The 461,373-nt window shown below is 40.3% G+C and carries 406 protein-coding genes, 7 tRNA genes, 1 other RNA gene, 5 pseudogenes and 1 riboswitch (2 of these 420 only partly in view); of the genes and pseudogenes, 255 read left to right on the top strand and 164 right to left on the bottom strand.

The window, feature by feature from the left end; all coding sequences use genetic code 11:
* A protein-coding gene (locus MP622_RS11125; protein ID WP_243793518.1) for a metallophosphoesterase crosses the window boundary here: on the top strand, positions 1-593 show its 3' portion. It extends 418 nt beyond the left edge of the window; only the last 593 of its 1,011 coding nucleotides appear in the window; the start codon falls outside the window, past its left edge; its stop codon occupies positions 591-593.
* A gap of 106 nt (positions 594-699) precedes the next feature.
* Here the strand turns inward: MP622_RS11125 and MP622_RS11120 are convergent, their stop codons facing one another.
* Positions 700-2,010 carry an MFS transporter gene (locus MP622_RS11120; protein ID WP_243790996.1) on the bottom strand — a complete coding sequence of 437 codons (1,311 nt, stop codon included), beginning with the start codon at positions 2,008-2,010 and terminating at the stop codon, positions 700-702.
* A gap of 144 nt (positions 2,011-2,154) precedes the next feature.
* Positions 2,155-2,796 (bottom strand): hemolysin III family protein, encoded by a 642-nt coding sequence (locus MP622_RS11115; RefSeq protein ID WP_016165394.1) that lies wholly within the window; start codon positions 2,794-2,796, stop codon positions 2,155-2,157.
* 102 nt (positions 2,797-2,898) lie between these two features.
* On the opposite strand from MP622_RS11115, the gene MP622_RS11110 reads away from it, so the two are divergent.
* Positions 2,899-4,122, top strand: coding sequence for an SAM-dependent methyltransferase (locus tag MP622_RS11110; RefSeq protein WP_243790994.1), 1,224 nt, complete (start codon positions 2,899-2,901; stop codon positions 4,120-4,122).
* A 26-nt stretch (positions 4,123-4,148) separates the two neighbouring features.
* Positions 4,149-4,580 carry a GNAT family N-acetyltransferase gene (locus tag MP622_RS11105; protein ID WP_243790992.1) on the top strand — a complete coding sequence of 144 codons (432 nt, stop codon included), beginning with the start codon at positions 4,149-4,151 and terminating at the stop codon, positions 4,578-4,580.
* Positions 4,581-4,636: 56 nt separating this feature from the next.
* Here the strand turns inward: MP622_RS11105 and MP622_RS11100 are convergent, their stop codons facing one another.
* From MP622_RS11100 to MP622_RS11085, 4 genes are all read right to left on the bottom strand, one after another.
* Positions 4,637-4,915: a hypothetical protein gene (locus tag MP622_RS11100; protein ID WP_016165391.1), complete on the bottom strand. Its 279-nt coding sequence runs from the start codon at positions 4,913-4,915 to the stop codon at positions 4,637-4,639.
* A gap of 172 nt (positions 4,916-5,087) precedes the next feature.
* Entirely contained in the window at positions 5,088-7,223 is a 2,136-nt protein-coding gene (locus tag MP622_RS11095; protein WP_243790991.1) for a 3-hydroxyacyl-CoA dehydrogenase NAD-binding domain-containing protein, read from the bottom strand.
* A gap of 20 nt (positions 7,224-7,243) precedes the next feature.
* Positions 7,244-8,449 carry an acetyl-CoA C-acetyltransferase gene (locus MP622_RS11090; RefSeq protein WP_243790989.1) on the bottom strand — a complete coding sequence of 402 codons (1,206 nt, stop codon included), beginning with the start codon at positions 8,447-8,449 and terminating at the stop codon, positions 7,244-7,246.
* 242 nt (positions 8,450-8,691) lie between these two features.
* The gene (locus MP622_RS11085) at positions 8,692-9,702 is read right to left on the bottom strand and encodes an AraC family transcriptional regulator (protein WP_016165386.1); all 1,011 of its coding nucleotides are present in this window, start codon (positions 9,700-9,702) and stop codon (positions 8,692-8,694) included.
* Positions 9,703-9,912: 210 nt separating this feature from the next.
* Here MP622_RS11085 and MP622_RS11080 point away from each other — a divergent pair, with 210 nt between their 5' ends.
* The 5 genes and pseudogenes from MP622_RS11080 to MP622_RS11060 all read left to right on the top strand — a co-directional run bounded on the left by MP622_RS11080 (position 9,913) and on the right by MP622_RS11060 (position 17,324).
* On the top strand, positions 9,913-11,031 hold the full coding sequence (locus MP622_RS11080) for a CaiB/BaiF CoA-transferase family protein (RefSeq protein WP_243790987.1): 1,119 nt from the start codon (positions 9,913-9,915) through the stop codon (positions 11,029-11,031).
* Between the two features lie 169 nt (positions 11,032-11,200).
* A pseudogene (locus tag MP622_RS11075) lies at positions 11,201-12,397 on the top strand (carbohydrate porin).
* 130 nt (positions 12,398-12,527) lie between these two features.
* A complete protein-coding gene (locus MP622_RS11070) occupies positions 12,528-14,918 on the top strand; it encodes a glucose/quinate/shikimate family membrane-bound PQQ-dependent dehydrogenase (protein ID WP_243790985.1) in 2,391 nt (796 codons plus the stop codon).
* Between the two features lie 284 nt (positions 14,919-15,202).
* The gene (locus MP622_RS11065) at positions 15,203-16,846 is read left to right on the top strand and encodes a nitrite/sulfite reductase (RefSeq protein ID WP_243790984.1); all 1,644 of its coding nucleotides are present in this window, start codon (positions 15,203-15,205) and stop codon (positions 16,844-16,846) included.
* On the top strand, positions 16,839-17,324 hold the full coding sequence (locus tag MP622_RS11060; RefSeq protein WP_243790982.1) for a DUF934 domain-containing protein: 486 nt from the start codon (positions 16,839-16,841) through the stop codon (positions 17,322-17,324). Before MP622_RS11065 ends, MP622_RS11060 begins: the two co-directional genes overlap by 8 nt.
* A gap of 67 nt (positions 17,325-17,391) precedes the next feature.
* Here MP622_RS11060 and MP622_RS11055 read toward each other — a convergent pair whose 3' ends face one another.
* From MP622_RS11055 to MP622_RS11040, 4 genes are all read right to left on the bottom strand, one after another.
* Positions 17,392-18,009 carry a rhomboid family intramembrane serine protease gene (locus MP622_RS11055; RefSeq protein ID WP_016165380.1) on the bottom strand — a complete coding sequence of 206 codons (618 nt, stop codon included), beginning with the start codon at positions 18,007-18,009 and terminating at the stop codon, positions 17,392-17,394.
* 102 nt (positions 18,010-18,111) lie between these two features.
* Positions 18,112-18,558: a VOC family protein gene (locus tag MP622_RS11050; protein WP_016165379.1), complete on the bottom strand. Its 447-nt coding sequence runs from the start codon at positions 18,556-18,558 to the stop codon at positions 18,112-18,114.
* A gap of 142 nt (positions 18,559-18,700) precedes the next feature.
* Positions 18,701-19,876 (bottom strand): thiolase family protein, encoded by a 1,176-nt coding sequence (locus MP622_RS11045; protein ID WP_243790980.1) that lies wholly within the window; start codon positions 19,874-19,876, stop codon positions 18,701-18,703.
* A gap of 101 nt (positions 19,877-19,977) precedes the next feature.
* The gene (locus MP622_RS11040) at positions 19,978-20,496 is read right to left on the bottom strand and encodes a GspH/FimT family pseudopilin (RefSeq protein WP_016165377.1); all 519 of its coding nucleotides are present in this window, start codon (positions 20,494-20,496) and stop codon (positions 19,978-19,980) included.
* Positions 20,497-20,873: 377 nt separating this feature from the next.
* On the opposite strand from MP622_RS11040, the gene omp38 reads away from it, so the two are divergent.
* Complete coding sequence (omp38, locus tag MP622_RS11035) at positions 20,874-21,890, top strand: outer membrane protein Omp38 (RefSeq protein WP_044739262.1); 1,017 nt, start codon at positions 20,874-20,876, stop codon at positions 21,888-21,890.
* A 142-nt stretch (positions 21,891-22,032) separates the two neighbouring features.
* Here the strand turns inward: omp38 and MP622_RS11030 are convergent, their stop codons facing one another.
* On the bottom strand, positions 22,033-23,151 hold the full coding sequence (locus MP622_RS11030) for a PilT/PilU family type 4a pilus ATPase (protein ID WP_044739263.1): 1,119 nt from the start codon (positions 23,149-23,151) through the stop codon (positions 22,033-22,035).
* A gap of 29 nt (positions 23,152-23,180) precedes the next feature.
* The gene (locus MP622_RS11025) at positions 23,181-24,218 is read right to left on the bottom strand and encodes a type IV pilus twitching motility protein PilT (protein WP_016165374.1); all 1,038 of its coding nucleotides are present in this window, start codon (positions 24,216-24,218) and stop codon (positions 23,181-23,183) included.
* A 123-nt stretch (positions 24,219-24,341) separates the two neighbouring features.
* On the opposite strand from MP622_RS11025, the gene MP622_RS11020 reads away from it, so the two are divergent.
* Positions 24,342-25,028 carry a YggS family pyridoxal phosphate-dependent enzyme gene (locus tag MP622_RS11020; RefSeq protein ID WP_016165373.1) on the top strand — a complete coding sequence of 229 codons (687 nt, stop codon included), beginning with the start codon at positions 24,342-24,344 and terminating at the stop codon, positions 25,026-25,028.
* Between the two features lie 392 nt (positions 25,029-25,420).
* Here MP622_RS11020 and MP622_RS11015 read toward each other — a convergent pair whose 3' ends face one another.
* The 3 genes from MP622_RS11015 to MP622_RS11005 form a co-directional block, all read right to left on the bottom strand.
* Complete coding sequence (locus tag MP622_RS11015) at positions 25,421-26,884, bottom strand: amino acid permease (RefSeq protein ID WP_243790978.1); 1,464 nt, start codon at positions 26,882-26,884, stop codon at positions 25,421-25,423.
* Between the two features lie 9 nt (positions 26,885-26,893).
* Complete coding sequence (locus tag MP622_RS11010) at positions 26,894-27,919, bottom strand: class I SAM-dependent methyltransferase (RefSeq protein WP_016165371.1); 1,026 nt, start codon at positions 27,917-27,919, stop codon at positions 26,894-26,896.
* Between the two features lie 67 nt (positions 27,920-27,986).
* On the bottom strand, positions 27,987-29,357 hold the full coding sequence (locus tag MP622_RS11005; RefSeq protein ID WP_044739266.1) for a uracil-xanthine permease family protein: 1,371 nt from the start codon (positions 29,355-29,357) through the stop codon (positions 27,987-27,989).
* Positions 29,358-29,529: 172 nt separating this feature from the next.
* Between MP622_RS11005 and typA the strand changes: the two genes are divergently transcribed.
* The 3 genes from typA (at position 29,530) to MP622_RS10990 (ending at position 32,446) form a co-directional block, all read left to right on the top strand.
* The gene (gene typA / locus MP622_RS11000) at positions 29,530-31,365 is read left to right on the top strand and encodes a translational GTPase TypA (RefSeq protein ID WP_016165369.1); all 1,836 of its coding nucleotides are present in this window, start codon (positions 29,530-29,532) and stop codon (positions 31,363-31,365) included.
* A gap of 182 nt (positions 31,366-31,547) precedes the next feature.
* Positions 31,548-31,982, top strand: a complete 435-nt coding sequence (gene mscL, locus MP622_RS10995) for a large conductance mechanosensitive channel protein MscL (RefSeq protein WP_243790976.1) — start codon at positions 31,548-31,550, stop codon at positions 31,980-31,982.
* 134 nt (positions 31,983-32,116) lie between these two features.
* On the top strand, positions 32,117-32,446 hold the full coding sequence (locus MP622_RS10990; protein WP_243790974.1) for a gamma-glutamylcyclotransferase family protein: 330 nt from the start codon (positions 32,117-32,119) through the stop codon (positions 32,444-32,446).
* A 57-nt stretch (positions 32,447-32,503) separates the two neighbouring features.
* Here MP622_RS10990 and MP622_RS10985 read toward each other — a convergent pair whose 3' ends face one another.
* Both MP622_RS10985 and mutM read right to left on the bottom strand, forming a co-directional pair.
* On the bottom strand, positions 32,504-32,788 hold the full coding sequence (locus MP622_RS10985) for a peptidylprolyl isomerase (protein WP_044739267.1): 285 nt from the start codon (positions 32,786-32,788) through the stop codon (positions 32,504-32,506).
* Positions 32,785-33,636: a bifunctional DNA-formamidopyrimidine glycosylase/DNA-(apurinic or apyrimidinic site) lyase gene (gene mutM, locus MP622_RS10980; RefSeq protein ID WP_243790972.1), complete on the bottom strand. Its 852-nt coding sequence runs from the start codon at positions 33,634-33,636 to the stop codon at positions 32,785-32,787. The genes MP622_RS10985 and mutM overlap by 4 nt, the downstream gene beginning before the upstream one ends.
* A gap of 192 nt (positions 33,637-33,828) precedes the next feature.
* Between mutM and MP622_RS10975 the strand changes: the two genes are divergently transcribed.
* Entirely contained in the window at positions 33,829-34,938 is a 1,110-nt protein-coding gene (locus MP622_RS10975) for an NADH:flavin oxidoreductase/NADH oxidase (protein ID WP_243790970.1), read from the top strand.
* 114 nt (positions 34,939-35,052) lie between these two features.
* Positions 35,053-35,979, top strand: coding sequence for an AEC family transporter (locus MP622_RS10970; RefSeq protein ID WP_243790969.1), 927 nt, complete (start codon positions 35,053-35,055; stop codon positions 35,977-35,979).
* A 77-nt stretch (positions 35,980-36,056) separates the two neighbouring features.
* On the opposite strand, the gene MP622_RS10965 is transcribed toward MP622_RS10970, so the two are convergent.
* Positions 36,057-36,875, bottom strand: a complete 819-nt coding sequence (locus MP622_RS10965; RefSeq protein WP_243790967.1) for a tetratricopeptide repeat protein — start codon at positions 36,873-36,875, stop codon at positions 36,057-36,059.
* Positions 36,876-37,125: 250 nt separating this feature from the next.
* Positions 37,126-37,320 (bottom strand): hypothetical protein, encoded by a 195-nt coding sequence (locus MP622_RS10960; RefSeq protein WP_044739272.1) that lies wholly within the window; start codon positions 37,318-37,320, stop codon positions 37,126-37,128.
* A gap of 468 nt (positions 37,321-37,788) precedes the next feature.
* Here MP622_RS10960 and sbmA point away from each other — a divergent pair, with 468 nt between their 5' ends.
* The 3 genes from sbmA to MP622_RS10945 all read left to right on the top strand — a co-directional run bounded on the left by sbmA (position 37,789) and on the right by MP622_RS10945 (position 41,464).
* Entirely contained in the window at positions 37,789-38,982 is a 1,194-nt protein-coding gene (gene sbmA / locus MP622_RS10955) for a peptide antibiotic transporter SbmA (protein ID WP_243790965.1), read from the top strand.
* Between the two features lie 134 nt (positions 38,983-39,116).
* Complete coding sequence (locus MP622_RS10950; protein WP_243790964.1) at positions 39,117-40,199, top strand: DUF1176 domain-containing protein; 1,083 nt, start codon at positions 39,117-39,119, stop codon at positions 40,197-40,199.
* A 290-nt stretch (positions 40,200-40,489) separates the two neighbouring features.
* The gene (locus tag MP622_RS10945) at positions 40,490-41,464 is read left to right on the top strand and encodes a hypothetical protein (protein ID WP_243790962.1); all 975 of its coding nucleotides are present in this window, start codon (positions 40,490-40,492) and stop codon (positions 41,462-41,464) included.
* 342 nt (positions 41,465-41,806) lie between these two features.
* On the opposite strand, the gene MP622_RS10940 is transcribed toward MP622_RS10945, so the two are convergent.
* A complete protein-coding gene (locus tag MP622_RS10940; RefSeq protein WP_016165357.1) occupies positions 41,807-42,385 on the bottom strand; it encodes a DJ-1/PfpI family protein in 579 nt (192 codons plus the stop codon).
* 222 nt (positions 42,386-42,607) lie between these two features.
* Between MP622_RS10940 and MP622_RS10935 the strand changes: the two genes are divergently transcribed.
* On the top strand, positions 42,608-43,090 hold the full coding sequence (locus tag MP622_RS10935) for a hypothetical protein (protein ID WP_243790960.1): 483 nt from the start codon (positions 42,608-42,610) through the stop codon (positions 43,088-43,090).
* Between the two features lie 112 nt (positions 43,091-43,202).
* Here MP622_RS10935 and MP622_RS10930 read toward each other — a convergent pair whose 3' ends face one another.
* A complete protein-coding gene (locus MP622_RS10930; protein WP_243790958.1) occupies positions 43,203-43,718 on the bottom strand; it encodes a chromate transporter in 516 nt (171 codons plus the stop codon).
* Entirely contained in the window at positions 43,715-44,290 is a 576-nt protein-coding gene (locus MP622_RS10925) for a chromate transporter (protein WP_243790957.1), read from the bottom strand. Before MP622_RS10925 ends, MP622_RS10930 begins: the two co-directional genes overlap by 4 nt.
* Before the next feature lie 114 nt (positions 44,291-44,404).
* On the opposite strand from MP622_RS10925, the gene MP622_RS10920 reads away from it, so the two are divergent.
* A complete protein-coding gene (locus MP622_RS10920; RefSeq protein ID WP_243790955.1) occupies positions 44,405-45,289 on the top strand; it encodes a LysR family transcriptional regulator in 885 nt (294 codons plus the stop codon).
* Positions 45,290-45,370: 81 nt separating this feature from the next.
* Entirely contained in the window at positions 45,371-45,886 is a 516-nt protein-coding gene (locus tag MP622_RS10915) for a hypothetical protein (RefSeq protein WP_243790953.1), read from the top strand.
* Between the two features lie 55 nt (positions 45,887-45,941).
* Here MP622_RS10915 and MP622_RS10910 read toward each other — a convergent pair whose 3' ends face one another.
* On the bottom strand, positions 45,942-46,412 hold the full coding sequence (locus MP622_RS10910; protein ID WP_243790951.1) for a hypothetical protein: 471 nt from the start codon (positions 46,410-46,412) through the stop codon (positions 45,942-45,944).
* A 295-nt stretch (positions 46,413-46,707) separates the two neighbouring features.
* Between MP622_RS10910 and MP622_RS10905 the strand changes: the two genes are divergently transcribed.
* Complete coding sequence (locus MP622_RS10905) at positions 46,708-47,628, top strand: restriction endonuclease (RefSeq protein WP_243790950.1); 921 nt, start codon at positions 46,708-46,710, stop codon at positions 47,626-47,628.
* A gap of 47 nt (positions 47,629-47,675) precedes the next feature.
* Here the strand turns inward: MP622_RS10905 and gatB are convergent, their stop codons facing one another.
* Genes gatB through gatC form a run of 3 tightly spaced genes read right to left on the bottom strand, consistent with a single transcriptional unit; the run spans position 47,676 to position 50,988 of the window.
* Entirely contained in the window at positions 47,676-49,142 is a 1,467-nt protein-coding gene (gene gatB, locus MP622_RS10900) for an Asp-tRNA(Asn)/Glu-tRNA(Gln) amidotransferase subunit GatB (RefSeq protein ID WP_243790948.1), read from the bottom strand.
* Complete coding sequence (gene gatA, locus MP622_RS10895) at positions 49,142-50,620, bottom strand: Asp-tRNA(Asn)/Glu-tRNA(Gln) amidotransferase subunit GatA (protein ID WP_243790946.1); 1,479 nt, start codon at positions 50,618-50,620, stop codon at positions 49,142-49,144. Before gatA ends, gatB begins: the two co-directional genes overlap by 1 nt.
* A gap of 53 nt (positions 50,621-50,673) precedes the next feature.
* Positions 50,674-50,988 (bottom strand): Asp-tRNA(Asn)/Glu-tRNA(Gln) amidotransferase subunit GatC, encoded by a 315-nt coding sequence (gene gatC / locus MP622_RS10890; protein WP_016165349.1) that lies wholly within the window; start codon positions 50,986-50,988, stop codon positions 50,674-50,676.
* A gap of 132 nt (positions 50,989-51,120) precedes the next feature.
* Here gatC and MP622_RS10885 point away from each other — a divergent pair, with 132 nt between their 5' ends.
* From MP622_RS10885 to MP622_RS10860, 6 genes are all read left to right on the top strand, one after another.
* The gene (locus MP622_RS10885; protein WP_016165348.1) at positions 51,121-52,167 is read left to right on the top strand and encodes a rod shape-determining protein; all 1,047 of its coding nucleotides are present in this window, start codon (positions 51,121-51,123) and stop codon (positions 52,165-52,167) included.
* A 14-nt stretch (positions 52,168-52,181) separates the two neighbouring features.
* A complete protein-coding gene (gene mreC / locus MP622_RS10880; protein ID WP_016165347.1) occupies positions 52,182-53,039 on the top strand; it encodes a rod shape-determining protein MreC in 858 nt (285 codons plus the stop codon).
* Positions 53,026-53,517, top strand: a complete 492-nt coding sequence (gene mreD, locus MP622_RS10875; protein ID WP_016165346.1) for a rod shape-determining protein MreD — start codon at positions 53,026-53,028, stop codon at positions 53,515-53,517. The genes mreC and mreD overlap by 14 nt, the downstream gene beginning before the upstream one ends.
* Positions 53,505-54,071 (top strand): Maf family nucleotide pyrophosphatase, encoded by a 567-nt coding sequence (locus MP622_RS10870; protein ID WP_044739283.1) that lies wholly within the window; start codon positions 53,505-53,507, stop codon positions 54,069-54,071. The genes mreD and MP622_RS10870 overlap by 13 nt, the downstream gene beginning before the upstream one ends.
* A 39-nt stretch (positions 54,072-54,110) precedes the next feature.
* Positions 54,111-55,565 carry a ribonuclease G gene (gene rng, locus MP622_RS10865; protein ID WP_044739284.1) on the top strand — a complete coding sequence of 485 codons (1,455 nt, stop codon included), beginning with the start codon at positions 54,111-54,113 and terminating at the stop codon, positions 55,563-55,565.
* A 140-nt stretch (positions 55,566-55,705) separates the two neighbouring features.
* A complete protein-coding gene (locus MP622_RS10860) occupies positions 55,706-55,879 on the top strand; it encodes a PA1571 family protein (RefSeq protein WP_016165343.1) in 174 nt (57 codons plus the stop codon).
* Positions 55,880-55,938: 59 nt separating this feature from the next.
* On the opposite strand, the gene MP622_RS10855 is transcribed toward MP622_RS10860, so the two are convergent.
* Both MP622_RS10855 and MP622_RS10850 read right to left on the bottom strand, forming a co-directional pair.
* Positions 55,939-57,318 (bottom strand): wax ester/triacylglycerol synthase family O-acyltransferase, encoded by a 1,380-nt coding sequence (locus tag MP622_RS10855; protein WP_044739285.1) that lies wholly within the window; start codon positions 57,316-57,318, stop codon positions 55,939-55,941.
* A gap of 173 nt (positions 57,319-57,491) precedes the next feature.
* On the bottom strand, positions 57,492-58,226 hold the full coding sequence (locus MP622_RS10850; protein WP_016165341.1) for a phosphoadenylyl-sulfate reductase: 735 nt from the start codon (positions 58,224-58,226) through the stop codon (positions 57,492-57,494).
* A 201-nt stretch (positions 58,227-58,427) separates the two neighbouring features.
* On the opposite strand from MP622_RS10850, the gene thrH reads away from it, so the two are divergent.
* The gene (thrH, locus tag MP622_RS10845; RefSeq protein WP_243790944.1) at positions 58,428-59,045 is read left to right on the top strand and encodes a bifunctional phosphoserine phosphatase/homoserine phosphotransferase ThrH; all 618 of its coding nucleotides are present in this window, start codon (positions 58,428-58,430) and stop codon (positions 59,043-59,045) included.
* Between the two features lie 59 nt (positions 59,046-59,104).
* Here thrH and MP622_RS10840 read toward each other — a convergent pair whose 3' ends face one another.
* The 4 genes from MP622_RS10840 to MP622_RS10825 all read right to left on the bottom strand — a co-directional run bounded on the left by MP622_RS10840 (position 59,105) and on the right by MP622_RS10825 (position 63,731).
* Positions 59,105-60,286: an outer membrane protein transport protein gene (locus MP622_RS10840; protein ID WP_151505016.1), complete on the bottom strand. Its 1,182-nt coding sequence runs from the start codon at positions 60,284-60,286 to the stop codon at positions 59,105-59,107.
* 336 nt (positions 60,287-60,622) lie between these two features.
* Positions 60,623-61,906, bottom strand: a complete 1,284-nt coding sequence (locus tag MP622_RS10835; protein ID WP_151505015.1) for an outer membrane protein transport protein — start codon at positions 61,904-61,906, stop codon at positions 60,623-60,625.
* Between the two features lie 450 nt (positions 61,907-62,356).
* On the bottom strand, positions 62,357-63,082 hold the full coding sequence (locus tag MP622_RS10830) for a folate-binding Fe/S cluster repair protein (RefSeq protein ID WP_151505014.1): 726 nt from the start codon (positions 63,080-63,082) through the stop codon (positions 62,357-62,359).
* A gap of 241 nt (positions 63,083-63,323) precedes the next feature.
* Positions 63,324-63,731 (bottom strand): DUF962 domain-containing protein, encoded by a 408-nt coding sequence (locus tag MP622_RS10825; RefSeq protein WP_243790942.1) that lies wholly within the window; start codon positions 63,729-63,731, stop codon positions 63,324-63,326.
* Between the two features lie 67 nt (positions 63,732-63,798).
* Here MP622_RS10825 and MP622_RS10820 point away from each other — a divergent pair, with 67 nt between their 5' ends.
* The 15 genes from MP622_RS10820 to MP622_RS10750 all read left to right on the top strand — a co-directional run bounded on the left by MP622_RS10820 (position 63,799) and on the right by MP622_RS10750 (position 73,292).
* Positions 63,799-64,623 carry an AraC family transcriptional regulator gene (locus tag MP622_RS10820; RefSeq protein ID WP_243790940.1) on the top strand — a complete coding sequence of 275 codons (825 nt, stop codon included), beginning with the start codon at positions 63,799-63,801 and terminating at the stop codon, positions 64,621-64,623.
* A gap of 91 nt (positions 64,624-64,714) precedes the next feature.
* Positions 64,715-65,602, top strand: a complete 888-nt coding sequence (locus tag MP622_RS10815) for a DMT family transporter (RefSeq protein WP_044739290.1) — start codon at positions 64,715-64,717, stop codon at positions 65,600-65,602.
* 557 nt (positions 65,603-66,159) lie between these two features.
* Complete coding sequence (locus MP622_RS10810; protein WP_243790939.1) at positions 66,160-66,723, top strand: DUF4256 domain-containing protein; 564 nt, start codon at positions 66,160-66,162, stop codon at positions 66,721-66,723.
* Positions 66,724-66,765: 42 nt separating this feature from the next.
* Positions 66,766-67,008, top strand: a complete 243-nt coding sequence (locus tag MP622_RS10805) for a DUF6868 family protein (protein ID WP_243790937.1) — start codon at positions 66,766-66,768, stop codon at positions 67,006-67,008.
* 93 nt (positions 67,009-67,101) lie between these two features.
* Positions 67,102-67,800: a DUF1003 domain-containing protein gene (locus MP622_RS10800; RefSeq protein WP_104441071.1), complete on the top strand. Its 699-nt coding sequence runs from the start codon at positions 67,102-67,104 to the stop codon at positions 67,798-67,800.
* 126 nt (positions 67,801-67,926) lie between these two features.
* A complete protein-coding gene (locus tag MP622_RS10795) occupies positions 67,927-68,592 on the top strand; it encodes an RluA family pseudouridine synthase (RefSeq protein WP_243790935.1) in 666 nt (221 codons plus the stop codon).
* 83 nt (positions 68,593-68,675) lie between these two features.
* Positions 68,676-69,044 carry a ribonuclease E inhibitor RraB gene (locus tag MP622_RS10790; RefSeq protein ID WP_016165331.1) on the top strand — a complete coding sequence of 123 codons (369 nt, stop codon included), beginning with the start codon at positions 68,676-68,678 and terminating at the stop codon, positions 69,042-69,044.
* Positions 69,045-69,154: 110 nt separating this feature from the next.
* A complete protein-coding gene (locus MP622_RS10785) occupies positions 69,155-69,601 on the top strand; it encodes an SRPBCC family protein (RefSeq protein WP_243790933.1) in 447 nt (148 codons plus the stop codon).
* Between the two features lie 14 nt (positions 69,602-69,615).
* Positions 69,616-69,960, top strand: coding sequence for a DUF2004 domain-containing protein (locus MP622_RS10780; protein WP_016165329.1), 345 nt, complete (start codon positions 69,616-69,618; stop codon positions 69,958-69,960).
* A 35-nt stretch (positions 69,961-69,995) separates the two neighbouring features.
* Complete coding sequence (locus MP622_RS10775) at positions 69,996-70,358, top strand: DUF488 family protein (protein WP_016165328.1); 363 nt, start codon at positions 69,996-69,998, stop codon at positions 70,356-70,358.
* 60 nt (positions 70,359-70,418) lie between these two features.
* The gene (locus MP622_RS10770; protein ID WP_104441068.1) at positions 70,419-71,036 is read left to right on the top strand and encodes a class I SAM-dependent methyltransferase; all 618 of its coding nucleotides are present in this window, start codon (positions 70,419-70,421) and stop codon (positions 71,034-71,036) included.
* 84 nt (positions 71,037-71,120) lie between these two features.
* On the top strand, positions 71,121-71,465 hold the full coding sequence (locus MP622_RS10765; protein WP_044739298.1) for a zinc ribbon domain-containing protein YjdM: 345 nt from the start codon (positions 71,121-71,123) through the stop codon (positions 71,463-71,465).
* A 115-nt stretch (positions 71,466-71,580) separates the two neighbouring features.
* The gene (locus MP622_RS10760) at positions 71,581-71,958 is read left to right on the top strand and encodes a 5-carboxymethyl-2-hydroxymuconate isomerase (RefSeq protein ID WP_044739299.1); all 378 of its coding nucleotides are present in this window, start codon (positions 71,581-71,583) and stop codon (positions 71,956-71,958) included.
* Between the two features lie 220 nt (positions 71,959-72,178).
* Positions 72,179-72,514, top strand: a complete 336-nt coding sequence (locus MP622_RS10755) for a YegP family protein (RefSeq protein ID WP_044739300.1) — start codon at positions 72,179-72,181, stop codon at positions 72,512-72,514.
* A 331-nt stretch (positions 72,515-72,845) separates the two neighbouring features.
* Positions 72,846-73,292 (top strand): nuclear transport factor 2 family protein, encoded by a 447-nt coding sequence (locus MP622_RS10750; RefSeq protein ID WP_243790931.1) that lies wholly within the window; start codon positions 72,846-72,848, stop codon positions 73,290-73,292.
* A 60-nt stretch (positions 73,293-73,352) separates the two neighbouring features.
* On the opposite strand, the gene MP622_RS10745 is transcribed toward MP622_RS10750, so the two are convergent.
* Positions 73,353-74,288 carry a tRNA-dihydrouridine synthase gene (locus MP622_RS10745; protein WP_243790929.1) on the bottom strand — a complete coding sequence of 312 codons (936 nt, stop codon included), beginning with the start codon at positions 74,286-74,288 and terminating at the stop codon, positions 73,353-73,355.
* Positions 74,289-74,523: 235 nt separating this feature from the next.
* Here MP622_RS10745 and MP622_RS10740 point away from each other — a divergent pair, with 235 nt between their 5' ends.
* Together MP622_RS10740 and MP622_RS10735 are read left to right on the top strand one after the other, a co-directional pair.
* Positions 74,524-75,045, top strand: coding sequence for an SRPBCC domain-containing protein (locus MP622_RS10740; RefSeq protein ID WP_243790928.1), 522 nt, complete (start codon positions 74,524-74,526; stop codon positions 75,043-75,045).
* Between the two features lie 22 nt (positions 75,046-75,067).
* Positions 75,068-75,490 (top strand): MerR family transcriptional regulator, encoded by a 423-nt coding sequence (locus tag MP622_RS10735; protein ID WP_243790926.1) that lies wholly within the window; start codon positions 75,068-75,070, stop codon positions 75,488-75,490.
* A 657-nt stretch (positions 75,491-76,147) separates the two neighbouring features.
* Here MP622_RS10735 and MP622_RS10730 read toward each other — a convergent pair.
* The gene (locus MP622_RS10730) at positions 76,148-76,618 is read right to left on the bottom strand and encodes a helix-turn-helix domain-containing protein (RefSeq protein ID WP_243790924.1); all 471 of its coding nucleotides are present in this window, start codon (positions 76,616-76,618) and stop codon (positions 76,148-76,150) included.
* 62 nt (positions 76,619-76,680) lie between these two features.
* On the opposite strand from MP622_RS10730, the gene MP622_RS10725 reads away from it, so the two are divergent.
* The 3 genes and pseudogenes from MP622_RS10725 (at position 76,681) to blaMCA (ending at position 79,049) form a co-directional block, all read left to right on the top strand.
* Positions 76,681-76,911 carry a tautomerase family protein gene (locus tag MP622_RS10725; protein WP_016165318.1) on the top strand — a complete coding sequence of 77 codons (231 nt, stop codon included), beginning with the start codon at positions 76,681-76,683 and terminating at the stop codon, positions 76,909-76,911.
* Positions 76,912-77,080: 169 nt separating this feature from the next.
* Positions 77,081-77,782 (top strand): annotated as a pseudogene (locus MP622_RS10720) (transposase).
* Between the two features lie 94 nt (positions 77,783-77,876).
* Positions 77,877-79,049: an MCA family class C beta-lactamase gene (gene blaMCA, locus MP622_RS10715; RefSeq protein WP_243790922.1), complete on the top strand. Its 1,173-nt coding sequence runs from the start codon at positions 77,877-77,879 to the stop codon at positions 79,047-79,049.
* Between the two features lie 187 nt (positions 79,050-79,236).
* Here the strand turns inward: blaMCA and ccsA are convergent, their stop codons facing one another.
* On the bottom strand, positions 79,237-80,046 hold the full coding sequence (gene ccsA, locus MP622_RS10710; protein ID WP_016165316.1) for a cytochrome c biogenesis protein CcsA: 810 nt from the start codon (positions 80,044-80,046) through the stop codon (positions 79,237-79,239).
* Between the two features lie 138 nt (positions 80,047-80,184).
* On the opposite strand from ccsA, the gene ffh reads away from it, so the two are divergent.
* Together ffh and MP622_RS10700 are read left to right on the top strand one after the other, a co-directional pair.
* Entirely contained in the window at positions 80,185-81,594 is a 1,410-nt protein-coding gene (gene ffh, locus MP622_RS10705) for a signal recognition particle protein (protein ID WP_016165315.1), read from the top strand.
* A 144-nt stretch (positions 81,595-81,738) separates the two neighbouring features.
* The gene (locus MP622_RS10700; RefSeq protein ID WP_243790920.1) at positions 81,739-82,317 is read left to right on the top strand and encodes an alpha/beta hydrolase; all 579 of its coding nucleotides are present in this window, start codon (positions 81,739-81,741) and stop codon (positions 82,315-82,317) included.
* Here MP622_RS10700 and MP622_RS10695 read toward each other — a convergent pair.
* Both MP622_RS10695 and MP622_RS10690 read right to left on the bottom strand, forming a co-directional pair.
* The gene (locus MP622_RS10695) at positions 82,293-83,039 is read right to left on the bottom strand and encodes a type III pantothenate kinase (RefSeq protein ID WP_243790918.1); all 747 of its coding nucleotides are present in this window, start codon (positions 83,037-83,039) and stop codon (positions 82,293-82,295) included. The genes MP622_RS10700 and MP622_RS10695 overlap by 25 nt on opposite strands.
* A 9-nt stretch (positions 83,040-83,048) precedes the next feature.
* Positions 83,049-83,807, bottom strand: coding sequence for a biotin--[acetyl-CoA-carboxylase] ligase (locus tag MP622_RS10690; protein ID WP_243790916.1), 759 nt, complete (start codon positions 83,805-83,807; stop codon positions 83,049-83,051).
* 28 nt (positions 83,808-83,835) lie between these two features.
* Here MP622_RS10690 and MP622_RS10685 point away from each other — a divergent pair, with 28 nt between their 5' ends.
* The 5 genes from MP622_RS10685 to ligA all read left to right on the top strand — a co-directional run bounded on the left by MP622_RS10685 (position 83,836) and on the right by ligA (position 92,030).
* The gene (locus MP622_RS10685; RefSeq protein WP_016165311.1) at positions 83,836-84,645 is read left to right on the top strand and encodes a sulfite exporter TauE/SafE family protein; all 810 of its coding nucleotides are present in this window, start codon (positions 83,836-83,838) and stop codon (positions 84,643-84,645) included.
* 155 nt (positions 84,646-84,800) lie between these two features.
* On the top strand, positions 84,801-85,496 hold the full coding sequence (locus MP622_RS10680; RefSeq protein ID WP_243790914.1) for a GntR family transcriptional regulator: 696 nt from the start codon (positions 84,801-84,803) through the stop codon (positions 85,494-85,496).
* 9 nt (positions 85,497-85,505) lie between these two features.
* Complete coding sequence (gene smc, locus MP622_RS10675; RefSeq protein WP_243790912.1) at positions 85,506-88,958, top strand: chromosome segregation protein SMC; 3,453 nt, start codon at positions 85,506-85,508, stop codon at positions 88,956-88,958.
* Between the two features lies 1 nt (position 88,959).
* The gene (locus tag MP622_RS10670) at positions 88,960-89,901 is read left to right on the top strand and encodes a cell division protein ZipA C-terminal FtsZ-binding domain-containing protein (RefSeq protein ID WP_104441063.1); all 942 of its coding nucleotides are present in this window, start codon (positions 88,960-88,962) and stop codon (positions 89,899-89,901) included.
* Positions 89,902-89,990: 89 nt separating this feature from the next.
* Complete coding sequence (gene ligA, locus MP622_RS10665; RefSeq protein WP_104441062.1) at positions 89,991-92,030, top strand: NAD-dependent DNA ligase LigA; 2,040 nt, start codon at positions 89,991-89,993, stop codon at positions 92,028-92,030.
* A 359-nt stretch (positions 92,031-92,389) separates the two neighbouring features.
* On the opposite strand, the gene MP622_RS10660 is transcribed toward ligA, so the two are convergent.
* Positions 92,390-93,457 (bottom strand): aldehyde reductase, encoded by a 1,068-nt coding sequence (locus MP622_RS10660; RefSeq protein WP_104441061.1) that lies wholly within the window; start codon positions 93,455-93,457, stop codon positions 92,390-92,392.
* Between the two features lie 572 nt (positions 93,458-94,029).
* On the opposite strand from MP622_RS10660, the gene bfr reads away from it, so the two are divergent.
* On the top strand, positions 94,030-94,494 hold the full coding sequence (bfr, locus tag MP622_RS10655) for a bacterioferritin (protein ID WP_026441177.1): 465 nt from the start codon (positions 94,030-94,032) through the stop codon (positions 94,492-94,494).
* A 73-nt stretch (positions 94,495-94,567) separates the two neighbouring features.
* Here the strand turns inward: bfr and MP622_RS10650 are convergent, their stop codons facing one another.
* On the bottom strand, positions 94,568-95,077 hold the full coding sequence (locus tag MP622_RS10650) for a hypothetical protein (protein WP_044739315.1): 510 nt from the start codon (positions 95,075-95,077) through the stop codon (positions 94,568-94,570).
* A 6-nt stretch (positions 95,078-95,083) separates the two neighbouring features.
* Positions 95,084-95,653 carry a peroxiredoxin gene (locus MP622_RS10645; protein ID WP_104441059.1) on the bottom strand — a complete coding sequence of 190 codons (570 nt, stop codon included), beginning with the start codon at positions 95,651-95,653 and terminating at the stop codon, positions 95,084-95,086.
* 247 nt (positions 95,654-95,900) lie between these two features.
* Between MP622_RS10645 and MP622_RS10640 the strand changes: the two genes are divergently transcribed.
* From MP622_RS10640 to bioD, 5 genes are all read left to right on the top strand, one after another.
* Entirely contained in the window at positions 95,901-96,632 is a 732-nt protein-coding gene (locus MP622_RS10640; RefSeq protein ID WP_104441058.1) for an alpha/beta fold hydrolase, read from the top strand.
* Positions 96,633-96,720: 88 nt separating this feature from the next.
* On the top strand, positions 96,721-98,004 hold the full coding sequence (gene bioA, locus MP622_RS10635) for an adenosylmethionine--8-amino-7-oxononanoate transaminase (protein ID WP_243790910.1): 1,284 nt from the start codon (positions 96,721-96,723) through the stop codon (positions 98,002-98,004).
* Positions 98,001-99,158, top strand: coding sequence for an 8-amino-7-oxononanoate synthase (locus MP622_RS10630; RefSeq protein ID WP_243790909.1), 1,158 nt, complete (start codon positions 98,001-98,003; stop codon positions 99,156-99,158). The genes bioA and MP622_RS10630 overlap by 4 nt, the downstream gene beginning before the upstream one ends.
* Before the next feature lie 9 nt (positions 99,159-99,167).
* A complete protein-coding gene (gene bioC / locus MP622_RS10625) occupies positions 99,168-99,947 on the top strand; it encodes a malonyl-ACP O-methyltransferase BioC (protein ID WP_243790907.1) in 780 nt (259 codons plus the stop codon).
* On the top strand, positions 99,944-100,585 hold the full coding sequence (bioD, locus tag MP622_RS10620) for a dethiobiotin synthase (RefSeq protein WP_243790905.1): 642 nt from the start codon (positions 99,944-99,946) through the stop codon (positions 100,583-100,585). The genes bioC and bioD overlap by 4 nt, the downstream gene beginning before the upstream one ends.
* A gap of 54 nt (positions 100,586-100,639) precedes the next feature.
* On the opposite strand, the gene MP622_RS10615 is transcribed toward bioD, so the two are convergent.
* From MP622_RS10615 to MP622_RS10590, 6 genes are all read right to left on the bottom strand, one after another.
* On the bottom strand, positions 100,640-101,770 hold the full coding sequence (locus MP622_RS10615) for a hypothetical protein (RefSeq protein ID WP_243790903.1): 1,131 nt from the start codon (positions 101,768-101,770) through the stop codon (positions 100,640-100,642).
* A 266-nt stretch (positions 101,771-102,036) separates the two neighbouring features.
* Complete coding sequence (locus tag MP622_RS10610) at positions 102,037-102,459, bottom strand: biopolymer transporter ExbD (protein ID WP_243790901.1); 423 nt, start codon at positions 102,457-102,459, stop codon at positions 102,037-102,039.
* 21 nt (positions 102,460-102,480) lie between these two features.
* Positions 102,481-102,906 carry a biopolymer transporter ExbD gene (locus tag MP622_RS10605; protein ID WP_243790899.1) on the bottom strand — a complete coding sequence of 142 codons (426 nt, stop codon included), beginning with the start codon at positions 102,904-102,906 and terminating at the stop codon, positions 102,481-102,483.
* Positions 102,907-102,921: 15 nt separating this feature from the next.
* Positions 102,922-103,791, bottom strand: a complete 870-nt coding sequence (locus MP622_RS10600) for a MotA/TolQ/ExbB proton channel family protein (protein WP_243790897.1) — start codon at positions 103,789-103,791, stop codon at positions 102,922-102,924.
* Positions 103,792-103,819: 28 nt separating this feature from the next.
* Positions 103,820-104,530 carry an energy transducer TonB gene (locus MP622_RS10595; protein WP_243790895.1) on the bottom strand — a complete coding sequence of 237 codons (711 nt, stop codon included), beginning with the start codon at positions 104,528-104,530 and terminating at the stop codon, positions 103,820-103,822.
* Between the two features lie 163 nt (positions 104,531-104,693).
* A complete protein-coding gene (locus tag MP622_RS10590; RefSeq protein WP_243790893.1) occupies positions 104,694-107,378 on the bottom strand; it encodes a TonB-dependent receptor in 2,685 nt (894 codons plus the stop codon).
* 727 nt (positions 107,379-108,105) lie between these two features.
* Between MP622_RS10590 and MP622_RS10585 the strand changes: the two genes are divergently transcribed.
* The 6 genes from MP622_RS10585 to MP622_RS10560 are packed head-to-tail and all read left to right on the top strand — an operon-like array spanning position 108,106 to position 117,584.
* Positions 108,106-109,887: an ABC transporter substrate-binding protein gene (locus MP622_RS10585; RefSeq protein WP_243790892.1), complete on the top strand. Its 1,782-nt coding sequence runs from the start codon at positions 108,106-108,108 to the stop codon at positions 109,885-109,887.
* Positions 109,888-109,900: 13 nt separating this feature from the next.
* Complete coding sequence (locus MP622_RS10580) at positions 109,901-111,709, top strand: ABC transporter substrate-binding protein (protein ID WP_243790890.1); 1,809 nt, start codon at positions 109,901-109,903, stop codon at positions 111,707-111,709.
* 24 nt (positions 111,710-111,733) lie between these two features.
* A complete protein-coding gene (locus MP622_RS10575) occupies positions 111,734-113,749 on the top strand; it encodes a M3 family metallopeptidase (protein WP_243790888.1) in 2,016 nt (671 codons plus the stop codon).
* A gap of 11 nt (positions 113,750-113,760) precedes the next feature.
* Complete coding sequence (locus tag MP622_RS10570; protein ID WP_243790886.1) at positions 113,761-114,699, top strand: ABC transporter permease; 939 nt, start codon at positions 113,761-113,763, stop codon at positions 114,697-114,699.
* 7 nt (positions 114,700-114,706) lie between these two features.
* Entirely contained in the window at positions 114,707-115,849 is a 1,143-nt protein-coding gene (locus tag MP622_RS10565; protein ID WP_243790884.1) for an ABC transporter permease, read from the top strand.
* A 13-nt stretch (positions 115,850-115,862) separates the two neighbouring features.
* On the top strand, positions 115,863-117,584 hold the full coding sequence (locus MP622_RS10560) for an ABC transporter ATP-binding protein (RefSeq protein ID WP_243790882.1): 1,722 nt from the start codon (positions 115,863-115,865) through the stop codon (positions 117,582-117,584).
* A 357-nt stretch (positions 117,585-117,941) separates the two neighbouring features.
* Here the strand turns inward: MP622_RS10560 and rluB are convergent.
* From rluB to MP622_RS10535, 5 genes and pseudogenes are all read right to left on the bottom strand, one after another.
* Positions 117,942-118,793, bottom strand: a pseudogene (rluB, locus tag MP622_RS10555) (23S rRNA pseudouridine(2605) synthase RluB); the annotation flags it as partial.
* 41 nt (positions 118,794-118,834) lie between these two features.
* A complete protein-coding gene (gene scpB / locus MP622_RS10550) occupies positions 118,835-119,419 on the bottom strand; it encodes an SMC-Scp complex subunit ScpB (protein WP_016166064.1) in 585 nt (194 codons plus the stop codon).
* On the bottom strand, positions 119,416-120,207 hold the full coding sequence (locus MP622_RS10545) for a segregation/condensation protein A (RefSeq protein WP_016166063.1): 792 nt from the start codon (positions 120,205-120,207) through the stop codon (positions 119,416-119,418). Before MP622_RS10545 ends, scpB begins: the two co-directional genes overlap by 4 nt.
* Positions 120,208-120,549: 342 nt before the next feature.
* Positions 120,550-121,167, bottom strand: coding sequence for an L-threonylcarbamoyladenylate synthase (locus MP622_RS10540; protein WP_016166062.1), 618 nt, complete (start codon positions 121,165-121,167; stop codon positions 120,550-120,552).
* A gap of 77 nt (positions 121,168-121,244) precedes the next feature.
* The gene (locus MP622_RS10535) at positions 121,245-121,907 is read right to left on the bottom strand and encodes an elongation factor P hydroxylase (RefSeq protein WP_151505282.1); all 663 of its coding nucleotides are present in this window, start codon (positions 121,905-121,907) and stop codon (positions 121,245-121,247) included.
* Between the two features lie 97 nt (positions 121,908-122,004).
* Between MP622_RS10535 and MP622_RS10530 the strand changes: the two genes are divergently transcribed.
* The 10 genes from MP622_RS10530 (at position 122,005) to MP622_RS10485 (ending at position 143,779) form a co-directional block, all read left to right on the top strand.
* Positions 122,005-122,562 (top strand): YceD family protein, encoded by a 558-nt coding sequence (locus tag MP622_RS10530; RefSeq protein WP_016166060.1) that lies wholly within the window; start codon positions 122,005-122,007, stop codon positions 122,560-122,562.
* 77 nt (positions 122,563-122,639) lie between these two features.
* The gene (gene rpmF / locus MP622_RS10525) at positions 122,640-122,822 is read left to right on the top strand and encodes a 50S ribosomal protein L32 (RefSeq protein ID WP_004279227.1); all 183 of its coding nucleotides are present in this window, start codon (positions 122,640-122,642) and stop codon (positions 122,820-122,822) included.
* A gap of 161 nt (positions 122,823-122,983) precedes the next feature.
* On the top strand, positions 122,984-123,970 hold the full coding sequence (gene fabD, locus MP622_RS10520) for an ACP S-malonyltransferase (RefSeq protein ID WP_044739334.1): 987 nt from the start codon (positions 122,984-122,986) through the stop codon (positions 123,968-123,970).
* Positions 123,967-124,701, top strand: coding sequence for a 3-oxoacyl-ACP reductase FabG (gene fabG / locus MP622_RS10515; RefSeq protein ID WP_016166058.1), 735 nt, complete (start codon positions 123,967-123,969; stop codon positions 124,699-124,701). The genes fabD and fabG overlap by 4 nt, the downstream gene beginning before the upstream one ends.
* A gap of 87 nt (positions 124,702-124,788) precedes the next feature.
* Positions 124,789-125,025 carry an acyl carrier protein gene (acpP, locus tag MP622_RS10510; protein ID WP_016166057.1) on the top strand — a complete coding sequence of 79 codons (237 nt, stop codon included), beginning with the start codon at positions 124,789-124,791 and terminating at the stop codon, positions 125,023-125,025.
* 626 nt (positions 125,026-125,651) lie between these two features.
* Positions 125,652-126,908, top strand: coding sequence for a TolC family protein (locus MP622_RS10505; protein WP_243790880.1), 1,257 nt, complete (start codon positions 125,652-125,654; stop codon positions 126,906-126,908).
* Positions 126,909-126,995: 87 nt separating this feature from the next.
* Positions 126,996-129,281, top strand: coding sequence for a type I secretion system permease/ATPase (locus MP622_RS10500; RefSeq protein ID WP_243790878.1), 2,286 nt, complete (start codon positions 126,996-126,998; stop codon positions 129,279-129,281).
* A gap of 38 nt (positions 129,282-129,319) precedes the next feature.
* On the top strand, positions 129,320-130,558 hold the full coding sequence (locus tag MP622_RS10495; protein ID WP_243790876.1) for an HlyD family type I secretion periplasmic adaptor subunit: 1,239 nt from the start codon (positions 129,320-129,322) through the stop codon (positions 130,556-130,558).
* Between the two features lie 419 nt (positions 130,559-130,977).
* The gene (locus MP622_RS10490) at positions 130,978-131,925 is read left to right on the top strand and encodes an OmpA family protein (RefSeq protein ID WP_243790875.1); all 948 of its coding nucleotides are present in this window, start codon (positions 130,978-130,980) and stop codon (positions 131,923-131,925) included.
* A 61-nt stretch (positions 131,926-131,986) separates the two neighbouring features.
* Positions 131,987-143,779, top strand: coding sequence for an Ig-like domain-containing protein (locus MP622_RS10485; protein WP_243790873.1), 11,793 nt, complete (start codon positions 131,987-131,989; stop codon positions 143,777-143,779).
* A gap of 149 nt (positions 143,780-143,928) precedes the next feature.
* On the opposite strand, the gene MP622_RS10480 is transcribed toward MP622_RS10485, so the two are convergent.
* From MP622_RS10480 to MP622_RS10465, 4 genes are all read right to left on the bottom strand, one after another.
* Complete coding sequence (locus tag MP622_RS10480; protein WP_016166035.1) at positions 143,929-145,212, bottom strand: ribonucleotide-diphosphate reductase subunit beta; 1,284 nt, start codon at positions 145,210-145,212, stop codon at positions 143,929-143,931.
* Between the two features lie 143 nt (positions 145,213-145,355).
* Complete coding sequence (locus MP622_RS10475; protein ID WP_243790871.1) at positions 145,356-145,484, bottom strand: preprotein translocase subunit YajC; 129 nt, start codon at positions 145,482-145,484, stop codon at positions 145,356-145,358.
* Positions 145,485-145,507: 23 nt separating this feature from the next.
* Complete coding sequence (locus MP622_RS10470; RefSeq protein WP_243790870.1) at positions 145,508-145,774, bottom strand: hypothetical protein; 267 nt, start codon at positions 145,772-145,774, stop codon at positions 145,508-145,510.
* 356 nt (positions 145,775-146,130) lie between these two features.
* Complete coding sequence (locus MP622_RS10465) at positions 146,131-148,962, bottom strand: ribonucleoside-diphosphate reductase subunit alpha (protein WP_243790868.1); 2,832 nt, start codon at positions 148,960-148,962, stop codon at positions 146,131-146,133.
* 587 nt (positions 148,963-149,549) lie between these two features.
* On the opposite strand from MP622_RS10465, the gene bfmR reads away from it, so the two are divergent.
* Both bfmR and bfmS read left to right on the top strand, forming a co-directional pair.
* Complete coding sequence (gene bfmR / locus MP622_RS10460; RefSeq protein WP_016166031.1) at positions 149,550-150,266, top strand: response regulator transcription factor BfmR; 717 nt, start codon at positions 149,550-149,552, stop codon at positions 150,264-150,266.
* Positions 150,267-150,300: 34 nt separating this feature from the next.
* On the top strand, positions 150,301-151,959 hold the full coding sequence (gene bfmS, locus MP622_RS10455) for a sensor histidine kinase BfmS (protein WP_243790866.1): 1,659 nt from the start codon (positions 150,301-150,303) through the stop codon (positions 151,957-151,959).
* Positions 151,960-152,044: 85 nt separating this feature from the next.
* Here bfmS and MP622_RS10450 read toward each other — a convergent pair whose 3' ends face one another.
* Positions 152,045-152,401, bottom strand: coding sequence for a hypothetical protein (locus MP622_RS10450; RefSeq protein WP_104441043.1), 357 nt, complete (start codon positions 152,399-152,401; stop codon positions 152,045-152,047).
* A gap of 530 nt (positions 152,402-152,931) precedes the next feature.
* Between MP622_RS10450 and ndhC the strand changes: the two genes are divergently transcribed.
* The 16 genes from ndhC to MP622_RS10370 all read left to right on the top strand — a co-directional run bounded on the left by ndhC (position 152,932) and on the right by MP622_RS10370 (position 169,982).
* The gene (gene ndhC / locus MP622_RS10445) at positions 152,932-153,480 is read left to right on the top strand and encodes an NADH-quinone oxidoreductase subunit A (RefSeq protein ID WP_016166028.1); all 549 of its coding nucleotides are present in this window, start codon (positions 152,932-152,934) and stop codon (positions 153,478-153,480) included.
* Positions 153,481-153,486: 6 nt separating this feature from the next.
* Complete coding sequence (locus MP622_RS10440; RefSeq protein ID WP_016166027.1) at positions 153,487-154,164, top strand: NADH-quinone oxidoreductase subunit B; 678 nt, start codon at positions 153,487-153,489, stop codon at positions 154,162-154,164.
* 87 nt (positions 154,165-154,251) lie between these two features.
* Positions 154,252-156,039 (top strand): NADH-quinone oxidoreductase subunit C/D, encoded by a 1,788-nt coding sequence (gene nuoC, locus MP622_RS10435; protein ID WP_016166026.1) that lies wholly within the window; start codon positions 154,252-154,254, stop codon positions 156,037-156,039.
* Positions 156,040-156,052: 13 nt separating this feature from the next.
* On the top strand, positions 156,053-156,562 hold the full coding sequence (gene nuoE, locus MP622_RS10430) for an NADH-quinone oxidoreductase subunit NuoE (protein WP_016166025.1): 510 nt from the start codon (positions 156,053-156,055) through the stop codon (positions 156,560-156,562).
* Positions 156,559-157,890, top strand: coding sequence for an NADH-quinone oxidoreductase subunit NuoF (nuoF, locus tag MP622_RS10425; protein WP_016166024.1), 1,332 nt, complete (start codon positions 156,559-156,561; stop codon positions 157,888-157,890). The genes nuoE and nuoF overlap by 4 nt, the downstream gene beginning before the upstream one ends.
* A gap of 11 nt (positions 157,891-157,901) precedes the next feature.
* Positions 157,902-160,583, top strand: coding sequence for an NADH-quinone oxidoreductase subunit NuoG (nuoG, locus tag MP622_RS10420; RefSeq protein WP_243790865.1), 2,682 nt, complete (start codon positions 157,902-157,904; stop codon positions 160,581-160,583).
* Positions 160,584-160,586: 3 nt separating this feature from the next.
* Positions 160,587-161,603, top strand: coding sequence for an NADH-quinone oxidoreductase subunit NuoH (gene nuoH, locus MP622_RS10415; RefSeq protein WP_243790863.1), 1,017 nt, complete (start codon positions 160,587-160,589; stop codon positions 161,601-161,603).
* Between the two features lie 18 nt (positions 161,604-161,621).
* Positions 161,622-162,164, top strand: coding sequence for an NADH-quinone oxidoreductase subunit NuoI (gene nuoI, locus MP622_RS10410; RefSeq protein ID WP_016166021.1), 543 nt, complete (start codon positions 161,622-161,624; stop codon positions 162,162-162,164).
* Positions 162,164-162,682: an NADH-quinone oxidoreductase subunit J gene (nuoJ, locus tag MP622_RS10405; protein ID WP_171069570.1), complete on the top strand. Its 519-nt coding sequence runs from the start codon at positions 162,164-162,166 to the stop codon at positions 162,680-162,682. The genes nuoI and nuoJ overlap by 1 nt, the downstream gene beginning before the upstream one ends.
* Complete coding sequence (gene nuoK / locus MP622_RS10400) at positions 162,682-162,990, top strand: NADH-quinone oxidoreductase subunit NuoK (protein WP_044740950.1); 309 nt, start codon at positions 162,682-162,684, stop codon at positions 162,988-162,990. The genes nuoJ and nuoK overlap by 1 nt, the downstream gene beginning before the upstream one ends.
* Positions 162,987-164,876 carry an NADH-quinone oxidoreductase subunit L gene (nuoL, locus tag MP622_RS10395; protein ID WP_243790861.1) on the top strand — a complete coding sequence of 630 codons (1,890 nt, stop codon included), beginning with the start codon at positions 162,987-162,989 and terminating at the stop codon, positions 164,874-164,876. Before nuoK ends, nuoL begins: the two co-directional genes overlap by 4 nt.
* Before the next feature lie 7 nt (positions 164,877-164,883).
* Entirely contained in the window at positions 164,884-166,491 is a 1,608-nt protein-coding gene (nuoM, locus tag MP622_RS10390; RefSeq protein ID WP_026441079.1) for an NADH-quinone oxidoreductase subunit M, read from the top strand.
* Between the two features lie 3 nt (positions 166,492-166,494).
* Positions 166,495-167,988, top strand: a complete 1,494-nt coding sequence (gene nuoN / locus MP622_RS10385; protein WP_243790859.1) for an NADH-quinone oxidoreductase subunit NuoN — start codon at positions 166,495-166,497, stop codon at positions 167,986-167,988.
* 121 nt (positions 167,989-168,109) lie between these two features.
* The gene (gene upp / locus MP622_RS10380) at positions 168,110-168,745 is read left to right on the top strand and encodes a uracil phosphoribosyltransferase (RefSeq protein WP_243790857.1); all 636 of its coding nucleotides are present in this window, start codon (positions 168,110-168,112) and stop codon (positions 168,743-168,745) included.
* A gap of 85 nt (positions 168,746-168,830) precedes the next feature.
* Complete coding sequence (locus MP622_RS10375; protein ID WP_243790855.1) at positions 168,831-169,124, top strand: cold shock domain-containing protein; 294 nt, start codon at positions 168,831-168,833, stop codon at positions 169,122-169,124.
* A 102-nt stretch (positions 169,125-169,226) separates the two neighbouring features.
* Positions 169,227-169,982 (top strand): cold shock domain-containing protein, encoded by a 756-nt coding sequence (locus tag MP622_RS10370; RefSeq protein WP_243790853.1) that lies wholly within the window; start codon positions 169,227-169,229, stop codon positions 169,980-169,982.
* Positions 169,983-170,032: 50 nt separating this feature from the next.
* Here MP622_RS10370 and gigC read toward each other — a convergent pair whose 3' ends face one another.
* Positions 170,033-170,911: a LysR family transcriptional regulator GigC gene (gene gigC / locus MP622_RS10365; protein ID WP_016166013.1), complete on the bottom strand. Its 879-nt coding sequence runs from the start codon at positions 170,909-170,911 to the stop codon at positions 170,033-170,035.
* Between the two features lie 85 nt (positions 170,912-170,996).
* Here gigC and MP622_RS10360 point away from each other — a divergent pair, with 85 nt between their 5' ends.
* The gene (locus MP622_RS10360; protein WP_044740944.1) at positions 170,997-171,758 is read left to right on the top strand and encodes a ferredoxin--NADP reductase; all 762 of its coding nucleotides are present in this window, start codon (positions 170,997-170,999) and stop codon (positions 171,756-171,758) included.
* A gap of 80 nt (positions 171,759-171,838) precedes the next feature.
* Here the strand turns inward: MP622_RS10360 and MP622_RS10355 are convergent, their stop codons facing one another.
* Positions 171,839-172,261: a hypothetical protein gene (locus MP622_RS10355; RefSeq protein ID WP_016166011.1), complete on the bottom strand. Its 423-nt coding sequence runs from the start codon at positions 172,259-172,261 to the stop codon at positions 171,839-171,841.
* 242 nt (positions 172,262-172,503) lie between these two features.
* On the opposite strand from MP622_RS10355, the gene eat reads away from it, so the two are divergent.
* The 6 genes from eat to MP622_RS10325 all read left to right on the top strand — a co-directional run bounded on the left by eat (position 172,504) and on the right by MP622_RS10325 (position 178,984).
* Positions 172,504-173,949 carry an ethanolamine permease gene (eat, locus tag MP622_RS10350; RefSeq protein WP_243790851.1) on the top strand — a complete coding sequence of 482 codons (1,446 nt, stop codon included), beginning with the start codon at positions 172,504-172,506 and terminating at the stop codon, positions 173,947-173,949.
* A 12-nt stretch (positions 173,950-173,961) separates the two neighbouring features.
* Positions 173,962-175,347, top strand: coding sequence for an ethanolamine ammonia-lyase subunit EutB (locus tag MP622_RS10345; protein WP_243790850.1), 1,386 nt, complete (start codon positions 173,962-173,964; stop codon positions 175,345-175,347).
* Positions 175,348-175,362: 15 nt separating this feature from the next.
* Complete coding sequence (eutC, locus tag MP622_RS10340) at positions 175,363-176,178, top strand: ethanolamine ammonia-lyase subunit EutC (protein WP_044740941.1); 816 nt, start codon at positions 175,363-175,365, stop codon at positions 176,176-176,178.
* A gap of 618 nt (positions 176,179-176,796) precedes the next feature.
* Positions 176,797-178,476: a mechanosensitive ion channel gene (locus tag MP622_RS10335; RefSeq protein ID WP_243790848.1), complete on the top strand. Its 1,680-nt coding sequence runs from the start codon at positions 176,797-176,799 to the stop codon at positions 178,474-178,476.
* Positions 178,477-178,540: 64 nt separating this feature from the next.
* Complete coding sequence (locus MP622_RS10330) at positions 178,541-178,696, top strand: hypothetical protein (RefSeq protein ID WP_243790847.1); 156 nt, start codon at positions 178,541-178,543, stop codon at positions 178,694-178,696.
* Positions 178,697-178,840: 144 nt separating this feature from the next.
* Positions 178,841-178,984 carry a hypothetical protein gene (locus tag MP622_RS10325; RefSeq protein ID WP_243790845.1) on the top strand — a complete coding sequence of 48 codons (144 nt, stop codon included), beginning with the start codon at positions 178,841-178,843 and terminating at the stop codon, positions 178,982-178,984.
* A gap of 89 nt (positions 178,985-179,073) precedes the next feature.
* On the opposite strand, the gene MP622_RS10320 is transcribed toward MP622_RS10325, so the two are convergent.
* The 5 genes from MP622_RS10320 to MP622_RS10300 all read right to left on the bottom strand — a co-directional run bounded on the left by MP622_RS10320 (position 179,074) and on the right by MP622_RS10300 (position 184,672).
* Entirely contained in the window at positions 179,074-180,273 is a 1,200-nt protein-coding gene (locus MP622_RS10320) for an NAD(P)/FAD-dependent oxidoreductase (protein ID WP_044740939.1), read from the bottom strand.
* A 64-nt stretch (positions 180,274-180,337) separates the two neighbouring features.
* Complete coding sequence (locus tag MP622_RS10315) at positions 180,338-181,207, bottom strand: pyridoxal-phosphate dependent enzyme (protein WP_243790844.1); 870 nt, start codon at positions 181,205-181,207, stop codon at positions 180,338-180,340.
* A 63-nt stretch (positions 181,208-181,270) separates the two neighbouring features.
* Positions 181,271-182,428 carry an HlyD family secretion protein gene (locus MP622_RS10310; protein WP_243790842.1) on the bottom strand — a complete coding sequence of 386 codons (1,158 nt, stop codon included), beginning with the start codon at positions 182,426-182,428 and terminating at the stop codon, positions 181,271-181,273.
* Positions 182,429-182,461: 33 nt separating this feature from the next.
* Positions 182,462-184,111, bottom strand: a complete 1,650-nt coding sequence (locus MP622_RS10305; protein WP_243790840.1) for an MFS transporter — start codon at positions 184,109-184,111, stop codon at positions 182,462-182,464.
* Between the two features lie 12 nt (positions 184,112-184,123).
* Positions 184,124-184,672, bottom strand: coding sequence for a TetR/AcrR family transcriptional regulator (locus tag MP622_RS10300; protein ID WP_243790838.1), 549 nt, complete (start codon positions 184,670-184,672; stop codon positions 184,124-184,126).
* Between the two features lie 279 nt (positions 184,673-184,951).
* Between MP622_RS10300 and MP622_RS10295 the strand changes: the two genes are divergently transcribed.
* Positions 184,952-185,143 carry an NF038215 family lipoprotein gene (locus MP622_RS10295; protein WP_243790837.1) on the top strand — a complete coding sequence of 64 codons (192 nt, stop codon included), beginning with the start codon at positions 184,952-184,954 and terminating at the stop codon, positions 185,141-185,143.
* 127 nt (positions 185,144-185,270) lie between these two features.
* Here the strand turns inward: MP622_RS10295 and MP622_RS10290 are convergent, their stop codons facing one another.
* Positions 185,271-186,884: an oleate hydratase gene (locus MP622_RS10290; protein ID WP_243790835.1), complete on the bottom strand. Its 1,614-nt coding sequence runs from the start codon at positions 186,882-186,884 to the stop codon at positions 185,271-185,273.
* Positions 186,885-187,347: 463 nt separating this feature from the next.
* Here MP622_RS10290 and MP622_RS10285 point away from each other — a divergent pair, with 463 nt between their 5' ends.
* Positions 187,348-187,929: a LysE family translocator gene (locus MP622_RS10285; RefSeq protein ID WP_171069569.1), complete on the top strand. Its 582-nt coding sequence runs from the start codon at positions 187,348-187,350 to the stop codon at positions 187,927-187,929.
* 53 nt (positions 187,930-187,982) lie between these two features.
* Here MP622_RS10285 and MP622_RS10280 read toward each other — a convergent pair whose 3' ends face one another.
* Complete coding sequence (locus MP622_RS10280; RefSeq protein ID WP_243790833.1) at positions 187,983-188,951, bottom strand: MBL fold metallo-hydrolase; 969 nt, start codon at positions 188,949-188,951, stop codon at positions 187,983-187,985.
* Between the two features lie 474 nt (positions 188,952-189,425).
* Here MP622_RS10280 and MP622_RS10275 point away from each other — a divergent pair, with 474 nt between their 5' ends.
* The 6 genes from MP622_RS10275 to MP622_RS10250 all read left to right on the top strand — a co-directional run bounded on the left by MP622_RS10275 (position 189,426) and on the right by MP622_RS10250 (position 198,566).
* A complete protein-coding gene (locus MP622_RS10275) occupies positions 189,426-190,202 on the top strand; it encodes a class II aldolase/adducin family protein (protein ID WP_151504288.1) in 777 nt (258 codons plus the stop codon).
* A gap of 618 nt (positions 190,203-190,820) precedes the next feature.
* Positions 190,821-192,518, top strand: a complete 1,698-nt coding sequence (gene kdpA, locus MP622_RS10270; protein WP_243790831.1) for a potassium-transporting ATPase subunit KdpA — start codon at positions 190,821-190,823, stop codon at positions 192,516-192,518.
* Between the two features lie 16 nt (positions 192,519-192,534).
* On the top strand, positions 192,535-194,547 hold the full coding sequence (kdpB, locus tag MP622_RS10265) for a potassium-transporting ATPase subunit KdpB (RefSeq protein ID WP_243790829.1): 2,013 nt from the start codon (positions 192,535-192,537) through the stop codon (positions 194,545-194,547).
* A gap of 9 nt (positions 194,548-194,556) precedes the next feature.
* The gene (kdpC, locus tag MP622_RS10260) at positions 194,557-195,192 is read left to right on the top strand and encodes a potassium-transporting ATPase subunit KdpC (RefSeq protein WP_243790828.1); all 636 of its coding nucleotides are present in this window, start codon (positions 194,557-194,559) and stop codon (positions 195,190-195,192) included.
* Positions 195,193-195,205: 13 nt separating this feature from the next.
* Positions 195,206-197,851, top strand: a complete 2,646-nt coding sequence (locus tag MP622_RS10255; protein WP_243790826.1) for a sensor histidine kinase KdpD — start codon at positions 195,206-195,208, stop codon at positions 197,849-197,851.
* Between the two features lie 10 nt (positions 197,852-197,861).
* A complete protein-coding gene (locus MP622_RS10250) occupies positions 197,862-198,566 on the top strand; it encodes a response regulator transcription factor (RefSeq protein ID WP_243790825.1) in 705 nt (234 codons plus the stop codon).
* A 95-nt stretch (positions 198,567-198,661) separates the two neighbouring features.
* Here the strand turns inward: MP622_RS10250 and chrA (MP622_RS10245) are convergent, their stop codons facing one another.
* Together chrA (MP622_RS10245) and MP622_RS10240 are read right to left on the bottom strand one after the other, a co-directional pair.
* Positions 198,662-200,014 (bottom strand): chromate efflux transporter, encoded by a 1,353-nt coding sequence (gene chrA, locus MP622_RS10245; RefSeq protein ID WP_243790823.1) that lies wholly within the window; start codon positions 200,012-200,014, stop codon positions 198,662-198,664.
* A gap of 2 nt (positions 200,015-200,016) precedes the next feature.
* Positions 200,017-200,937, bottom strand: coding sequence for a chromate resistance protein ChrB domain-containing protein (locus MP622_RS10240; protein WP_243790821.1), 921 nt, complete (start codon positions 200,935-200,937; stop codon positions 200,017-200,019).
* A gap of 977 nt (positions 200,938-201,914) precedes the next feature.
* Here MP622_RS10240 and MP622_RS10235 point away from each other — a divergent pair.
* The 3 genes from MP622_RS10235 (at position 201,915) to MP622_RS10225 (ending at position 206,263) form a co-directional block, all read left to right on the top strand.
* Positions 201,915-204,143 (top strand): hypothetical protein, encoded by a 2,229-nt coding sequence (locus MP622_RS10235; RefSeq protein WP_243790819.1) that lies wholly within the window; start codon positions 201,915-201,917, stop codon positions 204,141-204,143.
* A 241-nt stretch (positions 204,144-204,384) separates the two neighbouring features.
* Entirely contained in the window at positions 204,385-205,326 is a 942-nt protein-coding gene (locus MP622_RS10230; RefSeq protein ID WP_243790818.1) for an inovirus-type Gp2 protein, read from the top strand.
* A gap of 70 nt (positions 205,327-205,396) precedes the next feature.
* Positions 205,397-206,263 carry a hypothetical protein gene (locus MP622_RS10225; protein WP_243790816.1) on the top strand — a complete coding sequence of 289 codons (867 nt, stop codon included), beginning with the start codon at positions 205,397-205,399 and terminating at the stop codon, positions 206,261-206,263.
* A 107-nt stretch (positions 206,264-206,370) separates the two neighbouring features.
* Here MP622_RS10225 and MP622_RS10220 read toward each other — a convergent pair whose 3' ends face one another.
* Together MP622_RS10220 and MP622_RS10215 are read right to left on the bottom strand one after the other, a co-directional pair.
* The gene (locus tag MP622_RS10220) at positions 206,371-206,892 is read right to left on the bottom strand and encodes a hypothetical protein (RefSeq protein WP_016167135.1); all 522 of its coding nucleotides are present in this window, start codon (positions 206,890-206,892) and stop codon (positions 206,371-206,373) included.
* A gap of 106 nt (positions 206,893-206,998) precedes the next feature.
* Positions 206,999-208,117 (bottom strand): hypothetical protein, encoded by a 1,119-nt coding sequence (locus tag MP622_RS10215; RefSeq protein ID WP_243790815.1) that lies wholly within the window; start codon positions 208,115-208,117, stop codon positions 206,999-207,001.
* A gap of 814 nt (positions 208,118-208,931) precedes the next feature.
* Between MP622_RS10215 and MP622_RS10210 the strand changes: the two genes are divergently transcribed.
* From MP622_RS10210 to MP622_RS10190, 5 genes are all read left to right on the top strand, one after another.
* A complete protein-coding gene (locus MP622_RS10210; protein WP_243790813.1) occupies positions 208,932-209,249 on the top strand; it encodes a hypothetical protein in 318 nt (105 codons plus the stop codon).
* Positions 209,250-209,296: 47 nt separating this feature from the next.
* Positions 209,297-210,349: a DUF932 domain-containing protein gene (locus tag MP622_RS10205; RefSeq protein WP_243790811.1), complete on the top strand. Its 1,053-nt coding sequence runs from the start codon at positions 209,297-209,299 to the stop codon at positions 210,347-210,349.
* 149 nt (positions 210,350-210,498) lie between these two features.
* A complete protein-coding gene (locus MP622_RS10200) occupies positions 210,499-211,542 on the top strand; it encodes a lambda-exonuclease family protein (protein WP_243790809.1) in 1,044 nt (347 codons plus the stop codon).
* Between the two features lie 120 nt (positions 211,543-211,662).
* Positions 211,663-212,592: a hydrolase or metal-binding protein gene (locus MP622_RS10195; protein WP_243790807.1), complete on the top strand. Its 930-nt coding sequence runs from the start codon at positions 211,663-211,665 to the stop codon at positions 212,590-212,592.
* A gap of 68 nt (positions 212,593-212,660) precedes the next feature.
* A complete protein-coding gene (locus tag MP622_RS10190) occupies positions 212,661-212,888 on the top strand; it encodes an AlpA family transcriptional regulator (RefSeq protein WP_243790806.1) in 228 nt (75 codons plus the stop codon).
* Between the two features lie 341 nt (positions 212,889-213,229).
* Here MP622_RS10190 and MP622_RS10185 read toward each other — a convergent pair whose 3' ends face one another.
* Both MP622_RS10185 and MP622_RS10180 read right to left on the bottom strand, forming a co-directional pair.
* A complete protein-coding gene (locus tag MP622_RS10185) occupies positions 213,230-214,639 on the bottom strand; it encodes a heavy metal sensor histidine kinase (protein ID WP_243790804.1) in 1,410 nt (469 codons plus the stop codon).
* Positions 214,629-215,312, bottom strand: coding sequence for a heavy metal response regulator transcription factor (locus MP622_RS10180; RefSeq protein WP_243790802.1), 684 nt, complete (start codon positions 215,310-215,312; stop codon positions 214,629-214,631). Before MP622_RS10180 ends, MP622_RS10185 begins: the two co-directional genes overlap by 11 nt.
* A gap of 144 nt (positions 215,313-215,456) precedes the next feature.
* Here MP622_RS10180 and MP622_RS10175 point away from each other — a divergent pair, with 144 nt between their 5' ends.
* The 12 genes from MP622_RS10175 to MP622_RS17425 all read left to right on the top strand — a co-directional run bounded on the left by MP622_RS10175 (position 215,457) and on the right by MP622_RS17425 (position 227,367).
* A complete protein-coding gene (locus tag MP622_RS10175; protein ID WP_243790801.1) occupies positions 215,457-215,726 on the top strand; it encodes a hypothetical protein in 270 nt (89 codons plus the stop codon).
* A 123-nt stretch (positions 215,727-215,849) separates the two neighbouring features.
* The gene (gene hisD / locus MP622_RS10170; protein WP_243790799.1) at positions 215,850-217,142 is read left to right on the top strand and encodes a histidinol dehydrogenase; all 1,293 of its coding nucleotides are present in this window, start codon (positions 215,850-215,852) and stop codon (positions 217,140-217,142) included.
* 113 nt (positions 217,143-217,255) lie between these two features.
* Entirely contained in the window at positions 217,256-217,705 is a 450-nt protein-coding gene (locus MP622_RS10165) for a hypothetical protein (RefSeq protein ID WP_243790797.1), read from the top strand.
* Between the two features lie 47 nt (positions 217,706-217,752).
* The gene (locus MP622_RS10160) at positions 217,753-218,952 is read left to right on the top strand and encodes a TolC family protein (protein WP_243790795.1); all 1,200 of its coding nucleotides are present in this window, start codon (positions 217,753-217,755) and stop codon (positions 218,950-218,952) included.
* 12 nt (positions 218,953-218,964) lie between these two features.
* The gene (locus tag MP622_RS10155) at positions 218,965-220,443 is read left to right on the top strand and encodes an efflux RND transporter periplasmic adaptor subunit (RefSeq protein ID WP_243790793.1); all 1,479 of its coding nucleotides are present in this window, start codon (positions 218,965-218,967) and stop codon (positions 220,441-220,443) included.
* Between the two features lie 12 nt (positions 220,444-220,455).
* Positions 220,456-223,587: a CusA/CzcA family heavy metal efflux RND transporter gene (locus tag MP622_RS10150; RefSeq protein ID WP_243790791.1), complete on the top strand. Its 3,132-nt coding sequence runs from the start codon at positions 220,456-220,458 to the stop codon at positions 223,585-223,587.
* Between the two features lie 50 nt (positions 223,588-223,637).
* Complete coding sequence (locus MP622_RS10145; RefSeq protein ID WP_243790789.1) at positions 223,638-223,946, top strand: hypothetical protein; 309 nt, start codon at positions 223,638-223,640, stop codon at positions 223,944-223,946.
* Between the two features lie 30 nt (positions 223,947-223,976).
* Positions 223,977-224,690 carry a HupE/UreJ family protein gene (locus MP622_RS10140; RefSeq protein WP_243790787.1) on the top strand — a complete coding sequence of 238 codons (714 nt, stop codon included), beginning with the start codon at positions 223,977-223,979 and terminating at the stop codon, positions 224,688-224,690.
* Between the two features lie 12 nt (positions 224,691-224,702).
* Positions 224,703-225,347 (top strand): transmembrane anchor protein, encoded by a 645-nt coding sequence (locus MP622_RS10135; RefSeq protein WP_243790785.1) that lies wholly within the window; start codon positions 224,703-224,705, stop codon positions 225,345-225,347.
* A gap of 79 nt (positions 225,348-225,426) precedes the next feature.
* Positions 225,427-226,734, top strand: a complete 1,308-nt coding sequence (locus tag MP622_RS10130; protein WP_243790784.1) for an MFS transporter — start codon at positions 225,427-225,429, stop codon at positions 226,732-226,734.
* Positions 226,735-227,163, top strand: a complete 429-nt coding sequence (locus tag MP622_RS10125) for a YqaA family protein (protein WP_243790782.1) — start codon at positions 226,735-226,737, stop codon at positions 227,161-227,163.
* A gap of 78 nt (positions 227,164-227,241) precedes the next feature.
* Complete coding sequence (locus MP622_RS17425; RefSeq protein WP_347881051.1) at positions 227,242-227,367, top strand: YHYH domain-containing protein; 126 nt, start codon at positions 227,242-227,244, stop codon at positions 227,365-227,367.
* 55 nt (positions 227,368-227,422) lie between these two features.
* Here the strand turns inward: MP622_RS17425 and MP622_RS10120 are convergent, their stop codons facing one another.
* Positions 227,423-227,689: a metal/formaldehyde-sensitive transcriptional repressor gene (locus tag MP622_RS10120; RefSeq protein ID WP_243790780.1), complete on the bottom strand. Its 267-nt coding sequence runs from the start codon at positions 227,687-227,689 to the stop codon at positions 227,423-227,425.
* 57 nt (positions 227,690-227,746) lie between these two features.
* On the opposite strand from MP622_RS10120, the gene dmeF reads away from it, so the two are divergent.
* Positions 227,747-228,715, top strand: a complete 969-nt coding sequence (gene dmeF, locus MP622_RS10115; RefSeq protein WP_243790779.1) for a CDF family Co(II)/Ni(II) efflux transporter DmeF — start codon at positions 227,747-227,749, stop codon at positions 228,713-228,715.
* Positions 228,716-228,758: 43 nt separating this feature from the next.
* On the opposite strand, the gene chrA (MP622_RS10110) is transcribed toward dmeF, so the two are convergent.
* The 5 genes from chrA (MP622_RS10110) to MP622_RS10090 form a co-directional block, all read right to left on the bottom strand.
* A complete protein-coding gene (chrA, locus tag MP622_RS10110) occupies positions 228,759-230,111 on the bottom strand; it encodes a chromate efflux transporter (protein ID WP_243790777.1) in 1,353 nt (450 codons plus the stop codon).
* A 2-nt stretch (positions 230,112-230,113) separates the two neighbouring features.
* Positions 230,114-231,034, bottom strand: a complete 921-nt coding sequence (locus MP622_RS10105; RefSeq protein ID WP_243790776.1) for a chromate resistance protein ChrB domain-containing protein — start codon at positions 231,032-231,034, stop codon at positions 230,114-230,116.
* Positions 231,035-231,232: 198 nt separating this feature from the next.
* The gene (locus MP622_RS10100; protein ID WP_243790774.1) at positions 231,233-232,444 is read right to left on the bottom strand and encodes an integrase arm-type DNA-binding domain-containing protein; all 1,212 of its coding nucleotides are present in this window, start codon (positions 232,442-232,444) and stop codon (positions 231,233-231,235) included.
* Positions 232,445-232,618: 174 nt separating this feature from the next.
* Positions 232,619-232,694, bottom strand: a tRNA-Arg gene (locus MP622_RS10095).
* 83 nt (positions 232,695-232,777) lie between these two features.
* Complete coding sequence (locus tag MP622_RS10090) at positions 232,778-234,133, bottom strand: amino acid permease (protein WP_243790772.1); 1,356 nt, start codon at positions 234,131-234,133, stop codon at positions 232,778-232,780.
* Positions 234,134-234,450: 317 nt separating this feature from the next.
* On the opposite strand from MP622_RS10090, the gene prpF reads away from it, so the two are divergent.
* From prpF to MP622_RS10075, 3 genes are all read left to right on the top strand, one after another.
* Positions 234,451-235,641: a 2-methylaconitate cis-trans isomerase PrpF gene (gene prpF, locus MP622_RS10085; RefSeq protein WP_243790770.1), complete on the top strand. Its 1,191-nt coding sequence runs from the start codon at positions 234,451-234,453 to the stop codon at positions 235,639-235,641.
* A 198-nt stretch (positions 235,642-235,839) separates the two neighbouring features.
* Complete coding sequence (locus MP622_RS10080) at positions 235,840-236,811, top strand: GGDEF domain-containing protein (RefSeq protein WP_243790769.1); 972 nt, start codon at positions 235,840-235,842, stop codon at positions 236,809-236,811.
* Between the two features lie 249 nt (positions 236,812-237,060).
* Entirely contained in the window at positions 237,061-237,969 is a 909-nt protein-coding gene (locus tag MP622_RS10075; RefSeq protein ID WP_044740959.1) for a farnesyl diphosphate synthase, read from the top strand.
* 86 nt (positions 237,970-238,055) lie between these two features.
* Here the strand turns inward: MP622_RS10075 and putP are convergent, their stop codons facing one another.
* The 5 genes from putP to MP622_RS10050 all read right to left on the bottom strand — a co-directional run bounded on the left by putP (position 238,056) and on the right by MP622_RS10050 (position 242,806).
* Positions 238,056-239,546 carry a sodium/proline symporter PutP gene (gene putP / locus MP622_RS10070; protein WP_104441036.1) on the bottom strand — a complete coding sequence of 497 codons (1,491 nt, stop codon included), beginning with the start codon at positions 239,544-239,546 and terminating at the stop codon, positions 238,056-238,058.
* A 204-nt stretch (positions 239,547-239,750) separates the two neighbouring features.
* On the bottom strand, positions 239,751-240,605 hold the full coding sequence (locus MP622_RS10065; RefSeq protein ID WP_243790767.1) for an SPFH domain-containing protein: 855 nt from the start codon (positions 240,603-240,605) through the stop codon (positions 239,751-239,753).
* A gap of 14 nt (positions 240,606-240,619) precedes the next feature.
* Positions 240,620-241,093: an NfeD family protein gene (locus MP622_RS10060; protein WP_104441034.1), complete on the bottom strand. Its 474-nt coding sequence runs from the start codon at positions 241,091-241,093 to the stop codon at positions 240,620-240,622.
* 99 nt (positions 241,094-241,192) lie between these two features.
* Positions 241,193-242,119: a patatin-like phospholipase family protein gene (locus MP622_RS10055; RefSeq protein ID WP_243790766.1), complete on the bottom strand. Its 927-nt coding sequence runs from the start codon at positions 242,117-242,119 to the stop codon at positions 241,193-241,195.
* A gap of 60 nt (positions 242,120-242,179) precedes the next feature.
* Positions 242,180-242,806: a 1-acyl-sn-glycerol-3-phosphate acyltransferase gene (locus MP622_RS10050; protein WP_044740919.1), complete on the bottom strand. Its 627-nt coding sequence runs from the start codon at positions 242,804-242,806 to the stop codon at positions 242,180-242,182.
* Positions 242,807-242,948: 142 nt separating this feature from the next.
* On the opposite strand from MP622_RS10050, the gene MP622_RS10045 reads away from it, so the two are divergent.
* The 5 genes from MP622_RS10045 (at position 242,949) to MP622_RS10025 (ending at position 249,296) form a co-directional block, all read left to right on the top strand.
* Positions 242,949-244,196 carry an MFS transporter gene (locus MP622_RS10045; protein WP_243793517.1) on the top strand — a complete coding sequence of 416 codons (1,248 nt, stop codon included), beginning with the start codon at positions 242,949-242,951 and terminating at the stop codon, positions 244,194-244,196.
* Positions 244,197-244,331: 135 nt separating this feature from the next.
* Entirely contained in the window at positions 244,332-245,453 is a 1,122-nt protein-coding gene (locus tag MP622_RS10040) for a porin (RefSeq protein ID WP_151504261.1), read from the top strand.
* 117 nt (positions 245,454-245,570) lie between these two features.
* The gene (locus MP622_RS10035; protein WP_243790764.1) at positions 245,571-247,247 is read left to right on the top strand and encodes a phosphoethanolamine--lipid A transferase; all 1,677 of its coding nucleotides are present in this window, start codon (positions 245,571-245,573) and stop codon (positions 247,245-247,247) included.
* 15 nt (positions 247,248-247,262) lie between these two features.
* Complete coding sequence (locus MP622_RS10030; protein WP_243790762.1) at positions 247,263-247,940, top strand: response regulator; 678 nt, start codon at positions 247,263-247,265, stop codon at positions 247,938-247,940.
* Between the two features lie 24 nt (positions 247,941-247,964).
* Complete coding sequence (locus tag MP622_RS10025; RefSeq protein ID WP_243793515.1) at positions 247,965-249,296, top strand: ATP-binding protein; 1,332 nt, start codon at positions 247,965-247,967, stop codon at positions 249,294-249,296.
* Between the two features lie 221 nt (positions 249,297-249,517).
* Here MP622_RS10025 and MP622_RS10020 read toward each other — a convergent pair whose 3' ends face one another.
* The gene (locus MP622_RS10020; protein ID WP_243790761.1) at positions 249,518-250,261 is read right to left on the bottom strand and encodes a phosphatase PAP2 family protein; all 744 of its coding nucleotides are present in this window, start codon (positions 250,259-250,261) and stop codon (positions 249,518-249,520) included.
* A 190-nt stretch (positions 250,262-250,451) separates the two neighbouring features.
* Between MP622_RS10020 and MP622_RS10015 the strand changes: the two genes are divergently transcribed.
* Complete coding sequence (locus MP622_RS10015) at positions 250,452-251,147, top strand: HAD family hydrolase (protein ID WP_243790759.1); 696 nt, start codon at positions 250,452-250,454, stop codon at positions 251,145-251,147.
* 64 nt (positions 251,148-251,211) lie between these two features.
* Here MP622_RS10015 and MP622_RS10010 read toward each other — a convergent pair whose 3' ends face one another.
* The 5 genes from MP622_RS10010 to MP622_RS09990 form a co-directional block, all read right to left on the bottom strand.
* The gene (locus tag MP622_RS10010) at positions 251,212-252,399 is read right to left on the bottom strand and encodes an ammonium transporter (protein WP_243790758.1); all 1,188 of its coding nucleotides are present in this window, start codon (positions 252,397-252,399) and stop codon (positions 251,212-251,214) included.
* A gap of 410 nt (positions 252,400-252,809) precedes the next feature.
* Complete coding sequence (locus MP622_RS10005; protein ID WP_243793513.1) at positions 252,810-253,535, bottom strand: amino acid ABC transporter ATP-binding protein; 726 nt, start codon at positions 253,533-253,535, stop codon at positions 252,810-252,812.
* 14 nt (positions 253,536-253,549) lie between these two features.
* Positions 253,550-254,233, bottom strand: a complete 684-nt coding sequence (locus tag MP622_RS10000; RefSeq protein ID WP_016165751.1) for an ABC transporter permease subunit — start codon at positions 254,231-254,233, stop codon at positions 253,550-253,552.
* The gene (locus MP622_RS09995; protein WP_243790756.1) at positions 254,233-254,976 is read right to left on the bottom strand and encodes an amino acid ABC transporter permease; all 744 of its coding nucleotides are present in this window, start codon (positions 254,974-254,976) and stop codon (positions 254,233-254,235) included. The genes MP622_RS10000 and MP622_RS09995 overlap by 1 nt, the downstream gene beginning before the upstream one ends.
* A gap of 72 nt (positions 254,977-255,048) precedes the next feature.
* A complete protein-coding gene (locus MP622_RS09990) occupies positions 255,049-255,990 on the bottom strand; it encodes a transporter substrate-binding domain-containing protein (protein ID WP_243790754.1) in 942 nt (313 codons plus the stop codon).
* A gap of 641 nt (positions 255,991-256,631) precedes the next feature.
* On the opposite strand from MP622_RS09990, the gene MP622_RS09985 reads away from it, so the two are divergent.
* Both MP622_RS09985 and MP622_RS09980 read left to right on the top strand, forming a co-directional pair.
* The gene (locus MP622_RS09985) at positions 256,632-257,654 is read left to right on the top strand and encodes a molecular chaperone DnaJ (protein ID WP_243790752.1); all 1,023 of its coding nucleotides are present in this window, start codon (positions 256,632-256,634) and stop codon (positions 257,652-257,654) included.
* 93 nt (positions 257,655-257,747) lie between these two features.
* The gene (locus MP622_RS09980) at positions 257,748-260,582 is read left to right on the top strand and encodes an ATP-binding protein (protein WP_243790750.1); all 2,835 of its coding nucleotides are present in this window, start codon (positions 257,748-257,750) and stop codon (positions 260,580-260,582) included.
* Positions 260,583-260,631: 49 nt separating this feature from the next.
* Here the strand turns inward: MP622_RS09980 and MP622_RS09975 are convergent, their stop codons facing one another.
* Positions 260,632-263,532, bottom strand: coding sequence for a valine--tRNA ligase (locus MP622_RS09975; RefSeq protein WP_243793512.1), 2,901 nt, complete (start codon positions 263,530-263,532; stop codon positions 260,632-260,634).
* A gap of 176 nt (positions 263,533-263,708) precedes the next feature.
* Between MP622_RS09975 and MP622_RS09970 the strand changes: the two genes are divergently transcribed.
* A complete protein-coding gene (locus MP622_RS09970) occupies positions 263,709-264,371 on the top strand; it encodes a hypothetical protein (RefSeq protein WP_243790748.1) in 663 nt (220 codons plus the stop codon).
* A gap of 33 nt (positions 264,372-264,404) precedes the next feature.
* Positions 264,405-265,211 carry an SDR family NAD(P)-dependent oxidoreductase gene (locus MP622_RS09965; RefSeq protein ID WP_104441023.1) on the top strand — a complete coding sequence of 269 codons (807 nt, stop codon included), beginning with the start codon at positions 264,405-264,407 and terminating at the stop codon, positions 265,209-265,211.
* Between the two features lie 70 nt (positions 265,212-265,281).
* Here the strand turns inward: MP622_RS09965 and MP622_RS09960 are convergent, their stop codons facing one another.
* The 9 genes from MP622_RS09960 to sdsA form a co-directional block, all read right to left on the bottom strand.
* Complete coding sequence (locus tag MP622_RS09960) at positions 265,282-266,316, bottom strand: agmatine deiminase family protein (RefSeq protein WP_243790746.1); 1,035 nt, start codon at positions 266,314-266,316, stop codon at positions 265,282-265,284.
* Positions 266,317-266,490: 174 nt separating this feature from the next.
* Entirely contained in the window at positions 266,491-266,928 is a 438-nt protein-coding gene (locus MP622_RS09955) for a heavy metal-binding domain-containing protein (protein ID WP_243790745.1), read from the bottom strand.
* A gap of 3 nt (positions 266,929-266,931) precedes the next feature.
* Positions 266,932-267,288 (bottom strand): YbjQ family protein, encoded by a 357-nt coding sequence (locus MP622_RS09950; RefSeq protein ID WP_016165763.1) that lies wholly within the window; start codon positions 267,286-267,288, stop codon positions 266,932-266,934.
* A 103-nt stretch (positions 267,289-267,391) separates the two neighbouring features.
* Positions 267,392-268,849: a multidrug efflux RND transporter AdeIJK outer membrane channel subunit AdeK gene (gene adeK, locus MP622_RS09945; RefSeq protein WP_044740900.1), complete on the bottom strand. Its 1,458-nt coding sequence runs from the start codon at positions 268,847-268,849 to the stop codon at positions 267,392-267,394.
* Positions 268,849-272,025 carry a multidrug efflux RND transporter permease subunit AdeJ gene (gene adeJ, locus MP622_RS09940; RefSeq protein WP_104441020.1) on the bottom strand — a complete coding sequence of 1,059 codons (3,177 nt, stop codon included), beginning with the start codon at positions 272,023-272,025 and terminating at the stop codon, positions 268,849-268,851. Before adeJ ends, adeK begins: the two co-directional genes overlap by 1 nt.
* 12 nt (positions 272,026-272,037) lie before the next feature.
* The gene (locus MP622_RS09935) at positions 272,038-273,294 is read right to left on the bottom strand and encodes an efflux RND transporter periplasmic adaptor subunit (RefSeq protein WP_243790743.1); all 1,257 of its coding nucleotides are present in this window, start codon (positions 273,292-273,294) and stop codon (positions 272,038-272,040) included.
* A gap of 37 nt (positions 273,295-273,331) precedes the next feature.
* Positions 273,332-273,931: a phosphatase PAP2 family protein gene (locus MP622_RS09930; RefSeq protein ID WP_243790741.1), complete on the bottom strand. Its 600-nt coding sequence runs from the start codon at positions 273,929-273,931 to the stop codon at positions 273,332-273,334.
* Positions 273,932-274,065: 134 nt separating this feature from the next.
* Positions 274,066-276,117: a site-specific recombinase gene (locus MP622_RS09925; protein ID WP_243790739.1), complete on the bottom strand. Its 2,052-nt coding sequence runs from the start codon at positions 276,115-276,117 to the stop codon at positions 274,066-274,068.
* Between the two features lie 21 nt (positions 276,118-276,138).
* Positions 276,139-277,116 carry an All-trans-nonaprenyl-diphosphate synthase gene (gene sdsA / locus MP622_RS09920; RefSeq protein WP_016165769.1) on the bottom strand — a complete coding sequence of 326 codons (978 nt, stop codon included), beginning with the start codon at positions 277,114-277,116 and terminating at the stop codon, positions 276,139-276,141.
* 438 nt (positions 277,117-277,554) lie between these two features.
* Here sdsA and rplU point away from each other — a divergent pair, with 438 nt between their 5' ends.
* From rplU to MP622_RS09880, 8 genes are all read left to right on the top strand, one after another.
* On the top strand, positions 277,555-277,866 hold the full coding sequence (gene rplU, locus MP622_RS09915; RefSeq protein ID WP_016165770.1) for a 50S ribosomal protein L21: 312 nt from the start codon (positions 277,555-277,557) through the stop codon (positions 277,864-277,866).
* Between the two features lie 19 nt (positions 277,867-277,885).
* On the top strand, positions 277,886-278,143 hold the full coding sequence (gene rpmA, locus MP622_RS09910; RefSeq protein WP_044740894.1) for a 50S ribosomal protein L27: 258 nt from the start codon (positions 277,886-277,888) through the stop codon (positions 278,141-278,143).
* 228 nt (positions 278,144-278,371) lie between these two features.
* On the top strand, positions 278,372-280,087 hold the full coding sequence (locus MP622_RS17405) for a YadA C-terminal domain-containing protein (protein WP_279577663.1): 1,716 nt from the start codon (positions 278,372-278,374) through the stop codon (positions 280,085-280,087).
* A 220-nt stretch (positions 280,088-280,307) separates the two neighbouring features.
* On the top strand, positions 280,308-281,006 hold the full coding sequence (lolA, locus tag MP622_RS09900) for an outer membrane lipoprotein chaperone LolA (protein ID WP_044737328.1): 699 nt from the start codon (positions 280,308-280,310) through the stop codon (positions 281,004-281,006).
* Positions 281,007-281,214: 208 nt separating this feature from the next.
* Positions 281,215-282,012, top strand: coding sequence for an RsiV family protein (locus MP622_RS09895; protein ID WP_243790738.1), 798 nt, complete (start codon positions 281,215-281,217; stop codon positions 282,010-282,012).
* 129 nt (positions 282,013-282,141) lie between these two features.
* Positions 282,142-283,413: a serine--tRNA ligase gene (serS, locus tag MP622_RS09890; protein ID WP_016165776.1), complete on the top strand. Its 1,272-nt coding sequence runs from the start codon at positions 282,142-282,144 to the stop codon at positions 283,411-283,413.
* A 75-nt stretch (positions 283,414-283,488) separates the two neighbouring features.
* Positions 283,489-284,862, top strand: coding sequence for a siroheme synthase CysG (gene cysG, locus MP622_RS09885; protein ID WP_243790736.1), 1,374 nt, complete (start codon positions 283,489-283,491; stop codon positions 284,860-284,862).
* A gap of 106 nt (positions 284,863-284,968) precedes the next feature.
* On the top strand, positions 284,969-285,451 hold the full coding sequence (locus tag MP622_RS09880; RefSeq protein WP_243790734.1) for a tRNA (cytidine(34)-2'-O)-methyltransferase: 483 nt from the start codon (positions 284,969-284,971) through the stop codon (positions 285,449-285,451).
* 27 nt (positions 285,452-285,478) lie between these two features.
* Here the strand turns inward: MP622_RS09880 and MP622_RS09875 are convergent, their stop codons facing one another.
* Positions 285,479-285,865, bottom strand: coding sequence for a helix-turn-helix domain-containing protein (locus tag MP622_RS09875; RefSeq protein ID WP_243790732.1), 387 nt, complete (start codon positions 285,863-285,865; stop codon positions 285,479-285,481).
* 179 nt (positions 285,866-286,044) lie between these two features.
* Here MP622_RS09875 and MP622_RS09870 point away from each other — a divergent pair, with 179 nt between their 5' ends.
* Positions 286,045-286,761 (top strand): SDR family NAD(P)-dependent oxidoreductase, encoded by a 717-nt coding sequence (locus MP622_RS09870; RefSeq protein WP_243793503.1) that lies wholly within the window; start codon positions 286,045-286,047, stop codon positions 286,759-286,761.
* A gap of 69 nt (positions 286,762-286,830) precedes the next feature.
* Positions 286,831-287,385, top strand: coding sequence for a flavodoxin family protein (locus MP622_RS09865; RefSeq protein ID WP_243790730.1), 555 nt, complete (start codon positions 286,831-286,833; stop codon positions 287,383-287,385).
* Between the two features lie 45 nt (positions 287,386-287,430).
* On the opposite strand, the gene MP622_RS09860 is transcribed toward MP622_RS09865, so the two are convergent.
* The 6 genes from MP622_RS09860 to rpoD form a co-directional block, all read right to left on the bottom strand.
* On the bottom strand, positions 287,431-288,828 hold the full coding sequence (locus MP622_RS09860) for an APC family permease (protein WP_016165782.1): 1,398 nt from the start codon (positions 288,826-288,828) through the stop codon (positions 287,431-287,433).
* Positions 288,829-289,070: 242 nt separating this feature from the next.
* The gene (locus MP622_RS09855) at positions 289,071-290,255 is read right to left on the bottom strand and encodes an iron-containing alcohol dehydrogenase (protein ID WP_243790729.1); all 1,185 of its coding nucleotides are present in this window, start codon (positions 290,253-290,255) and stop codon (positions 289,071-289,073) included.
* A gap of 1 nt (position 290,256) precedes the next feature.
* Complete coding sequence (locus MP622_RS09850) at positions 290,257-290,790, bottom strand: hypothetical protein (protein ID WP_044737322.1); 534 nt, start codon at positions 290,788-290,790, stop codon at positions 290,257-290,259.
* Between the two features lie 81 nt (positions 290,791-290,871).
* Positions 290,872-291,534, bottom strand: a complete 663-nt coding sequence (gene lipB / locus MP622_RS09845; protein WP_016165785.1) for a lipoyl(octanoyl) transferase LipB — start codon at positions 291,532-291,534, stop codon at positions 290,872-290,874.
* Positions 291,535-291,667: 133 nt separating this feature from the next.
* Positions 291,668-291,955 (bottom strand): DUF493 domain-containing protein, encoded by a 288-nt coding sequence (locus MP622_RS09840; RefSeq protein WP_243793501.1) that lies wholly within the window; start codon positions 291,953-291,955, stop codon positions 291,668-291,670.
* Between the two features lie 124 nt (positions 291,956-292,079).
* A complete protein-coding gene (gene rpoD, locus MP622_RS09835; RefSeq protein ID WP_016165787.1) occupies positions 292,080-293,969 on the bottom strand; it encodes an RNA polymerase sigma factor RpoD in 1,890 nt (629 codons plus the stop codon).
* A 420-nt stretch (positions 293,970-294,389) separates the two neighbouring features.
* On the opposite strand from rpoD, the gene MP622_RS09830 reads away from it, so the two are divergent.
* Both MP622_RS09830 and MP622_RS09825 read left to right on the top strand, forming a co-directional pair.
* The gene (locus MP622_RS09830) at positions 294,390-294,599 is read left to right on the top strand and encodes a hypothetical protein (protein ID WP_016165788.1); all 210 of its coding nucleotides are present in this window, start codon (positions 294,390-294,392) and stop codon (positions 294,597-294,599) included.
* Between the two features lie 68 nt (positions 294,600-294,667).
* The gene (locus MP622_RS09825; protein WP_044737323.1) at positions 294,668-295,192 is read left to right on the top strand and encodes a YecA family protein; all 525 of its coding nucleotides are present in this window, start codon (positions 294,668-294,670) and stop codon (positions 295,190-295,192) included.
* Positions 295,193-295,315: 123 nt separating this feature from the next.
* Here MP622_RS09825 and MP622_RS09820 read toward each other — a convergent pair whose 3' ends face one another.
* Positions 295,316-295,918: a LysE family transporter gene (locus tag MP622_RS09820; RefSeq protein ID WP_243790727.1), complete on the bottom strand. Its 603-nt coding sequence runs from the start codon at positions 295,916-295,918 to the stop codon at positions 295,316-295,318.
* Between the two features lie 103 nt (positions 295,919-296,021).
* On the opposite strand from MP622_RS09820, the pseudogene MP622_RS09815 reads away from it, so the two are divergent.
* A pseudogene (locus tag MP622_RS09815) lies at positions 296,022-296,921 on the top strand (LysR family transcriptional regulator).
* Between the two features lie 12 nt (positions 296,922-296,933).
* Here MP622_RS09815 and MP622_RS09810 read toward each other — a convergent pair.
* Positions 296,934-297,347 (bottom strand): ABZJ_00895 family protein, encoded by a 414-nt coding sequence (locus MP622_RS09810; RefSeq protein WP_243790725.1) that lies wholly within the window; start codon positions 297,345-297,347, stop codon positions 296,934-296,936.
* 23 nt (positions 297,348-297,370) lie between these two features.
* Entirely contained in the window at positions 297,371-297,994 is a 624-nt protein-coding gene (locus tag MP622_RS09805; RefSeq protein ID WP_243790723.1) for a DedA family protein, read from the bottom strand.
* 333 nt (positions 297,995-298,327) lie between these two features.
* Here MP622_RS09805 and MP622_RS09800 point away from each other — a divergent pair, with 333 nt between their 5' ends.
* Positions 298,328-299,458, top strand: a complete 1,131-nt coding sequence (locus MP622_RS09800) for a hypothetical protein (protein ID WP_243790721.1) — start codon at positions 298,328-298,330, stop codon at positions 299,456-299,458.
* Positions 299,459-299,528: 70 nt separating this feature from the next.
* On the opposite strand, the gene MP622_RS09795 is transcribed toward MP622_RS09800, so the two are convergent.
* A complete protein-coding gene (locus MP622_RS09795) occupies positions 299,529-300,461 on the bottom strand; it encodes a rhodanese-related sulfurtransferase (protein WP_044741219.1) in 933 nt (310 codons plus the stop codon).
* Positions 300,462-300,664: 203 nt separating this feature from the next.
* Here MP622_RS09795 and MP622_RS09790 point away from each other — a divergent pair, with 203 nt between their 5' ends.
* Complete coding sequence (locus MP622_RS09790; RefSeq protein WP_044741220.1) at positions 300,665-301,150, top strand: DUF1289 domain-containing protein; 486 nt, start codon at positions 300,665-300,667, stop codon at positions 301,148-301,150.
* Positions 301,151-301,194: 44 nt separating this feature from the next.
* Positions 301,195-301,806 carry a LysE family translocator gene (locus tag MP622_RS09785; protein ID WP_151504240.1) on the top strand — a complete coding sequence of 204 codons (612 nt, stop codon included), beginning with the start codon at positions 301,195-301,197 and terminating at the stop codon, positions 301,804-301,806.
* 54 nt (positions 301,807-301,860) lie between these two features.
* On the opposite strand, the gene ribB is transcribed toward MP622_RS09785, so the two are convergent.
* The 12 genes from ribB to MP622_RS09725 form a co-directional block, all read right to left on the bottom strand.
* Positions 301,861-302,520, bottom strand: coding sequence for a 3,4-dihydroxy-2-butanone-4-phosphate synthase (gene ribB, locus MP622_RS09780; RefSeq protein ID WP_243790719.1), 660 nt, complete (start codon positions 302,518-302,520; stop codon positions 301,861-301,863).
* 111 nt (positions 302,521-302,631) lie between these two features.
* A riboswitch (FMN riboswitch) is annotated at positions 302,632-302,787 on the bottom strand.
* 193 nt (positions 302,788-302,980) lie between these two features.
* Positions 302,981-303,361: an aspartate 1-decarboxylase gene (gene panD, locus MP622_RS09775; RefSeq protein ID WP_016165796.1), complete on the bottom strand. Its 381-nt coding sequence runs from the start codon at positions 303,359-303,361 to the stop codon at positions 302,981-302,983.
* 144 nt (positions 303,362-303,505) lie between these two features.
* Positions 303,506-304,087: an aminoacyl-tRNA hydrolase gene (pth, locus tag MP622_RS09770; RefSeq protein ID WP_243790718.1), complete on the bottom strand. Its 582-nt coding sequence runs from the start codon at positions 304,085-304,087 to the stop codon at positions 303,506-303,508.
* Between the two features lie 19 nt (positions 304,088-304,106).
* On the bottom strand, positions 304,107-304,403 hold the full coding sequence (rplY, locus tag MP622_RS09765) for a 50S ribosomal protein L25 (protein ID WP_016165798.1): 297 nt from the start codon (positions 304,401-304,403) through the stop codon (positions 304,107-304,109).
* Positions 304,404-304,503: 100 nt separating this feature from the next.
* Positions 304,504-305,457, bottom strand: coding sequence for a ribose-phosphate pyrophosphokinase (locus MP622_RS09760; protein WP_016165799.1), 954 nt, complete (start codon positions 305,455-305,457; stop codon positions 304,504-304,506).
* 36 nt (positions 305,458-305,493) lie between these two features.
* A tRNA-Gln gene (locus tag MP622_RS09755) sits at positions 305,494-305,568 on the bottom strand.
* Between the two features lie 92 nt (positions 305,569-305,660).
* Positions 305,661-305,735: transfer RNA gene (locus MP622_RS09750), tRNA-Gln, on the bottom strand.
* Positions 305,736-305,753: 18 nt separating this feature from the next.
* Positions 305,754-305,828, bottom strand: a tRNA-Gln gene (locus tag MP622_RS09745).
* 24 nt (positions 305,829-305,852) lie between these two features.
* Positions 305,853-305,927: transfer RNA gene (locus MP622_RS09740), tRNA-Gln, on the bottom strand.
* Positions 305,926-306,756, bottom strand: coding sequence for a 4-(cytidine 5'-diphospho)-2-C-methyl-D-erythritol kinase (ispE, locus tag MP622_RS09735; protein ID WP_243790716.1), 831 nt, complete (start codon positions 306,754-306,756; stop codon positions 305,926-305,928). Before ispE ends, MP622_RS09740 begins: the two co-directional genes overlap by 2 nt.
* Positions 306,757-306,768: 12 nt before the next feature.
* Positions 306,769-307,350, bottom strand: coding sequence for a lipoprotein insertase outer membrane protein LolB (gene lolB, locus MP622_RS09730; protein WP_243790714.1), 582 nt, complete (start codon positions 307,348-307,350; stop codon positions 306,769-306,771).
* A gap of 9 nt (positions 307,351-307,359) precedes the next feature.
* Positions 307,360-309,072, bottom strand: a complete 1,713-nt coding sequence (locus MP622_RS09725; RefSeq protein WP_243790712.1) for a tetratricopeptide repeat protein — start codon at positions 309,070-309,072, stop codon at positions 307,360-307,362.
* Between the two features lie 79 nt (positions 309,073-309,151).
* Here MP622_RS09725 and hemA point away from each other — a divergent pair, with 79 nt between their 5' ends.
* Entirely contained in the window at positions 309,152-310,435 is a 1,284-nt protein-coding gene (gene hemA / locus MP622_RS09720) for a glutamyl-tRNA reductase (RefSeq protein WP_016165803.1), read from the top strand.
* A gap of 16 nt (positions 310,436-310,451) precedes the next feature.
* Here the strand turns inward: hemA and MP622_RS09715 are convergent, their stop codons facing one another.
* Both MP622_RS09715 and MP622_RS09710 read right to left on the bottom strand, forming a co-directional pair.
* Positions 310,452-312,335, bottom strand: coding sequence for a CHC2 zinc finger domain-containing protein (locus MP622_RS09715; RefSeq protein WP_243790711.1), 1,884 nt, complete (start codon positions 312,333-312,335; stop codon positions 310,452-310,454).
* 185 nt (positions 312,336-312,520) lie between these two features.
* Positions 312,521-313,510, bottom strand: coding sequence for an outer membrane protein assembly factor BamD (locus MP622_RS09710; RefSeq protein ID WP_243790709.1), 990 nt, complete (start codon positions 313,508-313,510; stop codon positions 312,521-312,523).
* Between the two features lie 71 nt (positions 313,511-313,581).
* Here MP622_RS09710 and rluD point away from each other — a divergent pair, with 71 nt between their 5' ends.
* The 3 genes from rluD (at position 313,582) to MP622_RS09695 (ending at position 316,131) form a co-directional block, all read left to right on the top strand.
* Positions 313,582-314,634, top strand: a complete 1,053-nt coding sequence (gene rluD / locus MP622_RS09705) for a 23S rRNA pseudouridine(1911/1915/1917) synthase RluD (protein ID WP_044741218.1) — start codon at positions 313,582-313,584, stop codon at positions 314,632-314,634.
* An 82-nt stretch (positions 314,635-314,716) separates the two neighbouring features.
* The gene (pgeF, locus tag MP622_RS09700) at positions 314,717-315,457 is read left to right on the top strand and encodes a peptidoglycan editing factor PgeF (RefSeq protein ID WP_044741215.1); all 741 of its coding nucleotides are present in this window, start codon (positions 314,717-314,719) and stop codon (positions 315,455-315,457) included.
* Between the two features lie 107 nt (positions 315,458-315,564).
* Positions 315,565-316,131, top strand: a complete 567-nt coding sequence (locus MP622_RS09695) for a flavodoxin family protein (RefSeq protein WP_044741216.1) — start codon at positions 315,565-315,567, stop codon at positions 316,129-316,131.
* 42 nt (positions 316,132-316,173) lie between these two features.
* On the opposite strand, the gene smpB is transcribed toward MP622_RS09695, so the two are convergent.
* A complete protein-coding gene (gene smpB / locus MP622_RS09690) occupies positions 316,174-316,650 on the bottom strand; it encodes an SsrA-binding protein SmpB (RefSeq protein WP_016165809.1) in 477 nt (158 codons plus the stop codon).
* Positions 316,651-316,902: 252 nt separating this feature from the next.
* Here smpB and coaD point away from each other — a divergent pair, with 252 nt between their 5' ends.
* From coaD to MP622_RS09665, 5 genes are all read left to right on the top strand, one after another.
* Positions 316,903-317,394 (top strand): pantetheine-phosphate adenylyltransferase, encoded by a 492-nt coding sequence (gene coaD / locus MP622_RS09685; protein WP_016165810.1) that lies wholly within the window; start codon positions 316,903-316,905, stop codon positions 317,392-317,394.
* Between the two features lies 1 nt (position 317,395).
* Positions 317,396-317,659: a YfhL family 4Fe-4S dicluster ferredoxin gene (locus tag MP622_RS09680; RefSeq protein WP_016165811.1), complete on the top strand. Its 264-nt coding sequence runs from the start codon at positions 317,396-317,398 to the stop codon at positions 317,657-317,659.
* Positions 317,660-317,685: 26 nt separating this feature from the next.
* Positions 317,686-318,063: RNase P RNA component class A (rnpB, locus tag MP622_RS09675), an RNA gene on the top strand.
* Between the two features lie 73 nt (positions 318,064-318,136).
* Positions 318,137-318,213: transfer RNA gene (locus MP622_RS09670), tRNA-Met, on the top strand.
* A gap of 463 nt (positions 318,214-318,676) precedes the next feature.
* Positions 318,677-318,753: transfer RNA gene (locus tag MP622_RS09665), tRNA-Met, on the top strand.
* A gap of 118 nt (positions 318,754-318,871) precedes the next feature.
* Here the strand turns inward: MP622_RS09665 and MP622_RS09660 are convergent.
* On the bottom strand, positions 318,872-320,497 hold the full coding sequence (locus MP622_RS09660) for an NAD+ synthase (RefSeq protein WP_243790707.1): 1,626 nt from the start codon (positions 320,495-320,497) through the stop codon (positions 318,872-318,874).
* A gap of 239 nt (positions 320,498-320,736) precedes the next feature.
* Here MP622_RS09660 and MP622_RS09655 point away from each other — a divergent pair, with 239 nt between their 5' ends.
* From MP622_RS09655 to MP622_RS09640, 4 genes are all read left to right on the top strand, one after another.
* On the top strand, positions 320,737-321,222 hold the full coding sequence (locus MP622_RS09655) for a type IV secretion protein Rhs (RefSeq protein ID WP_243790705.1): 486 nt from the start codon (positions 320,737-320,739) through the stop codon (positions 321,220-321,222).
* 195 nt (positions 321,223-321,417) lie between these two features.
* Positions 321,418-322,374, top strand: coding sequence for a metal-dependent hydrolase (locus tag MP622_RS09650; RefSeq protein ID WP_243790703.1), 957 nt, complete (start codon positions 321,418-321,420; stop codon positions 322,372-322,374).
* An 18-nt stretch (positions 322,375-322,392) separates the two neighbouring features.
* On the top strand, positions 322,393-323,238 hold the full coding sequence (locus MP622_RS09645; RefSeq protein WP_243790702.1) for an SDR family NAD(P)-dependent oxidoreductase: 846 nt from the start codon (positions 322,393-322,395) through the stop codon (positions 323,236-323,238).
* Between the two features lie 16 nt (positions 323,239-323,254).
* The gene (locus MP622_RS09640) at positions 323,255-324,853 is read left to right on the top strand and encodes an NAD(P)/FAD-dependent oxidoreductase (protein ID WP_243790700.1); all 1,599 of its coding nucleotides are present in this window, start codon (positions 323,255-323,257) and stop codon (positions 324,851-324,853) included.
* A gap of 72 nt (positions 324,854-324,925) precedes the next feature.
* On the opposite strand, the gene gltA is transcribed toward MP622_RS09640, so the two are convergent.
* Positions 324,926-326,203 (bottom strand): citrate synthase, encoded by a 1,278-nt coding sequence (gene gltA, locus MP622_RS09635; protein WP_016165817.1) that lies wholly within the window; start codon positions 326,201-326,203, stop codon positions 324,926-324,928.
* 996 nt (positions 326,204-327,199) lie between these two features.
* Here gltA and sdhC point away from each other — a divergent pair.
* The 13 genes from sdhC to MP622_RS09570 all read left to right on the top strand — a co-directional run bounded on the left by sdhC (position 327,200) and on the right by MP622_RS09570 (position 343,817).
* Positions 327,200-327,598: a succinate dehydrogenase, cytochrome b556 subunit gene (sdhC, locus tag MP622_RS09630; RefSeq protein WP_026441307.1), complete on the top strand. Its 399-nt coding sequence runs from the start codon at positions 327,200-327,202 to the stop codon at positions 327,596-327,598.
* Entirely contained in the window at positions 327,598-327,963 is a 366-nt protein-coding gene (gene sdhD / locus MP622_RS09625; RefSeq protein WP_004695554.1) for a succinate dehydrogenase, hydrophobic membrane anchor protein, read from the top strand. The genes sdhC and sdhD overlap by 1 nt, the downstream gene beginning before the upstream one ends.
* Positions 327,964-327,975: 12 nt before the next feature.
* Positions 327,976-329,874 carry an FAD-binding protein gene (locus MP622_RS09620; RefSeq protein ID WP_016165819.1) on the top strand — a complete coding sequence of 633 codons (1,899 nt, stop codon included), beginning with the start codon at positions 327,976-327,978 and terminating at the stop codon, positions 329,872-329,874.
* 14 nt (positions 329,875-329,888) lie between these two features.
* Positions 329,889-330,599 (top strand): succinate dehydrogenase iron-sulfur subunit, encoded by a 711-nt coding sequence (locus tag MP622_RS09615; protein ID WP_016165820.1) that lies wholly within the window; start codon positions 329,889-329,891, stop codon positions 330,597-330,599.
* Positions 330,600-331,342: 743 nt separating this feature from the next.
* Entirely contained in the window at positions 331,343-334,183 is a 2,841-nt protein-coding gene (locus MP622_RS09610; RefSeq protein WP_016165821.1) for a 2-oxoglutarate dehydrogenase E1 component, read from the top strand.
* Positions 334,183-335,400, top strand: coding sequence for a 2-oxoglutarate dehydrogenase complex dihydrolipoyllysine-residue succinyltransferase (gene odhB / locus MP622_RS09605; RefSeq protein WP_044740220.1), 1,218 nt, complete (start codon positions 334,183-334,185; stop codon positions 335,398-335,400). Before MP622_RS09610 ends, odhB begins: the two co-directional genes overlap by 1 nt.
* Before the next feature lie 59 nt (positions 335,401-335,459).
* Positions 335,460-336,893, top strand: a complete 1,434-nt coding sequence (lpdA, locus tag MP622_RS09600; protein WP_044740219.1) for a dihydrolipoyl dehydrogenase — start codon at positions 335,460-335,462, stop codon at positions 336,891-336,893.
* Between the two features lie 174 nt (positions 336,894-337,067).
* Positions 337,068-338,234: an ADP-forming succinate--CoA ligase subunit beta gene (sucC, locus tag MP622_RS09595; RefSeq protein WP_243790698.1), complete on the top strand. Its 1,167-nt coding sequence runs from the start codon at positions 337,068-337,070 to the stop codon at positions 338,232-338,234.
* Between the two features lie 11 nt (positions 338,235-338,245).
* Positions 338,246-339,136, top strand: coding sequence for a succinate--CoA ligase subunit alpha (sucD, locus tag MP622_RS09590; RefSeq protein ID WP_243790696.1), 891 nt, complete (start codon positions 338,246-338,248; stop codon positions 339,134-339,136).
* A gap of 130 nt (positions 339,137-339,266) precedes the next feature.
* Positions 339,267-339,941 (top strand): helix-turn-helix transcriptional regulator, encoded by a 675-nt coding sequence (locus MP622_RS09585; RefSeq protein ID WP_243790694.1) that lies wholly within the window; start codon positions 339,267-339,269, stop codon positions 339,939-339,941.
* A gap of 130 nt (positions 339,942-340,071) precedes the next feature.
* Positions 340,072-342,372: a primary-amine oxidase gene (tynA, locus tag MP622_RS09580; protein ID WP_243790692.1), complete on the top strand. Its 2,301-nt coding sequence runs from the start codon at positions 340,072-340,074 to the stop codon at positions 342,370-342,372.
* A gap of 70 nt (positions 342,373-342,442) precedes the next feature.
* On the top strand, positions 342,443-343,204 hold the full coding sequence (locus MP622_RS09575) for a TorF family putative porin (RefSeq protein ID WP_243790691.1): 762 nt from the start codon (positions 342,443-342,445) through the stop codon (positions 343,202-343,204).
* 250 nt (positions 343,205-343,454) lie between these two features.
* Positions 343,455-343,817: a hypothetical protein gene (locus tag MP622_RS09570; protein WP_243790689.1), complete on the top strand. Its 363-nt coding sequence runs from the start codon at positions 343,455-343,457 to the stop codon at positions 343,815-343,817.
* Positions 343,818-343,834: 17 nt separating this feature from the next.
* On the opposite strand, the gene MP622_RS09565 is transcribed toward MP622_RS09570, so the two are convergent.
* The 4 genes from MP622_RS09565 to trpS all read right to left on the bottom strand — a co-directional run bounded on the left by MP622_RS09565 (position 343,835) and on the right by trpS (position 348,556).
* Positions 343,835-344,644, bottom strand: a complete 810-nt coding sequence (locus MP622_RS09565; RefSeq protein WP_158654325.1) for a VOC family protein — start codon at positions 344,642-344,644, stop codon at positions 343,835-343,837.
* A gap of 143 nt (positions 344,645-344,787) precedes the next feature.
* On the bottom strand, positions 344,788-346,497 hold the full coding sequence (locus MP622_RS09560; protein WP_016165831.1) for a flotillin domain-containing protein: 1,710 nt from the start codon (positions 346,495-346,497) through the stop codon (positions 344,788-344,790).
* Between the two features lie 24 nt (positions 346,498-346,521).
* Complete coding sequence (locus MP622_RS09555) at positions 346,522-347,163, bottom strand: YqiJ family protein (protein ID WP_016165832.1); 642 nt, start codon at positions 347,161-347,163, stop codon at positions 346,522-346,524.
* Positions 347,164-347,542: 379 nt separating this feature from the next.
* On the bottom strand, positions 347,543-348,556 hold the full coding sequence (gene trpS / locus MP622_RS09550; protein ID WP_016165833.1) for a tryptophan--tRNA ligase: 1,014 nt from the start codon (positions 348,554-348,556) through the stop codon (positions 347,543-347,545).
* 198 nt (positions 348,557-348,754) lie between these two features.
* Here trpS and MP622_RS09545 point away from each other — a divergent pair, with 198 nt between their 5' ends.
* The 12 genes and pseudogenes from MP622_RS09545 to MP622_RS09490 all read left to right on the top strand — a co-directional run bounded on the left by MP622_RS09545 (position 348,755) and on the right by MP622_RS09490 (position 362,198).
* A complete protein-coding gene (locus MP622_RS09545; protein WP_044740211.1) occupies positions 348,755-349,681 on the top strand; it encodes a DUF808 domain-containing protein in 927 nt (308 codons plus the stop codon).
* 39 nt (positions 349,682-349,720) lie between these two features.
* Positions 349,721-350,632, top strand: a complete 912-nt coding sequence (locus tag MP622_RS09540) for a neutral zinc metallopeptidase (protein WP_243790687.1) — start codon at positions 349,721-349,723, stop codon at positions 350,630-350,632.
* Positions 350,633-351,278: 646 nt separating this feature from the next.
* Positions 351,279-352,613: a DcaP family trimeric outer membrane transporter gene (locus tag MP622_RS09535; RefSeq protein ID WP_243790685.1), complete on the top strand. Its 1,335-nt coding sequence runs from the start codon at positions 351,279-351,281 to the stop codon at positions 352,611-352,613.
* Positions 352,614-353,181: 568 nt separating this feature from the next.
* Positions 353,182-353,441 (top strand): annotated as a pseudogene (locus MP622_RS09530) (DcaP-like protein); the annotation flags it as partial.
* Between the two features lie 142 nt (positions 353,442-353,583).
* Positions 353,584-354,825 (top strand): sodium/glutamate symporter, encoded by a 1,242-nt coding sequence (gene gltS / locus MP622_RS09525; RefSeq protein ID WP_243790683.1) that lies wholly within the window; start codon positions 353,584-353,586, stop codon positions 354,823-354,825.
* A gap of 78 nt (positions 354,826-354,903) precedes the next feature.
* Positions 354,904-356,382, top strand: a complete 1,479-nt coding sequence (locus MP622_RS09520; RefSeq protein ID WP_243790681.1) for an alanine/glycine:cation symporter family protein — start codon at positions 354,904-354,906, stop codon at positions 356,380-356,382.
* A gap of 323 nt (positions 356,383-356,705) precedes the next feature.
* Positions 356,706-357,635: a patatin-like phospholipase family protein gene (locus MP622_RS09515; RefSeq protein WP_228155323.1), complete on the top strand. Its 930-nt coding sequence runs from the start codon at positions 356,706-356,708 to the stop codon at positions 357,633-357,635.
* Between the two features lie 477 nt (positions 357,636-358,112).
* On the top strand, positions 358,113-358,637 hold the full coding sequence (locus MP622_RS09510) for an acyl-CoA thioesterase (protein ID WP_016165841.1): 525 nt from the start codon (positions 358,113-358,115) through the stop codon (positions 358,635-358,637).
* A 153-nt stretch (positions 358,638-358,790) separates the two neighbouring features.
* Positions 358,791-359,372: a TetR/AcrR family transcriptional regulator gene (locus MP622_RS09505; protein WP_016165842.1), complete on the top strand. Its 582-nt coding sequence runs from the start codon at positions 358,791-358,793 to the stop codon at positions 359,370-359,372.
* Positions 359,373-360,578 (top strand): MFS transporter, encoded by a 1,206-nt coding sequence (locus tag MP622_RS09500; RefSeq protein ID WP_243790679.1) that lies wholly within the window; start codon positions 359,373-359,375, stop codon positions 360,576-360,578.
* Positions 360,578-361,471, top strand: coding sequence for a LysR substrate-binding domain-containing protein (locus MP622_RS09495; protein WP_016165844.1), 894 nt, complete (start codon positions 360,578-360,580; stop codon positions 361,469-361,471). Before MP622_RS09500 ends, MP622_RS09495 begins: the two co-directional genes overlap by 1 nt.
* Before the next feature lie 115 nt (positions 361,472-361,586).
* Positions 361,587-362,198, top strand: coding sequence for a glutathione S-transferase (locus MP622_RS09490; RefSeq protein ID WP_243793500.1), 612 nt, complete (start codon positions 361,587-361,589; stop codon positions 362,196-362,198).
* Between the two features lie 76 nt (positions 362,199-362,274).
* Here MP622_RS09490 and MP622_RS09485 read toward each other — a convergent pair whose 3' ends face one another.
* Positions 362,275-363,888 carry a bifunctional 3-(3-hydroxy-phenyl)propionate/3-hydroxycinnamic acid hydroxylase gene (locus MP622_RS09485; RefSeq protein ID WP_228155322.1) on the bottom strand — a complete coding sequence of 538 codons (1,614 nt, stop codon included), beginning with the start codon at positions 363,886-363,888 and terminating at the stop codon, positions 362,275-362,277.
* 340 nt (positions 363,889-364,228) lie between these two features.
* Positions 364,229-364,438 (bottom strand): hypothetical protein, encoded by a 210-nt coding sequence (locus MP622_RS09480; protein ID WP_016165847.1) that lies wholly within the window; start codon positions 364,436-364,438, stop codon positions 364,229-364,231.
* 636 nt (positions 364,439-365,074) lie between these two features.
* Between MP622_RS09480 and MP622_RS09475 the strand changes: the two genes are divergently transcribed.
* Both MP622_RS09475 and MP622_RS09470 read left to right on the top strand, forming a co-directional pair.
* Positions 365,075-365,374 (top strand): hypothetical protein, encoded by a 300-nt coding sequence (locus MP622_RS09475; protein WP_243790677.1) that lies wholly within the window; start codon positions 365,075-365,077, stop codon positions 365,372-365,374.
* Between the two features lie 268 nt (positions 365,375-365,642).
* Positions 365,643-365,852 (top strand): hypothetical protein, encoded by a 210-nt coding sequence (locus MP622_RS09470; RefSeq protein WP_044740202.1) that lies wholly within the window; start codon positions 365,643-365,645, stop codon positions 365,850-365,852.
* 128 nt (positions 365,853-365,980) lie between these two features.
* Here the strand turns inward: MP622_RS09470 and rsmD are convergent, their stop codons facing one another.
* A complete protein-coding gene (gene rsmD / locus MP622_RS09465) occupies positions 365,981-366,535 on the bottom strand; it encodes a 16S rRNA (guanine(966)-N(2))-methyltransferase RsmD (protein WP_104440998.1) in 555 nt (184 codons plus the stop codon).
* The gene (gene mrdA, locus MP622_RS09460) at positions 366,535-368,580 is read right to left on the bottom strand and encodes a penicillin-binding protein 2 (RefSeq protein WP_243790675.1); all 2,046 of its coding nucleotides are present in this window, start codon (positions 368,578-368,580) and stop codon (positions 366,535-366,537) included. Before mrdA ends, rsmD begins: the two co-directional genes overlap by 1 nt.
* Before the next feature lie 251 nt (positions 368,581-368,831).
* Here mrdA and MP622_RS09455 point away from each other — a divergent pair, with 251 nt between their 5' ends.
* From MP622_RS09455 to MP622_RS09440, 4 genes are all read left to right on the top strand, one after another.
* Positions 368,832-369,359 (top strand): hypothetical protein, encoded by a 528-nt coding sequence (locus MP622_RS09455; RefSeq protein WP_243790674.1) that lies wholly within the window; start codon positions 368,832-368,834, stop codon positions 369,357-369,359.
* 59 nt (positions 369,360-369,418) lie between these two features.
* Positions 369,419-370,735, top strand: a complete 1,317-nt coding sequence (locus MP622_RS09450) for a hypothetical protein (RefSeq protein WP_016165853.1) — start codon at positions 369,419-369,421, stop codon at positions 370,733-370,735.
* Between the two features lie 85 nt (positions 370,736-370,820).
* On the top strand, positions 370,821-371,480 hold the full coding sequence (gene adk, locus MP622_RS09445) for an adenylate kinase (RefSeq protein WP_044740200.1): 660 nt from the start codon (positions 370,821-370,823) through the stop codon (positions 371,478-371,480).
* Positions 371,481-371,565: 85 nt separating this feature from the next.
* Positions 371,566-371,748 carry a hypothetical protein gene (locus MP622_RS09440; protein WP_151504211.1) on the top strand — a complete coding sequence of 61 codons (183 nt, stop codon included), beginning with the start codon at positions 371,566-371,568 and terminating at the stop codon, positions 371,746-371,748.
* Between the two features lie 51 nt (positions 371,749-371,799).
* On the opposite strand, the gene nth is transcribed toward MP622_RS09440, so the two are convergent.
* Both nth and MP622_RS09430 read right to left on the bottom strand, forming a co-directional pair.
* On the bottom strand, positions 371,800-372,498 hold the full coding sequence (gene nth / locus MP622_RS09435) for an endonuclease III (RefSeq protein WP_243790672.1): 699 nt from the start codon (positions 372,496-372,498) through the stop codon (positions 371,800-371,802).
* 2 nt (positions 372,499-372,500) lie between these two features.
* On the bottom strand, positions 372,501-373,292 hold the full coding sequence (locus MP622_RS09430) for an RnfABCDGE type electron transport complex subunit B (RefSeq protein ID WP_243790670.1): 792 nt from the start codon (positions 373,290-373,292) through the stop codon (positions 372,501-372,503).
* A gap of 342 nt (positions 373,293-373,634) precedes the next feature.
* Between MP622_RS09430 and gdhA the strand changes: the two genes are divergently transcribed.
* Positions 373,635-374,978, top strand: coding sequence for an NADP-specific glutamate dehydrogenase (gdhA, locus tag MP622_RS09425; RefSeq protein ID WP_026441301.1), 1,344 nt, complete (start codon positions 373,635-373,637; stop codon positions 374,976-374,978).
* Between the two features lie 65 nt (positions 374,979-375,043).
* On the opposite strand, the gene MP622_RS09420 is transcribed toward gdhA, so the two are convergent.
* The 3 genes from MP622_RS09420 to rlmH all read right to left on the bottom strand — a co-directional run bounded on the left by MP622_RS09420 (position 375,044) and on the right by rlmH (position 377,303).
* Positions 375,044-375,814, bottom strand: coding sequence for an META and DUF4377 domain-containing protein (locus MP622_RS09420; RefSeq protein ID WP_243790669.1), 771 nt, complete (start codon positions 375,812-375,814; stop codon positions 375,044-375,046).
* Positions 375,815-375,929: 115 nt separating this feature from the next.
* On the bottom strand, positions 375,930-376,706 hold the full coding sequence (locus MP622_RS09415) for a class III extradiol ring-cleavage dioxygenase (RefSeq protein ID WP_243790667.1): 777 nt from the start codon (positions 376,704-376,706) through the stop codon (positions 375,930-375,932).
* 114 nt (positions 376,707-376,820) lie between these two features.
* Positions 376,821-377,303, bottom strand: coding sequence for a 23S rRNA (pseudouridine(1915)-N(3))-methyltransferase RlmH (rlmH, locus tag MP622_RS09410; protein WP_026441300.1), 483 nt, complete (start codon positions 377,301-377,303; stop codon positions 376,821-376,823).
* A gap of 198 nt (positions 377,304-377,501) precedes the next feature.
* On the opposite strand from rlmH, the gene MP622_RS09405 reads away from it, so the two are divergent.
* The gene (locus MP622_RS09405; protein WP_228155356.1) at positions 377,502-378,395 is read left to right on the top strand and encodes a M20/M25/M40 family metallo-hydrolase; all 894 of its coding nucleotides are present in this window, start codon (positions 377,502-377,504) and stop codon (positions 378,393-378,395) included.
* 282 nt (positions 378,396-378,677) lie between these two features.
* Here the strand turns inward: MP622_RS09405 and MP622_RS09400 are convergent, their stop codons facing one another.
* The 4 genes from MP622_RS09400 to MP622_RS09385 all read right to left on the bottom strand — a co-directional run bounded on the left by MP622_RS09400 (position 378,678) and on the right by MP622_RS09385 (position 382,825).
* Entirely contained in the window at positions 378,678-379,058 is a 381-nt protein-coding gene (locus tag MP622_RS09400) for a VOC family protein (RefSeq protein ID WP_151504205.1), read from the bottom strand.
* Positions 379,059-379,189: 131 nt separating this feature from the next.
* Positions 379,190-381,619 carry an endopeptidase La gene (gene lon, locus MP622_RS09395; protein WP_243790666.1) on the bottom strand — a complete coding sequence of 810 codons (2,430 nt, stop codon included), beginning with the start codon at positions 381,617-381,619 and terminating at the stop codon, positions 379,190-379,192.
* Between the two features lie 148 nt (positions 381,620-381,767).
* The gene (locus tag MP622_RS09390) at positions 381,768-382,358 is read right to left on the bottom strand and encodes a 5-formyltetrahydrofolate cyclo-ligase (protein WP_243790664.1); all 591 of its coding nucleotides are present in this window, start codon (positions 382,356-382,358) and stop codon (positions 381,768-381,770) included.
* A 71-nt stretch (positions 382,359-382,429) separates the two neighbouring features.
* The gene (locus MP622_RS09385) at positions 382,430-382,825 is read right to left on the bottom strand and encodes a MerR family transcriptional regulator (protein WP_016165866.1); all 396 of its coding nucleotides are present in this window, start codon (positions 382,823-382,825) and stop codon (positions 382,430-382,432) included.
* Positions 382,826-382,907: 82 nt separating this feature from the next.
* Between MP622_RS09385 and MP622_RS09380 the strand changes: the two genes are divergently transcribed.
* From MP622_RS09380 to MP622_RS09345, 8 genes are all read left to right on the top strand, one after another.
* Positions 382,908-385,883 (top strand): heavy metal translocating P-type ATPase, encoded by a 2,976-nt coding sequence (locus tag MP622_RS09380; protein WP_243790662.1) that lies wholly within the window; start codon positions 382,908-382,910, stop codon positions 385,881-385,883.
* 430 nt (positions 385,884-386,313) lie between these two features.
* Positions 386,314-386,997: a GntR family transcriptional regulator gene (locus MP622_RS09375; protein WP_104440997.1), complete on the top strand. Its 684-nt coding sequence runs from the start codon at positions 386,314-386,316 to the stop codon at positions 386,995-386,997.
* Positions 386,998-387,020: 23 nt separating this feature from the next.
* Positions 387,021-387,905: a methylisocitrate lyase gene (prpB, locus tag MP622_RS09370; RefSeq protein WP_243790660.1), complete on the top strand. Its 885-nt coding sequence runs from the start codon at positions 387,021-387,023 to the stop codon at positions 387,903-387,905.
* A gap of 96 nt (positions 387,906-388,001) precedes the next feature.
* Positions 388,002-389,153 (top strand): 2-methylcitrate synthase, encoded by a 1,152-nt coding sequence (gene prpC / locus MP622_RS09365; protein WP_243790658.1) that lies wholly within the window; start codon positions 388,002-388,004, stop codon positions 389,151-389,153.
* Positions 389,153-391,777, top strand: a complete 2,625-nt coding sequence (gene acnD, locus MP622_RS09360; RefSeq protein ID WP_243790656.1) for a Fe/S-dependent 2-methylisocitrate dehydratase AcnD — start codon at positions 389,153-389,155, stop codon at positions 391,775-391,777. The genes prpC and acnD overlap by 1 nt, the downstream gene beginning before the upstream one ends.
* 121 nt (positions 391,778-391,898) lie before the next feature.
* Complete coding sequence (locus MP622_RS09355) at positions 391,899-392,759, top strand: hypothetical protein (protein WP_243790654.1); 861 nt, start codon at positions 391,899-391,901, stop codon at positions 392,757-392,759.
* Positions 392,760-392,934: 175 nt separating this feature from the next.
* Positions 392,935-393,078 (top strand): zinc ribbon-containing protein, encoded by a 144-nt coding sequence (locus MP622_RS09350; RefSeq protein WP_213064793.1) that lies wholly within the window; start codon positions 392,935-392,937, stop codon positions 393,076-393,078.
* 377 nt (positions 393,079-393,455) lie between these two features.
* Positions 393,456-393,590, top strand: a complete 135-nt coding sequence (locus MP622_RS09345) for a zinc ribbon-containing protein (RefSeq protein WP_016165874.1) — start codon at positions 393,456-393,458, stop codon at positions 393,588-393,590.
* 135 nt (positions 393,591-393,725) lie between these two features.
* Here MP622_RS09345 and MP622_RS09340 read toward each other — a convergent pair whose 3' ends face one another.
* Genes MP622_RS09340 through tssH form a run of 6 tightly spaced genes read right to left on the bottom strand, consistent with a single transcriptional unit; the run spans position 393,726 to position 401,288 of the window.
* Positions 393,726-394,694 (bottom strand): M15 family metallopeptidase, encoded by a 969-nt coding sequence (locus MP622_RS09340; protein ID WP_243790652.1) that lies wholly within the window; start codon positions 394,692-394,694, stop codon positions 393,726-393,728.
* 7 nt (positions 394,695-394,701) lie between these two features.
* Positions 394,702-395,280, bottom strand: a complete 579-nt coding sequence (locus tag MP622_RS09335) for a hypothetical protein (protein ID WP_243790651.1) — start codon at positions 395,278-395,280, stop codon at positions 394,702-394,704.
* A gap of 14 nt (positions 395,281-395,294) precedes the next feature.
* Positions 395,295-396,098 carry a type IVB secretion system protein IcmH/DotU gene (icmH, locus tag MP622_RS09330; RefSeq protein ID WP_243790649.1) on the bottom strand — a complete coding sequence of 268 codons (804 nt, stop codon included), beginning with the start codon at positions 396,096-396,098 and terminating at the stop codon, positions 395,295-395,297.
* A 12-nt stretch (positions 396,099-396,110) separates the two neighbouring features.
* Positions 396,111-397,475, bottom strand: coding sequence for a type VI secretion system baseplate subunit TssK (tssK, locus tag MP622_RS09325; protein WP_243790647.1), 1,365 nt, complete (start codon positions 397,473-397,475; stop codon positions 396,111-396,113).
* Between the two features lie 5 nt (positions 397,476-397,480).
* Positions 397,481-398,593 carry a type VI secretion system protein TssA gene (gene tssA / locus MP622_RS09320; protein WP_243790645.1) on the bottom strand — a complete coding sequence of 371 codons (1,113 nt, stop codon included), beginning with the start codon at positions 398,591-398,593 and terminating at the stop codon, positions 397,481-397,483.
* Positions 398,594-398,618: 25 nt separating this feature from the next.
* The gene (tssH, locus tag MP622_RS09315) at positions 398,619-401,288 is read right to left on the bottom strand and encodes a type VI secretion system ATPase TssH (RefSeq protein WP_243793498.1); all 2,670 of its coding nucleotides are present in this window, start codon (positions 401,286-401,288) and stop codon (positions 398,619-398,621) included.
* A gap of 355 nt (positions 401,289-401,643) precedes the next feature.
* On the opposite strand from tssH, the gene MP622_RS09310 reads away from it, so the two are divergent.
* The 13 genes from MP622_RS09310 to yddG all read left to right on the top strand — a co-directional run bounded on the left by MP622_RS09310 (position 401,644) and on the right by yddG (position 416,596).
* Entirely contained in the window at positions 401,644-402,318 is a 675-nt protein-coding gene (locus tag MP622_RS09310; protein WP_052662108.1) for a hypothetical protein, read from the top strand.
* A 26-nt stretch (positions 402,319-402,344) separates the two neighbouring features.
* A complete protein-coding gene (gene tssB, locus MP622_RS09305) occupies positions 402,345-402,854 on the top strand; it encodes a type VI secretion system contractile sheath small subunit (protein WP_016165882.1) in 510 nt (169 codons plus the stop codon).
* Positions 402,847-404,328 (top strand): type VI secretion system contractile sheath large subunit, encoded by a 1,482-nt coding sequence (tssC, locus tag MP622_RS09300; protein WP_243790643.1) that lies wholly within the window; start codon positions 402,847-402,849, stop codon positions 404,326-404,328. Before tssB ends, tssC begins: the two co-directional genes overlap by 8 nt.
* 48 nt (positions 404,329-404,376) lie before the next feature.
* Positions 404,377-404,880 carry a type VI secretion system tube protein Hcp gene (locus tag MP622_RS09295; protein ID WP_016165884.1) on the top strand — a complete coding sequence of 168 codons (504 nt, stop codon included), beginning with the start codon at positions 404,377-404,379 and terminating at the stop codon, positions 404,878-404,880.
* An 83-nt stretch (positions 404,881-404,963) separates the two neighbouring features.
* Positions 404,964-405,437, top strand: a complete 474-nt coding sequence (gene tssE / locus MP622_RS09290; protein ID WP_243790641.1) for a type VI secretion system baseplate subunit TssE — start codon at positions 404,964-404,966, stop codon at positions 405,435-405,437.
* A 17-nt stretch (positions 405,438-405,454) separates the two neighbouring features.
* Entirely contained in the window at positions 405,455-407,263 is a 1,809-nt protein-coding gene (tssF, locus tag MP622_RS09285; RefSeq protein WP_243790639.1) for a type VI secretion system baseplate subunit TssF, read from the top strand.
* Positions 407,227-408,219, top strand: coding sequence for a type VI secretion system baseplate subunit TssG (tssG, locus tag MP622_RS09280; protein ID WP_243790637.1), 993 nt, complete (start codon positions 407,227-407,229; stop codon positions 408,217-408,219). Before tssF ends, tssG begins: the two co-directional genes overlap by 37 nt.
* A 1-nt stretch (position 408,220) precedes the next feature.
* Positions 408,221-409,627, top strand: a complete 1,407-nt coding sequence (locus MP622_RS09275) for a hypothetical protein (RefSeq protein ID WP_243790635.1) — start codon at positions 408,221-408,223, stop codon at positions 409,625-409,627.
* Positions 409,628-409,652: 25 nt separating this feature from the next.
* The gene (gene tssM / locus MP622_RS09270) at positions 409,653-413,477 is read left to right on the top strand and encodes a type VI secretion system membrane subunit TssM (RefSeq protein ID WP_243790633.1); all 3,825 of its coding nucleotides are present in this window, start codon (positions 409,653-409,655) and stop codon (positions 413,475-413,477) included.
* A gap of 37 nt (positions 413,478-413,514) precedes the next feature.
* Complete coding sequence (gene tagF / locus MP622_RS09265; RefSeq protein ID WP_044740172.1) at positions 413,515-414,474, top strand: type VI secretion system-associated protein TagF; 960 nt, start codon at positions 413,515-413,517, stop codon at positions 414,472-414,474.
* Between the two features lie 8 nt (positions 414,475-414,482).
* Entirely contained in the window at positions 414,483-415,247 is a 765-nt protein-coding gene (locus tag MP622_RS09260) for an OmpA family protein (RefSeq protein ID WP_243790632.1), read from the top strand.
* Between the two features lie 22 nt (positions 415,248-415,269).
* Positions 415,270-415,536, top strand: coding sequence for a PAAR domain-containing protein (locus MP622_RS09255; protein ID WP_044740170.1), 267 nt, complete (start codon positions 415,270-415,272; stop codon positions 415,534-415,536).
* A 172-nt stretch (positions 415,537-415,708) separates the two neighbouring features.
* The gene (yddG, locus tag MP622_RS09250) at positions 415,709-416,596 is read left to right on the top strand and encodes an aromatic amino acid DMT transporter YddG (RefSeq protein ID WP_243790630.1); all 888 of its coding nucleotides are present in this window, start codon (positions 415,709-415,711) and stop codon (positions 416,594-416,596) included.
* Positions 416,597-416,647: 51 nt separating this feature from the next.
* On the opposite strand, the gene MP622_RS09245 is transcribed toward yddG, so the two are convergent.
* Together MP622_RS09245 and MP622_RS09240 are read right to left on the bottom strand one after the other, a co-directional pair.
* A complete protein-coding gene (locus MP622_RS09245; RefSeq protein WP_243790628.1) occupies positions 416,648-417,079 on the bottom strand; it encodes a TLD domain-containing protein in 432 nt (143 codons plus the stop codon).
* On the bottom strand, positions 417,070-417,438 hold the full coding sequence (locus MP622_RS09240; protein ID WP_243790626.1) for a hypothetical protein: 369 nt from the start codon (positions 417,436-417,438) through the stop codon (positions 417,070-417,072). Before MP622_RS09240 ends, MP622_RS09245 begins: the two co-directional genes overlap by 10 nt.
* 813 nt (positions 417,439-418,251) lie before the next feature.
* Here MP622_RS09240 and glnA point away from each other — a divergent pair.
* From glnA to cysN, 8 genes are all read left to right on the top strand, one after another.
* Positions 418,252-419,667, top strand: a complete 1,416-nt coding sequence (gene glnA / locus MP622_RS09235; RefSeq protein ID WP_171069565.1) for a type I glutamate--ammonia ligase — start codon at positions 418,252-418,254, stop codon at positions 419,665-419,667.
* 88 nt (positions 419,668-419,755) lie between these two features.
* A complete protein-coding gene (locus MP622_RS09230; RefSeq protein ID WP_016165895.1) occupies positions 419,756-420,031 on the top strand; it encodes a hypothetical protein in 276 nt (91 codons plus the stop codon).
* Between the two features lie 88 nt (positions 420,032-420,119).
* Positions 420,120-420,590, top strand: coding sequence for a chorismate lyase (locus MP622_RS09225; protein ID WP_243790625.1), 471 nt, complete (start codon positions 420,120-420,122; stop codon positions 420,588-420,590).
* An 18-nt stretch (positions 420,591-420,608) separates the two neighbouring features.
* A complete protein-coding gene (gene ubiA / locus MP622_RS09220; RefSeq protein WP_243790623.1) occupies positions 420,609-421,490 on the top strand; it encodes a 4-hydroxybenzoate octaprenyltransferase in 882 nt (293 codons plus the stop codon).
* Positions 421,491-421,597: 107 nt separating this feature from the next.
* Positions 421,598-423,043, top strand: coding sequence for an alpha/beta hydrolase (locus MP622_RS09215; protein WP_243790621.1), 1,446 nt, complete (start codon positions 421,598-421,600; stop codon positions 423,041-423,043).
* A gap of 104 nt (positions 423,044-423,147) precedes the next feature.
* Positions 423,148-423,360 (top strand): hypothetical protein, encoded by a 213-nt coding sequence (locus tag MP622_RS09210; protein WP_044740164.1) that lies wholly within the window; start codon positions 423,148-423,150, stop codon positions 423,358-423,360.
* A gap of 212 nt (positions 423,361-423,572) precedes the next feature.
* Positions 423,573-424,481 carry a sulfate adenylyltransferase subunit CysD gene (gene cysD, locus MP622_RS09205; RefSeq protein WP_026441297.1) on the top strand — a complete coding sequence of 303 codons (909 nt, stop codon included), beginning with the start codon at positions 423,573-423,575 and terminating at the stop codon, positions 424,479-424,481.
* A gap of 84 nt (positions 424,482-424,565) precedes the next feature.
* Positions 424,566-426,176: a sulfate adenylyltransferase subunit CysN gene (cysN, locus tag MP622_RS09200; RefSeq protein WP_243790620.1), complete on the top strand. Its 1,611-nt coding sequence runs from the start codon at positions 424,566-424,568 to the stop codon at positions 426,174-426,176.
* A gap of 66 nt (positions 426,177-426,242) precedes the next feature.
* Here the strand turns inward: cysN and tehB are convergent, their stop codons facing one another.
* The 3 genes from tehB to radA form a co-directional block, all read right to left on the bottom strand.
* Positions 426,243-427,106: an SAM-dependent methyltransferase TehB gene (tehB, locus tag MP622_RS09195; RefSeq protein WP_243790618.1), complete on the bottom strand. Its 864-nt coding sequence runs from the start codon at positions 427,104-427,106 to the stop codon at positions 426,243-426,245.
* A 133-nt stretch (positions 427,107-427,239) separates the two neighbouring features.
* Positions 427,240-428,214: a TIM44-like domain-containing protein gene (locus MP622_RS09190; protein WP_104440986.1), complete on the bottom strand. Its 975-nt coding sequence runs from the start codon at positions 428,212-428,214 to the stop codon at positions 427,240-427,242.
* A 125-nt stretch (positions 428,215-428,339) separates the two neighbouring features.
* Complete coding sequence (gene radA, locus MP622_RS09185) at positions 428,340-429,722, bottom strand: DNA repair protein RadA (protein WP_016165904.1); 1,383 nt, start codon at positions 429,720-429,722, stop codon at positions 428,340-428,342.
* Between the two features lie 350 nt (positions 429,723-430,072).
* On the opposite strand from radA, the gene MP622_RS09180 reads away from it, so the two are divergent.
* The 8 genes from MP622_RS09180 to MP622_RS09145 all read left to right on the top strand — a co-directional run bounded on the left by MP622_RS09180 (position 430,073) and on the right by MP622_RS09145 (position 438,001).
* The gene (locus MP622_RS09180; protein ID WP_044740161.1) at positions 430,073-431,572 is read left to right on the top strand and encodes an alanine/glycine:cation symporter family protein; all 1,500 of its coding nucleotides are present in this window, start codon (positions 430,073-430,075) and stop codon (positions 431,570-431,572) included.
* Positions 431,573-431,877: 305 nt separating this feature from the next.
* A complete protein-coding gene (locus MP622_RS09175; protein WP_243790616.1) occupies positions 431,878-433,281 on the top strand; it encodes an amino acid permease in 1,404 nt (467 codons plus the stop codon).
* 133 nt (positions 433,282-433,414) lie between these two features.
* Complete coding sequence (locus MP622_RS09170; protein WP_016165907.1) at positions 433,415-433,639, top strand: lipoprotein; 225 nt, start codon at positions 433,415-433,417, stop codon at positions 433,637-433,639.
* 24 nt (positions 433,640-433,663) lie between these two features.
* On the top strand, positions 433,664-434,908 hold the full coding sequence (gene lysA / locus MP622_RS09165; RefSeq protein ID WP_243790614.1) for a diaminopimelate decarboxylase: 1,245 nt from the start codon (positions 433,664-433,666) through the stop codon (positions 434,906-434,908).
* 13 nt (positions 434,909-434,921) lie between these two features.
* The gene (gene dapF / locus MP622_RS09160; RefSeq protein ID WP_243790612.1) at positions 434,922-435,767 is read left to right on the top strand and encodes a diaminopimelate epimerase; all 846 of its coding nucleotides are present in this window, start codon (positions 434,922-434,924) and stop codon (positions 435,765-435,767) included.
* A 104-nt stretch (positions 435,768-435,871) separates the two neighbouring features.
* On the top strand, positions 435,872-436,480 hold the full coding sequence (locus tag MP622_RS09155; RefSeq protein WP_243790610.1) for an alpha/beta hydrolase: 609 nt from the start codon (positions 435,872-435,874) through the stop codon (positions 436,478-436,480).
* A 16-nt stretch (positions 436,481-436,496) separates the two neighbouring features.
* The gene (locus tag MP622_RS09150) at positions 436,497-437,420 is read left to right on the top strand and encodes a tyrosine recombinase XerC (protein WP_243790609.1); all 924 of its coding nucleotides are present in this window, start codon (positions 436,497-436,499) and stop codon (positions 437,418-437,420) included.
* A 212-nt stretch (positions 437,421-437,632) separates the two neighbouring features.
* Complete coding sequence (locus MP622_RS09145) at positions 437,633-438,001, top strand: hypothetical protein (protein ID WP_243790607.1); 369 nt, start codon at positions 437,633-437,635, stop codon at positions 437,999-438,001.
* On the opposite strand, the gene MP622_RS09140 is transcribed toward MP622_RS09145, so the two are convergent.
* Together MP622_RS09140 and MP622_RS09135 are read right to left on the bottom strand one after the other, a co-directional pair.
* Positions 437,981-438,541 carry a GNAT family N-acetyltransferase gene (locus MP622_RS09140; protein WP_243790606.1) on the bottom strand — a complete coding sequence of 187 codons (561 nt, stop codon included), beginning with the start codon at positions 438,539-438,541 and terminating at the stop codon, positions 437,981-437,983. The two genes, MP622_RS09145 and MP622_RS09140, sit on opposite strands and share 21 nt — an antisense overlap.
* A gap of 8 nt (positions 438,542-438,549) precedes the next feature.
* Positions 438,550-439,044, bottom strand: coding sequence for an Lrp/AsnC family transcriptional regulator (locus tag MP622_RS09135; RefSeq protein WP_016165914.1), 495 nt, complete (start codon positions 439,042-439,044; stop codon positions 438,550-438,552).
* Positions 439,045-439,160: 116 nt separating this feature from the next.
* Here MP622_RS09135 and MP622_RS09130 point away from each other — a divergent pair, with 116 nt between their 5' ends.
* From MP622_RS09130 to MP622_RS09110, 5 genes are all read left to right on the top strand, one after another.
* Positions 439,161-439,766, top strand: a complete 606-nt coding sequence (locus tag MP622_RS09130) for a LysE family translocator (RefSeq protein WP_243790604.1) — start codon at positions 439,161-439,163, stop codon at positions 439,764-439,766.
* Between the two features lie 505 nt (positions 439,767-440,271).
* A complete protein-coding gene (locus tag MP622_RS09125) occupies positions 440,272-441,024 on the top strand; it encodes an electron transfer flavoprotein subunit beta/FixA family protein (RefSeq protein ID WP_016165916.1) in 753 nt (250 codons plus the stop codon).
* Between the two features lie 17 nt (positions 441,025-441,041).
* Positions 441,042-441,977 (top strand): FAD-binding protein, encoded by a 936-nt coding sequence (locus tag MP622_RS09120; RefSeq protein ID WP_131263852.1) that lies wholly within the window; start codon positions 441,042-441,044, stop codon positions 441,975-441,977.
* 495 nt (positions 441,978-442,472) lie between these two features.
* Positions 442,473-445,448, top strand: a complete 2,976-nt coding sequence (gene gyrA / locus MP622_RS09115; protein ID WP_044740154.1) for a DNA gyrase subunit A — start codon at positions 442,473-442,475, stop codon at positions 445,446-445,448.
* A gap of 74 nt (positions 445,449-445,522) precedes the next feature.
* On the top strand, positions 445,523-445,960 hold the full coding sequence (locus MP622_RS09110) for a DUF3887 domain-containing protein (RefSeq protein ID WP_228130554.1): 438 nt from the start codon (positions 445,523-445,525) through the stop codon (positions 445,958-445,960).
* Between the two features lie 59 nt (positions 445,961-446,019).
* Here the strand turns inward: MP622_RS09110 and gltP are convergent, their stop codons facing one another.
* The 5 genes from gltP to MP622_RS09085 form a co-directional block, all read right to left on the bottom strand.
* The gene (gltP, locus tag MP622_RS09105; protein WP_243790602.1) at positions 446,020-447,315 is read right to left on the bottom strand and encodes a glutamate/aspartate:proton symporter GltP; all 1,296 of its coding nucleotides are present in this window, start codon (positions 447,313-447,315) and stop codon (positions 446,020-446,022) included.
* Positions 447,316-447,568: 253 nt separating this feature from the next.
* Positions 447,569-448,675: an ABC transporter permease gene (locus tag MP622_RS09100; protein ID WP_104440981.1), complete on the bottom strand. Its 1,107-nt coding sequence runs from the start codon at positions 448,673-448,675 to the stop codon at positions 447,569-447,571.
* On the bottom strand, positions 448,672-449,802 hold the full coding sequence (locus MP622_RS09095; protein WP_243790600.1) for an ABC transporter permease: 1,131 nt from the start codon (positions 449,800-449,802) through the stop codon (positions 448,672-448,674). Before MP622_RS09095 ends, MP622_RS09100 begins: the two co-directional genes overlap by 4 nt.
* Positions 449,802-450,965, bottom strand: coding sequence for an efflux RND transporter periplasmic adaptor subunit (locus MP622_RS09090; protein ID WP_243790598.1), 1,164 nt, complete (start codon positions 450,963-450,965; stop codon positions 449,802-449,804). Before MP622_RS09090 ends, MP622_RS09095 begins: the two co-directional genes overlap by 1 nt.
* 18 nt (positions 450,966-450,983) lie before the next feature.
* Positions 450,984-452,402 (bottom strand): TolC family protein, encoded by a 1,419-nt coding sequence (locus tag MP622_RS09085; protein WP_243790596.1) that lies wholly within the window; start codon positions 452,400-452,402, stop codon positions 450,984-450,986.
* A 689-nt stretch (positions 452,403-453,091) separates the two neighbouring features.
* On the opposite strand from MP622_RS09085, the gene serC reads away from it, so the two are divergent.
* Positions 453,092-454,171 carry a 3-phosphoserine/phosphohydroxythreonine transaminase gene (serC, locus tag MP622_RS09080; RefSeq protein WP_044740150.1) on the top strand — a complete coding sequence of 360 codons (1,080 nt, stop codon included), beginning with the start codon at positions 453,092-453,094 and terminating at the stop codon, positions 454,169-454,171.
* Positions 454,172-454,228: 57 nt separating this feature from the next.
* On the opposite strand, the gene MP622_RS09075 is transcribed toward serC, so the two are convergent.
* Together MP622_RS09075 and MP622_RS09070 are read right to left on the bottom strand one after the other, a co-directional pair.
* Positions 454,229-454,369 (bottom strand): hypothetical protein, encoded by a 141-nt coding sequence (locus MP622_RS09075; protein ID WP_016165926.1) that lies wholly within the window; start codon positions 454,367-454,369, stop codon positions 454,229-454,231.
* A gap of 418 nt (positions 454,370-454,787) precedes the next feature.
* Positions 454,788-455,717: a hypothetical protein gene (locus MP622_RS09070; RefSeq protein ID WP_104440979.1), complete on the bottom strand. Its 930-nt coding sequence runs from the start codon at positions 455,715-455,717 to the stop codon at positions 454,788-454,790.
* Positions 455,718-455,999: 282 nt separating this feature from the next.
* Between MP622_RS09070 and MP622_RS09065 the strand changes: the two genes are divergently transcribed.
* Positions 456,000-456,476 (top strand): YaiI/YqxD family protein, encoded by a 477-nt coding sequence (locus MP622_RS09065; RefSeq protein ID WP_016165928.1) that lies wholly within the window; start codon positions 456,000-456,002, stop codon positions 456,474-456,476.
* 12 nt (positions 456,477-456,488) lie between these two features.
* Positions 456,489-457,400 (top strand): EamA family transporter, encoded by a 912-nt coding sequence (locus MP622_RS09060; protein ID WP_243790594.1) that lies wholly within the window; start codon positions 456,489-456,491, stop codon positions 457,398-457,400.
* A 9-nt stretch (positions 457,401-457,409) separates the two neighbouring features.
* On the opposite strand, the gene MP622_RS09055 is transcribed toward MP622_RS09060, so the two are convergent.
* Entirely contained in the window at positions 457,410-457,979 is a 570-nt protein-coding gene (locus tag MP622_RS09055) for a PilZ domain-containing protein (RefSeq protein ID WP_016165930.1), read from the bottom strand.
* 25 nt (positions 457,980-458,004) lie between these two features.
* Between MP622_RS09055 and MP622_RS09050 the strand changes: the two genes are divergently transcribed.
* The 3 genes from MP622_RS09050 to MP622_RS09040 form a co-directional block, all read left to right on the top strand.
* Entirely contained in the window at positions 458,005-459,240 is a 1,236-nt protein-coding gene (locus MP622_RS09050) for a lipoprotein-releasing ABC transporter permease subunit (RefSeq protein ID WP_243790592.1), read from the top strand.
* Positions 459,233-459,916, top strand: coding sequence for a lipoprotein-releasing ABC transporter ATP-binding protein LolD (gene lolD / locus MP622_RS09045; RefSeq protein WP_104440976.1), 684 nt, complete (start codon positions 459,233-459,235; stop codon positions 459,914-459,916). Before MP622_RS09050 ends, lolD begins: the two co-directional genes overlap by 8 nt.
* 86 nt (positions 459,917-460,002) lie before the next feature.
* Positions 460,003-461,373 carry the 5' portion of a DNA internalization-related competence protein ComEC/Rec2 gene (locus tag MP622_RS09040; RefSeq protein WP_243790591.1) on the top strand. It continues 1,038 nt past the right edge of the window, so only the first 1,371 of its 2,409 coding nucleotides appear in the window; its start codon is at positions 460,003-460,005; its stop codon lies beyond the right edge, outside the window.

Genomic DNA, 461,373 nt, shown 5'->3' with positions numbered 1-461,373 from the left:
AGAAAATCAATCAGCAGCAGCCAGATTTGGTGGTGGTGGCAGGGGATTGGACATATGAACCAGAAGATACTTTGGCTGATGAATTGGCACCCTTAAAAAAAATTCAAGCTCCTGTTTATTCTGTATATGGAAATCATGATGAGCAATATCCTGGTCCGCCGATACAGGCTTTATTGAGCCATGCACTCAGTGTGAATGATGTCATTGATATTGAAGGGCAGATTGTTGAATTTGATGAATTTCGTTTAATTGGGGTGGGCGATTTGTGGGCAGGAAAAGCCGATATGCGTTATCTGCCAGATTTACCCCAAGACAAACCGTGGGTCATTCTCTCTCACAACCCAGATACAGTTGATATGGTACCCAAACTTCCGAATCGTCCTTTGATGTTGTCGGGGCATACCCATGGTGGACAAGTGGAATTACCATGGTTAACTGATTATGTGATGAAAAAAGTCTCTATTCTCGGACATAAACGAGGACTGTATAACCATGAACATGCTGATGTGTTTGTGACAGTCGGTACTGGAATGGTCGGTGTTCCATTTCGATTTCGCGTTCCACCCACCATTGATATTATTGAATTGGTTTAATTTAAGATTTTAGAAGTCATCTCTGTATTCGCATAAAAAAGCCCTCAAACTTTGTAAGGATTGAGGGCTTTTCATCATTTTAAGATTTTATCGGGTGTAATTGTGATTAAACTTGATTATTTACATCATCATTTTTAGTTTCACGAATAGCAAGGAATGCCAGCAATGAAAGAATAGAAGCCGCCGTGAGGTAGTAACCCACAGCATATAATCCATAAGTTGTTGCGAGTTTAGTGGCAATCAGTGGCGCAAAAGAAGCACCGAAAATACCCGCTAAGTTAAAGGTTAAAGCAGAGCCTGTATAGCGCACAGAAGTCGGGAAAATCTCAGACAACACAGTCCCAATTGGGCCATAAGTTAAGCCCATAATGGCTAAACCTATACACAAGAATAAGAACACGACAAAGGTATTGCCAGATTCGAGCATGCTTGAGAAAACTAAACCAAATAAGGCTGAAAGTACGCAGACTGCAATCGAAGTGGTTTTACGTCCAAATTTTTCTGCCAAAACCGCAGAAAGTGGAATAAAAGCAGCAAAACAAAGTGTTGCAATCAATTGTAATTCTAAGAATTCAGCACGTGAATAGCCAAGTTTTGTGGTTCCCCAGTTAAGTGCGAACACTGTAGTGAGATAAAACACAACGAAGGTACAAATCGCTGCAATCGTACCTAGAACCAACATTGGCAAATGTTTGGTCATGACTTCTTTAAAAGGCACGTTGACTTCTTTTTGCTTATCCAACACCTTTTGGAAAGCTGGCGTTTCGTGCAATTTAAGACGAATCCATAGACCTACAATTACCAAAATAGCACTGGCAATAAATGGAATACGCCAGCCCCATTGCATAAAGTCTTGTTCAGACATTAATGCACCGAGGGTCAAGAATGAACCTGTTGCCAAGATAAAACCGATTGGTGCACCCAACTGTGGGAACATGCCATACCATGCACGCTTGCCCTCAGGGGCATTTTCTGTTGCCAATAACACCGCACCTGACCATTCACCGCCTAAACCAAGACCTTGTCCTAAACGGCAAAGGGCTAAGAGCAATGGAGCGACAATACCAATTTGGGCATAGGTGGGTAATAAGCCGATACAGACCGTGGAAATCCCCATGGTGAGTAGGGCTGCAACCAAGGTGGCTTTCCGTCCAATACGGTCACCTAAATGACCAAACAGGGCTGCACCAATTGGACGTGCAATAAAGGCAATGGCAAAGGTCGCCAGTGACTGAATGGTGGCGGTCATCGGATCTGTATTTGCAGGGAAGAACAGATGTGGAAAAATAATGACCGCAGCAGTCGCGTAAATATAAAAATCGAAGAACTCGATAGTAGTACCCACTAGACTAGCGGTAAGTACACGAAATTTTGAATTAGTTGCTACTTCTACTGTAGCTGTAGTTGATGACGCCATGGATAACCTTACACTTACTAAAATTAAAAGAACTTAGTTTTAAAAGCGTAATCTTTTTAAAAAAGGCGTAATTTCTTAAAAAAACAACGGAAAATCGAACTCACATCTACTCTTTTAGGGTCACTAAAACGCGAGAGAAGCCGATTAAATCACGTACAGATAGATCGCGAGGAAGTGTGATCCAGCGCCTATCAGTACAAATACATGCCAGATCGCATGGGTATATCTTACCCGTTTTAAGGCATAAAACAATGCTCCGACTGTATAAGCCAGTCCCCCAAAAACCAGCCAAAAGAGCGCGTCTGAAGATAAATAACGTTGCATATCATTGACTAATAACACTGCAAGCCAACCCATAACCAAGTAGGCAATGAGCGAAACTTTCTGGAAACGATGAATGAAGATTAACTTGAAAAGTGTTCCAAGCAATGCAATCACCCAAAGTGCAATCAGTAAGTTGTGGGCCTTTTCGGTTGGAATTGCAATAGACAGAAAAGGGGTATAAGTCCCAGCAATCAAATAATAAATGGCGGTGTGATCGAGTTTTTTTAGCCAAAAACGTTTTTCGTAGGTCTGCGCCATGTGATACAGCGTGGAACCCGTAAACAGCAGAATCATACTGAAACCATAGACCCAAAGACCAATCCATTGTCCCGTACTTAAAGATGCCCCTTTAATTACCAACAGTATAGTGCCGATACAGGCAAGGATTGCGCCGAGCGCATGGCTCCACACATTAAACTGCTCTTCGGTTGGATGATAATCTTGCGTATGGGGAGCGGTCATAGCGGCTGCTTTTTATTAAAAATACAAATGTATAGTAATTCAATTTTGCTTTTCGTGTAAGACGCTTTAAAATTTAGTCGCAAATTTGATTAGGTTTATTGTATGTCTGACTCGACTTCTCCTTCTGCTCAGGAACAACAGTTTCTCGATGCTGTGCAGCAAGCACTTGAAACACAAAGTTTTGAGCGTTTAATCTTGAGCCAATACAAGGGGGAAATGCAACAGTTAGAAAAAATGACTTTCCGCCTGATTGAACTACAACAGCAACCTGTCTTGAATGTTTTATACCGGCATAAAACCCAAGATGTCACCAAAAACTACCCAATCTCAGATGCCATGCAAATCATTGCGGAGCATTTGACCTGTTGTAAGCAGGGCAATTTATTTGCATCGACTCAAGATATACAACTCAAGCGCAACAAGAAAAAAGATTTACTAACCATTACTCAGAAAACAGCAACGGCAAAAAATGAAGCCCGGGCAACCCAAGCACATGATCGAAGCAAACATCGTTTTGTGGAGCAAGAAAGTGTATTTTTGCAGCATTTAGGCATTACCGATGCTCAAAGCCAGATTATTCCAAGCATGGCGCGTAAATGGAAACAGATTAATAAATTCGTGGAAATTTTTTCAGGGGCTTTGATGCAACTTCCCAATCAAGATCAAGCGTTGCATGTGGTTGATTTTGGTTCGGGGAAAGGTTATTTGACCTTTGCCTTATATGATTATTTGGCGAAGCAACAGCAGGTTCCATTTGTAACAGGCGTTGAGTTGAATGAAAAGATGGTGCAGTTCTGTCAACATGTGGCAGAGGCTTCAGGCTTTAACCAACTGGATTTTTTCCAAGGTGACGTCCGAACTTATCAGCCTGAGCGTTTAGATGTGATGATTGCACTGCATGCTTGTGATGTGGCAACCGATTTTGCCATTCATACAGGGATTCGCTTAAATGCACAGATGATTATGTGCGCGCCGTGCTGCCATAAGGAATTACGTCCTCAACTGAAAAGTCCAGAAGTACTGAAGCCGATGTTGCACTTTGGAATTCACGCGGGGCAACAGGCAGAAATGCTGACAGATACTATTCGTGCATTGCTGTTAAAAGCCTATGGTTATGAAACTAAAGTCTTTGAATTTGTTGCTTTAGAACATACCAGCAAAAATAAAATGATCTTAGCCACCAAACGTGCCGATTTTGTTGCACCTGACGCTACAGTATTGGCGCAAATTGAAGCTTTAAAAAATATGTACGGTATTCAAAAGCATTCTTTGGAATTATTGCTCAATAACCAATGGGATCAACGTGATCTTGGGGCTAAGTGCTAAGCAGCGAGATTTAAAAGGAATTCGACATGATATTACAGACGCGTACAGGCACATGGGCTGAATTGCAGTCAGATGCAAAACCAATTCGTGAGCAAGTATTTATTCAGGAACAGCAGATTGCTGCGGTAGATGAGTGGGATGCACAGGATGAAATTTCACAGCATTTTGTAGTGTGTGACGGGGAACAGGTGATTGCGACAGCGCGCTTATTGCCAAATCATAGTATTGGGCGAGTTGCCGTATTGGCATCGCACCGTGGACAAGGGATTGGCAAGCTTTTGATGCAAGAGATTATCCAGCAAGCGCGGATCCAACAACGTCCTTTACTGCAACTTTCTTCTCAAGTGCATGCAATGTCTTTTTACCAAGCTTTAGGCTTTCAAGTCTGTGGAGAAGCGTATATGGATTGTGGCATTCCACATATTGATATGCAGATGTCTTTGCTTGCACAGGGCTAAAAATCCTAAATTTCAGGCATAAAAAAGCCATCTTCTGAGAGATGGCTTTTTATTGCTCAATGTCCGTGATGAGCTGTAGATGCTGAGGACTCCGTCATGGCAGCATGTTCTTCAGCCGTCATATTGTGTTCTTCGGCACTCATGTCCATCTGGTGTTCTACTGGTGCACTGCTGGCTTGGGCCGCACGAGCTTCGCGTTGCTTACCTGGCATATAGTCAGGTTCATGCTGCATCGCTAAATAAAAAACAACCAGAAAAATAATACTTAAAATTGTGGCAATAATCAGGGCCTTCCAACCCCATGGGGATTTTTCAGGAGAAGTATTGTCTGACATAACAAATAACCCAATGGATAAAAAGAAACTTTTAAAATTATGTAACTTTATAACATAAAATAGAGTGGATACAGACCAAATTTTATAAAAAGCTTAATTGTTCTTATTTTAGCTTATGAGATGTAGCTGATTTGGAAGAGGGTTCCCAAACCAGCGTTTATCGATAGAAGAATTATTGAATAAGTTCGTTGCGTTGAGCTTTATCTCTTAAACTTTGTGGTGGATTAAAACGTTCACCATATTTGGCAGCTAATTCTTCTGCGCGTTTTTGTGCTTTATCAGTACCATATTGATTTAGGAATTGAATTGCTCCTCCAGTCCAAGGTGCATAACCAATGCCAAAGATAGAACCGACATTGGCATCAATTACAGACTCCAATACGCCTTCTTCATAACAACGTAAAGTATCTAAGGCCTGTACAAACAGAATGCGATCAATCATATCTTGTTCAGAAATATCATGATCTTTTTGCCAACGGTTCAAGCCTTCCCAGAGATGCTTTTTACCATTTTCCGGATAGTCATAGAAACCTGCACCAGCAGCTTTACCTTTACGGTTTAACTCATGAATCATGGTGTGAACCACTTCATCTACAGAAGTTTTAGGTAAATCTTTTCCTTCAGCTTGCAGGGCTTTACGTGCTTCACTGGCAACATGCTCGGTTAAGGTTAAAGACACTTCATCTTGAATAGCGAGTGGGCCAACTGGCATACCAGCTTTCAGTGCTGCCATTTCAATACGTGCTGGGTGAACGCCCTCTGCAAGCAAGCGCATACCTTCTTGAATGAACGTACCAAACACACGACTGGTAAAGAAACCACGGCTATCATTGACAACAATCGGTGTTTTTCCAATTTGTTGTACAAAGTCGTAGGCTTTAGCAAGAGTCTCTGCGGAGGTGTTTTTACCTTTAATAATCTCAACCAACTGCATTTTGTCGACAGGGCTAAAGAAATGCAGACCGATAAAAGCTTTATCATTCTTACTTGCCTGAGCTAAACCTGTAATTGGCAGGGTTGAGGTGTTTGATGCCATCACACCGTTAGGCGCTAGATATTGCTCGGCTTCTTGAGTAACTTTCGCTTTGAGCTCTTGGTTTTCAAATACCGCTTCAATAATTAAATCACAACCTTGAAGATCTTCAGCTGACGCTGTAGCCGTAATGAGCGATAAAACCTGATCACGTTTTTCTGACGTCATGCGGCCTTGTGAAACACGCTTGTCTAGCAATTTCTGAGAATATGCTTTGCCTTTCTCAGCATTTTCAACAGATACGTCTTTAAGGATAACAGGAATGCCTTTAATGGCTGTTGAATAAGCAATGCCCGCACCCATCATGCCTGCACCCAACACACCCACTTTCGTGGCTTGCCATTTTGCAACGTCGGCAGGACGGCTAGCACCAGACTTAATTGCATTTAAACCATGCCAGAAAGTACCGATCATATTTTTAGAAATTTGACCTGTTGTAAGCTGAGTAAAGTAGCGAGACTCAATACGCAGTGCAGTATCGACATCAACTTGAGCGCCTTCAACTGCGGCAGCCATAATTGCTTCAGGGGCAGGGTAACAACCTTTGGTTTTGTCTTTTAACATGGCTGGTGCAATTGCAAGAACTTGTGCAACTGCCGGCGTTTTGGGATCGCCACCCGGAATTTTATAACCCTTCACATCAAATGGCTGCTGAGATTTTGGATTGGCCTTGATCCAAGCAATTACTTTATCTAAAAGTTCTTGTTCATTTTCGGCAGTGTCATGAATTAAGCCTAAAGATTTTGCTTTATCAACACCGAACTGTTTGCCCTCCATTAAAAATGGGAACGCATTTTGAAGCCCAAGTAGGCGTACCATACGCACAATACCGCCGCCACCCGGTAACAAACCTAAAGTAACTTCTGGTAGACCAAATTTGCTCTTCGGGTCATTGATTGCAATACGGTGATGGCAACTTAATGCGATTTCCCAACCACCGCCAAGTGCAGTGCCATTTAATGCTGCAACGACTGGAATGCCTAACGTTTCAATTGTGCGTAAATGACCTTTTAGCTTTTCAACCATATTGAAAAAGTCAGTTGCATGTTCAGGCTGAACTTGAATCAGTTCATCTAAATCACCGCCTGCAAAGAACGTTTTCTTAGCCGAGCGGAAAATAACCCCTGAAAGTTCTGTTTCTGCTTTAAGTTTCTGAGTCGCTTCATTGAGCGAGTCACGAAACTCGGCATTCATGGTGTTCGCAGATTGTCCAGTTGAATCAAGCGTTAAAATGACAATATTGTCGGCATTTTTTTCGTATTGAATTGCACTCATCTTTATATATCCCTAAATTTTTATACACGTTCAATAATGGTGGCAATACCCATCCCACCGCCAACACAGAGGGTCGCTAAACCGCGCTTTTTATCTTGTCGTTCAAGCTCATCAAGTAGTGTGCCTAAAATCATGGCACCTGTTGCACCTAATGGATGACCTAAAGCAATCGCACCACCATTTACGTTGACTTTTTCAGTAGGGACATTGAGCTCATTAATAAAACGCATAACAACTGCCGCAAATGCTTCATTGACTTCAAATAGGTCAATATCATCAATCGTAAGCCCAGCTTTTTCTAAAGCTTTACGTGCAGCAGGCGCAGGGCCAGTCAGCATAATGGTTGGGTCAGTACCAACTAATGCACTCGCCAAAACTTTAGCGCGTGGTTTTAAATTTTGTTCTTTTACCGCTTTTTCAGAAGCTAATAAAACTATAGCTGCTCCATCGACAATGCCTGATGAGTTACCTGCATGGTGAACATGATTTATTTTTTGTGCTTCTGGATATTTTTGTAAAGCAACTGCATCAAAGCCCATTTGACCCATCATTTCAAAACTTGGGTTGAGCTTCGTTAGACCTTCGAGTGTGGTATTGCCTTTAATAAATTCATCTTTCTCTAAAATCACCACACCTGCGTGATCTTTGACTGGTACGACTGATTGGTCGAAATAACCATTTGATTGAGCCGTCGCCGCTTTTTGCTGTGATTTTACAGCGAAATTATCAACATCTTCACGGCTATAGCCATCTAAGGTTGCAATGAGGTCGGCCCCAATACCTTGTGGAACAAATGATGACTTAAGGTTTGTTTCTGGGTCTAAAGCCCACGGCCCGCCATCAGAACCCATTGGAATGCGTGACATTGATTCAACGCCACCAGCAACCACTAAATCTTCCCAACCAGAGCGGACTTTCATTGCTGCCATATTGACTGCTTCTAAGCCTGATGCACAAAAGCGATTGATTTGCACCCCAGCAACATCATCGTTCCAACCTGCTGCAATCGCTGCTGTTTTAGCAATGTCTCCGCCTTGATCGCCAATTGGTGTTACGCAGCCTAAAACAATATCATCGACTTTAGAGGTATCGAGTTGATGGCGCTGCTGTAATTCATTTAATAAAGTGGTGAGTAAGGTAATGGGTTTTACTTCATAAAGAGAGCCATCTTTTTTTCCTTTTCCGCGTGGGGTGCGAATGGCATCAATAATATAAGCCTCGCTCATAGCAGTTCCTTTTTTATTGCTTAAAATTTATTTGTGTTTTGAGTGTACTGGTTTTAAGAGCGAGTGCAATGACAAGACTGGCATAGGCAGCATGATCATTTTGGTCAATTGAAGTGTGAAACCATTCTGTAGTTTGAGTATTGGTTTGAAAAGGGCGAGGGTATTCTTGTGATGATGCTTTTTAAGCCATAAAAAAGCCCAGACTGTAGAATCTGGGCATCAACTGAAAAATCAGTTAGTGGTTATAAATAACCATGTAATTGACGGTATAAACCTGGGGTTACGCCTGTCCATTTCTTAAATGCACGATGGAATGTGCTGGTTTCACTGAAACCAACCTGCTGTGCGACATCTTCCAATGTCAGGTTTGGATTGAGTAACAAGTGAATCGCAGCATCACGACGTAAAGCATCTTTCACGCCTTGGTAGCTTTTACCTTCCGCAGCCAAACGACGGCGTAAAGTTTGCGGTGAAAGATATAACATTGATGCTACATCATTCAGCGTTGGCATTTCTTCACCAATTTGACTCTTCAACACTTCACGAATACGAGAGGTGAGAGAATTGGTGTTTTTGAATTTAACCAATAGCTGTGCAGGTGCTGCTTTTAAGAATTCTTCTAAGGTTTCTTCATTTTGACGAATTGGTAAATCTAAATAATCCGCCGCAAAGGTGATTTCAGTGCGTGGCATGTCAAACTGCATCACGGGAGCGAAAAACAGGGCATCATATTCATCTGCATGGGCAGGGCGCGGGTAGCCAAAATGCACGCGCTCTAAAGGAAGGCGACGTTCAATGAGCCAAGATGCCAAGCCATGCCAAATCATCAACATACTTTCGGTAATGAAATGATTTGGATCCATCTCAGTTGGAATGAGTGGGACTAAGCGTGCTTCATGCTTATCACGTTCGAGCGAAACACACCATTCATCACCAAACAATTTATAAAACTGAGTTGATAGTTCGAGCGCATCACCTAAGGTTTTCGCATGGATGATCAGTTGGCACATAATGGCAAACGTACCCAAACGACGAGGTTGGGTATCGAAACCAATATGTTCATCCTGAGTCACCATCCATAACATTTTCACAAAACGTGTGTATTGTTCTGGAGAAATTCGAGCTTTAGGCTGACGTAACAGTTCGGCTTCTATTCCGACGTGCGAAAGTAAAGTTTCGACATCCATGCCGAGGCGTTTTACGCCAGTCAAAGCCGCATTCACAAAATGGATACTAATCGTATCGCGGCTCATGTTAAATCCTTCAGTCTCTTTTGTATTCACTTGCGTATGACCTAAATGACGCTAAAAAAGTTTTTATAGGCAATTTACAATAGGGAAATTTGCCTTTCTACATGGTAAATTGCCGAAATGATCAAGGTAAATGGCTGAACATGACATTGTTTTGTTGATTTTATATTTCTAAGATACATGAAAATACAAGAGTTCAAGAGTAAAAATAACATGCAACATGCTTTACAGGGATTGAAAGTACTGGATTTTTCAACATTGTTACCTGGTCCATTTGCCACTTTATATTTAGCAGATATGGGTGCGGAAGTGACTCATGTGGAATCTCCAACACGACCCGACTTGATTCGTCTTTTTCCACCTTATGCACATGGACAGGCGACCGCACATCTTTATTTGAATCGAAATAAACAATCCGTGGCTCTGGATTTAAAAGATCCACAGAACATTGCAACGATTAAGGAAAAGATTGGCCAATACGATATTGTCGTAGAGCAATTTCGCCCGGGTGTCATGCAACGACTGGGATTGGACTATGCCACTTTAGCAGAAATTAATCCGCGGCTGATTTATTGTTCCATTACTGGCTATGGCCAAACAGGGAGTTATAAAGATAAGGCGGGGCATGACATTAACTATTTAGCTTTATCGGGAATTGCGGGGCACAGTGGTCGTGCACAGAGTGGACCACCGCCGTTAGGTATTCAAGTTGCGGATATTGCAGGTGGTTCGTTACATGCTGTGATCGGCATTTTAACGGCTGTGATTGAGCGTCATCAGAGTGGAAAAGGACAATATATTGATATTTCCATGACCGATTGTGCGGTAGCGTTAAATAGTATGGCTGCCGCCGCCGCATTGGCAGGAAATATCACACAAGAGCCAGAATCTGGAATACTGAATGGCGCTAGCTTTTATGATTACTATGAAACGCAAGATGGGCGTTATCTGTCAATTGGCAGTTTAGAGCCACAATTTATGTCGGGTTTGGCTCAGTTGTTAGCGTTGCCACTTTTATTAGAGAAAGGAGCTTCGCTCCTTTCGGAAGATCGTGCTGAGGTTAAGCACGCTCTACAGGAAAAAATTAAAACTCGCTCATTGTTAGAGTGGCAGCAACTGTTTTCGACTCAAGATGTCTGTGTAGAACCTGTTTTAACGTTAGATGAAGCTTTGTATTCAGATTTGGCGCAACAACGGCATTGGGTAGCCCATGTTCCACTGCATGAAAATTCTACAGAGACTCAAGCGCAGTTGGCATGTCCAATCAAATTTTCTCGTTCAGCGATGCGTTATGACTTTATGGGGCAGGCATTGGGTGCAGGCACTTGGTAGCCTGTACTTTTTTAAATTAAGCCATTTTAATAACTTAACAAAAAACGACAAAAAGATTATATTTTAACCACAAAATACAGGCGTAACCTAAATATGCATTACATAATTATAAAAGGTTGCAGGTATGCAAAAACTCCGAATCTCAAGGAAATGGTTCACATTGTGTTTAATGGGCTTGATCATCAATTCTGGAACTCATGCGCAATCAGCCTTTGCCGTAGACAGCCCTTGGATGTTTGGGGATTGGAACGGAACCCGAACTGAATTACAAACTCAAGGATATAGTTTTAACTTGGGCTATACAGGGGAAATGGCCACTTTACTGGATGCGAAAAAGCATTCGAGCCACGGGACTGAATATGCCGATCAGTTCGTGTTAGGCAGTCATTTTGATTTAGACAAAATACTGGGGTGGCAAGACACCGAAGCGCAAATCATTATTACAGAACGCAACGGGCATTCTTTGTCACAAACGTCGGATGCCTTGAATGGGCATTTAAGTTCAACCCAAGAAGTTTGGGGGCGTGGGCAAACATGGCGTTTAACCAATTTTTGGATTAAGAAAAAATTTCTCAATCAACAGTTAGATCTTAAAGTTGGGCGTTTTGGCGAAGGGGAAGATTTTAATAGTTTTGATTGTGATTTTCAGAACTTAGCCTTATGCGGTTCTCAAGTTGGCAATTGGGTGGGGGATCAATGGTTTAATTGGCCCGTCAGTCAGTGGGCAGCCAGACTGAAATATCAATTTTCCCCTGAGCTCTTTAGCCAAATTGGGGTATATGAGTATAACCCTGAGAATTTAAAGCGTAGTCAGGGGTTTAATTTAAGCACTTCGGGTTCTGATGGTGTCATTGTCCCCATAGAGATGGTTTGGCAACCCAAAATTGGTACACAAGGCAAAACTGGTGAATATCGGCTGGGTTATTACTATAGCAGTGCAGATGTTGCCGAGATTCAGAATCCTAACGCCACATCTCATAAGCAAGGCATGTGGATTGTCGCAAAACAACAATTGCTGCAACATGCTCAAGATCCGCAGCGCGGACTTACAGGGTTTATAAACCTGACTGTACATGATGATAAAACCAATAATGTCGACAATATGCAAAATATTGGTTTGATCTATACAGGTGTGTTGGATATGCGCCCGCAAGATGAAATTGCCTTGGGATTTGCTCGAATCCATCTAAATGGCGACTTAAATACGGGGCAAGAGGAAGAATATAACACCGAACTGTATTATGGGTTACATGCCACCAATTGGTTAACAATTCGCCCAAATCTTTAATATATTCGACATGTGGGTGCGGATAAAAATGGCGAAAATGTTTGGGTTGGTGGGATTAAGTTTCAAACAGCATTTTAACGGTGTTAGAAAAACCATCTTTCCTAGATCAATGATTTAAATAGGAATAAGAATAGCGAAACAAACGACAAAATAATCTAGCTGTATGGCTGAGTTAACGATAAATAATAAAGTGAATGAGGTGAATAGAATGAGTAACCCATCAAATACGATGCGAACCTTTACCATTATTGTGATGCTTGCGATTGCTGCCTATCTATTGATTGGGGGTGTATGGCTCATTTTACTTGGTGGTTCAATCTATTATGTGATTGCTGGTCTGCTAATTTTGGCATCAGCATTTTTACTTAAAAGGGGGCAAGGTTCCTCTTTATGGTTGTACAGTTTCTTAATGCTAGCAACCATACTCTGGAGTTTATGGGAGGTTGGAACTGATTTTTGGGCTCTCGCACCTCGTTTGGATGTTTTGGGAGTATTAGGTTTATGGTTACTCATTCCTGCAGTCACGCGCAATATGAGTCAAGTCCAAGGCAGTAAAATAGCCCTTTCGGGTACGTTGTTGATCGCTATTGCAATCATGGTCTATGCCATTTTTAATGATCCCCAAGAAATTAATGGCGTCATTCAACAACCACAACCTGCATCGGCTCAAGCCATTGATGGGGTGGCAGAACAAGACTGGCCCGCTTATGGACGTACTCAGGGCGGGGTGCGTTATTCACCTTTAACGCAGATTAATGATCAAAATGTGAAAAATCTGAAAGTGGCTTGGACATTCCGCACAGGTGATGTCAAAACAGATAAAGATTCGGGGGAAACTACCAATCAGGTGACACCAATTAAAGTGGGTAATAACTTATATATGTGTACCACCCACCAATGGTTAATTGCCTTAGACCCAGCAACGGGCAAGGAAAAATGGCGTTTTGACCCAAAATTGAAAGCTGACCATACCTTTCAGCATCTCACCTGTCGTGGGGTAATGTATTACGATGCCAACAATACAGCCGAGTTTGCGACCAGCTTGCAAAATCGAAAATCGGTTTCTGCCGAGTGTCCACGTAAGGTGATTATTCCAGTCAATGATGGGCGTTTGGTGGCTGTGAATGCTGATACAGGTAAAGTGTGTTCTGATTTTGGTGAGCAAGGCGAAGTAAATTTACAAAAATTTATGCCTTATGCCTATCCAGGGGGCTATAACCCGACATCACCTGGGGTTATTTCGGGTACAACGGTGGTTATTGCGGGTTCAGTCACAGATAACTACTCTTCCAAAGAGCCTTCTGGCGTCATACGTGGCTATGATGTGAATACAGGTGAATTACTTTGGGTCTTTGATACAGGGGCAAAAAATCCGAATGCCATGCCGAATGAAAGTACCACTTTCGTGCATAACTCGCCAAATGCATGGGCACCTTTGGCGTATGACTCCAAATTGGATATCGTATATGTGCCAACAGGGGTGGGAACCCCCGATATTTGGGGTGGAGATCGTACTGAGTTAAAAGAGCGTTATGCCAATTCGATGTTGGCCATTAATGCCAGTACTGGCAAGTTGGTTTGGCATTTTCAAACGACCCATCATGATTTGTGGGATATGGATGTGCCAGCGCAACCTTCTTTGGCAGATATTCAAGATAGCACTGGAAAAACTGTTCCAGCGATTTATGTGTTAACCAAAACAGGGAATGTCTTTGTACTAGACCGACGCACAGGCAAAGCGATCGTGCCTATTAACGAGCGTGCAGTCCCTCAAACAGTGAAACGCGGGCCACAGACCCAAGGCGAACACTATTCTGCAACCCAACCATTTTCTGATTTAAATTTGGCACCTCAAGATAAGTTAAAAGATAAAGACATGTGGGGTGCGACCATGTTTGATCAGTTAGTTTGTCGGGTCTATTTCCACCGTTTGAATTATGACGGTATTTACACCCCACCTTCAGAAAATGGCACTTTGGTGTTTCCTGGGAATTTAGGCGTATTTGAATGGGGTGGCATGTCGGTGAATGCAGATCGTCAAGTTGCTGTGATGAATCCAATCGGATTGCCTTTTGTCAGCCGTTTAATTCCCGCAGATCCGAATCGTAAAGAAACTGCCAAAGGCGCAGGGACTGAACAAGGGGTGCAACCAATGTATGGTGTGCCTTATGGTGTAGAAATCAGTGCGTTCTTATCTCCGCTAGGTTTACCGTGTAAGCAACCAGCTTGGGGCTATGTGGCGGGTGTAGATTTAAAAACCCATCAAGTGGTTTGGAAAAAGCGGATTGGGACTATCCGTGACAGTTTGCCGAAATTGTTCCAACTGCCACCGTTAAAAATAGGAGTACCGGGTTTGGGGGGACCAATTTCAACCGCAGGTAATGTGATGTTTGTCGCTGGCACGCAGGATAATTATCTTCGTGCATTTAACGTCAGCAATGGTGAGCAGTTATGGGAAGGGCGTTTACCTGCAGGTGGTCAGGCAACACCGATGACCTATGAAAGCAATGGTAAACAATATGTGGTGATCATGGCAGGTGGACATGGTTCCTTTGGCACCAAGATGGGGGATTATTTGGTCGCCTATGCTTTGCAATAATTGACTACATCCTCCATAAAAAAGCCTGATTCGTCAGGCTTTTTGCTGTCTGAATTGGAACATGACTGTCCTATTTAGAGCGTTAGCAATAAATAAGATATAGATAGAAGAACAAAGTCCAAAACAGCTAAAAAAGTGCTTAAGCCTTATAGATTCGATCTTTTAGAAAAACAAAAAAGGCTTATCAATAAAACCGCTATTAAATATGTAAAAAACGCGTTTTGTTGATAGTTTAAATGTCGTTATGCTGTGAGCCGTTATAATGAAACTACTAGCTGTACGCCATGTATTTATATACTGATTTTGATCAGCAACTGATCAATGAACGTGTTGCACAGTTCCGTGACCAAACGGAACGTTATTTAGCGGGTAAACTCACTGAAGATGAATACCGTCCGCTACGTCTCCAAAATGGTTTATACGTACAACGCTATGCGCCGATGTTACGTATTGCCGTTCCTTATGGTTTGATGAGCTCTACGCAGTTACGCAAGGTTGCGGAATTGGCGAAAGAATATGACCGTGGTTATGCACACGTGTCAACACGTCAAAACATTCAGTTTAACTGGCCTGCACTTGAAAATGTGCCTGACATGCTTGCCGAATTGGCAACTGTGCAGATGCATGCAATTCAAACTTCAGGTAACTGTATTCGTAACACCACAACTGACCAATACGCAGGTGTAGTTGCGGGTGAAGTTGCAGACCCACGTCCAACGTGTGAATTGATTCGTCAATGGTCAACCTTCCACCCTGAATTTGCCTTCTTACCACGTAAGTTCAAAATTGCAGTGTCTGCTTTAGCAGAAGTGGATCGTGCTGCGACTTCATTCCACGATATCGGTGTATATATCGTGAAAAATGAGGCAGGCGAGATCGGTTATAAAATCAAAGTGGGTGGCGGTCTAGGTCGTACACCAATCATTGGTTCAATCATCAAAGAATGGTTGCCTCGTGAAGATTTGATTGCTTATCTTGAAGCGGTACTGCGTGTCTATAATCTACATGGTCGCCGTGACAACAAATACAAAGCCCGTATCAAAATTTTAGTCAAAGCATTAACGCCAGAAGTGTTTGCAGAAAAAGTGGAAGCAGAATTTGCTCACACAGTCCAAACATTAAAAGTAGATGCTGAAACTTTAGCGAAACTTGATGAAGAGTTTACTCCATTTGCATATCAGCAATTGGCAGATGAAGACTTTACAGCATTATTTGCTGAACATCCTAAGTTCAAACAATGGTTTAACATTAATACCAATGCTCATAAAGTGTCGGGCTATCGTATTGTCACCATTTCGCTAAAACGTGCGGGTATTGCACCAGGTGATGTGACCACTGAAGAAATGAATTTGATTGCAGACCTTGCAGACAAATATACGTTCGGTGAATTACGTACCACGCATGAACAAAATATTTCGTTGGTCGATGTACCGCAAAAAGATTTGTTTGAATTGTGGCAAACCCTTGAACAACACGACTTGGCGCGTGCGCATATCGGCTTTATTACCGATATTATTTGCTGCCCAGGCGGAGACTTCTGTTCATTGGCAAATGCGAAATCAATTCCAATTTCTGAAGCAATTTCACGTCGTTTTGATGACCTAGATACCGTTTACAATCTGGGTCATATCGACTTGAACATTTCAGGTTGTATGAATGCTTGTGGTCATCACCATGTGGGTAATATTGGTATTTTAGGTGTCGATAAAAAAGGCGCTGAATTCTATCAAATTACCTTAGGCGGTAATGCAGACCATGATGCTTCAATTGGTGACATCTTAGGACCATCATTTGCAGCAGAAGTTGTACCTGACATTATTGAAGAAATTTTGAATACTTATCTTGATTTACGTCAAGAAGGTGAAGAGTTCATCGAAACTTACCGCCGTGTTGGCATTCAACCATTTAAGGAGCGTGCTTATGCTTAATACCGCACTTCAAGTGCTCTCTAAAGATGGCACAGTCGCAGATAATAGTTACCAATTGATTGGTGAAGATGCTGTATTACCACAAGGTGATGTAGTGTTGACTGTTGATCAGTTGGATCAACTTGCCAATATTACGGGTAAAAAAGCATTATTGATTACAGTGGATGCTTCTCCTGAAGTGAATGAATTTCCTTTAGATCAGTTAGATGCAATCTTTATTGATTTTGCGGGTTTCAACGATGGTCGCGGTTATTCATTTGCTGCACTGTTGCGTCGTCAAGGTTTTCAAGGCGAATTACGTGCGACAGGTGATGTGTTTAAGGATGTCCTAAACTATATGAAGCGTTCTGGTTTCGATACTTTTGTGATTAAAGAAGGTAAAGATATTCAAGAAGCTGCGGCAGGTTTAGCTGACTTCACCCATTCATACCAAGCTTCTACAGCAGTTGCTCAAGCAAGTTATCAAACTGGAGCTTAATTTTTTTAAGCAAATATAAAAAGCTGGACTTAGGTCCAGCTTTTTATATTTGGATTGTTGATTATATTTAAAATAATGGCGTATCAATAAACTTATAAAAGAAAGCTGCACCGAGGGATGGTGCAAGCAGGAGTGGAAATAGGAAGCCATAGACAGCACCTGCAATATGAGCTCGGTGGTCAATCAACGGAGAATGCCCTGAATGAATTGCATGCATGCTGTAGCACAGATAAATTGTTCCGAAGATAATGGCAGGAATTGGGATAAAATAGATATAAATCATTCCCCAAGGATCAAATAGAATTGCACTGAAAAGTACCGCATTAACTGCACCTGATGCACCCAAACTACGGTAAGAATTTAAACTTCGATTGTGAAGATAGCTTGGGATGGCTGCCACAATAACCGCACTACAATAGAACAAGACAAAACCCAGACCATTTAAATAGTCACGAAAAAACCATTCAATACTTCTCCCAAAGAAATAAAGTGTGAACATATTAAAGAAAAGATGCACACCATCATTATGGATAAAGCCATGGGTTAGGAATCGATCATATTGACCGTGCTTAATTGCTGAAATATTAAAAATCAAACGATTCATGATATTCCGATGCTGCCAAGCTGCAATAGAAGTCAAAATCGTGATGAAAATAATAAGAATAGTATGTGTAAGACCCGTCATTATCTTGTTATAAAGTTTGTTGAAAAATATGCGATGCACTATAACCTAAATGATTACTTATCAATAGGCTATATTGCATTCTAGTAAAATAATTAAAGAAAATTACTCATCTACTAACTGACAATTGACCATCCATTTCACGCCAAACTGATCGGTAAATGCCGCATAGAGTGCACCCCAAAAGGTCTTTTCCAAGGGCATTTCAATTTGCCCATTTTGTGAGAGCGCTTCATACAAACGTTGTGCTTCAGCTTGTTCGTGCTTCTCCAAATTAATTGAAATATAGTGATTGGTGCCTTTGATAAAAGGACTATTCGCTGCACAAAACTGTTCCGTGGTATCGGAGGCCATCAGAATTGTAAATTCATTAATTGGTAAGGAAACATGCAGAATATAATTTTTTTCTGCATCGCTGAGCTGAGATTTTCCATCAGAGGGCATTTCACCATAACGTTTTAGCATGGCAAACTCACCACCGAACACAGATTTATAAAAATTAAAAGCAGCTTCGGCTTCACCTTGGAAATTGAGATAATGGTTGAATTGCATTATTGTAGGTTCCATTTTTTATTTTGAGTGTCTTAATTTAACAGTCTTGCTCAAAAAGAATAAGGAAAAAATGTAAGCATAAAAAATCCCCCGTTAAGGAGGATTTTTTACTTAAGCATAGCGAATAGTAGAGTATTGAAACTTATAAAAGTTCAATCGCGACAGCCGTTGCTTCACCGCCACCGATACATAAAGCTGCAATCCCTTTCTTACCGCCAGTACGTTTTAAGGCGTGGATGAGCGTTAAAATAATCCGCGAGCCAGTTGAGCCTACTGGATGTCCAAGAGCACAAGCACCACCATTAATATTCACTTTTGCAGGATCAAGTTTAAAGTCGTCCATTGGACACATGGTCACCATTGCAAATGCTTCATTGATTTCCCAAAGGTCAACGTCTTGTGCATCCCAACCAGTTTTCTTTAACACTTTCTCGATAGCACCAACAGGGGCGATTGTGAACTCAGAAGGGTGTTGAGAGTTTGATGCATAAGCAACAATTTTCGCTAATGGTGTTAAGCCCTTGTTTGCTGCATTGTCGGCTGAAGTTAAAACCAGTGCTGATGCGCCATCAGAGATTGAACTTGCATTTGCAGCAGTAATCGTACCGTCTTTTGCAAATGCTGGACGCAATGTAGGAATTTTGTCGATATTGGCATTAAATGGTTGCTCATCTTTATCGATCACAACATCACCTTTACGCGTTGAAACTGTGACAGGAACAATTTCATCAGCAAAGTAACCTTCGTTGACCGCAGTTTGTGCACGTTGTAATGAACGAATAGCAAATTCATCCATTTGCTCACGGGTATAGCCACGGCTATTGGCCATATCTTGTGCAAATGAACCCATTAAACGACCAGTTTCAGCATCTTCTAATCCATCAAGAAACATGTGATCTTTAACTTCGCCATGACCCATGCGGTAACCTGCACGTGCTTTGGTCAAAATATAAGGTGCATTGGTCATCGATTCCATGCCACCTGCAACCACGATTTCAGCAGAACCCGCTTTAATCATATCGGCAGCTTGCATGACCGCTTTCATGCCAGAACCACATAATTTATTGATCGTAACGGCACTTGTTGAATCTGGTAAACCCGCTTGACGCATCGCTTGGCGTGCAGGACCTTGTTTCAAACCAGCAGGTAAAACACAGCCCATAATGACTTCTTCTACATCGGTCGGTTGTAAGCCAGCACGAGCAATTGCTTCCTTGATGGTTGTTGCACCAAGCTCTGGCGCTGTTAGACCAGATAAACTTCCTTGAAAACTGCCCATTGCAGTACGTGCGCCATTTACAATTACGATATCAGTCATTGATATATCTCCGAACGAGTATAATTGGTTATTGTTCAATCCTATGCAGTATATTGAAAACAGCAAATTAGATGTTGTTTTTGCAGTTGACTCATCGGTTTTCAACAATTGCTGAGGTCAATGCTACGTGAATTGCCCATTTTATTCAGGATAATTTTCATATGTTTTACCGTTGATGAGCAGTAATAGAAACTACCATTTGAGCCAATCGGGAGACCGTGTTCAGCCATAAAATTCAGACTAGGAAAGTGCAAGGTGCCACGCCAGTTTAATGTGCCGTAGGATAAGTCAGTACGTTCTTGTGAAACTAAAATCTCATTTAAATCTAATTGTCTATTTTGATTCGAATCGAGGAATAAGATAAAGCCTTGTTCCCACATCTCTTCTTTACAGCTCTGCATATTTTCTGATGAGCACATAACAACATTGGTGTGATGTATAGCAGCATGCTGTTTTGCGAGTTGTATATTAGCTATAAGTTGCCTAAAAATTGTTCTGCGTTCTTGATTTGCTTTCATTTCGTGGTAATAAGGTAGGGCAAGCGTAACAAGTATTGACAAAACTAATATTGTAATAGCAAGTTCTGTTAATGTATAAGCCATATGTTTATTGATGTGCATATAAAATAACCTAAGTGTCTGTATTTTTTAAGTTAATAATGAATATTAATGTCTTGTTTTTTATTCATTTTATAATGAAAAATGTGTTTCTCAGCGAATAAGAAAATGCTATAGTGAAGCGCAAGTAGCAACAAAGCTATTCTTAAAAAGAAAGAGATCATAAATTTACTGAACTACAACTGAAATTGTAAGTAATTTTGTCAATAATTTACTTGATTAAAATTATCAAACACTTGGACAAACGAATTAAGTGTTTGTATTATTCAAGGTGAGTAGCTTAAAAATAAAACTGGGGTATTTAAAAAAGCCTATCTCAGGATAGCTAAAATTTTAGGCTTAGCTTGAACAACAATTGTTTATCTCTGGAGGATAAATCCATGAAAATGAGTCGTATTGCTTTAGCGATGCTCGTAGCTGCACCTTTGGCTGCTGCTAATGCAGGTGTAACTATTACTCCATTAATGCTTGGTTATACTTGGCAGGATTCTGAGCACAATAATGACAAACTAACTAGCCATGCAGAATTACAAGACGATATGTTCGTTGGTGCTGCATTGGGTGTTGAATTAACTCCATGGTTAGGCTTTGAAGCTGAATATAACCAAGTTAAGGGTGACCTTGACGGTACTGGCGTACAGGGTGCTGAATACAAACAACGCACTGTAGCTGGTAACTTCTATGCTACTTCTGATTTGTTCACTAAAAACTATGACAGCAAAATCAAGCCATACGTACTTTTAGGTGCTGGTCAGACTAAAACTGATTTTGATGGCATTTACGAAGACAAAGAAGACACAATTGGTAATGCTGGTCTAGGTGCTTTCTGGCGCTTAAACGATGCATTGTCTCTTCGTACTGAAGCTCGTGGTACTTATGACTTTGATGAAAAGTTCTGGAACTACACAGCTTTAGCTGGTCTTAACGTTGTTCTTGGTGGTCACTTGAAACCTGCTGCACCAGTAGTAGAAGTTGAGCCAGTAGCTCCAGTTGAACCAGTTCCTGAGCAATTGACTGAAGACCTTAACATGGAACTTCGTGTGTTCTTTGATACGAACAAATCAAACATCAAAGATCAATACAAGCCAGAAATTGCTAAAGTTGCTGAGAAGTTAGTTGAATATCCAAATGCTACTGCTCGCATCGAAGGCCATACAGATAACACTGGTCCACGTGCATTGAACGAACGTTTATCTTTAGCTCGTGCTAACTCTGTTAAATCTGCTCTTGTAAATGAATACAATGTAGATGCATCTCGTTTGTCTACTCAAGGTTTCGCTTGGGATCAACCGATTGCTGACAACAAAACTAAAGAAGGTCGTGCTATGAACCGTCGTGTATTCGCGACAATCACTGGTAGCCGTACTGTTACAGTACAACCTGGTCAAGCTCAATAATTAATTATTGATTTTGATTTGAAAAAGCAGCCGTAAGGCTGCTTTTTCTTTGCTGTTAAAATATGAAAAAAGGTGAGATATTTAGTTTATATAAAAAACGAGCCTATTGGCCCGTTTCCTTAAATCTAGTTTTTACGTCTATTTACTGACCATCAAAAGTAATATGCGAGCTTGCATTCAATAAACGATCAGCACCTTCCTCAGAGAGTTTGATTTGTAGGCGTAAATCATTTGGTGAATCGGCATGTTTCAGCGCATCTTTATAAGTGATCTGCTTGGCTTTATATAAATCGTAAAGTGCTTGGTCAAAGGTTTGCATACCGAGTTCACGCGAACGCTTCATTAAATCTTTAATTTCGTGAATATCGCCTTTCCGGATTAAGTCGGAAATTAATGGTGAATTAATCAAAATCTCAATTGCAGCACGGCGTGAATTACCATCAATCGTTGGAATAAGTTGCTGAGCGACCATGGCTTTCAAATTTAAGGACAAGTCCATGAATAATTGTCCATGACGGTCTGCTTCAAAGAAGTGAATGATACGATCAATCGCTTGGTTGGCATTGTTAGCATGTAGCGTTGCAAAAACCAAATGGCCTGTTTCTGCGAAAGCAATTGCGTAATCCATGGTCTCGCGTGAACGAATCTCACCAATCAGAATAACATCGGGTGCTTGACGTAAGGTATTTTTCAACGCAATTTCAAAGGAGTCGGTATCGATGCCTACTTCACGTTGAGTGATAATACAGCCTGCATGTTCGTGAATAAATTCGATCGGATCTTCAATGGTAATGATATGACCTTTAGAATTTTGATTACGATATCCAATAATTGAGGCCAAGGAAGTAGATTTACCAGTACCTGTTGCACCCACAAAAATAATGATGCCACGTTTGGTCATGGCTAAGTCTTTCAACACTGGAGGAAGCTTGAGTTCATCCATGGTTGGAATTTTAGTTTCAATGCGACGTAGAACCATGCCAGGTTGGTCACGTTGTTGAAATGCACTGACACGGAAACGTGCTGTTTTTTCACGATTCATAATCGCAAAGTTACATTCACGTGTATCTGCAAATTCTTTACGTTGTTTATCACTCATAATTGAATTTAAGAGTTGACCAACAATTTCACCTGTTAACTTGGTTTTCGCAACAGGAACAATTTGACCATTAATTTTCATAGATGGTTCAACTTCAGCTGTGACAAAAAGGTCAGATGCTTTTTGTTGAATCATGAGATTGAGTAAGTCGTTAAAGTCCATAACCTTATCCTAATTCCGTTTTGATATTCTTATAAGAATGATTCTGGTTGTTTAGCAACAGTACGTGCTGTTTGTGGACTAATGATGCCTTTAGATACGAGCGTTTTAAGGCTTTGGTCTAAGGTAGACATACCATAGTTAGCACCAGTTTGGATGGCAGAGTACATTTGTGCAACTTTGTTCTCACGAATTAAGTTACGAATTGCTGGGATACCAATCATGATTTCATGCGCAGCGACACGACCACCGCCATTTTTCTTTAAGAGTGTTTGTGAAATAACGGCCTGTAAAGATTCAGACAGCATGGCACGAACCATATCTTTTTCTTCAGCAGGGAATACGTCAATCACACGGTCAATGGTTTTTGCCGCAGAGGTCGTATGTAGTGTACCGAAAACCAAGTGACCCGTTTCCGCCGCAGTTAAGGCAAGGCGAATAGTTTCAAGGTCACGCATCTCACCAACCAAAATAATGTCAGGGTCTTCACGCAGTGCAGAACGTAATGCTTCATTAAAACCATGCGTGTCACGATGTACTTCACGTTGGTTAATTAGACATTTTTTCGATTGGTGTACAAATTCGATTGGATCTTCGACCGTTAAAATATGGTCATAACGTCGATCGTTAATATAATCTAGCATCGCGGCTAAGGTGGTGGATTTACCAGAACCAGTTGGTCCTGTAACTAATACGATGCCACGTGGGTAGTCACAAATTTCTTTAAAAATATTGCCTAGACCAAGGTCATCCATGGTGAGAACTTTGGATGGAATGGTACGGAATACGGCACCAGCACCGCGGTTTTGATTAAATGCGTTTACACGGAAACGGGCAACGCCAGGTACTTCAAAAGAGAAGTCAGTTTCCAATTGTTCTTCATAATCACGACGTTGCTTATCATTCATAATGTCGTACACTAACTTGTGCACTTCTTTATGTTCTAAAGCTGGTAAGTTAATACGACGTACTTCGCCATCAACGCGAATCATTGGTGGCATACCCGCAGATAAGTGTAAGTCAGACGCCCCGTTTTTTGCAGAAAAAGCCAATAATTCTGTAATGTCCATGAATTCCCCGAGATCATATAAGTCTTAATTATTTTGATAGAATAATAAGGCTTTCCTGCCACTTAACCAACAGTTAGAGTTGCTTGAACGTAAAAAAAGATGAATGAAATGAGAATATCGTCAATGAATAGTTTGAAAGAGTCGCGAAATCAGGTTTTAGAGCAAATTGAGGCTGCGTGTCAACGTGCAGGACGTGAGTCTAAAACTGTGCAATTGCTTGCGGTATCAAAAACTCATCCAAGTGAAGCATTGCGTGAGATGTATGCTACAGGGCAGCATAAATTTGGTGAAAACTACTTACAAGAAGCACTTGAAAAGATTGAAGCTTTGGCGGATCTAGAAATTGAGTGGCATTTTATTGGACATGTGCAACGGAATAAGACCAAACTTTTGGCTGAAAAATTTTCTTGGGTACATGGGGTTGATCGCTTAATTATTGCAGAGCGCCTATCGACCCAACGTTTAGATTCACAGCGCCCCTTGAATATTTGCTTACAAGTCAATATTGATGGACAGGACAGTAAAGATGGTTGTCAGCCAGAAGAAGCCGCTGAGTTAGTTCAACGAATTAGCCAGCTTCCACATTTAAGACTACGTGGCATTATGGTGATTCCTGCACCAAATAATGTAGCTGCGTTATTGGATGCTCAAAAGTTGTTTAAGGTAGTTAAAGCATTACATGCACATCCTGAAGATTGGGATACTTTAAGCATGGGGATGTCAGGGGATTTAGAGGAAGCGATTGCAGCAGGTTCTACGATGGTACGGATTGGAACAGCATTGTTTGGTGCGAGAGATTACTCAAAATAAAGTAAAAAATATCTGCTTTGTAGGTTTTGGCTGACAGTATTTGATCCTTTTGTCTTCTAGGTGACTGCTTGGATTATTTATATCATGGACTCATCAGGAACAGGATGTTTCATTAGAATAATAATAACAGTGTAGAACGGATGCAAAGGGTATGACAGGAGTTGTACCACAGCAAGATCAAAAAAAGCCCCGACAGGATGTCGGGGCTTTTTTAGTCTGTACGATTCCATTTCATATAATGGGATGGTCAGAGTGAAACGTTAAGAAATTCATCAATTTTCTTTGTTGATATGCGGGTTGGAGCGTTCTTTGTATTTTAGTTTGAGTTAATTGAATGTCGAATATTCAAAGAATAAAAAAACAGCCCGAAGGCTGTTTTTTTAATATAAAAATTATTCTCGGTCTGGATTCATTGGGTTCACATCCATTTCTTTGTAGGAGATCAACTTGGTTTTGTATTTCCATTTATAACCAAGCCAAATTACCAAGAATAAGAAAATACCGATATAGGTTGATAAAACAGATAACCACTCACCCGCCAGTACCGCTTGGTAATTCTGACCTAGGACAACAATTGAACATAGGATAAAGGCAAACCATGGTGCAAAAGGGAAGAATTTTGCACGATAAGCTAAATCTTCAATTTTATGTCCTTGTGCGATATACCCTTTACGGAAACGATAGTGTGAAACAGCAATGCCCAGCCAAACGATAAAACCACACATCCCTGACATGTTGAGTAACCAGTTGAATACTTGTTCTTCACCAATAAAAGTGGTTAAGAAGCACAGTGCAGCAATTACTGTTGTTGCATAAAGTGCATTCATTGGTACGCCACGCGGATCAAGTTTACCAAACAGCTTGGGTGCGCTGCCGTTCTGTGCCATGTTAAACAGCATACGGGTTGAGGTATACATGCCTGAGTTCCCTGCTGAAAGAATTGCAGTCAAAATCACGGCATTCATTGCACTCGCAGCAAAGGCAAAACCTGCTTTTTCGTAGAGTAAGGTGAAAGGGGATAACGCAATATTTTCAGACGAAGCCGCCTGTAAAAGCAAAGGATCATCGTATGAAATTAGGGTGCCGATGATGAAAATACACACGATATAAAATAACAAGATACGCCAGAAAATTTGTTTAATGGCAATAGGAATAGTCTTTTGAGGGTCTTTGGATTCTCCTGCAGCAACTCCGACCATTTCCGTTCCCTGAAAAGAGAATCCCGCAATCATGGCGACCCCAATGAGTGCAGATAGGCCACCAACAAAAGGTGCTTCACCCTTGGTCCAGTTTGCAAATGTTGAGACGCCTGAAGTCATCATGATTTTTACAATTGTGAAGATACCAATAATGATGAACACAATAATCGCAAGGACTTTAACCAATGAGAAGAAGAACTCGCTTTCACCAAAGCCTTTCACTGTAAGTGCATTAATCCCAAACACAACGGCTAGGAATAGCGCACTCCAGTAAAATCCAGGAATATCTGGAAACCAGAATTTCATGATGAATTGGACGGCAACCAATTCAAATGCAACCGTAATTGCCCAGTTGTACCAATAGTTCCAACCAAGGGCAAAACCAAAACCACCTTCAACATATTTAGTGCCATAGGTAAAAAAAGCACCTGAAGTTGGGTTATGAGTTGCGAGTTCGCCTAGGCTGGTCATAAGAAAGTAAATCATCACGCCAATTAAGCAATAGGCGAGCAATGCACCGCCAGGACCTGCATTTGCAATGGTCGCACCTGAGGCAAGGAATAAACCTGTACCAATAGAACCACCAATGGCGATCATATTCAGATGACGAGCTCCAAGCTTACGCTTGAGTTGAGCTGGTTGAGTCGTTTCGCTCATCGTTGTTCCTTAAGATTTCTTTTGCGTGCTTGCAAACAGCACTTTAAAGCCTTGTTGATCGGCTTTGGTTGTACATTGACCAAAACTTTGCTCAATAAGTAATGGATAATTTAAAAAGCGATTGGCAACAATCCACAATTCACCATCTGATTTCAGATGACGGCGAGATGTTTTGCATAAATTTTCGCTGGCATTGTAATCTGTATGAATGCCTTGATGGAATGGGGGATTACTGACGATTGCGTGTAAAAACAGAGGGGCATCTTCAATGCCTCGTACTGCTTTAATCTCAAGTTGTTCTGGTAAAAGATTATTTTTTTCAAAAGTCATTTTTGTGGATGCAAGTGCAAAGGCATCGACGTCTAAAGCAAAAATGCGATTTTTCGGATTTAACTTGGCTAAATAAGCACTGATAACGCCCGCACCACAACCAAAATCTGCAATTTTGCCCGACGTTACTTCTGATAGATATGGGAGTAAAACGGCTGTACCGACATCTAAACGGTTCTGGCTGAATACGCCTGGTAACGCGCTAATCTGTAACTCACCTTTCGGTGTTTGCACAGTGTAGTGTTGTGCCCAGTCAGCTAAAGGTTTTGCGGTTACAGTCTTTTCAGTGACCAGTTGCCACATTTGGCAATGTCGGGCGCTGTCTAATTTTAGGCTTTTACCAAAAGGTTGTAGCTGTTTCGCGGCACGTTCCACTCCGCCTTTTTTTTCACCCACTAAAAAGATAGAAGAGCCTACCGCCATACGACTGACCAGTTGGTGTAGCACATAGTTAAGTAGTTCTTTTGATTTTGGAACAAAAACAATCGCTTGTTCAAAGCTGACCTCTGGCAAATCTGTGCCAAAATGTACAGGGCTTTGTTGAGCCTCAAAATATTGTAATTCGTTAAAATTCCACGTCCAAAAATGCGGTTTAACAGTTCCTGTGAGTTCTGAATTTAATTCATCACAAGGCGCATTGACCAACAGAATTGAACCAGAAAGAAACGCTTGCTGGCGAAGAACAACTTCACTTCGTGGATCCATCTTATTTACTCCATAGTAAAAACGATGCCCAGACAATGCTGGGCAAGGTGCATACAGAAATGAAAACTTATTTCTTCGTTTCAGGAAGCACAATATTTAAAATCAGTGCGGCAATACCACCTGTCGCAACACCCGAACTAAAAATGTTACGGAATAATTCTGGCAGATGTTCCAGAATTTGAGGCACTTGTGCAACACCTAAACCCAATGCGAGAGAAATCGCAATAATCAGCAGGGCACGGCGGTCAAGATGCACGCCTGACAGAATGTTAATTCCTGATGCGGCAACAGCACCAAACATGACCATGACAGCACCACCTAATACCGCTTGCGGAACAGCTTGAATCACACCTGCAACCGCAGGAAGTAAACCCAAAATGACCAACAGCGCTGCAATCCAGATACCCACGTAACGACTAGCCACCCCAGTGAGTTGAATCACACCATTATTTTGTGCAAACACCGAGCTAGGGAATGTGTTGAAAATCCCAGCGAGGAATGAGTTTGCACCATTCACCAATACGCCACCTTTGATACGTTCCATCCATGTTGCACCATCGACAGGTTGGTTGGAAAGTTTAGAGGTCGCGGTAATGTCACCAATAGCTTCTAAAGAGGTGACCAGATAAATAAACGCCATTGGAATAAATAGACTCCAAGAGAAGTCAATTCCAAAATGCATTGGCGTTGGCACTTGAATTAAAGGAGCATCTTTCAAACCTGAAAAATCAAGATGTCCCATAAAGCCTGCAAGGACATATCCCACAACCAATGCAATCAAGATCGCCGAACTTTTCACCCATGTAATACGAATACGGTTCAATAAGATAATTAAACCCAATACTGTACACGACATAATTAAATTGTCAGCGTTGGCAAAAGTATTGTTCGACATGGCTTGATAGCCACCCCCCATGCTAATTAAGCCTTCCTTAATTAAGGTCAAACCAATTAACAGCACCACAATGCCTGTGACCAACGGGGTAATTAACATTTTTACCCAAGGTAAAATGCGTGACACACCCATCTCAATGAATGAACCTGCAATCACCACGCCAAAAATGGCTGCCATAACAGACTCTACAGGGGTGCCTGCTGCCACCATGGCAGAGCCAATCCCGATGATTGGACCAATAAAGTTAAAACTTGTACCCTGAACAATCAGTAAACCTGCCCCAAAAGGACCGACTTTTTTACATTGTAAGAAGGTCGCAATCCCAGAAATGACCAAAGACATGGATAAAATCATGTTGGTATCTTCTTTGGATACACCTAAAGCCAAGCAAATGAGTAAGCCTGGTGTAACAATCGGAACAATAATGGCAAGTAAGTGCTGAAATGCAGCGAGGAAGGCAATGATCGGCTTTGGACGGTCATTTAAACCATAGACCAAATCAAGCTGGTCTTGCGAATGGGGAGATTGATTCTGATGAGACATAAGCCAAAAGCTGTGGGCCAAGATGGCGCTATTCTAATCGAGTTACACGGCTTTACAAAACAAAATGCCGACCGCTTGTGAAAAAAAAATGAGCTTGTCAATAAACTGTCACTACTAAAATCTATTATTTTTCTGTATAATTTGCCCTCAAGTTTTAGGCTTATCGAATTCTATGTCAGATATCAAGAATCTCCGCAATATCGCAATTATTGCCCACGTCGACCACGGTAAAACCACACTTGTCGATAAATTACTTCAACAATCAGGTGCCCTCGGTGATCGCGCAGGTGAGATTGAGCGTGTCATGGACTCGAATGCACTAGAAAGTGAACGTGGTATTACCATTTTGGCAAAAAACACTGCCATCACTTGGTTAGACAAGCGTACTGATACAACTTACCGCATCAACATCGTCGACACCCCAGGACACGCAGACTTCGGTGGTGAAGTTGAACGTGTAATGTCGATGGTTGACTGTGTATTGTTATTGGTTGACTCTCAAGAAGGTCCAATGCCACAAACTCGCTTTGTAACTCAAAAAGCGTTTGCTCGTGGTTTGAAACCAATCGTAATTATCAACAAAGTTGACAAACCAAGCGCACGTTGTGACTGGGTAATCGACCAAGTATTTGACTTGTTCGACAACTTGGGTGCAACAGACGAACAGTTAGACTTCCCGATCGTTTATGCTTCAGGCTTACGTGGTGTTGCTGGTCCTTCTCCAGAAGAATTGGCTGAAGACATGACTCCGTTGTTTGAAACTGTAGTTGACATTGTTGAACCACCAGCAGTAGATGTTGATGGTCCATTCCAAATGCAGATTTCATCACTTGACTATAACAGCTTCGTAGGTGTTATCGGTGTTGGTCGTATTCAACGTGGTTCTGTAAAATTGAATACACCTGTGACTGTAATTGACAAAGAAGGCAATACACGTAACGGTCGTATCTTAAAAATTATGGGTTACCATGGTTTAGAGCGTGTAGATGTTGAATCAGCATCTGCGGGCGACATCGTATGTATTACAGGTATTGATGCATTGAACATTTCTGACACAATTTGTGATCCGAAAAATGTAGAAGCATTACCTGCATTGTCTGTAGATGAACCTACAGTATCGATGACCTTCCAAGTAAACAACTCACCGTTTGCTGGTAAAGAAGGTAAATTCGTAACTTCACGTAATATCCGTGAACGTTTAGACCGCGAATTAATTCATAACGTAGCACTTCGTGTTGAAGACACTGACAGTCCAGACCGTTTCAAAGTATCTGGCCGTGGTGAACTTCACCTTTCAGTTTTAATTGAAAACATGCGTCGTGAAGGCTTCGAAATGGGCGTATCTCGTCCACAAGTAATCATCAAAGAAATTGATGGTGAAAGACAAGAGCCTTACGAAAACGTAACGTTTGACGTTGAAGAGCAGCATCAAGGTGCTGTAATGGAACAAATGGGTCACCGTAAAGGCGAAATGACCAATATGGAAGTTGACGGTAAAGGCCGTATCCGTATTGAAGCAACTGTACCTTCACGTGGTCTAATCGGTTTCCGTTCTGAATTCTTGACCATGACTTCTGGTACAGGGATCATGACTTCAAGCTTCTCGCATTATGGCCCTGTTAAACAAGGTACTGTTGCGAAACGTCAAAACGGTGTATTGATCTCTATGGTTCAAGGTACTTGCTTGGGCTATGCATTGTTCAGTTTACAAGACCGTGGTCGTTTATTCGCTAAACCACAGTTAGAAGTTTACGAAGGTATGATCGTAGGGATTAACTCTCGTTCAGACGACATGGTAGTTAACCCAACTAAGGCGAAACAGTTAACTAACGTACGTGCTTCTGGTACTGATGATGCGTTGACTTTAACCCCTGCAATTGAATATACGCTTGAACAAGCGCTTGAATTCATTGAAGATGATGAATTAGTTGAAGTAACACCTAAGTCAATTCGTATCCGTAAGCGTTACTTGACTGAAAACGAACGTAAGCGTAACCGTGATAAATAATTGATTTTCATGTAATGCTTCTTAAAAACCGCTAATTCCGATTAGCGGTTTTTTTGTATAAGTTATTCTACAAGGCGTTGTAGATAATTTACAAAACCAAGTAAATTAGATAGAAATATATAGATTTCAATAATGTATACTGCATCACATAAATTAAAGTCAAAAAAGAACTGGAGATTCCAATGAGTATTATTCAAGAATTCCGCGAATTTGCGGTGAAAGGTAACATGATTGATTTGGCTGTCGGTGTAATCATCGGTGGGGCATTTGGCAAGATTGTTGATTCATTAGTAAAAGACATCATCATGCCCTTGATTACTGTAATCACAGGTGGCGGTGTAGATTTCACGCAAAAATTCTTTGTGTTGGGTGATAATCCGAATAACCTACAGTCCTTAGATGAATTAACTAAAGCAGGCGTGAATGTTTTAACTTATGGTAACTTCCTCACTATTTTAATTAACTTCATCATTTTGGCGTGGGTAGTATTTTTAATGGTGAAAATGATTAACCGTATGCGTCGTAAACAAGAAGAAGTTGCACTAGAACCAGCGGCAACTCCAGAAGATATCCAATTGTTACGTGAAATCCGTGATGAGTTAAAAAATAAATCTTAATTGATTTAGACTTCCTAGACGGCACTTTAAAGTGCCGTTTTTTATGTCATGGTTTGCGTATGAAAGGGCTAGTTTTTGTCCATTTTTCCGATTAAGATGCGCGCTGATTTTTTATATTGAAAGATGAAGATCCGATGAATCGCTTATTTGTCTATGGAACCTTACGTCCAAATCAGGAAAATTCGCATATTTTAGAAGGCATTGGTGGCACATGGCAGAAAGGCTATGTAAATGGCGTAGTACACATTTTGGATTGGGGACCTGATAAAGGTTTACCTGCTATTGTACTGGACCAAGCGGCTCCCAAAGTGGAAGGTTATTTTTTTAGTACTGAAAAATTGACTGAGCATTGGTCTTCTTTAGATGAATTTGAAGGGATGCAATATCAACGGGTCACGGTTCAAGTTGAATTAGAGTCGGGCGAACGAACAGATGCTTGGATATATGAGATGAAAGCGGCTTAAACCGCTATCAAAAGGGCAGTGCCTAAAATCATATAGGCGCTGCTTTATGGGGTTATTTTAGAATGCCATACGGAATTTGATTTCAACCAAATGAAAGCCAAATTGGCTTTTCACTGGACCATGCAAAACATGTTCAGCCGCAGTAAAGACCAGTTTGTCTATTACGGGTACCAATTGCCCTTTTTTCACTTCACCGAGCTCGCCGCCACGCTTAGCTGAATTACAGGTCGAGTATTGTTTGGCAATTTTGGCAAAATCGGCACCATCTAAAATCTTCTTTTTTAACTGCTCAGCTAACTCTTTATCTTTGACCAGGATATGTCGAACAATAGCTGTTTTCACTTGATTTTACCTCGCTTAATTGCTGTTGTTTTAGATACCTGTTTCAAGGGTTGGCATTGAGGGCAAAAGACACTAGCACGTTGTCCCAATTTTAAATTTTCCAATGTTGTTTCACAGTTCACACACATTTCACCCGCACGCCCATAAGCGAGTAAGGTTTGTTGAAAGTATCCATTTTCCCCCATCGCATTACTATAATCTCTTAGCGTTGATCCACCCAGTTGAATGGCGTGCTGTAAGATTCTTTTGGTTTCCTCTACCAACTTTTCAATCTGACTCATCGATAAACTTGAGGCCATTTGTGCAGGATGTATACCTAAATTGAATAAGCTTTCAGTTGCATAAATATTGCCTACACCAACCACCACATGATTATCCATCAGTGCAATTTTTATGCCGACCTGTTTATTTTTCAGTTTTTGGCTTAAATATGCTGCATTAAATGCTTCGCTGAGAGGTTCAGGCCCTAAAGGTGCGAGCAGTTTTGCTTCAGTTTCTGCATCCCACCAAAGAATACAACCAAAGCGGCGCGGGTCATGATAGCGTAATTGAATGTCATCAAATTGAAGAATTAAATGATCGTGTTTGCGTTTTTCTTCATGAGCTTCGCATAGGCGAAAACTGCCAGACATACCTAAATGCCAAAGCATACGATCTTGTTCAAATTCTGCCAAAATATACTTAGAGCGACGCGTGAGTTTGAGTAGTTTCTGTCCTTGTAAGCGGTGCAAATCATCAGGTATTGGCCAGCGTAAACGTGGCTCAAAGACTGTGACAGATTGAACACTTTGTCCAATCAACGGGAGCAAGCTGGTTTTGGTGGTTTCTACTTCAGGTAATTCAGGCATAGGCTTCAAAATGATAGTTCTTAGACAACAAGGCTAATATCGGGCTGAATAGAAGGGAATGCAAGTCTTTTCAAAATCAGATCGCTTTCTTGTGGGGCTGGACGTCAAACAATAGATAAAAAGAGTATTTGCAGCCACGTCATAATCTGTATAACGTGATAAGTCACGGAAATTAGAATGATGAGGCCTTGTATGTCCCGCTTATTTCAGTCGATCCAATATGGTTCACTCTCTGTAAAAAATCGCATTGTGATTGCACCAATGTGTCAATATTCAGCCAATGATCAAGGTGTACTGAGTTATTGGCATGAGCAACAATGGGGCAACTATGCCTTATCTGGTGCGGGCTTATGTATTATTGAAGCAACAGCAGTGCAGCCTGAAGGGCGAATCAGTTTTGCAGATTTAGGCTTGTGGAATGATGCTCAGCGCGATCAAATGCAGCAGCTATTGAAAAAAGTGCGTTCAATCTCTCCCATGCCTTTCGCGATTCAATTGGCACATGCGGGTCGTAAGGCATCTACGGATAAGCCTTGGCTGGGTAGAGGACAAATTACACCAGAAGAAAAACATGGTTGGCAAACCGTTTCTGCCAGTGAGTTAGCATTTAATCCTAAAGATATTCCACCCCATGCCTTATCAGTTGCTGAACTTAAACAAGTGCAACAAGATTTTGCCCAAGCTGCAATTCGTGCCGTGGATGCAGGATTTGATTTAATCGAGTTACATGCTGCGCATGGTTATCTGTTGCATCAATTTATGTCACCACTGGCGAACCAACGTCAGGATGAATATGGGGGTGAATTTGAGAACCGTATTCGTATGACTTTGGAAACATTCCAAGCCGTGTTCGCTGCTGTTCCTGAAGGTTATCCAATTGGTGTGCGTCTTTCGGCTCAAGACTGGTTTGATGGGGGCTGGACGGTTGAAGAGTCGGTTGAATTGTCTAAACGTCTACAGCAATTGGGTGCTGCATATATTCATGTTTCCAGTGGTGGTTTACACGTGGAGCAGGCAATTCAGATAGGGGCAAATTATCAAGTGCCGTTTGCACATGCGGTAAAACAAGCGGTCGATATTCCTGTGATCGCCGTAGGGCTTATTACCGAGGCCCAACAAGCAGAACAGGTGTTGCAACATGAGCAAGCCGATGCTATCGGCTTAGCACGTGCGATGTTGTACGACCCGCGTTGGCCTTGGCATGCCGCAGCAGAATTGGGAGAAACTCTGGAAATTGCACCGCAATATCTGCGTTGTCAGCCACATGGTGTGAAGCAATTATTTAAGCCATTTTCCGAGTAAATTGCACTTTGATGGGATATTGAAGAAAACACGGTTAGTGATCAGACCATGATCATTACGTGAGTAAGCACAACGAGGAGCTATTTTGAAAAAGCATTGCCATGGAGCGCACTTGTGGTTTTAAGTATTATTTTACCGATTATCTTGTTGGTATTGCTTGGGTTCATCTGTGTGAAAGGTGGTTTAATTCTGTCTGAACAGATTAAAGCGCTGAGTGCTTTCGTCATTAAGATCGCATTGCCTGCATTTTTATTGTATGCCTTAGCCAGTCGTAACCTATCTGAAATCTGGCATCCTAGCTATTTTATCGCTTATGGCGGTGGTTCATTACTGCTCTTCGTTTGTGCTTTTGTTTTATATGGGCATTATTTCCAACATCGCTTAACTGCTTCGGCAGTCATGGCGATGGGAGCATCGATGTCGAATACTGGTTTTATCGGTACCGCAATTTTGACCATGTTGATTGGTCAACATGCTGCAATCTATATTTCTCTGACTTTGATTATTGAAAATCTACTGATTGTCGCTTTGGTATTAATGATTGCTGAGGTGGGATTACAGCAGCAGGGGAGTTTTAAACAGGTTGCGATACCCACTTTAATTAATCTGCTGAAAAACCCAGTCATTTTAGCCATTATTTTGGGCATGGGCTGTGTGCTATTGAATCTAAAATTACCCGCTGCTATCGATCAGATTTTAGCGATGCTAGGGAAGACGGCATCACCACTGGCGCTATTTGTGATTGGTGGGAGTTTGGTGGGGATAGGTCTAAAAGCCATTGATATACAGAGCCTTGTTTTGGTTTTTTTTAAAATCATCCTCATGCCATTGACCATTTTTCTCCTATTTTCTATACTGCCGAATGTCAGTCAGGAAATGTTGTATGCAGGAACTTTATTGGCTGCATTACCGATGCCCATCGCATTTGGCATATTTGGACAGACTTATGGACTAAATGAAAAAGCACTTACGCCTTTAATGCTCAGTACAATTTTAGGGTTTGGAGTTGTGAGTAGTTTGATTGCATTTTGGTGGGGATAAGTTTCAATCTTTCGACCAAAAAGAATGCCCATCTTTTTAGATGGGCATTTTCTATATCAGCAAGTGATCGGGATAAATTAGCTTTTTTTCGCGGCTTTAGTTGAAGATGCAGTTGATGCTTTCGCCTGTTCAGCCATCATTTTCTCAACCACAGCTAATGATTCTTGAGCTTGTGGTACATTTTCTTTCGCAAGCGCCGTGAAGATTTTTTTCGCTTCAGGCAAGTTTTGCGGCACGATATTACCATTGGTAAACATGTTGCCTACCGCCATCAATGCAGGAATATAGCCTTTTTGCGCCAAGGTTTGAATACTGGCTAGACCTTGCTTGATTGGAGCTTCATCTTTGTTCTTGAAACCAGTGCTAATGTCATACAAGGCTTTCGCATGAATGGCTTGGAAATTTCCTTTTTTAACTAAAGGATCAAGCTTTTGTAATGCCAGTTTGTCTGAGGCAGGATTGTTTTCTGCAAAAAGTAAAACGGCTAGGTCGACTGTTGCATCGCTAAAACCCTTAGCAGAGGCTTTTTCAAAATATTGTTTGGCTTTTGATGTATCTTGTTTTAAACCCAAAGAACCTGCTAAATAATTTTTACCCAATACATAGTCTGCAACGGGATAACCTTTACTGGCCGATTGTTCATAAAGCCGAATAGCTTTCTTTTCATCTTTGGTTGTCCCTTGTCCAACTTGGGTTAAATAGCCTAAATTGTAGAGGGCTTGAGGATTGCCTGCTTTGCCGAGTTTTTCTAATGCTTGATAGGCACCTGTCATATTGTTGGCTTTGACCATGGCTTCAACTTCAGCAAAAGCTGGATCGACTGTCGCAGGTTTGCTTTCGGCAAATGCGAATTGTGTGGACATCGCGATTAAGCTAGCAAGAATTATTTTTTTCATCTTTCAAAAACCTTATGGGGCATTCACACAATTCCATCTGTGTGTGGGGTAGAGAAACAAATACATAATAAGTTGAATTGATCGAATGTAAATATAGCAATTGTGTTTTGCTGAAAATTATTGTTATCGATTTAGGGATATTTATCCATGCTTTAATTTGCTTAATTCAAGCTTGTAGAAATCATTACTCCATATATCTGATATGGAGCTTTACATCAGGAAGGAAAATTCATCAAACTTAAAAGAAATCTTATAGTTTACGCCAAATGATATCTTCATCATTTAAATCTACAGTAAAACTAAATTTGGCGTCATCACTCACCAATAAAGAGTTCGGTGTTTTTAATAAGACTTTAAGAATCGTACCTTCTTCAAAGACTTTTGCCGTGTGGTTTTCTTTTTCTAGGGTAATCGGTTTAATGAGTTCGATTACAAATGATTCCATATTATTCTCCTCATGAATTTAGTTAATTTTATGGCACCAGAGTAGCATTATTCCTTTTCGACATAGATTGCTCTGCATCTGAAATACAAAATATTCGATGGAATAACAATAAGAAAATGTTATTGATCTTGATAAAAATCAAAAGTCTACTCCATGCCTGTCTGATTTTTCTGTAAAAACCAGCATAAAAGCAATATAGGGTGGCTTATCCACTGAGAATAGAATAATTATGTAAAAGAATCTGGGAGCATAGTCAGAATTCTTATACTTCAGTGCGAATGTAATAAACGTGAAAAATTATAAGATAGATTTAATAGATAAGCACAGTAAATGAGAATTGTTTTCGTAAACAAGTGCTTATCATCTAAAAAGGTACAAATATCTGTAAAAGTTCGTACCATAAATTACAAAATTAGGATTAGTATTCCAAGGATATTCATTCAAACAACTCAAGGATTTTCGGGTTCAATGTTTAAATCATTTTTTCCAAATCCCAAATGGTTTTTTATTTCGGTGTTGATCTGGTCTGTGCTTAATATGACTTTATGGTACACGGGTGGAAATACATGGGGAAGTGCCATTGGATGGCCACAGGGATATACAAATGCAGAGTTACCTGTAGGCGTGAGTCGTTTTTGGTCACCTTCATTTTTATGGTTTTATGTCTGGTTCTTTATCTCAACTGCATTCTTTGCTTTGTTCTGGAAGTTTTTTTCCGACAATAAGTGGCAACGTTGGTCGATTTGGGGCTCTGCTTTCATTTTGTTTAACATCTGGTTTGGCGTACAGGTCAGTGTTGCAATCAACGCTTGGTATGGCCCATTTTGGGACTTAATCCAAAATATGTTGGGCAAAGGTGGCAATATTAAAGACCTATATATGGGCACCTTAACCTTTCTCTACATTGCGATGGTTGCAGTAACGTTTGCTGTGATTAATGCTTTCTTTACCAGTCACTATGTATTCCGTTGGCGTACAGCAATGAACGAATACTATACGGAACGTTGGGAAAAACTGCGCCAAGTTGAAGGTGCTTCGCAGCGTGTGCAGGAAGACACCATGCGTTTTGCCACCATTATGGAAGATTTGGGGGTAGAGCTGATTAAAGCCATTATGATTTTGGTCGCTTTCTTGCCTATTTTATTTGATCTGTCCAAACATGTGCCTGTATTACCGATAGTGGGAGAAGTGCAACATTCATTGGTCTGGGCATCTATTATTTGGGCGATTTTTGGTACCGTATTATTGATGGTAGTGGGGAATAAGCTGCCAGGTTTGGAATTTAATAATCAGAAAGTGGAAGCTGCATATCGTAAAGAATTGGTCTATGGAGAAGATCATGCAGATCGTGCGCAGCCTGCAACCTTAGCCGAACTTTTTAGTCGTGTGCGCAAAAACTATTTCCGTCTGTATTTTCATTATGCCTATTTCAACTTGGTGGCAACGTGGTACCGACAACTTGATATTTTATATAGCTTAGTGGTGCTATTCCCATCTATTGCAGCGGGGAAAATGACCTTAGGTTTGGTCAATCAGATTGGGAATGTTTTTGATAAAGTTCGTGAATCTTTCCAATATTTAATTATGTCTTGGAAAACCATTATTGAACTGTTGTCCATTTACAAACGTTTGAAAGCCTTTGAATCGATTTTAGATGAATAATCGAACTGTTTATCGAATGAAAAACCTGCATTTTTGCAGGTTTTTTTCACTTGGAAAGTAATGCCATTTTGTTCAAATATCTGAAAAGCGTTAAACTAAAAATAATGATGACAATAAATAACAGTGCCTTCCTGATGAAACTTATCTCTTATTATATTTCCACTACCTGTCTCGCCGCATTCAGTACAGCCATTTTGGCGCAAGATATTAAAGGGATGTCCTTTTCTCATGAAGATTGGGAACTTTATTGTAGCAATACAGGTACATGCCGTGCGGCAGGTTACCAAAATGATGATGTTAGTCAATCAGAACCCGCATCACTACTTTTGACGCGTCACGCAGGTGCGAAGCAAACGCTAACCGCAGAATTTGCTTTAGCCAGTTTTGAAGAAGACACATTGCCTGTGTCTAAGGTTCGGAATATTCATTTTTTTGTGAATAATCAGGACTTAGGCGTGGTGAATGAGGATGGCAATGAGCTTCCTTTGATGGGAACGCTGTCTAGTCAGCAAGTGAATGCCTTATTAGAAGTTGCGGGACAAAATGCCAAAATTGAATTTAAAAATCAGGATGTGCATTGGCAAATTTCTGATAGGGGCATGACTGCAACGTTGCTCAAAATGGATGATTTCCAAAAGCGGGTCAATACTGTGAGTGCTTTGGTTAAAAAGGGACGCAACAGTGAAGCTGGAGTTTTAGCAGCTGTTCCAAAATTCGTGGTGAAACAGGTGAAAACAGCGAATCAACCGTATCGGACTTTAGCACCAACTCAACCCCACTATCAGGCATTGTACAAAACCTTAATATCATCGCAGCCTAAAACAGAAGAAGTTGCTGAAGGGTTTTGTGAGGGGGTATATACGGGAGATGGACAAGAGCCACAACCGATTCAATTGTATAAACTGAGCGGACAAAAAGTATTGGCCACAACGTTGTGCTGGCGTGCTGCCTATAATGAAGGTTATGGCATGTGGGTATTAGATGCTTCACTCAAAGGTCCTGCAACTTTTATTACTGAAACTGCGTCAGATTTTTCGGAGGGTCATATTTATAGTGGGCAAAAAGGGCGAGGCATTGGTGACTGTTGGGCCATTGCAGAATGGGTGTGGAATGGGCAACAGTTTGTGCAAACGGTGGACCGTTGGACAGGAATGTGTAAAGGTTTAGCTGCGGGAGGCGTGTGGGAATTAGATAAAATTGAGGCAGTGGTCAAGTAGTTGGTCGATCATCATGTATTGAAGTTTGGGTAGGTAAGTTTATTTTTATCTAACTGATATAAAAAATATTTTTTATAAATCCATTTCCGTAGAGTCTACTTAAGAAAATTGTGTTAATTGATACAATCAAAAAGTTAAAAGTATAAATTATTTAACATTAAATATAGTTTGCTTGATCTGGTTTTCAATAAAAACAAAAAATGAATAGTAAAATCAGTAACCTATGGTTTGTTATTTTATGTAATTTACGATATTTTTAAATAATAAAATAATTTATTGAGAACGACGACGTGAATTTAAAACAATTTATTTTCATTGGGGCGATGGGAATGACTTTACAGGGATGTAACCACATCAGTAATTTCAGTACCGATTCCATCAATAAATATGCTACTCCACAAGCTTTAATTGACCAGAAAAAATTGAATGCTGCGAATGGTGGTGCGAAAGAATATGTTTATGATTGGGGACAACAACAAAAAAGCACAGAACCTCAGGCACTCTATCCACGTAAGTATTTAGGGAGTTATTGTCATGCTAAAGGTGGAAAATTTGGTTTGCTGTATAAAAGTAATTTGCATTTAGTCAAAGATCAGGCCCAAAAAAAGCGGTTGATGGCAAATGGTAATGTGAAACAGGGCATAGGTGCTTATGAGTGCGTATTGCCAGATGAACGTTGGATTGTTTCGATTGAACCGACAGCAGAAGGAAAGTTGGAAAGCAATCTTTCTGCGCGCGCTGTGAGCTTGCAAACCCGTATGTTGAGTGCAGATGAAGCTCATCAATGGTATAAAAATATAGGGCTTAATTCGACTGAGAAGAAAACAACAAAAAATGCCACAACGACAAAAAATAGTAAAACCGAAATAGCCAAAGAGCCTGACAATAAAAAAGATACTGAGAAAAAGAAAGAAAGCAAACCTACTGTGGAAGCTTCACAAACTGTAACTGCTCCAGCGGTTGAAACACCCCAACAGCAGCAGCTCAAAGCTTATGTCACTGCTCGTCGAGATTTAAGCAAAGGTACGAATAAGCTAAACGCATGTAACAGTGCACAACGTGCCTATAACTATGGAAAATTGGCAGGAACAAATGCTAGTGTATATATCGATTCAGGTATGTTGGTTGCCCGTTGTTTGACCAGTGTGCCTGCTTATAGCAGCCGTTTTTCTAACCCGAAAGGGCAAGCCAATAAAATTTTGCAAAATCTTGCGAGTAATTATAACCATGCAGGTGCAAAACGTATGTTGAAACAAGGGCAATAGGCGGTTGAAGGTTAAGCTAAAGTAGATTATTAGACTGAAGTATCATCACTGAATACAGTAAAGAAATAGTTGTTAGAATGCATAAAAAATGCTGAACAGTTAGGAAAATTCAATTTATTTTGAGGTGGCTTAATAATCGTAATTTTCCCCCTTTCTGTTAGGGAGATTGGCCATCCAACACCTTAAAAATGCATACCTTATTATAAAATCAAGAGGGCTATTTTTATTGGTGCTGGAATAAGTTCACGACTATACATCATCAGTTATTTTGGACGAAATAGCTACTTTCGCATTGTGTTCTATAGTCCGCCTAGAACACAACACTACTCGCTTGATAATTTTTTAAATCTGAATGCTTGCCCCTAAAACTTTTACAAACTGTGCCAACCAAGCAGGGTGTGCAGGCCAAGCAGGTGCTGTGACCAAATGTCCATCCGTTACTGCTTCCGTGACTGCAATATCAGCATACTTTCCGCCCGCCAGTTTTACTTCTGCTGCACACGCAGGGTAGGCAGAACAGGTACGACCTTGCAGCACATTGGCAGCGGCCAGAATCTGTGCACCGTGACATACCGCAGCAATCGGTTTCTTTGCTGTATCAAATTCTTGCACAATTTCAATTACACGGGCATTCATGCGTAAATATTCGGGTGCGCGTCCTCCTGGAACGACTAAGCCAATATAGTCTGCGGTATTCACGACATCAAAATCATGGTTGATGGCAAAGTTGTGTCCACGCTTTTCGCTGTAGGTTTGTTCCCCTTCAAAGTCATGAATCGCTGTGGCAATACTGTCGCCCGATTTTTTGTCTGGGCAGACTGCATGTACGGTATAACCCAGTCCTGTTAAAAACTGAAAAGGCACCATAGTTTCGTAATCTTCAGCATAGTCACCGACCAGCATGAGAATTTGTTTGGACATGATTTTTCTCTCTGTGTTGTTATGGTTGGAATCATTCTGCTTCACCATAGCACAGCCTGATGAGCAGTTTAAACCATGCTGTGTTGTCTTTAGTCGTAGTGCATGAAGAGTAAGAGACATAGGAAATAAAAGCGATTGAATGATAAAGATCATCAGTGGTTTTAGACTAGATCTGCATTAAAATGCTGGGCTGTCGTATAGCAATAACAAAGGAAAATAAAGATGAAGGTAAAACATTGGGTTTCAAAAGGTTTGTTGTGGGGTGCTATCAGTTTTTCTTCAATGACCATGGCCGCGGATATGGAAACTTATCGGGGAATGGGTACTATGAAACAAGATTTTCCGACATTTAAAGCGTTAAAGGTAGGTGGTTTTATTGCCAAGAAACCCGAAGTTTCCCGTTATGACTATAACGATGTGTTTAGTATCAAAAAACCACTCAAGTTTATGGGGCAAAGTGTGGTCGCGGTATCAGATGAATATATGTCTGAATATGTGGGATGTTGTGTCAGTGAAGGTTGGGGTGCTGTATTGAGCAAGACTGCGGACTTAGCCGCGCTGCAACAATTTGCTAAAAAGAATCAATGTACTTTAGTAGCTAGAGCAAAGGATGAGACTGATTATTATAGCCACAGTCTGAAAAGACGTCCGCAAGCTGAATATTATGAACTGTCTTGTCGGGAACGAGATTTAGCGCAATATTAAATCATGTTTGATCAGGTTGTAGATGTCACTCGGTGAGTTGGATTAATTCAATATCCCATCAGAAAAATGATGAAACCCGCACAATGCGGGTGGATTTGTTTTTTGCCAATTTTTATAAAAAACTAGCACCAGCAACGGCTCCAAACAACATCACCCAAAGCGGATGCACTTTCTTAAACAGACTCATCACTGTGGCAATGGCAAGGATGGTAATCAGCAAACTATTTTGTGCCGAAGCATCGGCAATAATCCACGCACTGACCAGTACCAAGCCCACCGTAATTGGTTTTAAGGCTTTTTCAAAGCGTTCGCGTAGAGGATGGTCTTTAAACTGATTCCAGAATTTGAGTGCGAATACCGTAATCACGGATGAAGGGCCAAACTTGGCGAATGAGGTGACTAAAAGTCCAGCAGGGCCTGCTACATGCCAACCGACCAAGGGCACAATCATCATATTTGGCCCAGGTGCTGCCTGTGCCATTGCAAACATGGTGCTAAATTCGGTGGCACTTAACCAATGATGTACCTCGACCACCTGATGTTGCATTTCGGGCAAAATTGCAGGACCACCACCAAAGGCCAGCAAAGACAATTGAGTAAAAACGATGGCTAAAGCAATCAGAATCATACGTTTTTTGCTCCTTTATTCAGGCTTAATACGCTCATGTTGATCGCAACCAAAATCAGTAAAGTTAGCAGCAATGGAATTTTGATCACCAACATAAATATAAAGGTCAAGGCAATGGTTAACCAAGTTAAGTAGCGTCGCATAATCGGGCGGAGCATTTTCAGCCCCATCGCAAATAGCAAGCCTGCGGCAGCGGCAGCCAGACCTTCAATCATATGTCTGACCATGGGAATAGACTGAAACTGGGCATACAGTTCATACAGCATAATTACAATGAAAGTCGGTGCCGAGATCAAACCCACCACAGCACTCACCGCACCTTTTACCCCTTGAAATTGATAGCCAATAGCGACTGACATATTGATGATGTTGCCGCCGGGCAGTAGTTGGCATACTCCGAGTAAATGTGTGAATTCCTCAATCGTCAGCCATTTGCGATCATCTACAATCATCCGATGCGCCAGAGGCATTACGCCACCAAATCCCATCAGACCAAGCTTCATAAATCCCATAAATAACTCCTGAGAATTGGGATGAATCTCTTGTTCCAATGGAATTATTTCTGTTTTCATTGCCGACCTCGCTATCTGGAATATCAAAAGTATGCGCTTGTTGCGTTATAATGAAAAATGCTATTTATGGTGTTATTTATACCTAAAAAGTATGTCTTAAAATAGAGAGATCAGATGGATATTCATAAGCTCAAAGCCTTTGTGGCTGTGGTGGAAGAAAGCAATATTTCACGTGCAGCAGTGCGTTTAAATATGCAGCAACCACCGTTGACCCGTATTATTAAAGGTCTGGAAGATGAATTAAATGCACAGTTGCTTAAACGGTTGCCACGAGGTGTCGAGACAACTGAAGCGGGCAAAGTGCTGTATCAAGAAGCCTTAACTATATTGGCACATGCACAGGCGATTCCACAGCGGGTGAAGAACATTACCCAAGGATTGGAAGGGCAGTTGAATATTGGTTTTACCAATTCAGTCGGCTTGCATCCTTTTTTACCAGCCTTGTTGCGTAATTTCCGTGAAGCCTTTCCTGCGGTATCGATTCATTTGGAAGAAGATGGTAGTAATTCACTGATTGACTCAATCAGCAATGATAAAAATGACATCGTATTTTTACGCAAACCTGCACCAATTGGTTTAGGGCTAAACAGCTTACATGTGTTGGATGAACCGTTGATTGTGGCGATGCCCAATAATCATCCTTTGGCGGAACAGCCCGATGCAATTCACTTACTCGATTTAGAAGCTCATGATTTCGTGCTGTATCGCCGTTTAGCGGGGCAGGATTTATTCGACAATATTATGGCCAGTTGTTATCAGGCGGGTTTTAGTCCGAAAATAGTGCAAGAAGCCCCGCGGTTAACTTCCAGTTTAAACTTGATTGCGGCGGGTATTGGCTTATCGATTGTGCCCGAAGCGATTCGAGATTTTTGGAATAAACAGATTGTCTATAAACCGTTAAAGGCAGATTTACCGTGTATTGCCCCAATTTATGCGGTGTATAAGCACAACCCAGAAAATGTACGTTTGCAGCATGTGTTGCAATTATTAGGCAAATAGCCTTACCAGATACAGAGTCATAACAACTAACGCGAAAGTCCTATGCTACAAAGAAGCCAATCAGTTATTGGAATTCTATGTATGTCTATTCAGCTTGAAAAAACTCAGGGGAAATGGTCGGGTCTTGGTCGTGCGGTGTTGTTGGCAGCCACAGTTTTGGGTGCAACGCAGATGAGTATGGCGAGTACCACAGTGGATCAACTGAGTGACTGTTTGGTGAAATCGACTACAGCGACCGATAAAACTGCAGTGTTGCAGTGGACGTTTGTAGCGTTATCGACCCATCCTGAGTTAAAGCAGTTTAGTCAGGTCACGGAAGATCAGAAAACTGCACTGGATAAAAACGTGGCGCAGGTGTTACAGCGTATTTTGGTTGAGCAATGTTCGGCACAGACTAAAGCCGTGATTCAGGCAGATGGTATTCAAGCCGTAGGTGAAAGTTTTCAGCAGTTGGGACAGATTACAGGCGAGGAAATTATTAAAAACCCAGAGGTAAAGCAGCAATTGAATGGTTTGTTGCGTTATGTGGATTTGAACAAGATGGTGACGACCTTTTTGACGCCTGAGATTTGGAATAAGTTGGGTGTGGTGCGTTAAGAAAGTACATAAAATCCCTCATTGATGAGGGATTTTTTATTTATTGCGCCTTAATTTATCGTAATGAACATGCTTTCCCTTCAATTTCATAACGATTAACTTTGTATTCTTGACCATCCCAGCGGAAAACGGCGAAGCAAAAACCAGAACCATTATTCATAATATCAGGCCAACCATCTTTACCTTTTGTTTCTAGGAAGGTTGGAGTACCTCTATTTTCGAAGATTAGTTTCCATGCTCCATTTTTTTGAAGGGAGATGATGTGGTAACCCACCATTTCTCGACCATAACATATTGAGTTGGCATCTGAAATGATGGCGTCTTTTAGCCCATCACCATTTAAGTCTTTATATGTGGTGATTTCACCTATATCGCAGTTGCCTTCCCAACCATACTTTGTTTTTTTGAAGCCTGCTGCTTTAAAGATTTGGCTGGCTTCTTTGGTAGGAATATTGGGTTTGGTTTCTGCGAAGGTGGTTGTGCTTAAAAGTGTAAGCGTAGCCAACGTAATAATAGATAGTTTCATTATTGTCCTAAAGTTTTTAAGTTCGTTATGGATGAAGTAATAAAATTTTTTGGAGATTTTAGCTGATTTTGGGGAATTAGTTAGGTGGTATTAGCATTCCTTAATGAAATGGTAGTTTGTATTTTTAAAGGCCTCTTTCTAACCTTCTCTTAAAGGAAAGTGGATATTCAATAAAATCTGAGAAAGCATTAGACTTGAAATGAAAGTTTCTTCTCCCTTTGTTTTTAGAGTTTTATGATTTTTATAGGTTATAATTCGATCTAAAAGGTAATCAATAAAAAGAGGCAAAATTCATATGGGGATTGCTGAACTTGAGGTTAATGCACGTTTAGTTTTACTTGTATACGAAGCACTATTAAGATCTTTTTGGAGAAAACAGACCTTAAAGAATTTTTTAAGAAATACAGGTATAAGTGAACATATAATTTCAAGTTGGGGAGAGGGTGAGTCAAAACGTGAATTTTTAGATAGGCTTTTTAATGCCTTATCAAAAAATCAAAAAGGTAAATCTGTTGTACGTCAATGGGCTCATGAATTGGCGGAGCAAAGAACTTTTCCTGATCTTCGAGGGTGGGAAGATTCAGATTTAAAAATACAGCAAGCACATAAGTCTGTTGTAGAGCTGAAATCTTATATAAATCAGAAATTAGACGATCTTAAATCAGAGCAAGAAAAGCAAAAGACAAAAGACAGCATTAAAGAAATCCAAAATGAAATTAGAAAATCACTTGTTGATAGGGAAAGTTTACAACAGCAACTTTATAGCCTATTGCCATTGGTGGGTACTCAACAAGGTGGTTATGATTTTGAAAAATGGTTTTATGAAGCCTTGGATTATTCTGATATTCAATCTAGGAGACCATATAAGGTAGATGGTCGTCAGATAGACGGTTCATTAACGATAGATGGGACTACTTATTTAGTTGAATTAAAGTTTACGAAAAATCAAACTGGGTCAGAAGCAATTGATAGTTTTAAAGCTAAAATTGATAAAATGGCTGACAACACAATGGGTATCTTTGTTTCGATGTCTGGTTATTCCTCTCAAGCTATTAAGGAAGCATCAGGCAGAAGAACAACACTCTTGCTTCTAGAGTCGAGTCACTTATTCACTTTTTTACAAGGTATAGAATCATTGAAAGATATTATAAGAAGAAGTAGGCGTCATGTTTCACAAACTGCTGAAGCCCTATTAAACACAACTTATATCGAATAAAGAAAACCCGCTCTAAAGCGGGTTTTTTTATTCTAAAATTAATCAGATCAACCAATCAATTTTTTCATTAATTCATTTACTTGCGCAGGGTTAGCTTTGCCTTTTGCAGCTTTCATCACTTGACCCACAAGACCGTTAAAGGCTTTCTCTTTACCAGACTTGTACTCTTCAACCATTTTTTCATTAGCTGCAAGCACGTCTTTAATAATCGCTTCAATCGCACCTGTATCAGTTTCTTGCTTCAAGCCTTTTTCAGCAATAATGGCATCGGCAGTTTTGCCTTCTTCCCACATAAAACCAAACACTTGCTTCGCAATCTTACCGTTAATGGTATTGTCCACAATACGTGCGATCATGCCGCCCAATTGTTCAGCCGAAACAGGAGAATCCGCCAACTCTAAGCCTGCTTTGTTTAAAGCACCCGAGAATTCGCCCATCACCCAGTTTGCAGACACTTTACCTTGAGCAGCACCGCCAGCCGCTTGAACCACGGCTTCATAAAACTCAGACATTTCACGCGTTAGCGTTAACACGTGTGCATCGTACTCAGTCACACCAAAGTCAGCTACAAAGCGCTCACGACGTGCCGCAGGTAACTCAGGCAATGCCGCGCGTGCAGCTTCAATTTGCGCATCTGGAATAATTACAGGCAACAAGTCTGGGTCTGGGAAGTAGCGGTAATCGTTCGCTTCTTCTTTCGAACGCATTGAACGCGTTTCCATCTTCACAGGGTCAAACAGACGAGTTTCTTGATCTACCGTGCCATCCCATTCCAAAATTTCCATTTGGCGTTCAATTTCAACATTGATCGCTTGCTCAATGAAACGGAATGAGTTGAGGTTTTTCAATTCACAACGTGTGCCAAAAGGCTGACCCGGACGACGTAAAGACACGTTACAGTCGGCACGGAACGAACCTTCTGCCATGTTACCGTCGGAAATGCCGAGCCAGCGCACCAGTGTATGAATGGCTTTAATGTAGGCAACGGCTTCTTCTACCGAACGCATGTCCGGCTCAGACACGATTTCAAGTAAAGGTGTACCTGCACGGTTCAAGTCGATGCCCGACATGCCTTCAAACTGGTCGTGAATTGATTTACCTGCATCTTCTTCAAGGTGGGCACGGGTAATACCAATACGTTTGGTCGAACCATCTTCAAGTTGAATGTCGATATGACCCAAGCCCACAATTGGATTGTCCATCTGGCTAATTTGGTAGCCTTTAGGTGAGTCAGGGTAGAAGTAGTTTTTACGTGCAAAAACCGATGCTTGGTCGATGTAGGCATCAATACCCAAACCAAAACGAATTGCTAAATCTACCACTTGCTTGTTTAAAACAGGCAGTACACCCGGCATCGCCAAGTCAACAAGGCTGGCTTGCGTATTTGGGTCTTGACCAAATTCAGTCGAAGAACCTGAGAAAATTTTAGACTTGGTTGCAAGCTGAGTGTGAATCTCAATCCCGATAACGACTTCCCAACCGTCAATCAATTTCAACTTTTGAGCTTCAGCCATTATGCATTCTCCTCAGCAATTGCCGCGCGTTTGGTGTGCCAATCCGTCACTTGTTGATACTGATGCACGACAGACAATAATTGTGATTCTGACCAGTAGTTACCAATCAACTGCAAGCCAACAGGGAGTTGTGCTTGATCAAAGCCAACAGGGGCATTGATTGCAGGAAGACCAGCCAAGTTCACCGCAAGCGTGTAAATGTCACCCAAATACATTTCTGTTGGGCTGAGGTTAGCACCAATTTTATATGCAGTTGTTGGTGCAGAAGGAGCAGCAATCACATCAACTTGTTCAAAAGCTTTTAAGAAGTCTTGCTGAATTAAACGACGGACTTTTTGTGCTTTCACATAATAAGCATCGTAGTAACCCGCAGATAACGCATACGTGCCAATCAGGATGCGACGTTGAACTTCGGCACCAAAACCTTCCGAACGCGAGCGTTTGTATAGGTCTAAAATGTCAGTCGGGTTTTCACAGCGGTAGCCGTAACGTACGCCATCAAAACGAGAAAGATTCGATGATGCTTCCGCAGGGGCAATCAAATAATAGGTCGGTACATAGGCTTCCGTCATGTTGAGATCAATCTCAACCAAAACTGCGCCCATGTCTTCCAGTTTTTTCAACGATTCTTCAACACGTGCTTTTACTTCGGCATCTAAACCTGCCACGTTGAAGTATTGTTTTGGAATACCAATGCGTAAGCCTTTGACTGCTGTGCCGTTCAAGTTGGCAACGTAGTCATCGACGTCTTTTTCAACAGAAGTTGAGTCTTTCGCATCGTGACCAGCCATGACATTCATGAGGTAAGCACAGTCTTCAGCCGAACGTGCCATTGGCCCGCCTTGGTCCATTGATGATGCATAAGCAATCATGCCGAAACGCGAAACACGGCCATAGGTCGGTTTTAAACCCGTTAAACCACAGAAAGATGCAGGTTGGCGAATTGAACCGCCTGTATCTGTACCTGTTGAAAACGGTGCAAGATCAGCTGCCACAACTGCCGCAGAACCACCCGAAGAGCCACCTGGCACGTGCTCTAAATTCCATGGATTTTTCGTTGCGCCATAAAAAGGGTTTTCAGAAGTTGAACCCATGGCAAACTCGTCCATGTTCACTTTACCTAAAGTCACTAAACCTGCGGCTTTGCCTTTGGCAACCACAGTTGCGTCATAAGGTGAGATAAAGTTATCCAACATTTTTGAGCCCGCAGAGGTTTTAATGCCCTGAGTACAAAAAATGTCTTTATGTGCAATCGGAACACCTGTGAGCGTACTTGCTGTGCCGGCTTTAATCGCAGCATCCGCAGCGTCTGCTTGAGCCAATGCTTGTTCAGCAGTCACAGTGATATAAGAATTTACCTGCGTATCAATTTTTTCAATACGTTTTAAATAATGTGCAGTCAGTTCGCGAGAGGAGAATTGAGCTTGTGCCAAACCCTCAGCAAGTTCACGAATCGATAAGCGGTGTAAATCGGTCATGAGAAATAATTCTTTACGTTTAATTTAAAAAAAATGGTTCAACTGAGTGAAAATTATTCAATCACACGTGGTACAAGGTACAAGCCAGCTTCGGTTGCAGGTGCAACAGCTTGATATTCTTCACGATGATTCTGTTCAGTCACCACGTCTTCACGTAACGGCTGTGGATTGTCGAAAGGGCTTTTCAATGGTTCAACACCTTCGGTGTCGATGCCTTTTAAGGTTTCCATCATGCCTAAAATTTTGTTTAGACTTTGAGCATATTCAGCAGATTGCGCATCATCTAGCGACAAACGAGCAAGATTGGCGATTGCTGAAACGGTTTGAGCATTTAAATCTGCTGAATGCTGAGCATCCGATGTAGACATAACATCACCTAATCAGTATTAAAAAATTTCAAAATATCGTGCGTTATAATAAGCGATTGACTTGTTCAAAGCATCACATTTAGTTAAAGTTGCGACCTTGCGTCCACATAAAGTTAAACTGAGAACGACCCCGTGATTCTAAAACGACTAATTGGCTTGTTTTCGCCAGACCTCGCCATTGATTTAGGTACAGCAAATACACTTATTTATGCACCAGGACGAGGCATTATATTAAATGAACCGACAGTTGTGGCTATTCGTCACAGTGGTTCACAAAAAATTGTTGCCGCTGTTGGTCTTGATGCGAAGCAAATGCTTGGTCGTACGCCTGCGAACATCTCTGCAATTCGCCCAATGAAAGACGGTGTAATTGCTGATTTTGAAGTGACTGAAACCATGCTGAACCAGTTTATTGGTAAAGTGCATGAAAAGCGTTTATTCCCACCTGCACCACGTGTTGTGGTGTGTGTTCCATGTAAATCAACTTTGGTTGAACGTCGTGCAATTCGTGAGGCTGTATTCAATGCAGGTGCACGTGATGTCCGTTTAATTGAAGAACCGATGGCTGCTGCAATTGGTGCAGGTTTACCTGTAGAACAAGCTTGCGGTTCAATGGTGGTTGATGTGGGTGGTGGTACAACTGAAATTGCGATTATTTCATTGCAAGGTTGTGTCTATGCTGACTCTTTACGTGTAGGTGGTGATGTGTTTGATGAACAAATCATTAACTATGTACGTAAAGCACATGGCTGCGTGATTGGTGAAACCACTGCAGAAAACATCAAGAAAGAAGTGGGCATGGCTTTACCAGATGAAAATGGTAAAACTTTGGAAATTGAAGTTCGTGGTCGTAACTTGGCAGAAGGTGTGCCGCGTGCCATTACAGTTACTTCAGACGAAATTACCCAAGCGATTTCAGATCCTTTACAAAGCATTGTTTCAGCAGTCAAATCTGCGTTGGAACAAACGCCACCTGAATTATCTTCAGATATTGCAGAGCGCGGCATTGTATTGACGGGTGGTGGTGCATTGCTACGTAACCTTGACAAATTATTGGCTCAGGAAACTGGTTTACCAGTCGTAGTCGCAGAAGACCCTTTAACTTGTGTCACTCGTGGTGGTGGTAAAGTTTTAGAATTCTTTGATAATCCAAATCACGACATGTTATTCGTTGGTTAATTAAGGATTTGGCTGTGCAAACAAATTTGTTTTCTAGGCAGCCCCCATCATTTCGCTCCTTTATCATTGCGGTTGTAACATGTTTGGTGGTGCTATTTTTTAACTGGCGCTTACCACATGTGATACAGCCAGCAAGAGATGTCTTGTATGCGGCATATAATCCCATTTATGCCTTAGCGAGCTATCCTGTATTGTCTAGCGAATGGTTGACACAGCAGACCAAGTCTGAGGCACAATTGCGTCGTGAAAACACGGCCATGCAGGCGGAGTTGTTACAAGCCCAAGTACGTTTGCAAAAACTATCAGAGCTTTCTGCTGAAAATACACGTTTACGTGGTTTGCTTGATACACCTTTAATTATTGATGGTCGTATGGAAATTGCTGAAGTCATTGGGACGGATGCGGATCCATTACGTCATATTATTGTGATTAACCGAGGTTCAACCAACAATTTGAAAGTTGGACAGACGGTATTAGACGATAAAGGCATCATGGGACAAATCATCAATGTGTATCCACACAGTAGTCGAGTCATGTTGCTTTCTGACAAAGATCATTCTTTATCGGTACGTTTAGAGTACACGGGGATGCGTGCTATCGTTTCGGGTACAGGTGATTTAGGACATCTGAAAATGGAATACGTTCCAACCAGTGCCAATATTAAGGTGGGTGAAAAAGTGTATAGCTCAGGTTTGGGGGCGCATTTTCCAGCAGGATATTTGGTCGGTACAGTGTCTAAAGTGAGTCGACATACAACGGGTGAGTTTGCACAAATTGATGTGGTTCCTGCGGCACAGTTAGCCAGTGGTCATCATGTTGTGGTGCTGTTTTCCGACTCATTAGCGATGGAGCAACCACATGCCAATCGCTAAGTTACGTCAAGAAAAACGTCAAGATCCATTATTCCCAATCATTTTTTCAGTAATCATTGCCTCTGTGCTAATGGTTTATCCATTGGCCTATGCTGTTTCTGGCTGGCGTCCATTGTTTATGATGATGGTGATGCTGTTTTGGGTGCTATGTCAGCCTACGTGGTGTGGTGTCTGGTTTGCCTTTGGTACAGGTATTTTTGTCGATTTACTCATGGATGCCCCACTAGGATTAAATGCATTATGTTTTGTAGTGATCAGTTTTGTTGCGCGGTTTTTGATTCGTGAACGCCGTGTACTGACTTTTGCCAATCTGTGGGTCATTGCAGCACTGGCCATTTTAGCTTACCTGTTTATGATGTGGGTGGCACAAATTATGGGGGGCATTCAGTTCTCTTTTGCCCGACATTGGCAACCATTACTCACCAGTGTTCTGGTGTGGCCATTGGTTTATTTTGTGCTGAAAAAATGGCGCGTTTAGTCCTTGCCTCTAGTTCTCCGAGACGTCGTGAGCTGCTTCAGCAGCTCGGCCTAGACTTTTCAATTTATAGCCCTGAGATTGATGAAAATGTGCTTGAGGGTGAAATTGCAGCAGATTATGTTCAACGTTTAGCGTGTGAAAAAGCAGCAGCAGTACAACAACATTTTCCAGATGCCGTTATTATTGCCGCAGACACCAGTTTAAGTGTCGATGGTGAAATTTTAGGGAAACCCGAATCTAAAGCACATGCCTTTGAAATGTGGGCAAAAATATCGGGCAGAAAACATGATGTATTTTCTGGGGTATGTGTACGCACATCAGCACAAATTTCAAGTATAGTGGTGCGTACCCAAGTCGAATTTCAAGTGCTGAGCCTAAAAGACATGGAAGCGTATTGGGCAACAGGGGAACCCGAAGGGAAAGCGGGAGCTTATGCCATACAAGGGCTGGCTTCGCGTTATATTCCCCGTATTGAAGGCAGTTATACCAATGTAGTTGGTTTGCCGTTACATGAGACAGTCGAGTTATTCAAAGCCATTAAGGTTTTAAATTAATGGTGAAACAAAAATTTTTATAATGTTTTGAGTCTTATTATGTCTGACGAGTTACTGATTAATGTCACACCGATGGAGTGTCGTGTGGCGTTAATTCAAAATGGTACAGTCAACGAGTTATATGTTGAACGTACTGTAAAACGGGGTTTGGTAGGAAATATTTATAAAGGCAAAGTCGTTCGCGTTTTGCCAGGGATGCAGGCCGCTTTTGTCGATATTGGTCTGTCCCGCACTGCTTTTTTACACATCAATGATATGGTTTGGCCACGTAATCAGCCGATTCCCAATGTTTTTGAATTATTACAGCCTGGGCAAATTCTGACAGTTCAGGTCATGAAAGATATGTTGGGAACCAAAGGTGCGCGTTTAAGTACGGATCTTTCTATTCCTTCGCGTTATTTGGTACTCATGCCTTTTGGCAATCATATTGGTGTATCCCAAAGAATTGAATCAGAAGAAGAACGCGAGCGTTTACGTTCTATTATTGAGAAAATTCAGGCCCAACACGAATTACCAGGTTCAGTCATTGTACGTACTGCTGCCGAAGGGATTGATGAAGCTTCAATTGCGCAGGATATGGCGTATTTAGCAAAGCTGTGGGAATACATCCAACGTAAACAAAAAATTATTGCGGTACCTTCTCTTATTTTTGAAGAATTACCCTTACCACAACGTATTATTCGTGATTTAGCGAATGAAAATACTGTAAAAATTTCCGTTGACTCACGTGAAATTCATGCCAAATTGCAGGAGTTTGTGGCTGAGTTTGTGCCAAATATGCAGAATCGTCTGATCCATTATCCTGGTGAACGTCCGATTTTTGACTTATATAATGTTGAAGAAGACATTCAGAAAGCATTGCAAACTCGTGTTGCCTTAAAGTCGGGTGGTTATTTAATGATTGACCAAACCGAGGCTATGACCACAATTGATGTCAATACCGGCTCTTATGTGGGCGGCAGAACACTAGAAGATACTGTGTTTAAAACCAATATGGAGGCAACGCAGGTCATCGCACGCCAGTTACGCTTACGTAACTTGGGCGGTATTATCATTATTGACTTTATTGACATGCAGGAGGCTCAACATCGTGAAGAAGTGATGAATCAGTTCGAGCGTATGTTGGAGCGAGACCATGCCAAGACTAAAATTACTCAGGTTTCGGAGTTAGGTCTGGTCGAAATGACGCGTAAGCGTACTCGAGAGTCGCTAGAACACTTGTTATGTGAATCTTGTCCGACTTGTCAGGGACGTGGTTATGTTAAAACAGCAGAGACGGTATGTTACGAAATCTTTCGAGAAATCTTACGATATACCCGAGCTTTTGAATCTCAGAGTGGCTTTACTGTTGTCGCACATCCTTCTGTAATTGATCGTTTGTTAACCGCAGAAGCACCAGCTGTGGCGGATTTAGAGCATTTTATTAATCGTGTGATTAAATTTCAGGTGGAAAATTTATATACGCAAGAGCAATACGATATCATTCTAAGCTGAAATTGTAACAGGATGTCGTTAAACACTTGTTACAACTGAAATTTTACTTTCGAGCTAGTTTTTTCAATACTACTCATACCAAGTAGCCAAACTAAATTTTCATTTTTGGGGAATTTGGTCTTAGCAAGAAGAGGTGTGAAATGGGCATGAGTGAAAAAATTATCAAACAAGGTATCAAGCACGTACTAGATAATAAAAACGTACATACGGGTTATATCGTAGACGAACAAGGCAAAGAAACTCAAATTACAACGGCCATGGTTCGTTCGGTCTGTCATCAGCTACTGAAACAGTGTCGCAGTATTAAAGCTTAAGGGGCTCTTGTGAAGCCCCTTAATTTATTCTACTTAATTTTTGTCATTAGTTTCTGCGGTTAACTCACCGCCTTCAACTTTGGGCTTTTAACCCCAACAATACTTTCAAATCGTTGAATTTCTTCTTCCAAGTGCGTTAATAAGTTTTGCATCTTCGGTAATGCGACACGACACGCCGTGAGTCCAACCTCAAGCTTATCTAAATAGCTGGTCATGGTAATATTGAGTGCTTGACCATCTAGAACAATTGATGCTGGATAAAGTGCATCGAGTTTCGCGCCATTCCAATATAAAGGTTCACGTGGACCAGGCACATTAGAAATAACCAAATTGAATGCCTGACGTTTCGGCATTAAACCAGAGGCAATATTCAAGCCTGCTGCACCATAAACAAATGCACTGTAGTTCATGATCTGGTTAGAGTTCATGCGTTTAAAACGTTCTTTTGCATTCAGAACACTACGACGAATAATCTGCAAACGTTCTAAAGGATCTTCTTTATGCGTACCTAAATTCGCCAAAATCATGGTAATTCGATTTGATACTTCTGAATCATCATCACGAATGGAAGCAGGAACCATGGCAACCAAAGGTTTCTTTGGTAGAGCATTTTGACTCAGTAAATATTCACGTAATGCACCAGAGCAAATCGCCAACACCACATCATTAATCGTGACGTTTAAAGCTGATGCAATATGACGTAGACGATCAAACTCAAAAGATTGGGCAGCAAAGCGACGTGATGAGCTAACACGTTGATTTAAAATGCTGCTTGGCGCTTGGAAGCTAGAGACATAGTCTGGATTACGCCCCATATCTTTCATGACTGTTTGGGAAAGTTCACGCATCACGATAGGCGTTGCTTCTACTTGTTGTTTCAACCCCGTAATGATTTTTTTCATACGGCTGACTTTTGCTTCTTTTAAACGTTTGGCACGAGGACCTTCGACACACCATGGTGGCACAATGCTTTTAGCGTGTGGGTCATGCGAAAGTGATTTTTCGACCAGACGCATGCCCGCAATACCATCCACCATAGCATGATGAATTTTAAAATACATGGCAAAACGATTGCCTTCGATCCCTTCAATAATGTAACACGTCCATAAAGGCTTGGCTCGATCAATCAGTGCACTATGCTCTTGAGAGATATAAGTCAGTAATTCTCGAATACGTCCGGGATGAGGTAAGGCAATATGACGAAAATGATGATCAAGATCGAATTCTTCATCTTCATCCCATAATAGGCCATTCAATTTATTGTTAAATGGTGGAACAGGAATGGATTTCGAGCTGCGAATATCTGCAACCAAATCTTGTAGAAAAGTTTCAGGTGCATGTTCAGGAATTTGAAAAAGAAATAATCCCCCAACGTGCATAGGTTGCTGCCGTTTTTCTAATGTTAAAAAGATAAAATCAATAGGGTGTAATGGGCGCATAGTGTCGATTGCCTCACTGCAATTTCTATGGTGACTCCTTTCTGAGTCACATTGTTAGAATTATAAAACTTGATTTGAGTATAGCGCCTTTTACCTAGAAAAGTTACGGCTTTATGTGTCCATCAATCTGAAAAAAAGCCACTGAATAGTTCAGTGGCTTTGGCTTGACAAAATTATTTTGCTAAATTGCCAGCATGTAATCCGCATTCTTTGTGTGTGGCTTCTTCCCACCACCAACGGCCTTCACGCTCATGCTGATTAGGTAATACAGGTCGCGTACACGGTTCACAGCCAATTGAAATAAAACCACGCTCATGTAGCGGATTATATGGAACTTCCATCATACGGATATAGCTCCATACTTCTGCACTAGACCAGTTCGCTAAAGGATTGTATTTAATTAACTGTTTGCCAGGGCCAGAAAAACCAACATCAGATTGAATGACTGGAATTTCAGTGCGTGTCCCTGGGCTTTGGTCTTTACGCTGACCTGTAATCCAACCATCCAAAGTCGCCAGTTTTTTGCGTAAAGGTTGTACCTTACGAATACCACAGCATTCTTTATGGTCATCTTGATAAAAACTGAATAACCCTTTTTCATTGACGAGCGCTTGAACTGCTTCAGATTCTGGGAAACAGATTTCGATCTTAATATTGTAATGTTTCCGCACCGTTTCAATAAATTGATAGGTTTCTGGGTGCAAACGGCCCGTGTCTAAACTAAAAACACGGAATGGTTTACCCAGATTGGCTGCCATATCAATCAGTACAACATCTTCAGCGCCAGAAAAAGAAATGGCAATTTCACCTTCTTGATTCAGTGCGAGTTCTAAAATTTCACTTGGAGATTTATCTGCATATTCAGATGCAAGCGCATCAATATGATCGATAGTAGGGATAGTAGTCATTAGAGTTCCTGGCTATAGGCTTGGAGACTTCAAAACCTATATTAAAAGATTTTGAAAATATTCTAATTGAATTGAATATTTCTACTTAGCATTAAAAAATAAATGCTTATGAAAAAAATAGATTTAAAAAACAGCAATTACTGAATCATAAGTTGATGCTATTATAGTCCAAATTTTTTTCATAGACAGTTGGGAGCATTCATGGAAGTTGTATGTCTTGATTTAGAGGGTGTGTTAGTTCCAGAAATTTGGATTAACTTTGCGAAAAAAACTGGAATTAAAGCGCTAGAAGCGACAACACGTGATATTCCTGATTACGATGTGTTAATGACACAACGTTTAGATCTTTTAAAGCAACATAATTTAGGCTTGGATGATATTCAAGAAGTCATTGCGGAAATGGGACCATTTCCAGGTGCAAAAGAATTTGTAGAATGGGTGAGTACGCATTTCCAGCTTATTATTCTTTCAGACACTTTCTATGAGTTTGCACATCCGTTGATGAAACAATTGGGTTGGCCAACTATTTTCTGTCATAAATTAGAAACAGACGAGCAGGGGATGATTTCTGATTATAAATTACGTCAACCTGACCAGAAGCGTCAGGCAGTTAAAGCACTTCATGGTTTGAACTTCCGTGTGATTGCGGCAGGTGATTCATATAATGACACCACAATGCTAGGCGAAGCAGATCATGGTTTCTTGTTTGATGCGCCAGAAAATGTGATTGCTGAGTTTCCACAATTCCCAGCAATCAACGGTTATGATGCGTTAAAAGAAGCCATTCGTAAGGCATCTGTACGTAATATTCCTGCTTAATTCTATAAAATTAAACAAAAAAAGACGGACTTAAAGTCCGTCTTTTTTTATTGCAAAGATTAGAATTTGTAGCCAAATTTCAATCCGTAAGCAATTGCTTCATTATCAGAGAAATCACCAACAACATTACCGCCAGTTTGTGCTTTGGCATCACCTAACCAGAAGTACTTAACACCAGCTTGAACAAAATAATTTTCTGCTGGGCTATATTGACCACCCAAGCCTGCGCTCCAATAGCCTTCAACTGGGCCTAAAGTTGTTACAGGGTTGCCTGCACCTGAATCCCAACCTGCTGAAACTGAGCCAGACCATTTTTTGTTGAATTTATGACCTAGACCGATAGTTGCTGAAATTTGATCATCAGAATAATCAATCAGATTTTGCGCTTTTCCTTTTGCGATCTTAGATGCAGTTGCTAAAGCTACTGGACTTACTGCAAATTGATCCCAATGCACCCAACGTACATTTGCAAAAGCTAAAGTATCTTTTGCAATGCCAGTTTGAAAGTCTAAATTCACAGACTGTGGTGTGACGACTTCAGTTTGGCTGGTGACAGAACGTAAGTCCACACCACTTGGTAAAGTTGGTAAGTAATTTGGCGGAATATAGATATTTGATGTTTCAGTAGTATTTAATTCATGTTTAATTTCAGATCGGTAGGTTACCGCTGCTTTTAGTGCAATCTCTGGAATTTGATACGCTGCACCCGCTAACCAACCATAAGCATCATCTTCTTTTAGATTGATGTCATAACCAGAAAGTAAAGAGTAAGCTGCACCACGTAAAGAGACATCACCTTTTACCGTTTGATAAACAGGACCTGCATAAAAATTCCAGTTTTCAGTTGGTTGGTAGCCCACAATAAGAGAGAGGTTGTTGGTACGAACTTTCACGCTAGTACCTTCTACACCATCACCAAAAGTGCCTGCTTCAGCAGAATATTGAGAGTCAGCCCCATAAGGTTGATCGTAAATCAAACCAAAAGAAAAATGTTCGGTTGCCTGAACTTTAAGTGCAGCCGATGGGAAATAATAGTCATCCGCCATGTCTGTTACAGCAGCCCCACTATTACTTTTACCACTTACATTCGGATCTAAAATACTGATTGAAGCTTCAGCATAATTTCCTGATTGCAAAAAAGGCAGGATAGATTGACCAGAACGATCAAGGCCTGCTGCAAATGTAGAAGTAGTAGGAATAAGACAAAGTAAAATTGCTTTTTTAAGAGCTGTAAGCTTCATGGATATTTTCCCTGATATCTCTTTGTAACTAAAAGTTAAGGGAAGGTAACACAAATTAAAAAAGAGTAAATGCACTATGCCGTTTATTAATTGAACTAACTCATACACAAAAAGTGCTTGAATAGAGTAAAAATACTAATGGTACGTCTGTATATTAATGATTTATAAATAAAAAAATAGAGTAATTAGTTTAATTGTAGAGTCATTTAAGTGAAAAATTAAATGTTTAATTTAAAAACACTTGGCTAATTTTAGTTGATATTCTGATTTAAGGAATGATACTTTTTGCCAAAAAAAAGACCATCCAAAAGGATGGTCTTTTGAGGCATGTATGAATTAGAAGCGGTAGCCGATTTTTAAACCATATGCAAGTGCATCATTGTCAGAAAAGTCTGCTACATAATTTGATGTACCAAATTGTGCGCCAGTTTGTGCTTTAGCATCACCTAACCAGAAGTATTTCACACCGCCAGCAATAAATGTTGCAGGAGTAGGGCTGTATTGAACACCTAGGCCAAGGTTCCAATAACCTTCTGTTGGGCCTAGTGTTGTTACAGGATTACCAGCACCAGAATCCCAACCTACAGATACATTACCTGCCCATTGTTCATTCAGTTTACGACCTACACCGACATTCGCAGACCATTGATCATCACTGTAAGCCACTAAGTCAAATCCATTTGGATAGCCTGGAGTTTTTCCTGCTGCCACACCAAATGCATAAGGGCGGATTGCGAAGTCTTTCCAATTTACCCAACGCACATTCGCAAAAGCTACAGTATTTGCCATAACTCCAGTTTGGAAATCAAGGTTAACAGATTGCGGTGTAGTAACATCTGTATCACCTGTAGCACTTACGCCCGCTAATGCAGGATTGTTCATAATAGCTGAAAGAGTTCCTGTACCAACAGAAGATTCTTCTATTCCGACACTATGTTCAACTTCAGAACGGTAGGTAACAGATGCTTTCAAGGCAATTTCAGGAATTTGGTAGGCAAAACCAGCTAACCATCCTGTCGCACTGTCTTCACTAATATCAGCATTATATCCTCCGAATCCTGCAGCTCCGCCATATGCTAAACCACGAAGTTTTACATGCCCTTTAATTGTTTGGTAAACACCACCACCATAAATATTAAAGTTTTCATTCGGTTGGAAGCCCACGATCATAGCAATGTTTTGGGTTTTAACTTCAACATTAGTTGACTCTTTGCCATTATGAAATAAGCCCACACCTCCTAAGGCAGCAGAGCCAGTATCTGATAGAGAATAAGTTGCATCAGCTCCAAATGGTTGGTCGTAAATTAAACCAAAAGAAAAATGATCAGTTACTTGTAATTTTAGTGCGGCATTTGGGAAATAATAATCATCTCCCATGTCTCCTAGACTTGTATTTTGTAATCCAACAACATTGGCTGATACTGCTGGGCTTGGTGTGTATCCAGAACGAACCTTTCCTGAAACGTTTGGATCAAGTGCAGAAAGGCCTGCTTCAAAATAGTTGCCTGGTTGTAAGAAGGCAGAAATTGATTGTCCTGAACGGTCAAGTGCTGCAGCAAATGCTCCAGCGGTTGGTAATGCTGCGAGAATCATTGCGGTAGTTAGAGCTTTTAATTTCATTCTTTCATCTTCCCTTGAGGTACACGATTTTTATGCATGTTGAATCATGCTTTTGTTAATTCTGGAATTTTTGGTAAGTCCGACCAAAATCATATTGTTACTCCATGTGACAAAAATAACACAATTAAAATAAGAGTAAATGCTCTAGTAGAACTGATTAGTTCAAAAAAACGGCTAAATAGAGTAAAAATTCTATATTTTTTAAATGGTTTTATTTTAAATGGCTGAAATATATAAATTTAATTTAGGGATTGTTTGATTTTTGAATAAATGTAATCGAATAAAAAATAACCAAAAATAGGGATTGTGTAATCATATTGGTTGGAATTACTTGAGAACGGCTCAGAACTTAAAATATTTATAAATATTTATTTTTTATATTATTTTTATGAGTTTTAAAAAGATCGTATATGTGATTCATATACGATCTAGAAATATATTTAAACGTAATTATTGAACTGGTCTTGCAACATCACCATTCAATTTTTCAGGCAGGTCTAAAATTTGTGCGTCTAACTCAGTAATTGCAGTTGGTTTTGCAACGACTAGTGCTTTATAGCCCTCAGGTGTCGAGATGCTATTGACTACTTCCACATCTTTGTTAAGTTGACTCGCAGGGGTTGGTGCTTCACCGTGTCCTTGAATCAAATGTAACCAATGTTTTGGTTTTGCTTTAAACCACAGGCGCGCCACAATTTCTTGACCAAGGTAGCATCCTTTATCGTAGTGAACACCTTCACGTTGATGTAAGCGTAATTCTTGGGGTTGGAATATATGTTCAGAAGCTTGGCAAATCCAAGCTTGTCCAGTTTGAATCGCTTGTAATTGCCAAGTTTGAATATCCGTTTCTGAGGTTGAAAACTCCGTATGAATATCTACAACTGTTGGAAATACGATGCCGACAGGTTCGAGTTTCATTTTCGAGAACGCGCCAAATTTTCGAATATGTTTGGCAAACTCTTCACTTTGATCGAGTGTAGTCACAATTTCGAAACTTTCATTATTTATTTTTTTCAGCCATAAGCCAAAATGAATTCGACCTTTAAGATCACAAATTGCGGTATAGCGAGTTTGGTTTTCAATTAGACGTTCTACGTGAACGGTGACTTGACCTTGTAGAAATTTTTGCGCGTCTACGCCATTAAGGGTGAAAGCCGTAAATGCAAGAGTACTCATGAAATGCTCACTTCGACAATTTATAGAAGAATTAATTCATTTGATTTTCCACTATTTTGCTTGAAATTGCACATCTGCTTTAAAGGAAAAAATCAAAAGCAAGAAATTGAAAATTTCTTGCTATTTTGTGAATAAGGGGGAGCAATGATTGGATAATCGCGCAGAGTTGCTAGTTTTAAAGATAATGTGAGAGTTGATCTGACTTATTAGACCCTTAAATAAGTCAGATCAAATTTAGTTTTTACCAGTCGACTTTGCCAACTAAAATGTCTTTATACATTTTAAAGTCACAAATTAGGCTAAAAAATGGCTGTTTAAATGTCGCTGGTTTATTGTGTTCAAAAAAGAAGTGACCGACCCAAGCAAAACCATAGCCAACCACAGGTAATGCCCATAGTAATTTGGGATTTTTTTTCATGGCTGCGGTTGCAGTAATGCCAATTACGCAAGTTGTACCTACAAAATGTAAACGTCGGCAAATCGGCTCTGCATGTTGTGAAAGATAAAATGGATAGAACTCTTTAAGCGTTTTAATACGACCATCACTTCCAACAATTTGAATCTCTTGTTTATCCGTTAGTGCAGGGACAGTATTTTTAATCAGTTCCTGAGTATTGTTTTTAATCATTTCTTGGGTATTCTGTAACATGTAACTACTCCTTTAGTGTTTACTGGAGTCATTTTCAACAAAAAACGACATCGGGTCTTGAACGATTATGCTATTTCAGCAGAAGGAATCTGGCTCAGTAGCGAAACCAGAAAAAAGCTGGTTATATGCGTGGGATGGCGTTGTTCTATATGTCACACAAGAACACTTAAATAAATCACATGCGCATTTCCCTGCATTATTGCAAATTGGTTTAGGGGCGCAATTTGCAGTGACCTTAGATCATCAGCCTCGCAGTTATCATGACATTGTTTGTATGGCGCCGAATGTCAGTCATAGCACAGATTCTGAAAACCAACCTTTTCTTGCAGTTTTAATTGATCCAGATCATGAACTTTACGGCTATGTACATGCGCTATTACAGGGGAGGTCGATGTGCTCATTGCCTGCAAGTTGTTTGCAGCCACTTAGGTGCGAGTTGGTAAAATTGATAGCTGGGACTTTAAATATTGCACAAGTAAAGCAATTATTGTTGCGTATTTTAAAAGTTTTATCTGCCCAAGAGCCTGTTCATTTACCGTGGGATGTCCGTATTTTAAAAGCTTGTGAATATATCAAGCAGCAAGTTCCACATAACATACCAACGGTCGCAAATGTTGCGACTCAGGTTGGTTTGTCTGAGTCACGTTTGATGCATTTATTTAGTGCTCAATTGGGTGGTTCCATGCGGCAATACATATTATGGTTAAAAGTGCGCTATGCCCTTCAATTATGGATTGAAGGGCATAGTTTAATTGATGTTGCTTTCGAAGCAGGCTTTTCTGATCAGGCGCATTACACGCGAACCTTACGTCGTATGGTCGATTTTGCCCCATCCATCCTGAAAGCCAATACAGTTTTTATTAGTGATACTTTCGCATTGCCCCAGAGGTAACATACATCAGTTGAGTAAATGGAAACTAAAGCTCGAAAAGTGAATTTGAAGCGAGTAAATTAACCACCGAGTTAAAGATGAAGTTAAAGCTATGGCAATTGCTTGGGTATTATTCACAATTATGGCTGCATTTATGCAGGCGTGGCGTAATGCTTTTCAAAAGCAACTCAGTAGCACAGTTGATGTGTATGGAACTACCTTAGCGCGTTTTCTCTTTTCTCCAATCTTTGCCTTAAGTTACCTTGCAATTTTATATCACCAACAACCTACCACAGCGGTTGTGAGTTTTTCGACACATTTTTGGCTATATATTGTGATTGCAGGTGTGAGTCAGATCTATGCAACTGCATTAATGGTGAAATTATTTCAACAAAAAAATTATGCGATTGGGATTGGTTTGGCAAAAAGCGAAGCCATTTTGGCAGCTTTAATTGGCGTGATGTTTTTACAAGAACACTTAACGGTTTGGGGATGGTTTGGTGTATTGATTGGAGCAATCGCCGTATTCTTTCTGAGTAAAGGGAGTAATCAGACCAAACTCTCTTTCAAAACTTTAGTGATTGGATTAGGTAGTGGATTGTGTTTTGCGATTACCTCTTTATTGGTTCGTGAAGCCAGTTTAGAACTTGCAATGCTGCCATTTTTGCACCGTGCGGCGTGGGTGTTATGTATTTTAATTAGCTTTCAATGTGTAATTTTATTGTTGTACCTTGGTTTATTTAGCAGAAAAACCTTGTACCACATGGGGCAGCGCGTCGGACTGACTTTTAAAGTTAGTTTATGTAGTTTCTTGGCATCTTTAGGTTGGTTTAGTGCCATGAGTATGCAGACCGTGGCTTTAGTGAAAACCTTAGGGCAAATTGAAATTCTATTTAGCTTATTGATTTCTGCATATTTCTTTAAAGAAAAATTAGCTCGTTCCGATCATTTGGGACTTTTTTTAGTCATTTTGGCAGCCATTATGGTGATTTGGGCATAATTTTAGATTTATTGGAGTTGGTTTGGTAAAAAAACGCAAAATATACATAAAAGTGAAATTAAAAGTTGATTGAAATTTATTAAATGGAAATTAATTCTCTATATTTCTATTATTGTGGAAAATATATTTAAAAAAAATAAAAAAAACTAGATTTTAGGAAAACAATCCCAGTTGAATCTGCCTACACTATATCTCAAGGGTGTGATGGGGATCGGAAAGAGTAGATTGCTACCAGTTGCGTACAACGTGAGTGTAGTACTTACCCAAAAGGTCTCGATTCGGCTTAGGACGCTATAAACCAAAAGTTTATAGGCACAAGGTTATGATTTACAAAGTCATGGTTGTTGAAGTAAACCACTGATGTTTTCCCTTGACACCCTAAAAATTTTTTAGAATAAAATCGAATAACAATATAATTTTAATAATATTTTAACCTCTTATTTATATTCCCTTTACTTGTTTACATCATTTACAAATTAAGACGATGTTTTTTATCTCGTTCAGTAACATGATAAGAGCAGGTTCTGAAAAATAATGTCATAAAAAGAAGAGCAGAGATGAGCTATCACAACTTAGATCAGCCATTGGATGATCAGCAACTTTTTACCCGTTTACAACAACGTTTCGAGCAGCATGTTTTAAGGCATCCCCATCTCAAATGGAGTGAAGTGTTATCCAAACTTCAAGCACAACCTAAAAAAATTCAAAGTTTGCACTGGATGGAGCAAACAGGGGGTGAGCCTGATCTTATTCAATTTGAACAAAGCAGTGATGAATATTATTTTGTCGATTGTGCGGAAGAAAGTCCCAAAGGTCGCCGTAGTTTATGTTATGACGCAGAAGCCTTGGCTGCTCGAAAACAGAATCCGCCACAAGACAGTGCGCTGCGTTTGGCTGAGGTGAAGGGCACATTACTCCTGACAGAACAGCAATATTATGAATTACAAAAATTGGGAAATTTTGACCAAAAAACATCAAGTTGGGTGAGTACACCTGAGGCTATTCGGTCTTTAGGCGGAGCATTGTTTTGTGACCGCCGCTATGGTCAGGTGTTTACTTATCATAACGGGGCTGAATCTTATTATGCTGCGAGAGGTTTTCGTGTTGGGCTAAAGCTTTAGCTTATTACATTGTGATTGAAGCTGAGTATAGGAGTGATAAACATGGATATGGAATTATTACGGCAAGTGTTGGGTTGGTCTTTAATCCTCAATTATCTTATTTTATTGATTTGGTTCTGGGTTTTTATCAATGCCCGAACATGGATGAAAAGTTTACATGGTCGTTGGTTTAATCTGAATGATCAGATTTTTGATGCAATTCATTATGCTGCGATGGCAGTCTATAAAATTCTAATTATGGTGTTTAATTTGGTTCCGTTTATTATTTTATCTTTTGTAAATTAAATGGAGCATTCTTGTTATTACAGGAGTTGTAGTTGCTTCATTTGCATAGAAAATTGTTATGATGGAGTCAAAATAGAAAACGAATTAAGAACAATGACAGATAGACAAAATCAAACGTGTGCAGTGTGTAAAAAGTCATTTCCTTATAAAGCATTGGTCTCTGGGCATATTATTCGTGATGTGATTAGCGATGAGATCAAAAAAGATTATCCTGACTGGTCGTCAGACAGTTTTATTTGTCGACCTGATTTGACCCATTATCGCATTCAATACGTACATTCGTTGTTGAAATCTGAAAAAGGCGAGCTGACCGATTTAGAGCGTGAAGTGATTAGCAGCATGCAACGGCATGAACTCATCACCAAAAACATTGAAACTGAATTTGACCAAAACTGGACATTGGGTGAGAAATTAGCAGATAAAATTGCCAGTTTTGGTGGGAGTTGGACGTTCCTGATTTGTTTTGGCATGTTTTTAGTGCTTTGGATTGTTTTAAATACAGTGGTGTTATGGGTACATCCAGTTGACCCGTATCCTTTTATTTTACTAAATTTGGTTTTGTCATGTTTGGCGGCCATACAGGCCCCGATTATTATGATGAGCCAAAATAGACAGGAAGCCAAAGACCGGTTACGTTCGCAGCATGATTACCAGATTAATCTCAAAGCGGAATTAGAAATTCGACACCTGCATGAAAAAATGGATCATTTGCTGTTGCATCAATGGGAAAGGCTGACACAAATTCAAGAAATTCAGTTAGATTTGCTGACAGAAATGAATAAGCATCGCTAAATATTTGTCGATTTTTTAATGGAGAAAGTATCACTTTTGGATAAATGAAATGACAAAAAGCAGAAAAATTGACAGCATCCTGTTGGCTTGATATTTTGCCCGCTTTATTCGTACACCAGTCCAATCATGCCTTTAAATGACCACTTTGTTTATACACCACCACAAGAGCCTTTGCATATTGTGTATGAAGATGCAGACTTGGTGATTATTAATAAACCTGCGGGTTTGCTATCGGTGCCTGGACGTTTACCTGAACATCATGATAGTGCTTATTATCGCGTTTTAGCACAATTTCCTGGTGCGAAAATTACCCATCGTTTGGATATGGCGACCTCGGGAATTTTGATGTTTGCCAAGCATCGTGATGCCGAAGTCGCGGTCAGCAAAATGTTTCAAGCACGAACGGTGACCAAACATTATCAAGCATTGGTACAGGGTCATATTCAGCAATCGGGAAGTGTAGACGTTCCTTTAATTACGGATTGGGAAAATCGTCCACGTCAGATTGTGCATTTTGAATTGGGTAAAGCTGCCAAAACCTTATTTGAGCTGATGTATTATGATTCAACACAGGATATTAGCCGTGTATTGTTGACCCCGATTACAGGGCGCTCACATCAATTACGTGTGCATATGCAATATATTGGACATCCAATTACAGGGGATAAACTCTATCATCCTGAACCTTTTCAAAGTCCTTTAAAGCGCATGGCATTACATGCCAGTCACTTGAAGTTTGTACAGCCATTCAGTGGCGAGCCTGTCGATATTCAGAGTTTACCTACTTTTTAAAAATGTCTTTTTGGGGGGCTTAAACTGTCATAAAATCATGCTAAATTATGTTTAATTAATAAACAAAAAGCAGGGATATAACCATGAGCCGCAACTATGAATTATTTCCAGATGACGATAACGGTAATGTACTGTGGCAAATGTATGAAGATGGCAATGATCTAACAGATCTACATGAGATTGAATTCTCTATAGTTTTTACCACCCAAGATCAGGCAGAAAAATGCGCTTTGCATTTATTGCATGAAGAACAAAAGATTTCGCTGTTTCAAGAAGAAGTCAAAAATGATGGCAGTGATTTATGGGTGTTGAATGTTCATGTGAATATGATTCCTGAATATCAGGATGTTCAAGATTTAGAAGAGTGGTTTGTTAAAATTGCCGAAATGTTCCAAGGTGAATACGATGGTTGGGGCTGTCTTAGCTATCTCTATGATTATGATGACGAGTAGTAAAATGCCAGAGTAGGTGGTTGCTGTATAATTTATACTCAAGTTATACATAAGCCGCCTCTGCCTGCCGTACACTATTTAAAACTAAAGAATAAAAATATAGGTGTCTCATGTCGAATACGGTTCAATTACATCGTGTGTTTAATGCACCACCAGAGCGTGTGTATCGGGCATTTACCACAGCAGATGCCTTAGTCAAATGGATGGCACCCCACGGTTTTACGGCACATGTAGATTTGCTTGAGGTTAAACCTGAGGGCAGATATCGCATGTATTTCACTAACTTTTCTACAGGTACACGTATTGGTTTTGGTGGAACATATCATGAAGTAGTTCCGAATCAGCTGTTACGCTATGTTGATCAATTCGAAGATCCAAACATGCCTGATTTAATTGAAGTCAAAGTTCAATTTAAAGCAGTCTCTGTCGGTACTGAAATTCAAATCACCCAATCAGGCATACCTGATGTAATTCCTGTAGAAGCATGTTATTTGGGCTGGCAAGAGTCTTTACAATTGCTGGCACTCCTGATTACACCTGAAATACCTGATGGATAAATGGTAAGGATATTATGCAAACATTTAATAATTTTAAGGAAAGAGAACAGAAAGCTCGGAATGCGATTTGGCAAAGCTATCTGCAAGATGTTGGGTTAGATAATCAAGTACGCTTGTATGTGGAGCATCATCTGCAAGAAATCTCTCCGCAGTATTGGCAGCATCATACTGGGCTCACACGCCCTGAAGCGAAGCAGGTGATTGAGTTATTATCGACACAGCGCTTTTTAGACTTTCATTCGGTTGAAGAAAATGATGATTCGATTGACTTTAGTCTGCCAGAGAATGTGACTGACTATGTGCTATGTGTGTCATTTGATGAAGATGGAAATGTCGAAGATATTAGTATGGAAAGTTAAATGAGTTGTTTGTTTTCTCATCGTTAAGGAAATTAATGCAGATTCAAATAAAGCGTGCCTATAGCCCTGTAACTATAGATGATGGATTAAGAATTTTAGTGGATCGTCTATGGCCAAGAGGTATTAAAAAACAAGATGCCAAGATTGATTTATGGCCAAAAGAGATTACGCCGTCCACTGTTTTAAGGCAGTCTTATCATCAAGATTTAATTGGTTGGGAGGAGTTTCGAGCAAAATATTTGCTTGAATTGAGGCAACATCCTGAAACACTCGCAGAATTACGACGTTTAGTCCAACACCATAATATTAGCTTGATTACTGCGGCAAAGAATGCAACCCAAAATCATGCTCTGGTCTTGAAGCACTATTTAGAATTCCCTGAAGATGAAAACACTTAAAATAAAATATATTTTAATATAATATAATTTATCTATGTGAATTATTGTTGGAAATAAGACATGTCAACAGAAACTCATTGGAACCGGGTTTATACAGATAAAGCCGTGACGCAAGTCAGTTGGTTTCAGTTACATGCAAGTCAATCGATACAACTGATTCAATCTTTGAAATTGGAACCTGATGCAGCAATAATTGATATTGGCGCTGGCGCATCGATACTTGCGGATGAATTACTCGATTTAGGCTATCGTCATTTAACGGTACTAGATATATCGAATATGGCATTGCGGCAGAGCCAACAGCGTTTAGGTGATCGCGCTCACTTGATTGATTGGAAGGTAGCCGACCTTTTAAGCGTGGAATTTGAACCAGAAAGCTATCAAGTTTGGCATGATCGTGCGGTATTTCATTTTTTGACCCAACCTCAAGCGCAAAAGCGTTATATACAGCAAGTGAAAACAGCTGTACAACCCTTAGGGTACGTGATTATGGCTACTTTTGCTGAAGATGGTCCTTTAAAATGCAGTGGATTAGAGGTTCAACGTTATAGCGTTGCACAATTACAGCAACAATTTGCTGAACCCGATTTCCGCTTAGTTACGAGTGTACAAAATATGCATATCACACCAAATGGACAAGTTCAGAAATTTAATTACGTTATGTTTCAAAAGCAATAATTTGCAGAAATACCCATATGAAATTTAGGGTTATTCGCAATTTTACAGTACACTAAGTTTTATTTTTTATTTTTTGAGTTTTTTATGTCTTTACCAAACTGCCCAAAATGCCAATCAGAATATACCTATCAAGATGGCGACTTATTGATTTGCCCAGAATGCTCGCACGAATGGAAAGAAGGTGAGTTGAACCAAGCAGAAGAGGTTGCTCAAATTAAGGACGCTAACGGTAACTTATTGGTTGATGGCGATACTGTAACTGTAATTAAAGATTTAAAAATTAAAGGCTCATCTTCGGTGGTTAAAGTTGGAACCAAGGTCAAGAACATTCGTTTATTGCCTGAAGCCAGCGATGGACATGATATTGATTGCAAAGTTGATGGGATTGGAGCAATCAAACTGAAATCGGAATATGTGAAAAAAGTTTAATTGAAGTGTTTTATCTCACTATGCATAGATTGAGGATGATCTCATCCTTTTTCTTGCATCAGTGAGGTATGAAAACATGGTATAACCCAGTTTTCACTGTTTGGGTTGCACTCAGATGCCGCATATTCATTTGGAATATTCTGACAATTTAAAAGACTTTCATTCCCAGCCGATTTTATTAGGTCTAAACCAAGCACTGTTTGCGACAGGCCATGTACAAGTTGCTACAGACATTAAAAGCCGAGCAATTTGTCAAAGTGATTATTTGATTGGTTTAGGTGAGTCGAATCAGGCCTATGTACATGTCAGAGTTTCTTTGCTTTCAGGGCGAGATATAGCTGCAAAAACAGAAATTTCCAATCAATTACTTTTAGCATTACAGCAGTTGCTACCTAAGCAAACGCATTTGACGGTACAACTATGTGTGGAAGTTCTTGAAATGGAAAGCGCTTTTTACGGTAAAACGGTGGTTGTACCTACATCAGCGACGTGATGCCATCTTGTATTTTTATATGGTTACTTAAGCAAAAATTGATGACCATAACCTAAAAATTGCATGGTTTTAGGGCGGCAGGAATCACAATGGTTCCTGCTGAGTGAATGTTTGATTAAAAATGCTCTTTTTTGTTGTCTAAAAGTCATTTATATTTCTTAGAACTTAAATAGTTTTAAGCAACAATAAGTAAAGTGAAAACAACAAGAGGAATAAAAATATGTCTGGATGGTTTGAGCTGAGTCAAGCAAAAGATGGGCAATATCGCTTTGTGCTTAAAGCGGGTAATGGGGAAGTAATTTTAACGAGTGAGCTTTACAAAGCAAAAGCCTCGGCGCATGTGGGAATAGAATCTGTTCATAAAAATAGTGCGGATGACAGCCGTTATGATCGTTTAACCGCCAGTAATGGTAAGCCGTATTTTAATTTAAAAGCTGCCAATCATCAGGTGATTGGTACCAGTCAATTTTACTCTTCAGAACAATCACGCGATAAGGGAATTGAGTCAGTCAAAAATAATGGCTCATCTATCACCATTAAAGATTTAACGGTGTAATGCCAAATTTATTTTGATTAAGCATGTCCATCGGCATGCTTTTTTATTGGATTGAATTTGCTAAAAGCGATGAGGAAATAAGGGGTTGGAAATCCGTTAAAATTACCGCTTTATTCTCTGAATTATTTTCGCTATAGTTTTTATAGTGTGATGAAAATCACATGTTTAAAGTTTATGAAGGCTGTAGGGAGTGCACCTTCTAAGACTGTGTATAAAAGACAAAATGGCTTTGAATGTCTTTAATTTGTCTGCAGATACGTTTAAGTCGCGATGCAGTCAAAATCAGAGCTTATGTTGATGATAAGTGAATACACTGTAAAGGAATGACACGATGAGCATAGAAATTTCGGGTGATGAGCAAAGTGCCCATGCCATCTTATTAATGCTGAAACAATGGGATGAAGCTGTAGCAAGCATGGATATACAAGCTTTAGCTGATCTTTGTGTCGAAGATGTAAGTTTAATTGATGTAAGTACCCATTTAACGGGTATAGATGCGTATAAACAATTGTGGAGGCGTTATCTTCCAGTGAAAGCTGGAAACATTCGTGTATATCGTGAAGGCATTAAACTTATTGCCCAGCCAGAACTCGCCGTATTGCACTGTTTTTCAAAGGTCGATCAAATTGATGCAATTCCCAATTTAGAAGTATTTTGGTGTCGCACCACCATCTGTTTTCAGAAAGTAGAGCAACTTTGGAAAGTGGCACATCAGCATATTTCTATGCCAATACAACTTGAAACAGGACTACCTATTTTACTGAGCGAAGTGAGTTAATCCTTTTATCTTGAAACAGCCATGAGATACGAAAAGTATCTCATGGCCTTTATTTGAAACTTAAGTCAAAGTTGCTTCTAATTTTTCTATAATTTCATGCAATTGTTTAATACGTTTTACTTCATCCCAAAGTAATTTCGCTTCAGGATAATGCTTAGACATCATGCCTAGCCATTGTTTATAACGTCCAAGCATACCTATTTCAGTTTTGGCTGGACCGTTAATAAAGCGAATTTGCAAAGCCAATAAATCATTCCAACTCAATAAAGCGGTATCTGAGTTTTGGCGGATGCATTGAGTTAAATCGGGGGTCGTTACAGCACCACGCCCTATCATTAGGTCTTCACAACCTGACTCTAAACGACATTGCTTAGCATCAGCATTGGTCCAGATTTCACCATTGGCAATCACATTAATTTTCAATGCTTCACGAATCGGTTGTAACTGATCCCAAAATGCGGGCGGGGTATAGCCATCTGCTTTGGTACGGGCATGTACCGTTACCCAAGCTGCACCCGCATCTTCAATTGCGTGAGCATTTTCCAGCATAAAGTTGCGATCCATATAGCCCAAGCGCATTTTGGCTGATACAGGAATATGCGGAGGCACTGCATCACGCACAGCTTTGACTAACTCGTGCACGACTTCAGGTTCATCTAACAATACCGAACCGCCACGATGACGATTGACAGTTTTTGCGGGGCATCCAAAGTTCATATCGATAGCGGGAGCACCAAGTGCAACAGCACGAATGGCATTGGCTGCCAGCATTTCAGGATCATTGCCTAAAAACTGCACGTGTACGGGTGTGCCAGAAGCTGTTTTCCCATCGTTCAGTAATTCAGGGCAAAACTGATGAAAAATATGATCAGGCAACACAGAGTTGGTGACACGAATAAACTCGGTTACACACCAGTCGAAGCTGCCGACGGATGTTAAGACATCACGCATAATCGGGTCAGTTAAGCCTTCCATGGGTGCAAGGATGAGTTTCACGGTTTGAGTCACCAGTTAAATTTGAAGAACGGTGTTATACGTTTTTTTGTGCAAATTGTCTAGGCGAGGGGCTTTGAAATGTTGTCGCTAGTGATGGCGGATAATGAAGGTTTTGTCACAGTGATTTTATGTTAAGAGCCAAAGCTTATAAGCATGAGCTTAAAGTTTTCCTTGATGTTGGACTATACTCCAATCTTAGAATTATTGTCTGCTTGAGTAACAAAGACATTATTTTATGGAAACAGTTTTCACTATCATTGCATTATTTTTGTTTTTTCTATTTATCTTTAGACATAAAAGAATTGAAACAAAGATCATTATAAACCAACCAATAGACCACGTTTGGCAACTCTTCACATGTACTTCATCTTACTCAGAGTGGAATACTTTATTTGGTCTCGATCAATTTCCCACATATATCGGTCAACAAATTATTGTTGATTTATATGATGAAAGCAAAAATGTGAAATTTCAAATGCAGCCAGAGGTAAAAAAACTTGATCAATATCATCTAGAATGGGAGGGTAAACTCTATATCAATGGTTTGTTTAATGGTCGGCATCAGTTTGTTTTTACTAAAATTGATGCAAATACAACTCAATTCATTCAGACAGAAGATTTTAATGGGTTACTTGTGCCTATTTTAAATTATTTTATTATTCAATCTACGCAATTAAATTTTGAGAGAATGAATGAGTCTTTCAAACAATATCTTGAAGATCATCCATTCAACAAAAACACTTTTAAAATATCCTAGATAAAGGAATCGTGGTGGTTGAGTGAATATTCGTCAATTTTCTTTAAAGTATGGTCTTTCATTAGACACTTTACGTTTTTATGAAAGGCGTAAAATATTAATTCCTGACCGACTATCAAATGGATATAGGAGTTATGGTGATCTACATGAGCAAAAAGTTAAGTTAATTATTTGTTTAAAAACCATTGGCTTTAGTTTGGAAGAGATTAAACAGTTAATCGAGCTTGAGACAAAACCTCCTTCTGAAACCTGTAATGATATTTCTAATCAACTGATTGACAACAAAATAGAGATTATTGATCAACAAATCGCGTTGTTGGAATATGGAAAAAATACGCTTCATGATGTGAAAAAATATATTGAAGATAATTCTTTCGTTAAAAATAGGGACATAATTTCAGATATGATTGAAAACTTATATAACATTACAGAAAGCACGTATTAATAAAAAAGCCCGACATCCTGTCGGGCTTTTTGGTATTGGTTCGCTTGGTATAACTCCTGTCGTACCTTGCAGTCCTTGTGCGATCTTTCTTATTTTTGTTCTTTGGAACTTCCTGTTCTCTATTTCCCCATGATAAGAAATCCACCTGAAGTCGTACAACCGCAAAGAGCGGGAATTGTTGTAAGCATATACGTACAAGTCAGGATAAAATTTGTCTTCTTTTTATCCTCTGAAATTGGAGATATTTTTTGTGTTGAACCTGCTGGAAAAGCTTTAATTGGGTTGAGAAGTAATTAGATTTATTGGACAGAAGTATCAAAATTGCGCATAAAAAAACCGACCTATTTCTAAGTCGGTTGAACGAGATCGTTCCAGAGGGTATGTAAAGAATAAGATACTGATCTTAAGGTAATCTTAAAAATCTATTTTGTATAAGCACGATTATGTTAAAGAGGAATAAGAAATCAGTGCTTTGCAAAAGAGTAAAAAAAGAATTTTCTGATAGGACGTTAATAGTTTTATTACCCTTTTAAGGTAGGAGTATTTTTTATAACTCTTTTTCATTAAAGAACGTTCTTAAGCTTTATGCAGTGGCGCCCAAAATTTAGAGCTAAGCAGAAAGTGATTGATGAAAGAAGTCTGATTAGTTTTTCTAAACTAATCTTTAGAATTAGAAACAGTTCTTAATTCCACATCATTAATACTAACCACTTGATTATTTTCATTAACAAGTTTCAATCTAAGAGCCACATCTTGATCTTTTTGGAAAATTTTAACGACAGGCTCTTCTTCTGATAAAAAATGACCACCAGATTCTAACATCGCCAGTAATACCACATTCAAACTTCTTCCCTTTGATGTGAGTAAGTATTCTTGACGTTCTCTTGTTCCCATTTCTTTGTATAAAGACAACTTTAATATATTTAATTCAACAAGATGCTTTAATCGATTGGATAGAATTTGCTTGGATATACCTGTATTTTTCATGAAATCATTGAATTTAGTCACCCCATAAAAGGCTTCTCTTAATAAGAGAATGGTCCATCTGTCATTTAGAATTTCAGCAATTTTAACAATTCCACAGGCTTCGGAAGAAAACTTGTGACTCAAAGATATTTGATTTGACATTCAGGAGAACTCCGCCTAATCTGGGTCTTTAATATAGACCTAGACTTAATTGAGATAATAATATGCCATTCATTCATGTACAAACAATAGAAGGTTTACTTGATAAAGACAGTAAAGCTGAGCTTTTTAAGCGTTTAACAGATTTATTTGTGGAAATTGAAGGTAAGGGAAGAGCAGCTTTTAGAGAGCATATTTGGATTCGGATTGATGAACATCCACCTGAACAATGGCAACTAGGTCATTTAAAACCTACAAAAGAAATGATTCAGGTTCTTAATGAAATGGATAAATAAAAATTAAGTACTTGCCCAAAACTTAGAACAATTCCAACTGACAAGTTGTGATGATTTTAATTATCACAACTTTTAGTAATTAACCTGAATCGCGGACAAGAAATTAACTTGAAAAAAAGTGGCTTAAAACTATTAGGAAGTTACCACACTACCTACGCCTTCAGCCATCATGTTCGATTTTACATATTTCTTTTGTATGATTGATGATTTTTTCAGAAATTTGAAGCAATTTATTGGACGTTTTTAAAAGACAGTAACAAGCGTTTGAGGATGCGGTCTTCTCAATTGAAACTCTCAGAAATCGTGTTCATCGCTATTTGGTATAAGTGTTCTTATTTCAATAATTTCAAAACCTTCTTCTTTTCATTAAAGCAATATCAAAGCCAACTCTTTAGATATTTACCGTGTTACCAACGAACGGTTCATCTCATCGGAGCACATCAATTGGCACTGCATGCTTTACATTTCACCTTGATGAAAGATTGTCAGTACAGCCTTATCGAATGCACATACAGCAGATATTAAAATGGTTGAACAGTTCGTCAAAGGAATGACTGCCAAACTATATGCTGATCGTGGCTATATTAGTCAAGAATTAAAAAGCAGATTAAAAAGTCAAAGTATTGATTTGATTACTTCTCATCGAAAGAATATGCAGTCTGTTCAACTCTGTGCATCAGATGAATATCACTTAAAACAGCATAATAAAATAGAAACGTTATTCAGCTTATTGAAAGGTCAATACAATTTAGTGACGAGTAAAGCACGTAGTATTCATAGATTTCTAAGTGGGATTTACGCATCGTTATGCACATATCAATTAACTCAACGAAATAAGCCAAAAACTCAAATTATGGCGTCATTGGCTTAAACAGGATTCAGGTTATTTAGAAAATAATTAATACATATGTAATATTTAGTATATGAGATTATATTTTCCATCTTTTTTAAAGAAATTTAACTTAATGGTTTTTAATCAAAAATATTTTTTTCAAGAAAGCTTCATTACCATAGTTATGGGTTTTGGTATGAATTTACATGCAAGTGAAGCCAGTCAAAATGAGCAAAATATTGAAAAAGTTGTTACCCAATCATTTAAGCCACTTATGGATGAGTACGGTGTAGCTGGTATGGCTATAGGCGTAATTTACAACGGTAAAAGTTATGAAAAATATTATGGTGTCCGATCTAAAGATACAAATGAAATCGTAAATAGTCAGACACTTTTTGAGTTAGGTTCTTTAAGTAAAACTTTTACTGCTATTTCAGGAACATATGCCAATAATCAAGGTAAAATATCGTTCAACGATCATCCTAGTAAATACGTCCCTGCTTTAAAAAATTCAGAAATTGATAAGGTAAATTTATTAGAGTTATTAACTTATACAAGTGGCAATTTGCCATTACAATTTCCCGATAATGTCAAAACTGATAAGCAAATATTAGAGTATTTCAAAAATTGGAAAGCTAAGAATCCTTCTGGTACTTATCGTGAATACTCAAACCCAAGTATAGGTCTATTTGGGTACTTAACTGCAAAATCGATGAATGTCCCTTTCTCTTCATTATTAGAGGAAATTATTTTTCCTCAACTTAATTTGAAACATACATACGTCAATGTTCCAGAAGCACAAAAAACGAACTATGCTTTTGGTTATGATGAAAATAACAAGCCAATTCAGGTTAATCCAGGCCCATTTTCGGATGAGGCATATGGCGTTAAATCAACACTCCCAGATATGCTTAAGTTTGTAAATTCGAATCTTAATGTAGATACAAATAGCCCTGTTATAAAAAAAGCTATACTAGATACACACAAAGGATATTTTAAAGTTGCTGATAGCGGTATGACACAAGCACTTGGATGGGAAATGTTTTCTTATCCCACTACTTCTGAAATTCTACAGGCTAGTAATTCAAAACAAATCTTATTGGGCTCAAATCCTGTTGTAAAAGAATTATCGCAACCAAAATCTAAAGTTTTTCATAAAACAGGTTCGACCAATGGCTTTGGGGCGTATGTTTTATTTATTCCAGAAGAAGGATTTGGATTGGTTATGTTAATGAATAAAAAGATACCAAATGTAGATCGTATTAAGGCTGCATATAATGTTTTTGAGACATTGAAAGATAATTAACTTTCTTTAAAATCAACATAATACACCTTATACGAAATGCACTATCTAAGTCATTTATAATCAATAGGTTGTTGATTAGAGAAAGCCCAGTTTATATAAACTGGGCTTTCTCTTGAGTTTTCTCGTTTAATGCTTGTTATTTAAACAATGTTCTATATCTTTAATCAGTCAAACTGAATAAATACCTTTATCTTCCTAAAATCATTTCAAGTACAAACTTAGAACCAATAAAACCAACAGCTAAAAGGAAGAAACCGATCAGGGTAAAGCGAATGGCTTTTTGCCCACGCCAACCAAACTTGTAGTGACCAATCAACAGTGAACCATAGACAAACCATGAAATAATACTGAATGCAGTTTTATGCGCTAAATGCTGAGCAAAGAAATCTTCAATGGTGAAGAAACCAAATACTAATGCTGTGGTCAGTAAAATAAAGCCTGTTTGAATTAAATCAAACAATAACGATTCCATCGCTTGAAAAGATGGAAGCAAATTAACCCAAATACGCTTCTTTTGTTTGTTTTTTAGCTCACGGTTTTGAAACCATAAAATTACCGCTTGAATGGTTGCCATCAGCAAAACGGCATAAGCCGATAAAGACAGAATAATGTGAATATCTAGACTAACCGAATGCTGTTCAATAAATTGATTAGGCTTACTAAAGGCGAAACCTAAAATCAGCCCCGTCGCAGCGACAGGAATACCAATTAAATTTAATGCCAGAATGGGGCGATAAGTACTAAAAATTAAACTCAGCAGGAGCATTAAACCTGAGGTAAAAGACATGAGCACAAAAACATCATAATTGACCCCAAGCGGCGTAATCATATCGTGGTAAAGCACTCCTGCATGCAGCAGTAGACCCAAGCCCAAAATTACGCCAATAAACCAATGGTTTGGTTCACGTTTCGACATTAAATGCAGGAATAAATACCAAAAAGAGGTGGTATAGGCAATTAAAGCCAAAATGGTATAAACCAAGGGGAGACTAATCATGTCAAACCTTTTTCAGGATGATGAATATTCATTTATATAAATTCGACTCGAACTACAGTATCCTATAGCATCTTATGCATAAATTTTCTATTTTAAGAAAGATTTTTTTGCTACTGGCTATTTTAAGCGGATTTTGCAATGTTTGATACCTTAACAGAACGACTCACGCAGAGTTTAAGAAATGTTACTGGCTCAGGGCAGCTAACCGAAGATAATATTAAAGATACGTTACGTGAAGTACGTATGGCACTTCTTGAAGCCGATGTTGCGTTACCTGTAACTCGTGAATTCATCGCGAAAGTTAAGGAAGAAGCATTAGGCCAGGAAGTGATGACACAGTTATCCCCTGGGCAAGCCTTCGTTAAAATTGTTTATAACGAATTAACCAAGATGATGGGCGAGGCCAATGAAAGCCTTGACCTCGCGGCAAAACCTCCAGTGGTTGTGCTTCTTGCAGGTTTGCAAGGTGCGGGTAAAACCACCACTGCGGCAAAATTAGCGCGTTTCTTACAAGAACGCCAAAAGAAAAAAGTGGCAATGGTCTCTGCCGATGTCTACCGTCCTGCGGCAATTAAGCAGTTACAAACGGTTGCGGGTGAAGTTGGTGCGATTTTCTTTGAATCGAATGCCAATGAAAAGCCGATTGATATTGCCAATCGTGCTATCGAACAAGCCAAAATCCAGTTTGCGGATGTCTTGATTGTCGATACTGCGGGTCGTTTACATGTCGATGATGACATGATGGACGAAATCAAAGAGCTACACGCTGCGATTAAGCCAACTGAAACCTTATTCGTGGTTGATGCCATGACTGGTCAGGATGCGGCAAATACAGCCAAAGCGTTTAACGATGCGTTACCTTTAACGGGTGTGATCCTGACCAAGACCGATGGTGATGCACGTGGTGGTGCAGCACTTTCTGTTCGTGCCATTACAGGTAAGCCAATCAAATTCTTGGGTATGGGCGAAAAGCTTGATGCCTTAGAGCCATTCCATCCAGAACGTGTTGCACAACGTATTTTGGGTATGGGTGATGTCCTTTCTTTAGTCGAAGAAGTTGAACGCAAAATCGACAAAGAAAAAGCCGAAAAAATGGCGAAAAAATTGCAAAAAGGTGGCAGCTTCAACTTTGAAGACATGCTGATGCAATTTGAGCAAATGAACAAAATGGGCGGCATGATGGGCTTCTTGGACAAGTTGCCTGGCATGAGCAATTCAGGGATTCAAGATGCAATTGCACAAGCAAACCCTGAAAAGCAAGTGAAGAAAATGGAAGCGATTATTCAATCGATGACCATTAAAGAACGCCGTAACCCAGATTTGATGAACCCAAGCCGTAAAAAACGTATCGCAGCAGGTTGTGGTATGGATGTGGTTGAGGTGAACAAGCTCATCAAACAACATGCGCAAATGGCGAAAATGATGAAGAAGTTTGCTAACCCATCGGGTATGGCAAAAATGATGCGTTCATTGGGTGGCTTGCAAAAGCAATTCGGTGGCGGTGGTGGTATGGGACCACTCTTTGGTAACAATGATCAAAAGAAATAATTGAAGAATCTTCAATAAAAAATAGGTGCTTGATGCACCTATTTTTTTATGTCTTAGATTTTTAAGGAACTACAAAACATCAATATAAAATCATAAAAGTTGTGATTAGTATTTGATCGAAAATGAATAAAAAGAAATGTAGTTATGTCGATTCAGCCCAAAACTGTTTTTATTGTGCACGGTGAAAATTCTTCGCCCGAAGATCATTGGTTTTCTTGGTTGGCACAACAGGTCAAAGCTGTGCACGGTGTAGCGAAATTGGTTTTTTTACCTGATGCTGATATCCCTGAGTTCGATCTTTGGCAACAAGCATTGGATATGCAGATGTCAAACTTGAATGAGCACAGTATTGTGATAGCACATAGTTTGGGTTGCTTAGCTGTCGCCCATTATTTGAGTCAGCATTTAAACCATCAAAAAATTGAGGCGCTTATTTGTGTGGCAGGGTTTAAATCTGTGCCGCCACATAAGCCTGAGCTTAATTCATTTATCCAGCAAACAACCTTGCAGAGTCGTGTGTTACACCGTCAAATTGCACATCGAATCGTATTGTTTTCCAATAATGATCCTGTGGTTCCACCTCCGCTTGCGCTGCAATTTGGACATTTCATGAATGCGCAATTGTTGGAAGTGAAACAGGCAGGGCACTTTACCCAGCAGGATGGTTTTAGTGAATTTGTACTCTTGCAGCAGATTCTTCAGCCTTTGATGCTTTCAGTTTGATGATGAATATAATGTTGTAAACCTTTTAAAAGTAAATCTGCTTCAACAATTGGCTGATATTGCGGTAAATGTTGGGCAAACAATTCAGCATCACCACCTGTGAGTACCAACTGTCGAGGTGAATGTTGCATGACGCGTTCAATGGTACTGAGCAAACCCAATAAAATGCCATGATGCACCGCATCAATAGTATTTCTCCCTGGGCTGAGTTCTTCAAAGGCCGCATCTGGAATTTTAATGCCTTTGGTATTTTGAATCAGGGAATCACGTTGCAAATACAAATTCGGCAGAATATAGCCGCCTAGGTGTTGTAATCCATTCGCTAAATCAATGGTTAGGGCCGTACCACAACTAATCACACAATAATTTTGATTCGCATCATTGGCAACCGCTAAGACTTGTAACCAACGGTCAATTCCTAACTGTGTAGGATCATCGTAGCCACATTTTAAGCCTGCATATTCGGTATGCACTTTGGCAAAGATTACAGGTACTCTTAAACGTTTCAGAATGCTCTGAATACGCTGATTATTATCTGGGTCTAGAACCGAGGAAACCCCGACGTGTTGAATGTTCAAGCCTTGAAAATGTTGAATTAACCCGAGAAGTAAATCGGCAGGGGATTGTAGATGTAATTCAGCAGCATGTTCCACAACTTGGTCATGTTGCGTAATCCAATATTTGAGTCGGGTATTACCAATATCAAGCCATAAACTTTTCATTACATCATCCTATTCGGTTACTGTACTGAGTCGTAAACGACCTTGGTAAAAGCTTTGAATACCTGCTTCGGTTTCAAGTAGTACCGCACCATCATCTTGAATACCGATAAAGGTTCCAGCGCAGTTCCCTGTACTATGTTCAAACTCAACGGCTTGTTGCTGAAAAGCGGCATAACGATTAAAGCGAGCAGCCAGATTATAGCTCTGGTGATCAAACCATTCTCCAGCACGGTGAATCGCCATATAAAGTTCAGCAATCAAATCAATGCGTGAAGTGCCTTGTAGTCCTAGCTCTGTGAGTGAAGTAACTTGTTGATCAATACTCACATCCGTAACAGGTGCAAGGTTGAGTCCAACACCGACAATGACTTGGTTTGGCGTAATCGGCTCAATCAGAATGCCGCCCCATTTGCCTTGTACGCTGTACAAATCATTTGGCCATTTAATTTGTAAATTCAATTGCTCTAGGCTAGGCATATGTAGAATATTCAAGGCAACTTCTAACGCCAAACGCCCATCTATTGCTGTTCGAGTATTTAGCAATGTGCTTAAATACACGTTTCCTTCGGGTGACACCCATTGGCGTTGTCGCTGACCTCGGCCTTGAGTTTGTTGGGCGCTACACACCAATGCACTTTGTATACCTTTTTGTGCAATTTCACGCACATCATCATTGGTTGATGCGGTGGTCGGTTTGAGCATCAGGACTTCAGGAAGTTGTTGAGCCGCTTGAAGTCGTTGTTGTAGTTGGCGAGTTTCTACATCCATTTGAATCTGAGTATAGTGAAAAATATTTATGGAGTTAATCATATATTTACTGATTGGTGCAATCGCAGGATTTACCGCAGGATTATTTGGTGTTGGTGGCGGTTTAATTATTGTGCCGATCCTTTATATTGTATTTACCCAACTTCATTATGATCCATCGGTCATTATGCATATGGCATTGGGAACTTCCTTGGCGACTATTATTGTGACCTCATTTAGCTCGGTGTCCGCACATCATAAGAAAGGTGCAGTGTTGTGGTCGGTGTTCCGTCACTTGGCACCTGGCTTAATTTTAGGGTCATTTTTAGGTGCAGGGATTGCAGATTTACTGCCAAGTCAGGGCTTGCAACTGATCATTGGCTTTTTTGCACTTTGGGTGGCTTATCGCATGTTCAAAGGGGCAAAAGCTCAAGTGGATACCTCGAAGCAGCTTCCTTCGACAGCAAAGCAGATGCTGGCAGGTAGTGGTATTGGAATTGCCTCAGCGATTTTTGGGATTGGAGGTGGCAGCCTAACGGTACCTTATTTAAACCGTCATGGAGTGGTCATGCAAAAGGCGGTTGCCACATCGGCAGCTTGTGGTTTACCGATTGCTGTGGCTGGTGCTTTAGGCTTTATGTGGTTTGGTGCCAAAGCACAGGTCGATGTACCGAATACCATTGGTTATATTCATGTTTATGCATTTTTAGGCATCAGTTTGATGAGTTTTGTCACAGCTAAACTTGGTGCGAAAGTTGCTCATCAATTGTCACCTGCAATGTTAAAGCGATGCTTCGCAGGCTTGCTCACCACCGTAGGTCTTTATTTTATTTACCAAGGATTTTCAAAATTATTCTAAAGATTTATGATGACTTTTGCTGTTTAAATTGGCTTTTTAGACATAATATTGTCTGACAATGACATGGCGTGGAAGGGATGAAATCAGTTAAAACTGTTCCATGAGTCATGTGATGTATTGTCGATTGCATCTTATAAAAACAAGATAGGAAAAGTATGCAACAAGAAGAAATAGAGAGCCTCTCAGAGCAAATTGCCAAGCATATTAGTGAGCAGATCATTAGTGGCGAACTGGTCGAAGGTGAGCGAATACAGGAATTAAGAATCGCCAAAGAGCTGGATGTCAGTCGGGGTTCTGTGCGTGAAGCTTTGCTGCTGTTAGAGCGCACGCATTTAATTCAGATTTTTCCGCGACGGGGGGCGATTGTTTCTGAAATGTCGGCACAACAGGTGCGGGCATTATTTGACAGTTGTGCCATGCTGTCTGGACAAATTGTGCAACGCATTGCGGAAACTTGGCGTCAGCATGAAGCAGAGCAATTTCAAAAGCTGATGGAGCAAATTCAAGAAGAATGCCGTCATGGGCATACTGAAAAGTTTTATGATTTAATTTTTCAGTATTTGGTACGACAGCAAGAGATGGTAGCAAATCCTTACTTGATGAATTTCTATCAGGAGTTGTTGCCTTCGGTACGTCGCAGCTATTTCTTAACCTTAAATACTTCGCGTAGAGAGTTACAAGAGTCGTTTGAGTTGTTTAAACTGGTGAGTGATGCAATTTTAATCCGAAAATCACAACAAGCCACTTTATTTATGGACGATTTTTGTCGACACTTGCGTAACTTGGTGTTGGAATCTCTAACACGGATGAAACAAATCGAATTAGCATGGGCGCGTCGTTCACGACGTTAACAGGACATTATGCGTTTAAGCAGTTTAAAACTTTCAGGCTTCAAATCTTTTGCCGACAGCACGACATTACAATTCAAAGCCAACCGTAGTGCGGTGGTGGGACCGAATGGCTGCGGTAAATCCAATGTGATTGACGCCATTCGTTGGGTCATGGGCGAATCCAATGCACGCCAACTGCGTGGTGGTAGTATGCAGGATGTCATTTTTACAGGGACAGCCAAGCGCAAGCCTGTAGGGATGGCCAGTGTCGAACTTCGCTTTGAAAATACTTATGGTAAATTAGGCGGTGCTTATAACGCTTATAATGAATTAGCGGTTCGCCGTCAGGTCAATCGAGATGGCAAGTCTGAATATTTCTTAAATGGCACCAAATGCCGCCGTCGGGATATTACCGATATTTTCTTGGGGACAGGCCTAGGTCCACGGTCTTATGCCATTATTGAACAAGGCATGATTAACCGTTTGGTCGATGCTAAGCCCGAAGAAATGCGCGTATTTATTGAAGAAGCGGCAGGGGTATCTCGTTATCAAGCACGTCGACGTGAAACGTTATTACATTTAGACCATACCAGCCAAAATTTATCTCGTTTAGAAGATATTGCCCAAGAGCTTAAATCGCAATTAAAAACCTTGAAGCGCCAGTCTGAAACGGCAATTCAATATAAAGAATTAGAAAAAACCATTCGTAGCATTAAAGTCGAAGTATTGTCTTTCCAATGCGAACAAAGCAGCCGTTTGCAGCAAGAATATACGGTACAAATGAATGAATTGGGTGATCAATTTAAATTAGTTCGCTCGGATTTAACTACGTTGGAGCATGATTTAAGTTCGACCAGTGAGTTATTTCAGCGTTTGATTCAACAATCGACGCCATTGCAAAATGAGTGGCAACAAGCTGAGAAAAAGCTGGCTGAACTAAAAGTAACTCTAGAGCAAAAACAATCGCTCTTTCAGCAAAATACCTCAACGTTGGCGCAACTCGAACAGCAGAAGGCACAAACCAAAGAGCGTTTGCAACTGATTGAACTACAGCTTGAAACCTTATTACAACAACAGGAAGTTCAGACTGAACAGTTGCAGCAACAAGACATTTTGAGTCAACAGCAAAGCCAACGTTATCAAGATTTAAAAGCGCAACAGCAGCAAGTGCAGCAACAGTTTGAACAAATCAAAGCTCAGGTGGAAAAGCAGCAACAGCAGAAAATGCAAATGTTGGCGCAGTCTGAGCAATTGAGTAAAAATATCGTCCGTATTGAGCAGCAACAGCAAACCTTACAACTCCAAGCCACTCAGATCCAAACTCAAGCACAATCAGAAGATATTCAACAACAGGAACAAGACAAACAATTGCTCCAGATACAGATTGAACAATCTGAGCACATGATTCAGCAGCAGCGTCAGCAGCTGGAACAGGTGCAGGAACAATCTGCGCAGCAAAAAACTCAAGTGTTGCAATTGAAATCTGAAATACAAGTATTACAGTCTGAACAGAAAAATTTGACCCAACTTTTGGTCAAGCAAAGTCCTGAGTCTCATAATGCCAATGTGCAATTGATGCAAACCTTGAAGCTGACGGAACAAGGTAAACCGCATGCGCAGTTGATCGAGAAATTTTTGGCCAAGTGGCTTTCGGCGGAAGTGTTGGATGCAGAGGCAGAATTTCAAGACAGTATTGCGCGCCAACTCAAAATGAGCGTTGGTGCTGGTAAACTGGCCTTGGCTCAGTTGCCATGTTTGGCAGACTGGATTGCCTCTACACAGCATTCATTGTGGAATCAGGTTGCTATTGCGACGACACTAAGTGAAGCTTTGTCTTATCAATCTCAGCTTCAGCACGGTCAGTCGATTTTAACTTTGGATGGTTATCATGTTGCGGCAGATTGGGTGATTGGTCTGCTTTATGATGAAAGCAGTCAAGCAGGTCAGGGGGCACTGAGCCATCGGATTCGTTTAGAAAGTATTGAAATTGAACTGAGTCATTTACAAACACAGTATGAACTGGCAGATCAGCAATTACCTAACTTGCAGCAACAGATTGAGCAACATCAGGCGCAGCTTAAACAACAGCAAGTATTACTCAAACAGCAGCAACAAACACTACAACAATTCGATGTGAGCATTGCCAAGTTACAGAGCAGTGCACAGGCTTTTGCCATTCAGCAACAACAATTGCGTGACCAGTTGCAACAGTTGGATGAACAACTTGAAGAAGATGCAATGCAAAAGGATGATCTTGAAATTGATTTGCATGCATTGACCTTAAAACTGGAACAGGTTTTACCCCGCTATAAAACCACGCAATTCCAACTCGATGAATTGACTGAACAATTAGAATTGGCACAGCAACAAAGTTTACAGTCGCAGCAAGAGTTGGAAGTATTGCGCCGTCAAAACACGCAAACCCAACAACAAATTGAACTGTTGGAAAAAGATAGCTCTTTCCTGAAAACACAAAATCTGCAAATTGGTCAGCAGATGGAACAGGCGAAAAAGTTTGTTGATCCAGTTCAATTAGAGCTTCCGAGTTTGGAATCGCAATTTGCCGAGCAATTTCAACAAACAGAAAAATTACAAAAAACGTGGAATGCGTGGCAAATTGAACTGAACAGCGTGCAACAGAAGCAGCAGCAAGTCACCGAACAACGCCATCAACAGCAGCAACAAGATGAGCGTTTACGCACGCAACTGGAAGAAAAGCGGTTGTCATGGCAAGCAGCCAAATCTGACTTTCAGCATTATTCTGAGCAGTTAAAAGCGATGGGGAGTGACTTAATTACAGGTCTTGAAATTGATTTACCTGCGCATCAAGCAAAACTAGAAAAAGCTCAACAGCAATTTGCCAAATTAGGGGCAGTCAATCTGGCGGCTTCGGAAGAATATGAAGAAGTTTCCAAGCGTTTTGATGAACTCAGCCATCAAATTGAAGACCTAGAAAACACAGTTGCACAATTGCAAGCTGCAATGAAAAGTATTGATCAAGAAACACGTAAATTGTTTATGACCACGTTTGATCAGGTCAATGCTGAGTTGCAGGAATTATTCCCGAAAGTCTTTGAAGGTGGTGAAGCAAGCTTAAGTTTGGAAGATGACTGGCAGTCTGGGGTCAAACTCATGGCACGCCCACCAGGTAAACGAAACAGCTCACTGGCATTGCTGTCGGGTGGTGAAAAAGCGCTTACCGCATTGGCATTGGTGTTTGCTATCTTCCGTTTAAATCCAGCGCCATTTTGTGTACTGGATGAAGTTGATGCGCCTTTGGATGATGCAAATGTTGGTCGTTTCTGTAATTTGGTAAAAGAGCTTTCTGAACAAGTGCAATTCATTTACATTACACATAATAAGCTAGCAATGACGATGGCAACTGACTTATTGGGAGTAACGATGCCAGAGCCCGGAACATCAAAACTTGTTAGTGTAAATTTGGAACAGGCAAAAGAATACGGTTTAGTCGCGGAGTCATAATATGGAAGTCACAACAATAGTCGGTATTGTTATTGCCGTTATCATTATTTTAGTTGGTTTACGCATGCTGTTTAAAAAACCTGCAAGTGCAACACCTTCACTTGATAGTGAATTGCAGGTGAATTCAGATAGTCAGCTTCCAATTATTCCGCGTCATGTACGCGACCAATTGCAGACCTCGACGGAAGCAACTGAACGCGTTGAGCCAACGCTGAATGATGCTGAAGTGGTTGCAGAGATCACTGAAAAGCATGACCCTAAAGTTACCGCGGAAAAACAACAAGCTACAGAGATAGCAGTCAATACAAATACCGAAACGACAATAGAAGCAGCACAAACAGAGACTGTGGTTGATGCAACGGCGGCAGCGAAAATAGAAGAAAATGCAGATGAAGGTTTACATTTAAATGCACATCATATTGAAAAAGCAGAAATTGTTGAATTTAATGAAGAAAGTAGCATTTTAGATGAGCACTTACACGAACAACAACGTGTCGATGAAGAAAGTGTTTTACAAACGGCAGAAGAATTTATTGTTTTCAATATTTATCCAGAACGTCGTGTATTGACCGGAGACAAGACTTTAAAAGTGTTGCTTAAATATGGTCTTCGTTATGGTGAAATGGCATGTTTCCATCGTTATGATGAAGAACATGAAAAGCTTTCATTTTCTGTTTTACAGATTACCGAAGAAGGGCCTGCTGGCTTTGACTTAGAAACTCTAGCCAATGAGCAAGTCAAAGGTTTAGCCTTTTTCTTGGCTTTACCACACAACGATGTTCAGAATGCATTTGACACCATGGTCAGTATTTCTAACCTGATTGCACGTGAAATTGATGGCACAATTTACGACCAGAACCAACAGGAAATGACGGCTCAATCGCGTGAATTCTGGCGTCATCAAGCAATTGACTATCGTTCAGGTCAACAGGCAACGGTATAATATCAAATTGAAAATGAGAGTCTGACTTTTATAATAGGCAGACAAGATTGTTGAAGGGCGGAGAAACCGCCCTTTTTTATGGTGAAACTATGACTCAGCAAAACACTGTTGTCGCACAAATGCGTCAACTGATTCAGATTCTGGCACAGCACAATCATGCCTACTATGTGATGGATCAGCCCACCATTGCCGACAGTGAGTATGATCAGTTATTTCACCAACTGAAGGCATTAGAACAACAATATCCAGAATGGGTTCAGGCTGATACCCCGACCAATAAAGTCGGTGCTAAGCCATTGGCAAAATTTGAATCGGTGACCCATGCTGTGCCGATGCTGTCCTTAGGCAACGTGTTTAATCAAGAAGAGCTGTTTGCTTTCGCACGACGCATTGAAGAACGTTTACCGAATCAGAAGATTGAATACGATGTCGAATTGAAGTTCGATGGTTTGGCAATTTCATTGTGGTATGAAAATGGGGTACTCGTTCGTGGCGTAACTCGTGGAGATGGTGAAACGGGTGAAGATATTACCCAGAATGTTAAAACCATCCGTAACTTACCGAAAGTTTTAACGCATGCCTCTGGGGTGGTTCCAACTTTACTGGAAGTCCGTGGCGAAGTACTCATGCCAAAGTCTGGTTTTGAAAGGTTAAATGCCGAAAATGAAGCCAAGGGTGAAAAGACTTTTGCTAACCCACGTAATGCCGCTGCGGGCAGTTTAAGACAGCTTGACCCAGCGATTGCCGCTGCACGCCCACTGGCATTTTATGCCTATGGTATTGCACAGTGTGAACCGAATCATGGCTTAGCCACCATGTCTGCAAGTCTGGACTGGTTAACAGAGTTTGGCTTTGCTGTCGGTGAGCGTCATTTCATTTGCGACAGCATCCAAGCTGTACAGCAAGCCTATGAAAAAATTAATCAGGAACGTCCAGATTTAAGTGTTGAAATTGACGGAATGGTGGTTAAGGTCAATGATTTAAAACAACAACAGCAATTGGGCTTTTTAAGTCGAGAACCCCGTTGGGCAACGGCTTATAAATTTCCTGCAGTGGCTGCGCTTACAACGGTTGAAAATATTGACTGGCAGGTGGGACGAACAGGGACTTTAACCCCAGTTGCACGTTTGAACCCAGTTGCTGTAGGAGGGGTCACGGTATCGAATGTGACCTTGCATAATATTGGGGAAATTCATCGTCTAGATGTGCGTATTGGCGATACGGTCAGTGTGTACCGTAGTGGTGATGTGATTCCGAAGGTGGAAAAAGTCTGGCCCGAATTCCGTCCAAATGATACTCAGGAAGTGCATTTACCAGAACAATGTCCTGTTTGTGAATCACCTGTAGTGATGCCTGAAGGTGAAGCTTTAGCACGTTGTTCGGGTGGCTTATATTGCGCTGCACAGCGTATTGAGGCAATTCGTCACTTTGTATCACGTAAAGCCATGGATATTGAGGGCTTGGGTGATCGATGGGTAGAGTCATTGTTACATCTAGATTTACTTCAAGATGTCGCAGACATTTACCACTTACATGAACATCGTGAAAAAATGCTCACTATTGAAAAAATGGGCGAAAAGTCGGTTCAAAATCTCTTTGATGCGATTGAAAGCAGCAAAAAGACCACGCTAGCCGCTTTTATTTATGCGCTTGGAATACGCGGAGTGGGGGAAACCACAGCACGAATGTTAGCCAATACTTTTCAAACTCTTGATGCACTGCGGGTAGCAGATATTGAGGCTTTAAAGAAAACGCCCGATGTTGGTGATATTACGGCAGAGTGGATTGTCGATTTCTTCCAAGCACCGCATAACCTTGAAGTTTTGGATCGATTGTTGGCAGCAGGTATTCACTGGGATGCACCTGTCGCTCCAACACGCCAACCTTTTAATGGTGAAAGCTGGGTGATTACGGGTACGCTCAGCCAAATGGGACGTGATGAAGCAACGCAAATGTTACAAGCATTGGGTGCGCGTGTTAGTGGCAGTGTTTCAAGCAAAACCAAATGCTTGGTCGCAGGCGAAAAAGCTGGCTCAAAACTAGAAAAAGCTGAAAAGCTCGGTATTCATGTGATGAATGAAAGTGAGTTTATTCAACTGATGCAAGATTATGGTCAGTTACAGGCTTAGATTTTTGGATTTGGATCAAAAATATACTGTTCAGATATATAGTGTTCAGTTAAAGCACGACTAAAACGACTTTTAATGATGAGGGGGCCACAGCGGAGTCTTACCGAATTAGCATCAAATGCTTGAAGTTCGTATGTTACTTTGGATTAGTCCAAAGTAACCAAAGGCTTTAGTCATAAGCAAAACTCGTTCATTGCCATCAATGAATAAAATTGTCGCAGAAACATTTTTTTTCTAATGTAGTGTTGTCTCGAACAGTTGCTGATGACATTTCGTGTCTCATATGCCCTCATCAATTTAGAAAAAGCATAATGCTCGTCAGCTATGAAATTGACGAGCATTATGCTTTTTATTTATTTTCAAGGAATATATTGTTTGATCACACCATCGTTGAGCAATTGTTGAAAATGCTCAACCAGGCTTTCTTTGACATCGCGATACTGTAAACCTAATTCTTTTTGGCTCTTGCTCGCATCAAAATAAATCGGGTAACCCATATTCAGTTCAACAAATTCACGGCTAAAACCAATGAGCGGACCAATCACTTTAAAGGCTGCTTTTGGCAGTTCGTTGCGTGGAAATGGAAATTTCCAACCAAAATGTGCTTTAAGTAATTGACCAATTTCAAGCAAACTCAAAGTATCGCCACTGACGATGTAACGACCAGCTGCTTTGGGGTTAAATGCAGCCTGTAGGTGTGCTTCAGCGACATCCTGAACATCGACCACACCATTCCACATAGGTGGAACACCCGCGAGAGTTAAGCCATTGGTAAATTGTTGTAAGACCTCAATTGATCCTGACTGCGTATTTGGGGTTAATGAACGACCAAAGACCAACGCTGGATTAATGCAAACCAATTGCCAACGGTTTTGTGCATCGGCCATTTCCCAAGCTTTACGCTCAGCCATCACTTTGGAATATGGATAAGGCTGATGGGTCTCTGAGCTGCTGGTATTCCAGTGACTTTCATCAAAAGTATTATGATCAGTTTTTAAAATATCCACGGCATCGCCATATGTCGATGCAATACTCGAAGTGAGGATGACACGTTTGACTGACTCAGTTTCATTGACGGTGTTCAAAACATTTTCTGTACCTAAAACAGCAGGTTCAATGATGTCTTTCACCGCATCTTTATAGTTAGTAACGACGAAAGGTGACGCCATATGAAACACAATTTCACAGCCTTGCATGGCTTCTTTAAATGAATTTGGTTCGAGCAAATTGGCTTTAAAGAGTTTGAGTGTTCCTGCGCTGCTTTCTGCAATTTTAGATAAATGCGCGAAGCTTTGCGTTTTGTTCAGGTCACGGACAGTGGCATGTACGGTATAGCCTTGGGTTAATAATTTTTGAATTACCCAACTGGCAATATAACCCGAGGCACCTGTGACCAGTACAGGTGCTTGTGTTGCTAAGTTTGTCATAGATCAACCGTTGTTGTTTTAAGTATTGGCATAGTGTAAGCCTGAATGTGATGAAAGTCTTTGCTTATGGGAAACAGGTTTCTAACTTATGCGTCATTTACGGAGATGTTGATGCACGTTATAAAACAAAATTGGTCGAGGTAAATACGACTTGATTAGCCCATATAGACAACGTGATCAATCAAAACTATTGGGAGGTGTATTTAACGCTTACTATCTAATAGTGGAGACTCGCTGTTCTAAATTGAGAGTAACTTTTTATTTTTAATAATAAAAAAATCATGGTGTGATAATTTTCACTTCGTGATGTTTTAAAGACGTGGTGAAATAAGGACCATTTTAAATAGTTACAAATTTTAAAATAAGCAAAATTTTGAATGAAATAGCCTTTGCCCTAAGATGCAAAATACTGCAAAGGCTTATTTTATATGCGGAAAATGGCTTAAATTGAACTGCAAATGCGTATGTTTCTCATTTTAATTTTATAAAAATCATAAGCTTACAAAATTTAACTTTTGCAATCCTTTTCAAATGTCGCCATAATATTTTAAAAAGGTATGGGGTATAACGAGATGCGCGGTAATCCAGAAGTAGTAGACTATTTAAATATGTTGATCGGTGGGGAACTTGCAGCTCGCGATCAGTATCTCATTCATTCACGTATGTACGAAGATTGGGGCTTAAGTAAAATCTTTGAGCGTATTGATCATGAAATGCAAGAAGAAGCCTCACATGCAGATGCCTTAATTCGTCGTGTACTGTTTCTAGAAGGTACACCGAATATGAACCGTGATGATATTCATGTGGGACAAGATGTGGTGACCTGTTTAAAGGCAGACTTGGCACTGGAATATCATGTACGTGAGAAATTGGCGCAAGGCGTGAAACTGGCGGAAGAAAAAGGTGATTATGTCACACGTGATATGTTGCGCCAGCAAATGTCAGATACTGAAGAAGACCATACGTATTGGTTAGAAAAGCAAATTCGTTTAATTGAATTGATTGGCTTACAAAACTATATTCAGTCGCAAATGTAAGATTCAAATAAAAAAACCCAGTAAACACTGGGTTTTTTTCTGGTTTAAATTTCTTTTGATATCAAATTACAGCTTATTCTCGATGTTCAATCGTTGGATCAAGTTGCCATGATTGTGCCAATGTTTGAATGATTCGATCTTTCTGTTTTTTTGAAAAAAGAGATAAAGAGATTCTTTCTAAAGGGTTTGGATCTACTTTACTAATTAATTGTTTAAAATAAATATCTGTTTTGTATAGCCAAAAATCTTGGAAATTTTGTTTTAATAATTTACGTTGCCATTCATATTGTCTGAATTTTTTAGGATCAATCGTGAGAAAAGGTGGTTGTTGCAATGTAGAAAGTTGAACTGTACGCTGGCGCAAAAACAGATGTGAAATGATACGTTGGTTGGTAATAATAATAGAGTCAAAAAATCTGAAAAAACTCAACAAGCATAATATAGCCAACATTATAAAATGTTTAGACTGCAACGGAAGTGCAAAAGAAACATATATTGCTATGATCATACATAGGAGAAATAGGTAAATAGAATTTATAGGCTTTGTTTTATATAAAATTTTTTCATTGTTTTGTAATTGCATTAGTGATTACCATTTTATTTTGTGAATATCTGCCAGAACCTGTTTGGCATGTGTTTGTGTGTTCACACTGCTGTAGTGATAGACAATAGTACCCTTAGGATCAATCAAGAAAGTTTCACGCTTGGCAATTTGAGCTACACCAAAATTACGGACTATGCCGAACTGACCTGCCAGTTGTTGTTTTTGATCGGCTAAAATTGGAAAAGGGAGTCCCAATTTACTGGAAAACTTTTGATGGGATTTAACATCGTCAAGGCTGACGCCCAAGACTACAGCATTTGCTTTTAAAAATTGAGGATACAGTGCTTTAAACTGGTTGGCTTCTTGAGTGCAGCCAGGAGAGTCATCTTTGGGATAAAAATACAAGACCATCCACTGACCGCGATATTGTTTGGATTCATGCCATTTGCCATTTTGATCTTGTAATTTAAAACTAGGTGCTGCCTGTCCAACCCATTGTTTTTGGCTTGCAGTGGAAGAAGAAAAAATCGAAGTTTCGGCATGAGTTAAATGATAAGTCCCGAAACTACAGGTTATCCCCATTAAGCCGACACGGAGTAATTGATTCAAAGTCATTTTCTTCTAATTTTTGATGCTAAGGAAACTTTATCTTAGCAAACTATTGCTATCACCCGTACAACAAAATTCCAGAACGACTATGTGTGGTGATTGGTGATTTGATTAAAACCTGAACCATATGTGAGATGACTTTATAAGGCGGAACTGTGTGACTTTGCAGTTTGATAATGATAGGAAATGCAGCTCAGTCGCAAAATAAAAGCAGTTATACTGCTGTGCAAAGTTTTATTTTTAGAGCAAAACGTTGAACGCAAGTATTTTACTGATTACGGGTTGGGGTGGTGGTACACAACTGTTAGAGCCTTTACAACACAAGCTACAACAACAGGGATATGTCGTTGAGCTAATTAATATTTTTAATGCTTTCGATGCTGAAATCTTGCAACACCATGTGGAACTGGCGCGTCGTTTTGATGTGATTATCGGCTGGTCATTGGGTGGACAGCTTGCCACACTGCTAGTACAGCAGCTTGAACAACAGTTTTCAGAACAAAAAATCTTGATCAGCTTGGCGTCCAATCCGTGTTTTGTTGCACAACCAAACTGGTCAACCGCAATGCCGCAAGAAACATTTAAGCAATTCAAACAGTCCTTCCAACAGGATGCTGTAGCAACCTTAAAGCGTTTTGGATTTTTGGTGTGCCAAGGAGCAGATTCTGCCAAGAAAGATTTTATCCAAATGCAAAAACTGATTAAGCCACAACCAATTTCACTATTAGAACAAGGTTTAGTGTTATTAGAGCAGTTGAATTTAGCCAAAACTTTAGCGCATTATACAGGGCAGCAATTGCATGTGTTTGCCGAGAAAGATGCTCTGGTTCCTCGCGAAATTATTCAAAATATGCAGCAATTACTTACAGAAAATGTAGAAGTTGTAAGTATTGAACATGCTTCGCATGGTTTTCCTTGCTTCCAAGTTGAGCAAACTATGCAAATTATTGAAGATTTTCTGAAGCAACCTCTTCAGGCTGTCTAGGAATGACCATTCTCGCAATGTTTTTTAGAAACTTGCAGGTTTAAGATAGCCCACATTGCAAAAAATACGACACCACAGGAGTTTATGGATGACTGATTTATTTGACCTTGAACATATCTGGCATCCTTATACCTCTATGACCAATCCGCTGCCAACTTTCAAAGTAAAGAAAGCTTATGGGGCAGTCATTGAACTAGATGATGGACGCCAACTGATTGATGGTATGTCGTCATGGTGGTGTGCGATTCATGGTTATAACCACCCAGATTTGAATCAGGCGGTGACCGATCAGTTGCAAAATATGTCGCATATTATGTTTGGTGGTTTAACCCATGATCCTGCGATTGAACTGGGCAAACTGTTATTAGACATTACACCACCCAGTTTAGACAAAATTTTCTATGCTGATTCTGGTTCAGTTGCAGTCGAAGTCGCGCTAAAAATGGCAGTGCAATATTGGACTTCGCAAGGCAATATTGAAAAGACCAATTTTGTGACGCCACGCTCGGGCTATCACGGGGATACGTGGAATGCGATGTCGGTATGTGATCCTGTAACGGGCATGCATCAGATTTTTGGCAGCAGTTTACCCAATCGTATTTTTGTTCCTGCACCGCAAGTCGGTTTTGATCAGACTTGGGACCCAGCGGATATTGCTGAACTCGCACAAACCTTGGAACAGCATCACCGCAGCATTGCAGGTCTGATTATTGAGCCGATTGTGCAGGGTGCAGGGGGAATGCGTTTCTACCATCCAGAGTATTTGCGCCAAGCTAAACTGCTCTGTGAAAAATATAACATCCTGCTCATTTTTGATGAAATCGCAACTGGTTTTGGGCGTACAGGCAAACTCTTTGCTTGGGAGCATGCACAAGTTGAACCCGATATCATGTGTATCGGCAAAGGCTTAACAGGTGGTTATATGACGCTGTCTGCAACCTTAACCTCGAAGCATGTGGCTGAAACCATCTCTAAAGGTGAAGCGGGCGTATTTATGCACGGTCCAACCTTTATGGCCAATCCATTGGCTTGTGCAGTGGCATTACGCAGCACACAGCTCTTGGTGTCTCAAGACTGGCAAAGTACCATTCAGCGTATTGGCAACCAATTGCAGCAACATCTCGCCCCATTAGCACAACTCAATTATGTGCAAGATGTGCGTGTATTGGGTGCGATTGGTGTGGTTGAGCTGAACTTTAATGTCGATATGAAAACGCTACAACAAGAATTTGTAAAACGTGGCATCTGGATCCGTCCATTTGGTAAGTTGGTCTATGTCATGCCGCCGTATGTCATTTCTGAAACGCAGTTGAATACTTTATTGACTGAACTGGTAGATGTGGTTCGCCATATGCAAGAGGAAGCCGGATGAATTTGTTAGACCATTACGCTGCACAGTTGGATGAGCTAAAACAGCAGGGCAATTTACGTCAATTTACTTCAAACTCCCAACAGGGGAAGTGGATTGAAATTCAGCAACGCCGTATGTTGAATTTAGCTTCAAATGACTATTTGGGCTTGGCTTCTAATCTGAGCTTACGCGAACAGTTTTTTGATGAAACCCCGAATGCGCATCGTCTGATGAGCTCATCTTCTTCGCGTTTATTGACAGGGAATTTTCCTGAATATGAGCAGCTCGAAGCCAGTTTAAGTCAGGCTTTTGCTGGACGTGCCGCGCTGTTATTTAACAGTGGTTACCACATGAACATTGGGATTTTACCTGCGGTCAGTGATGCCAAGACGCTTATTCTTGCAGATAAGTTAGTGCATGCCAGTATGATTGACGGGATTCGTCTTTCCTCTGCCAAATATGTGCGTTATCGCCACAACGACTTACAGCATCTGTCGCAGTTGCTACAGAAATATCATGCAGATGACGCTTTCGATCGGATTATTGTGGTGACTGAATCCATTTTCAGTATGGATGGTGATGAAACTGATTTGGCTGAATTGGTACGGATTAAATCCCAATTTGCCAAAGTCATGCTGTATGTAGATGAAGCACATGCCATTGGCGTACGTGGTGAACAAGGTTTAGGCTGCGCTGAACAATATCAAGTGATTGAGCAGATTGACTTCTTAGTAGGGACATTTGGTAAGGCGATGGCATCAGTTGGTGGTTACTTGATTTGCCATCCGATTATCCGTGAATTCCTGATTAATCGTATGCGTTCTTTGATTTTCAGTACCGCACAGCCTCCAATTTGTATGGCATGGACCAACTTTATCTTCAAAAAACAGCTTACGATGACTGCCAGTCGTCAGCATTTACAACAATTAAGCGCTTATTTACAACAAGCCGTACAAGCAAAAGGGTATGCTTGTCCGTCGACCAGCCATATTGTGCCTGTCATTATTGGTGAGTCACAAAAAACGGTCGATACTGCGGCACAGTTACAGCAGGCAGGTTTCTATATTATGCCTGTGCGTCCACCAACAGTACCTGTGCAAAGTTCGCGTTTACGTATCTGTTTAAATACCCAATTTCAGCAAGATGAACTGGATCAGTTTATCGCTTTGTTATGAGTTTTAGCGTTGAATCCATCTCAAATAGATAAGTCTCGTGTGGCGCTGCGTTTTGCACAAGCGGGACAAAGCTATACCGAACATGCCATCGCACAAAAGCAAATTTGCCAGTATCTGATGCAATTGATGCTGGATCATCTGCCGACCCAACATCAAGCACGTGTCTTGGAGATCGGTTGTGGTTCTGGCAATTTAAGTCATCTGTTATTGCAAAATTTGCAAATTGATCGCCTGATTTTAAATGATCTGTATGCCGAAGTTCAGCAGCATTTCTCGCAGCAGCAACAGCTTGAATGGCGAATTGGGGACATTGAGCAGCTTGAGTTTCCAACACAATTAAACTTAGTGACTTCCAGTTCTGCATTGCAGTGGATGACAGATTTACAGGCAGTTTTTACTAAAGTTGCGTATGCTTTAGTGCAACAAGGTTTTTTCTGTTTTTCTATTTTTGGGCAGCAGAACTTAAAAGAAATTAAAGCTTTGACCGGGCAGGGGCTTGAATATCATACCTTGTCTGAGTTGCAACAGGTATTAACGCAAACAGGTTTTGATGTGTTACATCTGAGTGAACAGATCAAGACCTTGCATTTTTCACATCCCAAGCAAGTGTTACAGCATTTGAAAGCCACAGGTGTCACGGCAACCAGTGCTTCACATCGTTGGACTAAAAAAACGTTACAACAGTTTTATCAAGATTATCAGCAGTTTTCGGAGATCGATCAGCAAGGGCAAACACAGTATGTACTCAGCTATCACCCGATTTATTGTATTGCACGGAGAATAACATGAGCGCAGACATCTATTTTATCAGTGGGATTGATACTGGCATTGGCAAGACCTATACCACAGGATATCTGGCAAAGTTATGGAATGCGCAAGGTCAGCAGGTTATCACGCAAAAATTGATTCAAACGGGTAATGTCGATGTCTCTGAAGATATTCAGCAGCACCGTGAAATTATGGGGATAGGTTGGTTGCCAGAAGATGAAAGTAAACTGACCATGCCTGAAATTTTTAGCTATCCGGCATCACCACATTTAGCCACCAAACTCGATGGTCGTGAGATTGATTTTGCTAAAATTGAAGCAGCGACACAGCAATTGGCAGAAAAATTTGAAGTAGTATTGTTGGAAGGTGCAGGTGGTTTAATGGTGCCGCTCACCACAGAGTTACTGACAATTGACTATTTGGAACAGAAAAAGTTTCCAGTGATTTTGGTTAGCTCTGGGCGTTTGGGCAGTATTAACCATACTTTGCTCAGCTTGGAAGCCTTAAAAGCACGAGGTTTGTCTTTATATGCTTTGGCGTATAACTTAAATGATGAATCGCAAGATCCATTAATTTCCAAAGATACTTCTGAATATCTTAAAGCTTATTTAGCCAAGCATTTCCCAGAAGCGCAATGGATTGATATTCCTGTGCTTTAAATGTAAAAAAGGAGTTATTTTTAAATAACTCCTTTTTTATTATTGGCTTAAAATTTAATTAATGCTTGGATAGTTATTTTTAATCTGTTGAGCAATAAACTCAAAACTGGATTTATTAAATAGCGTATAACTTCCTTTGGAATCGTAGTTGACTAATTCGCCATTAAAAATCATGCCATATTCTGGAGAAAGTATGTCGCCTTTGACATCCCATTCTCCATCATAGATTTTTCCATCTTTACTAATTGCAGGATCAGCACCAGCTTCATATAGAGGATTACCACTACTATCTACACTATATGCCACATCGAGATTAGAAACTTTACCAATCTTATAGGTATAATCTGATTGACCATAATGTTTTTGAATCCAGTCATTTAAACTAGTTGCATCTGTTACTGTAGATTCGGAAAAGTAAAATTGATAATCATCATAAACAATAGATTTAGGGACATAGACATAAGAACCAGAAGGGAATGTTGCAGTACTTGAAAGCAGGGCGGCTAAAGCATCTTTATTTCCTTTTAGAATCATGCCAATTTGATTGTGTAAGTAAATATAATCCTGAGTTTTAGGATATCCTGTGAGTATATTGGTCGGGAAAATATCTGCAATTGTTTTACCTGACAGATCAATCTTTTCAAAATTAAAATTTTGCTTTCCTGCATTTAGACTGCATTCATCATTAAATAATGCTGTTGAAACTTGTAGCCCTTGAGATGAAGAAAGGTAATAGTAAGGCCATCCACTAGATTGTTTTTGAAGTGTTTTTTGAGTATAAAGCCCCTGACTATTTAATATGTAACCTTCGTAAATTTCTTCATTTTCTGCGGTACTTTTATCTAATTCTTCTGCACTAACATTATAAATGGGTGCATAGTTCACATAGAGCATTTGCCCATTTCTTTGAATCACATCTGCATATAGTTGAGTTACATAATTTGGAGTATTGACACTACTTTTATATTCATAATCCAAATTGTATAAAGGCTCATCAAAAATAGTAGTTCCAGTAATTTGGGAATTTAAAAGAATTCCTCGATTACATGTTAACGTGGTCGATCCTCCAGAACTTGAATTTGAAGTGGATGGGGGTGTCGAGGAAGTGGAATCACCAGATCCCCCTCCACATCCGCTTAAAACTGTAATAGATATAGAGAGTGCTAAAGTTGTAAATTTCTTCATTTGTGTGACTCTAGGTTTTAAATTATTGAATTATTAAGTTTTAAAGTTAGAAATGGATTATATACAGAAAGGTCTGTATGGTGAATAATTTTTATTCTTATATATGATGACTTATAAAATGCCTCATGAGATTAATCAGAGTATTTGAATGCCGAGTGTTTTCATACTGGATTTTTATAGCTGATTGATAATTGGAGAAGTCGATTTTACAAACAAAAAAATCCGCATTTTATAGAAAATGAAATGCGGATTTTTTTTCGACAAGATTAAAGCGAAGCGTTACTCTCAATTCCAATTTTGGTGATATTTAGACGTTGTGCCATCGCCATGACCATTGCGACTTGTTTATATTCAGTCATACGGTCAGGCTGTAATTTAATTTGGTCTTGTTCGGACTTTTTTGACACCGTCATAAATAAGTTTTCTAAAGCTTGTTGATTCTCTACAGGTTGACCATTCCAAAAGATTTTTCCTTGTGTATCTAATTTGAGATTGATGATTTCAGGTGGTTTTTCATTGCTTTGTGGTGGCGGAGCACCATTCGGCAAATTAATATTGATGGCATTATTTGGAATTGGAATAGTGATAATAAACATAATAATCAACACCAACATGACATCAATTAATGGTGTCATGTTGACATCGAGTAGTACATCATCGTCATCCTTTGAGCCAACATTCATACCCATAACTTGCTCCTTCAGACCCAATTACGGTGAAACTGGGGGAGTGGTGACAAAAGCAATTTTACCAATCCCAGCTTGTTTGGTTGCATTAATCACTTGATCAATCGCATCAAAGTGAGTCTGTTGATCACCACGAATATGCACTTCGGGCTGTGGACGTTTTTGTGCCTCAGCTTGTAGGCGTGTCATTAGTGTGGCTTTGTCTCCGATATATTTTTCATTCCAGAACACATCGCCATTTTTATTGACTGCAAGTTGAATATTTTCAGGTTTATTGGCATACGGTGTATTTTTCTCTTCAGGTAATTTTACGGGTACTGTATGAATGGCAACAGGCACCGTAATAAGGAAAATAATCAGCAGAACCAACATGATATCAACCAGTGGAGTTGTATTAATGGTTCCGATTACATCGTCTTCACTGTCATCTGAACTGACCATCATGCCCATGGTGGATGTCCTCTTTTATTTATTCACGACTTTTTTATGATTTGGATTAGTGCTGATTTCTCCACTGAGTAAGACCGTGTGTAAATCAGAGCCAAAAGTACGGACATTTTCCATCACCGCTTTATTGCGACGGGTTAACCAGTTGTAGCCGAGCACCGCGGGCACTGCGACGGCCAGACCAATCGCGGTCATAATCAGAGCCTCACCAACAGGGCCCGCAACTTTATCAATCGATGCTTGACCCGACATACCAATAGCGGTGAGTGCGTGATAAATTCCCCAAACCGTCCCAAACAGACCCACAAATGGTGCTGTTGAGCCAACTGTTGCCAGAAAAGCCAGCCCACCACTTAAATGACTTTGAATTTTGTCGATGGCGCGTTGAATGGAAATGGTTACCCATGTATTAAAGTCGATACGTTCTAGTAAAGTTCCTTCGTGGTTTTTGGTCGAGTGAATGCCTTTTTCCGCAATGAAACGGAAAACACTGTCTTTGTCTAAGCTATCTGTTGCACTTTCGAGTGTGCTGGCGTCCCAGAATTCAGCATCGGCTTTACGACCCTGTCCTTTGATTTTTGATTGTTGCAGTAGTTTGGTAATCATGATGTACCACGTGCCAATCGACATCATGACTAAAATAAATAGCGTGGTTTTGGCGACCATGTCACCTTCTTTCCACATGGCTTCCAAGCCATAAGGGTTGTATGCAGGGGCTTCTGATTTGGCAGGTGGTTGCGGTGCAGTGGCGGTGTTACTCGAAGTTACTGCTGTCGTCGTTGCTGGGGCAGTATCTTCAGCAAATGCAGAATGAATCGGAAGAAGGGTACTTGCTGCAAGTAAGCCAGCAGTGGCCATTTTTTTTACAGGATTAATCATTTTATTCATCTATATGCTCCAATTTTTGTTTAATTCATTAGTCCAGTGCAAATTCATAAGGAATTTCAAACCAAGTTTCTTGCGGTTCACCATTTTTTAATGCGGGATTAAAGGTGCATAAGCTATAAGCTTTTGAGGCTGCTTTATCTAAGCTCTTCACACCGCTGGATTTTTTCACTTTGACTTGTTTGGCTTTTCCATCCGTACCGACCAGTACCGAAATGGTCACTGCACCAAATTCACCATTCATTTGTGCTTCACGCGGCATTTCTGGTTGTTTACAGCCTCCTTCACCTTGCGATGCTCCGCGAGTTACACCCGCAGGTTTAGGTGCAGGGGCAGGTATCGCTGCTGCCGTAACAGGTGTAGGGGCGGGCACTGGACTTGGTGAAGGCACTGCGGTAGGTGTCGGTGTGACAGCTTTTACAGGCTGAGTTGGGCTAACTTGCGCTGTTTTTTGTACAGGTTCGACTTTTTCAACGGGCTTTTCGGGTACAGGGTTTTTTACGACTTCTTTAACCATTTTTGGGGGTTCAGGCGGAATCTCTTTGGGTTTGGGCTTTTCAGGTTCAGGTGGTTTATCTTGAATAATCATCAATTCCACGGTTGGTTCTTCGGGCTTATGTATGGTTTTGGACAAACCCGCCATAAGGGCATAGAAAATAATAAGATGCAGAAAAATGACTGCCCCAATACCAATCAGGCGTTTGGCTGAATTGTTCTCTAATGCTGTGAAACTTGTGCCCATGGTTACTCCTGAAATTTGAGACAAACAATAAATCGTTCACGCATCACTGCTTATGAAAGATGGACCGGTTGACGGTATTTGCTGTTTGGCTAAACGAAGGATTAAAAGTTTTGTCCATACTGTATGGCTGGAGGTTCTCAAGACAGTATGGACAGAACACCAATTAGAATTTGTACGTCCCTCGCAGGTAGTAAGCGCGTCCAGTTGGGTCGCTATAGCGTGGGTCATAACCGTATTGGAAGTTATCCATCACATTCGATGCAGCTGGTTCGGCATCAAATAGGTTTTTAATGCCTGCTGTTAGCTCTAGATTTTTAAAGCCTTTATAGGTCCCTGAAACGTTATAGAGGGTGTAGTCACTGACTTTGTGATGGTCATAAGCATCATCGCCTATGGCATTTTGGTCTTTGTAGCCACGGTAGAATTCTTGCTCAAACATCATCTTCCAGTTTTCATAACTCCAGTTAATATTGGCAACGTGTTTCCAACGAAGAATTGCAGGGTCATCATAAGTTCCGACTTTGCCTTCCCAAGCACCGCCAGCTTCTTCTTGTTTGTCATATTTGATGATATAGGTGCCATCGATGCCGAAACCAAAACGACCTGTTGCGGTCATTGGCGTTAAATAGTTCAGGGTCAGGTCAATCCCTTCGGTTTTAATGCCGCCCATATTAACCAGTGTGGTATTGACGTATTTAATCCGACCTTCATTATCACGCACAAAACGGTCTGCATATTTGGTTGGATTTGCAAAAATCATGGCATCACTAATGGTGTCGATCAGACCATCAATTTCAATATTGTAGTAATCGGCTGTGAGCACTAAATTCTTGATAGGTTCGAGCACAAAACCCGCAGTATATGAGGTGGATTCTTCTGGTTGTAAATCGGGTGAACCTCCTTGCATACGCTTGAACTGCACATTACATTCAGTTTTATATTGAGCAGGAGTTGCATCTTTACCGCCCGAGCAGAGTACTGGATCATCATATTTTGCACCAGTGTAGGTTTCGCTCTGTGGGGCATTGATGTCATATAAGCTTGGTGCACGGAAACCTGTACTGTAGGAGGTACGGAACATCAGTTGTTTGAGTGGTTCCCAACGGAAAGCAATTTTGGGGTTAAAGGTATCGCCAAAGTCACTATAATCATCGTAACGCGCTGCCAGTTGGGCCTCTAAAGTTTTGGTGATTGGAATATGTAACTCACCAAAGAAGGCCGTAATATCACGGTCACCTTGGCTGAGGGGTTTATTTGGGTCGATACCACTGCCTGGAACTTGACTCACAATGTCTGAATTAACCTTAGCTTCCCATTCTTGTTTACTGAAACTGCCACCGAGTGCTAGACCAATATCACCAGCGGGTAAGGTATAAATTGGGCGACTCACGGTTAGATCGACTGTAGTGGAATCTAATGAAGCAACATTCGATTCACCTGTGACCGAAAAAGAATTCCATAAACTTGAGTCTGGACTGGCACCAAAAGGATTGATCAAGCCATCATCTAAAGCGGCTTGTAATTTACTGCGGTTTAAATAACCACTGACAAAACTGTCAGTCGCTTCACTTTTGGCATAGGTCACGCCACCGTTAATGTCCCATCCATAGGCTTCACCCTCAATGCCAACGAAAGCACGGTGCGACTCATTGACAGATTGAGAAACACGGTTGCCTGCTTGGGAGCGTAAATACAGTTGTAATGGCACACCGCTCAAACCATCCACAGATGGTGTAATGCCTTCACCAGGATAATAAGGACTGGTTTTAGGCAGGGTCACGGAACGGCTATAGACATCGGGTGCGATGGAAGTGGTGACTTCATTGTGAGAATAGATATATTCACCAATTGCATTGAAGGTGTCACTAAGTTTGAAAGTACCACGACCCATTGCCGAAATGGTTTCTGTTTCAGGTGCAATACCAATCAGTGCTTGGGTGTTGAGATAACACAGCCCACCATCTGCGACAACATTTGGAATGTTATTACAGTTACTATTGCCATAAGGATTACCTAATGTTCCTGTGGTCGGGTCATAAAAGTTGGCGGGGAAACCATTGGCTGAACTGGCATCAATGCCGAGTTCAGGTATTAATCCACCGCGTTTACTGACTTTACGATCTTTGGCCATAATGTCATTAGAACGACGGTAATCGACCACACCAAAGACGTTAAAACCTTGTTCATCTAAATCGCCGTAGCCACCAAAAATTTGGACGTCTTGTTTATCTCCGCCTGACTGCTCAGGTTGAAGAAAACCACCACTGATGCTGAATCCCTCGTAGCTTTTTTTGGTAATTAAGTTAATGACCCCTGCAATGGCATCGGCACCATACACGGCAGAAGCACCATCACGCAGAATTTCAATCCGTTCAATCATTGCCAATGGAATAATGTTTAGGTTGGTGGTGGAGGTACTAAATGCACTATAGGCCAGACGACGACCATTCAGTAGAACGAGGGTTTTGTCAGTCCCTAAGGCACGAAGGTTGGCCGATGCGCCTTCGGTATTACTTGCACCTACGTTCTGTGAGGTCGAAAAGCCCGCTTGGTTGGCACTGACCTTGGTCAATGCTTCTTCGACGGTAGTAATCCCCTGATTGGTTAAGTCTTCGCCTTTAATAATTGTAATTGGGGAGGTGCTTTGCGCGGCCACCCCTTTAATGGAAGATCCCGTTACTGTGACTTTGGCAACTTTTACGGGTTGTTCTTGTATTTCTGTGTTTTCTGTATCTTCAGCATGAGCTAAAGACAAACACATCATACTTAAACTGAGCGTACTTAATTTAAGAATTGCTTTGCTAACCGACGGCTTGACCGCCACCTTAGCATTTTTGTTCTTTATCATCGTAAAAGTAATCCTTTTTTTGTATTTAGCGAGATTGCTGGCTAGGTTTAAGCAATTCAGATGCCAATTTGTTTTTTAAAAGTTGACTAAAATTTAAATATTTGAAATTTAAATATTTTATAAAAATAAAAAGTGATTTTACTCACAACTTTTATTAGCTATATAAGTAGGCTAAGCAAAAAATAGCGTGTGGGTGAAAATGCGTCAATTTGGAACTAAAAGTCAGCGTGGATTTTCTTATTTTTTAATATTTGTATGAAAAATAAACTAAATATCGCATTTTTGTTTAAATGATAATTTATTTTTATGAAACTTATAAAAATTAAAACTGTTATAAAACAATATATTAAATATATTTATTGTTATAAAAAAATCAAAGGTGAGCTATTATGAATCATATATGTGTTTTTTTTGTGCATTATGTAAGTGTTCTTTATTAGTCTGGTTGTTGTATTTTTTGGTCAATGAGATGTAAAAAATAATTAGATAAAAATACGATAAATATCTAATAAAAAATAACTTTAAATAATGTGATTTTTTAAACACTGGCAAGTTTTTTAGGATGGCACGAAATTCGCTTTAGCCTCAAATCATTGTGGATTCATGATTTAAGCAGAGGACGGATGACATAGAATTTGCTTAAATAGAATATGGATAACAATAAACACATCAGTTTAAAAATAATGCATGACGCAGTGCTTAAGCGAGCAGCACAGGAAAGGTAAAATTGGAAGCCAAAAAATTAAGAATAGCCATTTTAACCCTGTTGATTTCATCGGGCTGTATGGTGCAAGCCAAGGCTGCTGCACAGCCCAACAAGATTTTACACGTGGCGATAGAAGCACCTGATGATGGTTTTGATATGGTCAAAACCTACAATTTTTACAGTGGAAAAATAGCTGAGGTTATTTTTGAACCTTTGCTGAAATACGATTATTTAGCTCGCCCTGTACAGTTGGTGCCGAATACGGTGCAGGGGTTGCCGCGCATCGAGCAAAATGGCAAGGTTTATATCTTTAAGATTAAGCCAGGAATTTATTTTTCTCCCGATCCTGCGTTTAAGGGGCAGCGTCGTGAACTCAAAGCACAAGATTATATTTACAGCATTCAACGTATTTTAGACCCGAAAAATCGTTCGACTACTTATTCATTCATTGATGGAAAAATTGTAGGCGGCAATCAAGCCAATGCACTGGCCAAGAAAACGGGAAAGTTTAATTACGATGCTCCAATTGCAGGTTTAAAAGCCCTTGATCCCTATACTTTACAAATTACTTTGACCCGTCCTGATTATAATTTTCAATACATTTTGGCATATGTCACCTTTGGTGCCACAGCACGTGAAGTCGTTGAATATTATGGTGATCGTATTGCACAGCATCCTGTTGGGACTGGGCCATATCAACTGAGTAAGTATGTGCCGCGGAGTAAAATTGAATTGACCGCTAACCCGTATTACCGTGGTTTTGTCTGGAATTTTAAATCGACAGGTAGTGCTTGGGATAATCGATTGGTACAAGAAATGTCAGGTAAACAGATGCCGCAAATTGGTAAAGTTGAGGTCAGCATTATTGAAGAAGAGCAGTCGCGTTGGTTGGCATTTAAAACAGGACAGCTCGACTTTGATAAATTGACTTCAAATGCTGTGCCACAAGCGCTGGATGGTCAGAAACTCAAACCTGAATTGGTCAAACAAGGGATTCAGCACTACCCCAATAAAGATCCCGAAATTACCTACACCATGTTCAACATGAAAGACCCGATTGTAGGGGGATTCAATCTCGATAAAATTGCTTTACGTCGTGCAATCACTTTGTCATTTAATCAAGACGAAGCGATTAAACAACTCTATAAGGGACAGGCGGTTCGGTCTGAAATGCTGGTTCCAGACGGTGTGCAGGGCTTCAATCCGAATTATCGCAGTAGCCTCGCCTATAATCCTATCTTGGCCAATAAACTGCTGGATCGTTTTGGCTATAAAAAAGGTGCAGATGGTTATCGGACTTTACCCAATGGCAAAGCACTCACTTTAAAGTTTATGACGGAAAATAGTTCCAGTTCCGTGGTGCAATCTGAACTGTGGAAAAAGAATCTGGATGCAATAGGTATTCGCGTTGATTTTCAGGTCAGTAATTTTGCCGACAACTTAAAAGCCGCAACCCAATGCAAATATATGCTGTGGGGAGGAGCGTGGATTGCTGATTATCCCGAAGGGGAAAATTTTGCTCAGTTGCTGTATGGGCCGAATTCAGCACAGGGCAATTTAAGTTGTTATCAATCCAAAAGTTATGATGCGCTGTATCAGCAAATGTTAGCTTTACCACCACAGCAACGCTTACCGTATTACGAAAAATTAAGCCGTCAAATCGAAGCGGATAATCCATGGATTATTCATAGTAGCCGTATTCGCAACTGGCTGTTGCATCCACAGGTTCAGGGTTTCAAAGCCCATCCAATGATGAATACCAACTGGCAATATTTAGATATACAGCCTGTAAAAAATAAATAAGCTTGGACAAAGAATGAAACAGTTGAATAAAAAAAATCGGTATTGGCTTAAAGGGGTATTGGTCGGTGGCCTTTTAATCTCAAGTTCTATGAGTTTATTGGCACAAAGCCCTGCCGACCCGCACAAAGTTTTACGTTATGTATTCCCTGTCGCTGAAACAGGGTTTGACCCCGCAGGTGTGCATGATTTGTACTCGGCACATGTCAACGGTTCAATTTTTGAAACTTTGTTTACCTACGATTATTTGGCATCGCCTGCAAAGTTGATTCCACGTACCGCTGCTGCTTTACCAGAAGTCAGCGCCGATGGTTTGACCTATACCATTCGTATCCAAAAGGGCATTTATTTTGCCGCAGATCCAGTCTTTAAAGGCAAAAAGCGTGAACTAACTTCGGCAGATTATGTGTATACCTTTAAACGCTTGCTTGATCCGAACTTGCGTTCTCCGAACAGTTGGTTACTGGATGGACGTATTTTGGGGATGGATGCAGTATTAAAACAGGCGGCTAAAACAGGCAAGTTTAATTACGATCAACCCGTTGCAGGTTTGCAAACGCCTGACCGATATACTTTGGTGATCCGTTTAACCAGTCCTGATCAAAATTTTCCGATGTTACTGGCACATCAACCTGCGGGTGCTGTGGCACGAGAAGTGATTGAGAAGTATCGAGATAAAGCAGGTTTTGTCATGGGGCACCCTGTCGGGACGGGGCCGTATCTGCTAACTCGTTGGACGCCTGGCTCCCGCATTATTTTGAAAGCTAATCCTGATTTTCGTAGTTTTGTCTGGAATTTTAAGGCTTCTACAGCAGAAGATCAGAAAATTGTCAAAGCCATGCAAGGCAAAAAAATGCCACAAATTGGCGTGATTGATATTCAGGTGATGGAAGAAGGGCAATCACGTTGGTTATCTTTTATTAAAGATGAAATTGATTTGTTTGCTTTGGATGGAGAATTAACCGTTCAAGCTTTGCAAAATGGCAAACTCAAACCTGAGCTGGCAAAAAAAGGCGTACACCTGTCGCGGATTACAGATCCTTCGATTGATTACCATTATTGGAATATGCAAAACCCGGTCGTGGGCGGTATGAGTAAAGACAAAATCGCTTTACGTCGCGCCATGGCGATGGCCTTTTCGGCAGATAACTACATCAATACTTTACAAAAAGGCGATGCACAACGCCTACAAGCTCCCATTCCGAATGGTGTGGTGGGCTATGATCCGAACTATAAAAGCAGTATTCCTTATTCTGTTAAAGCCGCCAATCTACTGTTAGACCGCTATCACTATAAAGTCGGTGCAGATGGTTGGCGTACTTTGCCGAATGGTCAACCTTTGCAAATTGATATGACGATCTCAGGTAATAGTGCGCGAAGTCAACAACAGGCAGAATTTTGGAAGAAAACGCTGGATAGTATCAAAATTAAAATGAGCACCCAGTCTTTGCCTTTTGCAGAAGCACTCAAGTTAGAAAAGCAATGCAAGACCATGTTTAAAAGTTCGGCTTGGATTGCCGATTATCCAGATGCCGACAACTTTATGCAGTTGTTCTATGGCAAAAATATCAACGTGACCAACAATGCTTGCGTAAAAATTCCTGAATATGACCGTTTGTATGAACAAACTCAAACAATGCCGCCTGGTCCAGAACGAGATGCATTGTATCGGAAAATGTCACGGTTGCTCGAAGTGTATATGCCCGTACAAATTATTGGTGCGCGTTATCGTAATGTCTTGGCACAGCCCCGCGTGATTGGTTTTAAAAAGCATCCGATTTTGCCTGCGGAATGGATGTACATCGATATTGACATGAAGAAATAGAAATTAAATAAAACTGGAGTAATGATGAATCACCCGATCTTTAAATTGACCGCACTCAGTGTTTTGACCCTCGCTGTACAGCAGTTCACTTTTGCAGACTCTTCCACGCGTCAGACCTTGCCGCAATTTCAAGCCCAAGATATTCCTGCCCTGTGTGATGCCAAAATTAAAGACATTCAAAAGCAGTTGAAAAACTTTGAAGCTAAGCCGATGTCAGCACAGAACAATGCCGCACCTATACTGGCAGAATGGGATCGTATTTTTGCTTCGTTTGAAGATTTTTATGGGCCTATTGGCTTATACAGCAATGTTTCTCCAGATGCAGCTTTGCGTAAAGCGGCTGAAGATTGTGAAATCAAGATTAGTCAGTTCCAGACCGATATTTATCAAAATCCGAAACTGTATCAACAAATTAAAAACACCCAAGCTAAGGATGCGATTGATAGCAAGTTTCGGGAAGATTTACTCAATGATTTTGAAAAAACAGGGATTCAGTTAAGTGCCGAAAAGCAAACACGTTTAAAAGTTATTTTGGCAGAATTAGCAAAGATTGAGCAGGAATATGCGCGTAATGTGCGTGATAATCCGCAAAAGCTAGAATTTACACCTGCCGAATTAAAAGGATTGCCACAAAGCTATATCGATACCTTAAAGAAAAATGACCAAGGCAATTATTTACTCGGTTTTGAATATCCAGAATATCGTCCTTTCATGGAATTAGCAGACAATGATGCTGCTCGTAAGCGTTATCAAATTGCCTATACTCGCCGTGGTGGTGAGCGTAATTTGATCTTGCTGAAACAAGCCATGGACTTGCGTTATGAACTGGCACAATTGTTTGGTAAATCCAGTTATGCCGAGTGGGCACTACATAAACGCATGGCGGAAACACCTGAAACCGTGAATAAATTCTTGTCAGAGGTACATGCGACGGTTGCACCTTTAGAACAAAAAGAAGTGAATACACTGCGCGAGTTTCAAGCGAAAACCTTAAATATCCCCTTAGCGCAAGCCAAAATAGAGCGTTGGAGTGAGGCATATTGGAGTGAAAAGCTGCGTAAAGCTAAGTATCAGATCGACCAAGAAAAAATGCGGGAATATTTCCCAACTCAAGCAGCACAGGACTGGTTATTCGCTATTTCATCCAATCTGTATGGTATTGAATTTAAACCTGTCAAAGTCGATGTCTGGCAAAACGAAGTTGAATATTACGATGTGACCGATCAGAAAACAGGACAGCTTTTGGGTGGGCTATATGTCGATAAATTCCCGCGTGAAGGCAAATACGGACATGCTGCGGTATGGGGGGTATATGGGGGTAGCAGCTTAACGGGGCGTAAACCGATTTCGGCATTGGTGACTAACTTTAACCGCAAAGGCTTAAATAGTGATGAACTGGAAACCTTTGTACATGAGTTTGGACATGCACTGCATGGCATTTTGTCGAATACACGCTATTCAGCCCAATCAGGCACATCGGTCGAACGAGACTTTGTTGAAGCCCCTTCGCAAATGTATGAGGAATGGGCAAGACGTAAAGAAACATTATCGAAAGTGGCAGATTATTGCCAACCTGCATGTCCACGAGTTGACGATAAGTTGATTGCCAAACTGAATGCAGTACACAGTTATGGTCGTGGTTTGCATTATGCCCGTCAAACTTTGTATGCCCAATATGATATGGCACTACATGGCAATAATGCTTTGAAGGTACAGCCCTTAGATGTCTGGAAGAAAATGGAAGGCTCAACTGCACTGGGCTATGTACCCAACACGGAATTTCCTGGGCAGTTTGGGCACATCATGGGCGGCTATCAAGTGGGTTATTACGGCTATATGTGGTCTGAAGTGTTGGCTTTAGACATGCTTTCTGCTTTTGGAAAGAATTTGAATAATCCTGAAGTTGGCCAGCGTTATCGCCAAACCATTTTATCTCAAGGCGGCCAGAAACCCGCAGAAGACTTGGTGAAAGATTTCTTGGGTCGAAAACCTGACAACAAAGCCTTTTTCGATGAAATTACAGGCCAACGGGTTAAATAGGGGGCATCAAGATGCTGGCATATATCATACGTCGCCTATGGCAAATGATTCCGACCATGCTCGGAGTGGTACTGCTGATTTTCTTTCTGTTTAACTGGGTGGGGGGAGATCCTGCTTATATTCTGGCAGGCAAAATGTCTAATCCAGAACAGATTGAAAATATTCGCCAACAGTTGGGCGTCGATCAACCCTACTATGTACAGTTGTGGATTTTCATCAAACAGATTTTGACCTTCGATTATGGTCTGAGCTGGAGTACGGGGGAGTCTGTTTCACAAGTTATCACCACGCGTTTAGGTCCGTCACTGACCTTACTCATTCCGCTCACGATTTTACAAACTGTGATCTCGATTATTTTGGCATTGGCGGTTTCTGCGGTGCGCGGCACGCTAACGGATCGTATGGTCATGATGATGTGTACGATTGGCATGTCGATCAGTATTTTGGTGTATATCATTGTTTTTCAGTATGTATTTGCTTATCAACTCAGTTGGTTCCCCGTGCAAGGTTGGAGTGATCGTTTTAGTGAAAACCTATTTAAATACGCCTTGCTGCCGATTTTAATCATGCTGGTGGTCAGTATTGCACCGACCTTAAGACTTTATCGCAGCTTTGTCCTTGATGAAGTGAATCAGGACTATGTGCGCACCGCACGTGCCAAAGGAGTGGGAGAACGTCGCATCCTTGGTGTGCATGTCCTGCGGAATGCCTCTATCCCGATTATTACCGATGTCATGGCGACCTTACCTGCATTGTTGATTGGGGCATTTTTGATTGAGCGCTTTTTCGGTATTCCAGGCATTGGGCGGGAAGTGATTATTGCAGTCGAACGTAGTGATTTTCCTGTGATTAAAGCCATCACGGTTTATGTGGCAGCAGCCACCATGATTTTTAACTTGATTGCCGATCTGGTGTATAAGCTGGTCGATCCTCGCGTACAGTTGAAGTAGGTGAACTATGCTAAGTGTGATATTTAAAAGAAAAACACTAGATACCGAAGAAACCGCTTCTTCTGGGCTTTGGCAACTGGCCATGCGCCGTTTAAAGGCGGATCGAATTGCCATGATCTCGTTGTTTGTGGTGCTGTGTTATTTCGTGATGTTACTGCTGTCCATGACAGGAATGATTGCCTCCAACTGGAATAAAGAAGTCGCTGTTAGCTATGCGCCACCCACCTTTATGGGCGCAGATGCTGTCCGTGATACAACCGAAAAAGTCGCTACTCAATCACAGGCTTTGCCTGAAAATCCTGTTGATCCTTTAAAAGATGTGATTCGTGAACTCAATACTGAAATTGCCAAAGAGCAAAGTACTGGTGGCGCGATAGATTATTACGGCGTGGTTGATCCCTTAGCAGAGGACATGAAAGCGATCGATCAGCAATTGGATGGGCATTTGCTTGATCAACAGGCTGAATTAAAACAAACTCTTCCTTTTGGCGCCGACAAATGGGGACAAGATGTCCTGCAAAAAACCATTAAAGGGGCAGAAACATCCATTATTGTCGGGGTTGTGGCTGCCTTATTGGCGGTGCTGATTGGGACGGTACTTGGTGCAATTTCAGGTTACTTTGGTGGCTGGGTCGATGATGTCTTGAACTGGTTTTATAACATCTTCACTTCTATTCCTTATCTGTTACTGATTTTAGCCATTGCAGCGGTACTACAGCAAAAAGGGATTGTCTCGATAGTATTGATTCTGGGTTTAACAGGTTGGACGGGGGTTTATCGTTTAATTCGTGCTGAGTATATGAAACATACCTCGCGTGAATATGTACTGGCTGCCAAAGCCATTGGGGTCAGTCATTTTAGACGTATGTTTGTCCATATTTTCCCGAATGTTAGTCATATTGCTTTGGTGCAAATCTCGATTCTTGTGGTGGCATTTATTAAGTCCGAAGTCATTCTCAGCTTCTTGGGTTTTGGGGTGCCTGTGGGCGTTGTGTCATGGGGCAGTATGCTGAATGAGGCCCAAAGTGAATTGATTTTAGGTAAATGGTGGCAATTGGCGGCAGCTTCCATCGCGATGGCCGTTTTGGTCACCGCATTTTCCATGTTTACCGATGCATTACGTGATGCACTGGACCCAAAACTAAAATAAGAGGTGTATGAACATGACTGAATCAAAACAAAATTCAATCTTATTATTAAAAGTTGAAAATCTTCGGGTCAGTTTTAAGGGAGAAAATAAACAGTATACCGAAACGGTGAAGGGAATATCATTTGAAATTCCAGCGCATACCACAGTTGCCTTAGTGGGTGAGTCGGGCAGTGGTAAATCGGTAACATCACTCGCGACTATGGGTTTACTGCCCCCAGAGCAAAGCCGTATTTCGGCAGAAAGTAAAATTGTGTTTGAAGGCGTGAATTTACTGACTTTGTCACGTGCAGAGATGCGAAAAATTTGTGGCAAAGACATCGCCATGATTTTTCAGGAACCGATGTCTTCGCTGAATCCTGTATTTACTGTGGGCGATCAAATTGCAGAAGTACTCAAACTACATTTGGCAATGGGACGTAAGCAAGCTAGAGCACGTACTTTAGAGTTACTTAAAGAAGTGGGTATTCCTTCTCCTGAAACCAAAATTGATGCTTATCCCAGTCAGCTTTCGGGTGGGCAGCAACAACGTGTGATGATTGCGATGGCAATTGCCTGTGAACCGAAGTTGTTGATTGCGGATGAACCCACCACAGCACTCGATGTGACCATTCAAAAGCAAATTTTAGATTTATTACAAGACTTACAGCAACGCCGTAATATGTCGATGCTGTTTATTACCCATGACTTGGCATTGGTGGGTGAAATTGCCGATCAAGTGATTGTAATGCGACATGGGGAAATTCGTGAGCAAGGCGCAGTAAAATCAGTCTTGGAGCAGCCACAAGATATTTATACTCGTGCTTTACTACAATGTCGTCCGCAACTGTCACAACGCCCGTTCCGCTTGCCGATGATCAGTGACTTTATGCAGCAACAAGGTCAGGATTGGATAGAAAAAGTAGTGGCTGAACAGCCTCGTGCACAGCGACAACGGGGCTTAAAGGGCAATGAAGAAATCATTCTGGATGTTCGAGACTTAAAAAAATCGTTTTATAGTCGTAAAGGGGTGTTTGGTCGAGAAGAGTATCAAGCTGTGAAAAGTGTTTCGTTTCAATTGGCGAAAGGCAAAACATTAGGCTTGGTGGGGGAGTCAGGTTCGGGTAAAACCACCATTGGGCTATTACTTATGCGGTTGCAACAAGCAACAGGGGGAACGGCTCGAATTTATGGTCAAGATATCTTGGCAATGTCAGACAAGCAGTTTGCCCAGTTTCAACGTAAAATCCAGATCATTTTCCAAAATCCTTATGCATCGCTCAACCCGCGCTTTACGGTAGGACAAATTCTACTGGAGCCGATGCAGGTGCATGGCATTGGCACCAATGATGCTGAGCGCAAAAAAATCGCCTTGGATCTGCTGGAGCGAGTCAGTTTGCCCGCCTCAGCCTACCATCGTTATCCACATGAGTTTTCGGGTGGACAGCGACAACGCATAGCGATTGCACGCTGCCTAACCTTAAAGCCTGAAATTTTGATCTGTGATGAATCAGTGTCGGCATTGGATGTTTCCGTACAAGCACAGGTCTTGAATTTGCTGCAAGATTTACAGGATGAATTTGGCTTGAGTTATATTTTTATCTCACATGATTTGTCAGTGGTGAAATATATTTCTGATCAAATCATGGTCATGAATCATGGGGATATCGTCGAAATTGCCAATTCCGATGATTTGTATCAGTCGCCACGACATGAATATACTCAACGCTTGCTCAGTGCCATACCCAAGGGTGTGTAATCAATCGTTGAGTTTGGATAACTAAAACGCGCTTATTAAACTGCATCCACATCACATATAAAAAGAGCCACTTGAAAGTGGCTCAAATTTCAACTTGAATGATTAAAACTTTTTAAAGCCTTTGTTTACGCCAAATGGCTTACGTGGAGCTGGTTCATCACGAGTATCACGTTGGCCATATGAACCTTTGTTGCCAAAGTTTTCTGGGCGGCTATCACGTTGTGCATAACCAGAGTTTTGGCGTGGTTCACGTTGAGCATAACCTGTTTGTGCATTGTCCTGACGGCGGTGCGTATGACCATTTGGGTTTTCACGACGTTCACGGTTGAATGCTGGCTTTGCTTGTTGACCTTCATCTTCATTGTCACGACGTTGCTGACGTAAGAAACCGCCACGACGTGCTGCCATCGGTTTTTCTTGCATACGTTCAGTACGGCGTTTTGCCATACCGAATAGACCTGTGCCTTGGCGTGGCTTAAGTTCAACTGATTTAGTTAAATTGTCGATGTCAGCTCTATCGAGTTCCATCCAACGGCCTGTACGTAATTCACGTGGTAAAATGACAGTGCCATAACGAGTACGTAATAGACGACTCACTTTCAAACCTTGAGATTCAAAAATACGACGAACTTCACGGTTACGTCCTTCTTTCACCACCACTTGATACCAACGGTTAATCCCATCACCACCAATTTCAGAGAATGATTCAAATTTTGCAGGGCCATCGTCTAACACCACGCCACGCAGCATGTTGTTACGGATTTGTGGAGTAACTTCGCCCATAACACGTACAGCATATTCACGCTCAATTTCATTCGATGGGTGCATTAAGCGGTTTGCAAGTTCACCATCATTTGTGAACAACAACAAGCCTGTAGAGTTAATATCTAGACGACCTACCATAACCCAACGATCATTGGTAATGCTAGGCAAGTTATCAAATACGGTTGGGCGTTGTTCAGGGTCATTACGTGAACAAATTTCACCTTCTGGCTTGTAGTAAATCAGAACACGACGACGAATTTCATCTTCAATTTGGAACTGCACTTTACGACCATCGATGCGAAGCTCATCGCCTGGCTCAATACGTTCGCCCACTTGAGCAACACGACCGTTGACACTCACACGACCAGCAGCAATGACCTCTTCCATATAACGGCGAGAGCCGAGACCAACTCGTGCGAGTACCTTTTGCAATTTTTCACTCATGACAGCATAACCTTAGAAATTATCATCAACAGTTCACCTATTTATGACTTCGGTGCTTGCGCATCGAGAGCCATAAAAGCTTCCTTGGCATCCTGTAGGGGAGGCAATTGACCAATCGATGTTAGGCCAAATGCATTTAAAAACTGTGGCGTTGTAACCAACAACGCGGGTCTTCCTGGGAGTTCCCTAAAACCAGATTCTTTAATCCAGTTCCAGTCAAATAGGGTTCTTAATATTTGACTATTATTAGAAACTCCACGAATTTGTTCAATGTCCGCACGAGTCACGGGTTGGTGGTAAGCCACCACCGCCAAGATTTCGAGCAGAGAAGGCGATAAGCGGGTTGGACGCTCAGGCCAAGTTTGACTAATAATCTGACGATACTTGGCGCGTACTTGAAAACGGAAACCTTGTGCAGTTTCTACCAGCTCAATAGAGCGACCATGTTGTAAGACCATTAATTGTTGTATCAATTGACGAAGTTCAGACTTGGAGTATTGATCTTGAAAGGCTTCTTTTAGACGTGCCAAAGAAACTGGTGCATCACTCGCAAAAATAATAGCTTCCAGTTGCATCAACACTTCATGTTGAATTTCAGATTGAGAAAATAGATCAGCTTCACTCATACGTGTGCTCCTTGGACACTAAGTGGCGCCTCTATGCCTGAACCCACAATTTGAATACGTTGTTGACGGGTCAGTTCCAGTACAGCCATAAACGTCACAACCACGCCCATACGCCCCTGACTAGGTTTGAGTAGTTCAATAAAATCGAGAACTTCACCTGCTTGCAGCTTTTCTTCAATAAATGCAATTCGCTCTTCAAGCAATACGGGTTCTTGCTCAATTTTGTGGGTTACTGGTTCTGGGCGGTTAAACACGCAAAACAAAGCATCATGCAAAAGATTGACGGAAAAGCCTTCATGACGGACTGCGACATCGCCCAGACTCACATTCGTCTCGAATGTATCACGCTCAAGCACACTCATTTGCCCCAAGCGTTCAGCTGCTTGTTTGACACGAAGATAAGTTTCTAAGCGATCAATCAACGCTTGTTTGGGGTCTTTTTCAACAGCAATACTGGTGGGTTTCGGCAGCAACAAGCGAGATTTTAAATCTGCCAATAAAGCGGCCATCACCATATAGTCAGCAGTCAGCTCAATATTTAATGACTTCATGGCATCCATATAAGAAAGATATTGGGCTGCAATGGGTGCAATGTCTAACTGTAATAAGTCGAAGCCATTTTTTTGAATCAGGTAAATTAAAAAGTCGAGTGGTCCTTCGAAATGCTCCAAGAGAATTTCAAATGCGGCAGGAGGAATATATAAATCCTCAGGGATGGAGTCTTGCCATTCATCCAGAACACGGATGTGCGGCGTTTCTTCCATAGCATTATGGACGGATTGATTCATTACAGTTATTGGCCACGCGAATTTTCAAAGGCATGATTATGTGCTTTTTGAATCAGTACTTAGGGGAGAAAGTAGAGGTGATTAAAAAATACATAATTTTAATAGGCCTTAGTGTAATGCATATTCGGTGATGAATACATTACTTGACCAATCAAATAACAAAAAAAGCGGTAAATAAATACTGAGTATTTATTTTTGTGATGAACGTCAAGGCTATCTTTTATTCGCATTGATGAGAGCAAGCTTATGAAAGAACAATAAAATAAGATAATTAGGCTTAAAACAGAATCACTCGATCAAGGGGAGAGCCTTGAGTTGAGACTCGCCACCTGATGGTTCAACTTATTCAAAAGCGCTGACATCGCCTACGCCTTTACGAATGACAACAGGACTGTCTCCAGATAAATCCACAATACTGGTGGTGCTTAAGGTACCTAAGCCGCTATCAATAAATACATCAATGCGTTTTTCCAGTTGCATCTCAATTTCATAGGGATCATCGAGCGGGTCAGCACTCCCAGGTAAGATTAAGGTACTTGTGAGTAGAGGTTCACCTAATTCTTTCAGTAGCATTTGACAAATTGGGTTGCTTGGAATGCGCAGACCAATCGTTTTCTTTTTGGGGTGCATCAAGCGTTTAGGTACTTCGCTGGTGGCTGGTAAAATGAAAGTGGTCACGGCAGGGGTATTATTTTTGAGTAAACGATACATGGCATTATCGACTTTGGCATAGGTAGCAATGTCGGATAAATCTGAACAAATAATCGCGTACTGATGCTTTGGCCCTAAGCCACGAATCTGTGAAATTCGTTCCATTGCATTCTTATTTCCGATCTGGCATCCAATCGCATAAGCAGCATCCGTTGGATAAACCACCACATCACCCGCGCGAATACGTTCCACTGCCTGACTGATTAAGCGCGGTTGTGGATTATCAGGATGTATTCTTAAGTGCAACATATTTTTCTCCTGATTTTTTAGATATTATCTGCTGAAATTACAACATGTTGTCATGTAACTTTGATGAATTTCTGTAATTAGTCCAGCATTTCGCGTTGAAACTCGTCACTTTGTAATGTTTTGCCACTTCTTGTACACGCACAGATACAGTCAATAAAGTATTTTGCATCTCGTGGTAGCGCCACTTCTCCAGAACAATAACGTTGTACTTGTGCATATACATTATCTTTAAAAGTTGAACCATCACCCCCTTCACCAGTCAGGTTATCGAGAGAGACACGGAATTTTCGACCAAAAGCTTTGGCAAACATCCATTCAATTGCTTGTGGTTTAATTTCTACTTGTTCAAATAAAGCTTGCTGTTCTTGTGTACGACCATCGGGAGCATACCAATAGCCTAAATCTGGGAGTAAGCGACGTTGTTCACCAGCAATCGTCCAATGGCTAATTTCATGTAAAGCACTATTAAAGAAACCATGGGCAAATTGAATACGTGCGGGCTGTTGCTCTGTCGCTGGAAAATATTCAGGTTCATCTTCGCCACGAATCAAATTCACATTAAGATGGGAAAACCAATAATTAAAGTGTAAGATGAGCCAGTCAACTTGTTCAGTTTCTGACTGTAAATTCGCCCATTCCAAACGTTGCACTTGGTCTGGTGAAATGTCAAAATGAACAGTTGAAAGTGTGCTAACAAGTGATTTTTTATTCACTTCTGTTTGCGGCTGCAACAGATGCATGACTGTGTTACCCAAAATGGTCTGTCTAAATAAGTACAAAATTGTATCTTAATCTTTGACAGAGTACTGATGAATTTGTAGAATTGCCGCCTTAATTATGTCAGCAAATACCTTTCCGGCACAGATTGAGCCGTTTAAATGGGCTGAACAAGGCTTTACATGGTCAGGTACCCTGCCATTGTCTCGCTTTGCTCGTATCGCTCGTGAAGCTGTTGGATCAATTGATGATCAATTGATTAACATAGACTGTAAGCTATCAATGGATGCGTATCATCGCATTGTATGGTTAGATGGTCACGTTGAAACGACTGTTCCAATGGAATGTCAGCGTTGTTTAGACGCGGTTAGTATTGAACTCGTTTCAGATTTTCATCTAGCTCTAGTGGATGATGAGTCACTGATAGAGCGCTTGGATGAGGATGCTGATTTCATCGTCTTAGGTGAAAGTGAAGCAACGACGAAAGGTAGCTATGATGCGCCTGCGACGGCTGATTTACTGTCTCTGATAGAAGATGAATTGTTATTGTTGATGCCTTTGTCTCCTAAGCATGATGCTTGTGAACATAAGCACCAACCTGCCATTGAAGAGCTTGTTGAAGAAAAACGGGATAACCCGTTTGATGTTTTGGCAAGTTTGAAGGGTAAACTTAACTAATTTTTGTGTTATACTCTTCCGTATAAGACAACTGAATTTGTTCTGATCCATATTTTTTCGATTTGTAAGGAGCCATCATGGCCGTTCAGCAAAACCGTAAAAGTCGCTCTCGCCGTGACATGCGCCGTTCACATGACGCTTTAACTGAGAATGCATTAACTGTAGACCAAGCTACTGGTGAGACTCACCGTCGTCACCACGTATCTAAAGATGGTATCTACCGTGGTCGTCAATTATTCGCTAAAGCATCTGCTGAATAATTGATGAAGCATTAAGTGATGAGCTTAATGAAAAAATTGGGAGCGTAAGCTCCCTTTTTTTTGCCTTCGATTTTTGTTGTATTTCGCAATTACCAAAAACAAAATTAAGTGTTAAATTTCCGCTCCATGAATGAGCAGTGACTACATAAAGGATTTTTTATATGTCTGCTAGACCACTCGAACAAGCAGCTCAAGCAACAAAAACTGCATTTGTGTTTCCAGGTCAAGGTTCGCAAAAAGCTGGCATGCTGGCTGAACTTGCTGAACAGTTTAGTGGTATTCGTGACACGTTCGCGGAAGCTTCTGAAGCCCTTGGTTTTGATTTATGGCATATTGCCCAAAGCGGTGAAGGTTTAGACCAAACTGAATTTACACAACCTGTATTGCTTACAGCCAGTATCGCTTTATGGCGTGTGTGGTTGGAGTTGGGTGGTGTTGCGCCTAAATACCTCGCAGGTCATTCATTGGGTGAATACAGTGCTTTGGTTGCTGCTGGTGCAATGTCATTAGGCGATGCTGTTAAGTTGGTAAACTTGCGTGGCAAGCTTATGCAAAATGCAGTGCCTCAAGGCAAAGGTGCCATGGCGGCGATTTTGGGTCTAGAAGATGCCAAAGTTCTTGAGTTGTGTGCTGAAGTCACAGCACAAGGTCAGGGTTCGGTAGAAGCTGCAAACTATAATGCACAAGGCCAAGTGGTTATTGCGGGTGAAAAAGCTGCTGTAGAAGCGGTAATGGCAATTGCAAAAGAACAATCAGGCAAAGCGATTGCACTTCCTGTGTCTGTACCATCACATTGTTCGTTGATGAAACCAGCTGCCGAGCAATTCGCACTTGCTTTGGAACAAACTGCCATTGAGCTACCTAGCATTCCTGTAATACAAAATGTCAACGCGGAAATCGCGACAGATGTGGCGCAATTACGTCAGGCATTGACTGCACAATTGTACCAATCTGTGCAATGGACCAAGACGATGCAGTCTGTGCAAGATCAGGGTATTCAATTTATTGTTGAGTGTGGTCCTGGTAATGTGCTTGCCAATCTTGCGAAACGTTTGCCAAATATAGAAAAAGCATTCCCAATCGACACGAAAGGTCGTATGGAGGATGCACTGAATGCCATTTTAGTGGCAGAAGGAAAAATTGCATGACACAAGAACGCAAAGTCGCTTTAGTGACAGGCGCAAGTCGAGGGATTGGCGCTGCCATCGCTCAACAATTAATTCAAGACGGTTATTTTGTAGTGGGTACTGCGACTTCTGAGTCGGGTGCGGAAAAATTATCAGCAGCATTTGGCGAAAATGGTGCAGGTAAAGTGCTTGACGTGCGTGATGGCACTGCAATTGATGCTTTGGTTACAGATATCGAACAAAATTATGGTCCAGTTCTTGCACTTGTAAATAATGCAGGGATTACTCGTGATAATTTATTGTTGCGTATGTCTGAAGATGACTGGGATGATATTCTGAACATTCATTTAAAAGCTGTTTACCGTTTATCAAAACGTGTTCTTAAAGGCATGACCAAAGCGCGTTTTGGACGAATTATTAATATCAGTTCTGTGGTTGCGCATTTCGCAAACCCAGGCCAGGCAAACTATTCAGCTGCTAAAGCAGGGATTGAGGCGTTCAGCCGTAGCCTTGCAAAAGAAATGGGTAGCCGCCAAATTACTGTGAATTCAGTTGCACCAGGTTTCATTGCAACAGAAATGACAGAACAGTTAAGCGAAGAAATTCGTAAAAAAATGAGCGAACAAGTGGCACTTCAGCGCTTAGGTGAACCACAAGATATCGCGAATGCTGTAAGTTTCTTGGCTTCTGAGAAGGCAAGTTATATTACAGGTACGGTTTTACACGTAAATGGTGGTTTATACATGAGCTAATTAGCTGATGGATAAACTTTCAAAAAATTAGAGTTTCAATTAAACTAACGGCATTTAAAAACGCCACAAGCAATGAGGAGAATTCCTGTGAGCGATATCGAACAACGCGTTAAACAAGCGGTTGCAGAACAATTGGGTCTTAAAGTAGAAGAGATCAAAAACGAAGCATCTTTCATGGATGACTTGGGTGCTGACTCTCTAGACCTAGTTGAACTTGTAATGTCTTTCGAAAATGATTTCGACATCACTATTCCTGATGAAGATTCTAACGAAATCACTACAGTTCAATCTGCAATTGACTATGTTTCTAAGAAACTTGGTTAATTGTTGATGTTCAGCGCTGCTGAAAAAAAAGCCACCTTTTAGGTGGCTTTTTTAATGCCTTTATATTACTGAGTTTTTTGTATGGCTATAAGAATTTTTAGTCGTGTGAAAATACCCAGAAATAGGGATAGTGTTTTTCAAAACTCAATTTTAATCTAGGAGTGAAAATAATAAATAGACTTAAAATTAGAAAAGGAATCTGCTTCATTATTAAAGTTGAGTATGATGCTTGGTTTATTTGTAACAAATAATGTGTGCTACAAAGTGTGGTTTCATACATTCGTAAGTTGTGTTTTAAAAATAAGCAAAATTGATGGTAAATAAATAAAAGTATAATTAATATACATATGTATAAAGTGATTAATAAATATTAATTTTGGTTAACTAATACACATTATTTATGCTGATTAACTTCATTTTATTAATTAAATTAATTTCAAAATTTTATTTAATCAGAAATACAGCTGTCTATTTTTTTTATTATTAATATTTGCTTAATAATTTTAATAATTTTTTTATTTTTAAATATGTAGTTAAATTGTTGAATTTAATTGCTAAAATTGTCTGTGAGATTCAAGTCACAGTGTTCTGTATTTATAAGGAATATCTAAAGTAAAAATATGAGAATGCGAAATAAACAAGTACGAAAAATGGCTTGGCATAAAAGAATTGCTTTATTGGTCACCTTATTATGTAGTACTTCGGTTTATGCAGTTCAATTAAAAACGTTGTTAAAAACAGCTTTGGAGCAAGACCCAATGATGTTGGAGGCACAAGCAAATGAAGACGCCGCATTAAGCAAGGTAAAAGAGTCTAAATCATTACATTATCCAACTTTGGCTTTAACTGCTAACCAAATTTTGGGTCAATCTCATAAGAGTCAATATGATTATGTGAGTGAGGATTTTACACCAGGGGTTAAGGGTAGTTTGAACCTATATTCATTTGGTGCAATTACTGCTCAGGTAGATCGCGATGAAAAGAAATCTGAGTATTTTGAGAAGAAAATTGATGAGACTGCAGAAGAGCTAGGCTACAACATTGGTTCTGAATATTTAAAAGCACTTAATGTCCATGAAGCACTTGCTGTACAGATGCGAAGTTTGGAACGTCATAATAAATTTACGCAAGATATCAGTGTCATTGTGCAATATGATGCGGGACGCCGCTCTGAACTCACACAAGCACGTGCTCGTCAAATGCAGGTAGAACACACGATTAGTAGTTTGCAGCGTGAATTGGGTTTTGCACTGAGTCATCTAAAAAAATATTCATCTGAAGTGATTGATCAAGACACGCTGAGTGATCCATTTGTTGGTCTGGCACCGTCTGAGTTTATATCGCGTTATCAATTGAGTGAGGTTAGACAGCATCCATCTTATTTGGCTCAGGAGGCCCAGCTTGAGAGTATTCGTTCTGAGGTGAAGTACCGTAAAGCAAAACGCTATCCGAGTGTTAACTTGGAAGGGAATGTGACCACTGAAGATCGTCAAGTGTATTTGAATATGTCGTGGGATTTGTTGAATCGGGGAGCGAAATATTCTGTCGAACAAAGTGGGCAATCTGCTGTAGCAGCAAAAGCACGACTTGATCAAATTCAACGGGATATTGAAGAGCGGGCACGTACTGCAGAAATTGATATGTTTCAGAGTCGGCAAAAAATGAATATTTCGCAGGAGCAAATTCTCGCCTCACGTAAGGTGGTCAGTGACAACGAAAAGCAATTTAAAATTGCACGTAAAAGCCTGATAGATGTGCTCAATGCCTATAACGAATTGGCTGGGGTCGAAATGGCTTATGTGACTGCACAGAATGATTATCGTATGGCAGCGTTGGCTTATTTGCGTGCTCAAGCCAACATTAGCAATTGGGCAAGGCAGTAATAATAAAGAATGCAGATCCAAAGCGGATGTGGATCATGCGTAATTGACCTAAAGGTCAAGTTATTAGAATAGGATGACATAAAGAGAATGAAATCCATAATAGAGCATATTGCTTTGGTAACCCGACTGTTGGGAAGCCCTTTACCTGTAGCTACCTTGATGGCACAGGTGACGCATGACCAAAATTTAAATGTCAACTATCCTTCTTTGATTGAAGTATTAAAAAGCCATGGTTTTGAAAATACGTTAAGTAAAAAAGCACTACATGAAATTCCTGCATTGGCTGTGCCTGTAGTTATAGTTTTGCAGCAAAATGAAGCCGCTGTTATTACTCAAATTCATGGCTGCGGGACAGATCGGGTTTATGAGTTGCAACAAATAGATGGTTTAAAGCAAAGAATTGATCATTCGCAGCTATCAGCATTGTACTTGGGATACAGTTGGTTTATTAAACCAAAACTGGCCAGCGACTTACGTTCTGAGTTACCGGAATATCACTTGCCTAAAGCATGGTTTTGGAAAGTCATTTGGCGTTTTCGAGCTTACTATTCGCAAGTGATTTTAGCGACATTTGTTATTAACTTTTTGGCATTGGTCAGTTCTCTGTATGTCATGAATGTTTATGACCGAGTTATTCCGAACAAATCTTATGAAACCCTTTGGGTGCTCAGTATTGGCGTAATCTTGGCGATTAGCTTTGAGTTTGCCGCAAAAATGATCCGTGGGCATTTGACAGATATAGCTGGTAAAAAAGCTGATTTAATTATCAGTTCGGCCATTTTTCGTCGTGTGATGAGTTTGGATTTGGCGGAGCGTCCTGTTTCATCGGGTTCTTATGCCAATAACCTGCGTGAATTTGAATCTGTCAGAGAGTTCATGACCAGTGCAAGTTTGTTGGTATTAGTCGATTTACCTTTCCTTCTGCTCTTTATTACCGTGATTTGGATGATTGGTGGAACGTTGGCAATCGTTCCTTTAATTTTAATTCCAATCGTGATGTTGGTTGGTCTGCTTTCACAAAGACCTTTAGCACGATATATCAATGAATCAATGAAAGAGTCGTCACAACGTCAAGGTTTGGCGGTAGAGGCAATTGAAGGGATTGAAACATTAAAAGCCAATAACGCAACCAGTTGGGCACAGCAAAAGTGGGATTATTACACGGCTAAGACTGCTGCTTCGAGTACTAAAACTCGAGATTTAAGTAATTTTGTGGTTAATTTTTCTGTTGCCATTCAGCAATTAAACACAGTGATATTGGTGATTGTCGGAACTTATTTAATTCATAGTCCAGACCCAAATCATAAAATTACGATGGGGGCTTTAATGGCTTCAGTGATTTTGTCGGGGCGTGCCTTGGCACCCTTGGCGCAAATCTCAAGCTTAGCCATTCGTTTTCAGCAAGCTAAAATTGGTTTACAAGGCCTGCAAAGCATTATTGAACGTAAAATTGAACGTCATCCAGATCGGCAATATATCAGCTTAGATCAAGTGAATGGCGAACTTAAATTTCAAAACGTGAGTTTTAAATATCAACAGGATATTCCTCCAGCACTTAAAGCATTGAATTTAAATATTGCACCTGGAGAAAAGGTCGGAATACTAGGGAAAATTGGCAGTGGTAAAACTACCACGTTAAAACTCGCCAGCGGTATGTTTGAACCGTTAGAAGGGAATGTTACGTTAGATGGTGTGGATTTACGTCAGTTAGATCCAAATTATTTACGCAATCAGGTCGCATTTTTAGGGCAAGCCCCGCGTCTGTTCCTAGGGACATTACGTGAAAACTTGGATTTGTCACGACAAGATGGTTTTTCTACAGATCAAGAGTTGTTATTGGCATTGAAACGATTTGGTCTGGACAGTTTAATTCAAAATCATCCGCGTGGTTTGGATATGCCTTTAGGTGAGGATGGTTTAGGACTTTCGGGTGGTCAGAAACAAATTATAGCCTTGGCTCGATTAACATTACGTTCCCCACGTGTAGTGTTATTAGATGAGCCAACCAATGGTTTAGATCAGTTAACTGAACGACAAACACTGACAGCATTGCATCAGTGGTGTAAAGACAAAACTTTGTTGGTGGTGACGCATCGGACTCAAGTTCTGAGTATTGTGAGTCGTGTTGTGGTGATTGACCAAGGTCAGGTGGTCATGGATGGCCCGCGAGATGAAGTTCTGAAGAAACTCGCTTTAAATGAGCAGGCGAAATCAGCAACAACACAAAACTCAACGGTTACGACAGGACAACCAAGTTCGACAGTAACCACGGGGCAGAAAGAAGGTCGTACCATCGTGATCAAACCAGATCATGCATCATCTGTACAAAATCATACGAATAATACGCAATTAGAAAAAATAAATGTTGAGTAGTCGTGTCAAACAAATCGACATCAACGTAAGTGAGGCATATGGAAGAATATCGAAACCCACCCACAGAACGGGTTCAGTCTAAAGACTTGGAATTGTTGAATGACTTGAATGCTGCCTTACAAACGGAAAGGCATACAGGCTTGTTTTGGACAATTGGGTTGTTATTTGTGTTTATGGTTGTGTTTGTTTTTTGGGCTTATCACAGTCATGTAGAGGAAGTGACACGTGGTCAAGGTAGTGTTATTCCAACCAGTCGTGAGCAGATTTTGCAAAGTTTAGACCCTGGAACAATCAAAGAGATGTTGGTAAAAGAAGGGGATATTGTTGAAAAAGGACAAATTTTGCTTCGGCTGGATGATACCCGAAGTTCGGCAATCTTAAGGGAAAGTGAGGCAAAAGTTGCCAATCTTGAAGCAATGTCAGCCCGTTTAAGCGCGGAATCTTATGGAACAGAAATCAAGTTTCCTGATGGAATTAGTGAATCTTTAAAACATCGTGAACGTGCAGCATATGTTGCACGTCGTCGTGCAGTAGATGACGCTGTTGCAGGACTTCAAACCAGTAAAGCCATGTTGGATCGTGAAATTTCGATTACGTCACCTATGGTCGCAGAAGGGGTAATGTCTGAAGTTGAGTTGCTACGTATGCGACGTCAATCTTCAGATTTGGCTTTGCAAATTAATGAAAAGCGCAATCAATATGCAGCGGATGCCAATAATGAATTGGTACGGGTTGAGTCAGAATTGGCACAAGCCAAAGAAAATATGGCAATGCGTGCGGATCCTGTAGATCGTTCACTCATTCGAGCACCTCTAAGGGGCATTGTTAAAAATATCAAGATTAATACGGTCGGTGGTGTGGTACAGGCTGGGCAAGATATTATGGAAATTGTACCGCTGAATGACAAATTATTAGTTGAGGCTTATATCCGACCGCAAGATGTTGCTTTTGTACATCCGGGACTTGGTGCGATTGTGAAAATTACTGCTTATGACTATGCCTTATATGGTGGTTTAGAGGGGAAGGTGACTTTAATTAGTCCCGATACTTTGAGAGATAAAACACGACCAAGTGAATTAAATCTCAATCCAGATGAAGCGTATTATCGTATTTTGGTTGAAACCAGCCAAAATTCATTGACGGATAAAAATGGTAAAACCATGCCAATTATTCCCGGCATGATTGCCAGTGTAGACGTCAAGACTGGAGAAAAAACTATATTTCAATATTTAATAAAACCAATCACTCGAATGAAGCAGGCTTTACAAGAGAGATAAAGGTATTCTTTCGGCAGAAACTCTATATTTTAATAGGGTTTTTGTTATTAGAATAAATGAACCAGAATTGGGTTAATCTTCTATTATTTTAATAAGTTAATATATATTTTAGATGTATATTATATGGTATTGATTTTTATGTCATGTTTATAAAGTTTTGTTGTCTTTTTTTTATTCAAAAATAATTAATATAAAAATATAATTCATCTATCTGAAAAATATGTGAACTGGTTCATATTATTTTAAAATTTATAATTAATGCTATTGTTTTTTTTTCTTTTTTTTATATTCTTTTAAAAAAGCATTATAAAAAATCATCACATAAACTCTTAATTTTTTTAAGGCTTTTGTGGAATAAAAATAAACCCCTTTGGTTTAAGGGCTAGGAAAATGAAGTAAAAATAACAGAGGTGGGTATTATGAGTATTAAAAGATTAATATTGGTGGTTGGGTGCTCGTTGTTCTGGATCGGATGTTCAACTGCAAATAATAAGCCGCCTTTTGAACATTGGAATCAGTTTGGTTCAAAACCTTATTTACAGCCGAAATCGATTAAAGAGAGGCATACACAGGTTGTATTTATTCGTGATAAAGATGGATTAAAAGGGCCAGCAGCAAATGTATTTATTGAAGGGCATTACTTAACGTCATTATTGCCTGGCTCATTTAAAGCATTACAGTTATGTTCACGTCCTACCCACATAAATGCAATTTATACGCAAAGTGCGTTTAACTATGCCAATGCCCGTCGATTGAATTCTACGCAATCGCTTACAGAAGGTACTACGCAATATTTCAGATTGGTTGGAGGAAACAATCAAGCAATACAAGTGCAAGAGTTAACAGAGACTCAGGCGCAAGCGTTTTTGCCAGATCTTAAAGAAGCTGTTGCTACAAAATCGCGTGTCAAAGAGAACGAAGAATGTACACAGCCTGTATCTGTTCAGGCACCTGCCAAAACTGTACTCAAAAAATACACCCTACAAGCCAGTACATTATTTAATTATGCGAAGTCTGGGTCAAATGATTTGACTGCTCAAGGCCGTAAAGATGTTGCAAAAATTGCTTCCGAAATTAACCAAGACCAAGAAGCCATTAGCCATGTTGCAGTTATTGGATATACAGACCCTGTTGGGTCGGATAATTCTAATCAACAACTTGCACAACGTAGAGCAGAAACAGTACGAGCACTGTTGGTTCAAAATGGGGCAATGAAAAAGAATATTTTGGTTGAAGGTCGTGGTGAGCAAGAACTTGTAGTAAGTGATTGTGATCAGAAATATGCCAATGATAAAGCAGCACGTGAGCAATGTGACTTACCAAACAGACGGGTAGAAATTGTGACCTATGGAATGAAAGCTGAATAACCATTGCTCAATATTTATTCACTATTTTTAAAAAACAAGTTATAAGAAAAGGATAAATAAAATGCCAAATCAAACAATCACTATAAAACTACATGATGCGAAAACCATTATTTCAGCTTTGCAAGTTACTAAATCTCATGACCAGCCTGTAATGATTCAGGCGCAAAAGGGCATTAATTATGAATTGATTGATGATGCAACTCAATTTGCGCCAGAAAATATTAAAATTCAGCGTGTGGGTAATGATTTATATATCAGTTTTGAAGATGATGGTACGAATGCGCTGGATCCTGATCTGGTTATTCAGGGTTATTACGGTACTGATGGGACGACAACCAATTTACTGATTGGTCTGCATGAAAATGGCAGTTATTACGCTTATGTACCTGAAACAGGTGCTCAGCAACATGCAGTCAGTATGCTCGCTGATCAAGTGAGTGTTGCACAAGCCTTGGGCGGTGAGCCATTAACCTCTGCATCATATGAATTTAATCCATATTGGTTGCTTGCTTTAATTCCTCTAGTCGGTTTAGCCGCTGCTGGAGGTGGCGGCGGAGGTGGAGGTGGTACACCAGCTCCATCTGCGGACAAACCTGATGTAGTGGCTTTAAATGGTGGTGTAGTTACGGTTAAACCTGGCTCAAATAATGTTAAACAAGTCATTACCTATACCGATGAATCTAATAATTCAGTGTCCTTAACAGCAACAAAAGGTTCGGATGGTAAATGGAGTCTAGATAAAACCCCAACAGGTGTAAGTATTGATTCATCAACAGGTTTGGTGACTATCGGTATGGATGCTGTGAAAGATGGTAGCACGGTGACTTCTACGGGAACCAATTCAAGTAATAATACCGCGACTGATAGCGATACGGCTAAGGTGGATGATAGTACTCCAACTTCGGCAGATGCACCGGATGTTGTTGCCTTAGCGACAGGTGCTGTTGCTATAAAGCCTGGTGCAGATAATGTTAAGCAAGTTATTACCTATACAGATGAAACCAATAATGCTGTGACTTTAACAGCAACAAAAGGGGTTGATGGTAAATGGAGTCTAGATAAAACGCCTAGCAATGTTGCAATTGACCCTGCAACGGGCTTGATTGCGCTTGGTCCAGATGCAGTCAAAGATGGCTCAATCGTTAAGTCCGTGGGTACTGATGCGTATAACAACACTGCGACAGACAGTGATACGGCCAAAGCAGATGAGACCGATCCTCAAGGTACAGATTTAATTGCAGATAAACCTGATGTATTGGCGCTGGTGGGTGGTTCTGTAACAGTCACCCCTGGTGCAGATAATATTAAAGAGGTTATTCGTTATACTGATGAATCCAATAATCCTGTGATTCTAACGGCAACTAAGGGTGCAAGTGGAGTTTGGAGTTTAGACAGTACACCAACTGGTGTGATTATTAATCCTGTGACAGGTGTTGTTACTATTGGAATGGAGGCTGTAAAAGATGGAAGTACCGTCACTTCAGTGGGTTCAGATCAATTTGACAACACTGCGAATGATAGTGATATAGCCAAAGCAGATGTTTCAAGCTACACAATAACCTTTGATTCGATTACCACCGACACTGGCAGTTCCAGCAGTGATTTTATTACCAATGATAACACTTTGTTGTTTAAAGGTACGGTAGATCTAGCTAATGGCAACAGCCTTAGTGTGAAAGTCGGTGACAAGACCTATAGCACCAGTGACCTCAATTCAAAATTAACAGTAGATGGTTCAGGTAACTGGACCCTGAATCTCACAGGCAGCGCTTTGGCAGATGGTACTTATCCTGTTGTTGCAACGGTTAAGGATACAGCGGGCAACAGCAAAAGTACCACCAGCCAAAATGTGGTGATTGACACCAAGATCGACACCGATAATGACGGTCAAACCGTGACCTTTGATTCGATCACTGATGATACAGGTACCGCAGGCGACTTCATCACCAATGACAACACCTTGCTGTTTAAAGGTACGGTCGATCTGGCTGATGGCAATGCTCTCAGTGTAACGGTCGGTGCGACCACCTACACCACTGCCGATCCACGCTTAACGGTTGATCCAACAGGGAATTGGACCCTAGACCTGACGGGTACCACCTTGGCCGATGCAACCTATGCGGTGGTGGCGACGGTCACAGATACCGCAGGGAACAGCAAAAGTACCACCAGCCAAAATGTGGTGATTGACACCAAGATCGACACCGATAATGACGGTCAAACCGTGACCTTTGATTCGATCACCGATGATACAGGTACCGCAGGCGACTTCATCACCAATGACAATACCTTGCTGTTTAAAGGCACGGTAGATCTGGCTGATGGCAATACTTTGAGTGTCAGTGTGAACGGAGTGAACTATCCAGCGACGGATTCACGCTTAACCGTGGATGGTTCAGGTAACTGGACCCTAGATTTAACGGGTACTCCTTTTATTGATGGTACCTATCCAGTGATTGCCACCGTGACCGACGCCGCGGGCAATACTGCGAGTACGACCAGTCAGAACGTGGTGATTGATACCAAGATTGACACCGATAATGACGGTCAAACCGTGACTTTTGATTCGATCACTAACGACTCAGGTACAGCAGGTGACTTGATCACCAATGACAATACCTTGTTATTTAAAGGCACGGTAGATCTGGCTGATGGTAACAGCCTCAGTGTAACGGTCGGTGCAACCACCTACACCACTGCCGATCCACGCCTCACAGTTGATGGTTCAGGTAACTGGACCCTCGACCTGACTGGCACCATCTTGGCCGATGCAACCTATGCGGTGGTGGCTACGGTCACAGATACCGCAGGGAATACCGCCAGCAGCACCAGCCAGAATGTGGTGATTGACACCAAGATCGATACCGATAATGACGGTCAAACCGTGACCTTTGATTCGATCACCGATGATACAGGTACCGCAGGCGACTTCATCACCAATGACAACACCTTGTTATTCAAAGGTACGGTGGATCTGGCTGATGGTAATACTTTGAGTGTCAGTGTGAACGGAGTGAACTATCCAGCGACGGATTCACGCTTAACCGTGGATGGCTCAGGTAACTGGACCCTAGATTTAACGGGCAGTCCTTTTATTGATGGTACCTATCCAGTGATTGCCACCGTGACCGATACAGCAGGGAATACTGCGAGTACGACCAGTCAGAACGTGGTGATTGATACCAAGATCGACACCGATAATGACGGTCAAACCGTGACCTTTGATTCGATCACCAACGACACTGGCAGTTCCAACAGCGACTTCATCACCAATGACAACACCTTGCTGTTTAAAGGTACGGTGGATCTGGCTGATGGCAACAGCCTCAGTGTAACGGTTGGTGCGACCACCTACACCACTGCCGATCCACGCTTAACGGTTGATCCAGCAGGCAATTGGACCCTAGACCTGACGGGTACCACCTTGGCCGATGCAACCTATGCGGTGGTGGCGACGGTCACAGATACCGCAGGGAACAGCAAAAGTACCACCAGTCAGAACGTGGTAATTGACACCAAGATCGACACCGACAACGACGGTCAAACCGTGACCTTTGATTCGATCACCAACGACACTGGCAGTTCCAACAGCGACTTCATCACCAATGACAACACCTTGCTGTTTAAAGGTACGGTGGATCTGGCTGATGGTAATACTTTGAGTGTCAGTGTGAACGGTATTACCTATAATACAGGCGACCCGAAACTAACTGTGGATGGCTCAGGCAACTGGACCCTAGATTTAACGGGCAGTCCTTTTATTGATGGTACCTATCCAGTGATTGCCACAGTGATCGACACCGCGGGCAATACTGCGAGCACGACCAGCCAGAACGTGGTGATTGATACAAAAGTGGATAAGGATGGTGATGGGGATATTGTAACCTTCGACTCGATCACCAATGATACTGGTAGTTCTAGCACTGACTTCATCACCAATGACAACACCTTACTGTTTAAAGGTACGGTGGATCTGGCTGATGGCAACAGCCTTAGTGTAACGGTCGGTGCAACCACCTACACCACTGCTGATCCACGCTTAACGGTTGATCCAGCAGGGAATTGGACCCTAGACCTGACGGGTACTACCTTGGCCGATGCAACCTATGCGGTGGTGGCGACGGTCACAGATACCGCAGGAAATAGCAAAAGTACCACCAGCCAGAACGTGGTGATTGACACCAAGATCGATACCGATAATGACGGTCAAACCGTGACCTTTGATTCGATCACCGATGATACAGGTACCGCAGGCGACTTCATCACCAATGACAACACCTTATTGTTTAAAGGTACGGTGGATCTGGCTGATGGCAATACTTTGAGTGTCAGTGTTAACGGTATTACCTATAATACAGGCGACCCGACACTAACTGTGGATGGCTCAGGCAACTGGACCCTAGATTTAACGGGTACTCCTTTTATTGATGGTACCTATCCAGTGATTGCCACAGTGATCGACACCGCAGGCAATACTGCGAGCACGACCAGCCAGAACGTGGTGATTGATACAAAAGTGGATAAGGATGGTGATGGGGATATTGTAACCTTCGACTCGATCACCAATGATACTGGCAGTTCTAGCACTGACTTCATCACCAATGACAACACCTTACTGTTTAAAGGTACGGTCGATCTGGCTGATGGCAATGCTCTCAGTGTAACGGTCGGTGCGACCACTTACACCACTGCCGATCCACGCCTCACAGTTGATGGTTCAGGCAACTGGACCCTAGATTTAACGGGTTCGGCATTACTCGATGGTAGCTATACCGTAGTGGCAACAGTGACCGATACAATGGGGAATACTGGTAATTCAATTAGTAGAAATGTGGTGATTGACACCAAGATCGACACCGATAACGACGGTCAAACCGTGACCTTTGATTCGATCACCAACGACTCAGGTACAGCAGGTGACTTCATCACCAATGACAACACCTTACTGTTTAAAGGTACGGTCGATCTGGCTGATGGCAACAGCCTCAGTGTAACGGTTGGTGCGACCACCTACACCACTGCCGATCCACGCTTAACGGTTGATCCAGCAGGGAATTGGACCCTAGATCTGACGGGTACCACCTTGGCCGATGCAACCTATGCGGTGGTGGCGACGGTCACAGATACCGCAGGGAACAGCAAAAGTACCACCAGTCAGAACGTGGTGATTGACACCAAGATCGACACCGACAACGACGGTCAAACCGTGACCTTTGATTCGATCACCAACGACTCAGGTACAGCAGGTGACTTCATCACCAATGACAACACCTTGCTGTTTAAAGGTACGGTCGATCTGGCTGATGGCAACAGCCTCAGTGTAACGGTTGGTGCGACCACCTACACCACTGCCGATCCACGCTTAACGGTTGATCCAACAGGCAATTGGACCCTAGATCTGACGGGTACCACCTTGGCCGATGCAACCTATGCGGTGGTGGCGACGGTCACAGATACCGCAGGGAACAGCAAAAGTACCACCAGCCAGAACGTGGTAATTGACACCAAGATCGACACCGACAACGACGGTCAAACCGTGACTTTCGATTCGATCACCAACGACACTGGCAGTTCCAACAGCGACTTCATCACCAATGACAACACCTTGCTGTTTAAAGGTACGGTCGATCTGGCTGATGGCAATACTTTGAGTGTCAGTGTTAACGGAGTGAACTATCCAGCGACGGATTCACGCTTAACGGTTGATCCAACAGGCAATTGGACCCTAGATTTAACGGGTACTCCTTTTATTGATGGTACCTATCCAGTGATTGCCACAGTGACCGACACCGCAGGCAATACTGCGAGCACCACCAGCCAGAATGTGGTAATTGACACCAAGATCGACACCGATAATGACGGTCAAACCGTGACCTTTGATTCGATCACCAACGACTCAGGTACCGCAGATGACTTCATCACCAATGACAATACCTTGTTATTTAAAGGCACGGTCGATCTGGCTGATGGCAATACTTTGAGTGTCAGTGTTAACGGTATTACCTATAATACAGGCGACCCGAAACTAACTGTGGATGGCTCAGGCAACTGGACCCTAGATTTAACGGGCAGTCCTTTTATTGATGGTACCTATCCAGTGATTGCCACAGTGACCGACACCGCAGGCAATACTGCGAGCACCACCAGCCAGAATGTGGTGATTGACACCAAGATCGACACCGACAACGACGGTCAAACCGTGACTTTCGACTCGATCACCAACGACACTGGCAGTTCCAACAGCGACTTCATTACCAATGACAACACCTTACTGTTTAAAGGTACGGTGGATCTGGCTGATGGCAACAGCCTCAGTGTAACGGTCGGTGCGACCACCTACACCACTGCTGATCCACGCTTAACGGTTGATCCAACAGGGAATTGGACCCTAGACCTGACGGGTACCACCTTGGCCGATGCAACCTATGCGGTGGTGGCGACGGTCACAGATACCGCAGGGAACAGCAAAAGTACCACCAGCCAGAACGTGGTGATTGACACCAAGATCGACACCGACAACGACGGTCAAACCGTGACCTTTGATTCGATCACCAACGACACTGGTAGTTCCAACAGCGACTTCATCACCAATGACAACACCTTACTGTTTAAAGGTACGGTCGATCTGGCTGATGGCAATACTTTGAGTGTCAGTGTTAACGGAGTGAACTATCCAGCGACGGATTCACGCTTAACGGTTGATCCAACAGGGAATTGGACCCTAGATTTAACGGGTACTCCTTTTATTGATGGTACCTATCCAGTGATTGCCACAGTGACCGACACCGCAGGCAATACTGCGAGCACCACCAGCCAGAATGTGGTAATTGACACCAAGATCGACACCGATAATGACGGTCAAACCGTGACCTTTGATTCGATCACCAACGACTCAGGTACAGCAGGTGACTTCATCACCAATGACAACACCTTGCTGTTTAAAGGTACGGTGGATCTGGCTGATGGCAACAGCCTCAGTGTAACGGTCGGTGCGACCACCTACACCACTGCTGATCCACGCTTAACGGTTGATCCAACAGGGAATTGGACCCTAGACCTGACGGGTACCACCTTGGCCGATGCAACCTATGCGGTGGTGGCGACGGTCACAGATACCGCGGGCAATACTGCGAGCACGACCAGCCAGAATGTGGTGATTGATACCAAGATCGACACCGATAACGACGGTCAAACCGTGACCTTTGATTCGATCACCAACGACACTGGTAGTTCCAACAGCGACTTCATCACCAATGACAACACCTTACTGTTTAAAGGTACGGTGGATCTGGCTGATGGCAACAGCCTCAGTGTAACGGTCGGTGCGACCACCTACACCACTGCTGATCCACGCTTAACGGTTGATCCAACAGGGAATTGGACCCTAGACCTGACGGGTACCACCTTGGCCGATGCAACCTATGCGGTGGTGGCGACGGTCACAGATACTGCGGGCAATACTGCGAGCACGACCAGCCAGAATGTGGTGATTGATACCAAGATCGACACCGATAACGACGGTCAAACCGTGACCTTTGATTCGATCACCAACGACTCAGGTACCGCAGATGACTTCATCACCAATGACAATACCTTGTTATTTAAAGGCACGGTGGATCTGGCTGATGGCAACAGCCTCAGTGTAACGGTCGGTGCGACCACCTACACCACTGCTGATCCACGCTTAACGGTTGATCCAACAGGGAATTGGATCCTAGACCTGACGGGTACCACCTTGGCCGATGCAACCTATGCGGTGGTGGCGACGGTCACAGATACCGCAGGAAATAGCAAAAGTACCACCAGCCAGAACGTGGTAATTGACACCAAGATCGACACCGACAACGACGGTCAAACCGTGACTTTCGATTCGATCACCAACGACACTGGCAGTTCCAACAGCGACTTCATCACCAATGACAACACCTTGCTGTTTAAAGGTACGGTCGATCTGGCTGATGGCAACAGCCTCAGTGTAACGGTTGGTGCGACCACCTACACCACTGCCGATCCACGCTTAACGGTTGATCCAACAGGCAATTGGACCCTAGACCTGACGGGTACCACCTTGGCCGATGCAACCTATGCGGTGGTGGCGACAGTAACTGACACTGCGGGTAATACCGCCACTAGTAATCAAGATGTGGTTATTGATACTGTAGCTGATGCACCAGATGTCATTGCAGTATTGGGCGGTTCAGTGGGTATTGTTCCTGGTGATGATAATCTTCAACAGATCATCACTTATAAGAATGAATTGGATGTTGATGTAACTTTAACTGCGACTAAAGCACCTGATGGAACTTGGAGTTTGGATACAACCCCATTGAATGTCAGTATTAATAGTACAACGGGTGTAGTCAGTATCGGGCGTGATGCAATAAAAGATGGCAGTCTTGTTACTTCCATTGGTACAGACCTTTTAGGCAATACTGCTCAGGACAGTGGTACAACATATCCAGATGATACAACACCATCGACTGCAGATGCGCCAGATGTCGTTGCATTGGATGATGGTTCTGTCACTGTAACTCCGGGTGCGGATAATGTTGAGCAGGAAATTTATTATATTGATGAAGAAAATATTCTTGTTGTCTTATCTGCATCACAAGCAGGTGATGGTACTTGGAGTTTGGCAGCAAATCCAATACCAACCCCATTGCCAACAGGGGTAAGTATCAATTCGATTACGGGTGTAGTTACGATTGCTCCAGATGCAGTTAAAGATGGGAGTGTAGTGACTGCTTATGGTTTTGATGTTTCTACAAATGTGGCCATCGATAGCGATACTGCCAAAGGCGATGTCGTGATCGTCTCTGTCTCAGAAGAAGGCTTGGCAGGTGCAAATGCTGATGCTGCCGGTAACCCTGAGGATACAACAAATTCAACAATGGTATCAGGAACTTTAAATCTTGGTAATTTAACTAATGTGGCTGTAACTGGTCCATCGGGTATCACGTCTGAGGGGCAGCCAGTGACTTGGAATGGTTCGATTACGGCAGGCGTTTATACATTAACAGGAACAGCAGGAGGAAAAGAGGTCGCGGTACTGACACTTTCAACTTCAGGGGCTTACACCTTTACCTTGAAACAGCCGATAGACCACCCAATGGCTTCACTTGAAAACATTTTAGGTCTTGGTTTTACCATTGCTTCTACTGATGGTGTTGGAACAACCAATTCAACTTTGATGATTAATGTTGAAGATGATTCGCCAATCGCTGCTTCAAATACTACATATAATGTTGATGTTCAGCCTGCTACAGTAGAGGGAGAGTTAGTCGTTAGTTATGGTGCAGATCACGGTCATGTGCAAAGTATCACGGTCGATGGTTATACCTTAAGCTATTCACCTGTAACAGATTCAGTTTCAGCTTCAGGAGCTGCAGGTTCAATTACTTATAGCTTTAATGCTGCAAATGATGAGTTAACTATCAACAAAGGCACGGGTGAAGTTCTGGTCGTAGATATGTTGACGGGGCATTATAGTTATTCCTCATTAGCAATAACGGAAACAGCTCAAGCGCCAATTGTGGGAATCAATAAATCTGCCAGCTTATTGGGTCTTGTGAATGCCGATGCTTTAGGTTTGATTGGTATTGGTACTAATCAACTTTTAACAGCAATTGATCCGAATAACGATATTAAATCGGTTGTCGTGAACGCAGGTGCTGCCATCAGTATTGGGGTCTTAAATTACTATAAATTAGATTGGTCTGTTGAGATGGCAGCAGAGTTTGGAATAAAGGTTGTAGAAGAGAATGACATTGTAAATTTACTGTTAGTTACAACCCAATCTTATTCAAAATTGACAATCACATCCTTAGATGGGGGACCAATTGATAACTTAAAATTGAATGAGTTTTTAGCAACTGTTTACGTTCATCAATATGGTATAGATCTAGTAGCATTAGGTATAGTGCCGACAATTTCTATTTCTGCAACAGATAGTCAACCCGTGACTTCTAGTACTTCTTATACCGATTTGCTTGGTGTAAGCCTATTAGATCCGAGTAATGACCCAGCAGGTGTGGTAGAGGGTACAAGCGGTATAAATACACTCAATGGAACCAATGGTGATGATCGTTTATATGGTTATGCTGGAAATGATAATTTAACAGGTAACCAAGGGAATGATTTGCTTCGCGGTGGGGCGGGTAACGATACTTTAAATGGCGGTGCTGGTAACGACATTTTAAGTGGTGGTACAGGAAATGATACTCTAACGGGTGGCTCAGGCAATGACACCTTCCTTTGGGAGAAAGGGGATCAGGGGACTGTTGTGGCACCAGCAGTAGATACCATTACTGATTTTTCTAAACAACCTGTTGCGGGTGGAGGGGATATTCTCGACTTACGCGGCTTATTAGTCGGTGAATTGGCGAAAGGGACAAGTATTGGAAACTTGGCAAATTATTTATACTTTGTCTTTGATGGTACCAATACAATTCTTTATATCAATACCGCGGGTACGCTTTCGGCTGCAACACCAACCACAACTTCTGATCAGCACATTACATTTACGAATGTAGATTTAGTGGGTAGCTATACCACCCAGCAAGAGATTATTTCGAATTTACTTAAAAATGGAAACCTCTTGGTAGATCAGGCAACCACGAACACGGATTTAAATGGTTCCTCATCTTTTGATGTGGTGATAGTAGATAATGATGGTGATACTGCTTCAACCAATATCACGTTTGACTCAACTTCACCATCTACCTCAACACAACCGAATGTAGCACCGATTGCACAAGCTGCCGATGCGACTTTACTGGGCTTAATTGGTGTAGATGCGCTTGGCATCATTGACTTGAATCAACAGGCTTTTATTGCTGTCGATCCAAACCAAAACTTGCGTTCGGTAGAAGTAAAATTTAATGGTCTACTTACAGTGAATTTGGGAAGTCTTAGTTTCTCTGCTTCAGCTCAATTAGCAGCAGATTTGGGACTCGAAATTCATATTAACAATACATCGGGGATATTGGGTGTTGTAGGAGCAACATCAACAATAACCATTACAGCGGCAGATGGTGGAAATATCGATAATTTAGCTGTGAATGAATTATTAGCCACGATTCAGCTCAATTCCGATGTAAATTTACTGAGTTTGGTTGCAGGTTTGAATGTGAGTGCCTTGGGTAGTTTTACTGTGACAGCAACTGATAGTTACGGTGCAACAGATTCAGACAGTTTCTCGTCATTGCTGAATGCTCAGGTGCTACAGAACTTGTTAGGGGCTGGAGGTAATCCTGATATTATTCAAGGAACTTCTGCAAACGATACATTAAATAATAGTGCATCAGGTACCATTCATGAGCGTCTTTATGGTTACGATGGAGATGATACGCTAAATGGTAGTTCTGGAAATGACTTAATCCGTGGTGGGGCAGGAAATGACACCTTAAATGGTGGTGACGGCAATGACCTACTGATTGATGGGAATGGTGCGGATACCTTCAATGCAGGTAATGGCAATGACGTAATCGTTATTTCAGGAACAGGTTTTGTTTCTATTGATGGTGGTGCGGGTACAGATACTTTAACGTTATTGGGTGGAATAGACTTAGATTTAACGACATCGAATAATATTACCAATATTGAGCGTATCGATTTGGGTAATGGTTCAGAAGGTTCGAAATTGACGTTGACTGCCGCTGATGTTCTGGAAGTTACTGGATCAAATACACTACAAATTTTTGGGGATTCACATGATCAGGTGCAAATGATTGGTGCGATTAAAGGTGCAGAATCTACCATTAACGGTGTAACGATGACGCAATATACGCTCGGTGCAAACACAGTATTTGTGGACAATGATATTGTAAATGGTATGGGAGTGATTGTCCTTTAGTTGATCAGTAAACCGTCTTATTTGATTTGAATCACTGCATGAACCTCTCCGATTTATCGGGGAGGTTTTTCTTTATTGAGTTGTTTTTTTGAGTTAGTACTTAATATAAAAAATCCCGCCATCTAGGCGGGATTTTTTCGGATATTTACTTACCAGCTTAACGCACCACCTGTTTGGTAGTCAGTTACGCGAGTTTCAAAGAAGTTCTTCTCTTTACGTAAGTCCATCATTTCAGACATCCACTGGAATGGGTTATTCACACCAGCAAATTGTTCAGGTAAGCCCAACTGGCTTAAACGACGGTTACAGATAAATTTCAAGTATTCTTCCATCATTGCAGCATTCATGCCCAATACACCACGTGGCATTGTGTCACGAGCATATTCGATTTCAAGCATAGTGCCTTCAAGAATCATCTGAATGATTTCTTCTTGGAATTCTGCTGTCCAAAGATGTGGGTTCTCAATCTTGATTTGGTTAATCATATCGATACCAAAGTTCAAGTGCATCGATTCATCACGCAAAATGTATTGGAATTGCTCTGCAACACCATTCATCTTGTTACGACGACCCATCGACAAAATTTGGCTGAAACCGCAGTAGAAGAAAATCCCTTCAAGTACGCAGTAGAACGCGATCAAGTTGCGCAGCAAAATTTGGTCATTTTCAGGTGTACCAGTTTTGAAAGAAGGATCACTTAAAGATTGAGTATACTTTAAGCCCCAAGCTGCTTTACGTGCTACAGATGGAACCTCACGGTACATGTTGAAGACTTCGCCTTCATCCATACCTAAAGATTCGATACAGTATTGGTAAGCATGAGTATGAATCGCTTCTTCAAAGGCTTGACGTAAGATGTATTGACGGCATTCTGGGTTGGTAATGTGACGATAAATTGCCAATACCAAGTTGTTTGCAACCAATGAATCCGCAGTCGAGAAGAAACCTAAAGAACGCATTACAATGGTACGCTCATCTTCAGTTAAGCCATTTTCAGACTTCCAAAGTGCGATGTCATGGTTCATGTTGACTTCTTGAGGCATCCAGTGGTTTGCACAACCGTCTAGATACTTCTGCCAAGCCCATTCGTATTTGAATGGTACAAGTTGGTTCAAGTCAGCACGACAGTTAATCATAGCTTTATCATCAACTTGTACACGCTGAGCACCCATCTCAAGCTCTTCAAGACCAGGGGCAACATCTAAGGTTTCTAGAGCGTTAGATGCTCTTGCCAACGGATCGGCTGGATCTGTTGATCGCACTGAACGGGTTCCAGCGGATTGTGGAGCTGCCACATTCTTCTGTGGTTGCTCTGCATCAGATACCAACGGCGCAGCAGGCGCTTTTTGCGGTTCGACGGGCGCAGACTTGTGCTCAGGTGCAGCCGGTTTTTGCGAATCATCTTCTAAATCGTCCCAACTTAGGATAGACATATCAATTCTCTCTTCGTTGCTTTATATCTTTTATGAAGACATCTCAACCAAGAAGATGTCCTACTATACGCTTAATTTGTGTAAGCAAAATTAAGTTTTGTCGATAAATGCTCTAATTTTGTTCGGTAGAGCAAGTGTCCCCACTACTTATTTTGCTTACGCTGTTGATTGCGAATGGCTACAAATGCGTAGACCATTGGCACGTAAAAGAAAACAAAGGAAAAGACCAAAACCGCGAGTCCTAACATGTAGTTATGGGTCATATGGAGCATGGTCTTTTCCTAATAATATAAAATTACATATGTTTGTTTATCCAATCCCAGACGGTTTTGCTTAACCATCCTTGATAATCTTTCGATGTTTGCATCACAAAAAGATAATCATTGTCATCAGTGTGCTTTCTAAGTCTTTCGTAGACTTGGGCGGCTGATTGATTAGAACAAACAAACCAATATGAATCCATCGCATGACACCATCCATCAAAGTTTTTTATTTCTTCGATTAATTCATCATACTTTTGACCTGATTTATTTAGGTCATAGCTTATCGAATAAACTGCCATTTATATCTCCTTAAATATCATTCATTAGAGCAGTTGTTACCCAAAAGTCCTTGACGATATTGCGAGATCAGGCGATTATTCTCCTGCTTTTAGCGAAGCAATATGTCGAAGAACTTGTTTCTTAGACTGGAAAGGGGATCTGTAGGAGGATTCCCTTTTTTTATGTCTAAATTTTTCTCATCAGCTTTGCGGTAGGAGTTGCTTCGCATCTGAGTGAGGTGACTATTTAATATAATCACTACTCTTTTCTTTCAAAACTCTTAATCTCCCTAAATCTCTCTTTAAGAAGAGGGACTTTCACACCTCAATAAGTTTGGTGTAATTCCCCTCCTTTTAGGAGGGGTTAGGGGAGGTTATTACTGACAAGCCTCACAATCAGGATTGTCAATTGAACATGCCATTGGCACTGGTGCCGCTTGTTCAAAACCTTCATCTTCTGCGACAGGTGCTGCAACTGGCTTTTCTTCCGCTACTGCTGCAACAGGCGCTGCGACTGTAGTTGCTTTAACAGCATTCAATGCACCTGTGTTAATGGTCGATTTCTCAGCCGAAGTTGCACCTAATGCACGGAGGTAATAAGTCGTTTTTAAACCACGTAACCATGCCATCTTATAGGTGATGTCAAGTTTCTTCCCATTCGCACCAGAGATGTAAAGGTTTAGAGACTGTGCCTGATCGATCCATTTTTGACGACGTGATGCAGCATCTACAATCCAACGTGGCTCAACTTCAAATGCAGTTGCGAAGATTGCTTTAAGCTCTTCTGGGATACGAGAAATTTTCTGAACTGAACCTTCAAAGTGTTTCAGATCATTGACCATTACAGAGTCCCAAAGACCACGGTCTTTCAACGCACGTACTAGGTACGGGTTGATCACAGTGAATTCACCAGAAAGGTTAGATTTCACATACAAGTTTTGGAAGGTTGGCTCAATGGATTGAGACACGCCACAAATATTCGAGATGGTTGCCGTTGGAGCAATCGCCATTACATTTGAGTTACGCATACCATCTTTTTGAACTTTGGCACGTAAAGTGTCCCAGTCCAAACGCTGTGTGCGATCAACTTCAAACATGCGCTCAGGGCGTGATTTTGCAACGAGGTCAAGCGAGTCAATTGGTAAGATACCTTGATCCCATAATGAACCTTTAAATGTTTCGTAAGTGCCGCGTTCAAGTGCAAGGTCGCTTGATGTTTGAATCGCATAGTAGCTAATGACTTCCATCGACTCATCAGCAAACTCTACTGCTGCATCAGAACCATAAGCCAGTTGCATTTCGTATAGTGCATCTTGGAAGCCCATGATACCCATACCGACAGGGCGGTGCTTTAAGTTTGAGTTGCGAGCTTGTGGAACCGCGTAGTAGTTAATGTCGATCACGTTATCGAGCATACGAACCGCAGTTTTCACGGTACGTGCAAGCTTTTCACGGTCTAACACACCACCTTGAACGTGTTGTACAAGGTTAATCGAACCTAAGTTACATACTGCAATTTCATCTTTGCTTGTGTTTAAGGTAATTTCTGTACACAAGTTAGAAGAGTGAACTACCCCCACATGTTGTTGTGGTGAACGTAAGTTACATACGTCTTTGAATGTGATCCACGGGTGACCTGTTTCAAACAACATCGACAGCATTTTGCGCCACAAATCTTTTGCACGGATTTTCTTGTGCAACATATTTGTTTCTTTTGCAATTGCTTCATAGTGTGCGTAACGCTCAGCGAATTCCGCACCCATTAAGTCATGTAGGTCTGGAGTTTCAGATGGCGTGAACAGTGTCCATTCAGCATCTTCAAACACACGTTGCATAAACAAGTCAGGAACCCAGTTTGCTGTGTTCATGTCATGGGTACGACGACGGTCATCGCCTGTGTTTTTACGTAGCTCTAGGAATTCTTCGATGTCCAAGTGCCAAGTTTCTAGGTATGCACACACGGCACCTTTACGCTTACCACCTTGGTTAACTGCAACAGCGGTATCGTTTGCTACTTTAAGGAATGGAACGACACCCTGTGACTTACCATTTGTACCTTTGATATACGAGTTCAAGGCACGAACAGGTGTCCAGTCATTACCTAAACCACCAGCCCATTTAGACAACATTGCGTTATCACGCATTGCGCCATAAATGTCATACAGGTCATCATCAATCGTGGTTAAGTAGCAGCTTGATAACTGCGGACGTAGCGTACCTGAGTTAAATAACGTTGGGGTAGACGCCATGTAATCGAAGCTTGACAATAAGTTGTAGAACTCGATTGCACGTTCTTCACGGTTTTCTTCGTTAAGGGCAAGACCCATCGAAACACGCATGAAGAATAATTGTGGTAATTCGAAACGTACGCCATCTGAATGGATGAAATAACGGTCAAATAAAGTTTGTAGACCTAAGTATGTAAATTGGTTTGAGCGTTCAGGTTGAATCGCAGCAGCCAATTTTGCAAGGTCAAAGTTAAGTAGTTCTGGTGAAAGTAGGTCGAGCTCAATACCTTTTTTAAGGAAAGTTTCTAGAGCATCACCTTCAACGGTATCTTCAGACAAGCCAAGGAAGGCTAAACCTGTTGCAACTAACTCATCACGAAGTAGGCGAGCCGTTACGTAAGTGTAGTTTGGTTCTTGCTCAATACGGGTACGCGTTGCCATCATCATCGTAGTCGAGATGTCTGATTCTTTTACACCGTTATAAAGGTTTTTAATGGTTTCATCGATAATGGCTTGCGCATCAATACCTTCTAAACCTTCAGCTGCTTTGTTGACTTTAGCTTGGAGCGCGCTCAAGTCTAATGGCTTAAGTTGGCCGTCTTGTGCAGTGATTTGCAAGGTCGGATGATGATGAGCACCTGTTTGCTGACGAGCAGATGCACGTTGTTCACGATAAATCACATAGGCACGCGCAACTTTCTGTTCGCCAGTACGCATGAGTGCCAATTCCACTTGGTCTTGGATTTCTTCAATATGAATTGTACCGCCAGAAGGTAAACGACGGTTAAAGGTATTCATCACCATTTCAGTAAGTTGTGAAATGCGGTCATGAATACGGCTAGAGTCGGCACTTTGTTGTCCTTCTACCGCTAAAAAGGCTTTACCAATTGCGACAGAAATTTTTTCGGCATCAAAAGCAGCAACATCACCAGTTCGTTTAATCACCTGAAGTTGCCCAGGGGTGGATGTGATTACGCTCATGTCAGCATAGCTCCATTGTCATCTATTGTTATGTTTATGGACCATTTGAACTGGGCAAAAAGTGTGCCACAGTGTTTGAGGAATAAACACAAGACTTAGTGGTTTAAAATTGAATTGAACACAAGATACGGGAAAATTGAGGGTAGATCAATATTGACATTTTGCTAAAAATTTTTCTGATTCCTGTCAAAAAAAATTAGCTCAAATTTCCCTATTTTTATGCTTATGGTTTAAGCCTTATTAGACAAGGGCATAGCATAGCAAAGCTCTATTTATCTGCTTATAGATAACCTTGTGGATAAGTAAAAAAGAATAAAACTGATCAGACAGTTTATGATCAATTGCCTGATTTGATTAATAATTATTCATTTTGTAATGAGATGTGTGTAATTGAGTTCAAAAAATGACAAACTGAAAAAGCCAATTAATTCAACGATTAAAAAATATTACAAAAAGCTACTTAGATGTATCAGTTTGGTGAATAGCATCTTGTTTACAATGTAAACGTGTGTATATTGCAAAATTATATTACGTCGTATCTGTCGGATTTTTAAAAGATACGCTTCATCCTATTGAAGGGGCAGTTTATGAGCCAAGAAGAAAAGTTACCGAAAATTTTAATTGTAGAAGATGATGAGCGTCTTGCACGTTTAACCCAAGAGTACCTAATCCGTAATGGATTGGAAGTTGGGGTGGAACCAGATGGTAACCGTGCCATTCGTCGTATTATTGCTGAGCAACCAGATTTAGTGGTGCTCGATGTAATGTTGCCTGGTGCAGATGGTTTAACCATTTGTCGTGAAGTGCGTCCACATTATCATCAACCAATTTTAATGCTTACCGCTCGTACTGAAGATATGGATCAGGTGCTTGGCTTGGAAATGGGTGCAGATGACTACGTGGCTAAACCTGTTCAGCCACGTGTTTTACTTGCGCGTATCCGTGCGTTATTACGTCGTACCGATAAAGCACCAGAAGATGAAGTGGCACAACGCATCGAATTTGACGATTTAGTGATTGATAACGGTGGTCGTTCTGTAACCTTAAATGGTGAATTGGTTGATTTTACCAGCGCTGAGTATGACTTGCTTTGGTTGTTGGCTTCAAATGCAGGACGTATTTTATCGCGTGAAGACATTTTTGAACGTCTACGTGGTATTGAATACGATGGTCAAGACCGTTCAATTGATGTCCGTATTTCGCGTATTCGTCCAAAAATTGGCGATGATCCAGAAAATCCGAAACGAATTAAGACTGTGCGTAGTAAAGGCTATCTTTTTGTTAAAGAAACCAACGGAATGTAATTTACATCACTCTTGATTCACACAGGACATTTTCGTGTTTAAACACAGTATATTCTTGCGCATCTATGCAGGTCTGGTTGTGCTGGTTGCAATCGTGGCACTGTTTGCTTATTTGCTGGTGCAAATTATTAATTACCAGCGTGCGCAAGAATATCGTGAGTCTTTAACTGATGGTATTTCATTTATTATCAGTGAGGGGATTGCGCGTCAGCAGACAGTCCAACAAAAGGTAGACTGGATTTCTGATGCTTCAGACTTGTTAGAATTGCCGATTTATTATGTCGATGCTAACAAGGTTGACCTTTCACGAGCTGAACAAAAACGTATTAGTCAGCAAAAGGCTGCTGTGCGTTATGATGCGCAAAACTCAATTGCTTATATTATTATCGGCTTAAAAAATGATACCAATCACTATCTATATGTAAAGGTAGATAAAATTGGTGAGCGTCAAATGAAAGCGCTACCTATTTTTATTCTGGATTATCTGGTGTACTACCCAGGACAGGAAAAAGAATATCTGGAGAAAATTCAGAAGCATTTTTCCTATCCAATTGAAATAGAGAAAGTGCAAAATCTTCCTTTAGATTCAGAGCAAATTGGGCGTTTACGCTTAGATCATAGCATTATCTTATATCGTGATAGTGCCACAGTACGCGGCACAACTATTTCGATCGTTTCTCCTATTCCAAGTACGCCATCCGAGGTTTTGGTACTGGGACCAGTGCCTTTGTTTAATTGGATGCCATTCCAATTGGCAGCGGGTATTACTTTACTCAGCTTATTTGTCTTGAGCTTGGGCGTTTATGGTCTGATATTGCCTATGCAGCGTAAGATTCGCGAAGTGAACTATGCATTGAATCGCATGAAATCGGGCGATTTGAGTCTGCGCTTACCGATTGATGGTACCGATGAAATGGCAAGTTTGGCATCAAGCTATAACAGTATGTCAGACCATATTCAGCGTTTGATTGAAGCACAGCGAGAATTAATGCGTGCAGTTTCGCATGAGCTCAGAACGCCTGTGGCGCGTATTCGGTTCGGTATGGAAATGTTGGCGGAGGAAGATGATTATGAGTATCGCATACAGCAAGTCGACATGATTGATAAAGATATTGAGGCACTAAATACTTTAATTGATGAAATCATGACTTATGCCAAGTTGGAGCAGGGCACGCCTTCACTTGATTTTGAAAAAATTGTGTTGGCTGAAGTGCTTGAGCAAGTTGCTACAGAAACGGAAGCATTAAAAACACAAAAAGAAATTATTGTAGAAGCTCCCTTACCAACTGTCGTTGCAGATGCAGAACGCCGTTACTTACATCGTGTAGTGCAAAATTTGGTTGGGAATGCGGTGCGTTACTGCGATCATAAGGTTGTGATCAGTGGTGGCATTACCGATGCGGGCATGGCTTATGTTTGCGTTGAAGATGATGGTCCTGGTATTGCCGAAGATGACCGTAAACGCATTTTTGAGGCTTTTGCTCGTTTGGATGATAGCCGTACCCGTGCCTCAGGTGGTTATGGTTTGGGGCTTTCCATTGTGAGTCGTATTGCTTATTGGTTTGGTGGGCGTATAGAAGTTGATGCGAGCCCAACTTTAAAAGGTGCCAGATTCACCATGAGTTGGCCTGCAAAGCGTTTCGCGAAGACGAATAAAAAGAAATTAGGGGCTAAAGAAAGTTTGGATAATTAAGCTCTTATTTTTAAATTGTTGATAAGCCCAGTATTGCTCTTAAAGAGATTTAACTGGGCTTTTATCTACTTGTGTTTATAGTGTTTTAATCCAAAATGCTGGCGTCTGGTTCAATAATTTGTTTACCGTTCTTGAGACTTTCTAATGCTTCTTGATTGAAATCGATTAATAACGAATTGTTTACAGTATCAATAGAGTGACCTGTAATTAATTTTTGGTCTCCGTTTAATGTTTCCACTTTATAGTCATCTACTATGTTGAATATTCCGTCTAAATTGGTCGTAGTTGAAGCGCGATCCTGACGGAATAACTCATAGACGTCACGTAGATCAAATATCGCATTGTTTGCATCAGGATGCTTTGTAATATAGTTTTCAATATGACGAATGAGCAGTTGTGCAAACAAGTAATAATTTGGTTTATGAGTGAATTCTAAATTCATATGGTTGCTCCTTATTATTTGTTTTACATGATGATATAGGAATACCATAATCATGATCTTTGCGTAATTTTAGTCGTGTAGCAGTGTTGTAAATAAAAAAAGAATTTGTTTAAAAGTGGTTCCGTCATCTTGGTAGTTTTTACTCCAAATTTATAAAACACCTAGAGTGTGATATTGGATTATTTCTGAATTACCAGTACTGTCAAAATTTGCTGTCTGGCTCGACAAATAAAGGATTTAAGCAATTCAGCTTTGCACAGAAATCCACATTAAATGAAAGCCATGTTGAAAAAAATGATGGAATTTTATTTTTTTATTCAATAAAGCGATAGTGGGGTGGGTTTCAGTGTTTTATGCGTAGAAATATAGAAAAAAGCTCAAAAAATCATCCAAAAGACTAAGACCTATAAACTAGCAAGTGAAATCATAAATCAGGTACAATTGGCGGGATTAATTTTGTGTTTGGTGTATTTGAAGGCCAATACATACATTCTTTGTTAATAAATAGGCCTGCCAGGAGTTATCCCCGCATGAGTGCCATTACTCCATACGAATGGGCAATTATTGCCTTCGTGATCGGCGTTACATTTCTTTGTGCTTTTATGCTCACAGTTCCATTACTCCTTGGGGGTAAGTCATGGGGCCGTGCTAAACAAGAGCAGTTTGAGTCAGGCGTAGTGGGTGCAGGTGGTGCACGTATTCGCTTGTCTGCAAAGTTCTATTTGGTTGCTATTTTCTTCGTGGTTTTTGACTTAGAAGCGCTTTATCTTTACGCATGGTCTACTTCTGTACGTGAAGTGGGCTGGTTTGGTTTTACAACTGTTGTAATTTTTGTGGTCGATTTATTGATTGCATTGGTTTATGCAGTTTCAGTGGGTGCGTTGAATTGGGCACCTACAGACCGTCGTAAAGCTGCTGGTAAAGTGATTAAAGTTGGCTCTCCAAATATGAATATTGCTGACATTACACGTTTTAACTCTATTGAAGAATTGGTAACAGACCCTACGGGTCATATCCCAGCTCAATCATCTGGTCGCGTGAAAGCAAAATCACCGACTGTCTCATCTGATAAGGAGTAACTCGGGATGAAATATACCTTAACCCGTGCGAATCCGAATGCTGATCAATATCCACTTCAGGAGCGTCAGATCGTTACCGATCCGCTTGAAGAAGAAGTGAATAAGAATGTGTTCATGACTCGTTTAGAAGACGTGTTACACACAGCAGTAAACTGGGGACGTAAGAACTCAGTTTGGCCGTTTAACTTTGGTACATCTTGCTGTTACGTAGAGTATGCAACGACCTTAACTGGCGTGCATGACTTATCACGTTTTGGTGCTGAGGTAATTCGTGCTTCACCACGTCAGGCAGATTTGATGATTGTGGCAGGCACATGCTTTGTTAAGATGGCGCCTGTTATTCAGCGCTTGTACGAGCAAATGTTAGAGCCTAAATGGGTAATTTCAATGGGTGCTTGTGCAAACTCAGGTGGTATGTATGACATCTACTCTGTAGTGCAAGGTGTCGATAAAATTATTCCTGTCGATGTGTACATCCCAGGTTGTCCACCACGTCCAGAAGCATTAATCCAAGCATTAATGTTGTTACAGGACCAAATTCAATTAGAGCGTCGTCCGCTATCTGCCGTGATTGGTGATGATCTTCAGCCAGTATATAAGCCAAAGATGATGCCAGAACGCGATCGTAAGAATGCACAGCGTATTGCGGTGAAAAACTTACGCTCTATGGATGAAATTAAATAATTTTAACGATGAATGTTTGATGCACCCGAGATGGGTGTAATTGTCGTTAAGGTTGACTGAATTTGTATTAAATAGGAAGCCAAGCCAATGGCTGAAACTGACATTGCTATGCCAGAATCAACAGCAGTTGATTCACGCCCAGCATTTGCAATCATAGAAGAACTTAAAACCAAATTTGGTGAGAACTTCTATGTGCAAACGACTCGTGAAGATTTTCCAACGGTCTGGGTTGAGCGCGCACGCGTACAAGAAGTTTTAATGTTCTTGCGTACAGTGTCACGTCCTTACGTGATGCTGTTTGACTTGTCTGCGGTAGATGAACGTTTACGTACTCACCGTGACGGTTTGCCTGCGTCTGACTTTACAGTGTTCTATCACTTATTGTCATTAGAGCGCAATACGGATATTCGTATTAAAGTTGCATTAAATGAGAGTGATCTCAATATTCCAACTGCAACCAATATCTGGCCAAATGCAAACTGGTACGAGCGTGAAGCTTACGATATGTTCGGCATTAATTTCGAAGGGCATCCAATGCTCCGTCGTATTTTGTTGCCAACCTATTGGGAAGGTCATCCGCTACGCAAGGAATACTCTGCACGTGCTACGGAATATACACCGTACATGCAGAACCAAGCGAAACAAGACTTCGAGCAAGAGCACTTGCGTTTTGTCCCTGAAGATTGGGGCTTAAAACGTGGGAATGCAGACGAAGACTTCATGTTCCTGAACTTAGGTCCTAACCATCCATCTGCGCACGGTGCGTTCCGTGTCATCTTGCAGTTGGATGGTGAAGAAGTAAAAGACTGTGTGCCTGATATCGGTTATCACCACCGTGGTGTGGAAAAGATGGCTGAACGTCAAACTTGGCATTCATTCATCCCGTATACAGACCGTGTTGACTACTTAGGTGGTTGTGCGCAAAACATGCCATACGTGATGGGTGTTGAGCAGCTTGCGGGCATTCAAGTGCCTGATCGTGCGCAATGTATCCGTGTCATGATGTCTGAGTTGTTCCGTATCAATAACCACTTGTTATATATCGGTACTGCAATTCAGGATGCGGGCGGTATGACCCCTGTATTCTATATGTTCGCTGACCGTCAAAAAATCTATGACGCAATTGAAGCGATCACAGGTTACCGTATGCACCCAGCATGGTTCCGTATCGGTGGTACGGCACATGATCTTCCAAACAACTGGCAGCACCTGATTCGTGAAATCCTTGAGTGGATGCCGAAACGTTTGAAGGAATACCATACAGCAGCACTTAAAAACTCTGTATTTGAAGGTCGTACACGTAATGTTGCGCAATACGATGCAAAATCTGCATTGGCTTGGGGTGTAACAGGTACAGGTCTTCGTGCAACTGGTATCGACTTTGACGTTCGTAAATACCGTCCGTACAGTGGTTATGAAAACTATGACTTCGAAGTGCCAGTAGAGTACGAAGGCGACGCATATGCGCGTGTTATCGTTCACTACCGTGAAATCGAACAGTCATTGAAAATCATCAAACAGTGCTTGGATAACATGCCATCTGGTCCATATAAAGCGGATCACCCATTGGCTGTTCCACCACCAAAAGACAAGACTTTACAAGATATTGAAACCTTGATTACGCACTTCTTAAGCGTATCTTGGGGTCCTGTAATGCCTGCTGGTGAAGCCTCTGTGATGGCTGAAGTGGTGAAAGGTGCAAGTAACTACTACTTGACTTCTGACAAGTCGACCATGAGTTACCGTACCCGTATTCGTACACCAACTTTCACCCATTTACAGCAAATGCCTTCAGTGATTAACGGCAGTCTTGTATCTGACTTGATCATTTATTTAGCGACAATTGACGTCGTAATGGCTGACGTGGATCGCTAAGGGATAACGCATTATGATGATTTTGACTGATAAAAAGCCACGTGTGAATGTTGAAGGAATTTTGACTGCGGAAGAAATTCACGATATCGAACATCACATTGATCACTATCCGTACCCACGTGCAGCCTGCCTTGACGCGCTGAAGTGTGTACAACGCCGTAATGGTTGGGTAGATGATGCGCAAATGAATGCGATTGCTCAAATGCTTAGCATGAGCGTTGCAGATCTTGAAGGTGTTGCAACATTCTATAACCGTATTTACCGTCAACCAGTAGGTCGTCACGTAATTTTGCTTTGTGACTCGATTGCTTGCTTCTTGATGGGCGCGGAAACATTGGCTGAGGCATTCCAGCGTGAGTTGGGTATTCAGTTTGGTCAAACGACTGCAGACGGTCGTTTTACTTTGTTACCAATTTGTTGCCTAGGCAACTGTGACAAGGGTCCAACACTGATGATTGATGAAGACACACACGGTCTAGTTGAAGTGACTTCAGTGAAACAGTTATTGGAGAAGTATGTATGAATACCGAACCAAAACCAATTTATGGCGACGGTAACCCAGAAACTCATCCATTAACTTGGCGTTTGAGTAAACAAGAGTTTGTTCGTAGTGCAGATGACTATGAAGCGCTTGAAGGTTATGCGGGCTTTAAAAAAGCATTAACCATGCCGCCAAAAGATGTGCTTGAAGTTATTAAAGCTGCAACCGTTAAAGGTCGTGGTGGCGCGGGCTTCCCAGCAGGGATCAAATGGTCACTGATGGCACCAAATGACAACTCAGGTCCACGTTACCTGATTTGTAATGCCGATGAAATGGAACCAGGTACCTTTAAAGACCGTTTGTTGATGGAAAAACTTCCTCATCAATTGATCGAAGGGATGTTGATTGCGGGTTATACCCTTGAAGCAACGCATGGTTATATCTTCATCCGTGGTGAATACATTGAAGCTGCTCAATACTTAAATGAAGCATTAGAGCAAATCCGTGCCAAAGGTTACTTGGGTGAAAACATCCTTGGAACTGGCTGGAACTTCGAAATGCATGTGCATACCGGTGCGGGTCGTTATATCTGCGGTGAAGAAACTGCATTGATTAACTCGCTTGAAGGTCGTCGTGCCAACCCACGAACTAAACCGCCATTCCCGCAAGTTGCAGGTGCTTGGGGTCGTCCTACGATTGTCAACAACGTAGAGACTTACAACAACTTACCAGCAATCATGCTGCGTGGTCCTGAATGGTATATCAACCTTTCTGCTGGTAAATCGAAAGATCCAGGCACCAAAATTTATGGTGCATCAGGTAAGGTTAAATTCCCTGGTTTATGGGAACTTCCATTTGGTACGACTGCACGTGAAGTGATCGAAGAGCATGCGGGTGGTATGCGTGATGGTCTTAAGTTAAAAGCTTGGTTACCAGGTGGTGCATCTACAGACTTCTTGGCTGCTGAACACATTGACCTTCCTATGGATGCGGAGAGCATCATGAAAGCAGGTTCACGTTTAGGTACATGCTTGTTGATGGTGGTTGATGAAACTCAATGTATGGTTTCTGCTACACGTAACTTAGAAGAATTCTTTGCACGTGAGTCATGTGGTTTCTGTACGCCTTGTCGTGATGGTTTACCTTGGGCGGTTAAAGCGCTTAAAGCATTGGAAGATGGCACGGGTAAGAAAGAAGATATCGATCACTTACAAGAACTGACGCGTAAGTTGTGGATTGGTAAAACTTTCTGTGCACATGCTCCAGGTGCAATGGAACCGTTAATGGGCGCACTTAAATATTTCCGTAGCGAGTTTGAAGCCAAGGTAGTAGATGCTGCCGCTCGAACTAGCAACGTAGAACAAGCTTAAGGAATTCGACTATGGCTACAATTCATGTCGATGGAAAATCGTATGAAGTCAACGGCTCTGAAAACTTGCTGCAAGCATGTTTAAGCCTTGGCATCGACATCCCATATTTTTGTTGGCATCCATCCTTAGGTTCTGTCGGTTCATGCCGTCAATGTGCTGTGACTCAATACGCGAATCCAGAAGATACGCGTGGTCGTTTGGTCATGTCATGTATGACACCTGCATCTGACAATACCTACATTTCGATTGAAGACAAAGAAGCGAAAGACTTCCGTGCGTCAATTGTTGAGTTTTTGATGACGAACCATCCACACGACTGTCCAGTCTGTGAAGAAGGTGGTCACTGTCATCTACAGGATATGACTGTAATGACTCAACATGACCGTCGTCGTTACCGTTTCACCAAGCGTACGCATTACAACCAAGAATTAGGTTCGTTTATTGCGCACGAGATGAACCGTTGTATCGCATGTTACCGTTGTGTTCGTTACTACAAAGACTATGCTGGCGGTACGGACTTCGGCGTTTATGCAAATGCATCACGCGTTTACTTTGGTCGTCCAGAATCAGGAACTTTAGAATCTGAATTCTCAGGTAACTTGACTGAAGTTTGTCCTACAGGTGTATTCACCGATAAGACTCATTCTGAACGTTACAACCGTAAATGGGATATGCAGTATGCGCCAAGCGTATGCCAAGGCTGTTCTTCAGGCTGTAACATTTCACCAGGTGAGCGTTATGGTGAATTACGTCGTGTAGAAAACCGTTTCAACGGTGAAGTAAACCAATACTTCTTGTGTGACAAAGGTCGTTTCGGTACGGGTTATGTAAACCGTGCAGATCGTCCACGTCAACCACAATTCCGTGATGGTGCTGAAGCAACTGTTGTTTCTGTAGATCAAGCATTAGATACCGTGATTGCAAATATCCAAGGCAAAAAAGTCTTAGGTATTGGTTCTCCACGTGCATCGCTCGAATCGAACTACGCACTTCGCGAATTAGTAGGTCAAGACAACTATTCAACGGGTATGTCTCAAAAAGAGCAAAATCTAGTTGAATTAGCTGCATCAATCATGCAAACCGAGGGTGTTTACAACCCGAACATGCGTGAAATTGAAAGCTATGACGCGGTGTTAATCTTAGGTGAAGATTTAACACAAACTGCACCTCGTATGGCATTGTCTGTTCGTCAAGCAGCGAAAAACAAAGCTAAAGAAATGGCCGCAGAACGTCGTACCCAAGATTGGTTGGCTGAACCTGTACAACGTATTGCACAAGATGCAAAATCTCCAATTTATATTTTGGCTGCAACTCAAACACGTTTAGCGGACGTTGCGACAGGTGAGGTAGTTGCTTCTCCAAATGATATCGCACGTTTAGGTTTTGCGATTGCAGCGGCAGTGAAAGGCGATGCAATTCTTGGTTTAGCGGATGATGCAAAAGCATTTGCACAAACAATTGCAGATACTTTAAAAGCAGCGAAGAAACCTTTAGTGATTTCGGGTACAAGCTTACAAGATCCTGCAATCATGGAAGCTGCTGCACAAGTTGCTCAAAACTTGGGTAATGCTGGCTTAACCTTGACTGTTCCAGAAGTGAACTCAATGGGCTTGGCAATCTTAGGTGGTCAAAGCTTGGAGCAAGCATTTGCACAAGATTATGACACTGTGATTGTGGTTGAAAACGATCTTTACCGTCGTTTACCTACAGCTCAGGTCGATGCAGCACTTGACAAAGCAAAAGATGTGATTGTGCTTGATCACTCTGAAACTGAAACTGTGAAGAAAGCTTCGATTGTACTTTCTGCTGCAAGCTTCGCTGAAGGTGATGGTACTGTTGTTTCGCAAGAAGGCCGTGCACAACGTTTCTACCAAGTGTATGACCCTAGTTACTACAAACCTGAATATGCAATCAAAGAATCTTGGCGTTGGTTACATGCCATTGAAACTGGCTTAAAAGGCAAAGCAATTTCTTGGACATTGCTTGATGATGTGATTGAAACTGTTGCGAAGAATGTTCCAGCATTACAAGCAATTGAAGATGTTGCACCAGATGCTGGTTTCCGTGTTCATGGTTTGAAAATCGCACGTGAACCACGTCGTTATTCAGGTCGTACTGCAATTCGTGCACCGTTATCGATTCACGAGCCAAAACAACCGACTGACATTGACTCTGCATTAACATTCTCTATGGAAGGTTATGTGGGGACTCAAACACCGTCAGCACTTGTGCCATTTGCGTGGTCAGCAGGTTGGAACTCTCCACAAGCATGGAATAAATTCCAAGACAATGTGGGTGGTCATTTAAAAGGTGGTGATTCGGGTGTTCGTTTATTCGATCGTTTACCGAAACGTCCAGCACGTACTTATGTTGCACCTTCAGCAGTTGTTGTTAACCCTGAAAGCTTCCGTCTAGTGCCGATGCATCATATTTTTGCTTCTGGTGAATTCACGGTGAAAACACCTGCTATGCAGTCTCGTATTCCTGAAGCAATGTTTGCTGTGGGTGAACAAGATGCAGCACGTTTGAATGTTCAAAATGGACAACAAATTACGGTGAAAGCAGGCGAAACGAGCATTAGCCTGCCAGTTCAAGTCATTGAATATTTACCAGCAGGCTATATCGGTTATCCAATTGGTCTTGCACCGACTGTTTCTTTAGCAGAACCAGTTTCAGTCGCGGTAGGAGTGTAATTCATGAATCAAGAAATTATACGTCAAACACCGCTCTGGGCTGAAAACTGGCCAATTGCGTACTCTGTTATTCAAGCCGTTGTCATTTTATTGGTGGTGGTTTTGATTGCAGCATTGATGTCATTTGTCGAGCGTCGTTTGCTCGGCTTATGGCAAGACCGTTACGGTCCAAACCGTGTTGGTCCTGGCGGTATGTTCCAGATTGTTGCCGACATGTTGAAAATCATGTTTAAGGAAGACTGGACACCAAAATTCGCCGACAAGTTAACCTTCCGTTTAGCGCCAGCAGTTGCGATGGCAACTGCTGTACTGTCGTTCATGGTGATTCCTGTTAGCCCATATTTGGGTGTGGCAGACATGAGCATTGGCTTATTGTTCTTTATGGCAATGGCTGGTATTGCAGTTTATGCAGTGTTATTTGGTGGTTGGGCTTCAAATAACAAATATGCATTACTAGGCGGTCTGCGTTCAGCTGCGCAAACAATTTCATACGAAGTATTCTTGGGTATTTCACTTATGGGTGTAGTCGCAATTGCAGGCTCATTCAACATGCGTGAAATTGTAGAAGCACAACGTGATGTTTGGTTTGTTATTCCTCAATTCTTAGGCTTCATGATCTTCGTGGTTGCAGGTGTTGCGGTAACTCACCGTCATCCATTTGACCAACCAGAAGCAGAACAAGAATTGGCTGAAGGTTACCACGTCGAATATGGCGGTATGAAATGGGGGATGTTCTTCGTTGCGGAATACGTCAACGTCGTTTTAATCTCTGCACTTATCGTGACTTTATTTTTCGGTGGTTGGTTAGCGCCATTCAACCTTGAGATTTCGTTCATTCCACCAGCATTCTGGTTCATTATCAAAACAGCATTCTTCGTAATGATGTTTGTATTGGCGCGTGGTTCATTAATGCGTCCACGTTATGACCAAGTGATGAACTTTGGTTGGAAAATTTGCTTGCCATTGGCATTGGTCAACTTACTTGTGACTGGTGCTGTGATTCTGATGAATCAGGCCTAAGACAGCAGGGAGAACAAAATGTTTAAGTTTCTAGCTGGAGTTGGGTCAATTGTACGTTCATTGTGGATGGTATTCAGCCACGTGACACGTAAACGTGACACGATTTTATATCCAGAAGTACCAGCTGAAGAAATCGTACCACCACGTTTCCGTGGTCGTATTGTATTAACGCGTGATCCAGATGGTGAAGAGCGTTGTGTGGCATGTAACTTATGTGCTGTTGCATGTCCAGTTGGCTGTATTTCACTACAAAAAGCTGAAAAAGAAGATGGTCGTTGGTATCCAGAATTCTTCCGTATTAACTTCTCGCGTTGTATTTTCTGCGGGATGTGTGAAGAAGCGTGTCCAACCACTGCAATTCAGATGACACCTGATTTCGAATTAAGTGAGTACGTTCGTCAAGACCTAGTTTATGAGAAAGAAAACTTACTCATTTCAGGTCCTGGTAAATATCCAGACTACAACTTCTATCGTGTTACAGGTATGGCTGTAACAGGTAAAGAAAAAGGTCAGGCGCAACGTGAAAGCGCACCTGTTGATGTACGGAGTCTATTACCATGATGTGGCCGTTTTATTTGATGGCACTCGTGGCCATCGTTTCTACGGTTCGTGTTGTTACTAACGCGAACCCTGTACATGCGTTACTTAGCTTGATCGTGTCTTTGCTTGCTGTTGCAGGGATGTTCATGATTGTGGGGGCACCATTTGCTGGTGCACTGGAAATTATCGTCTATGCTGGTGCGATCATGGTGTTATTCGTGTTCGTGGTGATGATGCTGAACCTTGGTCAACATACAGTTGATCAAGAACGCAAATGGTTAACATCATCGGCATGGGCATATCCAGCACTTATGAGCTTCCTAATGGGCTTGATTCTAGTTTGGATGTTAGGTTCAGACTACACTACAGCAGGCCCTGTGATGGGTACTGAAATCGTAGGTCCGAAAGCCGTTGGTCAAGCACTCTTTACTCACTACTTATTATTGGTAGAAGTTGCCGCGATGTTATTGCTTGCAGCACTGGTTGCAGCATTCCACTTAGGTAAACGTGAGCCAAGTGCAGAAGAGGACAAAGAATAATGGGCAACATCCCTTTAGAACATGGTTTGATCGTTGCGACCATTCTTTTTGCACTGGGTTTTTACGGTGTAATGGTTCGACGCAACCTATTATTTATGTTAATGAGCCTTGAAATTATGATGAATGCTGCTGCGTTGGCATTCGTTTTGGCGGGTAGCGCATGGGCACAACCAGATGGGCAAGTCATGTTCATTCTGATTTTGACCCTTGCTGCAGCAGAGGCTTGTATCGGTCTTGCGATCGTCCTTCAGTTTTATCATCGCTTCCATCATTTGGATGTGGATGCTGCTAGTGAGATGCGCGGATGAGTTATTTATATTTAACAGTTTTATTCCCGCTAATCGGTTTTGTCTTATTAGCGGCGGGGCGCCAGAATTTACCTGAGAAAGTTGCAGCGATTATTGGCGTTGGGTCTGTAGGTCTATCTGCTTTATTTGCCCTTATTGCGGGGATGGATTTCGTTAACAATGGTTCTGCGCCACAAGTACAACACTTGTGGACTTGGTTCCAAGTTGGTGATTTCGCACCAGGCATTAGCTTGCACCTAGATGGCTTATCATTATTGATGATGGGCATGATTACAGGTGTAGGTTTCCTGATTCATATTTTTGCGTCATGGTACATGCGTGGTGAAGAAGACTTTGCACGTTTCTTCTCTTACTTCAACCTGTTCGTTGCAAGCATGTTGTTGCTGGTTCTTGGCGATAACTTGGCATTGTTATTCTTAGGTTGGGAAGGTGTAGGTCTGTGCTCGTACTTGCTGATTGGTTACTACTACCAAAACCCAGAAAACGGTTTTGCTGCAATCAAAGCATTTACGGTTACACGTGTTGGTGATGTGTTCTTACTGATTGCATTGTTCTTAATCTACCAACAGTTCGGTACATTAAACATTGCGGAAGTGGTTGCTGCGGCACCTACAGTATTAACGCAAGGTTCATCGATGGCCATCTGGACAGCATTGATGTTGTTCCTAGGTGCTGCAGGTAAATCTGCACAGATTCCACTGCAAACATGGTTGGCAGATGCGATGGCTGGTCCTACACCAGTATCTGCATTGATCCACGCAGCGACAATGGTAACTGCGGGTGTATATCTCTGCTGCCGTATGTTCACTGTATTTGAAATGGCACCTCAAGTGATGATGTTCATTTCGATTACGGGTGCTGTGACTTTATTGGTGGCTGGTTTTGCTGCATTGGTTCAAACCGATATCAAACGTATCTTGGCTTACTCAACCATGAGTCAGTTGGGTTATATGTTTATGGCTGTCGGTGCTGAAGCATACCAAGCGGGTCTGTTCCATATGCTGACTCACGCATTCTTTAAGGCATTATTATTCTTGTCTTCTGGTGCGGTGATCTTGGCTTACCATCACGAACAAAACATTTTCAAAATGGGCGGTTTGTTCTACAAGAATAAATTCCTGTTTGCTTGCTTTGCGATTGGTGGCGGTGCGTTGGCTGCAATTCCATTCATCACGGTTGGCTTCTTCTCGAAAGATGCGATCTTGGGTGCAGTATGGATGAAAGGTCAGGCGGTTGCATTATATGACTGCTTGTACTGGACAGGTGTTGCAGGTGCTTTCTTAACTTCAATCTATACATTCCGTTTAATCTGGGTTGTATTCTTTGGTAAAGAAAATACGCCATATCACGAAATCAAAGGCGTGACTTACTGGGGTCCTTTGGCAATTTTAGCAACGCTTTCAACTTTCGTTGGTGCAGCACTTAAAGCACCTGTAGAAAGCATTTTGAATGCTGCAAAAATTCCAGCAGTGATTATTCCAGAAGCGATGGAAGCAGGTGTGCACGGTGCGGAACATATTGCCGTGGGTATCGCGCTTGCTGGTCTTGTGATTGGTGTAATCTTATTTGCTTTTGCTTACGGTGCAGTGAAAAGTTTTGCGAAAACTTCATTGGGTGCAGGTTTGGCGAATATTTGCCGCAATGCACTCGGTTTCGATACCTTGTATGACCTGATTTTCGTAAAACCATATTTACTGATTGCTAAGATTTGTGGTCGTGACCCAATTGATGGTTTATGGCTGGTATTACCTGCAATTGTGAAAGCTGGTAACGGCTTTACAAGCTCTCGTCAAACAGGTTCATTGCGTGAATACGCATCGAGCATGTCACTGGGCATTGTGGTTCTACTGATGATCTTAGTCGTGATTCAGGTAGTGGGGAAATAAGATGGAAATCACAAACAACATGGTTTTGCCCGCGCTGATCCTCGTACCGTTCATTGCAGGTTTTTTATGTTGGTTGGTCGATAAGCTCGACCAACAACTACCACGCTATATTGCGCTTGTAGGTATGCTCGTTACTTTGGGCTTAACGGTCGCTTTATGGCAAACGGGTACTTACAGCTATGAATTGGGTGCAAAAGTCCCAACATGGTCTGCAGAGTTTTTCTTGCCGTGGATTCAAACCCTCGGCATCAATATCCATTTAGCAGTTGATGGTTTATCATTATTAATGGTGGGCTTAACTGCGCTGTTGGGTATTTTGGCAGTTGGTTGTTCTTGGGGTGAGATTCAAAAGAACGTAGGCTTCTTCCATTTGAACCTGTTATGGTCATTGGGCGGCGTCATCGGTGTATTCATTTCGATTGATATGTTCTTGTTCTTCTTCTTCTGGGAGATGATGCTCGTTCCAATCTACTTCTTGATTGCACTTTGGGGACATCGTGGTGCAGATGGTAAATCACGTGTTTACGCTGCAACCAAGTTCTTCATCTATACGCAAGTTGCTGGTTTAATCATGCTCATCGGTATTCTAGGCCTAGTGGTTTATGGATACATGATGACAGGTATGATTGGCTTTGATTACAACTACTTGTTAGGTGTAGCGAATACGCTTGATGCACAGCTTCCTGCGGTAGCTTATGCCTTCATGTTGTGTTTGTTTGTGGGTTTTGCAGTAAAACTTCCTGTATTCCCATTACACGGCTGGTTACCAGATGCACATGCGCAAGCACCTACAGCAGGTTCTGTAGACTTAGCGGGTATCTTGATTAAGACAGCAGCATACGGTTTACTTCGTTTCGTTATTCCGTTCTTCCCAGCGGCTTCTGCACAGTTTGCAGACATCGCAATCATCATGGGTCTAATTGGTATTTTCTACGGTGCTTGGTGTGCTTTCCAGCAAACCGATATGAAGCGTCTGTTGGCTTATACTTCAATTTCACACATGGGCTTCATCTTACTTGCATTGTATGCAGGTAACATTTTGACCTTCCAAGGTCTGATGATCATGATGTTGGCGCATGGTTTATCTTCTGCTGCACTGTTCATTATGTGTGGTCAGGTTTATGAGCGCTTACATACACGTGACATGCGTTTAATGGGCGGTATTCGTGGTCAATTCCAATACCTTTCATTCTTCCTCATGTTCTTCGTGGCGGCGTTAGTGGGTATTCCTGGTTTAGGTAACTTCATTGGTGAGTTCCTGATCTTGATGGGTTCTTATGCCAAGTTCCCAGTATTCACGATTTTGGCTGCAATCAGCTTAGTATTCGCTGGGCTTTATGGTCTAATTTTGATTCACAAAGCTCTATTTGGTACACCAAATGAAGCACAAAAAGAGCATTATGCAAGTCCACTGAAAGATTTGAATGCGCGTGAAGTTGGTATTCTATTAATTTGTGCATTTGGTCTGCTTTGGCTTGGTCTCTACCCACAAACCTTCCTTGATATTTCAAATTCAAGCATGGCGTGGTTAGCAAACAGCTACATTCCAGTTCAAGAAGTCGTTGACGTTGTGCATCAAGCATCTGTTCAACTCGAAAATGTGGAGATGCAATAAGCCATGAACTTCACAATGTCTTTTTCTGAGCTTATGCCATTAGCTCCTGTAATGATCGTGGCGTTGACTGCGATCGTTGTGATGATTCTCACTTCGATTAAACGTAATCATAATTTAATCGCAACAGCTTCTGTGGTCGGCTTAAACCTTGCTGCGGCAAATATTTTATTGAACATGTTTGGTGGGCAATTTGCGCCATCAAACGTGATGGGTATGTTCATGGTGGATCCGTTCACCATGCTCTACCAATTGGTGATCTTGGTTGCATCGCTAGCATGTTGTACTTTGTCACATGCTTATATTGAAACTTATAAAGATAACCGTGAAGAACTGTATATCTTGATGCTGTGCTCGGTAGCGGGTGCAATGTTAATGGTAGCAAGTTCGCACTATGCGTCTTTCTTCATTAGCTTAGAGTTAATGTCGATTCCTGTTTACGGTATGTTGGCTTATACGCATCAGCGTGCAAACTCATTAGAAGCAGGTATTAAATACTTGGTTCTTTCTGCAACAGCTTCGGCAATGTTGCTGATGGGTATGGCGTACATTTATGCTTATACAGGTTCATTGTCTTTCTACGAATCTTTCCAAGCATTAATGCAAAATATTCGTCAACCAATGGTACTCCTTGGTTTAGCGCTGATTATTTTTGCAGTGGGCTTTAAGCTTTCATTGGCACCATTCCACAAATGGACGCCTGATGTTTACGCAGGTGCGCCAGCTCCGATTGCGACTTTCCTTGCAACTGCTGCAAAAGTTGCGACGATTGGTTTATTTGTACGTTACTTACTAACTTCTGGCGCAATTTTGGTTGAATCGTTAGTTACGATCATTAGTATTATTGCTGTGCTTTCGATTTTAGTGGGTAACTTCTTGGCAGTACGTCAAGTGAACTTGAAACGTATTCTGGGTTATTCATCGATTGCACACTTTGGTTATTTGTTGATTGGTTTAATCAGCATGACTTATGCAAGCTTGGGCAACGTATCAGTTTACGTGATCACTTATGTATTAACGACAATTGGTGCGTTCGGTGCAGTTGCATTAATGTCTAGCCCTTACAACAACGTTGATGAAGCAGAAAGTCTGGCTGATTACCGTGGTTTATTCTGGCGCCGTCCAGTGTTAACAGCGACATTAACAGTGATGATGTTGTCTTTAGCGGGTATTCCGTTAACAGCAGGCTTCATTGGTAAGTTCTTGGTGGTGATGGCCGCAGTAACAACCCAACACTGGTTCTTGGCTGCGATGATTGTGGTAGGTTCAGGTATCGGCTTGTACTACTACCTCCGTGTAATGGTTGTGATGTACATGACTCCACCAGATACGCCACGTATTGATGCTGTTGATCATTGGGGTCAAAAAGTGGGTGGTATTATGGTATTACTCGCAGCACTTGCAGTATTGGTTATTGGTATCTATCCAGATCCAATTATCAAAATGGCTTTACAAGCTGAGATTTTATCTCCATTGCATTTCATGTTAACGCGTCAATAATTGAAAAATTATTGTGTTAATTAAAAAGCCTCCGCCAGTCGGAGGCTTTTTTTCTTATAAGATTTATAAAAAACATTTATAATAAGATGAATTATATTTAGATCTTTTTAGGTGTACTCCCGTGGCTATTCATGAAATTCGTCATCCTCTGATTCGACATAAACTTGGTTTATTGCGTCGTGCTGATATTAGTACAAAGAATTTCCGTGAATTGGCACAGGAAGTGACCATGTTACTGACTTATGAAGCAACCAAAGATTTACCAGTAGTGGACCATGAAATTGATGGTTGGGCGGGTAAAGTCACAACACAACGTATTGCGGGTAAAAAAATTACGGTTGTACCAATTTTACGTGCAGGGATTGGCATGTTGGATGGTTTCTTAAACCTGATTCCAAGTGCGAAAGTTTCAGTATTGGGTTTAGAGCGTGATGAAGAAACTTTAGAAGCGCGTACTTACTATAAAAAATTGGTTCCAGATGTTCAAAACCGTATTGCAATGATCATTGACCCAATGTTGGCAACGGGGTCTTCACTGGTCGCGGCCATTGATGTATTGAAAGCCAGCGGTTGTAAAGATATTCGTGTCATGGTTTTGGTTGCAGCACCTGAAGGTATTAAAAAGGTGGAAACTGCGCACCCAGATGTGACGATTTTTACCGCTTCTGTCGATGACGGTTTGAATGCACAAGGCTATATCGTGCCTGGTTTAGGTGATGCTGGTGACAAAATCTTTGGCTCAGTGCAAAAAGATTAATAGTGTTATGGCTGAAAATGGGGGGCTGTAACAGCCTCTTTTTTATATACTGTATCCAGCATGTTGGCAGAATAGGTGGAAATGAATGAAATCTGAATTTCAACAAGGGAAAATTACCCAATACAACACAGATAAAGGCTATGGTTTTATTACGACGCCTGAGCAAGATATTTTCTTTCATATCTCTGATTTTCCGCTTGCAGATGGTGAGCCGAAACGCAATGAGCGTGTGAAATTTTTAGTCGTCGAGAATGGCAACAAATTCAAAGCAATTAAAATTGAACGTGTAGCAGACAATTCTGCCAAAGCGATAAAGTCTAAAGTGTCGACACACAATAAATCGATTACTTCAGCTTTATTGTCAAACTTTAGACGTTGATCACGAACTAATAGAATTATTTTTTTTGAATTTTAAAAAGAGGCTTTAGGGTCTCTTTTTTATTGATTAGAATAGAAAAAATAAAAAAGTTTAGGGCGAATTATGTTTCTTGAGGGGAAGATCAAGCACTACAATTCTACACGTGGTTTTGGTTTTATTCAGGTTGAGGATGAGCCGAAAGACATCTTTTTCCACATTAAAGATTTCCCAAGTTGGCACATTAAGCCCAATGAGGGAGAGTTGCTCAAGTTTCGCGTAACCGAGGAGCAAGGAAAATTTAAGGCATCTGATATTGTACGCTTAAATTTAAAGCCAGAAGATCAACCGCTTCTTGAGCAGCATAGTTTCAATTACAGATCAATACCGCCCGCAGAGAAAATTGTTCTGCCAAGAAAATCTGTATCACGTTTAAAATACATGGTTTTATTCGTTCTGATTGTCATTGCTGGATTAGGTTTTGTCGCCTATCAAAAAGTGCAGGATCATCGCGTAGCCAAACAATTAAAAGCAGAACAACTCATTAAAGAACAAAAGCGAATTGTGGAGCAACAGCGAGAAGCATTGGGTCATTTACCTGATCGAATTCTCTCGGTTCAGGGACGCAAAAACTTAGATACAGTTGGATATGCGGTGAATATGCAACAGAGGAATATAAGTGTATCGCCCCAATCTGAAGCTTCAAAATTAGCTATTGTACAAAAAAATGAGCCGATTGCTGATTTTAAATGTGATGGACGCACACACTGTAGTCAGATGCGATCTTATGATGAAGCCGTATTTTTCATAAGAAATTGCCCAAATACACAAATGGATGGCAATCATGATGGTGAGCCATGTGAGAAGCAGTTTAGAAGATAAATTCTGAAATAAAAAATGCTCCTGTCTAGGAGCATTTTTACAATAGCAGATTAACCTTCACAGAACTTCATAAAGGCTTTTAAACCAGGCCCTTGATACTTTTGGCGATGTACTAACATGAATAATGGTCGTGAGAGTTGCCAGAATGGTGTATTCAGTACCACTAAGTGTCCTTTTTCTTGTAAAGGTTCAATCGCGAGTTTAGAAATACAGGACATGCCCAAACCACCCGCAACAATTTTAAGAATTGCTTCGTTATGTCCAAGGGTCAGGCGGATATTGGCATCAGGCAAATCTTGCAAAATGGCATTGTCAAACACTTCACGAGTCCCCGAACCTTCTTCGCGTAGAATCCATTCGACATTATCAAAGTCAGCAGGACTGAGTTCACGATTCAAGCGTGCCAAGGGATGATTAGGGGCACAACAGACCGCCAGTTCATCATCCCGCCAATGGATACATTGGAGTTGAGGTAAGTGGCATGAACCTTCAATCAAAGCCAGATCTAACTGAAATTGGTTGACTGCCTCAATCATTTGGCGCGTATTACCCACCTGAAGTTGTAAATGTGCTTGTGGTTGAATTTGTAAAAAATCTGCCATTAAATCAGGCATTAAGTAATCACTGATGGTTAAGGTTGCCCCTAAACGCAAATCGATACTTTGTAATTCACCTTTTGCCGCTTGTTCAAAGGCTTCACAGCGTCCTAAAATTTCAAGGGCTTGTGGCAATAAGAAACGACCTAGATCATTCAATTGCAGACGCTTACCCAAACGGTCAAACAGAGGAGCCCCTAAGCCGTCTTCCAGATCTGCCAGTGCCATACTTGCAGCACTTTGAGTCAACTTCACCGCGTCGCTGGCTTTGGTGACGGTGCCTTCCTGAGCGACTGCTACAAAAACAGCCAATTGGCGTAAAGTCATGCGCATGAATGTAGCCTTAACATTTAAAAAATATTAATAAATTATATTGTCATGCTAACATGAGCGCAGTCTTTGATGCCACGTCGAAATCATGTCAATTGAAAAATTTAGCGTAGAAAAGGTTTTATCTGTTCAGCGTTGGACCAATACTTTATTTAGTTTCACCATGACACGTCCTGCACATTTTAAGTTTACCGCAGGTCAATTTGCCCGTATTGGCTTAAAAGTTGGCGATGAATTGGTGGTTCGAGCCTATTCAATTGTGTCTTCACCGTTTGATGAAACCTTAGAATTCTTTTCAATTGTAGTACCTGATGGGGCATTTACATCCAACTTGCAACACTTACAAGTGGGCGATGAACTGTATTTAGAAAAAATCCCTTACGGATTCTTAACGCTTACCCGTTATCAGTTGCCATTACCTCAGGATTTATGGCTATTGGCAACAGGCACAGGCTTAGCACCTTTTGTTTCCATGCTGCAAGACTTTGACACATGGAGCAAATATCAACATATTTATTTGATCTATAGTGTTCGTACTGCTTCCGAATTGGCTTATGTTGAGCGTATTCAAGAGATTGCGCAGACTTTTGGTGAAGGGCATACAGGTTTTAAATTTGTGCCGATTGTGACCCGTGATCCGCAAGCCGTATTGCATGATCGTTTGCCAATATTGATCGAGAATGGTGCACTTGAACAAGCTGTTGGCTACCAACTGAATCCTGCAACAAGTCATGTGATGTTGTGTGGTAATCCGCAAATGGTAGAAGATACCAAAGAGGCGTTGAAAGCTCGTGGCTTAACAATGAATCGCCGTGGTGAGGGCAATATCGCGGTAGAAAATTATTGGTAAACCCCAATTTTATTGGTTATCAGTATTTTGAATGAACATTAAAAATCCTCCATTTAGGAGGATTTTTTTGTCGCTAAAACTTAGTGCACGAACATATCCATGAAATCGCGAATTTCATAAATGGCACTGTCTAAATCTGTGCTGAGCCATGTTGGTTCAAAAAAGCCTGCATAATATTCCAGACGATCTTGTGGCACCACTAAACGGACAGGGCATTCCTCTTCCACTAAACGCCAAGGCAAAATTGGCACTTCATTATCTAAAAATGCCGCTATATTGCGAATGTCCACAATCATGGCATTCACGCATTCTGGAAAAGGCATGACTGAAAATTCTTCAGTACGACGACGGAAATATTCTAAATCACCCCATTTCAGCACATAGCTTGGCTTGGTAAATTCAATAATACCAATCAGATGCTGATCACGTGTGTAGTGTAGTGAACATTGATGTGTGACGTCGGTGTCAAGATCAAGTGTGACACTTTGTTGACTATACGCCATAAAGATTAGGAGCATTTAAAATGAGGTGCATAATTATACTCTAGTTTCGCAGTATTGCGGCAAATGGTTACATATTCTTTGACGTGCGCTGAGCTGTAACAATATCCCCCATCAAGCAAAAATGTTTATGTTCTTAAAGCAGACCATCTGCTTTTTTATAAATACAAATCAATTTGAACAAAAAGTTAAAATTGGTATGGCTTATGCATTGTTCTTTAGCATCAAGCAAATGCGAGGTGCCTATGTCAAATGTCAAAAGTATAGTTGCTGACACTCATTCAGATCATCATTCCAATACAGAATATTTTGCTCAACGCAAACTCAAGCAAGGCGCTGTCGGATGGCTATTACTGATTGGGTTAGGCGTTGCGTATGTTATTTCTGGGGACTTTGCAGGCTGGAATTTTGGCTTGGCACAAGGTGGATGGGGTGGCATGTTTATTGCCACGATTGTGGTTGCCATCATGTATTTATGTATGTGTTTAGCCATGTCAGAAATGTCGACCATGCTGCCTACGGCGGGAGGAGGTTACAGCTTTGCGCGGACTGCCTTTGGACCTTTGGGGGGCTATTTAACGGGAACCGCAATCCTGATTGAATATGCGATTGCTCCTGCTGCAATTGCTGTGTTTATTGGCGCCTATTGCGAATCTTTATTTGGGGTTGGTGGCTGGTTCGTTTATTTACTTTGTTATCTGTTTTTTATGGGCATTCACCTTAAAGGTGCGGGAGAAGCCTTAAAAATTATTTTCATTATTACTGCCGTGGCTGCCGTAGCGTTACTGGTTTTTATTGTGGCGATGTTGCCACACTTTGACAGCCAGAATTTACTCAATATTCCTGTCAAAACCGATGCAGTTGGGGCAAGTGCATTTTTGCCTTTGGGCTATTTAGGCATTTGGGCGGCTGTGCCTTATGCCATCTGGTTTTTCTTGGCGGTGGAAGGTGTGCCTTTGGCGGCAGAAGAAGCCAAGGAGCCACATAAATCTTTACCACGTGGTTTGATCGGTTCAATGCTGATTTTAGCTGTGTTTGCCTTAGCCATTTTATTTTTGGGTGCGGGTGCCGCAGGTGCTGATACCTTAAAAGAGTCTGGTGCACCATTGGTAGATGCGTTAAAAGTGGTCTATGGCGAAAATACTTGGTTAGCAGGTTTTGTTAATTTTGTGGGGTTAGCAGGCTTAATTGCGAGCTTCTTCTCAATTATTTATGCTTATTCACGCCAGATTTTTGCCCTGTCTCGCGCAGGTTATTTACCTAAGAAACTTTCATTAACAAATAAAAACCATGCGCCACATTTAGCCATCATTATTCCTGGGGTGATTGGGTTTATGCTGTCTTTATCAGGTGAAGGTGATCTACTGATTTTGATGGCAGTTTTTGGGGCCACCATTTCTTATGTATTGATGATGATGGCTTATATTAAATTGAAAATTGCTAAACCGCATCTGCCTCGTCCCTACAAAGCTCCTGGTGGAATTGTCACCGCTTCGATTGCCTTAGTTTTAGCAGCAATAGCGACGGTTGCAGGCTTTGTAGTCGATCCAAAAGTGTGGTTTATGGCAGCCGCAATTTACACGGTTTTTATCCTGTATTTCTTAATTTATAGCCGTCATCATTTGGTCGCAGGCACTCCAGAAGAAGAATTTGCCAATATTCAGGCAGCAGAACAAGAACTCAATACCTAAGGAGTCTGGGCAGTGATCTATCGGATTGATGTTGCACATCAACATTATGTTTTTTCAGATTTAAAAACACTTATGGCAAAGGCGACACCTGAACGTTCGGGTGATCAGCTTGCAGGGATTGCGGCACAGAATGCAACCGAGCGTGTAGCGGCACAAATGTGTTTGGCAGATGTACCACTCAAACAGTTTCTGAATGAAGCGCTGATTCCTTATGAACAGGATGAAGTGACCCGACTGATTATGGATGAACATGAGGCTGAAGCATTCTATCCGATTTCGCATTTTACAGTAGGTGACTTGCGAAATTGGTTATTGAGTGCCGATGCTACTACGGAAAAATTGACTGCACTACAGATGGGTTTAACGCCAGAAATGGTGGCTGCTGTAAGTAAAATTATGCGCAATCAGGATTTGATTTTAGTCGCAAAAAAATGCCGTGTGATTACCCAGTTTCGCAATACTATTGGTTTAGAAGGGCATTTGTCGACACGCTTACAACCCAATCATCCCACCGATGATGTTTTAGGGATTTCTGCGAGTATTTTGGATGGTTTGATGTACGGCAATGGTGATGCGGTGATTGGGATAAACCCTGCAACTGATAACCTGCAAAACCTGTCAGAACTATTAAAGCTGCTAGATTACATTATACAAGAATATGATATTCCGACGCAGTCTTGTGTGCTGACGCATGTAAGCTCAGGTATTCAACTGGCGAATAAAAATGTTCCAATAGATTTGATGTTTCAGTCGATTGCAGGAACAGAGCAAGCCAATAGCGCCTTTGGGATTAATTTAGCTTTACTCCAAGAAGGTTATGAGGCTGCACTCAGCTTAAAGCGAGGAACCGTAGGACAAAATGTGATGTATTTTGAAACAGGTCAGGGCAGCGCGCTTTCCAGTCAAACCCATCATGGGGTAGATCAACAAACCATCGAAGCCCGAGCTTATGCGGTAGCACGCAAGTACAAGCCATTTTTAGTCAATACTGTAGTGGGGTTTATCGGCCCTGAATATCTCTATAACGGCAAACAGATTATACGTGCGGGCTTAGAAGACCACTTCTGCGGAAAATTGCTGGGCGTCCCGATGGGCTGCGATATTTGCTACACCAACCATGCCGATGCAGATCAGGATGATATGGATATTCTGCTCACATTATTAGCCAACGCAGGTATTAACTTTATTATGGGCATTCCAGGTTCAGATGACGTGATGTTGAATTATCAAACCACATCGTTTCATGATGCTTTATACATTCGTCAGCTTTTAGGACTTGCGCCAGCACCTGAATTTAATAATTGGCTTGAACAGCAAGGCATTTTAAAACAGCAAAGTTCAAGACTGGAATGGCCTCAGCACATGCCTGAAAGATTTTCACGCTTGCTGATGTCTTAGTTTAGGGAGATATGGATGAAGTTACATTATGATGTTCAATATCCACAGCAATTTGAAAAAAATAGTTGGGAACAACTGAAACAGTTTACCGATGCTCGAATTGCCTTGGGGCGTACAGGCGGAAGTCTACCAACTCGTCCACTGTTAGAGTTTCAACTGGCTCATGCCCAAGCTAAAGATGCCGTATTAAAACCTCTTGATATTGAATTATTAAGCCAGCAATTTGAACAGCAGACCATTCCTTTTGTGCAAGTTAGTAGTTGTGCAGTCGACAAAGATACCTATTTGAAACGTCCTGATTTGGGGCGAGAACTTTCGGCGACTTCAAGGCAAATGCTTACAGCAATGCAATCAGAACAAAAACAATATGATGTATTAATTGTGGCAGGCGATGGCTTATCTGCACGTGCGATTGAAGATAATGCGGTGAGTTTTATTGCTAAAATGTTAGAGGCGTGTGCCCAACAAGGTTGGAGCATCGCCCCTATTGTTATCGCAACAGGAAGCCGAGTGGCTTTGGGGGATGAAATTGCCCAAATTTTAAATGCGCAAATGTTGGTCATGTTGATTGGAGAGCGCCCAGGCTTGAGTTCTCCAGATAGCATGGGTATTTATTATACGTGGCAAGCTCAAAAAGGCTGTCATGATGCCATGCGTAATTGTATTTCGAATGTGCGTCCAGCAGGCTTAGATGAAGTGACAGCGGTGCAACGCCTTGTTGCCCTCATGTCGAAGTCCAAACAATTACAATTTTCTGGTGTGAATTTAAAAGATGAGCATGAAATGGTCATTGAGCAGGGGCAACCCCAATTGCTACATGGAATTTTTTAAAAAAGCGAGATCCTGCTCTACAGAAATGAAAGCTAAGTTATTTTTCTATAGATAATTTACAAGCGCTCACGATCAAATAATGCTTTGTCACACAATCTTATAGTTTTTGTTGTTAGTATAAAAATTCAACAAGGGATGACTTTTGTGAGGGGAACATGGTACATGATTTCAATAAACCGCCTCATGTCACGAGTGCTGAAGAAATAAGACAAAAAAAACGCTTACCAGTGTACATGCTAATCTTAGTCGGTATCTTTTTCTTGGCACTTGTGGTCTATATGCTTTCAAGCGGAACGCCAAGTTAAGAATGTGCAACGGGGAAAGTCTTTGAAACAATGTGAGAAGACGGGGTTCGATGCAATAATTCGGGGTGGATTTGCTTGAGTTAAACAGACGATTTAACTAAATGATTTTTTATTCGATAAAAGCTCTAGCTCAATAAGCTAGGGCTTTTTTGCTATTTGAATGTGCCCTTTTGTTGTAATTCTGCATATGAGTGTTGATTAAAAAAAATACAAATTCTAAGGTTATTGAGTACCTCCATGTTTTTATGAATACAACAACAATCAAGCTCCTGATGGAGTCGGTTATGAACAGAAATAAGAAGAGGGAATAGACATGAATGAGTTTTTTGAAGGGGGAATGAGACCCCCTGAAATGAATGGAATGTATTACTGGGATCAGTTGCATCCAATTTTGTCTGCTGTTGCTATCTTGCTCATTGGTTGGGTGATTGCTTTAGTGATCGCTGCTGCAGTGAAGAAGGTGTTATCTAAATTAGGCACCAATCAAAAGCTTTCGGGTGCAACGGGACATCGTTCCAATATTGAAAACATCGTGTCTAGAATTGTCTTTTGGATTGTACTGCTGATCGCCGTGATTGGTGCATTGAATGTTTTGAATCTGACTAGCGTCAGTGGTCCATTCAGTAATATGATTCAACAATTCTTATTATTTATTCCTCAACTTTTGGCAGCCACGGCCGTTGCTTTTATTGGCTGGATTTTTGCCAACTTAGTGAAAGTTGGGCTGAAAAAATTACTGGATCGAACTCAGCTCGATGAAAAATTGAGTGAAGATGTAGGCGTCAGTCCAATCAGTCAAAATATCAGTGAGATTGTTTACTGGCTGATTCTATTGCTATTTTTACCGATTGTTCTGTCGATTTTAGGTTTAAATGGTTTGCTGTTCCCAATTCAAAATATGTTGAATGAAGCCATTTCATATCTACCAAACTTGTTTATTGCTATTGTGATTGTATTTGTCGGCTATATTTTGGCAAAAATTGTTCGAGGTATTCTGGAAGGCTTGATACAAAGTTTAGATCTACAAAAACAAGCGCAAAAAATTGGATTGTTTAAGAATTCGAATTTAGCCCATGTATTAGGCTCATTTGTATTTGCCATTATTATTATTACTGCCTTAATTATTGCATTTGAAGCCTTGGGCATTAATTCAATTTCACAACCTGCAACAGCTATGTTGTACGAAATTATGAATGCTATTCCGCAGATTATTGCGGCTGGGTTAATTTTGATTATTGCTTATGTCGTTTCACGTTTTGTGGCAAATTTGGTGGTGGATGTAGTTTCTGGGACTGGAGTGGATGATATTCCTGCCAAACTTGATCTACAGCGCTTTTTAGGCACTACGAAAATTTCATGTGTGTTGGGTTATCTGATTGTATTCTTTACCATGCTATTTGCAGTATCCGAAGCAGCCAATCGCTTGGGTTTAGAGCAAGTTAGTATACTAATTTCCATGTTTATTCAGTTTGGTGCCAATATTCTATTAGGTGCTGTCATTTTAGTGATTGGATTTTGGTTGGCCAATTTGGTGGCAAATGTTGTACAGCGTGGTGAATATCAGAGTTCGGTTTGGTTAGCCAATTTGGTCCGTGTGCTCATTATGGGGTTGGTCGTTGCCATGGGCTTAAGAGCGATGGGAATTGCAGATTCGATTGTAAATTTGGCATTTGGTTTAACTTTGGGTGCTGTCGCTGTGGCATTTGCACTGGCATTTGGCTTGGGAGGTCGTCAACCTGCGGAACGTATTTTGACTGACTTGATTGAGTGTGCGAAAAAGCAGGCGAAAGAACCTAATCCCCAACCGAAAACGTCGACACCAATGGCATCTACACAGGTCAAGCCACAAACCGCTGCAACATCACCTACAGATCAGGTTGTTCCAGATGATCTATTGGTCGACCCTGAGCATAAACCGTTGAATAACCCATATGGTTCTACGGGAGAAGCTGAAGAAGATGTCGATATTCAGCCAAAAGATGACCCGAAATAACGTGTTTAATTTTACCAAGATCGATCATGCTTAGGCAGGTCGATCTTGTAAATGAGGAAAAATGATGAAAATTAAAAGACCAAATACGATTATTGCCCCAATCATTATTGTAGGAATTACCTTCGGATTTTTAGTGAGTGCCTATAAATTTATTTTTGCCCAACAATCAACACAAGCGAATGCCACTGAAGAAGAGGATCCCTTAAAACAGGAATCTTAATACTTTATGCTGAAAGAGTCGCATTTTTAATTTGGTTGTGCTATTGATAGAAAGTGTTCAGCATCATTTAGTATTTAGTTTAATACTGCTGACATATTTCTGAATTAAATTTAGAACTAAAAATAGATAAGGAAGGGAATAACAATGTTTAAATTCTTATTAATCCGTTTAAATGCATTGACTAAAGTTGCGAATACACAAGAGAATTTAGACCAAATGCAAAAAGCCATTGAGCGTGTGCATACCAATCAACAAGTGCATTTATTGCGTACGGACTATTTAGAGTAAAGGTTGATATTTCATCTATCACTTGAAATTTGGGTCAAACAAAAACAGGCAGCAGAAATCATCTGTTGCTTGTTTTTGTTTGAGAAAGATTAAACATATTGCGAAGCAGCATGTGCTGATGACCATGCCCATTGGAAGTTGAATCCTCCCAAATGTCCTGTGACATCGAGTATTTCACCCACAAAATATAAGCCTTTTTGCTTTTTACTTTCCATGGTTTTCGATGAAACTTCAGTGGTATCTACGCCACCTAAAGTCACCTCAGCAGTACGATAACCTTCTGTTCCTGATGGTTTGACTTCAAATGCATGTAAGCGCGTTGCAATGTGTTCCAGTTTTTCATCCGACAATTGGCCAATCGCAGTTTCAGCCAGTTCAGGCCAAATGAGGTTTTGTAGTTCAACCACCACGCTTTTAGGGAAATGCTCACCCAGTAAAGTACGCAGTAGGGCTTTAGGTTGACTCTGTTTTTTCGCTTTTAAGTAATCTTGCAAATCTATGCTTGGCAAGAAATCAATTTTGAAGCTTTGCCCAATATCCCAATAATTTGAAAGCTGTAGCGAGCTTGGCCCACTGAGTCCTCGATGGGTAAATAAAAGAGCTTCAGTGAAAGCGTTTAAATCATTCGATAAAGTTGCATCTACAGCGTTGCCACTTAAGCGAGTGGTCACTTCTTTAAAACTATCCGAGAAGGTGAAAGGCACTAAACCTGCACGAGTCGGATAAACATGATGACCAAATTGTTTCGCAATTTCATAACCAATGCCTGACCCTCCCAAGGTTGGAATAGACAAGCCACCCGATGCAACCACGACAGATTCAGCTTCAAAATAACCCAGTGTTGTGGCAATTTGAAAACCTTGTTCATCAAGTGCAGTGATGGCTTTCACTTCACAGTTGGTTTTAATATCGACCAAACCTGTTTTTTCACACTCACTTAATAGCATGGCTAAAATCTCTTTAGCACCATTGAGGGTGAAGAGTTGACCATGTTTACGTTCTTCATATTCAATGCCGTACTCACAAACTAAGCCAATAAAATCCCAATTGGTATAGCGGGTCAGGGCTGAAATTACAAAGTGCGGATTATGTGAAATAAAGTTGCTTGGTTCGACATAGAGGTTGGTAAAGTTACATTTACCACCACCCGACATGAGAATTTTTTTACCGACTTTATTGGCTTTTTCTACCACCACGACTTTACGTCCGCGTTGAGCTGCCATATAGGCTGTCATTAAGCCAGATGCACCAGCACCTAAAACTAAGACATCATATTGATTTGTGGACATGACACACTCACGGGAGAATAAAGCAGGGCATTATAGACCATCTTTTTTGCTTTTTCAGGACTATCTAAAGCGCAGCTAAACGGCCTTGAAGCCCGCCAGAATGAATCACTAAAATGCGATGATCTACTGGAAATTCACCTTGTTGAATTAAATCGGTTAAGCCCAACAGCATTTTGCCTGTGTAAATCTGTTCCAGTGGAATCTGATAGCGCTGCTCAAAGTCTTGAATAAATTGCAGTAGTTCAGGCGTAGTTTTGGCATAACCGCCACAACAATATTGATCGGTAATTTGCCAATTATTTTTTTGGGTGAGTTGCTGCACTTCTGCTGTAAGAAAATCGCCTTTGAGCGCGGAGAAGCCCAAAATTTGCTGTTGTGAAGTACTAGCTTCAATGAGGCCTGCAATGGTGCCCCCAGTACCGACTGCACAACAAATCAGGTCGTAATTTTGTCGATCTTCATCAGAGAGAATTTCTGTACAGCCCTGAATGGCAAGCGGATTCGTTCCCCCTTCCGGAATCACATAATAGTCAGGGTAATCTTGTTGTAACTGTGCTAAGTAGGCTGAGCTTTGCTTTTGTCGATAGGTTTCTCGCGTTACAAACTGCAACTGCATACCAAATTGTTGCGCCGTATGTAGAGTTGGGTTTAAGGGTTTACTGACTAGCTCTTGACCTCGAATAATGCCTAGACTTTCAAATCCAAATAACTGTGTTGCATAGGCCGTCGCAGCAATATGATTGGAATAAGCCCCACCAAAGGTCAGCAGTTTTTTATAGCCTTGTTGCTGTGCCGCTAACAGGTTGTATTTGAGTTTAAAAAATTTATTGCCTGAAATATGTGGATGAACTAAGTCCAAACGTTTGATGCTAATTTCAAATCCTTCGACAGTAATTTGCTGATAGGGAATGGTTTGGGCAATTTGGTCAAACATAGAATTTTTATCAACTTGGCTCAGAGCATAGTGTAAATGAAAATGAATTTTTTCTGCACAAGATTAACGTTGTGCAGAGTGGGTATCGACTGAACTAATCACTGACATGCCAGGACGTAAGTTTTCAATACCCGCTTGATTCGGGTCAATTGCAATCCGTACTGCAATCCGTTGTACCACTTTGGTAAAGTTACCTGTCGCGTTATCGGCTTTAAGCACACTGAATTCTGAACCAGCCGCAGGGGAAATTTGCTCGACATGACCTGTAAATTTTTGATGATTTAAGGCATCCACCGTAAACCATGCTTTTTGCCCAATTTTCATGTTGGCAATTTGAGTCTCTTTAAAGTTCGCAGTGACCCAAGTTTGTTGTGGAATCAGATAGAGCAACTGTGTCCCTGCTGCCACATATTGTCCTACACGTGGGTTCGCTTCACCGAGTTGTCCATCCATTGGGGCAATAATACTGCTGTAATTTTTGGTGGTTTGAGCTTGATCCAGTTGTGCCGCAGCATTGGTGACTTGTGCCTTCAAACCTGTTTCGGCCACCTGTGCGGTTTTGAGCGCTTCTTTTGCCACCAAGACATTGGCTTGCGCCTGCTGTAATAGGGCTAAATTATTTTGTGTATCTGCAATGGCTTTGTCTTGTTCTGATTTAGACGCTGCGCCAGAGTCTCCCAGCTGTTGATAGCGCTGCTGTTGTGCCAATGACAGTTGGTACGCTGCTCGCGCTTGTTCGACTTTGGCTTCTGCTGCGACAATATCGGCTTTACGCTGAGCTATACTTTGCGTTTGATTGGATAGGTTGTTTTTAGCTTGATCTACTCCAGCTTCCGCCTGCGTCACTTTCTGATCATAAGTCGTAGCATCAATGTGCATCAATACTTGGCCTTTTTTGACGTGATCAAAATCACTGACCAATACATCTTTGACGTAGCCGTTAATTTGAGACGATAACACCGTGGTTTTGCCTTTGATGTAGCTGTTGTCAGTAGACTCAACTGCACTGTCAAAAGGTCCAATTTTCCACGCCCATAAGATGATGCCAATACCGATGATCAGTACTAAAAACATCAAAATCAAGGTACGTTTCGCTGTTGGAATGAGTTTGCTGGATGGCGGCGTAGTGGGTGCTGTCACCGTTGGCTGTTCAGCCTCAGGCGTATTTTCAGAAGTTACATTTGTTTCAGCGGGAGCTACTGGTTTTTGATCATCAGACATAACAATTTCTCAAATAAATAGGGAGCGGTGGCATTAGGTTTGACCGATTTTCGCTTGTTGCTGCTGTTGGTATTGATTCCGTGCAATCAGGAATGTCCCCCATAGCAACAGCAGCATGGCGACAATGCCATTGAAGCTAATCACATCGTTATAGGCACGTACTTGGGCCTCTCGAGTCACCACTTGATTTAAGTTTTTTAAGGCTTGTTGTTGTTCCAATTGCTGATCGAGTGTGTAACGTTGTGAGCTTTGCTGATAGGTTAAAATTCGTTGAGCAATTAAAGGGTTGGTTTCTGGGAGCTGCTGAATGATTTCGGCACGGTAGTTTTGGGTTCGAACCTGTTGATAGGTAGAATAAAAGGATGAACCGACTAAGCCACCAAAAGTTTGGGTTGCTGAAAAAAGTACAATAAACGTGACAATATGGGTGGGGCCTTTTTGCATGGCACTTAAAATTCCTGTAACCAGCAATGGACCAATAAATACGCCACTGGCAAAGCCGACCAAAAATTGGCTGCCATAAAAGTTGGAAGGACGAACATCGCTAGTGAGATGGAAATCCAGTCCGCAAGCAACCAATACCAAAGCTTCAGCTAACAGTAGGTGCCAAATAATCCGTTCACGTGAAAAGGTGATCGCACTAAATAAGGTTCCAGACACAATGCCTAAAAAGATCACCACATAGAGCGGAACAAATTGATCGGGTCCCATGCCCATTGTTTTGAGAAAACTTACCGCAGCATAACTTTGCTCTGACATTAAGAAGCGAATTGCAAAGGCACCAATGATAAAACGCACCGTGGATAATGTACCCAGCCAACGGGTCATAATCAGTGGATTGACCCGATAATGCTCATAGACCAAACCAAGCACAATTAGGCTGAATCCAGCAATTAACAGGTAAGCCAGCCATTTCACTTCAAACCACCACAAGATTGGTCCTTGGGTTAACACGATACACAAAAAGGCAAAACCAGGCGCAAGCAAGGCAAAGGTGAAAAAGTCCTGTTTTTCAAAAACAGCTACTCTTAAACTGCGGGGTAATTTAAGAGACACCACCATTGCGAAACAGCACAGAGCTAAACCAATTTCAAAGGTGTATAAGACATTCCAATTATTCACATCAATGAGGTATGGAGAAATGATCCATGCCAAGGGAATACCGAGCTGTTGGAAGCCTAAAGCCAAATAGATACTGCGACCAAAATCTTCCCGCTTAAAGGCCTGCATAATGTAATACATACCTAAAGAGCTGAGAGGTGCTGCAACCATGCCGCTAATAAAACGTACCAACACTGCCATTTCAAAGGTATGCACAAAGACGTGTAAAACCAAAACCACAATAAAAATGAGTAGACCAATTTCAGAAAATAGACGTAAACCGTATTGTTGGCGGGCTTTAAACAAAATTAGGTTAGAACTGACGTTTGCCATGACATAAGCCGCAGGAATCCAAGCCACTTCAGAAGGAGTGAGCCCATATTCACCCTGAATTAAGGGCAAATTCGCGGTAATAAAACCATTACTCAGACTCGCAGACAGTGCGATAAACAAGCCGATACAAAAATATAGAATACGTTTGGTATTGGAGTGAGCAATTACGGCTGGGGAACCAGGTAGGGTTGGCTTTTCTTCGGGCGTCCAGTTTGGCGCAGGTTCGAGGAGGCGTGGGGGCTGTGTCATGAGTGGAGCCCTTTATGATCGAATACCATTGAGGAGTAGTTCAATCGCACGTTGCGCAAGTTGTTGTTGCTCTTTATCAGTCAGTCCTTGAAATGAAGTCCTTAAAATAGCCGTAATCATGGCGTAATCTTGGGTGGTCAAATCGGGACGACATACGCCGTGGCGAATGGCTTGATCAATCAAAGGCTGTAAAATTGCATCGCGACGTGCGTAAATATCGACCATGATGGGATCATTACGATCAATCACCCGCCAATATTCCATCAGTGCAGTTAAATAAGGTAAGTTGTAGACATGGTTTTCAATTAAACGAATAAAGCCATCGTCATACTGAGAAAATGCTTCAGCACGGAGTGCAAGCCGTTCCAAAGCTTGTTCCATAAGTGCAATCACCAACGCACGACGGTCTTCAAAATTACGATAAAAAGTTGCTCGTCCGACGTTGGCTGCATCAATGACCATTTGCAGCGGTGCATTTATCCCATGAGTGCGAAAAACCTGAATCGCGGCTTCTAGTAATTCTTCACGGTTTTGTGCAGCACGCTGTTGACGACTGGTCATGGTGATTATTTCATTTGATTTGGGAGTACTAATATTTAACGGACAAAAATGTCCGTTGTAAATATTCAGTCCTGTAAGATTTTGTAAATGACTTTATAGGTTTCTAATTTAATTTACTTATATTATTGTTTTTACTATATATAATTAATATTTTTAAAAGAAATAAAATGCCTTAAAACTGCTCATGTCGAAGGATAAAAGTTGTAACAAAGTTAATAGGATTGGAAAAATAAAAGTGCTATGCTGAATAAACAATAAGAAAGAAAAAAAGGGGATGTGATGAACAAAATATCCTTGATACTGATCTGTATTATGGCAGGGTTGCTCACAGCTTGTGATGCAAAGGATGATCTGAATAAACCTCAAACGATGGTTAGAACCATGGTCATTGGGGGCGTACCTGTGGCTGATCATGATTATAAGTCGATGGCTCGTGATCGAACATCCGATGTCGATCATTCACAACCTTAGTATTTTTCATTCTGGATGAATTTGACTTGATTTTAGTTGCCAATACGAAGGCAAAAATTGGACTGATTCAAAACAGATTAAATAAAAAAGAGCATCTGAATGATGCTCTTTTTTTTAATTCAAGTCATTAGTGGAAAACTGCTTCTAAAGCCTTTAATCCAACTTTAGGATCGAGTAAACCATTATAAATCTCTGGGATTTTACGTTCGACCCCAAAGAATTCATAGATGGCAAACATTGCTCCACGAACTGAATATTCGACGGTAAAGACCACATCATCTTCAATTTCTACAAATTGCCCCAAGAATGCGAAATTCTGTGATCCTTTTGGAATCACGAAAGGACGATCTCCAGATTTACGGCAAGCAAATAGGGCTGACGCATACGGCATCATGACTGTTGTGACCTCAGTGTTAGCAAGTACGTGTTCTAAGATGTCCTCGAAACCTAATTGATGAATTAATTCAGTCAAAATTTCTTTGCCTGTACATGCGCTCATAGGTTTAGCGATGTAGTCACCTTGATGATCTATTTGGAAACCATAACCCCATAAAGTAAAAGTCCCTTGTGGCAAATTGGCAAAGTGGGGCTGTGCGGGAACCACAATCGACAAATGCCACCCTGATTCAAACCATGTCATTAACGCACCTGTACCAGGTTGATTGCCTGTATAGTCAATAATCCGTTTAAGCAGTACATCATCTTTCATGGTTAGCGTGAATGACTCCCACTTGTGTTCATCTACATTGCCATAAAAACTCATAGGGCGTCCAAAATCAGGTGCTTTTTTGGAAAGCGTTTCCCATAAACTCCAACCATGATCTTGGCGATCTCGAATTAATGCGGGAACATCATCATTACTGCCATAACGTGTGTCGGCAGTGATTGAACCCAAGGTAAAAATGGCAAGATCATGCTGCTTTAGCTCTATTTCTTCTTTGCCTTCGGGTAATGTGACATAAAGTTTGGTCGCACGACGCTCTTGTGTGGTTTCATCCGTACTAAAATCAGCATCGGTGACATAATTGCCAAAGCGCACATCAACGCCTTGTTCAACTAACCAACGCTGTAAAGGCAGAATCATCGAATCATATTGATTATATTTGGTTCTTTTTACGCCAGCCAAAGTATGAATGCGAGGCAGTTCTTGAATAAAGCGTAAGAAGTAACGTCTTAATTCAGCCGCACTATGCCATTTTTGAAAGGCAAAAGTGGTTCGCCACATGCGCCAAAAATTACTTTGAAAAAAAGAGTCATCAAAAAACTCATCAATACGACGACTGCCAATTTTTTCTTCTTTTGATGCTAATAAGCGTAGCATTTGGGCTCGATGCAAATTGCTTAAACCTAATTTTTCCGCATCTAAAATATTATGCTTGGCGTCAATTAATCGTGCATTGGCGTGGGTTTTCACTTGCTCATTAAACTCACGACATTCTTCACGTACAGAAATGTCTGGGTTTTCTAAAGAGGGAATACTCGAAAATAAATCCCATAAACATAAATAGGTTTCATCAGTCAGCATCCGTCCACCACGTGTAACCCATGCATGTGCAGCTTCAGGAGTTTGACCACCATCCATCGAGCCACCCGAAAGGTTTAATTCTTCTAGTATATGAATGTTTTGGGCAGGGACTTGTGCATCACGAATGGCAAAGGCTGCTGCGGCCATACCTGCAATGCCACCCCCCACGATCCAGAGATGTGTGTGTTTAGCGTCGAATGTTTTTTTATTCGGCATGATCAACCCTCTTGTGTCATTTTTATCAGAAAGTAAAATAAAACCATATTTTTAGTATGTGATTGTTGGTGTAAGAATACTATGAAAGAAATGTGAAAATTTAATGTGAAATTTTGATTAAAAAAATGGTTTTATGGAGAAAAAAGTAATTAAGTTAAAATGTAAAATTTCTGTGTTATAATTTTAAGCATATGATAATAAATATTATATTGAATAATTACTCTAATTGAGTTCATTGTTTTGGCATTAATAAATACTTTACATGTGTATTTAAATAACAATATTAAAGGGAATAGAGTCGCTTGGGATAATATGATTTACAGTGTTTTTTATTTCGCTAAACACATTTTTTGATAGGTTTTGGTGCAAATTTTGTCTAAAATAATGCACCCATTTTTATCCCAATGCATCGAGGTGCGCTTTGGAATCGCTCATTATATTAGGTTCAATTACCTTAGCTTTAATGTTAGGCGCAATTAGCCCTGGGCCGACCTTTATTTATGTGGCGAAAAACTCAATTGCGATTTCGCGTAAACACGGTTTGTTTACTGCATTGGGTACAGGAACAGGTGCAGCGTTGTTCGGTTTATTGGCGGTAATGGGTTTACAAGCCATTCTATTAGCAGTGCCTTCGGCATATCTCGCTTTAAAAATCTGTGGTGGTTTATATTTACTTTGGCTGGCATTTAAAATTATTAAGCATGCTAAGGAGCCAATGGAAACTACGAATGGTGAAACAGCTCCAATGAGCTATAAACAAGCGTACCGATTGGGCTTAATTACACAGATGAGTAACCCGAAAATTGCGATTGTGTTGGCCAGTATTTTCACCGCTTTATTACCGAAAGACATTCCGACCTATTTTTATGTCGTATTACCTATGCTGTGTTTCTTTATTGATGCAGGTTGGTATTCATTGGTGGCAGTTGCTTTGTCAGCAGAAGGTCCACGTAAAGTTTATTTAAAATCGAAAGCGATTTTTGACCGTGTAGCGGGTGGGGTTATGACTTTACTTGGGCTAAAACTGATTTTTGGAATGAAGTAACAGTTTTACATCGTTGACCCTCTCCTAAACGGAGAGGGTGGTTCAGTTATAGACTAGTCCTTAAAATGCACAGGAATCCACTGATAGCTTTTTCCATCTACTGAATAGATGTGTCCAATTCCTGGGAATGGTAAATGTGGTGCAGCAATGGTTTCCCCATTTTTTGCATATCCAGCAAACTGCTTTAAGCGGGTCACAACGGCCTGTTTAGGATCAATATCGTATTCAATAGCGGTTTCAGGTTTATCGAATTGCACAGTATGTGAATGCACAATATCACCAATAAATACCACCGTTTCATCTTTCGTTTTTAATGCATAACTGTAGTGTCCTGGGGTATGCCCAGCAGTATTTATTACATCAAATCCTTGAATCTTATCGCCAAGTTTGTAAGTTTTAAAACGCTGTTTAGCTTGATAAGGGGCTATAGCTTGCTGAATTTTTTCTACAGTTCCTAAGTAGCCTGCTTGTTTCTCTTTCGGTAGTTTTTCGACTTGCTTTGGATTGAGCCAGAAATTGGCTTCATCATTTGATACGTAAACTGTGGCATTGGGGAAGTTGGCAACACCATTTTTGCTGATCCCACAAACATGGTCTGGGTGTAAATGCGTAAGTAAAATGGTATCAACTTGTTCTGGTTTATAGCCAGAAGCCTTTAAGTTGTTTACGACTGAACCTAAATGTGAACCAAAACAGCTCGCAGCTCCGCTATCCACCAAAACCAGTGAATTGCCTGTATTGACTAAAAAGGCATTGATCGAGGTTTGTATGCCTTTAGCTTGGTCGGCATAGTATTTCTTTAAAATATCATGGACTTCTTTTTCAGGCAGATTCTTAAAAAGAGTCGGTGACATAAAGTTTGTACCATCAAGAAGAGCAGTGATTTGCACATCACCCGTTTGATATTGGTAATAACCAGCGATTTGTTTTTGCTGTTGAATTGGAGCGGGTGGAGAAGTGGCAAATGCAGCATGACTAATCACACTTGCGCAGATGAAAGTTGCAGCAATATATTTATTCATTGGGATTCATATATAAAATTATAAAGTCCTTTATTTTTAACATGTAAATGATTTCACAGCAATTTAATGACTCTGTTTTAGGCATTAGATTTTCAAGTTTAAAGGCGGATGTTTTATTTTGCTATTGAGGGATAAAGGGCAATTTATATTCACATAAAAGTAATACGCATCATGTCCACAGTAAAAGAATACGAATGACGATGCCAATTCAAAGACAATAAGATTAAAAAATAGCAGAATCGTTCAAGACTCAAACAACGCTATGATAAAGAATGTTTTTAAGCATGGATTGTTACTGCGATAGCTCATTAAAGTGTCGATGGACAGATGCAGAATGGCTAAGAAGCGAAAGATTCATTTGAAGGTTCGGTCAGTGAAAGCATAAAGAACTAACTTTATTTGAAATAATGGGTTGATGCTATTTTTTCTAATTCACTCAAGTATGAGTCAGCGATATAAAACAGGGATTAAGGGATGACAAGTTTACAAACAATGAAAAGTCTAAAAGATGTCGTATCTGAAACGGAATGGGAAGCACGTTGCCAGCTTGCTGGCTTATACCGTTTAATTGCACATTTCCGTATGACAGATTTAATTGATACACATATCAGTTTGCGTGTACCTGATGAAGATGGTCATTTCCTCATTAATCAATATGGTATTCCATTTGAAAAAATGACGGCTTCGCATTTGGTTAAGATTGATTATGACGGTAATACTGTCGCAGATTATGACCAAGGTAAAATGGTGAATACGGCTGGCTTTGTGATTCATTCAGCCATCCATCATGCACGTAAAGATGTGCATTGCGTCATTCATACTCACACCGCAGATGGTATTGCGGTTTCCGCTCAGAAACATGGTTTATTACCACTTTCTCAACATGCCCTAAAATTTTATAACAAAGTGAGTTATCACGAATATGAAGGCGTGGCATTGTGTACAGAGGAACGTGAGCGTTTGGTAAAAGATTTGGGGCAAAATCGTGCCATGATTTTACGTAATCATGGATTATTAACCACAGGTGATAGCATTCAGCGTGCTTTCCATGAAATCTATTTTTTAGAGCGTGCGTGTCAGGCACAAATTAAAGCCATGGCAGGTGGAGCAGAGTTACATGTTCCGTCAGAAGCGGTACGTCAACATACTGCACAACAATTTGAGGCGGACATTATTGAGATGGTAATGCTGAAAGCATGGAATGCTGCGCTTTCTCTGATTGAAAATCAGCGTGATGAATACTGTTCCTAAATCATAAAAATATTGAACGCTTTGAGCAAACTTGATTCATGTTCTGGTATTTTAGACATGAATTTAGTTTGCTCTAAACGGATGAACCTATATTCGAGTAAGTAATTTATATAAATAATTTTTTATCATTTGGTTTGCCCTCCATTCTGCTTAAGTCAGTATTCATTTCAAGCGAATGCTTGGTTTCAAATTCAAACATGAAGAATGTGTCATTATTCGATTAATTTTAAACAGATGTAATATGTGATTTTGATGCGACTAAGCAGATGCAGAAGTTATTCAAGTAAAATCTTGGGTAAAAACTGTAATATAGATATTTTCAATGATGCAGAACAGATTAGAGCGTATTTTTTAACATTGAAATTTTGATGTTTAGCTTTCCACCCCTTTGTTCTAACATTTTGTTGGTGATGAGTAATAACCGATGTGCCGATTGTAGACATTCTCTGCGCTAGTTCACTGATGATTTTTCCCTTCTTATTTCAAGTCAATTTTTTATCCCTAATCTGAATCATTTAAAAATTTACGCGAAATTTACGCAGCTGACTTTTTTCAATATAGAGAATTTACGCCCTCAATTTCCATACTAATGATGACCTATTTTAAATGGCATTTGCTATGTGGGAATTTATTACTGTATTTGTCTTTTCATTGTTGCTGGCTTATCCGCTTGGTGCTTATCTTGCGGATGTGATGCAAGCCAAGCCAATGAAAAGTGACCGTTTTTTTAAATGGATTGAGCAACCGATTTATGCGGTACTCGGCGTCAAGCGCAGTGGGATGAACTGGCGACAATATTTGGGTGCTTTTGTTCTGAGCAATATTTTATTGCTGGGGGCAAGTGTCGCTATTTTAATGACTCAAGCTTGGTTACCCTTAAACCCAGATCATATTCCTAATATGAATTGGGACTTGGCTTTACACACCACAATTTCCTTCCTGACCAATACCAACCAACAGCATTATTCTGGGCAGGCACAATTGTCTTATCTATCACAAATGACTGTGATTGTAGGATTGCAATATTTGTCGCCGATTGTGGGGCTTGCCTTATTGGTGGCTATGTTAAGAGCATTATTTTTACAATCCGCTCAAGCAGAAGACTCAGAACAAAACAAATGGAATCGTATTAATCTGGGCAATTATTGGATGGATATCATCCGTCCCTTATTTCGATTCTTCATTCCACTAGGATTTATTTTTTCTTTGCTGCTCACTTTTCAAGGTGTCCCTGCAACATTATCTGCGGGTCCAACAGCGCAAGTTTTAGAGCAAAGCACAGAAGTCAGAACTCAACATATTCCATTGGGTCCCGTTGCCCCGATGGTGGCGATTAAACAACTGGGTAGTAATGGTGGTGGTTGGTATGGGCCAAACAGTACTGTGCCTTTAGAAAATCCAACCCCATTGTCCAATGTGATTGAGATGATAGCGATTTTACTGATTCCACTTTCTGCGGTGTTTATGGTGGGACGCTTTATTCAACGTAAAAAACTCATGTGGATGATTTTTGGCAGCATGTTGTTGATGTCTCTGTCTTCAACACTATTCACCCTGTGGACAGAAAAATCCTCATTAATTCCAAATACGGCATGGATGGAAGGCAAGGAAACCCGTTTTGGTGCTGAGGCATCCGCACTGTGGGGAAGCTTGACTACACAAGTCAATAACGGCTCAGTCAATATGATGCATGACTCGGCTTCACCACTCACGGGATTGGTTGAACTGTGCAATATGCTGATTAATGCCATTTGGGGCGGGATTGGTTGTGGTCTATTACAGTTCTTTATTTATCTGTTTCTGGCAGTATTTATTGCAGGCTTGATGACAGGACGTACTCCTGAACTATTTGGTCGAAAAATTGAAGTCACTGAAATTAAGTTATTAGCGTTGGTGATTCTATTACAGCCTGTGGTGATTCTGAGTTTGACGGCCATCGCCATTGCCTTTCCATCCATGACAGGGACTTCAAATCCAGCTTTTCATGGCATTAGCCAAGTGTTTTATGAGTATGTTTCTGCCTATGCCAATAATGGTTCAGGTTTTGAAGGTTTAGGCGATAACACTTTATGGTGGAACCTGAGTGCCAGTGTGGCGTTATTGGCAGGGCGTTATAGCGTGTTGATTATCCCTGTTTTGATTGCAGTGAGTTTAGCAACCAAACCGCAAGCAGCCGAAAGCAAAGGTTCTTTACAGATCGAATCTCCAACCTTTGCCCTGACTTTAATCGGGATCGTGTTGATTCTGACCTTGTTGCAATTCATGCCAGTGTTGGTGATTGGGCCAATTGCTGACTATTTGTCGATAAAAGTTTAAGCGTGGAGCAAGCACAATGAAACATTCAAATGCGACACAACAGATGGATATCTTGAATAAAGAAATTATTCAGCAAACTTTCCATAAATTGCTGCCTCAACACGCGTTTAAAAATCCAGTGATGGCATGTGTGTGGGTCGGAACAGTTTTAACCCTTGTTGCCACTTTGATGGGAAGTACCAGTTTAGGTTTTGGTTTAGTCCTAAGCTTGATTTTATTGGTCACGGTCTTATTTGCCAATTATGCCGAGGCGGTTGCTGAAGCCAAGGGACGTGGACAAGCTGCATCTTTACGTCAGGCGCGTGAAAACTTAACCGCAAATCGAATTGCCGATCTGAATGCCGTACCGACAGTGATTTCTGCAAATTTACTGAAAAAGGATGATTTAGTTGTCGTCAAAGCTGGTGAAATTGTTCCTGCGGATGGTGAGATTATTCAGGGTTTTGCCACGATTAATGAATCAGCCGTTACAGGTGAATCTGCGCCCGTACTGCGTGAAGCCAATACTGACCGTTCAGGTGTGATTGGTGGAACTAAGGTTTTGTCAGATGAAATTATTATTCGAGTCAGTAATGAGGCAGGGCATAGCTTCCTAGACCGTATGATTGCCCTAGTTGAAGGTGCTAATCGTCAAAAAACACCGAATGAGATCGCACTGAGTATCTTACTCAATATTATGACCATCACCTTTATTGTAGTGGTGGCAACCTTACCTTTTATTGGTCCAATGGTTGGGATCAAAATCAGTATGGTTTTGCTGATTGCATTGTTGGTCTGTTTAATTCCAACCACGATTGGCGGCTTGCTGCCTGCAATTGGGATTGCAGGGATGAACCGTGCTTTAAAAGCCAATGTCTTAGCCAAATCGGGCAAAGCGGTTGAAGTTGCGGGTGATATTGATGTGTTGCTGTTGGATAAAACAGGCACGATCACCTATGGAGATCGCCAAGCGACTGCTTTTTATCCATTGGCAGGTGTGACACCCAGTGAGTTACGCCAAGCAGCGATGCTGACCTCTTTTGCCGATCCAACGCCTGAAGGGAAGTCGGTCATCAGCCTTGGGAAAGAATTAGGTGAAAGTATCCAAGAGCCGAAAGATGCCGAATTCATTCAGTTTAGTGCATCAACTCGTCTTTCAGGAATAAATCTAGCAACTGGACAAACGATTCGTAAAGGTGCTGTCGATGCCATTCTTAACTTTACCCATCAAAATATTCAAGACAACATTGAGCTTAAAACTCGTGTAGAGCAAGTGGCTTCTAAAGGTGCAACACCACTCGTAGTGGCTTCGAATCACAATATTTTGGGTGTGATTGAACTGTCGGATGTGATCAAACAAGGCATTAAAGAACGTTTTGCACTGTTACGTGAGATGGGCATCAAAACCATTATGGTCACAGGAGACAATCCATTGACTGCGGCTGCAATTGCGGCCGAAGCTGGGGTGGATGACTATATTGCAGAAGCGAGACCTGAGGATAAATTGGCTTGTATTCGTAACGAACAAGCAGCAGGAAAATTAGTCGCAATGGTGGGTGATGGCACCAACGATGCACCAGCCTTGGCACAGGCAGATATTGGTTTAGCTATGAACTCAGGTACTCAAGCAGCCAAAGAAGCGGGCAATATGGTGGATTTAGATTCTGATCCAACCAAATTGCTAGATGTGGTCGAAATTGGTAAGCAACAATTGATTACTCGTGGAGCATTAACCACTTTTTCTTTGGCAAATGATGTATCTAAGTACTTTGTCATTTTACCTGCATTGTTTGCGGTGGCAATTCCACAACTTGGGGTATTGAATATTTTGCAGCTTAGTAGTCCAAGCAGTGCAGTGATTTCCGCTTTGATCTTTAATGCCTTGATTATTCCAATGCTCATTCCATTGGCACTCAAAGGCGTTCAATTCAAACCTGCCAGTGCGCTGCAATTGTTACGCCGTAATATGCTGATTTACGGTGTAGGTGGTGTGATCTTTCCATTTATTGTGATCAAGCTCATTGACCTTATTGTGTCATTGTGGATTTAGGAGTGAGATATGAATACTTTATTGAAGCATGAGCAATTGAACCAACAAAATCTTCAATTATCGAATCCTGTTCATTCGGTTTTACGCCCAAGCCTCGGTTTGGTTACGGTTGGTTTCTTGATTGCAGGCATGTTGTACGCTACAGCAAGCGTCTCTATTGCACAGTTGATCTTTCCCAAACAAGCCAATGGCAGTGTCATTGAACTGAATGGTAAAGTGGTGGGGTCAAGTTTGGTAGGACAAAACTTTGTTAGTGAACCATATTTCCATGGACGACCGAGTGCGGTAAGTTACAGTGTTGATGGGATGGCGGGCAGTAATTTGGCAGTTTCCAATCCTGACTTACAAAAACAAATTAAGGAAAGAACGGTGCAATTTGCTCAAGACAATCATATTTTAGAGCAGAAGGTACCGAACGATATGGTTACGGCATCAGGCAGTGGGATTGACCCTGATATATCACCTGAAAGTGCTTTTTTACAAGTGAAACGAGTGGCACAGCAACGTCATTTACCTGAGCAACAAGTTCGTGATTTGGTACAACAACAAATTCAGCCTGCACAGTTCGGCGTATATGGGCAAGCGCGAGTGAATGTGTTGCAGTTAAATTTAGCCTTAGAGCAATTGTCATCGACCATACGTTGATAGAGCAGACCTTATGCAGATCGACCGAAACAATAAAGCAGATGCATGGTTGGCACATAGTCAACGTGAACAATCTGGACGTTTAACCATTTTCTTGGGTGCAGCACCTGGGGTTGGGAAAACCTATGCCATGCTGACCCGAGCGCATGAATTGATGCAACAAGGGCAGCATGTGGTGGTCGGAGTGGTGGAAACTCACGGTCGATCTGATACAGAACGTCTGATTCAAGGGCTAAATGTTATTCCAAGAAAGTCTGTGGAATATCAAGGGCGAATGTTGGAAGAGATGGATCTCGACCAAATTCTTAAATTAAAGCCTCAAATTGTGCTTGTTGATGAGTTGGCCCATCGGAATGTACCCAATAGTCGGCATGAATATCGTTGGCAAGATGTTAATGAGTTGTTGGATGCAGGCATTGATGTCTATAGCACTTTAAATATTCAGCATTTGGAAAGCCTCAATGATGTGGTTTACCAAATTACGGGGATTCGGGTAACTGAAACTGTCCCCGATGCACTACTGAAACGTTTGAAAGACATTCGACTGGTTGATTTACCTGTTCCCGAATTATTAGAACGGATGAATCATGGCAAGATTTATTTCGCTGATGTTGCACCCCATGCATTACAAGGTTTTTTTAAAGCTGCGAATTTGACAGCATTACGTGATCTGGCAATTCAAACTGTTGCAGGGCAGGTCGATATTGATTATCGAGAAAAATTTGTTGCGCAAGGGCAGATTATTCCGATTCAAAATCACGTCCTGTTGGCGATAGATGGTTCTGAGTTTTCAGAAGATTTGGTACGCCGTGCCCATCGGATTGCGGAAAGACGCAATGCCACATGGAGCGTCATTTCGATTCAAAAAAGTAAAGCCGAAACGACGCAAATTTTTACGGTGACGAAGGCTTTTAACCTAGCGCGTAAGCTCGGTGCAGATACCTATTTGCTGTATAGCAATCATATTGCATCGACCATTTTACAGGCGGCTTATGATTATGGTGCATCCAATATTTTACTTGGCAAGAGCCCTCAAAAATCGCTATGGCAACGCTTATTTTCAGATCATATTGCTGACCAACTTTTAGAAAAACAACATCCTTTTGAAATCACTTTTGTTCAACCTTTAAAAGCTCAAAATAATCAGACCAGCCCGAACGATACAGCTCATTCATCTTGGCGAGAACAAGGCTTGGCTTTTAATCGACGCGAAGTATTCGAAAGTACTCTCATTGTATTGCTAGGACTGATTGTGGCGGCAATCAGTGATCATTTTATTGGGTATAGTGACTTAGCTTTGATTTTTATTGTGACTGTATTATTGGTTGCGATACGGGCTCGCATGTTGATTACAATTATCAGCGTATTCATCTGTTTTTTACTCTATAACTACTTTTTTATTGAACCTCGCTTTACCTTTATGATCAGTGCTGAACGCGGTGTGATTACCATTATCACGTTTATTATTTCAGCCTTACTGGTCGGGCGTTTAGCCAATCAATTACGTGCTCAGGTGCTGAGTTTACGCGCAGCAAATTCAGTCTCGTTACAATTACAAGAATTAGAGCGCAAGCTATCGACCTGTGTAGATATTGAACAGGTGTTAAATGTCGCCAAACAACATTTAGAAACTTCATTAAATGCCACGGTTTGGTTAAAAGTTGAAAATCAGTCTTTAGGTGATGTCTCTGCTTTAAATGAAAAAGATCAGATTGCCGCAGATTGGACACAAAAGAATGCGAAACCCTGTGGACGTTTTACCAATACCCTGACCAATTCTGATTGGTGGTTTATTCCGTTAAATTTGGTGAAAGAATATGGGGTGATTGCAATTCGGTTTCATCAAAACGCTCAAAGCATCAGTTTTGAATTGCAACGTTTAACTGAGTTGATGATTGAAGACATTGCGCAAACTGTTGCTCGGGTTCAGCTCTCTTTACAGTTAGAAAATTCTCGTGTGGTGGCTGAAACGGAAAAGCTCCGCTCCGCCTTACTTTCTTCGGTCTCGCATGATTTACGTTCACCCTTAGCCGCGATGATTGGTTCAGCAGATACGCTTAAATATTATGGTGAACAAATGCCTGAAAGCGATCGGCATGAATTATTAGATACCATTCATATCGAGGGCGAACGACTTGATCGTTATATTCAAAACCTGTTGGATATGACTCGATTAGGTCATCAAGGGTTGACTTTGAGTCGTGCTTGGATCGGTGTGGATGAGCTGATTGGCTCGGCAACTCAACGACTGAAACGCTATCAGCCTGAGGTGAAAATCGAAGTTGTTTTGGCGGAAGAACTTCCGCAATTGTATGTGCATCCTGCTTTGATTGAACAAGCCATTTTTAATGTCTTGGAAAATGCCGCCAAGTTCTCACCAGAGAATGTTCCGATTGAATTGAAAATTCAGCAAGAGCAACAATTTCTGCAAATTGACATTATCGATCAGGGGATCGGCATTCCTGAAGATGAACGTGAACAAATTTTTGATATGTTCTATACCATGCAGCGTGGTGATCGTGGGAAAACGGGGACAGGTTTAGGGCTGGCGATTGTCAGAGCCATTATTGGCGCTCATATGGGCAGTATCGAAGCTTTTGGCGGAACAGATGGTCAAGGCACCTTAATTCGCATACGATTACCGTTACATCAGGACTAAAAACATTTTTATGCCACAAACAATTCATCCCAATGCATCAATTCTGATTATTGATGATGAGCCTCAAATCCGAAAATTTTTGGACATTGCCTTACGCGCACAAGGCTATCAGGTGCATGTCGCTGAAAATGGCATGCAAGGCTTAGAAATTTTGGCAACCCGTGGTGCGGATTTACTGATTTTAGATTTGGGCTTACCTGATATGGAGGGACAGCAGGTATTGACCGAGATGAGACTCTGGTCGGACATTCCTGTGATTGTGTTATCTGCACGCCCTGATGAAAATCAAAAAATTAAATTGCTCGATGCAGGTGCAAACGATTATGTCACCAAACCGTTTAGCATTCAGGAATTATGTGCGCGTATTCGAGTGATGTTTCGTAATAAACCACAGCAATCTGGACTGAACATTGTCTTTGATGATGGTCAATTATCCGTCGATGTGGCTGAGCATGTCGTGAAATTAGCCCATGAAGAAATTATTCTCACCAAAAAAGAATTTCAACTGTTGGCACTGCTGATTCGTCATCAAGGTAAGATCGTGACTCAAAAACAAATCATGACGGAGTTATGGGGCATCACGCATGAAGAAGATACCCATTATCTTCGAATCCTGCTGAAAAAACTCCGAACTAAAATCGGAGACTCAGCGATGAACCCAAAGTATATTTTTACTATTGCAGGGGTCGGGTTGCGTTTTTTGGGTGAATCTTAAGGATCAACTTCAAGAGAACACAAGGGACTTAAAATTAGTGTGGGATTGATTCAATCAAATCCCACAAAACAATAAATTCATTTAATTTATGTGCATTAGAGAAAGCTAAAACAAAGTAAGCCGATTAACGCAGAAGCAGCAAGGACATACATGACTTTCAACTCAAAATAGAACAGTCCAATTAGGGCTGCAAGTGCGATTGAAGCAGCAACGATATCAAAAGAGCCACCAAATCCTGTTGGCCAAAGCACGTGATAACTAAAAAATAGTGCAAGGTTAAGAATCACGCCGACAACTGCTGCTGTAATAGCGGTTAGGGGGGCTGTAAATTTGAGCTCATTATGTGTCGATTCTATAATCGGTGCACCAGCCAAGATAAAAATAAAGGAAAATAGGAAGGTAAACCAAGTCACGATTGTTGCTCCAATCGCACCTGCCAAGAATAGATGATCTGGACCTAAGAGAGCTTGGTTAAATGCGCCCAAAAAACCAACGAAAGCAACCACCATAATTAAAGGCCCAGGCGTGCTTTCGCCTAATGCCAAGCCATCGATCATTTGAGTTGGGCTTAACCAACCGTAATAGTTAACCGCACCTTGATAAACATAAGGTAATACGGCATAGGCACCGCCAAAGGTGAGCAGGGCCGCTTTAGTAAAGAACCAAGCCATTTGCGTATAGGCGTGATTCCACCCAAGCGTTAAGCTTAGACTTAGGATCGGAAGAAACCACAGTAGCCCTCCCATCAGTAAAATACTGCCCAAACGTTTCCAGTTAAATATGGCATGTTCGGGCGTAGGCGTATCATCATCAATGAACGCACGCCCATAATCTTTTTTACTCTGCTGATGCGTATTTCCGCTAGAAAATAAGGTGGGATATTTTTTACTGGTCAGATATCCAATGATCGCAGCAGAGAAAACGATTAAAGGAAAGGGTAAATTGAAGAAAAAAATCGCAATAAATGAAAGTGCTGCAATCAACCATAAGAATTTATTTTTGAGTGATCGACTCCCAATTCGATGTGTTGCATGAAAAACAATAGCAACGACTGCGGGTTTGATACCGTAAAACAGTCCAGCAATAATAGGAACATCACCAAATTTGACATAGACCCATGAAAGGCCAATTAAAATAAAAAGTGATGGTAGTACAAAAAAAATGCCTGCAACTAAACCCCCAACGGTTCTATGCATTAACCAACCAATATAAGTCGCTAACTGTTGTGCTTCAGGGCCTGGTAAGAGCATGCAATAGTTCAGTGCATGTAAAAAACGTTTCTCGGAAATCCAACGCTTTTGTTCTACCAGTTCTTGGTGCATGACCGCGATTTGACCTGCGGGACCACCAAAACTAATAAACCCTAATTTAAGCCAAAACAGAAAGGCTTGCCAAAATGAAACAGCTTGTATTTCTGCTTCGGGGGGGGTAATCCGTTCTTGTTCCATGATTATTCTCTGGATAGGTTGGCATAGAGGCCATCAAAAATATGATTGGATAATTCAAATAATTGTTCATCATTGCTTATTTGGCTTCGAAGACCTTGCATGACTTTTTCAATCCCTATTGCTTCTGGTGGTTCAATCCCGCCGACATCAAGGTAATGCACAATTTCAGCAACTTTCTTGAGTGCTGGTGTTTCTAAATTAAAACTATGTAAAAGAACTTCAAAAGTGACCCAGTGATTGACGTGGCTGAACCTCGCGCCATCAAAATCGAAACCTAAGGCTTCTTCGGGGCAATCAGTGGGGGTTTCTAACCACATAAAGGTCGGTGTGGCATCGATAAAAGTCTTAATCAGCCATGCAGAAGCTAGCCGATCTATCCAAGGTCTTTTTCGAGTTGCCCAAATTTGGTTTTGATAATCTGTTTTGTCTAAAAGTTGAATATGAGTTTGTATTGCTTGGGGTTCGTTAACTTCACCGAGTCGGGCAATAGCGCGTTCCAATAATGAAAGTTCGTTTAGCACTTGTGCCTGAGTTTCGTCAGGATAATAGTCAATTTCTACAAGTGCATCGATACTTTTTCGGAGTTTACGAACTTGCTTGAGTAGCTCTTTCTTTTGATTTTGAGTCAGGTGGTCTCGTAATACAGTAAGTTGTTTATAAAGAGCATCGTATTCTTCTCTTCGACTGAAAATACTCGAAAGATCAAGATTTGAAAGGGACTCTGTATGGAATATATAAGCAGTTCCTTGCTCAGAAATGACATCATGAGCAATAGCATCAAATTTCTCACTATGTGTAAGCGGGAGTACATAGACTCCATCTCTAAGGGTTGCCGCACCACTTGCCTTGAGAGATCTCCATACTCGCATACGAGTGGTTGTGTTTTGTGTGGGAAGTGAAGATATGAGTAAAGATATTTTCATGTTATATACTAAACATATTTTGTTAAGTATATTTTATTTCTACAATCAGTAGATCATATTTTCTGCAAAGAATATATACAAAATAGATATGAACCTAATCGTTAACAAAGCTTATTTCTGATTTGTTTTAGAAACAGAGATGAGCAATTGATTTGAAAACTTTTAGAATAATTTAAAGATTGCTGTATCTAAGCTTATTGTATGGCAAAAATTATGACTTAATGATGTCAAATGGTCATTTGATTTCATCTATATAAAATTGTCCTGAATAGACTTTTTTTCTATTTTTTAAGTATTGAATGTGGTTAAGGGAGCAGGTTTGTTGGATTGGCTAAAAATATAAAGTATATTTTCCGTTTATATTTAATTTAGAGCGTTAAAGACTAAAATCCACCATAAAATGGTGCGCCCTGCGGGACTCGAACTTACAATATATATTATTGAAAAACAAAAATAATAATTTCGGGTGGAATTATTTTACCGCAAAATATACCGTAAAAAATAAAACTGCCCTCTCGTATTATTTTATTTGTCTGTTAAGTTAATGGGTATTTTCTAGCCACTTTATCGTACTTTCAATTATATACAGCTTCTAATTAACCGTGATAGTTGATATATAGAAATTAGCCTTGCAATAAAATTTATAAACATTCAATCACTTTCAAATTAAAGAAATTAACTGTCGATCTTTTATTGAAAAATTAAATTTAATTAGTTTTGTAGAATACGATATGTCAACTAATACTTAAGTATATTTCATAGGATTGATGATTTATATTCTAAAAAAAGGTGACTATTGTAATTTTATTATGTGATTTATATGATTATAAGTTTGGTTTTTATTCTTTGTTTATGTTAAATTAAACATATAATTTAATAACTTATAATTTATTATGCATTCAGATCATCTCTTTTCGTTGCTTAAGCTACGTGTACTTGATTCAGTTGATTCTTTATCAGTTGAGGAGCGAGCTAAAGTGACTTTTTTTAAGGAGTCTGTTGATGTCTTAGAACATTATTCAAAGTTTTTTGAAGATGTGAAAACAGAGAAAAATTCTGTAATTCAGAGATTTTTAAAATCTGAGGTTGAAGCGGGTATATTTGATCAAGATACATATTTGTATTTCAGTAAATTGTTGACCAATACATCTATTTTTACAGATGGCGGATATGTCTTTAGTCAAATGAAATCATCTGCAGAGTTGCAGGAATTTATTAGAAACATACACAATAGTATTAAACATTTTTCAAATTTAAATAGGAATGAAGCATATTCGAATTTATCATTAGATTTAAAAGAAAAATTTGATAACTTGAAAAATGATCCGTTTACTTTAAATCAAATAAAATATTTAAAGAATTGGGTGGAAGATAATCACGCCAGTATTTGTTGGAATTTAGAATACGAAAGCCGTAAGAGCCGTTTAGAGCACATTAATAGGTGTTCTTATTTCGAGCAAATAATATCATTTTATTTAGAAATTAATGTTTTATGTCTTGATATAAATCTTAAGAATCCTTTTGGTAGTCCTGAACAGGATTTTCGACGTATGAATTTTAGTTATGGTGAAAAGGTAGAAAAGTATTTAAACAATTTTTCAAACTTTCTAAGCGGTTTTTTTAAGTGGGAAAATGATCACCATCATGGCTTAAATTTGCATTGCATTTTATTTTTTGATGGAAAAGAAAAATTTAGTTCTAAGAAGGTGATAGATCAGCTTACTAAAAATATTAGTCAGGATAAGTTTGATTCAGGCATAACGATAACGAATTGGCTCAACAAGTCCAAAAAGATCACTAAGCAAGATTTCTCAAAAATTTCATATCAACAAACAGAGCTGATTAGCCAATTCAAGTATTGGATTTTGGGGTACTACGATTATATAGATCAATTGATGAGGCTAAAATATGAAAATAATAGTGGTGATCCACTTCCTGTAAATGGTGAGTTTTTAAGATTTAAAAATGCTTTATTTGCTGACCCTTTAGTAATTCGTAAAGATAATATTGAGTTCTGGAAAAAAACAATAGGAGGTAAGGATCCTCAAAAAACTTGGCAATATCACAATCTATCCAAGCCCATGATTGAGCGAATTGAGGTAGCAAAGCTTATTTACGCTGAATACGCGAATATGGATACTAACTTTAGCGATTTAGCTGAAGTCGCTTTACGTTTGGAAATTTTTTTAGAAAATTTATTAGCATCGAGAGGAGTATTTTTTGATTATCCTAGAGAATTAAAGGAAGGTTATTCTTTTACTAGTGATGAATGGACTTACTCCATTACACTTAGCTGTCGTCAATATTTCAATTTAATTCAAGATCATACAAAGGTACAACGTCTTTTAAAGTTTGCGGAAAGTAATAGATTAAGTCCTCTGATCTGTGTGGTAAATTTTGCTTTAATTCGTTTTTTTTCTAAAATTGATATTGAAGAAATATTCAATCTTAATTTGCAAAAAACCATTGAGTTGAATAAAGCTGTATCAATACTAAGTGATAGGTATTTGGGTAACTCAGTGAACCAACGCTGGTTGAGGAACCGAATAAATTCGAATTATCTAGAGATGAACAAGCAACTGGCAATTGAAGAGCAACACAAAATCTGTGCTAGGCGTTATGAAATTGCTGTTGATTATTTAAATGCTATTTTTACGCAAGATATAGTGATCTATAGGATTCAATTCTCGTTGGATTTAAAAACGTGGGGACGTATTCCACAAGCAGAATTTTCCAAGTTGTTTACAAGTTTCATTCGTTTTGGCAAAAGAGCTCAACCCCTATCAAAATGTACGGGCTATTTGGGATGCTGGAGCCTTACTGAAGGTAAACAAACTATTGCTGATGCTCTGTTTTTTTTCCCTCGTGATGCATTTACCAAATTAGATGATATACCAGCTTTGGTTATTAATTATTGGAACCAATTTTTAACAAAACATTTTGACTCTAAAAGCAAAAGTGACTTTCAGGATGTTTCTGATGAAACTAAATCTATAGGATTGTTTCTATCACAACCAGAGTTTGATTCAAAATATGTCGTAATTTCTGCAAAGGATAAAAATAAGCAAAATTTGCTTAAACAAACAGTTGTTAGATACCTTTGCTACTTGGAGGCTTTTCAGCCAAGGCCAGTCGATCCTATCAGAAAAGTATTAATCAAGGGTTCAACTGCTAAAGTTGCAAAAGCTAGTAACCAGAAAAATTAACTTTAGCTTCACTCTGTTAGGTTAACTCATGTGTTCTATGCTCAGTCGGTCTAACCAATTCGTTGTTAAGCCATAGATGGAGCTTAGCGGGTTATTAAAGTTATTATATCTATTATTAATTATATACTTATCAATATCTTATTTTATTGTTGATTGATTCTTTGCTCATATATATGGGTGAATAAGTAAAAGATTACAGACAGGGCTGTGATATGAATCCTAACATGATGAGTATCACAACATGAATTTAACAACACCGATCTGGAATGAATCTAATCTTTGTACTGCGATAGAAGACTTTGTTTATAAGGTCTGTTTTGAACAGATGAATGAGCAACAATTCAAACAGTCACTCAGCACATTATATGAAGCCTTTCATTACTTCTATTCAGCACAGCTTCACTACGCTGAATCCATTCAATATTTTATTCAGTGTAAGTATTGGATTGATCATTTTCTAAATGGTCAATCAGCATCACACATCTTAAATTTTAATACTCAGCAAGTTCAAACCCTATGCTGTATACTCTATCAATATCAAAATGAATACTGGAAAGAACAAGCCCGTTTCATCCAACAAGAACAGCAGAATCGAAATTCATTGTATCAGTATCTAACTAAACTCATTACACATTATTCTGAACTTTTATTTGTTCGTGTCGATTTGGGTTATCTCGAAGAACAACAGGTCTATATAGGCATTCAAGATGTTCAACAGCATATGGATATTTTAAGAAGTCGTATAGCTAATCAAGATGGATGTTTCATGGGGTTACAGGGCTATGCATGGGCATTAGAGCAGGGTGCAAAAAAAGGCTATCATTGCCATTTATTGCTAATTTATGATCCATCTAAACGTCTGAGTGACTGGTATCTCGCTGATCAGGTTGGGAAATTATGGCAAAGTATTACAGGTAATCTGGGATGGTACTTTAATTGTAATACCACGGATCATAAGCAGCAGTTTAAGGAACTTAATCGATTAGGAGTAGGACATATCCAGTGCAATGTTGCATTGGAAATCAGTAATGCATTGAATGCTGCTATGTATCTGGTCAATCCTGAAAAGTATGCACAGCATTTACGCGCAAAGATACCGTATATGCGTAGCTTTGGAACAGGCCAATTTGAAGTGCATTGGCGTAGAGGTGTTGCCCAAACCTTACAGCAATGTGGATTCTAGGTTAGATCACCATTAAAAAGTTACGGCACTCCTAAGTCTATGAAATAAATAGCTTAGGATGTGTTTTACCATGACGACTTACAATGAATCTCAAACATTTTGTGAAATTGAAAACTTTATTCAAGCAATCTTAGCCAATCAAATCAGTGTTGAACAATTCAAACAGCAGATCATTCCCTTGATTAAGAAATCCAGACGTTTCTTTGTGGACGGGAATAATTACATCGCTGCCATTATTGTGTTTAAGTATCTTGAGCAAATCATCTTTAAAGCCAATGCGTTTAAGTTCTACGATTCTATTCAAGACTTACCTGATCATGTGGTGGAAGGTTTTATCAAATACGTACATGATCAAGCTGGGTTGATTGAAGCGGATTATCAAGCCGATCAGAAGCAGCATAAGGCTGAGGTGAAGAAGGCTGAACGCTTCCTATCAGAATGTATACAACAACAAGATCAATTAACCATCTTTCCAATTTATTTAGGTACTCAACCTGAAGCGCTATCAGTGATTCGCTTATATGATCTAGATCTTTACCTCAGTGCTTTCCTAAAGTTAATTCGCTCCAGAGATACTGAGCTGTTTCGTTCCATTCATTCGGTGCTGTGGCAAATCAAACATGATCCAGAGCAGGGCTACTATGTTCAGTTATTCTGTATCTATGCTGGACAGGCACAAACTGTCACTCTAGCGGATCATGCGCGCAGAATTGGTGAACAATGGTTGGACGTAACCAATGGTTATGGAGCAGTTTCATTTGAAGAACACGATTTGAAAGGTATCCCAGTAAATTGTTTGGATGACAAGCAGATTCAACGTGCTTTGCAAGCTGTAAAAACTCGCATGAACAACCATTCTCGAAATCATTATTTAAGAGTGACAAGGCATCGTAGAAAAACCTTTGATTGTCAGCGTATTGGCCTAAGTTTGATTTAAAGACAAAGGAACATGTTGTTCTTACATGTATTGATCAACAGTCTAATGGGAATAAATTTATTCCCATTAACACAGGAGCGAAAACAAAGCTGCCTTATGATTCATGACTAAAAATTATAGGTATAGGTCAATCCGCTGTTGGTGGTAATGGTCACCTCACGCACATTTTCAGCAGCACAACCGAGATAGACTTGGGCCACTGAGCCATAGCGCATATTTTGATAATCATAAAAACCTTTGGTTCTACAATTACCGCGGTTGATTGATACGTTGGTTAAACTGGTTGGATCATTATTCAGGGACATGATATTGAGTTTATCAACATAGCCTGTCATGGAATATTGTGATTCATCACGACGAACTCGGACTTCGAATTCTTCTTGTAATGGCGGTTCCTGTGACAGTTCTTGTGCTTGCTCAGCATCGGCACCATTTTCTAAAAATGATTTATCAACGACAAAATCATCCTCGGATTTATTGGTCATCTCAGACTGAGCAGAAGTGCTAGTCTCAGCAGCGCTTGTTTGAGTTTGGGTATCTTTAGGCTTTGGCGCATCATTGCCTGAATTACAGGCCGTTAAAGTCAGCAACAGCACACTAGATAAAAAAATAGATGGAATAAAATTCATTATAAATACCTGTCCTTAATCAAATATGGTGATCTAAGGGGGAATCCCACTTTTGTATATTTAATGGTTAATAAAATCAATGTCTTGATCTTGATAAGTTTGAGAATTACTCACCGATCTTTTTAAATACATTCTCAATCGGCGTGTAGTTATCCAAAGTAAAATCAAAGTTAATTGGCTTTTTTAATGGGACGTCAAACTTCTTTAATCGAGCATTTTCTATACCGTTGAAATGTTTGCGTTGAAAAGACATCGTGCTCGGTTCAAGTATTGCGATAGGCTCATTTGCTGAACCAGTTTGAGTATTGTTAGTTTGATAAATGACTAAGCTATCTAACTCCAATTTGTTCTTATTAAAGGTAAAAATGTAACCGACATACTTTTGTCCACCAGCCGTAATAATTTTTTGTGCTAACTCTGGTGTGGATGGGGCTGTGAAATTGACGATAAGATCAGATGAAAAATTCATGTCCTCAAAATGTAACTTTTTCGAATCAGCATCATAGTAAACAAAGTTATCAATTGGGCCACTTGGTCGATCATTCGGTGTATAGCTGCTTGTCATGAACAAACTTTGTGAAGAAGTGGCATTTAAACTGATTTCTAGAAGCTTCAAGTCATAATTTAAATTGGCATTTTTAGTATCTAGCTCATTTTGAAGTGTCTGGATACGTTGTTGATATTGTTCTGTACTTTCAAATTGATCTTTTTGCGGTGGAATCACCTGCATCGTCGATCTTATATAATTGATTGCTGTGTCATGCGCTGCACGCAAGGAATAATCGTCACCCAAAGCAAAGGTGAATGCAGGAAATTGTTGACCTGTATGCCCGATCACCAGAACTTGATTGTTTTTTAAAGCCAGAACACTTCTTAAATCATTGAGAATCGTCTGGAAATTCACGCAATTTGCACAATAGTCTGCTGTATCCGAATTTTCAAAAAACATCTGTAACCCAGATATCGTTTCATATGGAGGGTAAAATGAAAAATACCCCTCATCTTTTATTAATTCCTGAAAGTCTTTTGCTGTCTTTGTCAGCGGAGGGGTAATTTGATTTCGAGCGATAATCAAAGGAGAAGAAACAGTTTGTACAGGGGCATCATCATTCAATGACTTTTTTTCAATACTTTGAGTAAGTTCTTCATTCTTTACATCATTTTGTGGTTTTGAACAGCCGACCAAAGCTAGGCTGGTAAGCAGTGCAATTGAAATGTATTTCATCCTATTATTTCCCCATCAAATATTTTTAAAATTTTAAAAATTAATTATGAAATTGACTGTAATTTCAAATACATTTTGCGTGGCTGTCACAGGCCCTAGGTATGTTGTTACTGAGCACAATAATGACCACTTAAATCAGCTGTGCGATCAATTTCATAATGTAGTTCCAGCACAAAGCAGCCCCTGAATTAAAAAACTCAGTGGTTGATCAGTGCGGTGAAATCAATCAGTACACAGGGCAAGACAATAAAGTTGGAATCGGAATGAAATGCTGAAGTTTGAGATGATGTAAAAATGAAGCGAGTGCAGGGGAAGTACTCAAATTAAATAGCGTCATAGATGACTCCTAGATGTATAGAAGTTCTACCAAATTACTGCTAAATAATGGTGGCAGAACGAAAAGGGGTTAGCAGACTGGACATCTAGAACCAGCACGCGCGAACGCGTCCCCCTCCCGTTCTACCGCAAAGGGGGACGAGAAGGTTTTACGCACGTAGAGAATACTCAGAAGAATAAACCCTGATGCGCTAGATGAACGGTCTGCTAAAACCGACTGGCAATGTAGGCCAGCCCTTGCATCATAATCGCTGATAAAAATCAGGTCAATTGATCCCTATGTCAAGTCATTAAAATTGATCTAAAAAACATCGATTAAAATCACATTCTAAAAAAATACAGATACATATCATCTGAATGAGAAGCATGTGGCTCCTTCAAAACAGCCCTATGCAATAACCCGATTCACGTTTTGCCTGCTTTCCCCCAAAGCAGGCTTTTTTTATTTCACTCATTTTTTATTACAGGAATTATTCAGATGAGTTTGCCATGTCCTTATTGCCAGTCCCGAGACACGGTACTGCTGGAATCCCCACAACATTTAGTGATTAACAGTCATTCACCCTCAGCGCAAAACAATGTGATGTCACCTCTAGCACTGGCGACGTTGGGCATCAGTGTTTCTAAAAGTTTAAACATCCCCCCGATTGCAGGTGCCTTAGTAGGGGTGCTGATCGGTGGCATTTGGATGCTGGTAACGGAGGATGAAGTTCAAAACAGTTCGCATCCTGTTTATACCCGACATTATTACTGCAATGACTGTGACCGCGATTTTAGTCCAAGCATCCGTAATTAACTTTTTCAGCTTTTACAGCAATTCAACTTTTTACAGGAATTAAAACCATGGCACATCAACTTGAACAAATGGCTTATGTCGGTGAAACCCCTTGGCATGGTTTAGGTAATCAACTGACCCAAAACCAACCGATAGAAGTCTGGGCACAACAAGCGGGTATGGATTGGCGCATTGAATCCTCTGATGTCAGTTACATGGCCCAAAACCAACGGGGTCAAAGCATCATCATGCCCTATGAGGAACAACGAGTACTGTATCGCTCTGATACCCATGCCCCGTTATCTGTGGTCAGCCAGCGCTATCAGGAAGTGCAACCGAAACAGATTTTAGAATTCTATCGTGATTTAACAGAGCAATCAGGCTTTGAACTGGAAACCGCAGGTGTACTGAAAGGAGGTAAGAAGTTCTGGGCATTAGCCAAAACTGGGCAAACTTCTGCTTTAAAAGGTAAGGATGTCAGTAATGGTTACATCCTCTTGGCTACGGCGTGTGACGGGACCCTTGCAACCACAGCACAATTCACCAGTATTCGTGTGGTCTGTAACAACACTTTAGCCATTGCTCTGAAAGGGCAAAACAGCAGTGCAGGCGTGGTCAAAGTGCCACACAGCACCAAGTTCGATGCGCAGAAGATCAAACAGCAACTCGGTATTTCAGTGCGTGCATGGGAGGATCACATGTATGAAATGAAACAACTCAGCCAACGAAAAGTCACGCAGACCGAAGTGGCAGCTTACTTTGATGCGGTGTTTAATAATACTAGCCTAAGCCCAATCGAGCAGGATGAAGGTATTATTCAGTTCTATCGCAATGTCGCCACACAGAACCAAACTATTAATACAGCTAAAGCCGAGAATAAAACTGAACCAAATGGACGTGCGATGTCTAAAGTCATGACCATGTTTAATGGGCATGGTCGTGGGGCTGAACTCAGCTCAGCCAAAGACACCGCTTATGGTTTGTTATGCTCAATTACCGAGTTCTGCGACCATGAACGTCGTGCCATGAGTCAGGATCACCGTCTCGATTCAGCATGGTTTGGGGCTGGTGCAGGTCTCAAGCAACGTGGACTCGAACAAGCTTTACGCATGTTGGCCTAATTTCAAAGCTTCTATTGATTAGCCTAAGCCGACTCATCGCCATACTGAAACGCTCAACCTAACAAATGTCTTAACTCTTTTTATTCAAAGCTGTGTCTACGGACACGGCTTTTTTTATACCCAAAATTCAACAATGACAGGAAATCGCTATGAACTCAGCCGTAATTCATCCAAAAAATGCAACACTAAATATACATGCTAACCGTCCGAAACTGTTTACAGCAAAACGTTTCGTAGAGACTAAAAATATGACGCAAGCCGAATGGCTAGAAGTACGTAGAAAAGGCATAGGCAGTAGTGACTGTGCCGCAGCTTGTGGACTCAATCCGTATATGTCGATGTTGGAACTGTGGATGATCAAGACAGGACGGATTCAACAAAACATTGAAGAGGACAGCGAAGGCCATGCACCTTTATATTGGGGTAAACGCCTTGAACCATTGGTGGCTGAATATTACAGCATGCATACCAATTACAAAGTGCGTCGAGTCAATGCGGTATTACAACACCCTGATCCAGACAAACATTTCATGTTGGCTAATCTGGATTACTCCGTGGTAGGGGATGCCGATGTACAAATACTGGAGTGTAAAACCGCAGGGGAGTATGGCGCCAAGCTGTGGCGAGATGGTGTGCCTTTATATGTCTTGTGTCAGGTGCAACATCAATTGGCGGTGACAGGCAAACAGGCTGCTCATATTTGTGTGTTGCTGTGTGGACATGAAACACGCATTTTTAAAGTGACCCGTTCAGAATCGGTGATTCAACATATCGTCAATGCCGAGCGTTACTTCTGGGAATGCGTGGAAAAGGATACACCACCAGAAGCGGATGCCAGTGAATCGGCAGCCAAAGCTTTACAACTTTTATATCCAGAACATGTACCGCTTAGTACCACAGACTTATCTGAAGATGAGCAAGCCAATCAGCAGTTTGAACAACTGATCCGAGTACGCAATCAAGTTGAAAAACACCAAGAGCAATTTGACCTACTTAAACATCAGCTACAAGCCAAAATGCAAGAGGCTGAACGTGCCACCTTTAAAACAGGTTCAGTTACATGGAAAAAATCGAAGGACTCGATCAGCTTAGATGCAAAGGCCTTACTAGATTCACACCCTGAATATTTAAATCAGTATCCGCAACATAAGTTAGGGACACGGCGTTTTCAGATTTATGCCAACGGTGGATAAGTCAGATTTTATCCACATCAGCATCAAACCATTAATTCAATCACACAAGCTCATATCAGCCCATGCTCACAGCATGGGCTTTTTTATGCCTATTCAATTAATACAAAAGAGGAAATCAACATGATCAAAGGTTTAGCAATTACACCGCCAATACTCGGACGGATCAGTATCGGTAAGATGGTCGAGAAAAATGGTAAACGCGTCCCCGAAAAGGATGATCAATTCACCATTACAAGCCAAATCCAAAATAAAGAGGGCTGGGTGAAACATCCACTGGATGAGCAGCTTCGAGCTAAAGCACCCAATCAAAAACTGCGAAGCATTCCAGTACGGATGATCTTTAATGATCCTGAACTGAACCTACGAGCAGAGTACAGTTTATTTGACAAACAAACAGGTCGCCCCGTGTGTGTAGGTAATGGTGAAACTTGTCAGCGACTGACCAATCAAGGGGTAGAACTTCATCCATGTCCATCACCTGATCTATGCTCATTAGCACTAGGTGGACTTTGTAAGCCTTATGGTCGTTTGTATGTCAATTTAGATGAATCCGATGAACTTGGCACATTCATCTTTAGAACCACAGGTTTTAATAGTATTCGTACTTTGGCCGCTCGACTCAGCTATTACCATGCAGCATCGAATGGTTTGTTGTCATGTTTACCTCTGCAATTGAGCTTGAGAGGCAAGAGCACCACGCAAAGCTATCGTACGCCTGTGTATTACGTGGATTTAACTTTACGTGATGGCATTCATTTACAAGAGGCAATTCAAACCGCTAAGGAGATTGATCAGAAAAGTAAGTTGTGTGGTTTTAATCAAGTTGCTTTAGATCAGGTAGCTCGGCAGGGTTATGGCAATGCACGATTTGAGGTGGATGGGGAGGAAGGGTTGGATTTGGTTGAGGAGTTCTATGCGGAAGAATCTTCTGAAGTCGAGCAAAAGCCTATTGATTCGAGATCCAAGACTAAACCTAAGCCCAATCAGGATGATGGATTTGTACAGGATATACAGAAAGGGTTGCAGGGGAGTGTGAGGGCAGTGAATTAGTTAATTTTTTACAGACCTCCTGATTATTTGAGCAGTAACGCTCGCATTATTGATTTGGAGTGAATTTCATGAATGCGTTTGTTGGACAAACTTTTCAAATGAATCAAATAATTAACTTGAAGGAAGTTATTCAGTTCACGGGTCTAAGTCGTGCAACGATTTATAACATTGTTAATGAAAAACATAAGCAATACGATCCAACTTTTCCCAAACAAGTACATTTAACTGTGGGGAGAGTTGGCTGGTCTGCTTGGGAAATTCATCAGTGGATTGAGTCTAAGTTGGCTAAACGTTGATACACGGGGAGCTTAAGCTCCCTTATTTTTTTGAATAAAATAGTTAAATGACAAGATTGTCATTTTCTAGTCACTATTGTGTTGGATTGGCTTGTATATATTTAAACTAATATAAATCGAGAGATGTGACATCATGAAGCTTTGTACAACTGTATTATTAAAGGTTTTATTAGCGTTTTCTATTAGCTCGGTGGTTAGTCTGAGTTATGCTGACGGAGGTTTAAGATTCCTTGAAAAGAATCAAGAAAAACAGCAAACTTTGAATTGCTCGGATCAGAAAAAATCTTAAATTTTAAACAATATTAGTAATATACGTTGATTAAAGGTTATGTACCCTATCTTTAATCAACAAAACCGTTTGACATTCGTTTGTAAAAAATAATCCTGAAAATAATAGTATCATTTTCTAAAAATACATTAATTTTAGCCTTGTGCATCTCAATAATGGATTTTGTGATTGCAAGCCCTAGACCAGTTCCATCCTCTATACGTTGTCTAGATGAATCGAGTCGATAGAAACGATCAAAAAAGCGAGAAAGTTGTGTTTGTGTTAATGCCTGCATTTCATGTGGAATTTTATTTTTCACTTGTATCATTGACTCATGGCTATCCTCACTGAGCTCAATGATTAATTCTGAATCAGACCTACCGTATTTGATTGCATTAGAAATTAAGTTGCTAAATGCTCGGCTTATCATTGCGGGATCTACTTTTGCGGTGGCATGACCTATTTGTTTCATCTCAATATTTTTTTCTGCTGCAAAAGCATCATAAAATTCAAAAAGTTTTGAAACCTCATCTTCTAGACACGTAGTTTTTAAATTTTGTAGGTTGATACCATGTTCTGCTTTAGCTAAAAACAATATGTTTGAGACCATTTTTGCTAAACGTTCATATTCCTCAAGATTTGAGAAAAGGACTTCTTGGTATTCTGTAATATCTCTTTGCTTTGTTATACACACTTGGGTTTGCATCATGAGATTATTAATTGGGGTTCTAATTTCATGAGCTAAGTCACTTGAAAATGCGGAGAGTTTTTCAACTGAAATTTCTAAACGATCTAGCATTTCATTAAATGCAGTTGCAAGGGGAATTAGTTCAATGGGGGGATTTTTGAGTTCTAAGCGATCTGAAAGATTATTAGCATTAATGCTCTTAGAAATATTTGCCATGCTGCGGACTGGTCTTAGTCCTTGCCAAGTGGCTAACCATCCAAGAAACATTAGACAAATTGTGCCTACAATTCCGATCAATACGAGTTTTTGTTTAAAGAAATGAATAAATTCAAAATTTTCTGTAATCTCAATACCCGCAATGATTTGAACTGTTTGAACCTTATTCGCCCAAAGGATGTCTTTGTTTAAAATAATACCTTGGTAACTATGTGAATTGTTTTGCCAAGTCACCCATTTAGATGGAGTATTGTTTTTTGTATTTAGTGCATTAGAGTCAATTGACAGCTTTTTTGTTTGATAGAGGATTTTGCCATCAGGAAGCGTAATTTGAATTGAAAGATTTTCATGACCAACTAACGCTTCATCTAAATTTTTTTGAAAATTATGAGGATTTTGTTGGAGCAAATTATTTATAAGTTGAATTTTACCTTCTAATTGCCTTTTATTCTGTTCTGAAAAATGCCTAATCACATGATGATTAATGGCTAGTCCCATAATGACTAGAACTAAAATTGTAAAAAAGGTCGAGATGAAGCTAATCTTAAAACTAATAGATTGGAAAAGTTTATTGCTCATTTTCGATCTCTAAAACGTAGCCCATGCCTCGAATGTTTTGAATCAGTTTGGGCGTAAAGTTAGCATCAATTTTGTTACGAAGCCTTCTAATAGCAACTTCTACAACATTTGTATCACTATCAAAATTCATGTCCCATACCAGCGAAGCAATTAAAGACTTCGGCAACACCTCTCCCTGTCGTCGCATGAATAGTTCCAGTAGAGCAAATTCTTTAGCTGTTAAATCTATGCGTTGCCCTGAGCGAATAACCCGTCGCTTGATTAGATCCACATGTAAATCTGCAATTGTGTAAAAAGTGGGTTCTTCTTTAATTTGACCTCTTCGTAAAAGAGTCTTAATTCTTGCAATGAGTTCAGCAAATGCAAATGGCTTGATTAAATAATCGTCAGCACCAAGATCAAGCCCTTTTACACGGTCTTCAATTTGATCTTTAGCAGTCAAAAATAAAACAGGAAGAGTCGCATGAGTTTTACGAATTTCAGTCAGTATTTTCCAGCCATCCAATTTGGGTAACATGATATCTAGAATAATTAGGTCATAGGTTTCAGTAATTGCATGGTGTAATCCTGTAACACCATCTTGAACCCAGTCGGTAATATAGCCCGTTTCTCTCAGGCCTTTTTGCAGGTAATCACCTGTTTTCTGTTCATCTTCAACAAGTAGAATACGCATCAGTAAACCTTCCAAAAATGAATAAAATAATTTTACCTTTAAATGTGGTGAAAATTGGGTAAATGACAAAATTGTAATTTTGAGGTCAGCAATATGTCTAAACCATTGGTATAGAGTTTTAGTACTCTAGTGTTGGAATGACTTATGTATATTTTACATGACCTTGCAAAGTTGCTAATATCCATTGCAATGATAGTGTTTTCGATTTCAGCATTTGCTCAAAATATTGATTCAGAACAAAAGGATAGCAAGAAAGTTACGAATCAATCTAATCAGCAGATGAATGACAAACGTAAAAATGAGTCAATATTGAATCAATCTAAAGAACAAATGGTTAAGACTGACGTAGTGCTAAGTGACGAGCAAATTAAAGCCTACAGAGATTCTATTCGTGTACTTTTAGAATCAAGGTAGTAATTTTCATTTTACTGAAGCACATAGATACACGTGTTGAAAAAAGCTGATTTATCAGCATATATAGAGTATGTGTGTAAATTGCCCAAGAAATTTTCCCATCATTGTAGATGAGGTTTTTAAATGCGAATTCTAAATACCCTTGAAATTGAATTTGAAGAAAATTTTAAGCGCTTACTGAGCTTTGAAACGGTTAATGAATCTGAATTAGTAAAAACGGTTGATCAAATTATTAGTGACGTGAGACATGGTGGTGATGAGTGTTTATTGAAATTGACACAGGAGTTTGATCAACATCCTGCTCAAAAGTTTGAAGATTTATGTTTAGATCAATTGGTATTAAGGACGGCGTTCGAAAACCTTGAAATTGAAGTCAAAACAGCACTTGAGTTTTCTTCTAAACGAATCTGGAATTTTCACAAAGCCCAAGTGCAAGAGGGATGGACATTTGAGGATGAATTCGGAAATGTATTAGGTCAGAAAATTACACCATTAGATCGTGTCGGTATCTATGTACCGGGTGGTCTAGCATCTTATCCATCATCTGTATTAATGAATGCAATTCCAGCAAAAGTTGCGGGTGTAAATGAAATTATCATGATGGTTCCTGCACCTAGAGGAGAGTTAAATCCACTTGTATTGGCTGCTGCATATTTAGCAGGTGTTGATCGGGTGTTTACAATTGGTGGTGCTCAAGCAGTAGCAGCATTGGCGTATGGAACTGGGGCAATTCCCCAAGTTGATAAAATTACAGGGCCGGGCAATAAATATGTTGCTGCTGCAAAAAAGGCAGTATTTGGTCAGGTAGGAATAGATATGATTGCTGGGCCTTCAGAAATTGTTATCTATGCTGAATCTGGTACAGATCCTGATTGGCTTGCGATGGATTTATTATCACAAGCAGAGCATGACCCTATTGCACAAGCAATTTTTATTACACCTGAACCAGATCTTGCTCAGGCTGTACATGATGCTTTGCATAAACATTTAGACGATTTGCCTAAACAAGATATTGCCAGAGCCTCAATTGAAGCGAGAGGAGCAATTATACTTGTTGAAAATCGAGAGAAAGGGGTAGAAGTCATTAATCGAATTGCTCCTGAACATCTTCAGCTATGTGTTGATCAGGTTGTTGCAGAAGAAATGACAGTGAAAATTCGCCATGCTGGGGCAATCTTTATGGGGAGATTTACAGTTGAAGCATTTGGAGACTATTGTGCAGGCCCAAACCATGTACTACCAACTTCTGGCACTGCGAGATTTTCATCACCTTTAGGTGTTTATGATTTCCAAAAAAGATCGAGTTTAATTATGTGTTCTGAACTGGGCGCTAAACCTCTAGCCCAAGCGGCTGATGTACTTGCCCAATGTGAAAACTTAGATGCACACGCACGTTCAGCAAGATATCGGATTTAACAAAGTGTATGGCGAAATCGGTTGATTTTGCCTATTTGAAATTCATTGGTGAACGATTTACTTTTTAAATTTGATTCAGTATTCTTTGCCAATCATAAAATGATGTGATCAATATGCCGTTTAATAAGTTTACAAAACTTATTCTCGTATCAGTCCTGTTTTTGTTCGCGATAACAACGACGGGGATTTATACGTGGGCGCCTGTAATAGCAAAAAATCTAGATCACCATCATGAATTGAGTATTTCTGTACAAACAGAAGATTCTAGCCAATGGTCATTAATTCATCACGATGAAATTCTAAATACTGCTGACCAAGATACAAAAAATCATAACTGGACAAGTTATGATGAACCCGCATTTCATCACTCAGTAAAGCCAATTCAGGCTGATGATCATTTTTCAATTGATCCAGTCTTTTTCCTCAGTTTTGCTTTACCTTTAATCCTCTTATTTTTAGGTTTATTTGAACGTCCAATTCGGTCTTTTAAACTTAGGAAAAGGATTAGCTTTCTCTGTAATTCCTACGCATTTACTAAAACTCTTATCGTTCTAAGAAATTGATTTAACTATACAAAAAATATTTTTCATTTTTTTGTATAGGTATAGTCATGTCTAAAAAATATCAGGTAATACTTACCTGTGGGTTAGTAGCAACGGCATCGCAATTGTTTGCAGAAACAAATTATGTACAGCTACAACAACAGGTAATCTCAAATGATTCACTCTTGAAAAGTTTGCAACAATCACAGCAGGCTTATGATGTAAATCAAAAATATGCAGGACGGTTCAATAATCCGACTTTTAATATTGAGTTGGATAATCTTGGCAATTCAAAACTGAAAGACCTAGATGGGCCAACGACAATGCTTGGTTTATCACAGGATATTCCACTGAATAACAAACTTGCTTTGCGTAAGCAATTAGCTAGTTTTCAGGGAAATAATAATCAGTTTGAAATTGTGAAAAGACAGGCTGACTTAAAAGCTGATTTACGTCTTTGTATGTCAAATTGGTATGCTGCTTCGCAACGTGCTGGAATTTTTGCTGCTGAAAGTAAGTTAAATGCACGCCAAGCGAATGTATTAAATGAGAAATTAAAATTTGGACGGGTGATTCCATCAGATGTGCAACTGAGCTCAGCTTTATCCTCTGAGGCTAGATTACGTCACCAAAATGAACTTAAAAAAGTTCAATTCCAAAAAAATCTCTGTGGAAAATTTGTCACGGCACTTCCTGAAGCTGCAATAGAAGTTCCTTTGAGTATTAATTTTTCAGATCGAGTCAGTTTATCTGAGCAAGAAGCATCGCTTAAAAAGCAATTAGCCCAGACGCAATTTGAACTCGCGAAAAAAGAAGCTGTGCCAGACATCACATTGGGGGTAGGTGTACGTAACTATCAAGAAACCAGCGACAAAGTATTTTTGGTCTCAACATCTATTCCATTATCGGTTTTTAATCGTAATAAGGGAAACATCGCACTTGCTCTGGCAGAACGAACAAATGCTGAAGCACGTTCTGAATTGGTCACGCGTAACTCTAAAATTGATTTAGATAACAAAGCTATAGAAATCTCTAATTTGATTGATTCAATTAAACAATTTGATCAAACCGTTTTACCTGCCACCAAAGAAAGCTTACGTATCGCTGAAATGGGTTATCAAGCAGGGAAAATTTCATTATTGGAATTTAACAGCATTAAACAGATCTGGTTGGACAAACATCTTGCTCGTTTTGATTTGTGGTTAGCTTTGCAAAATCAAATTGCAGAAGTTGAACGAAATTATGTGACCAATTTAAATCAAGAATAAGGGTGAATGATGATGAACAAACCAACAAATAAAATTGTGGCTACAGGTGCAATAGCTTTACTGATCGTACTGTGTGCATTGGCTTGGTATAAAACAAGTAATAAATCACAATCTTCATCAGCACATGGGGAAGCAACTGAAGAGAAAGTTGCAGTCGCTGGTGATGAAAAAGGACCACATGGTGGCCGTTTATACCGTGATGGTGATTTCTCTGCTGAAGTGAAGATTTTTGAGGAAGGTGTTGAACCACATTTACGTGTTTATGGCTATTTTAAAGATAAACCATTAAAACCAAATGAAATTAATGCCAATATTTTTATTAAGCGTTTAGATGCAGAACAAACTATCACTTTTAAGCCTGAAAGCGATTACTTGATTGGCAATGAAATTGTGTATGAGCCACATTCATTCCTGATGGTCATTAATGTTGATTATCAAGGTAAAAAGCATAGTTGGAAGTGGGATACAAAAGAGGGCCGTGTCACCATGCTTGATAGCAGTATCAAGAGTAGTGGCTTAGAGCTTCTTAAAGTTGAACCAATGATGTTTGAAAATGCACTTGAGCTCAAAGGCGAGCTTAAATTTCCCGATAATTTTGAAAGTTTTATTACACCTAAAGCAAGTGGAACACTAATCAAAACTTATCGAACGATTGGTGATAAAGTGAGTCAAGGTGATCTTTTGGCTACAGTACAAAGCCAAGATTTGATCCGCTTAAACGCTGAACGTTCTATTGCGATGGATAACTTGCAATTTACACGTCAGAAAATGGAGCAAGAGCGCGTATTATTCCAAAAACGCGTTTCGCCTGAAATTGATTATATCAATGCCAAACGAGAGTTTGATGATGCTCAGACTCGTGCCAATGAATTGAATAGCTTAATTAGTTCTTATGGAGGTTCAGGAAGCGGCACGATTGAAGTGCGAGCGGCAATGTCTGGCACGATTTTACAGGTACTTGGTGCTGTAGGTTCAAATGTCACACCAGCTTCGCCATTATTCAAAATTGCCAATACCTCACAGTTGCTTGCAGTGGTCAATGTGCCAGCAGATAAATTGAATGTGATTAATCCAAATGCAAAAGTAACGGTTAAACCTCAAGTGCAGGAAAGTACTGAGGAAGCACTGGGTAAGATTAGATACATTAGTGATGTGATTGATCCTAAAACACGTACTGCTCAAGTCTTCATTGAAATTGCTAACCAATTCAAATGGCGTTCAGGTCAGTTAATCACGGCTAAGATCTTTGAAAACCAAAGTATGAAAGCCATGGTTGTACGTGAAGATGCATTACAAAACTTCCGTGATTGGGATGTCGTGTTTATCCGTGTAGGCAATGATTTTGAGGCACGCCCATTAGAGTTAGGTGAAAAATATAATGGCTTTGTTGAGGTTAAATCGGGCTTAAAAGAAGGTCAGGTTTATGCAGCAGGTAATTCATATCTATTAAAAGCAGAGCTAGGTAAATCTGGCGCTACTCATGATCACTAAGGAGTAGTCACCATGTTTGACCAAATTGTTAAGCTCTCGATTAAGAGTCGCTGGCTGGTACTTATAGTCTTTCTAGCTGTAGCAGCATTGGGTGTTTATAACTATTTTAAACTACCTATTGATGCTGTCCCTGACATTACAAACGTACAAGTTCAAATCAACAGTGAAGCGCAAGGCTTATCTCCAATGGAGATGGAGTCTCAAGTTACCTATCCAATTGAAACAGCTTTGGCAGGTATTCCTAATCTTGAATACACACGTTCTGTTTCAAGATATGGCTTGTCTCAGGTCACAGCCATTTTTAAGGAAGGAACGGATATCTATTTTGCCCGTCAACTTGTGAATGAAAAGTTGCAAGGGGTGACACCAACACTACCAAGTGGCATATCGACTTCAATGGGGCCTGTTTCAACTGGGCTTGGTGAAATCTTTATGTACACCGTTGAGAATGCAAAAAATAATCCAAATCCATTATCACCAACTGAATTAAGAACCCTGCAAGACTGGGTAATTAAGCCACAGCTTCGAAATGTTGAAGGTGTGAATGAAATCAATACGATTGGCGGTTATTTAAAACAATTTGTAGTTCAGCCTGACTATGCATATTTACGTAGCATTGGATTAGATCAGCAAGCTATCTTGGATGCTATTTCTAAAAATAGCATGAACAAAGGATCAGGTTATATTGAGAAAAATGGCGAACAGTATTTGATTCGCTCTGATTCTCAAATCAGCTCGATTGAACAAATCCAAAATATTCCGATTACCACCAGTAATGGTTATATCCTCAGACTGAAAGATGTGGCAAAAATATCGATTGGCCATGAGTTGCGTACTGGTGCAGCAACTAAAGATGGACAAGAAATTGTCCTTGGTACTGCATTCATGCTGATTGGTGAAAACTCACGAAATGTTGCTCATGCGGTAGATCAAAAGCTACAGAAAGTTCAAGAGTCTTTGCCAGAAGGTGTTGAGGCAAAAGCGGTATACAACCGAACTACTTTGGTTGATGCAACCATTCAAACTGTGAAGAAGAATTTACTTGAAGGTGCAATTCTTGTCATCGTAGTTCTATTCTTGTTCCTAGGGCATTTCCGCGCGGCATTAATTACCGCAATGGTTATTCCATTGTCTATGTTGATGACCATTACAGGTATGGTGAATCAAAAAATCAGTGCAAACTTGATGAGTTTAGGGGCACTGGATTTCGGGATTATTGTTGATGGTGCTGTCGTAATTGTTGAAGCATCTCTGGCGAAATTAGCCATGAGACAAAAAGAGTTGGGTCGCATACTCACTCGAAGTGAACGCTTTACTACGGTATTTGAAGCGACTAAAGAATCACGTAAGGCTATTTTGTATGGTCAGTTGATTATTATTGTGGTGTATCTACCTGTTATGACCTTAACAGGTGTAGAAGGTAAAATGTTTACGCCGATGGCTGCAACAGTAGTTATGGCTCTTGTGGCTGCGATGATTCTTTCGATCACTTTTGTCCCTGCAATGGTGGCATTGGTGACGACAGGTGAAGTTAAAGAAGAAGAATCTAAAATTGTTCATGGCATTAAGAAACTTTATAACCCAATTCTTGAATGGTCTCTGAGTCATCGATATTCATTAATTGCATTTGTTGCAGTGTTCTTTGTGTTTAGTGCCAGTCTTTCAACTCGTTTAGGTTCTGAATTTATTCCATCCTTAGACGAAGGTGATGTGGCATTACATGCACTTCGAATTCCGGGTACATCTTTAACACAAGCTGTTGAAATGCAATATGCACTTGAAAAAGAAATCGTCAAAATTCCTGAAGTTAAAACGATGTTTGCCAAAGTTGGTACAGCAGAAATTGCAACTGATCCAGTCCCACCTAACGTGGCAGATAATTTTGTCATGTTAAAACCCCGCAGTGAATGGCCAAATCCGAAAAAACCCAAAGCTGAAGTGGTTGCTGATATTGAGCGAGTGGCTAAAGGGGTTTATGGCAATAACTATGAGTTCACTCAGCCGATTCAAATGCGTTTCAATGAATTGATTTCAGGTGTTCGTACTGATGTTGCTGTAAAAATTTACGGTGACGATATGGATCAGTTACTCGAATCAGCAAATGCTGCCGCCAAGATTCTTGGTGGTGTGAATGGTACAGCTGATTTGAAAGTGGAACAGATGTCGGGTTTACCAATGGTATCTGTTGAACTCAAAAAGGACATGATCGCTAACTACGGTTTAGATGCTGAGGATGTACAGAAACAGGTTTCAAGCCTGATTACAGGACAAACAGCGGGTAAGGTTTTCGAGGGCGATCGTAAATTCGATATTGTAGTTCGAATGGATCAAAACTCGGTTACCGACTTGGAAAAACTCTATCAAGTCCCAGTGAATTTACCAGATGGTTCAAGCGTACTTTTATCTGAATTGATTGAATTAAAAAATGTTCAAGGACCAAACCAAATATCTCGTGAAAATGGTAAACGTCGTGTTGTTATCACCGCTAACGTCCGTGGGACAGATATTGGTAGTTATATTGCAGAAGCACAGTCTAAGCTAAATGCTGAATTCAAATTACCTGAAGGCTACTGGCTGACTTGGGGTGGTACTTTTGAACAAATGGAATCTGCTTCAAACCGTCTGATGGTTGTTGTTCCGATCGCTTTAATACTGATTTTTGCAATGATCTTTATGGCTTTAGGTAATGTAAGAAATAGTATTTTAGTATTTACAGGAGTTCCATTTGCACTAACAGGAGGTGTGATTGCTTTAGCTTTGAGAGATATCCCACTCTCAATTTCTGCTGCTGTTGGGTTTATTGCACTTTCTGGCGTTGCAGTGCTGAATGGTTTAGTCCTTGTTTCAGCAATTCAAAGACTCAGAAACCAAGGTGAAAGTGTAGTTGATGCTGTCAGACATGGAGCACTAGAACGACTTCGACCTGTATTGATCACAGCTTTAGTTGCTTCACTTGGTTTCATCCCTATGGCACTTAACGTGGGGATTGGTTCAGAAGTACAGCGCCCGATTGCAACAGTTGTTATTGGTGGAATCATTTCTTCGACATTACTGACTTTGATTATTTTGCCAACGTTATATGTTTGGTTTAACCAAAGTCGTAAAAAAGAAGCTGATGATTTTACTGAGCAACAAGAAGTATAAGTCATAGAACAATGATTGGCATGGTGAGAGATACGAGGTTGAGGTTTAAGATGATGTGGCTAGTCTGCATTGTCAGCCTCTCGCTGTGCCTACATTTTAATGCACATAACGCTGAAATTCGTTATCAGGATCATCCTGCTTATGCAGCTGAACTTGTGCATTCTCACGATATACAGCAGAAACAAAGTCATATCCATCATGATAATTTTCATGAACATTTTGGGGATTATGAGTCTAGTCATCCAATAGGCTTATTATTCATCCTCGTAGGTATATTGATGGTTGATTGGGTAAAAGCCTATCTTTATCTCATCATCAGCCGCATTTTCAAACCACCAAAGGCAGCGATCAATTTTTAATTTTTGATTTAACTTTGGAGTTTGATTTACATGCAATTTATTGATTCACATTGGGTGAAACTAAAAACATATTTAAAGATATTTATTGCTTTAAGTACTGTTCTGATAAGTCCTGTACTTTTCGCACATGGTGTTGCGGAAGGTGATAAGGGATATATACAAGAAATTTACGGCGTCCACATTATCCCCTTTATTTATTTAGGGGCGAAGCACATGGTCACTGGTTATGACCATCTGTTGTTTCTAGTAGGGATTATCTTCTTTTTATATCGCATGAAAGATATAGGACTATATGTCAGTCTTTTTGCGATTGGTCACTCTGTCACAATGTTGGTTGGGGTGTATTACAACATTTCCATGAATGCTTACATTATTGACGCAATCATTGGTTTTTCTATTGTTTATAAGGCCTTAGATAATTTAGGAGCGTATCAGCGTTGGTTTGGGTTTCAACCAAATACCAAAATTGCCACTTTGATTTTTGGCTTAATTCATGGTTTTGGCTTGGCTGTAAAAATTCAAGAATACGAAGTACCAGAAGATGGTTTATTAGCGAATTTGATCTCCTTCAATATCGGTGTTGAATTGGGTCAATTTATGGCTTTAGCGATGATTTTGCTGTTAATGACAATCTGGCGTAAAACGCCTTATTTCTTCAAAACAGCTTATCAAAGTAACGTCTTTTTAATGTTCCTCGGCTTTTTACTTGTGGGCTTTCAGCTTACTGGCTTCGTCACTCAATAAGGATTTTTAAATATGTACAACGCTCAAATTCCACAAGATGTTGAATTACCCTCTGCAAAGAAACTTGTTAAATCGACCATGATTGCTGCAATAAGTGCTGTAGTGGTATTAGTCACAGTAGTTATGCCTGCTGAATACAATATTGATCCAACTGGCATGGGTAAAGTTTTAGGCTTAACCACGATGGGTGAGATTAAGCAATCCTTAGCTGAAGAATCTGAAAATAATGCGAAAATATCAGCTGTTGAAACTACAGTAGATAAATCGGCTGATCCACATATTCAGTCTTCAACACCAATTGGTGAAGCAGATAAAATGTCAATGCCTGCAATTCAAAAGAAGAGTATGACGATTGAGTTGAAACCAGGGCAGGCAACAGAGATTAAGTTAGCAATGCCTCAAAGTGCCAGCGTAAATTTTACATGGACAACGTCAGGTGGTGGGTTAAATTATGACACGCATGGTGATCCTGTTAGTGCTCCGAAAGGTTTCTATCATGGCTATGGCAAAGGGCGTAACGAAACTCAGCAGCAAGGAGTTTTAAAAGCGGCTTTTGATGGTAAGCATGGTTGGTTCTGGCGTAACCGTACTGAAAATCCAGTTTCTGTGACATTGGAAGTCGAAGGCCAATTTAGTGATATGAAGAAAGTCTTTTAAGCTTGAGATAATCTCCTTGGAATAAACTCCAAGGAGATTTATTTGGCATAAATATTAGGTTCTAAAAGGAGTCCCTAAAATGCTAGAAGTTTTAAAAAATACAACGTATAGGCATTTGTTTTTAGCCCAAGTCATCGCATTGATTGGGACAGGGCTGATTACCATTGCTTTGGCTCTACAAGCGTATGACATTGCTAAGGATCAAGCCGCCCAAGTACTGGGAATTGCTCTGGCAATTAAAATGATTGCTTATATTGGTGTTGCTCCTATAGCTTCTGCATTTGCAGAAAGACTTCCCCGTAAAAAAGTTTTAGTGACTTTAGATATCCTGAGAGCTTTAACAGCTTTGTGCTTACCTTTTGTCACTCAGATTTGGCAAATTTACATTTTAATTTTTATTTTGCAATCTGCCTCAGCTGCCTTTACCCCAACATTTCAGGCGATGATTCCTGATGTGTTGCCTGAAGAAAAAGACTATACCAATGCCTTATCACTTTCTCGATTGGCGTATGACTTAGAAAATATCATTAGCCCAATCTTGGCTGGGTTTCTTCTTACTTTTATTAGCTATCATAATTTGTTTTTAGGTACGGTGATTGGCTTTATTGGTTCTGCGTTATTTGTTGTTAGTGCTAAATTGCCTATTGCGAAAGTTCCCGAATTTAAAGGGGTGTATAGCCGTATCAAACAAGGGGCGAAGATTTATTTTAATACCCCGCGGCTAAAGGCACTTTTGGCATTGAACCTTGCTATTGCATCGGCGAGTGCCGTTGTTATTGTCAATACCGTTGTATTGGTTCAATCCACATTCAAATTAAATGAACATGCAACAACTTGGGCATTTGGGTTATTTGGTTTAGGTTCAATGCTTGCAGCATTTTTATTGCCTAAAATCTTGGACCAGTTTAATGATCGTTCTGTCATGTTAACTGGAACAGCTATATTAGTAGTTGGTTTATTCTGCGGATATTTTGTAGCGTCGTACAATTGGTTATTGGCCTTATGGTTCATTTTAGGGATTGGCTATTCAGTTTCTCAAACGCCTACAGGTCGTTTAATCCGAAAATCAGCATCTAGTGAAAATAGAACTTCATTATTTGCAGCACAATTCGCGTTTTCACATGCTTGTTGGTTGATTACTTATCCATTGGTGGGTTGGTTAAGTACCAATTGGGGTACATTATTCACGTTTGTCCCTATGGCAGTGATTGCTTTGGTGGCGATGTCTTTTGCTTATGTAATTTGGCCGAAACAAGATGATTCAATATTGGCACATTCTCATGATGATTTACCTGTTGATCATGAGCATTTGGTCAATCATCACCATGATGGCAAACATGCACATGAATATGTGATTGATGAACATCATCAGAAATGGCCTAAATAGATGATTGCGTATTTATTCTTGTTTTTGAGTGCCTTTGGAGCTGCTACGTTACTACCTTTACAGTCTGAATCTGTTTTAACGGGCTTATTGGTGCTTAGTGAAAATTCTGTTGTTTTACTCATCCTAGTTGCTACAGTGGGGAATGTCCTTGGCTCTTGTCTTAATTGGTGGCTAGGTAGCAAGCTAGAAGACTATAAGAATAAGAGATGGTTTCCTGTTTCTGGAAAACAGTTGATGAAAGCACAAACGATGTATGCCAAATATGGTTCATCAATTTTATTACTGAGTTGGGTTCCAATTATTGGTGATCCAATTACCTTGGTTAGTGGCGTTTTAAAAGAAAAGTTTATTAAGTTTTTATCCATTGTTACTTGTGCAAAGTTATTAAGATATGTCTTTATTTATTTGCTTTATCTAGGAATTTTTTAATGAAATTTTGAATATTTGTTTAAATATTATACAGTTTAGTCTCTTTATATTTTTAACATTGATTTTAAAGAGGGTGTTATGAACAAAATTGTATTTTTTTCTTTATTGATACTTACGGTAACAAATGTAAATGCCCATTCGGGTGGTACAAATTCACAGGGTTGCCATACCAACAGTAAAACAGGTGATCATCACTGTCATTAATACGGGGTGAAATAAGCACAGTATTAAGCGATATCAAATACTGTGCTTTTATCTATTAGGTATAACGTTTGATTAATGCTAAAAAATCACTCAAATCCTCTTCATTAATTTTCTCTAAATCACCCAGTACGTGCTCTCTAAGATGAAGTTCTATGAGTTCATTCATTAGTCCTGTTATAGCCCCTTTAACGGCTGCGACTTGCTGTAAAACCTCAATACAAGAAATATTCTCTGCTAGTAAATTTTGTTCAATAGCATTGGCTTGACCTTGTATTCGTTTTATACGATTCATGATTTTTTTATTTTGGTTTAAGTGAGACATGGTTTTTACTCATAAAAAATATATACTGTAGGGGAGTATTAGTCTTGGCACATCAAAATGCAATATCCCAGCAATGTAAAAAGTAATCATACACATCAATTTGATGAGGGGAATCCTCTGGCACAAAAGAAAATCTTGATAGCAACTGTATTAACAGGTGTCATGATGGTTTTTGAAATTTTTGGAGGATGGTTTTTCAACTCGATGGCGTTGTTAGCTGATGGATGGCATATGAGTTCACATATGCTGGCATTAGGCCTCGCGTATTTTGCTTATAGAATGGCGAGAAAATATGCGCAAGATCAGCGTTTTTGCTTTGGCACATGGAAAATTGAAATTTTAGCGGGTTACTCAAGTGCCATTTTATTGATGGTCGTTGCTGTGTTTATGGGGATTCAATCGGTGCAGCGTTTAATGAATCCAGTCAATATTCACTACAACGAGGCGATTGCAATTGCTGTGATTGGATTGGTCGTAAATTTTGTATGTGCATGGTTGCTTCATGAAAGTGGTCATCACCATCATCACGGTCATGAGCATGATGACCATCATCATGAACACACTCACCAACATGAAGAGCATGATTTAAATCAAAAGGCTGCATTCTTACATGTTGTGGCAGATGCAGTAACTTCTGTATTGGCAATTATTGCGTTGTTTGCAGGTAAGTTTTTTGGTTGGGACTTTTTAGATGCTGTATTGGGTATTGTTGGTGCCTTCTTAGTTGCACATTGGTCATGGGGGTTAATTCGTGAAACAGGTAAGACTTTGCTTGACGCTGAAATGGAACATCCTGTAGTGGGTGAAATTATTGAAGTCATTGAAGAATTAGATTCACAGGCAGTGATTACTGATCTTCATGTGTGGAAAGTAGGCAAAGGAAAATTCTCATGTATTCTTTCATTAGATTCCGATAGCTCTAAATTGACGGCAGATAGTGTCAGAAAAGGGCTTTCTATACACGAAGAAATTGTTCATGTTTCTGTAGAAATTAATAGTAGATCTAGACTTCAAGTCGCAGTATAAACAATTTGGATATATGAGCAGGTCAATGACCTGCTCATATTTTTTATAGACTTAATTGAATCACTAATCCTAAAACTGCAGCAGCTCCGATTACTCTCAATACACTTTGATTGAATTTAAAGAGTGCAACACAGGCAAGTAGGGTAATCACTGCCGCTATGTAGTCAAACTGCCCATTAAAACCTTTAGGCCATAATACATGGTACGCAAAGAAGAGTGCTAAGTTCAGAATGACGCCGACTACAGCTGCTGTAATGGCAGTGAGAGGCGCAGTAAACTTAATTTGATTATGTGTAGATTCAATAATCGGAGCGCCAGCCAAGATAAAAATAAAGGAAAATAGAAAAGTAAACCAAGTGACGATTGTTGCGCCTATCGCACCTGCCAAGAATAGATGCTCTGAACCTAATAATGCATGATTATATCCACCTAAGAATCCAACAAATGCCACCACCATAATGAGTGGCCCAGGGGTACTTTCACCCAGTGCAAGACCATCAATCATTTGTGTCGGGCTTAACCAACCGTAATAGTTTACCGCCCCTTGATAAACATAAGGCAATACAGCATAAGCCCCCCCAAAGGTCAGCAGTGCGGCTTTGGTAAAAAACCACGCCATTTGTGTATAGGCGTGATCCCATCCCAGTGTTAGGCTGAGACTAAGGATAGGAAGAAACCACAGTAGACCACCAATGAGAATAATTCTGCCCAAACGTTTCCAGCTAAAGATCGCATGCGCTGGTGTAGGAGTATCATCATCAATTAATGCAGGTCCATAATCTTTTTTACTCTGCTGATGAGCATTCCCACCAGAAAAGAGGCTTGGATATTTTTTACTGGTTAGATAGCCAATGATCGCAGCAGAGAGGACAATTAAAGGGAAGGGTAAATTCAAGAAAAAAATCGCAATAAATGAAAGCGCTGCTATTAGCCATAAGAATTTATTTTTGAGTGATCGACTTCCAATTCGATGTGTTGCATGAAAAACAATGGCAACAACAGCAGGTTTAATACCGTAAAAAATTCCTGCGATGATGGGTACATCACCAAATTTTACATAGACCCATGATAGGCCGATTAAAATAAATAACGATGGTAGTACAAAGAGAATTCCTGCAACTAATCCTCCAGTCGTTCTATGCATCAACCAACCGATATAGGTGGCTAATTGTTGAGCTTCAGGGCCCGGTAAGAGCATGCAATAGTTCAGTGCATGTAAGAAACGTTTCTCGGAAATCCAGCGCTTCTGTTCAACCAGTTCTTGGTGCATAACCGCGATTTGACCTGCGGGTCCACCAAAGCTAATAAAGCCTAATTTAAGCCAAAACAGAAAAGCCTGCCAAAATGAAATAGGGAGTACTTCTGCCTCGGGTGGTGTAATCAGTTCTTGTTCCATGATTATTCTCTTGAGAAGTTGGCATATAGCCCATCAAAAATATGATTGGATAATTCAAATAATTGATCATCATTGTTTATTTGGCTGCGAAGTCCTTGAATGACTTTTTCAATACCGATGGCTTCAGGAGGTTCAATCCCCCCAACATCAAGGTAATGCACAATTTCAGCGATTTTCTTTAATGCAGGTGTTTCTAAATTAAAACTGTATAAAAGTACTTCAAAGGTGACCCAATGGTTGATGTGGCTGAACCTTGCATCATCAAAATCAAAGCCTAAGGCTTCTTTAGGGCAATCAGTTGGTGTGTCTAACCAAATAAATGTAGGTGTGGAATCAATAAAGGTCTTAATTAGCCATGCAGAGGCTAAGCGATCAATCCATGGTTTTTTTCGCGTTGCCCAAAGCTGATTTTGATAATCTACTTTGTCTAAAACCTGAATGTGAGCTTGTATTGCGTTGGGCTCATTGGCTTCATCAAGACGTGCAATAGATAGCTCTAATAGCGCGAGTTCATTTAAAACCTGTGCTTGGGTTTCATCAGGGTAATAGTCAATTTCTACAAGTGCATTGATGCTTTTGCGTAGTCTACGAATTTGCTTAAGCAGTTCTTTCTTTTCATCCTTAGTCTGACGGTCTCTTAGCTCAGTAAGTTGTTTATAAAAAGCATCGTATTCTTCTTTCCGACTAAAAATGCTTTTAAGCTCAAGATTTACAGGGGACTCTGCATAAAATACATAAGCAGCACCGTGCTCAGAAATAACATCATTGGCAATGGGATCAAACTTCTCAGCATGTGCAATGGGCAGCAAATAAACGCCATCTCTAAGGGTTGCTGCGCCACTTGCTTTCAGAGAGCGCCATACCCTCATACGAGTGGTTGTGTTTTGCGTAGGAAGTGACGATATGAGTAAAGATACTTTCATGTTATATACTCAACATATTTTGTTAAGTATATTTTATTTTTTAAGAATTAAAATATTAATTTATGCAAAGAATATATAGGAAATGCATAAAGAGCTTTTAATTAAGCGTAAAAACCTATTTCGATTAGGCTCTGTAATGATTTTCTGATGCCAAAACTTTTAAATAATTAGGTAGCTAAGCTAACATTTAGAAATGGTTTACTTATTTTTCAATTCATCACAATAATCTGCCCACTTCTGCATCATGATTTTTCTCTTTTCTAAATGCTTGGTACGGTTATAAGCACGACCATGCATATCTTTTACTTGATGAGCTAACTGTTGCTCAATCAGTTCGATTGGAAATTCTAAAACCTCTTCTAATATTGTACGTGCTGAAGCACGGAAACCATGTCCACATGCTTGTTCACTCGTATAGCCTAGTCGACGTAAAGCCTGATTAACTGTATTTTCCGACATGGGTTTTAAATTGGATGTTGTTGCAGGAAACACATATTCACTTTTATATTGAGTAATTTGAGCTAGTTCAGATAGTAAATGAATCACTTGAGTAGATAATGGAACTATATGTTGTACACCTGTTTTAGATTTTGTCTTAGGTGGTATGTAGCTCCATAAACCTTGTTCAAGATCAATATCCTTCCATTTAGCATGTCTGAGTTCTCCGGGGCGAACGAAGACTAAAGGAGCAATACGTAGAGCATATCGGGTGACTGCTGCACCCTCATAATGATCAATGTCTTGTAAAAGCAATGCAAAATCTTTTGGTTCTACCAAAGCAGCCATGTGTTTGACTTTAGGGGGGGAGATTGCACCTCTTAAATCTTGAGTGACATCACGCTCACAAAGTCCAATAGAAACCGCATAACGAAGAACTTGGCTGCATTTAACTTTGACTTTTTTAGCTGTTTCTAATTTATCTTCTTTTTCGTAAATTCGACAAACTTTCAGTATGTCCATAGCTTTAATTTCATGGACTGGAATTTTTCCAATATGCTGATTAATCACTTCCAGTAAGCGTTGTTGTCCTTTAATTGTTGATTCAGCAAAGTCTTGTTTTGCCACCCATTCATTTGCAATATTTTTGAAAATATTATTATTCGCATTTAGAATCTCATTCTCAATTCTAACCTTTTCAACATGCGGATCGACATTTTGAGAGAGAAGGGTGCGGGCTTCGTCTCTTCTAATACGAGCTTCTGCGAGGCTAGTTGTTGGATAGATACCAAAACTAATGGTATTGCGTTTTTTTGTGTATGGGCGACTGTAGTCAAACTTCCAATATTTATAGCCATTTTTGTGAATGAATAGGTAAAGCCCAAAACCATCTGAAATTCGTTGGTGCTTATTGGGATCAGCTTTAAGGCTTTTGATCTTACTATCAGTAAGGCTTTTAACTATTTTTGGCATTTTTACAGTACATGATTTTGCGTATAAAAGTTTGTACTGTATTTTATACTGTAAAAAATATTAGTCTACAAGAGATTTTATTAGACCATCTTGGATCTTATTTATTTATATTATTGAATATATTGCATTTTTTTATTTGGCTTGGAATATTCTAGACCAAAATATACTGCAAAATGGTGCGCCCTGCGGGACTCGAACCCACGTCGGTCGCTTAGGAGGCAACTGCTCTATCCAGTTAAGCTAAGGGCGCAAAACGAAAACAATGTAACTGATTTTTAAGCATAAAAAAAGTTATTGCCGAAACAATAACTTTTTAATCCAGTCAAAAGCTATTTAGCTCTTGGTTGGTTTGATCATTTTAAAGAAGATCGCCATCAGTACAATCCACATAGGAATCATCAGTACAGATTCTTTAAAGCCTTGTGTCCACATAATGTATAGCACAGTCGCAATAAAGATCAGGACTAAATAGTTGCTTACTGGAGACCAAAGTGATGGGAATTTGGTTTGAGTTGAAGAAGCTTTCATGGCTTGACGGAATTTTAAATGCGTCAAACTAATCATTGCCCAGTTCAATACCAATGCACCCACAACTACATACATTAAGTGGCCAAGTGCATCTTCAGGTACAAAGTAATTCAACAATACGCAACCGAAAATGAGTAATGCAGAGAATAATACTGCTGGAATAGGTACCCCTTGCTTGTTCACTTTCAAGAAAACTTTTGGCGCATTTCCTTGTTCCGCTAAACCAAACAACATACGGCTATTTGCATACATCCCACTGTTATATACAGACAATGCAGCAGTCAAAATAATGAAATTCAGTAAATGTGCAGCCCATTGAATACCCATTTGGCTGAAAATCATCACGAATGGACTTTTGTCTAAACCACCTAAATCTAATTGATTCCAAGGCACTAAAGACAACAGAATGGTTAACGAGCCCACATAGAAAATGAGGATACGGAAGACCACTTGATTGATGGCTTTAGGAATAGTTTTTTCAGGATCTTTAGCTTCTGCCGCTGCCATCCCAATCAGTTCAATCCCACCGAAGGCGAACATTAAGAAAGCCAACATATAGAATAGACCTTCAAAGCCATTCGGGAAGAATCCACCATGTGTCCAAAGGTTGCTAAATGAAGCAGTCGAGTTTGCATCTGCAGTAAGTAATAGATACAAACCGAAAACGATCATGGAAATTACGGCAGCAACTTTAATAATTGCTAACCAGAATTCCGACTCTCCATAGAACTTTACATTACCCAAGTTAATAAGGGTAATGACAACGAAGAAGAACAGCACTGACGCCCATGCAGGAATAAAAGGCCACCAGTAATTGATATATTTAGCGACCGCAGTAAGCTCAGTCATAGCCACTAAAATATACAGAATCCAGTAATTCCAACCAGCTAGGAAGCCAGGGAACTTACCCCAGTATCGATAAGCAAAATGACTAAATGAACCAGCAACAGGTTCATGGACAATCATTTCTCCCAACTGACGCATAATTAAAAAAGCAATTAAACCACCAATGGCATAACCTAAAATGATGGATGGACCTGCAGATTGGATAACCTGTGCGGAACCTAAGAATAAGCCTGTACCAATTGCGCCACCCATGGCGATAAGTTGGATGTGACGGTTCTTTAAGCCACGCTGAAGTTGTGAAGAGTTATTGTTCAAAGTTCTCAGCCCGACGATGAATGTATAGGGATTGTAAAGGATTGATTACACTTAGCCTAGTAGATGAACGATTGGTCAAATGATTTAACTAGAAGTATTTTACCTTTTGTATATAAAATTGAATGATGAATCAATTATTTAGATTTATTTAAAAAATGACTCTATCGTTCTGCTTGGTTTTAAAAATAATGATCAAGCGTTGCTTTTTTATACTTAAGTCATGCACGGCAAATTTTTTTCTTAAAAAGCAGTATGATGGATGAGGTTAAAATTTTTAGCATGTGTCAAAACAACGGTTCAGCAAGGATTAAAAAACAATGAGTTTCGCTCCTCAAATTAAAATTCCAGCGACTTATATGCGCGGTGGCACCAGTAAAGGCGTATTTTTTAAACAAGATGATTTACCAGAAGCTGCACAGATCGCAGGTAAAATTCGCGATCAAATCTTGCTTCGCGTCATTGGTAGTCCAGATCCTTATGCAAAACAAATTGATGGAATGGGCGGAGCAACATCTAGTACCAGTAAAACCGTGATTTTAGCGAAAAGTACACAAGCCGAGCATGATGTTGATTATTTGTTTGGGCAAGTATCTATCGACCAGCCTTTTGTAGATTGGAGTGGAAACTGCGGTAATTTAACGGCAGCCGTTGGTTCATTTGCTATTTCAAATGGATTGGTCGATGCAGCACGGATTCCTGAAAATGGCATTTGTACAGTACGAATCTGGCAGGTCAATATTCAAAAAACGATTATTGCCCATGTTCCTATTACCAATGGACAAGTCCAAGAAACAGGTGATTTTGAACTTGATGGCGTGACTTTTCCTGCGGCGGAAGTCCAGATTGAATTTTTAGACCCTGCCGATGATGGTGAAGATGGTGGTGCCATGTTCCCAACAGGAAATGTTGTGGATACCTTGGACGTACCTGAGATAGGCTCTTTTCCTGCGACATTTATCAATGCGGGTATTCCGACTATTTTCTTAAATGCTGAAGATATTGGCTATACAGGGACAGAACTCCAAGAAGCGATCAACAGTGATATTGAAGCCTTGAAGCGTTTTGAAACTATTCGTGCATATGGTGCAAAACAAATGGGGCTGATTAAAGACATCTCAGAAGCTGCTACACGTCAACATACCCCGAAAATAGCTTTTGTTTCCAAACCGAAAGCCTACGTATCTTCGAGTGGTAAAGCCATTACCGAAGCTGATAGCGATTTACTGGTTCGTGCATTATCTATGGGTAAACTGCATCATGCCATGATGGGGACAGCTGCAGTTGCGATTGGTACAGCGGCTGCCATTCCAGGGACATTGGTGAACTTGGCAGCAGGTGGTGGGGAACGTGAAGCAGTTCGTTTTGGTCATCCTTCAGGGACATTACGAGTGGGTGCACAAGCGGTGCTGGAAAACGGACAGTGGCAAGTGAAAAAAGCCATTATGAGCCGTAGTGCTCGTGTGCTCATGGAAGGCTGGGTGCGTGTGCCTGAAGATTGTCTAAAATAAGTTATATCTAACTGTTATTTAAAAGCCCTTATCTTTGGATAAGGGCTTTTTTTATTCTTTATTTCTTAAAAATGAATAAGTAAATCTTAAATTTATATATCTTATATTTTTATAAGCTATTCATTTTATATTCGAATGAGGAATAGCTATTTTTTGGTAGCATTTTGCATAGCTTTAACCTAAAAAAATGTATGTATTATGGATGCACATTCTCTTCAAAATAGTTTGAATATTAACACCCATGAAGTGTTAGATTCTTTGCCTTTGGCAACCGCATTGTTTTCTCCAACTGGGGACATTTTATTTACCAATCAGTTTTTTGCCAGCAGCTTTGATCTTTCTGTTGAGCAGATGCATTTGCAAAATCTTGCACAATTTTCTGAAGAATGTTTTCAGGTGTTTAGCCAAAATGTGTTGCGATTTAGACAAGGGATTTCAGTTGAACCTTTTGAGTATCAAGTCTTTGGTCGCTATTACTGGGTTATCTTAAAACCGAATTATAGTATTAATGGCGAGCTGCAATCTGTTCTATTATGTAGCTCAGATATTTCTAATTTAATGCATAAAAAAATTCAGTTTGAGGCGAGCAATTTAGAATTTCGGCGTGGTAATGAAAAGGATCATCTAACTGGATTAGCCAACCGTCGTGCCTTTGATTTGAAATTAAAACATTATTTGCATGCTATGACACAACATGAAGCATCCGAACTGAGCCTATTGTTGGTTGATGTAGATAACTTTAAAAAAATGAATGATCTTTATGGGCAGAGTTTGGGAGACAATGTGCTTAAAGCTTTGGCTCGAACTTTATCGAATGTGAGCCCGATTGAAGTTTCACAGCATATTTATCGGGTGGGTGGGGAGGAGTTTGCGATTTTGTTGCCGAACTTTTCTTTACAGCAAGGTTGTGAGCAGGCAGAAATTTATCGAAGTGCAGTTGAGATTTTAGGACAGCATTTCCGAGGTCAAATTTTGCATGAATTATCGATTTCAGTGGGGGTGGTAAGTACTCGGGAATTTATGTTTGCTCAGTCATTTTATGAACTAGCGAATAAAGCCTTATCTTGTGCTAAAAAAGGACTTAAAAATTGTGTTTATTATACCAACCATAATGGATGTTATTCCTATCCTAAACATCAGCGATGTCAGAAAGGTGAGTGTTGTATATAAGTGATAAAGAAGAATTTCATGTAGAGAAACACGTCGACTTAGATAAATTTAAATGCAAAATGTTTTTAAGTTGCTTGGCTTGGATGAAAAATATGACCTATAGCATCGTTATTTATAAGATTAACTTGTATCAAATCTAGATCAAGGTGTATGGCAGGCTTCGCATTTAGCGTACAATCACAAGCAATCCGAACTTTGATGGTCATGCAGCATCTTTGGCGCTGTATAGCAAAAATACTCGAGGCAAATGTGTCATCTTTAACTGACGTACAAAATAATACGTTGCATCAAGCGCAACAGCAGATTCAGCAAGATCTTCTTGCAGCATTACAGGCTTTTTCTTTGCCAGAGCCTTTAAAAAGTGCAGTGCATCATGCCGTGATGTTGGGTGGGAAACGAGTACGACCAGCTTTATGCTACGCAACAGCGGCGATTCGTCCGAATCAAAACAGAGCAGCAGTACGTCGTGCAGCCGTAGCGGTAGAATTGATTCATTGCTATTCCTTGGCACATGATGATTTACCTTGCATGGACAATGATCAGTTGCGCCGTGGCCAGCCAACTTGTCATGTCGCTTATGGAGAAGATACTGCGCTTTTAGCAGGTGACATTTTACAATCCATGGCATTCGAAATTTTGGGCAGTCGTTTGTTTGACCAAGGTGAAGCGGTTGATCAGTCGGTGATTCTTAAGCAAATGCAAATTCTAGCGACAGCTTCGTCCAAAATGGTCTGTGGGCAAGTGTTAGACTTACAAGCTGAAGGCAAGCAAATTGATCAGCAAGCTTTAGAAACCATTCATCGGAATAAAACGGGTGCCTTAATTACTGCGGCAATTATGATGGCGGCTGTGACAATTTTTCAGGGTACGGACCCTGCAATTCCGCAATTACGTCAGTATGGACAAAATATCGGTCTGGCTTTTCAAGTTCAGGATGACATTTTAGATATTATCGCCAATACAGAACAGCTCGGTAAGACTGCGGGTAAAGATGAGCAAGTCGAAAAGTCGACCTATCCTGCATTAATGGGCCTAGAGCAAGCCAAAGCTTATGCGCAAAATTTACATGATCAAGCTTTTGCCGCTTTGCAGTTTTTTGAAGGACAAGCACAAGAATTAGAACAAATTTCTCAGTTCTTATTGGCAAGACAGTTTTAATGACATGTATTAAAACATAAGTTTTAAAGACATTTGAAATGTAAAAACGCTATATCTTTGAAGATATAGCGTTTTTTTTACAGCAATTATTTAGATGCTTTGTAAAGCTCATCAGCTTGTTCAAATCGATCAGTAATGTCTTTTTCAGGTGCTTTACTGAACAGACTGAACACAATGATTGCGATGGTGGCAGAAATGAAACCAGGAATAATTTCATAAATACCAGTCGCACCGAAGGCATTCTTCCAAACTATAACCATGATTGCACCCGTAATCATACCTGCCAGTGCACCTGTTAAAGTCATACGTTTCCAGAATAAAGAGAGTATGATGAGTGGACCAAACGCTGCACCAAAACCAGCCCAAGCGTATGCCACAAGCCCAAGGACTTTAGCGTCAGGATTCCCAGCCATCCAAATGGCAAGGACAGAAACCAATAGAACCATCAAGCGACCAACCCAAACCAATTCTTTTTGCGAAGCATTTTTACGTAGAAATGCTTTGTAGAAGTCTTCAGTTAAGGTGCTAGAACATACCAATAATTGGCAGCTTAAAGTACTCATCACAGCTGCCAAAATTGCTGCAAGTACAATCCCTGCAATCCATGGATTAAACAGAACCTTGGTTAATTCCATGAATACGGTTTCAGGGTTAGCACTGACAACAGCAGCATATTCAGGGTGTTGTTGGAAGTAAGCAATCCCAAAGAAGCCCGCAGCCACAGCCCCGCCTAAACAGAAGGTCATCCATGCCATACCAATACGACGAGCATTTGGAATTGATTTCACAGAATCTGCTGCCATAAAGCGTACTAAAATGTGCGGCTGCCCAAAGTAGCCTAGCCCCCAAGCCATTAACGAAATGATAGCTACCATACTCAAGTCACCGAACAGGTTCATGGCTTGTGGACGTGCCGCTTCAAGCGCTATGGTCAGTTGTTGTGTATCAGTAAAGCTCAGTACAGCAACAATAGGTGTGAGCACGAGGGCAAAAATCATTAAAGTGGCTTGAATGGTATCTGTCCAACTTACAGCAAGGAAACCCCCAATAAATACATAGCTGATGGTTGCAATCGCGCTGACCCAAAGTGCAGTTGTATAAGACATACTAAACATGTTTTCGAATAATCGTGCACCAGCCACCATGCCAGAAGCACAATAAATCGCGAAGAAAATTAAAATCACACAGGCAGAGACAATACGCAGGACTTTTTTATGATCATTAAAACGATTGGAAAAATAGTCTGGGAGGGTTAATGCGTTGTATTGTACTTCGGTATGTACACGTAAACGTCCTGCGACCAATAACCAGTTGAGCCAAGCACCAATAATTAAACCAATACCAATCCACATTTCAGATAAACCTGATAAATAGATTGCGCCAGGTAGGCCCATGAGCAACCAACCACTCATGTCGGATGCACCCGCCGAAAGTGCAGTCACAAAACTTCCTAGACTACGACCACCCAAGATGTAATCATCAAAGTTATTGGTCGCACGGTAAGCCATCAAGCCAATAAAAACCATGGCAATGATATAAAAGAAAAAAGTGATTAAGGTCGGATTCAGTGAACTCATACGCTTATCCTTGGGAGTTAAATCACAAACTGGGATTCCGCTTTTTGTTTAAATTGTTACAAAAAGCAAACAATATCCTGAAAATAAGCGCGGGATTTAAACATAAATTCACAAAGTTTTCTGTTTTTTTTGTAATGAAAAAAAGAATAGGCAGTCACAAACTGCCTATTTCTTTGAAACACCAAAGGATATTATTGGTCTGAATTAATTGTTACGACCCATGACACCACGAATGGTATTGAGGACATCCGCAGGTAAAACTACCGTCTTGGCATTATTGGATTTTGCCATCTCTTGCATGGCTTTCACATACTGTTCACCTAATAAATAGGCGACAGGAATTTCTTTATCGCCCACAGCTGAACTGACCATTTCAATCGCACGTTGTGAGGCTTCTGCAAGTACCACCTGCGCTTCTGCATCACGACGTGACGCTTCAAGGCGACCATCGGCTTCCAAAATTGCGGCTTGTTTTTCACCATCTGCTTTGGTTACTGTTGCACGACGTTGACGCTCAGCAGCAGCTTGTGCTTCCATCGCTGACTGCATGGTCTGTGAAGGTTGAATATCTTGAATTTCAACGGTTTTTAAAGTAATCCCCCAATCTGAAATATCATCAGAAATGGCTGCTTTGAGTTTAGCTTTAATGTGGTCACGCGAAGAGAGTGCATCATCTAAATCCATTTCGCCTACGATAGAGCGAAGCGAGGTTTGCACCAAGTTTTGAATCGCCCATGTGTAGTTTTCAATCCCGTAGACTGCTTTTTCAGGGGTGGTTAAATTAATGTATGCTACCGCGTTCATGACCAATACAGCATTATCACGGGTAATTACTTCTTGAGATGGGATATCTAAAACAATATCTTTGGTGGTGACTTTGTAAGACACTTCATCCACATATGGAATGACAAAGTTTAGACCAGGACTTAATGTCGTATGGTATTTACCTAGACGCTGTACAATCCATTTGTAGCCTTGGGGAACAATGCGAACCCCCTTAAAAATCGTGATGCCGACAAAAGCCAACAACGCAATAACAATAATAGATCCCGCTGACATAGTTTTACTCGCTTTTATTGATTGTCATGATTTGGACGATGTGGCTGTACCACAAGATCATTCCCCAGAATATCGACTACACGTACCCGATCACCAACATTCACACTTGTGAGAGTGCGACAGTTCCATTCATCTGAGCCTAAAACGGGCATTGGAAACCTAACGCGGATTTGTTCATGTTCCATATTGACTTGAATGACCATTCCGATCTGACCAATGGTTGCTTCGCGTGAAAGGCCAGCTTTGGTTTTATCGATGGAGAGTGGTTTGATGAATCTAAACCATGCGACGGTGCAAAGGATGGACAGAATCATCCACAGTACTAATTGTACTGTTGAGTCGAGGGCAGGAAAAATCCACAATAAAATACCCACCAAAATGGCGCTAATCCCAAACCACAACGCTGCGAAAGCGGGAATGATTAATTCGGACAGCATTAATAAAACACCGAGGACAAACCAGTGCCACGGTTCAAAAACAAATTCCATACATCTACTCGTGTATTGTGTTAGTGAATAGTGCTTATAAAGGTATCATTATTCACTGTAACAGATGTCTAAGATGATGAATATTAAAAAAGTGTTTATTTAGAATTTTACCTTCGGTGCAGGTTTAAATGCAGCTGGGGACTTCTTAAAATTGCTAATTGCGGCTTGAATGGCGGTGATTTTCAGTTGTGCTGCTTTTTCACCTTCAAGGATGGATTGATTGCTGGCTTTTAAGTCTAAAGTTCCGACATGCCCAACTTTAGGTTGAATGACTATACTGGCTTGATTCAACTCGGTATTAATACTTTGTTGCCCCATAATATTGATGGTTTGGTCGAGTAAACCCCACATATTCAGCGGTTTATTGCCAACGGGACGGGCAGAAATGTCGACCGCAATGACAATATCTGCACCCATCGCTTTCGCAGTAGTCACAGGAATCGGGCTGACTAAACCACCATCGACATATTTACTCCCCCGAATAGTTGTAGGGACAAAGACATTTGGAATGCTACAGGATGCACGAACAGCTTGACCTGCATTACCTGAAATAAAGTCAGCTTTTTTGCCATTGTCTAAGCGAGTTGCAACCGCAGCAAAGCGGATCGGAAATTTTTCGATGGGCTGATTGCCGACATTTTTATTGACATAGTTCTGTAGTTTTTGCCCCAATACAATGCCTTGGCTGTTTAAAGTCAAGTCACGTAGATCGGACTCTTGTAATTGCAGCGCGAGCTGTTGCAGTTGGTAAGGGCTTTTGCCACTGGCATAGATGCTGCCGACAAAACTTCCCGCACTGGTACCAGTGACAATTTTAGGTTTAATCCCATGCGATTCGAGCACTTTAAGTACGCCAATATGTGCAAAACCCTTGGCACCACCACCACCGAGAGCAATCGCAATAACGGGTTCACGTGCCTTGATTGGGGTGGTTACAGGTGGTTTGGTTGCTATTTTATCACAACCAGCAAGGGTAAAGCCGAGTAAGCCAATCAGGCCATATTGAATAAAGCGTAGGTGAGACATTGCACTCTAAATAGGAGAAAAATTGCGCATATCAGATCAAATTTTGACACATATTTCCAGTCACTTTTTGACGAGAGTTTGTAACGGCTTTGCCAACCACTCTGGATTTCTTGCGGAGAATCGTCCTGCATAGCAGGCTAAGATCTTGGGTAAATCCTGATCAAAATCCCCACTGGGATGGAATACGCCTAAACAGCGAATGGTTTTGTGATCATAATCAAAGGCAAACATGACAATTGGAATATGTGCTCCAACTGCAATTCGGTAAAATCCACTTTTAATAGTGCTGGCACTTTTTCGGGTGCCTTCAGGTGCCATACCCACCCAAATTTTATCTTTATCCTGAATAATCTGAATGATTTGCTGTGTGAGTCCATGCGGGCTAGCGCGATTCACAGGAATAACACCGATCCAGTCCAATAAGGGCTTTAGCGGTGTTTTAAACAGCGTATGTTTGCCGAATACGGTAATTTGAATGCCTAAACCCAATAGTGCAGTAAAGCCATGCCAAGCATCAATATTGGAGGTGTGGGGAGAAATAATCGCAACGGCTTTTGCCAAGTCGGGAAATTCACCAGAAAAAGACCAGCCTTGCGCCAGAAACAATCGACGGAAAAGCTGTTTAGAAAAGGCGTTACCTCGCGCGGGCACGTGCGGCGGCAAAATAGGAAAATGCTGCATAGACATAGCCTTGTCATCCTGACAAATATTCTTGGTTTTTCTTGATATTACGCTTTCAGAAATCGTGCTTCATTGGCAAAATGTGCGCTTGGATGTGCAGAAATGCTCACCAATGAGCACCATGTCCAACATCATAGGATTGCCAGATATGCCAATCGCACAGAACGTTTATTTATTGCTGTTTTCATTGTACTGGGCGCAAGGTTTACCTGTGGGGTTTATGACACATGCGCTGCCTGTCATTCTCCGAGCAGAAGGGGTGTCATTGGCGCATATTGGTGGTTTTGGCTTATTAATGTTGCCATGGTCAATCAAAATTTTATGGGCACCTTGGGTAGATCGAGTCGGTAATTCGCAGCGCGGACATTATCGGAGCTGGATTATTCCAATGCAGTTGTTCAGCGTTGTGGTATTAGTCGTGCTGTCATTTTTACCTATTCATGCTTTGAATGAACCTCAATATTTATTCTTATTTTTTATTGTGTTACTAAGTTTGAACTTTGTAGGTGCGACGCAGGATATTGCAACAGATGGACTGGCGGTTCGTATTTTAAAATCTGAACAGCAGCACTGGGGTAACACCTTTCAAGTAATTGGTTCTCGCTTAGGGTTTATTGTTGGCGGCGGAGCGATGCTCTGGATGCTAGATGGGTTTGAATGGCAAACAACTTTTTTACTGTTGGCGGGATTGGCCTTACTGAATACATTGCCCGTATGGTTGTATCGGGAGTCCACACCAGTACAGGCGGTGCATCAGCCTTCAACTTCATGGCGACAGAAAAGCAAAGCAATTGCTCAATATTTAAAGTATTACCGCAGCAGTCCCGTGTTATGGCGGTGGTTTTGGGTGTTATTGACCTTTAAAGTGGCAGATGGACTAACAGGAGCTCTGCTTAAACCGTTGATGGTCGATTTGGGTTTGAGTTTTACTCAAATAGGCGTATATGTCACCATGTTAGGCGCATTTGCCGCTTTATTGGGGGCGGGTTTTGCTGGCGCATTACTTAAAATCATGCGCCGCTCTCAGGCCCTGTGCTTATTCTCAGGATTAAAAATTATCTGTTTAGCAACTTACACTTGGTTGGCTTATCAATATGAACAGCAACAAGTCATAGCTCCAGTTGTGATTTATGTGATTAATGCTGCGGAAGATGCGATTTCCGCCATGCTGTTGGTCGTCATGTTAACCTTAGTCATGCAATACAGCCGTTTAGAATATGCAGCAACCGATTTCACCTTTCAGGTCGCTGTAATGGCAACAGTAAGTGGTGTGTTATATAGCTTGAGCGGTTTGATTGCTGACGTTTTAGGCTATACAAATTATCTATTTTTGATTGTTTTTATAGCGTTTTTCTGCATTGTTACAATTTTCCGATGGATGAAATTTGAAAAATAATATTAAAATTCAATTGTTTGCTTGTTGTTAGCCTAAAGTATTAAAACATATATATAAATAAAAATTTAATCCTTTTGTAATATGTGACTGCAATGTAATATTTGTAACAAAATTAACACCAGGGAAAATGATTTAATGAAAACCAAAATTGCAGCAGCGATTGCTTTAAGTTTGTTAGCGGGTTCAACTTTTGCGGCACCAACGTTTTATGGTGAAATTGATGCGAGTGTGGACTATTTACCAGAAGACAATAAGTCAGGCACTCCAGATAAAGATGTTGTAGAAGTCAGTTCAAATAGTTCTTACCTTGGTGTCAAAGGTGACGAAAAATTAAATGACCGTTTAAGTGCTGTTTATTTAGCTGAATGGGCATTTAACGCTGATGGCGAAGGATCAGATTGGTCTGCACGTAACCGTTATGTCGGTTTAAAAGATGCAAAATTAGGTACGGTGAAAGTGGGTGCGCATGATACACCGCTGAAGCAACTCTCAAGTGTTGTAGATACTTTCAATAACTATGTAAACAATAAAGCGGACATCACAGGCATTATGACGGGTGAAACTCGTCTTGCAAACGTTGTGGTCTATGAATCTCCAGCGCTTACATTGCCTACAGGTGCAATCAAATTAAATGCATTGCTTGCGACTGGTGAAGACAGCGGTATTGCAAAAGGCAATGGTGCTTCTAAATCGGCTGGTCGTGGTTTAGGCGATACTTGGTCTGCATCTTTGGTGTATGACAGCCCAGTTTTTGTGGCGGGTGTAGCATATGATAAAGCGGTTCCAACGACGTTTGCAGGTCGTGGTATTACAAATGCATCTGCGCCAGAAGTGACGGGTGGTGTTGCTGGTACTGCATTTGCAGCTGCGAATACTCTACGTGCGATTGGTCGTTTAAATGTGCTCGACAATAGCTTGGCTTTAAAAGCGCTTTATCAAACTTCTGAAGTAGAAGAAGCGAATGGCAATGAAGCCGCAGCTGCCAATATTGATGATTCACAAGGTTGGTTAGTAGGTGCGGAATATAACATTCCATCTGCAAAAGCATGGACGATCAAAGCACAATACAGTGCGAACACGACTAGCTTTAAAGACAACTCAGATGATTATGATGCTGACCAAATTATTGCTGGCGTAGATTATGCGTTTAGCAAACAAGTGAAAGCATACGGTTACGGTGGTTACTTAAAACTAGAGCGTGGTGATTTTGAAACTAAACAGCCAGTTGTTGGAACTGGCTTAGAATTCAAATTCTAATTTTTAAAAAAATCATACAAAAGGACGATACAAAAGTAGCGTCCTTTTTTATTTTAAGTCAGCTTTAAGTTTCAAATCATAAATTAATAAAAAATATTGATCATCGAACCGCCCAAAATGAATTTGTCTCGCCTTGAACGCTTGAAACAGTTTTTCCCCCCGTTGGCTTTACATCAATTTAATTTGTTACTTGCACTTTGGTTAGGTGTTGCCCTGAATTTTGCATTTTATAAGAAAATTCAATTACTCACGCCTTATCAAGGTTTTAAAGCCTATGCATTTTTATCTGCAACGGTCTTGGTTGTGGTCGCGCTCTATAACCTGATATTGCAGTTATTCCAGTGGAAATGGAATGCTAAAATTTTGGCGTTATTTTTAGTTTTTGTAGGCGGATTAACAGCTTATTTTGTGAATAGTTTGGGTGTTGTTATTTCACCTGGGCAAGTCCAAAACATGATGCAAACTGATACCAAAGAGGCATTGGATTTGTTTTCCATGCAGTTTGTGGTGTGGAGCATGTTTATGGTAGTGCTGCCAATGGTGTTGATTGCACTGATTCGAATTGAAAGCAAACCGCTATCGAAACAACTCTTGAGCAAGGGCTTGCACGTTGTGGGTTCAATGGCTGTTATAGGTGGGTTGCTGTTTGTATTCTATGTCGATTTTGCTGCGATTTTCCGTGAACATCGTGATTTAAAAGGCATGATTTCACCACAAAATACTATTGCTTCGACTTTATCCTATTACCGTAAACAGAAGCCTAAAGAAAATTTACCTTTGGTGACATATGGTACAGATGCTCACCGAGTGGTGAATACCAGTGCAGATGGAATGCCTAAACTCATGATTTTGGTGGTGGGTGAAACAGCTCGTGCAGAAAGTTTTTCTTTGAATGGTTATGCGAAGAATACCAATCCAGAATTGTCTAAACAAAATGTCATTAACTTTAGCCAAGTGAGTTCTTGCGGGACAGCGACCGCAGTATCAGTGCCATGTATGTTCTCTGGAATGCCGCGTGAAGATTATGATGAACAGTTGGCAGGTCATCGAGAAGGTTTACTCGATATTGCACAACGCGCAGGCTATAAAGTGACATGGATTGATAATAACTCAGGCTGTAAAGGTGCTTGTGATCGCGTGCATAAGTTTGAAATTCCAGCTGCATTAAAACAAAAATGGTGTGATGCTGAAGGCGAATGTATGGATGAAGTTTTGGTGGATAGCTTGAAGTCTTATTTGGCAAGCATTCCAACGGAAGATAAAACACCTCAACTGATCGTGCTACACCAAATGGGAAGCCACGGACCTGCTTATTACAAACGTTCGACAGAGCAGTTCCAACCTTTTAAACCAATGTGTGCGACCAATGCCATTCAGGGTTGTAGCCGAGATGAATTGTTGAATAGCTATGACAACTCGATTGTGTATACAGACCATATTCTAAATCAGGTGATTCAGACCATTAAAGAGGTACCAAATCATCAAACGGGCTTCTGGTATTTATCGGATCATGGTGAGTCGACGGGTGAAAGTGGGATGTATTTACATGGCGCGCCTTATGCAATTGCACCAACTCAGCAAACCCATGTGCCAATGATTATGTGGTTCTCACCAACATGGCAACAGCACAATGCAAGCCAAGTTAGTTGCTTGCAGCAGCAAAAACAAGCTATACGCAGTCAGGATAATTTATTTCCAACTTTATTGTCCTTATTGGATGTGAAAACCCAAGTGATTGATGATAAAAATGATATGTTAAAACAATGTGCAACGAATCCAACAGGAAAGGCTTAAGTTAAGATGAGCAGAATGACCAAAATCTTAATGATCGAAGATGATTTCATGATTGCCGAATCTAGCAAAAAGTTATTGGAATTGCATGATTTTCAGGTGGAATGGGTAAATAATGGGCTTGATGCTTTAAAGCTCTTACAACAGCAAAGTTTTGATGTGGTGTTGTTGGATTTGGGCTTGCCGATGATGGATGGCATGCAGGTGTTGACAAAAATCCGTCAAAGTTTTCCGAATTTACCTGTTTTGATTATTTCTGCACGAGATCAGGTGCAGAATCGGGTAGACGGTTTGAATCAGGGCGCGGATGATTATCTGGTTAAACCTTATGAATTTGTAGAACTATTGGCGCGTATTCAAGCTTTATTGCGTCGAAGCATGCAAGAAATGCCATTGAAGGAAACTACAATATTGCGTTACGGCGATTTGGAGTTAGATGTTGAACAACATATCGCGTTATTGCATGGGCAAGAGGTGGAACTTTCCAATCGTGAATGGGCAATTCTTGTGCCATTGGTCAGTTATCCCAATAAAATTTTTTCAAAAGCCAATTTGGAAGATAAGCTGTATGATTTCGATAGTGAAGTGAATAGCAACACTATTGAGGTTTATGTCCATCATTTGCGTGCAAAGTTGGGTAAAGATTTTATTCGTACCATTCGTGGTATGGGCTATCGCTTAGGTAAATTGGATTAAGCTTTTATGCAGCAACTGCACGCAATGCCAACACAAACATCGTTAAAGAAACGATTACTGATCTTTGTTTCGGGGTTTAGTTTACTGTTGGGTGGCGTGCTGATTGCAACAGCATACTGGATTTCATTGGGGGAACTGGATGAAATTCTTGATGCCCAAATGCAGAACCTTGCGGAACGTGTAGCGGCACATGACCCTGCACCCATCAAAAGTCATTTTGATATTCATAAGCGCTATCATGAAGAAGACTTATTTATCGATGTATGGGAAAAGCAAGAACATCCGCAGCATCAGTTTGATTTATTATTACATGGTGTAAATCAGGCTGGGTTTTATGATCGCTCCACCTCGCAAGGGGTGTGGCGCATGTATGTGCTGCCCACCGAAAAGTATCAAATTCAAGTTAGCCAACCTTTTTCAGCGCGAAGTCATTTAGCCTTAGAACTCGCCACCAGTATGTTTGTGCCCTATCTGGTGATGATTCCGTTTATTTTATGGGGTTTAGGCTGGGTAATTTTACGTAGTCTAAGACCTATGGATGAATTTAGACAAGAAATTGCCCGCCGTGATCTAGATGAATTAACGCCCATTAAGTTGAATCGCTATCCTGTTGAGTTAATACCCACAATTCAAGAAATGAATTATTTATTTGAACGGATTGAGTCAGCACAACAAGAACAGCGCCAGTTTATTGCCGATGCAGCGCATGAGCTCAGAACACCGATTACTGCACTGAATTTACAGATGCAGATTCTATTGCGTGAGTTTCCAGAAAACATCGCATTAGAAAATTTGAGCCAAGGTTTAATTCGTATTCAGCATTTAATTAGCCAGTTACTCGATTTAGCCAAGCAAGATGCAAGTGGCTTGCATATCATGCAACAACAGCCATTTTACTTAAATCAAGTGGCAGTAAATTGTGTAGAACAACTGATTCACGTGGCTTTGCAGAAAGAGATTGATTTAGGCATGGAGCGCCAAGAAGAAGTCGTGGTGAATGGTTTAGAATCTGCTGCACGATCTATTATTTATAATTTGATTGATAATGCAATTAAATACACACCTAAAAATGGCGTAATCAATGTCTCAATTTTTTCACAAGGCAATGATGCGGTGATTCAGGTTGAGGATAGTGGTCCAGGAATTGATCCTGCTTTGTATGAACAGATCATGAAACGCTTTTATCGCATTCATCATCACTTAGAGATGGGAAGTGGGCTAGGTCTTTCGATTGTGCAAAAAGCAGCGGAACATTTAGGTGGAAAAATCCAGTTTGGAAAAAGCCAGACTTTAGGTGGCTTATTTGTTCAAGTACAGTTTCCTCGACAAATGAAATCAGTACAGCCATCTCTTTAAGCTGGAATGAGCTGAATTAAAGTAAAGGTTAACTTAGATCACTTTTGCTAGATTCTGTCTTTTAGCAAATGTCCAATGTTATGCTGTTGTTTTAGAATTAGGCACTCACCAAAGTATGGTAAGTGCTAAAAGAAATGCATATCGGCTAGAGTTGAATAACCGAGATACAGTGTAGATTCACCCATCATTATCTTACTTATAACTGTGGCTTATCTAAGGTATTAAGCGGCTTCTTGAGTGTTTTCCGTAGTAGGTTGTTGAATAAAAGCAGGGGGCTGTTCCATGTCTAAGGTTTGAACTGGAACAAGTCGTTTATAGAAAAATGGATAAAGTGCAACGTTACAGCACCAAATGACCCAAGCAGTCCAGAGGTTATGGCTGAGGAAGTGTGCCCCACGCATCATTTGCGCCCATCCCATAGCAAAGCCCAATATCAAGCCTGCAACAAGATAGAAATAAGCACGTTTAGGCGCAGTCTTCCTAAAAGCAAAGAAGCCTGTCATTAAGGCAAAACCGGTTGCTGCATGTCCGCCAGGGAAGCAATGCCCATGACTAAGGTTAAAGTTCCATAAAAAACCAGTCGTTGTCGCTTGGGTCATATTCCAAGGGCAGGCATGTCCCGATTGTGATTTAAGAATCCCCACCACACTGGTACTCAAAATTAAAATCCAGAACAGATAAGCATATTGCCAGCGCTTTGCTGCCAAACGTTCGATTTTAAAACTCACAAGCCAAAGGCTCACAAAACTGATATCACAAAGGATGAGCAGGTTTTTAACATATTTATGATTGAGAGTTTCTAAAAACCAGTCATAACGCCATGGGAATTGTCCATGAGTGCCTGTCCAAGGCTGGATCAACATCAGGTCAAGTTGACCCGCAACAGGAAAAAGCAGTTGCAGTAGAACAAAACTGAACAGCAAAATCAGTCCTTGTTTGAGGCTAAAACGTTGTAATTCAGACATGGTCGTACAAACGAGATTTGGAGGACTTTGATTAGAGCAAAGCAAACTTAAATCGGACTTAATTGAATCTTAAAAGCAGATAGAGGAACTGATGTATTTAACAGATTTGATGTAGAACTTAGCAGATAATCTGTAATGCAAACATGGTTTAAAATGCTAGATTAAAAGGCAAAAGTCGCCTGAGAATGTTATGCCTATTCGTGCAGTATTATTTGATTTGGACAATACTTTAACCCATCGTGACCAAAGTATTCGGCGCTATAGTGAGTTTTTGCTAGAACAGTTTCAGTCATACATACTTGCACCTGATCTGGAAAAAATACAGCAAATTATCCGCCGAATTGATAATGGCGGATATCCTAAGAAAGAACAACTGACTCATTCGACCATTGGGGCATCGGTTGCATTTGCTTTATTGCAAGAGTTGGCGTGGAAAACTGAGGTAGATTTTCAAAACTTAACCGATTTCTGGTTTCAGTATTTTGGACAGTGTGCTGTTGCTATGTCTGGAGCATTAGAGTTGTTACAAAGCTTGAAACAACAAGATTATGCATTGGCAGTGGTGTCAAACGGTGGACATGCGACTCGTTTGAATATTTTAACTGGACTTGGCTTCAAGAATTATTTTGATGTGATCGTGAGTTCCGAACAAGCAGGGATGAGTAAGCCTCATCCACAGATTTTTCTGCATACTGCGGAAAACTTAGGGGTACATCCTTCAGAATGTTTGTTCATTGGTGATCATCCCGTGAATGATATTTGGGGTGCACAACAAGCAGGAATGCAGGCCATCTGGTTACAAGGTTTTCACCCTGAAGGTGAACGTTTACAAGTTCCTCGTATCCAGACCTTACAAGAGCTATATACCTATTTAGAGCAAGCATAAAATTGATAGCATAAAAAAAGCGATTCCTGAGAATCGCTTCGTAACATGCGGAAATTGAGAAAACTTAAAACATACTGTCGTCTGAATTTGCTGAAATTTTGTGAATGGATAAATCAGCACCACGGAACTCATCTTCTTGCGATAAACGAATACCAATGCAAGCTTTTAAACCACCATACACCGCAAATCCACCCACAAGTGCAACCACAATCGCGAATAGTGTGCCAATGATTTGTGACATTATGGATACGCCACCAATACCGCCTAACCATTGTTGACCGAAAATACCGACTGCAAGTCCACCAAAGGCACCACAAATTCCGTGTAATGGCCATACACCCAATACATCATCCACTTTGAGCTTGTTTTGGGTATAGGTGAAGAACTTCACAAAAATAATTCCAGCAATGGCACCAATCACAAGCGCACCAAAAGGATGCACAATATCAGAGCCTGCACAGATAGCAACTAAGCCAGCAAGCGGACCATTATGTAAGAAACCGGGGTCATTTTTACCAATCATATTGGCAGTCACAGTACCACCGACCATCGCCATCAATGAGTTAATAGCAACCATGCCTGAAATCGCGTCTAAACGCTGTGCACTCATGACATTGAAGCCAAACCAACCTACAATCAGAATCCATGAGCCTAGAGCTAGGAAGGGAATGGATGAAGGTGGGTGTGCACTGACACGGCCATCCTTCTTGTAACGACCATGGCGTGCACCCAGTAAAATGACAGCGGCCAAAGCAATCCAGCCTCCCATGGCATGCACAACCACCGAGCCTGCAAAGTCATGAAAGGGTGCACCAAATGTGTGCTCTAACCATGTTTGAATGCCAAAATTACCATTCCATACAATGCCTTCAAAAAATGGATATACCAATGCAACTAAGAGTAGCGTTGCTAATGCTTGAGAACGCATTTTGGCACGTTCCGCAATGCCACCAGAAATAATCGCAGGAATAGCAGCAGCGAAAGTTAGCAAAAAGAAGCAGCGCATCAGGTTATAGCCATGATCTGCCGCCAAAGTTGCTCCCATATGGAAGAAATGATGTCCATAGGCAATGTAGTAACCTACGAAAAAGTAAGCGATTGCTGAAAGCGCAAAGTCTGTCAGAATTTTACTTAAGGCATTCACCTGATTTTTATGTCGAACTGTGCCTAGTTCTAAAAATGCGAAACCAGCATGCATGGCCAGTACCAGCACTGCTCCTAGTAGTAGAAAAAGTAAATCGATATCTTGCATAGTTTGCTCGAAAAAAGTGCTAAATACGACTTTAGGTACAAATTTTGGAAGAGGATTTGCACCAAAATAGTTTAGTAAATCTAAAAATTGGAGTTCAGCAACCGAACACTCCGTTCATGCAAATAATTAAGCAAAAAATGCACCAATTCAGATAAAAATAAGAATTATTTGATGAAAAATAGTGCATATCGGCTTAAAAGAGTGCTCTATGTTGCAATTTAAAATAACGTAAAATTTTAGTTTCTATTTAATTAAATTAAAAATCATAGATATAAATTGAATAATTGTTCAGATTTTTAATATTACTCAAATTTTCCAGATCAGCAGATTGAAGTGAATTTTTATTGATCGAATATCAGAATAAAACTTCATCAAGTGGGCTAAGCCCGACTTGATGAATATGTTCGTAATTAATGTAAGATATTTTCGAGGAATTGTTGTGCTCGTGCACTACGAGGTGTGGTAAAAAATTCCTCTTTGGAGCAGTCTTCGACAATTTTGCCTTGATCCATAAAGATAATTCGATTTGCCACTTGGCGTGCAAAGCCCATTTCATGAGTAACACACATCATGGTCATGCCTTCTTTCGCCAGACCGACCATCACTTCAAGTACTTCATTAATCATTTCGGGGTCAAGTGCAGAAGTAGGCTCATCAAATAACATCGCAATCGGGTCCATACTCAATGCACGTGCAATCGCGACACGTTGCTGTTGCCCGCCAGAAAGCTGGGCAGGGAATTTATCGGCTTGCGAACTTAATCCGACGCGGTCTAGATAAGCCAGTCCTTTTTTCTTCGCCTCATCAGCACTACGCCCTAAAACTTTGATTTGGGCGATAGTTAAATTTTCAGTCACACTTAAATGTGGAAATAATTCAAAGTGTTGAAACACCATGCCTACGCGGCTACGCAATTTATTTAAATCGGTTTTTGGGTCTGCAATAGGGACGCCATCCACAAAAATTTGCCCCTTTTGAAAGGGTTCTAAACCATTGACGGTTTTAATGAGGGTCGATTTACCTGAACCTGAAGGTCCACAAACCACCACCACTTCACCTTGGCAAATTTGTGTGGTGCAATCGGTCAGGACTTGAAATTGTTGATACCATTTACTGACGTTTTGGAGATCAATCATTATTTTTTGGTCACTCATACTTTTAATCTCCTTTGTATTCTTTTCACAATAAATGTTGCTAATGCACTGATGCTAAAGTAGACCAGACCTGCAAATAGAATGTACTGGGTCAATAATGACATCAGGTCGCCACGGACATAGTTGGTTCGGAAAAAATCCAGTAAGCCAATTGCATAGACCATGGTTGAATCTTGGAACAGAATAATGGTTTGTTGGAGTAGCAATGGCGTCATTTTTCGAAAGGCTTGCGGCAGAATAATCAGACGCATGGATTGACCATAGCTCATGCCTAGTGCATATGCTGCGGCGTTTTGCCCTTTGGGAATAGACTGAATTCCAGCGCGGACAATTTCAGAAAAATAGGCCGCTTCAAACAGCATGAAGGCAACAATACTCGAAACCAAAGCCGTATCGATAGTTAAATAATTACCCGTAATTGCGGTATAGAAAAATGGTACCGCAAAGTAAAACCACATTAGTACCAACAGTAGCGGAATAGAGCGGAATAAATTGACATAGGCTTGTGCGATTAGATTCAGTATCCGAATAGAAGATAGACGCATTAAAGCCAACAATGTGCCAATAAAAATACCGCCTACGGTCGCTATGCACACAACTTTTAAGGTAATGCTGAGGCCATGCCATAGGGCTGGCGCAGAGAGTTGTAAATCTTGAATAAATGCAGTGAGCCAGTCCATTATTTATCTCCTGCAATTGTGCCCGGAATACGCAAGCGTTTTTCCAGAAAACTCATAAATTGAATTAAGCAGATGTTAATCACAATAAAAATAATGGTGACGTAGGTATAAATCTCGATGGTATTTTGTGTGTACTCACTGATCGTTTTCATCTGCGAAATAATTTCAGCCACACCAACCAGCGAAGCAACAGACGTGTTTTTTACGCAGTTGGTTAGTTCAGAACTGAGCGGAGGTAAAATGGTACGGAAAGACTGTGGCAAAATTATGTAACGGTACAATTGTGCCGTACTGAACCCCATGGCATAGCCTGCATTAATTTGTCCTTTGGGTAAGGCTTCAATTCCTGTACGGACTTGTTCACAAACCCGTGCAGCAGTAAATAAACCCAAACCAATACTGGCAGAAATAAGAGCACTGGTATTGGCACTTAAATCGTTCACCCACCAATCTTTCAGCCCTGTGGGTAAAAAATTGGGTACCACATAAAACCAAATAAACAGTTGTATTAATAAAGGGATATTGCGAAATATGGTCACATAGGCTGTGCCAATCGCACGTGCAGTTTTATTTGGAAGCGTACGCATAATACCGAGCATACTGCCCAAGACAAATGCGATAGACCATGCCACGATGGCAATAAACAGTAACCAACCTAAGCCGATTAAAATCCAGTTGAAATAGCTACTGTCACCGACACCGGTAGATTGAAATAGTACGCCCCAGTTCCAGCTATAGTTCATAGGAGCTCCAGATTCTTAATCAGGTAGGCAAAAGCACTACCTGATAATCATTGAGAGAATGGTCAGCATAGATTACTGATCACGGTCATGTGGTGACGCAATAAGGGCTTTTAATTGTTCCGACATTGGGAAGTTCAGGTTAATATTTTTAGGTGGAATTGGTTGTTCGAACCATTTTTTATACATGTTGTTAATTTCACCTGAGCTATAGACTGCTTTAATTGCATCATCCACCACTTGTTTAAATTCAGGGTCACCTTTTCTGAGCATACAGCCATAAATTTCATGGATAGGTGCAGTACCTACAATCACCCATTGATTTGGATCTTTTGCTTTCGATTTTTCACCTGCAAGTAAAATATCATCCATCATAAATGCGGCAGCACGTCCGTTTTGTAGCATCAGGAACGATTCAGCATGGTCTTTGGCAGAAATAATTTCACCAATTCCCAGTTCTTTTTCATGTTGGCGAATATAACGTTCTGAGGTAGTTCCCGCGGTGGTTACCAGTTTTTTGCCCTTTAAGTCGGCAAAGTCTTTCACGCCAGAGTCTTTCGCGGTGAGTAAACGCGAACCCACTTCAAAATACCCCACGGAAAAAGCGACTTGTTGCTGGCGTTCTTTGTTGTTGGTGGTTGAGCCACATTCTAAGTCAACGGTACCATTAGAAACCAATGGAATACGGTTTTGACTAGTGACCAAGTTATAGCGAATTTTTAAATCGGGCATATTTAGTTTTTGTTTCACAGCATCTACAACTTTTAGTTGTAAATCATGTGCATAGCCCACAGGTTGATTAGGATTATCGGCAATATAAGAAAATGGAATGGAAGAGTCACGATAACCCAACACGATGGTTCCTGACTGTTTAATTTTTTCTAGCGTTCCCGATGCAGAGCCTTCTTTACCCGCAGAATCATTACTACTTGGTGTTTTGTCGCCACTACAGGCACTTAAACCGAATACCAACGTGCTGGCACAGAGTAGGGAAGTCAGGGGCCGTTTGAATAACATAGGTAAACTCCTTGTGTTTTGTTTTCATCTTTCACTTTATTTATTGACTGAATTTCCATCAGTTTATTTGTTTTTGCATTATTGACTGCTTGTTTAATAAACAGATTTAACTTCATCTTAGCGCGAGTTTTAATCAGTTGCGCAGGTCAGATTGTTGATGCTTTGTTAACGATAAATCTTTAAGTTTTAAACAGATTTAAAGCCAATAAATAAAATTTAGAGTGAACAAAGCAGAATCTATGCCTGAATAGCATTACATAATTTAATAAAATACTGTGTTTAATAAAAATAAACAATTCGTTGTCAGAGTATTCCAAATTGATAAATCGACAGTAAACTTTTTATTTTAATTTAAATATATGATTTTAGGTTTTTTTTAAAAAAAATCAGGGTTGCTTACACACGTATATATGCATTATTCATGGTTCAGTTAAAAATAGATTGGAAAATATGCAAACACTGACCTCGCCGTGATGTTGCAAGAGTGCTATTTGAATGTTGTACCTTGTAAGGCACTGTGATTGTGCGTTTATTTCTGTTGAAGTGAATCAACGATTTAGATTGGGCGATATCGGTCATGGACGTTCTATCATCGGGGTAATCTTGTTATAGTGCTTTTATTTTGCAATGTATGGATGAGTATGTCCTTTGATCTTAAAATCAGCTTAGAGCACAGGGCTGAGCAGTCTCCACAGCAGAAAAAATTAAATCGCTTAATTGACCAGATTGAACAACAAAAACAAGAACTGGCGACATGGAAAAATGCGCAAGCCGACATTCAAAATTATACGCGCAGCAAGCTTTTACCCGTTTATACAGAGTTACATACAGTTTTATTTGAACAGCTCGATACTCTATGGAATCACTTAGTCAGCGATGCCTTTAGCAAAGCAGATTTGGCACAGATCGACACCAAAATAGCCGCTTTAGCCAAGATGCTAAAAAAATCACAGAGGCTAACTTCCGCGCAACAAGAACTGGTAGAGAAAATTGACACTTTCTATATGCAGCATGCAGAGCATATACGCGGGAAGAAAGCCAAAGCAAACTCAATACAAAATCATGATCTCGCTGAAAAGGTAGAACAAAACGTGGATGTAGACTGGGAAAATTATGAATATGATTCTGCCCAGTATGAAGCAGAGCGAGAACGTGCCAAGCAGTTAAAACAACAAGAAAAGCGTGAGCAGGCTGCCAAAATGGCAGTGCAGTCGCTGAAAACCGTGTATTTAAAAATTACCGCGATGATTCACCCTGACCGCGAACCTGATGAAGCGAAGAAGTTAGATAAGACCGAACTTTTGCAGAAGGTAAACGAAGCTTATGCAGAGCAGGATTTATTTTATTTATTGAAACTCCAGTTACAGTTAGAAACCAATAAAGGCTTAAGCTCAAAAGCTTTAAGTTCTGAGCAAGTGAAGTTTTATCAGTTGTCTTTGGAAGCACAGAGTCAGAACTTGCAAAGCCAGTTAGAGGAGATCTTTGCGTCTTTCCACTTGAGCAGTCATGTTAATACCAAACAGCTCAAAATGAGTGATGTGTATAAGGTGATTGATAAGGATGCTGCTGAGTTAAAACAGCAGTTAAAGTGGGAAAAAGAACGTTTAAAGCATATGAAAAAGGTGAGTGGGGTAGTGATGTTGTTAGGGCATGGGGTTCTATAGTTTTTATAAATAAGAAGAAATTTTTCGCAAAAAAAGTTTTTTTAAATTTATGATAATATTGATAAAAATATTATATCTATTTGTGAGGGTTAAATGGGGACATATTCAAATATCACGATTGAAAATGATCAATTCTATAGCTTAGAAAAACATTTTGAAGTAGCATGCAATCGCCATCCCCATTTGAAACTTCTTGAATCCCAATGGAGGTTTGATCAAGAGCTTATCAGTAAAGCATTACAAAATATAAATACAATTTTTCCACATTATAGCCGTCACGATGCTTCGCATTCGAAACAAATTATTGTGAATATTGAAAGAATGTTAGGCGATAAAATTAAATTTTTAAGTGCAACTGATACATGGTTACTCCTTGAGTCAGCTTACAACCATGACATAGGAATGGTGATCACTCAAAAACAAATAGAAGATATGAATTCTCAAGAGTTCGAAGAATTTGTAGTAAGTTTAAAAGAAGATAAAGATAATGAATTACAGTCCTTTGCTAAAAGATGGTTAAAAGAAAAAGCAGTCCTTCCTAAAAATGCTAAAGCGCATTCATTTTTCCATAATTACATACAATTACTAGCTGAATGGTATCGAAGAAAACATCCTCAGAATTCTGCAAATATTGTACGAAATCCATTACAGGAAATTGGAATGGATTCACCCAGAAATGAACTGCTACCGAGTAGGCTTTTCCGTGTTGTAGCTGATATTTGTAAAGCACATGGTGATAATTTTGATGATGTTATGAAATTGCCACATGCAGAAGCAGGTATGGCTTCAGAAGACTGTCATCCAAGATATGTGGCTTGTTTGATTAGAATGGGCGATCTATTAGATGTAGATGATAATCGGTTTTGCCCAGTAATGATGAATATGTGCGGTAATAATATGCCTCATTTAAGTCATATTCATAATGAGAAGCACCAGTCTATTAGACATTTACGAATAGATTCAGAAAGAGTTGAAGTCGATTCTGTTTGTCCTAATCCAGATGCGTATGAAGTAACACATGATTGGTTTTCATGGTTACAGCAGGAATATCATAATCAAACACAAAGCTGGGATAAAATTGTACCCAATAAAGAATTAGGTCGCTTACCGACTTTGACTACTCCAAGGGTTGATATAGAAGAGCCTTATTTAATTTTAGAAAAGGGCAAGAAACCTAACTTTAAAATTAACCATGATGCCGTTTTAGGGATATTGAGAAGTACAGGGCTTTATACGTCGAAAGTAGATAGCATTCGCGAAATTCTACAAAATGGTGTAGATGCAACATTACAAAGAATTTGGTTAGAAGATTCGAAAATTGTAGATGAAGCCGAAAGTCCTTTAGATGAATCTATTCAAAGTCTGTATAGGCAATATCCTATTGAAGTAAAATTTCAACAAAAAAAAGATGATATATGGACTTTAGAGATTACAGATCATGGGACTGGTATCGATTTTGATACTTTGAAATTTATGCTTGAGGTTGGTGGTTCAAGAAAGAATAAAAATAAAATAAAAACTATTAAAGCTATGCCTAAATGGTTTAGACCATCAGGTATGTTTGGTATAGGTCTTCAAAGTGCATATTTACTTAATGATAAATTTTCAATAATTACAAAATCTATAATTAATAATGAAACATTAAAAATAAAGTTTAATAAAAATAGAGGTAGTGTAGTCATAAAAAAAGTTAATCAAAACATATTATCTGATTATGGAACACGTTTCCTTATTGATATGAAAATTAAAGATTTCCCACAAAGAATTTCTTTGCCTTTTGGAGAGCGTGAAATATCTACAAAGCTTAATGGTTATGATTTTACTAAATCTGGATCAAATTTACGTGATTATGAGGTTTTAAGTATAAAAAATAGTTTTATAAATTTTTTCATGGAAAGTCCTATTGGTAGTAATTTATTAAGTAAAAAAAATAATCAAGAATCATATTACTATGATAAAGAAACAGGTATCCTAATTTCAAAAATTAGATTTGGTGATTTTAATTATGGTAATTTTAATACATTTTTTAGAGGGCAAGCTTTTAAAGACTTAAATCTATATAATGATTTGAGCTTCTGTAGTTCGGTTATTGATTTTTATGGGGAAAGAGCTGATAAATTTTTGACATATAATCGAGAGAAAATTTTAAATGAAGCAAAAGGTAAGGCAAGAAATAAGGTGAAAATAGCTGTTAGAAATTATATTCAAACAAAATATGAAGAAATTTTGGATGATGAAAAACCCTATGCAGTGGCTTGTTTTACAGGGCTTTATAATTTTGAAAAAATAAGTGACATAATGCTTTCTGATTTAAATAATTTAAAAATATTAATAAATCATGACGCATTTACCTTGGGGGCTTTAATTGGAAAAATAAAAGAGAATGAAATATCTGAATTATCATTAGTTGAAGTTCAGAAAGAAGAAGTCTCAGGGCATCAGATTATAAAAAATAAATCAAATAGAGATATTTTAGATTTGATACTTTTTATAATAACAAAAGAAAATATATATTATCAAATTGATTTGGTAGAATCTTCTTTGAGTGAATATAGCTTCTCAAAGGAAGATATTCAGCCAATTTCAAATAATTACTTAAAAAAATTACTAGAACTGAAAATAGGTTCAGGTTTTCATGAAATAGGATGTAGAAAAATTTTCCCTGCTTGGGGCGATTTCAGAAAGTTAAGTTTTAGTGCTAAAATTCAATGGCCAGACCGTTTTCATTATCAAGATAGCCGAGGTGATGTATTAGTTTTACCTTATTTATTTAACCAAAATGTAGAACTTATAGACCGTTTTGATAATAGTGAAGAATTTTTACAATGGATTTATGAAAATAGAAAATATGAATATGTAACTATTGATGAAATCCGTGACCTTAATTTTAAGTTAATTGAATTTTTAAAAAATATTGTTATTAACTAAATATAAAAATCCCCTCACCAAGAGGGGATTTTTATATCAAACTACAGCATCAAAGCGCTGCAATTTGCTCCATATTCGCTTTAATCTTCGCTAACTGGTCAGCAAACTCAGCCAATTTCGCTTTTTCACCTTCAACCACAGCCGCAGGTGCTTTCGCCACAAAACCTTCATTACCGAGTTTAGTCGCAATTTGGTCATGCTGCTTTTGCACTTTGTCTAAGTCTTTCTGTAAACGACCCAATTCCGCTTTCGGGTCAATTAAGCCCTTCATCGGAACAAATACAGACACGTGACCAACAACGCTTGATGAAGACAATGGCGGTTGCTCAGCATCAGCCAAGAAGGTAATGCTTTCCACTTTCGCCAAGGCTTTAAACAACGCTTCAATACGCGTGATTTGTGCTTTTTCAGCTTCCGTCGTGTTTTGTAGAAGCACAGGTAATAAACGCGCATTACCTAAGCCCATTTCACCACGAATGTTACGTACCGCACCAATCAAACCTTGAAGCCATTGCATGTCTGCTTCAGCCTGTTCGTTTACACGCTCAGGGTTGGCCACAGGGTATTGCGCGAGCATGATGGTTTCGCCAGCAATACCAAGTTTCGGTGCAAGCGTCTGCCAGATTTCTTCAGTCAAATACGGCATAAGCGGATGTGCAAGACGTAAAGATGCTTCCATTACCGCAAGGAGTACACGACGAACTTCAGCTTTACGCTCAACCGATACGTTTTCATCGTTCAGAACAGGTTTTGTCAGTTCGACATACCAGTCACAGTATTCATTCCAAATGAACTCATAAATCGCTTGTGCAGCCAAGTCTAAACGGTAAGTCGCGAAAGCTTGTTGTACCGCAGCTTCTGCTTTTTGCAGACGGCTCACGATCCACTGTTCAGGTAATTCCCAAAGGTCTTGACGAACTTCGCTACCAATTTCTTGATTTTCACAGTTCATCATCACGAAACGGGTTGCGTTCCAGATTTTGTTAGCAAAGTTACGGTAGCCTTCAACACGTTTCATATCGAACTTAATGTCACGACCTGTGTTGGCAAGCGCACAGAAGGTGAAACGCACTGCGTCCGTACCATAGGCTTGAATGCCTTCTGGGAACTCTTTACGGGTTGATTTTTCAATCTTCGCTGCTTGTTTCGGGTTCATCAGACCTGTAGTACGTTTTTGTACCAAAGTCTCAAGGTCTACACCGTCAATCAAATCTAATGGGTCAAGTACGTTGCCCTTCGACTTCGACATTTTTTGACCTTCGCCATCACGAACTAAACCGTGAACATAGACCGTTTTAAACGGCACTTGTGGCGTACCATCTTCATTCTTCATGAAGTGCATCGTAAACATAATCATACGAGCAACCCAGAAGAAGATGATGTCAAAACCAGTCACTAACACATCAGTTGGGTGGAAGGTATTGAGGAAATAGTTTTCTGCATCTTTCTTGGCATCACCAGTCCAACCAAGGGTTGAGAACGTCCAAAGTGCAGAAGAGAACCACGTATCCAGTACGTCTTCATCTTGGTTAAGCACAACATCAGCAGGGATGTTGTTTTTGGCACGTACTTCAGCTTCGTTACGACCTACATAAATGTTGCCTTCAGCATCGTACCAAGCTGGAATACGGTGACCCCACCAAAGTTGACGAGAGATACACCAGTCTTGAATGTTGTTCATCCACGCCATGTACATGTTGCTGTACTGCTCAGGAACAAACTTGATGCGACCGTCTTGAACCGCTTCAATGGCAGGTTGCGCCAATGGTGCAATTTTCACATACCATTGATCCGTCAATAATGGCTCAACGATCACACCTGAACGGTCACCGCGAGGTGGTTTAAGTGTGTACGGTTGGATCTGATCTAACCAACCTTCAGCTTCCGCTTGTTCAACCAGTTTTTTACGCGCTTCAAAACGCTCTAAACCAATATAGTCCGCAGGAGCAGGGATGGTTTTAGAAATTTGCTCGCCCGCTTTCGCGATATATTCAAACTCAGCCAACACTTCTGCATTTTTATTAAAGATGTTGATGATTGGGAGTTCACAACGCTTACCGACTTCATAGTCGTTAAAGTCGTGCGCAGGGGTGATTTTCACACAGCCTGTACCGAATTCTTTATCAACATATTCATCTTTCACGATTGGAACTGCACGGCCTGTAATTGGCAGAATGATGTTCTGACCCACAAGGTGTGTATAGCGTTCATCATCTAGTGCAACAGCAACCGCTGTATCACCGAGCAATGTTTCAGGACGCGTCGTTGCAACAACGATGTGGTCTTTACCATCGTGGGTACGTAGGTTTTTATCTTCAAAGAAGTATTTGAAGTGCCACAATGAACCTGCTTCTTCTTTATCCGACTCAACTTCGAGGTCAGAAAGCGCAGTTTGTAATTTTGGATCCCAGTTTACCAAACGTTTGCCACGGTAGATCAAGCCGTCTTCGTGTAATTTCACGAACACTTCTTTTACTGCATTGGATAAACCTTCATCCATGGTGAAGCGTTCACGAGACCAATCTACAGATGAACCTAAACGACGGATTTGACGGGTAATGGTGTTGCCTGATTGCTCTTTCCATTCCCAGATTTTTTCGATGAATTTTTCACGGCCAAGGTCATGACGGCTTACACCTTGAGCGCCCAACTGACGTTCAACCACCATTTGTGTGGCAATACCCGCATGGTCTGTACCCGGTTGCCACAAGGTGTTTTTGCCTGACATACGGTTGTAGCGCGTTAAGGCATCCATAATGGCATTGTTAAAACCATGACCCATATGCAAACTGCCAGTGACGTTTGGTGGCGGAATCATGATACAGAATGATTCACCTTGTTGAGATGGTTTGAAATAGCCACGCTCTTCCCAAGTTTGGTACCATTTTTTCTCGATCTCAGTCGGATCGTAAGTCGTAGCAATATTTTGCGCAGAATCAGTCATAGTCAGAACAGATAAAAAGTGAATAAAAAATTGCACCTAGTGTAGCAAAAAAATAACGGCTTTGGGATGTTCGTCAAATGCTTTGTTTCTGCAATTGTCACGGCAAGTGAGAGGTTTTATGATGAAGTCTGTATAACGACTGCGCATAAGATCGTAGAACTTGATAAAAAGGAAAAAATAGAATGAGTTATGTTATTTCACTTAAGTTGAAATCAGAAACCCATCAACGTTTTCAGGATATTCATCAACAACTTAATCAAGGTCAAACCGAGAGTTTAGCCAAGGCATTGGGTGATGTGCTGGCAGACATTTCTTATGAGGTGATTGATCAGGTTTTTGGTGAGATTATCCGTGTTTCGCATTCGGGAGATAATGAATCTGCCAAAGTAATCCAGCATATTATGGAAACCACGCGTAAATATATGCCATGGTCGGTGTCATTTTTTGGTAATGAGCGTTTGCTGCCGATGGTGAATTATCTGCACGAACTGATGTATCAAAAAGAGGGTGAATTTTATTTGTCCTATCCAGTCGATGAAGACAGTGTTCAAGCGTTGCTCAGTTCTGCTGAAGAAATGCAACAAGGTAATAATGCTGCAGTGATTCCTGCTTTACAGGCATTTACTCAAATTGTGGATCAGGGCGTGACGCATTTAATTCGGGTTCCGAAAACAATGCTGAAATTTAATGTAGTGGTGGATAAGACTCTAAATGGGGTTATTCATGTCACCACTCAAATGGGCTATAAGCGTTTTGATAAATTGGGTATGCAATATGATGCTAAAACCATGAGTCATTATTTCAATCATTTTCTTGTTTTTTTAGAAAATTCAACCAACAATTAGGCAATTGCCGTAATCGAATCAGGGTAGACAATAATGGCCAAGCTAGACAGTTTAGAAAATAAGGTGGTATGGATTACTGGGGCATCTTCAGGTTTAGGTAAAGCCTTGGCACAAGAGTGTGCATTACAAGGTGCACAAGTGGTGCTGACTGCCCGTCGCATCGATGAATTGGAAAAGGTGCGTGTTGGATTGTTAAATCCAGATTTACATCTTTCAATTTGTGCAGATATTACCAATGAAGCTCAAGTCTTACATGCGTATGAACAAGTCTTGGCTGCCAAAGGACGTATTGACTGGCTGATTAATAATGCAGGTTTAAGTCAGCGTGCCCTGATTACTGAAACGACCATGCAAACTGAACGTACCATTATGGAAGTTGATTACTTTTCGCAGGTATTTTTAACCAAAACTGTTTTACCTACACTTTTAAAACAAAAGTCAGGTCGAGTGGTTTTTGTTTCGAGTATTGCAGGATTATTAGGGACGCAATATCGTGCTTCCTATTCTGCGGCAAAAGCAGCCATACATATGTGGGCAAACAGTCTAAGAGCAGAAGTGGCTGAAGATGGGGTAGATGTTTCGGTAGTTTTTCCAGGTTTTGTAAAAACCAACGTTTCCATTAATGCTTTAAATGGAGCGGGTCAGGCACAAGGCTTTGATAATGAAGCAACAGCTAATGGCCTAGAAGCAGATGAATTTGCACAATATACGGTTAAATCATTAATGCAAGGTGATGAATATATTGTGATTGGTGGGCGTAAAGAAAAATTAGGCGTACTGGTTTCACGTTTATCACCAAGTGCTCTGTATCGAATGATTCGTAAAGCGAAAGTCAAGTAAATTGGGAAGCCTGGGGGGAAAGCCATGCTTTCTTCCTTTTTGATTAAAGCTACATAAATTGATGAATGATCTATTGGCTGATTTTGTTTAAATAATTTAAGAATAATTCTGCATTTTTGCTACGAACTTGCCAAGACATACAACGTACGCCACCGCCCATATGGCAGACTTTTGAGGACTGTACGGGAATGACAGTCCGTTTAGTTATACTCCGAATTTGTTTTAAGGCGATAGCATCTTCTTTAATTCCAAACTGTGGAAAATAAATCCGTTCAGGGGTGACCAGCATAGTGGTGTACAAGCCGCAAGCTGAACCAAATTTTTCATCGTAAATTTCGCTGCCATCATATGGTGTAATGATTTCATGAATTTTCACATTGGGAATACCGCGTTTTAAATCTACCATGAGTCGCTTGGCATAGTCCGGATCTTCAGGGTAGGAGTTAATCACCAAGGTATTTTGATCGACAAAACTGACCACACCATCGGCATGTTCTAAGCCGCCTTGTTCATCGGCTTCAATAAATGCAATTTGTTTGGCATTTGTTAAGGCTATCAGTTTTTTCCGAGCCTCGCTTTCAGTTAGCTTATTATCAGTTAAAAATTTGGTGCTGAGCACGACATTGCCATAACCATCTTCAACCCAGTTACCACCATCATTCAACAGCTTACTTTGAGTAAACTGTAAACCTGCCTTCTGGCTATAATATTTAAATTCGTCTTGCACTTGATCTGAAATGGCTTGCCCTTTCTTTCCTCCACCTTGACCCGCGGCGGTATAGCGGAACATCACAGGTTGCGCAGGATTGGCGCTGGTAAAGTCACGCATCCAAATATCCTGCATCGGGGTGATCGCCACATGCTTTTTGTCCAATGCTTTAACGTACTCGGGGTAAAGATATTGGTCTGTTAAAATAACGACATTGTCTCCATTTTTAATAATTTTTTTCGCATAATCTATATGAAAATCAAAAATATCATCGATTACTTTTGCATAGTAGGCATCATGACTTTGCGGAGATGCTAAGACAATTAATTCGGCTTGAGTTGTAAATGGAATCATGGTGAGCGCAGCTATGCTTATTTTAGATGCTAAAGATTTCATATCTCTCGATGCTTTTAAGTCAGTGAACCATGTGGGTATTTATTGTGAACAGTGTAGGGGGCGCTGCTTTAGTGAGCTATCTTCACTAAAGCATGTCTCAGAACAGCAAAAGCTTACAAGACTTTTCAGACGGTCTGGGTTACTTGTCAGTCATTCTAGCGGGGAGTTGAAAAATTAGGGTTTTAAAATAGCTGTGCCATAAGCAAAAACCTCAACCATGCCACCTTGCATCCCCATTTCGGTGGTCGATAGTCTTATGCAGGCGATATGCGTTGCACCGTATTTTTCTGCTTCAAGTTTGAGTCGGACAACCGCTTCACGACGCGCACGATCCACGACACTTTCATAGCTGGTAAGTCTACCCCCAAAAAAGTTTTGCACGGTGGCCAGTACATATTTGAAATAATCATGTGAAATTACAACATTGCTGCTGATCATGTGCCCAGACTGCTCAAAACTCACTTTACGCAAATTCCCTACGGTGATGTAGGCGAGGCGTCTTTCATTGTGTTCAAGCTCTGCCAGATGTTTGCGTTCGTTATAATGGCCAAAGCCAAAACCAACACTGAATAGCACCACAAAGATGAGTAACTGGAAAATTAAACTTTCCATTGTTTAAACCTGTGTAGGAAATGGATCGGGGAGATGATTATTTAACGGGGTAACACGGACCGCGGTACCATAAACAAATAATTCTGAAGCACCTTGAGCAATATTTGAGGTTGAAAAACGAATTCCTACGATGGCGTTGGCCCCTAAAGCTTGAGCTTTTGCAATCATACGACTCATGGCTTCTTGACGTGATTCTTCTAAAAGCTCGGTATATGCCGTAAGTTCACCGCCAACAATATTTTTTAAACCCGCCAGAAAGTCACGCCCCACATGTTTACTCCGAACGGTACTGCCGTAGACCACATCCAGTTGCTGGGAAATCGTATGTCCTGGAACGGACTCAAGGTTACTTAAAAGCATAATATTCAATTTTTAAATGATTTGATTCTCTTTGAAGATAGGAAAAAGCCTGTAAAAAAGCAATAAAAAAGCCCACCGAAGTGAGCTTTTCATGTTGCAAGGTTTATTTTGCAGTTTTGTTATATTTTAAATCTGAAGAAGAGGGTTGTTTCACCACTTGATCAGAAGTATTGGCTTTTACCCCGCCACCGAGGGTTTTATATACTTCTACTTGGTTGTTTAAATTTGCTTGTTCAAGCAATAGCAGACCTTGTTCTGCAGAGTATGATGTACGTTGTGCATCCAGTACTGTTAAGTAGTTGTCGATGCCAGCGCGGAAGCGGGCAGTAGACAGTTTATATGTGGTATTGGTGGCTTCTACAAGGCGACGCTGCGCCGCTAGACGATCACCAATATTTTCACGTACAGCCAAAGCATCATTTACTTCACGGAATGCAGTTTGGATCGTCTTTTCATAGTCTGACAATGCAATTTTTTGGTCAGTTTCTGAAATCTTGACATTGGCACGACGTGTACCCCAGTCAAAGATTGGGATGTCCAAGCTTGGACCGAGTGACCAAACAAAAGCGCCAGATTTAAACAAGTCGCTTAAATCTGTTGATGCATAACCTGCTGAGCCCGTTAAGCTGATGGTTGGATACAACTTTGCTTTTGCCGCGCCAATATTGGCGCCCGCAGCAGACAATTGGTATTCCGCAGCACGGACATCTGGACGGTTATTTAACAAATCACTTGGCAAGCCCGCTGTCAACGCCGTACTTTGGGTAATGCGTTTAACAGGTTGTGAAGCCAATAAGTTTGCAGGTACAGGTTGACCCACCAGCAGGTTCAACAGGTTCTGTGCCTGTGCAACTTGGGTTTTGTAGTTAGCAACATCGTTACGTGCAGTTTCAACCGAAATTTGTGCTTGACGTACAGGGACTTCGCTATCGATACCGACATCAAAACGCTTTTTATTCAGATTGTAAGACTCAAGCTGTGCTTTAAGCGTTTGATCGGCCAGTTTTAAGTTGGCATTGGCAAACGAATAGCTCAGCCAAGCTTGTGCAACCTGACCAATCAATGAAATTTGCGTTGCATCACGTGCACTTTGAGTCGCTAAATAGCTATCTAAGGCATTGTCTTTTAGGCTACGAACACGACCCCAAAAATCTAACTCATAAGCAGTCACACCGAGGCCAACATTATAAGTTGTCATCGGTTTGTTGCTGCTCAGGGTATCTTGACGAAGCACACTGCCACTTGCACCAATGGTTGGTAATTGGTTGTTTTCGCTAATCTGATACGTTTGCTGCGCACGTTGAATATTCAAGGTTGCAGTACGTAAATCACGGTTATTCGCTAAAGCCATTTCAATGACTTGTACTAATCGTGGATCAGCAAAAAAGTCTTTATAGCCTTGTTCAGCAACAGAAGGACCTGTTGTTGAACCAATATATCCTGTTGGAATATCCGCTTGAGCGACGGGTTCTGGACCACGCATGCTTTGACATGCAGTCAAAGCAAGCGCAAGTGCAGATACCGCAATGCTACGACCTGAAATAGACCATACTTTTTGCATCACGATGTTTGCTCCTGATTATTTTGTTTCTTAGGTTTGTATTTAAAGATACTACGAATCCAAACGAAGAATACTGGAATAAAGAAAATACCCAAAAGTGTAGAACTAATCACACCACCAAGTACACCAAAACCTACTGAATGCTGACTTCCTGCACCCGCACCTGTAGAAAGTGCAAGCGGAAGTACACCAAAACCAAAGGCAAGGGTAGTCATGATAATTGGGCGTAAACGCATTTTTGCAGCATGCAAAGTTGCATCAAATAAATCTTCACCTTTTTCTTGCAATTCTTTCGCAAATTCTACGATCAAGATCGCATTTTTTGCAGAAAGACCAATAACGGCAACAATTGCAACTTGGAAATAGATGTTAAATGACAGGTTCGGATCGCCTTTAATGATCATACCTAACCATGTCAAAGTAAAGGCACCGATAATACCTAGAGGTACAACCAGTAATACTGAAACAGGGATAGACCAGCTTTCATATAATGCGGCAAGACATAAGAACACGATTAACATTGAAAGAACCAGTAAAGGACCTGTTTGGCTACCTGAATCACGTTCTTCTAAAGATAAACCTGTCCATTCATAGTCAAAGCCTTGTAAGCCCATAGATGGTAGTTTGCCAATGATTTCTTCCATTGCGAGCATCGCATCACCCGAACTTACACCAGGTGCAGGAGTACCTTGAATGTTCACCGAAGATACACCGTTATAACGCTCTAAACGTGGTGAACCATACGTCCATTTCCCAGTTGCAAATGCTGAGAATGGAACCATCGTACCGACGTTATTGCGCACGTACCATTTGTTTAGGTCTTCAGGCATCATGCGTGTATTTGCTTCGCCTTGTACATAAACTTTTTTCACACGACCACGGTCAACGAAGTCATTGATATAAGAACCACCCCAAGCCATACCCATTGTCGAGTTAATATCGGCAATACTGACACCCATTGCACCTGCTTGCGCTTGGTCAACAGTAATTTGATATTGAGGTGTATCTTCTTGACCATTTGGGCGTACGCCTGCAAGACGTTTATCTTGTGCAGCCATACCCAAAATAGCGTTTCGCGCAGCAATCAGTTTGTCATGTCCTTGACCACTTGCGTCTTTCAACTGAATATCAAAACCTGATGCTACACCTAATTCAGGCATTGCTGGTAATTGCAATGGCATGATGTAAGAGGCATCTTTGATCATATTCAATGACATACCGCGTTGAATAATTGCACCAATCTGAGATTCTGGAGAAGTACGTTCATCCCAGTCTTTGAGTTTAATAAAGGCAAGACCTGCGTTTTGACCTACACCAGTGAATGAGAAACCAGAAACGGTAAAGATTGAATCTACATTCTCTTTTTCTTTATTCAAGAAGTAGTCTGTCATGGTAGTGATGACTTTGTCGGTACGTTCGAGGCTTGCACTTGGTGGAAGCTGAACTAGAGTCATCACCACGCCTTGGTCTTCATCTGGTAAGAACGAAGAAGGTAAGACTTTGTAAAGGCCAACTAAACCAGCAATGACCAGAATATAAACGACACCAGAGAATACTTTGTGATGGGTCATACGGTTGACACCACCTTGGTATTTTACTGACAGTTTTTCAAAGCTGCTGTTAAACCAACGGAAGAAACGAGCAAAAATATTGTTACTTTCTGCTTTATTTGGATCATGTTGTTTTAACAGGGTCGCACACAGGGCCGGAGTAAATGTTAATGCCACAATCAATGACAAAATCATTGCGGTTACAAGGGTAATGGAGAACTGACGGTAAATTACCCCAGTCGTACCACCAAAAAAGGCCATTGGAACGAATACAGCAGTTAATACGCTAGTAATACCAACCAATGCACCAGAGATCTGTTGCATCGACTTTTCAGTCGCGGCTACAGGGTCCAAATGATCTTCCTGCATGACACGTTCAACGTTCTCGACCACGACAATTGCATCGTCGACCAGAAGACCAATGGCTAATACCATCGCAAACATGGTGAGCGTGTTGATTGAGAAACCAAAAATATTAATGACTGCAAATGTACCTAATACAACAACAGGCACCGCAAGCGTAGGAATAATCGTTGCACGCCAGTTCTGTAAGAACAGGAACATGACAATAAATACCAAGAATACGGCTTCAATTAAAGTATGAACTACACTTTCAATCGAAAGCTTAATGAATGGCGTCGTATCATACGCCAGTTGATCTTTTAAACCATCTGGGTAGTTTTTACGAAGTTCACTTAAGCGTTCTTCAACGGCTGCCGCAGTATCGAGTGCGTTGGCACCTGTTGCAAGTTTAATCGCAACACCACCAGCAGCTTTACCATTAAATTTAGAGTCGAATTGATAGTTATCTGAACCGAGTTCAACACGAGCAACATCACCTAAGCGAACTTGAGCACCTGAGGCCGTATTTTTCAGAAAGATATTTCTAAACTGCTCAGGTGTTTGCAACATACTTTGAGCATTTACTGTTGCGTTCAGTACTTGACCTTTTACAGCTGGTGCACCACCCAACTGGCCTACTGCCACTTGCGAGTTTTGAGCATTAATTGCAGCAGCAACATCACTTGGCGTGACTTGTAAACTGGTCATTTTGGCAGGGTCTAACCAAATGCGCATGGCATAAGAACCACCAAAAACTTGGATTTCGCCCACACCTGCGACACGGCTCAGCGGTTCAGAAATGTTAGAGTTTACATAGTCTTTAATGTCGGCAGCAGATAAGCTTCCATCAGGAGAGTAAAATGCAAGAACCTGCATAAAACTCGCACCAGACTTAGTGACTTTTACCCCTTGACGTTGTACATCTTCAGGTAAAAGCGCTGTTGCCGATTGTAATTTGTTTTGTACTTGAACTTGTGCAATGTCTGGGTCAATCCCTTGCTCAAAGTTCAAGTTGATTGATGCTTGACCATTACCTGCACTGTTAGATGAAATATAACGCAAACCATCCAAACCATTCATTTGTTGTTCAATGATTTGAGTGACTGTATTTTCTACAGTTTGTGCAGATGCACCAGGATAAGTCGCAGAAATTGTCACCGTTGGTGGTGCAATTGTAGGATATTGAGCAACAGGCATTTTGGTGAGAGTTAGAATACCCGCCAGCATAATGACCAGTGCAATCACCCACGCAAAAATGGGGCGATGAATAAAAAATTGAGCCATTCAGTCTACCCCTTATGCGTGTGAAGTAGCTTTTTGTTCAGTGTTAGATTCAGCTTGTTGTGCTTTTGGTTTTTCAGCAGAAGCTGGCGCCGATGCTTTTGGTGTTTCAGTTTGAGGTTGATATGGTTTTGCAGAAACGGTTTGTCCTGCTTTTACTTTCGCAATACCATCCACCACAATTTTTTCACCCGTTTTAATACCTTCAGTCACGATCCAATTCTGCCCCTGAACACCCACTGTGGTTACAGGACGTGCCTCAATTGCCCCTTTCGCATCCACAATCATGGCCATTGCTTGACCAGTTGGGGTACGCGTAATTGCCGCTTGAGGAATTAAAATTGCATTAGGTATCACGCCTTGTACAATTTGCGCATTGGCAAACATACCTGGTAATAACAAGTGATTCGGATTTGGGAATACTGCACGAATTGTGACGGTCCCTGTTTCTGTATTTACACTGGCATCTGAGAATGCTAAGCGACCTTCAATTGGGTAGTAGCTACCATCTTCAAGTTTAAGTTTCACACGTGTGTTATTGCTGCTGTCCAAACTGCCTTTGCTGAGCTGCTGGCGTAGGCGTAACAATTCGGTGCTAGACTGGTTAATATCCACATAAATTGGATCTAAACGTTGAATCGTTACTAATGGATCTGCCTGATTCGCCGTTACAAGTGCACCTACCGTTACTGTTGAACGGTTAGTTTGACCAGAAATTGGAGAGCGAATGGTTGAATAACCTAAGTCTACTTCGGCATTTTTGACTTGTGCACGCGCAGCTGCAACTTGAGCATCAGCCACTCTAACTTGACCGACTAAATCATCATATTCTTGCTTCGAAACTGCATTGCTTGAAACCAGTTGTTGATAGCGATTGAGTTTTGTTTTCAGAGAGCTTAGGTTGGCTTCTTGTTGTAAGAGGGCAGCTTTTGCATTATCAAGTGCAGCTCGGTTTGTACGAGAATCTAACTCATAAAGTGCTTGACCTTCACGGACATAACTACCTTCGGCAAATAAGCGTTTCAGAATAATACCACTGGTTTGTGGGCGAACTTCTGATACTTCAAATGCTGTGGTTCTACCAGATAACTCTACAGACTGTTCGACGCTTTGCGGTTGCGCAACAATGATACCAACTTCTGTTGGCGGCATTTGTTGAGATGCACCAGCTTGCTGCGCATCTTTTTGATCTTTGCTACAACCAACAAGTGCAATACTTGTTGCTAATGCGCAAGCGGTGAGGGCCGGAGCCCAAAGCTTTGCAGACATCATTGTTTCACCTCGGTTAGATTATTATCTAAAAATTAATTTATTTTTGCTTCATAGAGTGTTGTAACACTATGTATAGCAGGGTAATCCAAATAAAACTTATGCCCCAACCTGCAAGAACATCAGAAGGAAAATGTACGCCCAAATATATTCTTGAGCACCCCATTAAAATGAACCATATAACTGCAAAACAATAAATATATGAGTATTTGGAGTGTTCACGGTATAAATAAATAACTAAACCACTTAAAGCAGCAGCATAAACACTGTGCGCACTTGGAAAAGAAGCACCATAACTTTGAACCAAATGAAATATTTCAGGTGGGCGTGGTCTTGCAATCCAGTATTTAAGTAGCCAAGCAACGGCTCCGCTTCCAACAAGTCCTAAACAAATTAGCAAAATATATGTGTATTTTTTATACCAAGTTAGATGGAAACACCATAAAGTGGTAAAAAAAAGTACAGCTGGCATCCCCCCAATTGCTGATAGTAGCGTTGTTATTTGGTTTAAACTTTCAGTACGATGATGACTTGCCCATTCGACAATAGCCAGATCAAATGAAAGCAAACTGGGAGTGTTTAAAATCAAGACACTGAAAAATAACAAAAAACAACCAATAATAAGCAACAAGTACGGCATGCATTAACCTCTTGTTCGTTTAACCGGACTCCCCCAGTTAACATTTGGGTCAAAGTGTACTTGTCAGTACACTTTTTTTCAAGCCTGTGTGAACTCGATTAAATTTCTCTATAGTAGAGTTGAAATATAACAAATCATTTACTTAAAGTTTTGTGAGTATTTGTAGTTTCGTCAACGACTAAAGGTGATTTTGGTGGCCAAAAGAAATCACTTGGACGTGTTAAAAAATGGGTCAGTACTAACTTTGCTAACGGTTTCCATTGCTCAAAACGAACGCGACGTGCCCTCAAAGCAACAATAATCGTGAGGGTGAAACTTACAAATAAGTTGGTTAAACCAATTAAAAGTACGCCTAAAAAAGATACAATAATTAGGCCAATATCAGGGCTATCATTAATATTCATGAGACCTTGTATAAAGTTGGCTGAGGCAAAGGCAATATGTCGAATATCTAAAGGGAGACCTAAAATAAAACCTAGAGTGCCCATGCTGCCGAGCATGATCCCAAAAATAAAATTACCCGCAAGCGCACCTAAATTTCGTTCTACATACTCTGCAAGCTTATTTAAGCGTTCTTGCCCTATATATAATTTCAATTTTTGATGTGCTTTAAGTCTAGGGCCAACTTTTCGGTAAACTGCCATATTATCGAAATATCCAGCAATTAACCCTGATAAGAACAGACATACCCCTGCAATGGCTGCATGTGGAATTGCTAAAGAGGTAAATGGATTTAAATCATGTAATGTTTTTGCCGCTTTGACATGATTCATTAACGGTTCATGTAGTCCTGTTTGCCATAGCCAAGCAATCAATGCCGCTGTTGGAATGGCTATAGAAATATTGCCAATAATTGCGATGAACTGGGTGCGAATAATATTAATAATTAAAGCGGCTAATTCAGCAATTTGAGCTGTCTTAGAGCCTTTGCGATGCTGTACGGTCGATGCAAGTGCGGCAGCGGTCATGGCCGGCTGTTTTGTTGCAACGGTACAATGTACAATATGAATAAGCATGAAACCAAAAGCATAATTCATGCTATACACAAACGCTTGCATAATCGGTGCCATGACTACACGAGAGGCTAAAGTTTTTAGGGTCGCCATGATGGCAATAATTACCCCAGCACCTGCAGCAGAGCGGTACATAGACCAAAAACTTTTTTTATCCGTACTTACATAGTGTTCACCCGTTTTACTTGCATTTTCAGTGACTTGTAATGCAATAAGTTCGCTATTGTTTGCCAACAAGGCTCGAACACTACGTTCATTGTAAATCGCTTGGCTAATATCGGTGAGCAGGCTTCCTATCGCGTGGTAACGAAGCTCATCTTCTTCAACAATGATTTGCAAAAGGAGTTCAACCCGATCAAGACATTGCTCTAATAATGAGAGCAAATAGGTGAGGCTGATACTCACCCCAATCCTTTTGGTGGCACGTCGAATTTTTAAAACGACTTCTCGACATTGATCAATCATGACCAAGGCTTGTGAAGCATCGGGTGGTGCAATGACCGCAAATTCATCCCGATTTTGATGCAATTTTTTATAATGTTGAATAAATTCAATAATCTCACGATTTTGTTCTAAAAATGGAGATTCGTATTCAGTCAGTTCAGGTTGAGCGTTAATAAATTCAGGGTATAAGCCAATGCCACTAATTCGATATGAAATTACGGTAATTGCTTTAATCAGCTCACTTTTAATTTTGAGCTTTTCTTTCTGATTGCTATGCCCTTGATTTAAAAGTTGAAATAGCTGCTGCCAATTTTTTTCAGAAATTTGATCTAGCCAGTATTGGTCATTCGGCTGATGAAACACTCGTCGAACCAGTTCTTGAAGTTGGGTTCCATCATGGATTAAGGGTAAAAAGTGAGCACCTACACGCTGAGCCAACTGATTCCAAAAACCATCAAGAGATAAAATGCCTGTATCGGCAAATAAACTGGTTTGTTTGTATTGATTGATTAGGCGTAGAAGAAAACTTTGTAAGGTAATTGCAGCATGGGGTGTAAGTAAAAGGATTTGAATAAATTGCTGAAATTTTTGTTCTATTTCATCTATGTTCTTACTGTCACTGGGTCGAATTTGATTGACCAGTTCAATCAGCAAAACATCATCAACAGCCTGAGAAAGCTCAAGCTGTTGCTGCATGTTTCGCAATACATCATTAAATTGTATATGCATAAGCAAATAAGTAAGTCTACTTTATTGAATTCGGTGTAAAGCCAATTGTGCCAAATTAGATAATGCTTGACGATATTGTGTATCAGGCAAGGCCATAAGTGCTGCTAAAGCAGCTTCCGTTTCTTCTGTGGCGCGTTTTCGGCAATAATCTAATGCGCCAGACTGTTGTACGATGTCGATGACTTGATCGAGTTGTGCTGTACCACCAGTTGCAATACTCTTACGAATAATTTGGTGGTGTTCACCTGTAGTAAGTTGTAGTGCTGAGATGAGAGGCAAAGTGGGTTTACCTTCCATTAAATCATCGCCAATATTTTTACCAAGCGTTTCAGCATCAGATGTGTAATCTAAAATGTCATCAATAATTTGGAAGGCATTGCCAAAATGGCCTGCAAATTTTCTGAGGGGTTCACGGTATTCTGGTGTACCTGTAAGGATAGCAGCCCCTTCAGTTGCTAACTCAAATAAACGTGAAGTTTTACCGTGGATAATATCTAAATACGTTTGTTCATTGGTATCAGGTTGATGTTGAGCTTGTAGCTGTAATACTTCACCTTCAGCAATTTCACAGGTTCCTGTAGAAAAGTCTTTTAATAACATCATATTGTTCAAATCGACCAGTAAATCGAAAGAACGTGAGATCAGAAAATCACCGACTAAAACTGCTGTTTGATTATTCCATGTTGCATTTGCGGTTGGACGACCACGACGTAAACCAGACTCATCGACAACATCATCATGCACAAGCGTTGCAGTGTGCAACATCTCAATAATGGCAGCTAATTTTCGTTGTTGTGCTAAATCTTCAGCACCACAGGCTTTGGCTGCGAGTAAGCACATAATCGGGCGCATGCGTTTTCCGCCTGCTTCAACCACGTGTTTACTGACTGCCATCACTAATGCCACTTTAGAGGTAATTCCTTCATTAATAAATGTATCCATCTCAGCAAAGTCTTGAGCTACAGGGGCGAGAATATCTTGCTTAAAATCGATGGCCATAGGAATAGAAACCTCTATTGGTTAAGTGATGTTTGCAAAGGTAGCGTCATTATCTATAGTGTAATCAAAAATTAGAATCAAAAAATGACACAGTAAACAGGATTACTGATGTTCGATAATTTAGACAGGTTGATTACCATAAATACGTAAACGATGTTTTGGATGACATCAAAAATGTATCTGCTGACTATAGTAGCGAATTGATTTTAAAAATCTATTCTTTATTACACAGTCGTATGTGTTTCATTCTATTTTAATTTAACATGTTAGCGCTGCAAAACAAACTTAGGGCTAAGTTTAGGTTTTTTTGTGTAAGTGGCTTGTTGTTTATGCAATAATCACTTAAAATCTGTCCCCTTGTATAACCCCAGTGGCGGTCGTTTTAAGATCGATATATCCCTTTATCGGCACGGCGACACGGGCAAGTTGGAGTACATTATGTACGCAGTAATCCAAAGCGGTGGTAAACAGCACCGTGTAGTTGAGGGTGAAACCCTTAAAGTTGAATTATTGAAAGCTGAAACTGGCGCGACTATTACGTTTGATGACGTATTAATGGTTGTTAATGGTGACAGCATTCAAATCGGTGCTCCAGTTGTAGCTGGCGCGAAAGTAACTGCAGAAGTGGTTGGTCATGGTCGTCACGACAAAATCCGTATCGTTAAGTTACGTCGTCGTAAACACTACCGTAAGCAAACTGGTCACCGTCAATGGTTTACCGAGTTAAAAATTACTGGTATCGCAGGCTAATCGCTAGGAGTATATAGACATGGCATCTAAAAAAGCCGGTGGCTCGACTAAGAACGGTCGTGACTCAAATCCTAAGATGTTAGGTGTTAAAATGTACGGTGGTCAAACTGTGACTGCTGGTAACATTATTGTTCGTCAACGTGGTACAGAATTCCACGCTGGTGCAAATGTTGGTATGGGTCGTGACCATACTTTATTTGCTACTGCTGACGGCGTAGTTAAATTTGAAGTGAAAGGTCAATTTGGCCGTCGCTATGTAACTGTTGAAACTGCATAAGTTTTAAAAGTTCAGAAAAACCCGCATTTTATGCGGGTTTTTTTATATTTTTTAGGTGGGTTTATTTTCAAAATGATTTAAGTTAAGCGCTGAACGGCAGCATTATTCTTCAAAACACTTTTCTTTACTAAGATATCTATAGTCACAAAATACCAAAAAATAGTGATGTACGTCACATTTATTTGAGCGTGTAATAGATGAAATAGGAGAAGGATAAGGAAGAAGGACATGAAAAAATTAAATCAAAATGTCTTCGGTGTTCCGAATAGTCAGATGACGAAAGCCTTAGAAAATAAGTTACAAAAAGAACAAAACCATATTAGTACTGCAGTATCTGCTGCCATGAATCTACAAGCACTTGAGCCAAATCATTATGTTCGTAAACAAAAGTTTGCTGTGCAAGTACTTCTTTTAAGTGCAATTTTAATGACAGCGAATACAAATGTTTTTGCAACCTCATGTAATTCTAATCAAGACACAGGGAGTTGTCCTGAGAGTGGAATACCAGGACCGACTGGTCCTACTGGTCCCGCTGGGGCTGATGGTTTAAGTGCATATGAAGTTGCTGTTGATAGTGGTTTTGTAGGTACTGAAGAACAATGGTTGGCATCACTTGTCGGAGCCACAGGCGCGACGGGTGCTACAGGGGCAACTGGTGAAACGGGTGCTACAGGCGCGACGGGAGCCACAGGTGCAACGGGAGCCACAGGTGAAACGGGTGCGACGGGTGCTACAGGCGCGACGGGAGCCACAGGCGCAACAGGAGCTACAGGTGCTCAGGGTATCCAAGGTGTAAAAGGTGATACTGGTGCGACGGGAGCCACAGGTGAAACGGGTGCTACAGGTGCGACGGGTGCTACAGGCGCGACGGGAGCCACAGGCGCAACAGGAGCTACAGGTGCTCAGGGTATCCAAGGTGTAAAAGGTGATACTGGTGCGACGGGAGCCACAGGTGCAACGGGAGCCACAGGCGCGACAGGTGCTACAGGAGCCACTGGTGCTACAGGTGCAACAGGAGCTACAGGTGCTCAGGGTATCCAAGGTGTAAAAGGTGATACTGGTGCAACGGGAGCCACTGGTGCTACAGGTGCAACGGGAGCCACTGGTGCTACAGGAGCTACAGGAGCTACAGGAGCTACAGGTGCTCAAGGTATCCAAGGTGTAAAAGGTGATACTGGTGCAACGGGAGCCACTGGTGCTACAGGTGCTCAGGGTATCCAAGGTGTAAAAGGTGATACTGGTGCAACAGGAGCCACTGGTGCTACAGGTGCTCAGGGTATCCAAGGTGTAAAAGGTGATACTGGGGCAACAGGTGCAACTGGAGCCACAGGTGCAATCGGTGCACAAGGGTTAAATGCTTATCAACAAGCTGTGGAAAATGGTTTTGATGGTACAGTGGTTGAGTGGTTGGCAAGCCTTAAAGGAGCCAATGGTACTACAGGAGCCAATGGTATTAGTGCTTATCAGTTAGCAGTAAACAATGGTTATGCTGGAACTATTACCCAATGGTTGGCAAGTCTGAAAGGTGCAAATGGAGCTGATGGTACAAATGGCATTACTCCAGAGGAAATGGCTGCTGCGGATACCACCATATTGAATCAAGCCAAAACTTATATAAACCAAGTTGGTCAGCAAACATTGAATGATGCAAAAGCTTATACTGATAGTCGAGTGAATGCATTGAATCGAGACCTGCGAGATTTGGAAGATCGGACATATGCTGCTGTAGCTTCTAGTATCGCAATTGCTTCTTTACCACAACCGACTGAAGCAGGTATGAGCATGGTGAGTGGCGGTGTTGGGTTCTGGGAAGGTGAGCAAGGTTATGCCTTCGGTGTAAGTGGTGTGACTGAAAATAATAAATATGTCTATAAAGTTGCGTTAACAGGTAATAGTCAAGGTGACTTCGGTGGCGGTGCATCTGTAGGCTACCAATGGAAATAAGTGTGAATTGATCTTAGTAGCTCAAGCAAAAAAGCTCCTGAACTTCAGGGGCTTTTTTGCATATGAGCTAAAAAAAGGTCTTCATCATGATGGATGTAGCACTACATTAAACATTAATATTTATACAAATCTTCTTATTTTCTCAATTATTAGCCGCTGGATTTGGTTTAAGATGGGGCTTTCAATAGATTGCGACATAGCAAATAAAAAAGGTGATGACATGAACATGCTTCGTAAAACCATGTGTGCTGTAGCATTGGGTGCAGTGACACTAGCGCCGATGATCAGTACTACTGTTTTTGCAGCACCTGTAGCGGCATCGGAGCAACAAGCAACTGCAAATTTGGTCAAGCAGTTAAGTGGTATTCAAAGTTTATCGGCTAATTTTGAGCAGACAACAAAGGCCTCAAGTGGTGCTAACAAGGCGCAAAAAAAAGGCTTAGCTGCGCAACATATGAACCAAACTTTTAAAGGGACGATGAAAGTTGCACGCCCAGGGAAATTCTATTGGGAGACAACCACACCAGCAAAACAAACCATCGTAACTTCAGGTAAAACAGTGTGGATTTACGACCCAGACCTACAACAGGCAGTTCGTCAAAGTCTAGATGAACAAGTCGCCAATACACCAGCGTTGTTATTATCGGGTAATACCAACCAGATTATGCAATCTTACCGCGTGACTCAACCGAATAAAGGAAAAACTTATTACACCCTTTATCCAAAGCGTGATGATGGTGCTTTCCAAAGTTTAACCATTAGTTTTGGTGGCAACAAAGCTCCGAATTTGATGATTTTACAAGACTCATTAGGTCAGACTACCTATGTGAAATTTAATAATGTTAAGGTGAATGCTGCAATTCCAGCATCGACTTTTAATTTTACTCCGCCAAAGGGTACAGATATTATTGATCAATAAATCTGAAAATCTATATCAAATGATGATTGATAAAAATGCAGCCTAAGTGCTGCATTTTTTACATTAATAATTCAATAAATGCTTCTGATTGAAATATTCATTTGAATAAGAAGTCCATACGTCGAGCTACATTTTGTAATTTCATCTTAAAGTTAGAGTTTGTATAGTGAAATACAACACTTGAGGATACTGAATATAAGGTTTATTTATGAATACTTACCAATTAAAACAACGAAATTTAGTTTTACCGCTGTTGTGTTCAGTGGTTTTATTTACAGGTTGTCAGCCGAAAGATGCTTCACAGAAATCTGTGGAAGCCAAAACTACAGCCACCGAAGCATCGGCTACGCAAGTCATTCCAGCAATTCAGGCAAAAGTCGTACCTGTTAAATTGGCTAAATCTGAAGCGTGTGAAACGGAAGGATGTACGCAATACGATATTCAAACGGTTGAAACCAATTTTAAATGGATTGATCAGTATTTTATGGATCGGATTAAAAAAGCCGACCCAATAGCATTTTCAGATCAACCTAACCAAAAAGTACGTATTGAGGAAGGTACACAGCCGGGTTTAAATCAAAGTTCGACTTATGTGCGTTATGTAGGGCAAAACGATAATTTCGCAACTTTTGCAATGCAAAGTTATAGCTATTCGGCTGGTGCGGCACATGGAATGTATCATCAAGAATTCATAAATTTTGATCTGAGCAAGAAAAAACGTTTAGCACTACAAGATGTTTTAATTAAAGGCGTTGATGCACAAGTTTTAGATGCACTGTATGACAATAACCAAAATTGGTTGCAAGAACACAATATAGAAAAGGCAAAGCTACAGCTTAGTGATAATTTTTATTATGGTGCAAATGGTTTGGTATTTGTGTATCCGCTTTATGAGCTAGCCTCTTATGCTGAAGGCATGAGTGAGTTGACATTGCCGTACTACACATTGAAAAAATTTGTACGCCCTGAATATTTACCAAGTTTGCCGCAATATCCTGAGCATTAAAATACGCATGAATAAGCCTAATTGATGGATTATTGCCTGAATGTGGTGATGCTAGAACGTTGCTGACTGTATTTTTTGGCATGAACAGCTTACACTATAGCCAGTTTTTTTCTTTAGTAAAGACTGGCTATGATCGACCCGAAATTAATCAGAACAAATATTGAGGCTGTAAATTTAGCCTTGGCAAAACGTGGCATTCAATTGGATGTAGCAGAGTGGGCATCATTAGAAGCTCGCCGTAAAGATTTACAATCTAAAACTGAAGCGTTACAAGCTGAGCGTAATGCGGGCGCAAAACAAGTTGGTCAAATTAAAAAATCTGGTGGCGATGCATCGGAAATCATGGCACGTATGGGTGCTATTGGTGATGAAATTAAAGCCGCTGAAGTTGCTTTAGCAGAATTACAAGCGGAACTTGAAGCAAAACTTCTTTCAATTCCGAATATGCCACATGAGTCTGTACCGGAAGGTAAAGACGAGAGTGATAATGTTGAAGTGTATACATGGGGTACACCACGTAGCTTTGATTTTGAGATTAAAGATCACACCGACCTTGGTGAATGGATGGGTGGTTTAGAGTTTGAAACTGCTACTAAATTAACGGGTTCTCGTTTTAGCGTCCTCAAAGGACCTTTAGCACGTTTACAGCGTGCTTTAACTCAATTTATGCTCGATACGCATACCTTGAAAAATGGTTATACTGAAGCCTATGTGCCATATTTAGTAAATGCTGATTCCTTACGTGGTACTGGACAACTTCCTAAATTTGAAGAAGATTTATTCAAATTACAGGGCGAAAAAGAATACTACTTAATTCCAACGGCTGAAGTGCCAGTCACCAACTTTGTCCGTGATGAAATTATTGATGCTGATCGTTTGCCATTAAAATATGCAGCGCACACGCCATGTTTCCGTAGCGAAGCTGGTTCTTATGGTCGTGATACGCGTGGTTTAATTCGTCAGCACCAATTTGACAAAGTTGAGATGGTACAAATTGTAAAACCAGAAGATTCTATGCAAGCCTTAGAAGAATTAACAGGTCATGCAGAAGGTATTTTGCAAGCGTTAGGCTTACCTTACCGTAAAATCACGTTATGTGGCGGAGATATGGGCTTTGGTGCAGCAAAAACTTACGACCTTGAAGTTTGGGTACCAAGCCAAAATACTTATCGTGAAATTTCTTCGTGCTCAAATATGTGGGATTTCCAAGCCCGTCGTATGAAAGCTCGTTACCGTGCCGATCAGAAGAAGACAGAATTTGTACATACTTTGAACGGTTCTGGATTGGCGGTAGGACGTACTTTATTGGCAGTGATGGAAAACTATCAACGTGCTGATGGATCGATTGAAATTCCAGCAGTATTGCGTCCATATATGGGTGGTGCTGAATACATCGATTAATTAATTATTCGATGGGTGTACATTTGTGCACGAAAATTGCTTTAGATGATCAGATGTAAATATTAGAGGTATTCCGTGGAGATATTTCCAATCTCTTTAAAGCTGCAACAGCAACCTTGTCTGATTGTCGGCGGTGGGCGTATCGCTTACCGCAAAGCGGTTTTATTGGCCAAAGCAGGGGCAATTCTGCATGTGATTGCACCTGTAATTGAACCAGATTTACTGACTTTGGTACAACAGACCCAAGGTCAGTATATTGCTACTGCTTTTAAAACACAGGTGAATGTACGTGATTATCGCCTTGTGATCGCTGCAACGAATGATGCTGTTGTCAATCAGCAGGTGTTTGAAGCATGTGAAGCGGAAAAGGTTCTTGTTAATAGTGTAGATGACCCTCCACATTGTCGCTTTATGGTTCCTGCCATTATTGATCGTTCACCATTGATTATTTCTGTGGCAAGCAATGGCACATCTCCTGTTTTATCTCGCCAAATTCGGACGCAGTTAGAAACCTTAATTCCGCATGGGATGGGTAAACTGGCGGAGTTTTCGGGTAAATGGCGTACGACAGTAAAGCAAAAAATTACCAATCCTGATGAGCGTCGCATTTTTTGGGAAGATTTGTATGCAAGTCCACTCAAAGAGAGGGTGTTTAATGGCAATGAGGCTGAAGCCGATCAACTAATTCAACAGGCATTACAAGAATGGAAAACTCCGAAAGGGGAAGTCTATTTGGTCGGTGCTGGACCTGGCGATCCTGAACTCTTGACCTTAAAAGCATTACGCTTAATGCAACAAGCAGATGTAGTCATTTATGACCGTTTGGTATCACAGCCGATTATGGATTTATGTCGTCGTGATGCAGAAAAAATATATGTAGGCAAAGCTCGTTCTAATCACTCAGTACCTCAAGAAGGTATTAATGCGTTATTGGTCAAATATGCGAGTCAAGGCAAACGTGTTTGTCGGCTAAAAGGTGGTGATCCATTTATTTTTGGTCGCGGTGGCGAAGAAATTCAAGAGTTGTTTGATGCAGGCATTACCTTCCAAGTGGTGCCAGGGATTACTGCGGCATCAGGCTGTTCAGCGTATGCAGGTATTCCACTGACGCATCGTGATTATGCGCAAAGTGTCCGTTTCTTAACAGGGCATCTCAAAGAAGGTTCGCCTGAGTTACCTTGGGATGAGCTGGTCTACGAGAATCAAACCTTGGTGTTATACATGGGCTTGGTCGGCTTGGAAAATACCTGTCAGCAACTGATTGCACATGGACAACGTCCTAATATGCCTGTTGCCTTGATTTCTAAAGGTACAACACCAGAGCAAAAAGTGGTTGTTGGTACTTTGGCGGATATCGCGAGTAAAGTGAGCGAACATCATATTCAAGCACCGACTTTAACCATCATTGGTGAGGTGGTGAGTTTACGTGAACAATTGAAATGGCAGTAACACGATTGCCATTGTTTCATTCCATCTGCTATTTATCTAAGATTGAATTGTTCTGATATGAACTGCTCATCGAAGATAGGGCAAAATTATTAAGTTGAGAAATGTTGTGATCCATGTTGTTTTATACGAGCCTGAAATTCCTGCCAACACAGGAAATATCATTCGTTTATGTGCCAATACTGGAGCGCAGCTACATTTGGTCAAACCTTTAGGTTTTGAGTTGGATGATAAAAAATTAAAGCGTGCTGGTTTGGATTATCATGAATGGGCACGCATGCAAATTTGGGACAATATTGAACAATGTCTTGAATTTCTAGCAGCACAAGGTGTGGATAAAGATGCTGTCTATCCTTTAACGACTAAAGGAACTGAAACACCACATACTTCTGATTTGAATCGACCAGTTGCATTATTAATGGGACCAGAAACACGTGGTTTACCTGAACATGTTCGTTTAGTGTTTCCACAGCAACATTGGATTCGTTTACCAATGGCAGCGAATTCTCGCAGTTTGAATTTATCTAATGCCACTGCGGTAATCGTCTATGAAGCATGGCGTCAGCAAGGTTTTAAGCAACTAGCAGAATAATAAAGTAACAAAAATAGCAGAGTCGATTTAAACCGACTCTGCTTGCTCTTGGCGCTGATCAAAACCCTGTCTTGATTTTAAGACTTTCCCCATATTGGCTTCGACCCAATCTTTCATTTGATAGGCATTTTGCACAAAATCTTTGCCTATTTCAGTCAGTGCATATTCAACACGAATGACATTGTCTTCATGAATGGTACGCGTTAAAAATCCATCACGTTCTAATATTTTTAATTTTTGTGAGAGTACTTTAGGTGAAATCCCTAGAATATTCTTTTTCAATTCATTGAAATGCTGAGATTCCTGATCTAGCGTATATACAATTAATAAGATCCATTTATCTGCAAATTTTTCAAAAAAAAGTCGTGCAGGACAGTCTGGGTGAAAAATATTAAATTTCAATGGTTTATTCATAAGTTACAAACCTCATCGATTGCATTTCGCCACTTAAATATCAATTTTTAGACCAGTTACCTTGTGGTAACTAATTGATACTAGGTTTCATAAGTGTATCATAAATGAATCAAGATTGCGCTACTGTTATCAATAAGGGCTGTATTGCAATCACCAATCATTATTTGGATGGTTATGCAATGAAAGTTACAGATGCTGTTGTTTTTGTTACAGGTGCTAATCGCGGACTAGGTTTAGCAATTGCACGTGAAGCACGTAAACAAGGTGCAAAAAAAGTCTATGTTGCCATGCGCCAAGTTGCAGGGTTTCAAGAAGAAGGTTTAATTCCTGTGCAACTTGATGTGAATGATGAGCAATCGATCCAGCGCGCAGCGCAAACCTGTGCTGATACGAATATATTGATCAATAATGCAGGCATTGCACTGTTAAATACGCATCCAGTAGACACCAATATTATTGATACAACCCATAAAATTTTAGAAACCAATTTGTTTGGCATGATGCGGGTTACGCAAATATTTTCGCCTATTTTGCAGCAGAAACAACAAGGTTATGTGGTGAATATTTTGTCGGATGTCTCTTGGGAGCCGAGTACCTCATTAACAGGTTATGCAATTTCTAAAGCTGCTGCATGGTCTTATACCAACTCATGTCGTCAATGGTTATCTCAGTTTCATATTCAGGTGATGGGTGTTCATGTTGGATTTATTGATACAGATTTAACCCGATCATTACCTCTTACTAAGTTTAGCCCTGAGTTTGTTGCGGAACAGATTTTTGAAGGGATTCAACAAAATGCTTATGAAGTGCTGATAGGTGAGAGAACCCAAAGTTTAAAACAAGGCTTGAGTGACGTCGTGGCAAGTTACGTCAAACTCAAACCCGATCAGATTTAAAGAAAAATCATGTGATTGCATGATTGTATTGAAGTTTAAAAATGTTTGATTTAAATAGAGGAAAACAAGATGTCTAATATTTCAGTGGTTTATTTTTCTGGTTATGGTCATACCAAAGTGATTGCACAAACCTTTGCTCAGGAAATTTCAGGAAATTTAATTGAAATTGATGCAAATGGTGATATTCAGGAACAGGATTGGGCGACACTTGATCAATCAGATGCGATTGTGTTTGGTGCACCTACCTATATGGGAACTGCCCCTTGGCAATTTAAAAAGTTTGCTGATGCAACATCGAAAAAATGGTTCACGAGCGAATGGCAAGACAAAATTTTTGGTGGATTTACCAATAGTGCCAGTTTAAATGGTGATAAACAGGTCACGTTAATTCAGTTACAAACTCTTGCTTCTCAGCATGGCGGAATTTGGGTGAGTTTGGGCTTATTGCCTGCAAATAGTAAATCAGCAACCCGTGAAGATGTAAATAATTTAGGTGGTTCGGTTGGCTTATTGGTCCAAACACCTTCAGATGCGAGTGTTGATGAAATTCCTGTAGGCGACCTCAAAACTGCTAAAGCTTATGCACAGCGTATTGCCAAGATTACTAACAAGTTTTTGGCATAAACCAACATAAAAAAAAGACGCATCAAGCGTCTTTTTTTACGAGAATTAATGATGATGATCATCAAATTCATTATGTTGCGGAGCTGGTTGTTTGAACCCTTTGGTTTTATAACCTAAGTATAAGATCCCAAACATTGCCCACCACAAACCATATTTCAAAGCAGTTTCTTCAATTTCAAGCCACATGGCAAAAATACTTAAGAAACCTAGCATTGGAATAACCACAAAATTAATAATTTCTTTGGCAGATTTTGTACGGCCATCACGTAGTGCATAACGTGAAATCACCGATAAATTCACAAAAGTAAATGCAGTTAAAGCACCAAAACTAATCATTGAAATTACAATATCAAGGTCCATAAAGCCTGCTGTTAAAGCAACTAAACCGACAATCAAAATATTGTAAGATGGTGTATATGTTCTTGGGCTGATATGACCAAATACTTTTTTATTGATGACGCCATCACGACCCATCACATACATCAAGCGTGATACGCCCGCATGTGCAGAAATACCTGATGCCATAACCGTCACAATTGCAAAATACAATACGGCTGTTTTGAAGGCTACACCGCCCACAGCTTGTAAGATATCTGGCTGAGTTGCTGCGACATCTTCAAAGTAAGTTTTAGGATCATTCGGGAAGTAAATTTGCATGAAATAAGTGCTGATGATGAAAATCACACCTGCAAATAATGCCGTCATGAAAATAGCTTTAGGTAGCGTTTTTTCAGTATCTTTGGTTTCTTCTGCTAAAGAACTTAAAGAGTCAAATCCTGTGAAAGAGAAGCAGAGTAAAGTTGCACCTGTAATTAATGCACCAACAGTGGTCATCTCGTTCCAAAATGGTTCAAGGCTCCAGAGCTGATATTTAGCATTAACCAAAGTGCCATCTGCATTCACGCCACCAGCCAGTAATTGATACACCATCCATGTAAAGTATGCAATTACACCCAACTGAACGAAAACAATCAGACTGTTAAAGTTGGCAACAAAACGCGCACCACGTAAGTTTACCCCTGTCATCAGTGCAGTAAGACCCACAACCCAAACCCAATGATTCACATCTGGAAATAACGCTTCTAAATAAATCACCGCCAGAACGATATTCACCATTGGCGATAATAAATAGTCTAACCATGATGACCAACCCACCATAAAACCGACATTAGGATGAATAGATTTTTGGGCGTAGGTATAGGCAGAACCAGAAGAAGGGTAGCGACGGATCATGTGCCCGTAACTTACTGAAGTAAATAGAATTGCAACCAAGGCAATAATATAAGAGGTCGGAACATGATAATGGCTTTCTTCAGATACTAACCCGAAAGTATCAAACAAGGTCATTGGCTGAATATATGCTAAGCCAATAATGACGATGTGCCAAAATCCAAGCGTTTTTTGCAGTTTAGCTGCCGATTGAGTCCCAGAGTTATTTGTCAACGGCGTTATCCTCTTAATCGTTGATCAAGGATCAGTCATGTTTATAAGGATCGTTTGAGACGAACGATCCCCCCTACGAATAAAATAAAGTGCGCCAATCTATCCTAAATTGATGTCACTTGTCAGTAATTTTGTAGAATTTTTAGCAAATTCTCTGCCAAATAGGTAAAAATTAGATGACTCATGTGTCATTTATAAAAAAGCCCGATGTTGGAACATCAGGCTTTTAATTTATTGAATTTCTACCATGCTTTTTGAAGGATAGATCTTAAATCTTCAAAGGATGCTTCTTTTGGATTATAGATGATGGAACCATCGTTTAAGGCTTTTTCAGCCACTTCATCTAATTGAGCTTCGGTGACTTTACCCGTTTCTTGTAGCGTTCTTGGTAGTTTAGTCAGGCTGAACAAGCGGTCACGCATGGTTTGAATGGTCGTGATGGCTTTATCTGCACGTAAATGTGCTGGGGTTTGTGCATAAATATCTGCTCCTGCAAGAGGAAGGAGTAGATCTGCGATTTTGTCGCCATTCACTTCTTTGTTGTATTCGAGTACATAAGGCAAGAATAGATTCATGCATAGGCCGTGGGGGAGGTGAGCAACAGCACCGAGCGCATGGCCTAAAGAATGAACCAGACCGACCATAGAATTAGAGAAAGCAATGCCTGCCATTGTAGATGCTTGCGCCAGTTCTAAACGACCTTGTGAATCATTAAGGTTATCTAAAACATTAAATAAATTAGTGCTAATTTTCTTAATCGCAGCCGTTGCATAAGCATCACTGATCGGGTTGGCTGCCATGCACGTGTAGGCCTCAATTGCATGAGTAAGTGCATCCATTGCCGTCATCGCAGTTAAATGCGGTGGCAAAGTAAGCGTCATGCGTGGATCAAGAATTGCAGCATGCGGCATAAGGTAGTATGAAGCAAATGCCATTTTTACATTCTTGGCTGTGTCGGATACAACTGCAACCATGGTCACTTCAGAACCTGTGCCTGATGTGGTTGGAATTACAAAGAAAGGTTTTAAAGGCTTAGGTAAGTTGTGTGCACCTGAATATTGCAGTAAATCATCACCGCCTTCACTGACTAAAATATTAGTGGCTTTCGATGTATCAATCACAGAGCCACCACCAACGGCAATAATCGCATCACATTGGTTTTCACGATATAAAGCAGCGGCACGACGCACAGTATCTAAACTTGAATCTGGGGGTACATCATCAAAAATACAGCCAATCACTGCATCGGTCGATTCAAAAGCAGCTTCAATAGGGGCTAATAATTTGTTACCACGTACGCCTTTGTCGGTAATGATCATAGGGCGTTTGGCGCCTAAAGTCGCAAGTTCAAAAGGAATATGCTCTAATGCAGCATTACCTGCAATAACTTTAACTGGGCAAAAAAATTCATAATAAGGCTTTGCCATGTTATGCACTCCGTTTGAAATATGATTGAGCCACTTTAAGATAAATATTGGCTGCACCAGTCAGCTTTTCTTTTAGGCTAAGTTCGTGTGGGTATTGTTTAACAGCAAGTTCAGCCAGTAATTTTGGTAAAATCAACGCTTCCATTTTATTCAAGCAACGAACTAAACGAATAGCATAAGATAAATCGCCATCGGCAATCATTCGGTCATTGGCAAATGCTTGAGCGGTACTTTCCTGAAAAGAAAAGACTAAAAAGGCATGACTGAGATGCTTGAAGGTAATAGTGAGGTCTGGTTTTTGCTCAGTGTCATTCAATAATAACAATTGATGATCATCGGTGACTTTGGCAATAAAAGCGGGACCATGCGGGAATACTTTCATGGACAATACGAAATTTGCAGGGAATTTTGCAACTTCCTGCCGAACTTCATCATCTACCTGACTTGCCATAACCAATCCTCTGCCAATCACATCCATCATGAGTTTGACATAGGCGAGCTGTAAAGCAGGTTTTACTGATTTGTTTAAAATCACTTGCTTATCCCTTAGTTTTAGAGTCTTTTATTTTATTTAGAGTAAATACTCTAATTTATTTTACTACGTAAAGTAAAGTGCTTATTGTTGAACAATTTGAACTTTATTAAAGTACCCGCTGTTTTCTAAAGTTTCAATGATATCGACGCATAAGTTTTCAAAACTTGGTGGGTTTTGTTGAATTAAGTCATGAATGCGTACCATTTCTAAGCCTGCATAACCACATGGATTAATGGTGTGAAAACCGGCCAAATCACAATTAATATTGAGTGCTAGTCCGTGATAACTGCGCCCACGACGAATTTTAAACCCCAAAGAGCCTATTTTACGCTCATTTACATACACGCCAGGTGCATCGGGTTTGGCATAGGCTTCAATCCCGTATTTTTTCAACAACTCAATCATCAAGTTTTCTGCATACGACACCAGCGTTCGCACATTCCAACCAAGACGATTTAAATCGAACATGAAGTAAGCCACCAATTGGCCTGGGCCATGCCATGTTACTTGCCCCCCTCGATCTGTTTGTACTACAGGAATGTTTGAAGGAATTAAAATGTGTTCTGGTTTGCCTGCTTGACCTTGGGTGAGTACATCGGGATGTTGTAATAACCATAGTTCGTCAGGCGTTTCAGCATCGCGCTGTTCGGTCAATTGTTTCATGTCCTGAAAGCGATCGGCATAAGGGGTAAGCTGAGTAAATTGACGAATGATTAAAGTCGGTTTGAGTACAGCATCAGTCACGTCGACAGCATCCTTAACAAGATTTGAATGTGAACTAAATTATAAGCTGAGCAGAGTCGGATAGGGAGATATATCTGAAATGGAATAAAAATTGATATAAAAAAAACACGCAGTTCGCGTGTTTTTTTAGTACTTAAAGTGCAGTTTTAATTAACGGGCAAGCCGCAAGATCTGCATATAACTGATGAACTTGTTCTAGTTCTTCAAAGCGTAATTGCGCAGTGAGAGAGTGATATTTACCTGTCCGTGATGGTTGTACTTGGATCGATTCACCATCAAATTCAGGGAAATGTTTTACTAAAATTTCAACGACTGCTACATGTAACTCAGTGCCAGCAAGACCAATGAGTTTAATCGGGTAGTCCATTGGGAACACCCAAAGATGTTCTTGTAATTCACGAGATGGTGTGCGGTCTAACATAGTCATGAGCGTCAGTCCCCCTTTTATTTCAAACGCCTGCGAGAGTGCAGGCGTTAGGTGTTGCTCTTAAATACATAATGGAGACAAGTGATAAAATTTCAAGCCTCCATCGTATCTTTACAAATTAGTCATTTTCTAGGAATGAACGTAAATGTTCAGAACGAGAAGGATGACGTAACTTACGAAGTGCTTTAGCTTCAATCTGACGAATACGTTCACGTGTTACATCAAACTGTTTGCCCACTTCTTCCAATGTATGGTCGGTTGGCATATCAATACCAAAACGCATTTTCAAGACTTTCGCTTCACGTTCAGTCAAGTTTTCAAGCACTTCACGGGTTGCTTCTTTAAGACCTTCTGAAGTTGCAGCATCGACTGGAGAGGTGATGTTGCTGTCTTCAATAAAGTCTCCTAAATGCGAATCTTCGTCATCACCAATTGGCGTTTCCATAGAAATCGGTTCTTTGGCAATTTTGAGGACTTTACGAACTTTAACTTCGTCCATTTCCAAACGTTCACCGAGTTCTTCAGGTGTAGGCTCACGCCCCATTTCTTGAAGAAGCTGACGAGATACACGGTTGATCTTGTTGATGGTTTCGATCATGTGTACAGGGATACGGATGGTACGTGCTTGGTCGGCAATCGAACGAGTAATCGCCTGACGAATCCACCACGTTGCATAGGTCGAGAATTTATAACCACGACGGTATTCAAACTTATCTACTGCTTTCATCAAGCCGATGTTACCTTCTTGAATCAAGTCCAAGAATTGTAAGCCACGGTTGGTATATTTTTTGGCAATCGAAATAACCAAACGAAGGTTGGCCTCAACCATTTCCTTTTTCGCACGACGTGCTTTCGCTTCACCAACTGCCATTCGTTTAGAAATGTCTTTAATGTCTTTAACATTCAAGCCCAAATCTTTTTCGATATCGGCAATTTTTTGTTGGAAAGCAAGCACATCAGGACGAACTTTTTCCAAATGGGCTTTATGTTCAGCAGGGGCTTTGGCAATTTGTTCATCTAACCAAGCAAAGTTAGATTCTTGACCTGGGAATGATGTACGGAATTGAGTACGATCCATACGACCACGACGAACCGCATAGCGCATCACTTCACGTTCCGAGGTACGAATTTGGTCATGGGTGCCACGGATCATTTCTGAAATGATATCAAATAGACGCGGAGTAAATTTGAACATCATGAACACAGTTGCAAGGGCTTCAAGTGCCGCTTTAGCTTCGTCGCTATTACGACCATGTTTAGCAATTACCGTTTTGGTTTGTTCCCAAGCATTTGAAAGTTCTGCAAAGCGCACTTTCGCAACTTCAGGATCTGGACCTGAATCACCTTCAGAATCGTCATCACCTTCAGACTCTTCATCTTCGTCATCGTCATCCAGTTTTACGTCTTTAGTTGACTTGGTTGAAGCCTCTTCTTCATCTTCAATTTCTTCAGCTTCATCTTCTAAGACTTCTGGAATGTCATCATCGGTTTCAGGGTCTAAATAGCCTGATAAAATATCTGCAAGGCGACGTTCGCCTTCTAGAAAATCATTATATTCTTGTAAAACGACTTCAACTGCATTTGGCCAGTAAGCAATAGAATGCAGAACATCACGAATACCTTCTTCGATACGTTTCGCGATGCTAATTTCACCCTCACGGGTTAAAAGCTCAACCGTACCCATTTCACGCATATACATACGTACAGGGTCAGTGGTACGACCAGGTTCGTTTTCTACAGAGGCAAGAACGGCAGCAGCTTCTTCTTCTGCAACTTCATCGGCAGCTTCTGCATTGTCTTCGAACATTGTATCGTCAGATTCGGGTGCACGTTCGTGTACAGGAATACCAACGTCTTGAAGCATCTGAATAATGTCTTCAATCTGTTCGCTTTCAGTAATCGAGTCTGGGAGATGATCGTTAACCTCGGCATAAGTTAAGTAACCTTGTTCTTTGCCTCGGCTAATCAGAGCCGCTACTTGCGAAGTAGGGGAAGTCATATCGCTCATCTTTGCTCACTCTTGGTTGAATCTGTGACTGTGAAAAACCGTGCTGGATAGCTCAGTTTGCTTCATAAAATTATCTATAAACTGCAATCTATCTCATCAGGAATAATCAGCCAATAAAGCCGCCTGATAAAATATTCAATATAAATTTAAGGATAAAGATGGGGGTGAAATTGTTATTTTCAAGTTCATCCCCTGCGCTTGTCAGTTCAAAATTCAAAACGTAGAATCAAAATTCATTTTGAATTTAATGTCAAAAAACTAAAAGACGCAGGGTGGATTATATCATGCCATAAAAACTGGTTAAAAAGAAAGGCTAAAACTCCAATTAAATGCAATAAATTTAAATAAAACTTGACAAGGTTTCGGAAGAACGATAAATAGCGCCTAGACCCATTATATTTTTATTCTGAGGTAGTTTGAGTGTCTTCAACAGATTTTGAATTAGATGATAACTACGGTGATGATGACGTCAATTTTGACGAGGCATCAGGCAAGATTAGCGCAAAAGAGTCGCTGGAAAAACGTCGATTAATTGATGACCTACTCGCACAACGCCGTTTAGAGCGCGAGTTAAAAGATTTTGATTATGATATAGACGATGACGACGATTTCGATGATGAGGATGATTAAAACTCACGATGAGAATCGCGTGTTGAAAATGTTATGCTACGTCTTACAATTTTAAGCTTGGATATAAAATGAGTGCTTTAGATTTAGACCTATTGAGTGAATATCTAGATGGTGACCAAAATGAGCATGGTCTAGATTTCGCAGCGACTCATGGTTTTTTATGTGCAATTGCTGTTGGTCCGCAATTTGATCGCTGGTTGGATGAACTTTTTGAAGGTAATCAGAAAAAAGTTCCTGCTGAGATTATTGCACAAGTTAAATCTTGGCTAGACAGTATTCGTCAAAATTTGGCGAATGAGGAAGGAATTGAATTTCCTTTTGAAATTGAAGAAGCTGACGTAGAGTCAAGCTTAGGGGACTGGAGTGTCGGCTTTGTCGATGCGATGTTCTTAAATGAAGAAGCATGGTTTGCACCAGAATACGAAGAACAATTGGTTGATTTAACTTTACCAATCATGGTGTTCAGTGGTATCGACGAAGAAGATCCGCAAATGGAATCATTCCGTCGTAATGGTCAATTGATGGATGAGTTAGCGGAAGAAATTCCAGATAATTTGAACGAATTATATTTGATGTATCATACACCAGCCTAATACATCATGATGTTCGACTGTTCGTGAAATATTTGATTTATCGTAAGATAAAAAACGTCCCTAGTGGACGTTTTTTTATTTCAAAATTTTATAATTGAGCTTCTCTAGCTCAATCATTTTGGATTAGTGAACAAGCAATAAACCCAGACCTAAACAACTCAGGATACTGCCAATTAAACGGTTAATAGCTATTTGTTGCTGTAAGATTTTATTTCTAATAGTAGGCGTGGAGCAAAATAAGGAAATGAGCATAAACCAAAAGAGGTGGCTAACGGAGATGAAAACTCCGTATCCAATTAAGGTTGACATATGATTTTGGTTTGAAAGTAGTTGTGTGAAGATGCTCATTACAAACAAGGTGGTTTTGGGATTTAAGCTATTGGTGAAAAAATCTTGTCTGAATGCTTGCCAGCGCTGAGCTGCGTTCGATGCTGTCAGTTCAACAATAGGACGTTGTGTAAAGGTTTTATAGCCGATATACATCAAATAAAGCGCACCGACATATTGAATAACATCAAGAAGATTAGGCATATGATGTTTTAGAAAACTCAGACTTAACAGGCTATACCCGATGTGTATCCATACAGCGCAGGCGATACCATAAGCTGAATAGATGCCACTTTGGCGACCATATAAATAACTATTACGGCTAACGAGAGCAAAGTCAGCCCCAGGGCTGATGACGGCTAGTAATGTGATGATCGAAATCGCTATTATTTCATTCACTCATAGATCCTTATTTGAATTGAACTAAAGGATTTATATATTTTTCATATATTTGATATATTTAAAATTGACTTTATTTCGTATAAATGGATGAGTTTTTGGAATGATTGAGCGATGGTCATTGAATTCCCTTAAGTTTTTTTATTATATCGCACGCTATGAGAGTGTAACCGTTGCTGCGGAAAAGTTATGAGTGACGCAAAGTGCTGTGAGTAAACAATTAAAAAACTTAGAAGAAACTCTAGGTTGTGATTTATTTATTCGAGAAGGAAAAAAGTTACACCTAACGACAGAAGGAAGAACATTACTGATATGTTGCGAGCAAGTTTTCCCGCAAATTGATCAATGTTTGCAACAGCTTCAAAAGCAGGATCAGTTTGAGAAAACTTTAATTTTGTCTTGTGAACCGACTATAGCGATGAAATGGCTTATTCCGCGTTTGGTTCAGTTTAAACAGCGTTATCCTGAAATTGATATTAGTCTATTAACAGGTGGTGGCAATCCTAATTTTAAAACACAGAACATTGATTTGGCTCTTAGGCGGAATGATTTTGATTGGGGGAAAGCAATATATAGTGAAAAGATTGCAGATGAGTACATGGTGTGTATTTCTAGCCAAAACCAGATTGAATCCATTCAACAATTACAATTGTTTGTTTCTGGTTCTCGAGAAAAAATGTGGTCTCAATTGCACGACCATTTTAAAGTTCAGTTACAAGAATATGAAAAAGTATTTTTGGGAGCACTTTTATCTTTTATAGAAGCTTGTTTGGCGGGTTTAGGGGCAACTATCGCATCAGTATATATGATTGAAAAAGAATTTGACTTTCAAATACTTAAAATGCTTTGCCCTGTGATTAAAGATGGTTCTGCTTATTATTTGCTTTCTTCATCACCATTTGAAGATGATCCTCGTAAAATTATTTTTAAGCAATGGCTTATTGAAGAAATGCAAATGACTCAATCTAAATTTAGTATGCAAAAAGTAGGCAAGGGTTCGTAATTAGAAGGGAAATTATTGTATTTTTCTTAAAAAATAAGCAGCATACCAACCATAGGCAAAATGGAAAATGATGCCATGTACTGCGATTAAACACAGCATGATGAGTGCTGAAATACCTAGACCTGCTTCATCGGCAGCTTTTAAAATTTGCTCTGCATTGGGGTTCATTAGTACCAAGAAAAATACAAAGAAACTCGTGATGATAATAGCAATCGCACTACAGCCCCAAACCAATTGAATTTTTTCATCACTGCTGGGCAGGCGTTGTTCTTTTTTGACAAAATGACTTGCGCTTAATAAGGCGGAAGCAATCAAAGCTGGAATTAGGGTGATTACACCTAAATGTAAACCAAAAATCAGAATAGCTACAAGAATCACTAAAGCGATACTATAAATTGCAGCAAAATGTTTTAAATAATGCTTCATGTAAATCCTTAAATTAAATCAATTTAGTCTTTAAAATGTTGTTTTTTTCTTTGATGTCGGCGATATAAAATCCATGAAATGGTTAACAAGGCAAGACTAAGCATCACATAGCCTACTTGGCTAAAAATTTGATGCATCAGAGCTTGGTTTTCACCAAAATAAAAACCTACACAGGCTAAGAAACTGGTCCAAATAATGGTGCCTAAGCTGCTGTAGAACATGAATTTCCAGAATGGCATCCGACTCATGCCAGCAGGAATACTAATAAGCGAGCGAACAGCAGGAACCATACGACCAAAAAAGACGATGCGGTGTCCATAATGTTCGAACCAGTCTAGGGCAGTTTTAACATCGGTTGATTTAACAAAGAAATATTTGCCATATCGGTCAACGAAGCGAAAGATAGTTGCATGATTAAATTTATAACCAATCCAATATAGAACTGCTGCGGCTACTAGAGAGCCAATACAACCCGCAATAATCACACCAATGAGTCGTAGCTCACCCTGTGAGGCGGTATAGCCAGCAGAAGGCATAATAATTTCAGATGGTACAGGGGGGAACACATTGTCCAAAAACATCAGCAGGGCAATACCGAGATAGCCTAGTTGCTCCATAATGGATAAGACCCAATCTTTAAGTCCCATAGTGTTTTTTAATATAATCTATATGTTGATGCTTAGAATAATTGTTGTTTAAATAAATCGCAATGACTTATTAGTTAATGAGCCTTTGTATTGCAAATTTAGATTTTAGTAGTTGTATGCATGTATAGAAGTAAGAGTTAAGAATTATAATTAAGGAATAGTTAACTCAATTTAATTGGTTCATATTAATTTAAATTTAGTCATTTTGTGGACGTAAGACCTATCTTATTTATTATTGTTATGTGGAATTATAAATAGAAAGGTCTGTATAATTACTGCCCCAACTTGCGCATATTTGCAATAGTGGATAAAAATATTTAATAGAGTGATCTCATGCATTTTAATAAAAAAACAACACCTAAACTTAGTTTATTATTCTCATTATTTTTACTTACTGCTTGTGGAAGTAATAATGATTCATCAACGGAGGCGGGTGTAAAACAATCTAATCAGACCGATAAAATCACATACAGTACAGTGTCAGGTACAGCATTTGCGGCATCTGCTTTAAAAGATGCAGCGGTGACTGCAATCTGTAAGGATGGTGTCGGTTTTAAAAATACAGTGATGGTTGACGCGGAGGGTAAGTGGCAAGGGGAAGTTGATAGTCGTAAATTTCCATGTCGTTTAGAAGTTAAGGCGAACGGAGAAAGTTACCATAGTTATGTTGGTCAAGAGGGTAGTGTAAACATTAATCCCTTTACGGATATAGCGATTACCTATGCAAGTACTCAAATGCCTGCCATATGGTATCAGTCTGGTGAAGTAATAGTCGATCAATTGAAATTAGCGAATTCAGCTTTAGTCAAAGAGTTGATAAAAAAAGAATATGCTCTTGATGGTGAAGTTGATGTCTTTAATACGATCATTGCAACAGATAATCCTATTCACCAAGCCATTCAATCACTATTAGAAGCAATTCAGAGTGGTAAAAGTATTCAGGATTACAATGCATTATTAACTTTAGTTAAGGATGGTAATTTATCTTTATTACCGAAGAGTGCTACGATAATAGAAAATAAGCCTCCAATCATCTTTAAGTTTAATACGAGTGCATGTCAATTGTTACCAGCAGTAGATAATATGCAAAATTATAATAAGTGTTCAGACAAGGTTATTGATGATTTTACAGAAAATAATTTAGTTGATGTGAATTCAGATGAGAAATGTATACTTGCCAAACAAAATGGTATTGTGACCTTAACGAAAGGTAGTCAGGTCGTATCCGCATTACTTGATCAAGAGCAAGAGGATGGTTTGGGACTTTATTTTGATGAAGATGGTTTGGTTCTTTCTGATTTAATGGTAAACACTGGACCATATACAGATATTAATACATATTCTCAAGTGGGATTAAGTTTCGATGAGGATTTGAAATTAAGATCTGTAGCAGCAAAATCTCCAACAGTTCCTACAATAAACTGTGTGAGCGTGGAATTTAAAAAGCAGATGAATCTTAATTAGGTTACTGCAGTTAAATTTGGGTTAAACTGAAAAAAATAAGGTCATCAATAAGATGACCTTATTTTTTAAATTAAAGGCGTTTACGTTTTGCCGCTGCAATTTGAGATTGACGCATACGGAAACCGTCTTTCTGCTTATCCGTGGTTTTATCTACGCAATATTTGCAAGACACGCCATGTTCATAACTTGGCTCTTCAACCTCAGTCGGTAATAAAGGCCAACCACATGCATGACATTTAATATTTTGACCTTCTTCAACGCCGTGAGTCACCGCTGTACGACCGTCAAATACAAAACATTCGCCTTCCCACATACTTTCTTCAGCTGGGGTTTCTTCCAAATATTTTAAAATACCACCTTTCAGGTGATATACCTCTTCAAAGCCTTCTTGTAAAAGCAAAGAAGTAGATTTTTCACAACGAATACCGCCTGTACAGAACATCGCAATTTTTTTGTCTTTATGCTGTTCAAGGTTTTTCTTTACGTATTCGGGAAATTCACGGAAAGTTTCAGTTTGAGGATCAATCGCACCTTTAAAAGTACCCGCTTTATATTCGTAATCATTACGAGTATCGATTAAAATCACGTCATCACGTGCGATCAGTTCGTTCCATTCTTTAGGATCTAGATAGTGACCAACTAAATCACGTGGCTTAACTTCTACGCCCAGAGTGACAATTTCTTTTTTGAGTTTGATTTTCATTTTACGGAATGGCTTTTCAGAGCTGGTCGACTCTTTATATTCCATTGCGTTGAAGCCTTCATCTAAAAGAAATTGATGAACAGCATCAATTGCCGCACGGTCACCTGCAACGGTACCGTTAATTCCTTCGTCTGCAACAATGAGAGTACCACAGAGGTTGATAGAATTTACCAAGTCTAAAAGACGCTGTTGTAAATCAGCAGAATCTTGAACTTCTTTGAATTGATAAAGTGCGGCAACCACCCAACCAGAGGTCGCTTGCTGTTCTACAGGTGCAAGCTGTTCTACAGTAGCGTTCATGGAGTACTCCAAATATAAACGAAGGATAAAATTTAAGGCGCGTATTTTAGCGCGATTTGTGAGAATAAGCGAGAAAACCCATTAAGAATTATGGTTTTTTAATGCGCTTAGAAAAGGTATTATGCTTGAGCAGTTTTTAATAGGTGTTAAAAACTTCGAATATTATTTTTACGATAGTATCTTGCTGATTTTAGGAGTTTATTTTGAGTAATGATCGTCGGATCGCTTCACTCACGCCATGTGCAGGGCGTTGTTCTACGGTCTTTGGTGATGCAGTTTGTCGGGGATGTCGTCGTTTTAATCATGAAGTGATTAAGTGGAATACATATTCAGCAGCACAGCAAAATGCAGTTTGGGTTCGATTAGATGCTCAACTTGATCAGATTTTAGTTCCTATGTTGCCTTTGGCAGATTTACGCCACGTAGAAGGTTTTGTTTTGTCCAAGCGTGTACGTTTACGACCAGAAGCTTCAAAAGGACGTAAATTATATCATGCCTTGAAACTCTGTGAAAAAAACAAAAATTTCACCCCAGAAAGTGGTTTAGGTATTGCTGAACAGCAAGTGAAAGGCCTGTGGCAAGAATTTGAACGTCGTGTATTAGCATTGGCAACAGCAAGTTATGATCTGGCATTTTTACGTGCTGATGGAATTAGTCATAGCTTATTACGTGGTGACGAAGAAGATTAAAACGCGCACTTTATTTTAATGTGTATAAAAGAAAGTAATGACTTGTGAATTATATTGAATATTTTTTATATTGTTTTGCCGTTGTGATTATGATCGCTACACCTGGTCCAGTCATGCTATTGGTCGCAAGTGCAGGTCTAAAAGGAGGTTACCGTAGGGCTTTACAGACCATTTTTGGTACTAATTTGGCTTCTCTGGTACTGATTGCTGCTTCGATTGCGATTCTAAAAGGTTTTCTCACGATTAGTGAGCAATGGTTTAATGTAGTTAAGGTTTTAGGTTGCCTGTATATTGTTTATTTGGGTATCCAGATTTTAAGAGAAGTTTGGCAGGGTGACGTTGGCACAGAGAGTGCTTCAGGTACTGTTGCAAATGGTGGATTTAAGCAGGGTTTCCTTGTGGCCATTTCAAACCCTAAAGATATTATTTTCTTTGCTTCTTTCTTCCCTCAATTTGTGCAGATTACGCCAAATTTGAATTTGAGTTTGGGTATTCTGACCGTAAGTTGGATTGCACTTGATTTTGCGACACTCTCTTGTGTGTATTTGATGTTTAATCGCTTTTCACGCTCTAAGATGTATCAGCATTTGTTAGCTTGTTGTGGTGTAATTTTAATAGTTGTTGCACTTTATGGTATTTATGCCACATTGTTTTGAACACGATTTTGAATCAGACAAAAAGTCCCAGCATGAAGACTGGGACTCTGCAATTTATACGTGATGGGCTAAGCGATATTGCACTAGTTCCTCAATAGTAATAACTGTAAGCTGGTGTGTTTCTGCATACGCCAAAACTTGAATACCAGAAGCCATACTACCATCCGAATTGGTCAATTCACATAAAACACCAGAAGGTTTAAGTCCCGCCAGACGAGCAAGGTCAATTGTACCTTCAGTATGTCCACGACGGCTAAGTACGCCACCATCACGTGCGCGTAATGGGAACACATGACCTGGACGGTTTAAATCACTGGCAACTGCACCTGTACGGGTAGCTGCTTGAATAGTGGTTACACGGTCTTGCGCTGAAACCCCAGTTGTTACCCCTTGAGCAGCTTCAATAGTCACGGTAAAGGCGGTTTTAAATTGGCTAGAGTTATCACTCACCATAGGTGGTAGTTCTAAATGGTCTGCGAGTTCGTTGGTGATGCAAAGGCAGACAATACCAGAACCATCACGAATCATTCGTGCCATGGTTTCAACGGTTAATGTTTCTGTTGCAATGATTAAATCGGCTTCATTTTCACGATCAAAATCATCCATTACCAAAACAGGTTTACCTTGGCGAATATCAGCTAAAGCTTGCTGGATACGTTGTTCAGCTGGAGGAAGGGCTGAAAAGAAAATTTCGGGTTGAATTAAACTAGACATTGAAACGCTCGCGTAAGTTGAAAATACGGTTGAACATTTCAGGACATGTGAAAATAGGCTCGTAGCAAAACCATCTTACTGTTCTTTAGGCAATAAGAAGGGTGTTGATGACGTCGTCTTCTTTCATCCGGACTATACCGTCGGCTTTGGCATTGAACCAAATCTGCATGCAGTTTTAAGGCTACATGCTCGTGGGCTAAATCGGCACCTTAAATATTGTGCTGAAATTACCACCGGTGGGGAATTACACCCCGCCCTGAAGCGATGTGGCTCTATTATAGTCCGATTTATATAAAATGTGATATTTTATCTAACTTTAGCGTCATCATTATTTTTGAGAAGGTTTACAGAAAAATTGCTAATACCACGCGATACAAGAAAAAATAATTAGAAAATTAGGAGAATCTGGTAATTTTACAGCAATAAAAAAAGCCCGCATTATGCGAGCTTTTCCTACATCTTAAGCCACTTGTACAGGAATACAGTTTGCAGTGTGGTTGACTGTGTTGTCTGGGTTAGCATAGACCAAACGTGGTTTGTGTGCATTGGCCTCAGCTTCGGTAAAGGCGCCGAAAGTTGCAATGATCACAAGATCACCAACATCCGCTTGGTGAGCAGCACCACCATTCACAGAAATAATGCCTGAATTGTCTTCACCGCGAATCGCATAAGTCGCGAAACGTTTACCATTAGTTACGTTCCAAACATGGATTTCTTCGTATTCGCGAATACCAGCCAAATCCATTAACACACCATCAATTGCACATGAACCTTCGTAATGAAGTTCAGCATGGGTAACTACAGCGCGGTGAATTTTGCATTTAAGTAAACGAGATAGCATGGTGAGCGTCTCCTGAGTGGACCTAAGACCGTTATCTTTTGTTTGATTAATCCGCTTCTTACTGGTTCAGTAATGGGCAAAAAACGCATTTTGCTCTGAAATGGACAGTATGGCAAGAAAGATTGTTCAACAATTCAAATAAATTCAGTTGGGTTTATAAGCATTGATTTGATTCATTGCTTGTTGGATATCACCATTCACGAGTAACTTGAGCCGTGACAGTGCATGGTCGATTGCGTCATCCATTAAACCTTGTTCACTGCTTGGCGCTTTGCTGAGTACATGTCCAGAGACACGTTCTTTAGAACCAGGATGACCAATACCAATACGCAAACGATGAAAATTTGGACCAAGATGTGGAACAATGTCACGCAGTCCATTATGACCACCATGACCACCGCCCGTTTTGAGGCGAATAATACCAGGGTTCATATCAAGCTCATCATGGGCAATTAACATTGCTTCAGGCGCAACTTGATAAAATTTGCAGAAGGGAACAACACTTTTACCTGAAAGGTTCATAAAGGTTGTAGGTAAAAGCAGACGAACGTCTTGACCTTCGATATTACCACGACCACTTATTCCAAAGAATTTAGGATCGGCTTTTAATGTAATGCCATATTTCTCTGCAATGCGTTCTACAAACCAGAAGCCTGCATTATGGCGGGTTTGGGCATATTCCTTTCCAGGATTACCCAAACCAACAATTAGCGATATATTAGCCACTAATTTACACCATTAACACTTATGCGCGTTTGAAGTCAGCGTGCATAGGTGTGTTTTTAGCTGGGTGACGTTGTAACGCTTGGATTTTAACGTTTTCAACTTTGTCGCCAACTTTGATTTCAACAACTTCTTCAAAGAACGCATTGTTTTCTAAAGCTTTAACAAGCTCACGAAGTTCTAAAGTAACAGCTACAGGTTCAGCGTTACCACCGTAGATGATAGCTGGAACTTGCGCAGCGTGACGAAGGCGGCGGCTCGCACCTTTCCCTTGGTTAGCTGCTTCACGTGCTTGTGCATTGAATACGAAGTTTGCCATGGTAGACATCCTTAATTTAAGTTTAAATAAACTAGATCTGCGACCGATCTAGTGAGACAAAGCCCTGCACTGGGCAGGGCTTTGGAATTTCAGCGCTGTATTATAGATAACTATCGAACATTGCGCTAATAGATTCTTCGTTGTTAATACGACGAATTGTTTCAGCAACCATACTGGCAACTGAAACTTGGCGAATCTTACCAAGCTGTTGTGCTTCTTCAGAAAGCGGAATTGTATCTGTAACAACGAGTTCATCGATGACAGAGTTTTTCAAATTCTCAATAGCTTTGCCTGAAAGTACAGGGTGAGTAGCATAGGCAACAACACGACGAGCACCAAATGTTTTAAGCGCATCAGCAGCTTTACATAAAGTGCCTGCTGTATCTACCATGTCATCAACAATGACACAGTCACGACCTTTTACATCACCAATCAAATGCATCACTTGTGATTCATTCGCTTTTTGACGACGTTTATCGATAATCGCAAGATCAATATCGCCCATTTGTTTTGCAACAGCACGAGCACGAACTACACCACCAACGTCTGGAGAAACAACCATAAGGTTGTCATGAGACTGTTGGCGTAAGTCTGCAAGTAATGCAGGCGTACCGTAAATGTTGTCAACAGGGATATCGAAGAAACCTTGGATTTGGTCTGCATGCAAGTCGATCATTACAACACGGTCAATCCCTACAGTGGTCAGCATATCTGCGACAACTTTTGCAGTGATTGGAACACGTGATGAACGAGGACGACGGTCTTGACGTGCATAACCGAAGTAAGGAATGACAGCCGTTATACGACCAGCACTTGCACGACGTAAGGCATCTGCCATCACTAAGATTTCCATGAGGTTATCATTAGTTGGCGCACAAGTAGGTTGTACGATAAATACGTCTTTACCACGAACATTTTCAGTGATTTCAACAGCAATCTCACCATCAGAGAAGGTAGAAACTGAAGCAGCACCTAAAGGAATGTGCAAATGGCTTACGACTTTTTGAGCGAATTGTGGATGAGCAGTTCCACTAAAAACGACAAGATTGGGCATGAAGCACCCTTGGCGGTTGGTGTGTTTGAAATTAGATGGCAGGGGCGGCTGGATTCGAACCAACGGATGGCGAGATCAAAACCCGCTGCCTTACCACTTGGCGACGCCCCTAATGCGGCAGAACTTTAATATTTTTGCGTGTTCATGTCAAGGTAAATTAACAAGAAGATGCAAAGTGTTGTTCTGTCTTTTAAACTTGAAATTGGCAGGGGCGGCTGGATTCGAACCAACGGATGGCGAGATCAAAACCCGCTGCCTTACCACTTGGCGACGCCCCTAAGTTTGATGTGTGTATATGGCAGGGGCGGCTGGATTCGAACCAACGGATGGCGAGATCAAAACCCGCTGCCTTACCACTTGGCGACGCCCCTAATACATACATCTACAGGTGAAATTGGCAGGGGCGGCTGGATTCGAACCAACGGATGGCGAGATCAAAACCCGCTGCCTTACCACTTGGCGACGCCCCTATTGAACTTTAAAATGACGTAATGGAGATTCATTTAAACTGTTCACCAAGTAAGATTTACAAGGTGCATGTTTAAGAATTTCATTGACATGCATTTCAGCAGTTACTTCAGTAAAAACACAAGCACCTGTACCTGTAAGTTTTGCAACACCGAACTGATCTAAATATTGCATCGCTTCATTGACTTCAGGATATAGACTTCTTGCCAAAGGTTCAAAGTTATTTCCAAAGTCAGATGGCTTTATCTGATAGGCGCAAAATTTAGATGGCTTCGAGTTTCTTGTCAACGTTTTTTGTGAAAAAAGCAGTTGAGTGCTGATAAAACAATCAGGTTTCAGCACTATGTACTGTTTTTGATCTAAGTTGATGAATGTTAAGTGTTCACCAATGCCTTCTGCCCATGCATTTTGCCCATGTACAAAAATAGGAACGTCTGCACCAAGTTTCACACCCAGCTCTGCCAATTGTTCAGTGTTTAATCCACATTGCCAGAGTTGGTTCACAACAATGAGGGTGGTCGCAGCATTAGATGATCCACCACCGAGTCCTGCACCCATTGGAATATTTTTCTCAATGTTTATTTTTAAGCCAGTGAGATGTTTGGCCAAAGGCTTTAACATTTGTGTGGCTTTGTAAATTAAATTCTGTTCTAGATCGACGGTATTTAAGCCTTCGATCTGAATGTCATTTTGTTGAGTAGGTTCAAATTCCAACCAATCGCATAAGTCTATAAGCTGAAAAATAGTTTGCAGCTCGTGATATCCATTTTCACGACGTCCAGTGATGTGTAAAAACAGATTGAGTTTTGCAGGAGAAGGTACGCGAATCATAGCTAGCCAGAATTAACGGTTTTGGATAAGCATTGTAATACGATTTTCTTTACCAGATTCAAGTTCTTGTTTCAGAACCAATTTATTTGGTAGTTGAGCAGTATCGTTATAACTAAGATCGACTTTCCAGCCATCTTCAATAATTTGTTGCGGACGATTCGCTGCATCTTTACTAATTTGTGCTTGCAGTGTTGCTGGTCGAGCCTGTACCCAATCAATTAAATGAGTAATAGGCGCTTGCCAACCTGTTGCCTGTTCTAGCAATTCTTCTGGCGTAGCGGCTTGAATTAAACCTGTTTTAGCACTATTGAGGCTTACAGCACCGGGTTTTCCAGTAATTTGAGTTTTACCGACACCAAGAATACCACTGAGTTCGATATCAAATTCTTGCTGTTGTTGCTGCCATGCAAAAAAGGCGCTACCCGATTGTTGTGGGGTACGAACACCTATTTTACCTTGTAAATTAAAATGATTCTGTTCAGCAGCATTTGGGCCTTCAGCAGGAATTTGCGGTTTGGTAAATTGCTGACAACCAGTTAGAAATAAAACACTACTGGCAAATACGGTCAGACCGACTTTTGAAAATACACGCATCAAAATCAATTAGCTCTTTTTCATTTGTTGAGGTAACAGTAACGAACTCAGTTGTTCCAATTGAGGATCATTTGGATGTTTTTGTTTTAATTGTTGTAACACAGTACTAAATTCGGTAATTTTTCCTTGCATATATAGTGCCTTAGCGTATCGAACACCTATTGAAATGCTATTGCTTAGAGTGTAAGCCCGTCCAAGCACTTGTGCCGAAGTCTCAAAGTCATTCTGTAAATAGGTGATATAGCCTAATGTATCTAAAATAGATGCCTGATCTGGGGTGTATTCTAGTGCGAGTTCAACATAATGCCGTGCATCGTCTAAACGTCGATTTTGTAAAGCAAGTGTATAGGCGTAGGCATTTAAATAGGTTGGGCTATTCGGTTCAATTTCCAATAAGCGATTGAGGAGTTGTTCTAACTTAACACGGTCTTGAAATGGATCGAGTAATAATACTTCGGCATAAATCAAGTCAGGATCGTCTGGCAGATTTTTGATGGCTTCATCTAATAAACGACGGGCCGCCTTACTATTGTTCATGCGTTTTAAAATATCGGCTTGCGCCTGATAGAGGAAACTGGCATGTTGCGGATAATTCACTCGTTCTTGAGTTAAAAAGCGCAAGGCATCTTGTAGCTTGTTTTGCTGTGCAAAAATATTAATCATACTGCGTCTAGACACAGGATAGAGGTTACCATCGACCAAGCGGTAGTAGGCTTTGGCTGTTTCAAAGTGCTGCTTGCGTTCAGCATTGACGGCCAAATAGTAGTAGGCATCATTTTGATATTGAGCTGAATATCTTAGTTCGACCAAAAATTTTTCTGCATCTTCATATTGTTTTAAGTCAATACTGGTCAGACCTGCTAAAAAGAGAGCCTCTTCTTGCTTGGGCCATTTTTTTAAGATGCTTTCGAGCTTTTTAAGCGCAGTCTCGGACTGATTTAATTTAATTAAGTATTTGGCTTCTGCAAGTCGAACTTCTAAATTGTCACGATGTTTACGACTAGATTTATCATACCATTTCAAGGTTTCTTGCTCATCACCCAATACAGTCAGCAAGTTGGCTTTCATGAGAATAAAGCCAGTGACTTTTGGACGCTTGCGCAGAGCACGGTTAATGGTACTTAATGCATGATCAAATTGACCATTTTGCGCTTCTAAACCAGCGATCAGTACCAAAATGGATGGATTGTCCTTTTCTTTACTGGCAGATAAGGTCTTGAGTAGGACTTCACGGTCAGTTTGTGATTCAGGCGAAATACCCGCCAAAATTTGCTCTAAATCCGCATTGGGATCAATCATTAAGATTTTATCGAGCGTTTCTGCTGCCAGCTCGTATTCATGAGCTTTTAAGGCGATATGCGATAAATAAAATAGCGCGGGTACATCTTCTGGTTCTTGTACCACCCAGTGTGTCGCAATATCGAGTGCTGCTTTTAAATCATCTTGTTCCAGCGCAATATTGAGTGCGCGTTGTTTCACCAGCGTGGAATTGCTACGAATAGCCAGAACGGTGTAGTTGTGTAAAGCAGTTGGAATATCATGATAAGCCAAAGCGAATTCGGCAATCATGCTTTGTTTTATGGCATTATTATTTGAATTTGCATGATAAACAACCTCTGATGCTCTTACATGAGTACCAGAAGCCATGCTACCAAGCAGTAAGAATGTGGTAGAATACTGTTTTACCGTCGTGCCGTTTATACGGCTGTTTGTTTGACGCAATTTTTTCTTGATCCAAGTAATGCTTTTTATGACACCGATGTTGCACAATAGCATAAATTTAGTGAATTGATGATTTGATATGTCTTTCTTTGCATTGGGGGTCAACCATCAAACCGCGTCAGTAGCGTTGCGTGAGCAAATCGCATTTAATGCTGAAAAGCTTAGTGTATTGCTTGCTCAGCAAAGTCACAACACTGAATTAAATGATTTGGTGGTCGTGTCGACGTGTAACCGCACCGAGGTTTATGCCATATCTGAAAATGCGGATATGGTACTCAATTGGCTCGCCCAAGCAAATGATCTAGATGTAAAGCAATTGGTCAATCATGTTTACCGTTATGAAGATGCACAAGCAGTGACGCATTTAATGCGCGTAGCTAGTGGGCTAGATTCTTTGATGCTCGGTGAACCGCAAATTTTAGGGCAGGTAAAATCTGCACTGTCTTTAGCCAAAGATGCGCATACAGTTTCAGGTAATTTAAATCGAATTTTCGAATATGCTTTTTATGCGGCAAAACGCGTTCGTTCAGAAACTGCGGTCGGTAGTCATGCCGTTTCAATGGGGTATGCCGTTGCGCAGCTAGCCTTACAAGTTTTTAGCCAACCTGAAAAAATGACCGTGCTGATTGTTGCGGCAGGTGAAATGAATAGCTTGGTAGCAAAACATTTGGCGGAAATGGGGGTTGGCAAAGTACTGATTTGTAACCGCACCCGTGAACGTGCCGAATTGTTAGCTCAAGAAATTGCCCATCAGGTCGAAGTTGAAATTCTTGAGTTTGCCGATTTAGCTGAAAATTTACATCGTGCGGATGTGATTTCAAGCTGTACTGGAAGCTTGCATCAGGTTATTTCTTATCAAGATGTAAAGCGTGCCTTGAAGAAGCGCCGTTATCAGCAAATGCTTTTGGTTGATCTTGCTGTACCGCGTGATATAGAGCCTAAAGTTGAATCTTTGGATGGCGTTTATCTTTACGGTGTAGATGATTTACAGTCGGTCATTGATGAAAATCTTGCGCAGCGCCGTCAGGCAGCAGTTGAAGCGGAAGTGATGGTGAATCAATTAGCTATTGAGCTAATTACCCATGAACGAGTCAATGAAGCGGGCGAAACTATTCATCAATATCGTCAACATGGACATGAATTACAACAAGAAGAATTACAGTTGGCCCTATCTCGTTTAGCCAAAGGCGAAAATGCTGCGCAAATTATGCAAGATTTTGCTCATCGTCTAACGCAGAAATTGCTACATCCAACCTCTATTGTGTTGCGTGATGCAGCCAAAGCAGAAGATCCTGCTTATTTTGAACAATTACAGCAAAGTTTAGCCAACGTTGCAGCACATCGACGTAAAGCTAAAAAATAAATATGGTTTGATAGACTTAAGATAATAGACGCAGCCCAATTTTCTTGGTTAGTTCGTTCAATTGCTGACGTAAATTACGTGATTCGAGTAATGAATTCGGGTCTTTTAATTTCTGCCGTAAATATTTTTCTTGTAATCCCAACGCGTATTCGGTTGCCAGTTTATCCGCCATTTCTGGTGCATGGGTCAGCACTTCAATATTGGTACGTCGCATAATATCAGCAATTTCTAAACTGAAAGTGCTACAAGCACCCAATACATAATAGGTTGCTAGCTCTTGGTCATCAGGCAAGTTATCAAAAATTCGATTGAGAATGTTGAGGATATGCGAGAGTAATTCATGACTTGGAACAAAGGCCCGTAAAGTTTCAAAATGAATATATAAGAATGGATGATGCATCAGAATTGCAATTGCAAAGTCTTCATCTTTGGTGCGAATGTTAAATGATAAAGAAGCATCATTACTGAGTTGAGGTGTCCAACGCTTACCAAACCCCAATTTTTCTTTAAAGGATTGGTTTAAAAGATAACGAAAAGAACCCGTTTTCGGCAATAGTTCAGTCAATTGACGCAGTTCGGCCATCACAAGACTTTTACCTTCGGGGCTGCTGATATCTTGATTTTGGGTTAAATGTGCAAATACAAAATCGGACAGTAATGGTGCTTGCTGTAATAAGCGTTGGAAATTTTCTAAGCCTTCTCGACGAATTAGCGAGTCTGGATCATGGTCATTCGGGAGTACAAAAAACTTCAGTTCGCGGCCATCATTTAATAAAGGCAAGGCAATTTCTAAGGTACGTCGTGCCGCTTTTTGACCTGCGGCATCACCATCAAAGGCAATGGTGATCCGATTATTCTGTTTGAATAGAATATTTAAGTGCTCTGTATTACTTGCAGTTCCCAATGTTGCAACTGCGCCATAAATGCCATTTTGTTGTAGCGCGATGACATCCATGTAGCCTTCAACCATAAGCCAGTCTTGGGCTTTTTGTTTACGACCTTCATAAAGTCCATACAGTAACTGGTTCTTATGGAAAACTTCGGAATCTGGCGAGTTGATATATTTCGGTTTAATTTCATCATTCAAGGCACGACCACCAAAGCCGACCACACGACCTTTGGCATCGCGAATCGGGAAAATCACCCGATCACGTAGCAAGTCGAAATCGCGTCCCTTGTCACTGGTGCGGATTAAACCCAGTAATTTTAAGCCTTGAACATCTTGCGGAAAAGCCTTTTCCAGATGTTGCCAATCTTCTGGTGCATAACCTAAACGCCAGAATTGAATGGTTTCTACGCCTAAGCCACGGTGTCTAAAGTATTGTTGTGCGCTTTGACTCTGTGGTAACTGTCGTTCGTAAAACTGCGCTACATTTTCGAGCAAGTCGTATAGATTACCCTCTTGCGCTGGGGCTTCATTGAATGTTTGGAACGGTTCAAACTGGGCAAAAGGATCATCGACATTACGAAATTCTTCAAAAGGATCGTGATCAATTTGCAGCTCAGTTGTAGGGGGCGATTGAACAGGAGTAACAGGTGTTGTTTTGGGTGGCTCTGCAACCGTTTTCGCTTCGCGTTTATAAGACAGACGTTTGGAGTCTTGATTGTCTTTGGGTAATTCAATACCTGTTTGACTGGACAAGTCTTTCATTACATCGACAAAGTTGCGATTGTCGATGTCCATTAAAAAGCGAATAGCATTACCATTGGCCTGACAGCCAAAGCAGTGATAATACTGTTTATCACGATAGACATGGAAAGAGGGCGACTTTTCCTGATGAAACGGGCAGCAACCTGAGTATGTGCGTCCCGTTTTTTTAAGTTTCACGCGTTGACCAATTAAATCGACAATATCAGTTCGATCGAGAATTTGATCTATCGTGTGCTGAGGAATGGCCATAGTCGTTATCGTGATATATGCAGCAAAATGAAAATGCAAAGCCAGATTTGCTTGAACCCAACTTTTGCAAAAGAAAACTATTTATTTGTATATGGTTTGATCAGTCCGATCAAGCGATATGCAAAATATAAAAGGGCAAGTATGATAACTTGCCTTTAATCAAATTGCACGATGTGTTGTGGTTTTTATTCAGCAGAAGTGCTCGATGCGGGTGTTTCTGTCGAAGTTGCAGGACGATCAAGCAAACCAAACGTCATACGGTTAGTCAGGCTGCGTTGCTCAGCAGGTGCCGCAGTTTTTGGTGTTTCTACAGTACTTTGTTCTTCACGACCAAAGACGCCTAAAGTTGCACGGTTGAGCCAACTGCCTTCTTTGCGTGCAGCACGTAAATTTACGCTACCATCAGACTTCACAAGATTTGGATAGTTCAATTTTAGAACATCGATATACTGTTGTGCTGTGGTTTTGTCCCCCAATTGTTCATAACCATAGGCAACTGTTGCCAATGCTTCTGGAATTTGTGGGGTTTGAGGGTAATGTTCAATCACCCATTGTGAACGCTCTACAGCAGCGAGCCACGCTTTACGTTTAATGTTAAAACGCGCGACATTCATTTCACTTTCAGCCAACTCATTGCCAATATATTTCATTCGTTGGGCCGCATCTACTGCATATGTGCTTGATGGATAGCGACGAATGAAATCGACAAAATTTTGGTAAGCCAGTTTTAAATAACTGGTATCACGATGTGACTGTTTTAATGACGTATAACGCATTAAACCATCATAGTTTTGTTCCATATTCGCTACACCGCGAACATAATAAGCATAATCTACATTTGGATGTTGCGGGTTTAAGCGAATAAAACGTTCTGCAAGGCTAATGGTGCCTTCATAATCTTTTTGCTGGAATTTCGTGTACAACAATTCAAGCTGAGCTTGCTGTGCATAATCGCCAGTTGGGTAGTAAGTATCAATCGCTTCTAGGTACTTGGCTGCATCAGTATATTGACCATTATCTAGCGCTTTCTCAGCTTTTTGTATATACACTTGCTCACTTAATTGTGGGCCTGTATCCACCACTTCTTTTTTTGGATTACTGCTACAGCCCACCATTGCAGATGCAATGCCTAAAGAAAGAGCGAGCATTGTAATTTTATAACGTGGTAGCGACATAAAAATTCCTCTGTTAATACGGGCAATGAGCTACAATTGCGCTATTAAACCACTTTTGTTTGAATGATCAAATGACCCAAGCACAATCTACTAATACAAATTTTGCAGAAACTGATTTCAATTTACTTGAAGATACAGACGAAGCAGATAACCATACTTCTGATGCAACTGCAACACGTTTATCGTTGCAATTTCAATTGGATGAAAGCTATATCGGTCAACGTATTGATCAGGTTGCAGCGAATGTTTGGAGCGATTTTTCACGCGAAAAACTTAAGCAGTGGCTGAAGGATGGGCATTTGTTGGTAAATGGTAACATTGTTAAGCCAAAGTACAAATGTGAAGGATTTGAGCAACTGACTCTAGATGTTGAGCTAGAAGCACAAACCACCAGTCAGCCTGAAAACATTCCACTCAATATTGTTTATGAAGATGATGACATCATTGTGATTAACAAACCTGTTGGAATGGTGGTGCATCCTGGCGCTGGAAATAGCACAGGGACTTTGGTGAATGCCTTACTTTATCATTATCCAAAGTCGGCTGAACTGTCGCGAGCAGGTTTGGTGCATCGTATTGATAAAGACACAAGTGGCTTATTGGTTGTAGCGAAAAACCTAGAAGCTCAGTTTGCATTAAGTAAGCAACTGGCAGATAAGTCAGTCTATCGTGTCTATGATTTAATCGTATATGGCAACATGATTGCAGGCGGCACTATTGATGAGCCAATTAAACGTCACCCTGTTGATCGCGTTAAAATGACTGTTCTACCAGGTGGTAAAGATGCTGTAACGCATTACAATGTAAAAGAACGTTTTCAGCACTTTACTCGTGTACAAGCTCGCTTAGAGACTGGGCGCACGCACCAAATTCGTGTGCATTTTGCATATATTGGTTATGGTTTGGTTGGCGATCCAGTCTATATGCCACGTGTACGTGTTCCTGCAGGGGCATCTGAATTATTGAATGATACTTTACGTGGTTTTAGACGTCAGGCATTACATGCTGTGCAATTGGGTTTAGTTCACCCGCGTACGGGTAAAGACATGATGTTTGAAGCGCCGTGGTCAGAAGATTTTGCAACATTAGTCGATGTATTGCGTAGTGAAAATGCAGCTTATTAAAAGCAGTTGAAAATGTAATCTTTGCGAAGTTTCCTGACAGGGAATAACGCAAAGATGATTTAAGTTAAAGAAGGGATTTAACATGCAATTTGTTCAAGGCTTTCCAGAAGGTGTTTTTGTCGGACAAACGCGTGTGCAACATGAGCATACTCTCGCATCGGATAAACCAGAACTAGATGGTTTCAATTTGGCTTTACATGTTCAGGATAATACCCATCGAGTCCAGCAACATCGTATGCAGCTACTCGAAGAGTTCTCTGCTTTTGGCGTGAAAAAAATAACTTGGATGACACAGACCCATAGCACGATTTGTCACACTGTGAATGAACAGATCTGTTTCGAAGCGCTAGAAGGCGATGGTTTAGTGACTCAACAGAAGCAGCATGCCTTAATGATGATGACTGCGGATTGTTTACCTATTGTCCTTGGGGATGCCGATGCGGTTGAGGTGGCAAACCTACATGCAGGTTGGCGTGGATTGGCGAATGGTATTGTGGAAAACACCATTGCAGCGATGCAACATCCTCCCGCTTGGGCATGGTTAGGGGCAGCCATTAGTCAACCGTGCTTTGAAGTAGGGGCTGAAGTAAAACAAATCTTCTGTGGCAAATATCCTGCATTGGCCTCAGCCTTCGAACCATCGAAAGAACAGGGAAAATACTTTGCTGATTTATATGCCATTGCACGTTATATTTTGCAGCAACATGGTATCACCAAGATTTTAGGTGGTGACCAGTGTACTTATAGACAAACTGAAGAATATTATTCTTATCGTCGTAATGCTAAAACTGGAAGAATGGCAACTTTTGTTTTTTTAAAATAAGCATGACCGTGTGATTGGTGCAACAATTTTTACATTGTGCTATGCACTCGCCTCAGGCGATCGAAAAGTGTTAAACTTGACTTAATTATTTGGTTTTAAAAGTTTCCATGTCTGTCACTGATCTCGTTTCTTCTGCTCCTGTTCATGTCTGTGTGGTTTATCATAGTCCTTATGGGCATACAGCTAAAGTGGCTCAATATATTGCGCAAGGTGCAGAACAGGCAGGTGCAGATGTGCATTTGATTTCTGTGGCAGCAGTTCAGTGGGAGCTTTTAGATCAAGCAGATATTATTATTATGGGCTGCCCAACATATATGGGGAGCCTGACTTCTGCACTGAAACAGTTTATGGAAGACTCCTCTAAGCGTTGGTTAGCCCGTGCTTGGCAAGGTAAGTTGGCCGCAGGATTTACCAATGGTGGTGGCTTAAGTGGCGATAAATTGGCTGTTCTGCAACAGATCAATTTATTTGCCATGCAACACGGTATGTTATGGGCAGGTTTACCGTTTATGCCAACTGGCCGTAGTCAACAAGATATTAACCGTATGTCGAGCTTTTTAGGGTTAATGACCCAGTCCGATAATGCCAGTGTGGAAGTGACGCCACCAGAAGGCGACTTAGAAACAGCACGCAAGTTTGGTAAGTATTTGGTCGAGCTAAAAGCAGATTATTGACAGTCCGAAAAATAAAAAACCTCCCAATCGGAGGTTTTTTTATTATTTGTGGAACAGGCGGGCTTTGTCACGCTGCCAGTCACGATCTTTTTCAGTCGCACGTTTATCGTGTAATTGTTTACCTTTTACCAAAGCAATCTCAAGCTTGACCAGAGGGCCTTTCCAATAGCAGGCTAAAGGTACACAAGAGAATCCTTTTTGATTCACAGCACCAAGTAACTTGGCAATTTCATTGCGATTTAACAATAATTTACGCGTGCGAGTAGCTTCAGGCACTACATGTGTAGAAGCTGACAACAAAGGTTGAATCTGTGCACCAAATAAATAGGCTTCCCCATTTTTAAACAGGATATAACTTTCCGTGAGGGTCATACGCCCAGCACGCAATGATTTAACTTCCCAGCCTTGTAGAGACAGTCCCGCTTCAAATTTTTCTTCAATAAAATAATCATGACGGGCACGCTTATTTTGGGCAATCGTACCGCCATTATGTTTTTTAACTACAGTTGCTTTCGCCATAATCAGTTACTTCCAAAGTTATGACTATTGTGCCCCAACATGAACCTACTGACAATTCTTAAATAAGATCGGAAAGATTTAATCTAAATCAAATACGCAACAAAATTGGCATACCCTTATTTTTCTTAAGGGAATTTGCTGAGTCGTTTTGGCACAAATAGTGAAGATTTTTCAAATTTATGCAGTTTCTTCACCAAAAAAACAAGATTTTGTTAAAATACATTCCAATAAAATAAATCAGAGTACAAATGGATGTCTAAAACTCGCGTAATCTATCCAGGAACATTTGATCCAATTACCAATGGGCATGTCGACCTTGTGACGCGTGCATCAAAAATGTTTGATGAGGTTGTGGTTGCAATCGCGATTGGGCATCATAAGAATCCATTGTTCAAGTTAGAAGAGCGCGTGGCATTGGCGCAGGCTTCTCTGAGTCATTTGCCTAATGTCGAGTTTGTAGGATTTGACGGTTTATTGGTAAACTTTTTCCGAGAACAGAATGCCACAGCCGTTTTACGCGGTTTACGTGCAGTTTCGGACTTTGAATATGAGTTTCAATTGGCAAATATGAACCGTCAACTCGATTCACGCTTTGAAGCCGTGTTTCTTACACCGTCTGAACAATATTCATTTATTTCTTCCACGTTAATTCGTGAAATTGCTCGTTTGAAAGGTGATGTCACCAAATTCGTTCCTGAAGCGGTGGTCAAAGCTTTTGAGCAAAAGCATCAACAAGGTTGGTAGAGTGTCTTTATATATAACTGATGAATGCATCAATTGTGATGTTTGTGAACCTGTTTGTCCTAATGAAGCAATTTTTATGGGCGAATTGATTTACGAAATTAACCCAGATTTATGTACCGAATGTGTCGGACATCACGATCAACCGCAGTGTCAGCTTTTTTGTCCTGTAGATTGTATTCCACTTGATCCAAACCATGCGGAGACGCAAGAACAGTTGTTGGATAAGTATCAACGTTTAATTGCTCAAAAAAGCACAAGCAATTAGTTTTTAAATTTGGTAAGATGCGCCTCGAAGTGAGCCAGACGATCGCTGCTGTGGAGGTCTCCGTGACTAAAGCAGGGGAGGAAAGTCCGGGCTTCAACGGGCAAGGTGCCAGGTAACGCCTGGGCGGCGTGAGCCGACGGAAAGTGCAGCAGAGAGTAGACCGCCTTCATTATGGTTTCAAGCAATTGAGATCGGAGGTAAGGGTGAAAGGGTGCGGTAAGAGCGCACCGCATGACTGGTAACAGTTCATGGCATGGTAAACCCCACCAGAAGCAAGACCAAATAGGGATCCTTTAGGCATGGCCCATGCTGGATCCGGGTAGGTCGCTGGAGCGTATGAGTGATTGTACGCCTAGAGGAATGATCGTTCACGACAGAACCCGGCTTATCGGCTCACTTCACCAAATTTTGATCAATTAAGCGCATTAGGTACTTGACGTACTGTAAATAAAACAACATAATGCGCGCACAGTTTACGGCTATGTAGCTCAGTTGGTTAGAGCACCGCACTCATAATGCGGGGGTCACAAGTTCAAGTCTCGTCATAGCCACCATTTTATAAATCACGTTCCTATAACGTGATTTTTTTTGTCTAAAATTTAGTATGACGCTATTTACTGCACGGTTATTTATCGGAATGACTTGCTAAGCAGTATGGTCGAACTATAAGAAATAACGCGAAAAAGTTCTTGGATAATTTTCATTAAGATGAGTGTTGTCTAGTCCTAACTAAATCCAAAAAATAAATTGATATAAGAAGTGATTTGGAGTTTATTTTTTGAGTGCCGAAATTGAGTAGGATAGAACAACACATTAGAATTTTGATCGAAAATAAATAGAGACTGGAAAATATGCAGTCTATGATTTTTTGTATTTTTAATAGATAACATGATGAAAAATATACAGTTATGGGGTGTTTTTGCCTTGAGAAAGATTGGTTGTATAAACTCTGAGCATTTGGGTGTAAAAACGCTTGACGCATAGACATGAAATTTAGATAATGCGCACACAGTTTACGGCTATGTAGCTCAGTTGGTTAGAGCACCGCACTCATAATGCGGGGGTCACAAGTTCAAGTCTCGTCATAGCCACCATTTTTATAGACCAAGCTCTCAGCTTGGTCTCTTTTTTTGTGCGTCAAAAAGATAAGAAAATATATAACGTATAAAAAAGCCCAAACAAAAGTTTGGGCTTCCATGTTGCTATTTGCGGTTATACGCCAGCTTTCCAACCATTGATAATTGGATAACGACGTTCACGACTAAAGGCACGCGAGCTAATGCGCGGTCCAATAGAGCCTTGGCGACGTTTATATTCATTAAAGTCGACGAGGCGAATCACTTTTTTCACAACCTCTGCATCAAAGCCTTTGGCAATAATGTCGTCTTGACTCATGTCTTCTTCGATGTAGGCATATAGAATCGCATCGAGGACGTCATAAGCAGGCAATGAGTCTTGGTCAGTTTGGTCTGGACGGAGTTCTGCTGAAGGCGGACGAGTAATCACGCGTTCTGGAATTACAGGAGTTTCAGAGATACTGTTACGGTATTTCGCCAATTCAAACACAATGGTCTTATACACATCTTTCAGAACAGCAAAGCCACCGACCATGTCGCCATATAGCGTGCAGTAGCCGACAGAAAGTTCTGATTTATTGCCTGTTGAAAGAACCAGATTGCCAAATTTATTGGATAAGCCCATCAACAGCGTACCGCGTGTACGAGCTTGTAGATTTTCTTCTGTGGCATCAGCAGGGGCATTACCAAAGAATGGATAAAGTGTCTGCATGAAGCTGTTTACGATTGGATTAATTTCCGCGATACCAAAAGTAATGCCCATATTCTTCGCTTGTGCCGCTGCATCTTCTACACTGATTTGCGAAGTATAAGTATAAGGCATCATTACGGCTTGCACTTTGTCAGCACCAATTGCGTCTACAGCAATTGCAAGGGTTAATGCTGAGTCAATTCCACCAGAAAGACCCAGAATCACACCTGGGAAGCCTGAGCGTTGAACGTAGTCACGCGTTGACATCACCAAGGCTTGATAAATTTCGGCCATAGTGTCAAGAGTTGGAGTGCTTTCGGCCACTTGGTAGCTTTGTTGTTCAGCAAGATAGTCTGAATAGAACAGGGCTTGCTGAAAGCTCGGTGCTTGTAGAGCAACTGCGCCGTCTTTATTGATGACAAAGCTGGTGCCATCAAAAATTAAATCGTCCTGACCACCGACTTGGTTAGCATAAACCAAATGAATATTTAATTGTTTTGCAAGTTCTTGCATGGTGTTGATACGGTGCTGAGGTTTACCTACTTCATACGGTGAAGCATTGAGTACAAGCACAGTTTCAACATTTAATTGAGCTAATTGCTGTACGGTATTCAGTGACCAGATATCTTCACAAATCAGTACGCCAAATTTATGCCCGAGGTATTCAAATACTAAATGCTGATGCCCTTCGTTAAAATAACGTTTTTCATCAAAAACACCATAGTTTGGCAAGTTTTGCTTATTATAAATCCCTAGGATCTTACCGTCTTTCATGACAGCGGCAGAGTTATAGCGTTGACCATCTTCGGTTTGATTGACGAAACCAAAGACCATGACAATGTCTTTCACTTTGCTAAGCTGTTCAAACGCTTGTTGTGTGCGTTTAGATAGGCTTGGGCGCAATAGTAAGTCTTCGGCAGGGTAACCAATAGTTGATAATTCAGGGAAGATAATTAAATCTGATTTTTGCGCTTTGGCTTCGTTTGCCAATTGTTGCATTTTTTCAGCATTTGCTTCGATATTACCAATATGCGGAGAGAATTGTGCTATGGCAATTTTAAAACTTTTCATTCCAACTTAATCCTAAAGCTATAGGGATGTGTACACATATGGCTGAGTTTTTTATCGTTATCGGTTCAGTACTGTGTAATCAACGACAAAACAATGAATAAATAATTTGCGTTGATACTATATACGAATTGCGACAAATGTAGTGTATAAATCCAAAAAAAATTCTTATTTGCATTTAGAAAAATTATTCATAATTGTACCTGAGCCGTTATTAATATTTCACTGAAAAGGTTAAAGATATGTCACGATATTTATCAGCATTGATACAGAATATTCGAAGCTTTGGCATTTTGTCGCGACGACCTTTGACCGAAGGTGAAAAATCATTGGTACGCTGGATTTTCGCGGATGCGATTCAGTTGGATCAAGTACAAATTATTGCACATAAGGCAGTTCTCAAAAATCATGCCATCAGTCCAAATGGACATATCTATTTTCATGCACAAAATTACTGTCATGACTTTTCAAAATGTTCGGTTGCTTTACAGTCATGGTTTATTCATGAAATGACACATGTTTGGCAGTATCAACAAGGCATTGCGGTGGTTCGTAAGGCATTGTTTGATCGTCGTTACCACTATGTAATCCAGCAAGGAAAACTATTTTTAAGTTATGGAATCGAGCAGCAGGCGCAAATGGTGCAAGATTATTTTATAAAAAAAACACAAGGCCAGAATTGCGATGCTTATGAACAATGCATTCCTTTTTTGGCACCCAAAGCATGATTTTGTCCCATGCAGATAATTTTGTCGGAAAACTGTCGGACAAGCATGAGGAAAGGCAGAAATTGCAAATGAAATGACCTGAATTGCTAGTGGCAAGCCGTATAGGCTCACTTAATTTTTTACTGTAGCTACATGCTTAAGCAGTATGCGCAATACCACAAAGTTGCACTTACAGTAGAAAAATAAGGAATGGTCATGCAATTCATTACACCCCTTAAAAATACATTGAATCATGTATTTTCTGGTTCTCGTTTTAATACTTTGAAGCAGTCCCCGATGATTCCGATTCGGCATATGCGGTTTGACTTTGACCCGAAAGAAATTGATCCTAAATTTTATCTCAATGCAGAATTGGCGAGTGCATATTTCGCATCACTTTCCATTTTTCTAACATTTGGAGAGGATTTGGTGATAGATACGGCACGCTATCATCGTGAACTGGTAAAAGATCCACTGCTGAAACAGCGTGTGACGGCTTTGATTGGCCAAGAGGCGATTCATTCTAAAATGCATAATGAGTTAAATGATGCGTTTCGAGAAGCGGATTATCCTGTGCAGTTGTTTCGTACGTGGGCGGGTTGGGTATTTGACTATGGATTTAACCGTTTACCACAACCCATGAAATTATCGCTCATGGCGGGTATTGAGCATTTCACTGCTGTATTGGCTGAATACATGATGAAGCATGAGGAAATTTTCTTCCGTTCTCGAGATGAAAAGCAGCGTGCCATCTGGATGTGGCATATGCTTGAAGAGTCTGAGCATAAAGACATTGCTTATGATGTATTTCAAGCTTTATCCAATAATTATGCACTGCGTATTGCAGGCTTTTTCCCTGCGCTCATCACGATTCTTATTTTAATTTCAGTTGCCTCACTTATGGTGCCATTCTACCGAGAACCGAAGAATTTAATTCGTTGGAGCTACTGGAAGGAACTACCTTACAGTTTTAGCCTAATTTTTGGTTTAAAGGATGGTGTCTATGGCAGCACCATGCAGCATATTTTTGATTATTTGCGTCCTGATTTTCATCCCAATGATCATGATACTTCTGCTTATTTAAGCTATTACAAAGAAAAGCTATTAAACCCTGAACACGGCATTTTAACGCCTTATTTTACGCGTGAATATACCCCTAGTTTACGTTCATAACAAAGTGGGAATTTTAAAATGACATTTTTTAATAAAAAAAGTAAACCAAGCAAGCATGCTTATGCCGTGGTAACAGGTGCGGGGAGTGGTATTGGGCGGAGTTTTGCGCTGGAGCTTGCTCAGCGCGGAGGGGTGGTGGTTTGTGTAGATATTGATCTCAATGCTGCTAAAGAAACCGTGAGTTTGATTCAAAATCAATATCAAATAGATGCTTTTGCTGTGCAATGTGATGTGGGGTGTGCTGAGCAAGTGAAAGCATTAGCAGAGCAAGCTGAACAATTAATGGGGCATGCGACCACTCTCATTGTTAACAATGCGGGGGTTGGTTTGGGTGGAAAGTTTGATGAAGTCAGCCTAGAAGATTGGCAATGGTGTATGCATGTCAATTTATGGGGAGTGATTCATGGATGCCATTATTTTGTGCCGCAATTTAAACAGCAAGGCCATGGTGCGATTATTAATGTAGCCTCTGCCGCAGGGTTTACTGCTGCACCCGAAATGACAGCATATAACGTCACCAAATCGAGCGTTTTAGCATTGTCTGAAACGCTGTCCGCAGAACTTCGCAGTGCCAATATTCGTGTCAATGTGCTATGTCCAACGCTGGTGCCTACTAACATTATGAAAAATGGCCGTTTGCCACAACGTTACTCTGGTTTGGCTGATCATTTGCTGATGAATCATGCTTTTATTAATAGCGATCAAGTCGCAATTAAAACCTTGGATCGGCTAGATGCGAATGAGCTGTATACCATTCCACAGCCAGATGCCAAGTTATTTTGGTGGTTAAAACGAGCTGCCCCAAGTCTGTATGCCAAGTTACTTGGAATCGGTTATCCATTGTTGCAAAAATATGTGAAATAACAATAAGAGACTCAACATGACAGAGAATATTTTACTGGAAAATTCAGATCAGAAAATTGAATCCGCCTTAGAAGAAGGTGCTAAATCTATTGGGTTGGAGGAAAACGAAACTTCCGTGCCTCAACAAAAAAACAAAATACGAACTAAAGCAAAACAACCACAGCCAACGCGTGTATATGATTGTATTGTGATTGGTGCAGGAATATCTGGTATAGCAGCTGCTTATAAGATGATACAAGCAGGCTATACTGACTTTTTAGTGTTTGAAAAAGCAGATCGCGTCGGTGGAACATGGCGTGACAACACTTATCCTGGCTGTGGTTGTGACGTACCATCTGCATTGTATTCTTTTTCATTTGCGCCAAGTCATGCTTGGAGTCATCTCTTTGCTAAGCAAACAGAAATTTTGGCCTATTTAGAGCAGGTCACGAAGCAATTCAATTTGAATGACAAAATCAAATTTAAGCATGAGCTTTTGTCTGCCAAATGGAATGAAGCGCAGCAACAATGGGTTTTAGAAACATCACAGGGGAAATTTCTCGCTAAGACAGTGGTTTTTTCTACTGGCCCGATTACAGAACCTTCTGTGCCTCAAGTTAAGGGGATTGATACCTTCCAGGGGGAAATGTTTCATTCGGCACGTTGGAAACATGACTACGATTTAACAGATAAACGGGTTGCGGTAATTGGCACAGGTGCATCTGCAATCCAGTTTATTCCTCAAATTCAACCTGATGTTAAAGAGTTGATTGTTTTTCAACGTACTGCACCTTGGGTATTACCTAAAGCAGATCTCGCCTTGAATGATGCTGTTAAAGGCATCATTGCAAAATATCCTGTAATTCAACAGTTGTGGCGTGGAGGTGTTGCGCAAATTTTAAATGGGATTAACTTTGGATTGCGTCATCCTCAAATATTAGAACCGATTAATCTGCTGAGCAAACAGCTATTAAAATTACAAATTCAAGATCATACATTACGTAAAAATGTGACACCTAATTTCTCAATTGGTTGTAAACGACTTTTATTTGCCAATAATTATTATCCTGCCTTACAACAAGAAAATGTACAGCTTGTGCCAGAGGGGTTGATTGAAATACAAGGGAATAAATTGATTGCTGCGAATGGTGAACAGTACGAGGCCGATGTGATTATCTGGGGGACAGGCTTTGAAGTTTCACACCCGCCTATAGGTAAGCGGGTTTATGATACGAATGAGCAACTCTTGGCTGAGCGTTGGAAAGAAAGCTCTCCAGAGGCATTTTTAGGTGCAAGCTTGGAACATGTACCTAATGCCTTTTTGGTGTTGGGTCCAAATATTCTGGTCTATGATTCATTTATTGGAATTGCTGAAGCGCAACTGGATTACATTATGAGCGGTTTACTGCAAATGCGAGATCAGGGCATTAAGCGCATAGAAATTAAGCCTAAAGTACTTCATGAACATAATGTTGCGGTACAAAAGAACTTGCAGAAGACTGTTTTTAATCGTGGTGGTTGTAAATCTTATTATTTAGATCAAAATGGGCGAAATTTTGCTGCATGGCCGTGGTCGTTAAAGCAATTAAAACAACAACTAAAAAAATTGGATTTGGCTGATTATGATATTGCTTGATATTTAGTTTTATTCCACGCGAAATAAAAAAACCACCCGAAGGGTGGTTTTTTAATCATCAATTCTTTCGAATTAACGACCTTGGATGTCACGTTGAACTTCACCAGTGTAAAGCTGACGTGGACGACCAATTTTGTAAGGTCCGCTGTGCATTTCTAACCAGTGGCTGATCCAACCAACAGTACGTGCAAGCGCGAAGATTACAGTAAACATTTCTGTTGGGATACCAATCGCTTTAAGGATGATACCTGAGTAGAAGTCTACGTTCGGGTAAAGGTTACGCTTGATGAAGTATTCATCAGATAACGCGATACGCTCAAGTTCCATAGCAAGTTCAAGCTGTGGATCATTGATACCAAGTGCACCAAGAACTTCGTCGCAAGTCTCTTTCATTACTTTAGCGCGTGGGTCAAAGTTCTTATAAACGCGGTGACCGAAGCCCATGAGCTTAACTTCTTTAGTCTTCACTTTTTCCATGAAGCCAGCAACGTTCTCTACAGTGCCGATTTCATCAAGCATCTTAAGAACAGCTTCGTTCGCACCACCGTGAGCAGGACCCCAAAGTGCAGAGATACCAGCAGCGATACATGCATACGGGTTAGCACCAGTAGAACCAGCTAAACGAACAGTAGAAGTAGACGCGTTTTGTTCGTGGTCAGCATGAAGTGTGAAGATACGATCCATTGCTTTCGCAAGAATTGGGTTTACTTTGTAATCGCGGTCTGCTGGAGTAGCAAACATCATATGCAAGAAGTTTTCTGCATAGCTTAAGTCATTACGTGGGTAAACAAATGGTTGACCTACAGTGTACTTGTAGCTCCAAGCTGCAAGAGTAGGAACTTTCGCGATTAAGCGAATAGCAGTGATTTCACGGTGGTTAACATCTTCAATGTCTAAACCGTTGTGATAGAACGCAGAAAGCGCACCTACTACACCCACCATGATTGCCATAGGGTGAGCGTCACGACGGAAACCATTGAAGAAACGGCTTACTTGGTCGTGAACCATAGTGTGGTTACGTACTTTAGCGTCAAATTCAACTTTTTGCTCAGCAGTAGGAAGCTCACCATTTAATAATAGGTAGCAAGTTTCTAAGTAGTCTGCTTTAGTTGCAAGTTGGTCAATTGGGTAACCACGGTGTAAAAGTACACCTTTGTTACCATCAATGAAGGTAATTTTTGATTCGCAAGCTGCTGTAGCCATAAAACCAGGATCAAAAGTAAAGTGACCTGCGGCCAACACATCCTTAACGTCGATTACATCTGGGCCCAATGTGCCGCTGTAAATTGGTAATTCAATTTCTTTGCCATCAAGCTGTAATACGGCTTTTTTGCCAGTTGCTTCAGACATTCAATAGATCTCCTGTCCCGGTGAATGTTTAATCTGACTCGTAATACGAATCTTTTAATGCGCGAATCAGACGGATCAAAAATTTGCTAATTAGATTAGAGAGTACTGAAATTTTGTCAATTATACTTATGGATAAAAACTGACGCCCTCACAGAGGTTTAGTCAAATCCTTCCTTAGAGCAATGAGTAAAATCACAGCACCGCCGCGCTATGATATGTCAAAATATTCTTGAGGTGCAGAAAAAAAATAGTGCTCCATCTGAATTGTAAATATTTATAAAAAATATGAGGAGAGTATTTTTGAACAAATGGTGGGGTCAAACTGAATCGAAATTCATCTAATTTTCATAACTTACATTCATTTTTGTTCATATTTTATTTCATTTTTTAGCTAAATTTGGCATTAAGTTCTAATCCTAAAGTTTGATTCAATTGATCAAAAAATAACTCATTGAATTTTGAATTTTGATTAAAAAATAGGCTTTAGACGTAATTTTTTGCAATTTCTGAGCAATTTAAACCCTTAAAATTTATAAGTAGTTTGTATTTAATTATGGCTAAGTCATTATTTAATCACGTTATATCATAAAATTATTGTTCTAAATAAATAGTGAACATTTTGATAGGAAATGCAAGTCTTTCCATATAAAGGAAAGGATTATCAAATAGAGCAAATATCTTGCTTATCTTTAGTCTAAAGATACAAAAATATCGAATTAGGGTTAGAAAGGTCAGAACTGAGAGGATAAATGATAAAAACCAATAGCATAGCAATGAATTTGAGCTAAATTATTGGTTTTTATAGAATGTTAATTTTGTTAATGATTCTTATTTAAAGGTTTTTTGTTAAAAAACCAGTCTTTGATTGTTTGTATTTTGACTTTTCGCGTTTTATAATTCGGTGTCGTTTTGAGTTTAGGCATTTGCTTGCCTGACAATGCCAGCTTTCCTTCGAATTAATTCCAACAAACTCCGGATGGAGTTTTTACTTACAGGATGCCCGCTGTGAAAAGCAACAGACCTGTCAATTTGTCCATGGGTCAAGTTTTAGAAGTAAACTTAAAATCCCCTGTGGCTATTGCATCAATTTTACACCGTCTATCTGGTGTCATCGTATTTTTACTCGTACCGGTACTTTTATGGATTTTAGACAAGTCATTGTCTTCTCCTGAAGGTTTTGCGCAAGTACAAGCTATTTTTAATAGTTTTATCGTGCGTTTTATCGTATGGGTATTTGTAGCCGGCTTAATTTTCCACTTTATTGCGGGTGTTAAGCATTTACTTGCGGATCTAGGTATTGCTGAAGAACTGCAAAGTGGTCGTGTCGCAGCTACTATTTCATTGATCTTGTCTGCAATCGGTATCATTGCGGCATTTGTATGGATTGTTATCTAATGAAAAGTGCTACTGGTTTAACGGGTTCAGGTTCTCGCGATTGGTTTATCCAGCGCGTAAGTGCTGTCGTATTAGCAGTTTATACTGTTGTTGTTTTAGGTTGGATCCTATGCAATGGTGGTTTTAGCTACGAACAGTGGTACGGCTTTATGATGACAGCTCCAATGAAGATCTTATCTTTATTAGCAGTCTTATCTCTTGTTGCACATGCATGGATTGGTATGTGGCAAGTATTCACTGACTATGTGACTACTCGTCAAATGGGGCCTTCGGCTTCAGGTTTACGCCTTGTACTGACTTCAGCAGTAATTATTGCTGTATTTGCATATGCGATCTGGGCAATCCAGATTTTTTGGGCGAATTGATAGGAAGAGATCATGGGCGCTATAACCCCTAAAGAAGATTACACAAATATTCCACACGAAACTTTCGATGCTGTCATCGTTGGTGGTGGTGGTTCTGGTATGCGCGCGTCTTACCAACTTGCTCAAGCTGGTTTAAAAGTTGCGGTTCTGACTAAAGTATTCCCAACACGTTCACATACAGTTGCAGCGCAGGGCGGTATTGGTGCATCTCTTGGTAACATGCAAGAAGATAACTGGCACTACCACTTCTATGACACTGTAAAAGGTTCAGACTGGTTAGGTGATCAAGACGCAATCGAATTCATGACGCGTGAAGCACCACAAGTTGTTTATGAATTAGAACACTTGGGTATGCCATTTGACCGTAATGCAGACGGTACGATTTACCAACGTCCATTCGGTGGTCACTCTGCAAACTATGGTGAAAAAGCCGTTCCACGTGCTTGTGCTGCTGCTGACCGTACAGGTCACGCACTTCTTCACACGCTTTATCAAAGCAACGTGAAAATGGGTACTCAATTCTTTGTTGAATGGATTGCACTTGACCTTATCCGTAATGAAGCGGGTGATGTACTTGGTGTAACTGCATACGATCAAGAAACAGGTAAAATTGCAGTATTCCAAGCGAAAGCGACATTGTTTGCTACAGGTGGTGCAGGTCGTGTTTACCGTGCATCTACTAACGCATATATCAATACTGGTGATGGTCTTGGTATGGCGGCTCGTGCAGGTATTCCATTACAAGATATGGAATTCTGGCAGTTCCACCCTACAGGTGTTGCGGGCGCGGGTGTATTGTTGACAGAAGGCTGTCGTGGTGAAGGTGCGATCCTTCGTAACGACGCTGGTGAGCCGTTCATGGAACGCTATGCACCAACTTTAAAAGACTTGGCGCCACGTGACTTTGTATCACGTTCGATGGACCAAGAAATTAAAGAAGGTCGCGGTTGTGGTCCTAAGAAAGACTACATCTTGCTTGATATGACGCACTTGGGTGCTGAAACAATCATGAAACGTCTTCCATCTGTATTTGAGATTGGTAAGAAATTCGCGAACGTTGACATCACTAAAGAACCAATTCCTGTAGTACCGACAATCCATTACCAAATGGGTGGTATTCCTACAAACATTCATGGTCAAGTTGTAGTGCCAGAAAGCCGTGAAACTTCACCGCTTGAAGCAAACTACAATAAAGAGACTGATGTTTATTCTACCAATGCAGGTGAACGTAACTTCACTAAACCAGTAAAAGGTTTCTATGCAATTGGTGAATGTTCTTGCGTATCTGTACATGGCGCAAACCGTTTGGGTACGAACTCACTGCTTGACCTGGTTGTATTTGGTAAAGCTGCTGGTGAACACATCATCGACTACGTGACTAAACACCATGGTGATGAATACCAACCGCTTCCTACAACTGTACTTGAGCAAACTGTTGCACGTATCCGTAAATTGGATGAGTCAACAACAGGTGAAAATGCACAAGAAGTTGCTGATGCCATTCGTGACATCGTACAAGACCATGCTGGTGTATTCCGTACACAAGCGTTGCTTGACAAAGGTGTGAAAGAAATTCTTGCGATTGAATCACGTGTTCGTAACATTCATTTGAAAGACAAATCTAAGGTATTCAACACTGCGCGTATTGAAGCTCTAGAAGTTGAAAACTTGTATGAAGTTGCTAAAGCGACCTTGATTTCTGCTGCTGCACGTAAAGAATGTCGTGGTGCACACACAGTTGTAGATTTTGAAGAGTCTCCAGATCATCCAGAATACCCATATGGTCGTCGTGATGATGAGTGGATGAAGCACACATTATGGTTCTCTGCTGACAATCGTCTAGAGTACAAACCAGTGCGTTACAAGCCGTTATCTGTCGCTGCTATTCCACCTAAACCACGTACATTCTAATTAGGAGAAGTAAGATGAGTAGAGGTACTCGTACATTTAATATCTACCGCTACGATCCTGATAAGGATGCAGCACCGTACATGCAGACTTTTAAGCTTGAATTGACAGATAAGCACCGTATGTTGCTTGATGCACTTCTTGCATTGAAAGTACAGGATGAGTCGTTAACGTTCCGTCGTTCGTGCCGCGAAGGTATTTGTGGTTCTGATGGCGTAAACATCAATGGTAAAAATGGTTTAGCATGTCTTTGGAATCTCAATGATTTGCCAGATGTGATTACTGTTCGTCCGCTTCCAGGTCTTCCTGTTGTGAAAGACTTGGTTGTAGACATGAATCAGTTCTACGATCAGTACAATAAAATCCATCCATTCTTGATTAACAATCAACCTGCGCCACCGAAAGAGCGTTTACAGTCTCCTGAAGAGCGTGAACACTTAGATGGTCTTTATGAATGTATTTTGTGTGCATGCTGTTCAACTTCATGCCCATCATTCTGGTGGAACCCAGACAAATTCTTGGGTCCATCTGCATTGTTAAACGCGTATCGTTTCATTATCGATTCACGTGATACAGCGACTCAAGAGCGTTTGGCTCGTCTTGATGACCCATTCTCATTGTTCCGTTGTAAAGGCATCATGAACTGTGTATCAGTATGTCCTAAGGGCTTAAACCCAACTAAAGCAATCGGTCATATCCGTAATATGCTTTTAGATATGGCTGGCTAATCTTTAAAGATTAATGAGACTTAAAAAAGCACACTTTCGGGTGTGCTTTTTTATGAAATGCAAGAATAGTTAGTTATACAGTTTTACACTTTCGGTGAAAGCACATAGACATAATTTGTGCGATTCGTGTAAAACGAAGGGATTATTTATGCTGAAAAGCGGTTGTTGCGTAGAATAAATGCTATTATATAACGTTAGAAAAGGGCAGTTTGTAAGAAGGTGCTCTTTTTTGCTATTTGAAAAACTTAAATAGAACTTTGGTCTAGATTGCATCTTAATTGATGATAAATCACCATAGTTTACAGCATAAAATGTGGAGTGTATTTCGCTGATTTATGGATGGTATGTGTCAAAAAAATCAATTGGTGAAAGTGGAACATGTTACGATTTAATGCATCGTTATATTGAAAAAACCATGGTTAATTATTACCCGTTTTTTGATATAAATTGAGTGCTTACCTATTTTCTAAGTGGTTTTAGAAAAGCTAAATCGAGAATTTATCTTTTCTAAAACGATTTTGCAAAAAATTGCTCGGTTTCGGTCGAGTATATATGGATGAGTGATGATGCCATTGAGGGTGTTGTTGTTCATTTTTCACATCAGGATACTCCTAATGTGGTGATAACGCCCTGAGGCTGATGTCTGCTGGGGACTAATGTCATGTTACCAATTTGACATTATCAATCATGGGGTTGCTTAAAAGGCACCTAAAATATTTTTGCAATAGGAAATGGGTCCACAAATGCAAGAAGTTGCTGACGCTTTGCGTCTTGACACTGAACTTTCCGCTGATAGTGCAGCGTATATTGAAGAACTTTATGAGCAGTATTTGACGTCACCGGAATCAGTTGGTGCTGATTGGCGCGAATACTTCGATAAATTCCCGAAAGGTGATCAACCACACAGCAATGTACGTGAGCAATTCCTCTTATTAGGCCGCAATTCAAGCCGTGTTCAGGCGGTGGTGCAAAGCACAGTTAGTACTGAACATGAGCGTCGTCAAATTGGCGTATTACAACTTATTGCAGCGTATCGTAACCGTGGTCATCAGAAAGCGAAGCTTGATCCTTTAGGTTTGGCAAAACGTGAAATCGTGCCTGATCTTGATCTTGCAGCACATGGCTTAACTCAATCGGATTTAGACACTGTATTTAATACAGGTAATCTGTTGATTGGTAAAGATGAAGCAACTTTAGGTGAAATGGTTCAAGCCATGGAAGCAACGTATTGTGCTTCGATTGGTGCAGAATACATGCACATTGTTGATACCAAAGAAAAACGCTGGATTCAACAACGTCTTGAAGGTGCTCGTGGCCAATTCAATTTTACAGCAGAACAGAAAAAACACGTATTAGAGCGTTTAACTGCTGCTGAAGGTCTTGAAAAATTCCTTGGTAATAAATACGTCGGTGCAAAACGTTTTGGTGTTGAAGGTGGTGAATCTTTCATTCCAATGGTTGATGCTTTGATTCAACGTGCAGGTTCTGTAGGTTGTAAAGAAGTTGTCATTGGTATGCCACACCGTGGTCGTTTAAACCTTTTGGTTAACATCATGGGTAAAAACCCAGCAGACCTATTTGGTGAGTTTGAAGGTAAGAGCTTACATAAAAAAGGTTCTGGTGACGTTAAATACCACCAAGGTTTCTCTTCAAATGTAATGACTCCAGGTGGCGAAGTTCACTTGGCATTGGCATTTAACCCATCACATTTAGAAATCGTTGGACCAGTAGTAGAAGGTTCGGTACGTGCACGTCAAGTTCGTCGTAAAGACATTGGCGGTGATGATGTATTGCCAGTGATTGTTCATGGTGATGCGGCATTTGCTGGACAAGGTGTTAACCAAGAAACCTTCCAAATGTCACAAACACGTGGCTATACAGTAGGTGGTACGGTTCACATTGTTGTGAATAACCAAGTAGGTTTCACTACTTCTGATCCACGTGATGCGCGTTCTACAGAATACTGTACAGACATTGCAAAAATGATCCAAGCACCGATTTTCCATGTGAACGGTGATGATCCTGAATCAGTATTGTTTGTTGCTCAATTGGCACATGACTTCCGTCATACATTCCGTAAAGACGTTGTAATTGACATGTTCTGTTACCGTCGTCGTGGTCATAACGAAGCGGATGAGCCAGCTGCAACTCAGCCAATGATGTACCAAGTCATCAATAAGAAAACGACGACTCGTGCATTGTATGCAGACCAATTGGTTCAGCAAAATGTGTTAGATCGTGCTGCTGCTGACCAAATGGTAGAAGATTACCGTTCTGATCTAGAAGCGGGCAAGCATGTTGCTAACGCATTGGTATTAGAGCCAAATACAAAAATGTTTGTAGATTGGACGCCATACCTAGGCCATGAATACACAGACATTTGGGATACAACTTTCTCTGAAGATCGCTTAAAAGAACTTGGTCGCAAAATGCGTGAGCTTCCTGAAGGCTTCGTAATGCAGCGTCAGGTTGCAAAAGTGATTGATGATCGCCTGAAAATGCAAACTGGTGAAATGCCATTGAACTGGGGTGCTGCTGAAACTTTAGCTTATGCATCACTTTTGGATGAAGGTTTCCTTGTTCGTTTAACAGGTGAAGACGTTGGTCGTGGTACATTCTCACACCGTCATGCGAAGTTGCATAACCAAGTAGATGGTTCAACTTACATCCCACTTTGCCACATCAAAGAAAATCAACCACGTACAGCAATTTATGACTCATTATTGTCAGAAATGGCGGTGTTAGGTTTTGAGTATGGTTATGCAACCACGCTTCCTAAGAGCTTGGTGATTTGGGAAGCGCAATTTGGTGACTTCGCAAACTGTGCACAGGTTGTAATCGATCAGTTTATCGCTTCAGGTGAAACGAAGTGGGAACGTGTTTGTGGTTTAACTTTACTTCTTCCGCATGGTTTTGAAGGTCAAGGTCCAGAGCACTCATCTGCACGTTTAGAACGTTTCTTACAGCTATGTGCTGAAGACAACATGCAAGTGATGACACCGACTACACCTGCACAGATTTTCCATGCTTTACGTCGTCAAGCGATTCGCCCAATTCGTAAGCCAATGATCATCATGTCGCCGAAGTCTTTGCTTCGTCACAAACTTGCAACGTCTACTTTAAGTGAGCTTGCAAACGGCACATTCCAGACAGTGATTGATGAGATCGATAACATCAACAAAGCAGACGTAACCCGTTTGGTACTTTGTGGTGGTAAGGTTTACTACGATTTACTTGAGAAACGTCGTGAGCAAGAGTTAAATAACACTGCAATCATTCGTATTGAACAATTGTATCCATACCCAGAACAACGTATTGCTGAAGTCCTTGCTCAATATCCAAACGTAAAAGAAATTGTTTGGACGCAAGAAGAGCCGAAGAACCAAGGTGCTTGGTTATTTATCGCACCACGTTTATACGATGATGTGATGAAATCAGGTAAACAAGTACGTATCAGTTATGCAGGTCGTGAAGCTTCTGCTGCACCGGCTTGTGGTTCACCATATTTGCATGCAAAACAACAAGCTCAGCTGGTTAATGACGCTTTAGCGATCGTAGCTGAACAATCAGGAGATTCTAAGTAATGGCAACCGAAATTAAAGCACCGGTATTCCCAGAGTCAGTTGCAGACGGTACGATTGCAACTTGGCACAAACAACCAGGTGAGGCAGTATCACGTGATGAAGTGATCTGTGACATTGAAACAGACAAAGTTGTTTTAGAAGTCGTTGCTCCTGCTGACGGTACAATCGTTACAATTATTAAAAATGAAGGCGACACAGTGCTTTCAGCTGAAGTGATTGCTCAGTTTGAAGAAGGTGCGGTTTCTGGTGCTGCTGCAACTGAAGCAGTTCAAGATGAAGCGAAAGTTGAACAAGCTGCTGCAAACACTCAAGCAGGTGCTGCACCAGTTGTTGAACGTGCTCAACAAGTTCAAGATCAAGCTCCTGCTGTTCGTAAAGCATTAACTGAGTCTGGTATTCCTGCTGCTGATGTTGCTGGTACAGGCCGTGGTGGTCGTATCACTAAAGAAGATGTGGCAAATCATCAAACTAAACCTGCAGCGCCAGCTGCTGCACCTTTAAGCGTTGCAGTAGGTGAGCGTATTGAAAAACGTGTTCCAATGACACGTCTTCGTAAGCGTGTTGCTGAACGTTTACTTGCAGCGACTCAAGAAACTGCAATGTTAACGACGTTCAACGAAGTGAACATGAAGCCAATCATGGAAATGCGTGCACAATACAAAGATGCATTTGAAAAGCGTCATGGTGCACGTCTTGGCTTTATGTCTTTCTTTGTTAAAGCGGCAACTGAAGCGCTTAAACGCTATCCAGCGGTTAATGCATCAATTGATGGCGACGACATTGTTTACCATGGTTATTATGACATCGGTGTAGCCGTATCTTCTGACCGTGGTTTAGTTGTACCAGTGCTTCGTGATACAGACCGTATGAACTATGCTGAAGTTGAAAACGGTATCCGTGACTACGCTTACAAAGCGCGTGATGGTAAATTAGGTATCGAAGACATGACTGGCGGTACGTTCACCATTACTAACGGTGGTACTTTCGGTTCATTGCTTTCTACGCCAATTTTGAACACACCACAAACTGCAATTTTGGGTATGCACAAAATCCAAGAGCGTCCTATGGCAGTGAATGGTCAAGTAGAAATCTTGCCAATGATGTATTTAGCGCTTTCTTATGACCACCGTTTAATCGATGGTAAAGAAGCAGTAGGTTTCCTTGTAACAATTAAAGAATTGTTAGAAGAACCAGCTAAATTGATCCTTGACCTTTAATTCTAAAGAATAAAACATGGGCTTAGAGTGATCCTCTAAGCCCATTTTTGGAGATAAAAATGTCTCAACAATTTGATCTTGTTGTAATTGGCGGTGGCCCAGGTGGTTACGAAGCAGCAATTCGTGCAGCACAGCTTGGTTTTAAAGTTGCTTGTATCGAAAAACGTATTCACAAAGGCAAGCCATCTTTAGGTGGTACTTGCTTAAATGTGGGTTGTATTCCTTCTAAAGCTTTACTTGATTCTTCTCACCGCTACGAAGATACAGTTCATCATTTAGATGATCACGGTATTACAACAGGTGAAGTGAAGTTTGACTTGGCTAAAATGCTTGATCGCAAGGATAAAATCGTAAACCAATTAACTATGGGTGTCGACGGCCTTCTTAAAGGTAATGGTATCGAATGGTTAAAAGGGACTGGTAAATTACTTGCTGGTAAAAAAGTTGAGTTTGTTTCTCATGAAGGTGAAACTCAAATTTTAGAGCCAAAATATGTGATTCTTGCATCTGGTTCTGTGCCTGTAAATATTCCTGTAGCTCCTGTTGATCAAGACATTATTGTTGATTCAACTGGTGCTTTAGAATTCCAAGAAGTTCCTAAGCGTTTAGGTGTTATTGGTGCGGGTGTAATTGGTTTAGAACTTGGTTCAGTATGGCGTCGTCTAGGTGCTGAAGTTGTTGTATTTGAAGCAATGGATGCATTCTTACCAATGGCTGATAAAGCATTGGCTAAAGACTACCAAAAAGTATTGACTAAACAAGGTTTAGACATTCGCGTAGGCGCTAAAGTTGCAGGCACTGAAGTTAACGGTCGTGAAGTGACAGTTAAGTACACGCAAGGTGGCGAAGACAAGACTCAAACTTTCGATAAATTAATCGTTTGTGTTGGTCGTCGTGCTTATGCAGAAGGTTTATTGGCTGATGATTCAGGTATTAAACTCACTGAACGTGGTTTAGTTGAAGTGAACGATTGGTGTGCAACTTCTGTTGAAGGTGTATATGCGATTGGTGACTTGGTACGTGGTCCAATGCTTGCACATAAAGCAATGGAAGAAGGCGTAATGGCTGTTGAACGAATTCACGGTCATGCTGCACAAGTCAACTATGACACAATCATTTCTGTAATCTATACACACCCAGAAGCGGCGTGGGTAGGTTTAACAGAAGAGCAAGCGAAAGAAAAAGGCCATGAAGTTAAAACTGGTCAATTCGGTTTCGCTGCAAATGGTCGTGCAATGGCTGCTGGTGAAAATGCAGGTTTCGTGAAGTTCGTTGCGGATGCAAAAACTGACCGTTTATTGGGTATGCACGTAATTGGACCTGCTGCGTCTGATATCGTACACCAAGGGATGATCGCACTTGAGTTTGTATCTTCTGTTGAAGATCTACAGTTGATGACTTTTGGTCACCCAACATTCTCTGAAGTTGTTCATGAAGCTGCATTGGCTGTCGATGGCCGAGCAATTCACGCAATTCAGCGTAAACGTAAATAAGACAAGAAAAGAGCGGTTTTAACCGCTCTTTTTTTTGATTAAAGGTTGTTTTTACCAGAACAATCTACTACAAATAAGAAAGAAAAAATGTAATAAGGACTAATACCAAATAAGACGTGAGTCTAGGAATTAGTCGGTCCATAACAAAGCAAAGAAGTAGTAAAAGGTTAGTCAATGAATCTACATGAGTATCAAGCCAAAGCGTTATTAAAAAAATATGGTATGCCTGTTCAAGAAGGTGTATTGGCAACTAATGCTGAAGAAGCAGTGAAAGCCTTTGAGCAGCTTGGCGGAAAATTCGCAGTCATGAAAGCGCAGGTGCACGCTGGTGGTCGAGGTAAGGCTGGTGGCGTTAAAGTCGTCAAATCCAGCATTGAAGCGGCAGATTACGCAAACCATATCATCGGTACTCGTTTAGTTACTTATCAAACTGATGTCAATGGTCAGCCTGTGAATAGTGTTTTGGTTTGTGAAGATGTCTATCCAGTAGAACGTGAGTTATATCTTGGAGCAGTCGTCGATCGTTCAAGTCGACGTGTAACTTTTATGGCATCGACCGAAGGTGGCGTTGAAATTGAGAAAGTTGCAGAAGAAACTCCAGAAAAAATTATCAAAGTAGAAGTAGATCCTTTGGTGGGTTTACAGCCTTTCCAAGCACGTGAAGTCGCATTTGCTTTGAAATTAAAAGATGCTCAGATTGCACAATTTGTCAAAATTATGACGGCTGCATATCAGGCATTTATTGAAAATGATTTTGCTTTATTCGAGATTAATCCATTATCTGTTCGTGAAAATGGTGAAATTTTATGTGTTGATGCCAAAGTTGGTATTGATTCGAATGCCTTATATCGTTTGCCAGAAGTTTCTGCACTTCGTGACAAGTCACAAGAAAATGAACGTGAGCTAAAAGCATCGGAATTTGATCTGAACTACGTTGCACTTGAAGGCAATATTGGCTGTATGGTCAATGGTGCAGGTTTGGCAATGGCTACTATGGACATCATTAAACTTTATGGTGGGCAACCTGCAAACTTTTTAGATGTTGGTGGTGGTGCAACCAAAGAACGCGTCATTGAAGCATTCAAATTGATTTTGGCAGATACTTCTGTACAGGGTGTATTGATTAATATTTTTGGTGGTATTGTTCGTTGTGACATGATTGCGGAAGCCATTATTGCTGCAGTGCAGGAAGTACATGTGAGTGTTCCTGTCGTGGTTCGTTTAGAAGGCAACAATGCAGAATTGGGTGCAAAAATTCTAGATGAATCAGGTTTGAAATTAACTTCTGCAAACGGCTTGGCTGATGCAGCAGAAAAAATTGTTGCAGCAGTAAAAGCATAAGGAGTGCCATCATGAGCGTATTAATTAATAAAAACACAAAAGTATTGGTACAAGGCTTCACAGGTAAGAATGGTACGTTTCATTCTGCACAAGCTCTCGATTATGGAACCAAAGTCGTGGGTGGTGTGACCCCAGGTAAAGGTGGAACCACACATTTAGATTTGCCTGTATTTAACACCATGAAAGATGCTGTGCGTGAAACACAAGCTGATGCATCTGTGATTTATGTGCCAGCGCCTTATGTCCTTGACTCAATCATTGAAGCGGTAGATTCAGGTGTTGGACTGATTGTAGTAATTACCGAAGGTGTCCCTACGCTGGATATGTTAAAAGCCAAGCGTTATTTAGAAACCAATGGCAATGGTACGCGTCTAGTCGGTCCAAACTGTCCTGGTGTGATCACGCCAGGCGAATGTAAGATTGGAATTATGCCGGGTCATATTCATCAACCGGGTCGTATCGGAATTATTTCACGTTCAGGAACCCTGACTTACGAGGCTGTTGCTCAGACCACTAAACTTGGCCTTGGGCAATCAACCTGTATTGGTATTGGAGGAGATCCAATTCCGGGTATGAACCAAATTGATGCATTAAAACTGTTCCAAGATGATCCAGATACTGATGCGATTATCATGATTGGTGAAATTGGGGGAACTGCTGAAGAAGAAGCAGCTGAATATATTCAGTCTAATGTTTCTAAACCTGTAGTAGGTTATATTGCAGGGGTAACAGCACCAAAAGGTAAGCGCATGGGTCATGCAGGTGCAATTATTTCAGGTGGTAAGGGAACAGCCGAAGAAAAATTCGCTGCTTTTGAACGTGCTGGAATGGCGTATACACGCAGTCCTGCAGAGTTGGGTGCAACCGTGTTACAGGTATTGAAAGACAAAGGTTTAGCTTAATTTTTAAGATTTATTAAGTAAAAAAAGCGTGTGTTACTTAGGTAACATGCGCTTTTTTACGTTTATCGCATTCTATTTGGTATATAAATTGCTCTAAGCAAGTATTCATTCAAAATAGTGTTTTGATACCATGCAAGCGGTAAATTGGAATCAGTTCAGCGAAGAGTTCACCCGTAATATCCAAAAAGTGCTGCCATTTGACGGATTGGTTGCGTTTAATATCGATTCGGAAACAACAGCGAGTCAATATTCATTTAAAGGCATATCTTGTCAAGCAGTCGATGAATACTTGGGAGGTATGCAATGTTTTGACCCTGTACATTTTCGTTTTGCATACCATCAAACAGATATGAAGTTTAGTGTATTACAAGCCGTGGCTTCTAATGATGAGTATGATGACTTTAGAAAAAAATGGAATGTAAAAGATACGATTGAACTTTTTTTTAGGCAGAATGGGGCTCCTATTCGTGGCATGAGTTTGGTTCGGTCTTCAGCCTATATGGAGTTTTCTGATCAAGAGTTAAAAATGGTTGAATCATTTTATGATTTGACCGCTTGTTGTTTTAATCAAATTTATGACGTTTCTAGTCATCAGGTTAGCCTATTTAATGAAGGTTTAACAGAGCCATTGACGCGACAAGAATCTAAAATATTAGGCTTGTTATGCAAAGGCCTAAATAATCAAGCACTCGCAGATGAGATGCATTGTGGAATATCAACTATTAAGACCCATCTACAGCATATCTATCAAAAAACACAGGTCAGAAGCCGTCAGGAATTGATGAGCCGAGTACTGTCTGGCTGACATTCATAATAAATATAAGATCGATCTATCTTCAATTTTAAAAATCATCCTTTGGGATGATTTTTTTGCATAGGGAACAGCGTAATTTTTCAGCATAGAAAAACAGTTTGTAAGGCTAAGGAAATCCGAGATGAAAACATTACATTCACAAATGCTGAAAAAATATCTTAAACAAATATCAAATGTTGTTGGTGTAATGGCAATTGGTGCATGTGCAAATCAAGCGATGGCACATGGTGAAGCAGCGAAAATGTTACCGTTACAACAAGCCATGCAATCGGTTGGTGCAACGGTACAGCAAGACCAATATGCCAATATCTATACCATCAGCAAAAATTCGACCTTAGTCCGAGCAAAACCAAATTCAACCACCATTATGGTGAATGGAAAGCCTTTAAAAATTTCGGCACCCATTATTGTAAAAGACGGTCAAGCTATGGCATCGGAAACATTGGCAAATGAGATTTTCCAATCTGGCCTTGATCAAACCTTTCAAGTTGAAACCGTAAAGCATCCGTTAAATACCTTAACGACAGAAGAAATCCAGTCAGTGACGAAGATCATTCAGGCAGATCAACGTGCACCGAAAGCATTACGTTTCAGCCGTATTCGTTTACAAGAACCTGAAAAAAATGCAGTTTGGAACAGTGTGCTGAATCATACTGAATATAAAGGTCCACGTTTAGCCGAATTTAGCTTATTACAAAGCGATAATATTATTGAGGGTGTGGTTGATCTGAACACACAACAAGTAAAGGCTTGGAAGGTCTTACCTGCAACGCATGGAATGGTGTTGTTGGATGACTTTATGATGGTACAAGAGGTTATTCAGAAGAGTCCAGAGTATAAAGCTGCGTTAGCAAAACGTGGCATTACAGATGTCACTAAAGTCGTGGGTACACCACTGACTGTAGGATACTTTGGTGGTGAAGATGGTTTAAATAAAGAACTTAGCTTACTGAAAATTGTCAGCTATCTTGATGTAGGTGATGGAAACTATTGGGCACATCCTATTGAGAATTTGGTTGCTGTCGTCGATTTAGACAAAAAGAAAATTGTCAAAATTGAAGAGGGTAGTTTAGTGCCTGTACCCATGACACCACGTCCTTATGATGGTCGTGATAAAAAAGCAGAAACACGTAAGCCTCTGAATATTGTAGAACCTGAGGGTAAAAACTACAGCATTACGGGTCAGTATATTCATTGGGGCAACTGGTGCTTCCATGTCGGGCTTGATTCTCGTGTAGGTTTACAAGTTGGCACAGTCACTTTTAAAGATAAGGGCGTAAAACGTAAAGTCATGTACCAAGGCAATCTTGGGGGAATGGTTGTGCCTTATGGTGATCCAGATATGGGTTGGTACTTCAAGTCTTATCTCGACTCTGGTGAATATGGAATGGGTACGTTGACCTCATCTATTGAGCGGGGTAAGGATGTTCCTGAGAATGCTGTACTGCTTGATGCAGTGATTGCTGATTACGAAGGTAAACCAATGACGATTCCAAATGCAATTGCTGTATTTGAACGTTATGCGGGACCCGAGTTTAAACATCAAGAAATGGGACAAAGCAATGTAAGTGCCGAGCGCCGTGAGCTTGTGGTACGCTGGATTAGTACAGTTGGTAACTATGACTACATGTTTGATTGGGTCTTCTCAGACAATGGCACCATAGGGATTAATGCGGGTGCTACAGGTATTGAAGCGGTTAAAGGGGTAAAAGCATCAACTATGCATGATGCAACAGCCAAAGAAGATACCCGTTACGGAACTTTGATTGATCATAATATTGTGGGAACAACCCATCAGCATATTTATAACTTCCGTTTAGACTTAGATGTCGATGGTGAGAACAATACACTGACCCACATGAACCCTGTTGTAAATGTGAATAAAAAAGGTGTGCGTAAAAGCACGATGGAAATCGAAAAACATGTGGTGAGTAATGAACAAGAAGCAGCAGAGAAATTTAATCCATCAACCATTCGTTTAATCAGTAACTATTCGCAAGAGAACAAAGTTGGCAATCCCGTTTCTTATCAACTGATTCCATTTGCTGGTGGCACGCACCCAATTGCCAAAGGCGCAAACTTTAGTCCAGATGAATGGTTATTCAAACGTTTAAACTTTATGGATAAGCAAATTTGGGTCACTAAATACAATCCGACTGAACTCTATCCAGAGGGTGCGTATCCAAACCGTTCTGACAAAGATACAGGCTTGGGGCAATTTGTTAAAAATAATGACAACATTGATAACAAAGACTTGGTCGTGTGGTTAACCACGGGTACAACGCATGTTGCTCGAGCAGAAGAATGGCCAATCATGCCAACGGAGTGGGTGAATGTACTGCTTAAACCATGGAACTTCTTCGATGAAACACCAACTTTGAATCTAAACACACCAAAAGATACGACGACACATTCACATTAATGCTGCGATAGCAATAAAACATGCCATATCAAAACTTTGATGTGGCAAATCTTAAGATTTGGGGGAATCTATGTTTAAATCATGTGTTCAACGGTTGTTGACTGTATCACTTTTAATGTCATCAGTTTCAGTATTTGCAGAGGAAGCAACGACTTCTGAATCTACACCTACAATTACAGTGGCAGGCTCTATGGCAATGTTGACGGATTATCGCTTCCGTGGAGTGTCTATGTCGAATCGTGATCCTGCCGTTCAAGGGGCTTTAAACTTTTCGCATAAATCAGGCGTCTATCTAAGTTTATGGGCATCGAATGCGGATGTTGGGGCAGGAGGGAATGTCGAAGCTGACTTTTTTGTGGGCTATAATCTACCCATCACCGAAAAATCATTCCTAGATATTAACTATGCCGATGTGAATTATCCTGGCACGATCAAAGAATATCACACCGATTTTAGTGAGTTTGGCGTGAATTATAATCATAGTGATTTAATGAAGGGTGGCGACTATTTTACAGTGGGAGTATTTTATTCACCTGAGTTTGCATTTAAATCAGGTAAAGAAATCTATTTGAATACCAGTTATAAGTTTCCGGTGTATAAAAATATTAAACTTGTTTCGAGCTTGGGTTATACCAAGCTGGAAGATAATGAACAGTTTACTAAAGCATTTGGTGGTGATGGTCAGCAAGATGATTATTTTGACTATAAAATTGGTCTGGGTGCAGAAGTTTTGGGGTTAAATTCAGAGTTAGTATGGATTGACAATAATATTGATAGTGATGCCAATATTATGAAAGGAAGTGTCGTATTCTCTTTGACCAAACAGTTCTAATCTAGCAAATGATTATTTTCAAGTGATAAAAGGCTTCATGTTGATGAAGCCTTTTTTTAAAAGAAAGGAGTTCTATTTACTGAAAAATCAGAGGTATAGTTTAATTTAGTACTGTATATGATGCTGTTTAACTGTGCTATATTTATGCATAAAATTCTATTTTTTCGACACCGTATTGCAGATGTTAAGATATGTTTATGTGTTCTTTTTCCGAATATTCGCTTTGATTTTTTTATTGATGAATGCTGCTATGGCTGAAAATGAAGATGTCTACATGGATGAATTTATTGGTGATGAAATTTTTTATTATTATCAGTATCTTGCGGAACAGCATAATGAAAAAGAAAATGACTATAGCGTAGCGAATAATGACTTTTATGAAAATGAATATATTCGAGTTTTTAATTATACCGCTTATAATTCTGAAAATTTCACCAATAAACTTGGGACAGGTGAGTTCAATAGCTCAGATTTAGATGCCTTAAGAATATCATTTGGTTATGGTATTGAAATTAAATTAAATAAGCGAAATAAAATTGGCTATGAGTATTTGTCAAATTTTCCCTATGATCGAGGGCAGTTAATTCGATTCTTTTGGGTACAGTTATTCTAAAATGCACGAATATTTTTTTATTCATTTTTTGAAATAAGTAAATCTTCGATAATAATTTTTTTCATACGTGTCAGCGTTGAATAGGCTTTGGGATGACTCGCTAAGATTTGTGCAAGGTTTTTTGGAATGACCTGCCAACTAATACCAAAAACATCTTTGCACCAGCCACACCAACTTTCCGAACCATGTTCTGTAAAATAATTCCAGTAATAATCAATTTCTTGCTGTGTTTTACACGGAATCACAAAAGAAACGGATTCATTAAAATCAAAAATATGCTTATGGGGGCTATCTTTTGCTATAAATTTCAGGTGGTTCAAGCTAAAAATGCTATTTTGTATTTTTCCTTCCAAGTCACCAGAAGGGTAGCGAAGCAATTGATGGCGCTGAAATTCTGGAAAAATCTTCTGATAGTATTGTAGGGCTTGCGAACACTGGTTCTGATGCATACCACAAAATAATAAATTGGGAAGAATGTGTTGTTGTGTTTTACCGCCGTTACCTAGTTGTAATTGCCAGGTATAGCCAAATTGATCTTGAACCCAACCATAATAAGCGTTCCAAGAATAATGACCGAGATCAATAATGCTTGCACCGCCGAGAATAAGTTTTTGCCATAGCGCGTTAATTTCTTCGCGACTATCGCAAATCACTGTAAAAGAGATGGCTGGATTAGGTAAGAAATAGGGACCACCATTTATCCCAATAAAGCATTGATTGGACAAAGATGCCTTTACGACTGTCTGATTATGTTCAAGGACTATGCTGTTTGGAAAAACTGAGCAATAGAATTCAAATGCTTCTAACGCTTGATTATCAAACCACAAAGCAGGATAGATCGTAAGATGCATGCATGGTCCTTGTGTTTAGGTCCTATAAGGTTGAATTTTAACTGAGTATGACGTGGCAATATGTAATATTTTGATGAAAAAAGCGCAACTTAAGTTGCGCTTAATTTTATAAATGGAATTTATACTTTGCTTTGCGGTTTCAGTTGTTGGGTCAAACCATTGATATCACCACCATGCAGTCCAAGTTCACTCATAAGGCTATCGATTAATGGAGCTTGTGAACGATAGCGTAAAGCACTATTCACGACTTGATCGGACAGTGAAGCAGTTGAATGTTCAGGAGTCGATTCATGACCATGAGGATGTGCAACACTTCCTAAACCATTGACCTGTAAAATTTTAATATCATCAATACCTTCCATTGGTTTAACACTTTCGCGAATAATTTCAGGTAGATATTTCAGTAAAGCCAGTCGAATTTGCATTTCAACTTGCTCAGACGATAAGGTGTTATTTGCCTCATGCACGGCACGAGTACCTTCAGCATCAACCTGATATTGTTTTTCCATAGCTTGTGCCAGTAAAACTTTGGCATCTGCTTCACCTTTGGCATGTAGGCGGGCTTTTTCAGCTTCCGCTTCAGCAGCAATTCGAATTGCTTCCGCTTCGTCCACCGCTGCTTTTTTACCAGCTTCGGCAGCAACAGTAATGGCAATCGCATCTTTTTCAGCAGCTTGTTTTGCTGCAACCAATTCAACCGCTTTTTCACGTTCAGCACGTTGCGTTTCACGGACGGTGAGAACTTCTTCTTCTGCTTTAACTGCCTGAGCACGAGCTTGGTCTGCTTGAGCTTTGGCTTCTGATTCTGCACGAGACTTTTCAGCAATCGCAATTGCGCGATCTTGCTCTGCCAATTCAATGGTTTTCTTTTGCTCGACCTGAGCTTTTTGAATAAGTTGAGCTTTCAAAATATTTTCATTTTCTACATCGCGGGCAGAAGCGATACGCTTTAATTCAACTTCACGTTCAGCTGCAATTTGTGCTTCTTCTGCATCACGTTTTTTAGCTGCTTCTTGTGCTGCAATTTCAGCAAGCTGTTCTGCTCGACGGACTGAAATTTCACGTTCTTGTTGTAATTTGGCGTACTCTTCTTCACGTAAAATTTGTAAACGTGCTTGCTCAGCTTCTAAGTTTTTAGTTTTAATTGCAAGATCTGCATCTTGTTCAATTACATTGCGTTTTTTACGACGGTCTTCAATGGTTTCTGTAAGTTTGGTTAAACCTTCTGCATCGAACGCATTTTGCGGGTTAAAGTATTTAAAACTGGTCTGATCTAAACCAGTTAAAGAGACTGTTTCAAGCTCTAAACCATTCTTGAATAAATCTTCTGATACGACTTGTTGAACTTTTTGTACAAAATCTACACGCTTTTCATGTAGCTCTTCCATCGCCATTTCAGCAGCGACTGCGCGTAAAGAGTCAACAAATTTACCTTCAACCAAATTTTTAAGTTCATTGGGTGACATGGTTTTCCGACCAAGGGTTTGAGCTGCTGTTGCAATCGATTCAGCAGTCGGTTTTACCCGCACATAAAACTCTGCCATCACATCTACACGCATACGATCACGTGTAATGAGGGCTTGTTCTTCTGCACGAACTACTTCAAGTCGAAGAGTATTCATATTTACTGGAATAATTTCATGCAATACAGGCAGAACGATGGCACCACCATTCAAGATGACCTTCTCGCCCCCAAATCCTGTACGGACAAATGAAATTTCTTTACTTGAACGTTGATATAAACGGGCGACTATAAAGCCAATAACAATAATTGCGACAAAAATAATGCCTGCAATTAGTAACAAATTGATAAGATTTGAATTTAGCATCATATACTCAAAATTTAAGTGTTGTTAAGTTTCAGAACGTATGGCTTGAAAGCCAATTTTTGTTTTTTGGGTCAGCACTACTTGTTGACCTTGTTTAAAAGCATCTTCTTGTTCCGGTTCGACCAGAATATAATGAATTTGTCCAAATTGATCTTTGACTTTGGCTTGAGCAGGGGAATGAGGCTTAGCAATACCAATGACGATGACCGCCGTGCGCCCCACCAATTCTTCACTAAATATTGCTGTAGTCTCATCTTGCGGTAAAATTCTTGAGGTAACTTTTGCGGTGAAACGTACCAATGGCATACACAAAAAGAAACTTGCAGGTGCTAACAGCCAAGCACTCCAATAGGCTCCTGTAAATAAGTGAGCAATTGTTTGTAGTAGTAGCCCAAATAAACCAAAAATCGTGAGAAAGATAATAAACCAGATTAATAAAGGCACACGCCCCAGATATAACCAGTCCAATACCTGTAATAACCAACTGGCTTCAGTATCTATATCGACTTCAGGTGAAGTGAGATCAGCAGGTAAAAGTTGGTCAAGAATACCTTGAGTACCTCCACCCAGTAACAATAACGTTAGCTCAAAAAAGGCAAAGAGAAAGAGAAGGCATATTGAAATGCTAAAAATGAGATTTGACGGGTGCGTCACAAGTTCCCACATGATCGAATTCTCTTTTTTTTAATGATATTTATAACAAATAAAATACAAATTTATTCTTTAATATATAAGATAGCATCGAAATGAGAATAAGTCTAAAAAACTTTAGGCAAAAAAATACGCAATGATTGGGGTGACCATTGCGTAGAACAACGAATCTGTTTGCACAGTTCGGTTAAGGAGAAATGTTAACAATTTAGGATTTCCTAAATCATGGGAGAATGTTAATCGTAATGAGTCTCAAGGTCATGAGCAATCACGTTACTTCATGTTAAATCACGTTAATAATTGGAGAGTCTTGTGATTGGGGCGATGTTTTTTTATTCTAAAAAATTAAAGGCCTTATGAAAGACCTTTAATTTGCGATGTTACTCAAATGTATTTAGAAGTGGAATACACCTAAACCTGACTTCACTTCATCCAAAGTTTGTTGTGTAATATCTCGGCATTTATCTGTGCCTGCTTTCAAAATATCCATAATATAATCAGGGTCTTTGGCAAGTTCGATACGACGTTCACGAATTGGTCCGATTAATTCTTTCAACACACCTTCCAAGCGTTTTTTCACCGTACCATCACCTAAACCACCACGACGATAGTGTGCTTTTAATTCTTCGACTTCTTCTTTATTCGGATCAAAAGCATCTAAATAAGTGAATACGATATTCCCTTCAACTTGACCTGGATCTTCAATACGCAGGTGGTTCGGGTCGGTATACATCGCATTTACGGCTTTTTTAATGTCTTTATCGCTGGCATCAAGCACAATCGTATTACCTAAAGATTTTGACATTTTTGCCTTACCATCAAAGCCAGGTAAACGACTCATATTAGAGAGTAGTGCCTTACATTCTGGTAATAAGTCCTGACCGATTTGACGGTTGATGCGACGAACAATCTCGTTGGTTTGTTCAATCATTGGAATTTGGTCTTCACCAACAGGAACAACAGTGGCTTTAAATGCGGTAATGTCTGCAGCTTGGGCGACTGGATAACATAGGAAGCCTGCTGGAATATCCCGTTCAAAACCACGCATCTGAATTTCAGATTTAATGGTTGGGTTACGCTCTAAACGTGAAACGGTCACGAAGTTGAGATACAACATCGTAAGTTCATTTAACGCAGGTAAACAAGATTGAACACAGATGGTGGTTTTGGTTGGGTCAATACCAACAGCTAAGTAATCTGTGGCAACTTCAAGGATATTACGACGTACTTTTTCAAAGTTGTCGGCATTATCAGTCAATGCTTGTGCATCAGCCAATAAAAGATGTTGATGATGTGAATCTTGTAGACCCACACGTGAACGTAATGAACCAACAAAATGACCTAAGTGAAGTTGCCCAGTCGGACGGTCGCCAGTCAAAATGACTGGACGATTATCTTGATTACTCATTTTCTTTTCCAAAAAGTAGTGTATTTACTACATCTGCAGTCAATTAATGGGCTACATTGTACGGCATAATTTTTTTTAATGTCAGTCAGAAAAAAATAGAAGTAGAAAAAAATTAAATCCGAACATAAATCATCAGGTAAATACAGTTTTTTTCTTCAGATCCCATTAAAATAGAGCAAATTTCTTAGGATAAATATAATGGCAAGTAGCTTATTAATATTATTAGATGATATTGCGACCGTATTAGATGACGTTGCTGTCATGAGCAAAGTGGCTGCCAAGAAAACAGCGGGTGTTTTGGGGGATGACTTGGCGCTCAATGCGCAACAAGTCAGCGGTTTACGTGCAGAACGCGAATTGCCTGTAGTCTGGAGTGTCGCGAAGGGTTCTTTTGTCAATAAATTGATTTTGGTACCACTGGCGTTATTAATTAGTGTAGTGGCGCCGTGGCTGATTAATCCTTTATTGATGATTGGTGGTCTATTCTTATGTTATGAAGGTGTGGAAAAAGTTTTACACAGTTTGCAACATCGAAAGGCGACCAATGAGCAGGAGGCAGAAGAAGAACTTCACACTATTGAAACTGACCTCGTTACTTATGAGAAAGAGAAAATCAAAGGTGCGGTTCGTACCGACTTTATTTTGTCTGCAGAAATTGTGGTGATTTCTTTGGGTACAGTAGCAACAGCTACGTTTATGAGTAAATTGACGGTACTCAGCATTATTGCGATTGTAATGACTATCGGGGTATACGGATTTGTCGGATTGATTGTCAAAATTGATGATATTGGGCTGTACCTAACTCAACAAAGCTCGAATGCGAAACAGAAAGTAGGACGCTTTTTATTGGCTTTTGCACCTAAGCTCATGAAAACATTAACTGTAGTTGGCACAATTGCAATGTTCTTGGTGGGCGGAGGGATTATTAATCATGCGGTACCGCTTATCCATCATTTTACAGAAGATACAGTTGATCACTTAGAGTTAATTCCTAACTTTGGCAGTATTGTCGGTGCATTAACGCCAACTTTAATTAACTTGATGATTGGTGTTGCCGCAGGCTTGGCGGTGATTCTTGTACTAACTGTGTTTAAAAAGATTTGGCCGAACTCAAAACAGGCTTAAGCTTAAAGGGTCTACTTCATAAAAATAAGGAATAAGGCTATGCGTTGGAAAGGTCGTCGTGTCAGTAGCAATATTGAAGACCGTCGTGGCGGTGGTGCAGGTCGCAAAATGGGTGGCTTCAGTATTCTTGGCTTGGTGGTTGCATTTGTCGCGTGGAAATTTTTTGGAGTAGATCCGCAGCAGGCGTATCAAGTCACGCAACAAGTGACACAACAAGCTTCGGTCAGTACGGAAACCAAAGGTTTAGATAATCCAACGCCAGAGCAACAAGAAGCCATGGATTTTGTTGGAACAGTCTTGGCAGATACCGAAGACACTTGGAATATGGTGTTTCAACAGCAATTGAATCAGCAATATACCGCACCCAAACTAGTCATGTTTACTGGGGCTGTGAATTCAGGTTGTGGTGCGGCACAAGCGGCTATGGGGCCGTTTTATTGTCCAGTCGATCAGAAAGTTTATATTGATACGACTTTCTTTAAAGATATGCGTCAGCAGATGGGCATTGGTGGTGAACAAAACCAGACTGAATTAACTCGTCAAGATCAAGCGGGCGACTTTGCTCAAGCCTATGTGGTTGCACATGAGGTTGGACACCATGTGCAGAACCTTTTGGGAATTTCTGATCAGGTTCATAAAGCACGCACACAGACTTCGAAAGTTGAAGCGAATCAACTGTCTGTGCGTCAAGAATTACAAGCCGATTGTTTAGCAGGTATTTGGGCCTATCATAACCAGCAGCGCACTCAATTTTTGCAACAGGGTGATATTGAAGAAGCGATGGATGCTGCACATAAAATTGGGGATGATTACTTACAGAAGCAATCAACTGGGCAGGTTGTGCCTGACAGCTTTACTCATGGTTCTAGCCAGCAGCGGATGAAATGGTTTCAAGTAGGTCTTAAATCAGGCAACTTAAAAGACTGCGATACCTTTAATCAACCGATTTAGTCTTGAAGTGAATGCAAAAGGCGTAATTAAAATTGCGCCTTTTTTTATATCACTAGGTTGTATTGAGCATGTATTTTATTCACGCATTTTAGATCTTATGACTGACTTAAATATTGATGTTTAAGTTTGGTCAGAGATGCTATAGCGAGAAGGTTAAAGCATTGCAAACATGTGAAGTTTAAATGTCGTATTTACAGCAGTAGTTCAATGTTTGTATTGATATTCTGCCTTTTTTATTTCAGTAAATAAGCAGGATATTGGTGAAATATGCGTTGAAGAATTACACATGGAAATAGGAAATTCAAAGGTATTAATTTAAGAAAAAAGCACATCTAATAGGTTGATTTCAATACCTTAAAGGTATTGCTTTTGATGAGAATCATCAGTTTAGTTTAATCACGTTTTTGAAATAATGAATTTAAATTCATTATTTGTGAATAATAATTCGATACTTATATTGAAAAGACAAAGACTTAGTCTTAATTTTATTGCAAATGGAATGGTAATTTGTATAAGAAACAAAAAAATAGCCTTCGACTAAAGCATATATAGTCGATATAACACTTATCTGTCACATTTTGGCTCAAGAAATGTTCATCGGAATGAACAAACAATAATTTAAACTGTGATGGATAGGGAATTTAGGATGACGACTCAAAAGATGTCTGTGCGTTTAAAAACGTTAGTATTAGCGATGGGTGTGGTTGCAGCAGGAACTGTACAGGCAGATACCAATACGGAAGTTGAACAATTACGTAAAGAAGTTCAAGAGTTGCGAGGCATGTTAGAGCAATATGCACAGCAGCAAAAGCAAATGAACACACAGCAGCAGAATTATCAGGTTCAGGCAACTGCTCAACCTGCACCTGCAAAACCAGTAGCAGAGAAAAAAGGCTTTGGGATTACAGTAGGTGGGGCTGAAGTTAATTTCTATGGCAATGTTCGCGCAGATGCAACTTATCAAATTGATGGTGGTCCAAGCAGAGCGCATCCATATAATCAAATCAATAAAGCTGCTTTAGACGGAGCACCAGGAAATAGCGATCTTTTCAAATCTACTTTAGCTGCAACACGTTTAGGTTTTGACTTTAAGACGCCAACTCAAGCGGGGGATGTTGCCGGTAAAGTCGAAGTCGACTTTTTGGGCAGCAATGATACTTTACGTATCCGTCATGCATACTTAACTTATGCGAACTGGCTCATTGGTCAAACATGGTCAAACTTTGCTGTGCCTGATTATATGCCAGAAACGATTGATGCTTTAGGCTATGTGGGTGGTGCTGTTAAGCGTACGCCACAAGTACGTTATACCAGTACTTTTAGTCCAGAAACCAACTTGATCTTTGCATTGGAAGATTCTAAATATAGCGATAATTCGGGTACTACTTTAGGTTCAGATCCAGATAACCAAATGCGAATTCCAGCACTCACAGCACGTTTGAATCATAAATTTGCCAACAATGCAGGTATTATTTCAGCACGTACCATGGTAGCAGACAAGCAAACTTCTGATGATGAAAAAGTGGCTTGGGGCGTAGGCTTAGGAACAAAATATAATGTAACGCCAAGTACAACCTTAAAAGCTGATTACTACCATGTCAAAGGGGATAGTAGTTTTGTCTCTTGGTCAAACCCTGGTTATTCAATTGAAAAATCTGGTGGGAATATTCAACAAAGTGAATTTGGTTCAATTACGGTCGGTATTACTCAGCAGTTTAATCCAAAGTGGCGTGGCACGTTGGGTTATGGTTATATGACTCATGATGAGGACTTGGATTATATTAATGCCTCAGCGAACCCTGCTGCATTAAACAAAGACTTATGGCAAGCTTGGGCGAATGTATTTTATAGCCCAATCAAACCAGTGAGTTTAGGTCTTGAATATACCTACGGTGAACGTGAAACATTCTCTACACCAACCTTAACTAGTAAAACAGGTGAAGAAAACCGTGTAAACGTGGTTGCACTGTATAATTTCTAAATATTCTGTTCAAACAAAAAAAGAGGCTTATGCCTCTTTTTTTGTTTATTTAAACAACTACTTAACCTAAAACAAAAGGTACAAAAAGAGAATTCCTGAACAAAAAGTAGATTAAATTAGAAACACTTAAAGTAGAGTTTAAAAAAAATAATAAGATTTTTAGTAAAAATTAAGCATAATGTTGCGCTTTCGTTTTTGATAGATATTGATTAAAAAATTGATATTGTCGTATAGCTCTATTTGTGTTTACCCAATGTAAATAGATTTATCACTTGCAAATTACCAAACGAACAAGGAGCTTAGAATGAGTTTATCCCTCATGAAGAAGCCTGCAATTCGTCAAAGTTTGGCAGTTACCATGGCAACTTTGATGATGACAGTGACTCATGCAGCGTCTGCTGAGCAAGAGGAAATTGCACAATTACGCGTGGATGCCGAAGCATTAAAAGCTTTGATTCAACAAAATTTTCCACAAGTAAAACAAGCACCATTGGTAAGCAACACAATTAAACTAAAAACGACAATATCTACAGTTGTTGAGAAAACACCGGTTCATTCTGCTACAACAACAGTAAACACAACTTATCAATTCCATCCTAAGGGTCAGAGTACTTTAGGAGATGACCTTATGTTGGCAAACGATACGAATGATTTTGCTGACAACTTAGCATCCACAGATACGGTACAGATTAAGACCTTGCAACAAGGTTGGCGCAATATGATGCCAGTCACGCTAGGGATGAAATATGTCTAAGGAAAGCGAGAAACTTTCGCTGGCAAAAAGGGAAAGATAATCGCGTAGGTGCTATGGCACGATACAACTTCTAAAACTCTTGCTCTAAAGTCAAACTGCAAGCGCTTTGTACAAGCAGCGTGTTTCACTGTTTGTACAAAGCTTCTTACAGCTTTTTTGACATAGAGCGTTATTATTTATCTGTATAACAACAGATAAAATTGACGGACAAGAATTATGGCACTTACTTTTAATGCATTCTATACGCTGATCGCGGCAGTTATTGTATTGTTATTGGGTCGATTCCTTGTGAATCGCATCGACTTCTTACGTCGTTATAATATCCCTGAACCTGTGGCAGGTGGTTTAGTTGCGGCTGTTCTCTCTCTTGTTGTATACAACATTTGGGGGGTCAGCATTAGTACCAGTAGCGAGTTGCAAACCAGCTTTATGCTTATTTTCTTTGCTTCAATTGGTTTAAGTGCAAATTTCTCAAAATTAAAAGAAGGTGGAATGGGCTTGGTAATCTTCCTGATTGCTGTTGCTTCATTCATTGTGATACAGAACTTTGTTGGTATAAGTTTGGCGACTTTACTTGGGATTGATCCACTCATTGGCTTGATTGCAGGTTCAATTACCTTAACAGGTGGTCATGGTACTGCGGGTGCTTGGGGTGAAATTCTAGAAGTTAAGCATGGGATTCAAGGTGCATTGGCACTGGGTATGGCAAGTGCCACTTTTGGTTTGATCATTGGTGGTTTAATCGGTGGTCCATTGGCGAAAATGTTGATTAATCGCTATCAACTTGCTCAAGCCAATACAGATGCTCAGATCGAGAAGCGTGATCATACGCCAATGACAGACCAAGAGGCGGAAGAGTCTGCGCCGTTTGAATATCCACATCAAGTACGCTTAATTACAGCAGATAATGCAATTACCACTTTAGGTATGTTTGCAGCATGTTTGGCTTTTGCCGAGTTCATGACAGGTTTTAGTAAGGGCACGTGGTTTGAATTACCAACTTTTGTTTGGACACTGGGTGGTGGCGTAATTCTTCGTAACATCCTTGAAGGTGTATTCAAAGTAAATATCTTTGACCGTGCGATTGATGTGTTTGGTAATGCATCACTTTCCCTGTACTTAGCAATGGCATTACTTTCGCTTAAATTATGGCAACTTGCAGACCTTGCTGGTCCATTGGTTGTCATTTTGGGTGCGCAAACCATCACTATGGCATTGTATGCAGCATTTGTGACCTTCCGAGTCATGGGTAAAAATTACGATGCAGCCGTACTTTCTGCAGGTCATTGTGGTTTTGGTATGGGAGCAACACCAACTGCTGTTGCCAATATGCAAGCCATCACCAACATGTATGGTGCTTCACATAAAGCATTTTTGATTGTTCCACTTTGTGGGGCATTCTTCGTTGACTTAATCAACGCAACTGTTATTCAAATTATTCTTAAGTTCTTTGCTTAAGAGAAAGTAAAAGGTCTTGGTCACAAGGCCTTTTTTGAATTGCGAAATACTATCTGCTGAGTCTTTAGGAATAAGGAAATGAACGAACAACTCAATGCCACACTGATGTCGTGGGTAAAATTTTTTAATGACCCTTTATGGGATTTCCTAGTTATTTTCTTACTGGCTGTCGGTATTTTTTATACGGTCTTAACAGGTGCAGTGCAAATTCGCATGTTCTTGCAAAGTATCCGAGTGATGAAAAGCAGTCGTACAGAAGGCGAAGATGAGCATGGTCTTACACCTTTCCAAGCATTTGTAACAGGTCTTGCGAGCCGTGTTGGGGTAGGTAACATTGCTGGTGTAGCAATCGCTATTGCAATTGGTGGTCCTGGTGCAGTGTTCTGGATGTGGGTAACCGCTGTTCTTGGGATGAGCTCGGCTTTTATTGAGTCTACGCTTGCTCAGCTCTTTAAAGTTAGAGATAGCAAGAGCAAACAGTTCCGCGGTGGACCAGCTTACTATATTACTCAAGGTTTACGTAGTAAAACCTTTGGTGTGGTTTTCGCACTAGCATTAATCTTTACTTACGGTTTTGTATTTAACTCAGTACAAATCAATGCAATTGCTAATGCATCTTCACATGCATGGGGTTGGGATAAAGCCAATCTTATTGCTCATTTAGGTGGTGTTGATTTAGAAATCTCTTGGGTTGGCCTTGCGCTTGTAGTTTTAGTGGCATTGGCAATTTTTGGTGGTATTAAGCGTATCGCTAAATTTGCAGAGATGTTTGTACCTTTAAAAGCAGGTCTTTACCTATCTGTTGCTCTCTATATTGCTATCAGTAACTATGCAATTTTGCCTGATATTTTAAAGCTGATTGTGACTGAAGCTTTCCATTTTAATGCTGCGGCTGGTGGTTTCTTTGGTGCTGCTATATCTATGGCGATGATGCAAGGGATTAAACGTGGTTTGTTCTCAAACGAAGCAGGTATGGGTTCTGCACCAAACGCAGCTGCTGCATCTGATGTAAAACATCCTGTAAACCAAGGTTTAGTACAAATGCTGGGTGTGTTTGTAGATACCTTCATTGTCTGTACAAGTACAGCAATCATCATTTTGGTTTCTGGTGTATACCAAGACGCAGGCTTTGTTGGTGTTGAATTAACTCAACGTGCATTAGAGACTCAAGTGGGACATTGGGGATCAGACTTCCTTGCTGTTCTATTATTCTTATTCTGTTATTCGGCTGTACTCGGTAACTATGCCTATGCAGAAGGTAATGTACAGTTTATTAATAACAACCCGAAAGTCATGTTCATCTTCCGTATTTTTGTATTGGTGATGGTGTACTTCGGTGCAATTGGTAGTGTTCCGCTCGTTTGGTCAATGGCTGACTTGTTTATGGGTATCATGGCAACCATTAACTTGATTGCAATTTTATTGTTAACACCGATGGCACGCACATTGTTGAAAGATTACCGTGAGCAATTAAAACAAGGTATTAAAGAACCAGAATTTAAAATTAATAAATATCCAGAATTGAAGAAAAAAGTCGATTCAGATATTTGGTCATAAAAAGATTACCTGATACTAAAAAAGCCAGTCTGCATCTGCAAGGCTGGCTTTTTTTATTTTGCTGGTGATGATCTGATTAGATAAAGGTTTTAACCTAGCACATTGAAACCACATTGCAAAAATGCAGCACAGTCTTCATGATTTTACGGTTTTTATTCATTATCGTAATGAGCTAAAGCTTCATTTTTACGAAATGCAACAGTGAAACTATCTATTTTGCATAGAATAACTATGAGTCACGATCAGAGAGTTTACCTACCTTGAAACCGCTTCAATCTAGTTTAGTTATTGGCATTATTTTGGGAATGTTCTCGGGGCAGAGTATGGCTCAGTCATCATTATTGCCCTCTGTCCAGCCAACAACTACACCTATAGTTGCTGAAGCTCAAGTGCAGGCGAATCGTATCGACTTCAAAAAACTCAAACAAACAGAACATCGTCCGATTGTAGCATTGGTTTTGGGTAGTGGTGGTGCACGTGGTTATGCACATATTGGTGTGATTCAGGTGCTAGAGCAATACGGGATTCATCCAGATTTGATTGTGGGCACTAGTGCAGGCAGTGTAGTGGGTTCAATTTATGCCAGTGGGAAAAATGCCCAACAATTACGTGAGATTGCGCTGAATATGAAAGCCAATGATGTCCGTGATGTAAAACTGGCAATGACGGGTTTCTTTGATGGTCAAAAAGTTGAAAATTATGTCAACGAACAAGTGCTCAACACACCGTTGGAACTTTTAAAAACGCCAATGTATGTAGTGGCGACTGAGCTAAAAGAAGGTAAAAAAGTAGTTTTCAATTATGGTAATACTGGACAAGCAGTCCGTGCCTCAGTTTCTATTCCGAGTATGTTCATTCCCACAAAAATTGCAGGAGAGGAATACGTCGATGGTGGACTCGTCAGCCCTGTGCCTGTGAATGTTGCTCGGGAATTAGGTGCAGATATTGTGATAGCTGTAGATATTTTGGCGCAACCTGAACATACCGAAACCAAGAATGTTTGGGGTCTCTTTAACCAAAATATCAACATTATGCAGAATCGTTTGGCTCAAGAAGAATTAAAACATGCTGATATTGTTATTCAGCCAGATTTACGTGAAAAAGCACATATCTTTGATGTCAAAGGGCGTGAAGAAACCATGCAGGCAGGTATGAATGCTGCGGATAAACAATTAAGCAACATTCTGAAAGTCTTCGATCAACAGAATTATTCACGCGGTTATAAAATTCCTCAATATTCTGTTCAAAACTAGCTTTGTGCAACTCAGAAACATTAGAGTTTACTGTTTTAATTCATTTTATCGAGTGCGTGAAAATGAGAACAACGATTAGCCCGTTTCTTGTGGAGAGACCAGTTAATTTAAGCAGAATGTCACTTTCAATTGATCTGTCTAAATTCATCCAATTTTAAAATTTTCAAAAACTTTCACTTTCTCATTTCTGCTGGTGGAGTGTTTTTTTCAGGTTCTAAGTCATTGAAATTGAACTTTGCAAAGATAAGGTCGGTGGTTGAGTTATAGTCGGTTATTGTCTGTCTTTAAGAGAAATATAATAAAATTATAGGCTTATATTAAAGTTGAGCGTATTAATATATATTTTACTGAATGATATGGTAATCACTATAAATAATAGTGATGACTTAATTGCCGATTTGAACATGTTATTTATGACAAAAGTTATATAATAATGCGTACATATTCTACTATCTTTGCAAGAGTCTAGAGAACGCGATGTCCCCATTAGATCAAATTACTCCAATTTTAGATGATCAGTCGGAGTTGACCATGTCTGTATTGATGACTCCAGATATGGCAAATTTCTCGGGTAATGTTCATGGTGGAACTATTTTAAAGTTGCTGGATCAGGTGGCTTATGCCTGTGCAAGTCGCTATTCGGGTAGTTATGTTGTGACACTATCAGTTGATAAAGTGAATTTTAAAGAGCCGATTCATGTTGGTGAGTTGGTCACTTTCCTTGCCAGTGTAAACCACGTAGGCCGTACTTCTATGGAAATCGGTATTCGTGTAGAAGCACAAAATATTCAAAAGCGTACGGTACGACATACCAATAGCTGCTACTTCACCATGGTTGCAGTGGACGAAACAGGTAAGCCTAAACAAATTCCACCATTAGACTTAAGCAATGAATGGAAGCGTTGTCGTTTTGAAGCTGCAGAACAGCGCAAAGTGGCTCGTTTGCAAGAAAACCATCACCCATCGTGCAGTATTTATAAAAAGTCTTCAGCAGCCAGTTAAAATTTAACTATGTTCAAGCGAAACCCGTGAGTGTACTAACTTACGGGTTTTTTTATGTCACTGATTTATAGTCCTTAGTCTTAATCCTCTAGTTTAGCCAGTAAAATTACATTAATATAAAACGATACGTATCGTTTCGATTAATGGTGGTTTATGTCTGAGTTAGAAAAATCTTCACGTCGTAAGCAATGTATTTTAGATGCTGTAATCACAGCTCTAGAAGATTATGAATACAGTAAATTGACGATTGAAGAGATCGCAGCTCGGGCAGGCGTGGGTAAGTCCACCATCTACCGTTGGTGGAAACATAAATCTGATTTGGTCTTTGAAGCATTTAAGCAGGAAACGGCTTCGGTATTTGAACTGGATTATGCACAAAGTTTGGAATTTAATTTAAAACAACAATTACTCAAGTTATCGCATGCTTTAAATCGTCCAATAGGACGAGCGTTATTGGTGGTGTTATCCGAGCATCGTCAAGCCGCAGGGGAGTTTTTTAGCCAGTATTTATTACCCCGCCGTGAAGCGACCCGCAAGTTAATTCAATTGGCCATTCAAAATGGAGAGATTCGTGCCGATTATCCATTTGAACTGATGCTGGATACCTTATATGCGCCTATTCATTATCAGATGATCTTCTTTAATCATCAGCCTGATGATGCTTATATTCAGGCATTGCTGGACATGGTGCTACAACCTGCCCGTGTGAATGCTGGCAAGAAAGTGAGTCCATAAATGAAATCGGCACTATGTGTAGACAGGCTATGGAATCGGGCATTCATATTTTGTGTTTTAAATAATCTATTTTTATTTACCTATTATTTTGCCTTGCTGGCAATTTTACCTGTGTACATCATGAAAGATTTGGGTGGCACAGTCAAAGAAGCAGGCTTGGCACTGACATTATTTCTGATTTCATCCATTTTGGTACGTCCATTTTCAGGACTGATTTCGGAAAAAATTGGCAAGAAGCTCAGTTTTCGTGGCTCAGAATTATTCTTTGTGCTGTTTGCATTTAGTTATTTATGTATCGACAGCATGTGGAGCCTGTTATTGGTGCGTTTTATTCATGGCATATGGTTCAGTATTTTAACGACAGTCACGGTACCTGTTGCCAATGAGTTTATTCCTGAACAGCGCAAAGGTGAGGGGATGGGCTACTTTGTCATGTCGACCAATTTAGGGGTTGTGTTTGGTCCCTTATTGGCTTTAACCATTACTCAATATGCCAGTTTTACAGTGTTATTTGCCATTTTATCGGGACTGATGACGCTAGGATTTATATTCTGTCTGTGCATTCCTATTCATGATGAAGATAGCCGATCCTTAGTCAAACCATCATTATCCAGTTTAACACGACACGATATTATTGAGTTTCGAGTTCTGTCAGTGGGGATGGTGGCTTTATTAACTGCATTTGCTTATTCGAGTGTGATGAGCTTTATTGCAGCTTATACTGAAACCAAACAGTTGATGGCGTACACCAGTAGTTTTTTTCTGGTCTTTGCCTGCTCCATGATTTTGGTTCGACCTTGGGTAGGACGTTGGTTTGACCAAAAAGGTGCCAGTGTGGTGATTTATCCGTCCTTTATACTATTTGCGATTGGTTTAGCGGTGGTGAGTCAGTTGAATCAACCATGGGTGCTCTGGTTATCAGCAGTTCTCATTGGTATAGGTTACGGCACGCTATTTCCATGCTTGCAGACTGTTGCGATTCAGAGTGTACCAAGGCAACGGATTGGACATGCAATTTCGACCTACTTTACGTTGTTTGATTTAGGTTTAGCGGTGGGTTCCGTCATTATGGGCGTATTAATTGCCTATTGGGGCTATGCCGCGACTTATCTGTTTTGTGCCATGATGACTTTGGTTACACTGATGGTGTATCGAGTGAAAGTGGCAGCTAAGGTTGTATCCGTTCAACAGGAAGGAGAACACTGATGGAATTACGTCATTTACGCTATTTTGTTGCAGTGGCTGAAGAGTTAAATTTTACCAAAGCAGCACAGCGCATGTGTACCGTGCAACCTTCTTTAAGCCAGCAAATTAAAGATTTAGAGCAAGAGGTTGGGGTGCAATTATTAGTTCGCTCTAACCGTAAAGTGGAATTAACAGAAGAAGGGAAAGCATTTTTAAAAGAAGCTTTGCTCAGTTTGGAGCATGCAGAAAAAGCCATTCAGGATGCGCGTAAAGTCGCAAATATCAGCAAAGACCAATTGCATATTGGTTTTGTACCTGTAGCAGAAATGAAAATTTTTCCCTATATCATGCCCAATATTCGGGCGCATTTTCCTGATTTAAAAATTCATTTCCATAGTTTGACTGATGCAGATCAATTCAGAGCCTTAAAGAAAGGCGACATTGATATTGCTTTTACCCGTTATGTTGATGAATCGAGTGAATTGGAATTTGTACAAATCTTTAATGAACCATTGGCACTCATTGTGCCTAAAGATTCAGCCGCAGCAGCACAGCGTCACGTTAGTATCAAAAGTTTTAATCAGCAAGATTTTATTATCAGCGATGAAGGGGCTTCGCCTCAACTTTATAAAATTATTCAGGACTTTTTTAAACAATCCAAACTCAATGTAAATGTAGTTCAGCATTCAACCAACATTCTTTTAAATGTGAATTTGGTGGGAATGGGCGTAGGTTGGAGTTTGGTGCCTGCTTATGTGATTCCCTTATTGGGCGATAAAATTGTGGTAAAAAATACCATTGAACCTTTGCCGACCATTGGTTTGTATGCCAGCTATCGTAAAGAGCAGCGTAGTGAAGCGATTGAACTGATTTTAAAAATTTTAAAAGAACAATTTTATACTGGAATTTTCTAATTCAGCACTGAAAATATGCTCCAATTCTAGGTCATGGATGACAGAATCGCTACGCAGTGATGAGCTAAGCTATGCTAAGGTAGCGCAAAATAACAATAGTGGAGCAATAACAATGATGCAGCTTTATACCAATCCGCAATCTCGCGGTAATATCATTTTACCATTCCTCAAAGAGCTAAAGATTGAAGATCAGGTAGAACTGATTAATATCAGCTATGAAGATATGCATCAGGCAACATATTTAGCCATTAATCCCATGGCAAAAGTACCTTGTTTGAAAGATGGCGACATTGTCATCACTGAAGTACCTGCAATTATTGCCTATCTGGCAGATAAATATATTGAGCAGGATTTTGCTCCCGCACTGAATGATCCGAAGCGCGGAGCTTACTTAAAGTGGCTGTTCTACATTCATGGTCCATTAACTGAATATATGGACATCAAAAACTTGAATGTTGCTGATGATCTGATTGAAAGTAAGAAAATGGGCTTAAGTTTTGGCGATGAGCAACGATTATTCCAATTTTTAAAGCAAGGTCTAAGTCAGGCAAAACCTTATTTACTTGGAGAAAAGTGCACCGCAGCGGATTTATATTTGGCATATTGGTTGGTGTATGCCATGTCGTTTAAGTTGATTCCGTATTTTGAAGAAGCGAAACCATTTTTAAGACAGATGAAAACTCGTGCTTCGCTACAGGGAATAGCTTGGTTTGATGCCTTTGAATAATTGTTTTGATGAATGAGCAAAGCCCAGAATATGTTCTGGGCTTTGTCATTTTACAGGGGGAGATAATTCAAATAACTTAAGCTTTGCTATGTAGTTTTGAGAACAAGGCTTGGCTAATTTGATCTACACTTTGTGGAATTGCGAGGGCTGCTACAAAGCGGTCAGGGCGTAAAATCACCATAGAGTCATTGGTACGACCAAACCAAGTCCGAATATCAGTCCCAATATCGCCAACACAAATGACACCATCGTATTGTTTGCGATTTTCGTTTTGTAGCTGAACAGCAGGTAAAACCTGAATGAATTTCACACCCAATTTTTTCCATTGTTGTAAGCTTGTTTCAGACAACCCCCATTGTGGGTCTACACCCCAAGCCAGAATCGCAAAGTCATTGCCAATGATTTCATCTAATAAAACTTGTTCACCAGAAACCAATTCAACTTTGGGCTGAATAAACATTTTACCGACAGGTGAGTTTTTCAGCTTATTTTGAATCAACACGCCATCATGGTATTGCGGCATAGGTTTAAAGCGCATTTCCAATAAGTATTGTTTAATTGGCTTAATATAATTAAGTGCATAAGCAATCCCATCACGGACAAAACCTTGCCATTTTTTCGGTGGTGCCAGTACATGACCCGCCATAACCGAAAGATCAATCATCGCCTTGGCATGATCTTTACGTTCAATTTGGTATGAATCTAAGAGTTCAGGTCCAGCTTTTCCTTTTACGACCAATGCCATCTTCCAGCCTAAGTTAAAGGCATCTCGCATACCACTGTTATACCCCTGACCTTGCCAGACAGGCATAATATGGGCAGCATCACCTGCCAGTAAAATACGATCTACACGGAATTTGTCTGCAATACGAGCATTGTGGGTATAAACACGTTGACGGATCACTTCAATATTTTGAGTATTGGGTAATACTTTTGCCAAAAGTTTATTGATGTTTTCTGGTTTGCTGAGCTCTTCTTGGGTTTCACCAGGCATCACCATAAATTCGAAACGGCGAATACCATGTGGTAATGCAGCCGATACATATGGGCGTACTGGGTCACAGCATAAATAGATATGTGGTGTTGCCAATGGATCATTTTCAATATCAATCACAATCCATTGATTTGGTGCTGTTTTACCATCGAAGCCGATATTTAAAGTACGACGCACAACAGAGTTGCCGCCATCGCAAGCAATCAGGTACTGAGCTTTAACGACTTCATTTTGCCCCTGCTTATTTTGCATTTTAAGCGTGACAGATTGAGCATCTTGGCTAAACTCAGTCAGTTGACGAGAAAATAGCACTTGGGTTTGTGGGTATTGCTTTAGTCCTTGAAGCAGTACATTGTCGACTTGCGGTTGAATAAATGCATTTCGGCGTGAGAAACCAAACTCACGGGTTAAAGGCTGAATATCGGCAAAACAATGACCTTTTGGGGTCAAAAAGCGCATAGCATGATTGGGAGTAGTGTGCGGTAAAACTTGCTCGACCAGTCCAAGTGATTGAATCGTGCGCAAAGCTTCATCATCAATACCAATGGCACGCGGATAATCGATCAGTTGATCCAGTTGTTCAATGACGGTGACTTGCACCCCTTGCTTGCTTAAATAATTTGCAAGCGTAAGCCCTACAGGACCAGCGCCAAGGATTGCCACTTCAGTGGTAAATTCAGTATTTTTTGTGCTCACAGCGAATTCCATTCAATCAATTCACAATGAGGCTATTAACGGTGAAGAGAGGGCTACAAACAAGCTATGCCATAGTGGATAGCGAGTATTAAAGTGGCTTGAATCCAGTTTTTTGCTTTTGTTATTGTATTGATTTAAAAAGATTTGTTTTGATTTTGATGATAGTTGATGTCGTGGGAATCATCGTAATTAACTATATTTATGATTCAGATATTCGAGAGGATCATGCATTTTTGAGGAGATTCAGGCGAGACAGAATACTCTGAATCACCTGAAAATTTCTAAGACCTTCGAGTGAATGAGGTGGAGTGAAGGTCTTAGAAAACTGGTGCACTAGGCTTTATTGTGCTGGCGTAGCTTCACTTGCTGAGTCTGCAGCAGGTTGAGTAGTGGGTTGAGCAGCCGTGCCTTCAGTTGCAGAAGTTGCGGGTTGTTCTTGGGTTGAAACAATGACTTTCTCTTCAGTTTGAGGCTGTTCAGTAGTTGCAGCAAAAGTTGTGGTTGCGGCAGCAGCAAATGTTGTTGCAAGTAGGATATGAGTTAATTTCATAATAGGCATCCTGTGTTATTAACGAGATAAAATTAAAGATGTTCTACTTATCATCACTTAAGTCAGAACAGGACTCATGCTAAGTATTCACAGGCGTTCAATCAATTAAAACAACAAAGCGAAACAGAATGAATTACGTGAATAATACAATAATGTACAAACTGTGTAGCTAGGGTAACAATGAGGTGAAACTGTCATCAGGATTTGTATTTAAATATTTCAACAGCATGTCATCAAGCAATTTTCATTTACTTAAACTACACAAAACGGGTAGGTAGAAGCTGTTTTATAGAGGGATTACTCACGGGAGACTTGTAAGAAATTATTTCGTATTGGGATGTATTGAACAGAAATTAAATAGATTCAAAAGGACCATATTTTTGAAAATTAGTTTAAACAGATGGATGCCCCAATTTGATTTATACGGGGTTATATGAGTTCCATTTAAATGAACAATCATCTAGTAAAAGGTTTTCAGATGATGGAATACCTCTATTTTTAATAAATCAAAATCTAGTTATTAAGAGATAAAAACACATTTATTTGTACATAACAAAAAAAGAACAAGTAGCTGATTTTTTATCCATACTTATCCTGAATAATGAACAAGTACACCCAGTTGACAAGGGGAGCATTATGATAAAACTAATTGTGTTATCCACTTTGTCGGTCATCATGTTATCGGGTTGTGTTTGGTATGACGATGATTGGTATGATCATGATCATGATCATCGTTATTCACATGACTATGATCATCGACCCTCTTATGGCTATGAATGGAATGGACGTCCAGATTATAGACCTCCGCACAATCGCCCTCCAGAGCATCGTCCTCCAGAAAATAGACCACCAGAACACCGTCCACCTGAAGGTCGACCGCCAGATCATCGACCTGATCGACCATACTATAAGCAGACTCGACCCTTACCACATTAGTTGCATTTTGAGGTCTTATGCTTGGGTTAAATAAGGCTTGTCGCCTTATTTAACTGTATTAAACGTAAAAGGAAGGAGATGTTCTAAGAACAATAAAAGCAAGCGCCAGCGCGCCAATCGTAGATTAACCTCTATATCGCAATTTCTTATAAGCGGTAGAATTGGCATTTTTTAAAAAATAGTACAAAAAACGCACAAATCAAGGGATTATAATTTGGATTAAAGGTGAATAATACAGACTCGACCCTAGAGAAAAAGGGGAAGGAAAATGATAAAAGCAACCTTATTGCTTGTAGTGATTACAGGCTTGATGATGGGTTGTATGTCACCTAGCACAAGCATGGATCATTCAAATACCAGTCCAATGCTTCAACAAACTGATTATCAATCAGAACCATCTCATCAAAAATATATGAACGATAAAAATGGTTCATCTCCCAAAGTTGAATTTATCCGATACCCTTTAATTGATTTATGAGTATCATTGCACCAGATGGGGATAGTTTTTCCATCTGGTTTTTATTTTTAAAAACAATTTCTTATATGTTTTTTATCTTAAGCAAGTCGAAGTAAAGTACAGATAATAAGTATAAAGAAAAGTGTATTTTAACGACCTGCCACTTTTTTATATAAAGCTGCTCGAACTGTACCTGCTTTGGTTTGCTTTATAGCGTGCCAACTGTGCGGTAAATTCAACATGTTGAGCTCTCGGTCAGCCTCTATATAAATTAGGGCATTTTCAGTAATCAACGGATCAGCCAGTTTGGCCAGTTCTTCCCAAAGATTTAAGCTATATGGTGGATCTAAAAACACTAAATCAAAACTAGATTTTAGGGTGGGAAGGGCCTGTTGAGCAGTCGCCACTTTTAATTCGCAGTTTTCTGCTTTTAATAACTGAATATTTTGTTTTAAAAACTGCGCTTGAGTTCGGTCTGGTTCAATCATGGTCACATGCTTGGCACCACGCGATAAGGCTTCAAAGCTTAAAGCCCCTGAGCCTGTACAAATATCTAAGACTTGAGCATTTTGAATATCCCACATTAACCAGTTAAACAGTGTTTCGCGGACGCGGTCAGGAGTCGGGCGCAATCCTTCAATACTGGCAAACGCGAGTTGGCGGCGCTTCCACTCTCCGCCTATAATTCTGAGTTGATTTTTCATTATTCGAAATCATCCGCTGCAGCCGCAGGAGCAGCTTGGTTGGTAGGAGTAGCTGCATGTTGAGCTGTATGAGTATTTGAGTTTGCTGGTCGTGCTTGAGAGCCTGTCGTTGAGGACGCTGGAGCTGTGCCAGAACCACTTGGCAATTCCCCTGGTTTAATTCCTGCAGTCATTAAGCCACCGCTAATTTGATGACCTTCTGGTTTAATTGGGTTCTTTTTACGTTGTAATAACCAATAGTCAAAGACAGGGCGGGCCAATTGTGCAGCAGAACCACCATGACGACCATTTTCCCACACAACAGCGATGGCAATTTCAGGATTTTCAGCAGGTGCAAAACCAACAAAAAGTCCGTGGTCTAACTGACGCTCGGTCAGTAAAGCCTCATTATACTTTTTCCCTTGCGCAATACTTTTGACCTGTGCTGTACCTGTTTTTCCTGCAATTTTATACATCGGTGTCCGAATACCACGACCTGTACCTGTTTCAATAACATCTACCATGGCGTCACGCATTTGAACCCAGTCTTCATCTTTACCGTTAAACTGAATATGTCCATCTGGTGCATTCAAAACTTTATGTGGTTTTGCCCCTTTGCTGACTTGTAACACATGTGGAATGACATGCGCTCCGTGATTGGCTGTAATGGCGGTTGCCATAGCCAGTTGTAATGGCGTCGCGGTAAAAGCACCCTGTCCAATACTCACAGAAATCGTTTCACCTTTTAACCATTTACTTTTACGGGTACGCATTTTCCAGTCAGGATTTGGGTATAAACCTTCACTTTCACTCGGTAAATCTACCCCTGTTTTTTGACCGAAACCAAATTGGCGCATCCATGAATTCATTTTCTCAATACCCATACGGTAAGAGAGCACATAATAAAATGTATCGCAGGAAACGACTTGGGCCTTATGAAGATTGACTACGCCATGCCCCGATTTTTTCCAGTCACGGAATTTATGAGAATCGCCAGGTAAGGTAAAGTAGCCATGATCGGAAATTGCAGTCCCCCAGTCGATATAACCATAGTGGATACCCCCTAAACCAAACATTGGTTTAATGGTTGAACCCGGTGGATAAACGCCTTGTACCGCACGGTTATAAAGTGGCTGATCTAAATTGTCGCGTAATCCACTATAGTCAGTATGACTAATCCCGGTTACAAACAGGTTAGGGTTAAAGCTTGGACTGGAAACCAGCGCTAGAATTTCACCTGTACGAGGGTCCATCGCAACAATGGCACCGCGTCGACCTGCCAGTTGTTCAGTCGCAACAGTCTGCAAGCCATAATCCAGAGAAAGGTATAAATCATTGCCACGAACGGGTTCTTTACGTCCTAAATGGCGTAGAACATTACCATGTGCATCGGCCTCGACAGATTCATTCCCTGGTACGCCATGCAAGAGTTCCTCATAAGATTTTTCTACCCCAATTTTCCCAATCAGGTTGGTTCCCGCATACAAGTCCTTATCAATACTTTTTAGTTCTTTGTCATTAATACGCCCCACATAACCAATCACATGGGCAAACAGCTCACCATGTGGATAATAACGGGTCATTTGAGTTTCGATATTGACCCCTGGGAACTGGAATTTAACTTCACTGAATTTGGCAATATCAGTTTCAGTTAAATTGAGTTTGATCGAGACACGTTCGGTTTTCTTCGAGGTTTTAATACGTGACAGGAAGCGTTCAATATCTTCGTCGGTCAGATTTAAAATTGGTGTAAGACGCTTAACAGTATCCTCAATATCCTCCACATCGGCACGACTCATGGTCGCGGTAAACACTGGGTAGTTATCGGCTAATAAAATACCATTGCGGTCATAAATATAACCACGCGCTGGAGCAAGTGGTTGAAGTCGAATACGGTTTTGATCTGATGCCGTTGAAAACTGTTGGTATTGCATAATTTGCAAGTAGGCATAACGTGCCACCAACAGCAACATAAAAAAGCTGACGATCCCGACAGAGATTAATACTCGATTGCGATAAATGCGCTTTTCTTGTTGGACATTTTTTAAAGGAAAGTGCTGCTTCATACGCGATTGACTTACACAGTGGGGGAGAATCAGGAAGGCGCTATTCTAACTCAAGTCACAGGCTTTGATAATGCTTATCTGTTGGAAGTGGGCGGGGCTAGGTTGTTTAATTGCAACAGGGTGTTTTGACTTTATAGACAGTAAAAAGATCAGGTGTTGTATATAAGAATAGAAACAATTCTGTTAAAGTCAAAAACATGCAAAAAATTTGGAATGCATGCACAATTAAAATAAGGACAAAGGTGACAATAATGACAAGAGTTTATCCCTTGTTAGCATTGATAACATTATTCAATACAGCTTATGCGCAAGACCATCATTATTTACCAGATGCGAAATTGCCTCCTGAAAGTGTCAGCACATGGAATCTGGGAGCAGGGGTAACCCAACAGCTGATTCATTTAAATACAGAATGGGTTAATCCCTATGGCATAGCCTATGCCAAAGTGGGTTTTTTTCTTACCGATGATTCCCCTTTTGGAACACAAATAGGTTTTAGATCTCCTTACTATTTCACAGGAAAGGATAAAAACGGGTATTATGTGGGCGTCTATGCAGGTCATATTGCCAGTAAGCAAGTGGATAATAAAGATGAAACACGCTTAGGGGCAGGTGTAGATCTTGCATATGTTTTATTAAACAAAGATCGCATTAGTACATTCAGTGTCGGGCTTGGGGCAGGAGAAGAATTAAAAAATCGTGAGGGTGTGGTTGTAGAACACATAGAACCGAAAATACAATTCTCTTATACATTAAGTATGGGCTTAGGCAGAAAATAACCTGTTTAAAAAATTAAGAATTAATCTCTGTTATTTGGTCATTATTTTGGAAAATATGCATGCTTGAGTACATCAATCAGTTGTGGCAAACCTTTTTGAATCGTCCCGATTTTTGGGCTGTGCTGAGCATTATTCCTGTAACTGCTTTTGTAACTTGGGCACATGTTTGGATGGCACTCAAAATGGTGTTCTATCCAATTACTTTTTGGGGTTTTCACTTAGGTCCATTGCCTGTGGGTTGGCAAGGTATTGTGCCACGTAAAGCAGGACGCATTTCAGGCATTATTACGGATAATACATTATCTAAACTGGGTTCTTTGCGCGAATTTTTAGATGCCATGGATCCAGAAGATATGGCGCGTATTATTGGTGAGCAGGTTGGCTTTGAACTAGAACATCTGATTGATGAAGTCATGGTCGATCGCAATGCGGTACTTTGGGAAAATTTACCATATTCGATTAAACGCCGTATTTATGCACAGGCACACAAGCAGCTTCCAGAGGTGTTGAAAGAACTGGTAACAGAATTAACGGTGAACGTCGAGTCATTGGTAGACATGCGAGAAATGGTGGTCAGCCAAATGGAGGGTGATCGTCGTTTAATGGTGCGTATGTTCTTAAAAGTGGGACAAAAGGAAATCAATTTTATTTGGCATATTAGTGCCCTAATAGGAATGTTTTTTGGTGTGTTCCAAATGATTGTGTGGTTTGTGGTGCCTTGGCACTGGACAGTCCCATTTTGGGCATCGGTTTGGGGATTTTTAACCAATTGGATTGCAATTTGGATGGTCTTTAACCCGATAGAGCCACATTATGTACGTTACCCACAACTCACTGAATTAACTAAAGATCGTAAGTTTCCTTGGGTGAAACCAGTCTGGCCGAGAATCGGAACGTATAATATCCAAGGCGCGTTTATGAAGCGTCAGGAAGAAGTATCGGATGTATTTGCCAGTGTCGTTACTGAAGACTTGATTACGTTAAAATCTATCATGACTGAAATGATGTATGGCACGAAAAAAGACAAAACTCGTCGTATCGTCAAACGGCATATTAACCAAATTATGGAAACTCCACTGGTTCGCACATCATTGCAGCTATCTTTAGGGCCAAAAGAGTACGCAAAACTCAAGACGGACTTGATTGATCGCTCAATTGAAATTACGATGGTGCCAGTATGCGACCCTGCGTTCAATGCGAGCCGTGCACAGAAAATCTTTCAAATGTTCCGAGAGCGTATCCGAGAGTTAACGCCGAAAGAGTTCCAGAACCTGTTACGTCCTGCATTTCAGGAAGACGAATGGATTCTGATTGTATTAGGTGGGGTCACTGGATTTATAGCTGGTACAATACATTTGTTTGTGGCTTTCTTATAATTAGATACTCATGCTGACTGTTTAGATCTGCATAATTGTTGGCTCGAAGTATCATACATATTGTTTTAAATGAGGATGTTTTTTTATGCGCATTATCTTACTCGGACCACCTGGAGCAGGTAAAGGTACACAAGCTCAGTTGATCTGTAAGCGCTACAATGTCCCACAAATTTCAACCGGTGATATGCTCCGTGCTGCAATTCGTGAAGGTACTGAATTAGGTCTTAAAGCTAAAAGCGTAATGGAAAGCGGTGGTCTGGTTTCTGATGAACTGATCATTGGTCTTGTGAAAGAACGTATTGCTCAACCTGATTGTGTGAACGGCTGCATTTTTGATGGTTTCCCACGTACAATTCCACAGGCTGAAGCTTTGGAAAAAGAAGGCATTAACATCGATCACGTGATCGAAATTGATGTCCCTGACGAAGAAATCGTTCAGCGTTTGTCTGGTCGTCGCCAGCACCCTGCATCTGGTCGTGTTTATCATGTTGTTTACAACCCACCTAAAGTTGAAGGCAAAGATGACGAAACTGGTGAAGACTTGGTTCAACGTCCAGATGACCAAGAAGAAACTATTCGTAAGCGTCTAGGTTCATATCATACAGAAACTGAGCAGTTGGTTGGATTCTACCAAGGTCGTGCTGCTTCTGGTGAAAATGCACCGACTTATGACAAATTAAATGGTTTACGTGCAATTGAAGACGTACAAAAAGATTTGTTCGCAATTTTAGATCAGTCAAAATAATTCAAACCTGAATTTTTGACTTTAAAAGAGTCCTAAGTCATATTAGGGCTCTTTTTATTTGTCCTAAATTTTTGAGGATACGATTTTGTTAAAAATTGGTTTATTCATTTTAGTGTTGGCATGCTTGGTCATGTTACTGGGTTTGTTATATATCAGCTTTAAAATGTTAAAAGAAACCCAACAAAAGCAAAAAGAAGAAAGTAAAACTGCGGAAAAACCCCAATATCAGTTACATCCGAAATTGAAACAAAAACAGCCGAAAAAATAAGAGCGTGATTTTGAGATAACAGCGTATCTTGTGCTCGATTCGCTGTGTTCCTTAAATGTTTTTAACAGGAATTGCGCGTGCTGCGCCAAATTCAAAACGCTCTGGCCAATTGCAGACATCTGAAACTACACATTCGACACACTTTGGTTTACGTGCGATACAGCAGTAACGACCATGTAGAATCAGCCAGTGGTGTGCATCGACCATAAATTCTTTAGGAATAACTTTGACCAGTCGGTGCTCAACTTCGAGGACATTTTTTCCTACTGCCAAACCTGTCCGATTGCCTAATCGAAAAATATGCGTATCCACCGCCATGGTGGGATGTCCGAATGCAGTATTCAACACCACATTTGCAGTTTTACGTCCAACGCCAGGTAAAGCTTCTAAGTCAGCACGATTATTCGGCACTTGACTGTTATGTCGTTCAATTAAAATTTGGCAGGTTTTAATGACATTCTCAGCTTTGGAATTATATAAACCAATGGTTCTGATGTATTGCTTGAGCCCTTCAACACCCAACTCCAAAATGGTTTCAGGTGTATTGGCGATTGGAAACAATTTGTCTGTGGCTTTATTGACACTGACATCAGTGGCCTGAGCCGAAAGGGTTACCGCAACTAATAACTCAAATGGTGTAGAAAAGTTTAACTCCGTTGTCGGGTTGGGGCGCTGATCGCGTAAACGTTCAAAGAAGGTTTGAATTTGCTTCTTGGTCATGTTTTTAACGGTGGAGGTTTTGGTCACCATGTTTAAGCTCCTTGCCAAGCATTGAGTTGTTCGGTCAAGGTTAGCAATTGAGCGCGCTTGGTTACATCTTCACGAACGCTGAGTTGTTTCTCTAACTTTTTAATTTGTGTTCGTAATTTTGCCAACTCAATGGTTGATTTGGCATCTTGTTGGGTGACAGTAGGTGTTTTGTCGGCAACTTCAATTACAGGTACTGAATCAAGTTGAGTAGAGAATTGAGCAAATAATGCTGTATCAATTTCGGCACGTACTACAGGGCCCTTACGCTGCAAGCGACGAGTTTCTTCACGTTGAATATGGGCATAGTAGCGTTGGCGTAAATCGTTTTGTTCTATTGTGCGTTCAATTTCATTCGGTAAGCTATTTAAATCTTCGACTAAATCAATACAGTCAACTGGACAGGGTGGAATACAAAGTTCACAGCCCGTGCATAAATCAGTCAACACACTATGCATGAGTTTCCCCGATCCGATAATCGCATCAACGGGGCATGCACTAATACATTTGGTACAACCAATACATTCATCTTCTCGAATAATGGCTTTCATTCGTTGTGGACGACCATCCGATTGAAGAGGCCATACGCTTTCCTCTGCTTTTAGAGATGGGCGTTGTAATAATTCAGCTAAAGCATCAGCCACAGGCTGTCCACCTGGGACGCATTTATTGGCAGCTTCTCCTTCAGCAATTGCTTTGGCGTAGGGAAGGCAACCATCTCGATGACCACATAAACCACATTGAGTTTGGGGAAGTAGCGCGTCGATGTGTTGAATGAGAGCAATTTGCGAAATCATGCGAAAACCACGCCTGTTTTTAGAACAGGATTAGAGAGATAGAGTCAAATTTTTCTGAATTTTAGCATGATTTAGGTGATTAATCTTGTGTTCCAAATTAATGCATTAAATGTGTTTATATGGTGCAAAAAAAGGTGGGATTGTTAAGTCAGGGTTTAAAAATATGAAAGACAAACTTTATTTAATAGTTAAAATAATTATTTGTTATATATTGAAAATATCAAGTTATTTTAAATAAATATTGTGGAAGGTGGATAAAAAGTATTTAATGTTTTGCGCCAAAATTTATCACTTAATTTAATTTTGACCTATTTTGATTCATAAATTGCTGAGGATGAAGTGTTGAAATACAGTAGCCTAAACGACTTTTTGGATTACGTAAAAACACGTGATGCACACCAACCCGAGTTTTTACAAGCGGTAGAAGAGGTGATGACCAGTCTGTGGCCATTCATTGAAAAGAACCCAAAATATGCAGCACATGGATTACTTGAGCGTTTAATTGAACCAGAACGTGCTATCCAATTCCGCGTGTCATGGGTCGATGATCAAGGTAACACCCAAGTAAATCGAGCATTTCGTGTTCAATACAACTCAGCAATTGGTCCATTTAAGGGTGGGATGCGTTTCCATCCCTCTGTCAATTTATCCATTTTAAAATTCTTGGGTTTTGAACAGACTTTTAAAAATGCCTTAACAACGTTGCCTATGGGTGGCGGAAAAGGCGGTTCTGACTTTGACCCTAAAGGGAAGTCAGAAGGCGAAATTATGCGTTTCTGCCAAGCATTAATGATTGAGCTATACCGTCACTTAGGTTCTAACACAGATATTCCTGCTGGAGATATTGGTGTTGGTGGTCGTGAAGTCGGCTATATGGCTGGGATGATGAAAAAACTCAGTAATGATACTTCTTGTGTATTTACTGGAAAAGGTTTGGCATTTGGTGGGTCTTTGGCACGTCCAGAAGCAACGGGTTATGGCACAGTATACTTTGCTGAAGAAATGCTAAAAACGCGTGGTGATAGTTTCCACGGAAAAACTGTGACCATTTCAGGTTCGGGTAATGTTGCACAATTTGCTGCTGAAAAAGCCATGTTCCTAGGCGCAAAAGTTGTATCACTTTCAGACTCGAATGGTACGGTTTATGTCAAAGATGGTTTCACCGATGAACTTCTAGCAGAAGTAATGCATTTAAAAAATGAAGCCCGTGGACGTATTTCTGAATTTGCATCTAAGCATGGATTTGAATATTTAGAAGGCAAACGCCCTTGGGGGATTCCTTGTGATATCGCTTTACCATGTGCAACTCAGAATGAATTGACGGGTGAAGATGCAGAGGTATTATTGGCTAATGGTGTTTTCTGTGTTGCAGAAGGTGCCAATATGCCTTCAACACTCGATGCTGTAGAAAAATTTGTTGCAGCGAAAATTCTGTATGCACCAGGTAAGGCATCTAATGCTGGTGGTGTAGCCACTTCGGGTCTTGAAATGTCACAAAATGCATTGCGTTTAGGATGGAGCTTCGAAGAAGTCGATGAGCGTTTACATGCAATTATGAAAGATATTCACCGTAATTGTGTTAAATATGGCACAAAAGCAGACGGTAGCATTAATTATGTGGATGGCGCCAATATTGCAGGCTTCGTGAAAGTTGCTGATGCTATGCTGTCGCAGGGTGTGTTCTAAGACAGAAAACGAGCAGTTCAGATAAAAAAGCCGATGCAATTGCATCGGCTTTTTTATGCTTGTATTTATTTTACAGTTTCGGTTTCAATCACCATATCTTTGACATAAGCATATTTAGATTGGTCTGCAGCAGGGTTTTGACGTTCAAAACGTTTTACACGAACAATTTGGCGGGTTTTAGAATCGTGAGTATAGCCTTCGATATGGTCGTAGAATAAAGTCCAATCTTTATCGACAGTTGTTTTTATACCTTTGTCATCATATTTGATTTCACGAACTTGTAAGCACTCAATGCGAGCGACACCAGCTGAACAAGTTTTTGTTTCTGGCGAAATTTCTAAAAAGATGGTTTCACCTTGAGATTGGTATTTAGTTTCAGGTGTCATTTTCCCAACAAAGACATGTTTTTCGCCTTTCGCAGAAAGCAGTGTTAAGGTAGGTGCTTCAACATTTTGGCTATTCAAGGTAAATTGAATTGAACGTTGACCGAGTAAATCTGCAGCTAAGCGTTCTTGTTGCATCGCAGGTTCAGCACAAGCCATTTGTGTGCCCATCATTGCACCTGTGACAATTTTGTCACCTTCAATTTTCCAGCTCGTACCTAAACCGTTACAGCTAGTTTTTACAGACAATTGTCCTTGTGTATTAAACGACAGTGTTAAAGGTTTTGGCGTGGTCGATGTAGTGCTGATCCATTCATAGGCAGCAAGCGTTTTGTTTTGATCAGGAATTGATTGTACATTCACGGCTTGATCCAAATTTGATGGTGTTTGAGTTGATTGGCAAGCAGCAAGAGAAAAAGGCAACAAAGCAAGTAAAAGGTATTTCAATTTCATTTTTAAATTAACACTTTAGTGAATAGATACAAAACTAAAGGTTAAATGATTAATAAAAAAAAGAAATGAATACGTGTACAACATTTGTATTCATTTCTTTAATTTTTAGAAAGGATTAGTCAAAACGGTAAATGTCCATTCCCAATGAACCCATTGTGAAACTGCTATGGACAATATTAAAGCGTGTGCCCGTACCCATTGCAAAAAATAAAGGCGAAAAATGTTCTAAAGTTGGATGATTGCGCTGTACATAGGGAATACTGTTCCAGTCCAATACTGCTTCATAGTCTTGATGCGACAGTTTTTGAACCACATAGTTTCGGAAGGTCGATGCCCATATAGGCACATCCTGCGATTCCCCATGCCATGACAATTCAGACAAATTATGGGTAATACTGCCCGAACCAATCAGTAGAACTTGTTGTTCACGCAAAACTGAAAGAGCTTGCCCAATTTGATAAATCTGTTCTGCTGACATATGCATAGGTAGTGAAATTTCAACCACTGGGATATCTGCATTCGGGAACATGTGGAGTAATGGCATCCACACACCATGATCACGCGGGCGGCTATTATTGGCGTGGGCATCAAATCCTGCATCAGACAGTCGCTTTAAAATGTCTTCGGCAAGTTGAGGGTCACCAGGAGCAGGGTAGCGAATTTCATATAGCGCAGGGGGGAAACCACGAAAATCATGCCAAGTTTCTGGGCGGATGCCCGTATTGACCTCAAGTGCCTGACTTTCCCAGTGTGCTGACATCACGACAATCGCTTTAGGTGTTGGTAGATTTAAACTCAAACGTTGTAAGGCTGGACCGACTTGTTCAGGGTTAAGCGTAAGCATGGGAGATCCATGAGAAATAAATAAACCTGGTAAAGTTTGTAGATTCATCGTCTTGCGCCTAATTTGAATAAGAGAATATGTTCATCATGCCAAAGAGAAATAGTTGAATAAAGCATTTCTATTCAACGTATTGTTGCAATTATAGAATGATAGGAGATGGCTTTAACCCGCCCGATGATAGGGATGATTGTGATTAATGCTCATGGCTCGATATAACTGTTCAATCAGCATGACACGCACCAATGGGTGTGGCAAGGTCAGTTTTGATAATGACCAATGCCATGCGGCTGCTTTACGGACCGCTTCTGAATGACCATCTGGTCCACCAATCGCCAAGGCGACATCATTGCCTTCCAGCATCCAAGACTTCATGGTATCAGCCAGTTTTTCGGTGCTGAATTCACGACCACCCACTTCAAGCGCGATGAGCGTTTCATTCTGTTTGAGTGCATTTAAAATGCTATCACCTTCAATTTGTCGATATTTTAAAATGTCGGCTTCAGAATCATTTTTTCCACGCTTTGCCATGGGCAACTCAATAATTTGCGTTTGTACAAAGGGTTGAATTCGTTTGAAATAATCTTCAAAACCCGTCAGAACCCAAGCTGGCATTTTTTGACCAATGGTCAGAATTCGTATTTTCATATCTGGCATCACATGCTTATTCAGCAGAATTATAGCGTTGAATGAATACAATCCAATCTCGATATACATTTTGCAATTGAAAATAATTACTGGCTGTTGCATTAATGCTCTGTAAGAACGAAAAAAATTGTGATGACGGTGGAATAATAATAAATGAAAAGGAATAAATTTTTGAAAGTAGCTTGGGTTGGTTTACTGATGACGGCTATTTCGGTGGTTACGCAGAGTCAGGCCAATTCTGCGACCAGCCAACAAGCTGACGTCCAGAATGTCCAACTTTACTTACAGCAAATTATTGGTACAGGTTCATTTCGGAATCATCAAAATATTGCCGAATTAAATCGAGTTTCAGCTTGGATCAAAGAGCAAATGCGTTTATTTGGTATTCCTTGTCAATTTCAGAATTATATTGTGAATCGGCAGAATTATCGCAACGTGGTCTGTTCATTAAATGTGGGAGGAGCCGAAAAAGTCATCGTTGGCGCACATTATGATGTGTTTGGTCAAGTACAGGGAGCAGATGATAATGCCTCTGGGGTCGCGGGAGTGATTGAAGCGGCTCGTATTTTGTCACAGGAAAAAAGCCATCTAAGCCATAATGTAGAATTTGCTTTTTATACGCTTGAAGAACCGCCATATACCAATACAGAATATATGGGCAGTTATGTACATGCCAAGTCAGTACAAGCACAACGCGATAAGATCCTAGGGGTTTATATTCTGGAAATGATTGGCTACTACGATACAGCACTGGTGCAAGAATATCCTGTTGGATTGAAGTGGATTTATCCAAGTCACGGTAATTTTATTGCAGCGGTGAGTGATATCGATTCGCGTGGATTAGGTGAGAATTTTTGTACTGCCATGCAGCAATTGGAATGCCAGCGTTTAGTCGCACCATCTTTTACCCCAGGATTGAATTTTTCAAGTCATAGCAACTATTGGAATTATGATATTCCTGCGATTATGCTGACCGATACCGCTTTTTATCGGAATAAGAATTATCATACGGCTGCCGACACATTAAAGACCCTAAATCTTGAAAAGATGACTCAGGTGATCGATGGGTTGGTGCAAACGATATTGAAGTAAATAATGTAGGATGAAAAGGGCATTATTATTTTTATGTAGAAAAATTAAAGAATACCAATAAAAAACGCAGTCCTTGAATAGTGTAAGGACTGCGATCAAGAGATTATCTGCCTGGAGAAACAGATAACCTTTAAGAATAAGAAACATACAGCACATATGTATTCTTATTATTTAATATTGGGTGTTCTTTGGATTTTTTCAAGTCTGATTTATGAAGGGAAACCTGCTTAATATTCAAAGTTAGAATATACGATAACCTTAAATTATTTACGATACGCTGGTTTACTTCATAGAATGTAAACCAATCATATTTCCTTCTGTATCAAAAGCTAAAACAATAAATCCGTACTCACCAATTGAAGTTTTTGATTCATGAATCTTACCGCCCGCTTCACCAATTCGGGCTGCTTCATCTGCACAGTCTTCACATGAAAAATAGATTAATGTGCTGTTTCCACCTGCGGCGACTCCTGACATTTGAACTAAAGCACCAGAAGCGCCATAAACTTGCATATCCGATGGGAACGCCCACATTTGAAGCGAGTTACCCTCAGAAGGAGGAGTCAATTCAGAGAGTTGAATATTAAATACTGCTTCATAAAATTGTTTGGCTCGGGTTATGTCATTGACATATATTTCAAACCATCCGACAGGGTTTTTCATTTTAATGGTCCTGTATCATCCTTTGGATGCAATTTATTTTAGGGGATAAAAGCACGAAGATGTGTGGTGTTATTTACAGTAATTTGTAATAAAAAAAGAGAGCCGTAGCTCTCTTTTTTCTCTTGCTAAAATTAGTGACGTGCGGCTTTTTTACCATCATCGACTGGTTTTACAATCGGTGCTTTGACCAAAGGTTCAGGCTTTGATGTCAAGGCAAGAGGTAAAATCTCATCAATCGATTTCACTGCTTTAATCTCAAGCCCTTCTTTCACATTTTCAGGAATCTCTGCAAGATCACGGACGTTATCTTGAGGAATGAAGACTAATTTAATGCCTCCACGGTGTGCAGCAAGCAATTTTTCTTTCAAACCACCAATACGCATTGCACGACCACCAAGACTCGTTTCACCTGTCATGGCAATGTCAGGGCGAATTGGGATACCTGTAAAGGCAGAAACCAATGCTGTAGTCAGTGCTAAGCCAGCAGATGGGCCATCTTTTGGTGTTGCACCTTCTGGTAAGTGGACGTGAACATCGGTCTCTTCAAAGCGAGTTGACTCGATGCCCAACTCATCTGCACGTGTACGTACCACGGTCATGGCTGCGGTAATCGATTCTTTCATCACATCACCGAGTGAACCCGTGGTGATAAATTTCCCTTTACCTTTGACAGCTGCTACTTCAATGGTCAATAACTCACCACCGACTGAAGTCCACGCTAAACCGTTGACACGACCCACTTGCGCTTCATCTTCTGCCATACCAAAGTCAAACTTATGTGGACCTAAGTAGTCTGGAAGATTAGCCGAAGTCACATCAACTTGCAGGTTTTTCGCTTTCTTGCTGACCGCTTCTTTTACCACTTTACGTGCAATTTTAGAGACTTCGCGTTCTAAGCTACGCACACCTGCTTCACGTGTATAACGCTGCACGATGTCACGAATCGCTTCTTCATGAACAGTCAATTCTTTAGCACGTAAACCGTTGTTCTTAATGGCCTTCGGAACAAGGTAACGCTCAGCAATATTGACTTTTTCGTCTTCGGTATAACCCGGTAGGCGAATCACTTCCATACGATCCAACAATGCTTCAGGAATATTCATGCTGTTAGCAGTACAGATGAACATTACTTCAGACAGGTCAAGATCAAGATCTAAATAGTGATCGTTAAACTTGTTGTTCTGTGATGGATCAAGTACTTCAAGCAATGCAGAAGCAGGGTCGCCACGGTAGTCTTGCGCCATCTTGTCGATTTCATCGAGCAAAAACAATGGGTTCTTCACGCCAACTTTCGTTAACGATTGTACAATTTTACCTGGCATCGCACCGATATAGGTACGACGGTGACCGCGGATTTCCGCTTCGTCACGTACACCGCCCAGCGCCATACGGACAAACTCACGACCAGTCGCTTTCGCAACAGATTCGCCCAGTGAGGTTTTACCTACACCCGGAGGGCCAACTAAACAAAGGATTGGGCCTTTGAGTTTTTTCACGCGAGATTGAACCGCTAAATATTCCACAATACGATCTTTCACGTCATCTAAGCCGTAATGATCTGCATCGAGAATTTCTTGCGCTTTGCTTAAGTTAATGCTGACTTTGCTGGCTTTATTCCAAGGTGTATCTAAGATCACCTCTAAATAGTTACGTACCACAGCCGCTTCACTTGACGCAGGTTGCATCGCTTTAAGCTTACGGAATTCAGCTTCTGCTTTTTTACGTACGTGCTCAGGTAAATCTGCTTCAGCAAGACGTTTCTCAATTTCAGCTACGTCGTCTTCTGCACCGCCATTCATGTCAGAAAGCTCACGCTGAATAACCTTCATCTTTTCATTGAGGAAGTATTCGCGTTGGTTTTTCTCCATTTGACGCTTCACTGAGTCATGTAAAGTTTGCTCGATCTGTTGCTCTTCAGACTGTTGCAACAAATAGGTCATCAGTTCTTGTAGATGTGCCTCAAACTCATCGTGCTCAAGGAATTTTTGTTTCACATCAATATTCAGTGGAACACGAGTCGCTACGAAGAATAGCAATTGCAGTAAATCATCAATTTTGTTTGCTGCAGCAACGAGTTCACGCGCATTACGTAATTTTGCTTCAGCATATTGAGCAAATAGAGCACGTAATTCTTGAACACGTGTTGCTTGGGTTGTTTCGTCAATGTGAACTGACATAGGGCTAAGCGAATGTTCCGCAGTTAGATAATCATTTTCATCAATGATTTTTTCTAGCTTTGAACGATGCAAGCCTTCGATTAATACTTTTATACAGTTTTCATCATTTTCATGATTCACAACTTGTACAATCTTCGCGACAGTACCGTATTGATATAAGTTGTCGTGATCAATTTCTTCTGAAAGAGAATCTTTCTGAGCAACTACAAATACTAGATTGTCACTGTTACGAGCCACATCAACTGCATTGATCGATTTTTCACGACCTACAAATAGCGCGATTTGCATGTGTGGATACACCACTACATCACGTAACGCTAAAAGTGGTAATACACTTGGAACCTGAGGCTCTAAGGTTTCTTGATTCATAATAATTTCAGACATGGGCACTCCTAATGAGTGACAACGGTGTTGCCATGTTTTTTATAGTGATGGGTATTTTAAAAAATACAAGGGCAGGTCAAAATAAATTGTATAAAAAATGACTAAACATGTGATTTTTAAGTATTCTCAACAGTCAAAAATGTCAATTTTAGCGCTTGAAGCGTAAATATTGTTGAGGCGTAAGCAGTGCATCTAAAGGTTGATCCCATTTTTCTCGAATGAGGCGCTGTGGTACTAGTTGAAAGTGATGGGCCAAACCAAGACGAAACGGACGGTGATAGGGTGCAGCAGCTAAGGTTTTGTCGTAAAAACCGCCGCCCATGCCAATACGCGTGCCATAAAGATCACACGCCAATAAAGGCATTAGTAGCAGGTCTAGGTGTGAAACGTGATGCCCACGTGTTGCCATGGGTTCTTGCATACCAAGCGGATGGTGGGAAAAGCGTTTGTTTTGAAATTGATTGCGTGAAACTTTGACCCACACCAAGCGTTGATTCATATTGCAAATCATCGGTAAATACACCGACTTTTTTTGATGAAAACAATATTCAATGATTTTACGGGTCTGAATTTCTCCAAAGGCATGTAGATAAATGCCGACATGCTTGGCCTGTTTAAATTTGGGCACAGATCTTAGGCGCTGTAAAATTTGCTGCTCAGACTGTTGTTGTTGATAAACGGAAACTTGTCTGCGTTGTTTGCGAAGCTGTTTTCTGAGTTGGGCAAGTTCAATCGACATAATGAACGCAGTCCTGAGTATCGAAAAGGTGAGTGGAAAAGTGATCGCCAAATTTAAAAGACGGCAACTGTTTATAGTTCAGTCGTTGAACCTTTTTTCAGTTCTTGCAAAATTGGGCAGCAACTGTCTGTCGTGGTTTTACATTCATCTACCCAAGTTGAAAGACGCTGTTTCAGTGCATTTAATTCTTGAATCCGTTGATCAATTTTTTCCAGTCGTTGTTGAATCACATCACGGACTTTTTCTCGGTCATTCAGTTGTAAATGTAATAGATCTTGAATTTCACTGAGCTGCAAGCCAGCATCTTTACCTTTTTGAATAAAGCTTAAGGTTTCAATGTCTTGTTGGCTGTAATAACGATAGTTTTGTGTGGTTTCAGGAATGCGCATAAGACCAATCCGTTGATAATAACGAATCGTTTCAACATTAACATGACACTGTTTTGCCAGTTTGCCGATAGTGAGCATAAAATAATCTTCAAAAGGCTTGACTCAGTACCTAGGTACAGACTTTATGCTAACACAATCAAAAAATAAAAGGTGAGCCAGAATGAGTGAGCAACACAAAACGTCTTGCTGTTCAAAACAGAAATCAGTGTCTACAGTGATAAATATCGATCCTGTTTGCGGTATGACGGTAGCAGAGGATTCTCCACATGTGTATGAGCATCAATCAGTTCGTTATTTGTTTTGTTGCTCAGGCTGTTTAAAGAAATTTACAGCCGATCCTGAAGCTTATCTAACCTCAAAAAAAGCGCAAAGTTCTTGTTGTAGCAAAGCGAAAACTGAGCAAGCGGATAGTTCAGTCCAACCTGAAGCAGAAAGTATGGTCACAGCATCAAAAGGGTGTGGCTGTGCGAGCAACCACCAGCAAGGTAAAGTACCTCAAGCAGAAAGCTTTACAGACCCTGTGTGTGGCATGACGGTCACGGATTTTAGTAAACCACATAGCGAATGGCAGGGCAAAAACTATTATTTTTGCAGTGAAAAATGTCAGCAAAAATTTATCGCTGCGCCTGAAAGCTATGTTACGACAGTTGAAGAAAAGTCCGCGAAAGTATCAGGATGTTGTGGAACTTCTAAACCAGAAGAGAAGAAAGCCTCAACATGTTGTGGTACAGAATCTAAAACTCCAGAAACAGCACAAGCTGAATCAAAATCAAGTTGTTGTGCAGCAAAGCCTAAACCAGAACCAGCTAAAACAGGTTGCTGTGGTGGCGGGAAACACGCACATGAGCAGCATGTCCAGTCAGGAGCATCAGCTTTTATTGACCCCGTCTGCGGTATGTCTGTTGACCCAAATACTGAGTTAAAAACGGATTATCAGCAACAGACTTATTATTTCTGTAATCCATCTTGCTTAGACAAATTTAAGGGCGATCCTGAGTTTTATCTAATTCCAGCCGATCAGCGTCCTGTGCCTGAAGGTGCTGCTGATATGGATTATACCTGTCCGATGGACCCTGAAATTGTGCAAAAAGGGCCGGGCACGTGTCCGATTTGTGGTATGGCGCTGGAGCCGATGCAACCGACTTTAGATGATGCACCAAATCCTGAATTGGTTGATTTTAGTCATCGCTTTTGGATGACTTTACCACTGACGTTAATCGTGTTTGTTTTAGCGATGGGTTCACATCTCCATAGTTTCATTTCACCGCATATTCAGCCGTGGATTGAGCTAGTCCTCGCGACCCCTGTGGTGTTGTGGGCGGGTAAACCGTTTATTGAGCGCTGTTGGACCTCGTATAAAACCCGTAACTTGAATATGTGGAGTCTGATTGGGGTTGGGGTATTAGCCGCCTATATTTATAGTGTCGTGGCGACTATCTTTCCAAGCCTGATTCCGATGGCAGCCAAAACAGGACATGGTGTCGCGGTGTATTATGAAGCGGCGTGTATGATTGTATCTCTGAGTTTGCTTGGTCAAATCATGGAGCTAAAAGCCCGTGCCAAAACAGCCGATTCATTGAAAGCCTTGCTCAAACTCCAAGTCAACACCGCTAAGTTGGTTCAAAATGATCAAGTGATTGAAGTAGATATTGGTATGGTCAAACAAGGCGATATTTTACAGATTTCCTCAGGTGATCAGATTCCACTGGATGGCGTGGTGGTAGAAGGCAAAACCTATGTCGATGAAGCCATGATGACGGGTGAACCTGTGCCAGTGAAAAAGCAAGTGCACGACACAGTCATTGGTGGCACAGTGAATCAACAAGGCAGTATTCGAATACAAACCACGGCTGTAGGTGCTAATACAACATTATCGAAAATGATTCAGACAGTTGCAGAAGCGCAGCGTTCTAAAGCACCGCTACAACGTTTAGCCGATGTGTTTGCTAAATATTTTGTGATTGTGGTGTTGTTCATTAGTGCTTTGACCTTTGTTGCATGGATGGTGTTTGGTGGTGCGCAATTTGACTTGGCATTGATGTGTGCTGTAGCGGTACTGATTATTGCTTGTCCATGTGCGCTTGGTTTAGCAACGCCAATGTCCGTGATGGCCACTACAGGTCGTGCAGCACAGAAAGGTGTTCTGTTTAAAGATGCGGAAGCGATTGAAGCCTTAAGTAAGGTTAATACGCTGATTGTCGACAAAACTGGAACCTTGACTGAAGGTAAGCCGAGTTTGAAAGAAATTCGGTTACTCAGCCCAAATGTGGAACAAACTCAAGTTGAACAGTGGATTGCCTCGATTGAGCAATATTCAAGTCACCCGATTGCTCAAACTTTGACTCAAATTGTTCCTACGCAGCAATTGCTAAAAGTGGAAGACTTTGAAGATGTTACGGGCTTTGGCGTCAAAGGTCAAATTGGCGAGCAAACCTTGTATATCGGTAGTCAAAAGTTGCTAGAACAACTCGGTATCACCTTAGACACTACACTACAAAGCCAGTTAGATCAGCAACGTGCGATAGGCAATGTCATAAGTTTCTTGAGCAATAGCCAGGAGGTGCTGGCGTATATTTCTATCCATGATGCAATTAAAGCCAATGCCCCTCAAGTGATTCAGCAATTGATTGATGATGGTATTGAAGTGGTGATGGCGACAGGTGACCACGAGAAAAATGCGCAACTGGTGGCAAAAGAGTTAGGCATTCAGCATGTGCATGGCAATTGTACCCCAATCGAAAAATTGGAGATTGTGAAGAAATATCAGGCGCAGGGCAAAATTGTTGCTATGGCGGGTGATGGGATTAATGATGCACCAGCGCTTGCCCAAGCCAATGTCGGGATTGCGATGGGGAATGGAACCGATATTGCAAAACAGACGGCACAAGTGACCTTGGTGAAAGGTGATATTCGTGGAGCAGCCGACGCCTTGCATATGGCGAAACTTGGTGTACGTAATATGAAACAGAACCTTGCCTTTTCTTTTGTCTATAACGGCTTGGGTGTACCTGTCGCAGCGGGAATTTTCTATCCACTCACTGGGTTATTACTCACTCCGATGTTAGCCGCAGTAGCGATGTCGCTTAGCTCACTGTCTGTGGTTTTAAATGCCTTACGTTTGCAAAAGGCAAAATAAGTCCAGCAGCATATAAATGGTAACAAAAGCCTCAAGCATTTCCTTGAGGCTTTTTTCTATTTACGGCATAACAGATAGAACAAAATAAAAACTGAAGTGTCGACAATAAAACTCAAGGGTCATTCAGGACAACTTCGTGATTGGACTCAAACCAAGTGTTGAAAGCGTGGGTCACGACATGGATATAAAAAATGCTTTTCTATCACAGAATCAGCATTGAAATAAGATTTAAAATATTGAATTAAAATAAATTATAGAGCTGTTGTATTGAAACATCTTTAGAACGGATACCCGATATGATTTTACTTAAACATTGTCAAGTCTTCGTCCATCGCATTTTCAAGTCTAATACCAAAGTTGTTGACAATATTGTTGCATTTTAATTTATTTGTGCTTATTTTAGCTAATAATTGATCTGATTGTTGACAATATGCAAATTGACGAGCTGTCTCCACAGACAAAACAAGTCGCTACCGCGACTTTAACCGACCAGATTTTCAGAAAAATTCAAACTGCGATTGTGAGCGGTGAAATTGCAGCGGGCAGTAAAATTTCTGAACCAGAGCTGGCGCGTGTATATGGCATTAGTCGTGGACCTTTACGTGAAGCCATCCACCGCTTAGAAGGGCAAAAATTGGTAGAACGCACTGCTCATGTCGGCGCGCGTGTAGTGTCTTTATCGCATCAACAACTGTTTGAGCTGTATCAAATTCGTGAAAACTTGGAAGGTTTGGCTTGCCGTTTGGCGGCACAAAGCATCGATAAACAGCAGATTTTAAATTTGCGTGAAGTGCTCCATTTACATGCGCAAGACCCAAATTTTAAAGAAGGGAAAGGTTATTACTTACAAGAAGGTCAGGACGATTTTCATTATTGCATCATAAAGAACTGTGGCAATAAAACTTTGGAAAAGATGTTATGTGATGAGTTGTATCACCTGATTCGGATGTATCGAATTCAGTATTCCAAAACGCCAAATCGTCCGCATCGAGCCTTGTCGGAACATATTCGTATTTTAGATGCTATTGCCGAAGGTGATGCAGAACTCGCGGAATTACTGATGCGACGCCACATTGCTGCGTCTTATCAGAACATTGAACAAAACCTAATTTAATGATGAAGAGAGAGGGAGGACGTATGTCAACGTTATCAGCAGGGCAGAAATTCCGTGATGCGGTTGCAAGTGAACATCCACTACAGGTGGTCGGAACCATCAATGCCAATCATGCTTTATTGGCAAAGCGTGCAGGTTACAAAGCCATTTATTTATCTGGCGGTGGTGTAGCAGCAGGTTCTTTGGGGTTGCCTGACTTAGGTATTAGCAACCTCGATGATGTACTGACAGATGTACGCCGTATTACCGATGTATGTGACTTGCCTTTATTGGTCGATGCCGACACAGGTTTTGGTGCTTCAGCATTTAACATTGCCCGTACCACCAAAGCACTCATCAAGTTTGGTGCAGCGGCTATGCATATTGAAGACCAAGTTGGCGCGAAACGTTGTGGTCACCGTCCAAACAAAGCCATTGTTTCACAACAAGAAATGGTAGACCGTATTAAAGCAGCTGTTGATGCGCGTGGTGATGACAAGTTCGTGATTATGGCGCGTACCGATGCTTTGGCGGTAGAAGGTTTGCAAGCTGCAATTGACCGTGCAGGTGCTTATATTGAAGCAGGCGCGGACATGTTGTTCCCAGAAGCGATTACTGAATTGGCGATGTATAAACAATTTGCTGCTGCAACGAATGTTCCAATTTTGGCAAACATTACTGAATTTGGTTCTACGCCATTATTTACCACAGAGGAATTGGCTTCTGCGGATGTCAGCATTGCGCTTTATCCTCTTTCAGCTTTCCGTGCGATGAACAAAGCAGCGGAAAATGTCTACACTACTTTACGTAATGAAGGTACACAAAAGAACGTGGTCGATACCATGCAAACCCGTCAAGAATTGTATGACCGCATTAATTACCATGCGTTTGAACAATACCTTGATGCCTCTTTTGTCAAAAATAAATAACAGTTTAACCATAAAATCTTTGCGTCAGTGTAGGAAATAAAACTGACGCAAAGCATAAAAATGAATTGATCCACCCAATGGAAGAAGGAAGATCTCATGAATGCAACAACAAACGGATTCAAGCCAAAAAAATCAGTCGCACTCAGCGGACAAGTGGCGGGTAATACAGCACTTTGCACCGTAGGGCGTAGTGGTAATGATTTGCACTACCGTGGTTACGACATTTTAGACCTTGCGGGTCAAAGCGAATTTGAAGAAGTAGCTTACCTTTTGGTTCATGGCAAATTACCGAATAAAGCGGAACTCAAAGCTTACAAAAACAAATTGAAAGGTCTTCGTGGTTTACCTGCATCACTTAAAGCGGCTTTAGAACAACTTCCACCATATGCGCACCCAATGGATGTGATGCGTACTGGTGTTTCAGTTCTAGGTTGCTTAACTCCAGAACACGAAGACCATAACTATGCAGGTGCACGCGACATCGCAGACAAGTTAATGGCATCTTTCGGTTCAATGTTGCTTTACTGGTATCACTTTAGTCACAACGGCAAACGTATTGAAGTTGAAACCGATGATGACTCAATTGGTGCGCACTTCCTGCATTTGTTACACGGTGAAAAACCATGTGAACAATGGATTCAAGCAATGCACACGTCATTGATTTTGTATGCAGAGCATGAGTTTAATGCATCGACGTTTACTTCACGTGTAATTGCTGGTACAGGTTCAGACATGTACTCAACTATTGCAGGTGCAATTGGTGCATTACGTGGACCTAAACATGGTGGTGCAAACGAAGTTGCATTTGTGATTCAACAGCGCTACGACAACGCAGACGAAGCAGAAGCAGACATTCGTAAGCGTGTAGAAAACAAAGAAGTCGTGATTGGTTTTGGTCACCCTGTTTACACCATCGCTGACCCCCGTAACGAAGTGATTAAGCAAGTTGCACTTGAATTGGCGGATGCGCAAGAAAACAAAAAAATGTATTTGATTGCGGAACGTTTAGAAGCAGTGATGAAAGAAGTGAAAAACATGTTCCCGAACCTCGACTGGTTCAGTGCGGTGAGCTATCACTTAATGGGTGTTCCAACTGCAATGTTTACACCGTTATTCGTGATTGCACGTACAGCAGGTTGGTCGGCGCATGTAATTGAACAACGCCAAGACGGCAAAATTATTCGTCCAAGCGCGAACTACACAGGCCCTGAAAACCTCGAATTTAAACCATTGGCGGAGCGTGGTTAATGAACACAAAATACCGTAAACCGCTGGCAGGAACCCAGCTTGAATATTACGACGTGCGTCAAGCCGTTGAAGATATTCAGCCAGGCGCATACGAAAAACTGCCTTACACCTCTAAAGTACTCGCAGAGCAATTGGTACGCCGTGCCGATGCCGAGAATTTAACTGATTATTTAACGCAGTTGATTGAACGCCGTCAGGACTTAGACTTTCCTTGGTACCCTGCGCGTGTGGTGTGTCATGACATCCTAGGCCAAACTGCATTGGTTGACCTTGCAGGTTTACGTGATGCGATTGCAGACAAAGGCGGCGACCCATCTAAAGTTAACCCAGTTGTGCCGACTCAGCTTATTGTAGACCACTCTTTAGCGGTGGAATATGGCGGTGCTGACCCAGACGCTTTTGCAAAAAACCGTGCTGTTGAAGACCGCCGTAACGAAGACCGTTTCCACTTTATTGAGTGGACCAAAACTGCATTTAAAAATGTTGATGTAATCCCTGCGGGGAACGGCATTATGCACCAGATTAACCTAGAGAAAATGTCTCCGGTCATTCAGGCGCGTGATGGTGTAGCATTCCCAGATACATGCGTCGGTACAGACTCACATACGCCACATACAGACGCTTTAGGCGTAATTTCTGTGGGCGTGGGTGGATTAGAAGCTGAAAATGTAATGTTGGGCCGTGCATCTTGGATGCGTCTACCAGACATTATTGGTGTTGAGTTTGTAGGTCAGCGTCAGGCAGGTATTACTGCAACAGATATCGTACTTGCTTTAACTGAGTTCTTGCGTAAAGAACGCGTGGTTGGTGCTTACCTTGAGTTCTTTGGTGAAGGCGCTGACAGCATGTCTGTGGGTGACCGTGCCACCATTTCGAACATGACTCCAGAATATGGCGCTACGGCTGCGATGTTCTACATTGATCAAAACACAATCGACTACTTACGCCTAACAGGCCGTGAAGATGCTCAAGTGGCATTGGTTGAACAGTACGCAAAAGAAATCGGCCTTTGGGCATCTGAAATGACCAAAGCAGAGTACCCACGTGTACTACGTTTTGATCTATCGACAGTCACACGTAACATTGCTGGTCCATCAAACCCACATGCACGTGTTTCTACCGCCGACCTAAAAGAAAAAGGCATTGCAGGTGTTGTTGAAAACCGTTCTGACGGTTTAATGCCTGATGGTGCAATCATTATTGCTGCTATTACTTCATGTACCAACACCTCTAACCCACGTAACACTGTGGCGGCAGGTTTGTTGGCGCGTAAAGCAAATGAGCTAGGTTTGGTTCGTAAACCTTGGGTGAAATCATCATTTGCACCGGGTTCAAAAGCGGCTGCACTTTACCTTGAGGAAGCAGGTGTTCTAAAAGACTTAGAGCAACTTGGTTTTGGTATTGTGGCTTATGCTTGTACAACGTGTAATGGTATGTCTGGTGCGTTAGATCCAGTCATTCAGCAAGAAATTATTGACCGTGACTTGTACGCAACAGCAGTACTCTCTGGTAACCGTAACTTCGATGGTCGTATCCATCCTTATGCAAAACAAGCGTTCTTGGCATCTCCACCGCTTGTCGTAGCGTATGCAATTGCGGGTACAATTCGTTTTGATATCGAAAAAGATGCTTTAGGTCATGACAAAGAAGGTAACCCGATTTACCTGAAAGACATTTGGCCATCTGATGCTGAAATTGATGCCTTAGTTAAAGAAGCTGTGAAGCCTGAGCAGTTCCGTAAAGTCTACATTCCAATGTTTGACTTAGGCGTAAACGTAGAAGCCGAAAGTCCGCTTTATGACTGGCGTCCACAAAGTACTTACATCCGCCGTCCTCCATATTGGGAAGGGGCGTTGGCTGCGCCACGTACTTTGGCGAACATGCGTCCACTTGCGATTTTGGGTGACAACATCACCACCGACCACTTGTCGCCTTCAAACGCGATTTTGATGGACTCGGCTGCGGGTGAATATCTTCACAAAATGGGCGTACCTGAAGAAGATTTTAACTCTTATGCAACGCACCGTGGTGACCACTTAACGGCACAACGTGCAACATTTGCCAACCCGAAATTGTTTAACGAAATGGTACGTCGTACTGACGGTACAGTGAAACAAGGTTCGAAAGCGCGTGTAGAGCCAGAAGGCGAAGTGATGCGTATGTGGGAAGCGATTGAAACTTACATGAACCGTAAGCAACCGCTGATCATTATCGCAGGTGTGGACTATGGTCAAGGTTCTAGCCGTGACTGGGCTGCAAAAGGCGTGCGTCTTGCAGGTGTAGAAGCCATTGTCGCGGAAGGTTTCGAGCGTATTCACCGTACCAACTTGGTGGGTATGGGCGTATTACCACTTGAGTTTAAACCGGGTGTAAACCGTAATACCTTGAAGTTGGATGGTACTGAGCTATACAGCGTGATTGGTAATATTGCGCCACGTTCGACTTTAACTTTAGTGATTGAACGTGCTACAGCGGATGGTAAGAATGAAGTTGTGGAAGTGCCTGTAACTTGCCGACTAGATACGGAAGAAGAAGTGTCTGTATATGAAGCGGGTGGTGTACTTCAGCGTTTTGCTCAGGACTTTTTGGAAAGCCAAGAAGAGCAAGAGCAATTAAGAGCTTAGTTTAAAAGTATTTGAAATTGTTTGAAAAAAGCCCTACTTTTAGAGTGGGGTTTTTTTATGTAAATGAAAATATAGAATAAAAATACTTTTGAATTTGGTATGGAGGTAAAGAAAAAAATAAATGAAAAGAATAATTATAGCTGCTTGTATAAGTTCACTCTTTTTAACAGCCTGTGAGCAAAAAAAGAAAGAACCTGAATTTATAACACCCCGTGATCAATATGGCTCACGTTATAGTGTAGGCGATTTAGGGGGAAAGCCTGTTAACCTTGGTAGAGAAGCCCCAAGGGTTGAATATGAAGATAATACAGGCTTCGTAACAGGTAAGAAATATAAACGTCAGACGCGGACCTATAAATCTAAAATTCAGGCCTTTGGATTTTATATGCGTTACACCGATGGATTGGTTTTAGTTCGCTATTATAAAGCATCACCGTATTCGGAGAAACAATATAACGCAGAAATTAACCTGCCTGATAATCATTGGGTAAGAGTCGGTGTTTACGCAGATAAAAGCTATTATGGAGATTTAACAAAGAGATTAGTCAATTCAACGTTAGAAACGAAGATATTATCAAAAAAACAGTTAGAAGAATTCAATTTTAGAGGTATATATTTGCCCACAGATGAGTATGAATATGACTTACAAAAGTATGTTCCACATCCTGAATGGGTGAAACGAAATAAAAAATTAATAGCTAAAAATACGAGGTCTAATATTTTATATAATATAGATGACTTATATGTTGAAAAAAATGAACAAGGAAATGTACTTACCTTAATTACATGTGGATATTCAGAAAACCCTATAGCACGTCAATGTAAACAGGAATTTGTTTTGGAACCAGAAATGAAAGCTAGTCTTTCTATATTATTTCAGCGTGTTCATCTGCAGGATTGGAAACTCATTCAACAACAAGCAAAAAAAGTCGTACAAGGTTTTATTGTAGATCCCATCAAAATTAAAGATGGAATGAAATGATGGGTATCTGATAAATACTTTCAAGATAAAGGGAATTTCATTCAAATGAAGTGAAATTTCGGTGTCAGTAATTCTTAGTTTTATTGTTGACCCATACGGTCACAAAATAGACTCTACAAACTCAAAAGCTTGTCTATACTCTGTTCACCATTTCTAAAACACATGGAGAACAAAAATGGTAACTGCTGGCGAAAAACCTGGAACAGGCTTCTATTTTTGTATTCAATGCGGACACCGCGTTTACTTAGAAATTGGTACAGACCGTTTACCCCCGTGTACCAAATGCCTTGGCAATCAATTTAACAGCAAGATTGCCTAAGCTGCACACTACAAACAGTGATTCGCTGTTTGGAATAAGGCCCTGTCACACAAGATAGGGCTTTTTATTTGTATCAAGAAAACTATGGAAGGGAACGAAACCTGATACTAGTACTCAGCCGTATTGAGAACTTTGAATATTTGTTCACGATCAATCACTCTAAAGAACAAGGCATATGTGATCTAAAGCCTCATTTGTGTACGTAAAGTAAGCAAATCTTTACTTTAATGATTAAATTTTATTTAGCTCACCAATTTTTTGAATACATTATTTCTTACATTTATGACACCATTATTTTTTAAAATGATCAGTGGACATTGAGCATAAGCGCGTTATACTAGGGTTACCATTTCTAAAACAACATAAGGAGGACAAAAATGGTTACTGCTGGCGAAAAACCCGGAACAGGCTTCTATTTTTGTGTTCAATGCGGACGTCGAGTCTACTTAGAAATTGGTACTGATCGTTTACCCCCGTGTACCAAATGCGCTTGCACTCAATTTCAAAAATAAAAGTGATTAAGCAACAACATTAAAACAGATATCCCTGTTTTAAAAAAAGCCCTATTCATCCATAGGGCTTTTTGTTGTTATGAACCATATAAAAATATAGGACTTGGTATGCAGTCATCCTAATTGGGCGCATTATTAATTTAACTCTTGTGCTAAAAGCTGTCCTTCCGTAGTGAGTTTTTCTGCCATTTCCGCTGTTTTTTTCAAACCTGGCATACGGAACTCGGTATGACCATAGTCATGAATAGACTTCCAGCGTCCGCCCCAAGTTAAACCAACCGACTCGGCAACTTCACCATATAGTTGATAGCCTTTCCAAGCCCAAGGATCACGTTCAGAAATGACCACTTTACCATCCCGTTTAAATGCAACATCTGCAGCCAAGCCAAATTGGTGATAGCTTTGGAAGGCTTTAGCACGCGTGGTATTTTTATTGCCAGAAAGCATATTTTGACGCGCGGGACTACGATAACCCTCTAACAATACCAGTTCATAACCATAACGTTCCTTCATGATTTTAAACACCATTAATAGCCGTTGCTTGTAGCGTAAATTCATCCGATCCCATTTACGGTCAATCAATGAAGTATCAAAATGCCCATGACTTTGTTCAAATGTCGTATCGCGTTCTAAAGAGAAAGGTTGAGCCGTGACACTGTTGTTCTGTGCTTGATATTGCTGTTCTAGTTGCATGGCTTCAACAATTGCAGCATCCACCAACTGTTCATCGACCTCTGGTGGTGGTGTCAATATTTCACCATTCAATAAGGCATAAATTTGTGGGTCGACTTTTTCCAGATAATTAGCCTCGACTTTGGTCGGATCAATCGGGCGGGTAAAGGCAAAAAGTAGAATACTGCCCAATAAAAAAAATCCAGCAATCAAAATCCACCATTGTTGTAAATGCCAATGGGTTTGAGTCTGTTCGGCGGAGGCTGCATAACCCATTTCTTGTGCAAAATGACGTGCGTGCCCAAGCTTTTGTTTGCTGTTGGGTAGAATCAACCGTACATAATTTAGGGTTCGCAGCCGAAGCTCATAAGACATTAACAAGCTCAAACCAATCACCAACGCCAGAAAGCTACAGCCAATAAAAATAATCATCTTGGTTTTAATGGGTAGCAGGTGATGATGGATGTGTGGTTTGTGCTTGAGGCTGAGCCAATTCAGCTTCTTTATCCAGTTGATCTAATAAGGCAGGCTTCACTACGCCTTGAGCCAAGGGTTGTGCTGTCGGGGCGGAAGTATGATGTTTCTGCATTCTTTTTTCGATTGAGACCACGGCTTTACTCGCTGATTTGGGTTCTTGGCCCAGATTGGCGAAGGGTGAGCTGTTTGGCGTATGCGTATTGAGATTGGTTGTACTATTCACTGAATGCTTAAATAGTGCGGACATCTCTTGTTCATTGATTTGATTTGGATAATCAATATCCTCATCTGCTGTAGTCGCATTTTCCACGGGCTTGGTTTCTTGGGGCGGTGTATGCGTAGTTGTCTCAGCTTGATTCGGTTCTATGTCAGTGGATGTCATTTTTTCAGAGTTTTGTGCATAAAGATAAAAACCGAAAAATCCACAACTTAAAATAATGCCACCGACAAAACCTGCAATCACATAAATGCTTGAACGCTTTTGTGGCTTTGCAGGATTTGCTTTTAAAATGCGCAGGGTGTTTTGCTTTTCTTGAGCCATGGAACTACCACCATTTATGGTAAATAAATCGTGATATTGGCCTGTTCAGTTGGCGTACTAATCACATTGTTAAATGGTGCAAGCGACTTTTGAGTTTGCTGATTAAGGGTGTATCTTAAGCCTGCAAAAGCCAGAAGGCTAAAAATCAATAAAAATAGAATAATCCAGACAAAAGGCAGTTCACGATGAATGATGTTCTTGATTTGATCAGGTAGAGCTGAAAAAGGTGAGAATGCAGCTTTTTTCCCTTTTAAATAATCAATTTCATCTCCAATTCGTGCCACCAAATGATTTAGGCTTTCAATCGACTCAATTCGATATTTGCCTTGAAAACCCAACAGTAGGCAATAATGAAAAACTTCGAGGGAGGCGAGTCGGTCTTTACCTTTACTACGCAGTTGCTCTAAAACTTCAAAAAATTGATAACCTGCCAGTTGTGAACCAAACAGGCTTAGTTGTAATGGATTAATTAACCATAGATTTTGCAAATTAAAAAAAGCATCGTTTTGCTGCGTGACGATAGTTTCATCCAACAAGGCACAATAGGCATATTTAGCATCATGAATATCTTCCGCAGAAAATTGTAATTTGCGTGCCTGTTGTTCAAAGCGGTGTAATAAATCCAGGACTTTTTGTCTAAATTGTTCGGGTTGTTGGGGAACATATTGGTTTCTTAATAAAAAAACCACATAAAAACCGTCATACAGTAAATCAATTAGACAGGATGTTGGCTTCACAATCGCAGGGTGATAAGGCAAGGTATTTGAACCAATTTGACCATCATCAAACAAAGAGGGTGCCTGACTAGAAGAATTCATTTTTATTATTCCTTAGCTATTCATCACAGCAATTAATTCAATACTGATGTCTTGGAAACCAGATGGAACATAAATACAAATGGTTTCAGAAGACAACATCTGTTGGTAAAGTTCATGATGAGGTTCAATTTCAAAATAACTCACCCCTGAACGTACAGGAATGGCAGTAGGAACTTGCATTAAGTGATGTAATGGAATCGCAGGAAGTGCTGCAACCACTCGTTGTTCGACGTCAATGGTACTGCCCACTTTAAAGCGTAAAGGAACAATTTGAATTAGTTCATGCGTTTGCATCATGCTACTCGACACAGAAACATAGAGTCGGGTATCTCGGGTAATTTTATCTGTTTCAAGACTACCGACCCAGTACGATGGACGTGTTTCTTTTAAGCTAATACTGATGTAGCGGTTTGAAATAATCGTATCGAGTAAGTCACGTAAAATTTGCTCTAAATCACTGAAACTCTGTTGCAGTTGGTGATGTTGGTATTTGGGTAGTTGGTCTACTTCATAGACGGACGAGAACGTCAGTAAAGAACCAGTCAATCGTAACAGTTCGGAAAATAAGCGTTCAGGATGAATCTGAGGGTGTTGAAAAATGTGATTGAGGCTGGCATATGCCGTATTTAGTGCATTGACCAACCAAAAAGACACAATATCACCAGAACGAAATTCAATCAGTTTTTGTTCATTTTCACGATTATTAGATTGAATGGTTTTAATCTTGGCACGAATGATATTCAGTAGGCGTTTCAACTGATTTAACAATGCTGCATTTGATTCAATATGCAATAACGGCGGAATAAACTTCGGGTCAAGTTCAAAATGTCCCGAACTTTGGCGTTTAATCATGCCCACGGGTAGATACAAGAAACCATCCATTTCATGGGTTGGCATGATATGTGGTTCTAATAGCTTAAATTCTGCCCGACGTCGCAATAGGGAAATTTCAGCAGGAGACGCATCGGTAAACAGGTCATGGGTTTCTGTCAAATAACAATGATAACGACTTGGCTGTGAACTTTTTTCATATGAGACATTTTTTTTATTGGCTTGTACAATCGGAATCGCCAAATAAATTTGCATTTCACCTTGCAAGTTTAAATTGTCCAATAAAATGGGTTCAGGTAAAAGGTCACGTGAGGGAGCGGCATAAATTTCACCGTCTTGCCAGATCATTTCAATCGCTTCTAAAGCCAAAACATTTAAGTTCAATTGGCTTTCATCGAAACTAATTTTTTGAATACCGTAGGCAAAAGGGATGGTCGCGCGAATGGTATGATTCAGATGCTGTTCATGATAACGGTCTTGTAATTGAAAGTGTTGAGGACGTAAAAATAAGCCTTCGCCCCAAAGAATTTTTTCTGCTTTAAACATGTCAATTACCAGTTACTTGTTTCATTGTTGGTTGAGGAGATGCCCAATAATTCTTGAACAGATTCAAGTGGATTTTCCTGTTTAATGACCTGAGCTAACCATTCATGTAAAGGCATTTGGCTCCATTTCACTGTCTTTTGCAGCATATAACTCACTGGGCTATGGGGTTCATGTGTTTGAAAATAATCGGCAATGTCCTGCAAAACTTTTATAGCTTGTTCCCGATTTTGTAAATGACTTTGTGGGGAAGGTTGAAAACCTTGTTGTGAATGCAGGGGCATAGCGAAAGCTGTTTCGGTGTGAGACAATTGACGGGTATCTGTTGATATTTCAAGCGTAGATGAAGTGTCTAAAGTGTCAGATCCATGTTGAAATTGATCCGCTTTATAAATTTTCTTTAATGACTTATGGATATCTTCAAGCTGTGAATCAATATGTGCAAAGCTTGGAGCTTCCAATTGCATGAGTTGATCTAGTACCAGTTTTAAGGTTTCCCAATGCAATAAAAGTTGTTCAAAACTTTGGTAATTCTGTAATTGTACCGTTCGGGAACTTTGCGCAAGTGCGAGGTCAAACTGCTCAAGTTGATTCGAAAATACCGTATCATCATCTGCTTGTTTTCTTTGATTGTTGTTCTGATACAGAAAATTTTCATAATCACATAAAGAATAAGCTGGCGAACTTTCAATCAATGGTGTTTTTTTGATTAATAGCGGAAGTTGATTGACTAAACCTTTTAATAATCCCAAGCGTTGATCTAAGTCATCCTCTTCAATTGCAGGGTGTAACTTGAGCCAGAATTGTTCTAATAAACGGTGTGACAGTTCCAGACTCTTCGATAAGCCATAGAAACCATACAAATTTGCCCATGCTTCAGATAACCACGTGAGCAGTCGAATATCTTTGGTTTTTTCAATTAGAAGTTGGCAACTTTGTTCTGCAACAAAATTCCAGTCTGCTTGTTTGGGTTCTGTAATCCAATCACCTAAGACCAAAGATGGATCATCTTCAGTCTTGGCTTTTTTAATGGCATGAAATTCATTGGAAAAGGATAAATCTTCCCCACATGCTTTTGCGCCCGAAATGGGTTCGAGTAACTTGTCTAACTCTATATTCATAATACGAAATAATCCAATTTACGTTTTATACAGTTTCAGCTTTGACTGCTTTAGCTTTTTTCTTTTTAGATTGTTTTATCTTAGAATCAAGAACATAAATGAATTCATCATTGTCTACGTCTATCCAAATTTGATTTGGCAACTTTTGTTCGCTCAAAGCCAGCAAAATTTCTGTCGCTAAAGCAGGTAGAATCGAAGCATTTAATATATGATCTATATTTCTGGCACCGCTATCCACTTCAGTGCAACGGCTAAGTAATAGCTCACTGACATCATCACTATACTGAACCTGCACATGATATTGCTGCTCGATGCGTTTGATAATTTTTCCTAATTTATGCTCAATGATTTGAATTAAAAGATCATCATGTAATGGGAAATAAGGAACAATTTGCATACGACCTAAAAATGCAGGTTTAAATTGCTGATATAAACTTGGTTTTAATTTATCAAGCAGTTGCTCAGCAGTAGGCCATTGCTCGACAGGATGATTTAGACAGGCTTGCATAATGCTGCTTGAGCCTGTATTTGAAGTCAGTAAGATCGTAGTGTTTTTAAAATCAATGACACGTCCTTCACCATCTTCTAGAGTACCTTTGTCGAAGACTTGGAAAAATAACTCTTGAACATCTTGATGTGCTTTTTCAATTTCATCCAGTAAAACAACACTATACGGATTTCGTCGTACAGCTTCGGTCAATACGCCACCTTGACCATAGCCGACATAACCCGGAGGCGAACCTTTTAACGAGGAAACGGTATGGGCTTCTTGGTATTCGGACATGTTAATGGTAATTAAGTGCGATTCACCGCCATATAATTCCTGTGCTAGCGCCAATGCTGTTTCGGTCTTACCTACACCACTTGGTCCCACTAACATAAACACACCTTGTGGTTTATTGGGGTCTTCAAGCTTGGCTTTAGCAGTTTTAATACCTTGAACTAGCAGTTTTAACGCATAATCTTGCCCCATGACGCGTTGTTCAAGTTTGCTTTTTAGGTTTAGTATTTGTTTAATTTCATTGCTGACCATGTTACCTACAGGAATACCTGTCCAATCAGAAATAATTTCATTAATGATGGTGGCATTCACACGGTCATACACGAGAGGGTTATTGTCTTGTAATTGGAGCAGTTTAAATCTTAATTCAACAATTTGCGCATTACAGTTAACGGTTTGGCCATCTTGCAGCGCTTGAATTTGTTTGACTAAAGCCAGTTCTTGCTGCCATTTTTGTTGTATGACTTGAATATTTTGTTCTAAACACAGAATGTTTTCTTGAATGCTGGTCAGACGTTCTTCATGAATTGGATTACTTTGATGTTCATTCTGTAGAATGTTTAGTTCTAATTTGAGATTGTGTAACTGCGCTTGAAATTGGTCTAATTGAACAGGTTGAGCATTCTGCGTAAGTGCGACACGTGCAGCCGCAGTGTCTAAAACGCTAATCGCCTTGTCGGGGAGTTGACGCCCTGTAATGTAACGATGTGATGCATGAACTGCGGTGATAATTGCTTCATCATCAATTTGTAACTTAAAATGTTCCGTCATAACTGGAATCATGGCGCGTAGCATATCAATGGCGACAGCTTCGGTTGGTTCCTCCACTTGAATGACTTGAAAGCGACGACTTAAGGCTGCATCTTTTTCAAAGTATTGTTTATATTCTGCCCAAGTTGTTGCGGCAATAGTGCGCAGTTCACCTCGAGCTAGTGCGGGTTTAAGTAAATTTGCAGCATCATTTTGCCCCGCTTGTCCTCCTGCACCAATCAGTGTATGTGCTTCATCAATGAATAAAATAATAGGATGGCTCGAACTTTGCACTTCCTGAATAATTTGTTTGAGGCGGTTTTCAAACTCACCTTTTACACTGGCTCCTGCTTGTAATAACCCCATATCTAAGGTGTGAAGTTGTACATTTTTGAGTGCATCTGGAACGGAGTTTTGTGCAATTTTTAACGCCAGTCCTTCAACAACCGCTGTTTTTCCGACGCCTGGTTCGCCAGTTAAAATAGGGTTGTTTTGTCTGCGTCGCATCAGAATATCGAGCATGAGGCGAATTTCATGTTCGCGTCCAATTACAGGGTCAATTTGCCCGTTTTGTGCTTTTTGCGTCAAGTTGATGGTGTATTGATTTAAAGCAGGTGTTTGTGAAGTTGATAGTTGGATAGAACTAGAGGGAAGATCTGTTTTTGGCTGTACGGTTAGTGTAGTATGACATTCGGTACTGTTCCGGCAAATGTCTAAAAACTGATGTTTTATCGTGTCGATTGGTAATTTGATTAAGTGAGCAGATGCCCGAGTTGCAATCTGGTGTAAATCAGTCGCGGTAAGTAATGCAATCAATAAATGGCTACTTCGAATAACAGGTATTTTCTCAGCAGAGGCCACTAGCCAAGCTTGTTCAAATAAACGAACAATGGACAAAGCAAAAATCGGGGTACGAGTGTTACCTTTAGGTAATAATGCAATACTTTGGCTTAAATCATTTAAAAGTTCTTCATGCGCGATTTTGTATTTTTTTAATACGAGTTGCAGATCATTATCTGAATTTTGTTTCACCAATTCAGTTAGTAAATGCTCAATCTCTATTTCAAAATTTTGTTGAGAAACACAAAAGTTCGCTGCCTTTTCTAAAGCTTCACGTGCAGGAATAGACAGTTTTGTAATTAAAACTTTTAAATTATTCATTATGGATCTCAGCTTTTGAGACTAAGATTTGAATTACTACTTTAATACGAATATTTTTGTTGGTTAAGTTATTAATAAAAAAGTAATAATCAAATTTTCTTAGTCAAAAAAATCATAACTTTCTAGCATGAAAAATTATGTTTTTAAGTAATTGGTATAAAGTCGTGCGAATCATATATCATAAAATTTAAGAAAAAAAGTGTTATTTAAATTTATTAAATGTCGAAAGATGACAAAATTTGTCTTGACTACTGTGGTTAATATTTAGTTAAATCTGCCTACTTTAAAAATACATAAAGTAAAAACCAGAATATAAACGGTTAAAACTTTAGACAAAGACTTAATAATAGAGGTTGTTTTGAAGACGAATATTCTCTTGTGGGCAGGCTTAATGCTGTCTAGTTTATCTATGAGTGCATTTGCGAGTAATTCAGATATTGATATTTCTCGAAGTTGCATCAAGAAAAATCCGTTAGTTTCTGGTGAAAATGATCCTGTTTTATTAAAAACATATAGCCAAATTTGCGATAAAAAAAACGCAGATAATAAAAATGGTTATTTAGTTCAGGCAGCGCAACGTTTTCAGCAAATTGGTCGAAGCGATAAAGCTTTAGCACTGGTACAGCAGCTTGAAGCTGAAAAAGTACAAGGCAATACCCTGACTGATGTCAAGTTTCTTGCAGCGACTAATATTGCAAATGATGCATTAAAACAAATGCGTCAGAAAGAAATGCGCTATCTCAGTTCAGATATTACATATCCTGCAGCAAGTGAACTCATTCGATCGATAGATTCAGCAAAACCTGCTTCAGTTTTATTAGAAACCGCTTTAGATAATGCTGAAAAGAATCAAACGACATCAAAATCATCGAAAAAGAAATCAGCAAAAGTTACCACAACTGTAAAGAATAAGACCAAAACCAAACCTGCAGTAGTAACAACCAATAAGGTGAAGGCAAGTACAACGACAGCTAAAGTCAATACGACAAATACGAGTACAAACAGTAGTAGCAACCCTTTTGCTGGTTTATAACAATTTAAAATACAAGGCTTTAAATCATGGCTAAACGAGAAAGCGTGCAAAAAAAATTGCAACGTATTCGCCCCCCGCGTGTCCAACTTACTTATGACGTAGAAGTGGGTGAAGGGAAAGAAATCAAGGAACTTCCTTTTGTTGTTGGTGTTTTAGGAGATTTTTCTGCGGCTTCTGAACAGGAAAAAACCAAACTTAAAGATAAAAAGTTTGTGAACGTCGATTTAGAAAATATTGATGAAGTCATGGAATCACTTTCACCACGAGCGACTTTCCAGGTGCAAAATACGCTTTCAGAAACGGGTGGGCGCTTTGGAGTTGATTTAACCTTTAAATCAATGGATGACTTTAGACCAGAAAATATTGCACAGCAAATTGAACCACTGCGTAAACTGGTCGAAGCGCGTGAACGTTTAACGGATTTACGTAACAAAATCTCGAATAGTGAGCGTTTAGAAGACTTGTTAGATGATGTTTTAAAAAATACTGAACAAGTCCGCCAACTGAGTGAAGAAGTAGGAGCGGACAATGAGTAATATGCAATCGGCGGTCGCTATAAAAGATAACTCAACTGAATTTGGTCTACTCGATTCTATTGTTGAGCAGAGTCGCATTGCTCGAAATGGTGAAGAGCATGATCGCGCGAAAAGCCTTATTGCTGAGTTAGCAAAGGAAGTCATGGCTGGAACAATTACAGTTTCAGATAATATGTCGATGTCGATTGATAAGCGGATTGCCGAAATTGATGACTTGATTTCTAAACAATTAAGTCAAATTATGCATCATGCTGAGTTTCAGAAAATTGAATCAACATGGCGCGGATTATATTACTTCTGTCAAGAATCACCTTCAAATCCACTCATTAAAATTCGGGTATTAAACACCACGAAAAAAGAGTTGATTAAAGATTTTCAAAGCGCTACAGATTTTGATCAAAGCACCTTATTCAAGAAAATTTATGAAGAAGAATATGGTTCCTTTGGTGGAGCACCGTATGCAACTTTGATTGGTGATTTTGAATTTGACCGTACTCCAGCTGATATGTATTTGTTAGAGCAAATCTCACATGTTGCTGCGGCATCTCATGCTCCGTTTATCTCTGCTGCCAGTGCCAATATGTTAGGTCTGGAATCTTTTACTGATATTGATCGACCGCGAGATGTATCAAAAATTTTTGAAACCGCTGAATATGTTCAGTGGCGTTCATTCCGTGAAAGTGATGATGCCCGTTATGTGGCATTAACCATGCCACGTGTTTTAGGCCGTTTACCCTATGATCCAAAGCAAGGCATGCAAACCGAAGGCTTTAATTTTGTAGAAGAGGTTTCGGGTCAAAACCACGATGAATATTTATGGATGAATGCTGCTTATGCATTTGGGACACGTTTAACTAATGCATTTGATATGCATGGTTGGTGTGCTGCAATTCGTGGAGTAGAAGGAGGGGGATTGGTAGAAGGTTTACCAGTACATACCTTTAAAACCAGCGATGGTGAAGTTGCATTCAAATGTCCAACTGAAATTGCGATTACAGACCGCCGCGAAAAAGAACTAAGTGATCTTGGTTTTATTCCATTGGTACATTGTAAGAACACGGATTATGCAGCATTTTTTGGTGCGCAATCAGCGCAAAAGCCAAAGAAATATGACAGCGATACTGCAAATGCAAATTCTGCATTATCGAGCCAGATTCAATACATTATGGCAGTTTCTCGTATTGCACATTATTTAAAAGCCATGATGCGTGACAAAGTCGGTAGTTTTGCATCAGCAGGCAATGTCGAAGCATTTTTAAATGAATGGTTGGCAAAATATGTGCTCTTGGATGATGGGGCTTCTCAAGAAGCAAAAGCCCAATTTCCATTAAGAGAAGCTTCCGTGAAAGTTGTAGAAAACCCAGCAGAGCCTGGTCACTACAAGTCTGTGGTTTTTTTAAGACCACATTTCCAGCTGGACGAGTTGTCCGTATCTTTGCGACTCGTCACTGAGTTGCCTCAGTCTTCTAATTAAATTAAGAACAGCTCAATAATTAAGAACTTTATAATATAGGATAATCTCATGAAAGATATATACGTCGAATTTCGAGGTAAATACAAAGTTGATGGTGAGTCACGCGACTCTGAGCACAAGGGGTGGTTAGAAGTAAACTCTTGGGCACACAATATTCGTCAGCCTAAGTCTGCAACTTCATCTAGCGTAGGTGGTCATACCGCTGAACGTGTTGAACATGCAGATATGCACTTTGTAAAAGACCTTGATGCGACTAGCCCGAAACTATGGGAAGCATGTTCAGCAGGTTACACTTTTGATGAAGTGCAAATCGATTTTTACCGTGCCAATGGTGATAAGCGTATTAAATATCTTCAAATTAAATTGAAGCATGTTTTAGTTTCAAGTGTTGCGCCAAGTGTTAATGAAGAAGGTGTGCCAACTGAAACTTTCGGTTTGAAATATGCTGCAGTTGAGTGGACCTATAATCAACAAGATATTAACGGTACTGCGAAAGGTGCTGTGACCAAGAAATGGTCATTGTCGAATAACACAGCATCTTATGCTGCGTAACTAAACTCAGATCAATACATAGAGGATAACTAATGTTGTCCTCTATTTTTTGAATGCAGAATAAATTGACTGAGATAATGAGCATGAGTTTAGAACAATTACATCCCTACGGTTTTCAGTCCACACTGTTTGATCGCTTGCTTCCTGAAACTGAGAGTATAAAAGGACTTTCAATTCAAGAATTAAGACAGTCAGTCGCCAATGATCTTGAAGATTTACTGAATAGCCGTATAGCAAAATTAGATCATCTTATTGATGCTTATCCTTTGTCAAAACAATCGATTGTACAATTTGGCATTATTGATTTTGTTGGACTTTCGACTGCAAATCCTCTTGATCGCGATAAAATTTGTCAGTCGATAGAGCAATCTATTTCTGCGCATGAACCACGTTTAAAACAAGTCAAAGTCGACATGCTTTTAGATGGCCACAATATGGGGGCATTATGTTTAACCATTCAAGCTTATCTAAATATTCATCCCTTATATGAGCCTGTCGTTTTTGATGCATTATTAAAACCAACGACGCAACAATATGTTATTTCTGCACAAGCTTAAGGTATAAGGATAACGCTGTGATCGAAGAACTTTTACCTTATTATGAAAAGCAACTGCAAGAGTTTGCGCTACAGTCCAGAGTATTTGCAAAAAAGTATCCTAAAATTGCGCAACGTTTATCTCTAAATCAAGAGCAAATTGATGATCCGCACATTGAGCGGCTGATTCAAGCTTTTTCGTTAATCGCAGCAAGAATTGATAAAAAATTAGAAGACAGTTATGACGTGTTTACACGGTCATTATTTGAGGTGATGTTTCCTCAATATTTGAGACATTTTCCTGCTTGTACCGTGGTGAGTTTCGAAGATATAGAAAAACAGAAGAAGCTTACGGAAGGTACGATTGTCCCAGCAAATACAACACTAAAATCACGAAGTGTAAAAGGGGTACAGTGTGAGTTTAAAACCAGTATGGCTGTACAGCTCTTACCGCTCCAGTTGAAATTTCTGGAATTTCAGACCAATCAGAGCTCACATTTACATTTGAATCAAAATGCCACTTTAGTTTTTTCTTTTGAAGCTTTCAATGGGGCAGAAGCATGGTTGGACAATGAAGTCTTACTTATTTATTTAGATGCTATTTCAAATTTTCCTTTGCAGTTTTTAGATGCAGTTTTTAAATCTGAGACCAGTTTTAGCTTGAAATCAGGTCAGCATACTTTGGCAATTGAGAATCCATTTGAAGTGATGGGCTTTGCTGAAAATGAAAGCCTATTGCCTCTCGATCAGCATACTCATCATGCTTATCGGCTTTTAATGGAGTATTTTTGCTTTTCAGAAAAATTCAACTATCTTAAATTGAATTTAAAGGGACTGAAAAAATTAACACAACGAAATAGCCAATTTGAATTACATGTTCATTTAAAACTCAATTTGACTGACCCTGCAATTGTTCATAATTATTCAGCTTTGAATATTGCAAATTTCAAGTTATTTAGTAGTCCTGCCGTTAATCTATTTGAGAAAAAGGCTGAGCCACAGAAGATTGATCATAAAAAATTAGAATATCCAATTTTAACGGATGCACATCACCCTGAATTTTATCGTGTTTATTCAATCCTTAATATGCAAATGATGAGAGAAAAACATGAACAGGATGCTGTGACTTATCCGATCACACCATTTTTTGCCATGAGTCATGCCCATAAAGAGAATGTACGATACTTTTATGCACTGAATCAAAAACAATACCAACATAAGAACATTGAATTAGGTTATTCCATTATTTCTCGGCATTTGAATCCACATGAAATCAAGTCTGATTTTATTAGTACAAACTTATTGTGTTCGAATGGTAATTTGCCTTACGAGAGCATGAGTCTGAGTCAGCATACTCTAAATATGAATGGTACAGGCTTGGTTCGACGTGCACAGGTCTTAAAACGACCTACCCCATGTTATGTCTTTAATGGAAATAAAGAAGAACAGTGGCGCCTGATTTCACATTTGTCTTTGAATTTAATGACATTAATGCAAGAAAATGCCGTACCCCATATTCAAGAATTGTTGGCTTTATATAATTTATCAAATGCCAAAGAAAATCATCTATTGATTGATGCTATTCAGGGCATTGAATTTGAATCTACCCATAAAATGATGAATATCAAGCCATTCCCAGCTTTTGTCCGCGGTATAAAAGTTAAAGTATCAATCAAAGCGGAAGTCTTTCGGGGGCATAGTTTATATATTTTTAGCCAGTTATTGAGCTATGTATTCAACCTAAAAGTACAGATGAACAGTTTCGTTGATTTAATTATTTTTGATGATCAATCAGGACAGGAGTTATACCAATGCGTTCAGAACGTTGGTGGCAAGAAGCTTCTGTAATTGATGGTCTGTTTCACATGCCTACAGCTTATGAGTTTATCCAAACGACTCGGCTGTTACGGCATGATCCTATTTTTAATCAAGTTCAACATTGGGCTGATCGTTTTAGTTTTGAGAGCTCAATTCAGCTCAACTTTCCTATTACAGAGATTGAGTCATTAAATTTAGCAGAAGATAAAATTGAACTTAAAAACTTGATGGTGGGCTTGCTCGGGATACAAGGGGCATTACCCTATAGCTATACACAGAAAATTAAGTTATCACCGCGCAAGCAACGTGATGAAGTACAGAAGTTTATTGGACTTTTTAATCACAAGCTGACCGCTCAGTATGTCGATTCCAGTCTGGTATATAACTTACCTGTTCGTTACGAAATTGATCAGAATAATCACTATTTAACGATTTTACATGCATTGAATGGTTTTGTACGTCAGCAACATCAGCCTTCTGAATTGGAAGATTTTTTTGCCGAGTTTTCAGGATTAATGCAAGGACAGAATAATAATGTACATGCCTTGAAAACAATGTTGCATTGTGTATTTAAGCAAAAGATCGAAATTAAAGAATTTATTGTGGAAACCTTCCAGCTTAATGATGTTCAGAAAACCAGTTTGGGCAGCTTGGCTAAAAATGCTTTAGGTTTAAATACTTTTTGTGGCGAAAAAGTCCGTCAGGTGGATGGAAAAATTGAAGTTCAAATTGGGCCTTTAACCTACCCACATTATTTAGATTATTTGCCTGGGAAAGGATTAAGCGAACAACTCCGAAAGATTTTTAAGAGTTGGTGTGACCCGACTTTGCATGTCGATGTTCGTTTAATTTTGAAAAGAACTGACAAAAAAGCAGTTCAAATCGGTGCAAACCAATCATTAGGTTTGGGGCAGGGAACTTTCTTAATGCCGACATTGACAGAAGATCATAACGAATTTTGTTATGCGTTAATACGAGAGATCTAAAATGCTTAAAATTATATTGAGTACAGTTTTAAGCATATTTTTCGTAAGTTCTACGCTGATTATTTATTATTGGCGCGATGCTAAATTTGAACCGACAGCACAAGATTTATTACTTTATTTTGTGTTGATGCCTTTTTTGATTTCATTGGTAGTACTCAGTCCTTATCTCATATGGAAGCTATACCAATTTATACAAAATAGGCAACGAGATGCACAACTGATAGAAGCACATGCATCTTCTGACAGTGTAAATACACAAAATCAGCTGTCTCCTGAGTATCTACGTTTAAATGTTTATGCAGCATCGTTGCAATCGGCTTTGGGGCAAAACCAAGAAATATTTGCCAAAATGGCTGAGATGCCTGCACCTACATTGGATTCCAAACTTGTGAATCAGATGGGTAATCCAATTTTATCTTACCGAATGCCTGATCCTGTCGATGAGACTTTAGACCATGAAGTGGATCGTCCTGATATAAGTGAAATTCAACAACGCATACAGGCATTGATTCAGGCAGAACTCAATGAAAATTGTGCATCCTTATTAACTATTGTGGAGCATTTGAAAAATTCTGCGATGTTTTATGACCAACAACTTGCTTATGAATATCGTATGCATCCTGCTTGGGTTCGTTCCGACTATCAGGAAGATGAAGAGGAACAAACAGTGGTTATGGATGTTCCACGCCTCAATATGTTGAATATTCATGTCGTACTTTCCGATTATTTACTCCATGTTTGGAATAAACAATCGAGTGATGTATTGGTTGAAGAGTATTTGCAGAGTTTAGGGCTATTAGTCCAACAAATAAACGTGCATTACCATTATTGGGGTACCGAAAATGCTTATGTGGAATGGATTGAACTACTTAAAACCATTCAGCATCAAAAGGATGAAGTTTCATATATTACGGTGGTTGACTCAGCCATAGATCAGGACATTATCGACGAACATTTATGGGCAATTGATCAATATATTCCTGCAGAGTTTATTGGTAGTTGTTGTATTTCAGCTGAATCGGTCCGAGTTGAGGAACTCTCTAGAGTCAAGGTGATTGAACTAGTTGAAAATGAAACCAATGTAATGAACTTTATTAGAAAATTAGGTATTGAAAACTTAGAACAATATGAGAACGAAACTCCGTTTTTTGTGGTGCCAGACAATATTACTCAAATCAAAGTTGCTCAACAAATAGCAACACATATTGGTGCATCAAACATACAGTCGTATCACTGCTTATATAGTCATTACAGTTTAGGACATACGCAAAGTTTGGCTAAGATTTTCGGATTTCTTCTTGGGCTTCAAGCACCTGAATCTATGCATAGTTTTATGTTCAGTCTGGATGCTCCAAACACACATGTGATATTTCAGTCTGAAGAATTACTATCAGAATTAAATACTTAAGAATATTAAAATTGACGAGATAACAATGTATACAATTTTAGGCTACTTGTGGCAGTACATTACCAATCCAAAAGCAATGATTGCACTTTCCATATTGGTTGCTCTGATATCTTCATTTAATGTGGTGCCTCGGCATATCTTTATTATGCTGTGTGTTGCCTATCTTTTAGGTTTAATCGGTTATGGTATTTATTGGCTGATTCAACGTCGAAAGCATGAACAGCAAGGTGAACAACTTGCAGAAGCAATGGGTAAGGAAACTGAATCTGAGTACTGTCAAACCAAAAATAATGAAGAATTAAGACTGATTCAACAACAAATGAAAGAATCCATTCAACTGATTCGTAAATCGAAGTTGGGGGATAAGAAGGGTAATGCTGCTTTATATGAACTACCTTGGTATATGGTTATTGGTAACCCAGCAGCAGGTAAAAGTTCGGCGATTTATAATTCTGGCTTAAAGTTCCCATTTGAAGAATCCCATCAAAAAGTGGTGTCTGCTGGGCTAAGTGGAACCCGAAACTGTGACTGGTTTTTCTCAACAGATGGTGTTTTATTAGATACAGCAGGTCGTTATTCTGTATATGCAGAGGACCATGGTGAATGGCTTGGCTTTTTAAAACTATTGAAAAAAAATCGACCGAAAGCACCAGTGAATGGCTTAATTGTGGTGGTTAGCATTGCCGAATTGATTAGTCAGAGTCCTGAGAAATCACTAAAACTTGCCAAAAATTTAAGAGCACGTATTCAAGACTTAACAGAACGATTAGAAGTTTTTGCACCAGTTTATGTGGTGTTTACGAAAATGGATTTGATTGCGGGTTTTACTGAGTTTTTTGAATGTTATGAGGGGCAGGAATTCGATCAAGTGTGGGGTGCAACACTTCCATATCACGCTGACTCTTCGCCGAATGCTTCAGACTTATTTGAGCAACATTATAATACGCTATTTGATGGCTTAAAAAGCGTAAGCACCACGCATTTAAGTCGTCGCCATGCACAAAATATTTCACCTGGGGTAATGACATTTCCGCTCGAGTTTAAAACATTAAAACCAGCGGTAAAGACATTTATTGCCGCATTATTTGAAGACAACCCTTATCAATTTAAACCTGTTTTTCGTGGTTTCTATTTTACCAGTGCTTTACAGGAGGGCATCATTGAAAGCCCGATGACTGAGCAAATTGCACAAGAATTTGATTTGAATCGGCTACATGTTGAAGATGCCTCAAAGAAAATCAGTGCACAAAATCATGGTTATTTTTTAAAAGGTTTATTTTCAAATGTAATTTTAAAAGATAAAAATTTAGTTAAGCAGCATATTAATCCTTTGCGTAAACGCCAACGTTACTTGGGCTTTATGGTGGGTTTAATAACTGTCGCTATGATACTTGGCGTATGGGTTTGGTCTTATCGTAATAACCAGCAGTTGATTTTGGATGTGCAAGCGGACCTAAACAAAGTCCAACAGTTGGAAAAAACATCCGAAAATGATTTAGCGACACAATTAGAAGCCCTTTTAATACTGCAAAATCGATTGCAGCAATTAGATACCTTTGATCAAGATCATCCTTTCAAATTTTCATTTGGTTTATATCAAGGCAATGAATTGCGTGAGAAATTACAAGGTGAATATTTGAAAGGTATTCGGCAGATTGTATTGGAACCTTCGCAACAGAATATTGCGCAATATTTGCAGCGGGTTAAAAGTAATGAAGCAACGTTAAAGGCGAATCATGTCAATGTACAAATTCAACAATTGGCCGCCAATAAAAATCAACAGTACTTTGAACCGTCTGATACTAACCCTCAAGATGCTTATAATGCTTTAAAGGCATATATCATGCTGAGCAATCCACAGTATATGGATGCAAGTCATCTCAGTGATCAGGTGACAAAGTTCTGGCGTTCTTGGTTATTGGCAAATCGTGGAGCCATGCCGCAAAGTGAGCTGATGCAAAAAGCAGAGCAAGTTTTAACTTATGCGATGTCTCTAGCAAATCAAAAACAGTTCCCTGTATTAGAAGCTGATACACAATTGGTGGATCAAACTCGTCAAGTGATGGTGGCTGTAGTACGGGGTATGCCAGCGCGAGACCGAGTTTATAATGAAATTAAAATGCGTGCATCAGTTCGTTTCCCTGCACTGACTGTTGGTCAAATTGTGGGAGAAAATAATAAGAGCATATTAATGGGAGGCTACGCGCTACCAGGTGTATTCACTTATAAGGCATGGGATGATTACGTTGCTCAAGCCATTGAAGATGCCGCGAATAAACCGACTGATACAAAAGATTGGGTGCTGAATACGACTCAATCGGATGATTTAACTTTTACTGGAAGTCCAGATCAAATTCGAAAACAACTCACCCAGTTGTATAAGCAGGAATATATTGCAGAATGGAAAAAGTTCCTGAACGCCGTACATTATGCAAAAGGAACAGACTTTAAAAGTGACGCTCGTATTGTCGAAATCTTGGGTGAACCGCAAAACTCACCAATCAGAATATTCATAGAACGTGTGACGAAAGAAACCAGTTGGGATAACCCAGTAGTACAAGCTGAATTGGCAGCACCACAAACAGGTTTTGTTGCATGGTTTAAGCGTACGATATTAAGACAAAATAACGAAGATGCCATAAAGAAAGCCATCAATCAGGCTCAAGGACCAATCTCGCAAGAGTTTGTATTTTTCTATCAACTGATACGCAAGCGTGATGATCAGCAAAATCAGTCTCTTTTGGATGAATATTTAAATAACCTTTCTCAGGTACGTAGTAAGTTTAATGATTTAAAAAATGCAGGGGATATTGGCCCAAGTGCTTTAACCGTCGTTAAACAAACGATTAATGAACAAGCTTCTGTATTTAATGCTACGCAGAAAATTGTCGATGAAAAGTTAATGGTTGGGCTGAATGCGACAGATCAGCAGGTGTTACAACGTCTATTGGTGAGTCCATTGACCCAAGCTTTTAATGCTTTATTGCCTCCTGCACAAGATGAACTGAATAAATTATGGGTCATGCAGGCATATCAACCATTCAGCACGACTTTAGGACAAAAATATCCATTTAATCAGGGCGCGACAATACAAGCGACCAGCGCGGAAATTGCACAGATTTTTGGTGAGACAGGCAGTATTGCTCGTTTTGTTAAAGAAAGTCTGGATCCTTTAGTGATCCGACGTGGATATATGTTGTCATCTAAAACATGGAAAGATTTAGGTATAGGTCTAAATCCGCAGTTTGTGATGAATTTTCAAAGTTATGTTGCGCCAGCGAATGGTGTAGCGACAGGTGATTTAAATCAAACAGCACCTTCTACCGCAGCGAGCCAATCGAATTTCCAATTCTATCCATTACCGAATCCAAAATTTCTGTCCTATAGCGTCGATATTGATGGTCAAAGAATGGTGTATGAAAATGGAATACAGCAGTGGGTGAATTTCATTTGGCCAAATCCAGGTGCTATTCCAGGTGTCAGAATCACAGCTGTCGACTTGGAAGGACAAACCCATACCATTTTTGAGGCACCAGGTGAATATGGCATTAACCGCTTGATTGATTCTGCGCAAAGAAAGCCACAAAACGGCAGTTTTGAAATGACTTGGGCCAGTCCAAAAGATCCATCACTTGCTGTGAAGTTAAACTTCCGCCTGATTAGTGGTAATAGCGGTGGCAGTGTGGGTGCTGGTCGAGGTTATGCAGGTCTGCAGCTGGTGGATAAAGTGGTTATGGACAAAGCTGTACGAGTCGTTGCTGCACAAGTTGCTCCACCACAAGTCAACATGAAAGAAGCTCCGCAAAATTTGACTTCTCCTTCGCAAGCTTTATCAGGAGTAAAACCATAATGACACGATGCTCGAAAAGGAGTGAGGGAGGGGCCCAATGCAAGTAAGTAAAACAGCATCATTTTATTTTGGTAAGAGTCCAGCGCGTGGAGACTTCCTAAAAAGTAAAGGGCAGTCTAATGTTATTCAAATGATTGATCGCTGGATGACTGAAGCATTGGAGTTGGCGATGCAAAAGCCTGACTTTGAAAAATCATATCAAACTCTGCCGAGCTTAGATTTTTTTATTGCCAATCCAATGGAATCAGCGCTTTTACTTGCCAACTTAGAAGCCAGTGAAGATGCTTCGGGGCGAAAGTTTCCAATGGTATTGTGTCATTTGCTAGAAGCTTCTAATCCAATGCAGAATTTGTGCTATGCACCAGTTGTGTATAAACCTTTATTAATTGATTTATTTCAAACGAATAAAAAGTTGCAAGCAATTCGGGAACCCGACCAATTACTGGAACAATTATCACATTTTGGTCGTGATAAGCAGGGTTGTCATCTTAATCTCAGTCTCGATTTTTTTGATCATCAAACCATGTATTCATTTGCCAGTTTAATGAAAATGAATAGTTATCAGTTGGCTCAAAGCATGATTGGCTTAGGTTTGTTATTACAGCCTATTCTCAGTGTGGGTGTTGCTAATTTAAATAAGGTGTTGATTCTACCCATACATAATGCACGTTATCGTTATGAAATTGCAGCATTCTGGGTCAATTTAATTCATTTGTTCATTGGTAGCCAGAATACAGAAGTTTTGATCGGATTGTTGCATGCCGAAGAACCTATTTTACTCTTTGGATTTCAAGGTGCTGATATTTCAGCACTCAGCGATATTTTTATGCAAAATTTTACCACTGAACGTTGGGTTTCTTTGATTCATGCCGAATGGATCGATCGCTATTTGGAACAAAATGCTGGTTTAGCAGCCTTAGAACAGGCTTTGTGTGAGCGACAATTAAGTCTCACACAAGGGGTTAAACTTTTTAAACAAACATTTATTCGTGGCTAATATTAACAATGAATTTTAAAAATAGAACGATTTGTAAAAATATCATCTTGGCATGTGGTTTTTTGTCTAGTGCTTTACTTTATGCACAGCCTGTAATTGTTGAAGGTGTGGTTGCTAATCAAACCAGTAAACAGGCAATTTTACAGAAATTGTATGCTGTTTATGGGCAGGATCAGGTTGTGGATAAAATCCAGATAAGACCTGTCGCCACACCCCAAGCTTGGGATGATACTGTGGAACGGGTGATTACTTCAGATTTAAAAAAAATCACAGCTGGTAAGTTAACTGTAAAAGGAACACAAGTTGAATTAACAGGAAAACTGATGAACCCAACAGAAATTCAACCAGTTACATCTATGTTTCAATCCCTTGTACTGCCACCTTATCGGGTAAATACGAGTTTTACGATTAATCAATCCGAACAAAAAATCGTAGATGATGCTTTGAAAGATCGAATTGTAGAATTTGAATCTGGAAGTGCAATTTTAACTGCTACAGGAACAAAAATTCTGGATGAGATGGCAGTGGCATTAAATAAAGTACGAGACAAGAACGTCAAAATTATTGGTCATACTGACAGCTCTGGTGATGCTAAAAAGAATGTGGCATTGAGCTTGGCACGTGCAGAAGCAGTCAAAACGTATCTAATTCAGAAAGAAATTGTTGCTGGACGTTTAAGCACGGCTGGATTGGGTTCAGAGAAACCTGTCGCGGATAATGCCTCAATAGAGGGACGTAAAAAAAATCGTAGAATTGAGTTTGAAGTACTTTAGTTGCTAATAAGGAGATAAGGGTATGGCGACGCCTTATATAACAGTTGGATGCCCAACAACAGGTGGTGGTAAAGTAATTTCTGGAAATGCAAGTTTCTTGGTCGAAGGGATTGCAGTTGCTTGTATTGGAGATAAAGCAACTTGTCCGTTGCATAAAGTGGTCGCGACCATTATTTCAGGAGATATGCATATGTTGGTGATGGGCAAAGCTGTTGCAAGGGTGAATGATTCTTTATCTTGTGGCTGCAAATTATTACAGAAGCAAAATATGGTGCAAGGTGCGAATTAAAAGTGATATAAAAATTTATCATTCGTGATTGTTTTATTACTTATCATCACGATCAGTCCAAACGGGATCTAAATGAGATGATGATATTGATTTGTCTTTGGCATAAATAACTTGTCGCCCTATCTGACTGTTGCTACATTCACATGAATTTACACGTGTTAAGTCAGGGATTATGTCGTATCGTTTCGCCACTATAATTGGATTGTGCGCCATTTTATTCTGGGCCGCTATTGTCGGGTTATTACGACAAGTAACGGATGGCTTCGGGCCAATTTTGGGTGTGTGTTTAATTTATAGTTTAAGTTCCGTCATTTTACTGATCTTATTTAAACCATCAAAATTACATTTATTTCCTAAAGTTTACCTCATTTGGGGTTCAATTCTATTTGTTGCTTATGAGTTATGCTTATCACTTTCTTTAGCATTTGCTCAAAATAATCAACAAGCTGTGGAAGTGAGTATTCTGAATTATTTGTGGCCAAGCCTAACCGTTCTACTTTTAATTTTAACCAAAGAGCAAAAGTTTCATCCTTTAGTAATTGTGGGGATATTACTGACTTTATTTGGCATTATTCAGGTTCAAGTTGGAAATGGCGAGTTTAGTTTAAATCAACTGATACAGAATATTTCGCTTAACCCCATCAGTTATGCTTTAGCTTTTATGGGGGCTTTTATTTGGGCAGCGTATTGCACGCTCACGAAGAAAATTGGCGATGGTCAGAATGCAATAGCCATATTTTTTTGCCTAACTGCAGTGGCCTTATGGCTTAAATATCTTTGGATGGGTGATTTTCAAGTTCCTGAGCTTCACCTACAGAGTTTTGTTTATTTGGCGATTAGTGCTGCTGCATTTGGATTAGGTTACGCTGCTTGGAATATTGGCATCTTGCATGGCAATATTCAATTGCTTACAGCTGCATCCTATTTGACGCCGATTATTTCTTCATTTATTGCTATGCAGTTACTTGATTTGGGGCTGTCATGGGTATTTTGGCAAGGTGCTGCTTTGGTCACTTTAGGTTCGTTTTTATGTTGGTGGTCTACTCGTAGGACTTCATAAAACAGGGAGATGCCATCATCTCCCTAAATCTATCTAAACGATGATGCAAAACTATTTAGGGAAAATAAAGGAAGCAATCAAGCGTCCCCCCCATTCTTTTGCACTACCCGTCGTATCATCTGCCCAGTAACGCACACCACCACCAACACTGATCAGTTGCCCATTTAAATTTACAATTTTGGTCGCTGATAGATTTATTGGTATAGTTGCATCTTCACTATTCCAGTCATAGGTGGCTTCACTGTTGAGTGAGATGGTTAAACTACTTGGATAGGTATAGCTGACAAAAGGTTGCAAGAATGTACTGCTGATGCCTTCAGCATTGTCTTTATGCTCAACAGCCCAAATATGGTTTGCTAGGGCACCGAAAGTCCAACCATTCATTTGTTTTAGTACAACGGCTGTTGGTCCGAGTCCCCATTGATCTGCACCTAAAGTTTTTTCAGAAGCAGTAGGCAATAACATTGCTGGACCTATCCCCAAATAATTCCCCCTGGTCCTGAATCGACTGGTGAAAGAAACAGACTTTGTACTGTATCTCCAGTGCCCCAGTCATCATATTTAGAGCTATCACCATATGTCTGATACACGACTGGCAGAACGGTACGTGAGATGAGATTCCAATCTTCATTTAAACTGATTGGAATAACAGGCTGAATATTGAGTTGATATCGTTCAATATCTTCTTCCGCGCCAATCTTTTCATCATAGTTAAGTTGAAAAGGTACACTCACCATAGCCGCGACAGGATTAGATAATTGTTTTGCTAAATCTGCCGTATCCGCAGCATAGCTGGTTATAGTAAAGAGAGAGCAAAGACTTAAGCATAAACTTTTTTTCATATTTTACCTCTAGTTAACCCACTTATGTTTTTCTAATTTCGTACTTTATAAGTGTGAGATTAGATGAAGAAAGTGGGATCAATTTTTTTCTTTACTTTAATATTAAAAGGATCTTGAATTTTTAATAACGGTAAAGTAATTGGTTGGTGTCGTTGTCCTGCCTTTATTCTTACAGTGTTGTGCTTTATATAGTTCTAAATTGATTATGGTTTTTTTGTAGTATTGGTCAAAATTTATTTTTTGTCTATAAAAGCAACTGATTTTTACTAGATATTGAGTTTTCTGAATTTCTAAAGATGTCGGAGCCTATTGATGGGAAAATTGAGTTAAGAAGAGTCATGAGTAGCAATAAAGTGGTGCAAGTTTTTGGTTAGCTGTACTTAAAAATGAGAGTTAGGCATAGAAAACAGAGTAAAATGTTGTCAAAGTATGGTGAGAAGTAGTCTAAAAGATGAAATTTTATATCATTCATAAGCTTTTCTGATGAATTGCTTTGTGGTCTATAATTAAAAAAGACATCAATGTTAAAAAATATACTAAAAAATGCACTGCATTAAACCATTTGAATTTAAATGCACTATTTTGGTTCCTTTTGTGTGGTGATTAATTGCTTAATAATGAAAATGTTTGAATATGGTGCATTTCATTTTTCAAACAGTATAATAGGTGTTAAGCGAAGTTTATAAATCTTGTATTCTGATAAATAATTCAATGTTTTAGCTTTGCTTTTTAAAAGTTGGTATGAGAATTGCTTTATAACTGCCAACTACTAACACGCACTCCACAGGTGCAACAAAAAATCATCGGAGCAAAATGAGCATGGCGAACAAGGTCCTTCAACTCATCCAAGAAAGTGGCGCAAAATGGGTCGATTTCCGCTTTACTGATACTAAAGGTAAGGAACAGCACGTTACTTACCCAGCAGATACAATTGATGAAGATACTTTTGAAGACGGTAAAATGTTTGATGGTTCTTCAATTGCTGGTTGGAAAGGTATTGAGGCGTCTGACATGATTTTACGCCCAGATGCAGAAACAGGTTTTATCGACCCGTTCTTCGCTGAGCCTACAGTAGTTGTTACTTGTGATGTCATCGAGCCATCAACTGGTCAAGGTTATGACCGTGACCCACGTTCTATTGCTCGCCGTGCAGAAGAATATCTAAAATCTACAGGGATTGGAGATACTGCATTCTTTGGTCCAGAACCAGAATTCTTTGTATTTGACGAAGTGAAGTGGGACATCGATATGTCTGGCGCTCGTCATACATTAATCGCTGAAGAAGCTGCTTGGTCTACTGGTAAAGACTATGAATCTGGTAACTCAGGTCACCGTCCACGTGTTAAAGGTGGTTACTTCCCAGTTCCTCCAGTTGATTCTTCACATGACATGCGTGCAGAAATGTGTGCGAAAATTGAAGACATCATGGGCCCAGGTCGTGTAGAAGTACATCACCACGAAGTTGCATCTTGCCAGTTAGAAATTGGTGTGAGCTTCAATACCATGGTTCGTAAAGCAGACGAAGTACAACAGTTTAAATATGCTGTTTGGAACGTTGCGCATCAATATGCTAAAACTGCAACGTTTATGCCTAAGCCAATGGTAGGTGATAACGGTTCAGGTATGCATGTTCACATGTCAATCTCTAAAGATGGCAAGAACTTGTTTGCTGGTGATGAATACGCTGGTCTTTCAGAAATGGCGCTTTATTTCATCGGTGGTATCATCAAGCACGCTCGTGCATTGAACGCAATTACTAACCCTTCTACAAACTCGTACAAGCGTTTAGTTCCGCACTTTGAAGCACCAATTATGTTGGCTTACTCAGCGCGTAACCGTTCTGCATCTATCCGTATTCCTTACGTTTCTAGCCCTAAAGGCAAGCGTATTGAAGCTCGTTTCCCAGATCCAATGATGAACCCGTACTTAGGTTTTGCAGCATTGTTAATGGCGGGTATTGATGGTATCCAAAACAAGATTCACCCAGGTGAAGCTGCTGACAAAAACTTGTATGACCTTCCTCCAGAAGAAGAAGCTAAAATCCCTACAGTTGCACATAGCCTAGATATGGCTCTTGAAGCACTTCAAGCGGATCATGACTTCCTTCTTAAAGGTGGTGTATTCACTAAAGAAATGCTTGATGCGTACATCGAACTTAAAACTGAAGAAGTTCGTCGTCTTAACACGACTACTCACCCAGTTGAATTTGATATGTACTACAGCTTGTAATTCTGAACGGAATTCCACTGTAAAAAACCTGCGCTTGTCGCGGGTTTTTTTTGTATCATCTGTTTTATTTAAAAAATAGAACGGCTTTATGGCACAGCGTAAAAAACACACCAGTTTTTATCCCTGGATTGATCCCAAAGACCATGACAAAGGTTTTAAACTTAATTTTTCAATGGTGACCTATATTGAAGTTGGGCGTACTCCAGAAGGTTATAAACAGGCAGAGTTTGTTGCACTAAAAAGCCCAGAATTGGCACTCGATTATGATTATCCCCAAAGCTTTTTTCTGAGTGCTGAAGGGTTCATATTAGTGAAAACGCCACAAGGGAAGTTTGAAGTCATCGCAAAAACAGATAATTGTTAATAATTGATCTTTAAATTGAATCAATAACATTCTTTATAAACTCTAAAAGGGTTTAAACGTAAAGTGGATCAATTAAACAGGTAAGGTTATGCAGCAGCAGATTCCAACTGAACTGAAAACATGGTTGTATGCTTCAGGTTCATTGACGCAGCAACTCACGGATTTAGCGGGTGGAAAATTTAGGGTACAACCGATTAAAGAACATTTTCAGCGCCTACATTTTATTGATGCAAAATGGATGAGAATGCCACATCAGCATACCTCATGGGTTAGAGAAAGCTTTTTATATGGCAATGATATGCAGCCTTGGGTTAAAGCGAAAAGTATTTTTCCGATTCTAAGTTTGCAAGGTCGAGCAAGACTTTTTAAATATATTGGCACAAAACCAATTGGCTGGTTTTTGTTCCAGCGTACCAATCCAGCATGTGAACGCCGTGTGATTTGGTTAGAAGATGGTTGGACACGCCAAAGTTGTTATACTTGGCACGGTTGTAAATTTATTGTTCAAGAAACGTTCTTACCTGCATTCGAGCAGTATCTACGCAAAACCAAATTATGAAATTGTTAAAGGATTTTCATGGCTACGGTGCAACATATTACTTGGCGTGAACGCTTAGAAGCTTATTATTATTTATGTCGTTTCGATAAACCCATTGGTACTGAATTAGTCTTTTGGCCAACCATGTGGGCTTTATGGGTTGCGAATAAAGGTATGCCAAGTTTAGGAATTTTAATTCCAATGATTTTGGGCACCATTTTTATGCGTGCTGCTGGTTGTGCCATTAATGACTTCGCAGATCGTAAAGTAGATGCTCATGTAGAGCGAACCAAAAACAGACCTTTGGCAACAGGGGTGATTAGTGCAAAAGAAGCTGTTTATGTGTTTTTAATACTGGTTTTGGCCAGTGCATGTATGCTATTTTTTTTACCGATAGAAACTTTTTATTGTTCTTTCGGCGCGCTATTTCTCGCGTTTATCTATCCTTTTATGAAACGCTATACCCATTTGCCACAGGTATTTTTGGGCGCTGCATTTTCGTGGTCTATTCCAATGGCCTATACCGCGGTGGGTGAACCTTTGGGATTAACCTGTTGGTTATTGTATTTTGGGAATTTAGCGTGGACGGTTGCTTATGATACGCAATATGCCATTACTGATCGTGAATATGATTTAAAAATTGGGGTGAAATCAACCGCGATTTTATTTGGACGTTACGATATTCAAATTATTGGTACGTTACAGGTATTAAGCCTGATTTTAATTGCAACGGCTTTATTTCTAGAACAATTATTGATGCCATTTGGTTTGCTTGCATTAATTTTAGTTGCTGGGGATTTTATCTTTCAAGCGGTTAAAACCAAAAACCGTGATCCACAACTCTGTTTTTGGGCATTCCGTCACAATCGTTGGGTAGGAATGATCATTTTTATGGGAATTTTTTTAGAATTAACAATTTAAAATGACCATATGGTTAAAGAGTGTCCTATACAGGACACTTTTTTTATGCCTTAATAATTCTGCATGTAGTTTCATGCCCAAAAAATAAAGATTAAAAAGGATATTTTATGAAGCGCACGAAAATAGCTTTGGCACTTACATTGACACTTTCAAGTCTATTTTTAACAGCTTGTAACGATGATGACGATAATACGGTAGCCGATTCCAATAAAACCTATTTATCTGAAGGAAATTATGCTTTAGATACTGTAGTGAATAGCTCCTCGATTAAAGTCATGACCTATAATATGACCAATGTTCAAGGGAAAACCGCAACAGCCACTGCCATGGTATTGTTTCCAAAAGCCATTCAACCCAAAGATGGCTATCGCGTTGTGGTTTGGGAACATGGGACAGTGGGTGGTGGAGATGACTGTGCTCCGAGTAAAAATCTACTTAACCCTCGCTTTAAAATTCTTGCAGATACCTTATTGGCCGCGGGTTATGTCATCATTGCACCAGATTATGAGGGGTTGGGTACAGCAGGTGTACATCCTTATTTGAACTTATCTAGTCAGGCTAATTCTGCAATTGCAGCGGTAAAAGCTGCAAAAGATCATTACGGTAAGCAGTTAAATGGTGCTTGGATGTCGATTGGTCAGTCACAAGGTGGACATGCTTCCTTGGGTACTGCGGAATTTGCCAATACAGACAGCAGCTATAAAGGAGCAGTTGCGGGTGCGCCAGCATCAAGTTTAGGGCGAATTATCCAGATTTATCTCGATCCGCAGTTGAATCTTGATGAAAATAATCAATCTAAGGGCGTGAATAGATTAGATGAGCAATTAGTAAAAGTTCGATATGCAGTTGCAAATAACATTATTACACCAGCACAAGGACAAGCGGCAATTGATCAAATTGCAGATGGTTATGCTGAGTTGTTGGCTTATGCAGCGCTGACCAGTTCGGGTATTAAAGCATATCAACCTAATTACGATTTAAAAAATATCTTTACAGCAGGTGCTGCGGATATTGCAGAAAAGGCATATGGCCGTACGGGCGATGATGGCGCATGTTTGGGTTATGCAGACCCGAATAGTGCAAATGGTTTACAAGAACAATTTAAAGTCGGGGTACTTGCTTTCTTAAATGAAGATCCTACACACTTAATTGCACAATATGGCATTGATTTAAACAAGATTAAAACGGACCCAGTAGTTCAGAAATTTTTAATAGATAATCAACCAGCCACCAACGCGACCGCAGCAAAAGTGATTAAAACACCTGTATTTATTATTCAGGGTGAGAAAGATCAAGCGGTATTGCCTATAGTTACACAGGCTTTATATGCAAATATGAAAACCAATGCAACCAAGTACTTCCCTCAAAATGCTTATGCTGATGGATATCAACTTACCATTGTGCCGAATGCAACACATACACAAGCGATTGTTTGTAAAAATGCAGATGCTTTTGATTTCATTCAAGCAAATATGTCCGCTGCTACAGGTATTGTATTGACTGACGCACAAAAAGATGCAAGTCAAAACCCACAATGTACGGGCAATTTCTAAGTACTGTGTTAGATACATCTTTGTGAAAAAGAGTCTCATTATTGAGGCTCTTTTTTGTTATATTGTTGCGCAATGAAGAATGCAAGATTTGAGTTAAATCACCTATGAGCCAACCAGAAGTGAACAAAAAGCCCTTACCTTGGAAATTAATGGCCTTTGGACTGCTCATTCCAGTGTTTATTCTTGGAATGGCACTTTTAGCTGCAAAAAGTGATGCAGATAATAAAAAGCAATATGATTTAGAGCGTGCAGAAATTCAAAAGCGTGTTGAACTAAGACAACAGCGCGAAGCTGCCGCACAGGCAAAGAGTGAATAGATTAATTTTCTAAGGCTGTGCAATAATTTTGAAAGGGTAGAGATCGACTATAGCTTGAAAACTTATAGTTATTATTAGTTATGCTCTATATGACAATTTTGCATATCAATATAATAAAACAAGCAATAGTTGTGAATAGTAAATCTCTATAATGAATATCAATTGTTGAATGTGTAATAAGCACGAATTAGTAATCGGTGTTGTCGATGTCAATAAATGAGGAAAGACTTACTCATCTTAAACAGCTTGAAGCTGAGAGTATTCACATTATTCGTGAAGTAGCTGCCGAATTCGAAAATCCGGTAATGTTATATTCTATTGGTAAAGACTCAGCTGTCATGCTGCATCTTGCCTTGAAAGCGTTCTATCCTGCCAAACTTCCATTTCCGCTACTGCATGTAGATACAGGTTGGAAGTTCAAGGAAATGATCCAATTCCGTGACAACATGGCAAAAACCCATGGCTTTGATTTGATCGTGCATCAAAACAAAGAAGGTCGTGATGCGGGCATTAACCCGTTCGACCACGGTAGCTCAAAATATACGGATATCATGAAAACTCAGGGCTTGAAACAAGCACTGGATAAGTATGGTTTTGACGCTGCTTTTGGTGGCGCACGTCGTGACGAAGAAAAATCTCGTGCGAAAGAGCGTGTTTATTCTTTCCGTGATAATAAACACCGTTGGGATCCTAAAAACCAACGTCCAGAATTATGGAATTTATACAACGGTAAAGTGAACAAAGGCGAAAGTATTCGCGTGTTCCCATTATCGAACTGGACAGAGTTAGACATCTGGCAATACATTTATTTAGAACAGATTCCAATTGTTCCATTGTATTTTGCTGCTGAACGTCCAGTAGTAGAACGTAGCGGTACACTCATCATGGTTGATGATGAACGTATGCGTTTACACGAAGGTGAAGTTCCACAAATGAAATCGGTACGTTTCCGTACTTTAGGCTGTTACCCATTAACAGGTGCAGTCGAGTCAGAAGCGAATACCTTACCTGAAATTATTCAAGAAATGTTGCTCGCGACAAGCTCAGAACGTCAAGGTCGTATGATTGACCATGATGAAGCTGGCTCTATGGAAAAGAAAAAGCAAGAAGGCTATTTCTAATTTCCTAATCAAAGTCCCTCTTTATTAAAGAGGGATTTAGGGAGATTAAAAAATCGATTTCAAAGCATTTGTGGAGTTTGAGCAATGTCTCATCAATCAGAATTAATTAGCCAAGATATTTTGGCTTACTTAAAACAGCATGAACAAAAAGACTTATTACGCTTTTTGACGTGCGGTAACGTCGATGATGGTAAAAGTACTTTAATTGGACGTTTGTTATATGATTCAAAATTGATCTACGAAGATCAATTGCAAGCTGTGACCCGCGACAGTAAAAAAGTCGGCACAACAGGCGATGCACCTGACCTTGCGTTATTGGTAGATGGCCTGCAAGCAGAACGTGAGCAGGGTATTACCATTGATGTGGCTTACCGTTATTTCTCTACAGAAAAACGTAAGTTCATCATCGCGGATACGCCAGGGCATGAGCAATATACGCGTAACATGGCAACAGGCGCTTCTACTGCTGACCTTGCGATCATCTTGATTGATGCACGTTATGGCGTACAAACTCAAACACGCCGTCATACGTACATCGCAAGCTTGTTGGGTATTAAGAACATTGTTGTTGCGATTAACAAAATGGACTTGGTGGAATTCTCTGAAACTCGTTTTGGCGAAATCAAAGAAGAATACCAACAGTTTGTGAGCCAGTTAGATCGTAAGCCAAGCAATATTCTGTTTGTGCCAATTTCGGCTTTAAATGGCGATAACGTGGTTAATCCATCAGCAAATACGCCATGGTATCAAGGTCAAACCTTGATGAGCATCTTGGAATCTGTAGAAATTACCCGTGATTCAAGCAAGAGTGAATTCCGTTTCCCTGTGCAGTATGTCAACCGTCCAAACCTCGACTTCCGTGGTTTCTGCGGAACAATCGCACTGGGTGAAGTACATGTTGGCGATGAAATTGTGGCGTTACCTTCAGGTAAAAAGTCGACAGTTAAAGAAATCGTGACTTATGACGGTAACTTGGAGCATGCGATTGCTGGTCAGGCTGTTACTTTAACCTTAAACGATGAAATTGATATTTCACGTGGTAACGTGCTGGTCAAAGCGGGTGAAGAGCCTTCTTTATCACGTAGTGTCCGCGCAACTGTGGTTTGGATGAATGACCAACCGCTTGTAAAAGGTAAGTTGTATAACGTTAAGATTGGTACGCAAACAGTTCCAGCCAAAGTAACGGCAATTAACTACCGCGTGAATGTGAATACGCTTGAGCATACCCAAGTTGAACAGTTAGAGCTAAATGCAATTGCAGACTTAACCGTTGAATTTGATGCGCCAGTCGTATTTGACCGTTATCAAGACAGTCGTTATACGGGTTCATTTATCTTTATTGACCGTTTAAGTAATGTGACGGTTGGTGCGGGTATGGTTGAAGCCGCGGTTGAATGGACTGCACATGCGAACCCTGTTTCGGCAGAAGACCGTGCTGCACGATTAGGTCAAAAACCTGCGACAGTCACTGTAACAGCAAAAGCACTTGAGCAAGCACAAGTGTTAGAAAGCTTGTTGATTCAACAAGGTGTGGTAGCAATAGCGAAAGCAGGTTTAACCGCTGAACAAGTAGCTTTGTTGCGTGAAACAGGTGTTGTGGTAATTACTGACCTCGTTGATGCAACCGATGTAAGTTTTACTGCTGAACAAGCAGAAGAGCTTGCAGAACAAATCGTGAAATTGGTTCGCCTGTAATAGATTGAATTAATTTAGAAAAACCCACCTTAAGGTGGGTTTTTTATTGCCTATAGATATTGCAAACTAGACCTTCTGTGCAAAAAGCGTGGCAAAGCGCTGTTTAATTTGGTGGCCTTGCTCATCAGTACGGTGCAGCTCACCAATATTTTCATTGTATTTGAGGATCGTCCAGTTTTGATAAAGTGCATTTAACTCGCCCGCTTTGAAGCTGAAAGGGAAGTCAGGTTGGACAGGATAATCTTCACTATCCATCGCACAGACAATCAAGTTATATCCGCCTGATTTGGTGGCTTGTTGCATTTGTGAAATCAGCGGTGGAACGGTATTGGCTTGTAAGAACATCATCACGACAGTGCAATAGATGAAATCATATTGCTTTTCAATTTGCTGATTTAGGTTTAAATCCCGCAGTTGGATATGAATATTGGTAATTTGTTCGGCCTGAATGATTTGCTCAAGGCGTTGTAAGCTTTGTGTATTTACATCCCATGCATCGACTTCAAAGCCGTGCTGACTTAAGAATAGGGCATTACGACCTGAACCACAGCCCACATCCAATGCCTTTCCACCTTGTAAATACGGTTGAGCTGCTAAAATTTCGGAATGGGTCGGTGTGAGTTGATATTTCTGCGTAAACAATTGATCGTATTGGCAATAGAAGCTGAGCTGGCATTCAATATCATCACTAAATGCCATAATACGATGCCAAACTTGAGGTTCAATTAGAGGAGGTTGTTCAGAGACACTGAAACAATGCTTTGAGATCACATTACCTTGTTCATTCAACATCGCAAAATCAAGTTCACCTTTCAAAATGTGCAGTTTTGCCCATGTGCCTTGTTTGGTATTGTGGGGTTGCTGAAAGGCGGTAGGAATGCTGTCGTGTTTCCAAACAGGGAGAGTTTTATAACAAACGAGAGATTGCATATGGATATCCTGTGATTGGGTGCTTCATCTCAGCTAGAAAAAGGGTTTATGCATATTTTTCATTCGATATTAGCCTGATTTGATAACAAATAAAAACAGCGACCGAAGTCGCTGTTTTTATGCAATTCAATGCTTAAGCCTGTTGAATACCTGCAACTAACCAGTCTTGGTTTGAACCCGCAGGTTTAACAAAATGCCAGATTTCAGTAAATGGTTGCGGCAAACTGTTCAAGTCTTCACTGACTGTACCTGTAAAGCGCACACTCACTACATATTGACCATTTTCAGTTGCAGAATCTGTCACCATGGCATTCAAGTTAGAGAACTCAGCAACATCTTGATCGCGGTTCGCCATAATGTCGTTATACATTGACTGATATAAGTCAGGCGTTAAATAGCGACGAATTTCTTCAATGTTGCTGGCAGTATTCATTGATTGAATATGGTTAAAGCGTTGGCGCGCAATACGTAAGAAAGCAGCAGGTTCAGTACCATCAGGAAGTTGGTTACCACTGTTCGTATATGCAGTGCCGAATGGCGCATTATTTACTGGTGCTTGAGTTGCTGCGCCACCACCTACAGATTGACCAAAAATATTGGTATTGTCCGTTGATGCACGCGGTGCCGCAGGTGTTTGACCAAATGGCGATGCAGTTTGACCGCCATTATTTGGTGCATATGGATTAGTGGATGTTAATTTTTTTTTTGCGCCCATCTTGCGGAAAATGAAGAAGGCAACAGCAGCAGCGAGAAGGATCCAGATCCAACCTGGAATTCCACCTTTTTCTTCTTGGGCGGCTTGAGCTTGACTTGCTGGGTGGTCATCTGCAAGCGCATTTGCAGCCACTGCACCTACGGCAGCACCAGCAACACCAGCAGCAACCATACTACCTACACCTGGACCAGATTTTTGTGGTGCAGTTGCAGGGGCAACAGGTTGTTGAGCAGGTGTAGCTTGACGAGGTTGTTGATAAGACTGTGTTGGTGTCGCAGAACGGCTCATGCCATGACTCTTACCACCACCTGCACGTTTCGCTTCTGCCAAAGGTGCTACCAATAACGCCGCTGCTAAAATACCTGCAACTAAACTACGCTGTCGAACTTCCATTCAATTTTCCTATAAAAAATGATAAATAGCCCTGTATTTATGCAGGCATTTGTCAATTTTTTCAATAAGAAAAAACAATTTTTTTGTTTAATTTTGCACAGTTAATTTTTAACACTCACCTTAGATCATTCAGAAAGATTCATAGCTTCGGTTAATGCTTCATGTAATCGTGCTACTGCAATAATTTGCACGCCTGCAATGGCTTTCTGTGGTGCATTGGCACGCGGCACAATGATGTATTTAAAACCATGTTTAATGGCTTCTTTTAAACGTTCTTGACCATTTGGCACAGGACGAATTTCACCTGACAATCCAACTTCGCCAAAAACTGCTAATTGTTGGGGCAATGCCTTACCTCGTAAACTAGAGGCACACGCCAGTAGAACAGCTAAGTCCGAACCAGTTTCAGTAATTTTTAAACCACCGACGACATTAACGTACACATCTTGTCCAGAGGTTTGTACACCACCATGACGGTGCATGACTGCAAGCAACATGTTTAGGCGGTTTTGTTCTAAGCCTAAGGCAACGCGACGTGGTTGTCCGTGTGCATCATCCACCAAAGCTTGCACTTCGACTAAAAGTGGGCGTGTGCCTTCACGGCTAATCATTACAATTGAACCTGGAATAGCTTCATCGTAGCGACTTAAGAAAATTGCTGAAGGATTGGCGACTTCACGTAAGCCTTTATCGGTCATACCAAACACGCCCAGCTCATTGACTGCACCAAAACGGTTTTTTACTGCGCGAATCATACGATAACGTGAGTCAGATTGACCTTCAAAATACAGTACGCAGTCAACCATGTGTTCAAGTACACGTGGTCCTGCCAAAGCACCTTCTTTGGTCACATGACCCACAATAAACAGTGCAGTACCACTATTTTTGGCAAAACGAGTCAGTAATGCGGCAGACTCTCGAATTTGTGAGACACCACCCGGTGCAGATTGTAAAGTTTCTGTGTAAAGGGTTTGAATGGAATCGAGAATTGCAACGGCAGGGCGTTCTTGTGCCAAAACTTCACAGATACGTTCTACACAAGTTTCTGCCATTACTTTGAGTTGATCTGTTGGTAAGTCTAAACGTTGTGCCCGTAGCGCAACTTGCGAGAGGGATTCTTCACCTGTTACATAGAGTGCGGAACTTCTGGCTGCTGCCATATAAGTTGCTGTTTGTAAGAGAATGGTTGATTTACCAATACCAGGATCACCGCCAATCAATACCACAGAACCAGTGACTAAGCCCCCGCCGAGTACGCGGTCAAACTCACCAATACCTGTTGCAAGACGCGTTTCATGCGAAACTGAGACTTGATTTAAAGTCGTGATATTTGCTGCTTGTCCTGCGTAGCCTCCGCCCATTTTAGGTTGGGCACGATGTGTCACCGCAGGTTCAATGCGGACTTCAACCAGACTATTCCATTCGCCACACTCAACACATTGTCCAGCCCATTTTGAATGGTCTGCACCACATTGCTCACAGCGATATACGGTTTTAATTTTTGCCATAAATAAAATTGAAAATAATCTGTAAATTAGATAAAAGTAATAGTTACGAAAACAATTAAATACAGTGAATGCAATTCTTAAGGAATAAGAAGTGTCGCTGTTTATCGTAATTACTGGTTAAAGGGAATTGCTCAGAAAAATAACATGATATAAGACTTTTACAAGTAAGAAACAGTGTGTTTTGAGTCAAGTGATTTGTTCAGTTCACTTTTTCCATGGAAGGAGTTTGAGCGTTTGGTTGTTTCTTGTCATGACACAGCAGTTTGATGGCATAGATATTGCTCATGCTCAAACAAATGAAAATAAAGCAATTGCAACATTTTCAAATTATATAAAAAAGGTTGATGTCTATGAGTGCAGCAGAAATTGTTGATTGGGTAAATAGTATTATTTGGAGCAAGGCTCTTATTTATTTGTGTTTGGGAGCAGGTTTATTTTTCTCTATTCTGACGCGCTTTGTTCAAGTTCGCCAAATGAAAGAGATGGCAAGATTATTAATACATGGTGGTTCTTCAGAACAAGGGATTTCTTCATTTCAAGCATTAGCCGTATCACTTTCGGGGCGTGTAGGTGTTGGTAATATTGCAGGGGTAGCAGCAGCAATTGGTTTTGGTGGTCCGGGCGCAGTATTTTGGATGTGGCTTGTGGCTTTCTTAGGAGCAAGTACAGCTTACGTAGAATCTACTTTAGGTCAAATTTATAAGGTGGAATACCAAGGTCAGTACCGTGGTGGACCTGCATTTTATTTTGATAAAGGTTTAGGCCAACGTTGGTTAGGTGTGGTATTTGCGGTTGCCGCAATTGTATCTTGTGGTTTATTTCTACCAGGGATTCAAGCCAATGCGGTGGGGAATGCCTTTACGCAAATTACAGGTGAAGGTTCCATCGTCTTTGGTAATGTAGGTTCATTCAAATTAGTTGCTTTGGTTGTAATTCTATCTTTGTTGGCCATCATTATTTTTGGTGGTATTAAACGTATTGCACGTTTTGCAGAGTTTGTCGTTCCATTTATGGCGTTGGGCTATATTTTAATGGCCCTCGTCATTGTGGCCATTAATATTCACGAATTGCCACGTGTGCTGCAACTTATTTTTGACGATGCGTTTAGCCCTATGGCAGGACTCGGTGCTGCCATTGGTTGGGGTGTTAAACGTGGGGTGTATTCAAATGAAGCAGGTCAGGGTACTGGACCGCATGCAGCGGCAGCCGCAGAAGTACAACATCCAGCGCAACAAGGTTTTGTACAAGCTTTCTCAATTTATGTTGATACGCTATTTGTTTGTTCTGCTACAGCCTTCATGATTTTAATTACAGGTATGTATAACGTACAAGGCACATTAGAAGCAGGACAATTTATTGTTCAAAATGTTGCAGGTACTGTCGAAATTGGTTCGCCAGCATTTACCCAAATGGCGGTGAGCACTGTATTTGGTGGTTTTGGACAAATTTTTGTTGCCTTGGCGGTATTCTTCTTCGCATTTACCACAATTGTTGCTTATTACTATATTGCAGAAACCAACATCACTTATTTGAGTTATATCACGCAATCTCCATCGTTATTGTTCGTTACGAAATGTTTTATCATGATTTCTGTCGCTTACGGTGTAATTAGTGCAACAGGTTATATCTGGGGAATTGGTGATATCGGTGTGGGTTTAATGGCATGGATTAATATTGTGGGTATTATTGTGACCTACTTTGTATGGAAACCAACCATCAAAGCATTGAAAGATTATGAGCAGCAACAAAAAGCAGGAGTAACAGAATATACCTTTGATCCTGTAAAACTTGGGATTCGTAATGCAACTTATTGGGAAGAACGCTTAAAGAAACAACAGAATAATCAATAAAGTAATTGAATGTTAGTGTGAAGTAGAACTTAAAAAGCAGTCACGGCGGCTGCTTTTTTTATTGAATGGTATAAGATTTATATGAACTGATGTGTCCAAAAGGCGCATTGTATTGCATTGATGTAGTGCGTATTATCGGCCCCAATTGTATAAGGCTTGAATGCTGAACGATACAGATAGAGTTGTTTAGCTTAGATTGACCCAAAAACTTACATGGCGAAGGCGTGCTTAAAATAGTGCAAATGTGTAATTTGGATTAATTTGGTTAAAAAATCTTAAAGGATTAATAGAGAGTTTTTATAGCGATGTTAAATCAAAACACGAATGAGTCAGCTGCACAAGGCGAACTCCATCGTAGTTTGTCAAATCGACATCTACAACTAATTGCGATTGGTGGTGCAATTGGTACTGGTTTGTTCATGGGGTCGGGTAAAACCATTAGTTTGGCAGGCCCATCAATTTTATTTATTTACATGATCATTGGTTTAATGGTGTTTTTCGTAATGCGCGCATTAGGAGAATTACTGTTATCTAACCTGAAATATAAGTCTTTTATTGACTTCTCGACAGACCTGATTGGTCCTTGGGCGGGTTATTTCGTAGGTTGGACCTATTGGTTGTGTTGGATCACCATTGGTATCGCGGACTTATCCGCCATTATTTATTATCTGCAATTCTTCAATAATGGAATACCGTTTAGCCCAGTTGAAGGAGCAATGATAAGTGTTGCTGCGATTATCTTCATTATGGGCTTGAACCTAATGACGGTGAAGCTGTTCGGTGAGCTAGAGTTCTGGTTTGCTTTGGTCAAAATCATTGCCATTGTTGTGCTGATTGCGGTTGGTTTGTGGATGATTTCTACAGGCTTTACCTCAACAACAGGTGAAGTGGCATCGTTTACCCACTTATGGGCAAATGGCGGAATGTTCCCGACAGGAATGGAAGGCTTCTTAGCAGGCTTCCAAATTGCAATTTTTGCCTTTGTCGGGGTAGAGTTGGTTGGGACAACTGCGGCTGAAACCAAAGATCCTGAGCGCAACTTGCCTAAAGCAGTGAACTCTATTCCCATTCGTATTATCTTTTTCTACGTGTTGGCATTGGTCATTGTGATGTCAGTGACACCATGGAACAGAATCAATCCAGAAGTTAGCCCTTTTGTGAATTTGTTCAGTCAGGCAGGTATTGCAGCCGCTGCGATTATTATGAACCTTGTGGTGTTATCGTCAGTGATGTCCTCTATGAACAGCGGAGTATTTTCGACTAGTCGTATGTTGTTTGGCTTATCACGTGAGAAGCAAGGACCACAGGCTTTTGGTCATTTGAATAAGCGTGCAGTTCCTGCAAATGCTTTATATTTCTCTGCAATTTGTTTGTTGGGTGGGGCAGCCTTACAGTATTTCGTGCCAAATACGGTTGAAGCCTTTACTTTGGCAACGACGCTATCCACGATTCTGTTTATTTTGGTGTGGTTGATTATTTTGTGGAGCTATTTGGTTTACTACAAAACACGCCCAGAGTTACATGCAAAATCGACCTTTAAATTGCCTGGTGGTCCTTTGACATGTTGGGTGGTGATTGTGTTCTTCATTGGCATGATTTACGTGTTGTCATTAGAGCCAGATACCATGAAGGCATTAATGGTCAGCCCAATTTGGCTTATTATTCTTGCGATTGGTTATTTCGGTTTCTATAAGCCAAAACATAAATAATCGTTGTCTATACAGAAAAACGTCAGTTTAGAACTGGCGTTTTTTTATGTCTGGCGATAATCTCTAGCGTTTAATGCTTTGGTCAATGCGTTGATCGGGTTATACTTCGTTAAAATTTGAGATAGGTGGTCAGATGCGTCACGTCATTTGCTGCATAAGTGTATTGGTGTTGGGTTCTTCATTAGTCGGTTGTGGTCAATCGGGGGCATTACAATTACCAAGCGATTCAAATTATGACAAACGTGCAAAATATTTGTTATATCCAAATGTAGCGCCTGCGCAAAAAACGGAGCAAGTTCCAACGGACCAATCCGCTGAACAACAGGCAACTACAGAATCAAAATCTTCTACTCCTTAACTTGTCATTGAAAGGACATCTTCCATGAGTTTTACCCGCATTAATGGGGTATTGCACGCAGAGCAGTGTTCCCTAGAACAGCTTGCGCAGCAATATGGCACGCCACTGTATGTGTATTCAAAAGCGACTTTTGAAAAACATTATTTAGATATGGATCGTGCGTTTGATTTTATCGACCATCAAATTTGTTTTGCGGTAAAGTCTAACTCAAATATCGCGGTACTCAATGTCTTGGCAAAGTTAGGCTGTGGTTTCGATATCGTGACTGGCGGTGAGCTTGCTCGTGTATTGGCTGCAGGCGGCGATGCATCTAAAGTTGTCTTTTCAGGTTTAGGTAAAACTGAAGCAGATATACAAAAAGCACTGGAAGTTGAGATTGCATGTTTTAACGTTGAGTCTCATGCCGAATTAGATCGTATTCAGAAAGTGGCAGCAACTTTAGGTAAAAAAGCGCCTATTTCTTTGCGTGTTAATCCAGATGTCGATGCAAAAACTCATCCTTATATTTCGACAGGATTAAAAGAAAACAAATTCGGTATTCCTTCGGATACGGTATTTGAAACCTATCAATATGCAGCCAGTCTACCGAACTTAGAGATTATTGGAATTGACAGTCATATTGGTTCACAACTGACTGAAACCAAACCGTTTGTCGATGCTTTAGATCGTGTCATGCTCATGATTGAGCAACTGAAAGCGTTAGGTATTCAGTTGAAGCATATCGATATTGGTGGTGGTTTGGGCGTAACTTATAAAGATGAAGTCCCACCAACTGTAGAAGAATATGCCAATGCACTCAAACCAGCTTTAGAAAAGTTAGGGCTAAAAGTATATATGGAACCAGGTCGTAGTATTTCTGCCAATGCTGGCGTGTTACTGACTAAAGTGGATTTATTGAAACCGACCAATCACCGTAACTTTGCCATTATTGATGCGGCAATGAATGATTTAATTCGACCTGCTTTGTATGAAGCATGGATGGATATTCAACCAGTTACTCCACGAGATGATGTCGAAACTTTACAATGGGATGTTGTGGGTGCGATTTGTGAAACGGGTGATTTCTTGGGCAAAGAACGTGATTTAGCCCTCCGTGAAAACGATACACTTGCAGTATTGGGAGCAGGTGCATACGGTTTTGTGATGAGCTCAAATTACAATACACGTGGTCGTGCGGCTGAAGTCATGGTCGATGGTGCTGACTCCCATCTGATTCGTGAGCGTGAAACAATCGAATCACTTTGGGAAAAAGAGCGTTTATTGCCTTAAGGAATCACTAAAAATGTTTTTAGAATTTACTAAAATGCATGGTCTAGGCAATGACTTCATGGTTGTGGATTTAATTAGTCAGCGCGCGTATTTAGATGCACTGACGATCCAACGTCTTGCAGACCGCCATTTTGGCATTGGTTTTGATCAGTTATTGATTGTTGAACCACCCGATGTACCAGAAGCGGATTTTAAATATCGTATTTTTAATGCCGATGGTTCAGAGGTTGAGCAATGTGGAAATGGCGTGCGCTGTTTTGCACGTTTTGTACATGAACGACAACTCACCACCAAAACCAAAATTAAAGTACAAACCAAAGCAGGCATTGTTGAGCCTGAATTAGGGTCAAATGGTTGGGTACGCGTTAATATGGGTTATCCAAAATTTCTACCACAGGAAATTCCATTTTTAGCAGATGAACCAGAAAATTTGTATGACCTAGAGTTGGCAAATCAACAACAGATTCAAATTGATGTGGTGAACATGGGTAATCCACATGCGGTGACTATTGTTCCAGATGTCATTACGGCTGATGTGGCAACGATGGGACCACAAGTCGAGTCACATGCGCGTTTCCCAGCACGTGTCAATGCAGGCTTTATGCAGATTATTGATGAAAAACATGCACGTTTACGTGTATTTGAGCGTGGTGTTGGTGAAACTTTAGCTTGTGGTACAGGGGCGTGTGCTGCTGCTGTTTCAGGCATCCGTCGTGGTTTATTGGCAAATCAGGTTGAAATTGAACTGGCGGGTGGGAAGTTACAAATTGAATGGCGTGATGGTGATGTGGTTTGGATGACAGGTCCGACAGCCAACGTTTATGAAGGACGTATCGACTTGCGTTATTTCCAAGGCTAAACCTGTATTGCTGTTGAAAAAAGCACTGTCTTTATGATGGTGCTTTTTTATGGATCAAAATCGGCTATGCTGAAGCCAAAGATAAATAGATATAAAGTAGAGACATGCCAAATTTAATTTTTCTACCAGGCGCATCGGGAAGTACCACGTTCTGGAATCCTTTAATCAATAAATTATCTCATGCAGAATCTAAACAGGTCATTGCTTATCCGAGTTTTGGTGAGGAACCAAGCCAAGAGAGTGTTTATGATTTTGCCAGTTTGTCGAATTATGTTTTGCAACAGATTCAGTCTGAATCTATTGTGATTGCACAGTCTATGGGCGGAATTTTTGCTGTACAGGCAGCAATAGCACGTCCAGATTTGGTCAAAGGATTAGTGTTTTTGGCAACTTCGGGCGGAATTGATTTAACTCCATTTCAGGTACAAGATTGGCGAACCGCTTATCAACAACAGTATCTCAACTATCCAGACTGGTTTATGGCTACGCAGATAGATTTATCTCAACACCTTGAAAAGATCAGGATACCAATATTGTTATTGTGGGGAGATCAAGATCCGATTAGCCCAATCGCCGTTGGACAGGCTTTGCAGCAAACATTCCCACAAGCTGAACTTCATATTATTCATGGTGGTGATCATGCCTTCGGGGAACACTATGCAGAAGAAGTTGCAGCACACATTCAGCAGTATTTAACTCATTTTAATTTTTAGGTTTAGGGTGGGTATGATGTCTGTAGAATCCCAACAGTTACTCGGTATGTGGCTGAAAGCAAGAGAAATACAAAATCAGTCTAAATTAACTTTACTCGCATATGAGCGTGACGTTGGTGATTTTTTACAGTTTTGTGATCAGAAAAAATTGCTGTTACAAGATGTCGAAACGGCTGATTTACGCGAATATTTGGCTGTCAAAGTAGAGCAACACCAGTTAAGTTCAAGTAGTTTGCAGCGGTTATTGTCTGCGATTCGCCAGTTCATGAAATGGGCTCAAGACGGGCAATATCTGGAATTTAACCCTTCTGATGATTTTCAATTAAAACGTCAACCACGACCCTTGCCGGGTATGGTGGATATTGAAACTATTCAGCAAATTTTAGATCAGCCTAAACCTGAGAAAGAATCTGATCAGGAGTTATGGTTGCGCGACAAGGCAATTTTGGAATTATTGTATTCCAGTGGCTTACGTTTAGCAGAAGTACAAAGTCTTAAAATTAAAGATATTGATTTTAATCGGCTTCTATTACGGATCACGGGTAAAGGTAACAAAACCCGTGTAGTTCCCTTTGGTTCTAAAGCCAGAGATGCATTAATGGATTGGCTAAAGTTGTATCCATTGTGGCATGGTGATTTTGTTCCTGATGCTCATGTATTCATTAGTCGTAAAGGCAATCCACTGGGTGCCAGACAAATTGAAAATCGTGTCAAGTTTCAAGCGCAACGTGCAGGGGTGAGTGTTGATTTACATCCACATTTATTAAGACATTGTTTTGCAAGTCATATGCTGTCAAATAGCGGTGATTTACGAGCTGTACAGGAAATGTTGGGGCATAGTAATTTAAGTACCACCCAAATATATACCCATGTCGATTTTGATCGACTTGCCAATGTTTACGATCAAGCACATCCGCGTGCTCAATTCAAAAAACAGTAACAATTTCAGTGTAGATATATGCCGAATGATTTTATTCTGGTACAGAAGTTGCTTTAGTCATTACATAAGTAAAATGAAAAGGAGCATATTTGTACTATTGTAGAATAATAAAAAATCAAAAGATGAAGTATAAGTGTCGCATGGTATGCGGTATTGAACATAAACATACCGATTGCGAATTTTGAGTGTTGAATGAAAGAGGAATGCAAACCATGATTTCGAATATACAAGAAAAATATGATCAATTAAATTCAGTGCAAAAGGATATTTTTGCAGGATATGGTTTGCGTCAGATTAAACATTTTATTGAATATTGCTTACCTGAAGTACAACCTCTATTGCCAGAAAATTCAGTGATTGAAGGGATTAATACCTCTGGTATGGTGCAAGCGGTGCAACAGGATAGTCGTAAATGTTATGTTTGGGACGGTACAACGTGGAATGTATCTGCAAACTTTATTCCAATAATGGATACAACCGATGACTTTCAATTGGTCTGGGAAATTTTTGATTTATCCCGTTATGAATTGATTGAACTGAGTCATGTACATCGCGACTTTTTAGGTAATGCGCACGTCTGAGTTAAATTCATGGGGATGAATGGAATACAGTACATGCTTTTGCAAAATACTCTCGGCAGTCAGGGCAGGATGTAAAAACTCTTTTTGATATAGCATGCCTAACCTTTTCATTACCGCTTGTGAAGGATGGTTAATTGAGGCTGTGAATGCAACAACTTCCTTTAAATTGAGGGTTTGAAAGGCAAAACTCAATGCAAGTTGAGCTGCTTCTGTCGCATAGCCTTGACCCCAATAATCTTTGTTCAACCGCCAGCCAATTTCGGTACATGGTGAAAAACTAAATTGATCAGGTTGAGAATGTAATCCTGTCATACCAATCAAACATTGTTCAGATTTTAATTCGACTGCCCAAAAGCCCCAGCCCCGCTGTTCAATTAAAGCTTGGCATTTATCGATGAGCAGATCGCTTTCAGTCCGAGTCAAGCATTTGGGAAAATAACGCATCACAGCAGGGTCTGCATTGAGCTGATAAAATGGTAATCGATCAGCCTCTTGCCATGGACGTAAAATTAAGCGAGCACTTTCTAGAAACTTTTGCATTGTCTCTCTTATAAATCTTCAAGCGGAAGTTGAAAACTTTGCTTAATAATTTGGCTAGGTAAATCTGTTTTGACACTGGTAATACCATTTTTTTTGGTCAAATGTGTAGACTGGAATTTTCGATAACTTTCCAAATCAGGGACGACAACTTTGAGCATGGCATCACATTCACCCAAAATAATATAACACTCCATGACCTGAGGCAGTTCTTTCATTGCTTCAATAAAACGATCAATCGTTTCAGCATCTTGTCCGACCAACCAAATACGTGAAAATAAAATCAATTGGAAGCCAATCTTTTGAGGATCGACCACAGTGGTGTAGTTTTGTATGACACCTGCTTCTTCCAACAGTTTGACCCGTCTTAAACAGGAAGAAGGAGATAGCCCAACTTCTTTAGCCAAATCATTGTTTTGGATTCGACCATTTTCTTGTAAGGCTCGAATGATACTTTTATCAATCCGATCTAGCTTGATTAAAATATTCTTGGAAGATGATTTCATAAAATAGAATTAAATTCGAAATATGGATCTAATTATAGAATATTTGCAATCCTATTTTGTATAAATTCGAAGATACTAATTTTCACTTTCAGTCGATATTCGAAAGGGAAAAGGATATGTCTGTATATTTACTCTTTGCGTTGACCGTTCTACCACTGGTGTGTACTCCAGGACCTGACATGCTATTTATTTTTTCGCAAGTAATGGCGAAAGGTGTAAAAGCGGGCTTTATGGCGACTCTTGGGGTTTGTATGGGCTATATGGTGCATTCGGTCTTGGTTGCCTTGGGCATCGCGGCAATATTGGTTTCTTTTCCGATGTTGTTCGAAACAATTCGCTGGTTAGGGATTGCTTATCTTTTATATCTGGCTTTTAGTTTATTTCGCGCTGTTTTTAACAGCAAATCTTTGCATGTGCCCAAGGCTTTTGCAGGCAGTCCAATTGCTAAAGGCTTTTTAACTTCTTTATTAAATCCAAAAGGAATGCTGATTTATTTTGCAATTTTGCCGCAGTTTATGCGTAATGCGGAAAATACTGTCATACAAGGTCTGATTCTATCGTCTATTTTTATAGGCTTGTGCTTGGTGGTATATAGTGGATTAAGTATTGTTATTGCTAAAATTACTGCAAATGCACAATTAGACGCTCAAAAACAAAAATGGGTTGACGCGGGTTCGGGCGGTTTACTTATGCTAGCTGCGAGTTGGTTGATCGCCAATTAATTGAAATAAAAAAGCATGCTCTTGATTGGCATGCTTTTTTATATGTATAACAGCAGATTTCTTATCATGTCGAAGCCATAAGTAGGATTGGGAGACTACTTAAAGGTAGCTAGGGAATAAAATTTTAATCAGGAATATGGTTCTGTCAAAACTGACAAGTCATTTGGTTGATTTTACAGCCATACTTGGTCAGTTGTTCAAACAGCTAAAGCAGAAATTTAAGTCATTGATCAGAAAAAATTATGTAGTAAATAAAGTAAAAAAATAATAAAAATCAATGTTTAAAATTAGAACAGTAAAACTGCTATTTTAGAATTAAAATTCATGCAAATAAAAATTTGAACGCGACGTTCAGCCATTTTTACGCATTTTTACAGTGGATTCAGTAATTGTGACTTGACCGAAATGCCATACAATTGCAAGATAGGACACCTAAAAAATTTTATGTGAAGAGTTAATCTAACTTTTCTCAACATTTACTTTTGCTAAAACAGCCGAGGATTACATGAAGGCTCTTGTTGCTGTAAAACGTGTGGTTGATGCCAACGTTAAAGTTCGCGTTAAACCGGACAATAGTGGGGTAGACCTTACTAACGTTAAGATGTCAATTAACCCATTCTGTGAAATCGCAGTGGAAGAAGCGGTTCGCTTAAAAGAAAAAGGAACTGTTTCAGAAATCATCGTTGTTTCTATTGGTCCTAAAGAAGCTCAAGAACAAATTCGTTCTGCAATGGCACTTGGCGCTGACCGCGGTATCTTGGTTGAAGCTGATGACAGCCAACTTGGTGCTTTGGAAGTTGCTAAAATCCTTAAAGGCGTTGTTGAAGCTGAACAACCACAATTAATCCTTCTTGGTAAACAAGCCATTGATGACGACTCTAACCAAGTTGGTCAAATGCTTGGTGCACTTCTAGGTGCAGGTCAAGGTACGTTCGCATCTGAAGTTAAAGTTGATGGCGACAAAGTACAAGTGACTCGTGAAGTTGACGGTGGTTTACAAACTGTTGAATTGTCACTTCCAGCAATCATCACCACTGACTTACGTTTGAACGAGCCACGTTATGCTGCTCTTCCAAACATCATGAAAGCGCGTAAAAAACCGCTTGATACTAAGTCACCAGCTGATTTTGGTGTTTCTACAGCAACTAAGCTTAAAACAGTTAAAGTTGAACCACCTGCTGACCGTAAAGCAGGCGTACAAGTGAAATCTGTTGATGAGCTTGTTGAAAAATTGAAAAACGAAGCGAAAGTGATCTAATACAGAAGGATAAAATCATGAGTATTTTAGTTATCGCTGAGCACGACAACAAGACACTTAACGGTGCAACTTTAAACGTTGTTGCTGCAGCACAAAAAATCGGTGGTGATATCACTGTATTGGTAGCAGGTTCAGGCGCGCAAGCAGTGGCTGACGCTGCGGCTAAAGTTGCAGGCGTAAGCAAAGTATTACTTGCTGACAATGCTGCTTATGCAAACCAATTGGCTGAAAACGTTGCAGCTTTAGTTGCTGATGTAGCGAAAGGTGGTTTCAAACACGTATTGGCTGCATCTACAACAACAGGTAAGAACATTCTTCCACGTGTTGCTGCACTTCTTGATGTAAGTATGATCACAGACATCATTGCTGTTGAATCTGCTAACACATTCAAGCGTCCAATCTACGCAGGTAACGCGATTGCAACAGTTCAATCTGACGAAGCAATCATTGTGGGTACAGTACGTGGTACAGCATTTGATCCTGTAGCTGCTGAAGGCGGTGCTGCTGCGGTTGAAGCTGTAAGTGAAGCAAAAGATGCAGGTATCTCTAAGTTTGTATCTGAAGAGATTGTAAAATCTGAACGTCCTGAATTAACGGCTGCGCGTATCGTTGTTTCTGGTGGTCGTGGTGTAGGTTCTGGTGAGAACTACCATAAAGTACTTGACCCATTAGCTGACAAGCTAGGTGCTGCACAAGGTGCTTCACGTGCTGCGGTTGATGCTGGTTTCGTTCCAAACGACATGCAAGTTGGTCAAACAGGCAAAATCGTTGCACCTGACTTATATATCGCTGTAGGTATTTCTGGTGCGATCCAGCACTTGGCGGGTATGAAAGACTCTAAAGTGATCGTTGCGATCAACAAAGACGAAGAAGCGCCAATCAATGCAGTTGCTGACTACTGGTTAGTTGGTGATTTGAACACAGTTGTTCCTGAATTAGTATCTAAAATCTAATTTCTGAACGATTGTTCGAAAAACGCCCTTGTGCAAGCAATTTAAGTCATGCTTAAGTTGTTATGAACAGGGGCGTTTTTTTGCGCTTAGCACTTATCTCATCAGGGTTAAATAGAAGATAACCTGTGAGGCAAAATAGGGTTTAGAAAGGCTGTAAAGCGCGAAAGTCATTAGAAGTATTAAAAATATTAAATTAATTTACGAATACTATAAGTAAAACAACAATTTAAAGTGTTGTATGTGCTATAAATATCAGCTTTGCAAAATAGCTTATTTTTCAACTTAATTCAGATTCAAAATTCGTATAAAAAAACGACGATAAACAAAGGAAAACAAACGAAATTAACTCGGCTAAATACGCACCTAAAAGGGATAAAATATGCTAAAATTTACGGCTGTATTTTAGTTTTTTAGCTCAATTCCCTGAGTTAAATTTTTGCAAGATTTAAGATATAAATGCGGGCAGAATTCCTGCTTGTATAACAAGGAGTATGCATGAGCGTATCGGAAATTAGACCGATTGCCATTGAGGATGAACTCAAGCACTCGTATTTGGATTATGCAATGAGCGTGATTGTATCACGCGCTTTACCTGATGTACGAGATGGTCTAAAACCTGTTCATCGTCGTGTGCTTTTTGCAATGCACGAATTGGGTAATGACTACAACAAAGCATACAAAAAGTCTGCCCGTGTTGTCGGTGACGTAATCGGTAAATATCACCCTCACGGTGATTCTGCTGTTTATGAAACTATTGTTCGTATGGCGCAAGATTTTAGTTTGCGTTATATGCTTGTAGATGGTCAAGGTAACTTCGGTTCTGTCGATGGTGATAGTGCAGCAGCAATGCGTTATACCGAAGTGCGTATGCAAAAGCTTACCCATGAAATTTTGGCGGATCTCGAAAAAGATACCGTAGACTGGGAAGATAACTACGACGGTTCAGAACGTATCCCGCAAGTGATGCCGACGCGCATTCCGAATTTGTTAATTAACGGTACGACTGGTATTGCTGTGGGTATGGCGACTAATATGGCGCCTCATAACATGACGGAAGTTGTGAATGCATGTCTGGCTTATGCTGAAAACCCAAATATCAGCATTGAAGGTTTGATGCAGCATATTTCGGGTCCAGACTTCCCGACTGGCGGTATTATTTATGGTAAATCAGGCATTGTAGATGCTTACCGTACGGGTAAAGGTCGTTTGCATATCCGTGGTAAATATCACTTCGAGGAAGACCAAAAAACAGGTCGTACTACGATTGTTTTTACTGAAATTCCATATCAAGTTAACAAAGCGAAAACCATCGAGCGTATTGCTGAGTTGGTGAAAGAAAAGAAACTCGAAGGTATTTCAGAGCTACGCGACGAATCTGATAAAGAGGGTATGCGTATTGCCATTGATTTAAAACGTGGCGAAAATGCAGAAGTTGTCGTGAACAACTTATTCTTGAATACGCAACTCGAAAATTCTTTCAGCATTAACATGGTGTGTCTGGACAACGGACAGCCTAAGTTAATGAACCTCAAAGATATCATTGCGGCATTTATTCGTCATCGTCAAGAAGTCGTGACCCGCCGCACCATGTTCGAATTACGCAAAGCGCGTGAACGTGGTCATATCTTAGAAGGCTTGACGGTTGCGTTGGCGAATATTGATGCCATCATCGAAACGATCAAGACCTCTGCAAACCCAGCTGAAGCGCGTGAACGTTTACAAGCTGGTGAATGGGCTGCGGGTGGTGTGGTTGCACTTCTAGAAAAAGCAGGTTCAGTTTCTGTTCGTCCTGAAGTGATCGACGGTGAAGATCCAAACCGTCCATTTGGTTTAGATGGTGATGTGTACCGTTTGTCTCCGACTCAAGTCGGTGCGATTTTAGAGTTACGCTTGCACCGTTTAACTGGTTTAGAGCAAGACAAGCTTCACGCTGAATATACCGAAATTCTAGGTCAAATTGCTGAGTTAACTGCAATTCTGAACGATTTCAATTTATTGATGAATGTCATTAAAGAAGAACTGGCTTTAATTCTTCAGCAATATGGCGATGCACGTCGTACTGAAATTGTGGAATCACGTATTGATTTCTGCCGTGAAGATTTAATTCCTGAAGAGCAAGTTGTATTAACTGTTTCGCAAACGGGTTATGCAAAAACGCAACCATTGTCTGACTATGCGGCGCAGCGTCGTGGTGGACGTGGTAAATCTGCAACATCGATGAAAGAAGATGACTACATCCAACATCTGATTGTCACCTCAAACCATGCAACGGTTTTATGCTTTACCAATGTAGGTAAAGTATATCGCCTGAAAGTGTTTGAAGTACCGCAAGCGTCACGTGGTGCAAAAGGTCGCCCAATGGTGAACTTACTGCCATTAGAGGCAGATGAAACGATTACTGCAATTTTACCTGTGATTGATGCGCCGAAGAAATTTAAAGATCGTTTAGCCGACTTTAAAGCTTTTGTTCGTGCTAATGTGGTTAAACTCCGTGAAAATAGCATTATCGAAGCCCATTATGAAGCGTTAAAAGCTTCGTTTGATGCTTTGGCAGAAGATCCTGATGAATTATCCGATGCATTGCGTAAGCAACTGAAAGAGTTGAGTGTTGAACTTTCTGCAATTGATTTGGACGATGAAATTGTTGCTGAATTTGCAGAATTGACTGAGAAGTTACGTAAAAACTTCTTTGTATTTATGGCAACTGCGTCAGGTACTGTGAAACGTGTAGAGCTGGAACAATTCAGTAATGTACGTTCAAATGGTTTACGTGCAATTGAGCTGAATGAAGAAGATACCTTGATTGGTGTGGCGATTACTGATGGCGAACAGCAAATTATGTTGTTCTCTAATGAAGGTAAGGCGATTCGTTTTGCTGAAACAGATGTACGGGCGATGGGCCGTTCTGCCAAGGGTGTACGTGGTATGCGTGTCACAATTGGTTCAGCTCAAGTCGATGAGTCAGAAGAAGTTGAATCGGATGAAGATGATGCAGCAGATGCAAACTTCATTAGTCGCATTGTATCTTTAGTTGTTGTTCCAGAAACAGGTGAAGTGCTGTGTGCTTCAGCTAATGGTTACGGTAAACGTACACCTGTCGATGACTTCCCGACCAAGAAACGTGGCGGAAAAGGTGTAATTGCTATTAAAACCTCTGAGCGTAATGGTGAATTGGTCGGTGCTGTTGCGATTGATGAAACCAAAGAACTGATGCTGATTTCAGACGGTGGTACTTTGGTTCGTACTCGCGCTTCAGAAGTTGCACAAACAGGCCGTAACGCACAAGGTGTTCGTTTGATCCGTTTAGGTGAAGATGAAACATTGGTGGGTGTAGAGGCGATTGATGCAGTCGAAGAAGATGAAATCGAAACTATAGAATCAGTAGTGGCTAATGAAAAGTTAGTTGATGAAGAAATGATTGTAGATGAAACTGAAAACGAATCAGATTTGAATGAATCTGAAGAAGAATAAGTGATGATCTAAATTAAAAGGACGCTAAGGCGTCCTTTTTCTATATGATTTGCTGCATAAATAATGGGAAAAGAATGATGAAGATGAAGTATGCGATTCTAGCATCGGTATTGGTTTTCAGTGGGTGCGATAAACTGGGACAGCAGGCCAATATTCCAGATCCTAGTCCACAGCAAGTACAGGCTGCTCAAGAGGCCTATGATGATTTACGTGCGCAAAACTTTGATCGATTAATGACGCATTTTGAGCCTGAGTTGCAGGCACGCTATCAAGGCAATCAAAAAGATATGCAAAAGTTTGCACGTGGTTTGCCTCAAGAAAATTATAAAACCAAAAAAATTGTCTCAAAAAAATTGCTGAATGAAAGCAATCAGCCAAGTAAATATACTGTGACCTATGAATATGCCTATGATAAAAACTTAGTACAGTATGACGTGAGTTTTGATAAACCGAATGGCAGCAGCAAAATTCGAGACATTAGCGTGTCAGTATTTGGTGAGAAAATTGAATAATCAAAAGTAGTATTAAATAAAAAAGGACGCCTTAGCGTCCTTTTTAATTGCATTAGTAATTACAAAGTATCATTCAGTTGTACATTGTAGTTCTTTTGCTTTTCAGTATCGAATTGGCCTTCCCATTTACTGATCACGAGTACAGCCAAGGCATTACCAACAACATTCAATGCAGTACGTGCCATATCTAAAATACGGTCAATACCTGCAATAAACGCCAGACCTTCAAGTGGAATACCAACGCTGCCTAAAGTCGCCAATAGCACTACGAAAGAAACACCAGGTACACCTGCAATACCTTTAGAGGTAATCATAAGAGTAAGCACGAGAATGATTTGCTGACCTAAGCTTAAGTCAATGCCATAGAGCTGAGCAATGAAAATCGCGGCGATACTTTGATACAGTGTTGAACCATCCAAATTGAATGAATAGCCAATTGGGATAACAAAACTGGTAATTGTTTTTGGCGCGCCATAAGCTTCCATTTTTTCCATAATACGTGGAAGTACGGTTTCTGAACTGGCAGTCGAGTAAGCTAAAATCAATTCATCTTTTAAGATTTTAATAATGGTCCAAATGCTGAATCCGCAAATTTTGGCAACAAATCCTAATACAACGAAAGTGAAGAAGAAAATAGCGGCATACACCAATACGGCAAGTTTGACCAATGGAAGTAACGAGCTAAAGCCAAAGTTTGCAACGGTCGCAGCGATCAAGCCGAATACACCTAAAGGTGCAAACTTCATGATCATGTGTGTAACTTTGAACATTGTCTCAGAAACACCATGCAATACCTGAATCAGCGGTTGTTTCGTTTCTTTAGACAAAGAACCTAAGCCAATACCAAACAATACCGAGAAGAAAATAATCGGCAGCATTTGACCGCTAGTTAATGCAGCAAAGAAGTTCGGTGGAATTAGCGACAAAATGGTTTGTACTAAACCATGAGAATGTTGGCTAACTTCATGGCTGGTTTCTTGATATTTAGAAATATCGACTTGAGTTAGCGTCGACATATCAATACCAGCGCCTGGCTGGAATATATTTGCCGCAACCAAGCCAACAATAATGGCAATGGTTGTAATAATTTCAAAATATAAAATAGTTTTGAAACCTAGGCGACCAACATTGGTACCATGACTTGTATTCGCAATGCCGAGAATCAGCATTGAAACTACAAGTGGAATTACAATCATTTTGATGAGGCTAATGAATATTGAACCTAATGGGCTCAATAAATTAGTTACAAAGGCATCACGATATTCAGGAGAATAGTGCAGAAAAGAGCCTAGAAGTACACCTAAAATGAGTGCAATTACAATTTGCCATGCAAGGCTTATCTTAATTTTTTTCATACTCAGCTCAGAAAAAAAATTAGGGGCAAAAAATATCTGCAAGAACTCTTATGCTGCATCAAAATGCGATGGCACGAAAAAAAGAAGAATGCTGGCAGATGGAAGGTGGCTATTGTGAAGTTATTATGAAGAATGAGCGATCTTTTTTTAATTTATTATTATTGATTGATTGTTATTTAATCAATTTAATTTGGTAATACGATTAATTATAGAAAATAGATTAATTTGTAAAATAAAAGTGGTGAATATGTGGCTATTTAGGTCTGATACATAAGCGATAATGTGCCCAGCTTAAACAGATGCTTGCAAAAACACTCAGATAAATGAGCTTAGTAATGACCATTTGCGTAGGTACACCCATCTGATTCAATTGAATAAACATTTGAATACCTTGAGTAGATGGTAGAACTGAGCCTAAGTATTGCATCCATTGTGGCATAGCGGCATGTGGCCATGCTGTACCCGAAAGTAAAAATAGCGGAATGGAAGTGAAAACAATGAGATGACCAGCGCGCTCGGGAAGATCCAGATAAGAAGCCAAGACAAGACTCAGCCCAATCACACTGCTTATAAAAATTGGGACAGCAATCAGCATTCCCAAAAAATTTCCGCCACGCGGATAGTCATAGAACCAAAAGGTAAAACCAAATAAATAAAAGCAGCCTAAACAACCTATGCTTAGCGCAGCAGCAAATAATCCCCAAAACTCAGTTGTTTTGCTCCGCCAATTTGAGTTGCGATAACCTGCAATCAGCATACACAAGCCCAAGACAATAGTTTGATGAATAATTAATGGGGCAATCGCCGGAAAAATATAACTGCCATAGCCTGAAAGTGTATTAAATAATGGAATCTGATGAACAGAAAGGACGGGTGAAAAATGTGAAATCTGTCCAAACTTTTCTGCGCGTTCAGCGAGGGTATTTTCAATGGCTGTTGCCAATCCCAAACCAATTTGTTTAGTTCTTAAAAAATAGGCAGCACTCAAATATAACCCAACACCTCCGACTTCACCGCGATGAATACTATTAGACAAATTATTTGGTAATAGCAAAATACCATCTGCACGTTGTTGCTTTACCCACATCTCTGCTTCGGCAAAATTTCCTGTTACCGCACGAACCTGAATATTTGGACTGTTACTTGCTGCATTAATGATACTGGCAGTTAAAGTACTTTGTTCTTCATCTACAATAATGATGGGTAATGATTCAGCATGTTGTGCTTTGTATGCTGTTGGGTAGAAAAAACTATAAAAGAAGATAGAAAGCACCATCGTTGTGAGAATGGAACTATTCTTTGTAATATCTTTAAATGTTTTTACAAAGTAGAAAAGAAATGACTTTAATGTTTGTTTCATTCCTGCACCTCTACTCGACGTTTTTTTAATAACAGGAAAGAAGTTGTCCAATAGACGAGACAATAACAACCTAGAATTGCTAAAGGAATGAATGAAAGTTGTATCGGACTACCAACGACCCATTGTTCAGTTTGAAGTTTGGCATAAGGGGTGTACGGAATAATATTTGCCCAAAATTTGGTAAATGCAGGAGCATTATTTAAGGGGAGTGTCACACCTGCAAAACTTAAGGATGAACCGCCATACACAGCAATAAAGCCAAAAGTTTTGGCTAAATTATGGGTAGCTAATACTACAGTTGCACTTATTAAAGCATAGGCAAAATAGAATAGAAATTGAGCTAAAAGTAGCAGCCAGAGTTGACCAGCCACAAACCACCCTCGAATTTCTATAAGCCAGAACATCCACAACCATGTCCAAATACTGAAAATAAAAACATAAACAAGAACTTTACTGAGTAACGCAGTCCATATTGTTGAAGATTTCAGCCAGTTTTTTGCAGACTTAAATTGAAATTCTTGACCTACAGAAAATGCTACACAACAACAGAGTAATAAATGTAGAACAGCAGGAATGACAAAAGGTTCTAAATAAAATTCGTAACTGAGACTCGGATTGTAGAGTGGCGAGATTTTCACATTAGGGGTAGGGATGTCTAAATAGGGAATATTATTTTCTAAATAATTTTGTCCCATGTAATTTGCCATGGCTTGCACAGTACTGCTGAGCATGGCTGAAGAAATGGTATTGCCGACGCTGAAGTAGCTTTGGTTAAATGCAAGAGCAATTTGAGCATCCTTGGCTTGAACCAGTCGTTGTTCGGCACCTGCTGGAATCAGTACGTAGCCCCAAATTTTTGTTTCATTCAGTAGGCGTTCAGCTTCATTGGAATCGGGCGTTACGGTATAAATAGCTAAGCTTTGATTACTGGATAAATATTTTTCGATGTTTCGACTCAGACTACTCTGATCTTGATCAATAATCGCAATGGGTAAATGTTCAGGTTTTCCCTGTGCAAACATGCAGCTAAATAGCACAATGACACATAAAGGCGCGAGTGTAACTAAACACAAGTCCCATTTGTGTGTGGCTAAATAGCGAAGTTCACGCCAGAGACCAGCCCACATCAGGATTTCTCTTTAACTTTAAACAGCACACTCATGCCGACTTTGAGATCAGGAATGGGCGTACTTGGTGTTAAATGGAGCTTGAAACTACGGATGTCGTAGCCTCCAGTTTGTCGCGTTGTTTTGATGGTGGCAAACTCACCCTCTGCATCAATGTTTTCAATTTTAAATTGTGCAGTTTTATTTAAAGCGGGTATAAATCCTTCCAAAGTTTTAGCTTGATAGACCTGAGCATACTGATCTTCTCGAACATTTAAGCTCACCCAGAGCTCATCGTCTAAAATAATACTCATGACAGGCACGCCAATCGCGACTAATTCTGAGACTTTGCCGTAGGTTTTGGAAATTGTACCGTTTACAGGTGAATATAATTTTGTTTCAGCATCTAGCGCATTGGCCTCTGCAACCGCAGCTTTAGCAATTTCAACCTGCGCATCGGCTGTGGATTTCTGTTCAGTTGTACTTCCTCGTTTTGCCCGAGCATATTGTTGATAGGCAGCTTCAGTCAACTGAGCAGCAGATTGGGCGGCAGCCTGCATTTCGTCACGGCGCTGACGTGAAATAACACCCTCCTGAAAAAGTTTTGCTCCACGTTGGTAGGTTGTCTGTGCCAACTCTTGTTGAGCTTTCACGGCTTGCCAGTTGGCAAATAGGGTATCAATATTCTCTTGTTGTGAGCCTCGATCAGCTGTCGATTGCAGTGCTAGCGCGGATTGCAAAGTAGCCAGTGCCTGCAGTTTTTTAGCATCAATCTCAGGACTATATAAACGTACGAGAGGCTGATTTTTTTGAACTTTTTCCCCATCATGTACATAGAGTTCTTCAATTCGGCTTGGTATTTTGGTACTGATATGAATGGTTTCCGCTTCAACTCTTCCTTGTATTTCAACCATTTTGGGTTGGTAGCTTTTCCACAAACCAAATGCGATTAACCCAAGCAGTAAGATGGCTAGAATAATACCCAAGCTTTTCAGAAGCTTAGTTTTTGATGTTGGATCAGTCTCTTTTTCAGAGACATCATTTAACTGTTCTGCTGAATGTTCTGTCTCAGTATTATTTTCGGTCAGTAGCACTGATACATCAGTTTCAGATTTACCTGCATTTTCTTCTTCCAATGAGGAAGCATTAGGTTCTTGATCAGGTATTGATTGATCTTGATTCATGTGGTTTCCCCATTAAAGTTAACGAATATATTGCGTATTTTTTTGATTTACATAGCTTTGAAACTCAGCTATAGAACCGTGGCTTTGTAATAAAGTGGCTAATGACATCACATATTTATAAGCATTCAGTGCCATTTCAGATTTAAGAGCCGTCATAGCATTTTGAGCATCAATGACTTGTGTGGCCGTACCCATATCTTCTTTGAAAGAAAGTGTTTGAATACGTAAATTTTCTTGTGCGGCTAACATGTTTTGTTGCAGTAAAACATGGCTTTGTTGTGCAGTTTCAAGCTCGCTATATGATTTATAAATCATATTTTCGATTTCTTGCTTGGTACGCTCAGTGGTTAACTGTAAAGCGTATCTTTGTAATTCAGCAGCTTGTATATTTTTTTGTTTGTCGATGCCCGAAAATAAATTGTACTGAGCGGCAATACCAACAATCCAGTTTTGATGTTCATCTAAGCTGTATTCACCGAATGCAAATACAGTCGGTTTTTTGGCAGCCGATTCCGCTTTTACTTTTACTCCAGCAAGTTCAGTATCCTTTTGCAATTTTTGAACCAGAGAGGATTGTTCAGGGTAACTCTTTAATAATTGATTAATCGAATGATTTGGGGTTGTATTGACAAAAAGAGGCGTGCTTAATTCTGTTATTTCACTGCTTTGGAGTAGATTATTCAACTGAAACAAGCTGGCTTGCAGGTTAGCTTGGGCATTTTGTGCTAAACGTTCAGCATTATTTTTAGCAACTTCAAATTGCATGCGTTGCCCTTTGCTAATAAAGCCTTGCCGTTCTAATTTCAGCGCATTTTGATAATGTGTTTGCATTGCTTGAGCGTTAAAGCGGCTTGCTGCTAATAATTGTGTCTGTAATTGAGAGTTAAAATAAGCTTGAATAATTTCGAAACGTTGAAGGTCTTGTTGCTGTTTATTATTGATAACACTGCGCTCTGACTGAATTTGTGCCATTTGTTTGGCACTAGAGGTCAACCCGCCAGTATATAAAGGCATAAAAACAGAAACAGTAGGACGTACGACTTGATCATCCAAATTCACAGTCGCTTCATTGGGAATTAATCCAACGCCACGGTCAATGACTTGCCCAACACCATCTTTTAGCGGGTCTGTAATTCCGCTGGGTATGCCACTATTATTTTGCCATTGATCAATTTGATTATCCACGCCCTGAGTAAGCGTATTATCCAGATTGTTTTTTAAGGAGTTTAGGGGGACATCCACTTCATTATGAAAGGCATAAGCGCGTACATTTAAATCTATACGCGGGAGTCCGAGCCCTTTTACTGCTTCGGCTTGCAGTTGAGCAGATTGTTGTAGAGCTTGCGCAGCACGAGTGCTATAGGATTGAGTCAGTATGTTTTGTTCAGCCTCAATATAGCTGATTGATTTTGCATAACTTGGAGTATGAAAGAGCATACTCGTACATAAGCAAATAAAACTAGGGAAAACGGGATTCATCCTAAGCGTTAATTTTCTTGATTTTAATTGAAAACGCTGTGGCATTAATCAAACTCGCATTGTTGTTGTAATGAATTATACAGATCTTTATTTTATTGGTGTAAACGGGCACGTTTACGTTTTGAGTGTTGCAGATGCTAGACTCATTTTCCAGTAAATAGATCATACGATAAATTTAAACTTTTTAAAAAATTACATAGATAAAAATCGTAATGGCAGAATCTGTGCTCAATTCACCTTTACTTGTATTAATACAATAATTTGTATGCTCAATCTACACGTCATAGGAGTGGTATACATGATGAAAAATTATTGAAAGATTTAAAAGAACAACATTTTACTTGGCCTAAAAAGAAAAAAATTCATGTTTAGCGTTATGTTGAATTTGGCTGTTATTTAATAGCTACGATGTTGATTCATGCTATGGTGATGATTTCAGCATTAATTGTACGTATAGTCAGCTACTTAGTGACTGTTAAATCATTTAATAAAGCTATTCCACCTAAAAAAGAATCGATCTTTATTGAAGTTTTGACTTTAAATACCCGATAGCATTGAAATATTTTCAGGATAATTTACTGCAAGCCTGAGCAAGATATGATTAAATGCCATCATTTTATTGTGTTTCACCTCTGAAAGGAAAAATCATGCGCGCGTACAATTTCTGTGCTGGTCCTGCTGCATTACCTACTGCCGTTTTAGAAAAAGCTCAACAAGAGTTGTTGGATTGGCATGGCAAAGGGCTGTCCATTATGGAAATGAGCCACCGTAGCAAAGACTATGTTGCAGTTGCAGAAAAGGCCGAAGCTGACTTACGTAAGCTCATGAACATTCCTGAAAATTACAAAGTGTTATTTTTACAGGGTGGGGCATCACTACAATTCTCTGCAATTCCATTAAACCTGTTGGGTAAAAACAACAAAGCGGACTATATCCATACGGGTATTTGGTCTGAAAAAGCGTTGCAAGAAGCGCAGCGTTATGGCGATATTCATGTTGTAGAAGCTGGAACAAAAATTGACGGCAAACTCGCGATTACGCCACAAAGTCAATGGAATTTATCGGATGATGCTGCGTATGTGCATTATGCAGATAACGAAACGATTGGTGGTCTACAGTTCGCTGGTATTCCAGAAACAGATAAGCCATTGGTGTCTGATTTTTCATCAAGCATATTGTCTGCGCCTTTAGATGTGTCTAAATTCGGGTTGATTTATGCAGGTGCGCAAAAGAATATTGGTCCTGCGGGCTTAACATTGGTCATTATTCGTGAAGATTTATTGGATCAAGCGAAACCAGAAATTCCAAGTTTGTTGAAATATTCTGCTCAAGCTAAAAATGATTCGATGGTGAATACACCATCAACATATGCGTGGTATTTGTCAGGTTTAGTATTTGAATGGTTACTTGAAAATGGCGGTGTAGATGCCATGCATCAAGTGAATCTGCAAAAAGCACAATTGCTTTACGGCTATATTGATTCTAGCGACTTCTATGCAAACCCAATTGCAGAAGCAAACCGTTCAATTATGAACGTACCATTTACTTTGGCAAATCCAGATTTAGAAAAATTATTCCTGAAAGAAGCTGAAGAAAATCACTTGTTGAATTTGGCAGGTCACCGTTCTGTAGGTGGTATGCGTGCAAGTATTTATAACGCCGTTCCTTTAGAAGGGGTACAAGCGTTGGTTAACTTTATGGATGACTTTGCAAAACGTAACGGTTAATCCTAATATGCAAAAACCCATCTGAATAAGATGGGTTTTTTTATTTTAAGCGTAAAATTAAAGAATAAACTGGTGCAGAATATAAGCCGATGACATCATGCCAAAAATAAAAAAAATGCATGACATCACATCAAGGGGGTAGCGTTGTTCAAGTTGAGTTTCAACGCGCTGTAAATTTTCTTCTTGTACGATTTTCATAGATATTTCGTTCCGATCTATATTATCGTTAAATCCTATTGCTTGTTCATATTATAGACATAAAAAATTGATTAAATAAAGTACTAATTTGCATTAATTCGAAAATCGCGCATATTTTAATTTAAATAACTTATCTATATTCAATAAATCTAACTTTTACTCAGTATTATTATAACTAAATGTTTTTATTTGTTTTTTATTTTAAGAGGAATACAGCAGTAAATAAATTTAAAACTGTGGATAAGTGTGCATTATTTGAATTTAAAAAGAATCTTAAAATAAAAAACTGTGGATAAAATATAAACAATGATATGCGATTGACCTTGTTGATTGTAATTAAATAGAAAAAGCGAAATACAAATCATGGATTCGATATGATCTGCATTCCGCTTTTTAAAACGTTATCTTGATGAAAAAATTAGTTTTTTGAGTGAATACTTACTTGAACCCAAATATTGCCACGAATGTATTGACCAATATTAAAATGTTTATATTGATCATCTTTGGTCGCAATACGAATGAGGGTAGCCTCTTGATTTTCATCATGAATAAGCGTGACATCATAGAGTGTATATTCTTGTCCCATAAATTCTAGGCTAGTTTTGCCCACAATATTTCCTTGGAACCAAGCCTCATCTTCTTGCCCCATTTTTTCACCATACAAATAGGCGACCATTTTGGAGAAGTCGACAGTGACGGGCGCTTTATCATCATCAGATTTAGGCTCCCATGCATCTATTTGCTCTTGTAGATTGGCGGGTGCAATACCATCATTTGCAGCCAGAATATCATTCAAGGCACGGTGATGTTTAATTGAAGCTGGATCATCTACCACCAGTTGTTCATGTTCAGAAACTGCTTCTAATTCATAGGCCCATGCATTTAATTGAACCAAATAGGTTTGATCTTTTTGGTATTGATCATGATTCACACTGTAGAGACTATCAAATGCATAAACAATGCTATTGTCGCCTAAGTTTAAACGCAGTACTGCCTGAGTATTAGATTTACAGCTAATAATCCGCTCAATTGAGGCTTTGACTTTATACGGGCTTTCAAAACTTGGAAAAGCGGTCTTCACCGCTTTAGGCTTATTGTTTTCAACAGCAATCACTTGGCAAAGTTGTACTTTTTCCTTGCTAGGACCTTGAATCAGCCATACAGATGCATCCATATCACATTCTTCACGGCAAAGTCCCATTGGCATGATGGGTTCATCAAGCGCCAGACCTAACCATTTGGGAACTTCAGTGGCTGGATTCTCTGTCAGCAGATTCCAATGCTCAATATGACTGCCGAAGTTTTGATCTTCAATGCTGATCATTTCTGGTCTGTTTTGATTTTTCATAAGCACAATTTTGAATGTTCAGTGGCTTTAATCTATTAATCGAGGATGATTTGAAGATTTCAAGTCTATCTGGATGAAAATAAGGGTAAAAATACAAACTAAGTGATGAATCTGGACTGAGAAAGGAAAGCATGTTGTATATTTGTGAGCATCCCAATTTTAAGTTAATGCGTTTTTTCATCTCGTCGGTTATTAATATTATACTTTTCAAGTATATTTAAAATGAACAGCAGAGTAATGCAGAGCTTTTTGTTACACTGAGTGAAATTTTTAATATCGTAGATGCCTGTGTTAGCTTTTAAACTCTGGGTTGATGCTGATGCATTGCCAAAAATTTTACGTGAAGTGATTTTACGTGCTTCAGATCGTTACCAGTTAGAGGTAACTTTTGTTGCCAATCAAAACGTGGGGATTACCCCTTCGGTGCGTATTAACTCCATACAAGTGATGAGTGGCGCAGACGCAGCCGACCAAGAAATTGTATCGCGTATGCAAGCCAATGACATTGTAGTGACACAAGATATTCCATTGGCGGCTCAAGTGATCGAGAAAGGGGGGATTGCCATTCATCCCCGTGGTGAAATTTATACCACTGCCAATGTAAAAGCACGGCTACATTTACGTGATTTTATGGACACCTTACGTGGAGCAGGTGTACAAACTGGTGGCCCACCGCCAATTTCAGAACGTGATAAGCGTGAATTTTCGAGCAGTCTTGATCAAACGATTCAAAAGCAAAAGCGGAAAACTAGCGTTTAAATGGAATTGACTATGCCATCCAAAGCCAATTTGATGTCCACCTATGCCTTATTGGTGTTCATCTGGGCAACCACACCATTAGCCATTGTATGGAGTGTTTCAGACATCCATTTAATGTGGGCGTTGGTTTTGCGATTTTTTATCGCCTTACCTTTGGCTTTGGGACTTATTTATGTACTGAAAGTGCATTTGCCATTTGATCGAATCAGTTTGCGAAGTTATTTGGCAGGTGCCGCCAGTTTTATTGGCTCACAAATTTTTACCTATTTGGCGACCCGTTATTTATCCTCAGGGATGATTGCTTTGATGTTCGGTTTAGCTCCAATTATGGCGGGACTAATAGGTCGTTTTGCTTTTCAGCAACAATTACATCGACTGCAATGGTTGGGCATGACGATTTCGGTATCAGGTTTAGCGATTATTTGCTTTACAGGTAGTCAGCAACATGTGCATCCAATCGGCATTATGCTGATGTTGCTTAGCGTATTTATTTATGCTTTATCGATGTTTTGGGTCAAAAAAGTCAATGCACCAATCAATCCTATTGCGCAAGCGACAGGTTCAATTTTAGTATCGAGCATTGTGGCGGCTTGTTTAATTCCTTTTATTTGGCAGTATGCACCTACTCATATGCCACAAGTAAAATCGATATTGGCATTGTTTTATACCGTAATCATGGCATCTCTGATTGCGATGTTCTGTTATTTTAAATTGGTACAAAACTTACAGCCGACTACCATTTCATTAACCACAGTCATGACGCCAATTCTCGCAATATTGATTGGTGCTCTGTTGAATCAAGAAATGTTGTCGGTAATGGTTTTTGTGGGTGCGGGCATTTTATTATTGGGTTTATTTATCTATTTTTATCGAGATTTGAAAGCGAGCAGAGAGCTCGCTCTTAAACTCAAGCGATCCAAATAATCTGCGAGTTTAATCTTTGGATTGTTCCAAGTCGACGCATTCAGCCAATTTGACCCGATCTTGTGGGTGTAATGTAATAAAATAGGCGCCTGTGCGGAATTTTCCTTTACCTTCGTCTCGGCTGTAAACAACCTGAGCCGTCGCAGCAATGTGAAAGAAGTTTTCAGGATGACTCAAAGTGACATGAATGTAAGTGCCTTCCTGAATTTCACGGTCACTGTGAAAACTAAATCCACTCTCAGAAAAATTGACATGTTCAGGCACAGGTAACATGGATTGTACAATTGCGTCGTATAAAGAGCCTGTAATGAGGTTTAATTTTTGATTGAATAAGGATAATATTCGAGCAATTTGTTGATCTTTTTCAGTTAATTGTTCTAATTCGTAGTTTAATGCCAGATCAAATTGATCTAATTCTGCGAGTAGTAGAAAATAGCGGGGCAAGACAAAATTTGGATCGTAAGGATCATTAAGAGCAACATCATCAGAAATAATCTGATAATTAATTCGCAAGGCAGCATCGATACGTGACATAACTCTACGTTCCGCTGAGGCGCTTTGATGCTGTAAATTTTCCATAATGTATTACCTCGGACTAGATGGTATGTTTAAACCAATCTCGCTGTACATCGGGTTAAGATATACTCGCGCACGGCGTAGCAACCACTTTATTTCTTTTATTGCTCTGGTTTCAATGATCGGTCTCACATTAGGTGTGGCTGTTCTCATTACAGTTTTATCTGTGATGAATGGGTTTGACCGAGAATTAAAAAACCGTGTACTAGGCATGATACCTCAGGCCACTGTTTCATCAACACAAATTTTAACAGATTGGCCTGAACTTGCAAAAAAAGTTGAACAGCATGAGCATGTTAAAGGTGTTGCGCCATTTACTCAATTACAAGGCATGATTACTGCACATGGTCAGGTCTCTGGTCTTATGGTGACAGGTATTGAGCCAGAATACGAGAAAAAAGTCTCGATTATTCAAGATCACATGGTCGAAGGTAATATTGATCAATTGAAAAAAGGCGAATTTGGCATTGTTTTAGGCAAGCAATTAACCGATGCGTTGGGCTTGGGTTTGAACGATAGTGTCACGTTGGTCTTGCCAGAAGCAACGCCGTCACCTGCAGGTGTGGTACCACGCTTCAAGCGTTTTAAAATTGTTGGCATATTTAGCATTGGAGCGGAAGTAGACTCCATGATGGGCTATATTGCTCTGAATGACGCATCAACGTTGCTTCGCTTGCCTGATGGTGCACAAGGAATACGTTTAAAGTTAGATGATATTTTTGTTGCACCACAAGTCAGTAACGAAATTGTACGCGAATTGCCAGGCAATTATTACGCTTCAGACTGGACTTATACCCACGGTAATTTGTTCAGTGCCATTCAAATGGAAAAGGCGATGGTCAGTTTGCTATTGTTCCTGATTGTATTGGTTGCGGCATTTAATATTGTCTCTTCACTGGTGATGGTAGTCACTGATAAAAAGGCAGATATTGCGATTTTAAGAACTCTTGGTGCTTCACCTGCGACCATTACCAAAATTTTTATGGTACAAGGTACAGTCATCGGCGTTATTGGTACTGTAGCGGGTGCGATTTTAGGCATTATTTTCGCAACTGGGATTAGTGGTTTTATTGACTGGGTGAATACAGCACTAGGTTTACATTTATTTGATGCCTATTTTATTAATTACTTACCTTCTTATTTAAGATGGCAAGATGTAGTGATTATTGTCAGCCTATCTTTAATTTTAAGTTTCTTGGCGACCATTTACCCTGCATTACGTGCTGCTAAAATTCAACCTGCGGAGGCTTTGCGTTATGAGTAACGTGGTATTAGAAGCCAAAAATGTGGTTAAACATTTTACGGATGGCAAATCAACGGTTGAAGTGATTAAAGGTCTATCTTTAAAAGTCCATGCTGGTGAGTTTGTTTCGATTGTAGGTTCAAGTGGTTCTGGTAAAAGCACTTTGCTACATGTACTGGGTGGATTAGATCGTCCTACAGAAGGGCAAGTCTGGCTTAATGGCCAGCGTTTTGACCATATGGGAGAAGCTGAACGAGGCTATTTGCGTAACCAGCATCTCGGTTTTGTGTATCAATTCCATCATTTATTACCTGAATTTTCTGCTTTAGAAAATGTTGCGATGCCGCTAATGTTACGTGAAGGGACGAACTATAAAGACGTCAAAGCACAGGCCGAATATTTATTAAATCGTGTTGGGCTATCGCATCGTTTAACGCATAAGCCTGGTGAATTATCAGGTGGTGAACGTCAGCGTGTTGCACTTGCACGTGCCTTGGTAGCAAAACCAGCACTAATGATGGCGGATGAACCTACAGGCAATTTAGATCGGAAAACTGCGGTTAAAATTTTCGAATTACTCAGCGATTTACGTCAAGAATTTAATATGGCAATGTTGATTGTCACGCATGATGAGCAATTGGCACAAACGGCAGATTCTATATTGCATATGCAAGATGGTCTTTGGGCTGAACCGTAATAAAATTTAAATTCTTATCTTGTACTTGAAGCCCACCTTGGTGGGCTTTATGATGTGCGGCACGCATAAAAACAATATGAAAAATAATGATGTATTACATATTAGTCGCTTGGATTTTAGGTATCACGGGTATGGGAAAGGTTTGGGCACTGACAGGTCAAACTTGTGCTCTATTGGCAATAGTATGTTTGATTTTTCAATGTGTTCTCTTTAAATTCCCACAACTCAATTTGCCATCGATTCGATTAATAAGGCTAAGTTTATTGTGTTTGCTGAGTTTTAATTTGGCTTACGTATACGCAGACAGTTCTTTAACACAACGTCTCTCTTTACGTGAATTGACCGCGAAACCTGCTGAAGTGATTGTGCATGTAAAATCATTGAATCAACTTCAATCCAATCATGTTCAACAACAGATTGTTGTACTGAATAATCAAAAGCAACCTGTAAAATGGTTAGCTTATATCCATCCATCATCGGACACTTCGCTCGAATTGGGTCAATACTACCGATTGTATGGAGAGGTGTTACCAGCCCATAGTTATGCAATTGAAGGCGCATTTGATCAAGAAAAATGGTTTTTGCAGCAAAACATCATGGCTGCATTTCGAGTAAAAAAAGCAGAAAAGCTGACTGAACAACAACTTTATGCTATGGGGTTCATGTCCTATTTAAGACAGCAGAACAGTATAGTTGCTGAAATACAGTTGGCCATTGAGCAACAAAGATTAAAGTTGCGAAATACATTACAACAGCAATCCTTGCATCACTCAGGTTTACTTTTGGCGTTGTTAACAGGCGACCAAAGTTTATTGAGCCCCGAAGTTGAAGCGTTATTTAATCGTATGGGACTCAGTCATTTATTGGCAATTTCTGGTCCCCATGTTTTGATTTTTGCAGCAATGTTGTGTTGGATGATTCATCGGTTAATTATCCGTTTTACACCCAGTTGGTATTTACGTTATCCCAAACCTTATTTATTGGTGATTCCATTTTGTATGGGAGTATTGCTCTATACGGCTTTTGTGGGGTTTGAAATTCCTGCATTAAGGACACTGTTAACCAGTTGTATTGTTGCTGTGCTGATTTTATTGAGATTCAAATTACAAGCCCTGCAAGTACTCCTCCTCAGTGCTGCAATTCTACTATTTTTAGATCCCTTTTGTATTCTGTCCGCTGCCTTTTGGTTGTCTTATTGCGCCTGTTTAGTGTTGCTACGAATTTATCAAACCATACAGCAGCAACCTGAGCAGTTGATGCTAACGCGTTATGCACAACTTAAGTTATACATTGCTATTTTATTTGAATCACAATGGAAAATATTTTTAGCGTTATTACCCTTGATGTTGGTTTTCTTTCAACAAGTGGTCTGGATTGCACCATTCAGTAATATGCTGGCATTACCATGGTTAAGTCTGCTTGTTGTTCCATTAAGCATTATTGCGACCCTGTGTTTG

The organism is Acinetobacter sp. PK01 (assembly GCF_022819285.1).
GTDB classification, from domain to species: Bacteria; Pseudomonadota; Gammaproteobacteria; order Pseudomonadales; family Moraxellaceae; genus Acinetobacter; species Acinetobacter tandoii.
The sequence above is the reverse complement of the archived record's forward strand: the minus strand, read 5'-3'. Positions and strand labels throughout refer to the sequence as shown.

Bases quoted from the DNA above. Each gene is read 5' to 3' on its own strand.
- MP622_RS11120 (WP_243790996.1), bottom strand. From the start codon at position 2,010: ATGGCGTCATCAACTACAGCTACAGTAGAAGTAGCAACTAATTCAAAA.
- MP622_RS11115 (WP_016165394.1), bottom strand. From the start codon at position 2,796: ATGACCGCTCCCCATACGCAAGATTATCATCCAACCGAAGAGCAGTTT.
- MP622_RS11110 (WP_243790994.1), top strand. From the start codon at position 2,899: ATGTCTGACTCGACTTCTCCTTCTGCTCAGGAACAACAGTTTCTCGAT.
- MP622_RS11105 (WP_243790992.1), top strand. From the start codon at position 4,149: ATGATATTACAGACGCGTACAGGCACATGGGCTGAATTGCAGTCAGAT.
- MP622_RS11100 (WP_016165391.1), bottom strand. From the start codon at position 4,915: ATGTCAGACAATACTTCTCCTGAAAAATCCCCATGGGGTTGGAAGGCC.
- MP622_RS11095 (WP_243790991.1), bottom strand. From the start codon at position 7,223: ATGAGTGCAATTCAATACGAAAAAAATGCCGACAATATTGTCATTTTA.
- MP622_RS11090 (WP_243790989.1), bottom strand. From the start codon at position 8,449: ATGAGCGAGGCTTATATTATTGATGCCATTCGCACCCCACGCGGAAAA.
- MP622_RS11085 (WP_016165386.1), bottom strand. From the start codon at position 9,702: ATGAGCCGCGATACGATTAGTATCCATTTTGTGAATGCGGCTTTGACT.
- MP622_RS11080 (WP_243790987.1), top strand. From the start codon at position 9,913: ATGCAACATGCTTTACAGGGATTGAAAGTACTGGATTTTTCAACATTG.
- MP622_RS11070 (WP_243790985.1), top strand. From the start codon at position 12,528: ATGAGTAACCCATCAAATACGATGCGAACCTTTACCATTATTGTGATG.
- MP622_RS11065 (WP_243790984.1), top strand. From the start codon at position 15,203: ATGTATTTATATACTGATTTTGATCAGCAACTGATCAATGAACGTGTT.
- MP622_RS11060 (WP_243790982.1), top strand. From the start codon at position 16,839: ATGCTTAATACCGCACTTCAAGTGCTCTCTAAAGATGGCACAGTCGCA.
- MP622_RS11055 (WP_016165380.1), bottom strand. From the start codon at position 18,009: ATGACGGGTCTTACACATACTATTCTTATTATTTTCATCACGATTTTG.
- MP622_RS11050 (WP_016165379.1), bottom strand. From the start codon at position 18,558: ATGCAATTCAACCATTATCTCAATTTCCAAGGTGAAGCCGAAGCTGCT.
- MP622_RS11045 (WP_243790980.1), bottom strand. From the start codon at position 19,876: ATGACTGATATCGTAATTGTAAATGGCGCACGTACTGCAATGGGCAGT.
- MP622_RS11040 (WP_016165377.1), bottom strand. From the start codon at position 20,496: ATGCACATCAATAAACATATGGCTTATACATTAACAGAACTTGCTATT.
- omp38 (WP_044739262.1), top strand. From the start codon at position 20,874: ATGAAAATGAGTCGTATTGCTTTAGCGATGCTCGTAGCTGCACCTTTG.
- MP622_RS11030 (WP_044739263.1), bottom strand. From the start codon at position 23,151: ATGGACTTTAACGACTTACTCAATCTCATGATTCAACAAAAAGCATCT.
- MP622_RS11025 (WP_016165374.1), bottom strand. From the start codon at position 24,218: ATGGACATTACAGAATTATTGGCTTTTTCTGCAAAAAACGGGGCGTCT.
- MP622_RS11020 (WP_016165373.1), top strand. From the start codon at position 24,342: ATGAATAGTTTGAAAGAGTCGCGAAATCAGGTTTTAGAGCAAATTGAG.
- MP622_RS11015 (WP_243790978.1), bottom strand. From the start codon at position 26,884: ATGAGCGAAACGACTCAACCAGCTCAACTCAAGCGTAAGCTTGGAGCT.
- MP622_RS11010 (WP_016165371.1), bottom strand. From the start codon at position 27,919: ATGGATCCACGAAGTGAAGTTGTTCTTCGCCAGCAAGCGTTTCTTTCT.
- MP622_RS11005 (WP_044739266.1), bottom strand. From the start codon at position 29,357: ATGTCTCATCAGAATCAATCTCCCCATTCGCAAGACCAGCTTGATTTG.
- typA (WP_016165369.1), top strand. From the start codon at position 29,530: ATGTCAGATATCAAGAATCTCCGCAATATCGCAATTATTGCCCACGTC.
- mscL (WP_243790976.1), top strand. From the start codon at position 31,548: ATGAGTATTATTCAAGAATTCCGCGAATTTGCGGTGAAAGGTAACATG.
- MP622_RS10990 (WP_243790974.1), top strand. From the start codon at position 32,117: ATGAATCGCTTATTTGTCTATGGAACCTTACGTCCAAATCAGGAAAAT.
- mutM (WP_243790972.1), bottom strand. From the start codon at position 33,636: ATGCCTGAATTACCTGAAGTAGAAACCACCAAAACCAGCTTGCTCCCG.
- MP622_RS10975 (WP_243790970.1), top strand. From the start codon at position 33,829: ATGTCCCGCTTATTTCAGTCGATCCAATATGGTTCACTCTCTGTAAAA.
- MP622_RS10965 (WP_243790967.1), bottom strand. From the start codon at position 36,875: ATGAAAAAAATAATTCTTGCTAGCTTAATCGCGATGTCCACACAATTC.
- MP622_RS10960 (WP_044739272.1), bottom strand. From the start codon at position 37,320: ATGGAATCATTTGTAATCGAACTCATTAAACCGATTACCCTAGAAAAA.
- sbmA (WP_243790965.1), top strand. From the start codon at position 37,789: ATGTTTAAATCATTTTTTCCAAATCCCAAATGGTTTTTTATTTCGGTG.
- MP622_RS10950 (WP_243790964.1), top strand. From the start codon at position 39,117: ATGAAACTTATCTCTTATTATATTTCCACTACCTGTCTCGCCGCATTC.
- MP622_RS10940 (WP_016165357.1), bottom strand. From the start codon at position 42,385: ATGTCCAAACAAATTCTCATGCTGGTCGGTGACTATGCTGAAGATTAC.
- MP622_RS10935 (WP_243790960.1), top strand. From the start codon at position 42,608: ATGAAGGTAAAACATTGGGTTTCAAAAGGTTTGTTGTGGGGTGCTATC.
- MP622_RS10930 (WP_243790958.1), bottom strand. From the start codon at position 43,718: ATGATTCTGATTGCTTTAGCCATCGTTTTTACTCAATTGTCTTTGCTG.
- MP622_RS10925 (WP_243790957.1), bottom strand. From the start codon at position 44,290: ATGAAAACAGAAATAATTCCATTGGAACAAGAGATTCATCCCAATTCT.
- MP622_RS10920 (WP_243790955.1), top strand. From the start codon at position 44,405: ATGGATATTCATAAGCTCAAAGCCTTTGTGGCTGTGGTGGAAGAAAGC.
- MP622_RS10915 (WP_243790953.1), top strand. From the start codon at position 45,371: ATGTCTATTCAGCTTGAAAAAACTCAGGGGAAATGGTCGGGTCTTGGT.
- MP622_RS10910 (WP_243790951.1), bottom strand. From the start codon at position 46,412: ATGAAACTATCTATTATTACGTTGGCTACGCTTACACTTTTAAGCACA.
- MP622_RS10905 (WP_243790950.1), top strand. From the start codon at position 46,708: ATGGGGATTGCTGAACTTGAGGTTAATGCACGTTTAGTTTTACTTGTA.
- gatB (WP_243790948.1), bottom strand. From the start codon at position 49,142: ATGGCTGAAGCTCAAAAGTTGAAATTGATTGACGGTTGGGAAGTCGTT.
- gatA (WP_243790946.1), bottom strand. From the start codon at position 50,620: ATGACCGATTTACACCGCTTATCGATTCGTGAACTTGCTGAGGGTTTG.
- gatC (WP_016165349.1), bottom strand. From the start codon at position 50,988: ATGTCTACATCGGATGCTCAGCATTCAGCAGATTTAAATGCTCAAACC.
- mreD (WP_016165346.1), top strand. From the start codon at position 53,026: ATGCCAATCGCTAAGTTACGTCAAGAAAAACGTCAAGATCCATTATTC.
- MP622_RS10870 (WP_044739283.1), top strand. From the start codon at position 53,505: ATGGCGCGTTTAGTCCTTGCCTCTAGTTCTCCGAGACGTCGTGAGCTG.
- rng (WP_044739284.1), top strand. From the start codon at position 54,111: ATGTCTGACGAGTTACTGATTAATGTCACACCGATGGAGTGTCGTGTG.
- MP622_RS10860 (WP_016165343.1), top strand. From the start codon at position 55,706: ATGGGCATGAGTGAAAAAATTATCAAACAAGGTATCAAGCACGTACTA.
- MP622_RS10855 (WP_044739285.1), bottom strand. From the start codon at position 57,318: ATGCGCCCATTACACCCTATTGATTTTATCTTTTTAACATTAGAAAAA.
- MP622_RS10850 (WP_016165341.1), bottom strand. From the start codon at position 58,226: ATGACTACTATCCCTACTATCGATCATATTGATGCGCTTGCATCTGAA.
- thrH (WP_243790944.1), top strand. From the start codon at position 58,428: ATGGAAGTTGTATGTCTTGATTTAGAGGGTGTGTTAGTTCCAGAAATT.
- MP622_RS10840 (WP_151505016.1), bottom strand. From the start codon at position 60,286: ATGAAGCTTACAGCTCTTAAAAAAGCAATTTTACTTTGTCTTATTCCT.
- MP622_RS10835 (WP_151505015.1), bottom strand. From the start codon at position 61,906: ATGAAATTAAAAGCTCTAACTACCGCAATGATTCTCGCAGCATTACCA.
- MP622_RS10830 (WP_151505014.1), bottom strand. From the start codon at position 63,082: ATGAGTACTCTTGCATTTACGGCTTTCACCCTTAATGGCGTAGACGCG.
- MP622_RS10825 (WP_243790942.1), bottom strand. From the start codon at position 63,731: ATGTTACAGAATACCCAAGAAATGATTAAAAACAATACTCAGGAACTG.
- MP622_RS10820 (WP_243790940.1), top strand. From the start codon at position 63,799: ATGCTATTTCAGCAGAAGGAATCTGGCTCAGTAGCGAAACCAGAAAAA.
- MP622_RS10815 (WP_044739290.1), top strand. From the start codon at position 64,715: ATGGCAATTGCTTGGGTATTATTCACAATTATGGCTGCATTTATGCAG.
- MP622_RS10810 (WP_243790939.1), top strand. From the start codon at position 66,160: ATGAGCTATCACAACTTAGATCAGCCATTGGATGATCAGCAACTTTTT.
- MP622_RS10805 (WP_243790937.1), top strand. From the start codon at position 66,766: ATGGATATGGAATTATTACGGCAAGTGTTGGGTTGGTCTTTAATCCTC.
- MP622_RS10800 (WP_104441071.1), top strand. From the start codon at position 67,102: ATGACAGATAGACAAAATCAAACGTGTGCAGTGTGTAAAAAGTCATTT.
- MP622_RS10795 (WP_243790935.1), top strand. From the start codon at position 67,927: ATGCCTTTAAATGACCACTTTGTTTATACACCACCACAAGAGCCTTTG.
- MP622_RS10790 (WP_016165331.1), top strand. From the start codon at position 68,676: ATGAGCCGCAACTATGAATTATTTCCAGATGACGATAACGGTAATGTA.
- MP622_RS10785 (WP_243790933.1), top strand. From the start codon at position 69,155: ATGTCGAATACGGTTCAATTACATCGTGTGTTTAATGCACCACCAGAG.
- MP622_RS10780 (WP_016165329.1), top strand. From the start codon at position 69,616: ATGCAAACATTTAATAATTTTAAGGAAAGAGAACAGAAAGCTCGGAAT.
- MP622_RS10775 (WP_016165328.1), top strand. From the start codon at position 69,996: ATGCAGATTCAAATAAAGCGTGCCTATAGCCCTGTAACTATAGATGAT.
- MP622_RS10770 (WP_104441068.1), top strand. From the start codon at position 70,419: ATGTCAACAGAAACTCATTGGAACCGGGTTTATACAGATAAAGCCGTG.
- MP622_RS10765 (WP_044739298.1), top strand. From the start codon at position 71,121: ATGTCTTTACCAAACTGCCCAAAATGCCAATCAGAATATACCTATCAA.
- MP622_RS10760 (WP_044739299.1), top strand. From the start codon at position 71,581: ATGCCGCATATTCATTTGGAATATTCTGACAATTTAAAAGACTTTCAT.
- MP622_RS10755 (WP_044739300.1), top strand. From the start codon at position 72,179: ATGTCTGGATGGTTTGAGCTGAGTCAAGCAAAAGATGGGCAATATCGC.
- MP622_RS10750 (WP_243790931.1), top strand. From the start codon at position 72,846: ATGAGCATAGAAATTTCGGGTGATGAGCAAAGTGCCCATGCCATCTTA.
- MP622_RS10740 (WP_243790928.1), top strand. From the start codon at position 74,524: ATGGAAACAGTTTTCACTATCATTGCATTATTTTTGTTTTTTCTATTT.
- MP622_RS10730 (WP_243790924.1), bottom strand. From the start codon at position 76,618: ATGTCAAATCAAATATCTTTGAGTCACAAGTTTTCTTCCGAAGCCTGT.
- MP622_RS10725 (WP_016165318.1), top strand. From the start codon at position 76,681: ATGCCATTCATTCATGTACAAACAATAGAAGGTTTACTTGATAAAGAC.
- blaMCA (WP_243790922.1), top strand. From the start codon at position 77,877: ATGGTTTTTAATCAAAAATATTTTTTTCAAGAAAGCTTCATTACCATA.
- ccsA (WP_016165316.1), bottom strand. From the start codon at position 80,046: ATGATTAGTCTCCCCTTGGTTTATACCATTTTGGCTTTAATTGCCTAT.
- ffh (WP_016165315.1), top strand. From the start codon at position 80,185: ATGTTTGATACCTTAACAGAACGACTCACGCAGAGTTTAAGAAATGTT.
- MP622_RS10700 (WP_243790920.1), top strand. From the start codon at position 81,739: ATGTCGATTCAGCCCAAAACTGTTTTTATTGTGCACGGTGAAAATTCT.
- MP622_RS10695 (WP_243790918.1), bottom strand. From the start codon at position 83,039: ATGAAAAGTTTATGGCTTGATATTGGTAATACCCGACTCAAATATTGG.
- MP622_RS10690 (WP_243790916.1), bottom strand. From the start codon at position 83,807: ATGGATGTAGAAACTCGCCAACTACAACAACGACTTCAAGCGGCTCAA.
- MP622_RS10685 (WP_016165311.1), top strand. From the start codon at position 83,836: ATGGAGTTAATCATATATTTACTGATTGGTGCAATCGCAGGATTTACC.
- MP622_RS10680 (WP_243790914.1), top strand. From the start codon at position 84,801: ATGCAACAAGAAGAAATAGAGAGCCTCTCAGAGCAAATTGCCAAGCAT.
- smc (WP_243790912.1), top strand. From the start codon at position 85,506: ATGCGTTTAAGCAGTTTAAAACTTTCAGGCTTCAAATCTTTTGCCGAC.
- MP622_RS10670 (WP_104441063.1), top strand. From the start codon at position 88,960: ATGGAAGTCACAACAATAGTCGGTATTGTTATTGCCGTTATCATTATT.
- ligA (WP_104441062.1), top strand. From the start codon at position 89,991: ATGACTCAGCAAAACACTGTTGTCGCACAAATGCGTCAACTGATTCAG.
- MP622_RS10660 (WP_104441061.1), bottom strand. From the start codon at position 93,457: ATGACAAACTTAGCAACACAAGCACCTGTACTGGTCACAGGTGCCTCG.
- bfr (WP_026441177.1), top strand. From the start codon at position 94,030: ATGCGCGGTAATCCAGAAGTAGTAGACTATTTAAATATGTTGATCGGT.
- MP622_RS10650 (WP_044739315.1), bottom strand. From the start codon at position 95,077: ATGCAATTACAAAACAATGAAAAAATTTTATATAAAACAAAGCCTATA.
- MP622_RS10645 (WP_104441059.1), bottom strand. From the start codon at position 95,653: ATGACTTTGAATCAATTACTCCGTGTCGGCTTAATGGGGATAACCTGT.
- bioA (WP_243790910.1), top strand. From the start codon at position 96,721: ATGACTGATTTATTTGACCTTGAACATATCTGGCATCCTTATACCTCT.
- MP622_RS10630 (WP_243790909.1), top strand. From the start codon at position 98,001: ATGAATTTGTTAGACCATTACGCTGCACAGTTGGATGAGCTAAAACAG.
- bioD (WP_243790905.1), top strand. From the start codon at position 99,944: ATGAGCGCAGACATCTATTTTATCAGTGGGATTGATACTGGCATTGGC.
- MP622_RS10615 (WP_243790903.1), bottom strand. From the start codon at position 101,770: ATGAAGAAATTTACAACTTTAGCACTCTCTATATCTATTACAGTTTTA.
- MP622_RS10610 (WP_243790901.1), bottom strand. From the start codon at position 102,459: ATGGGTATGAATGTTGGCTCAAAGGATGACGATGATGTACTACTCGAT.
- MP622_RS10605 (WP_243790899.1), bottom strand. From the start codon at position 102,906: ATGGGCATGATGGTCAGTTCAGATGACAGTGAAGACGATGTAATCGGA.
- MP622_RS10600 (WP_243790897.1), bottom strand. From the start codon at position 103,791: ATGAATAAAATGATTAATCCTGTAAAAAAAATGGCCACTGCTGGCTTA.
- MP622_RS10595 (WP_243790895.1), bottom strand. From the start codon at position 104,530: ATGGGCACAAGTTTCACAGCATTAGAGAACAATTCAGCCAAACGCCTG.
- MP622_RS10590 (WP_243790893.1), bottom strand. From the start codon at position 107,378: ATGATAAAGAACAAAAATGCTAAGGTGGCGGTCAAGCCGTCGGTTAGC.
- MP622_RS10580 (WP_243790890.1), top strand. From the start codon at position 109,901: ATGAAACAGTTGAATAAAAAAAATCGGTATTGGCTTAAAGGGGTATTG.
- MP622_RS10575 (WP_243790888.1), top strand. From the start codon at position 111,734: ATGAATCACCCGATCTTTAAATTGACCGCACTCAGTGTTTTGACCCTC.
- MP622_RS10570 (WP_243790886.1), top strand. From the start codon at position 113,761: ATGCTGGCATATATCATACGTCGCCTATGGCAAATGATTCCGACCATG.
- MP622_RS10565 (WP_243790884.1), top strand. From the start codon at position 114,707: ATGCTAAGTGTGATATTTAAAAGAAAAACACTAGATACCGAAGAAACC.
- MP622_RS10560 (WP_243790882.1), top strand. From the start codon at position 115,863: ATGACTGAATCAAAACAAAATTCAATCTTATTATTAAAAGTTGAAAAT.
- scpB (WP_016166064.1), bottom strand. From the start codon at position 119,419: ATGAGTGAAGCTGATCTATTTTCTCAATCTGAAATTCAACATGAAGTG.
- MP622_RS10545 (WP_016166063.1), bottom strand. From the start codon at position 120,207: ATGAATCAATCCGTCCATAATGCTATGGAAGAAACGCCGCACATCCGT.
- MP622_RS10540 (WP_016166062.1), bottom strand. From the start codon at position 121,167: ATGTTGCACTTAAGAATACATCCTGATAATCCACAACCGCGCTTAATC.
- MP622_RS10535 (WP_151505282.1), bottom strand. From the start codon at position 121,907: ATGCATCTGTTGCAGCCGCAAACAGAAGTGAATAAAAAATCACTTGTT.
- MP622_RS10530 (WP_016166060.1), top strand. From the start codon at position 122,005: ATGTCAGCAAATACCTTTCCGGCACAGATTGAGCCGTTTAAATGGGCT.
- rpmF (WP_004279227.1), top strand. From the start codon at position 122,640: ATGGCCGTTCAGCAAAACCGTAAAAGTCGCTCTCGCCGTGACATGCGC.
- fabD (WP_044739334.1), top strand. From the start codon at position 122,984: ATGTCTGCTAGACCACTCGAACAAGCAGCTCAAGCAACAAAAACTGCA.
- fabG (WP_016166058.1), top strand. From the start codon at position 123,967: ATGACACAAGAACGCAAAGTCGCTTTAGTGACAGGCGCAAGTCGAGGG.
- MP622_RS10505 (WP_243790880.1), top strand. From the start codon at position 125,652: ATGCGAAATAAACAAGTACGAAAAATGGCTTGGCATAAAAGAATTGCT.
- MP622_RS10500 (WP_243790878.1), top strand. From the start codon at position 126,996: ATGAAATCCATAATAGAGCATATTGCTTTGGTAACCCGACTGTTGGGA.
- MP622_RS10495 (WP_243790876.1), top strand. From the start codon at position 129,320: ATGGAAGAATATCGAAACCCACCCACAGAACGGGTTCAGTCTAAAGAC.
- MP622_RS10490 (WP_243790875.1), top strand. From the start codon at position 130,978: ATGAGTATTAAAAGATTAATATTGGTGGTTGGGTGCTCGTTGTTCTGG.
- MP622_RS10485 (WP_243790873.1), top strand. From the start codon at position 131,987: ATGCCAAATCAAACAATCACTATAAAACTACATGATGCGAAAACCATT.
- MP622_RS10480 (WP_016166035.1), bottom strand. From the start codon at position 145,212: ATGTCTATCCTAAGTTGGGACGATTTAGAAGATGATTCGCAAAAACCG.
- MP622_RS10475 (WP_243790871.1), bottom strand. From the start codon at position 145,484: ATGCTCCATATGACCCATAACTACATGTTAGGACTCGCGGTTTTGGTC.
- MP622_RS10470 (WP_243790870.1), bottom strand. From the start codon at position 145,774: ATGGCAGTTTATTCGATAAGCTATGACCTAAATAAATCAGGTCAAAAG.
- MP622_RS10465 (WP_243790868.1), bottom strand. From the start codon at position 148,962: ATGAGCGTAATCACATCCACCCCTGGGCAACTTCAGGTGATTAAACGA.
- bfmR (WP_016166031.1), top strand. From the start codon at position 149,550: ATGAGCCAAGAAGAAAAGTTACCGAAAATTTTAATTGTAGAAGATGAT.
- MP622_RS10450 (WP_104441043.1), bottom strand. From the start codon at position 152,401: ATGAATTTAGAATTCACTCATAAACCAAATTATTACTTGTTTGCACAA.
- ndhC (WP_016166028.1), top strand. From the start codon at position 152,932: ATGAGTGCCATTACTCCATACGAATGGGCAATTATTGCCTTCGTGATC.
- MP622_RS10440 (WP_016166027.1), top strand. From the start codon at position 153,487: ATGAAATATACCTTAACCCGTGCGAATCCGAATGCTGATCAATATCCA.
- nuoC (WP_016166026.1), top strand. From the start codon at position 154,252: ATGGCTGAAACTGACATTGCTATGCCAGAATCAACAGCAGTTGATTCA.
- nuoE (WP_016166025.1), top strand. From the start codon at position 156,053: ATGATGATTTTGACTGATAAAAAGCCACGTGTGAATGTTGAAGGAATT.
- nuoF (WP_016166024.1), top strand. From the start codon at position 156,559: ATGAATACCGAACCAAAACCAATTTATGGCGACGGTAACCCAGAAACT.
- nuoG (WP_243790865.1), top strand. From the start codon at position 157,902: ATGGCTACAATTCATGTCGATGGAAAATCGTATGAAGTCAACGGCTCT.
- nuoH (WP_243790863.1), top strand. From the start codon at position 160,587: ATGAATCAAGAAATTATACGTCAAACACCGCTCTGGGCTGAAAACTGG.
- nuoI (WP_016166021.1), top strand. From the start codon at position 161,622: ATGTTTAAGTTTCTAGCTGGAGTTGGGTCAATTGTACGTTCATTGTGG.
- nuoJ (WP_171069570.1), top strand. From the start codon at position 162,164: ATGTGGCCGTTTTATTTGATGGCACTCGTGGCCATCGTTTCTACGGTT.
- nuoK (WP_044740950.1), top strand. From the start codon at position 162,682: ATGGGCAACATCCCTTTAGAACATGGTTTGATCGTTGCGACCATTCTT.
- nuoL (WP_243790861.1), top strand. From the start codon at position 162,987: ATGAGTTATTTATATTTAACAGTTTTATTCCCGCTAATCGGTTTTGTC.
- nuoN (WP_243790859.1), top strand. From the start codon at position 166,495: ATGAACTTCACAATGTCTTTTTCTGAGCTTATGCCATTAGCTCCTGTA.
- MP622_RS10375 (WP_243790855.1), top strand. From the start codon at position 168,831: ATGAAATCTGAATTTCAACAAGGGAAAATTACCCAATACAACACAGAT.
- MP622_RS10370 (WP_243790853.1), top strand. From the start codon at position 169,227: ATGTTTCTTGAGGGGAAGATCAAGCACTACAATTCTACACGTGGTTTT.
- gigC (WP_016166013.1), bottom strand. From the start codon at position 170,911: ATGCGCATGACTTTACGCCAATTGGCTGTTTTTGTAGCAGTCGCTCAG.
- MP622_RS10360 (WP_044740944.1), top strand. From the start codon at position 170,997: ATGTCAATTGAAAAATTTAGCGTAGAAAAGGTTTTATCTGTTCAGCGT.
- MP622_RS10355 (WP_016166011.1), bottom strand. From the start codon at position 172,261: ATGGCGTATAGTCAACAAAGTGTCACACTTGATCTTGACACCGACGTC.
- eat (WP_243790851.1), top strand. From the start codon at position 172,504: ATGTCAAATGTCAAAAGTATAGTTGCTGACACTCATTCAGATCATCAT.
- eutC (WP_044740941.1), top strand. From the start codon at position 175,363: ATGAAGTTACATTATGATGTTCAATATCCACAGCAATTTGAAAAAAAT.
- MP622_RS10335 (WP_243790848.1), top strand. From the start codon at position 176,797: ATGAATGAGTTTTTTGAAGGGGGAATGAGACCCCCTGAAATGAATGGA.
- MP622_RS10330 (WP_243790847.1), top strand. From the start codon at position 178,541: ATGAAAATTAAAAGACCAAATACGATTATTGCCCCAATCATTATTGTA.
- MP622_RS10325 (WP_243790845.1), top strand. From the start codon at position 178,841: ATGTTTAAATTCTTATTAATCCGTTTAAATGCATTGACTAAAGTTGCG.
- MP622_RS10320 (WP_044740939.1), bottom strand. From the start codon at position 180,273: ATGTCCACAAATCAATATGATGTCTTAGTTTTAGGTGCTGGTGCATCT.
- MP622_RS10315 (WP_243790844.1), bottom strand. From the start codon at position 181,207: ATGTTTGACCAAATTGCCCAAACCATTCCCTATCAGCAAATTACTGTC.
- MP622_RS10310 (WP_243790842.1), bottom strand. From the start codon at position 182,428: ATGTCTGATGATCAAAAACCAGTAGCTCCCGCTGAAACAAATGTAACT.
- MP622_RS10305 (WP_243790840.1), bottom strand. From the start codon at position 184,111: ATGACACAGCCCCCACGCCTCCTCGAACCTGCGCCAAACTGGACGCCC.
- MP622_RS10300 (WP_243790838.1), bottom strand. From the start codon at position 184,672: ATGACCAGTCGTCAACAGCGTGCTGCACAAAACCGTGAAGAATTACTA.
- MP622_RS10295 (WP_243790837.1), top strand. From the start codon at position 184,952: ATGAACAAAATATCCTTGATACTGATCTGTATTATGGCAGGGTTGCTC.
- MP622_RS10290 (WP_243790835.1), bottom strand. From the start codon at position 186,884: ATGCCGAATAAAAAAACATTCGACGCTAAACACACACATCTCTGGATC.
- MP622_RS10285 (WP_171069569.1), top strand. From the start codon at position 187,348: ATGTTAGGCGCAATTAGCCCTGGGCCGACCTTTATTTATGTGGCGAAA.
- MP622_RS10280 (WP_243790833.1), bottom strand. From the start codon at position 188,951: ATGAATAAATATATTGCTGCAACTTTCATCTGCGCAAGTGTGATTAGT.
- MP622_RS10275 (WP_151504288.1), top strand. From the start codon at position 189,426: ATGACAAGTTTACAAACAATGAAAAGTCTAAAAGATGTCGTATCTGAA.
- kdpA (WP_243790831.1), top strand. From the start codon at position 190,821: ATGTGGGAATTTATTACTGTATTTGTCTTTTCATTGTTGCTGGCTTAT.
- kdpB (WP_243790829.1), top strand. From the start codon at position 192,535: ATGAAACATTCAAATGCGACACAACAGATGGATATCTTGAATAAAGAA.
- kdpC (WP_243790828.1), top strand. From the start codon at position 194,557: ATGAATACTTTATTGAAGCATGAGCAATTGAACCAACAAAATCTTCAA.
- MP622_RS10255 (WP_243790826.1), top strand. From the start codon at position 195,206: ATGCAGATCGACCGAAACAATAAAGCAGATGCATGGTTGGCACATAGT.
- MP622_RS10250 (WP_243790825.1), top strand. From the start codon at position 197,862: ATGCCACAAACAATTCATCCCAATGCATCAATTCTGATTATTGATGAT.
- chrA (WP_243790823.1), bottom strand. From the start codon at position 200,014: ATGGAACAAGAACGGATTACCCCCCCCGAAGCAGAAATACAAGCTGTT.
- MP622_RS10240 (WP_243790821.1), bottom strand. From the start codon at position 200,937: ATGAAAATATCTTTACTCATATCTTCACTTCCCACACAAAACACAACC.
- MP622_RS10230 (WP_243790818.1), top strand. From the start codon at position 204,385: ATGAATTTAACAACACCGATCTGGAATGAATCTAATCTTTGTACTGCG.
- MP622_RS10225 (WP_243790816.1), top strand. From the start codon at position 205,397: ATGACGACTTACAATGAATCTCAAACATTTTGTGAAATTGAAAACTTT.
- MP622_RS10220 (WP_016167135.1), bottom strand. From the start codon at position 206,892: ATGAATTTTATTCCATCTATTTTTTTATCTAGTGTGCTGTTGCTGACT.
- MP622_RS10215 (WP_243790815.1), bottom strand. From the start codon at position 208,117: ATGAAATACATTTCAATTGCACTGCTTACCAGCCTAGCTTTGGTCGGC.
- MP622_RS10210 (WP_243790813.1), top strand. From the start codon at position 208,932: ATGAGTTTGCCATGTCCTTATTGCCAGTCCCGAGACACGGTACTGCTG.
- MP622_RS10205 (WP_243790811.1), top strand. From the start codon at position 209,297: ATGGCACATCAACTTGAACAAATGGCTTATGTCGGTGAAACCCCTTGG.
- MP622_RS10200 (WP_243790809.1), top strand. From the start codon at position 210,499: ATGAACTCAGCCGTAATTCATCCAAAAAATGCAACACTAAATATACAT.
- MP622_RS10195 (WP_243790807.1), top strand. From the start codon at position 211,663: ATGATCAAAGGTTTAGCAATTACACCGCCAATACTCGGACGGATCAGT.
- MP622_RS10190 (WP_243790806.1), top strand. From the start codon at position 212,661: ATGAATGCGTTTGTTGGACAAACTTTTCAAATGAATCAAATAATTAAC.
- MP622_RS10185 (WP_243790804.1), bottom strand. From the start codon at position 214,639: ATGAGCAATAAACTTTTCCAATCTATTAGTTTTAAGATTAGCTTCATC.
- MP622_RS10180 (WP_243790802.1), bottom strand. From the start codon at position 215,312: ATGCGTATTCTACTTGTTGAAGATGAACAGAAAACAGGTGATTACCTG.
- MP622_RS10175 (WP_243790801.1), top strand. From the start codon at position 215,457: ATGTATATTTTACATGACCTTGCAAAGTTGCTAATATCCATTGCAATG.
- hisD (WP_243790799.1), top strand. From the start codon at position 215,850: ATGCGAATTCTAAATACCCTTGAAATTGAATTTGAAGAAAATTTTAAG.
- MP622_RS10165 (WP_243790797.1), top strand. From the start codon at position 217,256: ATGCCGTTTAATAAGTTTACAAAACTTATTCTCGTATCAGTCCTGTTT.
- MP622_RS10160 (WP_243790795.1), top strand. From the start codon at position 217,753: ATGTCTAAAAAATATCAGGTAATACTTACCTGTGGGTTAGTAGCAACG.
- MP622_RS10155 (WP_243790793.1), top strand. From the start codon at position 218,965: ATGAACAAACCAACAAATAAAATTGTGGCTACAGGTGCAATAGCTTTA.
- MP622_RS10150 (WP_243790791.1), top strand. From the start codon at position 220,456: ATGTTTGACCAAATTGTTAAGCTCTCGATTAAGAGTCGCTGGCTGGTA.
- MP622_RS10145 (WP_243790789.1), top strand. From the start codon at position 223,638: ATGATGTGGCTAGTCTGCATTGTCAGCCTCTCGCTGTGCCTACATTTT.
- MP622_RS10140 (WP_243790787.1), top strand. From the start codon at position 223,977: ATGCAATTTATTGATTCACATTGGGTGAAACTAAAAACATATTTAAAG.
- MP622_RS10135 (WP_243790785.1), top strand. From the start codon at position 224,703: ATGTACAACGCTCAAATTCCACAAGATGTTGAATTACCCTCTGCAAAG.
- MP622_RS10130 (WP_243790784.1), top strand. From the start codon at position 225,427: ATGCTAGAAGTTTTAAAAAATACAACGTATAGGCATTTGTTTTTAGCC.
- MP622_RS10125 (WP_243790782.1), top strand. From the start codon at position 226,735: ATGATTGCGTATTTATTCTTGTTTTTGAGTGCCTTTGGAGCTGCTACG.
- MP622_RS17425 (WP_347881051.1), top strand. From the start codon at position 227,242: ATGAACAAAATTGTATTTTTTTCTTTATTGATACTTACGGTAACAAAT.
- MP622_RS10120 (WP_243790780.1), bottom strand. From the start codon at position 227,689: ATGTCTCACTTAAACCAAAATAAAAAAATCATGAATCGTATAAAACGA.
- dmeF (WP_243790779.1), top strand. From the start codon at position 227,747: ATGCAATATCCCAGCAATGTAAAAAGTAATCATACACATCAATTTGAT.
- chrA (WP_243790777.1), bottom strand. From the start codon at position 230,111: ATGGAACAAGAACTGATTACACCACCCGAGGCAGAAGTACTCCCTATT.
- MP622_RS10105 (WP_243790776.1), bottom strand. From the start codon at position 231,034: ATGAAAGTATCTTTACTCATATCGTCACTTCCTACGCAAAACACAACC.
- MP622_RS10100 (WP_243790774.1), bottom strand. From the start codon at position 232,444: ATGCCAAAAATAGTTAAAAGCCTTACTGATAGTAAGATCAAAAGCCTT.
- prpF (WP_243790770.1), top strand. From the start codon at position 234,451: ATGAGTTTCGCTCCTCAAATTAAAATTCCAGCGACTTATATGCGCGGT.
- MP622_RS10080 (WP_243790769.1), top strand. From the start codon at position 235,840: ATGGATGCACATTCTCTTCAAAATAGTTTGAATATTAACACCCATGAA.
- putP (WP_104441036.1), bottom strand. From the start codon at position 239,546: ATGAGTTCACTGAATCCGACCTTAATCACTTTTTTCTTTTATATCATT.
- MP622_RS10065 (WP_243790767.1), bottom strand. From the start codon at position 240,605: ATGTCAGCGGGATCTATTATTGTTATTGCGTTGTTGGCTTTTGTCGGC.
- MP622_RS10060 (WP_104441034.1), bottom strand. From the start codon at position 241,093: ATGGAATTTGTTTTTGAACCGTGGCACTGGTTTGTCCTCGGTGTTTTA.
- MP622_RS10055 (WP_243790766.1), bottom strand. From the start codon at position 242,119: ATGTCTCACCTACGCTTTATTCAATATGGCCTGATTGGCTTACTCGGC.
- MP622_RS10050 (WP_044740919.1), bottom strand. From the start codon at position 242,806: ATGTCTATGCAGCATTTTCCTATTTTGCCGCCGCACGTGCCCGCGCGA.
- MP622_RS10045 (WP_243793517.1), top strand. From the start codon at position 242,949: ATGCCAATCGCACAGAACGTTTATTTATTGCTGTTTTCATTGTACTGG.
- MP622_RS10040 (WP_151504261.1), top strand. From the start codon at position 244,332: ATGAAAACCAAAATTGCAGCAGCGATTGCTTTAAGTTTGTTAGCGGGT.
- MP622_RS10035 (WP_243790764.1), top strand. From the start codon at position 245,571: ATGAATTTGTCTCGCCTTGAACGCTTGAAACAGTTTTTCCCCCCGTTG.
- MP622_RS10030 (WP_243790762.1), top strand. From the start codon at position 247,263: ATGACCAAAATCTTAATGATCGAAGATGATTTCATGATTGCCGAATCT.
- MP622_RS10025 (WP_243793515.1), top strand. From the start codon at position 247,965: ATGCCAACACAAACATCGTTAAAGAAACGATTACTGATCTTTGTTTCG.
- MP622_RS10020 (WP_243790761.1), bottom strand. From the start codon at position 250,261: ATGTCTGAATTACAACGTTTTAGCCTCAAACAAGGACTGATTTTGCTG.
- MP622_RS10015 (WP_243790759.1), top strand. From the start codon at position 250,452: ATGCCTATTCGTGCAGTATTATTTGATTTGGACAATACTTTAACCCAT.
- MP622_RS10010 (WP_243790758.1), bottom strand. From the start codon at position 252,399: ATGCAAGATATCGATTTACTTTTTCTACTACTAGGAGCAGTGCTGGTA.
- MP622_RS10005 (WP_243793513.1), bottom strand. From the start codon at position 253,535: ATGATTGATCTCCAAAACGTCAGTAAATGGTATCAACAATTTCAAGTC.
- MP622_RS10000 (WP_016165751.1), bottom strand. From the start codon at position 254,233: ATGGACTGGCTCACTGCATTTATTCAAGATTTACAACTCTCTGCGCCA.
- MP622_RS09995 (WP_243790756.1), bottom strand. From the start codon at position 254,976: ATGAACTATAGCTGGAACTGGGGCGTACTATTTCAATCTACCGGTGTC.
- MP622_RS09990 (WP_243790754.1), bottom strand. From the start codon at position 255,990: ATGTTATTCAAACGGCCCCTGACTTCCCTACTCTGTGCCAGCACGTTG.
- MP622_RS09985 (WP_243790752.1), top strand. From the start codon at position 256,632: ATGTCCTTTGATCTTAAAATCAGCTTAGAGCACAGGGCTGAGCAGTCT.
- MP622_RS09980 (WP_243790750.1), top strand. From the start codon at position 257,748: ATGGGGACATATTCAAATATCACGATTGAAAATGATCAATTCTATAGC.
- MP622_RS09970 (WP_243790748.1), top strand. From the start codon at position 263,709: ATGAGTTATGTTATTTCACTTAAGTTGAAATCAGAAACCCATCAACGT.
- MP622_RS09965 (WP_104441023.1), top strand. From the start codon at position 264,405: ATGGCCAAGCTAGACAGTTTAGAAAATAAGGTGGTATGGATTACTGGG.
- MP622_RS09960 (WP_243790746.1), bottom strand. From the start codon at position 266,316: ATGAAATCTTTAGCATCTAAAATAAGCATAGCTGCGCTCACCATGATT.
- MP622_RS09955 (WP_243790745.1), bottom strand. From the start codon at position 266,928: ATGGAAAGTTTAATTTTCCAGTTACTCATCTTTGTGGTGCTATTCAGT.
- MP622_RS09950 (WP_016165763.1), bottom strand. From the start codon at position 267,288: ATGCTTTTAAGTAACCTTGAGTCCGTTCCAGGACATACGATTTCCCAG.
- adeK (WP_044740900.1), bottom strand. From the start codon at position 268,849: ATGCAAAAAGTATGGTCTATTTCAGGTCGTAGCATTGCGGTATCTGCA.
- adeJ (WP_104441020.1), bottom strand. From the start codon at position 272,025: ATGGCTCAATTTTTTATTCATCGCCCCATTTTTGCGTGGGTGATTGCA.
- MP622_RS09935 (WP_243790743.1), bottom strand. From the start codon at position 273,294: ATGATGTCTGCAAAGCTTTGGGCTCCGGCCCTCACCGCTTGCGCATTA.
- MP622_RS09930 (WP_243790741.1), bottom strand. From the start codon at position 273,931: ATGCCGTACTTGTTGCTTATTATTGGTTGTTTTTTGTTATTTTTCAGT.
- MP622_RS09925 (WP_243790739.1), bottom strand. From the start codon at position 276,117: ATGCATATACAATTTAATGATGTATTGCGAAACATGCAGCAACAGCTT.
- sdsA (WP_016165769.1), bottom strand. From the start codon at position 277,116: ATGGCCATCGATTTTAAGCAAGATATTCTCGCCCCTGTAGCTCAAGAC.
- rplU (WP_016165770.1), top strand. From the start codon at position 277,555: ATGTACGCAGTAATCCAAAGCGGTGGTAAACAGCACCGTGTAGTTGAG.
- rpmA (WP_044740894.1), top strand. From the start codon at position 277,886: ATGGCATCTAAAAAAGCCGGTGGCTCGACTAAGAACGGTCGTGACTCA.
- MP622_RS17405 (WP_279577663.1), top strand. From the start codon at position 278,372: ATGAAAAAATTAAATCAAAATGTCTTCGGTGTTCCGAATAGTCAGATG.
- lolA (WP_044737328.1), top strand. From the start codon at position 280,308: ATGAACATGCTTCGTAAAACCATGTGTGCTGTAGCATTGGGTGCAGTG.
- MP622_RS09895 (WP_243790738.1), top strand. From the start codon at position 281,215: ATGAATACTTACCAATTAAAACAACGAAATTTAGTTTTACCGCTGTTG.
- serS (WP_016165776.1), top strand. From the start codon at position 282,142: ATGATCGACCCGAAATTAATCAGAACAAATATTGAGGCTGTAAATTTA.
- MP622_RS09875 (WP_243790732.1), bottom strand. From the start codon at position 285,865: ATGAATAAACCATTGAAATTTAATATTTTTCACCCAGACTGTCCTGCA.
- MP622_RS09870 (WP_243793503.1), top strand. From the start codon at position 286,045: ATGAAAGTTACAGATGCTGTTGTTTTTGTTACAGGTGCTAATCGCGGA.
- MP622_RS09865 (WP_243790730.1), top strand. From the start codon at position 286,831: ATGTCTAATATTTCAGTGGTTTATTTTTCTGGTTATGGTCATACCAAA.
- MP622_RS09855 (WP_243790729.1), bottom strand. From the start codon at position 290,255: ATGGCAAAGCCTTATTATGAATTTTTTTGCCCAGTTAAAGTTATTGCA.
- MP622_RS09840 (WP_243793501.1), bottom strand. From the start codon at position 291,955: ATGTTAGACCGCACACCATCTCGTGAATTACAAGAACATCTTTGGGTG.
- rpoD (WP_016165787.1), bottom strand. From the start codon at position 293,969: ATGAGCGATATGACTTCCCCTACTTCGCAAGTAGCGGCTCTGATTAGC.
- MP622_RS09825 (WP_044737323.1), top strand. From the start codon at position 294,668: ATGAGTGCTTTAGATTTAGACCTATTGAGTGAATATCTAGATGGTGAC.
- MP622_RS09810 (WP_243790725.1), bottom strand. From the start codon at position 297,347: ATGAAGCATTATTTAAAACATTTTGCTGCAATTTATAGTATCGCTTTA.
- MP622_RS09805 (WP_243790723.1), bottom strand. From the start codon at position 297,994: ATGGGACTTAAAGATTGGGTCTTATCCATTATGGAGCAACTAGGCTAT.
- MP622_RS09800 (WP_243790721.1), top strand. From the start codon at position 298,328: ATGCATTTTAATAAAAAAACAACACCTAAACTTAGTTTATTATTCTCA.
- MP622_RS09795 (WP_044741219.1), bottom strand. From the start codon at position 300,461: ATGAACGCTACTGTAGAACAGCTTGCACCTGTAGAACAGCAAGCGACC.
- ribB (WP_243790719.1), bottom strand. From the start codon at position 302,520: ATGTCTAGTTTAATTCAACCCGAAATTTTCTTTTCAGCCCTTCCTCCA.
- panD (WP_016165796.1), bottom strand. From the start codon at position 303,361: ATGCTATCTCGTTTACTTAAATGCAAAATTCACCGCGCTGTAGTTACC.
- rplY (WP_016165798.1), bottom strand. From the start codon at position 304,403: ATGGCAAACTTCGTATTCAATGCACAAGCACGTGAAGCAGCTAACCAA.
- MP622_RS09760 (WP_016165799.1), bottom strand. From the start codon at position 305,457: ATGCCCAATCTTGTCGTTTTTAGTGGAACTGCTCATCCACAATTCGCT.
- ispE (WP_243790716.1), bottom strand. From the start codon at position 306,756: ATGATTCGCGTACCTTCTCCTGCAAAACTCAATCTGTTTTTACACATC.
- lolB (WP_243790714.1), bottom strand. From the start codon at position 307,350: ATGCGTGTATTTTCAAAAGTCGGTCTGACCGTATTTGCCAGTAGTGTT.
- hemA (WP_016165803.1), top strand. From the start codon at position 309,152: ATGTCTTTCTTTGCATTGGGGGTCAACCATCAAACCGCGTCAGTAGCG.
- MP622_RS09715 (WP_243790711.1), bottom strand. From the start codon at position 312,335: ATGGCCATTCCTCAGCACACGATAGATCAAATTCTCGATCGAACTGAT.
- MP622_RS09710 (WP_243790709.1), bottom strand. From the start codon at position 313,510: ATGTCGCTACCACGTTATAAAATTACAATGCTCGCTCTTTCTTTAGGC.
- rluD (WP_044741218.1), top strand. From the start codon at position 313,582: ATGACCCAAGCACAATCTACTAATACAAATTTTGCAGAAACTGATTTC.
- pgeF (WP_044741215.1), top strand. From the start codon at position 314,717: ATGCAATTTGTTCAAGGCTTTCCAGAAGGTGTTTTTGTCGGACAAACG.
- MP622_RS09695 (WP_044741216.1), top strand. From the start codon at position 315,565: ATGTCTGTCACTGATCTCGTTTCTTCTGCTCCTGTTCATGTCTGTGTG.
- smpB (WP_016165809.1), bottom strand. From the start codon at position 316,650: ATGGCGAAAGCAACTGTAGTTAAAAAACATAATGGCGGTACGATTGCC.
- coaD (WP_016165810.1), top strand. From the start codon at position 316,903: ATGTCTAAAACTCGCGTAATCTATCCAGGAACATTTGATCCAATTACC.
- MP622_RS09660 (WP_243790707.1), bottom strand. From the start codon at position 320,497: ATGAAAAGTTTTAAAATTGCCATAGCACAATTCTCTCCGCATATTGGT.
- MP622_RS09655 (WP_243790705.1), top strand. From the start codon at position 320,737: ATGTCACGATATTTATCAGCATTGATACAGAATATTCGAAGCTTTGGC.
- MP622_RS09650 (WP_243790703.1), top strand. From the start codon at position 321,418: ATGCAATTCATTACACCCCTTAAAAATACATTGAATCATGTATTTTCT.
- MP622_RS09645 (WP_243790702.1), top strand. From the start codon at position 322,393: ATGACATTTTTTAATAAAAAAAGTAAACCAAGCAAGCATGCTTATGCC.
- MP622_RS09640 (WP_243790700.1), top strand. From the start codon at position 323,255: ATGACAGAGAATATTTTACTGGAAAATTCAGATCAGAAAATTGAATCC.
- gltA (WP_016165817.1), bottom strand. From the start codon at position 326,203: ATGTCTGAAGCAACTGGCAAAAAAGCCGTATTACAGCTTGATGGCAAA.
- sdhC (WP_026441307.1), top strand. From the start codon at position 327,200: ATGCCCGCTGTGAAAAGCAACAGACCTGTCAATTTGTCCATGGGTCAA.
- sdhD (WP_004695554.1), top strand. From the start codon at position 327,598: ATGAAAAGTGCTACTGGTTTAACGGGTTCAGGTTCTCGCGATTGGTTT.
- MP622_RS09620 (WP_016165819.1), top strand. From the start codon at position 327,976: ATGGGCGCTATAACCCCTAAAGAAGATTACACAAATATTCCACACGAA.
- MP622_RS09615 (WP_016165820.1), top strand. From the start codon at position 329,889: ATGAGTAGAGGTACTCGTACATTTAATATCTACCGCTACGATCCTGAT.
- MP622_RS09610 (WP_016165821.1), top strand. From the start codon at position 331,343: ATGCAAGAAGTTGCTGACGCTTTGCGTCTTGACACTGAACTTTCCGCT.
- odhB (WP_044740220.1), top strand. From the start codon at position 334,183: ATGGCAACCGAAATTAAAGCACCGGTATTCCCAGAGTCAGTTGCAGAC.
- lpdA (WP_044740219.1), top strand. From the start codon at position 335,460: ATGTCTCAACAATTTGATCTTGTTGTAATTGGCGGTGGCCCAGGTGGT.
- sucC (WP_243790698.1), top strand. From the start codon at position 337,068: ATGAATCTACATGAGTATCAAGCCAAAGCGTTATTAAAAAAATATGGT.
- sucD (WP_243790696.1), top strand. From the start codon at position 338,246: ATGAGCGTATTAATTAATAAAAACACAAAAGTATTGGTACAAGGCTTC.
- MP622_RS09585 (WP_243790694.1), top strand. From the start codon at position 339,267: ATGCAAGCGGTAAATTGGAATCAGTTCAGCGAAGAGTTCACCCGTAAT.
- tynA (WP_243790692.1), top strand. From the start codon at position 340,072: ATGAAAACATTACATTCACAAATGCTGAAAAAATATCTTAAACAAATA.
- MP622_RS09575 (WP_243790691.1), top strand. From the start codon at position 342,443: ATGTTTAAATCATGTGTTCAACGGTTGTTGACTGTATCACTTTTAATG.
- MP622_RS09570 (WP_243790689.1), top strand. From the start codon at position 343,455: ATGGCTGAAAATGAAGATGTCTACATGGATGAATTTATTGGTGATGAA.
- MP622_RS09560 (WP_016165831.1), bottom strand. From the start codon at position 346,497: ATGCTAAATTCAAATCTTATCAATTTGTTACTAATTGCAGGCATTATT.
- MP622_RS09555 (WP_016165832.1), bottom strand. From the start codon at position 347,163: ATGTGGGAACTTGTGACGCACCCGTCAAATCTCATTTTTAGCATTTCA.
- trpS (WP_016165833.1), bottom strand. From the start codon at position 348,556: ATGAGTAATCAAGATAATCGTCCAGTCATTTTGACTGGCGACCGTCCG.
- MP622_RS09545 (WP_044740211.1), top strand. From the start codon at position 348,755: ATGGCAAGTAGCTTATTAATATTATTAGATGATATTGCGACCGTATTA.
- MP622_RS09540 (WP_243790687.1), top strand. From the start codon at position 349,721: ATGCGTTGGAAAGGTCGTCGTGTCAGTAGCAATATTGAAGACCGTCGT.
- MP622_RS09535 (WP_243790685.1), top strand. From the start codon at position 351,279: ATGACGACTCAAAAGATGTCTGTGCGTTTAAAAACGTTAGTATTAGCG.
- gltS (WP_243790683.1), top strand. From the start codon at position 353,584: ATGGCACTTACTTTTAATGCATTCTATACGCTGATCGCGGCAGTTATT.
- MP622_RS09520 (WP_243790681.1), top strand. From the start codon at position 354,904: ATGAACGAACAACTCAATGCCACACTGATGTCGTGGGTAAAATTTTTT.
- MP622_RS09515 (WP_228155323.1), top strand. From the start codon at position 356,706: ATGGCTCAGTCATCATTATTGCCCTCTGTCCAGCCAACAACTACACCT.
- MP622_RS09510 (WP_016165841.1), top strand. From the start codon at position 358,113: ATGTCCCCATTAGATCAAATTACTCCAATTTTAGATGATCAGTCGGAG.
- MP622_RS09505 (WP_016165842.1), top strand. From the start codon at position 358,791: ATGTCTGAGTTAGAAAAATCTTCACGTCGTAAGCAATGTATTTTAGAT.
- MP622_RS09500 (WP_243790679.1), top strand. From the start codon at position 359,373: ATGAAATCGGCACTATGTGTAGACAGGCTATGGAATCGGGCATTCATA.
- MP622_RS09495 (WP_016165844.1), top strand. From the start codon at position 360,578: ATGGAATTACGTCATTTACGCTATTTTGTTGCAGTGGCTGAAGAGTTA.
- MP622_RS09490 (WP_243793500.1), top strand. From the start codon at position 361,587: ATGCAGCTTTATACCAATCCGCAATCTCGCGGTAATATCATTTTACCA.
- MP622_RS09480 (WP_016165847.1), bottom strand. From the start codon at position 364,438: ATGAAATTAACTCATATCCTACTTGCAACAACATTTGCTGCTGCCGCA.
- MP622_RS09475 (WP_243790677.1), top strand. From the start codon at position 365,075: ATGATAAAACTAATTGTGTTATCCACTTTGTCGGTCATCATGTTATCG.
- MP622_RS09470 (WP_044740202.1), top strand. From the start codon at position 365,643: ATGATAAAAGCAACCTTATTGCTTGTAGTGATTACAGGCTTGATGATG.
- rsmD (WP_104440998.1), bottom strand. From the start codon at position 366,535: ATGAAAAATCAACTCAGAATTATAGGCGGAGAGTGGAAGCGCCGCCAA.
- mrdA (WP_243790675.1), bottom strand. From the start codon at position 368,580: ATGAAGCAGCACTTTCCTTTAAAAAATGTCCAACAAGAAAAGCGCATT.
- MP622_RS09455 (WP_243790674.1), top strand. From the start codon at position 368,832: ATGACAAGAGTTTATCCCTTGTTAGCATTGATAACATTATTCAATACA.
- MP622_RS09450 (WP_016165853.1), top strand. From the start codon at position 369,419: ATGCTTGAGTACATCAATCAGTTGTGGCAAACCTTTTTGAATCGTCCC.
- adk (WP_044740200.1), top strand. From the start codon at position 370,821: ATGCGCATTATCTTACTCGGACCACCTGGAGCAGGTAAAGGTACACAA.
- nth (WP_243790672.1), bottom strand. From the start codon at position 372,498: ATGGTGACCAAAACCTCCACCGTTAAAAACATGACCAAGAAGCAAATT.
- MP622_RS09430 (WP_243790670.1), bottom strand. From the start codon at position 373,292: ATGATTTCGCAAATTGCTCTCATTCAACACATCGACGCGCTACTTCCC.
- MP622_RS09420 (WP_243790669.1), bottom strand. From the start codon at position 375,814: ATGAAATTGAAATACCTTTTACTTGCTTTGTTGCCTTTTTCTCTTGCT.
- MP622_RS09415 (WP_243790667.1), bottom strand. From the start codon at position 376,706: ATGAATCTACAAACTTTACCAGGTTTATTTATTTCTCATGGATCTCCC.
- rlmH (WP_026441300.1), bottom strand. From the start codon at position 377,303: ATGAAAATACGAATTCTGACCATTGGTCAAAAAATGCCAGCTTGGGTT.
- MP622_RS09405 (WP_228155356.1), top strand. From the start codon at position 377,502: ATGACGGCTATTTCGGTGGTTACGCAGAGTCAGGCCAATTCTGCGACC.
- MP622_RS09400 (WP_151504205.1), bottom strand. From the start codon at position 379,058: ATGAAAAACCCTGTCGGATGGTTTGAAATATATGTCAATGACATAACC.
- lon (WP_243790666.1), bottom strand. From the start codon at position 381,619: ATGTCTGAAATTATTATGAATCAAGAAACCTTAGAGCCTCAGGTTCCA.
- MP622_RS09390 (WP_243790664.1), bottom strand. From the start codon at position 382,358: ATGTCGATTGAACTTGCCCAACTCAGAAAACAGCTTCGCAAACAACGC.
- MP622_RS09385 (WP_016165866.1), bottom strand. From the start codon at position 382,825: ATGCTCACTATCGGCAAACTGGCAAAACAGTGTCATGTTAATGTTGAA.
- MP622_RS09380 (WP_243790662.1), top strand. From the start codon at position 382,908: ATGAGTGAGCAACACAAAACGTCTTGCTGTTCAAAACAGAAATCAGTG.
- MP622_RS09375 (WP_104440997.1), top strand. From the start codon at position 386,314: ATGCAAATTGACGAGCTGTCTCCACAGACAAAACAAGTCGCTACCGCG.
- prpB (WP_243790660.1), top strand. From the start codon at position 387,021: ATGTCAACGTTATCAGCAGGGCAGAAATTCCGTGATGCGGTTGCAAGT.
- prpC (WP_243790658.1), top strand. From the start codon at position 388,002: ATGAATGCAACAACAAACGGATTCAAGCCAAAAAAATCAGTCGCACTC.
- acnD (WP_243790656.1), top strand. From the start codon at position 389,153: ATGAACACAAAATACCGTAAACCGCTGGCAGGAACCCAGCTTGAATAT.
- MP622_RS09355 (WP_243790654.1), top strand. From the start codon at position 391,899: ATGAAAAGAATAATTATAGCTGCTTGTATAAGTTCACTCTTTTTAACA.
- MP622_RS09350 (WP_213064793.1), top strand. From the start codon at position 392,935: ATGGTAACTGCTGGCGAAAAACCTGGAACAGGCTTCTATTTTTGTATT.
- MP622_RS09345 (WP_016165874.1), top strand. From the start codon at position 393,456: ATGGTTACTGCTGGCGAAAAACCCGGAACAGGCTTCTATTTTTGTGTT.
- MP622_RS09340 (WP_243790652.1), bottom strand. From the start codon at position 394,694: ATGATTATTTTTATTGGCTGTAGCTTTCTGGCGTTGGTGATTGGTTTG.
- MP622_RS09335 (WP_243790651.1), bottom strand. From the start codon at position 395,280: ATGGCTCAAGAAAAGCAAAACACCCTGCGCATTTTAAAAGCAAATCCT.
- icmH (WP_243790649.1), bottom strand. From the start codon at position 396,098: ATGAATTCTTCTAGTCAGGCACCCTCTTTGTTTGATGATGGTCAAATT.
- tssK (WP_243790647.1), bottom strand. From the start codon at position 397,475: ATGTTTAAAGCAGAAAAAATTCTTTGGGGCGAAGGCTTATTTTTACGT.
- tssA (WP_243790645.1), bottom strand. From the start codon at position 398,593: ATGAATATAGAGTTAGACAAGTTACTCGAACCCATTTCGGGCGCAAAA.
- tssB (WP_016165882.1), top strand. From the start codon at position 402,345: ATGGCTAAACGAGAAAGCGTGCAAAAAAAATTGCAACGTATTCGCCCC.
- tssC (WP_243790643.1), top strand. From the start codon at position 402,847: ATGAGTAATATGCAATCGGCGGTCGCTATAAAAGATAACTCAACTGAA.
- MP622_RS09295 (WP_016165884.1), top strand. From the start codon at position 404,377: ATGAAAGATATATACGTCGAATTTCGAGGTAAATACAAAGTTGATGGT.
- tssE (WP_243790641.1), top strand. From the start codon at position 404,964: ATGAGTTTAGAACAATTACATCCCTACGGTTTTCAGTCCACACTGTTT.
- tssG (WP_243790637.1), top strand. From the start codon at position 407,227: ATGCGTTCAGAACGTTGGTGGCAAGAAGCTTCTGTAATTGATGGTCTG.
- MP622_RS09275 (WP_243790635.1), top strand. From the start codon at position 408,221: ATGCTTAAAATTATATTGAGTACAGTTTTAAGCATATTTTTCGTAAGT.
- tssM (WP_243790633.1), top strand. From the start codon at position 409,653: ATGTATACAATTTTAGGCTACTTGTGGCAGTACATTACCAATCCAAAA.
- tagF (WP_044740172.1), top strand. From the start codon at position 413,515: ATGCAAGTAAGTAAAACAGCATCATTTTATTTTGGTAAGAGTCCAGCG.
- MP622_RS09260 (WP_243790632.1), top strand. From the start codon at position 414,483: ATGAATTTTAAAAATAGAACGATTTGTAAAAATATCATCTTGGCATGT.
- MP622_RS09255 (WP_044740170.1), top strand. From the start codon at position 415,270: ATGGCGACGCCTTATATAACAGTTGGATGCCCAACAACAGGTGGTGGT.
- yddG (WP_243790630.1), top strand. From the start codon at position 415,709: ATGTCGTATCGTTTCGCCACTATAATTGGATTGTGCGCCATTTTATTC.
- MP622_RS09240 (WP_243790626.1), bottom strand. From the start codon at position 417,438: ATGAAAAAAAGTTTATGCTTAAGTCTTTGCTCTCTCTTTACTATAACC.
- glnA (WP_171069565.1), top strand. From the start codon at position 418,252: ATGAGCATGGCGAACAAGGTCCTTCAACTCATCCAAGAAAGTGGCGCA.
- MP622_RS09230 (WP_016165895.1), top strand. From the start codon at position 419,756: ATGGCACAGCGTAAAAAACACACCAGTTTTTATCCCTGGATTGATCCC.
- MP622_RS09225 (WP_243790625.1), top strand. From the start codon at position 420,120: ATGCAGCAGCAGATTCCAACTGAACTGAAAACATGGTTGTATGCTTCA.
- ubiA (WP_243790623.1), top strand. From the start codon at position 420,609: ATGGCTACGGTGCAACATATTACTTGGCGTGAACGCTTAGAAGCTTAT.
- MP622_RS09215 (WP_243790621.1), top strand. From the start codon at position 421,598: ATGAAGCGCACGAAAATAGCTTTGGCACTTACATTGACACTTTCAAGT.
- MP622_RS09210 (WP_044740164.1), top strand. From the start codon at position 423,148: ATGAGCCAACCAGAAGTGAACAAAAAGCCCTTACCTTGGAAATTAATG.
- cysN (WP_243790620.1), top strand. From the start codon at position 424,566: ATGTCTCATCAATCAGAATTAATTAGCCAAGATATTTTGGCTTACTTA.
- tehB (WP_243790618.1), bottom strand. From the start codon at position 427,106: ATGCAATCTCTCGTTTGTTATAAAACTCTCCCTGTTTGGAAACACGAC.
- MP622_RS09190 (WP_104440986.1), bottom strand. From the start codon at position 428,214: ATGGAAGTTCGACAGCGTAGTTTAGTTGCAGGTATTTTAGCAGCGGCG.
- radA (WP_016165904.1), bottom strand. From the start codon at position 429,722: ATGGCAAAAATTAAAACCGTATATCGCTGTGAGCAATGTGGTGCAGAC.
- MP622_RS09180 (WP_044740161.1), top strand. From the start codon at position 430,073: ATGAGTGCAGCAGAAATTGTTGATTGGGTAAATAGTATTATTTGGAGC.
- MP622_RS09175 (WP_243790616.1), top strand. From the start codon at position 431,878: ATGTTAAATCAAAACACGAATGAGTCAGCTGCACAAGGCGAACTCCAT.
- MP622_RS09170 (WP_016165907.1), top strand. From the start codon at position 433,415: ATGCGTCACGTCATTTGCTGCATAAGTGTATTGGTGTTGGGTTCTTCA.
- lysA (WP_243790614.1), top strand. From the start codon at position 433,664: ATGAGTTTTACCCGCATTAATGGGGTATTGCACGCAGAGCAGTGTTCC.
- dapF (WP_243790612.1), top strand. From the start codon at position 434,922: ATGTTTTTAGAATTTACTAAAATGCATGGTCTAGGCAATGACTTCATG.
- MP622_RS09155 (WP_243790610.1), top strand. From the start codon at position 435,872: ATGCCAAATTTAATTTTTCTACCAGGCGCATCGGGAAGTACCACGTTC.
- MP622_RS09150 (WP_243790609.1), top strand. From the start codon at position 436,497: ATGTCTGTAGAATCCCAACAGTTACTCGGTATGTGGCTGAAAGCAAGA.
- MP622_RS09145 (WP_243790607.1), top strand. From the start codon at position 437,633: ATGATTTCGAATATACAAGAAAAATATGATCAATTAAATTCAGTGCAA.
- MP622_RS09140 (WP_243790606.1), bottom strand. From the start codon at position 438,541: ATGCAAAAGTTTCTAGAAAGTGCTCGCTTAATTTTACGTCCATGGCAA.
- MP622_RS09135 (WP_016165914.1), bottom strand. From the start codon at position 439,044: ATGAAATCATCTTCCAAGAATATTTTAATCAAGCTAGATCGGATTGAT.
- MP622_RS09130 (WP_243790604.1), top strand. From the start codon at position 439,161: ATGTCTGTATATTTACTCTTTGCGTTGACCGTTCTACCACTGGTGTGT.
- MP622_RS09125 (WP_016165916.1), top strand. From the start codon at position 440,272: ATGAAGGCTCTTGTTGCTGTAAAACGTGTGGTTGATGCCAACGTTAAA.
- MP622_RS09120 (WP_131263852.1), top strand. From the start codon at position 441,042: ATGAGTATTTTAGTTATCGCTGAGCACGACAACAAGACACTTAACGGT.
- gyrA (WP_044740154.1), top strand. From the start codon at position 442,473: ATGAGCGTATCGGAAATTAGACCGATTGCCATTGAGGATGAACTCAAG.
- MP622_RS09110 (WP_228130554.1), top strand. From the start codon at position 445,523: ATGATGAAGATGAAGTATGCGATTCTAGCATCGGTATTGGTTTTCAGT.
- gltP (WP_243790602.1), bottom strand. From the start codon at position 447,315: ATGAAAAAAATTAAGATAAGCCTTGCATGGCAAATTGTAATTGCACTC.
- MP622_RS09100 (WP_104440981.1), bottom strand. From the start codon at position 448,675: ATGAAACAAACATTAAAGTCATTTCTTTTCTACTTTGTAAAAACATTT.
- MP622_RS09095 (WP_243790600.1), bottom strand. From the start codon at position 449,802: ATGTGGGCTGGTCTCTGGCGTGAACTTCGCTATTTAGCCACACACAAA.
- MP622_RS09090 (WP_243790598.1), bottom strand. From the start codon at position 450,965: ATGAATCAAGATCAATCAATACCTGATCAAGAACCTAATGCTTCCTCA.
- MP622_RS09085 (WP_243790596.1), bottom strand. From the start codon at position 452,402: ATGCTCTTTCATACTCCAAGTTATGCAAAATCAATCAGCTATATTGAG.
- serC (WP_044740150.1), top strand. From the start codon at position 453,092: ATGCGCGCGTACAATTTCTGTGCTGGTCCTGCTGCATTACCTACTGCC.
- MP622_RS09075 (WP_016165926.1), bottom strand. From the start codon at position 454,369: ATGAAAATCGTACAAGAAGAAAATTTACAGCGCGTTGAAACTCAACTT.
- MP622_RS09070 (WP_104440979.1), bottom strand. From the start codon at position 455,717: ATGAAAAATCAAAACAGACCAGAAATGATCAGCATTGAAGATCAAAAC.
- MP622_RS09065 (WP_016165928.1), top strand. From the start codon at position 456,000: ATGCCTGTGTTAGCTTTTAAACTCTGGGTTGATGCTGATGCATTGCCA.
- MP622_RS09060 (WP_243790594.1), top strand. From the start codon at position 456,489: ATGCCATCCAAAGCCAATTTGATGTCCACCTATGCCTTATTGGTGTTC.
- MP622_RS09055 (WP_016165930.1), bottom strand. From the start codon at position 457,979: ATGGAAAATTTACAGCATCAAAGCGCCTCAGCGGAACGTAGAGTTATG.
- MP622_RS09050 (WP_243790592.1), top strand. From the start codon at position 458,005: ATGTTTAAACCAATCTCGCTGTACATCGGGTTAAGATATACTCGCGCA.
- lolD (WP_104440976.1), top strand. From the start codon at position 459,233: ATGAGTAACGTGGTATTAGAAGCCAAAAATGTGGTTAAACATTTTACG.